Source organism: Nitrosospira sp. NRS527 (assembly GCF_018406445.1).
Taxonomy (GTDB): domain Bacteria; phylum Pseudomonadota; class Gammaproteobacteria; order Burkholderiales; family Nitrosomonadaceae; genus Nitrosospira; species Nitrosospira briensis.
Window position 1 is genome coordinate 2,479,045 of the sequence record NZ_AP024515.1, and the last position, 461,373, is coordinate 2,940,417.

Sequence of the window (461,373 nt, forward strand, 5' to 3'; positions counted from 1 at the left end):
CGGCGGAAAGGGTAATTAAAGGACCGGCGTATGCGGATAAGGTACCAATGAATAATGCCGGCAATATTATGACGAGCAGCTTTACCATTATTCATCCGGCCAAACACGGCTTACGTGTACCGCATATTGCGCGCCAAACTTGCAGGCCAGCGGCATACCATCCCCGGCCGCATCACGCGCATGGGTTTACAATACTCAGGCGGGAAAAACACCTGTGGAAAGATAGCGATCACCGCGGTCGCAAACGATCGAAACAATTGTCGCGTTCTCGGCTTTTGCAGAAATCCTGAGTGCCGCCGCCAGCGCGCCTCCTGATGAAATCCCAGCGAAAATCCCTTCCTCGCTCGCCAGCCGCCGCGTCATTTCCTCAGCTTCAGCCTGAGAAACCAGCACAATGCGATCTACGCGCTTGGCATCATAGATTTTCGGCAGATACGCTTCCGGCCATTTGCGAATGCCTGGAATCTGGGAACCTTCTTCCGGCTGTACGCCGATGATCTGAATCTCCGGGTTCTTTTCCTTGAAATATCGAGAGCAACCCATGATTGTGCCGGTAGTACCCATGCTGCTCACCAGATGGGTAATTTTACCTTCGGTGTCTCGCCAGATCTCGGGCGCGGTACCTTCATAATGCGCCCGTGGGTTATCAGGGCTGGCAAACTGATCAAGTATGACGCCGCGCCCCTCATCACACATGCGCTCGGCCACATCGCGCGCTTCTTCCATGCTGCCCTCCTTAGAAGTCAGCACGATTTCCGCGCCGAACGCCTTCATGGATTGCCGCCGTTCTATGCTGAGGTGCTCCGGCATCACCAGCACCATGCGATAACCCATTATCGCCGCCGCCATCGCCAAGGCGATGCCGGTGTTGCCGCTGGTCGCTTCTATCAGCGTATCGCCTGGTTTGATATCGCCGCGCTCTTGCGCATGCGTAATCATCGACAGCGCCGGACGGTCTTTCACCGAACCGGCGGGATTGTTACCCTCCAGCTTGACGAGAACAACATTGCCGGTATTCCCCGGCAGGCGTTTGAGTTTTACCAGCGGCGTGTTGCCGACAAAATCTTCTATGGTTTTGTACATGGCGATGCAATTTGCAAAAAGATTATGCCGGATTATCGCACACGTCCCGGCTTGCGCGACGTCTACCAATAGGATAGTAGGATGGGTGGAGGCTGCAAGCCGCAACCCATCGACCACCGATACGATGGGTTGCGGCTTGCAGCCTCCACCCATCCTACCGAGCACGGTTTAGTCAATAAGCGTATTGTTGATTACTTGGGGACAGGTTTATTTTCTTTCTTAACCGTAGTAGCCCCACCCACAGCTATGTCCTTGCGCAACCGCTTCAGCGTAGCAGGGCCGATACCGTTGACCTTTTCGAGGTCATCAGCCGACTTGAAAGATCCATTCTTCTTGCGATGATCGATGATAGCCTTGGCTTTGGCCGGACCAATTCCCTGAAGCGTTTCAAGCTCGGCCTGGGTTGCGGTATTGATGTTAACGGCCGCGTAGGCAGCGCCGGTAAATGTAAACAGCGCGATAATAACAAATAACAGTTTTTTCATATCCTCTTCTCTAAATACCAAAGCCAGTGAAGCCCTCTCTGCGGATATGCAAGTTATTGCACGTGCCATACACTAAATATTTTGCACGTCATTGTAAAGGTATACCACGGCAATATCCGCAATTTATGCAAGTATCGTTTAGTTGGCAAGCTCGTATCTACCAGCCTTTCATGTAAGAGGCAGAGCCCCTTAAAACGTGTGGCTCACTGATTCTTCGCTAGGGCCTGTTAACTCTAATAATCATATCGCATGTATTCAGGTATACTTGCGGGCATGGAAATCACTCAAGCCCAGTACGAGCGAATCGTACACTGCCTGCCGCTTCAGCGAGGCAATGTCAGTCTCAGTAATCTGAACGTATTGAACGCCATTCTGTATGTGGCCGAGCATGGCTGCAAGTGGCGCGGTCTGCCCAAACGCTTCGGTAATTGGCATACCATCTACACGCGCATGAACCGCTGGAGCAAAAGCGGTGTACTGGATCAGGTGTTTGAGCAGTTGCAGCGTGAACAGATCGTTCGCGTCAAGATCGAGGCCGTTTCCCTGGACAGCACCATTGTGAAGGTTCATCCGGACGGCACCGGGGCATTAAAAAAAACGGTCCCCAATCCATCGGCAGATCCAGAGGCGGGTGGACCACCAAGATTCATATGGTTGCCGCGGATGCTCGAACGGCTATAACGTTTGCACTGTCCCCCGGACAGGCTCACGATGCGGTGGAGGGGCGTAAGCTGCTCGGCAGCCTGGACAAGCCCCGTTGGCCAGTTCATCTGGTAATGGATCGCGCCTACGAGGGAAATGAAACACGGCAACTGGCGTTGGATCTTGGTTTCATTCCGGTAGTTCCGCCCAAGGCCAACCGGGTTGAGCCTTGGGAATACGACAAGGTTATGTACCGGCGGCGTAACGAGATTGAGCGATTGTTCAGGAGACTGAAAGGATTCCGCCGTATCTTCTCGCGCTTCGAGAAACTGGATGTAATGTTCACTGGTTTCATCCACTTTGCTTTGATCGTCGAAGCACTTAGATTGTGTTAACAGGCCCTAGGCAGAATAGCGGTGTGCACAGCCATTATGACATAGCGTTTTATCAGATTGGGAGATTGATCATTGTGGATTCTATTGATCATTTTCGAGCAGCGCCGTCATTCTTGAAAGTGTTTGAGCCCATTCTCTTTTGATGAGCATCATTAATTCGCTTTCGAGTTCTTGACGAGGCTCAGCCCGGAACCAATCCAAATTATGCTCGGTCACGCGACCGCGATAACCTGTTCCCCGTCCCCATTCGTTTTCGCACTTGTGCCAAAATGACCCATCTACCTTCAGTTCATCGCGGAAGAATGTTTGTCCCATGAGTTGCACTTTGCGCAGCAGTTCTTCATAGGAAGTTAGCAAAACACGCTCGGCCTGGTTGATTAGATCTTGGGCTTCCGTGTATTCGGGGGTCCCCACCATTGTCTTACACAGCTCGGAGAAACCTTCTACTGTTTTGCTAAGTGAGAGTACTGCAATTCGACGCGCTCCATAGCCAAGATGATGAGAGTAATTCAGATGTGGCCATTCACCTTCTCGACGAATAGTCGCTCGAATTGTGCTCGCATACGCGTTCGCTAACTGCGCCACGAGACTGTCTTGTATGTGCGCATTAAGCTTACGAAGCTCGGTATTTTGATTTGCCCAGCTTCGAAGCATTATAGCCGAATGGCGAAGGACCTCCTGCACCTGCTCTTGCTCATGGTTTAACAACAATGCGCGCGCATTTTTTGTGACTTCGTGAAGACGAGCACGGAAAGCTTGCCGGACCTTATCAATGCGCTCAATCAAGAATTGACGAAACTGATGAGGGTCGTCTTGATGTGCGTTGAGGAAGACTACAGAACAGTTTTGCAGCCCCAAGGGCTGGAGCGCCATCGCGACCTGCTCAGCTTTTAGCTCGTAACCTTCATCTGTGGTCTCAACACGAATACCGGATTCATCCTTGACGGCTAGCGCCTCGCTCGGACGGGCCAACACAAGCAAAGTTGAATTGGTTTCCAGAGAGCGGACTCCAGTCTCTAGTGCACGCTCTAGCAGTAACCGAGCCTCAGCGGCAGGTGCGTTATTGAAACCTGAACACAGCACAGCTAAAGTATGCGGCTCGTCCAAATAAACTTCAAGATCCGCACGGGCGGCTGTGCGATCTATGCCCTTCGTATCAATAATACGGATAGACAGATCGGTTGTCCCAAGCAGCGCCGAGGGTACGACTATTTCGATACGCTTGGGTAGCGTAAAATCTGGGTGCCGCCCGTTATTCACCTCCTCAAATACGTCTTTCAGCCACATAAGTTGGGATCTACCGCAACTGCTGTCGTACCAGACGTCTCGACGGTCTCGCTTATGCAGTTCCATGCGAGCGAGAACTTCAACCACAAGCTCTCGTATGGTACCCTGTTGCCTAGCTAGCTCCTTTGCCTCGTCTATCCGAGTCGTCTTGCGGTCGCCCCCTTTTTCGCGTCGCACCTTGAGTCCGGCCATGTTCCGTACTGCGCGCTCAATTTCTTTCGAGATGCCTTGTGAATCGCCTTCTGCAACTTGGGACTCGTTCCCGCCACCGAGGTTTCCTTTGAGGAGATACTCGGCAAAATCTACCACATCCGCGCGAATTTCCTCATCACTGCGGGGCTCGACCATCAGACCATAACCCGGACCCGTGCGGAGATGGACTTCGCAGATAGTGATGCCGCCAGCTCCAGCCTCAAGGACAGGGATTGGCGGCGCCCCTTCCTGTCCCGCAACTTCTAAGCCGGTCAGTCGGCAGATAGCAGTAGATTTGCCGATCCCTATACTGCCAATGAATGCAACCTGATGGTCACGTTTCAGTAGAAGTGCGGCTATCTGGTGAATCTCAGTGACGTATGCAGAAAGGCGCCGTTCGAACGAATTCCTTACATCAGGCTGCTCGCGAAGAACCACTAAATCTTTTGCGACCTGTTCAGCGTCCCAAAGTAAGCCTTGGTCTGGGTGATCCAGTGATGGCCTCGGAATCACGGTCCATTCTCGCTGAATTACCTCTTGTAAGTTAGCTGCTTCAGGAGTACCTATGGCAGAAAGAATTGTTTGAAGCTCTTCCGGTGCCAGTTGGCGATCCCCGCTTTCCACCCGTGAGAGTACCGCCGGACTCCACGTTACTTTGCGAGCAAGCTCCGCTTGTTTAAGACCAGCGCGTTCCCGCACCTGCATAAGGTACCGTCCAAGCTCCACATCATTAACCACGTCGACCTCATCCATAAAAAGCCCCCTTTATTATGTTTCACTATAATATAGAAACGTTTTGTAAATATCAAGAAACGTTTCTATATTATAGTGAAACGTTTCTTGAGGTGAATAACATTGAACCAAAGAAACCTCATGAGGAGAAAATTTAGGACAATATCGGATGGGTGGGCCGACTAAAATTCTACTAAATAACTACTTCTTTCTGCTGTACATCCTCCACCTCATGCAAGAGTGGAGCATCGACATGTAAATGGCGGCGGCGCGTCGTTTAGGCTCCAGTGGTCTATCACAACCAAATTATTTTCAGCCCATTTATAATCCCCAGCTGATCCGCTACCCTTGTAGACTAACAAAATAATCGCATTAAGCTGTTGCCTGGGGCGACACTTGCGCGTTCTGGAGCAATGCCTATGTATCTTGAAAGCCTTACAGTCGAGGGATTCCGTCGTCTGAAAAAACTCGAATTACGTTTTTGCGAAGGGTTGAATGTGCTCATCGGCCCAAACAACGCTGGGAAGTCAGCTGTCGTGGACGCTTTGCGCGTACTCTTATCAACAGGAGATGAAGGTGCGTTGCGCGTCACCGATTATGACATACACGTTTCCGCTGGAGAAAAATCAACGCAGATTACGTTCAAGTACGTGTTTCGTGGTTTGGACGAGACTGAAGAGGCCGACTTTCTGGCCGCCTTGAAACCGGTTAACAAGATGAGTGCGGCTCTGGAGTACGAAGCACATCTTTCTGTGCGGTACTCCGTTGCAGATGCGGGTGGTCGGCTACGCGTCAAACGATGGTGTGGCGATCATGAGGAAAACGCCATCACCTCTGAGATGTTGGAAGAGCTAAGAGCGGTCTATCTTCCGCCACTTCGCGATCCAGCTCAAGGGTTAAGGCCTAGCCGCAGCAGCCAACTTTCCCGACTTGTTCAAAGACTTTCGGACGAAACGAGCCGAAAGGACGTCGTGGATGCGCTTACAAAGTTTGACGATGAGCTCAAAGCCAAAAAGCCAATTGCGGACACTCAGAGCGCTATAATAAAACGGCATACCGACATGCTCGGCGTAGTGCTAAGCCAGCAGCTCGCTGTTGGCCTCAGCCCTAGCGATTTTGCGAAAGTAGCTGCTCGGCTCGCCCTAGTCGTCGCCGACCTCGAAGTTGAACAAAATGGTCTTGGATTCAACAACCTCATTTACATGGCCGTCGTGCTCAGTGAACTATCGCTAAGCAAGGAAGCTTCCTACCGAGCACTAATCATCGAAGAGCCAGAAGCGCATCTTCATCCCCAACTCCAAGCAGTTCTGCTGCAATACCTGCGCGCAGTCGAAACACCGGGCCTTGGAGAAAAGGCTGTGCAAATATTCGTAACCAGCCATTCGCCGAACTTCGCAGCGTTGGCTGATATTGATTCCATAGGCTGCGTGTACCACGCAACGGCTGGCGTAGATGCGTTTTTCCCCCGCGATGTCGAGTTCGATAAGCGTAAGAAGGAGAAACTTCAGCGGTATTTGAATGTTACTCGTGCTGAAATCTTCTTCGCGCGACGGATAATCTTTGTCGAAGGGGCCGCTGAGCTATTCATTGTCGAGGCATTGGCTCAAAAATTAGACATAGATCTTAGGAAACACTCGGTCAGCGTCATCAGTGCAGATGGCTTGAACTTTGATGCTTTTCTTCCACTGTTTGGCGAAAAAGCACTCAAAATTCCGGTAGCGGTCATCACAGATAGTGACCCACCAGGCGTTTATCCCAAGGTCGGTGAGCATCCTGAGCCGTCTTCTGCTGCGAAAAGTATTGCAGCCTGTACTAGCGAGTACATCAAACCATTTTTCGCCAGTAAAACTCTTGAGTACGACTTGGCGCTGACCTCAAAGAATCGCACCACGATGCTGGCAGCGCTTAAAGAGCTTCATCCGGGTATAGCTAAGGACTTAGAAGAGCAAATCAATGTCGCCATGGAAGACGAAAAAGCTCGAGTCTTGTTCAAAGGTATGTTTGAACGAGGCGATGGCAAAGCCAACGTTAAAAAGGGGGCCTTTGGGCAGGCTCTGGCGCAAGCTGTAATCTACGATGGATTCGACCTAGACGTACCAGGTTATTTGAAAGATGCACTAACTTTTGTCACCGCCACCTGACATGGAATTCATCCTAACAAAGGAGCAGGAAGCCATCATTGGAGCCGATCTCACTCCGCAATGTGTTATCGCATGCCCGGGAAGTGGCAAGACCGCAACGGCAGTTCGACGTTTAGTTGAAATTCGGAGACGATTGGGTGATGGTCGGGGATATATCGCCCTCTTTTCATATTCCAATATCGCCGTAGAAACTTTCCGTCGTGAATACCGTGCTCTAACCCGTACGATGCCGGGGTTGTCGCCTCGAGTGCTCATTGAAACAGTGGACTCATTCTTAACAACCTATGTGCTAAGGCCGCACGCCGCGCGAACAATGGGAGCGTCTAGACAACCCTTCTTGGTGCAAGGCGCTGAGCCGTTTCTAAACGGGTTCAAGATATTTGATGGGATGTACCCACACGACATCACAGAGCTACGAGTCAAATTCAAAGATAATGGGAGCCTTGAATGCGCATTACACGCTCCTGGTAAACAATCGGTCCCCATTGAAGAATGGAAGGCAATACAAGCAATCGAAAAGCTTGGCAAGGCTGGTTCTTACACGCATGAGCTTGCTCGCTACTGGGCTATTCGAACATTGATCGAGAACGACCGCCTGTACAAAGCCGTCTGCCGTCGATACCCATACATTCTCGTTGATGAGGCGCAAGATATAGGCCCACTACACGGACATCTAATATCTATTTTAATCCAGGGCGGCACAAGTGTGTCTTTGATTGGAGACCCCAATCAGGGTATTTATGACTTTGCTGGGGCAGACGGTAGGTTCCTCCGCCAATATTCTATGACTTCTGGTATCCGCACCTTTCCCCTGTCGCAAAACCGGAGATCGGTAAGCTCCATTATCGAAGTCGCTGACCGACTCGCGGGCACCAAAACCACCCCATTTCGGGAGCCTGCTGACCGAAAGCATGGCGCATTCTATCTCCGCTACGATGAAACCGACCTTGATGCGCTAATGACCACGTTTGTGGCAATTCTAGAAGCGAACAAATACGCACCTCACGAAGCAGTCGTTGTCTGCCGCGGTAACTCATCCATAGATAAGCTTGCCGGAGGAGGAAGCGACGTTGGACGTGGTGCAACAGGGTACTTTGCACGGGCAGCGGTCCTCCGTGACTGTAGCGGAGATATCGCTACCGCATTTGAGCATGCGGTCAGTGCGATACTTAGGTTGCTTAATAGCCCCCCGGATGTGTTGAGAAGAGACTTGCTGAGCACAACGGCAGAAGGTGATACTAAAACGCTTCGGCGAATTCTGTGGGGATTTCTTCGATCACCTGCCGCTGGTATACCAGACTCCAAGCTGGCCGCAAGGTCGAAGTGGCATCCGACACTAAAAAAGCGGGTGCGTATCTTTCTTGCGTCGATTGAGGCTAAAACTAGCTACCTACGTTCTGCAAACTGGGCCAACAACGTTACGGTTACCGGCCTTTCAGATGCACCATTGTGGCAGGATGACCTAGGGCGAAAGGACTCATCCGCCATCCGAGTTGATACAGTGCATAAAGTAAAAGGCGAAGGTATCCCCGTTGTTTTGTACCTTGCTCAAACAAGTGACATAAACAAGCTTTTGCAAGGCGCCACAAGCGAAGAGGGACGAATTGGTTATGTTGCAGTGACTCGTGCAAGAGACCTCTTGTTGTTAGGCGTTCCGAAAACAGCCAAGAAACCAGTTCTTAATGGCATCGAAGCACGGGGCTTCAAACTGTGGACAGCATAGCGAACTTATATGAACTTGCAGTGAGTTCCGTTGTTGTATGAGCACTTGATACGCTGCTGTTTATGGTTCTAAGCGAACCCTGGAAAGTTGAACTTTTTTCAAATGTAATCAGACAGAGCTTTGCAAACTCGACAACCCTACTCACCATCTCGCCCAGCCGAAAATCGGCTTTCCGAGCAGGAAGACTCCGTGAAGTTTTTTTATTTTTAAAAAAAACATACCTTAAAACGGAATGTCATCATCCATATCATCAAACCCACTGCTGCTTTTAGCAGGCGCTTTGCTCCCCGATGGACTCGGCGCAAAGTTGCTCTCGTCCCGCCCTTCCCTGTCCGAATCAAAACCGGCGCTGCCGGGTTTGCTGCCGAGCATCTTCATATCACTGGCGATGATGTCGGTGGTATAGCGCTCCACACCCGCCTTGTCAGTCCATTTGCGCGTTTCCAACCGTCCCTCCACATATACCGGACGGCCTTTTTTCAGATATTCGCCGGCGATTTCAGCAAGCTTGCGATAAAAGGTGACGCGATGCCATTCGGTTTTTTCCTGTTTTTCGCCGTTTTTATCCTTCCAGGTTTCCGTGGTCGCCAAAGTGATATTGGTCACGGCGTCGCCATTGGGCATATAACGCGTCTCGGGGTCTTTGCCGAGATTGCCAATGAGTATTACCTTGTTGACTGATGCCATTACGCTTCTCCCCCCAATAATTGAACAACGCCTTCTTCGTCGAAACCTCTCATATCCACTTTCAGATAGGCCACGCCTTCGCTCGCCAGCACCAGCGCCTCATGTACGCCGGGCAGCGCCGCCAGCTGGCGGGATAGACCGCTGGCCCTGCCCGTATCCATCTCTTGCACATGGTACATTCTGGTGCGCACAGCGGCAGGGGCTTTCATCGTAACGGCAAAAACAAGCCATAATGTAAGCAGGGCTCCGCAGAATGCATAGAGTGCAGAGGCCCCATAATGCTGATACAAATAGCCGCCTACGGTTGCACCTACAAATGCACCGAGAAACTGGACGCTGCTATAGACGCCAATGGCGGTGCCTTTCGCACCCACCGGCGCAATCTTGGAAATGAGTGAGGGCAAAGTCGCTTCCAGAAGATTGAAGGCAGTGAAGAACACCAGCAGCGCCAAGGTAGTGCCCCATAGCGAATCGAATGCATAGGCCAGCATCACCTGGCTGGCAAGCAATACAGCCACCGAAATGACGAATATCTGCTTGAGCTTGGCCTTCTTTTCACCATAAATGATCGCCGGAACGATCAATACCATGGAAAGGAGCAGCACCGGCAAATATACCTGCCAGTGGTGGTCCGCTGCCAGTCCGGTCGTTCGTAACGACAACGGCACCACCAGCCACAGCGCCATCAATGTCGCGTGCAATGCAAACACACCGAAATCCAGGCGCAGCAGTTGCGGGTTGCGCAACACATTCCGGAAACGTCCGGCGGATGCTTCGGTATCGGAATGAAAGCGGCTGATTACCGGATCGGGAATGATTTTGAAAACAACCACCATCGCCAGTAGTGCCAGCACGCCGGTCATCGCAAAAATTCCCGGCACACCGATCACATTATTTAGTGCTGGCGCAATAATCAACGAGAGCGCAAAGGTCGCACCTATGGTCATGCCGATCGCGGCCATTGCCTTGGTCCGGTGCTCTTCACGGGTAAGGTCGGCGGCAAGCGCCATCACAGCCGCGGAAATCGCCCCCGCACCCTGGATGACGCGCCCAAGGATCACCACGTAAATATCGGTGGCGGATGCGGCAACAAAACTGCCGATTGCGAACAGAATCAATCCGATGTAAATGACGGGCTTGCGGCCGATGCGATCGGACAGCCAGCCAAACGGAATTTGCAGTATGGCCTGAGTCAACCCATATGCGCCAAGTGCAATACCTACCAGCGTATAGCTGGCGCCGCCGGGGAGATGCTCGGCATAGAACGCGAATACCGGCAGAATGATGAACATCCCCAACATGCGCAGCCCGTAAATTCCCGCCAGGCCGGCTGTAGCGCGCAGCTCTATCGGCGACATTTTATCGGGAGGTAATGAGGAGGACATGAATCAGATTGGGGAAATGCGGAAAGTTGCGTATATTAACAGGTTTGACCGGCACTCAGATAGCCTCGACTCAGGATGTTACGGATAGTCCAAGTAACGACATGTCGTCGCAGGTAGTCTATGAGCAGCCAAATGGAAGCAGTCGATGGAACTTATAAAAATTCGCGGTGCGCGTACGCACAATCTCAAAAACATCAGTCTTGATTTGCCGCGAAACAAACTGATCGTCATCACCGGCCTGTCCGGGTCCGGCAAGTCTTCACTCGCGTTCGACACCCTGTATGCGGAAGGCCAGCGGCGCTATGTGGAATCGCTCTCGGCATATGCGCGCCAGTTTCTGCAATTGATGGAAAAACCCGACGTCGATCTGATAGAGGGGCTCTCTCCCGCCATAGCCATAGAGCAAAAAGCGACTTCGCATAACCCGCGTTCCACCGTCGGCACCGTTACCGAAATTCATGATTACATGCGCCTGCTGTTTGCGCGCGTGGGCGATCCACAGTGTCCTGATCATGGCATCACGCTGACGGTGCAAAGCGTCTCGCAAATGGTCGATCACGTCATGCGGCTACCCGCGGAAACCAGGCTGATGATACTGGCGCCGTTGGTGGTGGGGCGCAAGGGCGAGCAAATGGATTTGATCGATGAGCTGCGCGCGCAGGGCTTTGTGCGGCTGCGAATCGATGGTGAAGTGCATGAGATCGATACGCTGCCGAAATTGCAAAAAAATAAAAAGCATACGGTGGAAGTCGTGGTGGACAGGCTCAAAGTTTCACCCGATTCCAAGCAGCGGCTGGCGGAATCGTTCGAAACCGCGCTGCGCCATGCCGACGGACGCGCTTTAGCGGTGGAAATGGATTCGGGCCATGAGCATCTTTTTTCGGCCAGGTTTAGTTGTCCGGTATGCAGCTACTCCCTGCCGGAACTCGAACCCCGCTTATTCTCCTTCAACAACCCGATGGGTGCGTGCCCCAAGTGTGACGGCCTGGGGAAAATAACCTTTTTCGATCCCAAACGGGTGGTGGCTTTTCCTCACCTGTCGCTGGCTTCCGGCGCGATCAAGAGCTGGGATCGGCGTAATCAATTTTATTACCAGTTGCTGGCGAGCCTTGCCAACCACTACGATTTTGATCTGGAAGTGCCGTTCGAACAGCTTGCCGAGAATCTGCAAGATATTATTCTGCACGGATCAGCCAAGGAAAAAATCTCTTTCTCGTATTTGAACGAGAGCGGTAAACGCAGCTATCGCAAACATACCTTTGAAGGCATCATTCCCAATCTGGAGCGGCGTTACAAGGAAACCGAATCGATCGCCGTACGTGAGGAACTGGCGAAATACCTCAATTCCCAAACCTGCCCTGAATGTGGCGGAACCCGGCTACGCCGCGAAGCGCGCCATGTTCACGTGGGAGGACGCGCTATTTATGAAGTCAACGCGCTGCCGCTGAAGGAGGCGAAGGATTTTTTCGATCAGGTAACACTGACGGGGCACAAATTTGCCATCGCGGAAAGAATCATCAAGGAGATTTCCAGCCGCATATTATTTCTCAACAATGTCGGGTTGGATTATCTGTCGCTGGACCGTTCCGCCGACACCTTGTCTGGTGGAGAATCCCAGCGTATCCGCCTCGCCAGCCAGATCGGATCAGGCTTGACCGGCGTGATGTATGTGCTGGATGAGCCTTCCATCGGCCTGCACCAGCGGGACAATGGACGCTTGCTGGAAACGCTCAAGAATCTGCGCGATCTCGGCAATAGCGTCATCGTGGTGGAACATGACCAGGATGCCATACTTACCGCCGATCATGTGGTGGACATGGGTCCGGGTGCAGGCGAGCATGGCGGATTGATCATCGCACAGGGAACACCCGAGGCTATTCAACAGGATCCCGGCTCGCTCACCGGTAAATATCTTTCGGGTGAACTGGCCATCGCGCTGCCGGAAAAACGCACCGAACCGAAAAGCGATCGCTGGCTCAGGATCGAAGGCGCATCCGGCAACAACCTCAAGAACGTCAATCTCAACCTGCCTGTCGGATTATTCGTCTGCATAACCGGCGTATCCGGTTCAGGCAAATCCACGCTCATCAACGAAACGCTTTACCATGCAACCGCTCGCCATCTATATGGCAGCACCGCAGAGCCCGCACCGTACCGGAATCTGGATGGACTGGCCTTTTTCGACAAGGTCATCAGCATGGACCAGAGCCCCATCGGGCGCACGCCGCGTTCAAACCCGGCCACCTATACCGGCCTGTTCACGCCAGTCCGGGAGTTGTACGCCGGTGTTCCCCAGGCGCGTGAACGCGGCTATGGACCCGGGCGATTCTCATTCAACGTCAAGGGCGGGCGCTGTGAAGCCTGCCAGGGCGACGGCATGATCAAGGTTGAAATGCATTTTCTCCCGGATATATATGTGTCATGCGATGTCTGCCATGGCAAGCGCTATAACCGCGAAACCCTGGAGATTCAGTACAAGGGAAAAAACATCAACGAAATTCTGCATATGACGGTGGAACAGGCACGCGAGTTTTTCAGCCCTGTGCCGGTCGTGGCGCGCAAGCTGCAAACCTTGCTGGATGTCGGCCTTGGCTATATCACCCTGGGCCAGTCCGCGACCACGCTTTCCGGGGGCGAAGCCCAGCGGGTAAAACTGTCGCTTGAACTTTCCAAACGCGACACCGGCCGCACGCTCTATATTCTTGACGAGCCCACGACAGGCCTGCATTTCCAGGACATCGATCTGTTGCTGAAAGTGTTGCATCGCTTGCGCGACCATGGCAATACCGTAGTTGTCATCGAACATAACCTGGATGTGATCAAGACTGCCGACTGGATTATCGATCTTGGCCCCGAAGGCGGCGGGGGCGGCGGAGAGATCATTGCCCAGGGAACGCCGGAGCAAATAGCAGCGGACGAAAAGAGCTTTACCGGACGCTACCTGAAAGCGGCGCTCAGTTCCTCAACTCATGATCAGCAGCGACAACGTGGATATGGGCGTTCATAAGCATGCCCGCAACCTTCTGCTCAATAGCTTTCATGCCGCAGTCAGCGCAGCCGATCCCCTGCTTGTAGTACCCCGGCATTTGCCGCCACAATTGCGTCATCAATTACCTCATCGATTACCTCGGGGTCGTACGCTGGTGGTCGGTGCAGGCAAAGCTGCGGCGGCAATGGCGCTGGCAGTGGAAAAACATTGGCAAAAAGATGCGGCGCTGGAGGGTATCGTTCTCACCCGCTACGGTCACGGCTTGCTGCTCGATCGGATCCAGGTTATCGAAGCCGGACATCCGGTACCCGATGAACAGGGTGAAGAAGCCACACACAATCTTTTGGCGGAAGTAAAAAAACTCGGTACGGATGATTTTCTGCTTTGCTTGTTGAGCGGCGGCGGGTCGAGCTTGCTATCGCTGCCGGTAGCGGGTATTTCGCTGAGCGATCTCCGAACCGTCACTACGGAATTGCTCCGCTGTGGCGCGACAATTCAAGAGATCAACACCGTCCGCAAGCATCTTTCCGCTGTCCTGGGAGGAAGGCTTGCAGCTTCAAGCCGTGCGCCAGTACTGGCATTGATAATTTCAGACGTAACTGGCGACGATCCAACCCATGTCGCGTCCGGTCCTTGCGCACCGGACCCCACAACATACGCGGATGCGCTCGCAATCATCGAGTATCACGGCATCCAGGCACCCGATGCCGTGATGGAAATATTGCTGGCGGGCGCCAACGGCAAGCTTGGCGAGACCCCCAAACCGGGCGATGCAGCATTCAGTCGCGTAGAAAACCGGGTGATCGCTACCGCGCACGAATCGTTGGTGGCCGCCGCCGAATATTTTCGTACTCAAGGCATTCCCGCTGTAATACTGGGTGATTCCGTTACCGGCGAGTCGAGCGATGTCGCCAGGGTCTTCGCCGCCTTGATCAGGGAAATCCGCCGATATGGGCACCCTTGGAGACCCCCGTTAGCGCTAATCTCGGGCGGCGAAACGACCGTTACATTGGGTAAAAAGCGAAACGGCACCTACGGTGACCATAGCACCCATCGCGGACGTGGCGGCCGGAATACTGAATTCCTGTTATCTCTTGCCGTTGAGCTCGATGGTGCAGAGAATATTCATGCGCTCGCATGCGATACTGATGGCATAGACGGAACGGAAAACAATGCCGGCGCGATCGCCGCGCCTGATTCCTTATACCGTGCAAGGCAGGCAGGGATGGACGCATCGGCATTGCTTGCCCGCAACGATTCTTATACGTTCTTTCAGCAGCTTGGTGATTTGGTCGTTACCGGCCCAACCCGTACGAATGTCAACGACTACCGCGTTATCCTGATCTTGTAAAACTGGCGCGCGGCAGGACCTGGAAAACGCTCTGCATTCGGCAAGGGGAGGATGCAAGTGTCACGAAACCGCAATATTGTTTACATATCATCGCAATATAAGGACAATCAAAATCGAAGAGAAATAATCACGAATAGAAGGAATATGCCGATGGCAGCGACAATACTGGTGGTTGAAGATGAACCAGCGATCCAGGATTTAATCTCATATAGTTTGCGGCAAGCCAGACATATCGTTTTTTCCGCCCGAAATGCGGAAGAAGCCATGGAAATCATCAATGATGCGCTACCGGATCTGGTGCTGCTCGACTGGATGCTGCCGGGAATGAGCGGAATCGAATTCGCCCGCGTGCTGCGGCGCACCGCGCGCACTAAAACAATTCCTATCATCATGCTTACGGCTCGCGCAGAAGAAGGCGATAAGGTGGCGGGGCTGGAGATCGGCGCCGACGATTACATTACCAAGCCTTTCTCTCCGCGTGAGATGCTCGCGAGAATCAAGGCGGTGCTGCGGCGGCGCTCGCCCGAAGCAGCCGACGATATGGTCGAGATCGGCGGACTGCACCTCGACTCGGCTGCTCATCGCGTAACCGCTGACGGCAATGAAGTAGTGCTGGGTCCTACCGAATTCCGGTTGCTGCATTTTCTGATGACTCATGCCGAGCGGGTATACAGCCGTTCTCAGCTGCTTGATCAAGTATGGGGAGATCATGTATTTGTCGAGGATCGCACTGTGGATGTGCATATCCGCCGATTACGCAAGGCATTGGAGACAGTCAGCAAGGATGGACTGGTGCAGACGGTGAGGGGATCGGGCTATCGGCTTTCCGCGGTGCTGACGGCGAGCATGGGATAATGATCCCGCTTTATTCTTCCAAATAGCTCACGTGTCCAGTTTCTGGGAGCGTTTCCGGGAGCATGGGGCCAACCTGGTCCTGATTACGGTTGTAACCGGGCTACTCCTGACGATGCTGGGTACTCTCGCAACATTAGCCCTCTATAATGTCGCGCTGCTGCTGCTGGTCATTTATCACTGGCGTCAATTGACGATACTCGACAAATGGCTTCAGGCTGAAGAATCCAGATTACCTGGCGGTTTCGGAAGATGGGGAGATGTGTTTGCACGCTTGACCCGCCTGAAGCGTGATCAAAGCCATAAACATCGGCAAATCAGCTCCGCGCTGGAACTTCTGCGACGCGCCACCTCGGCAATGCCGGAAGGCGTGGTAATCATGGATGAGATAGACCGCATCGAATGGTGCAACCCCGTAGCAGAGAAGCATCTGGGCATCAACGCAAGTGTTGATACGGGTCAGCATATTACCCATCTGATGCGTCAAACTCAATTCACCAAATACCTTGCCGCCCAGAATTACGCTGAACCACTGATAATCAAGCAATCCCGGCATCAGGGACTGACTCTTTCGCTACAGCTCGTGCCCTATGGGGATAAACAGAAACTGCTGCTCAGCCGTGATGTGACGCGCTTTGAAAGAATTCAGACCATGCGCCGGGATTTCGTCGCCAACGTGTCGCACGAACTACGCACGCCGCTGACGGTGGTTGGCGGATTTCTCGAAACACTGTCGGAAGAAGGTCATTCAGATCCTGAAACACGCAAATGGGCGCTGGCGCTGATGACCGATCAAACCAAGCGGATGCAAAGTCTGGTGGAAGACCTGTTGACGCTGTCGCGGCTGGAAGATACGGAAAACATGGCCCGGGAAGGAAACGTCGATGTTCCCGAAATGTTACGGAAGCTTTATGATGAAGCACAATCCTTGAGTGCCGGGCGCCACCGCATCAGCCTCAATCTCGATACCGACACGAAATTATTGGGTAACACGGACGAATTGCGTAGCGCTTTCGGTAACCTTATCAGCAACGCCATCCGCTATACCCCTGGCGGGGGGGATATCTCTTTGAACTGGGCAATGCACGATGGACAAGGTGTATTTTCCGTACAGGACAGCGGCATGGGCATTGAACCCCAACATATCCCGCGTCTTACGGAACGATTCTATCGGGTTGACCATGGGCGTTCGCGTGAAACGGGGGGTACCGGACTGGGCCTCGCCATTGTCAAGCATGTGCTGACTTGCCATCATGCGAAACTTGATATCGTCAGCGAACCCGGCAAAGGTAGCCTTTTCAGTGCCTGGTTCCCATCCGCGAGGCTGATTGAACAGGAGGCGACTAAATCGCCGGTAGCTCAAGCATATAGCCCTCCGGATGAAACGAACCCGTCATCTGAGTCCGGTAGTTGACTGCTTATTTTCCCGCTCATTCGTCAACTAAGCGCTAAAATCGAAAAGGATTTTTTATATCCTGTAAGCTTCACCCTTTAGGTGAGCTTGTTACGCGGCGGATTTAGGATTATGGATTTTCGTCAACATTCATTTTCAAGTTTGCTTTATATTTTATGCCCAAGCCGCTCCTCGACCTGACGGAAACGACGCTCAGCAGCGAGAATGTGTACGATGGCAAGCTTCTCCATGTGCGAGCGGATCAAGCCCGGTTGCCTGACGGCAAAATCGCAGTACGCGAATACATCAAGCATCCCGGCGCGGTAGTCATCATACCGTTGCTCGACAATGGCGAGTTGGTGCTGGAACGCCAGTATCGCTATCCTCTGCAGCGGGAGTTTTATGAGCTGCCTGCTGGAAAAATCGATGCCGGCGAAGACCCGCTTAAGTGCGCCCAACGGGAACTGCTGGAGGAAACAGGCTACACGGCGGAAAACTGGCGTTATATCGCCACCTTGCACCCCTGTATCGGTTATTCGGACGAGAGGTTGATCTATTACCTTGCGGAAGGTCTCACCTTCAAGGGCGCAAGCCTGGATGACGGCGAACATCTGGAGGTGCTCACGCTAGGATTGCCGACGGCACTGGAATGGGTAAAAACAGGGAAAATATCCGACAATAAAACAGTTTCCGGTCTGTTTTGGGCAGAGAAGCTATTGAGTGGCGCATGGTAAATGGTGAGCGGTTTCTAAATGGTGAGCGGTTTCGATTCACCAGGCACGATCGCTACGCCGTCATAGTTCCGTGATTCCTAAGGTTGCGCCCCATGAGCCTGCTGCTGTTTTTCGCTCTAATCGAGCAATCCCCTTTTACCATTTCTCTCCGAAAGGCCGAAGATCAAGTTCGAATGTCCAGGCCTGTGATTGCTGTTGCGTGAGAAAGTAAACGGCTTCCGCTATCTGAGAAGGTTCCATGAAGAATTCGTCAGGCTTGCCTTCCATGTGCTGCCGGGTTCGCTGCAAATTCAGGATACCGTCGAGGATCACGTAGCTGACATGAATCCTTTCAGGGCCGAGGTATCGCGCCAATGATTGTGCAAGGCCGCGCTGACCCGCTTTTGCAGACGCAAAAGGAGCGAAGTTGGCGCCGCCTTTAATTGATGCGGTCGCGCCGATAATGACTATATTCCCGCTTCCCGCAGCGCGCATATCGGAAAGCACCTCTTTTACTGTCTGGAACAGCCCGCGGCAATTGACTTCCCAAGCGTCCTGAAAACTTTCCAGTGTCGCGTCATCTATGTTCTGAAATGCGCCCGCGCCAGCGTTGTATATTAGAACATCCACCGGACCGAACTGCTGGCGGATCTGCGCAAAAACCTCGGATGCGGTCTCCGTATCCTTGACGTCGTATTGAAATGCACGGGAACCCTTTATCTTCCCGGCGATTTTATTCAGTTTCTCTTTATTGCGGGCGCAAAGCGCCACCTGATAACCATTCTCCGCAAACCGCGCCCCAATGGCGGCGCCGTTACCAGGACCAGCACCTACAATCACACAAACACCTTTATCCATTTATTTGACTCCGATGAAGATATCAGCCATGTTTATTATGCATAGTGCAGTGGTAGCGTAAATTCAAGCCGCAGGTTTGTATTTTGAAAAGAAAGCAAACCGGATTTTTGAAGGCGGTTCGGGCACGCCAGGAGCCGAAATTCGCCAACCTGGCACAGTATGCATAGGTTCATGGCCTTGGTGCTTGGTATAGACCCGCCATCTCCCGACCGACAAGCCCGCGCAGGGCACCAGTATCTAAAGTTTTATGGAGCTTTCCTCGATAGACGCCTGAATATCCATCGGTTCTCGACCTCAAGCAACCGGGGAGATCCTCAGGGTCAGACGCCATTATTTCACTCCCGAATACGAATACCGCAAGTAGCCACTCACCAGTCGTTTACGGTATAGTCCTTCCGATTTGAAAAACTAACAGTACAACTCCCACCCCGTGAAAAAAAGAAAACCGGCACCGTCTCGTCTAGAGTGATTGGCAGTGATAAAAACGAGTAACCCGCCACAAAATTTTTCTACACTCCCTCCCGATTGTGTGTTGAACGCGCTGGAAAGCGTGGGCTTCCGCAGCGATGGCCGCCTGTTGGCGCTCAACAGCTACGAGAACCGTGTCTACCAGATCGGCATGGAAGAGAGCGCGCCGCTGGTGGCAAAATTTTATCGCCCCGAACGCTGGACGGATGCCGCGATATTGGAAGAACACGCCTTCGTTCAGGAGTTGGCCGAGCGCGAAATCCCTGTCGTGCCCGCGCTGGTGCTGAATGGAAAAACCCTGCACAATTTTGAAGGATTCCGCTTCGCTGTTTTTCCAAAACATGGCGGCCGTGCGCCCGAACTGGAAAACCGCCACACGCTGGAATGGATGGGGCGATTCCTCGGACGCATCCACGCCATTGGCGCACTCAAGCCGTTTCGCGAACGTCCCTCACTGGATATAGCCAGCTTCGGCGAACAACCGCGGGACTATCTGCTGACGCATGAATTCATTCCGGCTGATCTCAATGCAGCCTATCGCAGTGCGGTGAATCAGGCGCTGGATGGCGTCAGCCACTGCTTTGCGCGCGCGGGTAAAGTGAGCGCCTTGCGCCTGCATGGTGACTGTCATGCGGGCAATGTGCTTTGGACGGACGACGGTCCGCACTTTGTGGATTTTGATGACAGCCGCATGGGGCCGGCGGTGCAGGACCTGTGGATGTTATTGTCGGGGGACCGCTCCGACATGGTACGGCAATTGAGCGACGTGTTGGCCGGATATGAGGATTTTTGCGATTTCGACCAACGCGAATTGCATCTGGTCGAGGCGCTGCGCACGCTGCGCCTGATCCATTATGCGGCGTGGCTCGCGCAGCGCTGGGATGATCCCGCCTTCAAGCAGGCGTTCCCGTGGTTCAACACCCAGCGCTATTGGCAGGATCGCATCCTTGAGTTGCGCGAACAGATCGCGCTGATGGATGAGCCGCCGCTGTGGCAGGCGTAACGTTGTTCCCATGTGTTCATGTTGTGGCTAAAAAAATAATTTGAGAAGTTCAGCCAAATCTTGCTGCTTTCTGTAGATATGGATATAGACGCGAAAACGATGCGCTGCCCGTGCGGCTGCGCAGAGGAAACGGCGAAACCGGTGGGAACCCGGCGGCGCTCCCCTTTATCGGGCCACAACAAAACATACGTCGGCTGCTGCGGCCGCTATCTGGATGATGGCGAAACGGCTCCCACTGCAGAAGCATTGATGCGCTCACGCTACACCGCCTATACCCTCGGTCGTGAAGATTATCTGCTGAGGACTTGGCATCGCAGTACACGTCCCGCTTCACTTGAACTTGCAAACAAACCGCACAGCGCGCGCTGCAAATGGCTGGGGCTGGAAGTGAGGCGTCATGAACAGCCAGAGCCGGATAACACGATGGTAGAATTTGTGGCGCGCTATAAGGTAGATGGTCGGGCGCATCGTTTGCATGAAATCAGCCGTTTTGTGCGCGAAGCCGGGCAGTGGTTCTATATTGATGGCGAAAGCATCTGAGATTCTGAAGCGGAGCAATCAGTCTGTTTAAGCGTACTCATACTCATGGGCTCCGTTTACTTTTTTGAATGCTGTATCCGCCATCCGAAGTGGATGGCAGAAAGAGCAGGGTGCGCCGTCTGTAAGCAAATCAGTATGGTGATGAGCACCTTGTGCCAAAATTATTCGTATAGGCTCGAAAGGCTCGAAGATTACTCCGCAAAGAACTCCCGCACCTTGTCCATCCAAGATTTGGCACGGGGGCTGTGGCGAGGGCCATCTTCCTGGTTGATCACTTCCAGTTCCTGCAACAGCTCTCTCTGACGCGCCGTGAGCTTGACCGGGGTTTCCACTACCACATGACATAATAGATCGCCTTGGTTATTGCTGCGCACACCTTTGATGCCCTTGCCGCGTAACCGGAATATTTTCCCACTCTGAGTTTCAGCGGGAATCCTGATTTTGGCGTGGCCGTCGAGCGTAGGAATTTCAATTTCCCCGCCGAGCGCGGCAGTGGTAAAGCTTATGGGCATTTCGCAGTGCAGATCATTGTGGTCGCGCTGAAAGACAGAATGAGGAGTGAGATGGATAACGACATACAAATCCCCCGGCGGGCCATTGTTGACCCCAGCTTCACCCTCCCCGGATAAACGGATACGGTCGCCTTCATCCACTCCGGCAGGAATCTTTACCGATAGGGTCTTATGGTGCTTGACGCGTCCTGAACCGCCGCACGTAACGCATGGGCTCGAGATAAATTTCCCGCTTCCATGGCATTTGGGGCAGGTTTGCTGAATCGAGAAAAACCCTTGCTGCATCCTGACTTGGCCGTGACCATTGCAGGTAGGGCACGTAACGGGTGAAGTACCGGGCTTGGCGCCATTCCCATGGCAGGTTTCACACGCATCCATCGTCGGGATGCGGATCTTTGTTTCGGTTCCGCGTGCCGCCTGTTCCAGCGAAATTTCCAGGTTATAGCGCAGGTCCGCACCGCGATAGACATTGGCCTGTCCTCCACGCCCCCCGAAGAGGTCGCCGAATATATCGCCGAATGCGTCGGAAAATCCCTGGGCACCCGCGCCCGCCATATTAGGATCCACGCCGGCATGGCCATGCTGATCGTATGCTGCGCGCTTCTTCGGGTCCGACAGTATTTCGTAGGCTTCCTTGGCCTCCTTGAAATGCTCTTCCGATTTGGGATTATCCGGATTGCGGTCCGGATGATGTTTCATCGCTAGTCTGCGATAGGCTTTTTTTATATCCTCTTCGCTGCTGTCGCGGTTAACGCCCAGAACTTCATAGTAATCGCGTTTGTTCATGTCAGTTTTAATGGAAAATCGGAAGTGCGGAGACGATAACCGATACTGCTTTGCCTATTCCCGTAATAGGCAAAACGCAGAATGCAGAAGAATGGCTCTCCGCATCTCTGCGCTTTGACGTTTTCTGTGCTTACTTATTTCTTGTTCTTGACTTCTTCAAACTCAGCATCTACTACCTCGCCTTCAACAGGTTTTTCGCCCCCGCCATGTGAAGCGTGCTCCGCACCCGGTTGAGCCTGCTGACCCTGCTCTTGCGAATACATCTTCTCCGCCAGTTTATGCGAGACCTCGGCCAGGGCCTGAGTCTTGGCCTCGATGACATCCTTGCTATCCGATTTCAGCGCATCCTCCGCATCCTTCAGCGCATCTTCTATTTTGGACTTTTCATCGGCATCCAGTTTTTCGCCATGCTCTTTCAATGTCTTTCTCACCGAATGGATCATGGCGTCACACTGGTTGCGGGCGGTAACCAGTTCCAGCGTTTTATGATCCTCTTCGGCATGCGCCTCCGCATCTTTGACCATGCGCTGTACTTCCTCATCCGAGAGGCCGGAACTTGCCTGAATCTTGATTTTATTTTCCTTCCCCGTCGCCTTATCCTTGGCGGATACGTGCAGTATGCCGTTTGAATCGATATCGAATGCCACCTCGATTTGCGGCATGCCGCGCGGTGAGGGCGGAATATCGCTCAGATTGAATTGACCGAGGCTCTTGTTGCCGGACGCCATCTCGCGCTCACCTTGCAGTACATGAATGGTCACGGCAGTCTGATTTTCCTCGGCCGTCGAAAATACCTGTTGCGCCTTGGTCGGAATGGTGGTGTTTTTCTGAATCAACTTGGTCATCACACCGCCCAGCGTTTCGATGCCCAACGATAACGGGGTAACATCCAGCAGCAGCACGTCCTTGACCGAACCCTGCAACACACCGCCTTGAATGGCAGCACCTACCGCAACCGCTTCGTCCGGATTAACGTCCTTGCGCGGTTCCTTGCCGAAAATTTCCCTGACCTTATCCTGAACCTTGGGCATACGGCTCTGCCCGCCCACCAGAATAACGTCGTCGATATCGGAAATCTTTACCCCGGCATCCTTGATAGCGATCCGGCAAGGCTCCATGGTCCGGTCGATCAACTCTTCCACCAGGCTTTCCAGCTTTGCCCGGGTAATTCTCACAGCGAGGTGCTTCGGTCCGGAAGCATCCGCCGTAATGTAGGGCAGGTTGACCTCGGTCTGTTGACTGGATGAAAGTTCAATCTTGGCTTTTTCCGCCGAATCCTTTAGACGTTGCAGTGCAAGCATATCTTTTTTCAGATCTATGCCGGTTTCCTTCCTGAATTCATCCACCAGGTATTCGATGATGCGCGAGTCGAAATCCTCGCCGCCCAGGAAGGTATCTCCGTTCGTGGCCAACACCTCAAACTGGTGCTCGCCCTCCACTTCCGCGATTTCGATAATGGAAATATCGAAAGTGCCACCGCCCAGATCGTACACGGCGATCTTGCGGTCACCTTCTTTTTTATCCATGCCGAAAGCCAGGGCTGCCGCAGTCGGTTCATTGATGATGCGCTTGACTTCCAGGCCGGCGATGCGTCCCGCGTCTTTTGTCGCTTGACGCTGGGAATCGTTGAAGTAGGCAGGAACGGTAATAACGGCTTCGGTAACCGGTTCACCCAGATAATCCTCCGCGGTCTTTTTCATCTTTATCAACACTTGTGCCGATATTTCCGGCGGGGCGATCTTCTTGCCGCGCACCTCTATCCAGGCATCACTGTTGTCGGCCTTGACAATGCTGTAAGGCACCATTTTGATATCCTTTTGCACCATCTCCTCGTTGAACCGGCGTCCAATCAGGCGTTTCACCGCGAACAACGTGTTCTTGGGATTAGTAACCGCCTGACGTTTGGCTGAAGCACCCACCAGAATTTCGCCATCTTCCGTATAGGCGACAATGGACGGTGTTGTACGAGCCCCCTCTGAATTTTCTATGACCTTGGGCTTGCCGTTTTCGATGACAGCCACACATGAGTTGGTGGTACCGAGGTCAATGCCGATAATTTTTGCCATGATTTGGATCCTTGTTAGTAGTTGGTATCGAATATTCGGCTATGCGATATATTCGTCTGTGCAGAAAATGGGGATCAAGAATGTAATTTCAAGTCTCTCTGGCCTTGGAAACAGACACTAATGCCGGTCGAATCACCCGGTCGTTCAAAACGTAACCTTTCTGCATCACCTGTACTACCGTATTGGGGGCGAGATCGGAATTTACCGTACACATAGCCTGATGCAGATGTGGATCAAATTTCGCACCTTCCGGATTGATCACCTTGATATTGAATTTTTCGAAAACGGTAGTCAGTTGCTTGAGCGTCAATTCCATTCCGCTTTTGAAATTCTCGACCGTCGCGTTTTCCACCGCCAACGCGGCTTCCAGGCTGTCCATCACTGCGAGCAGTTCAGTGGAAAAGTTCTCTACTGCATATTTATGGGCGCTGGCAATGTCTATTTGCGCACGCTTTCTTATATTTTCCGCATCTGCCTTGGCGCGCAACCATGCATCATGATGCTCCTCCGCATCGAGCTCGGCTTTTTTCAGTAACTGTTCCATACTCGGCATCGATTCTGTCGCCGGTTCCGGCGTCTTGTCTCCGTTGACCTTGGCTTCGGACGCACTTGTTTCATCCGTTGCTGCAGTCAGTTCCGTCGGGTCTGATTGGGGTCGATTCAATTCCGTCATGGCGCTTCTCCTAATTTCGTTCATCACTATATCGGGATAGTTTTTTCAATTTCAAGCTCTAATAATGTTGGCCATTAAAGGAAATGGCTGCGATTCTTCAAGCTCGACAGGCTGATGGGGAATATCACGGCAGACTGAGCAAGACCTCGGTTGGGCATGTTGCTGAGAGACCGGAAAACATCACGGACGCTGCGCCGCCTTGTATCTTCAGCTTGTACCCACTCGCCAAGCCGAAGATCGGAAATAAACCGGCACTCAAGAATCAGCTGTTTTCAATGCCGATTTTTCGGGCCAGCGCAGCGGCATCGCCAATATAATTCTGTGGCATCATTTTGCGTAAGCGTATTTTTTCGCTTTCCGGCAGGGTGAGATCATCGATAAATTTATGCAATGTCTCTTTATTGATACCCTCCTTGCCGCGAGTCAACTCTTTCAACTGCTCATAAGAATCCGATATGCCATGGCGGCGCATTACCGTCTGGATCGGCTCGGCCAAGACCTCCCAGGCATTTTCAAGATCTTCCATCAAACGTTCCGGATTGACTTCCAGCTTGCTCAATCCGTTGCTGCAGGAGCCATATGCCAGCAATGTATGCCCCAACGCTACCCCCATGTTGCGAAGCACAGTGGAGTCCGTTAGGTCACGCTGCCAACGGGATATCGGAAGCTTCTCGCTCAAATGGCGCAACAAGGCGTTGGCAATGCCGAGATTGCCTTCGGAGTTTTCGAAATCTATCGGATTGACCTTGTGCGGCATCGTTGAAGAACCAATTTCACCTTCTCTGGTTTTTTGCTTGAAGTAGGCAAGAGAAATATACCCCCACATGTCGCGATTAAAATCCAGCAGCACTGTATTGACATGGGCATAGGCGTCAAATAACTCCGCCATTGCATCGTGCGGTTCGATCTGCGTCGTGTAGGGGTTGAATTTCAGGCCAAGTTTTTCTACAAACTCCCGCGCGAATTTTTCCCAGCCGAAACCGGGGTATGAAGCGAGATGAGCGTTGAAGTTGCCTACCGCGCCATTGATTTTTCCCAGTATGGCCACGCCCGCCAGCCGTTCACGCGCCCGCAGCAGGCGATATGCGAAATTGGCAAGTTCCTTGCCAACTGTAGTGGGGGTGGCGGGTTGACCATGCGTTCGGGCGAGCATGGGCGTATCAGCCATTGCATGCGCCATTTGTATGAGCCTGCCGATGATTTTTCCCAATGCCGGCAGCATCACCCTGTCGCGACTGTGCATCAGCATCAATCCATGAGAGAGATTATTGATGTCTTCCGACGTACACGCAAAATGGATGAATTGCGCGATACGCGCGCCCTCGGCATTCTTGATCAGATGCTCTCTGAGCCAGTACTCAACCGCCTTGACGTCGTGGTTGGTTCTTGCTTCGATGAATTTGACCGCGTCCGCGTCGGCCTCGGAAAAATTCGTCGCGAGAGCATCAAGCTGTGCAATGGTGGCGGGAGAAAATGGCGGAGCTTCGGCGATGCCTGGTGCGTTACTCAAGGCCTTGAGCCATTCTATTTCCAACTGGACACGGTACCGGATCAGCGCAAACTCGCTGAAGTACGGCCTCAGGTCTGCGACCTTTGCGCTATAACGCCCATCCAGGGGAGAGAGTGCGGTAAGAAAAGATGAATTCATGTTCTGTTTCCGGGTTATTGTCACCGGTAGGGCATTCTAGCAGTCTGTCGGACTTAAAGGAAATCGGCTGCAAAAGCGGCTGGACGGTTCATATCTTGCCGCTTTTTCGGCCAAACAGAAATAACTACTGGTCTTCAAAATCCTCAAAACCCGCCCTCCCCCGTTCACTTTTCCGCTGCGATTCTTCAAGCCCGACAGGCAGCCAGCATAGGTACTCGCCCAGACTATGTCATGCACTGCGCTGCGGAAAGCCGATATAATGCCTTTTGATAATTCCCCTCAAGGCTGATCATGAAGCTTATCGGATCGCTCACGAGTCCTTACGTTCGCAAGACGCGCATCGTTCTGGCTGAAAAACACATCGGTTATACTTTTGAGCTGGAGGCTCCCTGGAACGCCGATAGTCACGTATCGGATCACAACCCGCTTGGAAAAGTGCCAGTGCTGATTATGGATGACGGCACCAGCCTGTTCGACTCGCGAGTGATTGTCGAGTATCTCGATAGTGTCAATCCGGTATCCCGTTTACTTCCTGAATCCAACCGGCGCAGAATCATGGTCAAACGCTGGGAGGCGCTAGCGGACGGCATTTGCGACGCCGCCGCCGCAATATTCCTCGAACGTAAACGGAATGACGCGCAACAAAGCGTGGAGTGGATTTCCCGCCAGCAGAAAAAAGTGATGCGGGGCCTGGAAACCGCTGCTCACGAACTGAGCGATAAAAAATGGTGCGACGGGAACGTCTATACGCTGGGCGATATTGCAGTGGGATGCGCGCTGGGTTACCTGGCTTTTCGATTTCCTCAAATCGACTGGCGCGATACCTTTCCCAATCTTGCCGATCTTTCCGACAGGCTGGAAAAGCGCGCCGCCTTCATGGAGACAGTCCCGGTAGCCTGATAAATGGCTCAGGGAATCCTTATTCACATTCCCTCGCTTGATCGTCTGTAATTATCCCTCCCCCAAGACATACCTTGCTTTCATAAACCACCACGGATTGTCCCGGTGTCACAGCCCACTGCGGCTGAGCAAATTCGATTTCGCATTTACTGTGATCGACATAGGCGATTGCACAAGGCGCATCCGCCTGGCGATAACGGGTCTTGGCCGCATAAACCCAGTTGCAATGAGGCGCATCGCCGCTTATCCATGTCAGTTCGGCTGCGGTAAGCGAGGGCTTGAATAAATCAGGATGATCGTGCCCCTGCACCACGATCAGGACATTTCGCGCTATATCCTTGTTCGCGACGAACCAGGGTTCGCCACCGCCCTCTCTTGTTCCGCCAATACCCAGCCCCTGCCGCTGACCGATGGTGTAGTACATCAAGCCGGTATGCTCGCCCAAGACGTTGCCAGCCGGCGTTTTTATCTCACCCGGCTCATGCGGCAAGTAGCGATGTAGAAACTCCCTGAAAGGCCGTTCACCGATAAAACAAATCCCGGTGCTGTCTTTCTTGGAAAAATTGGGTAATTTGTAATCTCTGGCGATCTTGCGTACGTCGCGCTTGTAAAGATGACCGATCGGAAACAGGGTCCGGGATAACTGCGCCTGATTCAAACGATAGAGAAAATAGCTCTGGTCCTTGGTTCCGTCTTCACCTTTCAACAACTGGAACATTCCGTTTTTTTCTTGCACCTGGGCATAATGACCGGTAGCAATAAAGTCGGCGCCGAGCCCGGCAGCATGTTCAAGAAATGCCTTGAACTTGATCTCGGCGTTACATAACACATCCGGATTGGGCGTTCTCCCGGCCTGGTATTCCGCCAGGAAGTGGCTGAATACCCGCTCCTTGTACTCGGCCGAAAAATTTACCGCTTCCAGCGGGATCCCGATAATATCCGCAACCGATGCGGCATCGATCAAATCCTGCCGGGACGAGCAGTATTGATCGGTGTCGTCATCTTCCCAATTCTTCATGAAGAGGCCGACTACGTCGTAACCCTGTTGTTTCAACAGCAAAGCGGCGACAGATGAATCAACCCCACCAGACATGCCAACGACTACGCGCGTTCTGCTCATGGTTTAAACCTAAACCCGGCAGTCGGACGCGTATGCGTGTGAAAGGATTTCCAGTGGATAGTGCTTTCCGGCCACATGGTCTTCGATGCATTTCATTACTAACGGACTGCGATGGCAATAGGCCGTCTCGCGGATTTCCTCGATGCCGAACCACCCCGCGCGCACTATACCCGTGTCTAATACCCGATCCGGATCAAAATCGATGACGGAACCATTAAAAGCAAAACGAATGAAGGTAATGTTGTCCGTCTCGGAGTGCCAGTGATAGATACCCAGGACCGATTGCGGGACAAACGTGTAGCCCGTTTCCTCCAGGGTTTCCCGAATTGCGCCCTGAATGATCGATTCACCCGGCTCCAGGTGGCCCGCCGGTTGGTTGAACAGTAAACCGCTACCCGTTTGTTCCTCGACAAGCAGGTACTTTCCTTCTCTTTCGATGACTGCTGCAACGGTGACGTTGGGTTTCCAGATCATAATCTTTAACTTCGTTTATTGGAAAAATCGGATACAAGGATATATTGCAGCCGGCATTCTAGCGCCCTGATCAGGGGAAAGAAACAGCAAGTGGGATGGGCACTGCTCTCCGACGAGCCTGGCTATTTTTACATAGGCTCGGAAATATCGCTGTTAACGATTTTTCCGAGAAATCGATTTCCGTGAAATCGAGCGGATACCGATGTCGCCAGCATATCCAGCCGAGATGGAGCGGGCGACTCAACGCTGCAATCCGCATGCTTTCTCACGTTTGCCTGGTAGCATCGACTCCCGGTTCGTTCCAGACGAAAAGAAGCATGTTAGCGCTTCTCTTCCAAACCCGGGTAAAATGTAGGGGTTTGACTAGCCAGTTTTCCGTTTACTCGTTTACTGTTTACGACAAACTCCACCACTAACCGCTACAACCATCGAACACTCATATTGGAGAAACCATGTACCAGCACATCAAGACGCCAGCCGAAGGCACGAAAATCCGCGTAAACGCTGATTTTTCCCTGAGTGTGCCGGATAACCCCGTTATTCCCTATATAGAAGGCGATGGTATCGGCGTGGATATTACACCGGTAATGAAGGATGTGGTGGATGCCGCGGTAAGTCGCAGTTATGGCGGCAAGCGCAAGATTACGTGGATGGAAATTTATGCCGGCGAAAAAGCCACTCGTATTTATGGTGAAAATGTCTGGCTTCCAGATGAAACACTGCAAGCCGCGGCGGAATATGCGGTTTCCATCAAGGGGCCGCTGACCACCCCGGTAGGCGGGGGTATTCGCTCGATTAACGTCGCTTTGCGGCAGGAACTTGATTTATATCTATGCCTGCGTCCTGTGCGCTATTTTCAGGGTGTACCCAGTCCGTTAAAGAATCCTGAAAAAACCGATATGATAATTTTCCGCGAAAATTCGGAAGACATTTATGCCGGGATTGAATGGGAAGCTGAGTCAGAAAATGCGAAAAAGATGATTAATTTTTTAACGACGGAAATGGGTGTAACCAAAATACGTTTCCCGCAAACATCGGGAATCGGTATCAAGCCCGTTTCCAGAGAGGGCACCGAGCGACTGGTACGCAAGGCAATACAGTATGCAATCGACAATAAGCGGCCCTCTGTAACCCTCGTGCACAAGGGTAATATCATGAAATACACCGAGGGCGCCTTCAAGAACTGGGGCTATGAACTGGCCGCAAGAGAATTCAAGGCCAGCCTGCTCGATGGTGGCCCGTGGATGAAGCTACCGGAGGACAAAGGAGGCGTCATAATCAAGGATGTGATCGCGGATGCTTTTTTGCAACAGATCTTGCTGCGTCCCGAGGAATACGATGTCATCGCCACGCTGAACCTGAACGGCGACTATATTTCCGACGCATTGGCGGCACAAGTCGGCGGTATCGGCATCGCTCCAGGGGCAAACCTCAGCGACTCGATTGCAATTTTCGAGGCAACGCATGGCACTGCGCCAAAATATGCGGGCAAGGATCAGGTTAATCCGGGGTCGATCATACTATCCGCGGAGATGATGCTGAGGCATATGGGCTGGATCGAGGCCGCAGACCTGATTATCGAGGCGATCGAGAAAACGATCCAGGATAAAATTGTGACTTATGACTTTGCGCGTCAGATGACCAATGCGCATAAGGTTTCGTGTTCGGGGTTCGGACAGGCGTTGATTGAGCACATGCCGGCATAGCTCATGATTAAAAAAGCCCCTTGGCGATTTCCGGCAAGGGGCTTTATATAATTTTGTATTAAATTACATTTTGTATTGGATTACAGCATGATCGCGGTTAACCACGTCAGCATGGAATCGTCAAGCGTTAAGCAGATTGAATATTTGAAGCTTGCTTGCCCTTCGGACCTTGAGTAACCTCAAAACTTACTTTTTGACCTTCTTTAAGAGTTTTGAATCCGGACATATTGATGGCGGAGAAGTGAGCGAATAGATCTTCGCTACCATCATCCGGTGTAATGAAACCGAAACCTTTTGAGTCGTTGAACCATTTTACTGTACCAGTTGCCATTTTTGCTTCCTATATAAAAAAACCGGGCCGGAAACCCGAACACTGTTTGAGTTTCAAGACCGCAAAACGGCTGTAACCGGTACTGCAGAGAACTTGAAGCCAAACGCCAAGAGCAGTTTTACGCAACTCTAGTATTCAAGTCAAGTGCTCAATTCACTTATTTTATATAAGTGCAACAGAATAATTTTCTGAAGGTACTTGAATATTTCAGTGTAATCGTCAAATATTATATCAAGAGGCAGAAACTTGCCCATTTCGCTCTAACTGATGAATAGCGAGACTGGAGACATGAAAGCAGGGAATCATGGAGATGTTGTACTGGAGGCTAAAAAGAGTAAACTCAAACCACCGCCAATGTTCAAGGTGATTTTGCTGAATGATGATTTCACGCCTATGGATTTCGTGGTGGCCGTGTTGCAGACTTTTTTTTCAAAGAGTCGAGAACAGGCAACCCAAATCATGCTCAAAGTACATATGGATGGAGCGGGAATATGTGGAGTTTATCCCAACGATGTAGCTACCACCAAGGTTGAGCAGGTGGTCGCATTTGCGAGGCAGCATCAACATCCGCTAAGGTGCGTGATGGAGGAGACGTAAAATGATTGCCCAAGAGTTGGAAGTAAGTTTACACATGGCGTTTGTCGAGTCGCGGCAGAAGCGGCATGAGTTCATAACGGTCGAGCACTTGTTATTGGCTCTGCTCGACAATCCGACCGCCGCAGAAGTGCTGCGCGCCTGCTCGGTGGATATGGACGATTTGCGTCGATTGCTGACTGAGCACGTTACTGAGAACACACCTACCGTTGGCGGCAGCGGCGAAGTGGATACACAGCCTACGCTAGGTTTTCAGCGCGTGATCCAGCGCGCGATTCTGCATGTCCAGTCTTCCGGGAAAAAAGAAGTCACCGGCGCCAACGTACTGGTAGCGATATTTGGAGAGAAGGATTCCCACGCAGTTTATTTTCTTCATCAGAAAGGCATCACCCGGCTCGATGTGGTGAACTATATTTCTCATGGCATCAGCAAGGTATCCCAGGGAAGTCCTGCGAAATCCGAAAGCGAAGGCGATACCGAGCAGGAAATGAGCGCGGGCGGCGCACTGGAAAGTTACGCGGTCAATCTCAACTCCCTCGCGCTAGCCGGCAAGATCGATCCGTTGATCGGACGTGAACGGGAACTGGAACGCCTGATACAGACGCTATGCCGCCGCCGCAAGAATAATCCCTTGCTGGTGGGTGAAGCGGGCGTGGGCAAGACCGCCATCGCGGAAGGACTGGCAAGGCGGATTATCGAAAATGACGTTCCCGAAATTCTTGCGCATCACCAGGTTTATGCGCTGGATATGGGCGCACTGCTGGCCGGGACTAAATACCGGGGGGACTTCGAACAGCGACTGAAGGCGGTGCTAAAACAGTTGCTCGACAGTTCCAATGCTATTCTTTTCATTGATGAGATTCACACGCTGATCGGGGCCGGGGCGGCTTCGGGTGGCACGCTGGATGCGTCCAATCTTCTTAAACCAATACTTAATACCGGCCAGCTGAAATGTATCGGCGCCACGACTTATAGCGAATACCGGGGAATCTTTGAAAAAGATCATGCCCTATCGCGTCGTTTTCAGAAAATCGATGTACTTGAACCCAGCGTGGAAGAAACGGTTTCCATATTACGCGGCCTGAAGGCCCGTTATGAGGCGCACCATGGCGTCAAATATACGGCCATAGCGCTCATCACGGCAGCGGAGTTATCGGCGCGTTTCATTAACGACCGGCATTTGCCAGACAAGGCGATAGATGTCATCGACGAAGCCGGCGCAGCGCAGCGTATTCTGCCGAAGTCGAAGCAGCGCAAGGTGATCAGCAAACATGAGATCGAAAGCATCATTGCCAAGATAGCGCGCATTCCGGCACAGAATGTCTCCAGCGATGACCGGAGTACGCTAAAAGTGCTGGATCGAGACCTGAAAGCAGTGGTATTCGGACAGGACAAGGCCATCAATGCACTGACAGCGGCGATAAAGATGGCAAGAAGCGGCTTGGGCAATCCACAAAAGCCAGTCGGCTCATTTCTTTTTTCCGGCCCTACCGGTGTTGGCAAAACCGAAGTGGCGCGGCAGCTGGCTTATGCACTGGGCATTCATTTGCACCGCTTCGACATGTCGGAATACATGGAGCGGCATGCCGTTTCACGCCTGATCGGCGCTCCGCCGGGATATGTCGGTTTCGACCAGGGCGGTCTGCTCACCGAGGCCATCATCAAGCAGCCTTATTCGGTACTGCTACTGGATGAAATTGAGAAAGCGCATCCGGATATTTTCAATATCCTGCTGCAGGTGATGGATCACGGCACGTTGACCGACAATAATGGCCGCAAGGCGGATTTCCGCAACGTGGTAATTATCATGACCACGAATGCAGGCGCTGAAGTGCTCAGCAAATCGTCCATGGGCTTCACCACCGGTGCGCAGGCAGGAGATGAGATGGCCGATATCAAGCGCATGTTTACGCCTGAGTTCCGCAACCGGCTGGATGCGATCATTTCCTTTGCATCCCTGGATAGGGACGTGATTCTGCGTGTGGTGGATAAATTCCTGATGCAACTTGAAGCGCAGTTGCACGAGAAGAAAGTGGAGGCGATATTTACCGATGCGCTGAGAGAATACCTCGCCAAAAACGGCGCTGATCCTCTCATGGGCGCCCGCCCCATGGCCCGGCTCATTCAGGACACTATTCGCAGCGCCCTGGCGGATGAGCTACTATTCGGACGGCTTGCCAACGGTGGCAAAGTGACGGTGGACATCGGTGCCGATAACAAGGTGAAACTTCAGTTTGAGGAAGAAGCTGCCGCTGCTGTATAAGCGTTGATCTCATCGACGCAGCAAAACAAAAAAGGCGCGATCAGCGCCTTTTTTGCGCCGATAATGCTAGGGTAGTCCGAAGTTTGGCCAAACAACAGTTACTTGCCTTCGATTTCATACTTGAAAGACAGATTCACTCTTGCACGATACGCAGCGACCTTGCCATCCTCGATTACCATATCCAGCTTTACTATTTCCGCAACCCTCAGGTCGCGCAATGTTTTTGACGCCGTCTCGACGGCATTTCTGGCTGCATCCTCCCATGAGGTCTGGCTAGTCCCGATTATCTCTGTAATTCGATAGATACTATCTCCTGACATGATTTTTCTCCTTCCAAGGTAAGCAATAAAAATAGTTGCCGAGCGAACTCAGCGCAACAATCTCAACGTGAATTTCAGTTTATGGCTAACCTCGGTGGATTGCAAATCTATGCTCGGTTACCGAGAGATGATATCAACCGCAGCCTGTATAAACCTGATCGGCTGCGTTTGATCAGTCCTGCGGAGGCGTTTGCGCGTTACACGGTATCATATCTGCGATTCAGTAGCGCTGCTCTCAAGCACAGCCGGTGCACCAGCGCCGCTTGTCAGCCGGCAACTACGCGCTGGGTAATATATCCCAGTGCTTCATCCACCTGGTCGATGAGAATAAGGCATAACTCTCCGGCTTTCAGGTTGGCAAAGGCAGTATCGATCGCCACAAACTCACCGCGAATCTCCTTGACGTCGCGGGCACGCTTCGCATTCTTCAGACCCTGCCGCAACAGGCTCAGCACTTCCCCATCGGCTCGGCCTCTTTGACACTTGTCCTGATAAAGCACCACCTCGTCAAAAGCATCACCGAGAATCTTGGTCTGTTGACGGATGTCCTCGTCGCGGCGATCACCCGCGCCGCTGATCACGACTGAGCGTCGCTTGGCCGGCATCTTGTCGATAGCGAGCACAAGCGCCCGGATTGCATCCGCATTGTGGCCGTAGTCTGCAATAAGCGTGGCGCCCCGGTGGCTGAAGAGATTGAAACGGCCTGGTGCGGTTTGCGTGTCGCTGACAAAACCAGCTAACCCGGCACGTATGACTTCCCAGTCGAGACCAAGCGCCCAGCCCGCTCCAGTGGCAGCCATTGCGTTTTCGATCTGGAATACGATGGCCCCGTTCTGCGTGAGAGGAATTCCCGCCAGCGTCAGGCGGTGTTCAACACCCGCTTCCGAAGCGACGATCGAATCACCATCGAGATAAATGACGCGCTTGCCTCGCACCCGATGTTTCACTATCACGGGATTGCGGGGATCACGGGCGAAAAATGTGACCGAACCCGGGCAGTGGGCTGCCATGCTTGCCACAAGGGGGTCAGCCGCATTGAGCACGGCGACGCCGGTACCCGGTGTAACATTTTGAACGACGATGCGTTTGACGGCAGTCAAATCCTCTACCGTGTTGACGTGTGAAAGGCCAAGATGATCGCCTCCACCGATATTGGTCACCACAGCTACTTGGCAACGATCGAAACCCAGTCCCTCGCGCAGCAGGCCGCCCCGCGCCGTCTCGAAAACCGCCGCATCGACATCGGGGTGAAGAAGAACTTTCTTTGCACTCTTCGGGCCGCTGCAGTCGCCCGTATCGATGCGCTGGCCTTCAACATAGACACCGTCAGTACTGGTCATGCCGACACGCATGCCCTGACATTCGAGGATATTGGCAATCAGGCGGACGGTGGTGGTCTTGCCGTTGGTTCCCGTTACCGCCACAACGGGGATGCGCGCGTCATCCCCGTCTTTAAACATATTGGCGATAATCGCCTCTCCTATCGCACGCCCTGTGCCAAATGAGGGTTGCAAATGCATGCGAAGGCCTGGCACAGCATTGATCTCTATTACGGCACCGTGCTCTTCAAGCGGATTCGACACGCTGTCGCAGACGATATCCACGCCACAGATATCGAGGCCTACCATTCGGGCAGCGGCTTCCACGCGCGCGGCAAGCTCGGGATGAACGTCATCGGTGACATCGGTGGCTGTTCCCCCGGTAGACAGGTTGGCGTTATTGCGCAGCACAACGCGTTCCCCTCTAGAGGGCACGGATTCCGGAGCCAAACCCTTGGTAGCCAGTTGGGCAACCGTAATTTCGTCAAAATAAATTTTAGTCAGTGCGTTCGCATGACCTTCACCACGTCGCGGATCACTATTTATCTGCTCAACCAATTGGCTAATGCTGTGCATGCCGTCGCCGACAACCTGCGGCGGGTCGCGCCGAGCAGCCGCGATCAACTTATTGCCGACCACCAGCATGCGGTAATCATTACCGGGAACACAACGCTCAACCAGGACTTCGTCGCTGATCTCAGCCGCTACCGCGTAGGCAGCATCCACCTGTTCCCGGCTGGTCAGGTTCACGCCTACTCCCCTGCCCTGATTGCCATCCCGCGGCTTGACAACGACCGGGCCGCCTATTTCACAGGCGGCTATCCAGGCATCTTCCGCACTCGCTACCGGTCTGCCTGCCGCAATCGGGATACCGGCATTGCTCAGCAACGTTCTGGTCAGTTCCTTATCCTGCGCAATGGATTCCGCCACGAGGCTGGTTCGCCCCGTCTCCGCAGCCTGAATACGACGCTGGCGACTGCCCCAGCCAAACTGGACCATACTGCCATCGGTCAGCCGGCGAAAAGGAATATCGCGTGCCACAGCCGCACGGACGATCGCGCCGGTACTCGGCCCAAAACGTATCTCTTCATACCGTTCATGAAGACGACCGACGGCATCGGCGATGTCGAAGAAAGTATCCTCAATGGCGGCACGGCATAAGGTTAACGCGAATTCGATGGCAAGCCTGCCTACCGATTCTTCGCTGTACTCGACAATGACTTGATAAACGCCGGCTTCCAGCGTGCGAGTAGTTTTACTGAAGATCACCGGGCAACCGGCCTGTGTCTGCAGGCCAAGCGCAGCGCGCCCGAGCGCATGCGCCATGATCCCAGCTTCGGGCTGGAATGCCGGCTGGAGCAAATCGATTTGCGGAAATCGGTCGCGTAGCCGTGTCATGAAGCCTCTGGTTTCTACGAGAGATCCGGTTTCACCGCAAGAAACTATTGCTTCTATGGCTGTGTGGCGACTCCACAAATTAGGCCCACGCAATGCGCGGATAGACGATACTTTCATTGAAAGTTCTCCTGGTGCTTCTTGCTCATCCGGAGGTGCTGCTGATATGCATTTGATTTCCATGTCTTATTGGATGCTCGCGAAATTTTCAATCCCAACACGTATGAGAGCCGGTTCGATACCGAGCGCCCATGCAGCGCCCACCGCCGCCAGGACATTCTCGACTTCCGGAACGGCATGGCCGCCTTGGGTAAGCGGAACATCCGCTACCTCTCCCAGTACCAACTCGCTGGAACCGGTAACGAGCAGAATTTTACCATCTCGAACTATCACGGCCCGCTTGGCCTGTGCGCCTTTTATCTCCGCCGTATCGGCTAAACAATGTTTCCTGATAACAGGCAACTCAGGATCAAGGCTGAAGTAAATGACCTCGCCGTTGCACAGTGCAGCCATTTCAACCAGCATTGCCTCCCTGGCGTTGAGTACCGCCGCACCCGTGGGCAATACCACATCCACTTGAGTGCGCAGTACATCGAAAACCTGCTTGGCGGTTTCGATATAGTGCCGTCCATAGTGCCGCTTCAGCTCGACATTGGTAATGATACCTACATGACATCCGTCGTAGGCCAGGCCCTCACCCAGAATGCTATCGCTGCCATTTTCAAAAACCGCGGCTTCTATCGAACGATTCGTCAGGATGTTGTTAGCCGTCTTCCATTTGGCATGATCGCCCTTATGGACTTGCCTGCGGTCGAGGTAAAACCCATCGCTGCATGCCAGTCCGGTATGTTTGCCGGACAACGCGAGTAGATGAGCGATAAGGTGCGCCACTGTGGTTTTACCATAGCTGCCAGTAATGCCGACGACCGGAACCCGACCGTCTCCCTGGTTTGGGAAGAGATGCTCGACGATAGCTTCGCCAACGGGACGCGGCGTACCGATGACAGGTTTGATGTGCATCAGCAAACCGGGCCCGGCATTGACCTCGACAATCGCCCCTCCCTGTTCGGTAAGTGGACGGGAAATATCCCTGGCAACGAGATCGACGCCGGCAATATCCAGCCCGACGATGCGGGCCGCAAGTGAAGCAGCCGCGGCAATGCTGGGATGTACTTCGTCAGTCACATCAAAAGCGTGATTGCCGTTACGCTGAATCAGAACTTCAAGACCGGCTTGCGGTATTGAATTGATGGTGAAGCCCTGGCGGGTGATTTCCATCATCGTTACGCCATCGATGCTGACCGGATTCAAGGGATGGTCTTCGCTTGTCCCGCGGCGCGGATCTGAATTGATCTGGTAGCGTATCAGCTCGTCAATGGTTGATCTACCATCGCCGATCACTGAGACCGAATCGCCTCGGCTGGCCGCCACGAGGCGTCCGCCAACCACCAGCAAGCGGTGTTCCGTACCCGGAATATAACGTTCGACCAATACGCCGTCACCTTCTTCCAAAGCAGCGCGATAAGCGGACTCGACTTCTTCCTGCCTGCTCAGCTCAATAAAAACGCCACGCCCATGATTGCCGTCGCTGGGCTTGACCACGACCGGCAAACCTATGTCCTGGGCGGCTGCCCATGCGTCTTCCGCACTATGAACACTGCGCCCGTCAGGGACTGAAACACCGCAGGACTGAAGCAACACCTTGGTCAGGTCCTTGTCCCGCGAGATGCTTTCGGCAATGGCCGGCGTGAGATCGGTCTCGGCTGTCCAAATACGCTGGCTTCGAGCGCCATAACCGAGCTGCACGAGATTTCCCTTGGCGAGAAGGCGAATGGCGGGAATGTTGCGGATGGCAGCGGCCTCGACGATACAGGCGGTAGATGGCCCCAGCCAGAGTGAATCCACCATGTCGCGAAGGCGCTCGATGGAATCCTTGACGTTATAGGGTTGGCCGTTGGGCTGCAAGTGTCCCATTGCCGCCAGCACCAACTCACGCGCCTCCGACAGAGCGCTACGCGCGATATTCTCATGCCAGGCGCTGACGGCAACCTTATAAACGCCACGCAAGGAAGTTTCTCTGGCTCTGCCAAAGCCGCCGTGCATGCCCGCGAGGTTTTGCAGCTCAAGCGTAACATGCTCGAGAATGTGACCTGTCCAGGTACCGTCCTTGAGTCGGCGCAGAAATCCACCGCGCTCTCCATAGCTGCAACGGTGCTCGATCAGCGAAGGAAGCCAGGACGAAAGGCGCTCGTAAAAACCGGGGATGGTATTTGACGGAAAATCCTCCAGATCTCCGATATCAACAATGGCCTCGAGCACCGGGCGAAGCGTCCAGATGTTAGGCCCATTCAGGTGGCGAACCTCAAGAAATTTAATGTCCCTGTTTGCACAATCGGTATTTGTATCCGCGTACGCCAGCATAAATAGGATTCTCGAAAGAGTAAGTTAAATCCGGACTAACGCGGCTGACGGAAATCGGTTTACAGCTAAGCAGTCCAGCGCTGCTGCATGCTTCAACCAGAATCCGGCAGTTGGACGGGATGGAGTGAGCTCACCAGAAAGATCAAGCTCACAGGGCATGAAAAATCCTTTTCGGTTATAGCACTTGGTTGACAAATGGGCTGATCGACGAGCTGAAAAATGAGCGGTCAACTACCGGATTCAGGTTCAAAGTCTGCTGCAAAAAGGTTTCAGACCCTCGGTCGTTCATCCGGATGCTCTCACTCAGCTCGAGGCAGCCTGCACGGTAGCAGGCTGTCCTGTTTGATGAATCAGGTTTTTTATTGATAGCTGATGCCGCTATCTCGTGGTGTATCGGCTTGACGATTTTGGGGAACTCGATTGTGTTATGTGCGTCTTGCGATGGCACTTCCAAAGTGGAAAAGTCTCGTGAATTTACCTTATCGTTCATGGCGCCCGGTTATTACCCAATTATTGTTCGTTATGGATTGGCAACCCGACAAAGAATAAAGCATTCATCATACCAGCTTTAATTAATCTTATTAAACAATATGTTGCTGCCATCAAAGAAACTATTATTGTCGCTATTCAGCGACAATAATATTCAAATTGATACTAACCGGTTGATGAGATATGACTATCGTATGTCTCCTGTCAGCGACGATTCCATACGAAGCCTAATGAGACCAAAACGGGACAACATGAAAAGAACAAAGACGTAAAGTCGACACACAAGATCAGCTCTTGATGAGAAGTTGAGACATGCTGAGGTGGATTATCGCAAACTGTGGAAGCATTTTTGTGGCACATCTCTTTCGTAGTCCGGGACTACAGGAAGCGATCCAGAATCCTTCGGCTGTGATGATCCAGAGTGAAACGGTCGCGGATGAGGAAGTGAATGCCCTGACTGTCCGTGACCAGCAGAGAGGGCGGCTTGAGCCTGCGAATGTATTCCTCACCCTTGAGGATGAAAGCGGTTTCGCCCCGATCCGTTTCCACGTACCAGGTGCTGGGTGTAGCAAAACTTGAAACCTCATGGATACGCCTGATTTCCGGCATGAACTCCCGACCTGCAAGATCCGCTTCCACGAGTTTACGCATTTCGTCCGGTAGATCGCTTAATTTCTCGATCCAGGCGAGTTCGCGACCGTGCGAATCGATCAGGGCGATATCTCGCTCAGGCGCGGTAATCGGAAACGCCCGTACTGGAACTACGCCTTCCTGCACCTTCCCATCGTTCGCGACAAATACCAGTCGCCCGAACGTGTTACGGCTTAGCAGATAATCAGGTTTGCCGTTCATTCTCGACCATCCTCGGCTTTGCGGTCGACATCCGGTCTACGCAAGTCATCCTCGGTATCGATGTTACGTGCCTGGGCCTCGTAGAGGCTGTAGTAATGGCCTTTTCGTGACATCAGTTCTTCGTGGCTGCCGACCTCGATGATGCTGCCGCGGTCGAGTACAATGAGCCGGTTAGCATCGCGTAGCGTAGAAAGGCGGTGGGCAATCGCAATCGTCGTGCGGCCCCGCACCAGATTTTCGAGCGCTTTCTGGATTTCTTTCTCGGTGGTTGTATCGACAGAAGAAGTGGCCTCATCGAGAATAAGAATACGAGGATCGATGAGCAGGGCGCGAGCAATCGAGATGCGCTGCCGCTCGCCCCCTGAGAGAGACTGGCCTCGCTCGCCGACCAGTGAATCGTAGCCGTGCGGCAAGCGCAGGATGAACTCATGGGCATGTGCTGCGCGGGCTGCGGCAACGACCTCCTCCAGGTCTGCGTCCGGTTTGCCGTAAGCAATATTCTCGGCGATGGTTCCGAAAAACAAAAAGGGCTCTTGAAGCACGAGCCCGATGTGCCGACGGTATTCGGCGACCGGCAAGGAGCGAATGTCTACACCGTCAAGCAAAATTGCGCCTTCGGTGACATCATAAAATCGGCAGATCAGGTTGACAAGCGTGCTCTTGCCCGAACCGCTGTGCCCCACGAGACCGATCATCTCGCCCGGCACAATGGTGAGGTTGATATTGTGTGTCACGGTGCGGGTACCATAACGGAATCCGACGTTGCATAACTCGATCCGGCCTTCAACGATGGGTAAATGCACGGGATGCGCAGGATCCGGCACACTGGAAACGTGATCGAGGATTTCGAAGATACGCTTGGTGCCGGCCGCTGCTTTCTGCGTAAACGAGACAATGCGGCTCATCGAGTCCAGCCGCATGTAGAAACGGCTGATGTAGGCAAGAAAAGCGGTAAGCACGCCCACCGTGATTTCGTCCTTGGATATCTGCCAGATACCGAACACCCACACTACGAGCAAACCGACTTCGGTCAATAGTGTCACGGTCGGCGTGAACAATGACCAGACCTTGTTGACCCTGTCGTTGACTTCCAGATTATGATCGTTTGCCGAGCGGAAGCGTGCCGCTTCGCGTTTCTCCTGCGCAAACGCCTTCACGACGCGTACGCCGGGGATGGTATCGGCAAGCACACTGGTAACCTCCGCCCAGGCGCGGTCGACTTTTTCAAATCCCGTGCGCAGCCTGTCGCGCACCAAATGGATCAGCCAGGCGATAATCGGCAGAGGCATCAGCGTTACCAGTGCCAGCCAGGGGTTGATTGAAACCAGGACGGCTACTGTCATGCCTATCATCAACACGTCAGTAAAAAAATCGAGCAGGTGTAGCGACATGAAAACGTTGAGGCGATCGGTCTCTGAGCCGATGCGCGCCATGAGGTCGCCCGTGCGCTTTCCGCCGAAATAGGCATGTGAAAGTTTGAGGAGATGCTCGTACGTGGCAGTGCGCAAGTCGGCGCCGATACGTTCTGAAACGAGTGCCAGCATATACGTTCGCGACCAGCCCAACACCCATGCCAGAACTGCGGCACCCAGCAGGCCGGTCAGATAAAATATGACCAGATCAATATCGATCGGCTTGCCGTTCTGATAGGGAATCAGAATATTATCCATTAGCGGCATGGTCAGGTAGGGCGGTACCATCGTTGCAGCCGTGCTGCCCAACGTCAGCAAGAATCCGGCAAGTAATCGTCCTTTATAGGGTTTGGCAAAGCGCCACAAGCGGAACAGCGTCCAGGTCGACGGCGGCGTTTCGGTCTCCCGGCTGCAGACCTCGCACTCTTCCTGCCCCGGCAATAGGGGGGTATCCAGCGCCCTCTGGCATTTTGCGCAGAAAGCCTGAGCAGGCGCCGACGGAACCTCGCCGGTAAGTTGATGGTTGAGTTGCAGGTTGAAGCTCTCGATCAGGCGCCCCGCTGCAGTATCCGCGCCGAGCGTGTAGCGCCAGTGAGCAAGCAGTGAATTCTCGTCAAGAAGCTCAAGGCTGCCAATACCGGCGTGATCGTGACGCGCCAGCGTCAATCCCGGGCGATAAAGCCATTCCTGCCAAGTTGTATCCCTGCCTGATGTCGCTAACAGGCGTTTATTGGTAACAACCACCAGCCCGGATGCAAAATACAGTTGGGTATCAAGATCCGTTTCAAGCCAAGCCAGGACATTTTCTTCCTGGTAAAGCCGTGATTCAACGCTTGTAATCCAGGCGGACGGCAGGGTGAGCGGCGGCCTGCCGGACAGGTGGTCGGCAGGCAAAACCGGCAAAGACTTGGAGTGTGGCGTCGTCAATCTGGTGAATGGATCAAAAATTTTCTTTACTCAAAAGCGGGTTGCCGCTACGCGACATTGCTCATCGTTTCCATGGGCCGATACGCAGCCCCTTGCATGTTGCTGTCGCCGATACCGTTCAATACAGTTTCTCAGCATCGGCCTTCATTCCATCGATGACGATTTCCGGCTCCCTGCAGGCGATTCTTGATGGACTGGAGACGCCTGGTTGGGATCGGCTTCGTTGGGATCAAGCGGATTATGCCCTATCGAAGTCGTTATGTTACTTACATTCAAGCCCTGGTTCTGTTTCTTGATTCTCCCGTGCTCCAAGGATGGCACCTGCAGTCACCGCCGCCAATCCCGACAGCGTCAGCAGGGACAGCGGTTCCCCCAGAATGGGCACAGCAGCCAGCGCGGATACGACAGGCACAAAAGCCATCAGCAAAGCCACTGTTTGGGAACCAAGGCGGCTCACCGCGAAGGTAAAAAGCAGCATTGCCAGGAATACCACTACTACGCCCTGATATATTGCTTGAACGGCAATTTCGTTGACAGGTGCCTGGCCAAGCGTACTGGGCAGGAACAACCACCAGATTGGCAGATAGACTACCGCGCTACCCAGCGTAGTCGCTACCGTCGCGGCAAGCGGCCGTATCGGGTAGCGGCTGAGCAGCAGCGTGAAGACGGCCCAGGATGATGAACCGCATAGTAAGAGCAGGTCGCCAAGAATTTGCGTATGGGTGAGTTTCGGTCCGCGAGAAAACGAGTCTATAGCAATCAATACGATTCCGGCAAAGACAATGACCAGCGCAATGTGGCGTTTTCTCAATGGCCTCTGCCCAAGCCATAACCACGCAATGATCGCCGTCAAAAAAGGCAATGCGCCAGGCAATAGCACAGAAGCATGAGCAGCCGGCGTTATGCGGAATGCGGCATACACGACGATAGCATAACCTATGCCGCCGAACAGCGAGAACAGCACGATCACCTTGAATGGCGGCAGCAGAATCCGTGGCAAAAAAAAGACCGCGATGGAGGCGCCGACACCGAAACGCAGCGCCGCGATGTCCCAGCTTGTCAGCATGCCGGTGCCGCCCAGACGCGTAACAAGGATAAAACCGGTCCAGATGCACATGCTTAAGAAAGCCGCGATCCAACCGCTACGAGAATGTGTTGCTGGATTCACGATGTTAACCACTGTCGGCAAGATGTTCCAAATACGAAAACTATAGCCGGAACGCGGCAATAAAGGCTATCACTCTAGCGGAACGGCGGGGCGTTTTTGTCAAATACTATAGGGAAGAGAAGGCAGTGCCGGGGGAAGCTCCCTGAAAACTTCGGATATAAGCCCATACGCCATGCATTTTGCGTTGCTATGGGCAAATGCTTATCGTGGATGAGGGTTGACCTGAACCCGGTTCATCGCCCATGCCTAATAGCTTGTGCTAACTCAACCCATCATAAATTGTGGTTATCCAGGGTAATGGATAAACAATATTGGAAATAAACCGCATGACTCGTTGGGCCAAATAACTCAGCAATACCCATACTCACCGACAGGTGTACCTCGGTCCAATTGCTTGCTTAACCATTGAGCCTACAATCCAGTCTGGTCGGATATCTGATCTTCAAGGACCTCCTTAAGAAACAGAAATTTACCCATTGGTTAATCACGATATTTATTCAGTAACTCGAGAAGATGATCAGCTTCTCGCCTCTCAATCAGGAAGAACAACAACAAGGAGAAAGGTATGAAGAAAGTAGTTGCTATAATTGTTGCATTCAGTATTGCAGTTTCGGGATGCTCTGCATTTGTGCCAAAAACCCAGACTGTTAGTGCCGTCTGCTCGGAGCCTGATGCAAACCTTCAGGTCAATGGTCAAATGTACCAGGGAAAAGCTCAGATTGAGGCAAAAAGAAACAAGTCAGTTTCCATTATGTGTACGAAAGCGGGGTATTTCCCTGCACAGAAAACGATTGATCACTCTTTAAGCGGAACAGGGATTGCGGACATCATTGGTACTGTATTTTTCCTGTTCCCTGGCCTTGGCCTGTTCACCGCTGGAGCGTGGAATCTTGACGAAACAGATGTGAGCCTACCCATGATGAAGAACGAAAAATAACCACCGCTAGCTAATTTTTCCTTTTCGAGGGGTTGGACATTAATAGCCAAATTGCGGCGCGAGTTGTTCCCTCGTCAGGATGAAGTCGATCCGCAACACAGCGATCTGACCGGTCCACTTGAGATCGTCCAGTTGCAGCAACAGGTTCACGAACAATCGCCGCTCACCATCAAGTGGAACTGACATAAAAAATGCCGCGCTGATCTTCTGGTCCGGATCGCCTGTGGCAAGTAAATACTATCGTCATTATGTAAATGCGATTGCTGGATTGCTGACAAGGGACTGGGTAAACAATATCCCGAAGGAAATGGAGTCATGACTGAACCGGCAATTACCTGCTCGCGATTTCTAATCTGTCTGAATTGAGGGCCATTGCACGAGCTAGCGACTGGAAAGTATTTGTTCTGCATCCTTTAAGAAAGTACTCGCAGCTCGCGTGTCAAGTCTGCTTATCATTCGGTGAACACTAATAACACCCTGTTCAACACCGCACCTTGCGTAAACAATGCCAAGATTAGTCAATATTGTGACATTGGTTGGGGCAGCGGCGACACCGCTTTTAAAGGCCTTGGCCGCTTCCTGCGGATTGTTTGCGTTAGTATAAGCGATGCCGAGATTGTTCCAAATCTCTGCCACTTCTGGATCAATACGAGCGGCTTCTCTGAACGCATCTATTGCTTTGGCCGAATCGCCCAGCTTAGTATATGCGTTACCAAGTCGATACCATAACGGACCAGCCGAGAGCTTCCTGCCAAAGAAGTCAGCTGGATGAGGAGGGGCTACCTCCAGTCCTTTGCGATATGCGGAAATTGCTTCTTCCACCATGCCTAGTTGGGTAAGCGAATCTCCAATGCCTTGCCATGCAAAAAGATTATGTGGTTCCGCAGCAGCCCATTCCTTGCTGTGGGTAAGCACTTCTTGCCAGTTACCAGTCTTCTCAAGCTCTGCGGCTCTCTCAAGTCTTTCGAGTATATAGTCCATTGCAATTCCTCAAAGAATTACACAAACGATCTCATATACACTGCACACCACGCTGCAAGAGCGCTAACGACTGATGCTCCGGCAGCAATAATCGCCATAACCCACATTTTCTGTGCTTGAAGATGGCGCTCGGCCTCGATAACGCGACGCTGCAGTTCAGCATCAGATACTCTAGCTCTAAAAACCTCATATGCACCAGACGATTCGTTCGGATCATCTTTTGTGATGACCACACCAAGAGTTTCTGCCCGCTTTCTTAGCGCCTCGCCAGTTGGAAGTGCATTTTTCATTTTACTGAATCTCGATATATTGATCACTTAACATTAGCCAACACCTATGTCCAGATATGTAATGCTGACAGGTGAGTAGCAGCCATTAGCACGTTTTTTCTGTTTGGAATGTCTCAAAATGACACATTCCAAACAGTTAGATCTCCCGGATAACGTTGCCGTGTCAGGGGCCGACGTATGCCTCTAACTCGGCGTATAGGGTATCTTTGAAAGGCACTTGCCGAATGGATATCTCTTGTCCGTTCGTTATATGCAGTATTAAATTTTTGCAAAAAGCATATAGAATATGGGCGGCAACATACACTCCACGCTCCTGACTGTCAGTTTTTTGGCGGAAACACCAATAGCTCGTTTTGGCACAAAGATGCCTATCCAAGATTCACATCACGAAGTAATGGATTGCAAATAAGCAATTCAATTCTAAGTAACCTTGAAGTAAGGGCGCTTGGCACCCATATGTCAAGCGCTATAACGAAAAGGTTTTTTTTATCCCGTGAACCTCACTTTTTTGGTGAGCGTGCTCCATCCTCCAACTGCCGGATTTAGGTTAAAACGTAATTGCTGCGGTAATGAAAATATGAATTTCTAGAGATGCTGTCAGGCTGGAACCGATCCAGGCTGAACTCTATGTCTTGCTTTCCTGATATTTTCAAGGGCAGCTTCAATGATGTGGCGCGGCGTGCCGATATTCATGCGCATGAAGCCGCTTCCGGCCTCGCCGAAAAGCGTACCGGGACTCATGCCCACGCCAGCTTCGTGCACGAAGAAATGCCTGAGCTGTGCATCGTCTATATCTAATTCAGTCATTAGCGCACGGCAATCAAGCCAGAGCAGATACGTTCCCTCCGGTCTGATGAGGCGAATTTCCGGAAGATGCTCTGCCAGATACGCCGCGACGAAATCGCGGGTTTCCTGAAGATAAACAAGCAACGCGTCCAGCCATGCCCCGCCCTCACGATACGCGGCCTCGAAAGCAGTGATACTGAAAGGATTGGATGCACTGACGTGCATCGTATCGAATATTTTCGTGAGTTCCTTGCGGCGCTCCGGGTCGGGCACAACAAGCGCGGAGAGATTCATCCCGGGGATGTTGAATGTCTTGCTGGGGGCGGTAGCGGTCACAATACTGTTCCCGTTTCCGGATGCCGCTTCCGCCAGCATCGACAGCGTATGGTGCTGATTTCCGGGATAGACCAAATCGGCGTGAATCTCATCCGAGAATATCACCAGATCGTGTTTCTCGGCAATTTGCAGAATCCGCTGCAGCTCCTGCTTGCTCCATACCCTGCCGACCGGATTATGTGGGGAGCATATCAACAACAGGCGAGCTTTCTCCGCGCATTGCTCCAGGTGGTCATAGTCGATGTCGTAGCGGCCGTTCCTGAGGCGCAACGGATTATGTATCAGTTGCCGGCCGGTGCCGGTAACCGCCGAAAAAAAAGGAAAATAAACCGGCGGTTGCACGATAACCGACTCGCCCACTGAGGCGAAAGCCATTACAGCTGCATGTAGCGAGGGGACCACGCCGGGACACATCATGATCCAGTCGCGGCGTACTTCCCAACCATGACGTTGCTTCAACCAGCCCATCAAGGATTCATACAAGCTTTCCGGGTAGACGGTATAGCCGTATATGGGGTGAGCGGCACGCCGCGAAAGGGCCTGGGTCACTGCCGCCGGTGCTGCGAAATCCATATCCGCTACCCATAGGGGAACGACGTCCGCTGCACCAAACATACTCTGGCGTGCTTCATATTTCAAACTGGCGGTACCGCCCCTTTTGATTTCAATATCGAAATCAAAAGGGGCGGTAATATTGCTGCCGCTCAATCAATTCTCTCCCAGATCGTCGCTTGCGAGACCGTATGCTGGAATTTCCGCCGGGTTTCCCGAATTACAAATGGTACGTCCTGTGGATCTTGAATCAATTTGAAATGGCTGCCCAGGATCTTTTTCAGGCCGTCAAGCGTGGTGAAGCTTTCACCATCCCGCTTGAATCCACCAATCCATGCATCCCGCTTGGTATGTTCCTCCAGCCAGGTATACGGCGAAGCGATCAGCAAAAGACCACCTGGGTTGAGCCGTGTATGAATGGTTGTGAGCAGTTTGGCCGGATCGTAAAGACGATCGATGAGGTTGGCTGCAAGGATGAGATCGTAACCGGTAAAAATAGGCTTGAGGTTACAGGCGTCTCCCTGGTAGAACATCACTTTATGCTTCACGTCATCCAGGCCAAGGCCGGTCAGCGTACGCTCTCTATAGAGAACGAGATCGCCCTCATCCGCTAGCGTATAGCGCAACATACCCTGCGCGGCAAGCTGGACGCCTTGCCCGATGAAGCGGGCAGAGAAATCGATACCGGTTACCTCATCGAAATGTCGCGCCAGCTCAAAAGTCGAACGTCCGGAAGCGCAACCGAGGTCGAGTGCTTTGCGGGACGGTTTATTACCCATGGCGGCGATAGCCAGCTTGGCAAGTGCCTTCGAAAAATTAGGCACCCCAAAGTAGGTGTCGCCATAATGAAATTCAGCGTACTCGGAAAGGAGCTTGTCGGTTTCATAGTGAGAGTCATGCCGCACGGCAGGCGCATCGCTGACCACGTAGCGAAATCCGGCATGCTGAAAAAAATGACGCCGAAACGCATAGCGAGCGCTCTTTCGCGATTCATCCCCACATGAAATCCAGGAGCCGCCCTTCATGAGATTGTGCCGCCCATCGAATGTGGGCGTGGTGAAATCATCGTAATGCGGATGAATATCAAAACCTTCAAATGGATAGATGGGGGTTTCAGTCCATTGCCAGACGTTACCGACAATATCGTAGAAATCTCCCTGAGGAAATTCATTGACCGGGTGAGCAGATGCAAAATGATCGAGATGAATATTGGCCGGCGCAGGTTCAGCGGGGGGAAGCTCGGATACCCCGGCCATATCGTAAAGGCGATACCATTCGTCTTCCGTCGGGAGCCGGTACGGTTGACCGCTTGCTGCCGCTTTCCAGTTGCAAAACGCCTTTGCTTCATGATAATTCACTTCGGCCGGCCAATCCCATGGCATGGGTATTTCTTCGGTCATCAGGCGCAATCGCCACTCGGCGCCTTGCCTGATCCAGAAAAGGGGGTATTCCGCGCGAGTATGACATCGCCAGGCACGGCCTTCTTCTTCCCAGAAACTTTCGGTGCCGTAGCCGTTTGCCTGGACGAAGGCAAGGAACTCCTGGTTGCTTACCAGGTATTTTCCGGCTTTAAAAGCCGCAACTTCCGCTACATGGCTGCCATACTCATTATCCCATCCATAGGTGGGATCGGCTTTGTCTTTACCAAGACGCACGGTGCCCGAAGTCACATTGATGAGCCGGTTTTGGGGCGCCGGGCCGGACTTTCGGCAAGGTTCCCATGCTGGATGAGGCTTGACATGTTCAATTGCATGCTGCCGGATGAGCACGGATGACGTCTCAAGATGGATGAGCTCGTGCTCGATACACATCATGATGGTCCACCAGGGGTTATCCCAGCCTATCGGCAAGCTAAGCGGCGTGTCCCTGATAAGCTGGTCCACGACATTGCGCACCGTATTGCGGTAAGCTCGCACTTCTTCGACTGACGGCCAGTCGTAATGGGTTGTGTCCAGGTCATCCCAGCCCATTTCATCGACGCCTACCGCGAACATGGATTCCATCCTGGGGTTGATCCGTTCCGTGATAAGCCCCGCAAGCAGCAGCTTGTTTGTAAAAAAAGTAGACGTATGGCCCAGGTAAAAGACTAGCGGATGACGCAACGGAATCGGTTTTTTGAAATAGGCTTCATCGCCCTGCAATGTCTCAAAAAGCTGCTCGTAGCGATCCAGCGTGGCGTGAAAATATTCGCGTATCTCCTCACGTTTTGCAGCGACATTATCGCCAGAAAGAACGGGCGTTCTCGGGAAAAGCAATTTTGGCATCATGCGTAACTTTGGAATTTCAGAAGCGGACTGGACGGGCATTATGCCTTTTTTTGCGCTCAGATTCATATTCAACCTCGGGTATGAATTGCCTCGATAAAGTAAAGAATAAACCAGGGAGTGTACACCCGGATACATTGCCGCAACATTGCTTTAAACCTGAATCCCCCACTCAGCCGCTCATTTTTTACTCATTTTCCACCTAGCGGCATGATCCAAAGAGACTTTTTTACACCACTTTTTCCATTCCTCGACCTCGTCTTTTTGGTCGGTTCGCTACAGCACGGATAGATTGGATCGTCTGAGGGAAAATCAGCGTATCCCGGATTGGAGGATCAAGGTTAAGTCAGCTAAATCAACTAGACGCAACCAGCAAGTCGAGCCGATGCACCATTTCAGATCAAACGGTCGAACAGATATTATCTTCGAATTCGATTCTGATGACAGGAATGAGTTCCTTAACCTGCCTTCCCCTTCTCCCCACATTCCGTCTTTTAGAGCTGGATTCTGCGTGTATAGCCGCAAAGTGGAGGTAAAGGATGTGCATGAGGCAAGAGAGTAGCGCAAATAAGAAAAAAAATGAACGCCTTCGACGATTCAGTCAGGGTTACCCTGGCAGCCTGTCCGGCTTCGTGATGTCAAAGGCTCAGGATCAGGATCAGGTTCAACGATAGGTGAACTCTTGCCGCGCTGTACCGGAAAATCGATATTGTTGATGCAGGGGGATACAGCCATAATTCATCGCAGGGTGACGCCTATTTTCGAGAAGGCGTCTAGATATACCCAGATGGCTATGCTGGCTTGGGTACTCGCATTTTTACCGGCCCTGTCATCGGCAGGGAATGAGCGAGTGGACATCGCCCGTTTCTCACGCGGTGACCTGGCCAGCTGGAAACCGAAGATGTTTTCCGGTTCGACCCATTATGCCTTCATGAACGAGAACGGACGAACCGCGCTGCGTGCGCAGAGCAATGCCACCGCTTCCGGGCTCTATCGCGAGGTGAGCATCGAACTCGGCAAGACGCCTATCCTTAACTGGACATGGAAGACCGGCAACATACTGGCGGGGGTGGATGAGCGCACTCGGGCAGGCGACGATTACCCCGCACGCGTCTATGTCGTCTTTTCCGGCGGCATGATGCTCTGGCGCACGCGCGCCATCAATTATGTATGGTCAAGCAGGCGGCCGGTCGGTAGTGGCTGGCCTAATGCGTTTACGGGTAATGCATACATGATCGCAGTAGAATCGGGCTCTGAGCGGGCCGGCCGATGGGTTGAGGAGCGCCGCGACGTTCTTTCCGATTACCGGCAGGCTTTTGGTGAAGAGCCTGGCCCCGTCGATGCTGTGGCAATCATGACCGACACGGACAATACAGGCACAACTGCAACCGCCTGGTATGGAGACATCTGGTTTAGCTCGAAATAAAAATCGGTGCTTATCGATATCGTGAAATTGCGCCCTCTTTTCTTGTCTGTTCCTATTGTTATTGTGAATGCTACCGCTCGCCAACGTCATCGTCACCGTCATTGGGATATGTTGCGTTTCATCGCCAACCTACGCCGAACTTGATCGAGGGTACTCCATGGAAGAAATAGAGCTTCGTCACGAGCGCATGGCGGGCAATGGCATAGATCTTCATGTTGTCGCCGCCGGAAAGGGGCCGGTGGTCATTTTGCTCCATGGCTTCCCCGAAAATTGGCGCTCCTGGTTGCATCAGATCCCGGTCCTGGCCGCCGCGGGCTTTTCAGTACTGGTGCCGGATATGCGGGGATACAATCTTTCAGGACGTCCGGCGGAGCAAGATGCTTATAAATTAGATCGCCTTGTTGCAGACATCGCTGCTCTGGTGCATGCAACCGGCTACCCCCGAGCCCATATCGTCGGGCACGACTGGGGCGGTATCATCGCGTGGTCGTTCGCAGACCGGTATCCCGAACTGGTGGACAAGCTTGTGATCCTTAATGCGCCCCACCCCAAAATCTATCTCGAAAAAGTGCGGCATCTGCCACAAATGCTCAGGAGCTGGTATGTGCTCTTTTTTTTACTGCCACGCCTACCCGAGCTTATGCTTTCAGCCAATAACTATCAGGCAATACGCGATATGTTCCAACTGCGCCCGGCACGAAGAGGAGCTTTCGGCAAACGGGATATCGAGCATTATATCGAAGCACTTTCACAGCCGGGGGCGCTTACCGCCGCACTTGATTACTACCGGGCAAACGTGCCTGGAGGCTTGCGCAAGTTTGCGCAAGATGGGCGTATCAACGCGAAAACTCTTGTGATCTGGGGAGAACTCGACCCCGCGTTAGGACCCGAGTTACTTGACGGGCTTAGCAATGTCGCATCTCACGTCCGGGTTTATCGAATCCCGGATGCGAGCCATTGGGTACAAAATGAGGCGCCTGCGGAAGTTAATCAAGCACTCGTGGACTTTTTAAAGGGTGAAGACATGAACACACCGCTCCGTTAAGAGAGCCCTCGCTATCTAGCAGTCTGTCGGACTTGAAGGAAATCGGCTGCAAAAACGTCTGGCTGGTTCATATTTCGCCGCTTTTTCGGCTAATAGAATAACTATTGGCCTTCAAAATCCGCAAAATCTGCCTTCACCCAGCCACTTTTTCGCTGCGATTCTTCAAGTCCGGCAGGCTGCTAGGGAATTTTTCGTGAAGTCAATATTACTCTTCCAGTTTTCAACTATGCTGTAAACGATATTCGGAGAAATTTTGGGGCGCCAAGTGGATGTCACCGCGCATTCCAGAAAGTGCTTTCATAATCGAAGGGAACAAGGCCATGAAATTATATCTATTATCCTTCTGTATGTTGTTGAGCGCATGCGTCGGGCTGCCGTCCGCGGTCAGGAATGTGCCCGTTGCAGATATTACCTATCCCCAGGCGAGCCGGGACCTGAACCAATACAAGGATACATCTGTCCGCTGGGGTGGGGTCATAATCGATGTAGACAATGAGGAAAATTTCACGCTTGTACAAGTATTGTCCTATCCCCTTAATTATTATGGCCGACCCCAGCTAAGCAAGTCGGCGGAAGGGCGCTTTGTCATTAAAAGCAGCGAGTTTCTTGACCCGGCCGTTTATGCAAAAGATCGGGAAATCACGGTGGCGGGAAAACTTGAAGGCAATATCCAGCGTATGATAGGAAAAAAGACCGTGCTGCTGCCATTGCTGGCTTCTCAAGCTCTTTATCTATGGCCGGTTTATCAAAATGATCCTTATGGCTATGGTTATAGAGGCATGGGTGGTTATGGTTTTAATCCCTATTTCGGATATGGGTATTATGGCAGCCCATTTTATTGGGGCGGATACTATAGACCATACTGGTAAGATATGGGTCTGATATTCGGGCCCTGAAGCCATCCGGGCGCCACCATTATCGATTTTCCACGCCGCTACATGGGTGGCATTCGGCCCGGATGCTCGACTTTTGCGTTTCGTTCACCGATAGCTCTCGAAATACTCCCGCTTGATGCACAAACTTCTCCTTATTTCGATAAGCTTGCTGGCCGTTGTCCTTTTGGCACTGGCGGCCGCGTTATCGCTCGCCATTGAAGACCACCCTCGTATCGAGCGCCAGGTCATTCTCACGCCAGAGCATATAGGCCGCGCCAAGCGGATCATCGACGCACATCGTTACTGGGTGAGGCCAGGCATGCTCGCAGCCGCCAACATAACGTCCTCCGATGTTGATCTTGCCGCAAATTACCTGGCGCATCGTTTTGGAAAAGGCAGCGCGCAGGTAATCCTTGCCGATGGTAACGCGGTCATCCGCCTGAGCCTTCCTATGGCGACAATTCCAATTAATGGCTATATAAATCTTGCGGCATCTGTGATGGAGGTAGATGGAAAACCACAGCTCCAGTCGGTGCAGGTAGGAAAACTCATGCTGCCCGATGTGCTTACGCAGGTACTCGCGCTTCAGTTCATGGACTGGCTGCGGCAAAGCAACGAATATAAAGCAGGGCTCGATTCGCTGAAACGGATCAAATTGTCGCGCAACGAATTGGGTATCGTTTATCGTTGGGCAGGTGGTTTTTCCAAAGGTATGCGGGCTTCGATCATTGATAAACAGGAGCGCGAGCGCTTGCTCCGTTATCAATCGATCCTGGCCGCGAATAGCATACGCAATGAAGCCGTAATGCCACTATCCGAAATCCTGCCTTCGCTCATCCGCGTTGCGGCGGCCCGCTCGGTGAACGAGGGAGATGCATTGGCGGAAAATCGCGCGGCAATCCTGGTCGTGGCATTTCACGTACTAGGCGTCTCTTTGAAACGGATTCTCCCGGAAGCTGCGAACTGGCCCCGGGCTGCGCCTCAGAGCATTACGCTCGACGGACGTGATGACTTTGCAAAACACTTCATGGCCTCTGCCGCTATTGCGGCCTATGCCGACACCATGCTATCCGATGCGATCGGGCTGTATAAGGAGATCGAGGATTCCCTGTACGGCAGCGGCTTCTCATTCAATGATATTGCCGCTGACCGCGCAGGTACGAAATTTGGGGAAAAGGCGGTAATAAGCGAAGCCTCCGCACTGCAACTTCAACACCGGGTTGTTTCAGGGCTCAAGGACGCAGATCTGATGCCTTTGTGGTCAGATTTGCCTGAATTCATGTCTGCGATGGAGTTCAAGCAACGCTTCGGTGGAATCGATACGCCGGCCTACCAGGGAATGATGCAGAAGATCGAGCAACGCGTCGCGGCTTTGCGCGTGCTGCAATAAGAATTTCAGGAAGAAAGGTTGACGCAAGGAATTGATGCTTGGGGACGGCGTCCCCCGTACCGGAGGCGATAGCCAAGTATTAGCAGGGGCGGAGAAACGCTTCGGCAAGAGTCAATGCACCGGCAGAGCAGTAAAACCATGGATCCGCTTGCAGTGCTCGAATTTGTTGTATGCCGCCCCATACTCGCTGTGGCTGGCTACGCAGTAGCGCGCTTACAGCCTGTTGAGGAATGTTGATATGATAGGCCAGGTCCACGCATCAATATCCCGCTGGCCCACTGGTTCAGGCAATTTTGCCGGTAGTTTATCGTCATCGCCGTGGATGAGCAGCACGGGTACCCTCCCCTCATAGGCACAGCGCAACTCCCATTGCTGACCATCAGCCCTGATAACGTTTTTCGTGATGAGGCCAATTACGCCATCGCAATCGGTCACCACCTTGCGGCACTCTTCCTTCCAGGATGGCTCCCATGATTGCTTGATGGGCATTTCCACAAAAGAATAGGTTGTTTGCTCCTTTTTCAATTGCTCAAGGAGTCGGTCGTGCGCCTTGATATCCCTGAGCGCAAAGCTGATAAAAACTTTATTCGTTGAAGCCATTCATTACCTCCCTGGAGTATTTATTGTTACCGGACCTCTATGCAAGCTCAAATTGCATTTCATCATCATCGACTGACCACTTACACCTGCCACCTGCAACCGTTGGCAATATCTCAGGCACCCGATCCGCGACGGGCCGTTACCTGGATTTCAATACGCATGCGCGGATCGGACAAGCCGGCTGAGATCATCATCGCCGCGGGCCTGATCTGCCCGAGATGTTTGCGGAAGATCGGCCAGCACTTGGGGAAGTCTGCTGCATGAGGCAATACATAGGTTACCCGGACAATATCTCTCATACTTGCTTCCGCTTCGCCCAGGGCTGCCTGGATATTCTTGAAACACTGTTCAGCCTGCTCCAGCAGATCATCGGAAATGGTCATCCTGCCATAGTCGAATCCGGTTGTGCCGGAGACAAAAATCCAGTCGCCGTCAACCACGGCTCTCGAATAACCAATTTCCTGCTCGAACGTAGAACCTGAACTTATTAATTGGCGTGGCATAAAACTCTCCCAGTTATCGTAGCCGCAAATGCTCAGCTACTGCATTGCGGCTCGAAAGAAAGCACATCGAAAGCGACCCGGTAGCGTCCGATACCCACTTAGCCCAACTCTGCAGGCATTAATTGGAAAAACATTGACTCTTGTCTGACACAACAGTGCAGGCATATAGCAACTGTTGAACGCCTCCGGCGCGGTTAAAAATATACTCCGCCCTCAGTGCCTTGAACTCGGAATCTTTAAAAGAAATCGATTGAGACACGTGGCGCTCCTGGTTCCAGAACCTCACTCTGCAAAAGTCAGGCTCGGATCGGCATAACTTGCTAAGTGCTGCGCCATAAACAGCCTTGTCCATATCGCGGTTGCTATCGATCAGGACCATGTGAATAAAATTTCCCGAGTTTCCGAGCTCGAGTGACCGGACAAGGCGCCAGCCATCGCCATGGGGTAGCTGTGTTTGCTGGGCCTGTGGCTGTGCCTGCGGCTTTGGCTGCGATAACGAGGCGGCAGAAACTGGCCATGACAAGACCAATGCGACAAATGCAATACTTGTTAATTTTTTGTTCATGAGTACTCCTGAGCTAAATTTTTTCCAGCCGTAGAACAAAAAAAATGCCACCCGGCAATAAAACAGCATCACGACTCGCACCACTTGAACGTGTCGGCAAGCCACTGCTAAATAGCCGAGAGCATATATCCAACTTTTATGAAGTGTACCTAAAAGCGGCGCCCTATTTCCATAAACTTTTCCATGTCTTGCCGCCTGATGCGTTCAAGACCCCACCCGATATCTCTCGATAAATTGAGCAGACCCGAGTTATATGATCCTGAATCCGCCGGTTGACCGCTCATTTGTCAGCTAAGCATCATAGCCGAAAAGGATTTTTTGTACCCTTTGAGCCTCACTTTCCCGGTGAGTTCGCTACGGAACGGGTCGAACGGTTTTTGCCGCGCAGCGCTGCGCGGCAACTTCCCGAGATGGAATGGCGCCCCGAACGTCGCACGAGAGTCCCTGCGAGGCGGAGATCGTGCAGCTCAGGAAACACCGCGATCGCGTTCTACGCGCATGGGGTGCCCGCATCCCGCTTCGAGGCCGCACCTTCCTGCGGAAGGCACTGCTGTCCTGCACCGTTACATCCCGTGTCGTTGCGCTGTTCTTTGCTCAAAAAACCGCTCATCCATTCCGTCCAACCGCCGGATTCAAGATTATCGAATTTATTCTATCAACAAAGAAAGTCGTCAACAAGGAAATCCCGTTTTGCGATTAACAATGCTGCGCTGCATGTCGCCAGCTTCGGACGCTGGATCACGATCGATGCTTTCCGCCGCGGGTCCTATACCTCGCGTTGAATCAGCGCCGGGAATGCGAGCAGACTCGAGACTGCTTATTGATGGGGGAGCAGTGCCTGCGCCATAGGGCGAAATTGCAAATGGTAAAACATGTCGAGATAACGTACAGTTTCTTCATGCTCCAGATTGCTGACGAATTTCCAGAAACCGTAGATACGCGATAAAGTCATCATTCGTTCTGCGTACAAACACCATGTATAACGTGATTCAACCCGTTTTAAAGCCATTTGGGAAATATGGTCCCAAAAATCAGGATCGGCGGCTGAGCGAGCGAAAAAATCAGCCATGGCTTCGGCTGCGGCAGAACCGTCGTTCGGGTCGAAATGATAACCCGATATTCCATGCTGAATGATCTCCCGCGGACCGCCATGACACGTAGCGAATACGGGAAGGCCGGAAGCCATAGCCTCGATGATGGTCAGCCCAAACGCCTCAAATCGGGCCGGCTGGACAAAAATGCCGCGCTTATCAGCCACATGCCGATACAATTCACCCGCCAGATTCTTTTCCAGGCGAGTGCCGAGCCAGCGCATGCGCCCTTCCAGCTTATATTCATTCATGATGGCGTGCATGTGGTCAATTTCGGCCCGTTCCTCACCATCGGTCGAGTCGGCAGGGTCGATATACCCACCGATTACGAGTAGATTGGCTGCATCCGATAGACGCGCACATTGTGCAAACCACGCCGCCAATCCAGTCAAATTCTTGACCAGATCGAGGCGGGCCATTGTAAAAATCAGGGGCTTGGCAGGATCGTTGAAATGGCCGCGCCAGGGTACGCCCGGATCGTCTCCATATAAAAGACGCTCGATGTCGGGCAATAGCGTTTTCAGGCGGCGCTCCCCGTCGAGATAGGAGAAATACACCTCGGCATCGGCACCGGGGGAGACGATATTGAACTTGGGATCGAAAAGATCGATGCCGTTCAGTACTCGATACAAGCCGGGCATCGTGTAGTTCTGATAGGTTTCATATTGGCCCACAGTATGAGAGGTACCTGCAATCTCCTGATAGGTACTGGTAATAATAAAATCGGCGCTATTCATTGCAATGAGATCAGCGGTGTACTGGCAATTGAAATGATATTGGGCTTCATTCTCGCGCCAGTGCAAGGCGGAATGCAAATATTTGCTCTGCTCCAGCGCGTGGGCGATATTGCATTGTGTTACACCGATTCGTTTGGAAATCAGTGAGGCTACCAGGTTTCCATCCGAATAATTGCCGATTACCAGGTCCGGACGACCACTCAGTTGCGCCAGCGCTTCGCGTTCAATATCATGCGCGAAATTCTCCAGATAAGGCCATATCTCGAAACGCGATATCCAGGAACGGACAACTTCGCCGTTGGGTTTACGAAATGGCACGCGCACAATCCATGAGTTCTGGGTGCCGTGGATTTTTTCCAACGGCTGGTTGCACAGGGTATCTCCCGCCTCGGGGATCAGGCGTGTGCCTATCAGAATTTTCGGTTGGGCCGTTATCCCCTGGAGCATCAGGCGCTCGCTCATGTCCCGTTCCAGAGCCCTTACCTGATCCAGGATGTAAACCACCTGACCGCCCGTATCCGGCAATCCCAACACATTATCCTGCCCGAAATAGCCATGGGGCGACAGGACCAGCAACTTTGATATCATGGGAATTCGCGCCAGGAAATTCTCGAGTATTTGCGCTGAAGGCGCTTCGAGAATATCCACCAGGAGGCTCATGGTGTCGCTCACCCGCTTGGCGCAATCGCCCCAACCCGGTGCAAAACCCAGTCCGCTCAGTAACTCCGCAATCGTCATCCATGGCGTATCGTCGGGATATCTGTCGAGCAACCCAAGCGCGCGGCGCAACCCGGCGCGCAACGCCGCAACGTCGGCAAAGTTGCCGTTGAGCATCAATTGATGCCCGTCCATGGAATGCACCGCCAAAAAATTCAACAGCTTGACCGAGCCCATGCCTGGGTGGGTAAACAGCGTACCCGCCAGTTGCTTGTTGAGAAAAATCACCCCTTGACCGATCGAGCGAATTTCCTTGAGCCGCGGGAAACCACGATTAAATGGCGCGAAATCCAGTTCCAATACCGGTTCATGAGCGCTATCCGGGCGCACCAGCATTTCCTTGAAAGCCAGATAATCGGACACGCTGACAGGCTCAGGTATCAACTGCTGCTGATGAATGCTCATAAAGTGCCAACTCCCGGCACCTTCGCGTAACGCCATATAAATCAGCGGGGGCCGGCACACCGCCTCTTGCAGGAGATCGACAACTTCTTGCAGCGGCGTCTCGACGAGGGAGTGGGGAAGCTCTGCGCTTAATGCATCAAAAGCTGCCCGAAGGTCCGAGCGCAGCAAAAGTGGACGTTCCAGTTCGAACCATCTACGTAACAATGCATACAAATCGCTACGGTGATCCGCAGCCCAGGCATCAAATTTAGGTATCATTCGCAGTCTCCATGAGGGAAGTGCCAAACTCGTAATGTGCCATGCCTTCAGCGATGCCGTCCGCGTAGCCTGCACGGGCAAAATAAATTTGCTCATTTCCCCTTAGACTCGCCAATTCGGGGCTATGGTTTGCAACGATCACGCCAAGTGTGTCACCGATCAGCATTTCTCTATCGTTGCCTGAATCACCTGCGACTAAAAAGGAACGCAACGGCAGCCCCCATTTATAGGCAAGATAACGTATTGCCCCCCCTTTGGAACCGCGCAGCGGCAAAATGTCGAGATAGGCCTGGCGCGAATAAACCAAATGTGCGGACAATTTTTGCTCACGTAATAGAGCCCTGATTTTTGCCATTGGCGGCATTTTTTCGGGATCTACATTGTAGCTAAGCTTGAATTCGCGCTGATTCTCCTTCGCTTGCAATGTGAGACCCGGCACTCCGTCAAGCGCGCTTTCAATCGCATCGCGGCGCCACAGGTACTTGATGAAATTTTGCCATCCTATATCCGGGCGGAGTTCAGGACCATAATTGATCTCGCTGCCGACCGCGGTAATCAGCACATCAGGTAAGGGAACGCCCCATTCCTTCAATATCTTGAGTGTACTTTCCAACGTGCGCCCTGTGGCGACTCCAAAGCCTAAATTGGGCGGGGTCGCCCGCAAGATAGTCAGAAAACGGCGCAAGGCGGCACGATCACCCAGCAGGGTATTGTCGATATCGCTAATGAGCATATGCGATATCAGCGGTAACGGATGGCGTTGCGGCCTCTGGTATATCGCCATGGTGCGCCGGATTTGCTTACGCTCCTGATGCAACAGACGGAACAGAACGCGCAGGTATTTCCTGACGTGCGCATCCCAGGTGTAGTAATTCCTGACCCCTGCAATACCATTGCGCGACCAGCGCCGCCAACGGGTCGAATCCGCCAGTCCGTATTCAATCGCCTCCGCTATGGCATTGATATCCATGGGATTCACCAGCACGCCATTTTTGCAGTGCGCCACGATATCGCGCGGTCCTCCGTCTTCTGTAGCAACGATGGGAAGCCCGCTGGCAGCCGCTTCGATCAAGGTAAGACCGAACGGTTCGGTGAGCGCCGGATTGACGAATATGCCCCGGCGCCGGGCTGCAAGCCGGTAGAATCCCGCGATATCGGCCGGCTTGTGCTGTTTTGGCAGCGCCACTTTACCCCATAAATCGTAAAGATCGATATCGAGCAATAGATTGGTCATTACCTCGATCTGCGCGACGTCAAGTTTACGGATGTCATCGCGATTACCCGCTATGATGGCCAGATTGGTGTGCTCATGCAATTTAGGTGAACTGCCGAATGCGGCGATCAAGGCACCGAGATTCTTTCGCATTTCGGGGCGGCAAATCGTGAGTACCAAAGGCTTGCGCGGATGCGTCAGAAAACGGTCGATGAGCCTCGCAGCCTCCGGTTCCGGCGCTATCCGGCGACTTGGCGGAGAAAAGCGCGAGATATCGGTCCCGGGAGGAACAATCACGGCACGCTCACGGTGATAGTTGGTATACAGTCCGTATTGCTCGTCACTCTCCTGGGGTGTGCTTGTTATGATCAGGCTTGCATGCTGAAGTATGGCCTCCTCGGTCGATATTCGGCGATGGAAGCTGAATTGACGCTCCAGTGCCTGTGGTTTACGCCCTTGTGCGAGCAGGCGCTGCTGTTTGCTTCGCCCGAGCGAGTGCCCGGTATGGATCTGCGGGATACCGAGAAGCTGAGAAAGCTGCATCCCGACATAGCCTGCATCGGCATAATGGCTATGGATGACATCAGGCAAACGTTTCTGCTCGCGCAGAAAAAGCAGCGCACGATCAACCAGTTGATCGAGATAGGGCCAAAGACTCTCTTTACGCAAATACCGGCGCGGCCCGCAAGGAAGACGAATAATGCGTGCATTGTCGCCGAGCATCTCTTCCGGACGAGCATAGTCAGCGGATACGGAGGAATCTTCTATCCTCCGGGTCAGCAGATCGACCTTGACGACTTCGTGCTGGCGCGCCAATGCACGGGCCAGCTCTACCACGTATAACACCTGCCCGCCAGTATCCGCGTCGCGCCCCAGTTCCAGGTCGTTCCCCCGGATCAACCCGTGCAGGCTTAGCATCAGGATATATAAATCTTTCATTCAGATGGGTTCATATGCCAGTCGCTGATGAATGATTCGTAGAAATCGTTGTGCTCCGGAAGTCCGCCACGTATCCGGCAAATTGCACCGGCAAAATGATGTGCCCGTTGCAAGGTGAGGGGTACGGCCCAGCCGTGCAGCAGGCCAAGCATAAAAACGGCCGAGAACGCATCGCCTGCACCTACCGTATCACGGATATCTGTGATGGGATCGGATATCGCCGTTATCGGTTCCGCGGAATCTTCCAGCCACCAGGCCCCCGCTTCACCGCGAGTGACAAGCATGCCGCGCAACTGGTAACGCTTGATCAGCACCTTGGCCTGAGCCTCGGCGGATATTTCCTCGATATTCAGTAGCCGAGCTATTCTCTCAAGCTCGTCGTCATTAGCCTTGACGATATCTGCGTGCTGCAATGACCATTGTATGCGATCCACATAAACCCAGGGATCGCGCAAATTGACATCAAAAAAACGCTGACCGCCGGCAGCACGCAATAAATGACGCAGGGCTCGATGCGAGCCGGCACGCTGCGCCAATGTTCCAAAATAGACAAGTTCCGAATTCGCGGCGAGGGCAGCCATGCGCGATAGCCGGGGATGAATATGATCGTAGGCTTGATCGGGAATAATATCGAACCGGTGACCTTCAGAAGTGAAATTGATATCTACCATGCCGGTAGGGTAGATGGTATCGAGCTGAACACCGTGTGTGGCGAGTCCCGAGCTTTCCAGGGTCTGCAACACGCGAGCGCCCGCGGCGTCCTGCCCTATACGCGTAACCAGGACAGGCGCACAGCCAAACGCACGCAAGTGCCGGGCAACATTGAAGGGCGCACCACCCAATACCTCCCTGTCGGGAAACCGGTCTACCAGAATTTCACCAAACAGGAGTACGACATGACGACTGCCGGTCATTGTTTTTACCTTGCGAAGGATTGATTCCCCAATTCAACCTTGATTCAAACATAAATCGGGCCGTAACCAACGCATCTGCGAGACTTTCCTGAAGGTGGTCTTCTTCAATGCCGAAGATCAGGGAGAGTTGCTTATCATGGGTTGGTTAAGGCTCTTCTTGTACAGCAGCCGGATCTCATGCTCGAGGCCAGCACCTGTCTTATGGTGTCTTATCGGTGTCCATGCGCGCATTGCACAGACACCCGATAGGGTCTCAGCTCATTTTCTGCGGATGAGCAAACCTTTTATCTGCGTGGAGAACCGGAGGGAATTAGAGTGATACTGACGAGCGTCAGAAAATTTTTCTGTACGCTATCATACATACAAGAGTAATCGTTTCTCCTCCAATCGCCGAGGTGTTTCGGCCTTAGAGTCTCTCGGCCTTAAAACTTGTAGCCACGGTGAAGCGCAACCACGCTCGCAGATAGATTGAAGTACTCTACTCGCTCGAATCCGGCGTTTTGCATCAATTGTTTCAATTCCTCCTGCGAGGGATGCACGCGAATGGATTCGACCAGATAGCGATAGCTATCCGGGTCTCCGGCAATGAACCCGCCCATCGCTGGAAGTACCTTGAATGAGTAAAGATCATAAAAGCTTTGCAATGGTTTCCATACCTTGGAGAATTCAAGCACGATAACCCGTCCGCCAGGTCGGAGCACGCGCAGCATTTCTTTCAATGCCATATCCTTGTGGGTCATGTTTCTGAGGCCGAAGGCAACACTGACACAGTCAAAATAGTTGCTTGGAAATGGCAGCTTTTCTGCATCGCACTGCGCTACCGAGACAGCCGCACCTTCATCGAGTAACCGGTCGCGGCCTATCGTGAGCATAGCGTTGTTGATGTCGGTGAGCCAGACCTCGCCATTGCTGCCCACCTGCTCCAAAAACAAGGCGCTCAGGTCGGCGGTGCCGCCGGCAATATCAAGCACCCGGTCTCCTTTTCTGACTCCGCTGGTCTCTATCGCAAATCGCTTCCACATCCGGTGCATACCCGCCGACATGAGATCATTCATCAGGTTGTAGCGCTCGGCAACCGAATCGAATACCCCGGCTACCTTGCGGGCTTTCTCTGCTTCAGCTACGGTATTGAAGCCGAAATGAGTTGTTTTTGTCATGGATGGTCAGTATTTGAATGAAGGGCACATACTACAGCAAGACGGGTTGCTGTAGAACCTGTGCAAAAGCCGTGGATTGGGGCGAATAGTTGGGGCTGGGCTGGCAGCCGAGCCGATTACCGAGCCGCGAAACCGGGAAGTTGTTCAGCGGATTTCCTTGCCGGTTGCGGTTCAACGCTTGCTGGGGGTCATCGGTTCCCGGCTCGCGCCTGCCTCTTGCATGCGATGAAGGTACCGCCGCCACATTTCATCGTGACGCAAGCCATAGTCATAAAGTAAATCCCACGAATAAAGGCCGGTATTATGCCCATCCGAGAAATTAAGCTGGATTGCATAATTGCCCACGGGTTTGATATCGTTGATATTCACCTCTCTCTTACCGGTTTGCAGCACTTCTTGCCCGGGGCTGTGGCCGCGTACTTCCGCGGAAGGCGAATAGACCCGCAAAAACTCACAGGGAAACTGGAAAATCTTGCCATCACTGAAAGAAATCTCCAGTATTCTGGACTTCCGATGAAGTTTTATTTCGTTGGGACTGGGAGTGTCTTTACTTAGCCCTGCCATTGTGCCGCTCCTCCAGTTTGCAACTGGCGAATGATAAACCAGCGTGGACAAAACTAAAACGTCGATACGGGGATGCCGACCATTATAACCAACTCGTCAAATGGCGCCCATCCTCGTGAGCTGATACTTATCGGTGGCGGCCACACACACGTCTTATTGCTGCGAAAACTCAGCGAAAATCCTTTACGCGGCGTGCGTATGACTATGGTGAGCGATTTTGAGTGCGCTGCTTACTCGGGGATGTTGCCGGGGCATATCAGCGGCTTCTACCAGCAAGCAGAACTGCTTATCGATTTACGACATCTATGCAGGCTCGCCAATGTTCAGTTCATTCATGCAAAGGCGGGTGGAATGAACCTGAAGCAAAAGCAGGTGCTGCTCGACGGCAGTGCTGAGCCCCTGGCTGCCAACCTGGTTTCCATTAATGTCGGCGGGGTATCTTGTACGGAAGGTGTAGAGGGCGCGAAATCATGGGCGATTCCAGCGAAGCCCGTGCCATGCCTGCTGAAAGGCTGGGCAAGCACCATGGCCGCGGCCCAGAATAGCACAGGCCGGCTGCAAATCATTCTCGTGGGCGGCGGTGCAGGCGGGGTGGAACTGGCGCTAGCCATGCGTTCCCGGCTGCCGCATGCTGAATTCACCATCATTCACAGCGAGCCATGCTTGCTGCCGGGGCACAGTTCACGCGCACGACACATTGTTCATAACCTGTTACTGGAACGAAACGTGGCTGCGATAACCGAGGCCAAGGTGGTCGAGGTGATGCCGGATAGTGTGCGTCTCGATGACGGACAATTGTTGGCTGCGGACTTCGTTTTCTGGGTTACGCAGGCTGTACCCCCGGCGTGGCTGGGGGAGAGCGGCCTGGATATCACGCGTGAAGGCTTCATCAGAGTCAAGCCAACCCTTCAGGCAATAAATTATCCCTGGATTTTTGCTGCGGGGGATGCAGCCTCCATCGAAAACCGGAAATTACCCAGATCCGGTGTATTTGCGGTGCGTATGGCGAAACCGCTGGAGCACAACCTTCGAGCCTATCTGGCGGGTCGTCTACTCAAGGAGTATAAACCTCAACGACACAGCCTCAGCCTTATCGGCACTGCGGATGGACGCGCCATTGCTTCTTACAGCGACTTGGCAGCGCGTTCCGCTTTTTTCTGGTGGTTAAAAAACCGGATCGACCGGCGTTTCATGCGGCAGTTCCAGTAACGGCTACCCTCTAGCTGTCCTGCAAGGCAGGTTAAGGAAATGCGGGTATTATGGGTTCCGTCCCTTCTACAGTCACGTCAGGCAAGTGCGTTTTTATCCGTGCCTCAATCTCGGCAACGCGTTTCTTTGGCACATCGGCCAGAACGAGAAACTGACCGGCCTCAATTGCCTCCTCAAATTGCTTGACCCTGGAATTGGCTGTGCTCACGCCTATCATACTGCCCGCCCACGCACCTACTCCCGCCCCTGCAAGAGTGCTGCCCAACAGAATGCCGCCCGCAATGACCGTTGAGGCAGGGGGAAGCGCGATGGCGACCAGTCCAGCGAGCGCACCGACCGTTCCGCCCACTGCGAGCCCCCGCTCCACTGCGGGCACAAAATCGCTCTTCTGAAGCAGGCTGGCTTCGGGTAGCTCTTCCAGAGGAGTACCGCGCTTCGCCAGCACGTGAATGTGTCGTTCCTCGATTCGCGAAAGGAGTAGCTCATCGACGATACGTTTGGTCGTGGCGATATCGGGAACAAGAAAGTAGATTCGTCGCATCATGATCTCCTAAAAATTGTTCACAGGTAAATCATTCAGGGCGGAAATGGCAGAAACCCAAACCAGCCCAACTTACCGGGCCACCGGCCCGATTTCATCATAGGATGGCTCAGATGAAAAAGCAAACCATCGCAGGAATTTTCAAGCGAGACGCAACCACCGCTACAAAGCGGTAACCGAATTTGAAAACTGACGGATTCCTGAGCATACTAGCAGCCTGTCGGACTTGAAGAATCGCAGCGAAAAAGTGACTGGGTGAGGGTAGATTTTGGGGACTTTGAAGGCCAATAGTTATTCTATTGGTCGAAAAAGCAGCGAAATATGAACCGGCCAGACGCTTTTGCAGCCGATTTCGTTTAAGTCTGACAGGCTGCCAGCCTTGCTGATCAAAGTACGAAGACGGAGCGAACTACATGGAAACAATCAAAACACGTGCGGCGGTTGCATGGGGACCGGGCCAACCGTTAACTATCGAAGAGCTGGACCTGCTGCCGCCCCGAAAAGGCGAAGTACTCGTTCGCATCGTAGCCACCGGCGTTTGCCATACGGATGCATTCACCCTGTCGGGGAAAGATCCCGAGGGAAAGTTTCCGGCGGTTCTCGGTCATGAGGGTGGCGGCATCGTCGAGGCGCTCGGCGAAGGTGTCACGAGTGTTGAGGTGGGAGATCATGTAATCCCGCTCTACACCCCTGAATGCGGCGAGTGCAAGTTTTGCAAATCGGGTAAAACCAATCTGTGCCAGGCCATCCGGGCCACCCAGGGACAAGGGCTTATGCCCGACGGTACGACACGTTTTTTTAAAGACGGGAAACCCATTTATCATTACATGGGCACCTCGACCTTTTCGGAATATACGGTAATACCTGAAATTTCATTGGCCAGAATCAGTAAGGAGGCGCCGCTGGAAAAAGTATGCCTTCTCGGTTGCGGTGTGACGACGGGTCTGGGCGCTGTTGCCAAGACCGCGAAGGTGAAGGCAGGCGATACCGTGGCAGTTTTCGGCTTGGGCGGCATTGGTCTGGCCGTGATTATCGGTGCGGCTATGGCCCGGGCCGGGCGCATTATTGCAATCGACATCAATCCCGGCAAATTCGAAATAGCACGTCAACTGGGCGCCTCCGATGTCGTGAATCCCAAGGACTACGACAAGCCGATTCAAGACGTGATTATCGATATGACTGGCGGAGGCGTGGATTTTTCGTTCGAATGTGTCGGTAATGTCAAGCTGATGCGTTCTGCCCTTGAATGCTGTCATAAAGGCTGGGGAGAATCCGTGATAATAGGCGTCGCCGGCGCAGGCGAAGAAATTTGCACACGCCCTTTTCAACTGGTAACGGGGCGTGTATGGCGCGGCTCGGCATTTGGCGGAGTAAAAGGCCGCACCGAACTTCCCGGCTATGTTCAGCGCTATCTGGATGGAGAATTCGAGCTCGATACTTTTATCACTCACACCATGGGCCTGAAAGATATCAATAAAGCATTCGACCTCATGCACGAGGGTAAATCCATTCGCACGGTTATTCATTTCGATAAATAAGGCCAGGCGTTTTTACCCGGGGCTGAAGGTTGCTTTTGAGGATAGGGATATGCCGGAACTACAGCTTCTCTCGTCGCACCGCTCATTCGATGGGTCGCAAGCGCGTTACAGACACGCTTCGAAGTCTTTGAATTGCGACATGAACTTTTCTATTTATCTTCCTCCCGGGATATCCTCTCCGCTAGGCAACCACGGGCAAGTGCCGACTGTTTACTGGCTATCGGGATTGACCTGCACCGATGAGAATTTTGTCACCAAAGCTGGAGCCCAACGGGTCGCGGCGGAACTCGGGATTGCGCTTGTCATGCCGGATACCAGCCCCCGGGGTGAGGGCGTAGCGGATGTTGCGGATGCGTACGACCTGGGGCTGGGCGCCGGTTTTTACGTAAACGCGACCGAGGAGCCCTGGCGTCGCCATTACCGCATGTACGACTATATCGTGGATGAACTACCGGCCCTGGTCGAGCAGCATTTTCCGATTAACGAGCGGCGCTCGATCTGCGGACACTCCATGGGGGGCCACGGCGCGCTCATGATTGCATTGCGAAATCCTGTACGCTACCGGTCGGCATCGGCTTTTTCACCTGTGGTCAACCCGACCACCAGCCCTTGGGGGAAAAAAGCATTCAGCCATTACTTGGGCGACGATATGAAAAACTGGTGGGCTTATGACGCCACGCTACTGATTGAGGCCGCACTCGCATCGGAGCATCTGCCGATATTGATCGATCAGGGCGATGCGGATGAATTCCTGGTTGAGCAACTGAAAACCGAGCGCTTCATTGCCGCCTGTGAAGCAGCACACTATCCCGCACAGATCAACATGCGAGCGGGGTACGATCACAGCTACTTCTTTATCAGTACATTTATCGAAAACCATCTGCACTTTCACGCTCAAGCATTGCGTGGTTGATGGAGTAATCAATGGATTAACAGGACGGCAATTCGCCAGCGCCAGCAGCCTGTCGGACTTGAAGAATCGCAGCAAAAAAGTGACTGGGCGAGGCGGATTTTGAGGATTTTGAAGGCCAATAGTTATTCTATTGGCCGAAAAAGCAGCGAAATATGAACCAGCCAGACGCTTTACAGCCGATTTCCTTTAAGTCCGACAGGCTGCTCGGCGGCTTTCTTGGTATATTTTCGATATATTCATTCATTATTACCCTCCTTCCTATCTAGTCAAGCCACGGACGACATCCTCCCTTCCTGTATAATTCTTGATCTTTGCACCTTCAAAGGCTCCTATGGAAGCGGAACAGCTTAACGACATTGCCCATCAGCTCGTGGATCTCGACAGCCGGGCAGCAGCATTGCGGAGGTATCTTTGACTTCGATAACAAACAAACACGGCTGAACGAGCTCACCCGGCTGACGGAAGACCCTGCGATCTGGGACGATAACAAGCGCGCCCAGGAGTTGGGGCGTGAAAAAAAAATGCTGGAAGGCGTCGTCATTAATCTGGAAACAGTCGGACGACAGTTGCACGATGCCCAAGATCTGTTCCAGATGGCAAAGGAAGAGAATGACGACGCTACGCTGCACAGTATCGAGCATGACATCAGCCGATTGGAAAAGACCGTGGCGGAAATGGAGTTCCGCCGCATGTTTTCCAACCCCATGGATCACAATAATTGCTTCGTGGATATTCAGGCCGGCTCCGGCGGTACCGAAGCGCAGGACTGGGCGGCAATGCTGGAACGCATGTATCTGCGCTATTGCGAACACCGCAATTATAGTGTGGAGGTGATGGAGGAGTCGCCGGGCGAGGTCGCGGGTATCAAGAGCGCAAGTCTCAAGATTTCAGGCGATTATGCCTATGGCTATCTTCGTACCGAGACGGGCGTTCACCGGTTGGTGCGAAAATCCCCGTTTGATTCGGGTAATCGACGCCATACATCCTTTGCCAGCGTGTTTGTTTATCCTGAGGTGGATGAGACCATCGAAGTAGAAATCAACCCCGCTGATTTACGGGTCGACACTTTCCGCGCATCCGGCGCGGGTGGCCAGCACATCAACAAAACGGACTCGGCCATCCGGATAACCCATAATCCCACGGGTATCGTAGTGCAGTGCCAGAGCGGCCGCTCGCAGCACCGTAACCGCGCGGACGCGATGGCTATGCTGAAATCACGCCTGTACGAGGCGGAACTGCGCAAACGGCATGACGAGAAACAAGCAATCGAAGACAGCAAGACCGATATCGGCTGGGGACACCAGATCCGCTCTTATGTGCTGGATCAGTCTCGCATCAAGGACTTGCGGACCAATATCGAAAGTGGCAACACACAGGCCGTACTGGACGGCGGGCTGGATGATTTCATCGAAGCCAGTTTGAAACAAGGCATATAGGAGAGCTGACAGTGGCGAATGACGCTTTAGAGGAAAGTCCGGGCGAACCCCTCGATTCGCTTAACGCGGAGGCGAGGCTCGTCGAGGAGCGCCGCGCCAAGCTGGATCTGTTGCGCAAATCAGGTAACGCCTTCCCGAACAATTTTCGTCGCGACGATTTTTCGTCGGATATTCACCGGCAATATGGCGACCATTCCAATGAAATGCTGGAAGCGGCGCCAAAGGTTGTAAACGTCGCGGGACGAATGGTATTGAAGCGCGTGATGGGCAAGGCAAGCTTCGCCACCATCCAGGACATGAATGGGCGCATCCAGCTTTATATCGCCAACGACGTCGCCGGCATCGAGGCGCATGACGCATTCAAGCACTATGACCTCGGCGATATATTGGGCGCTCAGGGGATGCTTTTCAGAACGAGAACCGGCGAGCTTTCCATTCGCGTCACGAATTTGCGGTTGCTCACGAAGTCATTGCGCCCTCTGCCGGAAAAATTTCATGGCCTGGCCGACCAGGAGCAAAGATACCGCCAGCGCTACCTCGACCTCATCACTAACGAAAACAGCCGTAGCGTTTTTGTTACGCGCTCCCGGATCATCCAGTCCATTCGCGAGTTTTTGGTCAGGCATGGCTATCTGGAAGTGGAGACGCCAATGATGCACCCGATTCCGGGCGGCGCCGCGGCACGGCCTTTTATCACCCATCACAATGCGCTGGATATGCAACTGTATCTCCGCATCGCGCCGGAGCTTTATTTGAAACGCCTGGTCATCGGCGGCATGGAACGCGTATTCGAAATCAATCGAAGCTTCAGAAATGAAGGAATTTCCACCCGACATAATCCTGAATTCACCATGCTGGAATTCTACGAGGCTTATCAGGACTATACATACCTGATGGATTTCACTGAAACCATGCTGCGGGAAGTCGCGATAAAGGTGCTGGAAACAACCAAGCTCATTTACCAGGGACGTGAAATTGATCTCGCACAACCGTTCGAGCGGCTTACCATTACCCAGGCAATCCAAAAATTTCATCCGGAATATACCGATGCGCAACTCGGCGACCGATCCTTTCTGGTCAAAAAACTCGAGGCGCTCGGAATCGGTTATAAAACCACGGACGGCATCGGCGGGCTACAGCTTGCATTATTTGACGAAACCACCGAGCATTTGCTGCTTGAGCCAACCTTCGTCGTCGACTATCCAGCCGAGGTTTCGCCGCTGGCGCGGCGCAACGATGCAAATCCCGCGATAACCGACCGGTTCGAGCTCTACATTGCCGGCCGCGAAATCGCCAACGGGTTTTCCGAATTGAACGATCCCGAGGATCAGGCTGCGCGCTTTCTCGAACAAGCCGATGCAAGAGAAGCGGGAGATGCCGAGGCCATGTATTATGACGCCGACTTTATTCGCGCGCTCGAATACGGCCTGCCACCCACCGCAGGCGAGGGTATCGGTATAGACCGCCTGGTAATGCTCTTCACCGATAGCCCGAGTATTCGCGACGTGATTCTGTTTCCGCAATTACGACAGCAAGATTGACCTGGATGAAAGGCGGGGTCTTGAAAGCGACTTGACCCACCTCCTGTCGAGTATCAGGAATCTCTAATTCTTCGCAAGCACGTAGCCGGCAACTCCTGAGCTTGTCCCTAGATTCTTCAGGCATGGCAAGGTGCTACCCCTACCCTTCATCTCCACTTCATCTCCAGTAAACCTGGGCCGCTAGCCCAGCGATTCCGTATAAGCGCGCCCAGCGTTTAAGCCTCGGCAATATACCCTCCATAGGTATTGACATATACCCCCACGTAGTATACGATTTTACCGTAGGTTGTTTGATTTAGCTGCTGGATTTCCTGGAGCGACGGCAATATCGCATGCATCGATCGAGGGCCGGCAAACTAGCAAAAGCCATGTATTGGATAGGACAAACGCGGTGAAATTGCATTGTAGACATCTGCTGTAAAATTCAGAGTGCGACGATGACGAATAAAATCTCTCATCTGAAAGTCAAAGGCATGCATTGCACGGGTTGCGAAGAAACCATCGAGCATGCGGTGCATCATCTTCCCGGCGTGCAGAAGGTAAAAGCGGATTACGTAAAGCAGACTGTCGATGTCGAGTTCGACGGAAAACGGATCAAGGAAACCGACATTCGCGATGCAATCAAAGAAAAAGGTTATGAGTTTGAAAGCGCCTTTCCCGACGCCTCAGGGCAGCATCTGCGAAATGGGCTGATTTTCCTGTTCTTCCTGCTGATAGTCGGTGGCGTTACCTTCTGGGGCAAAAGCATGATACCGGGCCTGGTGGGAGAGATGAGCCCCAATCTCGGGCATGCCATGTTATTTTCCATCGGGTTTTTTACGGGCTTCCATTGCATTGGCATGTGCGGCGGCTTTGTGGTCGGCTACGCGACCGCAGGTGTTCCTCAATCGGCGGCTTCCACCGCAATGCGCCACCTGATGTACGCAACCGGCAAGACAGCCTCTTACGCGGCCATTGGCGGCACGTTAGGCTTGCTGGGCTCGATCGTGACCTTTACCCCTTACATGCGGGGCATCATCAATATCGCGGCCAGCCTCTTTGTCATCATCTATGGCCTGAAAATGCTGGATGTGTTTCCGGCGCTGCGCGGTTTCACCTTGCGTTTGCCTCATTTTGTGACCAAAGGCGTCGCGAATGAACTACGAGGCCAGCGCAACCCTCTTGTCATCGGGCTGTTGAATGGATTCATGCTGGGTTGCGGTCCTCTGCAGGCCATGTACATCATGGCAGCAGGTACTGGCAGCCCCCAGGAAGGCGCTACCATGCTGTTCTTCTTCGGCCTGGGCACGCTGTTGCCGCTCCTGAGCTTCGGCCTGATTGCCAGCAGTGTGTCCCGCAGCATCATGCGCCAACTGGTGCTTGCTTCCGCGATTCTGGTTATCGCCATGGGTTTGATGATGGCGGACCGGGGACTCAAGCTGACGGGGTCCGGCTACGACTTTAACTCGCTCTCGTCCCGCTGGCAGCAGTTAAAACCGGCAGACAATCACCTCGAGCCGAGCGATGCGCTCAAGCAGCGCTGAGCGAATACATTTGCCGAGTTTATCAATGAACCTAAATCCGGTAGTTGACCGCTCATTTAATAGATCAATGCTATGATTAACAACAATATTTCATATTATTTGACGCTCACCTTCCTGGTGAGAGCGCTACGAGGTGAATTGCACGGTTTTTGGGGCACATGGCTGCGTTGCAACTCCTTGGAATGGAACGGCGCCCCGAAGCGTCGCCCGAGGAGTCCCGCGCAGCGGGGATCGGGCAGCGCAGGGGATGCCGCGATCGCGCTCCACACGCAAGGGGGCGCCCGCATCCCGCTTCGGGGTCGCACCTTCCTGCGGAAGGCACTGCTCCGCCCTGCGCGGTCGCATTCCGCGTCGTTGCGCCTTGCCCTGCACCCCAAAAACCGTACACTTCACCCCCGTCCAACTACCGGATTTAGGTTAAATCTTGCGATGCGAGGTATCCATGCACTCTCTTGCGCTTAAGCAAATAGAATTGCCGATCGAAGGCATGACCTGCACCGCCTGTGCGGCCCGTATTGAAAAAAACCTTAATAAGCTCCCGGGCGTACGTGCTGCGGTCAATTTTGCCAACGAGAAAGCGCGGGTTGAGTTTGACGCCGCCACGACCCAGCCTGAAGATCTGGTCCGCTCGATCGAGAAAGCCGGGTTTCACGTGGTTCCACAATCGGTGCAACTGCAAATCACGGGAATGACTTGCGCCGCGTGCAGCGGCCGTATCGAAAAAGCGCTGAATAAACTGCCGGGCGTCACCGCTACCGTCAATCTCGCTACAGAGATTGCCCACGCCAGCTTCAGCCCCGGCGCGACAGTGGTGGATGACCTGATCGCCGCGGTTGCCCGCGCAGGCTATGGCGCCAGCGAAATCAGCGATACCAGTCGCGCCGAGGAAAAAGCACGCAGGCTTGCCGCTTACAACGCGGAACTTCGTATGTTCTGGGTTGCAGCTGCGCTCAGCCTGCCACTATTGCTGCAGATGGCGCCGATGCTCTGGGGAAGCGGTGCCGAACTGCCGCGCTGGCTGCAATGGCTGCTGGCAACGCCGGTACAGTTCTGGGTGGGCAAGCGCTTCTATACTGCGGCATGGAATGCGTTACGCGGCGGTGGAGCCAACATGGATGTGCTGATCGCGCTGGGCACCAGCGCAGCGTACTTTTTCAGCGTAGTGGTTGTCGTGCTTAGTCTGGATCAGCACGTCTATTTCGAGGCAAGCGCGGTCATCATCACGTTGGTTCTATTGGGCAAACTGATGGAAGCCCGCGCCAAGGGCAAGACTTCGGCGGCTATTGAGGAACTTATCAGGCTGCAGCCCAAGATTGCCCGGGTGGAGCGCAACGGCGAGATCGTGGAAGTGGATGCCAGCAGCCTCAAACAGGGAGAGGTGTTTATCGTTCGCCCCGGCGAGAATATGCCGGTGGATGGCATCGTCATTGAAGGCGCCTCCAGCGTGAACGAGGCGATGTTGACCGGCGAAAGCCTGCCCGTTACAAAACAGGCGGGCGCGAAAGTATACGCGGCTACCATGAATCAGCAGGGGTTGCTTAAATGCCGCGCAACCGGTGTCGGCGCTCATACCCAACTTGCGGCCATTATCCGTCTCGTTGAAGAAGCGCAAGGTTCCAAGGCGCCTATCCAGCGATTGGCCGATACGATTTCAGGCGTGTTTGTGCCGGTGGTAGTCACGCTCAGCGCGCTAACGCTGGTACTCACCTGGTGGCTGGCCGCGGATTTTGTGCCGGCTCTCATTAACGCTGTAGCGGTGCTGGTTATTGCCTGCCCCTGCGCATTGGGGTTGGCTACGCCAACCGCAATCATGGTGGGTGCGGGGCGCGGGGCGCAAGCCGGCGTGCTGGTAAAAAATGCCGCTGCGCTGGAACACGCTGAAAAAATTCAGGTTCTGATCGTGGACAAGACCGGCACGCTCACCGAAGGCGCACCCGCAGTGACGGACATCGTTCCGGCAGGAGCGGTTGCAGAACACGATCTGATGCAGATTGCCGCGACGCTGGAGCAGGGCTCGGAGCATCCTCTGGCAAAAGCAGTGATGGAGCATGCCAGAAGCATGGGTATCCAGCCACAGGCAGTGAGCAATTTCAGGGCCGTCACCGGCAGCGGTATCACTGGCTGCATCGATGGCATCGAATATCTTCTCGGCTCGCCCCGATTTCTACGCGAACATGGTGCGCTGTCCGACGAAAATTCAATTGCCATTCTTCAGGCCGAGGGTAAAACCGTCGTAGGCCTGGTCATGATAACCACTGCAAATAATGCAGTGCCTGAAGTTCTCGGCTACCTCGCCATCGCTGACCGGCTGAGGCGTACTTCGGCACAAGCGGTAGCGCGGCTGCAGTCGATGGGTATCGAAGTCGTGATGCTCACCGGCGACAATTCTGCCACCGCAGCCGCCATTGCCGGACAGGCAGGCATTGCCGCTTACCGTGCTGAGGTGCTGCCTCAGGATAAAGCTTCTGAAGTGGGCAAAATGAAGGCGAGCGGTAGATTTACCGGCATGGTGGGCGATGGCATCAATGATGCACCGGCGCTGGCCGCGGCCGACGTGAGCTTCGCTATCGGAGCGGGCTCCGACGTGGCGATCGAAGCTGCCGACATCACACTCATGCGCAATGATCTGATGAGTGTGGCCGACGCTATCTCGCTGTCGCGCGCAACGCTGGGGAAAATCCGCCAGAATCTGTTCTTTGCCTTCATCTATAACGTGCTGGGGATACCGCTGGCGGCGATAGGATTGCTTAATCCCGTGGTTGCGGGTGCGGCGATGGCGATGAGCTCGGTATCGGTGGTAGGCAATTCGCTGCTGCTGAAACGGTGGCGAGCCGGCACTTGAGCAGTTGTTCGATTCACTTAACGTAAGGAGTACGAAAATGCAAACGGAAGTCATAAAAATCAAGGGAATGACCTGCATGGGCTGCGTCAATAGCGTGAAAAACGTGCTGGAAAAAATTCCTGGTGTGGGCAGTGCGGATGTTTCTCTCGAACAGAAGCAGGTGACTATCCAATACGATGCCGCCAGCACTCAATCCAGCCAGCTCAAGGACGCTATCGAAGGTGCCGGTTTTGAAGTCGTCAACTAGCAAGAAGCCGTGCCATGCCCCGCAGACGGTGGTGCAACCGGGCAAGGAAGCGCTGATAAAGCGGCTCAACCGCATCGAGGGACAGGTACGGGGTGTCAACAAAATGATATCGGAAGATCGTTATTGCGTTGACATCCTGAACCAGGTCTCTGCGCTGCAATCCGCACTTGATGCCGTGTCCATGCTGTTATTGGAGAACCATACCCACGGATGCATGCAAGGGGCCATTAAATCAGGCCGGGGCGATGAGGCGATTGATGAGCTGATGGCGGTAGTGCGGAAATTTGCGCGGTAGTGGCAACAGGGTTGCGAAATTTCAGTTGACCCTACCGTGCATCCGGTTAAACGAACTAAACAAATGGGTAGAGAACGCAATGATACGAGTTGTCCTGATCGCTTTTCTGTTTTTTGCCGACCACACCATCGCCACCGGGATTCCCCCGATTGATGTACCCGACACGATGGCGGAGCGGGTAAAGGCCTGCACTGCCTGTCATGGCAAAGAGGACAAACAGGGGAGAGACGCATACTATCCGCGCATTGCCGGCAAGCCGGAGGGCTACCTGTTCAATCAGCTGCGCAATTTCCGTGACGAACGGCGCCACTATCGGCCCATGGCGTTGCTGCTTGAAGGTTTGCCCGATCAATACCTGCGCGATATGGCAGCCTATTTCGCTTCGTTGAAACAGGCTTTTCCCCCACCCGAGCCGCTAAAGTCGTCGCCTGCCGAAGTTGAGCTTGCCCGCAGACTTATTACTCAGGGCGACCCCGGCCGTAAAATTCCCGCATGCATTGAATGTCACGGCAAAGATCTGATGGGAACGGAGCCCTTCATTCCCGGCCTGCTGGGTCTGCCGCGGGTCTATATCATCGCCCAGTTCGGTAACTGGCAGAATGGCGGAGCAATGCGCGGAGAAACTCCCGACTGCATGTCCGAAATTGCAAAACAGCTCACGACCAGCGAGGCGAGCGCCATTGCAGCATGGCTGGCCGCGCAACCGGTTTCCGAAGCCCTCTCAGCGCGTGCGGCGAGCCCGGCGGCGGCTCTCCACAGTAAACTGGCTATGCGCTGCAGCAGCATCGTCCTCCCATCCGGAGGGTTGCAATGAAACGTATTCTCTCGGCTGCTGTGCTTGCCGGGCTGACAGGCCTCGGCATTTTCATGGTACCGGTAAGCTCCTCCTCTGTTCCTGCAGGCGTAGAATCGCCATCCGCACAGCCGGATGGCATTACTGGACGGCAAGCACAACAGCAACTGCGCGCGCGCGGGGCCTATCTCGCGCAGGCCGGCAATTGCATGGGCTGCCACACGACACAGGGTGGGCGACCTTACGCGGGGGGACATGTCCTCGACACATCCATCGGGACATTCATCACGCCTAATATTACGCCCGATCCGGAAACCGGTATTGGACTCTGGAATGAGGAGGACTTCTGGCGGGCACTGCACGATGGCAAGGCACGTAACGGCAGCCCTTTATATCCCGCCTTTCCCTATACGGAATATACGAAGATCACGCGCGAGGATTCCGATGCAATCTTCGCCTATCTCCAATCGCTCCCCCCTGCTCAGCAGCGCAATCGACCGAACCAGATCCATTTTCCTTTCAACTTCCGTCCACTCATTTATATCTGGCGCGCCTTTTACTTCGAGCAAGGCGTTTATCGAGCTGATGACGCAAAGAGCGATGAATGGAACCGGGGAGCCTATCTGGTGCAAGGACTCGGCCACTGCAACGCTTGCCATACCGCCCGGAACCCGTTCGGCGCAAGCCAGGGCGAACTATTCGGGGGGGGGCAACTCATGGGTTCGAACTGGTACGCTCCCTCTCTGACATCCCTTCAGGAGGCCAGCACTTCCGACTGGCCGGTCGAGGACATTGTCCAATTACTCCGGACAGGCTTGTCGAGCCGTGCAATCACAACAGGACCGATGGCGGATGTCGTCAGTCAAAGTCTTCAATATCTGACGAAGGAGGATGCCTATGCCATGGCTACCTACCTGAAGTCGCTGCCTGAAACCGATCCACGCTCCAGAGGGATAGCTCCTGCGCTGACGGAAGAAGTCGACAGGCTGCTCCGCCAAGGCGGCGAGATCTACGAGACGCACTGTCAGGATTGCCATGGAAATCTGGGGCAAGGCGCACCCGGCGCTTATCCGGCGCTGGCGGGCAACCGCGGCATCACACTGGCCTCCCCGATCAATGCAATCCGCAGCATTCTCAACGGCGGCTATGCACCAGTCATCGCAAGCAATCCGCGACCTTATGGCATGCCACCGTTTGCACAGATCCTGCGCGATGAGGAGATTGCGCTAGTCTTGTCTTATATCCGCAATGCATGGGGTAATCGGGGCACTCTGGTTACGGCGGCCCAGGTTGATCGGAGTAGGAAGGGTGCGCAATGAATATCGCATTGAAAGATTGTGCCAACAGACTTTATTATACGTAATACGTTGGCATACGCGTTGGTACTACGGAGCATCAGTGATGGGCATTAACGACTTATTTCAATTATCGAGGAGAATCAAGATGAATAAGTTCATATCTACCATTCTGTTTGGATCTGCCTTTGCTTTTACTTTCGCTATTGCCTTACCTGCCGGAGCCCATACCGAGGAATATTTCGATTCCAAGGAGTCGGCTCATGGCGGGCAAACGCGCATGGCCGGACCGTATCATCTGGAGCTTGTCGCCAGGGATAAGGAAATCGTACTCTATGTAATGGATCATGCCGACCGTAATCTCAGCACCGAGGGCGGTACAGGCAAGGCAACCGTTCAAACCGGCAAGGCCAAAAACAAGATCTCGATCAAGCTGGAACCGGCAGGTAATAATTTGCTTAAAGGAACGGGAGACTTCGTCGTTTCACCAGAATCGGTGGTGACCGTATTTGTTGAGCTACCGGAACAAGAGGTAACCGCCGCCCGCTTCACCCCGCTCAAGTTCAAAAATAAAACTATCACGAAAGCCCACAATGGCAAACCTGTCGCAGATGGGCAAGGCGCCAGCGCCAGCGCATTTTGAACCTACCCTTACAACTGCAGAGTGCTGCTCATGGATGGCGGCATCTCTGCAAATAACCAGGGTTCGTCGGCTATCGAAGCCATGAGTGTTTTGGATCGGAAGATAATGATTATGCATTATTCGGCCGGTTTGCACCGTGGAACTCACTGTGGAAGCTTGCAGCGCCCGAAAAAATCTACCCGCAATAGCCATTGGCCAGAAACCAGTTCATCGCATCTTCAAGCGCTTCCGTCGCTGGTCGGTACTGGTAACCCAATTCACGTATGGCCTTGTCGCTGGAGTAAAACATCTTTTGTTTGGCCATCCGCACGCTGTCCACTGTCACGCGCGGCTCAACATTCGTGACCATTGCCATTTTTTCCATTAACCAGGCAGCGGGGAGAATCAACTTGACGGGAAGGCTGACCCGCTTTTTCCGCTTACCGCTGATCTTGTCTATTGCTTGCAATATCTGCAGCAATGTCATGTTTTCGCCCCCAAGGATATAACGCTCTCCTGGTTTTCCATGTGCATAGGCCAGCAGGTGGCCCCGGGCAATGTCATCGGAATGAGCGACGTTCAAACCGGTATTCACATAGGCCGGCATACGGCCGCGCAAGGTGTCAACGACTATACGCCCCGTCGGCGTGGGTCTTATGTCGCGCGGCCCCATCGGCGTAGACGGATTCACTATCAGCAAATGCAGCTTATGCTCATCGGTCATCCGCTGGACGACCTGTTCCGCCATGAACTTGGATCGCTTGTAGTGCCCATTCATGGCCAGGAGACTCGAGGGTGTGTCTTCGTTTGCAGGGACGCCGTCCTGAGTCGTTCCCAGCGTCGCCACGCTGCTGGTATATACCATGCGTCTCATTCCCGCTTCGGCGGCAGCCAGGATCAGCGCCTGAGTCCCCTTTACGTTGATGTCATACATGGTTTCAGGATTCGGCACCCAGAGCCGGTAATCGGCGGCAACATGAAATAAATTATCGCAACCCGCGACCGCACGTTTCAGTGATGGAGCAGAGCGCAGATCTCCTTCCGAGATCTCAACAGGTAGTTGATAAAGATTTCTGCGGTCACTCCCCGGCCTGACCAGGCACCGCACCTCGTGACCTGCGTTAAGCAAACAACGCGCGACCGCCGAACCGACGAATCCATTCGCACCTGTAACCAATGACTTCAGCATGGCTGACCCCCGGTCAGCTCGGTGGACTCAAAATTTATAAGCGACGTTCGAAACTGCATTGTTGCGGTACTCCATAGCTTTTACACCCCAGGCCGATTTTCAGACCGGACGATTGAGGGTGTAATTCAATAATAGATAACGCAACGAAATGAAAAGATCAAAGCACATTCACCTATCTGCATCAACACATCCAATACAAAAACAGTCCTTTGCCTTGCGCTCACACACGCCGTGTCGTGAGGTATTTCTCCACGTCTTCCTTGCTGAAACCCAGGGCAGCGGCCACACGGTCGGCATGGCTTACCGTGGACACACCTGGAATTAAACGATAGGTGGGCCCTTCAGGAAGAAACTCGCCCTGAAGGTAACGGCCCATTCCCCTTTCCTGCAGGCGCTCGCATAACTCGTGGTTATGCGTAACAAGCAGTGTGCTTGCTCCAAGCTTGTAAAAGCCTGCGAGGACATACTCGGAAAGCTCCATTTTCTCTTCGAACGTCGTCCCCTCCGACAGCTCATCAAGCACGACGAGGCTGCCAGGCGTAGCGCTGAAGAAAATCTCGCGCGTTCGCTTCAGTTCATGGCCAAAGCGTCCTATACCCTCGTCCAGATGTCCCGGATCCGGCACCTGATAAAAAATACGTTCCGCCAGAACCAGTTGCGCCGCGGTGGCGGGAATGTAACAACCGATCTGCCCCAGTAGCTGAATCTGAACCACTGTTTTACAGTAAGCGGTCTTGCCACCGCTATTTGGCCCCGTGATCGCCAGTAGCCGCCCGGTATCGTCCAGTAAAATGTCGTTTGGCACATAGTCGGGATTCGCTTTGGCAAGCAACGGGTTCCTGGCTTGAGCAACACTCAGGAAATGGCGCTCGCGATCCAATATCTCCGGCAGCACCATCTTGCCGCCAAATGTGAGTGAATAACGGCGAAATGACAAAAGCTCATCGATCATTCCCAGCGTATCCAGCAGACGCGCCAACTCGGGGCTGTTCTTGAATAGCTTGCGCAGCGGATATATGACTGAATCGCGGTCGGACGCGGCAATGGCAATCAGGAGGACCGGCAGCACCGGTACCGCCAGCATGAGTATTCCATAACCCAGGTAAGAAATGCCGAAGCCGGCCAGCAAGCCCTGAAAGAAATAAAGCGCTGCGCCTATCGCACCCAACGCCCCGAACATCGGAAGGGGTTTAATCATCGATGGTCTAAAGCGCGGGATTGGCAGATAACGTGGTTTTTCGTCCCTGGTCTTGAGCTTCCCGTCCACGGAATAGACCGGTCCGCGCATCAGGGAATAAGTACGCGTGTTGCCAAAATCGCGAATCGCGTCGAATAAGCCCTGCAGATATGCGCTCTTCGGCTGTGGCAGGGTTTGCATTGCCTCGACCATATCGATGACAAAAGCGGTACCATCGACGAATTGATGATAACCGTAACCGCTGAATTCCATTTCATCTTTACCGGCTCTGGAATTAGCGATGGCGAGCCCGCCGGTAAACGTACCGTAGAGCAATTGATGAAGACATTGCTCTCCCCCCGCCATGGTTTCCACGAAATGCTGCAAAGCTTTGTAAAGGTCGGGATCCGATTCCAGCTCGCGCAATGCCTCATGTTTTTCCCGCGTCACTTCGGCGTCGGTCCCTGGCTGAGCCAGGGACCGATAGAGCACCGACTGCCCGACATGAGTGACAGCATGGTTAAGCGAATCAAATAATTGGTCCGTTTCGATTGCGCTAAAAGTCTTTGCGTCCAGCACGCCTTTGACGGCTTCCGTCGGGCGGCTGTCTCGAATGCCAGACGGCCTGTCGCCAGTCGAAAGAATAGACGGCTGACCCCGGTATGTATCAGATACGGCTAGCTCATTCATGGTTGGCCTCGGTAGCCATCAAGCTACGTATATTCGATTTGAAGATACAACGGCACGGCAACAGGCGTCGTGGAAGATCGCCCGTTTTCGCTTGAATTAGGCCGATATGCCCAGGTAAATAAGTGGTCGACGATATGTTACGGAGAATTCGGGCTGGAGTTTTCCTGCGTTCGTTGCTGCGAGCTTACTCGATAAGGCATGGTACTGCGATGGCCTCAACCGCAAATGCAGTTCCTGGCGGAAAGCAGATTCAGGCACTCGAACAACACAATGTAATGGCGATTAATGCGTCAAAACGACTCGCAACTTCTCCTTTTGAGAAAATCTAACACTCAACCACTTGCGCGTCAACGCAGGGAGGGAGGCTATAGTCAAAAAACCTCATTTAAAAAGAGGTTGAAGAGGTTATTGTACCAATGCCTGGTTTACCTCCCTCAAGTCATCCTCGTCCAGCTCTCCTGCCTCGGCCTCCAATCTCAATCTTGACATGAGAAAGTTATTTCGCGCCTGGGCGAGATCCCGGCGGGCCGAATAATATAGCTGCTGAGCATTTAATACGTCCACCTCCGTTCTAACGCCGACCTCCTGCCCGAGCTTGGTTGAATCCAGCTGGCTCTTGCTTGATAGCAGCGCCTGTTTCAGCGCTTTTACCTGGGCGATACCGTTGGTCACATTCAGATACTGCTGACTCACCTGCAGCACACTGTTGCGCCGGGTATTGTTCAGTTCCTGGAACACCCTTTCCTGGATAGCCAGGGCTTCGCGCACCTGCGATTGCACCGCGAAACCCTGAAATATGGGAAAACTGACCTGAATCCCTATTTCTTTTGAGGTCAGGTTAATTGGCCGACCGGTAATTGTACCGCCGACGCCTTTCTGGTCGCTGTATATGGCGACCAGGTCCAGCGTGGGATAATGCCCTGCCTTGGCTCGTTCCACGTCCTGTTTTGCGATTTCGTATACCGATTGCTGTACTTTCAGGGCGAGATTATTCTGTTCAGCCACGGTAATCCAATCCTGCATGTTTGCGTACTTCAGGTTGAGCAACTCGTAGGCAGTGTCTTTCGGGCGTACGAGTTCATCGGGCATATGCCCGATGATCTGTTGCAGAGTGCGTTGCGCCACTTCCAGCTGATTTTTGGCGGCGATTTCCTGAGATGTGGTCAGATCGAAACGGGCCTGGGCTTCGTAAGTGTCGACGATAGTCGTCGTGCCCACCTCAAAGTTGCGCTTGGCCTGCTCCAATTGCTCCGAGATTGCCTTTTTTTGAGCCTCCGCGACCTCCAGATTCACTTGCGCGGTGAGGATATCCAAATACGCCTGGGCTACCCGGAGTATCAGATCCTGTGCTGCAATGATGAACTGTGAGTCCGCCTGAGCAACCTGAAGCTTGGATTGTTCATAGATTACGAAATTTTCCTTGCGATAAATGGGCTGGGTTGCCGTGATCGTCACACTCTGGTTATCGATGATCACTTCAGACGGCCTGACCGCTCCGACAGCCGCAGCCGTACTGGTACTTCCGATATCTATGAATTGCCTCCGCTTCACAAACGCAAGCGAGAGGGTGGGAAGGAGTCCGGCCCGACCCTGCGGCAGCCTTTCCTGCGCCGCCATGTGAGCTGCACGCGCGGCGCTATATAGCGCGTCCTCTTCCAGCGCTTGACGATAGATTTCCATCAGATCGGCTGCGTGGAGTGGAGTATGTAAAGCTGCTCCTGCAATCAATAACGCACAAATATATTGCGGAATTTTCACTTTGATTCCAGATTGTTCTAACTCTTGGACGAAAAAAGAGCTATCGACCGATTGGACGCGGTTGAGCTAGATCAGCCGGGCGAACTTGTAATTCATGGGATTGGGCCGTAAGATCAAAATGTAAATCTCTCGGGCTGCATCGCGTTCTTGAGCGGGGAAATACAGGTTTCAAACAGGCCGACTGTATTATATACGCCTGCATTTTCCTTTTGGACCACGCAAGTGACGAGCACGGCTTGCATGACAGGTGCGTCGCCTACCACCGCGAACAGACGTCCACCGGTTTTGAGGCTTTTTTGGAAAGCCTCCGGTAGAACCGGCGTCGACCCCGTCAACACGATTACATCGTAAGGCCCATGCTGAGGCCAGCCACGGGCAGCATCTCCATTCTCCAGGATTACATCGGTGATTCCGTGCGCCCGGAGATTTTTTTCCGCCATGGCTTTCAGTTCCGGCACGATTTCCACGCTGCAAACAGACCCGCCTTTGGCTGCCAGCAATGCAGTCAGATACCCGCTGCCGCTGCCCACCTCCAAAATCCTGTCGGTTTTTTTTACCTGCAATTCCTGCAAGATCCGCGCTTCCATTTTTGGAGCAAGCATGACTTCACCGTACCCAAGCGGAATTTCCATGTCCACAAATGCAAGAGAACGGTAAGTCGCAGGGACAAATTCTTCGCGCCGCAGCTCGAATAACAATTTGAGAACTTCCTGATCCAGCACTTCCCATGTACGAATTTGCTGTTCTATCATGTTAAAACGGTTTTGCTCAAGATCCATGTCCAGCCTTATATAAAATATCATCCCAGACTTGCAATTATTTCACATTTCCATTAGCTTCACAGCAGCAGCTAGGGGTCCTTTCCGGAAACGCCGGAAACTGGTGAGACAGTCCCTTACTACCTGACACGGATAATGCCGCCGTAGGGAAGCTGGGATGTAACTAATCCCGCTTCTTTACCGCGCTAAAGGAGCGTATTATGAATGCAACCGTTTTAAATGCAGCACAAATCCCTTTGCCCTTTTCGAGCAAAACAGCCCATGTGGATGAAGGGGCGGTCAAGCCTCTGCCTGAATCCCGAAAAATTTATGTACATGGCTCCCGACCTGATATTCAGGTACCCATGCGGGAAATCAGCCAATCCGATACGCCTGCCAGCATGGGTGCGGAACAAAACCCGGCAATTTACGTTTACGACACTTCTGGCCCGTACACGGATCCGGCGATAAAGATCGACATCCGTTCCGGCCTGGCTCCCTTACGTGAAAAATGGATAGATGAGCGGGGCGACACGGAAATTCTCTCCGGCCCTGCTTCCGCTTATGGCAGGGAGCGCCTGTCCGACCCAAAGCTCGCTGAAATGCGCTTTGATTTGAAGCGCCAGCCCCGCAGTGCCAAGGCCGGGGCGAATGTCACGCAAATGCATTATGCGCGTCAAGGCATCATTACGCCGGAAATGGAGTATGTAGCCATACGTGAGAATCAACGTTGCGAGCACCTGAGCAATCAACATCGGGAATTACTTACACGCCAGCATCCCGGGCAGGATTTCGGCGCCTTTCTACCCCAGCATATCACACCGGAATTCGTACGCGATGAAGTGGCCAGAGGTCGCGCCATCATTCCTGCCAACATCAACCATTCCGAATCCGAACCGATGATCATCGGCCGCAATTTTCTGGTGAAAATCAATGCGAACATCGGTAACTCGGCATTGGGTTCGAGCATCCAGGAAGAAGTCGAGAAAATGACCTGGGCTATCCGCTGGGGCGGAGATACGGTAATGGATCTTTCCACCGGAAAAAATATTCACGAAACTCGTGAGTGGATAATCCGCAACAGCCCCGTTCCCATCGGCACCGTGCCAATTTACCAGGCCCTGGAAAAAGTCGATGGCAAAGCGGAGGACCTCACCTGGGAAATTTTCCGCGATACGCTGATCGAACAGGCTGAGCAGGGCGTGGACTATTTCACCATCCATGCCGGCGTGCTGCTCGCCTATGTTCCAATGACGGCAAAACGGCTGACCGGCATCGTTTCGCGCGGCGGTTCCATCATGGCTAAGTGGTGTCTCGCGCATCACAGGGAAAGTTTTCTGTATACCCGCTTCGAAGAAATCTGCGAAATCATGAAAGCATATGATGTGAGCTTTTCCCTGGGAGACGGCCTGCGCCCCGGTTCGATTCACGATGCCAACGATGAAGCCCAGTTCGCGGAACTGAAAACCCTCGGCGAATTAACGCAGGTCGCATGGAAGCATGACGTGCAGGTAATGATCGAAGGTCCGGGCCATGTTCCCATGCACCTGATCAAGGAAAACATGGATATGCAGTTGAAATACTGCGCCGAGGCTCCGTTCTATACGTTGGGGCCGCTCACTACCGACATCGCGCCTGGCTACGATCATATTACATCCGCCATCGGTGCCGCCATGATCGGCTGGTATGGTACGGCAATGCTGTGTTATGTTACGCCGAAGGAGCACCTTGGCCTGCCGGATAAGGATGACGTAAAAGATGGCATAATCACTTATAAAATTGCCGCTCACGCGGCAGACCTGGCAAAGGGCCATCCCGGTGCGCAGATTCGCGATAATGCGCTTTCGAAAGCCCGCTTCGAGTTTCGCTGGAATGATCAGTTCAATCTTGGCCTCGATCCCGACAAGGCAAGACAGTTCCATGATGAAACCCTGCCGCAGGAAGGTGCCAAACTCGCCCACTTTTGCTCGATGTGCGGCCCCCACTTCTGCTCGATGAAGATAACCCAGGATGTGCGCGACTATGCCGCACAGAAAGGTGTTGGCGAAAATGAAGCCTTGAAAAAAGGCATGGAAGAAAAAGCGGTCGAATTTGTGGCAAAAGGGACGGAGATTTATAACAAGCTGTAATGGTGATGGCGCATTGGGCTCATCCTGCCATAGAGCCGACCGTTAAATAGGAAACACTCGTCTCTCCCGGGAAAACGGGAATCGAAAAGTCTTCTCTAAATTATTCGCTGATCGGCTCTATGGCAACTTCAAGAAGTATTTTCAAGCCTGAAGCAGGCTTCGATGCGATAATGCCGAAAAAAATAATCAGCCGGATAATCGCAACCTATATGTCGCCATTGGAAAAACCCGTTGCCTGGTAACACCTTGACTTACCTGCTTCCGCTCGTGCTTATCCGGCGCTTAATTCGTTTGGCCGGATAATCGCATATGGACTGGTTTCTGTTCCTCAAGGCCCTGATCCTCGGCATTATCGAAGGCCTGACCGAATTTCTCCCGATTTCCTCTACCGGCCATCTCATCCTGGCGGCTGATCTGCTCGACTTCAATGACGACAAAGGAAAGGTATTCACGATTGTCATTCAGCTGGGCGCCATTCTGGCGGTATGCTGGGAATACCGCGTCAAGATTCGTAGCGTAGTTGCGGATGTGGGCTCGCGTCAGGATGCAAACCGCTTCGTACTCAATCTTTTCATCGCGTTTCTGCCCGCTGCGATTCTGGGTTTATTGTTCATTAAAACCATCAAGCAATATCTGTTTCATCCAGTACCCGTGGCAATGGCATTTATAATCGGCGGAATTCTAATTCTGTGGGCCGAGCGCAGGAAACACGTGGTGGAAGTTGAACGGGTGGAAGATATGGACTGGAAACACGCGCTGAAAGTCGGATTAATGCAATGCCTGGCCTTGATACCGGGTACCTCGCGCTCAGGTGCAACGATTATTGGCGGACTCTTTTTCGGCTTATCGCGCAAGGCCGCCACCGAGTTCTCTTTTTTCCTGGCAATACCCGTGATGTTCGCGGCCACCTTCTACGATATTTTCAAAAATCGCGATATTCTCCATTTCGATGATATCGGCGTATTTTTTATCGGCTTCGTGGCCTCCTTCATCAGCGCATTATTGGCTGTACGGGGATTATTGCGCTTTATCAGTCACCATGATTTCACCGTATTTGCTTGGTATCGCATCGGATTCGGGATCATTGTGCTGATCACGGCTTATTCGGGAATGGTCAAATGGTCAGCGGCTTGAACTGAAGCCCGTCGACTTCCCGAATCTGAACGCGGAGAATTCTGATCCAGCGCTCCTGGTTTCCCGTCCGTCGGCTCAGCCTTGTATCCAAGGCAACCCTGCTGCTTTCCACCCCCCTTTGCTACCACGATGGCCGGTTGCGTCTTTCTCGCCTTCAAAACCTTCGAGAATATTGTAGCAATTTGCATAGCCCGATTCGGTAGCGGTAGCCGCAGCCTGATGTGAACGGCCTCCGCTGCGGCAGATGAACATCACCAGCGATTCCTTGTCCACCTGGCTGGAAAGATAATCGAGGAAGCTGGAGTTGGGCCGCATCCCGGGATAGGATTGCCACTCGATTTCGACCGCACCCGGTATTCTCCCTACCCAATCCCATTCGGCTCTGGAACGCACGTCCACCAATTTTGCTCCGGGCACTTCCTGCAGCAGATCAAGCGCTTCACTGGGCAACAGCGCCCCTTCGTACGGCAAATCCATTTCCCTGGCACGCTGTTGCGCCCTCTCCAGTATTGCAGTGATGGTTTCCATATGGTTTTCCAGAATAACGGATTAAAGTGCAATGGTAATCCATTTTCAAGCGGGTGTTTACCTAAAAACTTTATGTACCGGATAGGCTTCATAGCCAGCGCCACGGCAGCGCCCGCGATCCCCGGCATCTTTTCCAAAGATGTCGGGTCCCAGGCATGTTCGGCTCGACATCTTGAAAAAATGGAAACGTTCCTGCTGATATAATGTTACCTTTATACTTATCCCCTTCAATTCAAGGCAGTCTTCATGGAGAGAAATATGGCGGTACCCGATGTTCTGAAAATGATCCAGGACAATGAAGTCAGGTTCGTTGATTTAAGATTTACGGATACCCGCGGTAAAGAACACCATGTAACGCTTCCCGCCCATGCCATCGATGCGGACAAGCTGGAGGATGGTCACGCGTTCGATGGTTCCTCCATTGCCGGCTGGAAAGGTATTCATGCCTCCGACATGCTGCTGGTACCTGACCCCGAAACGGCGAAAATGGACCCGTTCATGGACGAGGCAACGATGTTCATGACCTGTGATGTGGTGGAGCCTTCCGACGGCAAGGGCTATGACCGCGACCCCCGCTCGCTCGCGAAACGCGGTGAAGCTTACCTTAAATCGACCGGCATCGGCGACATCGCCTATTTCGGACCGGAACCTGAATTCTTCATCTTTGACTCCGTTATCTGGCATGCCGATATGTCCGGCTGCTCGGTAAAGATCGAATCCGAGGAAGCAGCCTGGAGCTCGGCAGTAAAATACGAGGGGGGCAATACCGGGCACCGCCCCGGTATAAAAGGGGGATATTTCCCCGTTCCTCCGGTTGATTCCTTGCACGATATTCGTTCCGCCATGTGTCTTGCACTGGAAGAACTGGGTATCGAAGTCGAAGTACATCATCATGAAGTCGCGACTGCCGGACAGTGTGAAATAGGTACCAAGTACAGCAGCCTGGTGAAGCGCGCCGACTGGACCCAGGTATTCAAATATGTCGTGCACAATATCGCGCACTCTTACGGAAAAACGGCGACTTTCATGCCGAAACCCATCGTCGGCGACAATGGTTCGGGCATGCATGTGCACCAGTCGATCTGGAAAGCCGGACAAAATCTATTTTCCGGAAATGGTTACGCGGGCCTCTCGGAAATGGCGTTGTATTATATAGGCGGCATTATCAGGCATGCCAAAGCCCTGAACGCCATTACCAATCCGGGTACCAATTCCTACAAGCGCCTGGTTCCCGGCTTCGAAGCACCGATCAACCTTGCTTATTCAGTAAGCAACCGTTCCGCCGCAGTGCGTATTCCCTACGCCAACAGTCCCAAGGGAAGGCGCGTCGAAGTGCGTTTTCCCGATCCGACCGCTAACCCTTATCTTGCTTTCACTGCATTGATGATGGCTGGGCTGGACGGTATCCAGAACAAGCTTCATCCAGGTGACCCCATGGACAAGAATCTTTATGACCTTCCGCCCGAGGAAGCCGCCAGGATTCCCAACCCTTGCGCCTCGCTGGATGAGGCACTGGATAGCCTGGATAAGGATCGCAACTTTCTTACCCGGGGCGGCGTGTTTTCGAATGATATGATAGATGGCTACATCGAACTCAAGATGGAAGAAGTGACGCGGTTTCGCATGACCACCCATCCGGTCGAGTTTGATATGTATTACAGCTTATGAGGATGAAGCCCGTTCGCCTTTGATTTCACAACCGCTGAACCAGCTTGGATGGTACCTGACAGGACATAATAATCGATGAACATCCTTATTGTTACGTTACTCGCCGCGCCCATGCTCATGCTTGCCGGATGCGGCGAGAAAGCGCCGGAGACCGCCGCCAAAACGGAAACGCAGACCCGGTTGCCGGATGAATTCACATCGGAAGCACAAATTCCGAGCATCCTGGAAAATGAGCTGACCCCGGAAGAAAAATCGGCGATATTAAAGGAAATCATGCCGGGGGGCTCGGAGAATGAAGCGACGCCGGAAGAAAAATTCCTGCAATTAAGGAAAGATGCCGAGGCTGGCGATGCCAAAGCCCAAAACGGACTGGGCGTTATGTACTACACCGGGGAAGCCATATCCAAGGATTCATCCGGTAAAATCCTGAGCAATGACCCTGTTACGGCTGCTGCCTGGTTTCATCGATCCGCTGCGCAGGGATATGCGGATGCCCAGTTCAACCTCGGGTTGATGTACGCAAATGGTGAAGGTGTCGCCAAAGACCCGGTCAAAGCGGTAGAGCTATTTCAAAAGTCGGCTGAGCAGGGCAATGTCGATGCTGAAAATAACCTCGGGGTGATGTATTTCGCCGGCGAAGGAATAGCCAGGGATACCGATAAAGCCAAGGAATGGTTCACGAAAGCCGCCGCCCAGGGAAATGCTGATGCAAAGGCCAATCTTGATGCAATGAAATAAAACGAATTGAACCTAAATCCGGTAGTTGGACGGGGTGAAGTGTACGGTTTTTGGGGTGCAGGGCAAGGCGCAACGACGCGGAATGCGCCCGCGTAGGGCGGAGCAGTGCCTTCCGCAGGAAGGTGCGACCCCGAAGCGGGATGCGGGCGCCTTGCGTGTGGAACGCGATCGCGGCATCCCCTGCGCTGCCCGATCCCCGCTTCGCGGGGTCCCTCGGGCGACGCTTTGGGGCGCCGTTCCATTCCAAGAAGTTGCAACGCAGTCATGTGCCCCAAAAACTGTGCAATTCACCCCGTAGCGCCCTCACCCGGAGGGTGAGCGTCAAATAATATGAAATATTGTTATTAATCATGACACTGATCTATTAAATGAGCGGTCAACTACCGGATTTAGGTTGAACCCCGCCTCCATCGAGATTATTGGCGCACTGTTGTTTGGCGTCGCGCTGATCCACACTTTCTCGACCAAATATTTCGAGCAATTGGCGCATAGTCACCCCACCCACGCAGGCATCTGGCATTTTCTCGGCGAGGTCGAGGTTGTTTTCGGCTTTTGGGCCATGGTTCTCGTCATCATGATGTTTGTCACGGACGGCAAGCACGCCGCCATCGCTTACCTCGATCGACAAAGCTTTACCGAGCCCATGTTCGTGTTTGCCATCATGGTCATCGCGGGCACTCGCCCGATCCTGCAGTTCGCCATGCTCAACGTAAAAACGCTCGCGCGGCTCATTCCCTGGCCGGAGGGCAGCGCGTTCTACTTCATCACATTATCGTTTGTTCCTCTGCTGGGCTCATTTATCACGGAACCGGGGGCCATGACGTTAGCCGGACTGATTCTGCTTGAGCGTTATTATTCCAGGGGGATTTCCACCCGGCTCAAGTATGTCACGCTCGGTGTGCTGTTTGTCAACATTTCCATCGGTGGAACAATGACATCCTTTGCCGCACCACCGGTTCTCATGGTGGCGGGTAAATGGGGATGGGACACTGCCTTCATGTTTACTACATTTGGCTGGAAGGCCGCGATCGGCGTGCTGGTGAATGCCTTGGCCGTCACTTTCCTGTTTCGACATGAATTATCGGGATTGAAAAATGAAGCGCGCGCCACATGTGCCAAGGTCCCATTACCCGTGGTATTTGTGCATATCGTATTTCTGGCAGGCGTGGTAGTGTTTGCGCATCACCCTGTCGTCTTCATGGGGTTGCTGCTCTTCTTTCTGGGCTTTGCGAGTGCCTATGAGCGCTATCAGGACCGGCTGATTCTGCGCGAAGGATTGTTGGTTGCTTTTTTTCTTGCCGGGCTGGTTGTCCTTGGGGGACAACAGAAGTGGTGGCTGCAGCCCTTGCTGTCCGACATGGACAACACTGTACTTTTTTTTGGCGCCACCCTCCTTACCGCAATCACCGACAATGCAGCGCTCACTTATCTGGGTTCTCTCCTGGAAGGCACGAGCGCAGAGTTCCGATATTCGCTCGTTGCCGGCGCCGTTACCGGCGGAGGGCTTACAGTCATTGCCAATGCACCGAACCCGGCAGGCTTTTCCATATTAAAAGGTTCATTCAGAGATGGAGCAATACATCCTTTAGGCTTGCTGGCAGCCGCGCTTCCGCCCACGATCGTTGCCATTCTTGCGTTTCGCCTGCTTTAAACTGGGTAATCGATACTACCGTCGGGCCCGCTGCCTATAAATTAGTGCCCATACGGTAGTGCAGATTCGTCTTTCTTCAGCGCATTCAGGCTGTCATTCTCCGCGCGCAATATTTCGACTTGTTTACGCAGGCGACTTATCAGAATTCGCTCACGCAACATCGTGGGGACCGTAATCAATGCACCGATGAGCGTTCCAAGGCCGAAGCAGGCAGCAATCACAGAGGAAAGCGACGCATCGATGCGCCACAGCAAGAATACGACGCTTACCGCCACGGCGTTCTGAATCGCGAACATGACAATCAGAAAAACAATGATGAGCGCGACAATCAGTTGTAATTGCATGACAGCTCCTTCCTGGGCGAATGCTCGCTTCCTGGTGCTACGCAATGCCCTACCTGGAGAAAAATCAAGCGGCGACCCCGAATATCGAAATCTCCTGAATACTCGATATCGGCGCGATACTCCAGCATCAGCGGCACATTGAAGTGCGGCCCCATGCAGAGTTAAAGATGGTAGGACAGAAACTTTTTCCGGGTTTGTATCAAAAAACTTCTTTCAGACCGAGACTCGGGTATATGGCCACGCGTTAGCCTTCCTTAACTGGTCCACTTAAATATATTACCCCCGAACTTTGCGAGTGAACCCGATCTCCATCCATTTCTTGATGCGGTTGGCGTCACCGATACGTGAGTTCTTTCCCCAGGAATCAAGCAATACTATGATAATTGCTTTTCCCGTTATGTTAGCCCGCATGACAAGACAGCGTCCGGCTTCACTAAGAAAGCCTGTTTTCGATAAATCAATATCCCAACTTCCGCTACTCACCAAGCGGTTGGAATTGACGAACTGCATGCTACGGTCTTCATCTGCGAACGCCACCGCATGCGCAGCGGTAGTGGAAAATTCACGAATGACATCGTAGTCATGCGCAGCGCTCACCATTTTTGCCAGATCACGCGCAGTGGAGACGTTGGCACTATTCAGCCCGGTGGAATCAACAAAATAACTGTTGCCCATGCCAAGCTCGAATGCCTTCATATTCATTGCGGCAACGAATGCATTGATGCCTCCGGGATAAGTCCGCCCCAGCGCCGCCGCAGCACGGTTCTCGGAAGACATCAATGCCAGCCGCAGCATTTCCTGGCGAGTCAGGCTTCCCCCCACTCGCAAGCGAGAGCGGGTATTTTTGAGAACATCGATATCAGCGGCTTCAATGACGATTTCCTCATCCAGAGGCAATTTCGCATCAAGCACAACTATTGCCGTCATGAGTTTCGTGATGGAAGCGATCGGCATCACGTTATCTGCATTTTTGTTAAAAAGGATATGCCCATGCTGAGCGTCCATAACCAGCACCGAATGCGATCTAAGATTCAGCCCCCCCTTCTGTGCAAAAGCCCCGCCAGTAAAGGCGAACATGAGGCAAATCACCAAGATAACTTTTTTCATTTGTCATTATCTGCCAGAAAATTCATCCGCCCCCCGCGGATTGGGAATTTGCGCGCAGTTAAGTTAACAAATATCGCGTAATAGGGAAAGGACTTTATAGCAATTGGGAGCGGTTAAACCTGAGACGAGAGCGCTATTGGCGATGAGCCGCAAGCTCATCCTTCATTCAGTGATCCGTTGCTCATCGGTATCCGATAACCTTTGATAAGCGCCTGCGAAGCACACTCGAGCGGAAGGGGCCGTGAAAAATAGAAGCCTTGCATTTCGTCGCAACCGTGCTTTATCAGGAAATCAAGTTGCGACCTCGTTTCAACGCCTTCAGCTACCACCTTCAGCCCCAGGCTGTGGGCCAGCTTGATCATAGCCACCGCGATGGTTGCATCGTCCGGATCGGTGGTGACGTCCCGGATGAACGCGCGGTCAATCTTGATTACGTCCAGCGGAAACCGCTTGAGGTAGGCAAGACTTGAGTAACCCGTACCGAAATCATCCATCGATATCTGCACACCGAACGCTTTCAGGTTTTGCAGCGCACTGGCGGTTGTTTCGGCTTCTTTCATCAATATCGATTCAGTCAGCTCGAATTCCAGCAAATGGGGATCAATTCCGGTGACCTGCAGAGTCTTTCCAACACATGAATCGAGGTCTTGCTGCTGAAACTGTCGTGCCGACAGATTGACTGATATCGGATACAAGGAAAGCCCTTGATTCTGCCATGCTTTTATCTGTTCACAGACTGTTCGCACCACCCATTCGCCAACTGAAACAATCAGTCCCGTATCCTCGAGTACCGAGATGAACTGAAGCGGCGGCACGAGTCCATGCGTTGGATGCTGCCAGCGCAGCAGCGCCTCAAAGCCGGTGATTTCGCCACTGACCAAACTTGCCTTCGGCTGATAGTGCAGCACGAACTCGCGCCGCGCGAGCGCACCGCGAAGCTGAGTTTCAATTTTGAGGCGGGCTACTGCGCGCTCATTCATCTGCGGCAAATAGAACCGATAAATGGCTGGACCCTGCTCTTTAGCCTGGAACATCGCGGTGTCAGCGTTCCTGAGCAAGCCATCCGCATCCATACCATCTCCGGGATAAATGCTGATTCCAAGGCTCGCTGAAATATAAATTTCCTGCCCTTCCAACTCAAAGAGCAGCGAGAGCGCAGTAATTACTTTTTCCGCAACCAGGGTTGCGTCTTCGGCCTGAGCCAGATCGGTCAGGATGAATGCAAATTCGTCTCCACCCAATCGCGCAACCGTATCGCATGAGCGCACGCATCGTTGCAACCGTTGCGCAACCTGAACCAGTAATTTATCGCCAGTGCTGTGGCCCATCGTATCGTTAACGATCTTGAAACGATCCAGATCAGCGAATACCACACCTACCCGACATCGATTGCGCTGCGCATGCTCCATTGCCCGTCTGAGGCGATCGAGGAAAAGGCTCCGGTTGGGCAACTCCGTCAGCGGGTCGAACTGGGCCAGATAGGTGAGGCGCTCCTCCGTAGCCTTGCGATCGATAGCGGTTGCAATGATATTGGCTAGGCTCTGCAAGAAGTTGATACTACTCGACGTGAAGCGGAACGCTTCACGTGAATAGGCTCCCAATACACCGTACGGGCCGCCAGCGCCCGAGATAAGCACATCGGCACTACTACGGATGCCGTGATTTTGCAAAATATTCGAAGGCTTGAACCGAATCTCGGCGTGGAAATCTCCTACGATCACCGGTTGGTAACTCGCGAGAACAAACCGGTTCTGGCTGTTTTCGTAGGTGAATGATATTTTGCGGCCTATCCAGCCGGCTTGCCAACCTGAACCTGCCTTGAGTACAAAAGAACGTAAATCCGGCGCAAGCTGGAGGACTTTACAAAAATCGATGTTCAGGCCCTGGGATACAATCACCGCAGCCTGATCCCATAGCTCGTCAAGATCGGCGCTGGCGAGCGCCTGTTGCCCGAACGCTGCAATAAGGCCCTGCTGCATGGCATGCTCCTGAATTGCAAGTTCGGTCTGCTTGCGCTTCGTGATGTCGATGGCAGTGCCTACTATTCGCAACTCGTTACAGTTTGTGCTCCATTTTACCGCTTTGGCGATATGCAAATGACGTATGGTTTCGTGTCCGCGCAGAATCCGGAAATCAAGCTGTGCCCGTCCATTTTCCGCACTGATTTTTTTTAATTGCGCTTCCTGCTCGGGCAAATCGTCGGGATATGTGTAGGATCTCCATATTTCATACGTGATTGCGGTCCCGCGTGGAACGCCATAAATCTCGTACATGCGATCATCCCAGATGATGTCGCCGGTCACCGTGTTCCACTCCCAAATACCTATTGCGGCTGCTTCGGTGGCAAGAGAAAGCCGGGTCCTTTCCTCCAGCAAAACCCGCTCTCTGCGATTTGACTCGGCCCGGAGCCAGACATTTTCAATGACCGTGGGCAACCGTTGAAGATAACCCGCACTTTTTACCACATAATCAGCGGCGCCCAGCTTGAGAGACTGCCGCGCAATTTCCTCGTCGCCAGAACCTGTAACCAGAATGATCGGCAGGTCAAACCCACGCACCTGGCACAGCTCCTTCAAAATATCGGTGGCGGAGGCGCCGGGCAAATAATAATCAAGTAGAAGAACGTCAATGGCGGCATCCGGACCAGATGCCGCAAAACGCTGAAAAACCTGCCCAGCTGTCTGAACTGACTCAATGTGCAGGTGTGGAGCGATGGAAGCCAGTTCTCGCTTGGCCAGATCGAATTCATCAGCATCAGGCTCGACGTAAAGAACTCTCAGCGAGGCGGCTCTCCTGTAGGTTTCCGTGCGAAACTTGTCGAATGCAGCACGCAGCACGAGAGCCAACGTTTCAAGGAAGCCGTCACGCTTTATGACGTAATCATCCGCGCCGGCCCGGAGCAATTCAACCAGTACTTCTTCGTTGCTCGCACCGGTAAGCACGACGACGGGGAGCGGCAAACGCTGACTGCGAACCCGCGCCAGCAACGTTCTGCCGCTGCCATCGGGAAGATTGAGATCGGTCAGGATCAGATCGTAGCGATGTGAAGCATCCTCCCCTACCCTCGCGATCGCCGAGGTTTCGAGGCTGGTTCCATAAATCTCATGGAACCGTTCGATCCGTCCAAATGCCTCGGCCAATGTCCCGACGATATCCAGTTGAATATCCGGCGCACGTTTCTCCAGCTCCAGCCGCACCAGACCTGCGTCCAGAGCGTTATCCTCCAGATAGAGGATTCTCATTATGCAGGCTTCGAAAAACTATGCATATTGAGAACTGTCCAATAGAGTTCGATCTGCCGCGCCACGTCGATGAATTTTTCAAAATCCACCGGCTTCACGATGTAGGAATTTGCACCAAGCAAATAGGCTTTACGAATATCATCATCCTCAGCCGAGGACGTAAGAACCACGACTGGGACAGTTCCGATATCGGGGTGCGCCCGAATGACCCTCAGGACTTCCAATCCGCTGATTTTTGGAAGCTTCAGGTCGAGCAGTATCACGGAAGGCACCGGATCTCCTGCTCTCCAGCCTGCCACGAAATCAATTGCTTCCTGACCGTCACGCATTACTTCGAGAGGATTGGCCAGATTGTGCCGGATAAACGCGCGCCGGGTCAGATCCACATCCATTGGATTATCTTCAATGAGCAGGATTGGCAACGTAGTATTCATCGATAGTTGTTGCTAACCCGGTTCGGAAACTGCCGGAGTAACTGCTGTAGCTGTACCGTATAGAGGTAATTTCAGATAAAAGACCGCCCCACCGCCCAGTTCGCTTTCCGCCCAAACGCGTCCTCCCATCCGCTCCATGGCTTTGTGCACCATCGCAAGCCCAATACCCGTTCCGGGGTAGTCTTCGGCTCGATGGAGGCGCTGGAATATCTCAAAAATCTTGTGGTAAAAACGCATGTCGAATCCGATTCCATTATCCCGAACCGAGAGGATGCAGTAGCCATCCGCAGGCTGCGCAAGAATTTCGATAGCCGGTTCAGGGACAAATCTGGAAAACTTGAGCGCGTTATCGATCAGGTTACGCAATGCAATTGCGAGACCATCCAGATCGGCACTAATGCGCAAATCGTCGACTTTGACTGTTAGGCGCACATTTTCAATGCTGTCCTTGAACTGGTCCAATAGCTGAGACAAGAAGCTGGAAAGCGTGACGGCCGTTGTAGAAAGTTTCCGCCGCTCAAGCTTTGAATAAGAGAGCAAATCTTCAATTAAACTGCTCATGTGCGTGGTTGCCAAACCAACATTCTTCAGAAAACCGCGGCCTTCCTCATCAAGACACTCATAGTAACTTTCGAGCAGAAGACGGCTATAGCCCGCTATCCCGCGCAGGGGCGCCCTGAGATCATGCGATACCGAATAACAAAAATTTTCCAGCTCTTTGCTTTTGGCCACGAGCTGAGCAGTGCGCTCATTGACTTTATGCTCGAGGTTTACCTTGGCGTCCCGCAGCGCTTCTTCCGCATATTTACGTTTGGTAATATCCTTGATCGTCATAAACGCCAGGTCTTTGTCATCGCCATACTGCAAAATTGCGCCGGAATAACTGAAGATACGCGTCCATTCTCTATCCAGACGCCTGACGCGCAACTCCAGATCATGTAGCTGCTCACCCCAGAGAATGCGTGCCAGCGGCCAGTGTTCGATAGGCAAGACGGCGCCCTCAACAGTGGATAACTCGTAGAATCGGGCAAAGCTGCGTAGATTGATCAAGACCTCTTCCGCATTACCGATGTCATGCATACTCAGCGCTGCCGGGTTCCAATGCAGTAATTTGCGATTTGAATCCGAGATCACGAGGCCTTCACTCATGTTCTGCATCACCACCTGAAGCTGTTTTTCAGTTTCGCGTCGCGCTTTCTCCTCCAGTCTCTGATCGTTTATGTCGGTATTGGTGCCGAGCCATTGCACCACCCGGCCTTGCGCATCCTTTAACGGCTCCGCCCGTACCAGGAATATCCTGTATCGCCCATCCGCGCCACGCAGGGGGACTTCTATCGCAAACGCCTGTCCGGCGGCGACTGCTTCATTCCACTTTTCTATTACGCTAGGCAGTAGCGCTGGATCATGCACCCTGCACCAGCCCCAACCTTTCATTTCTTCCGGCGTTGTGCCTGTGTAGTCATACCAGCGCTGGTTGTGCCAAAACCTCGATCCATCGGTTTCCGATATCCATGCGAGCTGCGGGATTGTATTGGCAATGATTCGAAAACGCGCCTCATTTTCCTGCAACGCTACCTGGGCACGGCGGCGGTTCGTAATATCCAGCATAATTGCAAGAAATTCTCCGCGGTCTGATTGCGGAACCCACTGCAGATGGACTTCGGCTGGGTAAAGGGTGCCGTCGGCACGCAAGTGCATTGTTTCGAAAGTCAGAGCCTCTTTCTCGCCATTGACGAGTGGACTGATCATCGTTCGGAACGACGCTTCGTCCAGTTCCGGCTGAATGTCAAATAGCGTCATCATGGGCAGCCTATCCATGTCATAGCCCAGATTGCGCTGTGCGCCCTTATTCGAATAGTGAAAATGCAAGGTCTGAGCATCAAAAAGACAAATCCCGCTCAAACTTTGATCGAGAATGTCGGAAAGTCTGGCGTGTGCATTCTGTATTTGCATAGCTTCGGCTGTGTCACATGGGGTCCCCGAAGCGCCCGCAACACCTCTTGTCCGGCTTTTGTATGGAGGTATCATTAAGGAAATCTGGAGCTAACCGCAAACCTGGCTGGCTCAGATAATAATCCGGAGAAATAACAGTACTATGAAACCCTAAAACAAGCTGTGTGAATAGCTGTAAGATTTTACAGCTATTCAGGTGAGAATCAGTTCGAGGGTCTAACCAGAATCCCTCGCACAGGAGGAAGAAAATGCCACCCATGATCCCGCATCGATAAATTCCTGCCGATAATGAGCGAAAATGATTTTCTAACTACAATAAGCGAGAATAAGTGCTTTTCCCGGACGAGTAAGGTATAAGCCGTAACCCATAACCACTATCCCCTCATACCTCTTGACCGTTGCGCTTCGCTCAAGCGATCTTGCCGAAAACGGTACGGTCTTCATCTTATAATCCATCCTATTTAACAAGCGGACATATCACCCGTTCGGAGATAAACATGCAAGAACTACATGCAACCTGGACCGCGCTAACACTCGGCGGATTTACTATTTTGCCGTTGTCTCTGCTGGCCATCATCGCCCTGGCTATTATGCTGGAGAAGGGATTTGTCTATTGGCGTTATGCCCGCCTCTCACGCGATCTGCTGACCCTCGTCGAAACCTATGGCTTTGAATGGCACGATCTCGAAAAAATACTTTCGGGTCTGGATGAACGCCACTATTACAAGCGATTTTTTGAGGTCGTAATCAGCAATCGCCACCGTCCATCCTGGTGGACCGAATCTCGAGCCGCGGATGAAGCCCAACTGATAGAGAAATCCCTCGCCCGCAGGCTATGGTTTCTGGAAACCACCGTTACCGCCGCGCCCTTGCTCGGACTCGTAGGGACGGTTATCGGCATGATGCGCGCATTCCAGATAATCGGCGGCGAGGGCATCGTCAATCCAACCGCGGTGACGGGCGGCGTGGCTGAAGCGCTTATTGCGACTGTGGTCGGCCTGATAATCGCGCTGATTTCTCTCTTTGGATTCAATTACTTCTCTGGTTTACAATCACAAACGATGGATGAGATGGAGCGCCTGGGCACGCGTCTGATCGACCATATTCGATTAGACCAGGAGGGCGACCATGAAGCTGCGTAAACCGAGGGTTTATCGCAAAGGCCGAATCGAGATCATCCCCATGATCGACGTGATGTTCTTCCTGCTTGCCACATTCATGCTAGCGTCATTGTCGATGCAAAATCTGGATTCCCTTCAGGTAAACTTACCCCAGGGGAAAGCCGAAAAACTCCGCACCAAGGCACCTGTAACGCTGACACTGACAAGCGACAGCAAAATCTTCATTAACCAGACGTCCGTTACCCTGGAAACACTGGCCGATACGCTGAGGCCGTTACTCGAGGATTCCGAACAGAAACTGGTGGTATCCGCAGATAACGATGCGCCGCAGGGTATCGTCGTGCAGGCGATGCTGCGAGCCCGGTCCGCTGGCGCGCAGCACTTTTTGATTGCGGTTAAGCACCAGTAATACATGCTGACACTGAAGTCCAGGCCGAAGGAAGTCCAATTCTGGTGGCCCGTGCCGCTAGCGGTCATCATTTGGGTGATCATCATCTGGGCATTCGGATTTCTTTTCGCGTCTTCAGAGGGCGAGACCGAAACGCCACCGCCGATCGAAGCAAGCTTTGTGGAGCTGCCTGAAGAAAAGCCAGCGCAAAAGGCGTTGCCGGTTCCCCAGAAGAGCGCCAAAATTCCGACCCCGGTAAAGCCTCAACCACAGCCTAAGCCCCCGCCACAGCCCCGCCTGGGCGCTGAAAAAGCAGAACCGGTGAAGCGTCTCGCTGAAAAAGGAACCGCAAAAAGCGAGGCCAGGGCGGATAGCTCATCAGCCGCAAAAACAGCGCCAGATTCAGCGCAGCCGAAAGATATGCTGGCCTATATGAATGAAGCGCGGGAACGCCGCCGTGCGGGAGGAATCTTCGAGGATGAACCCAAGGAACCGGAAGCTGTCGATCGCGAACCTTCCGCGGAAGAGCTCAGGATGGCGAACGTCATGCGCAACCTTAAAGAACCCGGCGCAAGCGGAATATTTCAAATTATAAGAATGGGGCCGCACAACGCGCAATTTCTGTTCCGCGCTTGGAAACAGAACAGCAACATCCCGCGGCGGGAGTTGATCGAAGTGAATGCCGGACCGGGTGTAGATATTCAGCGTGCTGTCGTCCGAAAGATGATCGAGCTGATCCGTGAATATCACAAAGGCGACTTCAACTGGGAATCGTACCGCCTCGACCGGGTCGTTGTCCTCTCGTCGCGCTTGGAAGACAGCAAGGGACTGGAGGATTTCCTGATACGCGAATTTTTTGGCGACAGTGAGGCACCGGTTCGACGGCGATAGCAAGTGGAATCAAGAATAGGTATCTAATTGAATGATTGTGCAAGCGGTAGGGGGCGTCAACAAAAGTCCGCGGAACCGTTTGACGATTATCGGCTGCACGTTCACTTCATTGATGGGCTGGACCTTGATCAAACCTTCCGAGTTGACGTTTCAACCCGATTACGGCCCGCCTTTTTTGCTCTATAAAGCGCCTCATCGGCGACCGAAATGAGCATGCCTGCATCTTCGCATTGTCCATAGCCCGTAGCGACGCCCAAGCTCACAGTCATGGGGATTTTTCCGAACCGGCTATTAACAGGCTCTGCGCTGATAGAACGACAGATTCTTTCGGCGAGGGCTTCAGCCTGGCTCCCGTCACAACCCGATGTTGTGATGAGAAACTCTTCACCTCCATAGCGCCCGATGCGGTCATAACCATGCAATGCGAGTCCCATGCGCCGGGCTGCCTCTTGCAATACCTCGTCGCCTGCCGGATGCCCATAAGTATCGTTGACTCGCTTGAAGTGATCGAGGTCCGCTACGATAACGCTTGTGCAGGCACCTTGGCGCGGTCCCCGTTCCAGCTCCTTTTGCAGATAAGCCATGATTGCGCCTCGATTCCATACGCCGGTCAGATGGTCATGCGTTGCCTGGATATGCAGCCTGTTGTGTAAGCCCAATATCCGTTCGGCGACCCGCAGCCGGGCTGCCAGCTGTTCTTCATCGAATGGTTTGGTAATGAAATCATCGGCGCCTGCGTCCATGCCTTCAAGATAGCTGCCTTTGCTGTCCAGCGACGTAAGAAGAATAACGTAGGTATATTGCAGGCCGGGTTCTCCACGAATCATCCTGCACAACTGCAAACCATCAATATGCGGCATCATCCAATCAGATATGAGTAGAGAATACTCGCCCTGTTGCCAGGCTTTCCAAGCCTCGTGCCCATCCTCTACAGCCACTACGGTATGCCCTAATTTTCTGAGGGTAGCGCTGAACAAAAGGCGTGAGGTGGTATCGTCTTCCGCAATGAGTATCTTCATGATGGATCCGTACCCGACAACGGCAGGCAATTTATGCCAGACTTCGCAATCTCGCTCTTGACACGTTCAAATTCGCCTTCGATTTGTTCTATCAAAACCGCAGCTCCGCTCATGCTGTCCGCTTTACCCAAGAGTTCCAGTTGTTGAGCGATATCTGCCATGTGATGTGCACCGATATTCGCACTGGCACCTTTGAGAGCGTGGGCGATCTTGCGCAGAAGTTCAGGATCATCTCCATCGAGAGCATTTTGAAGCTTGTTGAGGCGTTCAGCCCCATCGCTCAGGAACGACGCGAATATCTGCCCGATCAGCGATGGCTCCGTCGCTTCTGCCAATGCGCGCAAACGGGCAATGACTGCCGGGTTCAATGCGGAGGGGATGTCCGAGAGAGATGAGGAGACCGGAAATGGAGGGTAGCCAGGTGAATTAGCGTTGCCCGCCTTTTCATCACTCCTTGTTATGTGCTCTTGGGCTTCACAACTATGTTGCAGTTCTTTACTGGGTACCCAACGTGTCAATGCCGCGGCAAAATCCTCCTGCATTACCGGTTTACTAATGTAATCGTCCATGCCTGCGAGCAGGCACCGCTCTTTATCGCCATGCATTGCCTGCGCCGTTACCGCAACGATGGGGAGCCTCGATTTAAGGTCGGGCCGGCGACGAATCGCAGCAGTGGCTTCAAAACCATCCATCTCGGGCATTTCACAATCCATAAATACGATATGATAAAAAAATGCATCTACCATCTGCATTGCTTCCCGACCACTGGCAGTGACATCTACATTACAGCCCAGATTCCGCAGCATCATTGCTCCGACAATCTGGTTAGTAGCGTTGTCCTCTGCAAGCAGCACGCGCGTACCAGTAAATGGACGCTCCAGATTGTGGGCCGACTGTGTCTCACGGGTTTCAGGGAGAGAAGACTGGCTACTGATGAGGTTTACAGACCGCTGGTGACAGTGTGCGTCCCAGATGCTCACCAGGGTCGACAATAGTTCTGATTGCCGCGCCGGCTTGACCAGATAGGCCGCAAAACCGACCCTCTTGAGCCGCTCCCTGATGTCGCCTTCTTGTCCCAGTGAACTGAGCATCACCAATTGTATGTTGTGGAGCAATGGATCCGCTTTAATGATTTGACCCAGCATTTCTCCGTCCATCTCCGGCATTTGATAATCAAGGATCGCGATCTGATACGGATCGCCTGCAACATGAGCTTCGCGCAACGCTCGGAGTGCTTCCACACCTGATACGCAACTCCCGATGCGCATCTTCCAGACGCGGAGTTGCTCTTGCAGCACCAAACGGTTAGCTGAGTTATCGTCCACGATCAACACACGAACACGTGCAAGCTCAACATGCGGTCTCGTATCGACCGGCTGCTCTCTCTGTAAAGGCAGGCGCAGAGTAAACCAGAAGGTCGATCCAATGCCAACCCGGCTCTTCGCAGCGATGGTGCCGCCCATCAACTTAACCAATTGCTTGCTGATAGCCAAACCCAGACCGGTACCTCCGTAACGTCGTGTAGTGGTGTTATCGGCCTGCGTGAATTTGTCGAACAGGCTCTCCAGTTTATCTGCCGCGATTCCGAGTCCGCTATCCTCCACGCTTATACGGAGCGAGACCTCGTCTTCGTCGAGTGCGTCGGCCTCTACATTGATGAGTACGTGACCCTTGTCAGTAAACTTGATGGCATTGTTGGCCAAATTAGTCAGTATTTGACGGATACGCCCCAGATCGCCAAATACATAGCGCGGCACATCCGGCGGGTAACGCACTATTACATTTACATCTTTCTTCCTTGTCGGCTGCATGGCAATCATACCCGCCACCTCTTCAATAGCCTGAAGCAGGTCAAATGGGGCAGGCAAAATAACAAGTTTTCCTGCCTCGATCTTTGAAAAATCAAGAACGTCATTGATGATGGTCAGGAGTGTCTCGCCGCTGGCACGTGCCAACCCTGCCAACTCGCGCTGTGACGCCGTTAGTGATGTATTCAAAAGCAGGCCGACGGTGCCGAGCACGCCATTCATGGGCGTGCGGATTTCATGACTCATATTTGCGAGAAACTCGCTCTTGGCACGGTTCGCCGCCTCCGCTGCTTTTCGGGCTTTCTGCAACTCTATCTCAATATTTTTCCTCGCTGTAATATCTTGGCCCGAAAAGTAGAATTCCCGAACATCCTGTATTGCCGCCACGTTCCATAAAACCCAGCGGGAGGAACCATCCTTGCAGCACATCTGGCTTTCAAAGGAAACGGGAATGCCGGTCATGAGCTTATCCAGCTCTGCCGTAGTATCCGCACGTGAACTGGGGAAGACGAAGTCTATGAACGGCCGGGACAGCAGTTCCTCCGGTGAATAGCCAAAAATTTTGGCCCAGGCTATGTTCAATCGTTTGAGGTAACCATCGAAGTCGCAGATGGCAAGAAAGTTGAGAGATTGATTAAAGTAACGGTCTCGTTCAGTTTGAGCGGCAGTAAAGGCACGGGAAAGATTGCCGATCTCGTCATTTGAGTCAACCCGGAACTGAACGGCTTGGTCCACGTCTTTGATATTCCGCGTCTCATCTTCGAGCTGCACGAGATTTTGTACTTTTCGCCGCACAACCCGATACGAAACAGCGAGCCAAACCATGAAAAAGGCGAGTGTGAGAAAGACGGCATAAATATAGAGGGTAGAACGGCGCTCGGCCGCAACTACGGCACGGAGCGTGCGCTCGTCGAACAGCTCATAAAATTCGTTCACCAACCGCATGATCCCGGCCTTTGCAACATGATAGCTTTCATCATACAAGAGGCGGCGGGCCAACTCGGGATCAGGTGTGCCCTTCACATTAAACTGGCCGGCCGGATCCTGAAACAGCCCTTTCATCGCACCAAATGCCTCGCGCTCCGGCTCCATCAACAGGCGTGAACTGTTTTGGGCTTTCTCGAGCTTTGCAAGCTCCGCCGCCGTGAATCCGAGCGCTTCCATTCTCGATCTCAGTGAGAGCTTGCGCCCAGGACCCGGTCGGAAGCCCGAATCACCAATCATGAGGTCCCAGTAACCGCGCTCATAGTGCGGCGGGCGCTCGTGGCCGCCGTCGCGGATCGCAATTATATCCAGGTACATTCGCTCAAACTTCGGGTTGCCGGTGGCCACGTAGGCACGAGCCATGCTCGTCAGGTCGTCGGAAGACCGGCGCAACTCATCCGCGGCAAGGAAGGAAGCGTAGCGAACATTCAGGGCATCATCCAGTTTCCGGTGCTCCAGGAAGCGAAGCGCCATAAATAAGGTAAGAAGGGAGATAAGCACCCCTGTCACGAAGTAAAATATGTAACTCATTTTCCGAATTGTCATTGATCTCCTTCCGTTTTGCTCTGGCTCCATCGGGCTGCTGCGGCGCGTGGACTTGTAATCTAAAGTGGTTATTAACGGATGTCTAATTCAAATCCTGTGCAGATTTGCGCGGACGGGAGCAAATACGGCTGATTTCTCGGATGGCATCCTAACCGTGACGTGAGAACAGCCTGCAACGGTTATATGCTTAGGCGCTATACCCAACCTGAATATGGCGACTGATGGCATCGCTGGCCGCCAACTATTTATCGCAATGCGGGCAAAAACCGGCTTATCGAAGTCGTGGCGGAGGAGATTTAGCCTGATATCACTGGGTACGTGACCGAACTCAAAGGCGAGTTGGCCAGTCTCGCGGGGGCGAAAATACTCGCGTTGCGGGTTGCCGGAAAATCTCAGGCTGAACGGTCAACGGAATAATCTTGAGCTGGACATTATAAACTCCAAGGGCGAGGTTTGCACTTGAACTGATCATACGGCGCAACGCGCTTCGCTTATTGGGCCAGTCCCAGGCGGAGCCCGGTTATATCGTCTATTCTCCGTCTTTCGCCACATCATTACCTTTCAGGTACTTGTCCAGAAACTCCCGTATACGGCGGTTGGCCTCGATCTGATTCTTCTTCTTGGTGAAGCTGTGGCCTTCATCCGGAAAAACGATATATTCCACCGGAACATTATTTTTTTTGACGGCTTCCACGATCTCATCGCTCTCTGCTTTGACCACGCGAGGATCGTTGGCACCCTGGATAACCATTAAGGGCTTTCTTATCTCCCTGGCGTGAAAAAGCGGTGAGGTGGCGACGAGGATATCGATGTCATTCACAGGATCACCGATTTCATCATAAATCGCTTTACGGACCGATTCCCAGTAGAGCGGTATGCTTGCCAGCGTTCGCAACCAGTTGCTCACTCCAAAAATATCAATGCCCACTTTAAAAGCCTCGGGGCGAAACGCCAAAGCGGAAAGCGTCATATAACCGCCATAGCTGGCGCCCATGATGCCGATGCGCTCATGGTCAATGTAGCCGAGGCTGGCCAGGAAAGTCTTGGCCTCTATGCAATCCCAGAGGGGCTCACGCCCATGCTTGCGATTAGCTGCGGTAAAAAAGGTTTTGCCATATCCCGAGCTGCCGCGGTTGTTGATACCCAGCACGGCATAGCCGTGGTTCACGAGGTATTGGATCTGCGCGTTATATCCCCGCATCGTTTGCCCACCCGGACCGCCATGGACATAAATAATGGCGGGCACTTTGTTTGTCGCGGAGGCTTCGTGCGGCTTGTAATAAATAGACGGTATGACCATTCCGTCGAAAGACCTGAAACGGACCACCTGCGCATCCACCAAGTCCAAAGGGTCAATTTCCTTGCTTAAGCTCTGGGTAAGCTGCTGAAACTGCTTCGTATTATTGAAATCGTGAACGAACAGGTTATCGGGAGAGCGATCCCCATTCACGTAGAACGCCATGCGGGCGCCACTCTGCGAAAAGACGACGCCCCGAATTTCTCCCTCAGGCAGTGACGGGAGAGCCAAGGGTTTCTCTTCCTCCGCGGCGCCCTCACCCGTCACAATCTTCACAATCCGAACCACCACACTGCCGTCCTGATTGATTGCGGTAACCCGAAACCGTCCATTCCTGGAGAAATAGGTATTGATCACATTCCAATCAGCGCTTTCATGATCTTTGACCACTCTGGTGGTCAAGTCATAGGTACACAGACGCTTGAATTCGCTTCCCTCATTGGTGAGAAAAAATAGTTTTTGCGAAGCCGGGTCGAAAGTCTCGGCTTGCAAGCTGATGGCGCCCTCATGAGGGGTCAGGTGTTTTATCTGCTGCCGGGTGGCATCGAACAGGTAAATATCGCTATCGGATGTAGTATGGGCCCTGTTCAGTGCAATCCATCGCTCATCGCGGCTGATGGGGCCAAGGTCGAATCCTTCCTCGTTCCTGTATATTAAAACGCGGGCATAAGTCCGGGCGTCATACCGGTACAGATCGAAGAACCTGGGATCACGCTCATTGCTGGAAACAAAAAACGCGCTTCCATCCGGCCTCCACCCCATGAATTGCGCCTTGAGCCCATCTCCCGGCGTCAGATCTTTTTCCGAGCCGTCTGGAGCCAGCAGAAAAAGATGATAATTCTCGTCGCCGCCTTTGTCCCTGGTAAATAATACCCGATCATCGTGGGGGAAAAAGCTGACGGAAAATGTACTGTCTGATGCGGACCGGGTCAGAGGCTCTGGCGTGCCTCCCTCTACCGGCAGCGTATAAGCGTTGAAAATACCCGATGCATTGCTGCTGAAAAGAATACGCTTCTCGTCAGCGCTGAACGAGGCGCCCGCTATAGAAATAGTCGCCATGAATTGCTCAATGGTATAGCGTTTCATGTAAGGATAGGCCTCATTGATGGGTATGCCGGCGTTCTTGAGAACATGGCAGCGTAAAATTTTGTCGGAAAAATGAAGCAGGCCCGATTTGCGTCAATGCAAGAACTTTACAGGATATGCATCAGCGTTTTTGCGCTTTCGCGCCGATAGCAGCGCGGAAGAGGCCGTGTCGAAAATAAATATAAATAATTTTCGGATAGAGTATCTTATAGTAATGATGAAGGCCGACCGATATGGCGGCGCCCGGCGATAACCGTTTACTTGATCCCGATCACCATCGAGTCTGCCCCGGCCAGCGGCTCTACACGCATGGTGGAAAAGCCGGCTTCCTGCATCCATCCTTTGCAATCGGCGCCCGTGTAATCGAAGCCTCCCGGTGTCTCCAGCAGCATGTTCAGGCTCATCATTAATCCAAATGCGTTCTTTGAACGGTCATCGTCGATGATCGACTCATAAACGATGAGCGCGCCGCCTGCGGGAATCGCATCGTACGCCTTGCGGATGAGCATTTTTTTTGTGGGCAGGTCCCAGTCATGCAGGATATGCCCCATCAGCACGACGTCTGCCTTGGGCAGGTCATCCTTAAAAAAATCACCGGATATGAACACGACCCGGTCCGCGACACCCGTCGCCACGACATACTGCTGAAAGACCGGTTCAACTTCCGTCCGGTCGAATCCCAGGCCGCGTAAGTGAGGGTTCGCAAGCGCAATCTGCACAGCGAGGTCTCCCTGGGCGGTACCGATATCGACGAAGGTCTGGTACCTTTGCCAGGGGAAAGCGCTCGCGATGACCGTATTAGACGCATGGCTGACGCCGGTCATGGCCGTAAGAAATTCCCTCAAGCCCGCAGCGTCGCCATAAAGGGTCTCGAAGAGATCCGCTTCATTATTCTTGCATTCGTTTTGCGGTTTGCCAGTGCGGAGCGCTTCGGTCAGGTTATTCCAGATCGGATAGAGGCGGCGATTTGCCATCTCGAGGATGCCGCCGATGTACGAGAGTTTCTTCCGGTCGAGATACAGATCGGTCTCCGGCGTATTGCTATAACGATCGCCCTCCCGCTTCAGGAAGCCGAGTGCCACCAGCGTATCAAGGAAATCACGCGACGCGCGAGGATGCAGGCCCAGCCGTTTTTGAAGTGGATCAAGGCTCATCGGACCTTGCGCCAGTTCCGTAAAAACCCCTATCTCGACAGCACAGAGTAAAGTTTTGGATGGCCAGAAGGCCATGCCGGTCTGCAAAATATTTTCGGGAGTAAGCTGCTTTTCCATTGATTCTCCAGACGGGGAAACGACGATTACCGGGAAGCTAAAGCCTTTCAGATTGGCTGCGCTTCAACTGCACCTGCGAGTCTTGTTACGTTACCTCGGCCATCGGACTTTTTTATGTTCGCACCAACACATCCGGCTAACCATGAGTACCAACGCTGAAACCCGATAGTTCAATTGCGATAGCTCAATTGCCAAGGTGCGATAAGTTAAACCCAGATAATCCATTAGGACGCGAGATGATGGCGAGGCAGGTTGCGAGACAGTTTTGCCGGTTGGGTGAAGTCCATAGCCTGGTCTATGGACGCCGCGCAGGTAGCGAAAATGGCCGCAAACTAACCGCCAGCACTCGGGTAGGCTCGTAGAGCCGCCTAATGAATTATCTGGGTTAAATGTCAGGTAGCATCCTTACATTTTATTTCCCATAAAAGCTCCCTGGTTCCAGATTCCGCTTCTGGTTGCAAAATAACAGGCGTTTGCTCATTGATGAGTATGTATTGTGATTTACAAATTTTGTTAGCACGGTTCGTCAATGTTCTGATTGCCCAATCCCGGCTTATTTGGCAAGGTTTATAATTAGTCTTGATGAAATAGTGCATCCCATCATTTAATTTCTTTGAAGTCTGCTCATACTCGGGTGAGCTAGCACAACCCGCAAACAAAGAAACCACCCCCAAAACAACTGCGACACGTTTCATATTTCTCCTTTCAGAATTTAACCTAAATCCGGTAGTTGGACGGGGTGAAGTGTACGGTTTTTGGGGTGCAGGGCAAGGCGCAACGACGCGGAATGCGACCGCGCAGGGCTGAGCAGTGCCTTCCGCAGGAAGGTGCGACCCCGAAGCGGGATGCGAGCGCCCCCGTGCGTGTGGAACGCGATCGCGGCATCCCCTGCGCTGCCCGATCCCCGCTGCGCGGGGCCCCTCGGGCGACGCTTCGGGGCGCCGTTCCATTCCAAGAAGTTGCAACGCAGCCATGTGCCGCAAAAACCGTACACTTCACCCCGTAGCGCCCTCACCCGGAAGGCGAGCGTCAAATAATATGAAATATTGTTATTAATCATGACACTGATCTATTAAATGAGCGGTTAACTACCGGATTTAGGTTTGATAACCCGGCTCATAGTCCTGCTGGCGCTCCCGGTCATATTCCCGCTCATGGCGTTCGGCTTCCCTGGACCGACACTCATTTTGCTGGCGGTCGCTCAGTCGACTCATTGAACCGATAATAGATTTCCCACCGATCATACTATTCGAGAAGCTCGCGCCATGTTGCGTGTGGACGAGGCTTGTAATCGTTAAGATCGTGCGACCGGTCGGGATAGTCAACCTTGAGTCTTTCTGCCGCCAGGTCGATTGCTTCATCCAGCCATTGTGCCATAACAGTGATTGGACCGGCCGGGGCCTCGGATGGGTCGATCGGATGAAATGTGATCTTGTATTCGCGCATCATTATCTCCTTATTTAGCGTCGCTAATTCATGATAGCGATAGAAATTCAAATATCAATCTCTAATACCGATCGCCGCAAGGGTTTTCGCTTCAACCTGAATCCGGCAGTTGGGCGAAGTGGAATGAGCAGGTTCAAGCCTCGGTGGGCCGCAGGCATCATGAACCTGAAGCGTGAGAAGTTGGAAAAATTGTCCCAATGCCAAGCATCAATACTGCAGTGATATTTTCTTTGAGTTACCGCTATCTCTTACTCCAATATTGTGAATTGTTGAGCTTTTCGTGAGGGCCAGGTGCAGGTGCATTTTTACTGAGAATAGGGCTAAAAAAAATAGCTGTAGGAACATACAGCTTGTCAGGATCAAATGAAAGATTAGAATCGCCAGCCAGCCTTGATGTTCCGCTGCTTGCTTCTGGACACCCGGATACCGAGAGCCTGATCTAACCCCCTTTACACGCAATTGATAGTAAAAGAATGCATAAGCTCGAGGTACTTTTAATTGGCGGATACTGGCCCGAACTGATGATGACGGCGCTTGGTTTATTGACACGGGCTGGGTTTACCGTGGATGTGATTTCGACAAATGCTTTTTTTAAAAAAAATAGATCGATACGAGATTATTTCCTTGCGGAAAAAGATGATCTCGTGAAAATTGCCTCGGAAAAGATAAAAAAAGAATACACATTAGTCGTTATCGCAGATGATCCCACATTAGGAAAAATATTAAATTCCAACCTGTCCGATAAAGAAAAATTAGCGTTGCTTCCAGTTTCGTCGGATAAGCACTTTGCTCATATTTTTTCTAAAATTGGCTTGTCCCAGGCTTTTAAAAGAAGTGGGCTGCTTACGCCTGATTTCCGGATCGCCAATGATGAACATGAGCTGAAAAATGCTGTAAGAGAATTAGGTCATCCTGTCGTTATCAAGCTCGATTCATCTTCGGGCGGCGCGGGAGTATTTGAAAGTTCACGCGCTGACGAGTTCGGGAATTTGATAACCAGCATAAAGACCTATCCCGTCCTGGTGCAAAAGAAGATAAAAGGCGTCGAAGTAAGCATGGAGGCTTTTTATCAAAATGCCAAGCTTATTCATTTTGCCTGCTCGATACCGGAAAAATATAAATACAAATTCGGACCCACCTCAGTCAGGCGGTATGTACAACTTTCTCAATTGGACGAAAAGGTTTTTGAGGATCTCAGGTTACTGGGGAGGGCATTGGGCGCCGATGGTTTCGTAAACATCAGTTCCATCTGGTCCGATCTGGATCAAAAGCTATATTTTTTCGAGGCCGATATGAGACCGAATTTGTGGATCAATCACTCGCGCTACTTCGGCGATGATCCAGCCAAAGCGATTAATAGCTATTTTTCCACATGGGAAATCCTTAAGTCCCCTTATCCTTTTAACCCCGATTACCCGGAACAGATCCTGCTATCGCATCCTTTAAGAATAAGCTGGGGCGATTTGATCTTGAACCATCATCAGGTCTGGCGGCACCTTCCAGAGAACTTCTTATATTTAATGTTGCGCTACCGCTTCTGGGCATGGGTGACAGACGCTATGGCCAAACAATATAAGCGTTTATTGCCCAAACCATACCGGGCACTCGTTAAAAAACATCTTTCGTCAATTAAATATTCATTTTCAAGCGGGCCAGGGTAGAAATAATCCCGCCCGACTGTTTTCCATGTTTGGGATCAATCCCGACCGGATGTGCCTGACTGGATTTTTGTCTCCGCTACGGCATCCGGAATTTTATTCTGCGGCAAACGCGTGACTTTGGCGCCAGAGCGGTTTGAAGCCACCTCTGACAGTATCTCAAGAACCTCCCGTGCATATCGTTCCTGCGTAAACCTGTTCTCTGCCCATTGTTGTGCAGCGCGCCCGATGCCGAGGCTCGCCTTCGGGTTATCGTGCAGGAACTGTATTCGTTCAGCCAGTTCTTTTACATTTTCCCATTCATAGAGAAGGCCCGTCTTGCCGTGCTGGATGATCTCCGCTGTTGCCCCCCTTGCGCTGCCTATGACGGGCTTTCCCGCAAGCATCGCTTCCACAGCCACCCGACCGAAGGCCTCCCACCGGGAACACACAAGCACGACATCGGCGTTGCGTATGAGGGACATCGGATCTTCGGCATAGCCGTAAAATTTTATCCGTTGCGTGACACCGAGGGCCATTGCCTGCTGCACCAGTTCCGCGCGGTAGCGTTTCCCATCGTCCCCCACCAGCAACAAATGAACATTGATGTTCTTGCGGACCAACTCCGCAAGCGCAGAGATTGCCTGGTGCTGGCCTTTCCACCGATGCAGGGAGCCGATGATAACGCACTGGAAGAATATTCGATCCATGACTATGCCGGTTGAGTTCCCGGTATCGAAACATGGGGTAACCGACTGGTAAATTACGCGGATCTTGTCCACATTACGGAGATGTTTGTAATCATCCCCAACAGATTGGGAAGTGACAATAATTGCATCGGACAAACGATCCATGAGATACGAGACAGCAAGTTCGCCCAGATCGAATTCCTGGCTGGGATTATGACGCAAGGACTCGTGAGAGTGCCAAACGTGCGGCAGGCGTAGAAGTCGCGCGGCGAACGCGCCGACCCCGGTTACCACCGTATTGGTGTAGACAACGTCCGCATTCCAATTTTTGATTACCTGGGCCACCCGGATACTCATGAATGCTGTTTTCAGGAGGCGCATCACACGATATGGAAGCGCCCTTGGGCGAGACATCCAGACAGGATAACCGACGATTCGCCATTCAATGTTCAGGCGGTCAAGCTCGTCCAGAAGCGGTCCCTTCTTGGGAACCAGTACCAGGACCTCGATACCTGAATGAAGAAGTCCCTGCAGCAGTTCGAGCAAAGCCAATTCCGCGCCGTACCGCCCGGCGGAATGAGAAATGAAACATACGCGCATTGATGAGTTCCCTTGAGCCCAGACGAAGTGCCGAAGTGTCGGCAGCCCAGCCATCGATAAATTGAGAATACGTGGCCGACAACCTTTTTTAGGCGGCAGTTATTTATTAGGCACGAGAATTGCAGATAAAAACAGCTGTAAGAAATTACAGGTGGGAGCGGCGGAAAGGTTTAACTCTAAATATGACGTGTCGCCGGAAGCAAGAGGCAGCAAGACGCTGATCCACATTCCGGTGAAGCGTAGATCGGGCTGCCTTGTAACAACTTAACCCATACAGAAGTGTACCTAAAGCTTGGATAGCAAGAAGAAACCCTTTCTTCTCTGCTGATTACCCCTGTTTCACCTATTCCATACTTCTTTCAATCTCTTTAAGTTCTGATTCCAGATCAGCCAGGGCAGCACATGCGGCTGGACCCTCAAACCTTCCACCGGCGACAGCATTTTCCAGTTTCCCTCCGTTAAGGAGGCGGTGACAAGCCCCTACGCCCTCGTGGCGAGGGAGTCGAAAATCAATAATTAATAAGAGCGCACTGCGCAATTGTACCGCCAGGCATCAACTGACCTGTATTCCGGGGCGACCCGGCATCCAAGTCAGCTTGATCCATTCAACCGGGAGGTTTCCGAAATTCGTCGATAACTTGTGACTCTCGCTCATAAGGATTAGGTGTTGGCGTACACGTTGACACTCAAATCTTTCATGCAACGTGAGGCAGCAGGAACGCGACGGATCCATGAGATATCCCGATTCATTAATCAAGAGGGGAGATAAATCTTGAAAATCAAAGTTCTATCCTGTATTGGCAGCATTCTATCCACCTTGGCCTTGCTCGTGCCCCCGGCTTTAACCGCCGCCGAACCCGTGCTCATGGACCAAGGCACGAAATGGACAGCCTCAGATCGAAAGGATTTCTATAGTCGTGACCAAGGGTCACGCATCATGCCGTTGCGCTGGATCTCCGCACTGAAGCAGCCAAACGGCCAGCCATTCATGGCTGAAAGCCTTGGCCGATACGGCTACCTGCCCAATAAAACCAGTAAGCCCGCAGGACTACCTATTGGATTTACCGTTGCCAGTGGAAGCGAAGAACAGGAAATTGGCATGAATTGTTCCGCCTGCCATACCCGCCAAATTGAGGTTGACGGCACCGCATATCTGATCGACGGTGGGCCGGGAATCATCGATTTCCAGAGTTTCCTGGCTGACCTCGATGTCGCCGTGAACGCCATCCTGACAAATAAACAGGCGTTCACGGATTTCGCGCACGCTGTACTGGGTCCGTCGGCGACCTCAAAGGACAAGGAGACGTTGCGAGCGGCAGTGAAGGCCTGGTATTTGCCCTATCACACGTTGATTGGACGTTCACTTCCTGACCAGCCCTGGGGGCCGGCGCGACTCGACGCCGTATCGATGATCTTCAACCGGCTCGCCGGCCTCGATATTGGTTCTTCGCCTACTCGCATGATCCCGGAGAACATTCAGCCAGCCATCGCGCCGGTACGCTATCCGTTCCTCTGGAATGCCGCAATTCAGGACAAGACCCAGTGGCCTGGTTTCTCCAGCAATGGCAACGATATTCTTGGCCTTGCCAGAAATCTTGGAGAAGTTTATGGCGTATTTGGGATTTTTCGTCCAAAGAAAGATGCGTGGCATCTGCTCGGAATCGACTACCTCCACAAAAACTCGGCTGAATTTCAGGGGTTGGGCGCATTGGAAGATTTGGTAAAAAAAATAGGCCCTCCCAAATGGATATGGAAGGTAGATCAGGCACTTGCCGATAAAGGCAAGGAGATCTTTGTACGCAATACTGCACAGGGTGGCTGCGCCGATTGCCATAGCATCAAACCGGGGCAAACCCGATTTCCCAACCAAAAAACCTGGGCCACGCCCGTGATGGATGTCGGTACGGATTCCAGGGAGTACGAGGTTCTCGGTCGGACCGTCAAGACGGGTGTGCTTGACGGCGCAAAAATTCCGCTTCTCGCCAAGCCGCTAAAGCCCGTCGATACTGCCTTCAATGTTCTGAGCACGGCCGTCCTCGGCTCCATCCTTCAGCACTACGTTCCCGTTCTTATGAAAACCGAAGACGAAGCTCGGATGAAGGGTGCACAGTCTCCTTTTCCACCGGAAACAGAATCTCTTCGCGATGCGTTCATGGCGCCCGTAACGGTTGCCGCCGCACCGTCCTATGCGTATGAATCGCGCGTCCTCGAGGGCATCTGGGCTGCTGCTCCCTATCTTCATAATGGATCAGTTCCCACGCTGGCGGAGTTGCTGAAACCGGCGGCTGAACGGGTGAGTTCCTTCAAGATCGGTCCGGCTTACGATACAGTTAATGTAGGCCTTGCCATTGAACAGACCAAGTTCGACTATACGCTGGCGACTACGGATTGCAGTGATCGGAATTCCGGCAACAGCCGCTGTGGCCATGAATTTGGTACTACACTTTCGGCTGACGAGAAAAAGGCATTGCTGGAGTACCTCAAAACGCTTTAATCGAGCCATATCAAATGCTGCTTCTTCGATATCGAAGAAGCAGTTCCCAGGCATCAAACCGAAGCTGTTCAGCTCAAGGGAGAAAGGCAGGAATTACTCGGTCCTGCCATCCCCTTGAATCGGCCTTGGTATGCACAATTTTCAGCGAATATTATAAACCCTATTCGCCACATCGCTTCCAAGGTCAACGGTAGATAGATTGGCGCAAAAGGCAGTTCCTGTCATGCTGACAAGACGGCTGTCTGCGTGGTTCAAAACCAAGCTCGTGGTCGATCCCACGGCGCGGGCCGACTCAGGTTGTAAAGCACTCATCCCGGAAAAAATTGGGGGGTTTTATGGTGGGTGGAAAAAAAAGAGGGTGTCTTTCATATTGATACCGTAAGATACTGAACAAAGTTTATCCAGTAAGCCAATATTAAGTTACCACGTTTGTTACCACGCTTTGCGTCTGCATACCCATCCTCATCATTCTCCACGAGGGTCTACTTTCGTTTATTTCCACGGCATTCGCCGCAAAGTTGAAAACCCGTTTGCGAGTCAGGGCATATAGCGAAATATTCACGCAGATTGGGCGATAATGTTGCGGTCGGCTAGGAACAGGATTCTTGGTCGCCGCGTAGGCCCGCCTTCAATCTTCCAGTCCCTCGGGTTCCAGCGGTTGTTAAATAGCTACCATGCAATCTGAAAAGCAATAAAGGTCTTTCCAGTACCGTGGCCAGCGTCAGCAATATCCGCTTATCGGCCCTATTCATTCCGGTCGTTCCTCTACCACTCCAAAACGACCCCATCCTCCGATATTGAGGTGCTCTTCCCATACCGATATTTCGACTCGGGAGCGCATGAGCCGTCTGCGCAGATCACGGATCTCTTTCGCTAGGATTATGTATTGCTGTGGCCACGGGTTCCCCTCCGCTGGAAGTACGACAACTTTCCCGCCACACCGGATTGTCAATATCGCGTCCCTAAAGGAAAATTGAACGAGGGTTTCATCACCCAGTGGCTGAAGAATATCCCTCAGAGTCTTCAGTGCCAAACGAAGCCAATCGCGCTGCGTGCCGCCTATGCGCTTGCGTTGAATGCAGAACTTGATGCGAGTGTGTCCAGTGAATTTCTGCCGTTTAGAGTTCAATCCAATCCTGTGGCGTCAACGGGGAGCCTATCCCACTACAACAACGCACGCGAGCAGACATTGACAGAAGAAGAGTTGCATACCTACTGGCGGCGGCTTGATAAACTCAAGTCAGAACCGATACGCGCGGCTTTAAAGCTCGCGCTGCTCCTTGGCGGACAGCGGGGGACGCAGTTATTGAGACTGCAAAGAGCCGATGTGGACCTCCAGGGCGGGAAAATGCGACTATATGACGGCAAAGGTCGGCGTAAAAGACCACGTGTTCATGAACTGCCATTGACAGAGGAAGCTGTGGTCATCCTCCAGCCGATGGTCCAACGGGCTGAAGTGCTAGGCTGTAACTGGATTTTCACTTCTAATGGAACAGTACCAATCGTGCCCGATACGCTTGCGGCAACCGTGAGCAAAATAGCTGAGGAAATGGTAGCAGGCCATGAGACCCGATTCTCGTTTATACCCTCGGACATTCGCCGTACAGTTGAAACACTATTGGCCAGTAAGGGTATTTCGCGGGATATTCGCGCCCAGATTCAGTCTCATGGGCTATCTGGAGTGCAAGTCCGCCACTATGACAAGCATGATTACCGTGATGAAAAACGCCGCGTATTAGAATTCTTAGCGGCTTTACTTCACGGCAGGCATGAGGCGAACGTAGTCCCGCTACACAGTCAAGTCGCTTGACCACTAGCGGGGGTCACTACTGAATACATCGTTTAAGTCTTTGCTTGTCATCGGAATCAGACCCTTACCGATTGTTGTTACCCGATAGTTACCCCTTCGCAAGACGAGCATCTTCTACAATATTACTCTGCTCTTAGACAATTTTATGCCGATCACCAAAGTTCAGGCGGCTTTCAACAGCAGCAAATAGGTCTTGGCTAATCAGCTCTGGTTGCTCCTGCTTGGAAATTAAGCAGGGTACGTGAATTACCTAGTCAAAATCCAACCGCTACAAATGGCTTTATCTGGTTAGTTTTAGACCGGCGTCAACACTACTTGCACTAAAGCGAGTCGAGACGGCAATTAGGCATCGCATGACAGAAAAATGCAATCATTTGACAAGGATTACCGTCGCGAGTGGCCAAATACAATGCCGGATGCCACTCGCGACCTCTCGTTCATTCGGAACGCGCAGCTCCGACGCCAATTCCCGCTCGATCTGATCAAGCCGAGTGTAAGCCACGTCCGCAGGCCAATCACGGACGCGTTGAGCGCGAAGCAAGCCGCGTATAACTTCCGCCCGAATCTCCGGACGTAGCTCACTCGTCGCACCTTTTCTGTCCACCGAAAAGACATGGATCGATAGGCCGGATTCTGAGGCGGCCCCGCCTTCAAACCTTACCGATTGCCGAAGCAACGCAATAAGGAATTCTACGTCTGGAACTATTTGGTCCAGCTCTTTCGAGTTTCTTACCACCACAAAGCCCGCGTCGCGGTCAAATATGAATACGATCCGGAGCGCAGCAACAATCTCTTCAAGGTTGAGTCCGAGCGCGTAAGCCCTATCTCCATTTTTTGTCTCGACCGGCAAGCCGCCAGTGTCACCGCAGACGAATGACTTTCCATTGAGCGTTATAGCAGGTAAAGTCTCGTGCACGGACTCGATCTCGTCATTCCTAAACTCGAATACCGATAGGCTGACGTCGTCACTCGGATCAGCACCGCCGAATTTGACGAGGAAATTTCCAAGATCTGCCCAAGTCGCTTGGCCTTGGTCAAGAGCTCGAATGCGATCAGCCTCGTGGCGATAAGCATTGTCGAAGTCGTTCCACGACCGGAATCCCTCGGTGACCAACCGTCCGATTTCATTGGACTCGAAAGTTCCAAGCAGGCCAAGGCGCGCCCCACCGATGATATCCTCCAACTCCTTTGGAGGAACCAGAGACATTACTCGGCTAAACAAGAGTTCGAATTGATCAGGCGCTAGTTGGCTTGCAATCACGGCCAGCTTCTCACGAGCGATACGATACATATCAACTTCACGGCTGCCAGCGGCAACCACGGTATCAACAACGATCGTCTTGCGACTTCCGAAACGGTGAACGCGCCCAACACGTTGCTCAAGCTCCATGGGGTTCCACGGCACATCGAGGTGAACCAGGCGTCGGGCACGCTGCATATTCAGGCCCTCGCCACCGGCGCGCGACGAGACTAAAAATCTGGGGCCTTGATTAGATTGGAAGGCTCGCACCTGCTCAAGACGATCTTCATCGGACTGATTCCCGATAATTAGTGCTGGTTTTTCACCATACCGGCGTTCAAGGAACGCGGCGACAACCGCCACGGTCTCCACCGGCTGTGCGAAGAGCACAATCTTTTCGCCGTCAGCAGCGTCAACAATCCGGCAGAGTGCTTCCCATTTGGCGTGTCCTGCCTCGGAGCCGAGCAGTCCAACACCTCCATTCAGCAGCGCGCCAAGCAGCATTGGATCAGGTGACCAGACTTCCTCCTCAAACTCCTCCGAGTCGGACAGCGTATCGTCAACGTCCCCCTGGCGTCCAATCTGCTTCTCTAGTCGTGCGTAGAGAGCATCCAATGATTCATTGATTGCGCCTCCACGATAAGGGCGGAGAACTCCGATAGCGGACGCAAGTTCCTTCCGCGCCAACGTCCATCCCAGTCGTCGCATCGACAATCGAACGAGAAACCCGAGTCCAGCTTGTACGCTCGAGGCAGCCCACTGAAGTGCTTGTCCCTTCGCCCAGCCTGCGGCTCGGCTCCTGAAACCGGTTTCTGACGGAGTGTCGTATAAGGCCGATATGCCGGCATACCAACGTTCGTACGTTGCGCCAAGCTGCACTACAGTGGGCAGACGAATCTCCCGCGCGGGAAATAGTGGCTGGTTGCGCCAATCCCGAACCCGATCCTTCGTCCTGAAAATTACGCGTCCTTTTGCACCGGCCAGCGATTTGCTGTCGTCTGCCAATAAGCGCATGAGGTTCTTGAACCGCGACTCGCTCCCCTGATGTGGAGTACCGCTCATCAGGATCAACCGACCCTCCGGCCTCTGCGCCTTGACCAGTTGGCTGACTAGCTTGAACGCCTGATTGGGCTTGCCACCAGACGGCCCCCAATCAGAGAGGTGGTGACATTCGTCGACAATCAGGACATCCCAAGGGCCACTTTTTGCCACCATTCCCAGGTTATCTCCAAAGACCGCCTTGTTGATGCTGGCGACGACCAGACGATCTGAATCTAGACGAGCGTCGCCGGCACTGCCCGCTACCCACTGGCGGGCATCAAGGTCCAACTTATCTCGCAGCTCGTTGGTCACGTTGCTCACCAATCTTGCAGGAGCAAGGTAGAGCACTCGGATTGACGGTTCTTGATCCAGCAAGCGGCGGATGAGCAGTCCCGCTTCAATGGTCTTTCCCAATCCCACCTCGTCGCCGATCATGACGCGCCTGAGATTGGGTTGGGTGAGGATGTGCTGCACCAAGCTGACCTGATGCATGAGCGTCGCCGCCTTGTGTGCATCAAGGCGCCTCTGCGGGTCCTCCGCAGCGAGAAATCCAGCGTACAGACGAGCAAGCGAACGCGCCGTCATCGATAGCAAGCTATCGCCATCTGCTTTCGTGCTTGGGGGGTGAACAGTTGCTCGTACCGGATTGACCCGCCGCTTGTCAACGTTGGTTTCGACGAGCCCTGCCCCGAGGGCATGGCCATTCAAGCGTCGTGGCGGGCCCACAAGGTCATACGACTCAAAGCCAAAGTCGCTAACTGTTCTCAGGACGGATCGGACAATGCCGTTGTAATTGACCAGCATAGAAGTTGTGGTTTCTTTCATGCGAACTCGGCTACTCGCTTTGGAAGCTCGACTGGGCACTTGCCGAGTACCTCGTCGAGCTCGGCGAGGATTCGATTACGCTTTTGAGCATCCGAACGCTTGATGCGCTTTTCATGTCGTTCGACGATCAGGTCCGCAGTCTCCTCGATCGGGCTTCCCCACTGCTCGAAGGCCGTGTGAATCTCAGCCCTTACTTGGGCAAAGTTCGACTGAAGAATCGTTATCGCAGGAACTTGCGCCGAAATGGTTGCCTGATTCGCGAGTTTCCGGAACAACTCCATAATCCGATTCTTGACGCCCGGACCGATGTCCTCACCATTATCGACGAATTTTTCGCAAGCCCCTCTGATTGGCTTGCGCATAGCGTCGTTGAGCTTGGCCTTGACGATTTCCCTCAACTCATCGACCGCTTCCTTACCCACCTGCTTCATCTGCGCAGCCTGAGAAGCGATGCGCGTCTTCTGGTTTTCGAGAAGCGCGGCGTTGACCTGCGCACCGCCGTTCTCGTTTGCCCAAAAACAGATTTCTTCAACCATCGTTGCAATGTCGGTCGAAAAGTCTGACGTTCTTGTCCGAATATCACGAAGGAGCTTTTGGCCCCAAACGGCTGCCATCGGCTCCTGAAAATAATTCGAAATATCGTCGGGTAGATTGATTGCGCGGCTGCCATAGAAGCATCCTCCTCTTCGCACCGCGGCACGGAGCGTGGCCCAATGGGCGCCTTGCAAACTCCGCAGATAGTTGTTTACTTCCGTTTCGGCCACTCCTCTTGCCTCAATGACCAATCCCGCGATTTTAGCTTGGACGGTTTCATCAAGGAATTCGCGAAAGGCACCGACGCGGCGGTCGTACTCCTTCCTCTTGGGGTCAAGGATTTCCTCGAGCGCGCTCGCCAGCTTTTCCGCTTCGTCGGCCGCACGGCTCCGCTCACGCCACTGCCCCTCAACGATATACAGTTCGTTGAGCAGGGTATTCGAGAACCGTTCGTAAACATCGTGAATACGGGTCCGGCGGTTTTCCTTTTCCCGGGTTGCGAGCGTGACCAAACTTTCCTGCAGTTGCGGCAGTCCGGTTTGGTCCTCCGTCTGCAAGAACGCTCTATCTTCCTCATCATCCAGTAAAAGTTTGCGGAGCTCCGGAGCTGATACGGGGTGAATTTCTAAAGATGTCAAAATTGCCGCCCGCGCTTGCTCGCGCGCAGTTTGAACGGACTCGTTGTCTGAATCTCCGATTTGGCTGAGCTGGTCTGCAATCTGACTGCGCATGCGGGGCTTGAATTCCTCCGTCAAGCGAGCAAAAATTTCCCGTTTCTTCGGCTTGGTCCCATCGTCTCTGGGAGACATGTTTCGCCACTCTTCGGCCGCGACATCATCGACCTTGGTCACCGCTATGAGCATAGAGCAGGGATCACTCTGAGGGTCATCCGCGGCGCCCACCAGCCGATCCCAATATCCGCTTGAGCGAAGCAAATCAACAGTGGATTCAGTTGGCCCAGCACGGTCAACGACAATGACGACAGCCCGTGCTTTTTCGCGAACATAGTGTTTAGTCACATCGCGGTATGAATCTTGGGCGATGCCGACTCCGGGCAAATCAACCAATATCACCCCGGACTCGAGAACTTTGGAAGGCCACCCCACTTCGATACGCTCGATCAACGGAGAAAGAAAGCCGGCCGCATGGTCCTTCATATCGTCGAGGAAGGCGCGCTGGTCATCTTCTTGTTTCCGTGCGTACGTTCGACTTTCCTTCGTGAGCTTTAACACCTGTTTGATACGCTCTATTCGCTTCATGTCTTCAGCGTCGATGAAAGACAGCCAGCGCGGCTCTATGTCACAGGCGAGACGAAGTGCGTCAACCAGATAGTGCAGGGGCTTATCGCTGAATTGATTCCCCGTGACAATCTGCTTCGCTTGCTTGATATTAGCCTCAAGCGGATCGTGATTCGGTACGCCAGACTCGATTGGCGCGGTATGTTGGGCCGCTGCAACCGCTTCCCTCCGGGCCTCATCGTCAAGACCTTCTTGAAGATCGCTTCCAAGATCAAATTGTGCCGCGTCATCACCCTGGGCTACTTGCCCCTTTTTCGTTGCCTTCTGTTGGTGCGTCAAACGTGACTCGAGTGCAAAGGCAACTTGCCACAAATACTTTCTTGCGTGGTAAGTGACCTTGAACGAAGGGAGGGAACTGTAGTGAACTTCGGTCGCCTGCGCCGTTAGCGGCCCAATTCCGCCGGCTGGGAGGACTTGGTTTGCACCGGCAGCCAAGGCATTGAGCAAAGTACTCTTGCCAATGCCCGAGTTTCCGAGAAAGCAGACCGTAACCTCGTCGCTTTCTGAAAGCAATCGCCTTAGACGGGCCTGGTCGTTCTCAAGCGCGGCGATGCGATCCTTCGCGTTTCGCTCAAAAAATGGCCGGACAATATGCTCAAACCAGTCCAACAATTCTTGTTCTTTTTCTATTGCTTTCACACTACCTCCCTGTATCCAATCAGATTTTTTGCGCCAATTACGGTAAAGCTATAAGTTACTTTCTTGTCCCACTGCGACCATTCGCCTCCCATTGATACCCCTAGCTGATGCGGGCTAACTGACGGTACTAGAAACGTTCGCGGCCTCCCGCCACATCGGCATCTGCGATGCGATTTTATCTAACTCAGCAGTATTTTACAGTGTACTGAGGTACACCAGAGAATCAGTATGGGTATTAAGGTTTGAGAATGAATGAGACTTAACCGGGCAAGGGATGCTAGCGGCCGGGCTTGCGGTACGAACTAGGGCAGGCGATATGGGGGAAGGAGGCGTCGTAAGAAATGGAGCTAACTAGGATAGCACCAGACATGTCTTAGTTCGAGATGGCGCCGGGACGTCTGTTATGTGTGCGTGTTCAAAACTGGAAAAAGTTAATCTTGGGAATAGAAGTGAGTTTAAGGGACTTCTTTAACCAAGATAAAACAATCATCAACAACCTCGGAATCGATGCGACCGACGCAAGGATTTTCAGTATTCGAGTCAGAATATCTGTGCGCTTCTATATTGTTCTCAATAGGTTGATTTTTCGACATTCTTCTGTTTAACGTTCAGGCATCAGTTCTCTTAGATTCTCGCGAAATGTGTAATTTTCGTTGCTCAATTACACAGGAATTACACAGACATTTTCAATCCAGTCACGAGTCCCGTCCCGCTCGTATCATATGATGGGTAACCCTTGAGTGCTGTGAGTGGCTAGAATCTGGGAGGGGGCATCTAAAAAAGGCCTGGAACATATTCTGTAGGTCGACAGTTCGATCCTGTCATGACCCACCACAAATCAAGTTGTTAGATAAATCTCTAGCTGCTTTTTTTATTTCATTGCTACCATATTGCTACCAATTGCGAGGCTAGGACGGTCCACTGGCACATGCTAGATGCCGCCGTATTGTGGCAATCCCCCCTCCTGCCGAGGGCATGTTAAAGCGCATTGCAATGGGGCAGTGGATTGCGGAAAGACCTATCGGCTGTCGCCGATAGAGGGGCAGTAGCTATGACGCTCACCGCAACTTTAATGTGGTAGGTGGAAACCGTTGAAAGCAGACCGAATGGCCACAAGGGGCGTTGCCAAGCTTGAATATGGCGGCTGATGGATGATGACCACGTGCCGACTAGCCTGCGGAGCTTGATAGCAGTGGTGCCGGCTGGTTGGCAACGATAGGGGAATCCCAGAGAGTTGGGGCAGCACGGTGTCATCGAACCACCAAAGGATTCTCGGCAGTTTCGAAAGCATCGGGAATCACTTGCTCCTCAAACCGACAGCGACGTCCCGGAATGAAGCCAATGCGGCTTCCAGGTGCTCAATGATCTCCTGCTGCAATATATCGGGCGGTGGCAAATCGTCGAGGTTGTCTAGGCTGTCGTCTTTGAGCCAGAAGATGTCTAGACTGGCTTTGTCGCGGGCGATCAGGTCTTCGTAGCTGAAAAACTTGAAACGTTCGGTGGCGACGCGCTTATGGCGGTTTTCCGGGTTGTAGCAGGTCATGAAATCCTGCAAATCGTTCAACTTGAGCGTGCGCGTCTTCAGTGTGAAATGCTTGTTGGTGCGCAGGTCATAGAACCAAATTCCCTTGGTGTGGACGCGGCCGTCTTTTGGGGTGTTGTCGAAGAACACCACGTTCGCCTTCACGCCCTGCGCATAGAAGATGCCCGTGGGGAGACGCAGAACCGTGTGCACGTCGCAATTCTCTAGCAGCTTCTTGCGAATTTTCTCGCCAGCGCCGCCCTCAAACAGCACGTTGTCCGGCAGCACCACGGCTGCTTTGCCGTCCATCTTCAGCATACTGACGATGTGCTGCAGGAAGTTGAGCTGCTTGTTCGACGTAGTTTCCCAGAAATCCTGCCGCTCGTAGTTCAACGCCCCTTTGTCTTCCTCGCCCTCTTCATTGGTGAAGGTCATGCTGCTCTTCTTGCCGAAGGGCGGGTTAGCCAACACGTAGTCCACCTTCAGTTTGGGCTCGGTGATCAATGCATCCGAACGCTCCACCAAAGGCTCACCATCCAACTCGCCCACGTTGTGCAGAAACAGGTTCATCAGGCACATGCGGCGCGTGTTGGGCACGATCTCGTTGCCGTGAAAGGTCTTGTCGCGCAGGAATTCTTTTTGCGATTTGTTGAGCTTGGCACCGGGCCGCGTCAACCAGTTGTAAGCGCCCAGGAAAAAACCGCCCGTGCCGCAGGCCGGGTCGGCAATCGTCTTCATCGGCTCGGGCCGCACGCAGGCCACCATCGCCTCGATCAGCGCGCGTGGCGTGAAGTACTGGCCCGCACCGCTTTTGGTGTCTTCCGCGTTCTTTTGCAGCAGGCCTTCGTACAGATCGCCCTTGGTGTCGGCATCCAGACTGATCCAGCTCTCCGCGTCGATCAGCTGCACCAGGCGAGAAAGCTTGGCCGGGTCTTGTATCTTGTTCTGCGCCTTGAAGAAGATCGCGCCTAGCATGCCCGGCTCATTGCCCAGCTTGTGGAGGGTGGCGAGGTAATGCGCCTCCAGCGGTTCGCCCACCTTGGGCGTCAGGCTGGCCCAGTCATAACCCTTAGGGATATGGGTGTCGCGGTTATACGGCTCCTGCGCGTATTCATGCGCCAGCTTCAGGAACAGCAAGTAAGTCAGTTGTTCCAGGTAGTCGCCATAGCCCACGCCGTCATCGCGCAGTGTGTGGCAGAAATTCCAGACTTTCTGAACCAGTGTGCTTGTGTTCATTTCAGACCTCTAATAGTTCTTGTATCCAGGGGTGTGCGTCGCTGCGTTGCCCTCGCAGGAGAAAGTGCATGTCGCCGCTGTATGGGGAATCCCGGTCAATCGCGCGGCGCAGTCTTGCAGCGGCCGTCTTGAAGTCAAACGCACGGGTCGGATCGTTGGTGACTAGCTCAAAAAGGCGCTTGCCCTCATCAACATCCGACATCAGCTGTACAGCAGCAGCGTGGCGCTTTTTGCAAGTCGGTTCATAGTGGAGATGAAGGATCTCGATTGAGGCCTCCGCACGCTTCTTTGTGACGGGATCGGTACCGGCGGCGCAAGGCTGGCCGTTCTCTTGATGACAGCCCAACAAGCGCCAGTCCGACATTTCACAGGGGTCGAGGAGCAACGGTTGTTCCAACGCAATTGAGCCGGCTGTGTAAACGCGCCGAGCCTCATCGAGCAATGGAAACCGATCCGCCTTGCCGCCAGCAGTGCCACTTACAACGTCTTTGCGCCTGCTGTTGCAGTAGGTGCATGCGTAGCGAAAATTGCTGTCATCAAAGGCAAGCCAACGGTAGCCGTTGTGTGGATTCGCCGCATCATTCACGCGATTCTTGGGGCGAAAGTGGTCAACAGCGTTATCAGATCGATCAACAGGCGATTCGCAGTACCAGCACTTGTCGTGCAGTAACGCAGCCAGTCCGTCCTTGAGATCACGCCAAACCTGGTCGTGGTCGGTGGGGTCCTCACCACTGGCAACGGCTTGTGTGGCTGTTTGAGCGCGTTGAGTCCAACCAGTTGGCTTTACCAACTTTGAACGATCGACATACCTCACGACGCCGCCCCTTCTGGTGGGGTTGGCTCTTCTGCAAGCAACTCAGCAATCAGGCGTTTGGCTAAAGCCTCACGATCCGTCCGAGGCATTTGCACCACTTGCTTTGCGAGCTCAGTGGGTTGGGCTGTTTCAAATTGCTGCACGAGCAGGTCATTGCGCAAGCGCAGGTAGCGCGAGTACTCATCATCGGGGTGGAAGAATCGGAACCCAAGCCGATCCAGTTGCCCGTTGATGCCATCCAACTCACGCTGCTCATCCGGAGTAAGCCGCTCCTTGGCTGCGAATGCTCTCTGCGCCTCCAACAGCTCCTGAGTTGGCTGATCCAGCGATGAAGCGATGCCAAACATGTCGCTAGTGACAATCGCCGCATAACCCATGCCGCGCGGCGCCATTTCCGGATAGCAGGCCACGATATGACGCTGCTTCTCCTGTTTGGTCATTCGGAGAATCTGCACCTGTTCGCGATCCAATTCGGCGACGGCCAGCGGGTTGTGAGTGGTGAGCAGGATGTGGCTGGTATCTTCATGCTTTGTGCCACTGGCGACGAATTGCTTCAGGTAGGAGATGTAATCCACGCTCCAACGCGGATTCAGATGTGTGTCTGGCTCATCCAGCAAGAATAGGCTTTCGTCTTCGGCGGTAAAGCGCAGCAAGCCCAACACCGTCAGCAACTGCTGCTCACCTTCGCTGAGCTCGCGGAACGTCACGCTGCCATCGTTTTTCTTGAGGCGCACACGGATGCGCACCTCCTCGATCAACTCGGAGACGTAGGTGCTCTCCAAGTCGCGGAAGAACTGCGCCGGCGCCTGATTGCCGACCAAGCGCCGCAGCGCGGCGATGTCCTTCACGTAAAGGTATTTGAACTGTAGCGTTTCCTTGTTCCAGATCGAGGTCGATACGCGGCGGCTGATCTCAACTGGCGCCAGGGCGATGTCATAAAGGCGAGACAAGAAGTCGCGCACCACGCCGCGTGCATTCCAGAAGCGTGAGTCGCCATCGGCTGCCTTCGACTTCCACGGTGGTTGCCGCAGTATGAACAGCACCGATTCAATGCCTTCGTCCGGATCGAGACCGAGGTGGTCATCGAGAAATGCTCGCACCACGTCAGATTGCTGAATCAGGAAGACCAGCAACACGAATTGGCTGTGCACCGGCATGGCATAGAACAAGCGCTTCAGGCCGGGGTCTTCGCCGTTACGCAGCTTGCTGTCGTAGCTTTCCAGGTAAGGACGAAATACCTCGTGCATGCGCGGGCTCTCGCCCGAGTAGTAGCTGAACACATAGCGTGGCAAATACTCGACATCCGCATTCAAGAAGGCTGTGAGTTTGATGCGCTTGCCACGCAGGGCCGATATCTGTTCTTCACCCTCCATGAAAGGGATCAAAGTGCCTTCACCACGAGCCTGCGCATCCGTAGCAACGTGAGTGGTGAACGGCTCCTTCTCACGGTCAGGATCAGCATCGATGTGAATGTGACGGAGGCTCTCGCCTGCACCCATTCGGTAGGCAAGCTTGAATGCGAACCGAGGAACTTCCTTCCGTTTCTCCGGCGACATGCTCTTGTAGGTGATCAGGTCACGGAAGATGATGGCCAGTGCCTCCAGCACGTTGGACTTGCCGGTGCCGTTCCAGCCGATCACCACCGTCACCCAATGATCCTGATCGAAGTCAATGCGGACGTTCTTCAGGTTCTTGAACTGGTGCGTCGGGCTATCTTTGGCGCTGCCGATAGTGAGTTTGTCGAGGCGCATGGTCAGGTTGGCAGCAGTTTCAGGCGGTCGTGCAGCTTGCGGCCCTGCGCATCGGTGACTGCTTCTACGGCCAGCCGTCCCGCCTTGTCCAAAGCACGCAACTCTGCATAGAGCCCTTCAATCTGGTCAGTCAGCGCGCCATCGGCCACACCGCAGCGACGGAAAGCCTCTTGCGCTGATACCCAGTCACCCTCCTCGGCGAGCACATGAATTAGTTTGCTCACCATGGCGGCGATCTCCTTTTGTTGTTTGGTTTTGCGTATCTTGGGCTGTTTCTCACGCTCCACCCTTTCGGCGCGAATGCTTTCCAGCAGCGCGCTGGCGGATTCGTCGTTCGGGTCTTGCGGCACCAGTTGGCCGGCGAAGGCGGCGCGCAGGATGTTTTGACGTTGGGCGGTGGATTGTTTGAGGGAGAGCCCAATGGCAGATTCTTGATCACTAATATTTCTGATTTCTGCGGCAATATGCTCGACAATCATTCGTTGCTCAGCCATAGCCGGCAGCGGTATACACAATGCTACAAAACTTTCTTTAGTGAAGTGATTAATGGTGCTGCCAGTAAATGTTTTAGCCAATCGCCCTGTTTGTGCGACAAACTCCAAGAAAGCAACCAATAATTCTGGCTCATACAAGTTGAACATCCGTACGCGATGCAAGGCTTTTTGATACTTAAATCTTTCATGTTCTTTTCTGCAAATTGCTGCACGGCCAGGCTCGCCCCCTTCACAAACCAATACATCGCCGGCGATCAGCCCATACCTTTCCAGTTCATCTATATTGAAAAACATTTCGTAAACATCGTCAATCTCAATACTTCCCCATCGAACATTGACGTTTCTAAGATATGCCAGTTTTTCTCCTGAAGTGTGCTTGGTCTTATCAAGCATTTTCCCTAAAAAAACCTCAGCGACCTGATCAACACTCGCCCACACCCATCCTTCCGGCAGTTCCGGCAAGTCGGTGGTGTCCGGCTGCATCGGCTCGGGGTATTTCTTTTGCCAGTCTTTGGGCGGGGTTTTGCCTTGTTCTTTGAATTTGACGAGCTGCTTGGTTTCCCAGCGAACGCGGCGTTCGGTGAGGATGCGCTCCAGCAATTGCGCTCCGGTTTCGGTGGGTATGTGCTGTGTACGCCACTCAGCAGTGAGCACGCCTTCGACAGCGGCTTTTAGCAACGATTGGCGGTAATGGACGAGCTTCTTCTGCGCGGCCTTGAGTTCGGCTACCCCTGCATCGAGATCGGAGAGCAGTTCTTCGAGTTTGGCGACGATGCGGGTTTGTTCGCCCGATGGCGGTAATGGAAACGCAATTTCCGCCAATACTATGGGATCAATATGCGGGATACCTACGCCCTTGGTATGAGTATTCAGGTATCCGTAGTTCGAGTGAACGAAATAGTAGATGTATGAGGGATCTGCCAAGTCCGATGTCAGACGAGCAAGTGTTGATCCAATAAATCCCCCGATGCCACGCCCGGCTAAACCGGCTCTTGCACCGTCCCAAACTAATAACGTATCCGATGGCTCGCAGTGCGGCACGTCCTGCTCTGGTGCGTATTCTTTAACCAACTTGGTTTCAAAAGCCGATATATTGATGTAAGGAACCAATCGGTCATCACCCTTTGGACCCAGACCAATTGGCTTCTTCCCCTTTTGGATTTGGAGGGCTTCACCGAGTGCAATTTGAACCCATCCATCTGGCAATTCACTCACGCCACTAACTCCTCATTCATTTCATTCATCAGCGTGTCGAGTTCCTTACCAAAAAGCCCCCACGATTTCTGCAGGCCACCCTTGTCAGCCAGTTCGGCGTAATCAAAGTCATCGCGGCTAATGCTGCAGCTGCTGGCGATGTGGTCCTTCATCAGCCGCAGCCACTCGGTCTGTTCGGGCGTGAATGCGGTGCCGCGTAGGGCGTTGTGGCGGAAGATCCAGGCTTGGAAGCGTTTGCCGACTTCGTCGGCGAAGGGCTTGAGCTCGCCCTCCAGCCCCAGCGCAAAGCGCACCAGAGAAACCAAATCGGTGAGCTGGCGTTTGCTGCTCAAGCCCTTCACCTGACTGGCCTGCACGCGGGCATAGGCACTCCATAGGCGCTCCGTGGTGAGCAATAGCGGCGGCTTACTCAAGCGTTCGTGCAGGTCTTCGATCATGTCGAAGGTGAGCGCGCGGCGCTGGTAGGGCTGCTGGTAGAAAAAATCCAGCGCGGCAACTTCGTCCTTGTGCTGTTTCAAGTAGTCGGCGAAGGTTTGAATGACCGCTCTGGCTTGCGCCTCGGCCTGTTCGCTGAAGCCTGCGAAGGTCACCTGATCCAGGTTGATGTGGTCGATGAGTTGCTCGCGCTCGCGGCGGGCGCTTTCGATCTCGTCGCGCAGCGCGGGCTGGTCAAACGGTGCGCAGGCGGCGGCCACGCGCTCAGTGCGGGCGGCTTCAATTTCTTGGGGCAGCAGGGTGTCTTCCCAGCGGGTAATGCCCTTGGCCTTGGCGATGGCCAGCGCAGCTTGCACGATGGCATCGGGGTTCAGCGATGCAATCAGGCCCTTGCTCAGTTCGTTCATCGGAATGCCACCGCTGGCCTTTTCAATGCGCGCCTGCGCCTTGTCGTCAAGTTGCTTGGCCAAGCGCACCAGGCGGTTGGCGAGCGAGAGCACCGTGTCGTCATCGCGGCTGCCCATCGCCACGCCTTGCAGCAAGTCCTTCAGGGCCACGCTGGGCTTCTTCTCCAGAGGCCGGCTTTCGGTCTTGAGCGACCTTTCCACGCCCACGGCGTCGATCAGTACGAAGCGAGTCTTAGCGCCGTCGGCGCTGTTGCTGACGCGCTTGAGGCTGTCGCCATCCAGGCTGCGCACGCCCCGGCCCTTCATTTGCTCGTAGTAGCCCTTGCTGCGCACGTCACGCATGAACAGCAGCACTTCCAAGGGCTTCACGTCGGTGCCCGTGGCGATCATGTCCACGGTGACGGCGATGCGCGGATTGTAGTCGTTGCGAAAGCTGGACAGGATACTGTCAGCATCTTCTTCGGCGCGGTAAGTCACCTTCTTGCAGAAGGCATTCCCCTGCCCATAGACCTCGCGCAGGATATTGATGATGTCGTCGGCGTGACTGTCAGTCTTGGCGAAGATGAGGGTCTTGGGTGTTTCTTTGCGGGCCGGAAAAACCTGCGTTTCCACCGCCGTTTTCATGGCCTTGATCACTTGGCGGATCTGGCTCACGTTGATCACCGAACGGTCCAGCTCCTTGCCGGTGTACGCGGTGTCGTCCTCGGTTTCACTCCAGCGCTTTTTGCGCGTGTGTCGGTCGCGGTGGTCAACCCACTCCTTGGCCTTGAGCTCGGCGCCTTTCTGAGTGATCTCGGTTTCGATTTCGTACACGTCGTAGCCGACGTTGACGCCATCAGCCACGGACTGCTCGTAGGTGTATTCGGCGACGATGTTCTCGTTGAAAAAGCCGAAGGTGCGCTTGTCGGGCGTGGCGGTGAGGCCGATCAGGCTGGTATCGAAGTAGTCGAGCACCTGTTTCCACAGGTTGTAGATGCTACGGTGGCACTCGTCGATGATGATGAAGTCGAAGGTTTCCACCGGCACGGCCGGGTTGTAGCGAACGAATTTTTCCTGCTTGACGGTTTGCTGCACTTCGTTGAGCGAGACATCCTCAGCCGACTCGTCGATAGGCTCGCCGCTGAGGATGGAATACATGCGCTGGATGGTACTGATGCATACCTGCGAGTGCGGGTCGATATTGGGCGAGGCCAACCGCTGCACGTTGTACAGCTCGGTGAACTTGCGGCCATCGTCGGGCGGCGTGTAGGCCATGAACTCTTGATGGGCCTGTTTGCCGAGATTGCGGGTATCCACCAGGAACAAAATACGCTTGGCACCGCCGAACTTGAGCAGGCGATACACGGAGGTGATGGCCGTGAAGGTCTTGCCCGCGCCGGTGGCCATGTGCACCAAGGCGCGGGGTTTGTTCAGCGCCAGTGACTTTTCCAGCCCGGTGACCGCGCTGATCTGGCAGTGGCGCAGGTTCTTTTCAGGCAGCGCTGGCATTTGCTCGGCCAGGCGGCGGCGCAGGGTGTCAGGCTGCGCCAGCCAGGAGACCAGTCTTTCCGGCTTGAAGAAGTGGAAGATTTCGCGCGAACGTGGCCCCGGATCAGCGTTGTCGGTGAAGCGGATGATCTGGCCGGTAGCCTCGAACAAGAAGCGAAGGGGCGTGTTGTCCTTGCGCCATTTGAGATTGGCGGTGGCGTAGCGCTCGGTCTGGCTTTCGACAGCAGTGATGTTTTCGCCAGCGCTGTCCTTCTTTGCCTCAATCACACCTACCGCATTTCGATTGGCGAACAACACGTAGTCGGCCGGCCCACTGTCGGTCGGGTATTCGCGCACAGCTACACCCACACCTGCCGCCAAATTGAGCTGCTTCATGTCCTGAATGACCCAGCCTGCCTGCTCCAGCTTCTGGTCAATCTGTTGACGTGCTTTTGTTTCCGGCGTCATGCGTATTCCTCCCGCGTCGAATACATGTCTATCGTCCAAGCATGTTCCACAGCGCGCACACCCCAATCTCTTCCGTAATTTTCCGTCGAGGTGAGGTCTTGGTATGACGCGAGATCAAATTTCGTCAACTTGGATTATATTCTTTATTGCTGAGGCAACAATTAGACTTAGGTACACCTATCGTGGAGTATGTTATTCGTTGCAGCTATAGCCCCTTAACCATGCTGCCCTGTTTGCGCCTTACCTCTTAATAACGGTCGTTTTTCGTAGATAACAGCGTGCCAGAAAGCCTTTCGGTTTCCCTACTTTTTTATCTCCCAAAACTGTCTCTTGAAAGTATCTCTCCTATAAGCTGTAGTTGAGATGAGTTTCGCGATAATAATGTTTTGTAGAGGGAGTGAAACGAAAATTCGTTATGCGTGGGTCAAGAGCAAGATTTAGCCCTACAACTCGATGCCTTGACTAAAGAAGGGTGTGAGAAGTTATGGTCGCCAATCGCTGGCGGGGAGGTATTAGGCGTCGAACCAAAAGCAGCCGCCTTTGTCCACGACGTACCCCCATCGTAAAAACACGTTCACGTGATCGAGGCCTCTTGCAATGAAGAATATTTATAGCGAGGAAGGATCCAGACCTATCAAGGCCTGGACCGATGTTGAAGGCGACGCACTTGCCCAAGCCAGAAATCTTGCGCGACTGCCTTTCGTAGATCGACACGGTATCGCCCTCATGCCCGATTGTCATCTTGGCAAAGGTACGACGGTAGGCACCGTTATCGCAACGGATAAAGCCATCATTCCAGCCGCGGTAGGTGTCGATATCGGCTGCGGCATGAATGCCGTCCGCCTTTCCCTCAAAGCTTCGGACCTGCCCGATTCGTTGCTTTCTGTCCGTCGCCAGATTGAACGTGATGTTCCCCTGGGTGCTGGCGGAAGCCGCAAAAAGCCGGTTGCACTGGGTAAGCTTTCCTTGGAGCTTAATGAAGGTCGTGGCTACAAGCGATGGTTCGGGCGTTTCGCGCAAAGTCGAAAGACCGATGAGATCAGCTTGCTGAATAAGGCCGAATCACAACTCGGAACCTTGGGCTCAGGCAATCACTTCATCGAATTGTGCACAGATGAGAATCAGGACGTGTGGGTGATGCTCCACTCGGGTTCGCGGGGCATTGGCAACATGATTGGAAGCTATTTCATCGAAAAAGCCCGGCGCCGGATGGAACGCCTTTCCATTCACCTGCCGGATAGCGATCTTGCATGGCTGGCAGAAGGCGAGGATGACTTCGACGATTATGTGGAAGCTGTTAACTGGGCACAGGACTATGCGCTTGAGAACCGGCGGATAATGATGGAGACCACAATAGCGGCGTTACGCCGCCACATTCCCATTAATTTTACCCTTACCCGGGAAGCCATTAACTGTCACCACAATTACGTGGAAAAGGAAACGCACTTTGGGCGAAATGTATGGGTGACCCGAAAGGGAGCAATACGTGCGCGGGTGGACGATCTGGGTATTATTCCCGGCTCAATGGGCCAGCGGAGCTATATAGTGCGGGGAAAGGGCGAACCTGAATCCTACTGCTCCTGCTCACACGGTGCGGGCCGCAAAATGTCCCGAAGTCAGGCGCGAAGTATATTTACCGTGGCCGACCTGGTTCAGCAGACCAAAGGGGTCGAGTGTCGCAAGGATAAAATGGTGTTGGACGAGATACCCTCATCGTATAAGGACATCGATGAGGTGATGGCAAACCAGGCAGACCTGGTGGAAGTAGTTCATACTTTAAAAGCAGTGATGTGCGTCAAAGGAAGTTGAGAGGCATCGCGGGCCACGATTCTAAAGCTCCATTATTGCGCCGAAATATTTGCGTCCGTTTTTGTCTTCCTCACTCTTGCCCTCCAATCCTTCTCGTTAAAAACCATTAACCCCCTCCAGAAGTTTCGTATTCCCTCATCAGCGGGTGTATCCGCCGACCGTCGCTGTTGGTCGCCGGATACATTTTGCCATCCACTTCTATTTATCCGAAACATTACGGGCGAATGCCGAGGATCATATTGCCGCTTGAAGTCGGTGCGCCCTTTTTTACAAGAGCTTACTGGAGGAACTCGGATGTTAAATTGGCGGAGAGGGTGGGATTCGAACCCACGTGCCAGGTTACCCTGACCATCTGATTTCGAGTCAGCGCCGTTATGGCCACTTCGGTACCTCTCCGTTGTGGTATACCATTTTATCAGCTTATCTCACGTTTATCTCACGCTCGTTCAGAACAACATGGCAGAATGTTCATGAATTCTGCTTGTCTCTCTCCCATGCACGTTCTCCCCCGTTTGCTTTTTGTTGTTTTCGGTTGCAGCCTCATTCTTGCTGCCTGTGATTCATTTGAAAAATCGGTATCGCCATTCGACAAAACCGATGAGCTGGTGGTCATCACCGTAAACAGTCCTGATACCTATTATGAGAATGCCGAAGGTGGGCATGCCGGATTGGAGTTCGATCTCGCTTCCGAGTTCGCGCGCGAGCTGGGTATGAAAGTCAGGTTTAAAATCGTACCGAAACCGGATGACGGCTTGTTGAGCCTGGAGAAACATCAAGGACATTTTGCGGCTGGCTTGACCATTACCCCCAAGCACGCGTTGCGCGCCCGCTTCGGGCCGATCTATCAGCTCGTCCAGCCTCAGGTTGCCTACAATACGGACTACCCGAAGCCCAAGAATATGAACGACCTCGTGGGGAGAACTGTCGAAATTGCCGGGGGCGCCACCTATACCGAACCACTGAATAAGGCAAAGCAGCACGTTCCGGAACTGAAATGGGCTGAGGTGGATATTACGCCCGAAGATCTGCTGGCAAAACTGGCAGAGGGAAAAGTCGATTACGTGATAGCAGACTCCACCCAAATCAATTTGGCAAAGAATTTCTTCCCTAATTTGGGCGTAGCGTTTGATTTAGGTGAACCAGCCGGCAAGGCATGGGCCTTTTCACCCTATGCTGAACGCGAATTATTGGAAAGGACTCGGAAGTTCTTTAACCGCATCGAACAGGACGGCACTCTGGTGCGCTTGCTCGACCGGTATTATGGTCATACTCAGCGGCTTCTCCAAACGGATGTGATTGGCATTCTGAAGAAAAGACGCACGATACTGCCCGATTTGCGCGGCTACTTTCATGAGGCCGAGGAGGTGACGGAAATTGACTGGCGGTTGATTGCAGCGTTGGCCTACCAGGAATCCCACTGGGATCGACTTGCGGTTTCGCCCGCCAACGTGCGCGGCATCATGATGTTGACGGAAATTACCGCCGACCGGATGAAGGTGACCGATCGACTGGATGCCCGACAGAGCATACTTGCGGGCGCGCGCTACCTGATGCTGTTAAAAGATGGGCTGCCCACACGCATCAAGGAACCGGATCGTACCTGGATCGCGCTGGCAGCATACAACCAGGGTTCCGGACACGTCGAGGATGCGCGCATTCTCGCTCAACGTCTTGGCCTTAACCCGGATTCGTGGGTAGATCTGAAGCAAACATTACCGCTACTAAGCCAGAGCAAATATTTTCACAATCTGAAGCATGGCTATGGGCGAGGCGGCGAAGCGGTCATACTGGCGGAATCGGTACGTACGTACTACAACATATTGCAGAAATATGAACGGCCTTATTCGTGGGGTTTTCCGATCAAGCGGTGAGGTTGGCTCGCTACCGCTACTGCAGCAGTCCCCCGGTAAGTACGTACTTTCGCATCTTGCACCTGATGGAGAAAATGATGCGGTGCTATCCACCTCATCCATTTTGCGTGAATAATAATTGTTGAGTCATTACAGCAGTCAGGCTATATTGAGCTTATCAATTTCTGACGAACTTTTAATCCATTGTTAACTTAGGAGGATGCCATGACTTTACGCTTAGGCGATACTGCACCTGATTTCGAGCAAGATTCCACGATCGGAAAGATCAGGTTTCATGAATGGATAGGCGATTCCTGGGCGGTACTGTTTTCGCATCCCGCCGATTACACGCCTGTGTGCACAACCGAACTGGGGTTGACTGCAAAGCTCAAGTCGGATTTCGACAAACGCAACGTCAAGGCAATCGGATTATCGGTCGATTCATCGGAGAAACATGCTGGGTGGATCAAGGATATCGAGGAAACGCAAAACTGCAGCGTTGATTTTCCGATCATCGCGGACCTGGACAAAAAGGTTGCGACGCTGTACGACATGATTCACCCGAATCAGTCGGATACCGTGACGGTTCGGTCGCTGTTCATCATCGATCCGAAAAAGAAGGTTCGGCTCATCATCAGTTATCCGTTGAGCACGGGCCGCAATTTTGACGAGGTTCTGCGAGTTATCGACGCGCTGCAGCTGACCGACAAGTATACGGTGGCAACGCCAGGCAACTGGAAAAATGGCGATGACGTGATTATTCCCCTGACGATAAAGGACGAAGAGGTCATCAAGCAGAAATTCCCGAAAGGTTACAAGGCACCCCGGCCATATCTGCGCATCACGCCGCAGCCGGATAAATAGGCTGTTGGCATTGCTTCTGAAACATTGATTCGCTAAAAGCACCCTGATTTTTTGGGTGCTTTTTGATGTTTTAGAGTCTCGTTGCAGCGGAGGTCACACATAGCATACGGCGCAATGCGCTTCGCTTATTGTCGCCCTACCTTATTCGCATGAGGCCGACAACGTAATCAAGCCAAGTTGTATGGATTGAGGTTATGGATTTGGACCTTCCATTTTATTACCTCAAGCCCGCAAGGTATAAGAAGTAGGGCGACAATAAGCGAAGCGCATTGCGCCGTATGAAGTGAAGCGGTATGTCAATCTTCATATTCAAGCTTATTTTCATCGCCTCCTGCCCAATCTGCCGGATAAATACCCTTTTCAACCAGCCGATGAAAGGTGGAATACGGCCATTCGTTCACCCGTTTAACCAAACCGTGCTTGAGTGGATTGATGTGAACATAATCCATGTGCGCATGAAAGTCTTTCTCATCGCGAATCAAATGCTCCCAGTAACGACGTTGCCATATGCCGCGTTCACCACGCGCTATTCGAACCTTGGAGCGCCGCTCGGTAATTGGTAATGCCTTGGAAAATGTAAGTTTGATCAACCGCCACCGCCTCGCAAAATCGGCATCACCAGGTGGAAGTTCGATGACGCAATGGAGATGCTCTGGCAACACCACCCAGCCATGGATAAGGAAAGGATGACGTTGCCGTACCAGCCCCACCACCTTGCGCAGCAAATCTATATGCCGGGTTAGCAGGTCGTTACCCTGTCGTTGCAGCAGGTTAATGGTAAAGAAATAGGTACCACCCGGACGCCAGGCACGTCGATAGTCAGGCATGCAATAATGATGAGAAAATTTTCATACGGCGCTATGCGCGTCGCTAATTAGCACCCTACTTCTTTTTATTTGCTGCAACCTCGCCAGCATGCAGATCGCTCTCTGGCTCGAACCAGGCAAGTTTCTGGTGCAGTTTCACGACTTCACCCACGATGATGAGTGTCGGCGGGATGAGATTGGCGGAAGTGGTGAGATCGGGAAGTGTCTCCAGCGAACCAGTCAGTACGCGCTGTTTGTGAGTGGTTCCCTGTTGCACGATTGCGGCTGGGGTTGTAGCCGGCAGACCATGCGCGATCAGTTGGCGGCACAATACGGGCAATCCAAGCAGCCCCATGTAGACGACAATAGTCTGATGTGGCCGCGCCAGCATCGGCCAATCCAGATCCACGCTGCCGTCCTTGAGATGGCCGGTCACGAAAACGCATGACTGAGCATAGTCGCGATGCGTGAGCGGGATACCGGCATAAGATGCCGCCCCGGTTGCCGCCGTGATGCCCGGTACGACTTGAAAGGGAACGCCCTGGCTGGACAGGGTTTCGATTTCTTCGCCGCCACGGCCAAAGATGAACGGATCGCCGCCTTTCAGCCGCAGCACGCGCTTGCCTTCTTTCGCCAACCGTACCAGTAACTCATTAATGGATTCCTGCGGCATGACGTGCTTGCTGCGTTCCTTGCCCGCATAAATACGCAGCGCATCGCGGCGCACCATATCGAGTACTTCGGGCGAAACCAGGCGATCATACACCACCACGTCCGCTTGCTGCATCAGGCGCATCGCTCGAAAAGTCAGCAATTCCGGATCTCCCGGCCCGGCGCCTACGAGATAAACTTCTCCCTGCATCTCTTCCCCGGCCTCTCTCTTTCCTGCACCGTCAGCCTCGTTTTCCAGCAGACGCTCCAGGTAAGCCCTGGCTGCCTGATCCCGGCCGGCAAAAATCATCTCCGCAAACGGTCCCTGCAGTGCACCTTCCCAGAATCTGCGCCTTTTCTCGGGGCGCGCGAAACTTGCTTTCACCCGATCGCGGAACTCCGCTGCGTAAGCCGCAAGACGTCCATATGCCGCGGGTATCATGGTTTCGAGACGGGCTCGCAGCAATCGTGCCAGCACCGGGGATGCACCCCCGCTCGAAACCGCGACTATAATAGGCGCCCGGTCTATGATCGATGGCATGATGAAAGAGCATAAAGCGGGGGAATCGACTACGTTGACAGGGATATGCAGCCGTCCGGCGGCCTCCGATACGTTCCGGTTGACTATGGGATCGTCGGTAGCGGCAATGACCAGGACGGCATCACGCAGATGATCTGCCTGGAACGTCTCGGCGCGATAGATAATCCTGCCCTGCTCAAGTTGCCCGCGCAGCGCCCCATTGAGTTGTATCCGCAGATCCGCGCCGAGCTGTGGAGAAACCAGCGTGATATGTGCACCCGCACGCAACAGCAACGCGATCTTGCGTGCGGCCACTTCGCCGCCGCCGATTACCACGCAGTTACGGTTTCTGATGTTGAAAAAAATCGGTAGAAAATCCATTTGTTCCATTTGAGTTCGACAATTGTATCCTCGTACTTTACCTGAAAATGCGTATTAAATGAGCTAACCGATAAGTTCGAGCTATAGCTGCCGGGACGAGCCCCCCGAAGAAGCGCTTTATCGTTTTTGGGCGTTTTGGGCATGGAACCATTTCAAGCATATGGAATCAGTGCACCCATAGTTCAGGAAGACCTCACTTTCGCGGGAAAGATGTTACCGCTGCTTAGTTACTGATTTTGCTGCCATGAGTCTGCGCGCACGCCTCCGGCTGAAATACAAGCTCCGCATTCTTTTTGATTCTTTTCCGAGGTTCATTTTTCATACCCTTCCTTATTTGCTATGATGCGTCTCTTGCTTCGCGCGAACCGGCTTCATGCTCAACATTGATTTACATTGTCATTCCACGGCTTCCGACGGCTTGCTGACGCCCACACAACTGGTGGAGCACGCAGCCACGCAAGGGGTGGCGGTGCTGGCGTTGACCGATCACGACGATGTGGCTGGACTGGATGAAGCCCGTCGGGCTGCGGTCGAGAAAAACATCATCTTTATCAATGGGGTGGAAATCTCCGTTAACTGGCGCGGCCAGACCCTGCACATTGTCGGGCTTGGCATAGACCCGGAACACCCGCAACTCGCGCAGGGCCTGACTTCGATACGCGAGGGCCGGACGGTGCGAGCCGGCAAAATCGCGGCGCAGCTCGACAAATTCGGCATTCACGGCAGTCTTGAAGGCGCTTGCGAACATGCCGGCAATGGGCACCTGATAGGTCGGCTGCACTTCGCACGCTTTCTGGTCCAGCAGGGTTACGCCAAGGACGTCAGATCGGTCTTCAAAAAATATCTTGTCAAGGGCAAACCCGGGTATGCACCGCATCAGTGGGCACCCTTGAGCGACGCCATCGATTGGATACGCAACAGCGGTGGCAGAGCTGTGATTGCCCATCCTGGCCGTTACAAACTGGGCAAGGGTGCATTGGACGAGCTGCTGCTTGAATTTCGTACCCTTGGTGGAGAAGCGATTGAGGTTATCACCGCCAGCCATACGCCGGAACAGTCCATGCTGTTTGCGCGCCATAGCCAGCGGCTGGGTTTATTAGCTTCGCGCGGCTCGGATTTTCACGGACCGGGCGAGAGCTATTTCGATCTGGGCCGGATGCCGCCACTGCCCGATTACTGCAAGCCGGTATGGCATGACTGGAAAGTAGCGGCGTGATGGGCGAGTTGTATGTTCGCCACGCTCGAAGCAGATGCATATTGGAAGATGCAATGACATCTCAGCGACTTTTGTTTGCATCCTGGCGGTCGACAATTAGTAATTGGACCTGCCTGAAGCATACGATTTTTTTTGGATGCCCTAAAATTATAATTAAAAACTGTTTCTCACGTGGCCCAATTCTTTTCCATTCACCCGGCTAACCCTCAGGTACGCCTGATACGGCAGGCAGCAGCTATCGTACGCGCAGGGGGTGTCATCGCCTACCCTACCGATTCGTGTTATGCACTGGGGGGCCAACTGGGCGACAAGAACGTCATGACACGCATTCGCGCCATTCGGCAAGTGGGTGAAGACCATCACTTTACCCTGATGTGCCGCGATCTGGCCGAAATTTCCCGTTACGCAAAATTCGATAATCGCGAACACAGGTTGCTCAAGGCCAGCACGCCCGGCAGTTATACTTTTATCTTCCAGGCAACGCGAGAGGTGCCGCGCCGCTTGCTGCATCCGAAACGCAACACCATCGGTGTGCGGATTCCCGATCATCCCGTGGTTCAGGCGTTGCTGGCGGAGTTGGATGAGCCGTTGTTGAGTTCCACCTTGATATTGCCCGGGGATGAGCTTCCCCTGAATGATGCGGAGGAAATCCGCGCGCGGCTGGAGCACCATGTCGAGCTGGTGCTGGACGGCGGCGCATGCGGCCTGGAGATGAGTACCGTGGTTGATTTGACCGGGGATACGCCAGAAATTACCCGGCAAGGCAAGGGCAGCCTTGAACCTTTCGGAAAGATACATGGATAGCATCATCCAGAGTATTGCCATTTATGCACTGCCGGTAATTTTTGCCATTACGCTGCATGAAGCCGCGCATGGGTATGTGGCCAAGCATTTTGGCGATCTCACCGCCTATTCACAGGGACGCGTCAGCCTTAATCCGCTGCGGCATATCGATCCCATCGGTACAATTCTGCTTCCCCTGGTAACGCTGTGGCTGGGCGGCATCCTGTTTGGCTGGGCCAAGCCGGTACCGGTCAACTTCGCGGCATTGCGCCGCCCCAAGCAGGATATGCTCTGGGTAGCATTGGCTGGGCCGGGTGCAAATCTTTTCATGGCGCTGGTGTGGGGGTTCATGATCAAGGTTGGCCTCGATCTGCCTGAGAGCGATCTCTCGACGCCCCTGATTTTGATGGGCGAAGCAGGTATCAAAATCAATGTGGTATTAATGGTGCTGAATCTGCTGCCTCTACCGCCGCTGGACGGGGGCCGCGTGGCGGTGAGCCTGCTGCCGCCCCATTTGGCGCAACATTTTGCAAAGATTGAGCCTTACGGTTTTATGATACTCGTGCTGCTTTTGATAACTGGCGTATTAGGTGCGGTGATCGGACCTTTTATCGCCATTACAATACAGTTGGTGGCTTGGGTATTTGGATTCGAAGTGTAGTGAACGGTTGACCAGGAATTCTGGCCAAAGATAATCGAGGGCAAGTAAAGTATGTTCGCTGATCGGGTTTTGTCGGGGATGCGTCCCACCGGTGCCCTGCATTTGGGGCATTACCACGGCGTGCTGAAGAATTGGGTAGAGTTGCAGCACCAGTTTGAATGCCTGTTTTTTGTTGCCGACTGGCATGCTCTCACGACTCACTACGATACACCGGAAGTGATCGAGAAACATGTCTGGGATATGGTGATAGATTGGCTTGCCGCGGGCGTGGACCCGGCACAGGCAACATTGTTCATCCAGTCGCGGGTGCCGGCGCACGCCGAACTGCATTTGCTGCTCTCGATGATTACACCGCTGGGTTGGCTGGAACGCGTGCCCTCTTATAAGGACCAGCAGGAAAAATTGTCTGAGAGGGAACTGAGCACTTACGGCTTTCTGGGTTATCCCCTGCTGCAAAGCGCGGATATTCTCATTTATCGCGCCACGCGCGTGCCGGTGGGCGAGGATCAGGCGCCGCATATCGAGTTTACCCGCGAAATTGCCCGTCGCTTTAACCACATATATGGCAAGGAAGCGGGATTCCGCGAGAAAGCGGAGGCGGCAATAAAAAAACTGGGTTCAAAAAAATCCAGGGTCTATCGTGAGTTACGAAATCGCTACCAGGAGCACGGCGATCAACAGGCGCTAGCCGCGGCGAAATCATTGCTGGACGAGCAGCAGAATGTGAGCCTGGGTGACCAGGAGCGATTATTCGGATATCTCGAAGGTGGCGGAAAAATGATTCTTTCCGAACCGGAAGTGATGCTCACTCTCGCTTCAAAAATGCCGGGGCTGGATGGACAGAAGATGTCCAAATCGTACAATAACACCATCAGCTTGCGGGAGGATCCCGCCAGTGTGATAAAGAAAATTCGCACCATGCCGACGGATCCGGCACGTGTCCGGCGCAGTGATCCTGGCGACCCCGCCAAATGCCCGCTGTGGCAATTCCACCTGGTCTATTCGAGCGAGGAAACCAAAAGATGGGCGCAGGAGGGTTGCGTAAGCGCCGGTATCGGCTGCCTGGACTGCAAGCAGCCTGTCATTGATGCGATATTGGCCGAACAGAAGCCCATGCATGAACGCGCCCGGATGTATGAGGAAGATCCCAGCCTGGTGCGGAACATCATCGCCGATGGGTGTGAGAAAGCCGATAGACTGGCTCAAGAGACCATGCGGGATGTCAGGGAAGCGATGGGGCTGGATTACTCTTGAGAGCGTCTCAGCGACTTTTCATGGGTCGATGTAGTGTCTGTAGCGAGATGGAATAGCAAGCACATGCAGAGCGCGTGCGGATATTCAAGGTGAACGATTCTTCTTACCCTCCCATCACTAATTCGGTTGCGAAGATCCACGGTGAACCGCTGGCCGAACTGCCTTCGGATTTGTATATCCCGCCGGATGCGCTGGAAGTATTTCTCGATACATTTCAGGGACCGCTCGATCTGCTGCTTTATCTTATCCGCAAACATAACCTGGATGTGCTGGATATTCCCATGGCGGAGCTTACGCGGCAATATATGGGCTACATCGAAATGATGCGGGCTAACAAGCTGGAACTGGCGGCAGAATATCTCCTGATGGCCGCGGTTCTGATTGAAATCAAATCTCGTATGCTGCTGCCGCTGCCTGTTTTGCTGGCTGAGGAGGAAAGTGACCCGCGCGCTGAACTGGTGCGGCGTCTTCTGGAATACGAACAAATGAAACTCGCGGCGCAGAGACTCAATGAGTTGCCGCAAGCCGGACGTGATTTTACGGTAGCTGGAATCCAGATTGATCAAGCGGTGATTGAGTACTTGCCGGAAGTCAGCGTGGATAATCTCCGTGACGCCTGGCTTATGCTGATGGCGCGCTCCAATGTGAATCGGCGGCACCATATCACTCGGGAAGAGCTTTCGGTTCGGGCCCATATGAGCCGGATTCTGCTTCAATTACAGGGACAGAACTTTGTCGAGTTCAACGAATTGTTCAATTCTGCTGCCGGGGTGCCGGAATTGGTGGTAACTTTTCTAGCGCTGCTGGAACTTGTCAGGGAAAATCAGGTGGAGGTAAGTCAGCCTCGCACTTTCGGGATTATTTATGTCAGGCCAATCAGTGCCCTCATCGTCAGTTAGTATCGCAGAGGCGTCCAATCCTCGGGGAATTAAACAAATTCTGGAGGCGGCGTTACTTACCAGCCAGGACCCGTTACCGTTAGTGGAACTGAAGAAGCTATTCAATGGGGAACTGAGTGCGGAAGTTCTGCGTCGGTTGCTCGAAGAGTTGCGCCAGGACTGGGAGGGGAAGGGAGTGGAACTGGTGAGTATTGCCGGTGGCTGGCGCTTCCGTGCCCGGCCGGAGATGCAGGAATTTCTTGACCGGCTTAATCCCCAGAAACCGCCACGATACTCTCGTGCGGTGCTGGAAACGCTTTCCATCATTGCGTATCGCCAGCCGGTAACACGTGGCGACATCGAGGAAATACGAGGTGTTGCTGTCTCGGGGCCTGTGCTCAAGGCGCTGGAGTCGCGTGGCTGGATAACAACTGTCGGGCATCGCGACGTCCCCGGCCGACCGGCCTTGTACGCAACGACCGCGGGTTTTCTCAACGATTTGAATCTGTGTTCCATTGAGGAGTTGCCACCCTTGGAAGAATTGGGATCGCTGATCGAACCTGAAGGCGCCATGGAAATGACGTCGGATCAAGTTCTGGCTGCCCCTCCGAACTCTACCGGGTCAGGGACGTCCCTTTTGCAAGCTTCGCCGGTATCACAAGCCCCACCAGTCCCTCAGACGGCCCCGGCGCCTAAGCCGGGTGAGCAAAAATAACTTTTGCAACGGGCGCTTGTGAGCGCCAACCCACCAAACAGTGGAACCAGCCGGTACTGATCAATGCACATGATCCCCCGGCGGAGGCAATATCTCCTTTTCCCGATTAAGCTGAGCGACCTGTTGCATCAGCATATCGGTATTTGACCAGCCCGGGCCATCCGCATCCGGAATCCAGCGCGCGCGCAGATAACCGAAGCGGTCCACCAGGAACTCCATGTGCGGCGGCAAGGTGCCCTCCCCCAGCAGATCGGCCTTGTTCAGCGTCCGCCGAAACAGCTTATAGCTCTGCACAATCTCGTGCGCGCCGTCGACCACCAGCGGTAAGGGTACATTGGCCTGGATCTGCTCCAGCTCGTGCGAATCCGGATCGTCCTCCGGCACCGCCAGCAACACCGTATTGGCCGCGGCCAGCCTGGCATCGAGATCACGCAGCTGCGCCAGCCGCTCACGCGACTGCGGCCACGAGAACAGCACCAGCAGCACATTCTTCTTGCCGCGGAAATCCTTCAGGGTGCCGCTTGCGCCATCCTGCGCGGTATAGGAGAAATTGGGCGGACCCATGCCAGGCTGCGGCTGTTCCGGCTTGACCTGCGGGCTCATCAGGCGTGCCTGGTAACCGCGCGACATGGCATGCAGGAAATTGACCACGTCCCAGCGGTCCTCCTCCGAGAGCCTGTCGGCAAATTCGGGCATGCCGGTGCCGGGAATGCCGAAGGAGAGCCAGTGGAAGAAGTCGCCGGCGGTATGCTTGGCGGTGTGCGGCTCGGTGAGCATGTCCACCGGCGGCTTGGCGAAGCTCTTGGCCATCACGCCGTTGCCCTTGCCCTGGGCGCCGTGGCAGGGCACGCAGTTCTCGGCAAAGTGGGCCGAGCCGTTGGCGATGGAAATGGTATCGAACGGCACCGGCGTCTTGCGGTAGGTTTCCGGGTAGGCGTCCACCGCCAGGGGCGGCAGGCCCACGCCCAGGGCCACGGCGGCCAGCAGGAGCGGAATGCCCAGGCGGCGCTTCATGTCCCATTTTTTGGTGCGCCCGAACGCGATCGCCGCGCCGGCGGCGGCCAGCAGCGCCAGGCCGCTCCAGACGCGCAGCATCACGCTCGGGTCGCCCCAGGTGGCGGCCAGGGAGAAGCGGAAGGAGTAGGGCCAGTTCTGGATGATGGCGTGCTTGGCCGGGACGGTATTGGCGACGATGGTGGCCAGCAACACGATGCCCAGCGCGATGACGAATTCGAAGCTGACCCACTTGCGCAGCCGGTGCCCACCGGCCGCGGCCAGGCCATCGGCGTGCTGGGCCAGCAGCGGCAACCAGCTGCGCGCGCGCGCAGCGATGACGAGCACCACCAGCAGCAGGGCGATCTTGCCGTTGAGCAGCCAGCCGTATTCGGTGGCGACCAGGGCGCTGTAGCTGCTGTCGACCATGCGGTAGGTGATGAAGATGCCGGTGGCGATCACCGTCAGCATGACCGGCAGGGCCATGGTGGAGAAGCGCTTCAAGGCGAGCGCGTCGGCTGTGGCCGACGCTTCGCGCGCGTGGAACACGGCATGGATGCGCTGGATGGCGGGCGTCCGGATGCCGGAGCGCGTGTCGCCGGGACGCGCGTCGTTTGCCTGCGGCACGTCGCAGCTGAAACAGACCACCAGGAAGGCCGGCAAGGCGCCGAACCAGACGCTGGCCATGATGATGTGCAAGGCGTAGGGCAGTACGGACAGGAAGGACAGGTCTTCGGCGGCGGCGTGGCTGGCGAGCGCGCCCACGGTCAAGGTGGCGGAAGCGACGGTGGCGCACAGGATGTATTGCCATCTTGCCGGGGGGGAGACGCGGATATAGAGGGCGATGGCGCAGACGAGCGCGGCGCAGGCGGCGCGCCCTGCCCAGACGTGTCCCATGTGGGTATTCTGCACGAGCGCGAGCCAGGCCTGCGGATGCCAGGCGTTGGCGTCGATGCCGGTGGCCTGGGCCGTGGTGGTGGCGAGGATGCCCATCAACCCGGCCAGGAGGATGAGCGCGAGCCAAGGCAGCGCCCGCTCCAGGCGGCCCACCCAGGGGGAGTGGATGGAGCCGGCAATGGCCAGGAAGACGCAGCTTCCGACCAGGATCATGTTGGACGCAAGCTGTGACCAGCGCAGCAGCGTCGCGATGACCTCGATCATTTGGCGGGTGTTTTGCTCTTTACGGTGAAGTCGTAGGACGAGTCAACCACGTGGCCGTCCACCGACAGCACCCGGAACTTTACCGTGTATTTGCCGGGCGCCAGTTGCGACAGGGGCAATACGATGGCTTTGCGGTCGTCCTCGGCGATGTGCGGCCGGATGTCGGTGACCGGTGCCTTGGCGGCGTCCAGCACGGTCAGCGAGGCATAGTCCTTTTCGATTTCTTCGTTGAACCAGAGCCGTACTTGCGTGGGGGTCTGGGTGAGCTGCGCCCGGCGCGGCGGTTCGGCCTTGACCAGCATGGCGTGCGCCAGGACGGGGGTGCTGTGCAGCCCTGCCCCCAGTGCCATGAGCAGGATACTGCCCATCATGACCTGTTTGAGGGAGGGAATCATGATCGATTGCATTCTTGGCTCCTCTTCGTGTGCCACGCCACGAGGGTGGGTGGGCAGATTGATCTTTTCTGTCTTTTTTGGCTTTTTATCCGGACCATATTATTGTTATCTGAACCTGTTACTTAGACTGTATGGCTCCGGTTTGGTTCGGGCGCTGCCCCGGCGGCAATCGCCGCCGGCTTATTCCATTATGCTGCCGGGTTGGCTACTTTGGTTGGCTACTGCTCAGGCGGCACCGGCAGTGGTGGATTTGCGCCCGCGCAGGAAGAAGACGCCGGCACCGACCACAATGACGGCGATGGCGCCGATGAGATAGGGCGAGGTGCCTTTGGGTTCGCCCACGGAGAAGGGGAAGCGCGAGATGTACTCCTCCTTGCCGGCGACGGTGACCAGGCCTACGAATTTGCCGGGCTGGGTGAAGTCGTATTCGAAGTTGATGGAGCCGTTGGGGTAGACCTTGGCCGGGATATGCAGCAGGGTGATGGCGTCCAGGTTTCCCTCCGCGCCGGCGGCCGCGCCGGTGTCGCGGATGATGCGCACTTCGGTGGGCAGGGGTCGCAACGCTTCTTCAATGTAGTCGAGGGCGACGACGGTGCGGCCGACGGCCGGGATGTCTTCGCAGAATTCTTTCTCCTGGGTGCTTTCCGGCTGGTAGCCGGTAAAGTGCATGGTATAGGGGCCGATGGTGAGTTTGCAGATGTCGTCGGCCAGGGAGAGTCCGCCGTGGGCGTGCACTTGGGTGGACAACGGCAGGGCCAGGCCCAGCATCAGGCCCAGGAGGGCGGGTTTGAGAGAGGGTAAGGACATTATCAAGGTCACCTATAAGAAATGATGAATCGTCGATCCTACGGCCCGATACTCAGGTTGCCGCCGGGGCTGTCCGGGTTGTCCGGGTTGTCTTTGTTTCGTCGTTTTCGTGGTCTACGGGCGGCGCGAGGCACGCCAGCGCTGCATGCGCTTGGATTTCATGAGCTTGTATCCCAGCAGGATCAAAAGCAGCAGGGCGATCAGCGGCCCGACCGCGGTGCGGAATATGTTCGCGTAGTTGATCATCTGTACCCGCAAGGGGTACTGGTAGCGCAGGGGCGGCAGGCCTTCGGCGGTGATGATGACGGTGTACAAGCCCTGGTCCAGGCTGGTCTCGCCCTTGATCACGCCGTCGGGGTGGTAGCTTGGCCGCAGGTAGCTTACGGTCTCGTCGTCGGTTTCGCTGGTACCTCTGACGACGCGCATGCCGATGGGCATTTCGCGCAGGGCCGGGTCGATCAGGTCGACCACCAGGTAGGTGTCTCCGCTCTTGGGGATTTCGGTGCAGTATTGGGCGCTGGGCTCAAATTGCGGCTGGTAGGCGCTTAAGTGCACCATGTTCTCGCCAATGCGGCGCACGCAGCTGTCTTCTTCCAGCGAGACTTTTCCGTGCGCGCCTGCCGCGCCGGCATAGAGCGCCGCGGTCAGGATGAGCATTGCCTGTGTTACTTGCCTAATCACAAACGGGTTCTCTCCGCGTTGTTCGTTGTTACGAAGTTACAAGATTCACTGTTTCAGCTAATCGCCACTTGGGCGGGCCTGCCGTTCGTCCGCGGGCGGGAGGCCTGCGGGCTGTCGTCATGCCGATGCTGCTTTGCTAATTCTACTATTTTTATGCTGCATAAAAAACACCGATCCACCTTTCCGTCTGGCGACGGCGGCGGACCGGTGTCAATGCCTTGCGGGACGGGGCTAGGCCTTGCGTCCCATGCGGCTTAGAGCTTGGTGAAGACCGGTATGACGGCGCCCGCTATGCTGTTGATGTTGCGATCGCCACTATCGCTCCATGTCATGAGCAATCCGCCAAAACGGCTTTCCGGGTCGCCCAGCAAGGCCATGAGCCGCTGTACTTCCCACAGTGCGTCTTTCGCTTCCATCTTCACTTCACGGGTCTCGCCCGGCTGTATCGGGGTCTCGTTGTCAAACGATAAGCCGGTGGCCACGAGTTCCTTCGGATAGTTGCGGTCCATGTGCTTCAAGCCCACTTTGTTGATGAACCGGATGCCGGCCGTGGTGAATTCGCCAATGCGGTAGGCTGAATCGCCGCTGTTGGTGACGCTCATGGTAACCCGCAGTGCCCGCCCCGGTACGTCGTAGTTGGCGTGGGTCACTTTGATGGAGATGGGGTTGGGTTTCACCGGCAACGGGGCAACCTTGGATTCACCCGCCTGGATGGGCACGGTGTAGGGATGCTTGTTTTCGGTGTAACGGTAGCCGCCCCATACGAGCCCAATGGTGGCAAGCAGTACGATCCAGGCCACTTTGGTGTCCATCGGGTCCAGCAGCAGTTCGTCGCCGTAGGCCAGCAGTACGCGGCTGCGCGGCAGGAACATGGGCCGGGCAACGTAGTAGCCGATCCAGAAGATGCCCAATCCCATCCACAGGGCGTGCCAGAAGAGGCCGTTGCCCAGGTTGAAGGTTTCGGTATCGATGGTCTCGCCTGTCAGCAGTTTGACGGGGTTGGTGAAGTCATCCCAGCTGCCGGTGATGTTCATCCAGGCGGCGGGGCCGGCAATCGGGCCTGCATCCTTGATGTTCAGCATGGCGTGCATGTGATGGCGACCCGGGATGCGGGCTTTGAGCCTGACTTCGAAGGCGTAGTCGCGTCCGATTTCGAGCGGGCCGGCAATCATGGTCGGTTCGCCGTTCAGCTTGGTGGAGAGGCGTACGAACACGGGGCTGGGGCTGCCGACGTTGAAGAAGGCGCGGCCCGGTTTGCCAACAGCGCGCGGCCAGTCTTCGGCCAGGTGAAATTTGCCGGTCATGCTGGCCAGGTCGTTCACTTTGGTGGTCTCAGGTCCCCATTTCATGTCGTACCACTGGATGGTACGCATGCGCAGGAAGGGTTCCTGGGAGCGTTCGCCGTGGGCCTGGGCCGGGGTGACGTCGAGCATGAAGGTCATGCCCAGGGCTGCCATGCCGCACAGGCCGGTCAGGCTGCGCTTGATGAGGTTGTTGAATTCCATTATTTGATCCCCTCGGGAAAGCCTTCTTCGCCAAATGCAGTGACGTCGTTTTTCATGGTGACGCGGCCACGGGCCCCTTTGACGTAGAAGAATGCGGTGCAGTAAAGTTTGCCGAAGTACCACCAGAGGCAGAACATGAGCATGGAGACGAAGGCGGCAAAGAATGAGGCGATGACGGTGGTGTGGCCGCCAAAGGTTCTGAGTGAGCCTTGTTCGATGTTGCGTACGTACTCGGGGGTGCCGGTGCGAACGTACAGGAAGCCGGTGTAGTCAGCAACGGACAACAGTACGCCTTCCGCTACCAGCGGCAGGTGGGTCGGGCCAAAGATGGGCCAGTTACCCGGGTAGAACAGGAGTCCGAATGCGCCTCCGCCGACTAAGGCTGTGATCATCCAGTTGCGGGTGAGCAGCATGACGGTGTCCATGACCAGTGCGCCCGGTATCATGGTGGAGGGGAAGACGAAGCTGATGGGGTAGTGCGACCACCAGTAGAAGCCCCAGTAGCGGGTCAGCCATTCGCCGGTCAGCAGGCAGACGACGCAGAGGGTGGCGCCAAAGGGCAGCCGGTAGTTGACCCACAGGTAGTACATGATGGCGGCGCAATAGGTGATGCCCACGATGGGGGTCACTACCGGCCACCATTGGCGGTCTTTCCAGTCCAGCCAGAAGTCCCAGTCGCCTGCCAGCAGCATGAAGTGCATGTGGTAGGTTCCAACCAGAAGGATACATAGAATCGGGAAATATACCGCGTCTATCATCCTGGACATCTTTACTGCTTCCGGCGGCATCTTGGCCGCCTTCAGTATTTCATCGGTTCTGCTCATCGCACCCTCCCCTCAAATGTCTACGATCTTAATACGTGAATGATGTGTTGCTGTTGCGTGTTGCTTGGTGCTGCTTGTCCTCTTTCCGCCCCAGCTTGTTTTTTTTGGGCTGGGTCTTTGTTCGCCGCAGCGGCGGTAGCGGCGGGCCGCTCTGCCGTCGGGTTGCGGCGGCAGAGCGGCCCAAGGTTCCTCAGGGTTCCTCGAGTCCGGGTGGTGCCAAATCAAAAAGACCGGCTGAACTTGGGTTCAGCCGGTCTTTCAGGTTACGGTACGATCCGGTTGTTGAGGATGACTTTGCTTTGGCCATTCCAGACGACGTCGGTCAGGTTGGAGTAGCGGGTGATGATCTGTGCTGCGATCCCGCCTGCAAACAGTCCCGACCAGCCCAGGATGACGAAGCCCCAGTGCAGCGGTGCGCTGAAGAGTTCTTCCATGAACCAGAAGGCATGACCCCATTCGTTCAGGCCTACGTTCGGCAGGATCATGAGCGGTCCGGCAATGGCCATGACGAGCGGGAACGAGGTGCCACGGGAGTACAGCGGCAGGCGGGTCATGGCGTACAGGTAGCTTGCCACGCCGCAGACGATGTACATGGGGAAGGAGCCGTAGAACACGACGACGTGGCTGGGGGTGAAGCTGGTGTCGCGGATGATGACCTGGTGCCAGGAGGCGTCCTGCTCGGTGAAGAAACTGCCGCCCCAGTATACGCCAAACAGGTAGACGCCCAGCCACATCATCCAGTAGAAGTAACGCTTGACTTCCAGTTTGGGGTCAAGGTTGTCCAGGTTGGTGTCGCGGGTCTTCCAGATCCAGCCCCAGGTGATGAGGGCAAAGATCGGCATGACGATCATGTGGACGCGCCACAGTCCCATCCATACTTTTTCAAACTCGGGTTCCATGGAGTCCATGCCGTGCGAGTAGGCGAAGGTCCGTTGATACCAGACCCAGAATATCGCTACCAGCAGCATGGTGATGAGCCCGAATTTGTACCACCTCGAGTCATACCACTCCGACATGTCGTAGTCGCGGCCGCTTGCCTTGGCGTGACCCGACGTTCCTAGTGTTGTTGCCATGTTGTTTCCTCCTGTTGCCTTGTTTCGTTGATCAAGTGCTGCGCGCTCTACCGGCTTGTCCTGCCCCTCTGTTCCTGAACTTGCCTCTGTTCCTGAACTACTCTACGCCGGTAGAAACTTCGATAATTTGTTGCTGTCCTGCTTTCCTTCAATCTGGTGTTGCTCGTTTTGTCTGGTTTACTGCTCAATACTTCGGGTGTTGCTTGATTTCCGGTGTTGCTTATGCTGCGGATGTTGCTCGATACGGTCCAACTTGTTTCATGTGTTTCTCTATGCCTGCGTTTCTGAATACGGTGTTACCAATACGTTACATACCCATAACCCCATAAAGACTATCCCCGAAGATGCACTAAGTCAAGCAGTTTGTCGGGGCTACAATAGAGCAAATCTTATAGCAATTTCCATGCCAAATTTGTTGGGGTTTACATACATTCTTCGCTCATACTGATCTTTATTTGAAACTTAAAAAAAGTAAAATTTGAATTCAGTCTGTTACCGCAAAACTGCATGAGTAGCATCGGCTCAACTTCTGCTACGGCTGTGCATTGTTATTTCTGCAAGCATATCCCGTGCCAGCCTTTATATATATTTGATATCAATAACTTGTGACTTATTCTCGAATTTTACGCAAATAACTGTAAAAAAATCCGACATTTCAAGTAAATGACTAGGTGTGGATGAGCTTTGAATAATCGCTTTTCATGCCGCGGATCATATCCGCCTTGAATTGTTCCAAGTACGGTATGCTTTGTTTGGATGTGCGCGCAACGATTACAATTTTTTTGGCCTCCTTTTGACCTGTGTAGACCGCCAAAACAGGCTGCCAAAAACCCCATGGACGAGAAACGAGCAGAACAGCATTGAATGCACGTAAAGGTTTTATTTATCAAGCAGGCTGGACGGGTCTCTGCTCAATGTTCAAGCTGCCGTTGCGTCGAATCAGCAAGAACCTGGCATGCTGTATTTCCACGATTCTTGCAACGCCAATAAACTCAAACTAGTTTTCAATACACTCTTTCCCGCATGCCCATCGTACGCGTCGCGCTTGATGTTCCCCTGAATATTCTGTTCGATTATCTTGCACCGGATACCGAGATAACGGCGCAAGATATCGGCAGGCGCGTGCGCGTTCCCTTCGGAAGAAATACGAAGACCGGGTTGATCATGGAAGTGACTACTCACTCTTCTGTGGACCCCCTCAAGCTCAAGCATATTACCCATATATTCCGGGATATTCCCTCTCTGTCCCCGGCATTGCTTGATCTATTTCATTTCTGTAGCGAGTACTATCATCATCCTCTGGGGGAGGTGGTCATGAATGGACTGCCGACCCGGTTGCGCAGCAATAAACCTTTTACGCAAAATTTTCCATCTGCATTTCACTATTGCCTCACCGCAGCGGGGCGCGCCGCCGACACCTCGGCGATTCCGGCCCGCAGTATCGTCAAACGAAGACTTTTAGCAAAACTGAGAGAATCGGGTGCAATGACCGGCAGTGAGGCAAAGCAATTCTCGCAACGGGCTCCCAAGGCGCTGAAGGAACTGGTAGCGCTCCGGTGGGTTGAAGAAATACCCATTATTCCTTTCGAAACTTCGGCTTCCGGTGTCAAAACGGCGCCGGTGCCCATCCTTACCCCCGCGCAGCAAAATGCCATCGATGTGATTACTCCAGAAATAAATGCGTTCAATACGTGGCTGCTGCATGGGGTTACCGGCAGCGGGAAAACCGAGGTATACCTGCGTCTGATTTCGCTCCTGTTGCGGCAAGCGAGGCAAACACTGGTGCTCGTTCCTGAAATCAATCTAACACCACAACTGGAGGCCGTCTTCCGTGCGCGCTTTCCAGCGGTGAAGCTGGTAAGTCTCCATAGTGGGCTCAGCCCTTCCGAACGTGCCGCCGGCTGGCTGCAAGCGCAGCAGGGGGATGCGGAAATAATATTGGGCACTCGCCTGGCGGTATTCACGCCATTGCCAAAGCTTGGGCTGCTGATAGTGGATGAGGAACAGGACGCCTCATTCAAACAACAGGATGGCTTGCGCTATTCTGCGCGAGATATCGCCATCTTTCGTGCTAAATATGCCGGTGTGCCGGTAATACTTGGCTCCGCCACCCCGTCGCTCGAAAGTTATTACAACGCCATGTCTGGCCGCTATCTCCGGTTAGGGCTGCCGTCGCGTGCGGTGAAGAACGCTGTCCTGCCAATGGTCCGCTGTATCGACACCCGAGCTGTAAAAACCAAAGAAAGCTTTTCCGAGCCTGTGATCGCCGCTCTTGAGAAGTGCCTTTCGTTAAACCAGCAAAGCCTGGTTTTCATCAACCGGCGTGGTTATGCGCCGGTGCTGCTATGCAAGTCATGCGGATGGACGGCGGTCTGTCACCGCTGCGCCAGCCGCCTGGTCGTGCACCTGCGCGAGAAAAAATTGCGTTGCCATCATTGCGGCCATCAGGAACGATTTCCCGGCTTCTGCCAGGAATGCGGGGATCAGGACATTGCCCCCTTCGGGCATGGCACCCAGCGGGTGGAGGCTGCGTTGATCCAACGTTTTCCCGACGCTCGAATCATGCGCATAGATCGCGACAGCACAAGCCGAAAAGATGCATGGGGGCGAATGCTGAAAGACATTCAGGAGCACCGCGTCGACATTCTGGTCGGGACGCAAATTCTCGCGAAGGGGCACGATTTTCCTAATTTGTCGCTAGTGGTCACCCTGAATTCCGACGCCTCGCTGTTCAGTACGGATTTCCGGGCCTCGGAGCGCCTGTTCGCGCAATTGATGCAAGTCGCGGGCCGAGCCGGACGTGCCGATATCCCAGGAGAAGTACTGATTCAAACCGAGTTTCCGGACCATCCGCTGTATCACGCACTACGGCAGCATAATTACGACCTGCTCGCACAAACGCTGCTGGAAGAAAGAAAGACGGCGGGGTTCCCACCATTCGTCTATCAGGTTTTATTGCGTGCCGAAGCGCCCAGAATCGATGCCGCGCTGGATTTTCTTGCCAGCGCGGCATCGATAGCGAAGGCACCAAAGCAGGTTGAAGTATTCGATCCGGTTCCGGCGCAAATGTCGCGCCTGAAGGGAATGGAACGCGGCTATTTACTAGTACAATGCAGGTCGCGTAAAAAATTGCAGGAATTCCTTGCCGGATGGCGGATAAAACTCGACGCACTTCCCAGCTACAAAGTGCGATGGACCTTGGACATAGATCCGCTTGAGTTCTGAACCTGAATGATCCTTTTTATCACCACCCCAAGAAACATTCCTGCAGAACATTCTTTGCTGGCCTTGTTACGGATACCAGAGATCATAGATTCCCACGTGCTTCGACGTAGCGGATGGCTATAGAAGGTCCCGGGCAGGTCTTTTGATTTATACTCGTCATTTTTCAACCCCTATAACGAGGAACGGCCTGGCAAGGCTATGCATTTCCTTGCACTTCCTTCCTGATGAGTGAAACAAATGGCAGCCTCAAAAAAGACCAATGCACCGGTTGAAAAAAACATGAACACATGGTCGGGCCGATTCAGCGAGCCGGTTTCCGAGTTGGTGCAGCGCTACACCGCCTCGGTGAGTTTCGACCGGCGCCTGGCGGAATACGACATTCAGGGATCTCTTGCTCACGCCCGAATGCTCGCAGCGGCAAACATTATTGACGCGGATGACCTGGCGGCTATCCAGCTTGGCTTGGGCCAGATCCGGGAGGAAATCCGCTGTGGCGAATTTGTCTGGCTGCTGGAACTGGAGGATGTACACCTCAATATCGAGAAACGCCTGACTGCCCTCATTGGCGATGCCGGGAAGCGGCTGCATACGGCACGATCACGCAATGATCAGGTGGCTACCGATATACGTCTCTATTTGCGCGCTTCAATCGACGACATTATCAGCCTCATCCATGCAATGCAGCACGCCTTACTGGATCTCGCGGAAAAGCATACCGATACGGTGATGCCGGGTTTCACGCATTTGCAGGTGGCGCAGCCGGTCGTCTTCGGCCACCATCTCATGGCATATTTTGAAATGCTGAGGCGCGATGTCGAACGATTATCCGACTGCAGAAAGCGCGTGAACAGATTGCCGTTGGGCGCGGCGGCGCTGGCAGGGACCAGTTATCCGATCAACCGTGACAGGGTGGCGCAAGAACTGGGGTTCGACGGCGTTTGCGAAAATTCGCTGGATGCGGTTTCCGACCGGGATTTTGCCATCGAGTTCTGTGCCGCTGCAGCACTGATCATGACACATCTGTCCCGATTATCCGAGGAACTGATTTTATGGATGAACCCATCGTTCGGCTTCATCGATCTCGCCGACCGGTTCTGCACCGGTTCATCCATTATGCCGCAAAAGAAAAACCCCGATGTACCGGAGCTGGTACGCGGCAAGACGGGGCGTGTCAACGGCCACCTGGTTGCACTGCTTACCCTGATGAAGGCGCAACCGCTCGCTTACAACAAGGATAATCAGGAAGACAAGGAACCCTTGTTCGATACGGTAGATACGCTCACTGACACGCTGCGTATCTATGCTGACATGCTGACCGGGGTTCATGTCAACCAGGATGCAATGTATAAGGCCGCGATGCGTGGTTATGCCACTGCGACTGACCTGGCGGATTACCTGGTGAAAAAAGGGCTGCCTTTTCGTGAAGCGCATGAAACCGTCGCGCAGGCAGTGCGCTTTGCCGATAACAACGGACGGGACCTGGGCGCGCTTACCTTGCCGGAATTGCAACAATTCTCGCCGCTCATCGAGGACGATATCTTCGCTGTACTGACTCTGGAAGGCTCCGTCAACAGCCGCAACCATATCGGCGGAACGGCGCCGGCACAGGTAAGCGCAGCCATCGCCCGCGCAAGGAAATGTCTATCCTGATAAAGCGGCCCTTCAAGCGGCCACCTGCTACATATGCCTGCCTGGTCTGAAATCTCGGCACAGATCAGTCGCTCCACCGGTATTCCTTTCGCCGTCGAAACCATTTCTTCCGTTGGCGGCGGCTGTATCAATCAAACGCATCGGATCGAAGGCAACGGTCAGCGATTTTTCGTCAAACTGAATAATGCCGAAAGCCTGGCGATGTTTGATGCGGAAGCGGCAGGCCTCCAGGAAATCCACAATACCCGCGCGTTGCGCGTTCCCATGCCGATATGCTGGGGGAACAATACATCCGAGGCATGGCTGGTGCTGGAATATCTGGAGATGGGCAGGGCTTCTCGCGGCAGCGCGGCAGCCCTGGGCGCGGGGCTTGCCGCCATGCATCATTTCGCTTCCGGGAAATTCGGGTGGACGCGCGATAACACGATTGGCGCCACCCCGCAAATCAATCAATCCTGTGCCAACTGGATTGATTTCTGGCGTAGACACCGTCTGGGTTATCAATTGCGGCTCGCCGGCGTTAATGGCTACACCGGAAGGCTACAAACGCAGGGTGAGCAACTGTTGGAGAAGCTTCATTTCTTTTTTCCAGGACCGCAACCGGTTGCGTCACTATTGCATGGCGACTTATGGAGCGGCAACCATGGCTTTGATGACGCAGCCCAGCCAGTGCTATTCGACCCGGCTGTGTATTATGGCGATCGCGAGACGGATATCGCCATGACCGAACTTTTCGGCGGTTTCTCCGAGGCGTTTTATGCCGCTTATCGGGAAGCCTATCCACTTGACGCCGGCTATGAAACGCGTAAAACGCTTTATAACCTCTATCACATACTGAACCATCTCAATCTGTTTGGCGGCGGCTATCTCCATCAGGCACAGCAAGCGATCAGCAGACTGCTTGCCGAAGTCAACTAAACGTTATTTCACCTGTCGAGATGAGTCTGGAATAACAATCCGGCATGCTCTCGCATTCGATGGAACTGAATATACTTCCAGCTTTCCTCGGCTACGCTCAGTTCCGCACCATATGAAGCCAGGAAAGTCGGGGCATCGACGACGTCATAGGCTATCCGGTGCGCATTGGTATCGATGAACCGCTTGAGCTCGCGGGAGTCGTCCGCAGTGACCCAGCGGGCCAACTGGTACTTGGCAGGCGCGAGCCGGGCATCGACGCCATATTCATGCTTGAGCCGGTGTGCTACCACCTCGAATTGCAAAGTACCTACCGCACCCAGCAGCAGCGTCCCGCCCCAATGAGGACGAAACACCTGAATCGCACCCTCCTCGCCCAACTGTGCCAGTCCCAATTTGAGCTGTTTGCTGCGCATCGGATCGGCGAGCTCGACCGTCTGGAAGATTTCTGGCGCGAAAAACGGCAAGCCCGTGAATTGCAATCGCTCGCCTTCGGTCAATGTATCCCCTAGCTGCAGTGTTCCATGGTTGGGGATCCCGATGATATCGCCGGGATAGGCGATATCGAGCAAGTCGCGCCGCTGGGAAAGAAACGACACCACGCCGTTGGTGCGGATATCCTTACCGTTACGCACAATCCTCAAGTTCATGCCGCGATCGAACCGGCCCGAGCAAATCCTCACAAAGGCGATGCGATCCCGGTGAGCTGGATTCATATTGGCCTGAATCTTGAAAACCACCCCTGAAAATCTCGGTTCACCCGGCTGCACCTGCCGCTGCAAGGCCATACGCGATCCGGGCGACGGGGCAAGATTAACCAGCGCATCAAGTACTTCTCGCACGCCGAAGTTATTGATGGCTGAGCCAAAAAATACGGGGGTCTGCTGGCCGGCGAGAAAAGCCTCATGGCTGAATTCGGGTGAAGCGCCGCGTATCAGTTCGATTTCCTGCTGCATGGTAGCGGCACCATCCGCAAAGCGTTCTTCGAGTACCGGGTTATCCAGCCCTTTGATGATCTCGTCTTCATCATCCAGCCTGTCGGACCCAGGCTGAAAAACGCGCATGCTATCGCGCTGCAGGTCGAATACGCCTTTGAAGCTGCGGCCCATGCCCATCGGCCAGGTAAAAGGCACGGCGGCCATGCCCAGCGTTTGTTCGATTTCATTGATAAGATCGAGCGGTTCACGCACTTCTCGATCCATTTTATTCACGAAAGTGAGGATGGGTGTGTTACGGGCACGGCACACCTCCAGCAGACGCAGTGTCTGGGCTTCGACACCATTGGCGGCGTCGATCACCATCAGCGCGGCGTCAACGGCGGTCAAAACGCGATACGTGTCCTCGGAGAAATCCTGGTGGCCGGGTGTATCCAGGAGATTGATGACGCAATCGCGGTATTCCATCTGCATCACCGAACTGGCCACCGAAATACCTCGTTGCTTCTCGATCTCCATCCAGTCGGAAGTGGCGTGTCGGCTCGCTTTTCGCGCCTTGACGCTGCCTGCGATGTGAATGGCGCCCGCAAATAGCAGCAACTTCTCGGTAAGCGTCGTCTTACCGGCATCCGGATGAGAAATTATGGCAAACGTGCGACGCCGCGCCACTTGCTGACCGACCATCATGAGTTTTTCCTTATGCTTGTGATTCGAGGTGCGCTGCTGAGTCTTGTTCCTGGGGATAAAGATAACAGTGCGCGGTATGCGTTGGGCTGAATGAACTTGTCGCTGGGTAAATTTCGCGGCAAATTGGCATGACGTGGGGGCAACGAGGATGAAAGTGACAACCGGCCGGCGGATTAGCGGGTGAAGGAAGGTCTCCGTGAAGTCGGATAATATGACGTTTCGATTCAAGCTCGATCACAGGAATCGCCGACATCAGCGCCTGAGTATATGGATGCCTGGGACTGATCAAGACTTCGTCCACGCTCCCGCGTTCTACAATTCTTCCAAGGTACATGACCGCCACTTCATCCGCGAGATATTCAACTACGGAAATATTATGAGTAATGAATAGATAGGCCAATCCCAGATTGTCCTGCAATTCGTTCAACAGGTTCAGAATCTGGGCTTGAACCGATACGTCCAATGCGCTGGTAGGTTCATCGCATACGATCAGCTTGGGGTTAACGGCCAGAGCACGTGCGATGGCGATACGCTGACGCTGGCCGCCGGAAAACTCATGTGGATAACGCCATTTTGCTTCTGGCGGCAACCCCACACTTTCCAGCAGGGCATCGACTTTATTTCTCTTCGCGACATCGGGTTGATGCTTCGCACCGTTTGCTTTGTTGTCGTCTTCGACATTCAGGGCATTCATGCCCTCTTCGATGATGTCGACAATGCGCATCCTCGGATTGAGCGATGAATACGGGTCCTGAAATATAAGCTGGAATTCGGAACGTAATTTCCGCAACCGTTTGCGTTCCAACCCGACCAATTCGAGCCCGTTATAACGCACGCTGCCGCTGGATAGCGGGATCAACTGCAGGATACCCTTGCCGACTGTCGTCTTCCCGCAGCCCGATTCTCCCACCAACGCCACCGTCTTGCCCAGGCCAATTTCCAGCGACACGCCATCTACCGCTTTGACATACCCCACCACCTGTTTCATCAAGCCCTTACGGATGGGAAAGTAAACTTTCAGGTCATTGGCGGACAACAAGCATGAATGGGAAACACGAGATTCGGGATTTGATGTGATCTGAATATTGGACTCATCCGCGCGCCCGGAGTTCAGCGCCAAGACCTCCGGTTCCGCATCCCTTAGCCCTTGCTCATTAACTTGTGATCCCAGGTTCTGATTGAAAAGATGGCACCTGACGTGGTGTTCGCCAGCTAACGCCGTCCACCCCGGCGCTACGTCATGACATAATCCCCAAGCCTGATCACAGCGGTCGGCAAAACGGCAGCCTACGAATTCACCTGACAATGGCGGCACATTTCCGCTGATCGCCGCCAACCGCAAGCCCTGCCGGCGTCTGTCCCGCCCCGGCAGCGAAGCGAGTAATTTTCGCGAGTAGGGATGCGCGGGTTCGCGGAAAAAATCTTCGCGCGTCGCCGTCTCTACCATTTCCCCGGCATACATTATTCCCACCCGGTGCGCCATTTCCGCCGCCACACCAAGATCGTGAGTAATCAGCAGGATAGCCATCCCCTCACGTTGCTGCAAATCACGCATGAGATTGAGTACCTGGGCCTGAATGGTAACATCCAGGGCAGTAGTCGGCTCATCGGCGATGAGGAGTTCCGGTTCTCCCGCCAGCGCCATTGCTATCATCATTCGCTGCTTCATCCCGCCCGAAAACTGGAAAGGGTATTCGTTCATGCGCTGCGATGCGTCGGGGATTCCTACCTCATTCAAAAGTTCGTATATGCGTTTTTGCGCGGCCGTGCCGCGTAAATTGAAGTGCCGCCGCAGGACCTCGCCAATCTGCTGTGCGACGGTCATTACCGGATTCAGGCTCAGCATCGGCTCCTGGAAGATCATGCTGATGCGCTTTCCGCGAATACTGCGCATCGCGGTCTCCGGCAGCAGAAGAAGATCCTCTCCATCGAGCTTGACAGAACCCGCTACGATTTCACCTATCTCCGGCAGTAACCGCATGACGGACAAAGCAGTCATGGATTTGCCGCAGCCGGATTCGCCCAATAGGGCGAAAGTCTCGCCTCTCATGACTTGCAGCGTAAGCCCGTCCACAGCCCGCACCAGCGTTGCCTCCGTATGCAGAATGGTTTCAAGGTTGCTGATTTGCAGCACGGCGCTCATGAGGAAAGGGGGCCTTCGATTCCGGCGGAAACCGGTTTGGCTTTCGGTGCTTTCCCAATTTTTTTGCGCCGCAATGTGCCAATTTTTGCCGACAAGGTTCTCACGCGTGGGTCAAACGCATTCTGTACCGCATCGGCAAATAGATTAGCGCTCAACACCAGCGCAAACATGAAGCTGAAAGCCGCGAGCAAGGCCCACCATACCACTGGCTCACGCGCCATTTCCAGCCGCGCGGCATTGATCATGGTCCCAAAACTGATCGTCGACGGATCAACCCCAACACCGACGTAAGACAATACGGCCTCCGCGAGAACCAGGCCGCTGAAATCCATGACAGTCGTAATGAGCACGATATGCATTACGTTAGGAAGAATGTGCCGGCTGATAATGCGCCAATGGGAAACACCAAACGCGTGAGCCGCCTGTATATACTCCATTTCGCGCAACTTCAATGTCTCGCCGCGCAGTAGACGGCACAGGCCGGTCCAACTCGTAACCCCGAGTATGATGCAGAGAAACAGCAGGCGCAGGTCCGCCCGCGCGGCAATTGTATCGAACAGCTCAGGGCGGGTCTCGATATAAACCTGCATCATCAATACCGCCGCCGCGATGAGCAAAACACCCGGAATCGAACTCAGCGTCGTATAGAGGTATTGAATCACATCATCTATCCACCCCCGGAAGTAGCCCGCCGTAATACCCAGAAGCAGCGCAAAAGGGAGCATCATCAACGTTGTCAGGGTTCCGATCACGAGTCCAGTGCGGATGCTTTTGAGCGACTGGTAAAAAACGTCCTGTCCTACCTTGTCGGTACCTAATATGTGGTAATTTCCGCACAATGCCAGCGCGGCACCGCTGAGCAATAGTATCAGCAAGAGCACGATAGCCACTGCATTCCACGGGATTGCGGTAGCGCCACGCGAGATGGCGGAAAGCGTCGACATGAAGGTCTCGCCACTGCGGCGCGCCACCCAGGCAGCCAGCAACGCCAGCAGCAGGCACCAGACGAGTAATCCCAAGCCTCCGCCCGCTACGGCTTTCGACGCGACATCGGTGACAAGCTGCGCTTCCGGATCCTGCAAATGCGCCCCGCCGAATTTCAGCCGGGGAAATTCCCGTGTTTGCCTGCCATCCGGGAGCTCCACTGTTTCTCGAGCGTAAAGGTGCGCGGCAAAGGGCGCTGAATAGGTCTTTTCCACGTGTACGCGCAGGGGGGTCGCGATCAGATCGAGCAGACTCAACACTTCAACGCTGTAAGCCTGCTCACCGGCGCCGCCGTTGGCGTTTCCCACAGCGGGACGTAAATGCACCGTATCGAGTAGCCCGATAATGATAAAGAACATCAATACCGTGAGCGCTGCCATGCCGCTCGCACTGTGACTCACGCGCCGCCATGGGACAAGAAGATGCGGGTTTCGCCGTACATGCCAGACGAATATGAGTACTACTGCCACAAGCAGATAGACCAGCGCATCTGTCCAGAGAACTACAGGTTTGAAAGCCATGTCTGGTTTTACCGGAGCAGCATTATTCCAGCCTTACCCTTGGGTCAACCAGGGTATAGGAAATGTCCGTCAATATAAGACCGACGATATAAAGCAATGATCCCAGAAAGACCATCGCCCGTACTACCGCGAAATCCTGTGAATTGATTGCGTCGATCGTATAGCTGCCCAAGCCGGGGATACCGAAAAACGATTCGGTAATGAGGCTGCCTAAAAATAACAGGGGGATCACCACCACCGCCCCCGTGAGTATCGGAATCATGGCGTTTCGGAGTACGTGCCCGAACAGCACGATACTTTCCGGCAGACCCTTGGCACGGGCGGTACGGACATAATCCTTGCCCATTTCTTCCAGAAAAATGGTGCGGTACCAGCGCGTGTTCGCTCCGGCGCCGCTAATCACGCCGATAATGACCGGAAGAATCAGAAACTTGGCGGCATCCAACCCCTGCCCATATCCGGAAATCGGCACCAGGTGCCATAATTTGCTGATCAGGAATTGTCCGCCAATTATATAGAATAAGCTGGAGATCGACATGAGCGCGACGCATAGTACCACGCCCCAGAAATCCACATAGGTAGCCCGAAAAAAAACCATTGTCAGCGCGAAGACGATGTAAACGCCCAGCCCCAGCAGGAATACCGGCAAAGCGATGGCCAGGCTGGGCACCATCCGTGTTCTGATTTCATGGGCAATATCACGCCCGTCGTCGGCAGGGCCGAAACGGAAAGCGAACATGGCAGCCGACTTCTCGAAAAAGATAGTATGCGTAAATTTTGCAAATCCATCCTCTGCATGGTTAAACATCAGTGGCTTGTCATAGCCGCGCTCCTGCTTCCACTTGTTGATGGCCTCGGGCGTCACACGCTTGATACCCAGTTGCATCCGTGCCATATCATCGGGCGTATTCACTACGAAGAATAACGTGAAGGTAATCAGGTTGACGCCGATGAGAATGGGGACAGCGTAAAGCACCCGCCTTACAATGTAATTAAGCATTTAAGCGCGTGACCTCGATATCTTCATTTGGCCCGGCACGCCTTATACCGGCGTTCCGCTCCTTGCGGCGATAAACGATCGCAGCGGGAAGCAGACTGATAGCCAGTATGATCACCCCCCCACCGATAGGCCACAGTACCGGCTCATTCCATTCGCGCCGCTTCTGGTTCCTCACCTCGGCATCGATACGAAAGTATTTGACATTATTGTTCGATAATCTGTTCGGTTTGACATTGCCATACCAGGAGTGATAAAGCCCGTAGTCCTTGGGATGATAACCCCACAGCCAGGGCGCGTCATGACGAAGAATATCTACCATCCTGTCGATGATGTGCTGGCGCCTGGGGCCATTCTCCATATTCTTCATCTGATCGAAAAGTCGGTTATATTCGGGGTTGGAGTAATTAGCGGCGTTTTCACCTTCGTTACCGACCTTCTGCTGAGGACCATGCAGCAGGAATAAAAAATTCTCCGGATCGGGGTAATCAGCATTCCAGCCCCACTCGAAAATTTGAGCATTGCCCTTGCGAATCTTGTCCTGAAAACGATTGTAGTCGGTACTTCGAACCACGAGCTGGATATTGAGCTTCTGAAACTGTTTGCGCATCCAGTCGAGACTGGATTTGTCCTCCGCCCCGCGGGCGGTGACATCGAAATAAAGTACCAGCGGCTCGCCTGTCTTTCTGTTCATGCCGTCTGGATAGCCGGCCTCAGCCAGTAATTTTCTGGCCGCTTCAATCGGTTTTCGCTGCGCCCGTCCGTTCACCCAGTCATACACGACTGGATTCATTCCTTCTTTTCCATCGCGGTGTCCTGCGATACCAGGCGCGATAGGGCCCTGCGCCGGAATGCCGCGGCCATTGGCAAATATGGAAACATACTCTTCATAATCGACCGCGATGGAAATGGCCTGGCGCAGCTTTCTGGCAGACTCGCGCCCATGCTTATCCGTTCCGCCCACTATGGGGTCCAGCATATTGAAGCCCAGGTAGTTCGTGGATGCCGCCACCGCCGTCTCCAGACGAATGCCCTGCGCTTTCATCGCCTCGGTCACCGTTGCTTCGCCCTGCCCGCCCGTCAGTTGGATCGCCTGATCGAAACTATCGGAGCCGATTGCGGAAGCGTCGTAATAGCCCTGCAGGAATTTGTTCCAGCGGGGAATACTTTCCCTTTCCCGGCTGTATATCACCTTATCGATAAAAGGCAGCTGCTCTCCCGCGTCCCTCAACAATCCCGCGTCCACATCACCGGGCATGCCTTCGGACGGATAAGCCTCGCCATGAAAATTGGGGTTCTTCTCCAGTATCATCACACGGTTGGGATCGTTCTCGGTGAGCATATAAGGCCCCGTGCCCACCGGATACCAGTCAAGAGTGATATTTTTTTCCGATAATCCGCTTTGGCTGTAAAAACGCTCCGCTTCCCAGGGAATGGGAGAAAAAAAAGGCATTGCCAGCCAGTACATGAATTGCGGGTATTTACCCTTGATCTTGATGCGATAGGTGTAAGGCCCCAGTACCTCCGCGCCCTCGAGAGGATAGCTGCTCAGATCCAGATAAGTATCCTTGCCCCCTTCCTTGAACTGCGCCTCGGCGACAGCCTGTAGCGTCGCGGAATATTCCTTGAGTCCAACAATGTAATCGGACATCAAGCCAAAAATGGGCGAATGCAGCCTGGGGTGTGCCAGCCGTTTAATCTGAAAAACATAATCCTCGGCAGTCAACTCGCGGGAACCGGTATCCCGAAAATCGCCCAGTTTATGAATACCAGCTAAAGCCTCCCCAGTGAGATCATGATAGTTATAATCTCCCCGCTCGTTTCTGGCGAAAGCAGGATGAGGCTGATAACGAATACCAGGCTGGATGGAAATTTCATAAATCGTATAAGCTATTTTTTCTGCGTCGGCATCGGCATGCAAATGTACGCCGTTCTTGTCGAGATATTGCGCCACCGGCATTCCTGCCGCCGCTGATGGAATCAGCTGGTAGGGGCGTTTCAAATAATGATATTGCAGGGGTGGTTCATAGATCTGCGCTGTGATGAGAATTTCGTTGGAACTATAGGATTGCACCGGATCGAGATGCTTTGGACGCTCTGCAAAGGCTGCATAGAGAATGTTTTTTTCCGAGTCGGAAGCTGGATAGGGATTGTTCCATGGATTGCCGCTACAGGCGCAGACAAAAACGGCCAGCGGGGCCAGCAGGTATTTAAGGAGCCGGATAATCCCTCCGGGGAAAACGGTTTCGACAAGATCGGACGAGGGATAATTCATAAGTACCGCCGAATAAGGCACGGTTCGCTGCTAACATAATAGTGATGCCATCTCGTGTAACGCGATGAACCCTTTATTTTACCGTAGATTACAAGGGATTGCGTGCATGGGCAGGGGCTGCGAATAATCCGTTGCGGCAAGTTTTCGCTAAAACACTCTCACCAAGCGAAACACGCTACTGGCTTTTGGACTTACTTTTCTTTGGGATATTTCATCCTGAAAAGCGATCCTCATGTTCGCCGCTTGCAAACCCTAAACGTATTTGGATTTCCGTAAGCACAGCTTTCATTGATACGATTTGATTGTATAGTGCAGAAATGGGAAAAGTTGATTGACACCCGGGCGGCATTTGATCATCTTACAAGTAAGAAAGACTTGAAGCTATAATCCCAAGTCCGGCAGTTGACCGCTCATTTGTCGACCAGCACCGTAACCGGAAAGGATTTTCGTGCCCCGTGAACTTCATCTTCTGGTGAGTTCGCTACGGGGCGTGTTTTTTCAGCTCAAGGTGCCTACCGCAATAGCTTCTCGTGTCGCTCGATCCTTTATATGCTCGCTGCCAGGACCAACTACCGATTCAGGACCATTCACTCAACATTCGTAGGTATATTACATGACACTTCTTGCTGATAAGCGCATTCTCATCGCCGGACTACTGAGTAATCGTTCCATTGCCTACGGCATTGCAAAAGCGATGCATCGCGAAGGCGCGCAACTGGCTTTTACTTATCAGGGAGAAGCGGTGCGCGAGCGGGTTCAAAAAGTAATCGCGGAGTTTGGCAGCGATTTACTTTTCCCGTGCGATGTTTCAAATGATAACGAAATTGCACAATGTTTCGACGACTTGGGAAAACGTTGGGATGGCCTTGACGGTATCGTCCATTCCATAGCCTTTGCTCCGCGCGAGGCGCTAAGCGGAGATTATGTCGAAAGCGTAAATCGCGAGGCTTTCCGCATAGCCCACGATGTGAGCTCCTACAGTTTCACTGCCTTGGCGAAAGCCGGAATACCGCTGATGCAAGGCCGAAACGGCTCGCTTCTCACACTTACCTATCTGGGTGCAGAAAGGGTTATGCCGAACTACAATGTTATGGGATTAGCCAAAGCGAGCCTTGAGGCGAATGTGCGATTCATGGCTTCCAGCCTCGGTCCCAAGGGGATACGGGTCAACGCGATTTCAGCAGGCCCGATCAAAACGCTGGCAGCGGCTGGGATCGGCAACTTCGGAAAACTGTTGAGCTATACCGAAAAAGTATCACCGCTACGGCGTAATGTTTCCATTCTGGAGGTCGGAAATGTCGCGGCTTTTCTGTGCAGCGATCTGGCAAGCGGTGTTACCGGCGAGATTACCCATGTCGATGCGGGGTTTAACACAGTCGCGTTTGATATCATGTAGCCGCTGACAGCGGCTTGTTTTCTGCTACTTCTCCAGGTTCTCGTTACTCACCGATACCTCATACCGTTTCCTGACCCCGGCCAGATAAGCCGAGAGCTCCTCCTGGGCGATCAACTGCTGCAATTGTCTGGCAAAAGCTTGTTGTTGTGCTGCCTCCGGCGGGGCTGGTTTGGTGACATGCTCGACACGAATCAGGGTAAAACCGCCTTGGGGATTCGCAATCCCGGTATAGGATGGGAGTTTTGTCGCGTCGGCCTTGAAAACCGCCCGCAGAGTTTCGTTGTCAAGACCATGGGGCTCCTTGCGGGAAATCTGCTGGGTAGCTCCCCACTTAACGGCCTCGTCTTTGCCCTCCTGCAGTTGTGCGAGCTTCTGCTTTCCCTCATTGATAGCCGCCTTGTCAGCCTCCTGCCGCGCGATAAGCCCGGAAATTTTATCCTTCAACTCCGTTATGGAGAGCGTAGTCGCTGGCCGGTAATTCAATAGCCTCGCTGAAACCAGCGTGTTCGGCGAAACTTCGACTGCCTCGGTGTTGCGTTTATCCTTGATGACATCGTCCGAAAAAGCCTCTTGCAGCAGCCTTTCGTTGGTGAAATAGGGTGGCTGACCGCCGTTCCTTCCAGTCCAGTCGCTCTGCTGTATGGATAAGCCGAATTTCTCGGCGGCGGGCTGCAGGCTATCGCTCTGCTCATATACCATATTGCTGAATTCATCCGCCATTTCGCCGAAAACCTTCTCAGCTTTCTGTTTCTTCACGTCCTGCTCAACCTGACCTTTTACCTTGTCAAAACTGACCGGTTCCGCGTTCTTGATGGCGGAAAGCTGGATGATATGAAAACCATGATCCGTCTCGACCACCTTGCTGATCTCATCCATCTTCATCTGGAAAACCGCGTCTTCAAAAGACTTGACCATCATGTTGCGCGCAAAGAAACCGAGGTCACCGCCTTTGGCCGCAGAACCCGGATCCTGGGAATATTCCCTGGCAAGATCCGCAAAGCGTTCCGGTGATTTTTTAATTTCGATAAGCAGCTGCTCAGCTTTGGCGCGTGCCGCCGCTCTCTCCGATTCCGGCGCCGTGGCAGGCGCGCTCAAAAGAATGTGGCTCGCCCGACGCTCCTCGGGTTGCCCGAATTCACTCCGGTGCTCGTCGAAGTACTTCTCCGCTTCATCAGTACTGACATGCGATTGTTTAATGAGCTCATCCAGCGATAACACCAGATACTCGAGCCGTATCTGTTCCGGCAATTGAAATTCGGCCTGGTGACTGTCATAGTATGACTTGATGGCTGCATCATCAGGTTTGATATGGCCCAGAAACTGTTCCGGCCGTATTTGAACCAGGCTAACCTCGCGCTTTTCTTCGCTCAACCGAAGGACCCGCTCCGCTACCGTATCGGAAATGAAGCCGCTTTCGCTGTAAGGCGCGATCAACTGCTGGCGCATCAGTTCCTGGCGCACCCGTGCTTCGAATGCTTGCGGACTGAGCCCCTGTCCACGCAGCAGTTCTTCATAGCGCGGCTTGGAAAATTTTCCGTCTTCTTGAAATGAAGAGATATTTTGTATTGTTTCCACAAGCTGGGCATCCGGCACAGCCAATCCCAAGCGAGATGCTTCATGCTTCAGTAAGCGCTGCTGAATCAACCCTTCCAATATTGCGGATCGCACTTCGGGCTTATCCAGCAGGGCATCGTCAAAGCCCGCTCCCATCGAAGCCCGCATGGTGTCCTTCTGATTGCGCACGGCCTGATCGAATTCCTGGCGAAGGATCTTTTCGCCAGCCGCGAGCGCAACTTGATCTTCGCCCTCTTTGCTTTGATATGATTCGAGGCCCCAGAACAGGAACGGCAGCGTGGCGAGCGCCAGGATGACCTGGACGATTCGTCTTTTTTTATGGACAAAATCAAACATTGATGGACAGAAAATGAATAAAAAAGGCGAACTTGCGTTCGCCCTGGTTTAAGCCAAAATCTGGCGGAGTGGACGGGACTCGAACCCGCGACCCCCGGCGTGACAGGCCGGTATTCTAACCAACTGAACTACCACTCCAACGATCAAAAAGCTGCTGGTGGGTGCTGACGGGGTCGAACCGCCGACATTCGCCTTGTAAGGGCGACGCTCTACCAACTGAGCTAAGCACCCCGATTAAAGAACGCTAGTTTACTGCATCCTTGAGCGCCTTGCCAGCGCTGAATTTCGGTACCTTGGTAGCTTCAATCTTGATAGCTGCGCCAGTGCGGGGATTCCGGCCGGTGCGGGCTGCGCGCTTCCCCACTTTGAAAGTTCCAAATCCAACCAGGGTGACACTTTGGCCTTTTTTCAAAGCCGCTTTAATAGCAGACAATGCACCGTCCAGCGCATTTCCCGCCGAGGCTTTGGAAATGTCGGAAGATTTGGCGATGGCATCGATAAGTTCGGATTTATTCACGTGATTCCCCTTTCGTTATTGTTAAAGAGTTACAAAAACCCTGCAATCGGTTTTATATCAAGCCGCTTGTGCTTGGTCAAGCAATTGTAAAAATATTTCAGAGAACGTTTCATACTACATTTTACGCAGGAATCTTATCCAAAATGAAAGGCCGAAAATAAAAATGGTCTATACAGCTTGCTTTCTGCCCCATCGACTGACATGGGGCAGAAATCTTTAGTGCTTGATAACAACGCTCGCTACGCCCCCTTCGGCCGCAACCGGACCCGGAGCGGATACGGGCGAGGCGGAGGGAAGCGGTTCCGGTTTGCGCTCCAAGGCCAGATCCAGGACCTGATCTATCCATTTCACCGGATGAATATCCAGTCTATTTTTAATATTTTCCGGAATCTCCGCCAGGTCCTTGACGTTATCCTCCGGGATCAGCACTGTTTTTATGCCACCGCGATGCGCCGCCAACAGTTTCTCCTTGAGGCCGCCGATTGGCAGGACCTCACCACGCAACGTAATCTCCCCTGTCATTGCCACAGCCGCCCGAGCCGGAATACCGGTCAGAGCCGATACCATCGCAATGCATATGCCGATACCTGCGCTCGGGCCATCCTTGGGTGTCGCACCTTCGGGCAAGTGAATATGAATATCGTTCTTCTGATAAAAATCGTCTGCTATACCCAATGTTCGTGAGCGACTGCGCGCTACCGAAAGGGCAGCCTGAACCGACTCCTGCATCACCTCACCCAATTTTCCGGTTGTGATGGTTTTCCCCTTGCCAGGCAACACCACAGCTTCAATGGTTAATAGTTCGCCCCCCACTTCGGTCCATGCCAGACCCGTAACCTGTCCTACCTGGTTTTTTTCTTCCGCAACGCCATACGTGTAGCGTCTTACGCCCAGATATTTGTCGAGATTCCGTCCTGTGACCGTAATCTTCTTTTGATCACTTTTCAGCAGTAATGCCTTCACGACTTTACGGCAAATTTTCGAGATTTCCCGTTCCATTGCCCGCACGCCGGCCTCACGCGTGTAATAGCGCGTGATATCACGCAGCGCAGACTCGGATACCGCCAGTTCGTTTTCCTTCAATCCATGGTTTTTTATCTGTTTAGGCAGTAAATAGCGCGTGGCAATGTTCAGTTTCTCATCCTCCGTATAACCCGACAACCTTATTACTTCCATGCGATCAAGCAGCGCCGGCGGTATATTCAGCGTGTTCGCGGTGGCGACAAACATGACATCGGACAAGTCGTACTCAACCTCGATATAATGATCCACAAAAGAATTATTTTGTTCTGGATCAAGAACTTCCAAAAGTGCAGATGAGGGGTCGCCACGAAAATCCATACCCATCTTGTCCACTTCATCCAGTAGAAACAAGGGATTCTTGACGCTCACCTTAGTCATGTTTTGCAGTATCTTGCCAGGCATCGAACCGATATAAGTGCGGCGATGGCCGCGTATCTCGGCCTCGTCACGAACACCGCCCAGCGACATGCGTACGAATTTGCGGTTGGTGGCACGCGCAATGGATTGCCCCAGCGAGGTTTTGCCTACTCCGGGAGGGCCTACCAGACAAAGAATGGGCGCTTTCAATTTATCCACACGCTGCTGCACAGCCAGATACTCGACGATTCGCTCCTTGACCTTCTCCAGCCCGTAATGATCCTGCTCAAGCACGACCTCGGCAGCACCGAGATTCTTGCTGATTTTGCTCCTTTTTTTCCACGGCAGCGCGACCAGCGCATCGATATAATTGCGTACTACCGTGGCTTCCGCCGACATCGGAGACATCAACCGGAGTTTTTTCAGTTCTGCCTCTGCCTTGGCTCGAGCTTCCCTGGACATCTGGGCTGCTTGTATTTTCTTGTCGATTTCTTCCAGATCGGCGCCATCTTCACCCTCGCCCAACTCCTTCTGGATAGCTTTCACCTGCTCGTTGAGATAGTAATCCCGCTGGCTTTTCTCCATCTGACGCTTGACGCGTCCACGAATGCGTTTTTCCACCTGAAGTATATCGAGTTCGGTTTCCAGTAATCCCAGCAAATGTTCCAGGCGCTTCGGCACATCGAAAATTTCCAGTACTTCCTGCTTTTGCTCAAGTTTCAAGGGCAAATGAGCAGCAATTGTGTCAGCAAGACGCCCTGCTTCATCTATGCCGCTAAGCGAAGTCAGTATTTCGGGAGGAATCTTTTTATTGAGCTTTACATACTGGTCGAATTGAGCCAGCATCGCGCGCCGCATTGCTTCAACCTCATGGTTATCAATAGCATCCGGAGGCAGCAATGCTGCCTGACCGGAAAAATACGTGCCGTCGTCGGTCACGTTGATAATGCGTGCGCGGCGGCCGCCTTCAACCAGCACCTTGACGGTACCGTCCGGCAATTTGAGCATCTGCAGCAGGTTTGCAACGGTGGAGACGCCATAGAGATCTTCCGGCGCCGGCTCGTCCTTGGCTGCAAATTTCTGAGCCACGAGCAAGATGCTCTTGCCGGATTCCATGGCGATTTCCAGCGCTTTTATGGATTTAGGTCTTCCAACGAAAAGAGGAATGACCATATGCGGAAAAACGACGACATCGCGCAACGGTAACAGCGGTAATGAAATTTGAGTAGGATCGTTCACTGGAGAAGACATGTCGGCTCACCTATAAGAGACAAACAAGAGTTATGGGGACGCCGCGGAGAATTTCAACGGACAATGCAAATACGGGACGTGTATCAACAGCTCTTGGCTACCTTCGGCTTATCTGAATAGATCAGGATGGGCTTGATATCGCCATTGACCGAACCATGATCGATTACTACCTTGGCAACATTTTCCAGCGATGGAAGATCGAACATCGTGTCCAGCAGAGCACTCTCCAGAATGGAACGCAAACCACGCGCCCCGGTCTTTCGGGCCAGCGCCTTCTTGGCTATTGCTTTGAGGGCCTGCTCGCGGAATTCGAGATCGACGCCCCCCTCCATGTGAAACATTTTCTGGTACTGCTTGATGAGCGCGTTCTTCGGTTCGGTCAATATTTGAATCAACGCTGACTCATCCAGTTCTTCCAGCGTTGCAACCACGGGCAGACGTCCGACGAATTCCGGTATCAGGCCATATTTGACCAGATCTTCAGGCTCCACGCCTCGCAATACTTCGCCGAAATCCTTCCGCCCGTCACGGCCTCTCACATTGGCGCCAAAACCTATCCCTCCCTTTTCGGATCGGGCGCGTATTACCTTGTCGAGCCCATCAAAAGCACCGCCGCAAATGAAAAGAATGTTGGTGGTATCCACCTGCACAAACTCTTGATTGGGGTGTTTTCTACCTCCCTGGGGCGGCACCGATGCAATGGTCCCTTCGATCAGTTTCAGCAGGGCCTGCTGTACGCCTTCCCCCGAAACATCCCGCGTAATCGACGGGTTGTCCGATTTGCGCGAAATCTTGTCAATTTCATCAATGTAAACTATCCCTTGCTGGGCCTTTTCTGCATCGTAATTGCATTTCTGGAGCAGCTTCTGGATGATGTTTTCCACATCCTCGCCGACGTAGCCTGCTTCGGTCAGCGTTGTCGCGTCAGCCATCACAAAAGGCACATCAAGCAATCGCGCCAACGTCTGCGCGAGCAATGTCTTGCCCGAACCCGTCGGGCCGATAAGCAGAATATTGCTCTTCGCCAACTCGATTTCATCGGCATCCGTCGTCTTTGCCAGGTTTCTCAGCCGTTTGTAGTGGTTATAAACCGCTACCGACAGGATCTTCTTCGCCTGCTCCTGGCCAATTACATAGTGATCGAGGATCTGGCAAATTTCATGTGGCACCGGCAAATCCGACTTGGTAAGCTTGGCAGCTTCAGCGCCTTGTATTTCCTCACGAATGATGTCATTGCAAAGCTCGATACATTCATCGCAGATGAATACCGATGGGCCGGCAATGAGCTTCTTCACTTCGTGTTGACTTTTGCCGCAGAAGGAACAATAAAGCAGTTTTTCACCGCCAGTTTTCTCTGACATAGTTTTATCCCGCATTATCCGAGCCGTTGCGCTCGTAGACCAGCAATCACTTCCACCCTATCTTTTTCAACTCGTGCTTTCGCTCCTGGAAGTTAGCACAGCATCGATCAGGCCGTATTTCGCCGCCTGCTCGGCGCTGAGAAAGTTATCCCGGTCCGTGTCTCTCTCGATAGTCTCTATACTTTGGCCGCTGTGCTTCGCCAACAGCTCATTCAACCGGTTTTTTAGAAACAGAATCTCTTTCGCATGTATCTCAATGTCCGAAGCCTGCCCCTGGAAGCCCCCTAACGGCTGATGGATCATAACGCGCGAGTTGGCGAGGCAGAAGCGTTTACCCTTGGCACCGGCCGTCAGCAACAGCGATCCCATGCTTGCCGCCTGTCCTATGCAAAGCGTGCTGACATCGGGTTTAATATATTGCATGGTATCGTAAATCGCCATCCCGGCAGAAACCAGGCCCCCAGGAGAATTAATATAAAAATGAATATCCTTGTCCGCGTTTTCAGACTCCAGAAACAGGAGTTGTGCCACGATCAGGTTTGCGGAGCCCTCGGTAACCGGGCCCACCAGGAATATGACCCGCTCTTTCAGCAATCGAGAATAGATATCGTATGCGCGTTCGCCTCTTCCACTGGTCTCGATCACCATGGGAATCAGGCCCAACCCGCTCGGCTCGAGACTACGCTGCTTCCAGTCAAGTTGCTGCATTATGATCTTCCCATTAGCTCATCTAAAGTCACTGATTTATCCGCCACTGCGACCTTCTCCAATACCCACATCACGACATTGTCTTCCAGCGCTGCGGACTCGACCTCATTAAGACGATCCGGTACGGAATAATGCCATTTGATCACCTCCGCCGGATTTTCGTAACTCTGCGCGAGATCCTCTACCACCGCACGCACCTGCTCGGGCTTTGGATGCAAGCCGTGGCTTTTTACCAGCTCCCCCAAAATCAATCCCAGGTTTACGCGCCGTTGCGCTCTTTCCAGAAGCAAATCCTCAGGCAACGGCAAGTTCTTGGCGCTCAGGCCGCGCGACGCCAGTTCCTCGCGCGCTTCCTGCATCAAGCGTTCCTGCTCCATCTCCACCAGGGCCTTGGGAGCCTGGATGGTGGTTGCATCAAGAAGCGCCTGCATGACCTGTTCCTTAAGTCTGGTCTTTATACGCCGAGACGCCTCACGCCTGAGGTTGGCCTCGATTTCGACACGCATTTTTTCAATATCGCCATCGGCGACACCCAGCGACCTGGCGAATTCCATATCGGCATCGGGCAGTCTTGAAGACTCCACCCCGTTTAAAGTCACCTCAAATACGGCAGTCTTTCCGGCGACCTCTTTACCATGATAGTCTGCCGGAAAGGTAACTTCAAATGTTTTGACCTGTCCGGCACTCATGCCGATCAGCGGTTCCTCGAAGTCTTTGAGAAGCGTCCCTTCGCCCAGCACCAAGGTAAAATTCTCGGCTTTACCTCCTGCAAACTCCACGCCATCGATGCGACCATGATAATCGATATTGATGCGATCGCCCGACTGGGCCTCCCGCTCCGCAGGTTCGTATTGAACGCGTTGTTTGCGCAAAACCTCTACTGTATTATCAATATCGGACTCGGCGATATTGACCACGGGCCGTTCGACGCGAATTGCACCCAAGTCGCCCACAACTATGTCTGGATAGACCTCAAATGTCGCGCTGAATTCAAATTGGGTCGCATTTTCTGCCGGCTGCCTGGGTTCAAAGCGAGGATAGCCAGCGATTCTGAGGTTTTTTTCGCGCACAGCCTCGCTGAAATTCTTCTTCAGCACATCGCTGATCACCTCCTGCCGCACCTGCGGGCCATACTGCTGCATGACGATTTTCAGCGGCACTTTTCCCGGCCGAAAACCGGGCAATTTCGCCGTGCGCGCCAAATGCTTCAAGCGGCTTTCAATTTCCGTCTCGATTTTCTCCTGGGGAACCGAAACGTTAAGGCGGCGCTCCAGCGCACCAAGGTCTTCGACATTCGTTTGCATTGCATTTCCTGACTGGTTGATAACATTGTGCAGCGTTAGCGACCAGGGGGAACGCGACAGCCGTCAAGATGCGCTATCGCTCAGACCGCTTACAACTCCCTGGTGCGAAAGGGGGGACTCGAACCCCCACACCTTTCGGCGCCAGAACCTAAATCTGGTGCGTCTACCAATTCCGCCACTTTCGCAGGCCGCTTTTTTTCATTGGTACCGAACAATTATACATTTTTCTTTCAGCTACAGCAGCCTGTACTACGCACCGCCCCGGCAAAATACCGTTTCGCCGCTGAGTGCTTTACTATCAGGGCCCATCAGATACAAATAGTATGGCATTAAATCCTGCGGCTGGGGCATGTCATGCTTGATCTCGGCAGGATGGGTCCGGGTTCGTTGCGGTGTATGCACGGGCCCGGGGATTAAAACGTTGATGCGCAGGTTTGGCAGTATTTCCCATTCCTGGGCCTGAATTTTTACCAACGCCTCTATTGCCGCCTTGGCCACTGCAAAGCCGCCCCAATAGGCAGCAGGCGCGTGACCATGTGTATCCGACGTCATAATGACGCTTCCATCCGGTGACGCTTTCAGCAATGGCAGGCAGGCTCGCGTCAATGCGAATGGGGCAATGAGATTGACACGCAACAGCGCCAGCCATTGGTCCAGTGTCTGCACCGCGAGCGGGGTCAAGCTGAACAGGAGCGCCGCATTGTGCAAAATGCCGTCCAACCGGCCTAATTGCAGTTTAATGGCTTGGGCAATTGCGGCGAAATCCTTGTCTTCGGCCTTTTCGAGGTCAAGTGGAAAAATTGACGGCTGGGCCCCTCCCATCGCCTCGATTTCATCGTACACGCTTTCCAGTTTCTTGACATTACGTCCGTGCAATATAACGGTTGCGCCATGCGCGGCGTATGCCAGCGCTGCAGACCGGCCCATTCCCTGCCCCGCCCCGGTGACAAGGATCACGCGGTTCTTGAGCAGATCCTTGGACGGCGTGTAATTTTCGAATTGGTTCATAGAGGGGTTTATCGGTTAAAAAATCCTGCTGGCCAAATCCCAAACCAAGCTACAAGGCGGCACCGATTCTAAGTTGTGCTTACTGCGTCAGTATGACGTTGTAATTTCCGCTATTTGGCGGTGCGCATGGGCCGTTCCAGCTTTGCCAATACTAGCCAGAATCGGCGGGGCGACGTGCCTACCCTCTCATCCAGGTCGTCCATGCGATCCATAACTTACGCATCGGCGTAAGTCTCACACGCTGACGAAGGACGTGGCAGCCGTCCTCCTTGATCTCCTTCAGCAACGCTTCATATATCCCGGCCATGATGATTCCCGGCCGCTGGTTTTTGCGATCCTCCGCAGGCAACGCTGCGAAAGCCCGGGCGTAATAACTTTCTGCACGCTCGATCTGAAACTCCATCAATTGCCGGAAGCCATCGGTTTCGCGGGAATTGAGTATGTCCTCGCTGGTTACCCCGAAACGGGCGAGTTCATCCTGGGGCAGGTAAATGCGGTCGCGGCACGCATCCTCCCCTACATCCCGTATGATATTCGTAAGCTGGAACGCGAGTCCCAGGTCTTCCGCATATTTCAGGGTTTTCGGATTTTGATAGCCGAATATCTCCGCAGAACAAAGCCCTACCACGCTGGCTACGTGATAACAGTAGTGCCTCAGGGTTTCGAAATCCGCATAGCGGTTATAGTCAAGGTCCATTTCCATGCCGTCTATGATTTCCTTCAGCCGCTGAGCAGTGAGATTGAAAGTCGGTGACACTTCTGCCAGCGCTTTCGCCACCGGGTGACTCGGCTTGTTTCCTTGTCCATCATAAAAGATCGCGTCGACTTCGTGCCGCCACCAGGCGAGTTTCGTGCGCGCCACCGATGCGTCGGTGCATTCGTCCACCACGTCGTCTACTTCACGGCAAAACGCATATAGCGCAGTAATGGCACGGCGTTTTTCCAAGGGCAAATAGAGAAAACTGTAATAGAAGCTGGAACCGCTTTGAACAGCTTTCTCCTGGCAATACTGGTCTGGGGTCATGATAAATAATTATGGAAGGAATATTGGCCACCACTGCATTGCCGTAACATCGGAATACCCATCATTTCGACTGGCTGCTATACCTATGCGTCTTGCGCAAAACATATCCATCCAATTGGAAGCCTGCAGGAGATGAAGCCTGTCAATGTAATGTGCAATGATAGCGTCGAAATCGTGGAGCGTCCGGTTCCTGCAAAAATAACGAATCCAGAAGGAACTCCTGAACAAATCTTCTCCGGGTAGCACTTATTGCAACTGCGCCGGCAAATCTGGCAATTATTCAAAGGTTCCTGCACATTACGTATACATCTTCAAAACGTCAGGTATGGGCTGCTGTAAAAATAACCGCTCATTTTCTCCAGAACGCTTTATACAATAAAAAACCCCACCGGGGCGGGGTTTTTTATTTTTCTGCGTTTTACTACGGCAGCGGCAAACCCTACATATCCATGCCGCCCATGCCACCCATGCCACCCATGCCACCGCCCATACCGCCTCCGCCACCGGATTCGTCCTTAGGCAGTTCTGCCACCAGAGCGTCGGTGGTCAGCATCAGGCTCGCCACCGAAGCAGCGTGCTGCAGAGCGTAGCGTGTGACCTTGGTAGGGTCCAGCACGCCCATTTCCACCATGTCGCCATACTCGCTGGTAGCGGCGTTGTAGCCAAAATTGCCTTTGCCTTCCAGCACCTTGTTGATCACCACCGAGGGCTCATCGCCGCAGTTGGCCACAATCTGGCGCAGCGGTTCTTCCAGCGCACGCAGAACGATCTTGATACCCGCGTCCTGATCGGCATTGTCGCCTTTGATGCTGGCCACTGCAGCACGGGCACGCAACAAGGCAACGCCACCGCCGGGAACGATACCTTCTTCCACCGCCGCCCGAGTTGCGTGAAGCGCATCTTCAACACGCGCTTTCTTCTCTTTCATTTCAACTTCCGTAGCTGCGCCGACTTTGATCAGCGCTACGCCGCCTGCCAGTTTTGCCACGCGCTCCTGCAATTTCTCCTTGTCGTAATCGCTGGTTGCTTCTTCAATCTGGTTGCGGACCTGCTTGACGCGGGATTCGATGTTCTTGGTATCGCCCGCACCATCGATGACGGTGGTTTCTTCCTTGCCGATTTCAATGCGCTTGGCTTGACCGAGTTCCTGCAGCGTCGCTTTTTCCAGAGACAGACCGACTTCCTCGGCAATGACGGTGCCGCCTGTGAGGATGGCGAGATCCTCTAGCATGGCTTTGCGGCGATCGCCAAACCCTGGCGCTTTGACTGCACAGGTTTTGAGGATACCGCGGATATTGTTCACTACCAGTGTCGCGAGCGCTTCACCGTCCACATCTTCAGCAATTATCAGAAGGGGCTTGCCGGCCTTGGCTACCAGTTCCAGCACCGGCAGCAATTCGCGGATGTTGGATATTTTTTTATCGTGCAGCAGGATAAAAGGGTTATCCAGCAGTGCGATCTGTCTGTCGGGATTATTGACAAAATAGGGTGAAAGATAGCCGCGATCGAACTGCATACCCTCGACCACTTCCAGCTCATTTTGCAGCCCGGACCCGTCTTCGACCGTGATTACGCCTTCCTTACCTACTTTCTCCATCGCGTCGGCAATGATCTTGCCGATCTCGGGATCCGAGTTGGCGGAAATACTGCCTACCTGCGCGATTTCCTTTCCGGTGGTACAGGGTTTGGAAAATTTCTTGAGTTCTTCAACCGTCGCGGTAACGGCTTTGTCGATACCCCGCTTGAGATCCATCGGGTTCATCCCGGCGGCAACATACTTCATGCCTTCTTTTACGATGGATTGCGCCAGTACGGTAGCAGTCGTGGTGCCGTCACCGGCCACGTCCGACGTCTTGCTGGCGACTTCCTTCACCATTTGCGCGCCCATATTCTCGAACTTGTCTTTCAGTTCGATTTCCTTGGCTACTGAAACACCGTCCTTGGTGATGGTGGGCGAACCGTAGGAACGCTCCAGTACTACGTTGCGGCCTTTGGGCCCCAGAGTAACCTTGACTGCGTCGGCCAGTATGTTGACCCCGTTAACCATTTTTTGGCGGGCTGAATCGCCGAATTTTACGTCTTTTGCTGCCATAATCTTTTTCTCCTAATTCCAGAAAATGTTGTGTAAGGTAAAAATTAACCTTCGATAACGCCCATGATGTCTTCTTCGCGCATCACAAGAAGTTCGTCTCCGGATACTTTTACCGTTTGTCCGGAATATTTGCCAAACAGCACTTTATCGCCGACTTTCACTTCCAACGCACGGATGGTGCCATCATCGCCGACCTTGCCTTTGCCGACCGCGACAATTTCGCCTTGATCGGGCTTCTCCGCAGCACTGTCCGGAATGACAATACCGGATGCGGTCTTGCGTTCTTCTTCCAGCCGCTTGACAATAACGCGGTCGTGTAATGGACGAATCTGCATGTTTTCTTTCTCCTGTTTTAAAAAATCAAAACGACGAAATCTGGGAAAAGCCGTATTGACGGCCTGATCCTTGGATTTATCACAAATCTGTTAGCACTCACTGCTAACGAGTGCTAATAATATGGTCTATGAGGGTGAATTTCAAGTAGATGAACAATAAATACTTGCAGGAACGCAGTTTAAAGACAGTGTGGCACCCGTGCACCCAGATGAAACAGCATGAATCGATGCCGCTCATCCCAATCGTCCGAGGTCAAGGCGTGTGGCTTTACGACAGTGAGGGCAAGCGCTACCTCGACGCTATCGGTTCCTGGTGGGTCAATCTGTTCGGTCATGCCAACCCTCGCATCAATGCCGCCATCCGTGACCAGCTTGATAAACTGGAACATGTCATGCTTGCAGGTTTCACGCATGAATCGGTAGTGGAACTATCGGAGCGCCTGCGCAAACTGGTATCGGGGAAGCTCGGCCATTGTTTCTACAGCAGCGATGGCGCATCCGCAGTGGAAATCGCGCTGAAGATGAGCTTCCATTACTGGCACAACATGGGTCATCCCGAAAAAAATCGCTTCGTAAGCTTGCAGAACGATTATCACGGCGAGACGCTGGGGGCGCTGTCAGTCACCGATGTGGCGCTGTTCAAGGATATCTACGCTCCGCTATTGCGCCCAAGTGCGCACGTCCCAACCCCGGACTGGCGTTATGCGGCTGAAGGGGAATCCCATGGCGATTATGCACTACGCGCAGCCGCCGCACTTGAAGCCTATCTCGAACAACACCATGCCGAAACCGCAGCACTTATTGTCGAACCGCTCGTACAGGGGGCAGCGGGAATGGGTATGTATCATCCCGATTACCTGAAGCTGGCGCGAACACTATGCGATAAGTACAAAGTACACATGATTGCCGATGAAATCGCGGTTGGCTTTGGCAGGACCGGAACCCTGTTTGCCTGCGAGCAGGCCCATATCGTTCCCGATCTATTGTGTCTCGGAAAGGGCTTGAGCGCAGGTTACCTGCCCCTGTCGGTGGTGATGGTCACGGATGTGGTTTATAACGCTTTTTATCACGATAAGCCTGCGTTCGGTTTTCTGCATTCCCATACTCATGCGGGTAATGCGCTTGCCTGCCGCGCCGCGCTGGCTACGCTGGATATTTTCGAACAGGATAAGGTCATTGAAGCCAATCGCGTCAAGGCCAGCTATCTCAACCATGCGGCACAACCGATTGCGTTCCATCCAAAGGTAAAAAACTTTCGTAACTGCGGCATGATCTGGGCATTCGACGTTGAGACGCCCGACCCGGATTTTTCCGGAAAATTTTTTCAGGCGGCCCTCAAGCAGGACTTATCGTTGCGTCCGCTTGGAAATACTGTCTACTTTATGCCGCCGTATACGATTGATGAACAGGAAATGGATTTGCTGGTAGCAGGAACCTTGCGGGCACTCGATTCATGGTAAAAATCAGCGCAAACAATAAACACTGTGCAATCGCGCGCTCATGCGTAGATAAATGAAAATTCTGCATCAGCATGTACTTGCTGCTCTGTGTTTCATATCAGCCGCCGTGCCGTTGTCCGCGTCGTCTCAAAATCTGCCGGCATCTGTCGATAGAGCGCTTAAGCAAGCACGGATTCCCGAGTCTGCAATTGGTGTTTACGTTCACGAAATCGGCGCGAGCAAGCCGCTGCTATCCGTTAATGGCAACGCGGGGATGAATCCGGCATCGGTGATGAAGCTTGTCACTACTTTTGCCGGGTTGGAACTGCTGGGCCCGGCTTATACCTGGAACACGGAGTCGTACGCCAGCGGAATAGTGGAGGATGGCACGCTGCGCGGCGATCTGGTGATCAAGGGTTACGGGGATCCCAAGCTGAATCTCGAAAATTTCTGGCTGCTCACGCGACGCCTGCGCCAGACGGGATTACGCGAAATTACCGGTGACCTGGTACTGGATAGCAGTCATTTCGATCTGCCCAACGGCGACCCTGCGGCCTTCGATGGCAAACCCTACCGCGCTTACAACGTCCTCCCCGAAGCGCTGCTGGTAAACTACCGGACGCTGGCACTGCGCCTGATTCCTCAGCCTGGAAGCAAAACCGTTCGGATTGTTGTCGATCCACTGCCGGCCTCGCTGGACCTTCAAAATAACCTAAAGCTTACCAATGGCCCATGCAGCGAATGGCGCGACGCGCTCGGTACCGATATTCGTACCGCCGTCAAGGACAACGGTCGCGTATCGGTCCTGCTCAACGGGAATTATTCCAGTGATTGCGGCGAAAAAACCCTGTTTCTCAGCGTACACGATAACGCACACTATATCTTCAGCCTTTTTCGGCACTTATGGGAGGAACAGGGCGGAGTATTTCGTGGCAAGGTAAGAACGGGCGCGGCGCCGGAAGGAATACCGCCACTTGAAATTCATCAATCCCCTCCGCTTACGGACATTGTTCGCGACATCAATAAATTCAGCAACAATACCGCCGCACGGCAACTGTATCTTGCACTCGGGTTGACTACCGGTCTTCCGACTGATATGGCTGGAGGCGTGTCTACAGAGGCCGCTGCCGGCGAAAGTATCAGCGCAACCAACGGTACGGGTGACAGTAAATATAAGCCGCGCGCGACACTGGCGAAGTCGAACGCGGCGATTCAACGATGGCTCGGGTCCAAACGGTTGAGTTTCCCCGAACTGATCATGGAAAATGGTTCGGGATTATCCCGCAACGAACGCATCAGTGCTCGTCACCTGGGAGAGCTTCTACTCGCGGCATTCCAAAGCCCGGCAATGCCCGAGTTCATCTCCTCCCTGCCGATCGCGGCGGTGGACGGCACCATGAAGAAACGGCTGAACGGCAGCGCCACGGCAGGCCAGGCCCATATCAAGACCGGCCTGCTCGAAGGGGTGAAAACCATGGCCGGCTATGTGCTTGAAAAATCGGGCAGGCGCGTGGTCGTGGTTTTTCTAGTCAATCATCCCAGGTCGGGAAATGCTCAGCCCGCCATGGATGCGCTGCTGGAATGGGCTTATGAAAGGCAGTGACGGCGACTGATTAATCTGCTGCGAGAATACGAGGAAGTCAGTTTGATTCACGGCTACCTGCATCGCCACCCTGACTGCGATGGCTCTGCCGCAAGCACATGAACAAGCCCGACCGTCGGCAACGCATCCGGTGTCATCCGCTGTGGCGCGGCAGATGACATCACATTCTATTCAATCTTGCTATCCAGACCCGCTTCTGCGATCTCCGCCGCACGCAGTAGTGCCTTGGCTTTGTTCTGCGTCTCTATCCATTCACTTCGCGGAATGGAATCGGCAACGATACCGGCACCCGCCTGCACATACAACGTACCATCCTTGACGACACCGGTGCGAATGGCAATAGCCAGATCCATATCACCATTGAATCCCAGATAACCGACGGCGCCGGCGTAAATTCCACGTTTCGAAACTTCCAGCTCATCAATAATTTCCATTGCCCGCACCTTGGGAGCACCACTTACAGTTCCCGCCGGGAAGGTGGCACGCAGTACATCCATTGCGTTCAGGCCGGGCTTGAGCTTGCCCTCTACATTGGAAACGATATGCATAACGTGAGAATAGCGCTCGATCTGCATGTTCTCGGTGACTTTTACCGTGCCGGTCTGCGCAACGCGCCCGACATCGTTACGCCCCAGATCCATCAGCATCACGTGCTCCGCACGTTCTTTCGGGTCGGCCAGTAGATCGGCTGCCAGCGCCGCATCTTCCTGTACGGTTTTTCCGCGTGGGCGGGTACCGGCGATGGGACGCGCCGTCACGGTTTCACCTTCGAGCCGCACCAGAATCTCGGGCGAGGCGCCTACCACGTGAAAACCGCCGAGATGATAATAAAACATATATGGCGATGGATTGAGGCTGCGAAGCGCGCGGTAAAGTGCCAGCGGTGAAGCGCCATAAGGCTTGCTGGTGCGCTGCGATAGCACTACCTGCATAACGTCGCCATCGAAAATATAACGCTTGGCGCGCTCCACTGCCGCAATAAAATCCGTTTCGTTGAATTCCGAGACAGCCTCACCGGATGGATATGATGCTTCCGTCGGAATCTCCACAGGCTTGCGCAGATTCGCTAACAGTTCTTTCAGGCGTTTCCTGGCGGCAAGGTATGTGCCGGCCACGCCTGGGTCAGCGTAAACGATAAGGTAGAGCTTGCCGGAAAGGTTATCCACGACCGCCAGTTCTTCGGATAGCAGCAGTAATATATCCGGCGTATCGAGCCTATCGGGGCGGACACCGGGGTGAACGTCACCGGCCAGCTTGCGCTCGATATATCGCACCGTATCATATGCGAAGTAGCCCGCGAGCCCCCCGCAGAAGCGCGGTAAAGCGGCGTATGGCGCCGCCTTGAAATCCGACAGATAGGATTCGACGAACGACAGCGGATCATCCACCTCGATTTCTCGCAGTCCTGCACTATGGATAAGGCTGATGTGGTTGCCGCGTGCCTCGATGCGGGTGGAAGCGGGCAAGCCGATAAATGAATATCGCCCGAAACGTTCACCACCCTGCACCGATTCCAGCAAATATGAATACGGGCGATTGGCAAGCTTCAGATAAACAGACAGGGGTGTGTCGAAATCGGCAACGGTTTCCAGCACTATTGGAATGCGGTTGTAGCCTTGTATTGCAAGATCGTTGAATTCAGCTTCCGTCATGATCTACTCCGAAAAAAACAGAAAAAGAAAGAATGCACAGCGGGATCAAGCACGCCAGCGGGCAAAGGCCTGGCGCCAAGGCCACCAGGCGGTGCCTGCGCATCTCCCAATTTCAGTTTTTTTGTCTATCATGACAATTTCCGGATCAGCCTCGTTGCCTCGTAAAGCGACGAAACCACTGCGTCGCAATCGAGTTCATGCACATCCCGCCCTTCGTTGTAACCGTATGGCACGCAAAAGATGTGGCAATCCGCCGCGCGCGCTGCTTGCGCATCGTTCAAGGAGTCCCCAATCAGCAGCATTTCACGCGGCTGAATTCCAAAGTGCTTGCAGGCATGCAGCAGAGGCATGGGGTCGGGTTTTTTTTTGGGCAGGCTATCGCCTGAAACGACAATATCGAAAAAACCGAACAATCCGGTCGCACGAAGCAGCGGCAAGGTGAAGACTTCAGCTTTATTAGTTACGCAAGCCAGACCAAAACCGCTTTCGCGCAAGGCATTCAACCCTTCCAATACACCCGGATAGGCCTGCGTATCATTGCACAGCGCTCTCGCGTATTCGCGCTCATATATCGGCATCGCTCTGCCAAGCAATTCTGCGTCAGGTTCGCCGTCAATACTTCCGGTAAGAGAACGTTTCACTAATTTCTCTACGCCTTTGCCGATGTAGGACTGGATGGTTTCCAGCGGAAGCTCCGCTTTGCCCAGTTCCCTCAGCATCATGTTGGCAGCGGTGGCCAAGTCCCGCGCTGTATCGAGAAGGGTGCCGTCCAGGTCGATCATCACGGCCTTGATTGGCAGGGGAAATTCTATTTCAACTTCAGAGGCATCCGCAATCGGAGAAAAACTTTTGTTCACGCGTGTTATTCCTATTAGTCGATATGATCATGTTGCACGAAAACGCTGGGAACTCATGAATTCTGAGTGCTCCCCCTGATTGGAGCAGGATCACACAGCTTTGGCATAACCCGCTGCCTCATTGTCAACCATGCTGGGCCAGAATGCAGCCTCGGCACGCGCCTGAGGCGTGGATCATTTTCAGCATTCAGCGGGTTTTCTGCCTTTAAAAGCTGTTGTCAAGCCTTTGCCAGCTCTGCGCGTAAAGCGGCCACTATCGAATCATAGCGATGCGGATCGCTGTCCCTGCCTGCGCCGTAAATAGCGGAACCGGCAACGAAAGTATCAGCACCCGCGCGAGCAATTTCGGCGATGTTGTCCACCTTTACCCCACCATCGATTTCAAGCAGGATTTTCTTCCCTGACTCATCAATGCGCTTGCGCACCGCCTTGAGTTTTTCCAATGCTTCGGGAATGAATTGCTGTCCGCCGAAACCGGGATTGACCGACATTATCAGTACCAGATCCAGTTTTTCGAGTACATGGTCAAGATAATTCAATGGTGTGGCAGGGTTGAATACCAGGCCCGCCTTGCAACCCTGTTCCTTGATAAGTCCGATAGTACGATCAATATGGCGGGAGGCTTCTGGATGAAACGAAATGATATTGGCGCCTGCCTTGGCGAAGTCAGGAATAATACGATCCACCGGCTCAACCATCAGATGCACATCGATAACCGCGTCCGTCAGCGGACGGATCGCGCTGCATACCAGTGGACCAATGGTAAGATTGGGCACGTAGTGATTATCCATCACATCGAAGTGAATAAAATCCGCGCCGGAATCGATAACAGCGGTGATCTCCTCGCCCAACTTGGCAAAGTTTGCGGAAAGAATGCTTGGGGCGATGCGATAATTAGCCATGAAGGGCTTCCTTGTAAACAAAAAACTGGATTTTAACCGTAAATGGCCGCTTGACGCTAACAGCTTCAGCCGTTAAACCCCCACTCTCCTCGAATTTGGTCAGCCCGGACAATTTTATAATGCGTCACCCTTGCCGTCAGGTGAAAAATAGTGTGCAATGCGGTTATGGCTGAAAGCACAAAATACGAAATTATGGTAAAGGTCCACACGACCTATCTTCCGGAGCAATCGGACGAGGCACTCGATCGGTATGTGTTCGCCTATACGATCGTCCTATCCAATACCGGCACAGTCCCGGCACAGCTGATAAGCCGGCATTGGATTATCGCGGATGGGAGCGGCGGTGTGCAGGAGGTGCGGGGTCTCGGCGTAGTAGGTGAGCAACCGCTGCTGAAGCCCGGGGACAGCTTTGAGTATACGAGCGGTACTGCCATTTCGACACCAGTTGGATCGATGAAAGGGAGTTATCAGATGGTGGCTGAAGACGGCCTTCGTTTTGACGCACCGATTCCGGAATTCATCTTGAGCGTGCCGAGGATATTGCATTAGATATCGTGACACAGCCTAGCGAGCCTTGGCGCATGCGACGAGAACGAGGCATTATTCTGTAACCCCTCATGCTCTACTGAAACCTGGAGCGAAATCGATAATCCTAAATCCGGTAGTTGACCGCTCATTTAATATATTAGTGTCATGATTAATAACAATATTTCATATTAATTGACGCTCACCTTCCGGGTGAGGGCGCTACGGAGAGAATTGCACAGTTTTTGCGGCACATGGCTGCGTTGCAACTTCTTGGAATGGAACGGCGCCGCGAAGCGGGGATCGGGCAGCGCAGGGGATGCCGCGATCGCATTCCACACGCAAGGGGCGCCCGCATCCCGCTTCGGGGTCGCACCTTCCTGCGGAAGGCACTGCTCCGCCCTGCGCGGTCGCATTCCGCGTCGTTGCGCCTTGCCCTGCACCCCAAAAAAACCGCACACTTCACCCCGTCCAACTACCGGATTTAGGATAATTATCCATATTTCTTTCGGCCGTATCTGCGGCGGCGATGCGCTTGCTTTGCTTCCGCCTCGCTGAGAGGTGCCGGGCTTTTCCCGGCGTAGGGATTATGTCCGGTCTTGAATTCCACCCGTAACGGCGTACCCTCGAGCTTGAAAGTCTCGCGAAACATATTTTCAAGATAACGCTGATAGGTTTGGGGCACATGATCGAGGGACCTGCCATGGATCACGATCAAAGGCGGATTCGAACCACCCTGATGCGCGTAACGCAGTTTTGGACGAGACATGCCTGCGCGCGGCGGTGGCTGTCTCTCTACCGCCGCCATCAGGACACGGGTGAGTTTGGGGGTGGATAGCTGCGCCATCGCGGCGGCATAGGCGGCGTCAATTGATGGGAGCAATCCTTTTAAACCGGTGCCACGTAATGCCGAGATGTAGTGGAACTTCGCGAAACTCACCAGGAAAGGCAGTTTTCGGGCGATTTCGCTCTTGATGGTGTCGCGTTGATACTCGCTCAGGCCATCCCACTTGTTAATTGCCAGCACCAGCGCGCGGCCCGCTTCCAGAATAAACCCAGCGATGTGTGCATCCTGGTCCGAAATTTCGCTGCTCGCGTCGAGGACCAGTACGACCACATTGGCATCTTCTACCGCTTGTAGGGTTTTCACTACCGAAAACTTCTCCACCGCCTCGAGCACTTTGCCGCGACGGCGCAAACCGGCTGTGTCGATCAGCGTATACGCGCGACCGTTACGGTCGAAATCGATATAGATGCTGTTACGCGTCGTACCCGGCTGATCGAAGGCGATGACCCGCTCCTCCCCCAGCATGGTATTCACCAGCGTTGACTTCCCGACGTTGGGGCGCCCGACAATGGCGATTTTCGGATGCTTGTCTTTTGTTTCGTCCGCTTGCGGCGGGGGAAAATGCAGCAGGGCCAGTTCAACCAGATCATTGACATTGTCGCCATGGATGGCGGAAATGGCGCATGGATCGCCCACACCCAGTTCGTGAAACTCGGCGGTAACGACAGAAGACGCCATGCCTTCGGTTTTATTTACCACCAGTATGACTTTGCGCCCCGTTTTGCGCAGTTGCTCCGCAATGATTCTATCTTGCGGCGCCAGGCCCAGCCTGCCGTCGACGATGAACAGGACCATGTCAGCCTCATCGATCGCCTGTCGCGTCTGCTTGGCCATTTCATGCAGGATACCCTCCGTCGCCATTGGCTCGAAACCACCCGTATCAACAACGAGATAAGGCTTATCCCCCAGCCTGCCGTGGCCGTAGTGGCGATCTCGTGTCAATCCTGGAATATCCGCCACAATCGCGTCGCGACTACGAGTCAAGCGGTTGAAGAGCGTTGATTTCCCGACATTGGGACGGCCGACCAGCACAAGAGTAGGTTTCATGATAGTGATTTTCCGAAAAAAGCCGATTCCTTCTCCCTTTTACATTTCTTCTGTAAAAAGGGGTTTTTCCGGATTTCTACTCCTGCTCGTTGATAGTAATTCACTGACTACGGCGTACAGAATGGAAGCATTGCGCAGAGAAATTGGCTTTGCGGTGATCGCAGTATCGAAGATGACTGGCCGGGCAACAGTGGTGGCGCCGCCATCGATTCCGTGCCGAATGCATAAATTCCGCCCTTCAGGGTTTGTACCGCAAAACCATCAGGTAGCGGCACCGGACGGGTAACGATGGCGCCCTCGTCAGTGAGGGATCGCGCAACGATGGCGCCGTTGTCGTTTCTGATGAGATTCACATATCCTAACGAATCTCCCACCACGATGCGAGCCTCGCGAACGAGCGGCTGAGACAATCGGATTCCATCCAGCAGACTCTGCGTCCAGATGCGGGTGCCGTCCGTTTTATCGTAAGCCACCAGCGCACCTCTATTCTCGCTTACGTAAAGGTAATGGTTATCCATGGCGAGGCCGGCATTGCTTGATACATCCTGCGCCCAAATCTGATTACCGGTCGTAATTTCGAAGCAAGCAACACGTCCCTGATAGGCGACAGCGCATACCTGCTTCTCATCCGTTACCGGCAAACTGGTGACATCGGCGATCCGCTCCAACTCGGACGCGCCTTTTGGTCGTGCTACAGCGGCTTCCCAGTTTACACTGCCGGTGGATGAATTTATCGCCACAAGCTTACCTCCTGGGAAACCGGCATAGACGGTGTCATGCGAGATCAGAACGCCCGCAAAACTTCGCACGGTCAACGATGGGGTGGCGCCCTGGTAAATCCACTTGCGCTTGCCGCTGCTCGCCTCCAGGCTGAAGATTCTGCCGTCTCCCGTACGAATCACTACCATACCGTTTGCCGCATGCGGTGGGCTTAGCACCTCGGTGGATACCTGTGCCTTCCATAACCGATTACCGCTTTTCTCATCGAACGCCAGAACTTCGCCCTTGAAGGTTCCAACCAGCAACAGGCCTTCACCCGTGCCAACGCCGCCAGACAATTTGTGTTTCGTATCGATAACGCCCGACGCTTTGCCCGTCGTCGCGTTAAAACGCACGAGAAGACCATTCGTGCTGGCTACATATAACGTACCGTTTTCGAATGCTGGCAGAAATACCGCCGCCTGGCCTTCTTCGACGCCAGCCTTCCATAACGTGCGAGCGGGCGGAATGACCTCCAATTGAGCAATCTGCTCCGGACTCATCTGAGGCGCCTTGCCGACGAACAATTCGGTGAAGCCGGAAATATCGATATCCGCCAGGCTGCTTGCCAGGTCACGGCCCATATCTATCATGCCAGCGCATCCGGTAAGCACGAATGACGACGTCAGCAGCAGAAAGCACCGCCGAATGGCATCAGCTATCCTGGCGCGCCTCTGAATGAGTCTTCCGCGGAGCGCCACCATGGGTATCAATTTGCTTGGGGACATTTTTGAGATTTACAATAAGAAATGATTGCGCGTCGACGGGTGGCCCGGCCATCATTTCCTTGAGGGGTCAGAATGTGCCATCGACGCCTCATCTTCGATGATTTGTTCTGATTTTATTGAAAGCTCAAATTACCTGCAGATTTCACAAAGCGTCCAGTTTCATTTGAACGATATTGTGATACGTACCTTGCCTGCCCATCTTGTCGATCGCTATTTGATAAGCGGCACGCGCTTCGGCAACTTTGCCTGCGTTGGCGAGCAGATCGCCTTTAAGATCGGCATAGAGTCCATCAAAAGATTCGCCGTGCCCGGCCTCCAGCAGACGCAGGCCGTCATCGTATTTTTTTTCATCCAGCAGGATGCTTGCCAACCGTAGCCGCACCAGGTCTTTCAATTCCTCTTCCTTCGAATTATCCAGCACCCACTGCAAACGGCTTTTTGCATTTTGCAAATCGCCGGCGTCCAGGCTGGCCTGCGCAGAGATCAGTGCTGCGCGCGATGCATAACCGCTGCTGGCAAACCCCGCCATTACCAAACCAGCCGCATCGCTGATTTTTTTGGCATCCCCGCTCCCCTGAACCTGCAGCAGCGAATCGTACAATTCCACCGCCTGGTCAGTCTGTTGCCCCTGGTAGTAATTCCACGCCTGCACACCCGCTATGCTCGCGACAAAAACGGCCATGACCACGATTACCTGCGTGCCATATACGCGCCACCACGTCTTCAGGTCCTCTATGTTCTCTTGTTCTTCCGGATCATATGTTGCCATTTAGCTTCCCGAATTAATAATTTGCTTTCTTGATTCCTACTTTCCCATCAGCTCGCTTCGAGCAGGTCCGCCGCTTCCGCGAGCCCGACCCTTACCTGCTCAGCCGCTTCACGCAACGGCTTGATGCTTATTTCGCCGGCTTGCGCTTCGTCGTCACCAATGATGATGGCAAAACGCGCCCCGCTGGCATCCGCTTTTCTCATCTGGACTTTGAAGCTGCCATCTCCACAATGCAAAATTGCCTTGAGCCCTCTGTCCCGTAAGTACCTGACGGTTTTCCAGGCAAATCCATCCGCAATTTCGCCACGATGTATCACGTAAGCATCCGGTACGGAATGCGGTATGTCGCCCGCACTTTCCATCGATATCAACGCCAGCACGCGCTCCACCCCCAGTGCAAAACCGCACGCCGGTGCCGCCGAAGCAGCCCTTCCGCCGATCTGTTCCACCAATCCGTCATAACGTCCGCCGGCACATACTGCGCCTTGTGCACCAAGCTTGCCGGTTATCCACTCGAACACGGTACGGTTGTAATAATCCAGGCCCCTCACCAGCCTCGGATTGATCTCGAAATCGACACCTTGATCGCGCAGCAGTCGCTGCAACCCCTCGAAATGCGCCAGCGAATCCTCATCCAGGTCATCCAGTAATCGCGGCGCGCCGTCGATAACCTCTCTCATTTCAGCATTCTTGCTGTCGAGTATCCGTAACGGATTGCTGTGCAACCGCCTGCGAGCATCGTCATCGAGCTTGCCCAGATGCCGCTCCAGGTATCCGATCAATCGAGACCTGTGCACGGTGCGGGACGCGGCGCTTCCAAGCGTGCCGATTTCCAGGCGCAGATTGGAAATACCCAATCTTTTCCATAATTCCGCACACATTATTATGAGTTCGGCATCAATATCCGGACCGGCGTAACCCAGCGCTTCGGCGCCTACCTGATGGAATTGGCGGTAACGGCCTTTTTGAGGACGCTCATGGCGAAACATCGCGCCCGAATAATACAGTCGTTGCGAACCCGCATAGAGCAGGTTATGTTCCAGCACTGCACGCACACAGGAAGCGGTTCCCTCGGGACGCAGCGTCAGGCTGTCGCCGTTCAGCTGATCGGAAAAAGAATACATCTCTTTCTCGACGATGTCCGTTACCGCACCAATCGACCTCACGAACAAGTCGGTCTGCTCGACAATTGGCATGCGGATGTTCCGGTAACCAAAAGCCGCCATACAGTCATGCACGACTTGCTCGAAAAACTCCCACAGGTATATCTGATCGGGCAGGATGTCATTCATCCCGCGGATGGCTTGCAGCGTTCTACTGGACATCGACCGTTTTCTTCGGATATTTCATCTGCACGTATTCATCGACGATCTGGCGAAACTCTCCCGCGATATTATCGCCTTTCAAGGTCACCGACTTCTGCCCATCCACGTAAACCGGCGCAACCGGCCTTTCTCCCGATCCGGGCAGGCTGATGCCGATGTTGGCATGCTTGCTTTCGCCGGGGCCGTTGACCACACATCCCATCACAGCCAGCGTCATGTTTTCCACGCCATCGTATTCTTCGCGCCATACCAGCATCTGGCTGCGCACGTAGCCCTGGATACTTTCAGCCAGTTCCTGGAAATAGGTGCTGGTGGTGCGGCCGCAACCGGGGCATGCCGCGACCAGAGGCACAAATGCACGCAGCCCCGTGGTCTGCAGGATTTCCTGGGCAACGATGACTTCACGTGAGCGGTCACCGCCGGGCTCAGGTGTAAGCGATATGCGTATGGTGTCGCCTATGCCTTGCAAAAGCAGCACGGATAGCGCGGCGGTGGAAGCAACGATTCCTTTGGAACCCATGCCCGCTTCCGTCAATCCCAGATGCAGGGCATAGTCGCATCGCGCTGCGAGGTCACGGTAAACGGTGATCAAATCACGCACGCCACTCATCTTGCAGGACAATATAATCCTGTCGCGCCCCAACCCAATCTCTTCCGCCCTGGCCGCGCTTTCCAGCGCAGAGGTGATCAACGCCTCATGCATCACGAGCGACGCGTCCTTCGGATCAGAGGAACGCGCGTTCTCATCCATCATGCGCACCAGCAGCTCCGGGTCAAGGCTACCCCAGTTGACGCCGATACGCACCGGCTTGTCATATTTACAGGCTGTTTCTATCAGAATGGAGAATTGCTCGTCGCGCTTCTTTCCATGCCCGACATTACCGGGATTGATACGGTACTTTGCCAGCGCCTTCGCACAACCGGGGTAGTCGGTTACCAGCTTGTGGCCGTTGAAATGGAAGTCGCCTATCAGCGGCACGTGACAATCCATGTCATCAAGGCGCGCCCGGATAGCCGGCACCGCTTTCGCGGCGGCTGGGGTATTGACGGTAATACGCACCAACTCGGATCCCGCGCGCGCGAGTTGCGCCACCTGTACCGCGGTGGCGACTTCATTTTCGGTATCGGTGTTGGTCATGGATTGCACCACCACCGGTGCACCACCACCAATCCTGATCTTATCCACGTAAACACCCACACTGTTTCGACGTGGAGGAAAAGTATTTTGAGACATAGTCATGATAAGTATGAGAATCTTATAAATGTTGAAATTCTATTCGAGTGACAACCGCGCCGTTCCACCATAGGCGTTGGTATAAGGCGCCAGATCAACCGGCTTGTTATTGTAGACCAGCTTGACCTCAGCCGCGTTCCCGATCGTCAGGAAGAATGGCGGCGTACCTTGCAGAACATGCTCGGTGCCCCGGGGGCTGATCCGTGAAAGGAGCAATCTGCCTCTGCCATCTTTGACTTCGGTCCATGATTCTCCCGCAAATATCAAGCGAATACCGTTCGCTCCGTCATTCGCGACTGGAGAGGCAACGGCCGTATTCGTCGATTGACTCGCCGACCCTGCGGAAACCGCGTTCGCCGGTTCAGGCGCGGCGGCCGCCGGAGCGGCTTGCCGCGCCGGTGGCGGAGACAAAACGAGCGCAGGGGCGGGAGCAGGAAGCTGCGCAGCACTTTCTTTCTCGCCTGCTGCGGCTTCCTCGGCAGGCGAGACAACGCCACCCTCGCCGCTTGGCGTTACGCCAGGGGATTGAAGTTGCGACGGCTCGGTTGCTTCCTCAACCCCAGTTCCGGTTTCACTGCTCACATTGGGCTGCTTGCCGATATTAGCAATATTAGCCTCGTTACCACGATAAATTTCATATATCAGCAGCAGCAACGCCAGAATGATCACACCCGCGATAATCAGGTTGCGACTTCCAGATTTCTGCTTCGAAGGAAACGGAACACCTTCGATCTGATAGGTAATGGTTTGAGGGGCAGACGGCGGAAGCGACTGATCCAATTGTTGCAATAACGGTGCGGCATCCATCTGCAACAGCTTGGCGTAATTGCGTACGAATCCGCGCGCAAATGTTCCACCCGCCAGCTTGTCGTAGTCATCCTCCTCAAGCGCCGTAACCTGTCGCACCGCCAAACGCAATTGCCGCGCCACATCCTCGATGCTCAAGCCACGCGCCACTCGTTCCGCTCGCAATAATTCGCCCACGCCCGTTTCAGTCCGGGCTGGCTTTTCGTCCGCCCCAGGGGTGATGTCTCCGTTATCAGGCGCGTCCATTACTCGAATCCGTCATTGTGCCAACCTTGCCCCTTATTCGGAAATCAGCTCTATAACTGTATACGAATGATGCCTGTAGAAATCCGTCGAGTCTGCGTCATCTTGCCACTTCCATCGATCCGCGGCTCCCCCGTCGGGTTTTATCATGGACTTTTCCCGCCAACTGACCGCACGCAGCGGCAATATCGTCGCCGCGCGTCTTGCGTACCGTGGTTACCAACCCGGCCTGCATCAACACATCCCGAAACGAGGATACCGCTCCCGGCAATGAGCGCTTGTAACCGGAATTCGGAAACGGATTGAACGGAATCAGGTTGAACTTGCAAGGCGTATGCCGTACCAACTGAACCAATTCACGTGCATGAGCCACACTATCGTTAATCCCATCCAGCATGACGTATTCAAAAGTAACGAAATCTCTGGGTGCGGATTGAAGGTAGCGCTCGCATGCCGCCAGCAATTCCTTGATAGGGTACTTTTTATTGATTGGCACCAACTGGTCGCGCAGCGCATCGTTGGGCGCATGCAAGGATACCGCCAGCGCCACCGGGCAACGCTCCCGCAACCGGTCCATGGCGGGTATCAAGCCTGACGTACTTACCGTTACGCGCCGCCGCGAAAGCCCATAGGCGTTATCGTCCAGCATCAGGTCGAGCGCAGTCACGACATTTTCAAAATTGGCCAGGGGCTCGCCCATCCCCATCATTACTACATTCGTCACAGCCCGATCCCGGACCGACTCGCCGCCGAACGCTCCCGCCAGCGCTTTATTTGCCCACCACAACTGGCCGATGATTTCCGATACCGTCAAATTCCGGTTGAATCCCTGCCTGCCGGTAGAGCAAAAGGTACACGCCAGCGCGCAACCAACCTGACTGGAAATGCACAGCGTCCCACGGTTGGCTTCAGGTATGTAAACTGTCTCGATTCCATTATCCGCACCCACTGACAACAGCCATTTGCGGGTGCCGTCGGCAGCGGCATGATCGCTGATAACGTGCGGGGACTCGATCACGGCGGTTGCAGCAAGCTTATCGCGCAATTCTTTCGCCAGGTCGCTCATGCCACCAAAATCCGCCTGGCCACATCGGTGTATCCAGCGCAGCAACTGCCTGGCGCGAAACGGCTTCTCGCCAATTTCCGTAAAAAAACCGGCGAGCCCTTTCGCATCGAAATCGAGAAGATTAACGCTCATAGCCGAGCTATAATTTTCCTACCGGGAATAAATGTTGAGTTGCGGAAAAAAATAGGAAATTTCGTTTGCCGCAGTTTCCGGCGCGTCGGAACCATGCACGGCATTGGCATCGATACTATCGGCGAAATCCGCACGGATAGTACCACTCTCGGCTTTTTTCGGATCCGTCGCGCCCATCAGTTCCCGGTTCTTGCCGATCGCACCTTCGCCCTCGAGCACCTGCACCATCACCGGCCCCGAAATCATGAACTTCACCAGATCGCTGAAAAATGGGCGGCTGCGATGCACTGCGTAAAAGCCTTCCGCATCGGCCTGCGACAGGTGCAGCATGCGCGCCGCGATTATTTTCAATCCCTTGCTTTCAAAGCGGGAATAGATTTCGCCAATCACGTTTTTAGCAACTGCATCAGGTTTGATGATAGACAAAGTTCTCTCGACAGCCATTAAATACTCCACTAAATTAAGAAATTAAAGCGTATTTTAACAAAAAACCCGCCCTTACGCCGGTAAATCGGAAGACCACCGACTGACTTGGCGATGCCCTGGAATAAATAACGGATCAGTTGAAAAACGATTTTTGCATCTACGCTGATGCCAGATGGCTTCGAGATCGATTGCTGATGCCAGAATGAAGGCACATTGCCTTATCCAGCGCGCGACCATTCCCTCCCAGCGGATAAGAGCCGATTATCGGACCATGTGAAGGGGAGAATCTCCTGATTGAAAATTCAAATTAATTATACCGGTTTGGTCATAGGCGGCAATGCGGAAATCTCCCGGGCCAAAATAGCGAATAAGACTTATGACACAACGCAAGCCGCTTTCGCATGCCCGCTGGATCTGCGGGCTACCAAAGTTTAAATCATTCCATCTTGAGGCGAACGTCGACATGTTGACGGTTCCCGTTATATACCCCTGATCGCTGATACCTCTACGGGTCGAGGAGGTATTTCAGGAGCAACCACGGTACTTCGACTGTGCCTCAAACTTGAGGTTTTCCGGTAACCAACACAACCCGGCTGATTTCGCGCCCGCAAAACTGGCCAATCCGGTTTCTTGAGCTTCGTCAGCGTACCGATCTTCGGGGAAACCACCTCTGCCACGACTTCAACGATGAGGTCTTTGCCGACAATCGACACGTAACTGCAAGCGACGGGTTTCCATCAGTCGGTCATGCTCAGATCAAGCTCGCGGGCCCACGCATGTTATCGCCGCCGCGAACGTGCTCTCACGGCCTGAAATCGTATTTACCGCAGCCGAAGCGCGCTCATATCGCATTCATAGTCCATCCAGTTAACCCTTCAGTTGTCCGGCCGATCGCAATGCTCGGCGTGGTAATGCATTGATGCCATTGCATCCCGGTTGATCTCAATGCGTTCTCGGCAAATTCAATTTCACCAAAAAAAAATAAAATATTCATTTAATCTTCACATAAACCTCACATATAATTCACATCTACTTCACATATTAATCACATAAATTTCACAAACGTGATGAAATCTGAAGTAAATATCTCCAACACACAAAAAGAAAGTGAATAGAAATGTCACCAAAATTGGGATCAGATAGGAGTAATGGAAGTGCAATAACTCGTATGAAAAAACGTTTTGGTCTTTTTCTGTTTCTTGCAACCGCCTGTATGTCATCCGCTGTATTTGCGCAAACAGACAACGAACTAAGGAAGAGGCTGGAAACCCTGGAGGCCAGGATTATGGAGCTGGAAGGACGCCTGGAGGCTAAGGGCGGCCATGGTACCGAAATCGGAAGTCAGGGCTTAGATAGGGAAAATTCCCGTGATGACGCAATCTTGAAGCAGGGCTCCCCCGCCGCGCTTACGCGAGTAAATCACAAGCCTGAGAAAAAACCAGAAACCTTGAAGATCCCGGTTGCAGACCTGGAAGGAATCCCTGAGGATAAGGGCTGGCATGATACCGAACGCGAAGGTCACCACTTTGGCAAGAAAAAATTTCACGGTGGCGTGACCTTGAAACAGGATGCATTTTTTGGTTTCCAGACCATACTCGATGCGGGTTATGCAGTTACGGACAATATCGACTTTACCTTTTATAGCTGGCTCTGGACCAGCCCCAATTTCGGCCGCAGCCGGGTGATTTCCGGTCCGCAGGGTACCCAGGTGGATGCCGGTGGCAATGGACTCTGGACTGAAGTCGGCATGGGTTTGAATTTTCGCTTTCTCAATGACGCATTAACCATCAATCCCCAGATCGGCATGCTGAATGGCGCCCTGCTCTCCAGTCGGGTCGTCGGCAGGGGTATCCGGGCTGCGGAAGGTGTGGTGCCCAGCATGACGCTTACCTACGATGACGATTTTGTAACCGGGCAGATGTATCTTGCCTACTATCTGGCCATTCGCGATGAGCGGGCGAGGGACTTTATCCATAACTGGATCAACGTCGGCATCAAGCCCGCGATGTTCAATTTTAAAAACGTACCGGTCAGTTCCATTGGCGTTCATTGGGAACACCTGCGATTTCATAAAGACCGAATCGAAGGAAATACCGGGACGGTTTACAACTGGATAGGCCCCTATATCGAGTTTGCACTGCCCATGAGCATTGCCCTGCGCTTCGCGGCGGGCGCCGATCTCAAAGGCGAAGTGTCCAAGGAATTTTATCAGGCCAGTATCAAGCTCCATTTTTAAAGTTGTAGGCCGAACGGGCGAGTGGGCGAATGGACTGCTCAGTGAAGACCATCGGGTAGATTTCGCGCGGGTACAAGATCTGGCAGATCCATACCGCGGATGAGCATGGTTATTACATTTGCCCCGCTGTCTATACACCCCGCATTGACTATGGAAGGTCTCGATAGCGATGCGGTGCGCATCGACATGCGCAGCTGTGACGAGCAACTGCCAAGCCATTGGCGGAAGGAAGGACGGGAAACATGACCAAATTCAGGCAGGCACAAACGGCTCAGGTGCAGGCAGCCGACCTGGTGCGCCAGGTCGGCCCCGGCGTCCACGCCGGGATCACCGGTCTTGGGGCCGAATGGCGACTCCCGCAACTGGAGATGCGGGAGAGTACAGATCATATGACAAGCACGGAGCTACAAGCCGTGATAGCAGAACTGCGGCCGCCGGATGTATGCGATCTGGTGGAGCGCGACCACGAGATACTGGCGGCCCGTCAGGCCTGTGATTCGTTGGCGGAGCAGTTGCGGCAGGCCAGGATGGATGAAGCGAAGGCAAGCCATCAGATGGACAATTGGCGATATGCTCATCCGTTTCGGGCCTTAATTCATGATCTCGGACTGATGCCATCCAGATCTCTTGCCGGACTCGAAGAGATCAGGGCCGGAGCCGAGACAGAAGTACTAAAGCTGGCCTCGCGTATTCATGACGCCGCGGAGCATGCCGCGAACAGGGGAAACGAGATTGAGGCTCGTATACGGCTGGAACAGGCGCCGGTGCGTGAGTATATGGCCGAACTGGAGCATCTCAAACGGCAGAAGGCTGAGAGGGAAACGGCCGCGCGGTGGCAAACACAAGAGTTGGACGCTACCCTGGTAGCGTTCACAACGCATGCGCTCAAGCGCGAGATGAGAGCTTATGGCTACGGCGATGCCGGTACTCACTGGCAAGCCTTGCCCGAATCGTTGCGCATCACCATTGACAACTTCAACCGGTTGCCCAGAGAGGCGCGGCCGGCAGTATTGGAGGAAGATGCAAAAAAACTCACGCAAGAGCTATGCCTGGGCGAGAAACAGAGCCAAGATCAGGGAAATATGCCGCTGACCATGGCAAGCCAGGGTGCACGACGTAGCAGCTGGCGTGATCTGTAACAGCGGGCAAGTCCATCTTGAATCTTTCGCGGGCTCGAAATTATGGTGTTCAGGAATGTGATTCGGATCAACGCCATGCCTGTCCTGGGCAAGTATCTATTTGGGCGAGGCCGTCGGTCGCGATTCTTACCGGCAAACCGCGCGCTCATCTTCATGGGCCGTGCTATCGCCATCACTTCGAAATTCGGATTATGAGCGGCATAGACCCATCCTGACACCTATAGTCAGGATGTTACCTGGCAATCCTGTTGTGCCGGTTACATCAACACGGATCGATTTGCCTCACTTTGAGCTTCATTCATAAATTTCTCGAATCTATCTGCCGGCAGCGGTTCGGAGAACAGATTGCCCTGCCCGTAATCGCACCCGGCGAGAGCCAGAAGGTCGCGCTGTTCCGACGTCTCTATGCCTTCAGCGATCACTTTTATCCCCAGCTTATGTGCCATCACAATGATGGCCTCGCATAGGGCCAGATCATCGGAATCCGGAGCCAGGCTTTGTACAAAGGATTGGTCTATCTTCAGGTGATCGATGTCGAATTTCTTGAGATAACTCAAGGAGGAATAACCGGTTCCAAAATCATCCATGGAAACCTCGATGCCTGCCTCCCTGAAGCTACGCAGCTTCGAGGTAACGTCTGGGCTGACGTCCATCAGCAAACCTTCAGTAATCTCGATGGCGATACTTTGCCCGGGCAACTCCAGTTCCTGTAAAAAATCAAGCCATGGCTTGTGGAGATCGACATTCTTGCGAAACTGCACGGGAGAAGTATTGATGCTGATCTGAAATGGAGCAGAGTGCGATGCACGCCAAACCTTGGCTTGCTGCGCTGCCATCCGAAATACCCAGTCGCCGATATCGATGATCATTCCGGTTTCTTCCGCGATGGAAATAAAATCGACGGGGCTTACGAGGCCGAGCTTTGGGTGGTGCCAGCGCAACAATGCTTCAGCCTTATGGACTCGCCCGGTTTCGAATTCCACGATGGGCTGATAGTGCAGTTGAAGCTGGTTGCCAGCCAGCGCGCTACGCAAGTCGCCGGCCAGGCGCATACGGATCTGTGCAGCTTCCTGCAGTGTATGGGTGAAGTAGCTAAAGCAGTTCCGGCCCTTGTTCTTGGCCGCATACATGGCTTGATCGGCGTTCCTTACCAGGGATTCCGCGCCGGCGCCGTCATGCGGGTAAAACGTCACGCCGATACTGGCTGACACATAGGCTATCTCATCCCCTAGTTTGAACGGTTCGGACATCCTGTGCAGGATGTCCCGGATGACACGATTGATACTGATGAGGCTTTTTAGCGACCCCAGGATCACGGTGAATTCATCCCCCCCAAGTCGCGCTACCTGATCGACGCCGCGAACGCAACTGCTCAGACGCCACGCCGCTTCCTTGAGCAAAAGATCGCCAACGTTATGTCCGTAGACGTCATTGACCGCTTTGAAATTGTCCAGATCCAGAAGAATCAAAGCTATCGATGATCCAAAGCGATCCGCTTTCTTGATTTCCTGCTTCAGCTGATTATGGAACATATGGCGGTTGGGCAGACTCGTCAGGGGATCGAAGTTGGCTTGCTGCCAGATCAGTTCTTCCGATTTCTTCTTCGCAGTGATGTCCGAGAATAAGGTTACCCATCGGTGTACCGAACCGTCGTCATTGTAGATGGCATTCATCGTGCGCCACTCGATGTAGACATCCTTGTTCTTGCGCCGGCCTTCCATTTCTCCCTCCCAATAGCCGTTGGCCACGAGGGAGGTTTTCATTGCCAAAAGGGAAAACTCTCCTTGAAGACCGGCATTCAGAATGTCGGAACTCTGCCCCACGATTTCGTCTGACGTATAGCCTGTCACCCTGGTAAAGGCCGGGTTTACGGTGACGATGATATTTTTGGCATCGGTCACTATCATTGCCTCGCTGCTATTCTCAAATATCGCGATAGCCTGACGCATGGATTCCTCGGTTTCCTCTCGCTTGCCGATATCCTGCTCGATTGCCAAAGCCATGGAGTTGAACGCACTGCCGAGCTCGGCCAGTTCGTTATGCGTTTCAATATGGCAGCGGGCAGCGTAATCGCCTTGTGCAATATTCATTACCTCGCTACGGAGTTGGGCCAATGGAAGCAGAACTGCGCGGCGAGCATAGAAAATCGTAGCAGCGATGGCAAGCATCGCGATAACGATGAGCGTCATTACTACCAGAATGTGGCGATGCAGGCGAGCAAGGCCATCCTTTACTTCCGCTTGTGTTCGTGTATCGAGCAAATTGGTAAATTGCCGGATAGGCGCGATGACGGCGGCTTTTTCGGCGAAGTAGCGTTCCCCGAACAAAAGGTCGATGGAAAGATGCCGTTCAGGTGACCAGTGGATTGTGAGCTTATCCTTGCTACGTGCCTGTATCTCATCCACCGCGGCGATTGCCTGTTTCTCCAGTATGGATAATTTATCGGACTTTATTTTGGCTTCCCACAGCAGGGCAGTCTCCTGCTTGTCGAGACCTTCGTTACGCATCATCTCGAACAAGGAAACAGGCTTGCCCAGCTCAGCACCGGAACTTTTTCCCACATCCGCAAGATGCCAGTAGGTGTTGGGATAATTTTGCAGGCGCGGCTTGATACCTTCCCGGATATCGAGAATATCGAAAAAATAATGCTTATAAATCGGATTTCCTGTGGTTACGTATGTGCGGGCCATGCGCGTGAGGTCTTCAGAGCTTTGAAACAACTCACCGGCAAGCAGCAAAGAGCGATAGCGGTGATCCTCACTGGAGGCGACCTCATCGCGGATACCCAACGCCTGAAAAACCATTATTCCAATTGCACAAAGAAGCAGCATCAGGATGACAGTGAACAGCTTGGTAAAAAAACCAATTCTCATGAAATCATCCCCCACCTCGTCAAATTAGGTATTTGCAACTTTTGCCATCTTGTTTTCTTGCATCGCAGGTGTTGTATGTAACGAAGCATGAGCATACCCCGCCGCTCATATCTAAGCTGCATGGACAATAACGGCTGCAATGCAGGACTACTAAAGCCGATGGGTAAATTTACCCCAAAGACGAGAATGATCACCTGCCGTCACGAAATTTCGCGTCCGAGTGTTCAGGCAGTAACTCTTGTCCCCCAGCCGCCATCCATCCACATTGGTGGTTGCGCCTCAATAGCCCAGGTCCCGCAATACCGGCCGTACCACGCCTGCGGAAGGCGCAATGACGAGCATGCGCCATGACTCGTCGGTATTTCTTACAATATGTGAAGTCAGCGCGGATTTATTTATTATCCATTTGATCCAACAGGTATTTTTTTTCTGGAATGATTTTTGCTTAACAAGGAGTACTTACTCATTTCGGTATTTCATTCGATTACCTGACATAGGCAGATTCAGCGCAAATGGTTATTCCTTCCCCATTCTCTTTTCCTTCCTCGCTCTCCGATGAGCATCTGGAACGGTACTTCCGGGTTATACGGGAAGGAATAGCTGTGCAGAGCCATTCCGACCTGTTGAGGTGGCTGCAGGGGGAAATACAGCATTATCTTCCCCATGAAATCATGCTCGCGGTCTGGAATGATGCTGGCACGAACTCTCTTCGACATGACCTTGTTTCTGTATTGCCCGGCGTCAGAACCGAGCATTTACATTCGGAAAATCTTTTGGCCTTGCAACGGGGACTGTATAGCTGCTGGGTCGAATTGGGCAAGGCGCCCTATCGATTAAGCCTCGGCGCGTGTGGTTTTCGATTTGGAGACCGTGGGCCGCTATGCGCTTTTCGCGAAGCATTGCACGACATGCGGTCTTTGCTCGTACACGGCATCAGCGACGAGCGCGGAGGCCAGGATTGCCTCTATGTAATATTCAGCTCGACCGGCAACCTCAACGATTCCCCGCTGGGCGCAATGGAAAACCTGCTGCCTTATCTTGACACTGCATTGCGCCGGGTCCAGCCCCTGGCTCGCCGGAATAGCCCTGCGCCATCCCCGGCAGATGCGCCGCAAAACAGCGAAAGTTACGGGCTGAGCACGCGTGAAGTCGAAATACTGGATTGGGTCAGGGCGGGCAAAACGAATGCCGAGATTGCCTCCATCCTGACGATCAGCATTTATACAGTTAAAAATCATTTGCGGCGCATCTTCAAGAAGCTGGATGTTTACAACCGGGTGCAGGCCATTTCCAAGACTGGCCCGGCACAAATAGCTGAAGCCGGTTCGGAGCTTTCCCTTCAGTCCGTTTCGACTTCAAAACACTAAAGCCCATGCGACACCAAGTATTGAACCTGAATCCGGCAGTCCGCTTGCAGCTTATGGACAAGGGTCATTCATCATCCCGCCCAACCAACAACCTATTTGGCTATTTGGCCTCTGCTTCGCCATCGGTCTGCATCAAACCTTTCTCCAGCGGTCCAATGGGTCTTGTTCTATGGCTCTTAAGCATGGTCAATAGCGCTAGAGAGCTATCGCAATCAACCCGTCGGGCTATTTCATCTTCCTGCTTTTATGCCAATAATAACAACTGAAGCAATGGGTTTAGCTCGAGAGCCCCCATAGAGTAAACCGGTGGTCTTCTCGCTGGACCGGACGACGCTGCGCAGCGCCGGATCGCTCATGGTGCGGAGCGGCTCATGGGACGTCTCTGCTGACAGCACTTGACGTGAAAGGATTACGAAAAACCAAAAACCCTGGGTAGCACCTGATCGGAATTATTTCTGCACATGCTTGAAATATTACGCAAACCCTGCAACTGAAAAATTTAGGAGATAAAATAAAATGAACAAAAAAAATAAATTCTTTTCCACGATACTCGCAACACTGGTTGGCACGGCTATCTGGATACCGTCTGCACAAGCAGCGTTCATACTTGATACTAAAATAGGAGAGGCTCTCCTTAAAAACTCCGGAGATGCGACTGAGCTTGCCGCCATGAAAGCTGCGGCCGGCAACGACAATCTGATACTAGATCTCAAGGTTAACTCGTTCACCGCTTACGAGAATGGTGCAGGTTCAGGTGAATGGTACCTGGATATCAACCCGGACACGCCAGGTTATTTTCTTTTGAAATTTGGTACTGGTAGCGACAAAGATATAGCGAATACTTATTTCTTTCAAAATATCGGGGAAATGACAAAACTGGTATGGTCCAATGAACAGGTGGGACTCCTTTCCGGAGGGAGTGCCGGTGGCAATATTGGTAGGCTAAGTCATTACACAACGTTTGACCCCACGTTTCACCAAACTGGCGAGATCCCGGAACCGGCAACCCTTGCCTTGGTTGGGCTCGGCCTTTTCGCTATCGGAGCCATACGCAGGCGTAAATCATAAAGCTCGTGGAATGCACGGAACAGACCCGCTTCGGCGGGTTTTTTGTTATCGCAGATCCCGCCGAACCTTGTAGAACTTACCAAAGCGCAAAGCAATTCGGGCCGCTTCAGCTATTGCCTATCGATCCATGCGCGAGCTTCCACGCCAGCAGCTTCACCCGCCTGGTCCTGATCAGACAGAGGTTCGACAAAGCTTTCATAAACAACGATTCCTTTGTCATCAAGAATCCTGTAACGGCCATTCCAGAGACCGGTGGTATCGTCGTGATCGGCACCGGCAACAATACTGTATCCTTTATAATTGGCGTTCATATCCTCTCCATAAGTAGTAAGTGTATGAAGAAATAATAGTCAGGTTTCACTGAAATATCCATGCTCAAAATGAATACTTGCCTCTGTGGCCAGTCGCATCATTGCGGCAGCCGTTTTCTGCCTCGACTCTATTACAGTCTCAATTGAAGGACTTTCGCATTTGGAAGGTAACGGGAGTGAATGCGGGAACGGGATGTGAATCGCTAATCCGCGTTGGCAACACAGATATCCCGGCCGCAGTGCAACAGACAGTACAGCCGGGAATCGCGTGTAGGGGCTAGGTCTATTAGTCGAGCTTTACCATCGGCGCGCGTGTTGGCCATGCACCGCGTCCGATCACCTTCGAACCATTGAATATTACATAGCTCTGGCGACCATAGTGCGGTAGCGGCCGCGTTAGCGCAGCGAGAGATGCGATGTCCCTCGCGGATATCACTGCGAGTGTCACGCCATCGGGACGGCTCACCGTCCAGGCTTGCGCCGAACCCTTGCCGCGCACGACGTCAGGCCGTGCAGGCAATCGATGTCTTGCAAGCCAGGCATCCACCTGCTCTTCGAGGCCGATCACCAGCGTCGGCACCGCTGGTGGCGTCTCCGTACCCGAAGCCAGCGTTGGGGTGCGGTGTTGAAGTTTTTCCGCCAGCGTTCCGGCAGTGCTGTGCACGTCCCCGCTTTCAGGAAGCAGAATGGTAGCGGCTGTCCGGTCTACCATCACCTGCCGCAGGATCGGCGGGGCCTCATCGGGCATCAAACGCCGGAACAACCGTAAATCCGGATCGAGTGTCACCTGCAGCGGTTGGGCGCTAACGTCAAGCGTGAATACCTGACGCGTTTTCTCAAGATCAAGCGTGTGAAATTCCTCGCCCCCGGCGGTACGGACCGCGACAGGCACACTTAACCGGTATGCGGGTTCCGCTTGCTCAAGCGTCACCTTGACACGATGATGTCCGGCAGCCGCCGAGCCCCCCGGCTTTGCGCGTCCCGCTTCCGCAATGCGGATAACCGGCGCCCCTCCACGGGTGAGCCACTGGTCGAAGAAAATACTCAGATCCTTCCCCGATGCCACCTCGAACGCGCGCTGCAAATCCATCCATGATGCGATGTGGAAGCGTTGGTCCTGCCAGAATGCCTGGAGAGCACGATCGAAAGTTTCGCGCCCGAGCATATCGCGCAGCATGAGGAAGACCATTGCCGATTTGTTGTAGCCAACTATCTGGGTCGCCCCATGCGTACGCGAGGTAAATGTGCTGAGCGGCGCGTCCTGCCCGGACGATAGCGCGGCGAAATCGCGTAGCCATCCGCGCCGCATGTCCAGCGCGGCTTCGGGATTTTCACGCTCTTTATACGCGTAATCTGCCATAAAGGTGGTCAGCCCCTCTGACCAGTTGCCGTGTGCGTAGTCGGGGTATACGCCGTTTCCCCACCAGTTATGCAGCACCTCGTGGCCGAGCGAAGTGTAACGAATGAATGGAAGCCGCAGCACCTCCGTCCCAAGATAGGTGAGCGTCGGCATGCCGAAGCCTGTCGGCGTAGGGCTGGAGACGACACTGAATTCGGTAAATGGATACTCGCCGATCCAGGATTCGTAGAGATCGATATAGCCCTTTACTGAATCGAGATATCCAAGTGCAAGGTCTGCGAGCTGCGGGTGGAAATAGGTCCGCAACTGGATGGGCTTGCCGCCGGTGCCGCGCATCGTACGCGTTTCGACGCTATAGGGGCCGGCCATGAGGTCGATACCACCGGTCGGTGCCAGAAACTCAAAATGTGCACGGTATCCGTCGGCCGATTCGGACTCTTCCACCAGACGGCCTGGAACAATCGCCCGTTGCCCGGGAGGAAGCTCGATGCTGACGCGATAACTGGCAAGTTTCCCTGCAATGTACGGATACCAGCCGCTTGAATCAGGCAGGAAGGTTCCGGCCTCGCCACTGGCCGGCTCGTCCCGCCCCAGCGTCTGAGCATGATCGAGCGAAGTATCGAGCGGCGTCAATTCGCCGCGCCAGCGAACCTCGATACGGCGCGGCAGGCCCTTTTCGTTGAAAACCCGCCAGGCCCGGACTTTTCCCATACTCGCGGCCGGCCCCAGCGATGTGCCATTGACCTGCGCACTCAGCACGCCGAAACGACGGCCCAGCACGAGAGTCAGTTCTTCCGACGAGTTCGCCATGATGACGCTGCGACCCTCGATACTGTGCGCCACCGGGTCTATTCGAACTTCAATTTCATAGGTGATCTCAACGGCATCGGCCGCCTCGGGGGATGTGGCGGATGCGGCGGATGCGCTGTTTGAAATAAGCGCCGACAGAATCCAAAACAGAAAAGAGACGATGGAGACGATGCTTCCATGGATATTCAAACTATGCCGCCCTGTCATCAACCTTATCATTCGCCTCCCTTCAGTATCGCTGGAAACTTGGCGATACTCTCGATTGTATCCCCGCCGCGCTTCAATTTGAGCGGCAACCACGTCCCCGGGGCCTGGCGTTTGACTATTTCGACAATATCATCCATTTGCTTGACCGGCACTCCGGCGGCTTCCCTGATCACGTCGCTCTCGCGAATACCTGCCGCCTCGGCAATACTTCCCTTCTCTACCTGCAGTATGCGCGCGCCACCATCCTGTGCCATTTCAAAGCGGATGCCAAGGCGCTGCCGTGGACGTTCATGCGATGCCACCGATGGCAATGCAACACCAAATACCGCATCGGCCAGCCCCACGGCAATCTGTCCGCAAGCGGTACCGCTATTCCAGGGGAGCAACGTGCCAACATCGGTCACCCCCAGGTCTTTCAGTTGGTGAGGAACGCCATAACCGTATTTGATATGCCCCGAACCCATGATCCCGATGACAAGAGGACGCTCTGTGCGACCCGCCGCTGAATTCAATGCTTGAGCCATGGCCCGGTCCCAGAGTTGCTGGCTCTCGACGAAGCGCCGGAAATTCGGATTATCACGACCGGCCTCGCCGTTCTTCTTGCCGCCACGCTCGTGCTCGCTGTAAATCGGCAATAGATAGTCGAGATAAGCCGTGCTCGGCGCGGCGGGAGCCATCACGCCTTCGCGTTCATTCTCCGGCACGCCGGCGAAACCTTGCGCCGAAACCGATTTTCTCAAACGCGTATCGATATTGAGTGCCAGCATCGGTATTCGGTTCATGCGTGCAAAACGGAATAATGGCAGGTAGAGATTCGCGTCCGTGCTCCAGACGGCATTCCAGTCCGAGGCAGCAAGAAACTGCGATTCGGTAAGCTCGCCCGCTACCCATTGGTCCAGCGCCTTTTGTACGCGCCTCGGAAACATTTCAAATCCGATCACCATGTCCGGCCGCAACGCATGCAACGCGGCCAACGTCTGTAATTGCCAACGATGATGCTCGGGGTTGTCGTGCATTTCACCCAGCAGCACGACCGAACGCCTGGCAGCGCGATTGATGACTTCGGTGCCGGATATCTTCCCGTCACCGGGCACGATCCAGCTCCCGGCCGGCACACAGTCCAGATTATCCTTGCCAGCGGTTTTCGTTTGCGCCGACACGATATCAAGGGAGAGACCGGAGGCGATCAATGCGAGACCAACGTATGCGGAAAAGGGAGCAAAGATAGCACTCCGAAAGATCTTCAAGCGGGATATTCCTTCATCGAACCTTCCTTTTCATATCCAAACTATCCGGCTCAGCAAGCACCGACACCGCGGGCGTCGACATGCTCGCCATGCTCATGTCTCACCCCATCCATTTACGTGCATTCCTGAACATCCGCATCCATGGTGCGTCCTCTTTCCAACCGGGATGCCATGAATGCTGGACAGCACGAAAGCCACGTTCCGGGTGAGGCATCAGTATGCTGAAACGCCCGTCTGCTGTCGTCACGCCGGTAATACCTTGAGAAGAACCACTGGGATTAAGCGGATAAATCTCGGTGGGTATTCCGTGATTATCCACGAAACGCAGCGTAACCAGCGGTGAGATTAACGAGATTTCATTCTTATCGGTGAATTCAGCACAACCTTCACCGTGCGCAACGACAACAGGCATCCGGCTCCCCGCCATGCCGTCGAAAAACAGCGAAGGACTTCGCTGGACCTCCACCATGACCAGACGTGCTTCGAATTGCTCGGATTTATTTCTCACGAACCTTGGCCAATGCTCAGCCCCCGGAATGATTTCGCGCAGATTGCTCATCATTTGGCAGCCATTACATACGCCCAGCGCAAAGGTGTCATCCTGCGAGAAAAAAGTTTCAAACTCATCGCGGGCACGCGCGTTGAACAGGATGGAGCTGGACCATCCTTCTCCTGCCCCGAGCACGTCGCCATACGAAAAGCCGCCGCAGGCGGCGAAGCCCTTGTAATCACCCAGGGAAACGCGCCCCGCGATGATATCGCTCATGTGTACGTCCGTCGCATCAAACCCGGCACGATCAAAAGCTGCGGCCATTTCGACGTGGCCGTTAACGCCCTGCTCGCGCAAAATCGCAATCCGGGGTCTGGCGCCGTGAACGTAAGGCGCGGCGATGTCGTTATCTACATCGAAGCTCAACCGCGCATGCAAACCCGGGTCACGGACATCAAGTATGCGATCGTACTCCTGCTGAGCGCACTCTGGGTTATCGCGTAGCTTCTGCATTCGATAAGTCGTCTCCGACCAGGCGCGATGCAACTCGATGCGCTTTTCCAAGAATACCGGCTTGTTGTTGCGCAGAAACCGGATTTCATCCCCGTCATTGACGCTACCGATAATAAAGCTCAGGTCGCGCAAACCTTCCGCCGATAAAATATCCAGCACATGCTGGCGCTGTGCCGTCTCTATCTGGATCACCGCGCCCAATTCCTCGTTGAACAGCGCCGACATGATGCGCTCCAGGAATCTTCCACCCAGCGCTTCCGGTTTCAATTCGCTGCCATCGATGTCGTTCGCCGCCGCATCGAAACACAACTGATCCAGATTGATGGCTATGCCAACACGCCCTGCGAAAGCCATCTCGCACAATGTGACAAGCAGCCCGCCATCCGAGCGGTCGTGATAGGCAATTATCCTGTTTTCACGATTCAGGCGTTGTATGGCGGCGAAGAACCCCTTGAGTCGCTCCGCACCCTCCACTCCAGCCATGTCCGGCGCATCATTGCCCACCTGTTTATAAACCTGGGCCAGGGCCGAACCCCCCAGGCGGTTTCTGCCCGCACCGAGATCGACCAGGATAAGGTCGGTCACGCCGCAATCCGTGCGCAATTGCGGCGTGAGCGTTTTACGCGTATCCGCTACTCTCGAAAATGCGGAAACGATCAACGACAGGGGCGCAATCACCTCTTTCTTGACTTTCGCGTCCCCGAGACCGGCTTCCGCTTCCCACACCGTCTTCATCGACATCGAATCTTTGCCCACCGGAATGCTGATTCCCAACCGGGGACACATCTCCATCCCTACCGCCCGAACCGCGTCAAACAGGGCAGCATCTTCGCCAGGATGCCCCGCAGCGGCCATCCAGTTGGCGGAAAGCTTGATCTCACCGATATGTTCAATCGGCGCTGCCGCCATATTGGTGATGGCTTCGCCTACCGCCATGCGGGCTGAAGCGGCTGGATCAATCAGCGCCACCGGCGTACGCTCGCCCACCGCGAATGCTTCGCCCAGATAGGCGCGATAACCCATCGACGTCACCGCCACATCCGCTACGGGGACCTGCCACGGCCCCACCATCTGGTCACGCGCAGTCATTCCCCCCACGCTGCGGTCGCCGATGCTGATGAGGAAAGTCTTGTCCGCTACCGCCGGCAGCCGAAGCACGCGGAATGCCGATTCTCGGAGATCCAGGCCCGCCACATCAAATGGCGCCAGCGTTTTTTTGATATGCGTCGCTTCCCGGGTCATTTTTGGCGGTTTACCCAGCAGTACGGAGAGATCCATATCCACCGGCCGATTACTGAATGCCGGATCAACCACGATAAGCTGCTCAAGTGCCGTTGCGGTACCCACTACTGCGAATGGGCAGCGTTCCCGCGCGCAAATCGCCCGGAACGACTCCAGCGATTCGGGCCTGATCGCAAGCACATAACGTTCTTGCGCCTCGTTACTCCAAATCTGCATCGGCGACATGCCTGGCTCTTCCGAGGGAATATCACGTATATTGAAATAGCCGCCCCGTCCGGAATCGTGCAGCAGCTCGGGCAACGCATTCGATAAACCGCCCGCGCCAACGTCGTGAATCGAAAGAATCGGATTAGGCTCGCCCCGTCTTTCCAGTTGCCAGCAATTGTCGATCACTTCTTGCGCGCGCCGCTCCATTTCCGCATTGCCGCGCTGCACTGAATCGAAATCGAGACTCTCGGTATTCGTTCCCGTATCCATGCTGGAGGCCGCGCTACCGCCGAGGCCGATCAACATTCCGGGTCCGCCTAATTGAATGAGCAGCGCGCCGGCTGGAAATTTTTCCTTGAAAGAATGCTGCTCGGCAATATGCCCGATGCCTCCGGCCAACATGATGGGCTTGTGGTAACCGCGCATCTCGCCGGCAATGGATTCCTCAAATGTGCGGAAGTATCCCGCCAGATTGGGCCGCCCGAACTCGTTATTGAACGCCGCACCACCGATGGGGCCTTCAAGCATGATTTGCAGAGCTGATGCGATCCGCGCTGGCCTGCCGTAAGAATGATCCGTCCCCGTTTGCGCATACGCTTCCCAAGGTTGAATAAACCCCGGGATATTCAAATTGGAAACCGAAAAACCGCTGAGCCCGGCTCTTGGTTTGGCGCCTCGACCGGTGGCCCCTTCGTCGCGGATCTCCCCACCCACACCGGTGGCAGCGCCCGAAAAAGGCGAAATAGCAGTGGGATGGTTATGCGTTTCCACTTTCATCAGGATGTGTGTCTGCTCATCGGCATAACCATACGCATTACCCTTGCCGGGGTAGAAGCGCGCGATTTTCGCTCCCTGTATGACGGACGAATTATCGGCGTAGGCCACCACCGTGCCTTGCGGATGCTGCTGGTGGGTATGGCGAATCATTGAGAATAACGATCTCGTTTCAGGCTTGCCATCTATCACCCAGTCAGCGTTGAAAATCTTGTGGCGGCAGTGCTCCGAATTGGCCTGGGCAAACATCATCAATTCCACATCGGTGGGATTGCGTCCAATGCGCATGAAATAGGCTGCGAAATAATCGATTTCATCGGGTGAAAGCGCGAGCCCCATTTCGTCGTTGGCCTTGTCCAGCGCTTCTCGCCCGCCTGCCAGCACATCCACTGACTGGAGCGGCGCGGGGGCAAAATGCCTGAATAAACGCTCTGCCGCATCGAGCGAGTCCACCACCGCCTCTGTCATACGGTCGTGTATCAGCGCGACCAGTGCGCCTTTGGCATGAGCTGAAAGCTCGCCCGCTGCCTGATCTACGGTGTGGAAATGAAAGACGACGCCCCGCTCCAGCCTTTCCACCGCCTCCAACCCGCAATGGCGAGCAATATCGGTCGCCTTGGTCGACCATGGCGATATGGTGCCGGGGCGTGGCACCACTAGCAGAAAATTGCCTTGAAACAATTGGGTCTGTGATGCCCCAACCTCTGTCGTGGATATCTTTTCTGGGGAACACTTGAGCAGCCTGCGAAGAACCGCAGTTTCATTCTCCCGCAGATCGCGCGTCACTGCGCAAAAGTACCAATATTCTGCATAAATATGGGAAACTTGCGGAGCGGTAATTTTAAGGGCGGCCGCCAGTTTTTCCAGGCGGAACGGGGAAAGTGCGCTACCACCGCGAAGTCGAAGCATTCGATAACCTGAACCGATAAATTGAGAGTGTCATTTTACACGAGAAGACAGGCCGCCCGTAGCTGGGGAGGCTTTAACCCAGATAATTCATTCGGTGGCTCTGCGAGCCTACCCGAGTGCTGGCGGTCAGTTTGCGGCTATTTTCGCCGCTTGCTCGTCGTCCATAGACCAAGGGGTGCTCACTCTTTTAAGGACTGGCTTGCTGCCATAAGGTGTCCTCAAGGCAAATATTGCGCAGCTTTGCAATTCATTACGCAAGTTGATACTCAAGAATCAAATTTCCTGAAACGTCATGTAATGACGGGACCAGATTTATAGATACCTGGACGATCGATACCATGAGCCCACCAAAACATGATAATTCCAGTGCTATTTATCTCGCCGCCGAGATCCGGGAGATCGAGCAACTTGCGGCCGCCTTACCCGGGTGGCCCCAACTCATGGAGAAAGCCGGCTTGGCCGCCGCTGAAATTGCGCGAGAAAGACTTCTGACCGCCGGCAAAACGAGAGCGCTGGTGCTCGCCGGCCCAGGCAACAATGGTGGCGATGCCTTCGTGGTGGCCCGCCATTTGCACGGATGGTGGTACAAGGTCACACTGGTGTTTACCGGTGAGCGCAAGAATCTTTCGGACGATGCGAAACAGGCATTGAACGCCTGGCTCGCCGCGAGCGGCGAGATACTCTCCGAAATCCCTGAAAATGAAACGTGGGATGTCGTAATAGACGGCTTGTTCGGCATTGGTCTTGATCATGGGGATAGGCGAAACCTGGCGGCCAGATATCTCGATCTTGTCGAGGCGGTCAACAGCATGAATCTGCCGGTGCTCTCACTCGACATTCCCAGCGGCCTGGGCAGCGATACCGGCACGGTGCATGGCGCCGCCATCAGGGCCGCCATCACCGTTACGTTCATCAGCCTCAAAGCCGGTCTTCTGACCGGGCATGGCCCCGAGTATTGCGGGGAAATATTCGTACGCGATCTTGGTCTGGACGTTTCGTCGCTGAAAGAGCCCAGCTCATGGATGATGAATCAGGCCTATGTACAACAATTATTGCCGCCACCCCGTCCCTCGAATAGCCATAAAGGCATGTTCGGCAGCATCGGCATCATCGGCGGCTCAGCGGGAATGATCGGAGCGGTACTTCTGGCGGGAATCTCGGCGCTGAAGCTGGGCGCGGGCCGCGTCTATCTCGGATTGATTGCCGGCAACGCGCTCGGTGTAGATCCTGCACAGCCTGAATTGATGTTGCGTCCTCCCCATGATTTATTCAAACTCGATAACCTGAACTGCATGGTTGTCGGCCCCGGGCTGGGCAGGGAACCAGACGCCAGCTTCTGGCTGAGCTGCGCGCTGGAATCAGACTTGCCGCTCGTGCTGGATGCCGATGCGTTAAACATCATCGCAACCGACTCCAGAATTGCCGGCCTGCTCAAGGCACGCAAAGCACGCAAGGCCTCCTCCATTCTTACGCCTCACCCTGCTGAAGCCGCACGCCTGCTGAATACCGATATCTCAACAATTCAAAACGACCGTATGACCGCGGTGGCAAATCTTGCAACCCGTTTCAATTGCTGCGCCGTGCTGAAAGGTGCCGGCAGCATTTGCGCCGAACCCGGCGGCAAACGATACATCAACGTTACCGGAAATCCGGGTTTAAGCAGCGCGGGTACGGGGGACGTATTGTCCGGCATTGCCGGTGCTTTTCTGGCACAGGGACTCAGCCCGGAAAATTCTCTATTACTCTCGGTCTATCTGCATGGCGCTGCAGCGGACGCATTGCAGAAACAACATGGCGGCCCGGTGGGGATGATCGCGTCGGAAATCCCGAATGCCGCCCGGACCTTGGTTAATCGATGGATTTATGACGCCGGAGTGCTGCCATAGCACTTCTATCAGACGAATTTCTGGATAAATCGCTTACGTTCGGTAGCCCACGGAGGAACGTCAGAATACCGAGTATATGGTATGAATATATCCCTTTAAACTGCAACATAAAGCAGCCTGATCACCCGCATTAGTCAGCGGGTGCTGCGCCTGAACGACAGCGAAACCGGGGTATTTCCAAAACTGGCAGTAATCGACCGTAACGCGTAACCAGGAGGCCATCATGGCAAATCAATTTGTACTGAAGGGACATCATATCGAGGTCAAGTATACGGTCGGCATCACTCCCGGCTTGACTGCGCTCACCTATAAAGAAGGATCGGTTTCCCGGAATTTCAAGACAAGCGAAATTACCACCGATCAAACAGCGCTTGGTTCACTTGTCTCGGTTCCGCTGGCAAGGTCGGTTGACACAGGGGGCACGATTTTCGCTTTTTTTCTGCCGAATATCGAAGTTGCGCGAGGACAGACAGCCGACTTCACGACCGTCGCCATCCATGAAGAATTCAGCGGACCCGACTCGGTGCCGCATCGACCCACAACCTGGCAAACCTTCGTGATGCATGGTACGGCACAAAGTGTAATAGTACCGCTCTAGCGCGGCTGGCAGCGGCCAGCACGCTCTGACTCCCCGACGTAATCAGACGTGCTTCAGCCCTGGAGGCAACTGTATGGACATCCGCCACAATCATCGGGACCTGAGCCCAGCGCAGAAAACAGCGTTTGTCAACGCTGTGCTGGCGTTGAAGAATAGCGTCGATAGCATCCTGCACCCGGGTATGCAGAAGCGGTATGACGACTTCGTGGAAGTACACAAGAATGCGATGACCGGACCGGCAATGTTCGAGCCGATGCCCCACGGAAGCTCACTCTTTTATCCCTGGCATCGTATTCTGCTTCGGCAGTTTGAACTCGCTCTTCAGGCTGCCGGCAACGATTCTTCGATCATGCTGCCCTATTGGGATTGGAATTATTCCAGCACGAGCAATCCGTTTACGCCTGACTTCTTGGGAGGGGATGGCGACGAAGCTCAGGGAGGGCGTGTCACGATCGGCCCATTCGCCTTTACTACCGGCAAATTCCAGGTGCGCGTATGGGATGATCCCTCTGGAGATCCGGGACTCCGACGCGAGTTCGGGGAGGATTCAACCGCCTGGTTGCCAACCTCCAGCGACATCTCGGCGTGCGTGGCCAAGACGCCGTATTGGCCTGGTCCTTCCGGCTTCGAAAGTGTTTCGGAGGGCGTGCTGCATAACCCTGTCCATCGGTGGGTCGGGGGAAACATGGCCGACGCGAGTTCTCCAAACGATCCTGTCTTCTTTCTGCACCACGCATTCCTGGATATGCTGTGGGAGCGATGGAAGCAACAACATCCGACGATACCGCCATACACTCCTGCCAGCGGTGCCCCAGGCCGAGACTTGAATTCCACTCTTGTGTTCAACGCATCGAACGAACCATCGCCGTGGACGCAATCGTGGACGGTTCGACAGGCTCTTGACCCGCATATGCTAGGGTACAGCTACGCGTGACAGTACGCGGCATGCATCGCCGCGTACGCCAAATCAACATCCATTCATTGCTGCCAGGAACTTCCGCGCCATTTGTTGCGCACAAACACTTTCAGTGCACCCGATATCGCTTCCGCATCGACGGTTTGATGGATGGGCTTGAGGGGGAGCATTCATGGTCTTGCGAACTTCCCGCATTACCGATTAATGCTCAACGCGCCGTGCAGGGTCAAGGGTAAACGATCAGATACCGGTTTTTTGTCTAATGGATGATAGCGTCATTTCCAGACCAGGAAACATACGCCATAAATTCACTCACCCAACCTGATCCGGTCCTCACGTAAGCGTGGATGGCGGAAAATGATTATATGTCAAATAATCAATAAATTCATTCGATTACTACGCATCAGATTGCTTTTCTGGGTAGAAATGCATAGGTCTTAAATTTACTGAAGCTGGATAATATCTGACATTCACAATGACATTTACGTATTACTTCACTAATAACCCACCTCTTATAAATTTGACTGTCATATGGTCAGCTATTAGAATGAGCGACTTTTTTTGGCAACCCTTATGGTCAGTTGGATGTTTAACATACTGTTTCAGTCCCCACGCTCGTGAAAAGTTTCGTGAGGACGCAATTATTCGCTCGCTGGAAAATTTTTTGGGCTTCGAGCATATTCGGAAACGTGAACCGAGCGACAGGTCGGGACCGAAAGAAAACGACGCTCATCTCGATGATCAGAGACGAGAAAGGCATCCTCGAAACTTTTTGTGCACATGCTTTATCCTTGTTCGATCGAATTATCCTTATTGATCACCTCTCTTCTGATGGCACGAGAGAATACATAAAACTCCTGTCGGAAAAACACCCGAATATCGAATATTATTTCTTCGACGAACCCGGTTATTATCAGTCCGAATTAATGACCTGGGCTGCAAAAAATCTTGTGAATAACAAAGCACAGGGATGGGTATTCTTTCTCGATGCAGACGAGTTTTTGCCGTTTAAATCCAAGGAGGAGTTCGATCGCAAGCTTTCGCAACTCGGCTCATCCCCGGTAATTTTCATGCCATGGCTTAATCTGGTACCGCTGGATATGGAAAGCGGCAGCGTGATCAACCAATTTTTTCTGAAGCCGCCAAAACCTTCGCGCCATCGCAAGATCGCGTTCCAACCCAGCCTTATTCCATCAAGCGATTATTTTGTCGTACAGGGCAATCATGCGTTCTTCATAGGCACCAACTCTTCGAAAGTGAAATTTCCCGCAAAAGAAAGTTTTCCCATTTATCACCTACCGATAAGAACAAAATGCCAGCTCCAGAAAAAAATTCTGAACGGAGTGAAGTCATACGGGCATATGGGTCGCGATCGTAATGGCAAAATAGGTTCCCATTGGGATGAAATTCATCAAATCATGGAAAACACCAGTCTTACGGATGAAATGATGGCTGGAATTGCGGCCCAATATAGCGACACGTTGCATCCGCCTTATGAAAGAAGTCTTGATGAGCTACGGAAAGAGGGTTATAGCGAATTGCGGATGGAGATATGTTTCTCAAGACCCATGATTTCCTTCGATAGCATCGCCAAGGGCCGAAAAGACGGGGTTATCGGCGAAAACGATGGTTCTTCCAGTCAAGCGGCAAATCACCGGAAGATAGATTTCAATCGATCCACGCGTTCCGTGCAAATTACTAAAGAACAGGAGCCGAGTTAAACAGCATTACGAAGAGTTGATTACCCTTCATAAGCGTTTCCTTAAGTGGCCAGCATTTCTCAGCATATTCTGAGTCAAGACTTATCGATCTGCACATTCCGATTACGTTTTTTTGTAAAATTTCCTGATATGGGATTTAAGTTCATTTAAATGAGCTAACGAAGAAAGCGCATCGAAAGTTTATTTTTTAAAAGGGAGACCTTAAGAGCGGCAAGCCATATGCCGGCTATTTTTCTTTCCGAGCCGGTCTCAATGATTTCCTCCAGGGTGGGGAGCTGGGAGGCTCTCCTCGTTCGAATTCGAAGAATCTGCCAAACAGTGGGCAGACCAGACAATGATTCAGGCAAAGGCGCACCCACCGCGAGAAAATTCATTTTGGTGCGCAAGCATTTTTCGCAGATACCGCAGTTCTTGCCGGTCAATGGCCCTTGCCAGCAAACGCGAAGATTGCGCAAACCTGTCGGCCAGTCAGTAATACCTTCCGCCTTTTCAGTCCGAGAGAATTCCGCCCCGTCATAGACCACCCTGAAATCGCTGCTTGACAGCATGGCATAGGTAATCGGATTGCCTCCCCATGGAAGAGCGAGGTTTCTGTAATCATCATCCGAGCCTAACAGCGCCGTATCGGCCATTCCTTGCCACTGCCGCAAACATGTGGAAACGCCTGCCCCAAACTCTAAATTCCAGTTCACGGAGGTTTGAGCTCTCCAATTGGTTTTTATGACAGCAATGGGAACACCCAAAGACCTTAACGACTCGGCAGCAGTTTTGTAGGTCGTCTCAAATGCCTGATGCGCGTCGATTGGTATATCGAAACCATGGATCAGGACACCCGCAATCAATTTTTTGTTTCTGCGCCCGACTTCTCCGGAGACATGCCGCCATGCCGTAAACGAGGCATCGAGCCCTCCTGAAAACGCAGCAACTGCCTGACCGCCGATAACAGATGGGGACGACTTGCGGGGGGTGCGTACTTCCTCCGCTGCGCTGATGCTTATACGCTGATACAGGTCAGGACGCCAATTGACCCAGGAAACGACCAGGTCTTCCAGGTTTTCCAGTAGCGATGCGCTTACCGGACCATCAACATGCAGGTTCTTCCCGTGATGCATGGCAAAAAACACCAGCCCGGTAGCTGCAATATCATGCACAGTCAACCTTGGGGGAAGTATGGAATCATCTCCTGAAATATCCCACCAGATCTCCTTATCGTCAAATTTCACTGTTCGCTTGACGCTACCACGCGAGCGTGTCTCGGAAAGGTAGGCTTTAAGACTATGTTTTTTCACGAATGGATTTTTTTAATTTAATGGAATTCCCTTATGGAACGGAAGAAAATTGCCGGCATCGCCAGCTCTTCCGGAATGTTGAATTATACAGCGTGACGCAAAGAAGCCCGGCAGAGCGACACAGGAGCAGAGATTTGGAGCTGTGAGGTGCGGCGCACAGAGGAACCATTGACATGCAGTCTATAATGGCAGACGGTGCAATGTAAAAATGCCGAGGATATGCAACGCCCGAAGCGCATTTGATGAAAACGCTTCGATTCCATCAGCCAAAAAGGAGAATCTCAATGTCAGTACTCGTAACCCATCTCGCGCCCGACTTTACCAAGCCCGCTGTCCTGCCGGATGGCACCTTCAATGATACTTTCAACTTCCATACGGAAATTTCCGGTAAATACGCCGTGCTGTTTTTCTATCCGCTCGATTTCACTTTTGTCTGCCCTTCGGAGATTATTGCTCACTCGCATCGGGCGGAAGAATTCCGCAAACGCAACGTAGAAGTGATCGGCGTGTCCGTGGATTCCCAATTCACTCATTATGCCTGGCGCAATACCACGGTGGACAAGGGTGGCATCGGTCCTGTGGGCATCACCTTGGTAGCCGATGTGGGTGGCGATGTCATGCACGCGTATGGCATCAGCCATCCGGATCACGTTGCGCTGCGAGCCTCTTTCCTGATCGATAAAAATGGTGTCGTGCGTCACCAGGTCGTCAACGATCTGCCGCTTGGGCGCGACGTGGATGAAATGCTGCGCATGGTAGATGCATTGCAGTTCCATGAAAGTCACGGCGAAGTTTGCCCCGCCGGATGGAAAACAGGAGATCCCGGCATGAAGCCGAGCCCGGAGGGGGTAGCAGAATATTTAGGTGCTCACGGCTCGGCGCTGTGAAGCATCGTGATGCATTGCACAACACTATACGGCAAGGAGATGCTGCGAAAATGAATAGCCCCGCTGTGCTGCCGGTTATGAGATAGACGTAGCACCACCCTGCCGATTCTTGCAATCCCAAAGGAGAAACTCATGGACTTCGATAAAGACAAGGCGATCGCATTGCTGAACAAGATCATGGAACTGGAACTCGCCGGGGTGGTACGTTACACGCACTATTCATTGATGGTTTATGGCTACAACCGCATTCCTGTCGTCGCCTGGCTCAAGGAGCAGGCCGAAGAAGGGTTGCTGCACGCGCATAAGGCCGGCGAACTTGTCACGCTGCTGGGCGGATACCCGTCACTTTCGATCGGGCCTCTACTGGAGACACATCACCACGACATCGGCGATATCCTCAGGGAATCTCTGGCTAATGAAAAGGAGGCATGCGCCGCCTATTACCAGCTGCTGGAGCTGACCCAAGGCAAATCAGTGCTATTAGAGGATTATGCACGGGGCCTCATCGTCGAGGAAGAGATGCACGCGGATCAGGTCAACAAGATGCTGCGCAGAACCGGCAGAACCGGCGTTTACGAGGCGCCCCAGAGCGGATCGCAGCAGCCATGATCGGCAATCGGGGCCTCCTTCTCCAAAGAAAGAGAGGGGGCATGGCAGGGTAATTTTCACGCTGGACGTATCAGCCAGCGTGAATGCAATCTGGCTTCGCTCAAACCGAATCGGCAAAAAAAGAAACGGAATTACTCGCTATTCCCCGTACTGCTATGCACCATGCCGCTTAACTGAATCATCAAGTCAATCTCACTTTCCTCCTCACTCGGAATGTCGCCGGATAGATGGGATTCCAGCAACTCACGAAGTGCGGTCAGAGGACTTGCACCAGGTGTATCGCCGGATTCGGCCGACTGCAAGGCCGCTTCGGCTGAACCCAGACCCGTCCCTTTAGTACGGGTAATCGTTCGGTACCTTTTATATATACCCATGTGCCTGATCCGGGTGTATCCAGGATGCCAAAATTTTAACTGCCGAAAAGCCCGATGATGGTTGAGAAATTCGTGAAGGGTTCACAAGGAATTTTTTCCCGCCATTCCTGGCACTGACTGACATGAAGTCGTATCATTTGTACCTCAGCCAAAACGTTTTTTCCGGATTTTGACTTTTGATGTGGCGGGATAACCGCGTCGGCCTAACCTGGGAGAACCTCCCAGGTCATCCTGGACATTAACCGATAATCCGCGAAGGTCGGCGTGGCTTTCGCCTGCGGCGCCGAGGCTGTCAAACATTGCAATGATTGGGTCGGCGCTAAAGTTTCTGCGCCCTGATATAGCGCGTCTTTGCCGAGCAGGGCCGGCGCCAGTCCGGGCGTTCTCTGTTTCTGTCGATAACAGCTTCACTAACGCGGGTAATAAGGGATGCATGGTGCCTCCTGTGATAAACAGCGCTGCTCAAGATGATTTGCGAACTGGTCAGAATTTTCAGGTTACCCGAAATAGATGACGTTACGATGAAGCTTTATCCAAGTTTGAAAAAATAACGGAACCTTGCGACTTACTTCAGTACCCTGGCCTGCTGTCGATAGCTGAGCGGTTGAATAATCGATATAAAAACCGGGGCAGAAAATTGTTCCGGCTCGGCCCGCCTGCTGGTCGATATTTTTATCCCCGTCCCGAATATTCGAATGTTATCGGCTCCAGCATTGGCCGCTCGCATTCATCCCGCATCAATGCAGCGGTTTCTCCCAACGCGATTTCCTGGAGGCGGCAGCGCATATTCAATACCCCATTGCCGGACTCGAAAACACCACAGGTATGCAAAGGTTCGCGGCTCGCCTTATATCGATCAGACGCCACGTTGGGCGCTACGTCAGACCCCACGTTATTCATCACCGCCACCGGCAGATGCGGGTAGCGCCGTCTCGCTTCCCGTATCCATTGCAGCAGAGTCACCTGTTGGGTGCAATCCTGCACCGCCCCATCGACAAGGACCATATCGTATGCGCCCAGATCCGGCTCGGGGAAGCTTTCCAGCGATTTCCGCTCGAGCCTGTGTTTTGACTTCTCAAGCAATAGTTGCAGAATTCGACGGGTATCCTGCTTTTCCCCCATCAGCAGAATATTCATGCTGCCTCCCTTTGTGCATGCTCTGGAAGTGTGCCGAACAAGGAAAACTCCGTGATCGCATCGATCTCGATATAACAAGCCACCGTCAAAACCCGACCGATCTTGATAGGCGGCCCTATTCTTGAGACATTAACGCCAAGCTTGCGTATCAACCTCTCGACCGCGACGGTAGTCACGGTTACGTAACGCTTGATGCCGTTGTGCCGGGCAAAACGGAATAGCGTCTGCATCATCTTTACCGGGATCTCGCTGAAGCCGAAGCCCGCGCTTTCGTACTTCGGTACCGTCACGGCAAATCGGCTTAATTCCCACACATCGGCTTGCTGCGGTGCCGGCTGTCCGTGCAATAGCTGAGGGAAAGTATCCTTCAACATGTTGGGCCCCATGGTCGGAAGCAAACGCCAGCAACCCAGCACCTCATCTTCATCTCCTTTCGCCAGGACATACACCGGATTGGCATGATCGAACTCATCATGTTCCATGCCGTTATCGTCGGTGACTTCCCAGCCCAGCCGCTCATGAAAAACCTCATGCCTCAGCCGATACATTCCCGCCACTGCCCGTTGGTCCATTGACCCGTTTCCGTGTTGCGCAAGCATTATCTGTCCCATTGTTTTCACCCGTCGTTTGGTTGATGACGGTGCTATGAAACAACGGAACCCAAACCTAGAATAGCTGTAGAATCTTACAGGCGAAAGGAAGAAATACCTGCTGTAACCGTTAGTTGTAGCGGGTTTGCGGCGTTAGCACAGACCTTTATTCGAGGAGCTTTTTTGGGAGAATTAGTGGTAAAAACGAGCTTGGATAAGGTGTCTTTCGGCAATTGTATTGCTGTGATGTTTCAGGTTTTCACCTGGGTTCGATGCCGTCATGAAAATTTTGCAATGAACCTGCACGGACGCGATGACGGTCGATATCGGCTTTGGAACGTATTTGAAAAAGGCGAGGAAAACGAAGACGCGAATGAGCGTTTTTTTGTCAGGAAATCGGCAAAATAGAGGTGTGAGCGGCGAGGTGGAAGGCGCAATAATTGCAGCGCATTGCGCCTCGCAACGAGAGCTCCGTCAAGTTTCCCGTCGGGAGATCGTTACGTAACGACGCAGCAATTTTTGGTGAAGGAATCTGTGCTGAACGCATGCCAGCCGGGATGATGGTGGCAATAGTTACGTATCGCGTGGACTCTCATGTTGGTTGACCCGGAATTGACGGGCGTCTTCATACGGCGCAATGCGCTGCGCTTATTGACGCCCTACCGTCGGGTTACAGTCCAGTCGGGCTATTCCCGGGTCTTGTGCAGGTTTAACTACTCCGTATGGTTTAACTTCAATTCATGAAAGCGTTCAATTAAAGTTGAAACGGATGCTACCGAAGGCGCTGAGGGGATTGCCAGGCAAGGCGCCCGCAAACGTGGGATTGGTATAATAGGTCTTATTGGTCAGGTTTTTTACGTTGACCGCGAGTTCCACCTGTTTGATACGATAAGAAATGGCCGCATCATAAACGACGTAAGACGGCACCTTCAGCAGGTTTAAAGTGTCAGCGTAACTGTTGCCTTTATAGGTCACGCCAAAGCCCAATGTTACGCCCCGCGCAATCCCGCTTTGAATCTGGTAGCTGTTCCACAAACTGGCCATATTGGTAGCAACGCCTACTGGGCGGCCGCCGAAAACACTTCTCGATACGCCAAGAACAGCATTGGTTGCCACATTGCGTGCCTGTGTTTCCGGATCCATCCACACCCCGTTACCTATGATGCTCAAGCCGTCAATCGGACGCAGGCTCATGGTCACTTCCACACCCCGCGATCGATCTTTTCCATCCGGCGTGGCGTTAGCACCGCTACCTGGCAGGGTGATGAAATAATTGTTGCGGCTGCTTTGAAACAGCGCCACGTTCACGTCTGCCCTGCCATCCAGCAGCATGGTTTTCGCCCCCACTTCTATCTGATCCGAGGTTTCCGGCGCATTCGATACTGCCTGGGCCTCGGTCGTCAGGTTGACGAAAGCCCCCGTGCTATAGCCCGCGTAAAAAGCTAAATTCTTGGTGGGTTGATAGACTCCACCGGTTGAGTAGGTAGTTATCGATTTGGTCTGTACTATTTCACGATATCCGTAATTACCGGAGACGCGCTGAAACCCCTTGTCGCTCCACTGGACCAAATCATTTCGAATGCCGAGCCGAAGCTTGAATTGCTCACTCAAATCAATCTGATCCTGCGCATAAAAGGAGGTTTGATCACTACTGATTCGGCGATCAAACATGGCCGTGGGTCCTGAAACCCCAGGCGAGTTTAGTGAAGTTTGCAGATCGACCGGGTTGAAAAGATTGAGGTTGCCAAGTTTAAAATCAGAACGGGCTGTAGCAATGTCGGTATTCTTGTATTCGAACCCGCCTAAGAACGTATGCTTAACCGGACCGGTAGTTGTTTTCCAGATAAATTCGTTTTGAAATGTGGCGAACGCCGAATTATCAAGTTGATGGCGCGCATCGCGTCCAGTAATCTGGCCGAATGCACCTGCACTACACGTCGAATTCACCACGCTTCCGCAAGCCTGATTACCGCCCCCATTTCGAATCATATCCAGTGTCCGCGTATCGTATGTGAATGCTGTACGCATGGTCAGGTTATCGGATACTGTCCAGTTATGGACGGCGCTGATGCGATTGAGTATATTGCTGGTCCGGTTGAACGGGCTGTAGTAGCGGTTGTTGCGAGAGACGGATAACTGGGAATTACCATCGAAAACCGTGCCGTAATTATCCGGCTTGATATGTATGTCGCGATGATCGTAGTCTATCAGAAGCGTTTTATCGTCCGCCAGGCGCCAGATGAAACTGGGGGATACCTCGTAGATATTCCGCTCGAGTCCGCGGAAACCGTCGGCATGCTCTATATCCGAAATGACGCGTCCGGCAACACGGTCCCCCACGGGACCGGTCAGGTCCACGAATCCGTTATAGGTGCCGAAGCTGCCGATCATGGTACCCGCGGTCAGGCCAAAGGTCCTTTGCGGCTGCTTGGTAATCATATTGATGCTGCCGCCGGGGCCGGCGACGCCAAACAGCGCAGAACCCGGGCCTTTTAATACCTCGATACGCTCGACATCGTACATGGTGCGGTAATAACCGTTTTGCGGGGCGGTTCCGTCAGGCATGTTGTCGCGAAAAAAGCTCAGCGCCAAGCCGCGCGACGTAAAGTTATTGGCAAATCCATAACCGCCGCCCATCAGGGGCTGCACGCTGCTGACGTTGCGCATGGCGTCATTCATGTCGATCACGCCCTGCTCGCGCAACAGCGCGGCTGGCACGACGGCAATGCTTGCGGGAATATCGCGCGACGGCGTGTCCGTCTTGCTTCCGGTCGTCGCCACATCCTCAATCGTGCCGGGGCGGACCCGGCCGGTCGTAATCTTGATTTCCGGCAACTCCGCCTTTTTTTCGGTTTTTTCAGGGTTGACGCTTTTTTCCAGATTGCCTGCGCTTTCCTGGGCTACCGCATGCGATGGTATAAGTACCCACGCCAGCAACAAGGCCACATGGACGCGCCGGAATTCGAACTGGGACAGTTTTTTCATTGATCGCTCTGTTATATTTTAATTATTGGCTGGCTACAAGCGACGATGGCGTTGGCTGGCTATGGGATTTGTTTGCCCTGCGGGAGCAAGGGAACTATAGATTTATATGGGCAGTGTTTCCCCTCGACCCTTGTTGATTGGCGATGGAAAAAAAGATAATTTCATGACAGCGATAGCGTGGTGAGCATAAGAACGACAGCAGAGGTAAGTACCGTGCCGATCAACCCCGCCGCCATCAACCGTGGACCATGCAGACGGCTCCACAGCAAGGTGCCGGTTATCGCGAGAACCAGCAAACCGCAAGCCAGCGTATCGGTGAGCAATATCCACACATTGGACATGCCGGTTCCCTTGTGAAAATTGGCCAGTGTTGCCCAGGCGTTGGCTTCTTTCTGCTCGACGCGTGTTTCCATGTCGCCTTGCCAGTATTCCGCATTAAGGCTGAGGTTGGGCGTGGTAAGGGTGACGCGCCAATTTTCGGGTTGGTTTATCTGGCCGCCGCCCCAGGGAACCGGACCGCCGGGTTTTTTCACGATACGCGATTTGGCGTGGGGCATTTTAAATTTCACGCGCAGCCAGGCTTCCAGCGCTTCCGCCGATTGCAAGCTACCCACCGGCGGTGTGAGCGTCTGGTGAGTTTCGTGCTGCGCAGCAAGCGGGATTTTCATCTCGCTACGATGATTCAACAGAATACCGGAAGTGCCGAATATCAGGCCGAGTACCGCTCCCCATAACCCCATCCAGGCGTGCGTTCGGCGCAGCCAGACAAGAAAACGGCCCCGCTTCATACCCTGCGATAAAAACAGGTAACCGCGCGGCTCGGTAACCGGGCGTGGCATTGCGCTTGCCCCGGCCGCGCTTTGCCTGGTTGCAGGCGTAGTTACAGTGACCGGTGCGTCGGGTTGCAGCGTACTCATCTGTAAATGCTGAACGTAACCTTGTGGCTCTCGACGGCATATGCCTTGCCTTCGAAATTGCCCGGATTGATCAACTCATGCTTCGCCTCGACCACATAAAGGCCGGGTTCCAGCACGGTAAGCGGAACCTCTCCTTTCTCGTTCGTATGCAAATGCTTTTCCCAGCCATTGGGCGCAATAATGATAACCTCCGCCTTCGGGACGGGCTTCCCCTGGAAGCTCAAACGCAGCAGGTTGTCGCTGCTATGTATATCGAGCGGCAAACTGCCGCCGTTGCCCAGCCGTGCATAGAGAAACCTTCTTTGCACCGGGGCAGGGTTTTCACCCTGCGGCTCGCGTATGGGTTGTTTGAGCGCTTGTACCAGCACCGTCGCTCCCCCGCCGGGTATCGCAAAATAATTATTCTGGCGACTTGCTTCGACAGACTTTTCCTTACCGTTCGCATCGATCACAGCCACTGTCGGTTGAACAATGTTGTCGAGCTTGCCGGGTGAGACTTCGCGCCGATCTTCGGCGTATTCGCCGAAATAAAGTTTCGAGACTGCGGTCTCGCCCTTATCGCTTTCGAGCCACAATGCGTGTGCCGCGGCGTTGAAGCTGAGCAGACCACCGACGATGGCGATAGCTACAGCAGGGATAATGCGTGTGATCTTCATTAGATTTTTCCTTTTTTTATATATACCGAGGGAGCTGACTATTTCGAGCGGTTTTCCTTTGTTTCAGGCAGGACGCGCCAGCGCGTGGACATCCCCGCCATCATATGGTCGTCTACATGGCAATGCAGCAGCCAGTTGCCAACCGAACGCGGCGTCATGTCGACCGAGGTCATGCTGGCGGGCAGCACCTCGACCACATCGGTGCGGCGTCCATGGTCGAGCACCGTCTGCCCATGCCAGTGCACGGTATGATTGTCCGTTTCATTGCCGAGTGCGACGACATGCCAGCGGACGCGCTTTCCCAGACTTGTTTCATAGCCATGCAGATTACCAAAAATACGGCCGTTGATCGTATGCTTCATGCCACTTTCTTCCCCGTTCTCTTCATTGAAGATCATGAACAGGGTCGTAAATTCCTGATCCACGTCGCGCGGCGCGGGATCAGCGGCGGAACGCGCCATGCCCTGCCGCGTGACGATAATAGTGCCGATGAGGCCGAGGTTTGCTTCTTCATCTTCCATGACATGAGAGTGGTAAAGCCAGACGACTGATGAAGGGTCTGCCGGGCCGGGCCCTGCGTCTGCGTCCACCACCCAGGTATAGGTAAATGATTTACCGGGAGGAACGGCAGCCCCCATACCGGGGCCATCCGCGCCTTCGCTGGATTTGTCGTAAAGCAATCCGTGCGGATGCATGGAAAGCGGCCGGTCGGTTTTATTCAGGAAATGAACTTTGAGGGTATCTCCCACCACGGCTCGAATCTCGGGCCCCAGAATTCCCATCCATGTGGGCTGTGGCAGCGGTTTGCTATAATTTTTGTCTGCATAACCGATATAACGGTATTTAGGGTATGTCAGCGTCGTACCCCACACCCCGAGCCCGGCATCCGGCTTGAGCAGATTTTGCCCGGATGGCGCGTAGTTCCAGGAAGTTTGCTCCGCCGCTACCCAGTACTCTCTCACTGCCGCCTGTGCTGCCTGGGCCGGAATCCACATACAGAAGGCAATAATAAAAGTCGCCAGTGCCGTAATCCTGCCTTTATAACCAATGCTCATGTGCTTCTCCGGGACCATGAAGCAGCCATAAATAGTGAACCGGCGGGCCTCCTCCGCTTGGCGTCCGCCCACGCGCCTCTGCCGTGACTACGCACGCAAATCATGTTTAACTCTGTCATGGGTAACTTTATTAGACGATGGAAGTGGATTGAACAGGGCTGTCACACCCGGCGGGTGCCGTAGCTAACGCAGCCAGCGTTGCCACACCCTTGCGAAAAGTAGGCAGGCCCGAACGGTCGAGCAATACGCAGGGCTTGCCCGAATATTTACAGTAGCGCTTCACAGTAAAATAGGTGTAGTGGTTTACGCAATCGACCGGGCAAACCACCAGATCGGCATGGTCGAGCAACGCAGGAAGATGATCCCCACCGTGAAGCGGGCCTCTACGATAGATGAGCAACCTGCCGCCTGAAGCCTCTACCATGCGGTGATACTCCGGGTAGAGTGCAGCGCGGCCACCCACGCACAGGACGCGACGCCCGGCAAGATCGAAACCAGCATGCGCACCGGCTTGTTTCTCATCAAGACTATCGCAACCCCCTGTCGATTCTGCGGTAGATGCACTGCCAGGATGCCGTGACGCCCCGGGGGCCGCAGGCGTCCCAGGCGCGGCGGAGACCTTGACCAGCGGAACCCAATCTGTTTCTGGTGGGACAGCAATTTCCGCATCGGCGAGCTTGCGCTCAAGCAGATCGATGCGTGACAACAATGCTTGATGACTGTCAGCCGGCTTCGATGCAGTTGTTGAATCCTCTGCCGGCAAAAACGAGGGCTTATTCGAAACCCGTCCGTGGCGCACGGTCCTGGCGAGTCCGGTATGCTGTAAAAAGAAGGCGCTGCGATTGATCCCGAGAAACGAAAACGACTTGACGACCTGATCGAATTTCTTTTCCAGCAATATCAGCAAATGGCGGGCAAAGGAATCATCGGAGTTGTGAGCGCTGTGCGGATTGGCACGGCCGGCCCAGCTAACGGCTTCTTGCCGCAGGCCGGATAACAAGTGGGCGCTCAAGTCTTCAACGGCATGGAGGCAAGCAAGTAGAATCACGTCGGGGCTGGGTGCTTCTGCAATCATGGGGGCGGTAACGCTCAAGGTCGCTGAACCGGTTGTCCTGGTTGCCCTGGTTGTCTTTAGCTGCTTCACAGCCCGCGCTCCGTGACAGGTTATAAAAAAATGCTGGCTTGCCCTGTACGGACTGGCTGGCGAAAGCCGCTGGGTAGGAGAACCCAGCGGCACGGATAATTTACATCTGGCTCTGCAGCCAGTTCTGTATGCCTACCTTCTGCATTACATCCAACTGCGTTTCCAGCCAGTCGATATGCTCTTCGGTGTCTTCGAGAATTTCTTTAAAAAGCTCTCGCGAAACATAATCCTTCGCCATTTCGGAAGCCGAGATGGCAGCCAGCAGAGTCTCGCGAGACGTCATTTCGAGCCTGAGGTCGCAAGCGACGCATTCTTCAGCCTTTTCACCGATCAGGAGCTTGCCGAGCTCTTGCAGATTGGGCAATCCTTCCAGAAACAGGATGCGCTCGATCAATGCATCGGCATGCTTCATTTCCTCTATTGATTCTTCGTATTCTTTTTTGCCCAGGCTTTCAAAACCCCAGTTTTTATACATGCGGGCATGAAGGAAGTACTGATTGATGGCCGTCAATTCGTGTTGCAGTTGGCGGTTGAGCCACTGGATAATGTCTGCGCTGCTTTTCATGTTGATGCCTCCTCAGGCGAGATCTCGTATAAGCGAGTGGGTTTGTGTAGATGATGTTGCGACAAGGTTTTTTGCATCAGTGCTTTTTCCAGCACCTCCTTGGCATGGCAGGCACATATTCCGCATTGCCCGCTCACACCCAGGCAGGTCTTCAAATCCCGCATCCGGTCGGCGCCTCGGGAGACAGCTTCCCGGATTGCGGTATCAGTTACACCTTTGCATACACAAATATACATGATGAGCGCCTAAAGTCTACTAATTCAACTATTTGGTTAAAATAAGCTTGCCGTTACGGGTACGCCGCAACCGGTATTGTTCGCCCTGATGCTGGATAAATATCTCGTCTCCCTGCGAAAACAGGGTATCGCTAAAGATGCGCCTGTTACGGTCCAGCATGACGAAGTTCTGTTTATCGACGTTGGTTTCCGGAACTGTAAGTAACTTTTCCATTTGGGCCGTTTCCGCAATTATTAATGAGAATGATTCGTATTATAGGCAACTTTAAACGAAATGCAAGAGTGCGGATAAAAATATTTTAGGGATTTATTCTGGACGGAATTTTTGGGCTCGATATCGCGCCGGCAGTCGAATAACTGGAGCCGTCTTTCCGTCTTTCTCTCGAAAGCGCAATAAGATGCTTCTTCCAGATGGAAGGCTAACGGTAGCTTTGCCATTTCCACGCAAGCGTGAATCCGCAATGCAGCATCAAAGACCGAAATCAGGATGCCTTCTCTAAACCAGAGGCAACCGACTCTCTACAAAGATCGAAAAAATGTCGCGCGAGCTTATGGGCGTGCTTGGTACTTCGAAGTTTAAAAGCGGGAATGAGATGCCTGCCGGTTGGCGCTTAAGCCTGAGAGTCAGCCTAAATGTGTAAAATATTTTGTGTTATGCTTTACGCCTACACGGCACGCCGCAAATAAATTCGTCCTATGCTGCATATGTTATTAAGCGCCGCTTTCGAAGCGGCTAAAATGATGCCGCATGAGAAAGACAGTTGCCGCTGACGGCGATTCAGCCGTGCTGTCATATGGAAACTGAAACGGAAACTAAAGCGCCCCCGTTTCGCGATTCTGCAAAACGTCCTGATGCAGCGCCTGAAGACGTGCACCGCAACTTCTCAACTAATCAATACCCGCCACCTATATCATTCACGTTGTGGCCACAGCCGTACACGCAATACCTTTACCATCCCACCGCATGCAAAACTTCTCCATCCTTCCACGCGAAATGGCCGCAAGCCTTTGGCGTAACCGCGACCTGATCATCGCATTGGTCAAACGCGAGGTCATTGGACGTTATCGAGGCTCGGTCATGGGCATTGCATGGTCGTTCTTCAACCCCTTGCTCATGCTGGCGATTTATACATTTGTGTTTTCCGTCGTATTCAAGGCACGGTGGGGTGTAGGCGGAGAAGAAAGCAAAACGGATTTCGCGATTATTCTTTTTGTCGGCATGATCGTGCATGGACTTTTCGCTGAATGCATCAACCGTGCGCCTGCACTGATATTATCCAACGTCAACTATGTGAAGAAAGTGATTTTTCCGCTGGAAATACTGCCGTGGGTCGCATTTGGCTCGGCGCTATTCCACACGATCATCAGCGTTGGCGTGTTGCTGATCGCTCAGCTAATCTTCAGCCATCAGATGCCATGGACAGCGGTTCTCTTCCCCTTTGTCCTGCTGCCGCTGATTCTCATTGCAATGGGTTTTGCCTGGTTTCTGGCGGCGTTTGGCGTATTTGTGCGCGACATCGGGCAAGTCACCGGAATGTTCACAACTGTGTTGCTGTTTCTTTCGCCAGTGTTCTATCCTTTAAGCATCTTGCCGGTCGAATATCAGGGCTGGCTACAGCTCAATCCGCTCGCATTCATCATTGAGGAAGGGCGCAAGGTGCTGGTCTTCGGGCAGTTGCCGGATATCGGACACTGGGCCATTCTGATGGGAGCAGGATCAATAATCGCCTGGGGCGGGTTTGCCTGGTTCCAGAAAACCCGCAAGGGATTTGCGGATGTTCTCTAAAACTGAAAAGATCGTGAAACGTTCCGCCCCCATTATTCCGTCTAAATCAGAAATGGAAGAGCCAAAGCAACAGGAGAAACGGGGTAGTCCTGATATTGAAAACACGGTAACAAATTCCAATAATATCGCCATCCCCAGCGATATCACTATTCGTGTTCAGAATCTTTCCAAGTGCTACCAGATATATGACGTGCCGCGCGATCGTCTTAAACAATTCGTTGCCCCGCGTCTGCAACGTCTGACGGGGCGACAGCCCAGGCAATATTTTCGGGAGTTCTGGGCGCTCAAGAATGTTTCATTTGAAGTCAAGAGAGGCGAGACGATCGGCTTGATCGGGCGCAATGGTTCAGGCAAATCGACTCTGCTGCAAATCATTTGCGGCACGCTGGCGCCAACGGATGGCGTTGTAGAAACCAAAGGGCGCATTGCTGCTTTGCTCGAACTGGGCTCCGGCTTCAATCCAGACTTTACCGGGCTCGAAAATATCTATATGAATGGCGCTGTGCTTGGATTAAATAGCGAGGAAATCGACGCTCGCCTCGATGCCATCGTGTCATTTGCCGATATCGGACAGTTTATCGATCAGCCGGTCAAAACGTATTCGAGCGGCATGTCGGTACGTCTGGCTTTTGCCGTACAGGCGCAGATAGACCCCGATATTCTTATTGTTGACGAAGCGCTGTCTGTAGGAGACGCAAAGTTCCAGGCCAAATGCTTCGCGCGCCTGAAACAGCTCAAAGAAAATGGCACAAGCATTCTACTTGTAACCCACTCAAGCGAGCAAATCGTGGCCCATTGCTCCTCCGCAATCTTGCTAAATAATGGCATGCAGTTTGAAGCAGGGGAACCGAAACGAGTGGTAAATCGTTACATGGATTTGCTGTTTGGTAAGGAAAAAAGCGATATTGGCGCTGAACCCATTGAGTCAGCAGATGAGCTCGCTCCCGTTACAAAAGCTGAAGCTTTGTATCAGCTAAGCCAGGCTTGTGACGCCTTTGCAACGCGTGGGGGATATAATGTCCACGAATACCGCTGGGGTGATGGCACAGTTTCTATTCTGGATTTTTACCTGGCTGCGGACGAAGAACCCTATCCTTCGGCAATCACCGTCGGGCAGGCTATCACACTTGCGATATCCGTGAAATTTCACCGAGATCTGCTACGTCCCATATTAGGCATCAACATAAAAACGAAGGATGGCGTAACAGTATCCGGCATCAATTCAGAGATGGGCGATGGCGATTTTACCGATTTTCAGGTACTTTGGAAAAAAGGGGCTGTAATGCACGCCACATCCCACTTCAAATGTGGGCTTGCTCCAGGGGATTATTTTATTTCGATAGGCATTGCTACGCGAGAAGGTGAGGAGATCATCCCGCATGATCGACGCTATGATTCGATACATTTTGTTGTCAGGCCGCATAATCATTTCCATGGGCTTGCTGACCTTGAGCTTAACCTGTCGCTTCGTAAAATAACAGCATGAAGTGCGGTTTTGGAAACGCAGACATGAATTACGTTCTTCCCGGATTTTCGACGCAAGAATGTGGCACTTAAGCTCACGCACCCCAAACTCTAATCGCGCTTTCTTCCCATTGCTCGGCATACGGAACCAATAGCTATGGGAAAAATCCCGCCCCCGACGGGACTGTATAAAACATTGTTCTCGCACCTTATATAAGAAGTTCGGAAACGTTTTACGTGCTCTTCAACGTCGTAAAAGCACTCATGTTTGAAGCCGAAAACATTTTTAATTTCCTATCCAGCGATCACTGATGAAAAGCGAAATTTTAACGTCGGTCTATATAGCTGATACAAAGAGAGGTATTTGGTCAAGACCCGAATATATGGGCATTGCTTATAGCGATGGGGACGAGGTTGAAGACCGTATCGCTGAAATTATCGATCAAACAACTGATATTACGGTTCTTTCTGCGGAGCTACGGCAGCATTGCATTGACTGGCCTTCCCTGTATCACCTATCCGGTACTCGCGCCAATATCTTGCGTCCATTTGACGCTGCGCTCAGGGGAGACATTCTAGAAATCGGTTCTGGCTGTGGCGCAATTACACGTTATCTTGGCGAGTCTGGCGCAAATGTTCTAGCCCTTGAGGGCAGCCCACGCCGTGCGGCTATCACGCGCTCCCGGACACGTGACCTTGAAAACGTAACGGTGCTGGCCGAAAAACTTGACCAGTTTCAAAGTAACTGTCGATTTGACGTAATTACCCTCATCGGAGTCCTCGAGTACGCGAACCTCTTTATGGCGAGCGAAAATGCAGCATTTGCCATGCTCCAGCACGTTCGGACTCTGCTCAAACCCCAGGGCCAGTTAATTATCGCCATTGAAAACCAGTTAGGGTTGAAATACTTCGCCGGTGCGCCAGAAGATCACCTTGGCCAACCCATGTATGGCATTGAGGGTCGCTACGCCGCGAATCAACCGCAAACTTTTGGTCGAGCAGTACTTGCTGGCTTACTGGAAAAAGCAGGCTTCGCCGTAGCCAAATTCCTGGCTCCGTTTCCGGATTACAAGCTGCCCATCTCGATTTTGACTACAGAAGGTCTTTCCAGCCAACGCTTTGATGGCGCTGCGTTAGCATGGCAGAGCGTAAGGCGCGACCCCCAGCTCCCGTCGAGCACAAATTTTTCGCTGGAGCTGACCTGGCCCGAAATATTCAAGAATGGATTGGCTTTGGATATGGCTAATTCTTTCTTGATTGTGGCGTCAGTATTGCAGCAACAAATTGTTAAATCTGGCATCCTGGGATATCACTATAGTACTGATAGAGCCCCACCGTATTGTAAAGAAACGGTATTTGAGCAAACTGATCGAAATATGATAACGGTGAACTATCATAACCTGGTCAATCGCGAGCAAGATAATAGGACAAACCAAATCATCAGCTTTACAGGGGTGGAAAAAGCACCTTATGCAGAAGGCGAACCCCTATGGTTCGAGTTTGTAAAAATAGTCACCTGTGATGGATGGTCCTTTGAAGAAGTTGGCCTCTTCATTCAACGCTATGTAAATTTGCTCGCAGTCATTGCCAATCAGAAGGGATATTCAATTGGCAAATTGCAGTTAGCAGATAAGTTGCCCGGTGATTTTTTTGACATGACGCCTCAGAATATTATCGTCAACCATACCGGGCAACCACACGCAATAGATCCTGAATGGGCCCTTGCAGATGATGTCGAAGTTGGCTTGCTCCTTTTTCGTTCATTGCTCTGGGGAACCGGATCTGCTTGCTTTGGCAAGCATTCCACGGGTGACCTACTCTCGCGGCGAACATTTATCAAATTGGCGCTGGCTGCAGCAGGCTACTCGCTGACTGGTGACGATTTCATGCGCTTTACCGAGCTCGAGTCTATTATTCAGCAACAAGTGACGGGGCGTTCATCGCGGGAATTCTTAAACAGGTGGTTAGAGCAGCCGTTGCTGACCTCCGTAACCAGACGCGATGAACAACTCGCCAGCCTTAGCCACATCATAGCCAAGCGCGACGAGCAAATTGCCAAGCTGCAGCATGAGATTGTCGAGATACATGAGTCCACTTCATGGCGGCTGACCAGCCCAATTCGTGAGATCAAATCAGCGCTAATGCCTTTAAGCAAAAATTTAACACTTTTAAGATCAGCGAGATTCACCCGCTCCCTCTGGTTCAATAAGCTGTTGCGTCAAACATATAAGGATCTGCCATTGCCCTGGCATATTAAACAACGGCTCAAGGAAATTTATCTGCGCCGGCCTGGCGCCTGGAAAGTAAATCACAAAGACGTCTTCCAGCTTGACAAGAGTCGGGATGCGCTCCCTCTGGTGGCGGCGAGCGCAAAACAATTTGATCCGACCGACCCCTGGGTATTAGTGATCGATTTACGAATACCCACACCCGATCAGGATTCCGGTTCTGTACGCATGTATGCAATTCTCCGTTTGCTGGTTGAGATGGGGTTTCGTATTACTTTTGTCTCCGATTCCGAGGAACACTTGCCCCACTATAGGGAGGCTCTGGAAAAACAAGGCATCGGCATTCTTTACGGATCTGGCGCAGCTCATAAGCACTTGGCGGCTGTGGGGGGCAAGTATCACTTCGTATTGTTATCACGGCCGGAGACAGCTTTTCGGTACTTGCCTCATGTCCGAGCATACGCGTTATATTCCCAAGTTATATATGACACTGTTGACCTTCACTGGGTACGATTCGAGCGGGAGATGCTGATTTCAGGAGATCGTGCCTTGGTTGATGCCATCGCAAGCTTTCGGCACATCGAACTCTTCAATTGTACTTGTGCGGATCTAGTGCTTGCGATTACTGATGATGAAAAAGATCACTTACTCGCTGAACAACCCGACGCCAAAGTTACCGTGCTGCCCAACATCCATGAGATTTTTTTTCCCAAAACGCCTTTCGCGCAACGCAGGGGCATACTCTTCATTGGCGGCTTCTGGCATAAACCCAATGAAGACGCCGTGATATTTTTCGTCAGGAATATTTTTCCGCGGATCAGGGAAAGAATTCCCGACGTAGTCTTTTATATCATCGGAAGCAATATGCCCTCATCGGTGGAATCACTACGCTCGGCCAATGTTGCGCCTCTCGGGTTTGTGCCGGATGCCGCTCCCTACTTTGAATCTTGCCGCATATTTGTAGCGCCATTGCGTTTTGGCGCAGGGATGAAAGGCAAAGTTGGCCACAGCATATCGTATGGACTGCCCATCGTTGCCACGCGGATTGGAGCAGAGGGCATGGGTCTTCGGCATGAAAAGCATCTTTTAATTGCGGATGATCCTGACGATTTTGCCGACCTGGTGGTTCGACTTTATAATGACGAAACGCTGTGGTACCGACTCTCTACCGCAGCACTTACGCACTTGGATACAAATTATTCACTTGCAGCGGCACGGAAGCGGATGATCGAAATCTTTCCCAAAACGAGAAATGCATCGAACCGGGATGAGTGTCGTGATGACAGCACCATTATCCCGGGCTGCTCAACAAGCTCCACAGCGACCCAAGCACCATATGTGTAGCGGCTCACAGAGAGGGTCGGCACACCGAGTGTTGGTAGTCGGGATATATCTTGCGGATAAAGAGAATCTTGCGTCCCAGATTACTCGGGAACTTGCTTTAAGCAAGAATTGGGACCTAGAGCAACGATGGTCCTCGCTAGGCAAGAATCAGCCAGATTCAGATTTGGCACCATTCACAGTGCAAATTACCAATACGTTTGCGCCGAAATTTTTACTGTTGAATCAGCTGCTTGGGAAAATTGATTTATACGACTTTGAGTACATTATCGTGAGCGATGATGACATCCAGTTACCGGATGGTTTTGTTGATCGCTACCTCGCCATGGTCTCCCGCCATGACCTCGCCGTGGCCCAACCCGCACGGACGCATGATAGCTATATAGATCATTGGTTCGTTGAACAGCTGGATGGGATCGATGCTCGAAGGACGCGTTTCGTTGAAATCGGGCCCCTGTTTTCGCTACATCGGAGCACATTTGATCATTTTTTGCCATTTGACGAAACCAGCCCGATGGGTTGGGGTAATGATTTTGTATGGCCGGTCCTGGCAGAAGAACACGGCCTTAGAATGGGTATAGTCGATGCTGTACCAGTGGCTCATGACTTTCGTAAACCTGTAGCGTATTACGACCACGAGGCTAGCGCGAAACACATGAGCAAGTACCTTGCCGAACGACCGCATCTGTCAAAAAAAGACGCCTTTTTTATATTGGAGTCTTATGTCGGATAAGCCGCCGGCCGCCGGCCCTGCTTTGATCGATCAATGCTGAGCGTAGTGATTTGCACCTACAACCGGGCTGCGTTACTGGATAAGGTGCTGGATAGCCTCTGCAAGCAGACGCTGCCTGCGCATGATTTCGAAGTCGTAATAATAAATGATGGATCTGTCGACAGTACTGAAGTGGTAGCGGCTTTTTATGCTGCAAAGCTCCCTCTTCGCTATGTTTATCAACGCAACGCCGGGTTAGCCAGCGCAAAAAATCACGGTCTATTTGCCTGTAGGGGTGATGTGGTGCTTTTTCTGGACGATGATGATATTGCAACGGAAACCTTGCTGGAAGAACATGTTAAGACACACACTGAATTTCCTGCTGAGCACTTTGCGGTACTTGGATATACCGCGCTTAGCCCGGAAATCAACGAAGACCCACTCATGCATTTCGTTACGGAGATCGGCTGTTTCTTATTCTCTTATCCATCGCTAAAGCATGGTGATGCTTTGGATTACACTTATTTCTGGGGCGGACGTTCTTCTTGCAAACGCTCCCTGTTACTAGAGTTCGGCGTATTCAACCCGGTTTTCCGATTCGGCGCTGAGGATATTGAATTGGGTTACCGGCTTTCCAGACTGGGATTGCAGGTTATTTACAACAAGAACGCCGTATCCTACACAATAAGGAAAATTGATTTCGATGCTTTCTGTCATCGCCTTGAGCGCCAGGGGGCTTCAAGTTATGTCTGTAGTCAACTCCATCCTGCACCTGAAATTCAACAGTGGGCTGGAACGGTTGACTCGGAGCAAAGCTGGGCGATGATCGGTGGCCACTTTGAAGCCATCATTAGATCAGCCCGCCATCTTGACTCAATAGCCAATCTGAAGCTCGCAACCGGCTTGGATTTGGATGAAGAAACACGCAGTCTGCTCTACCGCGCGTACTGGGCAGCATTCAAGGCTTGCAAGGTAAAGGGAATCATGGAAAAGAGAAAGTGTTGATGAGCCGACAGAACATCAATCACCTATCGTCGGATAAAAAAAGCTGCTCCAGTCTGGGCTGTTTGTTATTAGTCCAGACATACATCTAACGATTTTAATGGTTATCAAGGGAACATTCTGGCGCGGACTAATCATATGTCCTGCCAAATTATGACAGTTAACCATGATAGAGTTTTGGACCTGGTACCGATCGATAACAGCCGTGGCAGCCCGACCATTTTATCGATTTCTCCTATGAACGCGCTGAAATTCTGCCACCTGCCTGGCTGGGTATGTAACTGCCTGTAAAGCCAACTCGGCATTAATAGACAGGTATATTTCAGTGTAAGGCGTTGTCATCACGACATTATTGATGCCCCCGGTTGCCCGACCGGATATATATGATGCACCTCGGCAGGGGCGTAAGAACAGATGGAACCCATAAAACAACAACTTAATGATGAATTCCAGCGATATCGCCATCCGCATCCAAAACCTTTCTAAGTGCTATCAGATTTACGGTTCGCCTCACGACCGTCTTAAGCAATTTGTTGCACCACGCATGCAATGTTTATTAGGAAAACCCATCAAACAGTATTTTCGGGAATTCTGGGCGCTCAAGGATATTTCGTTTGAAATCAATAAAGGTGAAACGGTAGGTATCGTTGGATGCAACGGTTCAGGCAAGTCAACGCTTTTACAAATCATCTGCGGCACCCTGGCACCTACTGGCGGAACTGTAGAAACCAGAGGCCGCATTGCTGCGTTACTGGAACTCGGCTCCGGCTTTAATCCGGAATTCACCGGACGCGAAAACGTATACATGAATGCAGCCGTGCTCGGCTTGAGCAAGAAGCAAGTCGATGACCGGTTTGATGACATTGCCGCTTTTGCTGACATTGGGCAGTTTATCGAACAGCCGGTCAAGACTTATTCAAGCGGAATGTATATACGGCTGGCATTTGCAGTTGCCGTCAACCTCGACCCGGAAATTCTGATTGTTGACGAAGCGTTGGCGGTAGGCGATGAGCTTTTTCAGCGTAAATGCTATTCCAAAATTGAAGCCATAAAAAATAAAGGTGCCACTGTCTTATTCGTGTCTCACTCGGGAGCCACGATTGTTGAACTATGTAATCGTGCCGTGCTGATAGATGGCGGGGAGAAACTCGCTATAGGAACGCCAAAACAAATTGTTGGGCTGTATCATAAGATGCTATTTGCGCCGCACGATAAGCGATCGGTCATTCGTGACCACATACGCGGCACGCCGACAATTGATTTGCTATCGATCACATCAAAAAGTGACATGCACTCGGATGTTTCAGACGTTGCAAAACGAGCAAATGCCGATCTTCAAGAAAACTATGATCCGTACCTGAAGCCTAAAAGTACAGTAGAGTATGAATCGCGCGGCGCTTATATTGAGTCGCCTCAAATTCTGACACTTACCGGTAAACGTGTTAATAATTTGGTTTGCGGTCGAATTTATCGATACGTCTATACGGTGCGTTTTGAATGCAACGCCAATAATGTTCGTTTTGGAATGCTGATTAAAACAATCTCGGGAGTGGAATTGGGCGGTGCGATATCTGCCGGAAATTTATCCAATAGCATTCAAATTGTATTGGATGGTTCACGTATCCAGGTGGAGTTCCAATTCAAGTGCATATTAAACAACGGCATATACTTTCTAAATGCGGGGGTTAGCGCGTTGCATAATGGCTCTGAGGTTCATCTGCACAGGTTGCTCGATATCGAGATGTTCAGAGTTCTGCCAAATGATGAAACAATGGCGATAGGGAATGTAGATTTTGAATGCTCACCCAATATAATATTTATCTAAAAAAAATTTAGCATCAATTATCGAGTCTAGGGCACGGAAAATAATTGTGGTTTTTGTATTTGAATTCTTCTCAGGACAAAAAATTGAATGATTGTGCTATCGAAGATAACTTACTTGTTTCTTGTCCGGGCTTGGGTGGAATGGTGTATCTGGAGGGAAGCAGTGACGCAATAATTATAAATACGAAGCCGTCGACTGGAATTTGTTTTGGAAAATCAGAGCTTGTTTGGGTAAACCAAGACAACGGAGGCCGTTATTTGACAGAGGCAAAAAATGGCTTGGCTCGGCAAATTGAAATATCCCCACGCCCACTGGATATTCACGATGTCTTGTTAAAAGATGACAAGATTTATCTGGCGTCAACGTACGACAACGAAGTTGTATGCCTTAATAGCAACTATCAGCGTATAAACGCATGGAATTTACCGGGAGAAAACGACTCCGCACACTTAAACAGCATTGCAATTTATCAGGGCCAGCTGATCGCATCCTTATTTGGACGTTTTAAAAAACATAGAGAGTATAAGAACGGCACATTAGGGCTTGGGGCGATTATTGATGTCCATACCGGTGAAACATTGATTGGCGGCTTATCGCAACCCCACTCATTGACTGTAAAAGGTGATCTTCTATATTTTTGTAGCTCGGAAGAAAAGAAACTCCATGTATACGATGGAAAAAATATAATTAATACTATTCTACTGCCTGGATACTCAAGAGGAGTTGCCGTCGGCAAGAATTACATTTATGTCGGTATAAGTTTATCAAGAAATGTTGAGCCCGTAGAACATGAACTTGCGAGCGGCGCGGTATCGGTTATCGATAAAATCTCTTTACAATGTATCGGTTTAAAGTCTCTACCTTTTAGAGAAATCTACGACATTAGAATAGTTCCCCGTTTTGCCGATCTGTTGAGCCTTGTTGCGGCCAATGCCAGCGAAATTGAAAAATTCAACCAAACCATTGCAGAGCGTGATAAACAGATTATTCAACTCAACCAGGTCATTTTCGATGGCAATAAGGAAACCACTAAGTGCATTCAAGAGGTCGCCGAGCGCAACAAGCAAATTGTTGAGCTGAATGAGAAAGTAACAGCACTTCTGTCGTCCACCAGTTGGAAAGTAACAAAACCAATACGCGCTGCAAAGAACATCATCAATTCCCTTAGGTTAAATGATGCACCGATAGCCGCTGAACGAAATGCTGATCAGTCTAAGTCAGGACCTTCCACAATACCACAAAGGCTTGTCCACACACCGCCCGTGCACGACAACAATTTATTGAATCAAGAAGTATCGAGAACTAAAGAATCGTTTATTAAAAAATCCGAAATTCAAATTCCAATTGCGGAAAGGAACCCACCCATGCTTATTTGGAAGGATGACTTACACCTGCAAATCAATGAAGTGAACTTCCATCTTGCTTGGGACACCGCTGAATTGCATGGTGGAAGCTCAACAGCAGACGATTTTCTTCTTGGAAAACCTCGGCATATGGTAGAAAAATCAGTTGAAATTGGGCGCCAGCAAAAGATCAGCAAGATTTTCGAAATGGGAATATTCAAAGGCGGTAGCGTGGCTTTGTATGACCAAATTTTCCAGCCGATCAAGATCGCAGCGATCGACTACATGCCCGTGCCCGTGCCTGCGCTGAGTAACTATATAGCCCGCCATAGCAAGCTCGACGTTATCAAGCCATACTATGGCGTAAGTCAGGCAGATCGCCCAACCATGGAAAGAATATTGTCGTTCGAGTTTCCCGAGAGGGACATTGATCTTATTATTGATGATGCTTCGCATTTATATGAAGAAACCCGCGACGCTTTCAATATCAGCTTCCCATACTTAACCCCAGACGGTCTTTATATCATTGAGGATTGGGCTTGGGCACACTGGGCCAATGATCCCTGGCAAAGTAAAAATTCTTATTTTTATGGTAAAACCGCCCTGAGCAATCTGCTTATTGAGCTATTCATGTTATCCGCTAGCAGACCGGATTTCATTACCGAAATAGTTGTAAATCATAATTCTGTCACTGTAAAAAAAGGTTATGGGGAATTGCCAACAGATAATTTTAATATTGCCGATCATTATTTATTAAGAGGGAGGCACTTTGGTGCCTGGCTGTGAGGCTATTCTATTTAATGAGAAAAATAGAAAATAGCCATGAAGGAGTTCGACTCGGCGATTATTCAAAAAAAACGGTTACTACCAGGTATTCATGGACTCAGGGGGATAGCTGCACTAGGAATAGTACTTTTCCACTTGCAGCACTTAACCGGAATTAAGCCGCCGGCTTCTTTCCAATTTATTGGGAGAGATTTTGGATACGGTGTCCATCTTTTCTTTATTCTGAGTGCATTTTCATTAATGCACTCTACTGAATACAAGACTACCGACAAAGATTGGATAATAAATTATTTCATTAAGCGATTTTTCAGGATAGTCCCACTATTCTATTTTATAGCCGCCTTCGAAATTGGTCGCCAAGCTTTTTCGGGCGGAATCGTTACAGATTTGACAAGCATTTTTCTTAATTTGACTTTCACTTTTGGATTCGTTTCTTTCTCTGGGTTCGTCTGGGGAGGGTGGTCTATTGGCGTTGAAATGATTTTTTATGCGATATTTCCGGTACTTCTTTTAACTCTTCGAAATCATAAATCTGCTCTGATATTTTTGTTCTTCGCTATCGTTGTTAGTGGCTTAATTCGCTCGGCACTCCACACCCAGCATGTAAACGCCACTTCCCCGACGCAGTGGGACTGGAGTTATTTTGCGTTCGGCCCAAATTTATGTTTCTTTGCCATGGGGATATATGCTTACCGAGTCAGCCATTTGCTAGAAAAAGAGGCCGGTTTTACGAGATTCATTATTTCGCTGATAGCAGTAGCCTCCATCAGTGCGCTGATATTTTTTGGTATGGGGAAGTATCTTTATAACGACGCAAGATGGGATATCGTGGCTTGGGGGCTAAGTTTAACTGCATTATGTATATGGCAGAGCCTGAGGCCGAGTTTTGCAATTGCTAATAAACCATTTGAATACTGTGGCGAGCAAAGTTTTAGCATCTACCTTATTCACCCCATCACTATTACATTCTTGAAAGACTATCTAATACGAAGTTACGAGGCTCTTTTACCGCATCTTGGAGCGTACGCATTTTTTGTTTGTGCGGCTTTGATAATTGCTGCAACTCTTATAGTTGCTAGATTTACTTACAAATTCATTGAAGTACCAGGGATTCGTCTTGGCCAGCAATTAATAGCACGGAGGGCACAGTATGAATGTGGGAAAACAACACGTTTACGAATATACGGTTGATCTTGCTGGACAAACTGCACCTGTGCATGTGATGCATCTGGTCGGGGTTTCTAAACGAGTACTGGAAATTGGCTGCGGACCCGGTTCAGTCACTAAAATTCTTGCGCAACAGGGAAAATGTCGGGTAACGGGTATAGAACTGGACTCCGATGCAATAAAAAGGGCAGCTCCCTATTGTGAGAAGATCATGCAAGCCGATTTGAACTCGGAAGAATGGCCGCATGTGCTTGATAGTTTAGAACCATTTGATGTTGTGGTGGCAGCCGATGTACTTGAACATTTATATGACCCCTGGACCACCCTGAAACGCATGGCTTCTTACATCGGTTCGAACGGCTATCTCGTAATTTCGCTGCCTCACGTGGGCCATGCAGCCGTGGTGTCATGCCTGATAAATAGCGATTTCGAATACCGGGATTGGGGTTTGCTCGACCGTACGCATATTCGTTTCTTTGGCTTCAAGAACATTGAGGCATTATTCGCTCAGGCCGCACTTAAAATCGTTGATGTAAGATATGTCATTAAACCGCCGGAAGAAACTGAATTTGCTGCAAGCTGGTCTATGTTGCCGCCAACGGTACAGGATGCAATAAAGACCAGTGCTTATGCCGATGTGTACCAGGTAGTGGTCAAAGCTGTGCCCCTCAGCTATCCCGGTAACGTTGTGTCGCTAGTCCCACCTGAACAACAATTCGCGCAAACCGTTATAACAAGCCCAGCATCATGGAGAAAACGAATAGCGCAACACTTGAGCCCCTGGCAAAAACAGCACATCCGAAGCAGCCTCAAGTTATTCGGAATAAACCTATGACGATACGTCATCAGTCATCGGGAGACGATAACGAAATTTCGAAATTTCGCGATCAGCCCGATCAACCTGCTCCCAGATTAATAGCCTTTTATCTTACCCAGTTTCATCCAACACCCGAGAATGACCGCTGGTGGGGCAAAGGATTCACCGAATGGACTAACGTCACAAAAGCCGAACCTCTTTTCGCAGGCCACCACCAACCACATCTTCCAACTGACTTTGGTTTCTATGACTTGCGTGTGCGTGAAACGAGGCATGATCAGATCAAGGTGGCAAAACAGTATGGTATAGACGGGTTTTGCTATCACTACTACTGGTTTTCGGGAAAACGAATATTGAATTTGCCGCTGGACGACATGCTTTCCGACCCGGGAAGCGATATGCCGTTTTGTCTATGCTGGGCTAACGAAAACTGGACGCGGCGTTGGGATGGGGCTGAGCAGGAGATTTTGATAGCCCAGGAATATCTGCCGGATGATGATCTTAATTTCATCAAATCTCTGATACCGTTCTTTCAGGACAAGCGCTATATTCGTGTAGATGGGAAGCCGTATTTTTGCGTATATAGACCCCAAGGCCTTCCGGATGTTAGTAAAAGTATTGTGGTCTGGCGAGATTACTGCCGCTCGATTGGTCTGGGCGAAATACATATAGGCGCCGCGCTGACACACGGGAATGAGGAATACGCCGGGTTTGGATTTGACAGCGGCGTAGAGTTTCCTCCGCACAATCCCCGGACGGCCAATATAAATAACCAGGTAAAATTTTTTAACGCTTTTCGTGGCAATCTCATGCAATATGAAACAATTGCCCGGTCATATCTCAACAGAATTTACAGCGCCCCGCGTGTTTTTAAAACTGTATTTCCATCATGGGATAATACGGCGCGCATTAAAGAGCGTGCGTTCGTTGTTCTGAATGGCACCCCTGAAAATTATGAATGCTGGCTCGCATCCACTATTGATCTGGTAAAACAATCGAATAGAAATGACGAAAACGAACTCGTGTTCATCAATGCGTGGAATGAATGGGCTGAGGGGTGTCATCTTGAGCCTGACCGCTTATATGGTCACGCGTTTCTCCAGGCCACTCAGAATGCAAAGATAGGTTTACGAAGGTTTGCCATGTTCCCGGACACCGGTTTATCTGAGATCCGTAACATAGGCGGAAGGAGATTCTGGCAGGACATCTCATGTGTTGTTATCCATCATGCCGAGTTAAAGATTGAGAGCTTAAGACTCGTCGTGAATCAAATACCATGGTTGCGTCTCATATTGCTTCCTATAGTCAGGGCGGTACGGATCTTTCTGGCGCCAAGGTAAATTTCCCGGATATGCATGAAGGGTCAAGAAAGTGCCGCAGGAGCAGGGGACGATTACTTGGTCTCGCTCAACAGTGAGACGGCGCGTTATCTTGGGCGAGGGCGGATAATTTTAAGGTCTGTTAAAGAGAAAAGTCTGCGCTTTTATCCACCCTGTTATCAATTCGGCGCTCTCTTACCCTCGAAAAATAGAAAATGACCTACAAAATTCTTTGCGCTGTAGGTACACGCCCCGAGGTTATAAAAATGGCCCCGGTCGTTCTTGCGCTAAAAAAATATCCCAATATCGAATGCCGAATCCTGGCAACCGCTCAGCATCGAAATCTCCTGGATCAGGTCTTGCACATTTTTGATATCAAGCCCGACATCGACCTTGATATCATGCGTACCAATCAGGTGCTGACAACTCTTACTGCACGCCTGTTGCTCAATCTCGACGATGTGCTTCTAGCCGAAAAACCTGACGCTGTGCTTGCTCAAGGCGACACAACCACGGTGATGACCGTCGCTCTTGCCTGTTTTTATCACAAGATCCCGTTTGGGCACGTTGAAGCTGGCTTGCGTACCGGTGATATGGCGAATCCATTTCCTGAAGAGATGAACCGCGTGGTGACGGGAAGATTGGCGAAGTGGCATTTTGCACCTACGGAAAGTGCCAGGCAGAATCTGCTAAAAGAAAGTATCGCAGACAAAGACATATTCGTAACCGGCAACACGGTGATCGATGCGCTGTTGAGCGTGGCTGAACGTGATGCTTCCCTTCCCTTCGTACTCAATCCCGCTCGCCGCCTGATTCTGGTGACGGCACACCGCCGGGAAAATTTTGGCGAACCTTTCAGGGAAATTTGCCGCGCTATTCTGGCACTGGTGGAGCGCAATGAGGACGTGCAGGTGTTGTACCCGGTGCATCCAAACCCAAATGTATATAATATGGCTTCTGAAGTTTTAGGTGATCATCCAAGGATTACGCTTTGCGAACCACTGGACTATCTGTCGTTCGTTGCAGCCATGAAACATGCCTATCTGATTCTGAGCGATTCAGGAGGGATACAGGAAGAAGCGCCTGCTTTGGGTAAGCCCGTGTTGGTCCTACGCCGCGAGACCGAACGACCCGAAGCTGTCCAGGAGGGCGTGGTGCGGTTGGTGGGCCCGGATTTCGAAGAAATCACGGCTGTAACGCAACATTTGCTGGATGACGAGATGGCTTATAAAAAAATGGCTCGCGGCGTCTCGCCTTATGGGGATGGCAAGGCAGCCGGCCGTATCGCAGCGGTATTGCGTGACTATTTCGCGACATGCGGCTGATTTATCTTTCCCCCGTTCCGTGGAGTAGTTTTTCCCAGCGACCGCACGAACTCGTCCGATATTTTCATTCGCTCGCTGGAAGCGAGGTTTTGTGGATCGATCCCTACCCGGGCCGATTCCCGGCCTTGTCCGATGTGCTGGTTCGACGGCCCAAATGTGGCGATACGGCGCGGGGTATTCCCGCCTGGCTGACAGTCGTAAAACCAAAAGCATTACCGATAGAGCCGCTGCCGTTTTCAGAAGTGGTTAATTGTCTGTTCTGGGGAGATGTTGAATTGGCGGTTGACCGGTTCGCGGACAGCTCGACCGTACTCGGTATCGGCAAGCCCACGGCGCTGGCGTTGCGATTGCTCTCAAAGAGAGCCTTCATCTCGTCTTTCTATGATGCGATGGATGATTATCCGGCTTTCTATAAAGGCTGGTCACGTCATGCAATGGCAAAGCGGGAGCGGAAGATGGCAGGCCGGGTATCCAGGGTGCTGACATCATCATCCGCATTGCGGGATCGACTGGCGTACCTGGCGCGGGATGTCCGCCTCGTTCTGAACGCTTGTGCAGCGGAAAGAATGCCTGAAGTGCCGGCAGTGCGACCGCTGAATGAGGAGCAGCCATTGGTAATTGGCTACCTTGGCACCATTGGGCACTGGTTCGACTGGGAGCTTGTCGTCGCCCTGGCGAACTCGCATCCCGAGACTATATTGCGGCTCATCGGCCCCATGTATGTGCGATCCCCAATACCGCTGCCGGATAATGTGCGTCCGGAACCGGCGCTTCCCCATCCAGAGGCGCTGCGGGCAATGCGTCAGTTCGATGTTGGCTTGATTCCGTTCAAAAAAGACACGCTCACCGCTTCTGTCGATCCGATCAAATTCTACGAATACCGGGCCTTGGGGCTACCCGTGTTGAGCTCCGCTTTTGGAGAAATGACCTCCAGAGGTGAGGATCAAGGCGTATACCTTATCGACCGCGACTCAAATATGACTGATATCGTCAACCAGGCGTTGGCCCATCGCACGAGCCCGGATAATACCGCACGGTTCAGAAAGGAAAATTCATGGGAGAGCCGGTTTAATCAAGCAGGTGTTTTTGTCTTGTGACACGGCTGAGCCGTTCTGGCTTCTCCTCAAGCTCGTTAGACCGAGTGGCAGTCATCGACGCTGAGCGCTTAAACCTGGCAGAAGGTTATCGGGTATTCTGGCGCTACGTTCGTCAGTTTCAAAAGTCAAGTAAATACTACTTCTAAGTGCAGCTATAAATGGGCGGCGTACCGATTAGTCTTAAAAAGCGAGGGGCCTACGGTGTCGTCTTGCATTAGTTCAGAGGTGTTGTGGTGATAAGTGGAGCTAAAATAGCGATAGTGGCAGTTGCGGCATTAACTGCTTTGGGTATCCCGACATCAACTGCCTTGGGTAACCCTGCTATTCGATCTCGCTCAAACGAGGCGACTGCACGTGTCGTCTTCATTTCCGATACTCATGCCGTAGATGATGCCAAGGACAGGGACCTTCAGTGGAACATTAATTCTTTTGGGCGCATAAAGCAGGTCTTTGGGCATGAGGACGTTCGGCCAACGCATCTGCTTTGGCTGGGCGACGTGATTGATTTCTTGCCTTCCGAATGGGATATAGCGAAATCATGGGTAAATTGGATTATTCGCAATCATGCGTCCGTGAAACAGTACGCATTGATGGGTAATCATGATTATATATATTACAACTACCCGGAGATCCAAGGGAAATTTTTTGCCTTCATGCCTGAAGTCGAGAGTTTTCTTAGAACCTCCGCGAAGGAGGGGGATACCAGACTGTTTGTTAAAGACGCTAAGCAATTCGTAGAGGGGCAACAAATTCTTCTTATAGAGACGCCCGATCGAGACACTTCAAATAGGTCGCACATAGGGGTTGTAAAGGATGTGGATGCCAGACGAAACTTCATCCAGCTAGTAGAACCACTAGCAGCCTCATTTGCTAAATCTTCCACCGCCGTACGTCAGGGCTTCACGGAGGCACGCGGCATAGCCAGTTTCTTATCGACGTTTGCGGGCACCGAAACACGAAGCACAAATAACATTTTCTTCGTTGGCAATACATGCTTTCTGCTTTTGTCGATGAATAATTTCTTCAGTTTCGATCCACGAACTCTAAAGACGCGCGGGATCTCCGAAGATGACTTCCATTGGTTCGAAGAGCAGCTGGCTAAGCATCACCGGACTTATAACATCATCGTTGCAACCCATGAGATGCCCAATAGTGGAAAGTCTTTGGGCAACTTGCATGATCCCAACGACACTATAGATTTTGACGAAAGTACGAGGAAACGACTAACTGAGCTCATCTTCAAGTACCAAATTTCAGCCTGGATTTCGGGGCACACTCACCCGAATGCGCGCACGGATGTTGTACATTCAACGCAAGCTACTACTCATTTCCTGCTTGTACCATCACTGGGAATGAATCCAGAAGGTCAGGTGTTGACGATAGAGCTGCATGAAGGGGCAAAATCATTGGACTTTAAGTACTGGTCTACAGATAAGCAGGCGTTTTTTCGGCAAGTGACCGTCCCCCTTAGGCATCAGATAACTTTAACTCAACCGGCGTTTTCCCCTGCTGAATTGTAACGTTGGGATCGATCTGGCTTGTTTCGCGTCGTGGTAGACCCGGGGTCGGCGCTGGAAATGGCGGAAATTATTCGAAACGCTGCTTACCGAGCAATCAGATCCGGGAACGACAAGTGTTGCAGATCTCGCAGACCTGCTATCGGTATCGCGCGAGGCTGCCAGATGACAATACCGGATTTCGGATTGGTTGTTGCGGCTGACCTACGTAAACCGCACCTGGAGATTCTGGCTGTTTTCCCAATGTCAACTCGAAGCTACCATGGCAGACGAACACGTCGCGCAGACCCTGGGGGTCGAGGTCGAAAGCCCGATTTCCCTCATCTAACGCATCTCTCGCGGCGAGGGGCAACGGCCGGTTGATTACGAAAAGCTTTATTACCGCGGCAAACTGATCAGGTTTGGTACTCGGTTGTCCCGGCGTCCGCGCACGCGGACGTAACCAGGAAAGTCGCTCCAATGGAAACATCAACTATTCTTTGGCTATTCGTGGCCGCCTTCGGCGCGAGCGCGCTTGGCGGCGTGCTCGGCATGGCAAGCGGCATCTTCATCGTGCCGATTCTCACGCTGCTGTTTGGTGTAGACATTCACGTGGCGATCGGTGCAAGCATCGTATCGGTCATCGCCTGTTCATGCGGTAGCGCAGCGCCGTTCTTGAAAGGTCGGCTAACCAATATCCGGCTCGCTATCGTTCTGGAGACGGCCACCACGCTCGGAGCGCTCACAGGCGTGTTCCTGATCGGCATCGTCTCGACCTCCTTCCTGTATGGCTTGTTCGCCTTCATTTTGGCTGTCTCTGCAAAGCAGATGCTTGCGCGACGCCGTGAAGTGATCGATGCAAGCGCGCCCAATGCCGGAAGCTGGGCCACGGTACTGCGCCTGCATTCGAGCTTTCCTGACCATGTGCCAGGTCGGTACGTGTCTTATCAGGTCGGCCGCGTGCCGCTCGGCCTATCCCTGATGTACGGCGCGGGCCTGATCTCGGCGCTGCTCGGCATCGGCTCTGGCGTGCTCAAGATCCCGGCGATGGACACCGCCTTGCGACTGCCTATCAAGGTTTCGTCCGCCACATCCAATTTCATGATCGGCGTGACGGCTGCCGCGAGCGCCGGAGCCTACTTCGTGCGAGGAGACATTGACATCGGCATTGCTGGCCCCGTCGCACTGGGATCGGTGGTCGGAGCACTCGTCGGAGCGCGCCTCCTGATGGAGCTTCCCGCTGACAAGCTGCGCATCTTCTTTGTCATTGTCCTTGTGCTGCTCGCTGTCCAAATGCTCCTGAGCGCCTTGGGCGTGCATATTCCTGGAGGTCCGGCATGAAGCCCATGACCGACAATTACGAGCGTCACGAACAAATCATCGCGGCGCTGCTCTGGTACGGCACGTGGCTCGCCTCGGCCGTCATTGCTGCCGGGATGGCCTTGGGCGCTCTACCGCAGCTCGAGGATTCGCTCAGCTTCGGCCTCAGCGGCTACGACATCGTGAGAGCCGGTGTGGCACTGTTCATTCTTTTGCCGGTTGCGCGTGTGGCGCTGATGTTGGCTATCTTCCTGCTCGAGCGTGACTACGCCTACACGATGATTTCGGCGCTTGTCCTGGCGATCATTGGCACCGGAATTCTGATCGGTCTTTGAAGGCATCCAGGTAAGGAAAATCGCGATCAAGTAAGGTCTGCTTCGCCCGCAGCTCCGAAGGGTGAGGACAGGGTCCTTAGCGCAGCACTAGCACCCCACGCTTTGGGACAGGGATGCGGGCAAGTTTTACCCTGATCATCTTATTTGTTTTGCTTGACAGGGCTTGTTTAACTGCTTCATAATCAGGTCAGATAATCTGACCAATTTAAGGAAACCGAAGGAAATAAGAATGCGTTCAAGTCTATGGCGGCTTCAGGAAGCCAAAACCCAATTCAGCCAAGTGGTGGATGCGGCTTTGCGTGGCGAACCCCAGCACATTACTCGCAACGGCAAACAGGCGGTAGTGGTTCTGTCCGAGCAGGCATTTGAGTCTCTGCAGCGGAGTGCGCGGGCTGCGGCCCCCGGATTTATCGCTCACTTGCTGGCCATGCCAAGGGATAAAGATGTGAGGGATGAGATGGACGTTGAGCGTGCTTCTCTAGCGCTGCGTGATGTAGATTTTTCATGATTCTGCTGGATACGGTTGTTCTTTCGGAGCTGCGAAAGCGCCAGCTTTCGCCAGAGGTGGTGCGCTGGATCGCCGGCTTTCAGGATAGCGATTTGTTTCTCAGCGTAGTCAGTATCGGCGAAATCGAACGCGGCATTGAGAAGAAGCGAAAAAACGACCCTAATTTTGCCGCGTCACTCACGCGATGGATTGAAGATTTATTGCGTCTTTACGGTGATCGGGTACTACCTGTCACACCTGCTATAGCTCGCTGCTGGGGTATGCTCTCTGCCCGAATAGGAAACGATAGCGCCGATTTACTGATTGCAGCCACAGCGTTAACCCATGGATTGCAGGTCGCTACAAGGAATACCCGGCACTTTACGCCTACTGGCGTTGGCGTGATCAATCCATTCGACGCCTGAGCAAACAGCTTTGCCTTATTTGTTGGCAGCGTGAGTCTCCGTACACCTCCGGTAAGTATCGACAATGTAGACACATCCCGGTTTTGTCGCTATCGTATTAACATTGACTCAACATAGGAGACCATCATGCGCGTAATCGTTAAAAAGTGGGGCAATAGCGCATCGGTTCGCATCCCTGCTGCGATCATGGAAGCTGCCCGCTTAAACTTGGAAGATCCGGTGGATATTCGTGAAGAAGATGGTCGCATCGTCATCGAACCGATTCACAAAAACAAATACGACCTTGCTCAGATGCTTGCCGATATAACACCGGAAAATCTGCATGCCGAAGTTGATTTCGGTACACCGGTCGGCAAAGAGCTTTTGTAATGATTCATCGCTATGTACCTGAGGCTGGCGATATTGTTTGGTTGCACTTCACTCCCCAAGCCGGGCATGAGCAAGCTGGGCACCGTCCGGCACTAGTAGTTAGCCCTTCGTCCTACAACGGCAAAACCGGCCTTATGTTGTGCTGCCCGATAACCACTCACGTTAAAGGCTACCCTTTCGAGGTTTTTATTTCAGACGACCGTCCCTGTGCTGTGCTGGCCGATCAAATCAAAAGTCTTGATTGGGTTGCGCGCAAGGCAAACCACAAAGGTAAAGTCTCACCCGGCGAATTAGCTCAGGTCCTGGCAAAAATTGCTGTCCTCATCAACAAACAATAATTCTCACCAGAACAGGATTGGAATGGCCGGGCTTTAACCCAATGTTTCATATATTAGCGCACGCTCCTCCCATTAGGGCGCTCCAGGCCACAACGCATGAGTCGCCAACGTGCAGGAAATTGATGGGTGCCATAAGGCACCGCTTCCTCGCAAACAAAGTTGGCAAGACAGATGGAAAATAGATGGTTGCTGAGGTAAATACGTTTACGGATCAACTTCAGGTCTCGGTCATCATCGTAAATTACAACGCGGGGCAAATTCTCGCAGAGTGCATTCAATCGGCATTGCCTCAGGCAAGCGAAGTGCTGGTGGTGGATAATGCCTCTTCAGATTTCAGCCTTGAACTGTGCACGCAACGTTTTCCTGAAGAACCCAAACTCAGGATCATTCGCAACGCTGCGAACCTCGGTTTTGCCGCAGCCTGTAACATAGGAGTCGCACAGGCTACCGCACCTTATTTGCTATTCCTGAACCCTGATTGTGTTCTGAGTGGGGGTTCGCTGCATCGCATGGTTCAGGTATTGGAAATAAGCCCTTCGGCAGAAATGATCGGCGGACTGTTAATCAACCAGGATGGCACCGAGCAGGCTGGAGGCCGCCGCGCGATGCCTACGCCCTGGCGTTCGTTTGTTCGTGCCTTTGGCTTGTATCGCTTTGAACGTTATTGGCCGCGCCTGTTTTTTGATTTTCATCTGCACAAGCAAGCATTGCCGGACTGCCCGCTTGAGGTAGAGGCCATTTCCGGCGCCCTCATGCTGGTGCGCCAGAAGGCAATTGAAAATGTCGGCCCTTGGGATGAAGGTTATTTTCTCCACTGCGAGGATCTGGATTGGTGCATGCGCTTCCGGAAAAAAGGCTGGAAGATTCTTTTCGTACCGGATGCTCCGGTTGTGCACTATAAGGGAACCTGTAGCCGCTCTCGCCCCATATTTGTGGAGTGGCACAAACACAAGGGGATGATGCGGTTCTATCGCAAATTTTTCCGGCATGAGTATCCCGGCGTCGTGATGTGGCTGGTGGCGATGGGCATATGGCTGCGCTTTGGGGCAATCACGGCAATTTATAGCGCTCGACGCGCTGGACGGCTACTGGGTCTGGGACGAGAATAGCGTTACGCCGGATTCCCCGTAAAGCACCTCAAAAATTTAATGGTCTTAGCTCGGTGTTTAATAAAACGATGCCTGACCTTGCTTCTTCAAATAAAATTATTGTCACGGGCGGAACCAGCATAATCGGTCATTTCCTGCTATCCAGGCTCGTGGCTGCCGGCTATGAGATTCACGCTATCAGCCGCGATGGCCGGAAAAACGTGGGAGCAACCAGTAAGCAGGTAATTTGGCATGAGGCAGATATAAGCCGCGCAGAGCAATTTCCGCTGATTGATGCGCGGGCGCTCATTCACCTCGCCCCCCTCTGGTTATTGCCACCATTGCTGCCGGTTTTAGCCTTGCAGCGAATTAAACGGGTGATTGGCTTTGGTTCAACCAGTCTGTTCAGCAAGGTGGACTCTGCTGATGCGGGGGAGCGCCAACTTGCATGTCGCCTGGCTGATGCGGAAGAGGTTATCAGGCGTGTTTGCGGTGCTTCAGAAACAGACTGGACGGTATTTCGTCCAACGCTGGTCTATGATTGCATTCGGGATAAAAATATAACGCGTATTGCAGGTTTTATTCGGCGTTACGGCTTTTTTCCCCTGCTGGGAAAGGCGGCGGGGCTACGCCAGCCAGTTCACGCTGATGATCTTGCGGAGGCATGCCTCACGGCGCTTGAGCAACCCGCCACGTTTAACAAGGCATATAACGTGAGTGGTGGCGAGACGTTAAGTTATCGCCAAATGGTCGAGAAGATATTCGACTCGCTGGGAAAACCTGCCCGTTTTTTAACGGTACCGCCATGGATGTTCCGTGGTGCGATAAATGTCATGGCGCTGGTTTCCGATAAGCAGGGCACAACGCTGGAAATGGCAACACGGATGAATGCTAACCTGTGTTTTAACCACACAGAAGCAACGCTGGATTTTGGTTTCTCGCCCAGGCCGTTTAGGCCTCGTTGGCATGATGTGCGAAAATAAGCAGTGCATGCTATCCATATAGATAGTGATCGACATCCTTTCAAATGTCGATGATGCCGGGCATGGCCAGTAGAAAACGAAGCGCGCGCACCACTGCTCAGGAACAATGATGGAAAATCCCAGAAAAATAACCATCCCCATAAGCGCGATCGAGAACGAGATCGAGATAAAGGCGATTCGGGCGCAGGGTTCGGGTGGGCAAAATGTCAATAAGGTCTCCACCGCGATCCACTTGCGCTTCGACATTGCCGCCTCATCGCTGCCCGACATTTACAAAGAGCGTTTATTGAAACTGAACGATCAGCGTATCACCCGGGAGGGTGTAGTCGTTATCAAAGCGCAGCAGTATCGCAGTCAGGAGAAAAACCGCGAAGATGCGCTGAGACGTTTATACGAACTCATCGGGCGCGCAGCCGAATCGCCTCCGAATCGTAAACCCACCCAACCGACGCGCAGTTCGCAGAAAAAGCGGCTCGACAGCAAAACTCAGCGAGGCCAGCTCAAGATCATGAGGAAAAAATTCTTGAGTGAGCAGCTGTCATAATGCGGTGAAGGGCTACGATTGCTTCCAAGTGCAAGCCATGCGCGGGTTCAATCGCCGACTTTATCAGGTAGTGTTGGGGGGTTATTTCTAATGAATAGGCGCCAGATGAGATTCATTTTTGTCGGGCTCAGGCAATTCGACGGGTGAATTCGCAGGATTTGCAATAAGGCTTTCAGTTTGCCGCACGCTCTTTTCTATCGTCGGGGCGCTTTTCGCGCCCTGAAAGACGACAGAAAAGGTGGTTCCGACATTCTGCTCACTGGAAACCGTGATGCGTAGTTTATTGTTCTCCGCCACGGTTCTTACTATTGATAAACCTATTCCGCTTGATGTTCTATTATGCAACGCTGCCCTGGGAGTATAAAAATACTCGTCAAAGATATGCGGGAGGTCTTTATCGCCTATGCCGATACCGTGGTCGATAATAGTTACCGCTGCGGATAAGCTCTGCTTATCGAAAGAAGACCCAATCTCCACCGAGCGTCCGTCATATGAATAGGCGATTGCGTTTGCAATGATATTCTCGAAGAGAATATCAAGCTGACTGGGGACGCATTCCACGACAAAATCTTCGATCGACGCGTTGATATCGATGTGATGCGAATTGGCAATAGGTTGTAATTTATCGATGCACTTCGAAATGACACCCCCGATATTGACCCACGTCAAATTAGCGGGATCACGGGCTGCGGCCTTTAATCGTTCAAGTTTGAGTACATCCAGAATAAGGCCTGCCATGCCGGCGGCTCGATCATCGACCTTCAAAATGACATCCATTATTTCCGGCGAGACTTCTCCGCAATAATTTCCCTTGATCAGGCTGATCTTGCTGCGAATGGCATCAAGCGGCGCTTTAAGCTGATGTGTCATGAGCACGGCATACCGGTCCTTCTCTGTTTGTGCCCGGCTGATCTGCTCGTAAGCATCCACTATGTGCCGCTCGTGGACACGCACGACGATCGACAGCCGTGAAACAACATACCAGACAATGACAAAGAGCACGTCAAGCGTAAACATCCATAGAAATGTATGGATTTTAAGCGAGCTGATGCCAGATGCATTCGAGTCTATCAATACGGATTGAGGCGCCAGAAAAAGAAGCGGATTTTCAAACAATAGAACGACCGAATACATGATGCAAACCAGAACCGTAACGATCAGACTCTCAACCGTCGAAAAAAAGATGCACGATAAGGCGATGTGCAGCACATAAAAGAATGGTGCCGGGGTCGCAATGCTGCCAACGTAATGCACGACGACCGACAGGCATAGAAGGTCGACGATGATTTGCGCCCAGATATTTATAGACGGGGAGTTATATTTTGTCCGCTTGCGAAAATCCAGCGCATAGATGCAGCTGATATTTGCAATACATAACAGCGCTGTTATGACAACAGGCCATCCCTGCTGGTGAGTGATGCCGATTTCGGTCAGCGTATCTGAAGCAACGAGCGCAAATATTTGAAAAATGAGGAGAACAGCGATGACTCCCCATCGAAAAATGATAAACCACCGTGCGTTACCAATCAGTACTTCGTCGCTCAGCTTCGAGCCTGTTAACCCGGCATGCGGGAAAGCAAGCGAAGTTTTGGATGCATTTTTGGATGCAACCCAGGAAAATTCGGCAATCGCCATGTTAAATTCCGCAGGAAGAATCTGCTGGAAATTCGAAATTACGCAGCGGCATCCAGTCGATGACGAACAATCGATAAAAAGCTGATCGCGTCAACAGGTTTTTCCACGATTAAAATCCATTCGTCGGATATGCCTGTGAAATAAGGACGGATTTCCTCGCCGAGAGAGGTCATGAATATCATGTGCAGCTCGGGAAAATGTTTTCGGAGTTCCACATAGGCTTCCAGCCCCGAGTCCATCGATTCAACCATTACATCGAGGATCGCCAGATCAGGTGGACTCGCGGGATTCTTTAGTAGCGAAGCGATGAAATCACTCATCGTCTGGTAGCTATCGACTGCATATCCATTTGCATCGAGAATACGCCTCACAGTATCGCGAATATCCGGATCGTCGTCGACATGCGCGATTCGTTGTGTAGCACCGTTTTCTTTTGCCAATACCGAACCCGGCAGTTGGCCGGGCAGCTTATCGGTTTCCAGACGTTGAGTGGGTGCATGCATTTGGGTTTCCTCCGGTTTCTGTTTAAACTGCAGACAAGTTTACGGGTGCGTTCCCGTAAACAGCATAATATAGTCTACGTGAAGGGTGTGTCACGCACGTGTAAAAATTTTGTGAAGACTGCAATTTGTGCAGTCGGAAAGGTGGGGATGTAAAGATTATGCTGCGTTGCAACATTTGATTCAGAAACACAGTGATCGACACCACGGAGCGGATTCAGATCAAAACCCGCTTCAGCCATTCGCCAATATCGACTATCTCCTCTTCGCAAACGGAGTGCGCCATCCGATACTCATGCCATTCCACTGCATAGCCTAGTTCGACCAGTTGCCGTCTTGACGCGGCTGCTACTATCATCGGTATGACATCATCGCTTTCACCGTGCGCCATGAAAACGGATGCTGGCAGATTAGCCCGGCACGCTTCCGCAACCAATGTTTGCGGCAGAGGGAGATTGCATGACAAAGCCATAACGCCGGCAAGTTTTTCCGGATAGCGCAAACCGGTATGGAGCGCTAGCGCTCCACCTTGAGAAAAACCGGCCAGAACAATATTCTCCGACTTTATTCCCCGCTGGTTTTCGCGCGCGAGCAGCGACTCGACTGCCCGTTGCGACCCGTACAAGCTTTCCATATTTTCGTGAAGGCCTGCATTCGTATCGATCAGGTCGTAGTCGTACCATGCGCGCATCACCATGCCGCGGTTAATGCTCACCGGGCGCTTCGGGGCATGTGGAAACACGAAACGAATGTGTATTGCTGAAGGCAGCGCGAGCGCATCCACGATCGGGACGAAATCATTGCCATCCGCACCGAGACCATGCATCCATATGATAGTATGAGTTGGGCTGGCCCCGGTTTCCAGTTCAATCGCGGGAAGCGGATCGGTAGGATTAGCGGTCATCAGGCGAGAAAAAATTTGACAAAATTTGATTAATTGATTAGTTGACTTAACGCGAGGGTAGTATTAGATTCGCATTTTCGATTTTCAAGACAAAACTTCAAGACGAAACCCCTATAGCAGGAGAAAATATGAAACGCAGGGATTTTATCAAATTGGCGGGAGTAAGCGCCGCATTATTTCCCGTCGCCCCATCCGTGTTTGCTCAACAGGCTATCCCGTCACGGCGGCATACTTATCGCCTGACCTATAAGTTCGAGCTTCCCGCCGACGGAAAAAAAGCGCGTTTATGGGTACCCTTACCCGATACCGACGATACACCCCATCAGTTTTCTCAAGGCAGCGTCTGGAGCGGCAATCCGACTGTTGCCAAGTTCGAGACCGTTCCCGGAACATCTTCACCCATGTTTTACGCTGAGTGGCGGGGTACCGGTCCACGCACCGTCTCGGTAAGCAGCATTGTGAAGACGGTTGATCGCTCTGTCGACCTGAAGCATTATTCCGAGCGAGGCACGGGCGCGATCCCTGCGGATGTGAAACGTTTTCTGCTACCGACAAAGCACATACCCCTAGACGGTATTGTACGCAAGACTGCACTGTCAATCATCAAAGACGCCAATGCCCAGACGCCTCTGCAAAAAGCGCATGCCGTCTATAACTGGGTGGTGGACAATTCCTATCGCGATCCGGCAACCCGTGGCTGTGGCCGGGGCGATATCAAGCTCATGCTGGAAAGCGGCAATATGGGCGGAAAATGCGCCGACCTTAATGCTTTATTTGTGGGACTTGCGCGCGCAGCAGGCGTTCCTGCGCGGGACCATTACGGAATTCGCATAGATGAATCAGCGACCCACAAAGCCCTGGGACAATCCGATGATATCACCACTGCTCAGCATGTCCGGGCGGAATTTTATCTTGCCGGCTTGGGCTGGGTACCCGTGGACCCCGCTGATGTGCGCGAACTGGCGCTGGAAGAGGCATTGCTGATCACCAACCCGCGAGTGATTGAACTGCGCGAAAAATTATTCGGTGCATGGGAAATGAACTGGGTGGCATTTAATCATGCCAAAGATATCACCCTGGCAAAAGACAGCGTTTTTAAAGAACTGCCGTTTTTCATGTATCCCCAGGCCGAGATTGGCGGCCACGAGCGGGACAGCCTTGACCCGGCCGAGTTTGCTTACAAAATTGTCTCATCGGAACTCGTGGGGACGGGCGTCAAATTTTAGTGAGTGGAAAATGCTGAACAGGCCCCGGTTTTGCAAGCAGTTCGACTGATACTTCGCGACACATCCCTAGCCCGGATGTTTCATAAATTCGCGTGATGATTGCGCAGGATTTTGTTTTGTAGGGAGATTTCGTGAAGAGTGGCGTAGTTATTCATACGCCCGACTGAACGAAATTTTCATACGAAACAAAAGACCAGCAAGGGAGCGCGTCAATTTATGAAATATCCGGGCTAGCTATTCAAATTTCAAATTTATTTCCAACCCGCGTGCTTTCCATGGCATGCGGAAGAGATGGCTACTCAGTTATGCGTTCCGTGGTTCGTCATTCGTTATCGGTCCACTCCGAGCCTTCGGGAATAATTTTTTGCAGTTCATGAAATAGCATACGAAAACTTTTGGGTGGCTTGTTCGCAAGTCTTTCCTTTTCCGCGTTGCGCGTCAGCAAACGCAATTGCTGCAGGTCTGCGGAAGGATATTTTTGCCCAAGTTCTCCCAGCGCCAGTTCATCCGCCAGCAACCGCTCGCGCCAGCGTTCCAGCAGATGCAGCCATGCCGTATGTTGCGCGCTCAGGCCGTTCCAGGCATCAAGTTTTTCCTGTATTGGCGCCGCGTCTACGTCACGCATCAGCTTGCCGATAAATTGCATTTGCCGGCGAAGCGCTCCATGCTTGCGTATCCGCTTGGCTTCGAGTATGGCGTCAGCCAGCGTTTCCGGCAGGTCAAGTTCGGCCAGCCGTTTGGGATCGAGCTGTATCAGTTGTTCGCCCATGTCCTGGAGCGCATGCATTTCCTGTTTGCGCCGGGTCTTGCTGACCGGAAGTGGTCCGGAATCGTTTGTTGGGGTTTTTTGCACTGTGCTTCCCAATTCAAGAAACTGCTATCATAGCGTCATTTCCATGTAATCTCAGGCCAGTCTGTTTACTACTTGTCTGGAAGACGAGCTTGCGGGTGTTATTTTGCCAGCTAATCAATATAAGGTATCTCCCCTTAAAATCGCCATGAACGATAATATCCGCCCTTCCCCGCGTTTTTCCTATCCTTTCCCCGTGCTTCAAAAAATTGCGCAGGACGTTCTGGATTATGCCAAAAAAAACGGCGCCAGCGCCTGTGAGACCGACATATCGGATGGTTTCGGCCAGAGTGTGACCGTCCGGCGCGGAGAGGTCGAAACCATAGAGTACAATCGTGACAAGGGACTTTCGGTAACGGTTTACATCGGCCAGAAGCGCGGCCATGCAAGCACCTCGGATTTCGCGCCCCAGGCAATAAACGACACGGTCGCGGCAGCCCTGTCGATTGCTGGACACACGGCCGCCGACGATTGCGCAGGGCTGGCCGATAGCGACTTGCTGGCGCGAGAATTTCCTGACCTTGACTTGTATTTTCCGTGGGATTTGCCGGTGGAGCAGGCAATACAGCTCGCTCAAACCTGTGAGGCGGCCGCGTTCGCGGTTGATAAACGCATCACCAATTCTGAAGGGGCGAGCGTTTCGTTGAGCGAGTCCCAGTTTGTGTATGCCAACAGCCTGGGATTCATGGGTGGCTATCCCGGTTCTCGTCACAGTATCAGTTGCGCGGTGATTGCAAGCCAGGATGATACGATGCAGCGTGATTATTGGTATAGCGTCGCGCGCGATGCCGCTGATCTGGAGCATGCAGATAGTGTTGGCAGAAAAACGGGAATGCGCAGCGTTGCGCGCCTGGGCGCCAGGAAAATTGCAACCTGCGAAGTACCTGTTCTATTTGAAGCGCCGATTGCAGCCAGCCTGATGGGCCATTTTGTCGGCGCCGTGAGCGGCAGCAGTCTTTACCGCAAGTCGTCATTTTTACTGGATAGTATCGGCAAACAGGTATTTGCCCCCGATATTCAGATCCGGGAAGTGCCTCACTTGAAAAAAGGGTTGGCTAGTGGGTCGTTCGATAGCGAGGGTGTCGCCACGCGTGAACGCAAAGTAGTAGAGAATGGCGTGGTGCAGGGGTATTTTCTCGGCAGTTATTCCGCTCGCAAGCTTGGGTTGAGCACGACCGGAAATGCCGGTGGTAACCACAACCTTATTCTGGATAATGGCGCCGGGCTCGAGTTCTCCGCCTTGCTCAAGAAGATGAATAAAGGCGTACTGGTAACTGAATTACTCGGTCAAGGCGTAAACCCCGTCACAGGAGATTATTCACGCGGCGCAGCGGGCTTCTGGGTGGAGGATGGAGAAATCTGCCATGCCGTGGAGGAAATCACTATCGCAGGCAACCTGAAAGATATGTTGCTCGGCATCTCCGCAGTCGGTAACGACGTGATTGCGCGTGGTTCCAAGCAATGCGGCTCCCTGCTGATTGACCGCATGATGGTCGCGGGCGGCTAAACCTAAATTCGGCAGTTGGACGGGGTGGAGTGAGCGGTTTTTGGGGTGCAGAGCAAGGCGCAACGACGCGGAATGATCATTCCATTCCAAGGAGTTGCAACGCCGCACTGTGCCGCAAGAACTGTTCAATCCGTAGCGAGCCGATCAAAAAGCTGAAGCTCACAGGGTAGGAAAAATCCTTTTCAGCTATAGTACTTAGTTAGCAAATGAGCGGTCAACTGCCGGCTTTAGGTTAAAGCACTCCGAAAGCACTCAGTTTTTCAGCATCCGCTTTTCTGTTTACGCCCTGGGCGAATGCGCGTTGATTCGCCTTCTCCCCGGTCTGCTCGGCATTGCCGGACCGGCAATGGCTTCGCCTCACGCTCGAACTCACGATGAATCTACATTTGCTTGTTCCTGCCCTCTTTTGGCCCGATGCCGGGCTTCCGGACATTTACCGTGATCTATCGCTGCCCGCACTGGAGAATCTGATAGCAAAATGTTCGAGCGATGACGATGAGTCGGAAGGACTGGAGGCTTGGCTCTGCGGGGCGTTTGGCGTCGCAAAACAGCAGGACTGGCCAGTTGCACCTCTTGCTCTGCTGGTCGACGGAGCGGAGGATATAAAAGCAGGAAACGATTACTGGATTCGCGCCGACCCGGTGCACTTGCATATCGAGCGTGATCAGATCGTGCTGGCTGATAGCCGTGTTTTCGGGATTTCATCGCAAGAGGCCGAGGCGCTTACCGGCGTGCTCAACCAGCACTTTGCGGCAAGTAGCCAGGAACTGGTGTTCTTGCCGCTACGGCCCGATCGCTGGTATATGCGCGTAACAAAAACACCCGCGGCAAAAACACATTTGCTCAGCGAGGCTGCAAACAGAGGCATCAATGAATTGCTGCCGTTCGGCGTGAACCAAACGTTCTGGCGCGGCCTTTTCAATGAAATTCAAATGCTGCTGCATTCGCATCCGCTTAACCAGTCGCGAGAGGCGCATGGCGAACCAGTCATTAACAGTACCTGGTTCTGGGGCGGCGGGGTCATGCCGGAATCGCCGAGTTCTCCGTATACTTCTATATGGAGCAATAATGTCCTTGCCCGCTCCCTGGCGCTGGCGTCTGGTACAGATCATATACCGCTTCCGCCAAGCGCGGCGATGTGGCAACAATCCGCTGCGTCCGGCCATCATCTCGTCGTGCTTGACGCCCTCTATGGAAAAGCTCAGTACGCGGATGCATATGGCTGGCGCGAAAGTTTGAAAGAGCTCGAACAAAGCTGGTTTGCACCTTTATGGGCAATGTCCAGGCAGGGTCTGTTCGATCGTATAACCCTTACCGCACTCGGTGAATACAAAAGCAAAAATTTTACTGCAAGACGCGTCGACTTGAGGAAATTCTGGCGCAGGCCAAAACCGATCTCGATCTATGCCGGCTAGCAGTCTGTCGGACTTGAAGAATCTCAGTGAAAAAGTGACTGGGTGAAGGGCATTTTGAGGATTTTGAAGGCCGATAGTTATTTTATTGATCGAAAAAGCAGCAAAATATGAACCAGCCAAGCGCTTTTGCAGCCGATTTCCTTCAGGTCCGACAGACTGCGAGGTATCAGCAGAAAAGCCATGTTTTTTCCGTCTTTTTCAGCACGTTAAAAATGTTCAATATGATTCATAATAACTTTAACCGGCAAATGGGATGGGCAAGAAAGCGAATCTCTATTGCGCGGCAAATCAATAAACTCCAGATGATCTTGTTTAGCAAATAACGCTTCGTATAAGTAACTTGTTGGTAAAATGTTCACGACTCGTAAACTGGTGGTAAGAATTTTGCAATAAAAGGGGGATATCATGAGGAGAAAATCATGACTAATTTACAACTATTCGAGTCGTTGCTGAACTGCAATACCGTGGAAGAACTGCACAGGGATGCCACAGCCATTGTTGGCCAGATGGGATTCGAGCATTTTCTATACGGCGTGCAGGTAAATACGTCGCTTACCCGTCCCTATCGGTTCATTCTCAGTTGTTATCCGGAAGCATGGCGAAAACGTTATGACGAGGAAGGTTACGCCAGTATTGATCCTACGGTTTCCCACTGCGCCAAAACGTCAATTCCAGTCATCTGGAGGAACGAGATTTTCAAGGGACGCAAGGAGGCAAGGATAAGAAGCGAGGCGAAGGATTGCGGCCTGGCAAGCGGGGCCAGCTTCTCGGTTCACGGCGGGCGAGGCGAAGCTGCAATGCTGAGCCTTGCGACCTCCCGCGACTCTCGTGAAGCTCAGGATGATATTATCGCGACAATGGACAAAGCCCAGCTATTGACCTGTTATCTACACGAGGCAGTGCAGCGTGTCGTTCTGAGCAAAGGTCCGCTTCCTTTGAAACGGATCAGTCTGACAGAAAGGGAAAAAGAATGTTTACTATGGGCAGCCGAAGGAAAAACCGGCTGGGAAATAGGCAACATCGTCAACATATCGGAACGTACGGTTACTTTTCATCTTCAGAACGCGGCCCAAAAAATGGGTGTGGTCAACCGCCAGCAAGCCATTTCCCGCGCCCTTTCCATGGGACTCATCGAGCCCTGCACTATTATATAAGTGAAGTGCCCTGCTGGACAGGCTCCGCGCTGTCCTCAGGGATGGGAAGTACCGTTGTAATTTCGCTAAATACAAGCTATAGCCGAACTTTCAAAGCTCGGAACTCATTTCCGATATGCCTAATGCCTTGCAATAGGAGGGAACCCAGCTGCGCTCGATCATGTGCGCAGGCAACTCATTGAAATCAAAAGAAACACCGTCCTTGATCATCTGGTCAACATCCAGTAATTGTCCGATTTCGGGTATATCTTTGAAAAACATCGTGTAGAAAGGTTTAACCAGTGCTTTGGAAATTCCCATCCCTATAGGGCCGATAAAATTCCTTCGTTGACCCACATGCGCTACTTCATCAATTGTGATCTCGTCCAGCAGTTCTTTTAAACGGCAGCAGACTTCGGGTTCTTCAGTCAATATCTCATCAAACAAGCGGTATAGGTGACAATAAAACGTTACTCCCATCAGTTCGGTAATAAAAGCGGGCGAGTCCTTCAAGAATCCCGGAACTTTCGGAAATTGCTCGTAGATTTTTTCCTTGATCGGCCCTAAAGGTACCCACTCCACCTTATCCAGACCACACGTGCGTAACATTTCGTTAAAAAGGCGTACATGGCAAAATTCTTCGGCTAAATGCACGCGACTGATTTTGTCAGTTACTTTAGATGAATGTGCCATATCAGGAATGACATCCCAGGCGCCTTTTATTCCTACCCACTCGTGTCTCGCGAATTTATAAATGCACGTCAACATCAGGGTCATGCGATCCATTGACCCAGGATCATCCTGCATCTCGACATAATTGCGGTAAAAGACTTCGGGATTGGCGAGCGGGTGGCGCAACCTAACGGGATGCTCCTGAAAGTGCTTGAGCCTTGCACGCTTTTTTTCCAGATCCTTCGCACCTTCAAAAAGTTGACCGCCATGCTGCTGAGTAAATTCCCAGTAATTTTCAAAATTTTCTTCCCTTTCAAGCTTGGTCGCCGGTGTGAAAATGGACAGATATTTAGCCGGTGTCATACGCTTTGCACTCCAGTTGGTTATGCACGGATTTCTGATGCGGATAATTGGAAAACCAAATGATGGGTAAGCGTTATAGCCGCGCCATGGCTCCGTACTCTTCGAACCATGTGTTCTATTTCCCTGTAATTCAACGTTGCAAACAGGGATATTAGCGCAAACTTTTAGGACGCTGCTTTCGCAGAAGTTACTCGGCTAGCGCCAGGAACTCGGCTCGTTGAGCGGCGTTTGTCTTCAGATCGCCAAGCATTGCCGAAGTGACGGTCTCTTCGCCAGCGACGGCGATTCCCCGCGATTCCATGCACATGTGGCGGCAGCGAATAATTACACCGACAGCCTTGGGCTGAAGATGCTCAACCAGGGACTGCGCAATTTGCTGGGTCAGGCGTTCCTGAACCTGCAAGCGTGCAGCAAAACAATTGACCAGTCGTGTCAACTTCGACAACCCAACGATGTGTCCGCTCGGAAGATACCCAACGGTTGCGTGACCGAAGAAGGGGGCAAGATGGTGCTCACAATGCGAGTAAACGGGTATTTGCCTGACAACGATCAGCTCGTCATAACTTTCGCCGCCGTCGGCAAATGTCTTGAGAATCGCTGCCGGATCCTGCTTATAGCCGCGCGTCCAATGAGCCCAGGCCCGCGTTATGCGGCCTGGCGTTTCAACCAGCCCTTGGCGTGATGGGTCTTCACCGATCGAACGCAATAGCCGCCGCCAATCGGCTACGCCAAATTCTTCCGAGTCATCTGAAGTATTCATAATAGCCACGGCTCTGTTGGAAAGGGAAACAGCGCGCGACAAGCGCCAACATCGACCGTATTCCTGCTAAACATCGGCACCAGCTCCCGTTAACGAGACACATGTAAGTGCGGCCGAAAGAGCGCCACGAGTAAATACTGAATGTAGCGGGCGACACATGCGATAGTCCCCCAAGATCCCGGTGAGGGCCGGCGCGAGTACTCCGAGTAGCCCGCACTCAGCCCAATACGCCTAATTCCATAATAGCACAACATAATTGGAAAACTTTGAAATAAATCCGGGGCGGGGCGCGTGGCGATCAAGCGGGGAGATCCGATGATTTATTCGGAAAAATCACCAAATCATGGTGCCTTGATTTGCGTTATGACTATTTGTTGCAGGCCGCACGTGCAAATTTGATAAAATGAACGCATGAAAATTGCCACATGGAACGTAAACTCTCTCAAGGTCCGCCTGCCGCAGGTTCTTGACTGGCTGGCAGTGTATCAACCCGATGTGCTGTGCCTGCAGGAGACGAAGCTGCAGGACGAGAATTTCCCGATGGAAGCCATTGCGGCGGCTGGTTATCATACGATCTATAGTGGCCAGAAAACCTATAATGGCGTCGCTTTGCTCAGCAAACAGCGGGGAAGCGAAATCATCACCGCCATACCCGGTTTTGACGATCCTCAAAAGCGCGTTCTGGGTGCCGTTTACGACGATGTGCGGGTAATCTGCATTTACGTCCCCAACGGTGAGAACGTCGAGTCCGAAAAATACCAATATAAGCTGAGGTGGCTGGCCGCCCTCACGGATTGGATTCGAGACATGTTAAGCCAGCATCCGAAACTGGTGTTGCTGGGCGATTTCAATATCGCACCGGAAGCGCACGACGTACACGACCCAAAGTTATGGGAAGGCCAGGTTCTGTTCAGCCTGCCAGAGCGTGAGGCATTTCGTGAAGTACTCAATCTGGGCCTCATGGATAGCTTCCGCCTATTCGAACAACCGGAAAAATCCTACACCTGGTGGGACTATCGCATGATGGCCTTCCGCCGCAACATGGGTTTGCGGATAGACCACATTCTATTAAGCAAAGACCTTGCCGAAGTATGTACCGCGTGTGTTATCGACAGAGCAACGCGCAAACTCGAACGGCCTTCCGATCATGCACCGGTAATGGTGGAACTAGCAGCATGTCGGACTTGAAGAATCGCAGCGAAAAAGTGACTGGGTGAGGACAGATTTTAAGGATTTTGAAGGCCAATAGTTATTCTATTGGCCGAAAAAGCGGCAAAATATGAACCAGCCAGACGCTTTTGCAGCCGATTTCCTTTAAGTCCGACAGGCTGCCAGGCAATCTCGTCCGATCAGACGTCTTCTGCCCCGGCGGATAGCAACATCTCGGCGGCATGCTTGCGGGTGGTGTCGGTTATTTTTGCACCGCCCAGCATTCGCGCAATTTCCTCGATTCGCTCCTGCCTTTCAAGCACAGCGATGCGGCTCGATATGTTTCCCGGATTAGCGGGATCGGCTGATTTAGAGACCTGCCATTGATGGTCTCCCGCCGACGCAACCTGGGCTAGATGGGTTATGCACAACACCTGACGCTCAGCGCCGAGTTTTTTCAGCATTCCCCCTACCATTTCTGCGACTCGGCCACCAATACCTGCGTCTACCTCATCGAATATGAGCGTGGGCGTCATGCCGAGCTTGCTTGTGATGACATGTATCGCCAGGCCGATCCGCGACAATTCCCCGCCGGACGCGACTTTTGCCAATGGCCGCAATGGCAACCCCTGATGGGCGGAAACTTGAAACTCGATTTGCTCCATGCCGTTCGCACTACCTTGCTCGAGCGGGGTCAGCGTTACCGAAAATTCTCCTCCTGCCATCGCCAGGGTTTGCATTGCGACAGTAACCTGCCGGGCAAGCGTGGCCGCTGCGCCTGTTCGCCCGACACTCAATTCTTTTGCCAGCTTGAGATATTCATCTCTGGCTGTCGCCTCTTGCCTCGCCAGCGACTCGCCATCTTCCTTGTGACCCAGTTCTTCCAGCCGCTCGGTGACCATCCTCAACAGCTCCTGCAGTTGATCGGGAACAGCCCGATATTTTCTGGCCGTCGCGTGAACTGCCGCCAGGCGGGCCTCTATATCCTGCAGACGCTGGGGATCCAGATCAAGACGCTGTTGATAACGCCCAAGTTCATACACGCCTTCCTGTAACTGGATTTGCGCCGGCTCGAGCAAATCAAGCACCACTTTGAGGCTGCTATCGCATTCAAGTACCTGACTCAGACGCAAAATGACCGAATTTAGCTGCGAAAGCGCGGCGGTTTGGCCTTCCGACAGGGTTTCGAGCCCCATCTGCGTCGCTTCAAGCAAAGCGACCGCATGGGATAGCCGGCTGTGCTCGGCTTGCAACGCCTGCCACTCATCAAACGAAAAATTCAGCGCGGAGATCTCGCTTGCTTGCCACTCCAGTTGCTCGCGCTCCTGAGCGAAAGCGGCCACGTTTTGCTCCCGGGACACGCGTAACCGATGAAGTCCCTGCCAATGCCGGTACGCTTCTGCGACAGACTGCGCCAATTGCCGGTTGCCTGAATAGGCGTCGAGCAGTTCGCGTTGCGCTTCCTTGCGCAACAACGACTGATGTGCATGCTGCCCCTGAATATCCACGAGGTTTTCACCAACCGCGTGCAATTGCTGCAACGTAGCAGCGCGACCATTGATAAAACTGCGGGAGCGTCCGCCGGCATCCACCAACCGGCGCAACAGGCATACTCCGCGATCGTCATCATGATTTTCGAATCCGTTTTCGCACAACCATTCCGCGAGCTTCGGCAGTGCGCCGATATCGAACTCCGCGCTGATTTCAGCACGCTCGCAGCCATTGCGGACGACGCTCGTTTCGCTGCGTTCGCCCAGTACAAGCGAGAGCGCATCGATCAGAATGGATTTTCCGGCGCCTGTTTCGCCGGTAAGCACAGTGAAACCGGGAGCAAACTCCAGTTCCATGCAGTCAACAATGACAAAATTCCTTATGCTCAGAAACTTTAGCATGCTGAAAGGCTCATACCTGGTTTCTGGGTATGCCGCTCCAGCCAAGCTTCTCGCGGAGCATGCGGTAGTAGCTGTGATCCGAAGCGTGCAGCAATGTTACGGTATGGGGAGAGCGCCGCACGATAACCTTGTCATGTTGCCTTAAATCGTAATGGGAATGGCTATCGGAATGCACACGTGCGATTGCGGTACGATGCATCAGGATTTCCACGACAGCGTCCGGTCCGACAACGATCGGGCGGTTGCTCAGCGTATGCGGGCTGACCGGAACCAGTGCAATCAAATCAAGGCTGGGGTGAAGGATGGGGCCGCCCGATGACAGTGCATAAGCGGTAGAACCGGTCGGGCTCGCGACAATCAAACCATCCGAACGCAGGGAGTATACGTATTCGCCATTGATACGCACCTCGAACTCGATCATGTTACCGCCAACGCCGCGATTTACCGCTACATCATTTAATGCCAAGGCACTATATGCCGTGACATTATCGCGGACGACCTCAACGAACAGCAGCATGCGCCGCTCTTTGAAATATCGGCCATCCAGCATCGAGCCCAGCGTTTCGAGCATGGAGTCGATCGAAAGATCAGTAAGAAATCCGAGCCGGCCCTGATTGATGCCAACCAACGGAACGTTGAAAGGCGCAAGCTTTCGTGCGATATTGAGCATCGTGCCATCGCCGCCCAGGACTATTGCCAAATCAGCACGTATACCGATCTCCTCCAGAGTCACGGCAGGGTATTTTGCCTCTGCCACGACAGCAGAAGTAGCTTGATCCAGCAGAACTTCCAGATTGCGCTTCTCCATATACCTTCCCAGACTCAGCAGCGGAGCCACGATATCGGGATTTTTATGCTTGCCGATCAAAGCTATTGTTTTAAACGAAGAACTCATCGCTGGATTAGACTGAAGAATAGGTGGAACCGCTGATGAAGCCGACCTTTGGTATGAAACATTTCTTGAGATTAAACCATATCGGCCCCAAGGTGACAAAGTATTCCAGCCCCGTGATTGATATATTCAGCGCGGCGATCACGGCGGGTATTGGCTGAAAGATGCTTTGCGGGAAGGGGGTGCCGGTCGCCGCGAAGCCGGCCCGTACGAAATTTTTTGCAATTGAAGACAAAAAAGAGATGTCTATCAATCAGGGAACTACCAAGTAATGTTAGACATGTTGGCGTCCTTAGGGATTAGCCATTGCCTTTTCTGTCGCTCGGGAGCGGTAAGACTCAATTCAGCCGGTAGAATGAATCCTGGTGTAAAATAATGGAATGTTAAATCAGCGCGCCAAAATCCTGCTAAAGACTCTGGTCGAACGGTATATCACCGAAGGTCAGCCGGTGGGTTCTCGCTCGCTCTCCAAGTTCTCCGGTCTTGATCTGAGCCCCGCCACTATTCGAAATGTGATGGCGGATCTTGAAGAAATGGGTTTTGTCGCCAGTCCCCATACTTCCGCCGGCCGCATACCGACTCATCAGGGCTATCGTTTTTTTGTGGACACGCTGCTGGTGGTAAAGCCTCTGGAAGTCATCGAGATCCACCAGCTTCAAGACCAGCTTCATCCGGACAATCCTTCACGATTGATTAATGCCGCTTCACAATTGCTGGCGGAATTGACACGCTTTGCCGGCGTGGTGGTGGCGCCCAAGCGGAGTACCGCCATATTTCGCTATATCGAATTCATGACCTTGTCGGAAAAGCGTATTCTGCTCATCATCGTGACGCCGGAAGGGGATGTTCAGAACCGCGTGCTTTTTACGGACCGGACATACAGCCAGGCCGAATTGACGGAAGCGGCCAATTTCATTAACCAGAATTATGCGGGTTGCGCCATCGATGAAATCCGCACTCGCCTCCAGAGCGAACTGAAGCAATTGCGTCATGATACGACCCAGCTCATGACTGCCGCTATTGAAGCGGGAGGGGCTGCAATCAAGGAGAACAGCGAAAACGTGGTCGTGGCGGGCGAACACAAGCTGCTTGATGTGCATGACTTGTCGAGTAATACAACCAGCCTGAAGAAACTGTTTGATCTCTTCGAGCGGAAAACCGCGTTGTTGCAGTTGCTGGAATTCAGCCGCAAGGCGGAAGGTGTGCAGATCTTTATCGGCGGGGAGTCCGGTGGCGTGACTTTGGATGAGTTCAGCATGGTTACCGCACCGTATGAAGTGGACGGAAAAATCGTCGGTACCGTCGCCGTGATCGGACCCACGCGGATGGCTTATGAACGCGTCATTCCGATTGTGGATGTGACTGCCAGGCTGCTTTCCAGCGCGCTATCGCAACATTAGCCACTTTATTACCCATTAGTGAAACGCCGCGCTCATTCCAGAACGTGTGTGAGTCATCCAGCGGTCCCTGCACGGTCAATTTGCTTCTGATGCACTATTCCTGTTCCCGCGAAAGGATGGACCACCAATAGGTTGCGTCACGGTGGCTATAGTAGAGCCGAAGAAGATGTTAACAAAGCAGTTTTGTTTCTGATGAGAATTGGAATATCTTGATAGCGCCCGAACCTGCCCACCAGCACGGCACGCCGAGCCAGACCGGCATTTTACTAGTCAATCTCGGTACGCCTGACGCTCCCACCGCACAAGCCCTGCGGCCTTATCTCAAGCAGTTCCTGAGCAATCCACGCGTAGTGGAATTTCCGCGGTGGGCATGGTGGCCGATCCTGAACGGCTTCATACTGAACACGCGTCCGAAAAAATCGGCAGAGAAATATGCGCTGATCTGGATGCCGGAAGGTTCGCCACTGAAAGTCCACACCACTCTACAGACCGGCCTGCTACGCGATGTGCTGGCCAAACGCGCCGAGCCGGCACCAATAGTGGAATATGCGATGAGTATTGGCAATCCTTCCATCGCCGAGGTGCTGCGGGGAATGAGGCAAAATGGCTGCGAGCGCATTCTGGTGCTGCCGCTCTATCCCCAGTATGCCGCAAGCAGCACAGCCTCCGCGTTCGATGAGGTATTTGCGCAACTGGGGAAGATGCGCAACACCCCTGCGCTACGCACTGTGAAACATTATCATGATCATCCCGGCTATATTGCCGCGCTGGCACAGAATATACGCGATTACTGGACTGAAAACGGCCGCCCCGACAAGCTGGTAATGAGCTTTCACGGGGTACCGCGCTCAACGCTGGATAAAGGTGACCCCTACCATTGCGAGTGCCGGAAAACCGGGCGATTGCTGGCGGAGGCGCTGGAATTGCATGCAGACGCATATGAGATTTGTTTTCAATCCCGCTTTGGCCGGGCTGAATGGCTAAGACCCTACACCGCGACTACACTGGAGCAACTCGGTAAGCAGAATACCGGGCGCGTGGATGTCGTCTGTCCCGGTTTTGTTTCCGATTGCCTCGAGACACTGGAAGAAATCGCCATAGAGGGGAAAGCCATTTTCATCCAGGCTGGTGGCCATGAATATCACTACATTCCCTGCCTGAATGAACGCGATGACTGGATATGCGCATTGGCCGACATCGCTCTCGCAAATCTACAGGGTTGGCTGGGGCTGGAGAATGCAAAAGAAGAAAACGCGGAAGAGAAGCGGGCTCAGTCACGGCAGCGGGCGCTCGAACTGGGGGCGGGTGATTAAAGAGGCTTTCATGCGCCACGATGCGCTTCGCTGTCGGCCGCTGCGTCTGCCTAAGCTTGAATTAAGCTTAAACCTGAATCCGGCTGTTAGCAACTTGTTTTTCAGCCCACTTGCCTGCCAGGCGCCAGAACCCAAAAAACCCGAAAGGATTCTTGGTGCCCATAAACCTCGCCTTTTTGGTGAGTTCGCTACAACTCCGGTTTCCGGTTAAATCGCGTTACTCCAATCGCTTGACTGGCGCTTCCGCCCCGCGATTTCCAAGCCAACTGCGCACAAATTGAACAATACCTGGAAGAACGGAAATAATGATGATGCCGAATATGAAAAAGGTCAGGTTGTTTTTCACTATTGGCACGTTACCGAAGTAAAATCCGCCGAATACGAAAAAACCGATCCAGAAGACGCTGCCGAATGCACTATAGGCCATGAAGCGTGGGTAAATCATGCGTCCGATACCGGCCACGAAAGGTGCGAAAGTGCGAATGATCGGCAGAAAACGCGCGAAAATGATCGTTTTGCCACCATGCTTCATATAGAACTGATTGGTTTTTTCCAGATGAGCGCGATTCAATAAACGCGAGTCTGCTCGGGAAAATATCCTGGGACCGAAATAACGCCCTATCCAGTAATTGGTATTGTCGCCACAAAATGCAGCGAGGATGAGAAGCGCGGCCAGCCATTGAACGTCCATTGCACCGGTTCCGGCAATCGCACCCGCCACGAACAGCAGCGAATCACCCGGCAGAAAGGGCGTCACGACCAATCCTGTCTCGCAGAAAATGATCAGGAACAGAATAAGATAAATCCAGTTGCCATAATTCTGAACCAGCCAGATGAGATGCTTGTCCAGGTGCAGGATGATATCGATGAAGGTAGCGAGAATTTCCAAGAGAAGCCTTAGTAGGGCCAGGATAAAGCTAACTGGCGGACAATGGGATCAGGCTGGTTTAACTTGTAATTGAATTAGGGTAGCGCCTGTACCTCTTCCTTCTTTTCAGGTCTCACAATATCCTTGCGCGACACTCCCAGCAACATGAGGATAGGGCTTGCCACCAATACCGAGGAATAGATGCCGAACAGAATGCCGATGGTAAGCGCCAGTGCGAAATTATGCAGTGGTTCGCCGCCAAATAGGAACATTGAGATCACGACCATCTGGGTACTGCCATGCGTGATAATGGTGCGCGACATCGTGCGGGTGATCGCGTTATCGATGACTGTGTTCACCGTAGCCTTGCGCATTTTACGGAAGTTTTCCCGTATGCGGTCGAATATCACCACCGACTCATTGACTGAATAGCCGAGAATGGCCAGGATAGCGGCCAATACGGTGAGTGAGAATTCCCATTGGAAGAATGCGAAAAATCCGAGAATGATCACCACGTCGTGCAGGTTCGCAATGATACCGGCGACCCCGAACTTCCATTCAAAGCGCACCGCCAGATAAGCGACGATGCCGAGCGAAACCAGTAACAACGCCAGTGCACCGTTTTCCACCAGTTCCTTACCCACTTGCGGGCCCACAAACTCTACACGCCGCAGCTCCGCTGCTTCGTCATCCTGGCGCAACCCCGCTATCACCGTTTCGGACAGCTTGGCGCTGGACATCTCCGGCTTGGCCGGCAGGCGTATCAATACGTCCCGCGATGTGCCGAAGTTCTGCACGCTGGCGTCGGGCATTCCCATTTTGACGAGCGTATCCCGTATCCTGGTAGTCTCGGCAGGATGGGTATAGGCCACCTCCATCACGGTGCCGCCGGTAAAATCCACGCCTAGATTCAGCCCCTTGGTGACGAGAAAAAATACCGCCACGACAAAAGTAAGTAACGAAATGGTGGTGGTATATTTCCCCCAGCTCATGAAGGGAATATCGCGCTTGATTCTGAAAAATTCCATGCTGACCCTTATCTCCCCGAAGGAATGTATGTTCCCGCTCTGCTCATATTAGCGCTTATCGGTAGTCGGCTTCCAGATCTGACCGATAGAGACCCGCTCCAGCTTGCGGCGGCCGCCATATACCAGATTGACTATTCCGCGCGATACCATCACCGCGCTGAACATCGATGTGGCGATGCCTAGACACAGCACCACGGCAAAGCCCTTGACAGGGCCCGAGCCAAATGCGAACAGCGCGATTCCCGCGATCAAGGTCGTAATATTGGAATCGAGAATAGTGCCGAACGCCCGCTCGTAGCCCGCGTTGATTGCGGCTTGCGGCGATAACCCCTCCCTCAACTCGTCACGGACACGTTCGTTGATCAGCACGTTCGCATCGATTGCCATGCCAAGGGTGAGCGCGATTGCCGCCATGCCCGGCAGCGTCAGCGTAGCCTGCAGAATCGAAAGGAGGCCCACCAGCAGAAGCAGGTTCACGCCCAGCGCCGTTACCGAAATAAAGCCAAACACCAGATAATAAACTGTCATGAAGAAGGCAATCGCGAGAAAGCCGTACAGCGTCGAATTAAACCCACGCGAAATATTATCCGCCCCAAGGCTGGGGCCTACCGTCCGTTCCTCGATGATGTCCATCGGTGCGGCCAAAGCACCGGCACGCAGCAGCAACGCCACATCCCTGGCCTCTTCGGTGGTCATGCGCCCGCTGATCTGCACTCGTCCACCACCGATTTCTTCGCGTATCACAGGCGCGGTAATGACCTCAGCCTGATTCTTCTCGATCAGTAAAATGGCCATGCGCTTGCCGACATTATCGTGGGTCAATTGTTTGAATATACGCGCCCCATTGCTGTCGAGATCGATGTGCACGGCGGGTTGACTGTTGTTGTCGAAGCCGGGTTGGGCGTCAGTGATGCGATCACCCGTCAGCACCACCTGTTTTTTCACCAGTACCGGCCCGCCGCCGCGCTCGTTATAAAGCTCGGAACCGAAGGGAACCTGCCCGCGCAACGCTGCCTCCAGGTCGCGACCCTCATCCACCATGCGGACCTCCAGCGTGGCGGTACGTCCCAGAATATCCTTGGCTTTGGCGGTATCCTGCACGCCCGGCAGTTGCACAACGACGCGGTCCACACCGGCTTGTTGAATGATGGGTTCGGCCACCCCAAGCTCGTTGACGCGATTGCGCAAGGTCGTGATGTTTTGCTGTACAGCGGAACTCTGGATACGCACCTGCGCTTCTTGCTTGATATTGGCTATCAAATAAAACTCGGCGCCCACATTCTCTTCGCGCAAATCCAGATCTGCGTAGGTTTTGTTGATTTCCGCTTTTCCCTGAGCACGCGATTCTGTGTTACGGAACTTGACAGTGATTTGGGAACCCTGCTTGTCAAGTCCGGCATAGGAAATCTTTTTCTCCCGCAGGCTGCCGCGTATGTCCGCGCTATAGCGGTCAAGTGCCTTGGAAAGTGCGCCTCTCATATCCACCTGCAGCAGGAAATGCACGCCGCCGCGCAAATCAAGCCCCAGATACATCGGCAATGCGCCGATGCTCGTCAACCAGTGAGGGGAATTGGAGAGCAGATTCAGCGCGACCATGTAACCGCTACCCAGCAAAGACTGGAGCGTATCCCTGGCCTTGATCTGCGTGTCGGTATCAGCAAAGCGCACTTTGACACCGCCGGCCTCAAGAAACATTCCATCCACGGGAAGGTTCGCTTTCTTCAGCGCATCTTCAATCCGTTGCAGTAGCACGGTATCCGCCTTGGGCGCGGTGCGTAGCGGCGAAATTTGCACCGCTGGCGATTCGCCGTAAAAATTCGGCAGAGTGTAGACCAGCCCCAGCAGTATCGAAACCGCGATAATCAGGTATTTCCAGGAAGGGTAGCGGTTCATTTTTTTGAGTGAAAGGCGAGAAACAGGAAATAAGGGAGCTAGGAAGTGGTACTGAAAACCTACGCCACAGCCTTCGCGCCAAGACCTTTACAAGGATGGGCTATTCTTTCTCGATACTATTCAAGGTTCCCTTGGGTAGCAGGGTCTGAACGGCTGTTTTTTGTATGATGACTTGCACATTTTCGGCAATTTGCAGTATGACGTAGTTTCCGGCAACCTTGACCACGCGTCCCAATACACCGGATGCAGTTGCCAGTTCATCACCTTTCTGCAGTGCCTCTATCATCAATTTCTGTTCTTTGGCACGCTTCGCCTGCGGGCGAATCAGCAGAAGGTAAAAAACAACGAATATACCGATCAGCGGCAGCAGGCTCATAAAATCCACTCCCGCTGCTTGCGCAGGCGCAGCGGCCTGAGCATAGGCTTCACTAATCCACATGGCTTCTCCGATAATGGGATAAAAAAGGATGCGATTTTAGCACGATGCGGCGTGGGCTTGAAATCCTTGCGCGTATTCCTCGAACTGCCCGGTTTCGATAGCGGCGCGGATTTCGCTCATCAATTTCTGGTAATAATACAGGTTGTGCAGCGTGTTGAGCCGTGCGCCCAGAATTTCACCGGTTCGCTGCAAGTGATGCAGATAAGCAAGGGTGAAATTTCGACATGTATAGCAGTTGCATTGTTCGTCCGGCGGCGCTGTATCCAGGCGGTACCGGCTATTGCGCAGCTTGACTACTCCGTTGCGCGTGAACAGCCACCCGTTCCGGGCATTACGTGTTGGAAGCACGCAGTCAAACATGTCTATGCCCTGGGAAACGGCATTGACAATATCCGCCGGGGTACCCACACCCATGAGATAACGCGGCTTTTCGTCGGGCAACTGGGGCGTGATGTGCTTGAGGATGCGCTGCATATCCTCCTTGGGCTCGCCTACCGATAGTCCGCCGACTGCATAACCGTCGAAGCCGATATCCACCAGTCTGGATAACGAATCATCGCGGAGATTTTCATGCATTCCCCCCTGGATAATGCCAAACAATGCGTTGGAATTCCGCTCATCATCATGCCCGCGCCTCGACCGTTCCGCCCAGCGCACACTCAATTCCATGGATTCACGCGCAGTTGGCTCGTCCGCGGGGTAAGGCGTGCATTCGTCGAATATCATCACGATGTCGGAATTGAGTATGCGTTGTATACGCATCGATTCCTCCGGCGTGAGAAAACACACGTCGCCATTTACCGGCGACCTGAACTTGACGCCCTCTTCGGTGATTTTTCTCAGGGCTCCCAGGCTGAACACCTGGAAACCGCCCGAATCCGTCAATATAGGTCCATCCCAACCCATGAAATGGTGCAATCCGCCATGTGCGCCGATCACTTCGAGGCCGGGGCGCAGCCACAAGTGGAACGTGTTGCCAAGCACGATATGTGCATCAATTTCCCGTAAATCCGCAGGTGACATCGTTTTGACCGCGCCGTAAGTGCCTACCGGCATGAAAGCGGGCGTCTCGACCGTGCCATGGGCCAGCGATAACGTACCCCGACGGGCGCGGCCGTCGGTACGATGCAGTTGAAATTTCATGCTACCGGTTGCTTGCTGGATGGGAGTAGTTTCAAAGTGCCCTGGAGACGGTTGAGACAGTTCAAAGTGTCTTGGAATGATGTATTCAGAACGCGTGGATGCAGAGGCTTTCGGAACTGCATTTCAAATTATAGGGCAGGCAGACAATCAGCGGTTAATTAGCGGGCTAAGCAGGGAACGGCGTTCTATGATTGTCGTTCGATCAACATGGCGTCACCGTAACTGAAAAACCGATACCGCTCATTCACAGCATGCTGGTAAGCACGACGAATGTTCTCCGTTCCTCCAAATGCGGACACGAGCATCAGCAAGGTTGAGCGAGGCAAATGAAAATTGGTCAGCAGACGCTCTACCACGCGGAAACGATACCCTGGCGTAATAAAGATATCGGTCTCGCCATGACCCGATTTCAATTCGTCCATACTTTCCAATGCCTCCGCCTTTGCCTCTGCCGTGCGTGCTGCCGCCCCTTCCAAAGCTCGCAGCGATGTGGTGCCGACTGCAAGCACCCTGCCCCCTCCGGCTTTCGCGCGCCGAATTACGTCAATCGTTTCCTGTGGCACATGAAAAATTTCTCCATGCATTTTGTGATCGGCAATATTGTCCACCCGAACCGGCTGGAACGTACCGGAACCCACATGCAGCGTCACATAAGCAATCTGCACCCCCATTTCTCGTAATGCAGCAAGCATGCTTTCATCAAAGTGCAGGCCCGCAGTCGGCGCCGCGACAGCGCCTGCCTGCTTCGCGTAAACGGTCTGGTAGCGCGCCTCGTCCATTTTTCCCGGCAGCCGGGAAATATAAGGCGGCAGCGGCAGGTTACCGTAACGCTCCAATAAATCGATAACCGTGTTTTCGTGATTGAAGCGCAACGTATAAAAATCATGCTCGCGGGCCAACACCGTCACGTTAATGGCGCCAGCAAGGAAAAGCTTCGAGCCCGGTTTCGGCATATGACTCGCGCGCACGATCGCCAACACGCAATGGGCATCCAGCACCCGTTCCACCATCACCTCCACCCTGCCGCCCGTGTCCCTCACGCCGTGCAGACGCGCCTTGATCACGCGGGTGTCATTAAACACCATGACGTCGCCAGGGCGCACATAGCGGGGCAAATCGGCAAACATTGCATCACCCAGGGCACCAACAGAACCTTTCAGATGCAGCATGCGACTGCTGGCGCGCTGCTCAACCGGGAACTGCGCGATGAGCTCGGGGGGCAAATCGAAATCGAAATCCTGAATTTTCATCGCGCATATTATACCGATACACCCGGCATTGCTTATGAGTTGCCGCGATTTGGATTTTCAGTAATAATGCCCCGGCAGGCTGTGCCGGGATGGCGGAATTGGTAGACGCACGGGACTCAAAATCCCGCGACCGCGAGGTCATGGGGGTTCGATTCCCCCTCCCGGCACCAGCAATCACTCGCTTTACCTCCAAAATACAAAGAGTTACAGCTTAAAGAGCTTGCTATTAGTGGTACTTTTGTGGTGCTATCCATGAAACTATCGCTCGGAAGCTTATTCAAGGTGTCTCTTCGTTACGTCTATAAGCGCGGCACTACCTTCTACTACCAGAGAAAGATACCCCTCGACCTAGTGGACCGCTACGGGGGGAAGATACTTATCAAGGTCAACCTCAAGACTAACAATTTAAAGCAAGTAGCTACACAGGTCGCCAAACTCAATAGGCAGTATGAATCAACGTGGGCTTCCCTTCGCCACAATCCCGATAGAAGTCCCTAAAGTATTCGTGAATCCGCCATTAAGCTATTGGCTCAGTTTGGGCTACAACCTCAGTCCTCCCCAAACGACGAATTCGGGCTTGATGCATTCATAGATACCCTCCAAGCGAAAGAGCGAGCCTATACGGGAGGGACTGTCGAGGGCGAAGGGGAGCACATCAGTCACGAAGAGTTCCTAAGCTCTGTTGAACTAGAAGCTCTAAGGCTGATTAACGAGAAGCCTCAGTTCCGCCTCAGCGATGCCCTAGAGGTTTACCTAAGCGGTCACCCAAAGAAGAACGATGTGAAGTTTGTAACCCATGTCCAAAGGGTGTGGGATAAACTGATTGGGCTGGTGGGTGACAAGGGGGTCACGGAGGTAACGCGGGCTGATGCTAATGAATACGTCTCCACAGTACTCACAGGAGGGTCCAAGACCGGAACAGTCTGAACCGCCCCGGGTTTTGAGGAGGCTCCAACATCTGAGAGAAATGGTATGGACGCCTCCTCCCGTGAGGAATGGTAGGGAAGGATGGGACTCTCAGGGGGCCATTGGCATCGGCGTGATTACAGTGGAAGATCGCATAAATCTTCACATTGCAAACCGGAGGAGCCGAGATGAAGCTAACGCCAGTTGGAATCGATATTGCAAAGATGGTCGTCCAAGTGCACTACGTGGACGAGGAAACGGGTGAGATCGTGAACAAGCCCGTCAAACGTGCGGTGTTTCTAGAACATTTCGCTAACCGGTCGTCGTGCCTCATCGGAATGGAGGCGTGCGGGGGTGCGCACCACTGGGCGCGGAAACTGTTGAAGATGGGTCATCAGGTCAAGTTGATGCCGGGAGAATTCGTGAAGGCGTTTAACATCCGCAACAAGAACGACGCGGCGGATGCTCGGGCGATCTGGCTGGCGGTGCAGCAACCAAGCAAGGCGGTCGCGGTTAAAACCGAAATGCAGCAGGCAATGCTGGCGCTGCACCGGATGCGCGAACAACTGGTGAAGTTCCGGACGATGCAGATCAACGGCTTACGCGGGCTGCTGACCGAGTACGGCGAGGTGACGGCTAAAGGACGGGCGTCGCTTGACAAGGCGATACCGGAAATCCTTGCCCGGGTCGTGGAGCGTTTGCCAGCGGTGCTGATCGACACGTTGCGTGAGCAGTGGAACGGACTGACGAATCTGGACGAGCAGATCGCAGCGATCGAGCGCCGGATGCGCGAATGGAAGAAGGACGATGGCGTGAAAGCGATCAGTGAGATCCCCGGCGTGGGGCTGCTGACCGCAACCGCGGCGGTCGCGATGATGGGCGACGCGAAGGCGTTCAGATCAGGGCGGGAGTTTGCCGCGTGGGCAGGACTGGTGCCGAAGCAGACCGGTTCGGGCGGCAAGGTGAATCTTCACGGCATCAGTAAGCGCGGCGACACGTATCTGCGCACGCTACTGATCCACGGCGCACGTAGTGTGTTGATAAACACGAAGGACCCAGGTCCGTGGGTCGAACAGATGAAGCAGCGGCGGCATCCGAATGTGGTGACTGTCGCCCTGGCAAACAGGATAGCGCGGACGATCTGGGCGGTGCTTGCCCATGACCGACCGTACCAGAAAGGATATGCAAGCGTGAAACCGGTGTTAGCGGTAACCGCCAGATGAGAGATTGACTCTGTAAAGATGGAACGTCTATCTAGGTTGCGTTGGGAATCGATAGCGATGGCAACACAGGTCGGACCGGGATCCGCCAAACCTGAATGGCTCCAAGAACTTCGAGTTCGTGAGAGAAATGAGGTGCGGGTCAGCGGAATCCATAGTGGCCCGCAGCGGAAGGATCGGCTGCAACAAGGCCGGATATAAAGCTGCGAACCGTTCCTGTCACGTCAGACCAACTCGAAGTCCCTTGCAAAACGGGAGGCGCCCATATAAATGGAGCCATGAAGAAATCAAACAAGTTTTCCCCTGAAGTACGTGAGCGTTCGGTACGCATGGTGTTCGAACACCGTGGCGAGTATCCATCCTTGTGGGCAACCATTGAATCCATTGCGCCCAAGATCGGTTGTGTTCCCCAGACTTTGCATGATTGGGTCCGTAAACACGAGATTGACACTGGCATGCGCGATGGCGTTACCGGCGCCGAGCGCGACCGGATAAAAGCGCTGGAGCGCGAAGTTCGAGAACTGCGCAAAGCCAACGAGATTCTGCGACTGGCGAGCGCTTTTTTCGCCCAGGCGGAGCTCGACCGCCGATTCAAGTCCTGAGGCAGTTTATCGACCAGCATCGGGATGCCTACGGGGTCGAGCCGATCTGCAAGGTGTTGCAGGTTGCCCCATCAGGCTATCGACGCTATGCCGCACAGCAGAGGAATCCTGCATTGCGTTGTGCTCGCGCCAGGCGTGATGACATGCTGCATCCAGAAATCAAACGGGTTTGGCAAGCCAATATGCAGGTCTACGGCGCTGACAAAGTCTGGCGACAACTGAACCGTGAAGGTCGCCATGTGGCTCGCTGCACGGTAGAGCGACTCATGAAACGCCAAGGCCTGCAAGGCGTGCGGCGTGGCAAGATTGTGCGAACCACGATTGCCGACGCGGCAATACCTTGCCCATTGGACCGGGTCAACCGGCAGTTCAAAGCGGATCGTCCTAATCAGCTTTGGGTCTCAGACTTCACGTATGTTTCGACTTGGCAGGGCTGGCTGTATGTAGCCTTCGTGATTGACGTATTTTCCAGGCGCATCGTGGGCTGGCGCGTGAGCAGTTCCATGCACACGGATTTCGTGCTCGATGCCCTGGAGCAGGCACTCTACGCTCGCCAGCCCGAGCAAGCCGATGCTCTGGTGCATCATAGCGACAGAGGATCGCAATACATCTCCATTCGCTATACGCAACGTCTTGCCCAAGCTGGGATTGAGCCCTCCGTAGGCAGTCGGGGAGACAGCTACGACAACGCCTTGGCTGAGTCAGTCAACGGGCTGTACAAGGCCGAGCTGATCCATCGCCGAGCACCCTGGAAAACCAAGGCCACTGTGGAACTGGCGACCCCGGAATGGGTATCCTGGTTTAACCACCACCGGTTACTCGAACCTATCGGTTACATTCCGCCCGCTGAAGCTGGGATAAACTATTATCAGCAACTGGCCGAAAGGACCACGGTAGAAGTCTAACTTAAACCAAACAGCCTCCATGAAACCCAGGGCGGTTCAGTCAGCGGGTCGGGCTCTAGCATGATGGAATAATTTCCTCGTTAACATTCCGCACCAACTGCTAAAGGTACTGCATGGGTGCAGCGCATACCCTGCGCAGAATTGTTGAGTTAAAGTAATGCCAGGATAAGTTTGTCTGCCTCAGCCACTCCTGTACCTTGGCAATATCCGCCCCGTTATCCAGCGCATCAACTGTCGATCAAACTGCGGGTTTCCAGGCGCAGCTGAGAGAACTTGAAGGCGTCAAGTGTCAAAAAATCTTCCGTGAACAGACATCATCGGTTGCGTTCGTCCACAGCTTGATGCGGCATTGGAGTTCATGCGGGAAGGTGATGTTCTTGTGATCACCAAACTCGACCGGCTTGCCAGATCGGTTCCCGATCTCATGAGAATCATCCAGGCGCTGGAAAGAAAGGGCGCTGGCTTACGGGTTCTTAACCTGGGGATGGATACGAGCACCCCCACCGGAAAACTGATGTTGACTGTATTAGGAGGCATCGCTCAATTCGAGCGGGAAATGATGCTGGAGCGTCAGAGGGAAGATGTCCTCAAGGCCAGGGCGGCAGGGAAATACAAGGGACGAAAATCGGTAGCGGAAGCAATCAGGCAGGAGGTGATTCGTCTTGCTGGCTCGCGCCGCACGCTCCCATTATTTTATTGATAACGTATTTTATCAATAATAACTGACCGAGGGGTTTGTCCTAATTCATCACACATAAAATATGTTATGGTTATAAATAGATGCTTACAATTTAAAATTAGGCCAAGTGTTCAAACAGTCGCGCGACCGCCTCAGCACCTGGATCAGCGTGACCGATCAAATGCTTGGCATTGACATAGGAAGCGCGGCCCGCATTCGCCTTGCTCATGTGGGCAGTGCGATCGGCACCCGCACGCGCGGCTTTCGCCGCCTCGGGCAGGCTCTCTTCCAGGGCATCAAGGGCTGGCGCAAGGGCATCGACCATGGTGCGGTCACCCGGACGTGCCCCACCGATCTCCTGCATTCTCCGCAACCCGGCCTGCAACGCTTCGCGCATTGGCAAGCCGCTTGAGGCGGCATCGCCCGCTGCGGCGAAGAAGATCGCGAGGAGCACACCGCACGAGCCTCCCATGGTTTGGGAAAGCTCCAAGCCAATGGCTCGATAGAGCTGGGTATGGTCGGCAAGCGGCAATCGGTCCACGGCGCTGATCAGGGCGCGTGCCGCGCCGGCCAGCGTGCTTCCAGTGTCGCCATCGCCTGACTTCGCGTCGAGCGCGTTGAGGTCGTTCTCGGCGGCGATCAGAACCTCGCAGCAACTGGTCAGGAACTCCCTGGTCGGCTTGTGCATCGAGGGCATCGGAACGACAGCCGTCAGGCCGTCCGGAAGCGCCTGAATCGTGACCTGGCCTAGCCGGGAGACCCGTGGCCATGCCGCCAGCGGCGTGTGCTGCTTGAGCAGGGCGATCTCGGCATCGTCGGCAGGATAGGCCGAAATCGAGAAGCCATGCATGTCGAGCGATGTCATCATGGCCGCTGGCCCGATGACGTGGGTTATCCGCTCGCCAATCGCTGACCGCCGGATTTCGTTGAGGATGATCGACATCTCGATGACCGACGTGCCGCCGAGATTGTTGACCATAGCGACATGCGGCTTTTCTTCCATTGCAGCTGACAGGCGCTCGACCATGGCAGCGACAGCTTCGCTCGCGTCCTTGAACTCGACCTGCTCGACCCCGGCTTCACCGTGGATGCCAAGCCCAAGCTCGGCCATGCCGGGCGGGATGCGATCCTCCTTTGGCGAACCTGGGATGGTGCAGGTGTTTAGCGACATGCCGATGCTTTTTGTCTTTGACACGACCTTGCGCGCGGCCGCGGCGACGTGCGCCAAGTCGGCACCATTCTCGGCCAACGCGCCGGCTATCTTGTGCACGAAAAGCGTGCCGGCGACGCCGCGGGCTTGGGGCAAGTCGGGCAACGCCACATCATCGTCGACGATGACTATCTCGACATTCAAGCCAAACTGGCGAGCGCGTTCGGCCGCCAGCCCGAAATTCAATCGGTCACCGGTATAATTCTTGACGATGAGCAGGCAGCCGGACGATCCCGTCACGGCAAGGATGCCTGCCAGTACCGCGTCGACTGTCGGCGAGGCGAAGATGTCGCCGCACACCGCAGCCGTCAGCATCCCTTCCCCGACGAAACCCACATGTGCCGGTTCGTGGCCCGATCCGCCTCCCGAAATCAACGCGACCTTGGACTTGTCCCAGTCATTGCGTACGACCACCCGTATATGCGGATAGCCGTCGAGCCGCGCCAGCTTACCGCCAGACGCCGCGACCAGACCATCGATGGCTTCGGTGACGATGCTTTCTTTGGTGTTGATGAACTGGGCCATATTTTCGGCTCTGTTGCAAAAAATGATTTTTGATAAAAAGTGAATTTAAAAGTTATTAAAAATCAGTAGTGTCCGGTTAAAAGTCGAACAAATTTAGTTGGTTATTGAGGTCAGTCTGTTCGGAAATGTTGTCGATGCCTGCGAAGGCTTGCTGTAGCTGGGTTTTCTCGAATACTGAGACCGACAGAATCTGTAGCAAAGTGTAGAGCGAGGCATCAATTTGCAGCTCCTTTTTGACGATGGCAATCAGCACATAGGTGGCGATGGCGCACCAGATCTGCGTCTTCACTGCGTTCTCGCTGTTGCCGATAAAGTGCTTGATGCGCAGATGCTGTTTGATCCACTTGAAGAACAGTTCCACCTGCCAGCGACTCTTGTACAGTGCGGCGATGGTCGAAGCCGGCAATGCCGTGTTGTTGCTCAGGAACATCAGCGTCTTGCCGGACTCCGGATCTTTGAACCGGATGCGCCGCAACTGTTCGGGATAGGCTTTGGCAGAATAGTGGCCGTTGAGCGTGATGCGTTGATCGCAAATCATGCCTGTGCCCCGGTCGGTGGACATCGAATACACCCGGCGCGCATTCATGCCCCGCTTGGCGCGGGTCACGAAGAAAGCGCCAGCCTGATGCAAAACGTACAGCCTGGAGAAGTCCAGATAGCCCCGGTCCATCAAGTAGAACGCACCGGCTTCCACGGGCAGCATGTCCAGCACACTGACCTCGTGGGTCTTGCCGTCGCTGATATGGATGAAGGCAGGAATGCTGCCGCGCAAATCCAGCAGCGTATGCAGCTTGACCGCTGCTTTGGTGGAACGAAACGGCGCCCAGGGAAACAGCGACAGGCACAGGTCGATAGTAGTGGCGTCCAGCGCATAGACAGTGTTGGCAAGCTCGACACCGAAGCTGTCGTTGCAATAGAGCTTGCGCGCGCGGCGAATGAGCACTGCCGCCAGATCGGCCCAGATGCGCCAATCGCGCCCTTCGTTGGCGTCGGCCAGCGTGGAACGCCTGACCAGCGTGCGAAAGCCCATGCCGTACAGCTTGGACTGATTGACCAAAAGACAGGCTTCGATGTCGCGCAGACTCTCGCGATAAGTCAGTTGCGCAAACGCCATCACGCGGAACTGTTCGGTGCAACTCAGGCGCCGCACCCCCGAATCGCCGCCGTGACGCGCCACAATGCGGGTAAAGCTCGTCCATGGCACAAACTCCATGATCTGCGCGAACATCGTCTTGCCCGAATTCATAAGCTACCTCCCGAGGAATCAATCTCGGAAAGCTACTCGAATATGAACCAGTTGATTTCAAATCGGCACCAAAGTAATTTGCTTGAAAAGCCGCGCCAGAGCTCGATCTCTGCGCACTCATTACTGATTTAACCGGACACTACTGTTAAAAAATATTTAGTTAAAAATTAAAATATAGCTGTTTCTTATTTTTTGCAACAGAGCCCCTGTAGATACCGAATTGCCTTTCAATTAGCCAGATTTCTCCTATGAGGCCTTGGCCCAATTTCCAAATGTCCAGCTGCCCTTTCTTAAACATCCGCATGAGCTCGAAACCTTTGATGGTGGCGTAGGCTGTTTTCATCGATTTAAAGCCGCGCACCGGGTTTATCAAGCGTTTGAGCTTGCCATGATCAGCTTCGATAATATTGTTCAAGTATTTGACCTGCCGGTGCACGGTATCCGGCGGACACTTTCCTTCCGTTTTTAATTCGGTAATGGCGGACCTGTAAGCGGGCGCCTTGTCGGTATTGATAGCACCGAGGTGCGCCCAGGGTTTCGTGGATTTCAGGGCTTTGCCCAGAAAACGTTTGGCAGCTTGAGTATTGCGAGTAGCGGAGAGATAGAAATCAATCGTATAGCCTTTTTTATCAAGTGCCCGGTAGAGATACGTCCACTCCCCTTTTACTTTTACGTAGGTTTCATCCACCCGCCAACTGTAATACCACCTCAGGCGCTTTTCCATTTCGGGCGCGTAATGCTGAACCCAACGGTAGAGCGTCGTATGATCTACATCAAGACCACGTTCCAGCATCATTTCCGCCAAATCACGATAGCTGATCCCGTATTTGCAATACCACCTGACACAACCCAGAATCAGCTCACCACGGAAATGACGCCACTTAAAATCTGACATTTGAGGATGTCCTGAAAAATACAATGGTGCACCTCGCTTCTTATTTTTTGCAACAGAGCCGTAGCCGGGAGGCTACACAAATGGGGGTGGGAGGCAGTTGATAAAATATGTTATCAAGGGTACAAGGATATCGAAAAAATTTTCTCATCCTACTTGCTCTATCCCTAAACTTCTCTATAAAGAAAAATGACTGCAAACCAAGGCTCGTGAACAGAATGAAACGATCGCAAACGGCTCCTCGTTCTAAAGGGACTGCACGGGCGAGTGGTTGGACCAGTCGTTCAATCGAAATACTTCGCGTTCTAAATATACTAAAACGGAGAAATTCATGCGTTCGCAAATGTTTATTACCTTTCACCGAGAATCGAATCAAATTGGTCCGCCATTAATTTTGAATGGGGCAGATGCTCATCCTGATGTAACTGACGCAATTTCATGGGATGCTCTTATAAATACTGTGGCCGCGGTATATCACGGATTTACCGGACAATGGGCGGGTCTTAAGGACGATATAACAAAGCTGTACGAAAACGCGTTAAAGGAAAAGAATCAAATGGTCAACAAGAATAATCAACTTGAACTTTTGGAGGGTGGCGGGATTGTGGGCCGAAATGAGCAAGTCGATGAGGCTAGGATTTTGTTTCAGGCATGGTCGGAGGACGATCTCACGAGCTCGTTTGCACGGGTAGATCCTTCTGATCAGATACAGGATTTAGGAGAGAAACGTTACCGGAAGAACGATGAGAACTGGTATGAACACGGTTTCAGTTTCCCCCTAAAAAACCTCCGGGCAGGCGAGTATATAGTATCCGGTGCCTCTGGAGATGATGGATGGTTTTTCGATGTAGGCGTCAGTAGCCAATTAAATGTTGTGGTCAAGCCAAGAGTCCCTGATACGATTAATAGGGCAGTCCTTGGAATCTTTGGTCGTGCAGCTTAACTTTAGCTAATGTCTTCGTCATTGTCACCGAAAGAGTTGAGTAGCACGGTGACGTGATGAAGACGGCTGCAATCTTATCGCCACTTGGGATGAAGCTGCAACTCTATGAACCTTTTCAAATGTCTTCGCAATAACAACGCCACGAAGGCCAGCACACTCTCTGCTAACTGATCTCAAATGGACATTCGCAAGTCTTGTACAATCCTCGGTATTGTCTCTCCATGAGAAACAAGCGTTCCACGCATACCACTTTAGAATCACCATGATGGTGCTGTTGGGATTAGCAACATGGGCAAAAGCGTTGAGCATCGTGAACATCCGGATGGAACTACTTCTGAACTGTCTACTTGACTGAGAAGCTTACGGGTAAAGCTCACTGAACGTATCCGATTCTCTAACTGGTCATGACTCAGTCCGTTCATTAAACAATGTCAGGATAGAGTCTGTAATCTCTAAGTCTAAGGACTGGTGTCAATTAAGTATTTTATGAAGTAGCGTCCAGAATTGCCTTCTGGCTCATGTTGACGTATGGGTATAAGTACGGGTAAAAAATTACCCGGAGAAGTTTTTACCCGTTATGGCTTTAGGACTCCTATCCGCAATTGAAGTCCACAACCCAAGCCAGGGGACAAGTCACGCAAGCTGCGTGATGAAAATGCCCTGAACCTGCTGGTGCGCCCCAAGGGGTCCAAATACTTCCAATTTCGCTACACACTTCACGGCAAGGAAAAAGTGCTGCAACCAGGCGTTTATCGCAAGATGGGCCTAGCCGATGCCAAGTTGACAGCGATGTTGTCCGCCAACTGGTGATCACTGGCATTGACCTTGTCTGCCTATCGCAGTTTTTTATCCTCGTCATAGAAGCCGACTAGAAGCGCGCCCAATTCTATCCTGGAGCTTTGCGGATCGGTATATCGCCAAGCATGAGGCTATTCCGTGTCATCAGCGGTCCCTGTCCGACTCAATCGGTGGCTACTCCGGCAACATGCAACCTCCTTGAGGAATGGTTGCAGCGCGCATTTCAATATCCCTACCTGTAAAATTCTACAGCTATTAAAACTCATCAATATGTAGTCTCATAGGACGGTCATCAACCATAAAAAGTGAGGCCAGCAATGGCAATTGTTTTCAAATATGCTATAGCAGTCAGATGGATCAAAGAGCAGCGCCAACTACGACAGAAGAATCACTGTTTGCCAGAGCAGATCTGGCGTTAATAGCAAAATAATTCGCAAGGTTGCCTAGCTTGTCTCCCCGAGTACTCCGGTAGTAATGGCGAGCTCGATGCCGAAACATTTAGTCAGTCTCAGTCGCAACCTATGGCTCAGGTCAAGACTAATTTGGCGCGCCCCCAACCCTATCTCATTAATCCAGGTCGAGGACCGATATGAGCGTCTGGCGCCGGAAATCTTTGTAACCTGTTCTATTTCCTATACAGAGTGATTCACAAGCAGTGATGGATAACCAGTACCTGGTTTTTATTCTCGATAATCAGGGGTATGCCCTGCATCTGTCCACGGTGGACAGCGTCACGCGCATGGTTAATATAATCCCGTTACCGGGTGCACCGAGTGTCGTGCTTGGCGTCGTTAACATGCGGGGCCGAGTTATCCCTGTTGTCAATGTCCGTCAGCTTTTTAAGCTGCCAAAGCGTGAGGCCTTGCTGACTGATCAGCTGATTTTTGCGCATACCGAACGGCGTCCTGTGGCGCTGATGGCGGACGCAGTAACGGGAGTCATTGAAGGTCTTGAGCATCGCCTGATCTCAACAGATATTATCCTTCCGGGAATCAAATATCTAAATGGCGTTATCAAACTCGAGGATGGACTGGTTTTTATCCACAATCTTGGCGAGTTCCTTTCCTTGGATGAAGAAAAGGCTTTGAATTTGGCGCTTGGTACCACCTGAGACAGATATGCAAATCACCTTTCCCCATCTGCTGCTCTCACAGCTAAGCGAATTGCTTGAGATGAAGATGGGTTTGTATTACCCGGAAAAGCGCTGGGATGATCTTGAGCGCCGAATTGCATTCGCAGCACAGGAGCTTGGCATGAAGGACACTGAATCAGGAATCCTCCAACTCCTTTCCAGTTCCCTGACGCGCCGACAGATCGAAATACTTGCTCGTCATTTGACCGTCGGCGAGACTTATTTCTTCCGGGAACAGAGAGGCCTGGATGTACTTGAGGGACGTATTTTTCCCGAATTGATGCGTATGTGCAAACGCGGTAACCGAAAATTACGTATCTGGAGCGCGGGTTGCTGCACAGGCGAGGAACCCTACACCATTGCTATGCTTCTCGATCGCTTGTTCCAGCATGACGGGGAATGGAATGCGACCATCCTGGCTACTGATATCAACCCCGCATTCCTGGACAAAGCGGCGGAGGGTCTATACAGCGAATGGTCTTTTCGGGCTACACCGGACTGGATTAAGGAGCGTTACTTCAAACGAAAAAAAAATGGACTATTCGAGATATTGCCGCATATCCGAAAAAGGGTGACGTTTTCCTACCTGAATCTGGCGGAGGACGTGTATCCCTCAGTCGCCAGTAACAGGAGTGCGATGGATATCATCTTCTGCCGGAACGTACTGATGTATTTCAGTCCGGAAGGAGTTAGGAGAATTGGACAGAACTTTCACCGGTCTCTCGTGAGTAATGGATGGCTGGCTGTAAGCCCGGTGGAGATGTCCGACGATTTCTTCCCCCAATTTAAATCCACGGCGTTTCCCGGGGCATCTCTCTATCAAAAAGTTGAAAGCCCTGAGTCGCGGAGAAATATGGTTGAGTGCCGATTTTCTGGCGCGTTACCAAATATCTCACGCAGGGTCCAGAAACCTTTAACGCACACGTTTGGTGTCCAGGGTCGGTTCACAACCTCCACCCTCAAACGCTCGGCGGCGGCAGAATTGCCTGTGGTAACTGACCTGGTTGAACAACCGCTTACTGCTCACCCCGTTACAGACCAGCCAGAGAGGGAGGAGTTTGAGGTGCTTTGCCAATCAGCCCGTTTCTATGCCAATCGAGGCGATCTTACCAAGGCCGCCAGACGGTGCGAGGAAGCAATTGCGGCAAATAAACTTGAGCCGGCAGCCTATTATCTCCTCGCCACAATTCAGCAGGAACTCGGACAAGTGGAGGACGCGATGCAGTCACTGATGAGGACGCTATATCTTGATCCGGACCTTGTGCTCGCCCACTTTGCATTGGGTAACCTGTGTTTGTCGCACGGCAAAAGCCGGGAGGCAGAACGTCATTTGGACAACGCGTTATTGCTGCTGGCTTCGTACCCATCCCACGCAATTCTGCCGGAATCAGAGGGGTTAATCGCTGGCCGACTCACCCAAATCATTACATCTATGCGGACAAGTAAATTCGCCGGATTGCCAGGAAATAAAGAGCAAAGCATTGACAACTAACGCGCCAGTGTTCCCAAAAAAAAAGAAACCGGTTCGTACGAGTTTTCTTGAGGTCGAGCGGCGGTTGAGTGCAGCAAGGGCAGCGGTCGAACGCATGTGGACACCTTCCATCGAAGAGACGCAGCGGATCCTGCAAGCGAGGGCACTGGCACTGGCACAGGAAGCATTGCAGCAAGGCGCCGCAAGCGAAGGCACTCAGGTAGTGGAATTTACGCTGAGCAATGAAAGTTATGCAATCGAATCGCACTTCATCACCCAGATTGCTTGCGTGGAAAACATAATGCCGCTGCCCTGCACGCCGGCATTTGTTTTAGGTATGGTCAATCTGAGAGGGCAGATATTCCCGGTTATTGACCTAAAGGTGTTTTTCGAACTGCCAGAAAAGGAATTAACCAACGTCAACAAAATTATCGTACTGAAATCAGGAAAAATAATCTTCGGCATCCTGGCGGACGAAATTCTCGATATGCGCCGTATCCCGGTAACCGACATCCTGCCCTCTCTGCCCACACTCACGGGTATCCGTAAGAATTATCTCAAGGGAATGACTTCAAAGCCGTTGATGATTCTTGATGCGGCAAAGCTCCTCCTTGATGAGAACATCTTCGTAGATGAACAAGTAACCGAGTGAGCCAAGCAGGAGACGAAAAAGCTTGGAATTTCAAACAGAAGCACGGCAGGCGACACCTTGAGATGATAAAAAATTGAAGCTGTGAAAGGGAACAATATGACCATCAGTAAAAAAATTATGGGCGGCTACGCGCTTATACTGGCCCTGCTTGCACTCTCGACGGTTGTTGCGTTCTATGCACTCAATCAGATACAGGTGGCCTACGAACATTTCCTAAGCGTGGACGAGCGACTGATGGAGAGCGCGAACGAGCTTCGGATCGCGGGGTTTGCGCAGCAGACGTACGTCCGGGGAATTTTGCTCTATCCAGAGCTCCGGAAGGCTAACCAGTTGCTCCTGCAAGACAATGATCGCCAGTTCAAGCAAATCTTCGACAAAATGCGGCGTGTGATGGGTGGAGAAAAGCAGACCGATCTGCTCGACGACATGGAATCTCTGCATGAACAATTGGAACGCGCTCAACAGGGAGTCATTCAGCTCACGCTCGAGCAAAAATCCGAGGAAGCATTAGCTTTCGTGATCAACACGTTTCGCCCGCTCAGCCTTGCGCTCATCGATAAAGCCAAGCGTTTCTATGAGCAACAAACTGTACTTTTGGAAAGGAGAAAAATTGAGCTTGCGGATAAAGTCAGTTTTTTTACCATTACATTAGCAGTTGTTTCTTTATTTGCTGTTTTAGTCGGGGTAACAATCGGCGTCCATCTCAGTCGTACTATTACCCGGCAGCTCCGCGAAAGCATCGCCCAGTTGTCATCGTCTTCAGCAGAGATTCTTTCTACCACCTCCCAGGTTGCCTCGGGTGCCGCTGAGACCGCAGCCGCCGTGAGCGAGACAACCGCCACTGTGGAAGAAGTCAAACAAACGGCGCAACTGGCAAGTCAGAAAGCCAAATTTGTTTCGGACAGTGCGCAGAAAGCCTCCAACGTCTCGCAGGCTGGCCGTAAATCGGTGGAGGAAGCCATTAGTGGAATGCATCGCATTCAGGAACAGATGGAATCCATAGCCGAGAGCATTGTGCATCTTTCTGAGCAGAGCCACGCCATTGGCGAAATCATCGCAACAGTCAACGACTTGGCTGAGCAATCCAATCTGCTGGCGGTGAATGCGGCAATTGAGGCAGCCCGGGCTGGAGAACAAGGTAAGAGTTTTGGCGTAGTGGCCCAGGAGATAAGAAGCCTGGCCGAGCAATCCAGGCAAGCAACCGGGCAGGTGCGCACGATATTAGGCGATATTCAGAAGGCCACTAATGTTGCGGTACTCGCTACTGAGCAGGGCAATAAAGCTGTAGAGGCGGGCGTCAAGCAATCCACCGAGACTGATGAAGCAATCCGCCTGCTCTCGGCCAGCATTAGCGAGGCCGCGCAGGCAGCCACCCAGATCGCGGCATCAAGTAAGCAGCAAATGGTTGGCATGGATCAGGTGGCGACGGCCATGATCAATATCAAGCAGGCAAGCGAGCAGAATGTTGCGGGCACCCGGCAGGCAGAATTGGCAGCGCAGGGTTTGTATGAAATGGGGGCTAAACTGAGTACCCTGATAGGCGGCAGGATTGTTAGATAGAGCGAATGGAAAAAATCCATGACCAGCAAAAATGATGCGCTCCTGGAGAGGCTTCTTGCAATGTTTCGGGTTGAGGCAGATGCGCATCTCCAGGCTATGTCGTCCGGGCTGCTTGCGCTGGAAGAGAAACCTTTGGATACACGTGGGGCCGATATCATTGAGGCCATATTGCGGGGCGCTCACAGTTTGAAAGGTGCCGCCCGGGCTGTGAACTTTACACAGATAGAAGCAGTGTGCCGATCTCTGGAAAACGTCTTCTCGGCGCTGAAAGATAAAAGTCTTGCCATATCGTCACCGCTGATTGATCTGCTGCTTCAAACAATCGATGCGCTAAGCGGACTGGTTGCTGGAGATGGCAGTATGTCCGGGACGCAAAAGTCTCTGTTGCCCAAAATGATGCGACAGCTTGACGATATACTGAAGAGGCCATTGCATGAGCTTGCTAGCCATACCGAGGCGCCGCAAGCTGCACCGCTTTTACCTTTAGCTGCTTCCGATGAGTCAACCGAATCAGGTTCCAATATGGCTGCACAGAGAGCGGCGTCCGCTGCGAGCCATGCATCCGCGACAATCAGGGTACCTATTGCAAAACTCGAAGCGATTCTGCGTCAGGTTGAGGAATTACTGCTGCCGCGACTGGGGGTGGGACAACGTGCCAAGGAACTAAGCGAGGTCAGTGCGGCACTTGCCACATGGAAAAAGCAGCGGCTGCAAATCCAATCGGCAATGCGTATCGTTGATCGCGAGTTGACATTCAGTCTTAAGGATAACCGGACCTTTCGAGGAAAGCATGAGCTTCCCAAGCTGCTCAAATACCTGGATACCGAGCCGCTCCATATGAAGGCGCTTGAGAGCCAGCTGGCGAGGCTGCAACGGGCAGCCGAGCAGGATCACCGCACCCTGGCCGGCATGACGGATTATCTGCTTCAGGATGTCAAAGAGATGCAGTTACTGCCTTTCTCGACATTTCTGGACATCCTGCCCCGATTCTCCCGGGATCTGGCCCGCGAGCAGGGCAAGAGCTTGGAGCTTGTCATTCGCGGAGGCGAGATGGAAATTGATCGGCATATCCTGGAAGAGATGAGAGACCCTCTTATCCACCTGGTACGTAATTGCATTGATCATGGCATCGAGCAATCGGCGGCACGGTTAGCTAAAGGCAAGCCTTCGTACGGAAAAATCACTTTTTCATGCTCACGGAGCGATAGCGGTACGGCGGAGATACTTGTGACCGATGATGGTGCGGGGATCAATGTAGCGATGGTAAAAGCGGCAGCTCGCAAGCTTGGCGTAGTATCCCCAGAGGAGATGGAACAGCTGGGAGAGGTCGAATTAATGGCGCTGGCTTTTCAGTCCGGGGTAACCACCAGCCCCATCGTAACCGATATCTCCGGACGCGGGCTCGGACTTGCGATTGTACGTGAAAAGGTTGAAGGCTTGGGTGGCAGCATCGTGGTCACGTCAAATGCTGATACCGGAACCGTTTTCCGCATCTTACTGCCGCTAACGCTGGCAAACACCCGCGGGGTCCTTGTTCATGCCGGGGGACAGCTTTTTGTTATTCCTTCAAATAGCGTTGAACGGGTGCTCCTCATCGCGAATAGCGAAATTCAGACTATGGAGAACCGTGAAACGATTCTGGTTGACGAACAACCGCTTTCTCTAGTCTGGCTGAGTGACATACTGGAATTGCGTCCTCGCGTTGCAGAGGTTGACGCGCGCACCACACCAGCTGTAGTCCTCGGCTCAGGTCTCGGCCGCATTGTATTTCTGGTGGAAGAGATTCTTGGTGAGCAGGAGATTCTAATCAAAGGACTCGTCCGGCCATTGACGCGCGTACGGAACGTCACAGGTGTATGTGTAGTGGGGACTGGCCTTTTGGCGCCCGTACTCGATGTACCTGATCTGCTGAAGTCGGCGGTCTCGCCGTCGGCCGCAGTACGCGTTCCTACTCGCCGTTTATCGGCTGAAAAGCATGAGACGTCAAGTGAACAATCTATTTTAGTGGTGGAGGATTCCATTACTGCGCGGACGCTGCTCAAACATATACTGGAGTCGGCGGGCTATCGTGTGACCACAGCCGTCGACGGGGTTGATGGATATACCGCTCTTAAAACAGGCGCGTTCGACCTGGTAGTCTCCGACGTTGAAATGCCACGTATGGACGGCTTTGCTCTGACAACCAAAATACGTGCTGACAAGCAATTACCGGGGCTGCCCGTGGTACTGGTAACAGCACTGGATTCACAGAATCATCGCGAGCGCGGCATTGAGGCTGGTGCGAATGCGTATATCGTGAAGAGCAATTTCGATCAGAGCAATTTACTGGAGGTCATCCGGCGCCTTATCAGCCTCGGGGGCATAAGTTCCTCGCCATGATCAGAGTTTTAGTAGTGGAAGATTCGCCTGTAGTAAGAGAGTTCCTGGTTTACATTCTCAACTCGGATCCTGACGTCACGGTTATCGCCACCGCTTGTGATGGAGAGGAAGCGCTCGATGTTCTGCGCAGTCATCGACCTGACGTAATTACCATGGACATCCATATGCCGAAGTTGAACGGGCTGGAGGCAACGCGAGTGATCATGGAGACACAACCGACTCCCATTGTAATCGTGAGCGGCAGCACAGATCCCACAGAGGTTGTGACAACGTTTGATGCGATCGACGCAGGCGCACTCGCGGTTCTACGCCGTCCTGCCGGCATCGGCAATCCAGATCATGAGGCAACGGCTCGGGATTTGATACAGGTCGTAAAACTGATGTCTGAAGTAAAGGTAGTGCGGCGCTGGTCGCGTATGCGGAAGTCCTTCCAGACCCCGTGCCAGACAAGCATCTCTTCGTTGCCCCGAGCGGCACAAACAAAAATTGTCGTCATGGGTGCTTCTACTGGTGGCCCGCCCGCGCTCGAAACTATTCTGCGGGCACTCCCAAAGGATTTCCCTGCGCCTATTTTAATAGTCCAGCATATGGCGGGAGGATTCATAGAAGGATTTGTTGAATGGCTGAAGAATTCGGCCAGCCTCCCTGTTCATGTTGCCAAGCAGGGCGAATTACCGCTGCCGGGACATGTCTATGTTGCGCCTGACGAATACCAGATGAAAGTAGGAAGCGACGGGAGGATTGTGTTGACCAAGGATGAGCCCGAGCATGGGTTGACGCCTTCAATTTCTTATCTTTTCCGGTCGGTTGCCGACGTGTACGGCCATGGTGCCATTGCCGGCCTATTGACGGGCATGGGCCGGGACGGAGCGGAAGAGCTATACATGCTAAAGGCGAAAGGCTCGATCACATTCGCGCAGGACAAGGACAGTTCTGTCGTCCACGGTATGGCGGGCGAGGCCATCAAGCTAGATGCAGCGACGCTGATTTTACCTCTGCAAAAGATTGCGGCAGTGTTGACGGACCTGGTAAACGATAGAGGAGAAATGAAGTTTGGCTCATGATGTTTCAGCCCACGACGCCCGGAAAGCCAAGATTCTTATCGCGGAGGACAGCCCTACCCAGGCAGAAAAATTGAGATATCTGCTTGAGGAAAATAACTTTAAAGTTACTACCGCAGGCAATGGCAAGCAGGCTCTTGCGGCAGCCCGGCGGTGCAAACCGGCATTGATTGTCAGCGATGTGATGATGCCTGAGATGGATGGGTTTGCGCTATGCGCCGAAATCAAACGGGACGCACAGCTCAAAGATATTCCCATGATTATGCTTACTTCCCTGTCCGACATCAGGGACATCATGAAAGGATTGGAATCCGGCGCTGACAATTTTATCCGTAAGCCATACGACGACCAGTATCTTCTTGATCGCATCGACTACCTGCTGATGAGCCACGAACTGCGCAAGAGCCAGAAGATGCAAATGGGAATGGAGATTTATCTCGGCGGGCAAAAACATTTCATCACAACCGAACGGCAGCAGATCGTGGATCTATTGATTTCGATCTACGAGGATGCGGTCCACCTCAATTATGAGCTAAATGCACGGCAACTTGAGTTGACACACTCGAATCGTTTGCTCCACGGACTGTATCAGATAGCGGAGGGTCTGAATCAGGCAGTAACCGAGCGCGAGGTCTGCGAAAAAGCACTCGAGTACGTGGTGGAACTGCCCGGAGTCCAGGCAGGGTGGCTTTATCTGTGGGATCGCAGCGGGGTCAGGTTGGCTGGTGCGCGGAACGTACCGGTATCATTAGCTGCGGAGAGCATAGAGGCACTATGCGAATGCCGTCGCCTTTTGCTCTCTGGAGAGTTCAGCCACGCTCCAAAAATTTTACAGTGTGAGCATCTTATCCAACATGGAGACCATGCCTCTCTCCCTTGCTATCATGCGAGCATACCGTTGTGGAGCGGCAATCAGAGCCAGGGCGTCATGAATGTGCTGGGCCTGGAACAAGAGCAGTTCAAGGACAATGAGTTGGACACGTTTTATGGGGTCGGGTACCAGGTAAGCGTCGCACTGGAACGCGCCCGATTGCATGAACACATGGAAAAATTGGTCGAGGAGCGAACCGCGGCATTAACGGCAGAGATCTCCCGACGCAAGGAATATGAAGCCAGGGTAGTCAGGCTCAACCGCATCTATAGCGTATTAAGCGGCATCAACACGACTATTGTGCGCGTCCGTGAAATACAGGAACTCTTCGACGAAGCGTGCCGTATTGCAACAACCCATGGTGAGTTTGTCTTTACGTGGATCGGGATGTTCGAGGCCAATACGGGAAAAATTACGCCGATGGCTAAGGCGAGGCGAGGTGATGGCTATCTGTCCCGGCTCGATCTGGCCGCTGTGGTGGATGCGCCAGGGGGCTCCTGTTTGATAGGGGACGTGATCACACATCTCAAACCCGCCATTTGCAACGATCTCAATGCCTACCGGCGAAAGCAAAGCTCACACGTCCAACCGCCGAACGACGATTATCTTTCCATGGCGGTGTTACCCCTAACCCTTGATGGACAACTTGCCGGCATCCTGGCGCTCTATGCACGGGAGACAGGATTCTTCGACGACGAGGAAATGACTCTGCTGATCGAAATGGCGGGTGACATTTCGTTTGCAATGGATCACCTGAAAAAAGAGGAGCGTATCAATTATCTCGCTTTTTTCGACGCTGTAACCGATCTGCCGAACCGAGCGTTATTTCTGGATCGGGTCGATCAACGAATCCAGACCGTCTCTTCCGATCACAAGATGCTTTCTGTAATTGTCCTCGATATTGAGCGGTTCAGCAGTATTAATGAATCACTCGGCCACGGGGCAGGTGACAGTCTCCTGCGTCAGCTTGCAAAAAGGTTGAAGCAACTGCTTTCAGAAACAGACATTCTTGCTCATCTTTCTGCGGATTATTTTGCTATTGCGAGAACACATGAAGAGGAAAGCACTGATATTGCCCATATTCTGGAAAAGCTCCTGTTTGAGGTTCAGAACCAGCCTTTCCTGACGGCTGGGCAGGAATTGCGCGTTTCCGTCAGAGCGGGAACATCATCCTATCCCGCCGATGGCCGAGATACCGATACACTCTTGAGAAATGCCGAAACGGCACTGAAAAAAGCAAAGCTTTCTTCCGATAAGCACTTGTTTTACGCTCCCGAATTTCATGCCAGGGTTAAAGAAAAACTGAAACTCGAAACCAGGCTGCGCCAAGCGCTGGAGCAGGAACAGCTGGTGCTGCACTACCAGCCAAAAATTGATCTTGAAAATGGAAAAATCAGCGGATTGGAGGCATTGATGCGCTGGGAGGATCCGGAAAATGGCTTGATACCTCCACTGAGCTTCATTCCTTTGCTCGAAGAAACCCGGATGATCCTGGAAGCGGGCCGTTGGGCGCTGGGCAAAGCGATATCGGACGCACAGAAATGGAAATCCTTAGGGTTGAATCCCCCAGTAATTGCAGTGAATGTCTCGGCAATTCAGTTACAGCAAAAGGATTTTGTTAGTATGGTGGCGGATGTGCTGCGCAACGCAGGGGAAGTTTCGGTCGGATTGCAACTCGAGATCACTGAAAGTGTAATCATGAACGACATAGAGGCTAATATCGAGAAGCTTAGCCTTATTCGAGATATGAATATTCAGATCGCTATTGACGATTTCGGTACCGGCTATTCTTCGCTCAGCTATATTGCCAAGTTGCCAGTTAATGTCCTGAAAATTGATCGCGCTTTCATTATCAATATGAATACCAATCCAGACGATCTTAGCATCGTTTCTGCAATCATATCTCTAGCACATTCACTGAATCTCCGTGTTATTGCCGAGGGAGTGGAAACGATTAAGCAAGCCGATCTTTTGCGAAGACTTAAGTGCGAGGAGATGCAGGGATATCTATTCAGCCCGGGCGTCACAACGGACAAGATCGAAGAATTCCTGCGTGAGAAGAAATCTCTCCCCGCTTGGAGTACTCAGCGGAGTTAGGGCTAATTATCCGTTACTTATTGCTTTCTTCGAGTTTTTGAGCCACATTATTGTGGCTCATTCACGGTTCTATTTCTCAGCTCGAGCTAGGGCCTGTTAACACAATCTAAGTACTTCGACGATCAAGGCGAAGTGGATGAAGCCAGTGAACATTCCATCAAGTTTCTCGAAGCGCGAGAAGATACGGCGGAATCCTTTCAGTCTCCTGAACAGTCGCTCGATCTCGTTACGCCGCCGGTACATAACCTTATCTATTCCCAAGGCTCAAGCCGGTTGATCTTGGGTGGGCTACCGGAATGAAACCCAGGTCCAACGCTAGTTGCCGTGTTTCCTTTCCCTCGTAGGCGCGATCCATTACCAGATGAACTGGCCAGCGGGGCTTGTCCAGGCTGCCGAGCAGCTTGCGCCCCTCCAGCGTATCGTGAGCCTGTCCGGGGGACAGCGCAAACGTTATAGCCGTTCGAGCATCCGCGGCAACCATATGAATCTTGGTGGTCCACCCGCCTCTGGATTTGCCAATGGATTGGGGGCCGTTTTTTTTAATGCCCCAGTGCCGTCCGGATGAACCTTCACAATGGTGCTGTCCAAGGAAACGGCCTCGATCTTGATGCGAACAATCTGTGCGCGCTGCAACTGCTCAAACACCCGATCCAGCACACCACTCTTGCTCCAGCGATTCATGCGAGTGTAGATAGTGTGCCAATTACCGAAGCGTTTGGGCAGACCGCGCCACCTGCAGCCATGCTCGGCCACATACAAAATGGCGTTCAATACGCTTAGATTGCTGAGACTGACATTGCCCCGCTGAAGCGGCAGACAGTGTACGATTCGCTCGTACTGGGCTTGAGTGATTTCCATGCTCGTAAGTATAGCTGAATACATGCAATATGGTTATTAGAGTTAACAGGCCCTAGGTAAATAGTTGCGTGTGTACGTACAAGGCTCGATTTGACTATAGTACAGAAAGCATTTTTTGCTAAATAAGGATTATGGTGGTTGAAATTAGGCCGGGGTTGAGCCAGCAAGGGTTTACGAACCCACCTGTCACGGATAGGCGTAGCGGCCGCTCGGAAGCCGTGTGGGCGTCAGTGCGCCGGCGTAAGAACAGGCTCGTCGCTGTTCTTCAACAGGAAGACCAGAAACTTGGCGGGCTTGGTGAGGCTGGCGTTGCGCCCTACGGTGTGCACATCGTCCGGGCCTTCGTAGAAGGTCTGGCCGGGTGTCAGCGTCACCGGCTTTCCGCCCTGCACGCTCATCACAATCGAACCCTCCAGCACGTAGATGAAACCATGCGCACGGTGGCGATGCACGGGGTCGGCAGCACCTGGCGGATAGTCGACGGTGAGTATCAGGGTTTCCTTGCCCGGATAATCGGGCAGCGCCTTGGTCATCAACGGCGTCACGCGCGCCGATGCTGGCGCCTGCTGTGCGCCGGCAGTGCCGGCCGCCAACAGCAACAGTATGGCGAGAGTTCTGAAAATAGTCATGGCTTGTTCCTCGTTGCTGGTCTGAGCAGCCCGTGTTTCCTGAATGAGTTCGGCGCGACGACGTACCCTCACGCAGTCGCGCTGATGCATGATCAGTACAAACCGGATTTGTCCAAACCCAATGCCTTGTCATACGAGCCGGGTACCGTCTGGAAGCCCACGCTGACGCGATTCCAGGCGTTGATTGACATCACCAAGAAGGTCAGGTCGGACAATTCCTTCTCGGACAGCTGCGTGCGAACACGCTCGTAGACGTCATCTGGCACGCCCTGGGCGGGGAGCTGGGTCAGGATTTCAGTCCATGCCAACGCGGCGCGCTCGCGCGGAACAAACAGTGTGGACTCGCGCCAGATGGCGACATGGTGCAGGCGGAGCGGTCGCTCACCATGGATCGTGGCTTCCTTGACGTGCATATCCACGCAGAACGCGCAGCCGTTGATCTGCGATGCCCTGATATTCACCAGATCATGAATAGACTCCTCGATCGTGGAGTGCCTTAGGGCCATGCTGAACTCGACGAATTTCTTGAACAGCTCGGGTGATTGCTTCTGGTAGTCAATGCGCTGAGTCATGATGAATCCTTGATGGTTGACAAAGCCCTATGAAGGTGATTTGGGTATCAATCAGTCACACGGGCCGGGACTGACGCGCCGCGGACGCAGGCAAGATGTGAATCGCTGCTGGCGTTGGGCTATAGGCTTGCGGCGCCGCCGATACGTTCCTAATCTATCTATAGCACAAAACTCTAGATTTTCCTTCTGGTGGCATCCAAAGCTGGGTATCAAGGCTTTAGCCATCTTGAGGCCCTTAGGCGAGCAGTTGGACAATTATGGACCGTTAACACAATCCAAGTGCTTCGACGATCAAGGCGAGGTGGATGAAGCCAGTGAACATCATCAAGTTTCTCGAAGTGCGAGAAAATACGGCGGAATCCTTTCAGCCTCCTGAACAGTCGCTCGATCTCGTTACGCCGCCGGTACATAACCTGTCGTATTCCCAAGGCTCAACCCGGTTGGCCCTGGGCGGGACTACCGGAATGAAACCAAAACAAATAATATGCAGAAAATGACTAAAGAATTGCAAAGATTGGCACCTCTATCGAGAGCGCCAATAAAGATGACGTCATTTTAAGCGATAACACGCTTAAAGATTTACGGCCCAACCCGGTGGGGGGTTTTGTCACAACAATGCAATCTCACTGTGAGATTATTTCCCTAGGCGGTTATCCCTATTCTGTAGAAGCCGACTGACATTTATTACCCCCTTGATAGATGTCTTAAGCCCGGTGATCCCCCACCGGGCTTTTTCGTGCACTCCACATTCGTGCGGGTTTCATTCCTTAGATGCTCTAACCTCTCGCTCATCTTCCTTGCGGCCCATTGAATATTTTGACAAGTATCGCCTGGCCCCGCCGTACTCACCGCGGCAATGATGAATAGCACCTGCTGCGCTAACCCGAACCTACGCTAAAATATACTTTTGATATGAGAGGTCGAGCGGACTCTCGAACTTTAAGGTTGGGTTTCACCGATGAAAATGACCTCAATATCAATAACATAAATATTTTTTCAAAGTGAAACTCACATCGCCTATTCTGAAAATCTCCTCAACCATGATAAGATTTGATAGCCATGCCATTACGAGGGGGATGTCTATGCTGCTCAATCTGGATTCGGAGACAATCACAATCAAATGTCCTCACTGTTCAATTAAGTATGAGGAGACAATTTCACGGCTGAAGTACGAACCAAAACTTGCCTGCCCTCATTGCGACAATTACGTCGGGGTAAACCTTCTGGAATTGCATATCGCGCTTGAATCGGTGCAAAAATCCTGTGACGCTTTGCTCAAGAGAATAATGAGAGAGCCCAACCGCAAGCGCTTGCCGTAGGCATAAATGTTCAGTACAAGCGAGCGTTCACCTATTCCGTCGCTGAAAGTTTGTTTTTGCCATATCTGCTTGATGTGCAGTGCTATCGTTCACTTGCCTGATCTCCCCGTCAGTTGTAGGTCGGGCTCCGCCCGACGATCGTAGAATGATGTCGGTCGGAGCCCGACCTACCGATAATTGTGTACGCCGCAGGCGGTAGAGAATTGTTGAACGCCAACAGGTGATAGACTCAATAGTGGGTACCGTCAGTGGTCAACAATACCATCTATGCAAATTGCAAGGGAAGCCGGGGGCTGGTTCTGGCAAAATGGGGGCTGACACTCAATTTCGCCTGAGCTACGAACCCAACAACTTTCAAATATTGCCGCTTCTAATAATTAAACTTTAGCTGGGCAAAGAAAGTTCGCTGAGGAAAAGGGTGAAAGATCCAGTACTTGTCGTTGTTGACGTTGTTGATGCCGCCAATAGCAGTCAACTGCTTGGTAATTTTGTACTTCGCGATTAAGTCGGCGACAACATAGCTCGTTATGCCTGTGTAGGCGAAACCATTCGTATCGCTGTTGTTCAGCTGGCCAAACTGGCCGCTGCTGTAGCGAACACTCACCGAAGCCGTCAGTTTCTCGTTTGCACGATAGGTGACTATCGCGTTGGCCCGCCATGTGGGAAGTCTTGGTTGACGTTTGCCGGTTGAGGGAACCGCGGCATTGGGGTTGGCTGCTGTTGGCCCTAATGCCGCAGCTGCCGCATCTGCATCGTGATTACTATTTATTCGGGAATCCACCCAGGTAAAATTACCGAGGATATCCAGGCCCTTTATACCCGCATCCGCTTTCTCCCCCGAAACTTCGATGCCATAAGTATCGATTTCGCCTACATTTGAAATAAAGGTTGCTTGAGAAGTGACGCCCGTGGCCGGGTTCGTTATCAGTCCCGTCTGGGAAAAAATGGCGTTTTTTATCCGCTCCTGGAACAAGCTGAGACGCAATCTGCCCTTGTCGGGAAAATATTCGGCGGAAAGTTCGGAAGAAAGGGCATCTTCAGGCTTGAGATTGGGGTTTCCATTGACCGATATTGCGTTGGCGCCGGCCCCCACCGTCGTGGTTTGAAATAACTCAGAGGCGGTTGCATAACGGTAAGCCTGACCGATAGCCGCGCCAATTTTCACCCGATCCATGGGGCTCCAGGTTAGCTTGCCCTTGGGCGAAAAATTGACGGCACTCTTATTAGCTTGATCGACCGTTCTGAGTTCAGTGTGAGCGGGGATGCCTCCGCTAGCGGGGATGTTTACAGTTGTCGCATTAAAACCGTCATATGCATGCCAGTTTTCCAGACGACCACCCACTGTAAAATTCCAGTCCTCATGAAAATCCCAGGCGTCCTGTATCCAGTAACCTTCGGTCTGCGTCTTTCCGGTCGAGTTTGAAAAGATACTTTGACCGTTGCCACTTTGCCAGTTGCTGGTATTGAACACTGGATTCTTGAGCGTATACAGGTCGTGGTGAAAGCCAAAGCTGATCTCATGGTAACCCAGCAGATCGACACTTGGCCGCCAGATGCCCTTGGCATCGACAGTATGCCAGCCAGATCCGGTCAAACTGGTGATTCTACCCGGCGCATTGCCGGCGAAGGCAAGGGTGGGGTCGACCGTTGGTGCGCGAACGGTATCCTTGCCTAGGTCAATCACGCTACCCACCAACTCCCAATCGAATTTTCCACCGGTATTGGACCGGAGATTCATGCCGTGCGACCAGGTTGTCTGATCGGTCTGATTGGCCGCAAAGGTGGGGCTATTCAGAGTGGACAAATTATATCGATTGCCGCCGATATTGACGAAGCCACTTTGCACCGGATTCCCCGCTGCATCCCTCAGGTAGCTTTGCGTACTCGAGCTGGCGTTGTTCTGCCACATGCCCAAGGTATAGGCGATCTTTATGGTCGGGGTAATATCGTAGGCCCATTTCCACTTGAAGTTATCCTGTACCGTGTGATTGATGTTTCCCGCACCCAGCGTCTGGTTGGGGGCATTTGTAGCGTTTGCACCCGCGAATGCCCCTGTCACCACCGTATCCCCGCTGTTGGCCGCAGTGGTCGAGTTAAGCGCTGTCGCAAACGTTATTGGCTGGCTATGGGCATCAAGATGGCTGTAGTCGAACCGGAATGACAAATCGTTATAGCGATGGCCGATATTTCCGGAGTACCGCTGGGTGTCGTAAGTTTCTTTTGTGCCATAGAGATTGAAAGTCTGCCAAGAAGATTGCGCATCGGCGCCCACTTCAAATTTATCCGGCATTCGCGTGGTGATGTTAATCACCCCACCTATTGAATTGCCGGCATAGGCTGCCGAAAACGGGCCGTACATAATATCGATGCGTTCGATTTCAGCGGGCGATACGGTATTCCAGCGAGGCGAACCCGTGTTTGAGTTGTTATTGCCGAGCAAGGAAGACAGCAAGATACCATCCGCATAAATCAGATTACGTGCGCTGGCGGATGTGCCCGAGGTGCGCATCCCCACGGGTGCGTTGGTGTCACCGATATAGCGACTGCGTACTTGAATGGATGGCATGTATTTAATGGCATCCTCTGTAGCCATGAGATTGACCGTACTGTCCAGTTTTTCCCTGGCCATGCTCTCTGTGGTCTGGGGTAGCCTGTATCTTTCCTTTTCGGTTTGCTTTGAGATCGGCTTCACTTTTCCTCCGATTGTCATTTCCGGCAACTTAACCGCGGGCTCGTCAGTCGGCGCCTGTTTTTCGGCGACTCCGGCAGGCGTTTGTGCTATCTCCGTTCCAGCGGAACGTGCTGGCATAGGGGTCATAGGGGTGACAGCAAGGGGCTTTTTAATTGGCGCCAATTCAGCCTCGACCTCATCTTTTGCCTGCGACCCGTGCTCATCGGTTGCCCAGACAGAAGATACGCAGAGCAAACTTGCCAAGGCAAACGGCATCGATTTCAGCTTTATATTTGGTTTCATATTTCCTCACCTGCTTTTCTTATTACTGAAAAACCGCTGTTTATCTATGCTGTGCCAAAAGTGTTTTTAAAAGATTCCCGCCAGTGCATTGATTCGGCTTGATGTAGTTCAAAAAACCGGGGGTTTCCACTCCGGTTTTTCGCAACTGGATTGTGATCAGTGAGCGCAGGCCGAGGAATGGCAAAATAAATACGCAGACTGATCAAGAATCCAGAGTCCCCACCTCAGCAATCGGAACGCGAGAATAATCTATTTCAGTCAGCGCAGGAATGCGGCAAATTGTCGCACCATATAAAACAGTGTTTTATTGATCAGGAAGTTACAGCTGCATAGTTCTTTCATGGTTGCCGCCGAATGAGCTGTCACGATTTGCTGATGACTGCGATCGAGAGAATTATCTTTCCCCCATTCCGTTGGATCTGCGGCGCCCGTTTTGGGGGCGCCGGGGAGATAGGAAGATCCAGGGATAGTTTGGATATTTGCACCTGGGTATCTATTCATACTATTCGCCATACTGGGGCGTCGACGCCCCAGGAAAACCGGTAAGGCTGAAATCAGGGAATTTGCAAATAGACTTGACTGTAAAACAAATACTGCTATGAATATATTGAAGGTTTGCAGCGCAACTCGTTTTTATTTTCAGATGATGAAGATGCTTACAGAGGCCTATTAATGATGTCGCGACAACCGGCCGAGCGCTGATTTTGAAATTAATGGATTAATCGTTCGGACCAACTTGTATCCAAATCTAAAACAACAGGAGTCACTATCATGAAACAACTACGCGTGATGGGTATCTTTTCCGCATTGATGGGAATATTGGCTGCGTTTGGCCCTATTGAGGCTATTACCGTATCCCAGGCGGAACCGATCAAACCTTCTAAGATAATCAAGACGGAATATCAATATGCCGCGAAGGTCGCTTGTTCGCTGCTGCTACCGCACCAGGACGGCTCATTGGCGCGCGGCACCTATCGAACGGCGGTCAACATACACAATCCCACCAATAAAGAAGTTACCGTCGCCGCCAAGGTGGCGCTTGCGACACAGTTCGGCTCCGAGCCAGGACCATTCGGCGTAACGCCGTTCAAGGAAGCCGTTCTCCAGCCAGACGGGGCAGTCGGCGTGAACTGCTTTGATATCGCGGGTTACTTTTGCCCCATCGACGGTGTTTGCGTGGATTTTGCATTCCTGGAAGGATTTCTGGTGATAAAAAGCCCAGTGCCCCTGGACGTGGTTGGGGTTTATACCGCCCGGCATACAGATGGAGAAGTGGAATCCATCGATGTAGAAGCGGTGGAACCTCGGCAGATTCGTGAAACGGTCAAGATTGGTGCGACGGAGCCAACCAAGCCGGGTGGCGGGAAACGCGTCGATTATCCGCCCAAGGGGAGCTCCGCGTACGGTGAGAAAGAACCGAAGCAAATGTGTGGAGGAATTGCAGGATTTCCATGCCCTGACGGCAAGAAGTGCGTGGATGACCCTTCCGACAATTGCGATCCCGCCCGTGGTGGTGCCGACTGCAGCGGTATTTGCGTGAAATAGCCGCGCTCGATTTAAAAAGAGTTTGTTTTAAAGCGGCGCGACGCTCGAACTGGGTCTTGTTGATGGAGGCTGTCACGTGGCAACGGCGTTCCGGACATCTGAGATGATCCAATGCGATACGTCTATGACGTCATTATCATCGGCGCGGGGCCCGCAGGTTGTGCGGCCGCGCGCACTTTAGCCAACGCTGGCTTTTCTGTTGGCCTGTTTGACAAGGCGATCTTCCCGCGTGACAAAACGTGTGGAGACGCCTTGATTCCTGATGCGCATCAGGCGCTGAAAAAACTCGACCTGATGGAGCGCGTTACCAAGATCTCCTGCCCTGCCAAAGGGATGCGTCTGATTGGTTTCGATGGCAGCAACGTTTTGATCCGAGCGAATAGCGCTTGTGTACCGCGCCTGAAATTGGATGCGTTATTGCTGGACAGCGCCATGGAAGCCGGCAGCGAGTTTTTACCTGGCCACGAGTTCGTCGGCATTCCTGATGAGGATGAGAGCAATTATCGGATTGAGTTCCATACGAGTGCTAATTTTATCTCTGCGCAGGCGCATTGGATATTGCTGGCAACCGGTGCTGATGCCGTGCCAATCGAGCGGGCTGGTTTATTGCTTCGAGCTGAATGCCGAAGTTTTGCGGCTCGCCAGTATGTGCGTAACGAGCGTGTGGCAAAAGATTTTAACGAATTGGCATTTGTCTTTGATCACTCGGCGAAAGGCGGCTATGGCTGGATTTTTCCGGGGCCTGACGCCATATTCAACATCGGCATCGGATTCTTTGGTTCTGCGCATAAGTACTGCAACCCTCGTCGCAGCTTCGAGCGATTTATTGCCAAATTACCACTTGCCCAAGACTTGATGCGAGATGGCAAGATCATCAGCCCTCTCAAAGGCGCACCACTTCGCACCGGCTTGTCCGGTACGCGCTTTGCCCGCGGCGGCTTGCTGGGCATAGGCGAATGCATCGGCTCAACTTTTCCGCTTACTGGCGAGGGAATTGGCAAAGCAATGGAAACGGGCATTCTTGCGGCGGAGTCGATTATGACCCAATACGATCTAGGTCGCGCCGCTGTAGCCCAAGCCTATACCCGAAGTATAAACGCCCTCCAGCCAAAGTTTGAAGTCTACCGTAAAGCAGAATTTTTATTTAACTGGCCGTTCCTGACCAGCCAACTGGTGAGGCATGCCGCCAGAAGCGAATATACCCGCCGTAAAGTGGAAGGGATGTTTAATGAAACAGATGATCCCAGATTTTTGTTAACACTTTCGGGATGGATGAGGATCTTATTTGCTAATCGTTGATGAGCCATGTCTCAAATACCACTCTATTACTAGGCTACTAGAGCCAAACCGCCCGTAACTGTTTAACTGGATCATGTTGACAAACAGTAGCAGGGCAACCCTTGGGACAAGTTGTTCCTTCAACTCCTTTCTTAAAATTCTGTAAGTAGCGCTGCCCCTTCGTGCCGCAAAGGTAAAGCTCAACCTGTCATCCATGGTTGGGATGGCAGCCATGATAGAGAGTCATCCCGCACTCGGATCGAGTCATCATCGTTCAACTGCCCTTGTTATTGTCATAGAACTGTCACCAAAGGTTAATAAGGAAGTCATCTCTTTTCCCTATTCTTGTCGCGGTTTTTAGCGATAAACATAACCATAACCAAAACATCACAACTGGGGGCATTAGCTTTGAAATTTTCGAAACTTATATTGGCAGCGGCAGCTGTGTTGGGAGCAAGCACATCATCAGGGGCTTTTGCGATTGACCTTTATATTGATACCAAAACCAAGCAGATATATGGAGAGCCCGGATCTGACCGGCAACCTATAGGTAATTTTGAGAGAGTCGAACGTGCTCCATCGAACAATGCAACGCCGGCACCGGAAGCAGAGAGAACCCAACAGCCAATAACCGGTGACAGAAGTGCGAGATTAAAAGAAAAAGCAGAGCGGGCACAACTCGTCAGCAAGGTTGAATCCATCGAGGAACGTATCAAGGAAAGCGAAAAGCAACTCAAACTGGATAAAAACGGCTTGCAATTCGAAACAGCAGACAAGAACTTCAAGTTCAAGATCGGGGGCCGGATCCACACGGATTACACGCATAGCGGTAATGATAATTTTTTTAGAGGCGGCGCTCCTGTTCAAGCCAATGATGGCACAGAGCTGCGCCGGGGACGCCTGGAGTTTGCGGGTACTTTCTTTAAAGATTGGGATTTCAAGAGCCAGATCGACTTCGCTGATAATAGTGTCGGCGTTAAAGACATGTTTATCTCATATAGAGGGGGCTTCGCGAAGGTCAACGTCGGCCAGCAGAAGCAGCCTTTCAGTCGTGAGTTACAAGAAAGCTCCAACGATCTCATATTTATGGAAAGATCATTAATGAATGTGCTTAACGCACCGCTCGTCGATCGCGCTATCGGTCTAAATGTGTCAAAAAGTGATAAAAACTGGACTGGGCAGGTTGGACTTTATGGCGAGTCAATCGACCCGAATACCACAAGCCTGGATGAAAGCTGGGGAACCAATTCGCGTGTCACTTTTGCACCCATTAACGAAAAGACAAAGGTTGTCCATTTAGGTGTGGCAGGAAACTATCGCAAACCGAGCGGGAGCGGCCAGGTATTTGGTGGCTCTAATGGCGTGAGATTCAGGCATGAAACGTCACATATGACTGACCTGTTTCCGATCGATTCCGGCAGGATAGGAGATATCGAGGACATCAAGATGCTTGGCCTGGAGGCCAGCGGCGTATATGGCCCGTTCAGCGCGGGAGGCGAGTATACCCATAGCTGGATTGGCCGTAAAAATGGTCTGGATTCGTTAAGCTTTCATGGTTGGTACGGAGAAGCCGCATGGACGCTCACCGGGGAATCGCGCAACTACAAAGAAGGAAAGTTTCACAGAGTGGAGCCAGCCCGGGACTTCAGCTTTTCCAAGGGGGGATGGGGTGCATGGGAGTTGGCAGCACGTGTCGCCGGAGTAGATATGAACGATGGCGCCTTCAGGGGAGGGGAGATGAAAAACTTTACCGGCGCCCTGAACTGGTACGTGAACAACAACGTTCGATTCATGTTTAACTATGACAAAATCCTTGAAATCAAGGATTCGCCGCTAGTGACGGCGAGCGGTGGTAAGCCGTATAACCTGAACACTTTCATGTTCCGTAGTCAAATAGCCTTCTAATGCCGATTCACCTGAGGATATGCGTGAAATCACGGATCAGCGACGGTAAATCTGTAATGAAGGATAGCTCGATTGACGCTGAAGTATGTTTTCTGATCACGGAAGAAATGTTATGAAGAAACGAAGATACATTGATCTGTACGGTTATACATTGGATGAGTTCGATCGCTGGCTGGAAAGAGGTATTAACAAGGAGCTGCGCTCTACCGGAAAATCCAGGTCGGAGCTAGACGTGCACGCTATCTTTGCAGCTTATGAAGGTGAAACTCGCAAACTTTCTCGCCGCAGACTCCGCGAAATGCGCATTACTGCCTGATCTCTGACTTCTCAAACCACATTTGAATAAATTCGCTTGCCTGGTTTTGAGCTGTTTGATCCATTGTGTTTAAAAGGGGCAGGTCAAGGCGGCATCGCTTGACCTGCCCCTTTGCGATCCTCCGGTCCGAATTGACGAGGCCGCTAATTGGGCTAAATTAACAGCGTGGCCCGAAACGGGCGAAGCTGTTAATAGTCGTTCCTCAGAGCAAAAGCATTACATAATCCAGAACGAAACAACAGTCGACGAACTCTGCTCTGCAAAGCCAGATCCTGATCCCGGGTGCTCACCTGGGCCTATCCAATTTTTATTTTCAACTTCTTTCCAAAACTCAAATTGGCTTCAGCTTTTCGAAGAGTTAATTTCAAGCGATAGTTTCAGGAGATGTTTTCAGCCAGAAATGGATCTAGCCGATCCATTTTTCACGCTCTCCGAAAACGGTCACTTTATGAAGATATGCAACAAGGGGAAAAGACAGCAAGTACGTCTGTACAACGGTCATATATTACTTGACCTTTGTTCTCTGCTTCTTGTTGTCCTCTTGCATATCTCCCCTCTTGTGAGTAGTCCCCCCAAGCCGTGGATAGTCCCTTAAAGATGCTGTAACAAACCCACGATAAGATGCGCAAACCGAATCTTATTACAAGAGTGAACCATGTTTGAATACGCAGTATATGTACGGACTGAAGAGGGTTATATCAAGCGGATGGATAATGTTATTTCCCATCTGCCTTACGATCCGCAAGGACCCTATGGTTCTTTATCCCCCTATGTGCACGAAGAAGAGCTTGTCGGCTTTCCTGAATCAGTAGTGCTCTGGAAAAATAGTACAGGGCCCAGCGTCGGAATAGCCCCCACTAACACTGATGGCAACTCCCCCACCTTATTGGTTGCTTAGAGCAAAGCTGCTGAGCAACTGGAGAAAATGAAAAATGACTCTCAATACTTCGCATTTTGCCGTTGGTACATTTATAGCGCTGGTGAGCCTGGGCGCTGCCTACGCCACCCTGAATAATTTTCCCGGTCGTCCTGCATCCGGCGCCGTGGGGCGGTTACATGAAGATTTGAATGTTGCATTTGCCTCTCACTGGAAAACCCGGACGGGTCTGGATATCGAGGTCGAGCAGGCGCGGAGCAAGTCGGGGAAGCCGGTGCATATTACGGTCGATGGACTTGAGGTTCCGGCCCTTGCGCTGTCCTACGATGTAGACAAGCTGGATGATAAGGAACGACTTGTTGCACCCGGCCCCCGCAAGCTTTTAGCGCAGGATTTTCGAACCGGCTCTTATCCTTCAGCCTATACTTCAACCATCGTGTTTCTCGTACGGAAAGGCAACCCAAAGAAACTGCAGGACTGGAGCGATCTGGTGCGCCCTGATATAAAAGTGGTTAACCCGAACCCAAAGCGCTCTGAAAGCGGCCGATGGAATTATCTGGCGGCCTGGGGATATGCAATGAGGCAATCAGGCGGCAGTGAACAAACCGCCCGTGAGTTTGTCAGCCAATTGCTTGCCAACGCCAAGGCGGTGGATTACAAGGATGAAAAGCCGGAAAGCTCAACTACTGCCTTTGTCCTGCTCAACATAGGCGATGTACTCCTCACCTGGGAAAATGAAGCGCACCGGATCGTTCAGAATAACGGAAACGATAAGTTTGAAATCGTTACCCCGTCTATATCAATAGTGGCTGAACCCGTTATCAGCGTAGTGGACGCGGTTGGGAACGGGAAAGGCGCACACGGTTTGGCTTCATACATCGAATATCTATATACACCTCAGGCACAGCATATCGCCGCCAAGCACTATTACCGTCCCCGCGATCCGTCCGTGGCCGCCAGGTACGAGGACCGGTTTCCCCGCCTTGAGCTGTTTACCGTTGACGAGGTGTCCGGCGGTTGGCAGAAAGCCCAGAAAATACATTTTGCCAGGGGCGGTGTTTTTGACCAGATCACCGGTGATGTTTCGGATTCTGTCGCCGTGAAGGACGCTATCGATACCGCTTTACGGATAAGCACGATGGATAATTTACTCGCCCTCCAAAATTAAAGGTTTCAAGCGACCCAAGCGCAGTTACGGGCGCAGATCCCTCCTGACTTAGACAAAGAGGAACCGAAACCAGTAATTTCCCATATGCGAAACGTCTGCCGCAATACTGATCAGCGCAGGAAACCCAAGCCGCGACAAAGCTTTGGTAGTTATCAACAGACCTGTCCACGCTAATTGAGGACTTAATCAGCGGGAATTCGGCGATCCTCAACCACATAAGCATCAGGTCGAGCGCCAGCGGATAGCGAAGGTGCCACCTCATTGTAAGGAGCGGTCCACATCAGGTCAGGCTTCGGTGTACCTCCAGCCGAATACATCTATTCAGAGATCATGTTATCGCATGCACTAAAGGGGTTTTGCACGCATAGCTGCTGAGTATCAGCATCAGCTGGAAAGAACCGTTAAAAAAGGAAAAGGCGTTTGATGCACAAAGGTAGCACCGAATAATCTCGAGTGACAAAATCGGCATTAAGTTATAGATAGATTGCAGATGGAGGATCAAATCAGTGAAAGCGGGCGTAGGGCGCAGGACATTTACCCGTTTGCTCATGCCTGCGGGGGTAGCTGAAACTGCTTTCCCATTACTGGCAGCCCGCGCGTTGCGAGCCTTTGGCGATGGCTATGTTGCCGTGCTTTTGCCCGCTTATCTGCTGGCATTGGGATTTGATCAACTGGACGTAGGCTTTTTAAATACAGCAACGTTAGCCGGATCAGCTTTGGCGATGCTGGGGCTCGGTGCGATTGGCTACAGATGGACAACTCGTAGGCTGCTGCTGTTCGCTGCCTTGTTAATGGCAATTACCGGCTTTAGCTTCGCGAGCGTTTCATCGTTTTGGCCACTATTTGTTGTCGCATTCATTGGAACCCTTAATCCGGGTTCGGCCGATGTAAGCGTATTTTTGCCGCTGGAGCATGCCCGTTTGGCGCAGGCAGCTAACGGAAACGCAAGAACCACGCTGTTCGCTCGTTATTCGCTAATTGGCTCACTGAGCGCCGCTGTTGGCGCCTTAGCCGCCGGCATCCCATCCTGGCTCGTGCCATGGTCGGGTCTTTCCTTAATTGATGGCCTGCGCGCAATGTTCGTGCTGTACGGTCTACTCGGCGGATCAGTCTGGCTGCTCTATCGAACTCTGCCGGCGATCGAGATCCAGACTGCCCCGCTACAACAGCCGCTGGGGCCATCACGCAGCATTGTGTTCAAGCTTGCCATGTTATTCAGCATTGATGCGTTTGCTGGGGGATTGTTGGGAAACTCCCTGCTGACGCTTTGGCTCTTTGCGCGGTTTGGACTGTCGCTCGGACAGGCTGGAACATTCTTCTTCTGTGCAGGGCTGTTGTCGGCCGGGTCCCAGCTTGCTGCACCGTTCGTCGCGCGCAGGATCGGGCTGCTCAACACGATGGTCTTTACTCACATCCCTGCTAACGTGTGCCTCATTTTTGCTGCAATTGCCCCAAATCTCGAGGTCGCACTCGTTCTGCTGCTCGTACGGAGTGCATTATCGCAGATGGATGTACCGACACGTACTGCCTATGTAATGGCTGTTGTCACCCCGGCAGAGCGCACTGCCGCTGCAAGCTTCACCGCGGTATCCCGCAGCCTTGCTTCGATCGCGAGCCCAACCTTGACCGGCGCTTTGCTGGCCAGCGGGCTGCTGAGTGCACCTTTGATTGCTTGTGGAGCTTTGAAGATCGCCTATGATCTGGCCTTGCTGATATCCTTTAGGCGCCTGGATGTTCCGCTGGATTGAGAATAGAAAAATTGGTCTTGGATCGCGTAAGGGCAAGTCTGTCCTGCAATTCAGGGATAGAAACAAAACCATCAAGTTACCAAAACCCATCATCACGTTTCATTGCCCATACATCTTCCGGTCGTGCCGGCTTGAACTCTCCTGTGATTGCCTCCATCACTCCCCCTCTCGTTTATAGCCAATCCGCAGCGTCATAAAACAGACACAAAGCCGAAATGATATCGACATGACTGGGCAGTATTCTCCCAATCGTCTTCCTTAAAGAAGACAAGAATAATCAGATGAAAATATCAGGTTTGCGTTAAACCCGGATAATCCATCAGGACGCGAGATGATGGCGAGGCAGGTTGCGAGACAGTTTTGCCGGTTGAGAGAAGTCCATAGCCTGGTCTATGGACGACGAGCAAGCGGCAAAAATGGCCGCAAACTAACCGTCAGCACTCGCGTAGGCTCGCGGAGCCGCCTAATGAATTATCTGGGTTTAATGCCCTCTATTTTCGTAATTGTCCAAAAGCACCAAGGCAAAAATACTGATACCAATAAATTAATGCAGGGCGCTGACCTAGTTACTGACGAGGCTTGAGTTAATAGCCAGAGCAGGGATGTCACTGGAAAGCGGCTCCTGATCCATCTTGCGGAGAACGAAATGCTGAAATTCCTGGGTATTGAGATAGTAGTAGTGGTATTGGGTGCGCTGCTTGGAGGTGTCAGCGTTGTGAATGCTGAGCCAATTGTAAAAATCGATGGTTCGAGCACTGTTTATCCCATTACCGAAGCAGTGGCGGAAGATTTTCAAATAGCCAAGAACGGTGCCGTTAAAGTCACAGTTGGTATTTCAGGCACTGGCGGCGGCTTCAAGAAATTTTGCCGTGGTGAAATAGATATCGCCAACGCTTCGCGCCCCATCTCTAAAAAAGAAATGGACAATTGTAAAGCTGCCGGGGTGCAATACGTTGAAATGCCAGTGGCGTATGATGCATTGACGGTTGTGGTGAATCCAAGAAATGATTGGGTTAAGGATATTACCGTTGCAGAATTAAAAAAGATCTGGGAGCCCGGCGCCCAGGGGAAAATAACCAGGTGGAATCAAGTAAACCCGGCATGGCCTGATGATCCGATGAACCTTTACGGTCCAGGAGCGGACTCTGGCACTTTTGACTACTTTACGGAAGCAATCGTCGGAAAAGCCAAATCGAGCCGGGGTGATTTCACTGCTTCCGAAGACGACAACGTACTGGTGCAGGGAGTGGCGAGCAATAAAAACGGGCTGGGATTTTTTGGCTTCGCTTACTACTTCGAAAATCAGAAAAAGGTTAAAGCGCTCGCTGTTGATGGAGGCAAAGGCGGCATTATCCCATCCATTAAAACGGTGGAGGATGGAAGCTACCAGCCATTATCACGCCCGATTTTTATTTACGTGAATATCAAGGCGGCAGAAAAACCCGGAGTGAAGGAATTTGTTGAGTTCTATATGAAAAAAGGATCGACTCTGGTAAGCGAAGTTAAATATTTTCCGCTGCCAGCTCAAGCTTACACCACTAATCTGGAGCACCTGAACAAGAAGAAGCTTGGCACGGTATTTAACGGCCAATCGGAAGTGGGGCTCAAGATCGATGAATTGCTCAAGCGTGAGGCCAGCCTATAATAAGACGAAAAAGATGAGGTGGCAGATTGCCAATAACCACTGCCATTTAAACCTTTAAATCTCTGGGGGAGAATAGTGCAGACTTGGAATTGTTGGTAGTTGGTTAAGTACGAGCGGTCAAGCAGGTGGGCTAGGCCGTTCTCCCTCAACTCCTGACAAAAAAAATTGGCCGGGGGTTACCCGGCCGTTGTATTCCTGGTGGCGTTAGGGCGCGAGCAGACCTGGCCTAATGCTCTTTCTTGATCTTTATGTGATTTATGACCTTCGTAACACCATCGACAGAATGCGCGATCGAATGCGCTTTATCGATTTCAGCTTGACTTCTGGCTGTGCCGCTCATCACCACTACGCCATTCTTATCTGTATCTATCATGATATGCATCGCGCTGACACCCTTTTCGGCAGCCAACCTGGCCTTGATCTTGCTGGTGATTACCGAATCCTTGACAAATTCGCCCACACTTGAATCCGAGTCGTGACTTGCGGAAAAGCTCGCAACAGGCGCCAGCAACGCGCCGATCATAAACATACCCATCAAAAGTTTAATTGTTTTCATCGTGTTATCCTTCGAAATTAAATAGGAATACAGAATGTCATTTCCCTCGCGCTCGGTCTGTACGGTGCCGTACACTGGTCATCCGCGGTAGCGCTCTATCTGGCGCTATTCAACTTCAATTGGATACGAAACAAGTATATGCCGTGAAATAAATTAACGAATCAGGATAAAAAGCTCTTCATACAGCGAAAGAAGATGAGGCATCATTGCCGAAGGCCAAGCAGAGAAACTGATCGAGATATGAAACTTGGATAGCGACTTGAATATTTGGTTACGCACTGGCGTAACGTGCGTAATGGCAGGCGCCCCCATTAATGGAGCAAACACCAGCTTCCCTGCATGCATATGCGGACTTCTGACAAAAGTCAGAAATTTGGCACAAGTTGAAATTGATTACAGAGAAATATGTTTAATATACCCAATGAGTTACTATGCATCTAAACTCAAATCTCCAGACAATGGCATCCTGAGATAAAGAATTGATGGCTGAGTCCTTTCCTGCTTTGCCGACCGCAGATTGGCCATATCTGCAGATCCTGGTTCGTCTAGCGCTGAGCCTGTCTCTGGGGTTGCTGATTGGGCTGGAACGCGAACGACGCGGCAAGGAAGCGGGATTACGCACGTTCGGTTTCATCTGTCTTCTCGGTGCGCTCGGCGGTGCGCTCGGTACTGCGTTTTCGCTGCTCATCCTCGCACTTGTCGGCATGCTGACGGTGTTGCTGAATGTGCAGGCATTACGGGTTGCTCAGGGAACAGAGCTGACGACGTCGGCGGCGATGCTGGTAACCTGCATGGCAGGCATTCTGTGCGGGCAGGGGCATACAATTTTGCCGGCGGCAGTGATGGTGATCGCAACTGCGTTACTCGCCTGGAAAGAAGGGCTTGCGGGCTTTTCCATGGGGTTGACGGAAAGCGAGTTGCGCTCGGCGCTTCTGCTGGCTATTCTGGCGATCGTAATCTACCCGGCGTTGCCAGTGGGTACCGTCGGCCCATGGAATCTGATTGAACCTCGAGCGGCCTGGGTGACAGTGATCCTGATCGCTGGCATTGGCTTCGTGAATTACATTCTGTGGAAGCTCTATGGTGCCCGTGGCGTGGTGTTTTTGGGCTTTTTGGGCGGTCTGGTTAACAGCAATTTCACAGTGATCGAGTTATCTTCGCGCGTGCAGCCGTCGTCGAGTGCGTTCGTCGAGTCGGCGTACAGGGGCATTTTGCTTGCCACCACCGCGATGGTCATGCGCAACGCGTGCTTGCTGCTAATCCTTGCGCCACTGGCCCTTGTGGGTTCACTCGCTGCATTCGTGCTGATGCTACTCACAAGCACGGCTCTGGTGTTATGGAGCTATCGCAGACGTGATCGACCATCGGGGGAGGAGGTGCCGCAAATGAAACTTGAGCTGCCATTCTCGCTGCCGCTGGCGCTGAAATACGGTGCCGTATTTCTGCTGCTTCATATCGTCGGGGCAGTGACCCAGCGCCAATTCGGCGACATGGGGTTCTACTTCGTCAGCATCATCGGCGGCCTGATGTCCAGCGCGAGCGCGGTAGCCGCTGCGGCTACGCTGGCCTCGCAAGGCAGCATATCGCCGACCGTTGCGGGCACCGGCGCCGTTCTTGCATCCTTCACGAGCATCGCGTTCAGTCTATCGTTCGTCCTACGCAAACACAACCGCGCTTTAATTGGTCGGCTGGCCTCCGCAATGGTATGTGTGGCTGTCGCGGGGATTATCGGCATGCTGGTCTGGGATATCGTTCATCCCTTCATGTTGCATTGGATTCCGCAACTCGGGGGGAAGGCAGGATAGGCAGGGAGCCGTAATTCTCGGTGGTGGTTGCGCCGGCAGTTTGAGACGCAACTGGTCAAGTAGCAGGCGTTGTTCCGGTTCCTGAAACGGCATGCAGCAATATGCGGTATACAGAACAGCACGCAATGCCTTTATTTCAGAGAGGCTTGCTGCACAGTCTTCGTTTGGGCATAGCACTGGGCGAATCGGATTCTATGCTAAGATTACCTTGAATAGTCCACATCGCATGGATGTTATTTATGAAGAATGTTTTTTTGGTAGCGAATCCCAGATTCGAACTGGGGACCAACGGATTATGATTCCGCTGCTCTAACCACTGAGCTAATTCGCCACGTATAAGCCGAAGAGGTCGAATTTTGCCTTCAGCAGGGGACTCTGTCAAGATTAACAAGAATTTCCCGTTGCTATCTACATGATCTTGCAGGAAGAAAAAAGATGGCTTTAGCTGAACTTCATAATACACTCCGGCATGACATTCAGCGTCCGGTGATATCCCAACCTCATCCCGCCCCAGCCAAAGCGCCTGTATAATGCCTTCATGAAATTCGACGTCATTATTGTCGGCGGCGGCCTGGTTGGAGCAAGCCTGGCGCTTGCTCTCAAAGACAGCGGTCTTAAAATAGCATTGGTGGAGTCGCGCCCACCCCTTCCACTACCCGTCGATGACAGTTGGGACAGCAGGATCTATGCCATCAGCCCGGGCAGCACTGCCTTCCTGCAGAACCTGGAGATCTGGCAAACACTCGACAAATCCAGGATGAGCCCGGTATACAACATGGCCGTGTTTGGCGATGATAGCGCCGCACGTATCGATTTCAGCGCCTATGATATCGGATTCCCGGAGCTCGCTTTCATCCTGGAGAACCGGCAGCTTCAGGCTGCGGTATGGGAGGCGCTCAAGCGCCGAAAAAAACATCTCAAGATTTTCTGCCCCGCGCAGTGTACCTCGATAACATGGGCGGACTCCCATGCCGATCTGCACCTCGCCGATGGCAATGTGTTGCAAGGGTCGCTGATCGTCGGCGCGGATGGCCTGAATTCCTGGGTGCGCGAGCAGGCGGAAATCACGGTGGCGCGGCATTCCTACCAGCAGACAGGCGTAGTGGCCAATTTCAGCGCCGAGCGGCATCACAATAATGTCGCTCACCAGTGGTTCCGGCGAGACGGGGTATTGGCACTGCTGCCATTGCCCGACAACCTGGTATCCATGGTGTGGTCGGCCAAGGAAGAGCTGGCGCACAAGTTACTGGGTCTACCTGAGGCGAAACTGTGCCAACACGTCGCTGAGGCTTCGTGCCACACCCTGGGCGAGCTGCAACTCGTCACACGGCCTGCTGCTTTTCCGCTGAATTTCGTACACGTGAACAAACTGGTGCAGCCGCGTCTTGCGCTTATTGGTGATGCCGCGCACGGTATTCACCCACTTGCCGGGCAAGGTGTCAATCTTGGCTTGCGCGATGCGCATGAGCTGGCCTCTACCCTCATGTCGCGAGGCTTGCAACCGGATTGCGGGGATTACCGTTTGCTGCGCCGTTATGAGCGGGCACGCAAGGAAGATATTCTGGCCATGGAACTGGTTACCGATGGGCTGCAGAAGTTATTCAGCAATCCTAACCCGACACTGGTTCGCTTGCGTAATTTAGGGCTGGGAATCACCAACCGCCTACCGCTCATAAAAGACCGGCTGATGCAGCATGCATTGAGCTGACGCCGAGCCATGGATTGATCGGCTCATATACCGTTAAGCTAACAACCAGGCACTAAAAACCACATAAATGGAGCAATCGGGTCATGCGCATAAATCTTGTTTTCTCTTCGCTGCTGTTGTGCTTCCTTTTCGGTACGGCCTTTGCTGATGAGGCGTCTTTGAAAAAAGCGATCCAGGCAAATTTCCCGGGGGAGAAAATCGAAAGCCTGAAGAAAACTCCCTACCTCGGGCTATACGAAGTCGTGGTGGGGGGAGAATTGTTTTATACCGATGAAAAAGCGTCCTATCTTTTTTTCGGCCATGTCGTTGATCCGCAAACGAAGCAGAGCTTGACCAGCGATCGCTTGCAGCAGATCAAGGATGCACGGCGAATAAGTGTTGACTCTCTCCCATTGGAGTATGCAATTAAAGCAGTCAAGGGGAATGGAAAGCGCAAGCTCGTGGTTTTTTCCGACCCGAATTGCCCCTACTGCAAGCGTCTGGAAAAAGAACTGGCCAACGTTAACGATGTGACTGTCTATACGTTGCTTTACCCGGTGCTTAACGGCTCGGCCCCTACCGCTACTTCAATATGGTGTTCACCCGACCGGCTCAAGGCTTGGGAAGATTTCATGCTTAAAGGCATTGCGCCAACCGGAAAAGACTGCGAGACGCCGATTGACAAGCTTCTTCAGGCAGGCCAGAAAAACGGCATAAGCGGTACCCCGACGCTGATTTTTGCGGATGGCTCGATCGCGCCAGGTTTGATGGCTGCTGAAGCCATAGAAAAGAAACTGGGTGCATCATCCGCAAAATGACAGGCATGAGATTGTAGCGCTGGCCCGAACAAGCTCAATTCCTTCTGATCTGAGCTTCCGGCACATAGCCGGTGGGCATTAAAACCCACATCTTGCCTGCCTGTTTCATCTTGCCAGCCTGTTCCGCTGCCTCGATTCCAAAACCCCAGAAGAAATCGGCGCGGACATTGCCCTTGATGGCCCCGCCTGTGTCCTGCGCCACCATGAGCCGATAAAGCTGCTTATCCGTATTAGGCCAGGTCGTGGCGAGAAAAACCGGTGCACCCTGAGGCACGGCGCGAGGGTCGACAGCAAGGCTTCTGCCCGCCGTCAGCGGTACACCGAGCGAGCCTAGCGGTCCCGGCACGGCGGTTGGCACCTCGCGGAAGAAAACAAAGCTCGAGTTCTGCCGTAACAATTCGCCCAGCTTATGGGGATTTCTCTGGCCCCAAGCCCTGATTCCTTGCATCGAAGCTTTTTCTAAGGGCAATTCGCCGCGCTCCACCAGCAATTTCCCGATGGATTTATAGGGATGCCCGTTTTGTTCGGAATAGCCTACGCGCACGACTTCACCATTCTCGAGTTGCACCCGGCCCGAACCCTGTATCTGCAGGAAAAACAGGTCGATCTCATCATCCACCCACAGCAGTTCCCTTCCCTGTAGCGGCGCAGGATTACTCGCAATGTCAGACCGGCTATAATACGGTATGATTTTGCGGCCTTGCAGCCGCCCTCTCAGCCGCATATTTTTGAGTTCCGGATAGACTTCACTCAAGTCGACCACCAGAAGCTCATCCGGCGTGCTGTATAGCGGATAGCGGTAACGCTTCGATTGCTTGCGGCTACCTTTTAACAGCGGTTCATAGTAACCAGTGATGAGGCCATTGTCGCTACCGTCGGAATTCAGCACCTGATGTGGCACAAAACGGCTTTCGAAGAACTTTCGCAGTATTGCGCTATTCTGTCCACGCATGGCGGCAGCCTGAATGCAGGTTTCGCCCCACAGTGGCTGATTTTTCAGAACAGCGCAGCTTCGGAGGAAGGCATCCCATGCGGGCAAAATATCGTCCTCCGCCCAGCCCGTCAGGGCGTTCCAGTCGGTTGGCTTAAGCATGGGTACCAACGAGGTTGGCGCAGCCGGCGTTTCGATAGCGACCGGTGGAGTCGGCGTCGTGGAGACGATGGTACATGCGTTGAGCAAGAGTAACGCGGCAACGGCAAGCAAGGCCGATTGGTCTTTCATCAGATTATGGGTTAGAGTTGCGTATGATAAATATACATCATGCTTGATCCTATGTGGATATTACTGCTGGAAGCGGGTGTCGCTCTATCGTTATTTATTCTTGTCGTCTGGTGGACAGCCAAGCCGCGCAAGAAAGATGACGAGGACGACCAAAATGACGGAAAAAACGAATAAGACGCTGCAAGCGGTGACAGGCGGTTGCCTGGATAGGCGCATCCGCGCTATCCGGCAGAGATTGGTGACGGAAAATCAGAAAATTCCGTAACAGTCTCCGCAATCATTCCTAACCCGGATGTTTCATAAATTCGCGTGATGATTGCGCAGGATTTTGTTTTGTAGGGAGATTTCGTGAAGAGTGGCGTAGTTATTCATACGCCCGACTGAACGAAATTTTCATACGAAACAAAAAACCAGCAAGGGCGCGCGTCAATTTATGAAACATCTGGGTTAAATATAAATATAATGCGGGTCCGCCAGTTATTTGGCAGAATACTCACCTTATGAGTATGGTTTTGTTATGCTGGGGAGCAAAATGAGATACCAAAGTTTTCAGGAGTTCTGCGCTTACATAGCCGAGCGGAACCCGGGCCAACCCGAATATCTGCAAGCGGTTGCAGAAGTCATCGAGAGTCTCTGGCCCTTTATCACGGAAAACCCTCGCTATGGCGAGCACGGTATTCTCGATCGTCTGATAGAAGCGGAGCGGGTAATTATTTTCCGGGTAGCCTGGGTAGACGATAAAGGCGAGGTGAATGTCAATCGTGGCTACCGGATCCAGCACAGTTCCTCCATTGGGCCTTACAAGGGCGGCACTCGTTTTCATCCCTCGGTGAATCTTTCCATCCTTAAATTCCTCGCGTTCGAGCAAACTCTCAAAAATGCGCTCACTACGCTGCCCATGGGTGGCGGCAAAGGGGGCGCGGACTTCAATCCCAAGGGCCGGAGCCCGGGAGAGATAATGCGTTTCTGTCAGGCTTATATGAGCGAATTGTTCCGCCATATCGGTTCTGATATCGATGTGCCGGCTGGCGATATCGGCGTCGGCGGGCGAGAGGTTGGCTTCATGGCGGGCATGATGAAAAAGCTCTCCAACCGTGCGGACTGCGTTTTTACCGGCAAGGGGCTGAGTTTTGGCGGATCACTGATTCGTCCGGAAGCCACCGGTTACGGCACGGTGTATTTCGCCGAGGAAATGCTCAAGCAATCCGGCCGTGCGCTGGAAGGGATGCGAGTTTCCGTCTCGGGCTCGGGGAATGTTGCGCAATATGCCGTTGAAAAAGCGATGGCGCTCGGCGCCAAGGTAATAACCATGTCCGACTCCAGCGGGACTGTGGTGGATGAAGAGGGCTTCACTCCTGAAAAGCTGGCTGAGTTGATGGAGTGCAAAAACTTGCGCTATGCTCGAATCAGCAGCTATGCGGAATGCACGAAAGCCAATTTTATTCCCGGCATGCGTCCCTGGCATATTCCGGTCGACGTCGCCTTGCCGTGCGCCACCCAGAACGAGCTAAGTGATGAGGATGCGGCAAACCTGATCAACAACGGCGTAATATGTGTCGCTGAAGGCGCCAATATGCCTTCCACGGCGGAGGCGGTGAAGCGCTTCGAACGCAGCGGTGTTCTTTTCGCACCGGGTAAGGCGAGTAATGCGGGAGGCGTGGCCACCTCCGGTCTTGAAATGAGCCAGAATGCCATGCGCCTCTCATGGCCCCGGGAAGAGGTGGATGCCAGGTTGCTCGAGATCATGCAGGCTATCCATCGATCCTGTCTGCAATACGGTCAACGCAAGGACGGCACCGTCAGTTATGTCAACGGCGCCAATGTGGCGGGCTTCGTAAAAGTAGCGGATGCGATGATTGGTCAGGGCGTGATCTGATCACTGCGGTGATGTCACCTGCTGTCAACATCTTCCGCCTCATCTGGCTTATCTGACCCACACAGTCTTTATGTTAACGAATTCGCGGATGCCATGATACGATAATTCCCTGCCAAACCCGGAAGCCTTGGTACCCCCAAAAGGCAGGCGCGGGTCGGATCTGACCATGCCATTAATGAAACTGCAGCCAGCCTGGATTTGCCTTACAAGCCGTTCGGCTTTTTCCGTGTCGCGGCTCCAGATGCTTGAACCCAGGCCGAAGCGGGTATCGTTGGCAATGCGAATAGCCTCTTCTTCATTTGCTGCCCGTATCACGGCGGCCACAGGACCGAATAGCTCTTCATGATATGCCCGGGTTTTTGCCGTTACCCGATCCAATATCGATGGCGGGTAGAACGCACCCTCTCCTCGCATGGGTTCACAGCCGATAATCGCTTCTGCGCCTTGTCCGATCGAATCAACGACCTGCCGATGTAAATCTTTCCGCAGATCAAACCGTGCCATCGGACCGATCTGGGTTGTTTCATTTATGGGATCACCTATTTTCAAATCTTTTGTTTTTTTTATAAAGAGAGATACAAACTCATCGGCAACGTCCGCTACCGGAATGATGCGCTTTGCAGCTATGCATGACTGTCCACAGTTCTGAAACCGCGATTTCACCGCGAAGGTGGCAGCAAGTTCGAGATCAGCATCTTTCAGCACGATGAATGCATCCGATCCGCCCAGTTCCAGGACGCATTTTTTCAAGTGCCGGCCGGCATGGGAAGCTACTTCACGCCCAGCGGACTCTGAACCCGTGAGTGTCACCGCATGGACGTGATGGCTGGCAATAACCCCGGCCACGTCGGCAGACTCGATCATGAGTGTCGCAAATAGATGCGGGGGAAATCCTGCATCGCGGAACAATTGCTCTAGCGCCAATGCGCATTGAGGGACGTTAGAAGCATGCTTCAGAATACAGGCGTTGCCGGCCATTAACGTGGGAGCGGCAAAACGAATCACCTGGAAAAATGGAAAATTCCATGGCATCACACCCAGTACGACGCCTGCCGGTTCGTAGGAAACATAACTCTTGCTCGCATTGGTCTGAACCATTTCCGCCTGCACGAAATGCTCGGCGTGCACTGCGTAATAATCACAGACAAGCGCGCATTTTTTTACCTCCGCATTACCCTCGCGCACCGGCTTTCCCATTTCAACGGCCATTAGCGCGGCATATTCGTCAATTCGTTCGTGCAGCAGCTTGACAGCATTGTGCATGCGTTCGGCTCGATCGGGGAGCGTCATTTGCGCCCAGGTTCGCTGCGCATTCCAGGTTTTTTCCAAAGCCGCCGCGAGGTGATTGCTATCCCAACTGGTATAGGTTTTTAGCGTTTCATTGGTGGTGGGGTTCAGGCTGATATATGGCATGATGTGCTATTCTTCAAGCGGAGCAGTACCCTATCCGAACGGGAGACAAATGCGTATTGCGTAAGCCGGTAATTTCATCCAGTTTTTCAGCTTGATTAATTATTTTATAGCAGGTTATGAAAATCTTTTTTGCAATGTTATTTTTCGCTATGTCTGCCGGAACCGTGGCCGCGAGCCAGGATGACGATTTCATGACCATGAGGCAAGCGTTTCAAAATGGCGACGCCAGCCGAGTGGCGGCCTATGCGCAACGCCTGAGAGGGCATGTACTGGAACCCTACGCAATCTACTATCAGCTATACCCGCAGCTTGGGAATATCGACGTGAGCATGCCGGCGGTCCAAGGTTTTCTCGATCGCTACAAGGATAGCCCGTTGAGCGACAGGCTACAGGGTGAATGGCTAAAAAGCCTCGGCAAGGCACAGCAATGGGAATTATTTGCGGAGGGATATCCGGATCTCATCAACAAGGATACTGAACTTACCTGCTATTCACTTCAACACCGCATCGCCGCAAACGATGCCAGTGCATTCACGGAGGCGCGCCCGTTATGGTTTAACGCACGGGACATGCCGGAAAGCTGCACGGCGTTGTTCGATGCGCTGGATGTTGCCGGGAAATTGACGGTGGAAGATGTATGGACGCGCCTGCGTCTCGCGCTCGAAGCAGGCAATGTAGGGGTAGCGAAACGCATCAATGAATATCTACCAGAGAATGAGGCACTCAATACGCGGCAGCTCGACTCTGCCGCAGGGAGCCCGTTGCGCTTTCTGGAAAAACATCGGCATGAGATCAACACTCGCGCTGAGCGTGAAATCGCTCTTTTTGCAATACTGCGTTTACTCCGTAACAACCCCGATCAGGCCTATGCCTATTGGCCGAGAATGCGCGCGCGATTCAGCAATGCGGATCATGCGTATTTCATGGTGCAACTGGCGGATCAGGCGGCGCGAAAGCTGAATCCGCGCGCCCTTGACTGGTTTGCGGAAGCCGCCGGCACTGACACGCCAGTTGCGTTATCGGATGCGCAACTCGGGTGGAAGACACGCGCCGCCCTGCGCGCCGGCGATTGGGGTCTGGTGCTGGATGCGATCGAAGCCATGTCTGCTTCGGAACAGGAGACAGGTGTATGGCGTTACTGGAAAGCGCGGGCGCTGAAAGCCGGAGGCAAGATAACGGAAGCGAATGTTATTTTCGCTCCCTTGAGCACCGAGCACAACTTTTATGGTCAGTTGGCGGAAGAGGAACTGGGCGTCGCGATCGGCGTCGCGACCGAGCCCTATAAACCCACGTCAAAGGAGATTGCCGCCATTGAGCGGCTTCCTGGAATAAAACGGGCGCTTGCCTTGTATCGCCTTAATCTGCGGACAGAGGCCACACGCGAATGGGTCTGGGCAATACGCGATTTCGACGACGGGCGCCTGCTTGCCACCGCTGAAGTTGCGCGGCGTAATGGAATCTATGACCGGGCCATCAATACGGCGGATAAAACGGTACGGCAGCATGATTTCACCCTGCGTTTTCTCGCTCCTCACCGCGATGCGCTGCGTAACCTCGTGAAGCAACAGGAACTCGATGAGGCTTGGGTATACGGCCTCATCCGCCAGGAAAGCCGATTCATCAGTGATGCCAGATCCAGTGCCGGTGCGACGGGCTTGATGCAATTGATGCCGGCTACCGCGAAATGGGTATCGAAAAAAATGGGCATCCGGAAATTTTCCCCCGCACGCGTGTCCGAGATAGACACCAATCTGACCCTGGGTACGTATTATCTCAAGCATGTCCTGACACTTTCCGATAACCAGCCACTGCTGGCTTCTGCCGCCTATAACGCCGGTCCCGGCCGGGCTCAGCAATGGCGCGGCGACAAGCCGATGGAAGGCGCAATTTACGCCGAAACCATCCCTTTCAATGAAACCCGCGACTATGTAAAAAAAGTCATGAGCAACGCAATGTATTATGCCAACACCTTCGGGCATCCAACGACGGCGCTGAAGCATCGGCTTGGGGTTGTGATGTCCCGAGAGGATAGCGAGCAATTTTCAGAAGCGAAAAGTAAACAATGAACATTAAAAATGTCTGCATTTTTGGCGGCAGCGGATTTGTCGGCCGACATCTCGCAAATCTCCTGACCACGCAAGAAATCTATATGCGTATTCCTACGCGCAGCTACAAGCGCGCCAGGGGCCTGCTGGTTTTGCCAACCGTACGCCTGGTAGAAGCGAATATTTACGATGATGCGGAACTTGACCGGCTACTGACAGGCATGGATGCGGTCATCAACCTGGTGGGTATTCTGCATGGGGACTTCAACACTGTGCACGTGGAGCTCCCGCGTAAAATCGCGGCCGCATGCGAGCGCAACGGAATAACGCGCTTACTGCACATGAGTGCACTGAATGCCGGCCCGAGCCAGCCCAGCGCGTATTTGCGCTCCAAGGCCGAAGGCGAAAAAATCATGATGACGTCCGGCTTGGTTACGACCAGCTTCAGGCCGTCCGTTATTTTCGGCCCCGGAGATTCATCGCTCAGCCTGTTTGCCAGGCTGGCGCGGCTACCGGTGTTGCCCCTGGGGTCGCCCAATGCAAAATTTCAGCCGGTATTTGTCAAGGATGTAGCGCATGCATTCGCCGCCAGTTTGACGGCGCCCCACACTTTTGGTCAGCGCTACGATCTGTGCGGCCCACAATGTTACAGCCTGCGGCAGTTGGTGGAATATGCCGCACACGTTACCGGGCATGACCCGGCCATCATCGGCCTCAACGATAGCCTTTCTTATCTGCAGGCGATGATAATGGAGTTTCTACCCGGAAAACTCGTGACCCGCGACAACTATTATTCAATGAAAGTGGACAGCGTCTGCAATTGTGACGACCTTGGCAACTTTACGGAAACCTGGGGCATTCGGCCCACTCCCCTGGAAGAAGTGGCGCCTATATATCTGGCGGGCGATGTGCCGCGGGAACGGTACGATGATTTTCGCGCGGGGCGATAGTCCACCCTTCGAGAGTCGTTCTTAATGAAGACTTATCTGGTCGGTGGTTCCGTTCGCGATGAGATCCTGGGCCTGCCGGTGACCGACCATGACCATGTAGTTGTAGGATCGTCGCCGGACGAGATGATCCGGCTCGGCTACCGTCCGGTAGGAAAAGATTTTCCTGTTTTCCTTCATCCCCGGAGCCAGGAGCAATATGCGCTGGCACGTACCGAGCGTAAGGTGTCACGCGGGTACAAGGGCTTCGAAGTTTATGCCTCGCCTGAAGTTACCTTGCAGGAGGACCTGGCGCGGCGCGATCTCACCATCAATTCTCTGGCCAAGGATCAGGACGGCAATATCATCGACCCGTTTGGCGGCTTGTCCGACCTGGAAGCCGGGCTACTGCGTCACATAAGCCCGGCATTCACTGAAGATCCGGTTCGCGTACTGCGAACCGCCCGTTTTGCCGCCCGCTTCGGTTTTCGAATCGCATCCGAGACCCTCGCACTGATGAGCGAGATGGTGCACAACGGTGAAGTGGATGCGCTGGTACCGGAACGGGTCTGGCAGGAATTTGCACGCGGCTTGATGGAACAACGGCCTTCGCGCATGTTCTATGCGCTTCGCGAGTGTAGCGCGCTCGCCCGCATCATGCCTGAAGTGGACGCCTTGTTCGGGGTACCCCAACCGGCGCAGCACCACCCTGAAATTGATACCGGCGTGCATGTGATGATGGTTATCGATCATGCAGCTTCCAGGAGTTATTCCCTGCCGGTACGGTTCGCCTCGCTGACGCATGATCTTGGCAAAGGCACGACTCCACCGGAGGAATGGCCGCGCCATATCGGTCACGAAGCACGGAGCGTCAAGCTGGTGAAAGACTTATGCGAGCGCATCAGAGTACCTAACGAAGCGCGCGACCTCGCTTTACTGGTCGCACGCTACCATGGCGACGTACATCGCGCCGCAGAACTGCGGCCTGTCACCATCGCCAATATGTTGCAAGGCGTGGATGCATACCGCAAACCGAAACGCTTCGAAGAATTTTTGCAGGCATGCGCCTGCGATTTTCACGGCCGGCCCGGCTATGCGGAAAAGCCTTACCCCCAGGCCGAGCGGTTACATGACGCGTTCGAAGCGGCCAGGAACGTGGATGCAGGCGCAATTGCCGCTGAGTTGACCAAAACCATTTCCGACCCCACTCGCCTGCCGGGCGCGATCAATACCAGGGTGAGCGAGATGCGGATCGCGGAAATCAGAAACCGGTTGGCCTGACGCTGTAAAAGATAAATTGCGGCGACCTGATTAAATCAACCAGTACCACTACACCGCTTTTTTTGGGATGGATGGGGCATGGCGCTATTGATCGGCAATTGTGGGATGGGTTACGGCTCACGCCTTCACCCATCCCACAATTGCTGAGTAGCGATAGATAGGTGAAGCAAAACGCAACCCATCATTCGGGCTGACATCTCACTCTTTACCTTGAGAATCGCTTGGCGCACTTAACAAGATGCGGCGGTATCGGCCGCAAATCGACGTGTATGTTGCCCGGTTTTGATGGGTTGCGCTTCGCTCCACCCATCCTGCAAATCTGTGGAATGAGATACGCAATCTCGCCATCTCTCGCAATGCAGGGCATGGTCCTTCAACTGCGGCAATGGCCCCGGACGCCGCGCTTTTCGAAATAGTGCTGATGGTATTCCTCGGCGGGATAAAACTCGGAGGCCGGCAAAATTTCCGTGACGATAGGGTCGCGCCAGCGCCCGCTTTGCTGTAATTTTTCCCTGGACGCTTTCGCCGCAATCTCCTGCTCAGGCGTATAGAAGAATATAGCCGAGCGGTACTGCGTACCTACGTCCGGCCCCTGCCGATTGCGTGTGGTGGGATTGTGGCAATTCCAGAACACATCGAGCAACCCATCATAATCAACCTGAGATGGATCATATTCCACCTGCACTACCTCAGCATGCCCGGTTTCACCCGAGCATACATCGCGATAGACAGGATTCTTGATATGACCGCCGGCGTACCCGCTTATCACCTCATTCACGCCCTTGACTGCCCGAAAAACAGATTCGACGCCCCAGAAACAACCTGCTCCAAAAATTGCTTTTTCTGTTGTCATTCCGGCACCTCCTCAACGTAACCACGCATAACCACGTAACCGATTTATATGCCCATGCTGATATCGAACGGATCGCCATCGTAACCGGCGGATAGCTTTCGTTCTCAAATCATAAATCCAGAATACCACGCTGGCTGCAAGGCCATCAAACACGATGGAGTAAAATTTAATGCCAGTGCCGGACTACTCTGGAGCCCATCATGGATAACATGCAAAAATCACCAAAAAGTCCGACATGGCTACCTCGGCTTCCGTGGCGCGTTGGCGAATAGGCGGTCATAAAGAAAATTTGGGAGGAATCTTAAAATCCGGGCGACGATGGCCATTTGCCAGGGAATCACGGCGAACAGCATCTTGTTCTCGATAATGCGCACGATTTTTTCAGCAACCTCTTCTGCTGTAAGAAGGAAAGGCATGCGGAAGGGATTATTCGCCGTCATCGGTGTCGCTACGTAGCCGGGACAAATGGTTATGACCGATACGCCATTGCCGTGCATCTCGACCCGCAGGCTTTCGAGATAGCTGATGGCAGCAGCCTTGGAGGCTGAGTAAGCGCCGCTTCCTGGAAGGCCCCGATAGCCCGCAACGCTGGCAATGCCGACCAGGCTGCCTTGTCCGGCTGTCCTCATTACGGAAATAAACGGCTGGAAGAGGTTCACTATGCCAATGACATTGGTGGCGAGGATGCTCTCAAAAACTTCACGATCTTCGGCATATTCGGTAAGCGTGCCGCGGCTGATGCCCGCATTGGCGATGACGATATCGGGGCAGCCATGGCGGCGCATGAAATCGTGCGCTGCGGCCTGCATTGCGCCGGCATCGCGGACATCGGCCACATAGATCGACGCACCCGGTAATTCTGCCGCAAGGGTTTCCAGTAAATCTGCGCGCCGTGCGATCAGGCCCAGCGTTGCCCCCAGACCGGCATAGTGCCGTGCCAATGCGCTACCCAGGCCACTAGATGCCCCACTTATGACGACTTTCAATGGCATCAAACAGCATCTCGATATCGCACTATTTCTTTACTCGCTCCTTACGCACCTTCTCAATCAACTCATCCATCGTTCTGATGGTATCCTCGGGCGTGCCACCCATTTTTCCGCTGGTGAGGTATCTACCGTCCACCACTATCGCCGGCACGCCTGTGAGGCTGTAATCCTTGGACATATGTGTTGACCGCGACGCCTGGTTTTGTACGGAGAAAGAGTTGTAGGCATCGATAAATTTCTTCCGGTCTATCCCCTGCTTCGCCATCCAGTCGAACAATACCTCGTCCTTGGTCAAGTCGATCTTGTCGCGATGAATGGCCTCGTAGACCTTGTCATGCAACCGATCTGTCTCGCCAAGCGCTTCCAGCGCATAGAAGGTTTTTGCGCCGGGAATCCAGTTTGCGCGAAAGATGGCGGGAACGTAACGAAAATTCACATCTTTAGGCTTCCGCTTCAGCCAGGCTTTGATTCGCGGATGAAGTTCGTAGCAATGCGGGCAACCGTACCAGAAGAATTCTATGACTTCAATCTTGCCATCACTGTCGGTCGGTCGAGGTTGGGGCAGAATAGTGTAATCCGTCCCTTCAACAATTTCGGCGCGAGCGGCCGAAATACCGGTGACACTGATGCCGACCAGAAAGAGGACCGCCGCAAGCAACCGCAATGAACTCATTTTGTTCTCCTGGAAATAGACTGTATATTTATTCGCGCCGAAAGCGAGACTAGAAATCCCTGTCTTACTGCATCCCTTCATGTGTTTTGATGAGACTGCTTTGCACGCCGCTTTGTTGCAGAGATGCGCGCACCCGGTCGCCATCTGCAGCACTGGAAAAAGGGCCTACGCGTACCCTGTGCCAAGTACCTTTTTCCGGCAAATTGGCAGCTTGAACTGACGCTTCCACCCCGAGCATGGCAAGTTTCGCTTTCAAATTATCCGCGTCATCGGCATTCTGGAAAGACCCTGCCTGGAGAAAATACTTATCCTGCGAAGAAGTCCGCTGCGCAGCCTGCTTGATCTGGTGCTCCGGCACGGGCTCCTCGGCATCGGGCAGGATTTTATAGAATTCGAAGCGTGGTTTGGCATCGGCAACGCTGGCTGGCTTGGCTTCCGTGCCGGAGGATTGTGCCGCCCTTTCAGTTTGGGTTATGGCACTTTTTGCCGCGGCGCTATCCACCACTTTGTCCTGGGATATAAATGGGCTGGGCGCCTGATTGATATACATCCAAGTGCCAATGGCACTGAGAAGGCCCAGCGCATAGCCGATAAACACCCCCAGGAGAAGCGTATTCCTGCTTTTGGCGGAAATTGAAGAGTTGGTGTGGGTTTTATAATCTCGGCTCATGGGAAGCATATACAATAGGGTGGCTACATTTTAGCCGGCGCGCTTACGCCCAGCAGTTTCAGACCATTGCTCAATATTTGCCGTATCGCGGCAACCAGCCCTAACCGAGCCAGCCGCAGCGGAATTTCCGGAACGAGAAAACGGGTAGCATTATAGTAACTGTGAAACTCACCCGCCAGTTCCCTGAGATAGAAGGCGATCAGATGAGGAGAAAGTTCCTTCGCCGCTGCCTCCACCATTTCAGGATAATCGATCAGCTTCTGCAAAAGAGATAATTCAGCGGGGTCTATAAGTGGAGACATATCCGCTGTGCGAAGCAACACCGGGTCTTCACCCCATTGTTCCAGCACGCTGCAAACCCTTGCATGGGCATATTGCACATAATAAACGGGATTATCGTTACTTTGCGATTTAGCCAGGTCCAGGTCAAAATCCAGATGCTGGTCGCTTTTACGCAATACGTAAAAAAAGCGTGCTGCGTCGTTCCCCACTTCCTGGCGTAATTCACGCAACGTGACGAATTCCCCCGAACGGGTGGACATGGGCGCTTTTTTTCCGTCGCGGTAGAGCACCGCGAACTGCACCAGCGCAATTTCAAGTTTTCCGGGATCGATAGCCAGCGCTTTCATCGCGCCTTTTACCCGTGGAATATATCCGTGATGGTCGGCCCCCCAGACATCGATGATGCGTTCGAAGCCGCGTTCGAACTTGTTGAGATGATAAGCGATATCTGAAGCGAAATAAGTAAACTGCCCGTTTTCCCGCTGAACCACCCGGTCTTTTTCATCGCCGAAATCGGTTGATCGGAACCACTGGGCGCCATCCTGCTGATATAGATAGCGTCCCTGTTCGAGCAATTGGACCGCATGTGCCACGTCACCGTTATCGAACAATGATTGCTCGGAAAACCATGTATCAAAAGCGACACCGAATTCCATCAAGTCATTGCGGCAGTCGCCCAATTGCTCGGTCAGGACGAAATTGTGAATGTATGCGTAATCCTGCCCCAGCAGTTTTTTGGCTTTGGCGATCAGTCCGTCGAGGTCTGCTTCGGTACCGGTTTCCGCTTCCTCCGAGATACCTTCGAACAGCAGGTCAGGCCGATGCACATACCGCCCTGCATGCGCCTTGTAGATCAGGCGTGCCATATCGCGCACGTACTGGCCTTGGTAAGCATTGCCGGGGAAGCGTGAAGTGACCCCGTTCAGCTCCAGATAACGCAGCCAGGTGGAAAGCGCAAGAATATCCATCTGACGTCCGGCATCATTGACATAATACTCACGCGCGACGGAATAACCCGCAGCCGCCAGCACATTGGCAAGGCTTGCGCCGAATGCCGCACCTCGCCCATGCCCGACGTGCAAGGGTCCGGTCGGATTGGCCGAAACGAATTCCACTTGTACCTTTTTACCTGCGCCCAGATTAATATGGCCGAACTGCTCGCCACTTTCCAGCACGTAACGGGGAAACTGCTGCTTGGCGGAAGTCGTGAGAAATAAATTAATAAAGCCGGCACCCGCGACCTCTATCTTTTCGAGATAGGGTGAGGCGGAAAGCACGTCGACGAGCAGCGCGGCGATCTCACGCGGACTTTGGCGCAGCGGCTTGGCCAATTGCATCGCGAGGTTACAGGAGTAATCACCATGGTTCGCTTGGCGGGGGCGTGCAAACTCTATATTCGCCTCCAGTGCTGAGGGTCCCATTTCGCTCAAGGGCGTCCGCAGGAGCTCGGCAAAATGGGATTTAAAGTTGGGCTGGACTGGAGGAATCATAACAATAGCGAGAGGTTGGCAGCGGTTATTATAACGACGTTGGGATGAGTTACGCTGCCAGTTTGATTGGCGCAGCGATAGACGGAAGGGGAAAACCACCTCTAATTCGCTATGGCGGCGCGCTCCAGGCGATTGCGCATATTAAGAATAGCGTAAAATTGGCTATTTACCGGGCAAGCGCCGGATCAATTCGGCATAAATCGGCGTATCAGCATATCAGGCGATGAGCCAGGCCGCCCCTTTCACCATTGCAATCTGAGGTAGCCTTCTTTTTCAGCGAAATTGAAGCGTATTATATTAGCGCCGCGGTTTATCCGTGGCCGCTGAGCGAGAGCCTTGTATGGACCCACCGCTGAGCTGGATCGCTCCATGCGAAGCCGCCGTTGGCGCGGCGAAAAAATGTGCAGCTCGAACTGGCCCGCACGAATTTCTTTCAGTTCCGGAGCGAATGGCTGGGCCAGCGGTTCACCCACGAACACGCCCTCGCCCGGCCATGCCACGCTCTTCCAATAGGATTCGATGGCGCTTTCGCCAAGCGCGTAGTGAAACATGGCAACGGCGGGAAAAGGGAACTTCTGCATATGGTTGCATGGTTCGACCACGGTCCCGTAACTGGCGGTGGCGCCCGCTTCCAGCCAGCGCAGGCTGCTCATCTGCATTGAATCGGTAAGCTGACCGCCGGCCGAAGTCAAATGATCAGCCAACGCGCCCGGCAGAAAATCTAGTGTATGGAGTTGCGGTACGTTGGCCAGGCCGGTGAAATAAAACAGAACATCGTGCCGGCCTGAAATTGCTTCGGTTTCCAGGATTTCGATGGGAAAAACACCGGCCAGTTCTTTTGCGGCCAGCTCGAAATAGCTGGCTCGCACACTGCGTGCCTTGTCGGGCGTTATTACCAGGTAAGCGTGTCCTTTGGGAAAACTGCGATCAGAGGCGACTCCCCGATCGATCAGTGCCTTGACCTGCTCGAAATCGGTGCCGGCCAGCATCATAGCCGGTCGTATATTATGGTCGCTGACAGGATGAAGACTGGACGAGTTGAAGTATGGGCTGGGTCTGGTAGGGCTACACTTGGATGAGCAATAGTGCTCGTCGAAGCCAAAGGCCAGCGCCGAGGTCAGCGACATGCAAGCTACCCGGTAGGGAAGCGTCCACGCGACCGCGTAGGCTTGAATGTGAGGGGGCGTAGCCTGATCGATTTCCGCCTTCAGTTGCTGAAACTCATCCCTTGAGAGGGCGTTCCGGCCGGACGGAAAGTTCAGATGTATCATGTTGGCTGCCGGGATATGGCGCGCCTTCTGGTAGTAATCAGCCACTTCAAGGGATTGAGGATCGCTGTCGTTAATGATGACAGCAAGCTCATCCGGCGCCAACCCCGTGCGCGGTAGCTCGATTCTCGCTTGAGCATGGACAGGCATTGGCCCGGACATCAGAGCGATCAGCAGGACGGTGAGACAGGTCAGAAACTTCCAGTCTGCAAATCGCGGGCGGGCCAGGCGTTCCATCGAAGATGCACGTAGAGGCGCCAATTCCCAGGCAAATAACCCCGGCCCTGAAGCCGGGGCCAGAAAATTCCGGTTTTGAGAAACATCCTTATTCCTCAAGCATATAAAATAAGCAGGCTTCATCCTCGTGCATAATAAACGCTCTGCGAAAATGCGTCCATTGTCCCATGCTGCCTCTACATGATCTTCTCCACCAGCGGTTGCCCGGCATTCCCATTACCAAACTGCTGGTCGCCGTCAATCTGCTGGTCTTCGCCGCCATGCTCGTGGGCGGGGCGGGGTTGTGGCATTCGTCCAATAGCGTGCAATTGGCCTGGGGCGCAAATTTTGGTCCGGCTACGCAAGACGGCGAATGGTGGCGCCTGGGTACTGCGCTATTCCTCCACTTTGGCGCCGTCCACCTGACGTTGAATCTCTGGGCGCTTTGGGACGCCGGGCAACTCGTTGAACGGATGTACGGGCACACCCGCTTTGCCTGCATCTATTTCGCCAGCGGCCTGACGGGTAACCTGCTGTCACTCGTTGCCCATAGAGGATTAGCCATCTCCGGCGGTGCTTCAGGCGCCATTTTTGGCCTGTTTGGCGCCCTGCTCATATTTCTCTGGCGCGAGCGCCACAATCTGCATCCGAAGGAATTTCGCTGGTTTTTCTGGGGTGCCGCGGGTTTTGCGCTTGCCAGCCTTGTCCTCGGCCTTTTGATTCCCGGCATCGACAATGCGGCGCATATCGGCGGTTTTTTTTCCGGAATACTCGGCGGAATAATACTTGCACAGCCTGCCGGTAGAACAGAACGTCGATTCCGCCACATCCGCCCGTTTGCCGGAGCCGCTTTTGCACTTGCAATTGTCATCCTCGTCAGCCAGGTGCCCGTGCGCACTTATCGCTGGAGCGAAGAGGTGCTGGCGCGCAAGGAGATCGGGGAATTTTTGCGGGACGACGCAGCGATCACGCAGTCCTGGCAGAGCATACTTGATAAGGCCAGGCAAGACGGCATCTCATTCGACGAACTGGCAGGACGTATCGACACGTCTGTTGCCGACCGCTATGAAGAAAGCTTTGAGCTGCTCTCCGAGCTTCCGCCCAACCCTGCCCTGCCCTCCGCCGCTACCGTGGAAATACTGCGCCATTATGCCGAGCGCCGCAGGGATGCGTCACGTGCCTTGGCGGAGGGATTGCGCGCCAACAAGCCCGAGCAGATCCGCGACGCCCTGGAAATGGAAAAACAATCGCGGCAGCTCGCTCAACCTGAAAAAGATGAACTTTCCAGGCCAAAGCGCGCTGGGCAAGATAAAGACAAAAATACGAACTGAAATGAGTGGGATAACCACTATCGAATCGATGCACACGTCGTAGCCGGATCAATGTTTCATATGCCTCCATACGGTTTTAGCAGGATGGGCGGAACGTACGCAACCCATCATTGGGTTATTCTCATATCAAGTGAAGGTGATAACGTGATGGTCCTGGTCTATGATAGTGAAACATGTAAACAGCAAGCGATAAGCGTTACCGCACCCGGGTACGAGGCAGTGCCGCGCGCTGCCGGCAACCCGGACTTCAGCCCGCCAGTATGCTTTAATCCCATGAAAAGTTTTTGACATACCTCAAAAAATATTGCACTGTGTGCACTAGTTCTAGTAAAATGTATCCTATCTTGATACTAGATGTAGTGGTTTACGGATTTATCGATATCCACAGCCCCCCGCTTCAGCCATGGGGAAGAAGCCGCTTTCCCAGTATAGATGAGGAGAATCCGACATGCAGCTTGCAACAGATCACATGAACCGTCCGGCAGTAGCAGGGCACGAACTTTCTTCAACCCTTCCCACTCAGGACACCCGGTATTCCCAATACAAAATCATTCGTCGCAATGGTTCTGTGGCCGCGTTCGAGCCGGCCAAGATTTCCATTGCCATGACAAAAGCATTCATCGCCGTCAATGGCGGCCAAGGTGCGGCTTCCGCCAGGGTACGGGAACTGGTGGCACGGCTGACCGATGACGTGGTCAATGCATTGATACGCCGCCAGCCTTCAGGCGGGACTTTTCATATCGAGGACATTCAGGACCAGGTGGAGCTCGCGTTGATGCGCTCTGGAGAGCATGATGTGGCGCGCGCTTATGTGCTCTACCGCGAGGATCGCGCACGCAAGCGGGCGAGACAGAAAGAAATGGGCGTGGTGGAAGCACCGGCCAGCGTTCTGAATGTAATCGAGAACGGTATCAGGATCCCTCTGGATACGGCACGCCTGCTGACGCTGATCGAATCTTCCTGCTCAGGCCTGGGCGAAGTGGTGAACCCGGCGCTGATACTGAAAGCCACATTGAAGGACTTGTACGATGGCGTCCCTCTGGAAGAAGTAAGAAAATCGCTGGTTCTGTCGGCACGCGCGCTAATTGAAAAAGAGCCGGCCTACAGCTATGTCACTGCGCGGTTGTTGTTGCATTCCCTCCGTTTCGAAGTGCTGGGCGAAGAAGTCCTGCAGCAGGAAATGTCCGATCGCTATGCAGCGTATTTTCCTGAATTTATCAAACGCGGCATCGATGCGGAATTGCTGGATGAGCGTCTGGCGCAGTTTGATCTGCCGCGTTTGGCCAAGGCGCTGGATGCCAGCCGCGACCTCAAATTTGGCTATCTCGGTTTGCAAACCTTGTATGATCGTTATTTCCTGCATATACAGGACAGTCGCATCGAGCTGCCGCAGGCATTTTTCATGCGTGTGGCAATGGGGCTTGCGCTGAACGAAATTGACCGGGAGGGACGCGCGTTGGAGTTCTACCACGTACTCTCGAACTTCGACTTCATGAGCTCCACTCCAACCCTGTTTAATTCGGGAACCCGCCGTTCGCAATTGTCTTCGTGCTATCTCACCACGGTGCCGGATAATCTCGACGGTATTTATGAGGCAATCAAGGAGAACGCCCTGCTCGCCAAGTATGCCGGGGGACTGGGCAATGATTGGACGCCGGTACGGGCGATGGGCTCGCACATCAAGGGTACGAACGGCAAGTCGCAAGGCGTGGTGCCTTTCCTCAAGGTGGTGTCCGACACTGCGGTAGCGGTAAATCAGGGCGGCAAGCGCAAAGGCGCAGTTTGCGCCTACCTGGAATCGTGGCACCTGGATGTCGAGGAGTTTCTGGATTTGCGCAAGAATACCGGCGATGACCGCCGCCGCACTCATGACATGAATACCGCCAACTGGGTTCCCGACCTGTTCATGAAGCGCGTCATGGAGGGCGGGGAGTGGACACTTTTTTCACCCTCGGACGCGCCCGACCTGCATGAAAAATTCGGCAAGCCGTTCGAGCAGGCTTATCTTGCCTACGAGGAGAAGGTCGCGCGCGGCGAACTCAGCCTGCACAAGAAGATTCCCGCGCAGCAGTTATGGCGCAAAATGCTCAGCATGTTATTTGAAACCGGACACCCATGGATCACTTTCAAGGATGCCTGCAATATTCGCTCGCCGCAAAGCCACATTGGTGTCGTGCATAGCTCAAATCTCTGTACCGAGATAACCCTCAATACCAATGATCACGAAATCGCCGTGTGCAATCTGGGGTCGGTCAATCTGGCGGCACATATTGCCGACGGCGAACTCGATGCCGTCAAGCTCAAGCGCACTATCAGCACCGCCATGCGCATGCTGGACAATGTGATCGATATCAATTTCTACGCCGTCGCCAAGGCGCGGAATGCGAACCTCAAGCATCGTCCGGTGGGACTGGGCATCATGGGCTTTCAGGATTGCCTGCATATGCTGCGCATCCCCTATGCATCGAATGAGGCAGTGGAATTTGCCGATCACACAATGGAAGCGGTTGCTTACCACACCTATTGGGCCTCCACCGAATTGGCCGAAGAGCGCGGACGTTATGCTTCCTATCGCGGCAGCCTGTGGGATCGTGGGATTCTGCCTCAGGATACGCTCGATCTTTTACGCGAAGAGCGCGGCGGTTACATCGAGGTAGACAGGTCGGCCACGCTTGAATGGGATGCGCTGCGCGAACGTATAAAAGAACATGGGATGCGCAACTCCAACTGCCTGGCAATTGCCCCAACCGCGACCATTTCCAATATTATCGGCGTATCCGCCAGCATCGAACCGGCCTTCAAGAACCTTTACGTCAAGTCCAATTTATCGGGCGAATTCACCATGGCGAATGAATTCCTGGTGAACGACCTTAAAAAACTGGGCCTCTGGGACGAGGTCATGATTTCGGACCTGAAGTATTTTGATGGCGCCCTGGGCCAGATAGACCGGGTGCCGGCCGATATTCGCAGACTATATACCACCGCCTTCGAGTTCGATCCGCAGTGGTTGATCGAGGCAGCGGCGCGGCGGCAGAAGTGGATCGACCAGGCACAATCGCTCAATATCTATATGGCGGGAGTATCCGGGAAAAAACTGGATGAGACTTATAAACTGGCCTGGCTGCGCGGCTTGAAAACCACCTATTATTTGCGCTCGCTCGGCGCGACTTCAGCGGAAAAATCCACGGGCAGGGCAGGCTCCCTGAACGCGGTGCCCATAGAAGGAAACATGCCGATGGGTGCGACGGCAACTGACGTGAGTTATTGCGGCATCGATGATCCCGAGTGCGAGTCATGCCAATAATAATTCGCAAGGAATCGGAAAATAAAGGAGAAGGATATGCTGACATTTGAGGACTATACAGTGCAATCGGGAATGCCAAGAATAAATGGCGCGTCGAGCGACGCAAAAGTGCTGACTGCATCCAGGCTGAGCCCACAGGACGCCGGTTCGAATGGATCTGAAGCGCAGAATGGCGAAAATAATGATAGCCCCGTTGCCGATAATATAAATCGGCGCCTGTCGGTTGAAGACAAGCGCATCATCAATTGCAAGGCGGACGTCAATCAACTGGTGCCGTTCAAGTACAAGTGGGCATGGGAGAAGTATCTTTCCGCCTGCGCTAACCATTGGATGCCGCAGGAAATCAACATGAGCGCAGATATCGCCTTATGGAAAGACCCCAATGGGCTGACCGAGGATGAACGCCGCCTGATCAAGCGGAACCTGGGCTTTTTTGTTACCGCTGATTCGCTGGCCGCCAACAATATCGTACTCGGCACCTATCGCCACATCACCAACCCGGAATGCCGGCAGTATCTGTTGCGCCAGGCGTTTGAAGAAGCGATCCATACGCATGCTTATCAATACATTGTCGAATCGCTGGGTCTGGACGAGGGGGAAATTTTCAACGCCTATCATGAGGTGGCGTCAATTCGGGAAAAAGACGAGTTCCTGATTCCATTCATCGACACACTCACTGATCCGGCGTTCGAGACCGGCACACCTGAAGCCGATCAGAAGTTGTTGAGGAGCCTGATCGTATTCGCCTGCATCATGGAAGGACTGTTCTTTTACGTGGGTTTCGTACAAATTCTGGCGCTCGGCAGGCAGAACAAAATGACCGGGGCAGCGGAACAGTATCAATATATTCTGCGCGACGAATCCATGCACTGCAATTTCGGCATAGATGTCGTTAACCAGGTCAAAATGGAAAATCCGCATTTATGGACCAAGGCGTTCCGTGATGAAATCAGCGCGCTGATGCAAAAAGCGGTGGAACTGGAGTACCGTTATGCGGAGGATACGTTGCCGCGTGGTGTCCTCGGATTGAATGCGCCGATGTTCAAGGAATACCTGCGCTATATCGCCAATCGCCGCTGTCAGCAGATCGGTCTGGATATCCTCTATCCGGGCGCCAGCAATCCTTTTCCCTGGATGTCGGAAATGATCGACCTGAAAAAGGAAAAAAACTTTTTTGAAACCCGCGTTACGGAGTACCAGACCGGGGGAGCACTAAGCTGGGATTGAATAGAGAAACCGAATCAATATGCTTGATCTTTATACTGGCCGGTAACATTGTGGAATCTGCATATGGCGATAAATGTAGTAGTGTGACATGCTGTAAGCCCTGAGTAATCTTACCTGGAGGTTGAAATGGCGACTACCAAGAAATCCGCGACAAAGAAACCGGCCGTGGCGAAATCCGCAACCGTAAAAAAGCCCGCAACCAGCAAAAAAACATCAATCAAGAAAGCAGCAGCGGAGGAGTCAGCCGAGAAAGCCGAGAGCAAGACCGCTGCTTCAATCAAGAAACCTGTAGCAAAAGCGACCGCTTCCACAACGGCCTCGGCTGAGCAAGAAAAAATGACAGCCCAAAAGTCGGTTAAAAAAGCGTCCAAGAAGGCAGTCGAGGAACCCGCGGAGAAAAAGACCGAGAAAAAAGCCAAGAAAAAAACCGAAAAAAAGGCCGAAAAGAAATCTTCCGCCTCAACCAGCAAGTCGGCAGCAAAGAAAGATACGGCGGAAAAGACAATCTCTCCAGGCAAAAAAGCCAGCGCGAAGAAATCCGAAGGGAAGGCGGCTTCGGCTAAAACCGGAATTGAGAAAAAGACGAAGAAAGCAACCGGCAAAAAAAAAAGGCTAAAATCAGCTAAAATCAGCAGCTCGGTTCCGAGCTGGCCATTTCCCCTTTCAGGATCAGACTCCTGAGTCTGGGGTTGGCATTGCGGATTAGCCTGCTACGGAGAAGTGATAAGCCGGTCCGGCAGTCATAGATATAAACGCTGCCTTCCCTTTTTAATAGTTCACACATTGAAACACCGAAAATCGGTTGCTCTTTCTGTCGATCGAAAGTAGCTCCCGACTTCCTATTCCCATACGTGCCACCGTGCAACCGACCCGTCAATAATCATTATCTTTTCTCTGCACTGATTATTTACGCTAGTAAAATTTTGCGGACGAGGTTAACATTAAAGCCGGTTCAACCTGTAAATCCTAGTGGAGGTAGTCATGGATTATAAAATTCCACCAGCGTCACGCGATTACGACACCAAGCGTATTGTCGAACGTCCCGATGGTTTTTATTGGCATGATGAGCAGGAGAGCGGCAGGATTTTTGGTCCCTTTCCAACGCTGCTCGAAGCTACGCAGGATATGGAATACAATGCGGAATCCGATTATGAGCCTGGGGAAACCCTGGAGCAGGCGGAAGAAGAGATTGGGATATCCGACTGGATCGATCCTGAAACCGGCCAGCCTGGTGAAGCCTCATTCCGTCTTGAAAATTGACCTGCGCGGTTTTGATTTTGCAGATTGATCGCTGGCCCGGCATGAGTTGGCCGAAAATCCGGAAACAAACCCATCGATTCGGCCAGCCTGGGCGCTCGTGATGGTAAACCTTGGGAAGAGGCCTAAAAACCAATCTCGACCGCTTGTCGTGCGATTTCCCGGCACTGCGCTTTATCCTCTGGTACCGAATCGGCCGCCAAATTCGGCTTCAGTTCTGGCCAGGTGTTCAGAACTGCCTCACCTGTTTATCTAGCCGAAGGTCTACATGAGTTACCGCGAAGAACGTGACAGCATGGGCGTGATGCAAGTGCCTGCCAGCGCGCTGTGGGGTGCGCAGACGCAGCGTTCGCTGCAGAACTTCAAAATCTCCTTCGAACGCATCCCTTTCGCACTGCTTCACGCACTCGCGCTGGTAAAACGTGCAGCAGCCTGCGTCAATCACGATTTGGGTCTGCTGGATGCCGATGTCGCCGCTGCCATTATGCAAGCTGCCGATGAGGTGGTTTCAGGTCGCCATGATGCGGAATTTCCCCTTGTGGTATGGCAGACAGGCTCCGGTACCCAGACCAACATGAACATGAATGAGGTACTGGCGAACCGCGCTTCCGAGTTGCTTGGGGGCGGGCGCGGGGCCGAATGCAAGATCCATCCCAACGACGACGTGAACAAGGGGCAATCGTCCAACGACGTGTTTCCTTCAGCGATGCATGTGGCGGCGGTACGCTCGATCGATCAACGATTGATACCCGCCATTGTTGCGCTGAGGCAGACTTTGGCTGCCAAGGCGGAGGAATTTTTCGGTATCGTCAAAATCGGCCGTACTCATCTGCAGGATGCGACGCCCCTGACATTGGGGCAGGAGTTCTCGGGTTATGTTTCGCAGTTGGATCACGGACTGGCGCATGTAAACGCATCGCTTCCCCATTTGCATGAACTGGCCTTGGGTGGGACCGCGGTGGGAACAGGTCTGAACACCCACCCTGAATTTGCCGGCCGCATAGCAGCGGAATTGGCAAGACTGACAAATCTGCCGTTTGTCACCGCGACCAATAAGTTTGAGGCGCTTGCCGCTAATGATGCGCTGGTTCATGCCCATGGCGCGCTGAAGACGCTGGCCGCATCATTGATGAAGATCGCTAATGATATCCGTTGGCTCGCTTCCGGCCCCCGCTGTGGTATCGGGGAATTAAAAATCCCCGAAAATGAGCCGGGCAGTTCCATTATGCCGGGAAAGGTCAATCCTACTCAATCGGAAGCGATGCTCATGATTTGTTGCCAGGTGATGGGTAACGACGTAGCGATTAATTTTGGTGGGTCCATGGGGAATTTTGAGCTGAACGTCATGAAGCCGCTTATCATCCATAACTTTCTGCAAAGTATTCGCCTGCTTGCGGATGGCATGACGAGTTTCAACGACCATTGCGCGACGGGGATGACAGCCAATATCGAACGTATCGATGAGTTGGTGCATAATTCGCTGATGCTTGTGACAGCGCTCACGCCTTATATCGGCTATGATGTCGCAGCGGAAATCGCCAAGAAAGCGCATCGAGAAGACACGCCGCTGAGAGAAGCGGCGATTGCCTCGGGTTACGTTACAGCCGAGCAATTTGATGGCTGGGTAAGGCCGGAGAATATGATAGGGACAGGCAGGCGGAATTAAAATTACTCATCCCGAATTTTCCAGAGCGGCCACGGGTCAGGGCATCGTCGGCGTGGATCTAGCATCCATACCATAAACCTAAATCCGGTAGTTGACCGCTCATTTAATAGATCAGTGTCATGATTAATAACAATATTTCATATTATTTGACGCTCACCTTCCGGGTGAGGGCGCTACGGGGTGAATTGCACAATTTTTGCGGCACATGGCTGCGTTGCAACTCCTTGGAATGGAACGACCATTCCGCGTCGTTGCGCCTTGCCCTGCACCCCAAAAACCGTACACTTCACCCCGTCCAACTACCGGATTTAGGTTGAATTGTCCGGGATGCCGGAAGCCATGTGCTGCTGCAGGCTGTCGAATATCAGAAAAATTTTTGCTCGCGGCGATCTTGCATGAGGCGTCATAAACAGGAGCGGGCTGCGGGTGAATGAGTTCAATACAGCCACCGTCGGCGCCGCCTAAGGTCGGCCTTGTGCTGACTGGCGGCGGCGCGCGCGCCGCCTACCAGGTGGGCGTATTGCGAGCCATCGCCGAAATGTTGCCGAAGAGGACGCGCAATCCCTTTCCTGTGATTTGCGGTACTTCCGCCGGAGCATTCAATGCCGCAAGTCTTGCAGTTTCAGCCCGGAATTTTCACGACGGGGTGCGCGATCTATCCACGGTGTGGGAAAATGCGCATGTCAGCCAGGCTTATCGTTCCGATCCCGTCGGCGTATATGGAAACGCGGCGCGCTGGTTGGCTTCGCTACTGATTGGCCGCTTTAGAAAGCGCAGCGTAGTTTCCCTGCTGGACAATTCGCCGCTGGCTCAACTACTGGAACACAGCTTGCCACTTCATGGCATTCAGAGAAGCATCGAAGCAGGCGCTTTGCATGCGCTGGGCATCACCGCCTGGGGCTATACTTCGGGCCAGTCGGTTACGTTCTATGAAGGCGTTGACGGCATAGCACCCTGGAAACGGGAACGCCGCATCGGCATATCGGCGCGTATCGGGGTTGAGCATCTAATGGCGTCCTCCGCTATCCCTATTCTTTTTCCGGCAATGAGGCTCAATCGCGAATATTTCGGCGATGGGTCCATGCGACAGCTCGCGCCCATCAGCCCCGCGCTGCATCTGGGCGCGGAACGGGTGCTCGTAATAGGCGTACGCGCCACAGTCGAAGCTCAACCTGAGCGCGCCAGAGTCGACAGCTACCCTACGTTGGCGCAGGTAGGAGGCCATATTATGGGCAGCCTTTTTCTCGACAGTCTTTACGTCGACCTGGAGCGCCTGCAACGCATCAACAATATTATTGGGATGATCCCGGATGAGAATTTGAAAAATAACGGCTTGCCGCTACGCCAGATCAAATCGATGGTAATTTCTCCCAGCGTGGAAATCAATAAAATCGCCGAACAACACGCACACGCCCTACCGCGTACCGTACGGCTTTTTTTTCGCAACATCGGCGCAATGCGACGAGACGGCTCGGCGCTGCTGAGCTATGTTCTGTTTGAAGAACCCTTCTGCCGTGCATTGATTGAACTGGGATACCAGGACACCACGCCGCGCAAATCGGAAATTCTTCAATTCATTCACGCAGAGGGCGAGTGAGCGAGACGCTGGTATAATTGCGAGAACGGCCCATTCAAGGAGGACTATATATCTTCTTGCCTAAGTTTTATGTAGCCACCTAATTTTCAGAGATTTACTTATGGACTTCGCCAGTCCGCAATTCTGGGTCGCGGTATTCCAAATCATTGCCATCGATATCGTCCTGGGCGGTGATAACGCAGTCGTCATCGCGCTTGCATGCCGAAGGTTGCCGGAGAAGCAGCGGAATCTCGGGATTTTCTGGGGAGTACTCGGCGCCATCGGGCTGCGGGTGTTGCTGGTTTTCTTCGCCCTTAATTTGCTGGCGGTTCCATTCCTGAAGATTTTAGCCGCGCTGTTGCTATTATGGATCGGCACCAAGCTGCTTCAGCCCGAGCCACATGGTAATGGGCATAAAGTTGATGCCAGCACAACGCTATTGGGGGCGATCAGGACTATCATTATCGCCGACGCGGTGATGAGCCTCGATAACGTCATTGCGATTGCAGGCGCAGCCAAGGACAGTATCGAGCTGGTCGTTTTCGGGCTGCTGGTGAGCGTGCCCATCATTGTTCTGGGTAGCAAGCTGGTGATGAAGCTGATGGACCGCTTTCCTGTCACCATCGCCATTGGTGCCGGCTTGCTGGGCTGGATCGCGGGAGATATGGGCGTTACCGACGCGGTCAGCAAGGAATGGGTCAATACGAACGCGGCTTATCTGCACTGGCTTGCCCCTGCCTGTGGCGCACTGCTGGTTGTGGTAACCGGCAAGTGGCTTGCTGCGCGGGCGCAGGCAAAAAGTGCGGCCGGTGTGGATCTGGTGGATGATGTGAACAAACCGTAATAGCTGCCGTTTTGGTGGAGAGAACATATGCTGAAATTCTTGTTGCCGGTGGACGGCTCGGACGCTTCCGATAGAGCGATTGCGGAATTCATCACCCTTATCGATTGGTACAAGGAAAAACCGGAAGTCCATTTGCTGAACGTGCAATTCCCCCAGCGCGGGAATGTACCTCTTTTTATAGACAAAGAGAGTATTGAACTGTATCAACAGGAAGAAGGAATGAAAGAGCTTCGGGCAGCACGTGAATTGCTGGATCAGGCGGGCATCGGCTACCAGCTTCATATCACGGTAGGAACTCCGCCGGACATGATCCTGCGTTATGCAAAGGAATTAAACTGCAATCAAATAATCATCGGGCCGCGAGGGCTGGGAGCGGTCAAGGGGATCTTGCTGGGTTCGGTAGCCAGCAAGGTTATTCAGCTATCAACAATACCAGTGCTACTTATTAAATGACAACTGGAGTGAAAAGTACTGGATATGGCATGAGTTCTAACCAAAGGAGCTTTATCAGGATGGCGCTGGACAAGAAGGGCTTGACCTTGATTGAATTGATGATGGTGTTCGCGATTATCGGTATTTTAGTAACCGTTGCGATTCCGCCTGCATATCTGCTTTATCAGGATTCCCAGGCTCGGACTCAAGTTGACGAAGCGGTTGATCTTCTGGATAGCGTAAAAACGCCTGTCTCCGCGTTTCATTCAGAAAACGGCGGATGGCCCACAAAAGCGGAGTTTGATACCCTTGTGAAAACACAGGCTGGAAAGTATGTCGCAAGCCTGACACCTGCGACCCTGGCTTCCGGCTTTCAGGTAACGGCAACATTCAAGAATAATGGAGTAAGTCCGGAGCTCTTGAAGGACGGTACTGGCAGAACGCTGGTTTTGGCGACAACCGATGGCGTAAAGTGGATTTGCAACGACAACACTCACCCCGCTGCCGGCGTACCTGGTCTTACCGCAGGGAACGTACTACCTCAACATCGTCCCCCATCTTGCAAATAGCGCCGCGGTAAATGTTAATCTTGCGCATGACCGATACTCGATAACCAGGTATTGGTGTATTTGTGCTGTAAAATTATTTTGTATTCTTATGCAAATGCTAACCTGTACGATATTGGATGAGGCATCCCCGCTCGGCAACAGAGCCACCCGTAAAGGGCGGATGTCGATTATTCGAAATAGCTGAATTCATGGCGGGCAATTGACCAGGACGTCCCAAAGCTTATAATCTTCAGATAATACCCTCCAAACAGGATTGAAATCCTGTTGCGGCTCAGTTTATTGAATTTATCATCAGCGCCCGGCGCAGAGTGATAGGCAGGGGTAATATCAAGGCGGCCTTGAATTGGAAGAAATAGGAAACAAATGGGCAAGCCGTTATGCCCGCTCGAATATTTTTGTAGCAGGACAAGACAACCGGAAAGAATATATGAATGAAGGTAACGACACTATCGCACCGTATGACCAGATAGCGGCATACTTCAATCAAGTGCCCATGTGGCCCCTGGTTCTGCTTGCCGCCGCGACCGTTGTTGCGGGGATTTATGAATTATATTACCGCAAACGCCGGAATGAGGCCGCCGAGGAATTTCGTTCAGCTATTCTGCATACGCTTTCCGGTCTGTATCCCGAGCCTGTCAACTGGCCTAGAAGCATAGATACCTATCTTTGCGCCAGATTGCCGGTAATGCAGGAAATTATCGATGATTTCAAGCCCAATATTCGCCAGGAGGACATACCGGCCTATAACAGGGATTGGGATAACTACTACCAGTTTTGCCGGACTGAGGTAACGGACGAGAAATGTACCGCGGCGGAGAGGGACGGTCAGGTACCAGACCCAAAAAAAACTTTTCACACGCTTGTTTCCAAACTCTTGCGTTATGGGAAGTGAGTTCTCGACAAGACTTTGTACGTGCCAGCCAGAGAAGCTCCAAACACGACGTGCGTCACCACTGTGATCCAGTCGCGCGCCTCTGAAAACCAGGGAAAAATGGCCGTTACGCCATACATGTTTACTGTATATATCAGCAACCCGTAGATGAAACCCGCGAGCAGGGACAACACCGTTCCGATACGAGAAAGCAAGCGGGCCAGTATCAGGCTGTACACAATGGAAATCACAAAGTGAATAACGGTCGCGATTATCATCACTTTCCAGTCGAACGTGGCCGGTGGCGGTAGAACGCCTTGCCCCAGGAGGATAGCCGCGGTAAAGCGTGCATCCCTATAAAAGATGTGCGGCAACGCGTCCGTGAACACCAGCCACAGGAAAATCTGGGCTCCCGTGGCAACCACGCCGGCGACAATGCCGGAACTGACCGCTGCTTTCCAGTTCAATGACATATTTCGTAAAAAAACTCCGGCTTTTTACCCCTCATATCACTCAAAACTCCCATTACTCATATCATGTAAGAAACCGGAATCTCCGGGCTTGCACTCCCTAATTGAACGACGACAATTGTCGGGGAAGTGGCTGGTACTGCTGATAGGGCGGGTTCGCCGAATCGGAGCAGCTTTGATTTCTTCAAAACGTACTACTGAAAACGGATTCGTTCTACAATGATAGCAAAACCGTTTTGCAGGCACAGGCGCGAAATGCCGGCGGGCAATAAATTATATTGTTACCCGAATGCTCGTGAAAAATGAGCCTGGCTGCAACTAAACGGGAAAGCCGGCAGTCCATGGATCAGGTGCTGGCAAATTCAGACTCTAGAGATATCTCATAGCGGGATGCAATCAGCCTATCCATGCAAAGCGTCAACTTGACCCATCATTTTTTGATCGCCATGCCCGCCCTGGCAGACCCCTTCTTTTCCAAGACGCTTACGTATATCTGCGAACATAGTGATCAGGGTGCCTTGGGTCTGGTGGTTAACCGGCCAATCGACCTTACTCTCAAGGACCTGCTGGATCAATTGGATATTTCTTCCGATGACCAGGCAATAAGAGCGTTGCCAATCATGTTTGGCGGACCGATACAGCTGGATCGCGGCTTCGTACTGCATCAGCCTGTCGGTGACTGGCAATCCACCATGGTGGTACATGATAAGGTCGGGCTGACTACTTCGCTCGATATTTTGCGAGCGATAGCAAGCGGAGAAAGCCCAAAAGAATTACTCGTTGCATTGGGTTATTCCGGATGGGCTCCAGGCCAGATAGAGCATGAATTATCGCAGAATACATGGCTCACCGTGCCCGCGTCACCCAATATCATTTTCGAATTGCCGGCTGAGGATCGTTTGACGGCAGCAATGCGTCTGCTTGGTGTCGATCTGTCAAGCCTGTCGGATGAAGTGGGACATTCTTAATAACCGCATTCTATTCATCGGCAACCCTCCACGGTGGCATGCGGGCTTGTCCAGTGACTCCCAGTCATGAATATTGAAACCCACCTTGCCGGGACGGTTTTGGCTTTCGATTTTGGCGAAAGGCGCATCGGCGTAGCAGTGGGGAATCTGGAGCTGGCTTTAGCGCATCCGCTTGCCACAGTGAGCAACAAGAATGCAGCGGAATGCTTCGAAAGCATCACTCAGCTGATTGATGAGTGGCAACCAGCGCTGCTGGCAGTGGGTTTGCCTACTCATGCAGATGGTACGGAACATGAATTGACCCGGCGGAGCCGGCGCTTTGCGCGGCGTCTTGAAGGTCGTTTCGGCATCAAGACAGTACTGGTGGATGAGCGTTATACTTCAATTGAAGCCGGCGCAGCGCTGCAGGAAGCCGGCGTTAATAAAAAGAAGCAAAAACCGCTATTGGATCAGGTAGCGGCTCAACTGATATTGCAAACCTATTTTGATGGACGAAATGCAACTACCTGATGCAGAAAAATTGTTGGCCGAACTGACCGGAAGGATACGGCCTGATGTCGAAACGAGCACCGCGCTCGTCGGAATCCACACCGGGGGGGTATGGCTGTCGCAACGGCTGCACCGGGATTTGAAGCTTTCGCTTCCCTTGGGTGCGCTGGATGTTTCGTTCTATCGGGACGACTTTGGTCAGATTGGCTTGCATCCTCAGGTCAAACCCTCGGACATTCCATTCGAGGTGGAAGGCAGCCACATAATTTTAATAGATGACGTGCTTTATACCGGGCGCACCATACGTGCCGCCATCAATGAATTATTCGATTATGGCAGACCGGCAAGCGTCCGCCTCGCTGCATTGGTAGACCGGGGCGGCAGAGAACTCCCCATCGCCGCCCAATATATTGGAGCAACGCTCGACTTGCCCTCGGATAAAATGCTCGCGCTCGAAAAAGCCGACAATGGAACATTGAGCCTGAGCCTGTATGACAAACGCCGGGATAATGAATAATCCGTGAATAATCCGCAGCTGAACAAGAACGGCGAATTGCAACACCTGCTTACCACCGAGGGATTGTCCGCCGCTATTCTGTTGAATATCCTCGATACCGCCGAGTCTTTTGTCGGGGTTACGGAACGCGATGTCAAGAAGGTACCCTTGCTGCGCGGTAAATCCATATTCAATTTATTCTTCGAACCCAGTACACGCACTCGCACAACCTTTGAAATCGCGGCAAAACGCTTGTCTGCCGACGTGGTCAATCTCAACATTGCCGTTTCCTCGCAATCCAAAGGTGAAACGCTGCTGGATACGGTAAACAATCTCTCCGCGATGCATGCCGACATGTTCGTGGTGCGGCACTCGCAAAGTGGCGCCGCGCACTTGATCGCCCGCCATGTCCGGCCCGAGATTCATGTCATCAATGCCGGGGATGGTCGTCATGCGCATCCTACACAGGGGTTGCTCGATGTATTCACCATTCGCCATTACAAACCTGACTTTCGTAATCTTCGAGTAGCGATAGTCGGCGATATTTTGCACTCGCGCGTGGCGCGCTCCCAGATTCATGCGCTTACGACACTCGGTGTGCCGGAAGTGCGGGTCATCGCACCAAAAACCCTGCTCCCTTCCAAGGTCGAACGTCTCGGCGTACATGTCTATCACGAGATGGCGCATGGGCTAAAAGATGTGGATGTGCTGATGATGCTGCGTCTGCAAAGCGAGCGCATGTTAAGCGCGCGTCTCCCCAGTACCGAGGAATACTTCAAGTATTATGGACTCACGCAGGAGAGACTGGCGCTGGCCAAGCGCGACGCTATTGTTTTACACCCCGGCCCGATGAATCGGGGCGTTGAAATTGATTCCGCGGTTGCCGACGGCAAGCAATCGGTAATTCTGCCGCAAGTGACATTCGGCATTGCAGTGCGGATGGCGGTAATGTCGATTTTGGCAGGCAATTGAAAGAGATGAAAAAGATTATCAGGAGCGGCCGTTTCATAGACCCGAAGAGCGGGACCGACGCTATCATGGATGTATTCATTGCAGCAGGCAAAATCGTCGGCCTGGGCGAAAGCCCGCCTGGTTTTCATGCCAATCGGGAAATAGATGCAACGAATATGATAGTGTGCCCGGGCCTGGTGGATTTATCGGCGCGGTTGCGCGAACCGGGTTTCGAATATAAAGCCACCCTCGAATCCGAAATGGCTGCGGCGGTAGCCGGCGGTATCACCAGCCTGGCATGCCCTCCCGATACGGATCCCGTACTGGATGAACCGGGGTTGGTGGAAATGCTGAAGCACCGTGCCAGGAGTCTCAATCAGGCACATGTTTATCCAGTCGGCGCCCTTACTCAGGGTTTGAAAGGTGAACGGTTGACTGAAATGGCTGAATTACGTGATGCCGGGTGCGTCGCTTTTGGCCAGTCGAATATGCCACTTCCGAACATACGTGTGATGATGCAGGCAATGCAATATGCTTCCACCTTCGGCTTCGTGGTTTGGCTCCGCCCCCAGGATATGAATCTTGCCGATGGTGGCGTGGCGCATGACGGTGAAGTGGCGACGCGATTGGGCTTGCCTCCGGTTCCGGTTTGCGCGGAAACCGTAGCGTTGGCGAATATTATCTTGATAACGAGGGAAACGGGCGCTAGGGTTCATCTATGCCGTATCTCCAGCGCGGAAGGCGTCACCATGATTCGTGCGGCCCGGCAGCAAGGCTTGCCCATTACCTGCGATGTATCAGCCAACCATATCCATCTTTCCGAAATGGATATCGGCTTCTTCAATTCCAATTGCCATCTCATTCCACCGCTACGGGCGTTGGGAGATCGTGACGCGCTGCGGACCGGCCTTCTTGATGGCACGATAGATGCGATATGTTCGGATCACGCGCCGGTGGATGAAGATCATAAATTGTTACCTTTCGCCGAGGCCGAGGCTGGCGCCACAGGCATGGAACTGCTGTTGTCGCTGGCCTTGAAATGGGGGGCTGAAAAAAGAGTTCCGCTGGCCCGGATATTGGCGAAAATCACCGCTGAACCCGCTCGCATACTGGGTGTGGAAGCCGGTTGCCTGTCTCTTGGCGCTACCGCCGACTTGTGCATTTTCGATCCCGAACAATACTGGAAAGTGGAAGCCGCCGCACTGAAAAGCCAGGGCAAGAATACGCCGTTTCTCGGTATGGAACTGGCAGGCAGAGTAAAATATACCCTGATCAACGGTAACATCGTACACGAAGGTTGAGGTTCTGAAGTTGCGCCACAACCATGCGCTGTCATTTTCGTACCCCTGCAACTGAACTGATTACTCTCGACAATATGATGAATCCTCTGCTTGATTTTTCCGGACTGCCGCGCTTTGCGGATATTCGAATCGAACACATCACCCCGGCACTGAAACAATTACTGGCCGACGGTCGCAACACTATCGACCGGATACGTGATGATGACGCCACACCGACCTGGCAGAATTTCGTGCAGCCGATAACAGACGCCAATGAACGCCTGTCTCGAGCGTGGGGGCAGGTGTCGCACTTGAATGCGGTGGCGAATACCCCGGCGTTGCGTGAGACATACAATGCCAACCTGCCATTGGTCACGCAATACTACGCCGAGTTGGCACAAGACCCCGCCCTCTTCGAAAAATTCAAACAACTCCGCAATAGCCAGGAGTTCGAAGGCCTGAATCAAGCTCGAAAGAAGATAATCGAAAATGACTTGCGGGATTTCCGCCTGGGTGGGGCAGAACTACCGCCCGAGAAGAAAAAGCGATTTCTCCAAATTCAGGAAGAGCTGTCGGCGCTGGGTTCCAGATTCAACGATAACCTGCTGGATTCCACTAATAATTTTGTATTGCATATACAGAACGCGGATGAGCTTTCCGGCATTCCCGACGATGCAGTGCAGGCAGCGCGGGAAATCGCTGAAAAGGATAATGCCCCAGGTTGGAAATTTACGCTGCACGCCCCATCATACATGCCCATCATGCAGTATGCCGACAACCGGGCACTGCGCGAGACAATGTATCGCGCATACTCCACTCGTGCCAGCGAGATCAGGTCACCGGCTTCGCAGACTGGAAACGCTGCCGATCTGGATAACACGCCGCTTATCGCAAAAATACTTGAACTGCGCAAGGAAGAGGCGCAGCTGCTGGGATTTGATTGCTACGCCGAAGTCTCGCTTGCGACCAAAATGGCCTCGACCCCAAAACAGGTGCTGGATTTTTTGGGTGAGCTCGCCGCCAAGGCAAGACCCTACGCGGAGTGCGATCTCAAAGAATTACGTCAATTTGCAGCCGAAAAAATGGGATTGGAAAATATCGAATCATGGGATCTGGCTTATGTAAGCGAAAAGCTGCGCCTCGACCGTTATGCATTCTCGGAGCAGGAAGTGAAGCAGTACTTTCCCGAAACCAGCGTGCTGCCGGGCATGTTCAGGGTGGTAGAGAATCTTTATGGCATTACCATTGCCCGGGCGGAGGCTGCCGACATTCAGCTCTGGCACACCGATGTAAAGCTTTTCAATATCACGGGCATTCAGGGAAATCTGATCGGCCGGTTTTATCTTGACCTCTACGCGCGTCCAGGCAAGCGAGGCGGAGGATGGATGGATGACGCTATCAGCCGCCGCCGTATCGGCGGCGGTGAAGTACAGGGGGAAGGAAGCATTCAGGTCCCGGTTGCATACCTTAACTGTAACTTCTCCGCACCTGTTCATCTTGACGGCCAAGCGCGTCCCGCCTTGTTCACCCATGACGAGGTGATCACGCTATTTCATGAATTTGGTCATGGTCTGCACCATTTGCTTACCCAGGTGGAAGACCTGGGCGTGTCGGGTATCCATGGCGTAGAATGGGATGCAGTGGAACTACCTAGCCAGTTCATGGAAAATTTCTGCTGGGAATGGGAAGTCCTGCGTGACATGACCAGACGCGTTGACTCGTTGCCCTATAGCGACAGCTTGCGGGAAACGCACTATGCTCCGCCTCCCGCCCCGGATGGCTTCGCCAACACTGTGTCGGTGGAGCGCGAGGGCAGCAATCAATCTATTCCGCGCGATTTATTCGAAAAGATGCTGGCGGCGAAGAATTTCCAGAGCGGCTTGCAAATGCTCCGCCAGATAGAATTTGCACTATTCGATATGCGCCTTCATGCCGATTTCAGCCCCGGTGGAGAAAAAACGGCGCAGCAATTACTGGATGAGATCCGTAAGCAGGTTGCGGTAATTATTCCTCCTGAATTCAATCGGTTTCCCAACAGCTTCTCACATATTTTTGGCGGAGGCTACGCTGCCGGCTACTACAGCTATAAGTGGGCGGAAGTGTTGTCTGCCGACGCCTATAGTCTTTTTGAAGAAAGCCCTGCCGGGGTTGTAGTCAATCCCGAAGCCGGCGCCCGCTTCCGGAATGAAATTCTCGCAGTGGGCGGAAGCCGCGCTGCGCTGGAATCATTTATCGCATTCCGGGGTCGTGAGCCAAAAATAGATGCCCTGTTGCGCCACCACGGAATGGCGCCTGCGTGAAAAATATGCCGGAAAAGCTCAGCCGCGCGTAAGCATTCAGGAAGCTTTCAGCTTCCGGGAAATGGGGTGCGGCAGGACAAGTTTGAAGAAGTTGGCAGAGGGTAGCCGAGCATTTCCGGATATCGTTATCTGCTGAATGGCTCCTGTCGTTTCGAGCGCCCCGCCAGTTTTTCGATTCATTTCGATCAGCCGATTATTCTTGCAACAACGTCTCTCCAACGCTAGTATAGAACTCGGGCAGGTTACTCATACTCTTCTGTCCGTTGATAAGCCTTTAATAAGGACTTGTAATCCCGGATGGAGAGCATGCATAAATATCGATTTTGCAGCCCTTCAGCTAGCGGCCCGTCGAACTTGAAGAATCTCAGCGAAAAAGTGACTGGGTGAGGGCGATTTTGAGGATTCTGAGGGTCAATAGTTATTCTATTGGCCGAAAAAGCGGCGAAATATGAACCGACCAGCCGCTTTTTCAGCGGATTTCCTTTAAACCCGACAAGCTACTATATCAACCGGACCGGCGGACAGCCCGTAAAAACAGCTTATGCGAATTCTTGGCGTCGCTCGACAATAGGAGAAAAAAGATGAAACATGTTACATGGGGGGCCGTTACAGCTATGGCGCTGGCTACGGTGTTTGTAGGTTGTGCGCAGGTGCCGCCATCGCCTCAGGTTCAAAAATACTCGGATAGCGAGTTGCCCGTACCTGCGGACTATAAGAGCTGGCCGAAGTTTTTATCTGATGTGCAGCGAGCCGACGTCAAGCAAGTCCGCGAAATCTATATCAACCCCACCGGACATAGCACCAAAATGGGCGATGAATTTCCTAACGGGACCATTTCCGTGATGGAGATTTACAAGGTCAGGGAAGCCTCTGACGGTACCCCTCTAAAGGGCGCCGATGGTAAATTTGTCAAGGGTGAGTTGTCGAAAATCGGCGTAATGGGCAAGGGCGCGGGCTGGGGTGAAAGCGTGACGCCTCCGGAACTCAGAAACGGAGATTGGGTATATTCCATGTACATGGCTGATGCGACAACGAAAGCGCCGGACAATACGGCAACCTGCCGCGCATGCCATCTGCCGCTGACAGATAAGGACTACATTTTCCGCTACGACGAATATTTTCAGAAACGCGTAAAATAACAAGCGCTGTTCCGGAACAACCCCCTGCTTGCAAATTACAGCCGGGGGTCTGGATGTGTCATGGCCGCTATGCTACTCGCCTCAGGCGCCACGTGCCTGAGGTTGATTTGAGGCTATATCCGGATTGAATGCCCATTAGCTGAGCTTGCCGTGGCATTGTTTATACTTTTTCCCTGATCCGCAAGGGCATGGATCATTGCGTCCAATCTTCTCCCCTTGGCGCACGAACGGTTGATGCTTCTCTGGATGATCCTCAGCGTCGCGGTTTGATTCGCCACCTTCGAAAGATTCCTCTTCGCCCAGCGCTTCTTCGAAAGCCGCATGGTGATACTGCACGTTTATGGGCGAGCGTTGTGTTTCCGCCACGGCTTCCACCTGCTGCTCGCTTCTTATCTGCACGGTCATCAGCGTTTTGGTAACTTCCGCCTTGATGCCCTCCAGCATGGAAGTGAACAGCTCGAAAGCCTCTCGCTTATACTCCTGTTTGGGGTTTTTCTGGGCATATCCTCGAAGATGGATACCCTGACGCAGATGATCCAGCGCCGAGAGATGCTCCCGCCAGTGGATATCGAGACTTTGCAGCATGACGGCACGCTCGTACTGATGCATGACATTCGCGCCAACCTGATCGACCTTTCCTGAATAATATTCTTGCGCTGCTGCGCTGATTCGCTGATGCATGTTTTCGTCATGCAGGTCGGGTTCCTTCTCCAGCCACTCCTGTAATGGCAATGCCAATTGATACTCGGCGGCCAATGCCTTCTCCAGCCCCGGAATGTCCCATTCCTCCTCTACACTTTGCGCTGGAATATAAAGAGCGACAAGACCGCGCAACACGTCGTCGCGCATTGCGGTAATCGTTTCCGAAATGTCTTGCGACTCCAGAAGCTCACTCCGTTGCTCATAGATTACCTTGCGCTGATCGTTGGCGACATCGTCGTATTCCAGCAGCTGCTTCCGTATGTCGAAATTACGGGCTTCCACCTTGCGCTGGGCGTTTTCAATCGCGCGAGTGACCCAGGGATGCTCAATGGCCTCGCCCTCCGGCATGTTGAGCCGCTGCATGATGCTTGCTACGCGATCGGATGCAAAGATACGCAGCAGTGGATCTTCCAGCGAAAGATAAAAACGGCTGGAACCCGCATCGCCCTGGCGGCCCGAACGACCGCGCAACTGATTGTCCACCCGGCGGGATTCATGTCGCTCGGTGCCAATAATATGTAATCCACCTTTTTTCAGCACCTCATCGTGAAGAAGTTGCCATTGCTGCTGCAACTCCCCGATTCGCTGGAGTTTTTCCGGTTCGCTCATGTTCTCGTCGGCACGAACACGCTCGAGTTCAGGCTCCGGATTGCCGCCCAGTACAATATCGGTTCCGCGACCCGCCATATTCGTGGCGATCGTGATCATTTCGGGACGTCCGGCCTGGATGACGATCTCCGCTTCTCTCGCATGCTGCTTCGCATTCAATACCTGGTGCGGCAACTTCTCGCGAGTCAATAACCCGGACAGTTCCTCATTATTCTCAATAGAGGTCGTTCCGACGAGAACAGGCTGCCCCCTCTGATGACAATCCCTGATATCCTCGATGATGGCGCGGTTCTTTTCTCCCATGGTGCGGAATACCTGATCCATCCGGTCATTGCGGATCATCGGTCGATGGGTTGGAATGATGACGGTTTCGAGCCCGTAAATTTGCTGGAACTCGAAAGCCTCGGTGTCGGCTGTGCCCGTCATGCCGGCCAGTCTCTGATACATGCGGAAATAGTTCTGGAAAGTAATCGAGGCGAGTGTCTGGTTCTCCTTCTGGATCGGAACACCTTCCTTTGCTTCCACCGCCTGATGCAATCCCTCCGACCAGCGCCTGCCAGACATGAGCCGCCCGGTAAACTCATCGACGATGACCACCTCGCCATTCTGTATCACGTAGTGCTGGTCAAGATGGAATAACGCGTGTGCACGCAGGCCAGCGTACAGATGATGGACGAGATTGATATTGGCCGGATCGTAGAGGCTGGTTCCCGGAGGCAGCAATCCAGCCCCGGCAAGCAAGTTTTCTGCATGCTCGAAACCTTCCTCGCTCAACAGCACCTGCTGGGCTTTTTCGTCTACGCTGAAGTCACCGGCACTTTTCTCGGTTTCCTGGCGAACCAGTTTCGGAATCAGCGCATTCATGCGCACATATACTTCGGTGTTACCTTCAGCCTGGCCGGAGATAATCAACGGCGTGCGCGCCTCATCAATCAAGATTGAATCGACTTCGTCAACGATGGCATAATTAAGCACACGCTGCACCCGCTCGGTGGGGTGGTTCACCATGTTATCGCGCAAGTAGTCGAAACCGAATTCGTTATTGGTGCCGTAGGTTATGTCGGCTGCGTAGGCGGCCTGCTTTTCACCGTGATCCATCTGTGAAAGGATTACACCCACGCTGATACCGAGGAATTGATAAAGATGCCCCATCCACTCCGCATCCCGTTTGGCGAGATAGTCATTCACGGTAACAAGGTGAACGCCCTTGCCAGCCAGTGCATTGAGATAAGCGGGCAAGGTCGCCATCAGCGTTTTACCTTCGCCTGTTCGCATCTCGGCAATCTTGCCGCTGTGCAGGACCATGCCCCCGATCAATTGAACGTCGAAATGGCGCATCCCGAGTACCCGTTTGCCGGTTTCGCGTACCACGGCGAATACCTCGGGCAGTAAAGCGTCAAGGGTTGTCCCGTCGGCAATGCGCTGCCTGAATTCCTCGGTCTTTGCACGCAGTTCGGCGTCGGTAAGCGCCGCGACCTTGGCTTCCAGCGCGTTGATCGTCGCCACGGTCTGGAAATACTGCTTGATCAGCCTGTCGTTACGGCTCCCGAAAACTTTCTTGAGCAGATTGTTCAGCATGAAATCCCAAAAATTCTGTTAAGCGATGCACAAAAAATAAGGGGTGAGGTTTTTGGCCTCACCCCCACCCGCAGAGTATTGACCCGGCTCAACCGGGCATCTTCAAGAATCGTGACGGGTTTTGCGGCGAGCCCCTGTGCCGGACCTCAAAATGCAGATGAGGGCCGGTAGAACGGCCAGTGCTGCCCACTTCCGCGATCTTCTGTCCGCGCACCACGACTTGGCCCAGCCTGACCAAGCGCTTGGAAGCATGAGCATAACGGCTGACGAAATCATTGCCGTGGTCAACATCGATCATATTACCATATTCAGGGTGAAAATCGGAATACACTACCACGCCGCCCGCCGCAGCCACGATAGGCGTACCTGTTGCAGCCGAGAAATCAACTCCTTCATGAAAAATACGTTTTCCCGTAAAAGGATCTATACGCACTCCGAAACCCGAGGAGTACCATTTTGTGTTCACGGGCATCACGGATGGGAGCATTTTCTTCTTGAGCCTGTCCTGCATCAACAATGAATCCAGTGCGCCAAGCTTGTCGCTACGGTCATCCAATGCGAGCGACAGCTCCTGGATCTTGTTGTTGAACTCCGCAAATGACATATCCTCGGATGGCAGCGTCGATACGGTTCCGCCCTGACCGGGATTCTGATTAAACCGAAATTCCTGAGGCTTGATACCTGATAATTCCGCCAGACGAGCGCCTACGGAGTCCAGCCGCAGCAGCTGTGCCTGCATCTGACCCATTCTGACAGCCATGGCATTGAGACTATCGCGCAGGTACGACTGGTTTTTTTTATGTTCCTCCTGCTGTACACTCGAAACCAGCGATCTCAGGGAAGGACTGTCGATCTTGTCGGCATACCGAAGAGAAAGATAATTCAACCCCATCGCAAACAATACAGAAGCTAAAACTCCTCCCCCTGCCAGAAGTACAAGATGCACGCCGGTCAAGGTCAAGGTTTTCGGTTTTTTCAAATTATTGGAAATTAGAATAATATGCATCTCATTCCCTAAATTATTCTTCAGCTATGACCGTCCGCAAGATAAATTTCTACCTTGGAACCCTAAGGCTGACGCCCAAGCATCAGCGATTATTCAGCTACATGGACGAGTTAACCGCGATGCAGCAGGCATTCTCGAAAATCGTTCCGCACCAACTGGCTCAACACTGCGCGCTAGGCGGATTCTTTGAAGGAAACCTGACGATATGTGCAGGTAACGGTGCAATTGCGGCAAAACTCAGACAGACGTTGCCGTCGTTATTATTAAAGTTTCAAGCGATGGGCTATGAGGTTACTGCAATTCGACTTGCTGTGCAAGCAGATTACCTCAATATTCGTAGGGGTGATTTATCCGGTAGAAAAATGCGGATAGGCCGGGCCGGCATGGAAAAGCTGAGTGAATTGGCCTCGGGATTGTCGCCATCACCTCTAAAAACTGCAGTCGAATCATTGCTGGAAAAACAGCGAATGGAAGGTGAGCAGAACGGCTACGACCCGGATATCATCTAAAATCGTCTACTCGCGGCAATGGTTGGCGACGTCGGTGGATTTCTGGATAGATTCGTATAACGCATGCGCATCAGGCGATATCGCGCCTTGCCCGATAAATTCACGATCTGCGGATAAGTAGTGACAAACTCGCCACGGAACGCGGAGGACCGCTCGGCCTTCCGCCCTATCGGGCCACAAACTCCGCTGGCGATCACAGCTCTCGAGAACCGGCCTCAGCCTCCATGAGGCGCATTCCGGTGAACGAGTAGTTCATTTATTCATACGCAATGCTTAATCCGCTTGCTTCCTCAGGAACGCGGGAATATCCAGGACGTCGACTCCCGATTGTTTCATGGCCTCAATGGTCGCATCGCGCCGTCTATTCGTACGTAACGCGGCCGGGGCATCCAGATCCTTCCAGTTCACACCGTCCGACGACAGGGTATTGTCTGTCCCGGTGCGCGTGTGGATCACGCTTAGCGGCTTGGGTTGCATGCGGTTGACGACGCCGCCCAGCCCTGTGGCAACCATGGTCACCCGGAGATTTTCCTCCATATTTTCGTCGATGACCGTACCAACTATCACGGTGGCATCTTCCGCGGTAAAGTCCTTGATTGTATTCATCACCTCGTGAACCTCGCGCATCTTCATTGCTGAGCTGGCGGTAATGTTTACCAATACTCCTCGCGCACCGGAAAGATCCACATCTTCCAGCAGCGGGCTGGCGACAGCCTGCTCCGCCGCCGCGCGCGCCCGATCCGCTCCTGAGGCAAATGCCGAACCCATCATTGCCATGCCCATTTCCGACATCACTGTTTTTACGTCGGCAAAATCGACATTGACAAGGCCCGGGCAATTGATAACTTCCGCGATGCCGGCAACGGCGCCATACAGTACGTTGTTGGCGGCCTTGAATGCATCGAGCATGCTCACGTCTTCGCCCAGGACCAGCATCAGCTTATCGTTGGGGATTACGATCAGCGAATCGACATATTGCGTCAACGCTTCCATTCCCGCCTGGGCCGCTTTAAGTCGCCTGCCCTCGAACGAAAAGGGCTTGGTAACCACTGCCACGGTAAGAATTCCCATTTCCTTGGCCACTTGCGCCACTACCGGTGCCGCGCCGGTCCCGGTACCGCCGCCCATTCCGGCGGTAATGAACAGCATGTCCGCGCCTTCAATCAGTTCGGCGATCCGGTCGCGGTCTTCCAACGCTGCGTTACGCCCGATTTCAGGATCTGCGCCGGCACCCAGTCCCTTTGTGATCGCTGATCCCATTTGCAGCAGGGTACGCGCCTGATTCCGCTTCAATGCCTGGGCATCGGTGTTGGCACAAATGAATTCGACGCCTTGCACGCCGTTCTGGATCATGTGATCCACCGCGTTACCCCCGCAACCGCCCACGCCTATGACCTTGATGACGGCTTCCTGTGTTTCTGTATCCATGATTTCAAACATAATGCTCTCCTTTAGGAATTGTATTAACTGAACAGTATTGTTATTTAAGTCTTAAGTCTTTCCGCTTTTGAACGCTGCTGCCAGCCGCCCCTTTCGCTGTCGAAAAGGGATCTCCCTCATTTTTGGGTCCTTCGGACAGGAGACCTCAAAAATTGACTTGAAACCAACTTTTCATCCTTTCCAGAATTCGCTTGAACGAGTTGCCCTGCAGCCGGGTGTGCTGGTGTCGTTGGAGCTGTTCCATGCCGGCCAGTATCAAGCCAATGCCGGTAGAGCATCGCGGCGTAAGCACTACTTCTTCCAGGCTGCCGTGATAGTGCGGAAGGCCGAGCCGTACAGGCATATGGAATATCTCTTCGCCGAGCTCCACCATACCTTGAAGGGAGCTGCTGCCGCCGGTAATGACGATCCCGGATGACAGCAGTTCCTCGAAGCCACTGCGGCGCAGCTCAGCCTGCACCAGCGAATAGAGCTCTTCCACGCGGGGTTCGATGACTTCCGCCAGTGTTTGCCTGGAAAGCTGGCGTGTTCCACGGTCGCCTACGCCCGCCACTTCCACCATTTCGTGCGGGTCAGCCATACCGCGCAAGGCGCAACCGTAGCGGCACTTGATGTCTTCGGCATCCTTGGTGGGGGTGCGAAGCGCCATTGCGATGTCATTCGTAATCTGGTCGCCGGCAATTGGAATCACCGCGGTATGGCGAATGGCGCCATGTGTGAATACCGCAAGGTCGGTTGTACCCCCGCCGATATCCACCAGGCAGACGCCCAGATCCTTTTCGTCTTCCGATAGCACCGCCATGGCCGAGGCCAGCGGCTGCAGCACGAGGTCACGCACCTCGAGCCCGCAGCGCCGTACGCACTTCATGATATTCTGTGCCGCGGATACGGCGCCGGTCACGATATGCACTCTCACTTCCAGCCGTATACCACTCATGCCGATGGGCTCGCGCACGTCCTCCTGCCCATCTATGATGAACTCCTGATTGAGTACATGGAGAACTTGCTGGTCATTGAGGATATTCACTGCCTTGGCGGTTTCCATCACACGCTCCACATCCAGTCGCGACACTTCCTTATCCTTGATGGCCACCATCCCATGCGAATTGAAACTCTTGATATGGCTACCGGCAATGCCGGTATAAACTTCCCGGATCCTGCAGTCGGCCATCAACTCAGCTTCTTCCAATGCCCGCTGAATCGCGTTGACCGTGGTCTCGATGTTCACTACGACCCCTTTCTTCAGACCGCGTGAAGGATGGCTGCCCATGCCGATAACTTCATACCCGCCCTCGGGTTTCACCTCCGCGACAATAGCCACGATCTTCGAAGTGCCGATATCGAGCCCCACAATCAGATTTTTCGTTTCGTTGCTTCTATTCATCTATCTTACAAGCCCTGAATCTGCCGGCATTTCTATCACATCCATTTTGTTTCACCATCGCGCCATGTGCTTAACGGACAGCAAAGCCGCTCGGATAACGCAGGTCGACATAAGTCAATTGCTGATTTAACTGCACAAGGCTGCGGTCTTGCACCTGCACGTAACGCTCCAGCCGCATGCCCATCTGCTCGCGTCCGAGCTCGAGCAACGTTCCATTCTCCAGGCTGATCCGCCAGGCACGACGGTCGGAAAGGCTCATCCGTGCGATGTTCTGCTGCAGGGGTTGCAGCATTTTTTTAAACGCTGCGTACTGTCTGGCCATTTCGCTTGCGCTTTCCTCCGGGCCTTCAAATTCAGGTAATGGTTCATCGGACGCGGCATTGAATATTTCCCCCTGTAAATTGACCAGTGCGCCGCCATTCCAGCGCGCCATGGCCATATGTTCCTCCAGCGTTACTTCCAGGCCCTGCGGCCAGATGCGCCGCACACTGGCCGTCCGCACCCACGGCAACTTGACGAAGGCTTTACGGGTCGCTTCCAGATCAACTGTAAAAAAATTTCCCGCAACAGCGCTACGAACCACCCCATCGACCTGTTCTCGCGTCACGTGCTTGAGGCGGCCGCCACTGCCGCCAAGGCTCACCTCCTTCAACGGAAACAAAGGCGAATTGATCGTCAACTGGCTGATCAGGTAGACCACTATCAGCGCAGCCAGCGCAAACAGCCAGTTCGCCAACGCAGCGAGCGCCTGATGGTTATCCCACATGGGCCAGTTCCAGTATCCGCAGCACCAGATCGTCAAATGAAATGCCGGCGGCTTTCGCTGCCATGGGGACAAGGCTGTGTGTGGTCATTCCGGGCGATGTATTGGTTTCAAGAAAATATAGCTGGTGCGACGCATCCAGAATCGCGTCCACCCTCCCCCATCCCTCGCAACCCAGGATTTTGTGCGCTTGCAATGCTTGTGCCTGAATCGCGTCCTCCTGAGTAGCGGATAAGCCGCTTGGGCAAAAATACCGGGTGGTATTGGAGACATATTTGGCTTCATAATCGTATAAGCCACTTTCCGCCTGGATGCGAACCAGGGGTAACGTCGTCTCTCCGAGGATGGCGATGGTAAGCTCCATGCCTTCGATAAATTGCTCCGCCAGCACGGTGGTGTCATGCTGCGCCGCCAGCTCCAATGCTGCCGGCAGGTCCGCTGCCTTGACCACCTTGCTCAGGCCGAGGGTCGACCCTTCCCGCGATGGCTTGACGATCAGCGGCAGCCCGAGCTCTCTGGAAACCAGATCAAAATCTGTTTGTTCATTAAGCACAACATAGTGGGGCGTACTGATTCCGGCCGCCTGCCAGAGCAATTTCGTGCGCCATTTATCCATCGCCAACGCGCTCGCCAGCACACCGCTACCGGTATAAGGCAATCCCATCAGCTCCAACGCGCCTTGCACGGTACCGTCTTCACCATAGCGCCCATGCAGGGCAATATGGGCCCGACTGAACCCCTGTTGCAGAAGCGCCTCCATCGGCTGTTCAGAGGGATCGAATGGATGTGCGTCAACACCTTGACGCCTTAGCGCATCCAGCACGGCTTTGCCGCTCTGGAGTGAAATCTCGCGTTCAGCGGAACGCCCGCCCAAGAGAACGGCAACTTTCCCAAAATCATGGTTACTCACCATCTTGATCTTCCTCGACAGAATAATGAGTTGCGGAATCGAGAATCCCGCCGTGTTCGCTCACAGCCCCGATGATTCGTACTTCTTGCACCAGCTCGATGCCAGTCTGCTCTTTTACCGTTTTACGTACCCTGTCTATCACCGCTTCGATATCCGACGCTACGGCAGCGCCGGTGTTTACGATAAAGTTTGCATGTGTCGACGAAACCATCGCACCCCCGATATGAAAACCTTTCAGCCCGCATGACTCGATCAGTCGCGCGGCCCAGTCGCCCGGCGGATTGCGGAATACCGAACCGGCATTGGGCAGGTTCAAAGGCTGGCTATTGATACGTCTTGTCAGCAATTCCTTGATCTTTTGCCGCGACACTGCCTCTTTCTCTTTCGGCAATTGGAACCAGCCGCCTGCGAACCATTCCTCATCCGGGAAATTCGCCGATTTGCACTCACCCTTCTCACCCTGCCCGCCATCGCTCGTATCGGGCTTCAAGGCAACATGCCGATAACCGATCTCGTAGTCTCCAGGCAGGCGTGCTTGCAATTGCCCGGCACGGCCCAGCGTGTGAACCTTGTATACGATTTCCCAGGTTTCGGCGCCGTAGCACCCTGCATTCATTGCCAGCGCCCCGCCAACGGTACCGGGTATACCCGATAAAAACTCTGCCCCGGCCAAGCCGTGCTTGGCTGCAAACCGCGCCACTTTTGCGCAGGCTACGCCCGCGCCGGCGTAAATCAGTGCGTCACCCCTATCGCCCTGCTCCAGCCGCAGGTCGTTAAGCCGGGCATGCAGCACCACAACGGTTCCCCGCAAACCTCCATCACGCACCAGAAGATTGCTGCCGAGTCCTATCACATGCACTGCCTCATCCTGGGGCAAGCCGCGCAGGAAGTGCGCGAGATCAGCCAGATCTGCCGGCAGGTACACACGCTCCGCCACGCCGCCGGTACGCCATGAAGTATATTTTTTCATTGGCTGATTCACGCGCATCTCGCCGCGAAGTGCACTTGAGCCGTGGTTAAAATTAATTTCCGACATATCCATTCGTGAAACCTGCGCATATTCATGTGCGACGAAAAGCGGCCTGATTTTTATCCTTCCCCTTCCACCGCCAGGTCGGTCTCCTCCCCAGCCGTCCATTGATCCTTTGCAAGGTCAGGCGCCACCCTGCCCACCGATCCCGCGCCCATCACGAGTATTACGTCATTGTCCTGCACCACGCTATGTATGGCGGAAGGCAGCTCGTCCACGGTCTCGATAAAAATCGGCTCCACCTTGCCTAGAACTCTCAGCGCGCGCGCGAGCGACTTGCTATCCGCCGCTATGAGGGCGACTTCGCCCGCGGGATAAACTTCCGTCAACAGCAGCACATCGACGGTTGATAACACTTTGACGAAATCCTCGAACAGATCGCGCGTGCGCGTATAGCGGTGCGGCTGAAACGCCAGCACCAACCGGCGACCGGGAAACGCGCCGCGTGCCGCCGCGATGGTGGCCGCCATCTCGACCGGATGATGACCATAGTCGTCGACGAGCGTAAAGCTTCCCGCCCCCGCGTTTCCGTTGCCGGCCAGTTTGATCTCGCCATAACGTTGAAAACGCCGGTCTACGCCCCTGAAGTCGGCTAACGCCCCGATGATGGCGGCGTCGGGCAAACCCACTTCATTGCATACCGCGATCGCTGCGAGTGCATTCTGCACGTTATGCAATCCCGGGAGATTAAGCATGCATTTGAGCTTGCGCGTCTTGCCGTTCGTTCCTACCAGCGCGGTAAAATGCATCCGCCCTTCACTATGGCGAATATCGGCGGCACGAACTTGCGCGTCATCCGATAAGCCGTAAGTTGTAATCGGCTTGGTAATGGCAGCCATGATTTCCCGCACGCTTGCATCGTCCACGCACAATACCGCCATACCGTAAAAAGGCAGGTGTTCGATAAATTCCACGAACGCCTGCTTGAGCTTGCTGAAATCGTGACCGTACGTCTCCATGTGGTCGACATCTATATTTGTCACCACCGCCAGCACAGGCTGCAAATAAAGAAATGAGGCATCGGATTCGTCGGCCTCGACCACGATGAATTCACCACGACCCAGCTTCGCGTGGGACCCTGCCGCTTCCAGCCTGCCGCCAATAACGAATGTCGGATCCATGCCCGCTTCGGCGAAAATGCTGGCAATCAGGCTGGTGGTAGTGGTCTTGCCATGGGTGCCCGCAATCGCAATCCCCTGGCGTAACCTCAGCAGTTCCGCCAGCATGATGGCACGAGGAACCACCGGTACCTTACTTTCTCGCGCGGCGAGAACTTCCGGGTTGTCCGCCGTTATTGCCGTCGAAGTCACCACCGCATCAGCGGACGCTACATGGCTTCTCGCATGACCGACGTGAACGACGGCACCCAGTTTTCTCAGGCGTCGAGTGGTTGCGCTGGCGGACAAATCCGAGCCGCTGACCTGATATCCCAAATTAAGCAACACCTCAGCGATTCCGCTCATACCCGAGCCGCCGATGCCGACAAAATGGACATGCTTGACCTTATGCCTCATGATGGAAGAACGGTAGTTTTATTCATATCCGATACTTTCATTTTTGTGCTTTTATCATCCCCATGCATGCTTCCGCCACTAATCTGGTTGCATCCGGATTCGCCAGTTCACGGGCTTTCATAGCCATTTCCATAAGTTTTCCACGGCTGAACCCCATCAATAATTCGGCCAGGCCTTGCGGCGTCAATTCATGTTGCGGCAGCAATACCGCCGCATTCCTGTCACTCAGAAATTTCGCATTGCATGTCTGATGATCGTCCACGGCATAAGGAAATGGCACCAGAATGCTTGCAACACCCGCCGCGCTCAATTCAGCGATAGTAAGTGCCCCGGCACGGCAGATCACCAGGTCGCAATCGGCGTAGTGGGCCGCCATGTCGTCAATGAATGTGACCAACTCGCCTTCCACTTCCGCCTCAACATAGTTTTTTCTCAGCGCGTCCAGATGCCTTGCACCTGCCTGGTGCGTTACCAGCGGGCGCAGTTTTTCAGGAATCCGCTTCAACGCCTGCGGCACGACACTATTCAGCGCTTGCGCACCCAGGCTGCCTCCAATTACCAATAACTTCATCGGCCCGTCGCGCATGGCGTATCTTTTTTCCGGCGCTTCCAGCCGGCCAATTTCTTTACGAACAGGATTACCGAAAAATGCCACTTTTTTACTTTTTTTGATCGCATCCGGAAAACCCAGCAGCACTCTGTCAGCAAGTTTCGCCAATATTCTGTTGGCAAGGCCGGGAATGGAATTCTGTTCGTGTATCAGCAGCGGCTTGTCCAGCAGTGAGGCCATCATGCCACCGGGAAAGGCCGGATAGCCGCCCATACCCAGCACCACGTCCGGGCGCACCCGGAGTATCACTTTGGCGCTTTGCCAAAATGCGATCAACAGGCGCAGCGGTAACATCAGCCAGGTTCGGGCGTTCTTCCCGCGAAGACCCGAAAAACGGATAGTCTCCAGGCGGTACCCTTGCCGCGGTGCCAGCGTGGTTTCCATTCCACCTTCGGTCCCCAGCCACACCACACGCCATCCCGCGGTCTTCATATGCTCCGCGACCGCCAACCCCGGAAACACATGCCCCCCCGTTCCGCCAGCCATAATGAGAATGGTATGGATCAAGTCAGTTCCCGTTATCGGAAACCGCCCATAAGCCCACATCGGCCTCATGCAGCAATTCTTCAGGTTTACGATCCAGGTTTTCACCCGCTTTCATACTGTATAACCCTTCGTCAACTGCCGATTTTCCCAGTCCACCCGCAGCAGGACCGCCAGCGTAATGCAACTGACGACAATACTGCTGCCGCCAAAGCTCATCAGCGGCAGCGTTAATCCCTTGGTCGGCAGCACACCCATGTTTACCCCCATGTTGATGAATGCCTGCACGCCCAGCCATACGCCAATACCTTGCGCCACCAGGGCCGGGAAGTGCCGCTCTCTCATCGCTGCCTGGCGGCCGATAATGAAGGCGCGTATTATCAGCCACGCAAACAGCACCACTACCGTCATGACCCCGATAAAACCAAGTTCCTCCGCAATCACCGCAAGCAAAAAATCGGTATGCGCTTCAGGCAGATAAAAAAGCTTCTCGACGCTGCCACCCAGGCCGACACCCAGCCATTCGCCCCGCCCGAACGCAATCAGGGCATGGCTCAACTGATATCCTTTTCCGTAGGGATCGTCCCATGGGTCCATGAATCCGAAGAAACGCTGCATGCGATAAGGCTCGATCCAGACTAGCGCCAACAGGGCAACTATCAGAAAACCAATCAGCCCGGTGAACAGCTTCAGGTTTATTCCTCCCAGGAACAATATCGCCATCATGATGGAGGTAATCACGACGAATGCGCCGAAATCAGGCTCGAGCAGCAACAGCACACCTACAACGAGCGTCACGATCAGCATGGGCAGAAAGCCTTTACGAAAACTCCCGAGGTAAACTGCCTTGCGAACGGTATAGTTGGCGACATAAAACACCATGAACAGCTTCATGAATTCCGACGGTTGAAAATTCACGACCGCCAGCGATATCCACCGCCGGCTGCCATTGACTTCGCGGCCTATGCCGGGAATCAGCACCAGCAGCAGCAACACTGCTCCGAGCAGAAACAGGTGGAAGGAATATTTCTGCCACATCTGCATCGGCACCTGAAATGCGATCAAACCCGCCAGTAGACCCACCACCAGATAAACACCATGCCGAACAAGGAAATAGGCGGGGTAGCCATCGGTGCCCCGCCCTGCCTCGGCGATCGAGATCGAGGCGGAATAAACCATTACCAGCCCCAGGCTCAGCAGCAATATGCCCGACCAGATCAAGGACTGATCAAAGTGGGGTAGCGCTTCCTGGCTCCCGATATGGCTCCGATAGATCATCAGTGGATGACGTGATTATTCATGACTGGAGTCCTGGCCTGCACCCGTCTCACCGCCGCAATGAATACCTCGGCGCGATGCGCGTAATTCTTGAACATATCGAAGCTGGCACATGCGGGCGACATCAATACCGCATCGCCTTCCTGTGCCAGCCAAAAACTTTTTTGTACCGCCTCTTCCATTGTCGATGCATGATGCAGCGGCACGCCGCAATGATTTATGGCGCTCGCAATTTTGACTGCATCCCGTCCGATCAGCACCACAGCCCGCGCGTGTTCCGCTATCGGCCTTGCCAAAGGCGCAAAATCCTGTCCTTTGCCAACGCCGCCGGCTATCAAAACGACGCTTTGCGTCATGCCGTCCAGCGCTGCTGCCGTCGCCCCGACATTGGTACCCTTCGAGTCATCGTAAAAAGTGATACCACCATGGGTTCCAACGTTTTCCATTCGATGCGGCAAGCTTCGAAATTCACGCAAGGCCTGCAGTAATGGCTCAAACGGCAATGCAACGGCACGGCACAGCGCTAGCGCAGCCAGCGCATTCGCCGCATTGTGCAGGCCATAAACGCCAAGATCACTGGTCTTCATCAAGCGCGTGGCTCCTTGCACCAACCACGAATTGCCGTCTTCATGCAGCAGGCCGAAATCGCTGTCGCTAACGGGTAAATCCAGGCCGAAAGTTATCTTCTTACGGCCCCTCAGCGCCATTTCACGCACCATGGAATCGTCCCGATTCAATATTTGTATCCCTGCATGGTCGTCTTGGCCAACGGCAGTACCCAGAAATATTCTCGCCTTCGCCGCAGCGTAGTCCCGCATTCCATCGTAGCGATCAAGATGGTCTTCACTTAAATTCAGCACGGTAGCCGCATCCGGACCGAGGTTTTGCATGGTTTCCAACTGAAAACTGGAAACCTCCAATATCCAGGCTTGCGGCAGTCGTCCTGAATCTACCCGCCGCATCAGTGCATCAAGCACCGCAGGACCGATGTTTCCCGCCACTTCGACATCCCACCCGACTTTTTTTACCATTGCCCCTACCATGGCCGTTACCGTTGTCTTGCCATTGGAACCGGTAATGGCCACTATTGTTGGCCTTGAAGCACTGAGCGACTTGATTGCCAAGGCAAAAAGCTCCATATCTCCCACCACTGGCACGCCGTCCTTCATTGCCTGCCGCACAAGCTTCTCTGCCTGAGATACGCCGGGGCTGATAGCAATCAGGTCGATACCGGCAAACGCCTCGGCGGCAAAGACCCCGGTGAACATAAGGGCATGAGGCAGAGCCTGTTTTAAATCTTCCATACAAGGGGGAACTGTACGGCTGTCAGCCACGCGGACGTTTGCTCCCATGCGCGACAGCCACTTGGCCATGGAGAGCCCGGTCTCGCCCATCCCAAGCACCAGTACCGCTTTATTTCGCAAATTCATAAGCTTATGGGTCATCTCAATTTCAGCGTGGACAAACCGAACAACACCAGCATCATGGTGATAATCCAGAACCGAACCACTACCTGATTTTCTTTCCAGCCCTTCAATTCGTAGTGATGATGCAACGGCGCCATACGAAAAATACGTTTCCCGACCAACTTGAACGACGCCACCTGCAGCATCACTGACAAGGTTTCCACCACGAATACGCCGCCCATGATGACCAGCACGATCTCCTGGCGCACTATCACGGTCACGATCCCGAGTGCGGCGCCAAGCGCAAGCGCGCCGACATCCCCCATGAATACTTCCGCCGGGTAGGCATTGAACCAGAGAAAGGCGAGCCCGGCGCCCGCCAGCGCACCACAGAAGACAGCCAGCTCGCCCGCATGGGGGATATGAGGAATACCCAGATATTTCGCAAATACGGCGTGCCCCGCCACATAGGCAAAAATCGCCAGGGCGCTGCTGATCATGACGGTAGGCATGATGGCGAGGCCGTCAAGGCCGTCGGTCAGGTTCACTGCATTGCTAGTACCCACTATGACTAAATAGGCAAGCGCGACAAACCCGGTGACGCCAAGCGGTATCGCCACTTGCTTGAAGAATGGGACGATCATGGTCGTCTGGGCAGGCAGTTCGGCCGTTAACGCAAGATACAGCGCCACCAGAATCGCTATTGCCGATTGCCAGAAGAGCTTGGCTCTAGCGGAGAGGCCTTTTGGATTGCGATATACCACCTTGCGATAATCATCTATCCAGCCAATGATGCCGAAGCCCAGCGTGGTGATGAGCACCACCCATACATAGCGATTGCTCAGATCCGCCCACAGTAACGTTGAAAAGGCAATCGATACGAGTATCAGAGCGCCGCCCATCGTGGGTGTGCCCGCTTTGACAAGATGGGTCTGGGGCCCATCGCTGCGTACCGACTGCCCGATTTTGTAAGCGGTCAGCTTACGTATCATGGCAGGGCCTACGATGAACGAAATCGCAAGCGAGGTGAGCGCGGCAAGAACCGTGCGCAATGTGATGTACTGAAACACGTTGAACGCACGGATGTCCTTCGCAAGCCATTGAGCGAGTTCTAGCAGCATCGCACCCGCCACAACAGGATATTGTTCGGGACTCGTGGAAAGACCAATTGGACCAGCTTGCTCATGATTTCAACATAACCACGAGTCATGGCTCATACATCATGAGTCATAACTCGATACTCTTGACCACGCGCTCCATTTGCATGAAGCGCGACCCCTTTATCAGCAGCGTGACGTCAGGCTTCAGCAGACTCTCTACCTCGGCCAGTAATTCCTCGATTTTCGTAAAATGCCGACCGCCGGGGCCAAATTTTTTTGTGGCATTGACGCTCAACTCGCCCAAGGCCAATAATCCATCAATCCCGGCCATTCTTGCCTCTGTACCAATACTTTCATGGAAATCCCTCGCGCTGCCGCCGAGCTCACCCATGTCACCCAATACCAGAATCTTTGTCCCGGCAGCTTTTGCCAGCACCGCCAAAGCGGCCCGTACCGAATCGGGGTTGGCATTATAACTATCGTCTATCAATGTTGCTCCGTGCCGGCCGTACTTTTTCTGCATACGTCCCTTCACGCCGTGAAATGCATTTAATCCTGACGCTATTGCTTCCGTGCCGATACCCATGGCTACCGCAACCGCTGCCGCCGCAAGCGCGTTTCGCACGTTATGCTCGCCTGGAACCTGTAATTGCACCTCTTTAACCCCGCCAGGCAGGACTAGCGTCATGCTGCTGCCGAAAAAATCGGATTGATAGCGCGCGCTGACTTTTGACTTGCCCGAAAGGCCGAAATCAACGACTCTTCTATTGCCTGCCAGCTTGCGCCAAAGCGGAGCGTTCGAATCATCGGCGTTGATGACAGCTATTCCGTCCTGATCGAGCCCCTCAAAAATCTCGCCCTTTGCCCGTGCCACGGCTTCCACCGAACCCAGCCCCTCGACATGCGCCATCCCCGCATTGGTGATCAGCGCGATGGTAGGCTTTACCAGATTGGTCAAATATGAAATCTCGCCGGAATGATTCATTCCCATCTCGATCACCGCATAGCCATGCCGCTCGCGCATCCGCAGGAGCATCAGGGGCACACCGATATCATTGTTGAGATTGCCCTCCGTCGCCAGTACCGTATCCGGGTCGCTCATCTGCCCACCCGGCCCGGCCACCCGCCGTAAAATCGATGCGATCATTTCCTTTACCGTGGTCTTGCCATTGCTGCCGGTCACCGCGACCATCGGTATCCTGAAATGCCCGCGCCAGTATGCTGCGAGTCGCCCCAATGCCAAGCGGGTATTCTCCACCCGTATCAGAGGAATTCCAGACTCCTGCGCTTTGGCCTCGAACTCCCGATCGATCATTGCCGCCACGGCACCTTTATCCTTCACCGCGGCAATAAAATCATGACCATTAAAATTTGGCCCTACCAGCGCGACGAACAAATCGCCGCGCCCTGCTGTACGGCTATCGGTGCTGATTCCGGTAAAGCAGGCGTCTCCGCCAGACTGCTTACCGTTCAGGGCGCTGGCTGCGTCACGCACGGTCATCATGCCTGTACCTGCGCCCTTTCCATCAGCACCCTTCTAGCGACCTCGACATCGCTGAATGGAAGCTTTTGCCCATCTATTTCCTGGTAGGCTTCGTGTCCCTTCCCCGCGATTAATATAACGTCGCCCTTCCGCGCATCATGAATCGCTCCGGAAATAGCCTTCGCCCTATCCTTTTCAATGTGATGATTGACGCCCGCACCCGCCACGATCTCGCTGATGATGACATTGGGGTCTTCCTGCCGTGGATTGTCATTTGTGACGACGACTTCATCAGCCAACCGTGTCGCCACTGCGCCCAACAGAGGCCGCTTGCCGCGGTCGCGCTCGCCCCCACAGCCAAACACGCAGATCAATTTTGGGTTTCGGGCTTCTGATCCAGTACTGGATGCGGGACCAGAATGAAGAATTTCACGCAACGTGGTCAATACTTTTTCCATGGCGTCGGGCGTATGGGCGTAATCTACAACGACAAGAGGCAGATCGCCGCCCCCGATTTGCTGCATTCTGCCTGCGACAGGGCGAATTTCCCGCAAGGCTCGCACTGCATCGACCAGCCTGATGCCGCTGGCCAGCAGGGTGGCGAGTACTCCCAATAAATTTGACGCATTGAAGCGTCCTGCCACTTCAGTTTTAAGCTCCAGATGTTCGGCTTCAAATTCAATATCAAACTCCAGGCCTTGAGGAGTTGACTTGAGATTGTATCCTCGCAATATCCTGAATTTCGTCGTGTCGCGAATCCGGGTCGCTGCTTCCGTGAACCCATATCCTATTATTTGCGTGTCCGTTTCCAGAAGGTGATTTGACAAGCCTACGCCAAACGCGTCATCAAGATTAAGGACGGCATGCCTGAGCCCGGGCCAGCGGAATAACCGCGCCTTGGCGGCAGCATACGCTTCCATGCTGCCGTGGTAATCGAGATGGTCGCGTGACAGATTCGTAAACAAGGCCACCGAGAATGTCGAGCCGTTGATGCGTTCTTGCACAATCCCGTGCGACGATACCTCCATTGCCATGCAACAAGCGCCACGCCGTAATAGATCCGCCATTTTCTGCTGCAAGAACACCGCATCCGGCGTGGTGTTGGCGGTGAACTCCAGCTCTTCAGGAAAACCGATGCCCAGCGTGCCGATAACCGCGGTTTTCTTGCCCAGCGCACCTAGGGCCTGGGCGATCCAATGGCTGCAGGAAGTCTTGCCATTCGTTCCTGTAATACCGATGAGCCATAATTTTTGCGATGGATGGCCATATACGTGAGCGGCAATAATGCCTGTCTTGGCTTGCAGCCCGGAGATCGGCAAATTCGGCACTTTCCATACTGGATCCCATACAAAACCTTCAGGTTCCCACAATACCGCGTTGGCTCCCGCTGCGATGGCCTGGCGAATGAAGTTTCGGCCGTCGCTCCTTTCTCCGGCATAGGCCAGAAATGTGTCTCCCTGTTTTACCACGCGGCTATCTGTGGCAAGACTGCTGATTTTGACGTTCAAACCCTCGAAAATACGAAAATCAAAATGCACCGGCGATCTTTCTGAAAACCTGTTGCCTCCAGCGTCAGGGCTTGAGCTCATACATCACCATTCAATCCTGGTGCTGCAGTGAGAGACATTACCTTATCTGCGGGTGCATCATGCGGTACATTCAACATGCGCAGCGTGCCATCCATGAGCCGGCTGAACACAGGTGCCGCTACCACGCCGCCGAAATATTTCCCAGCGGACGGCTCATCCAGCATTACTGCGATAACGAACCGGGGATTGGAAGCCGGGGCATAACCCACGAATGTCGACAGGTAACGGTTTTTTGCATAACCATTACCTTCCAGTTTATGCGCGGTACCCGTTTTCCCCGCCACCCGATAACCGCTGACCTGCGCTTGCGGCGCGGTGCCCCCCGGCTGCGCCACCATTTCCAGCATGCGGCTCACAGCCAAAGCAGTGTCGCGCGATATGACGCGTTTGCCCGGCGAGGGTGATTCAAGCTTCAATAACGAAATCGGTTTCAATTCCCCTTCCGCTGAGAACAATGTATAAGCGCGCGCCAGCTGCAGTAGGCTCACCGCGATGCCGTGCCCGTATGACATCGTTGCCTGCTCGATGGGGCGCCATGTACGGTAGGGACGTAGCTTACCGCCGGCTTCTCCGGGGAATCCCGAGCCCGTTGACGTACCAAACCCCGCATCGTTCAACATTCCCCACAACGTTTGTGGCGGCAGCGACAGGGCAATCTTCGCGGAACCGACATTACTGGACTTCTGGATCACCTGCGTGACCGTCAATGCGTCTTCCTTATGCGAGTCGCGTATTGTCGCCTTGCCTATGGAGAATGTACCTGGCGCTGTTTCAAAAATAGTGTCGGGCTTGATTCCGCCCGACTCCAGCGCTGCCGCGATGGTGAATGGCTTCAGCGTCGAGCCTGGCTCGAAGACGTCGGTAAAGGCCCTATTACGGGCACGCCAACCGTTCAAGCTTGTCCGGTTGTTGGGGTTATACGCCGGCAGGTTGACCAGCGCCAGCACCTCGCCCGTCTGCGCATCCAATACTACGACTCCCCCTGCCTTGGCTTTATGCGTTTCCATCGCCTGTTTCAATTCACGATAAGCGAAATATTGGATTTTGCTGTCTATCGACAAGGCAATATCCTGTCCTGACCTGGGCGCCCGGATACTCTTCACATCCTCGACGATACGTCCTTTGCGATCCTTGATCACACGGCGGCTTCCAGGTTTGCCTGCAAGCTCTTCCTGCCATGCCAGTTCCAGTCCCTCCTGCCCCTTGTCATCCACGTCAGTGAACCCGAGCACATGAGCGGTCAGCTCGCCCGCTGGGTAATATCGCCGGAACTCACGTTTTAGAAATATGCCAGGCATGTCAAGTTCGACTATCCTGGCGGCGACCTCGGGTGACAAGTGCCGTTTCAAGTATACGAAATCGCGCTGCGGCCCATCGATGCGACGACGAATTTCCTTGATATCCACATCGATCAGGTTGGCCAGTTTTCCCAGCTGCTCGGATGTGGCGTGCATATCCTGGGGACTCGACCATACGGATTCTACCGGCGTACTGATCGCGAGCGGTTTGCCATGCCGATCCGTAATCATGCCGCGGTGTGCGCTCATTTCGAGTACGCGGCTATAGCGTGACTCGCCTTTCTGTTGCAGGAATCCGTTGTTCATTCCCTGCAGATAAGCGGCGCGCCCCGCCAAGGCCGCCAACCCCAGCAGCAGCAATGCCAGCAACAGGCGCGAACGCCCCGCAGGCAACACGAGATATATTGCATGATCAAACTTCATGGTTCCGGTGCCTCCACGGGATCGGCTTGACCGAAGGGAATCCCAAACGGAACAATCCGGATGCGAGATGCATCGGGCATACGCATGTGCAATTGCCCGGTAGCGATTTTTTCAACACGCGTATGCATTGCCCAGGTACTCTGCTCAAGCTGAAGCTGGTCCCATTCCACCGCCAGCTGTCGTGCCAATTCCTGCTCTTTTTCGAGCTCTACAAAAAGCTTGCGCGCTTTGTGCTGTGAAGTCACAACACTCAACGCGCAGGCGATGAGAATTAAGGTCAACAGAATATTCAGTCTGGCCACATCAGTCTCTCATTAACCGGGAACGCCGCTGTGGCTGTTCCTCTATGTCGTATTTATTCGCTCCGCCACGCGCATTATTGCGCTCCTGGCCCTGGGATTGCCGGCGACTTCCTTCGTATCCGGACGTATCGCCTTGCCTATCAAACGCAATTTTTGGCGACTCAAAAGTTGCACTTCCTTTTCACGTAGCGGCAATTCCTTCGGCAGCCTGTCCGAATCCGCCAATTCACGCATAAAACGTTTCACTGTCCGGTCTTCCAGCGAGTGAAAACTGATCACGACGAGCCGGCCGCCGGCGTTCAGCATCTCCACGCATTTCGGCAAGGCAAGCGACAGCTTCTCAAGCTCCTGATTGAGGTAAATCCGTATAGCCTGAAAAGTGCGCGTCGCCGGATTCTGCTTATCTTCCCGCCCGCGCGAGCGCACGGTCGATGCCACGATCGAGGCAAGCTGATGTGTAGTGACGATGGGCTGCCGACCTCTAGCCGCAACAATCGCTCTTGCAACCTGTTTAGCAAACCGCTCTTCGCCATAGTTCCTGATCACCTCTTCCAAATGGGTTTCGGGAGCGGAAGCGAGCCACTCCGCGGCCGTCGGCCCCTGGCTTGTGTCCATGCGCATATCGAGCGGACCATCCAGGCGAAAACTAAAGCCACGCCGGGCTTCTTCAAGCTGCGGCGAAGACATCCCCAAATCCAGCAATATCCCATCCACCCGATCCACATCCAATTGCCGCAAGATCTCCTGCATCGTCGAAAAGCTGCCATGAATCATATGGAACCGCTCGTCTTCGAGAGACTGCCCAGCTTTAAATGCGGAAGGATCCTGATCGAACGCTATCAGCCTTCCATTTTCTCCTAACTGCTCCAGTATCAGCCGGCTATGCCCACCACGACCGAAGGTTCCATCCACGTATATTCCGTCCGGCTTGATGGCCAGCGCATCCACCGCCTCATGCAGCAAAACTGCGGTATGCATATACTTTTCAACCACAGCATTAGAGTGAAAAACCATCGAGCTCCGGCGGAATGCCGTCTTTGAAAACGAGCGCGCTCTCGATCTGGAGCCTCCATTTTTCGTCATCCCACAACTCGAATTTGGCGCCTTGCCCCACCAAAACCACGTCTTTACTTAAACCAGCAAACTGACGCAAGGGAGGCGGCACCAAAATGCGGCCTGCGCCATCCATCTCCACATCACTGGCGTTGCCAACGAGAAGACGCTGCAGACTACGCGTTTGTGGATTGAAGCTGGAAAGACTGTTGAGTTTTTGCTCTATCGGTTCCCACACGGGCTGGGGATAAACCAGCAAACAACTGGAAGGATCAGCGGTGATAACCAAACGACCGGCGCAAAGAGATATCAGACCTTCGCGATATTTCGCAGGCACCGCAAGTCTACCTTTGTTATCCAGGCTGATAGGTGTCCCACCGCGAAACATTTTGCCCCTTTATTTTCCGGAAGGAATACGGAAATTTCCTCCACTTTTACCCACTTTTGCCCACTGTAAATAAAACGATAGGCAAAGTCAAGGAAAAGAATAGGGTTTTTTGCAAGGGTGCCAAATGCCCGGATCAGACGGCGCACAGGGAGCCTTCCAGGAAATTAAACACATAAAATCAGATAATTATAGGATTAATCCGATATATGTAATATGCAGCAATTGACATTGCAAGCGTCAACGGCTTAGATAACTGCTTCGAGGAATTGTCCTGCCGGAGAAGCTGCAAGATACGCAGCCATATGAGTACGTGGAATCGAACTCAATTGAATTGCTTACCGATTCATTAGCCAACTTGATCACGAAGCATTCAACTGGACGACATAAAAGTGAATAATTCGATACTGCGACCGGGCTCAAGCAGCCTGTCGGGCTCGAAGAATCGCAGCGAAAAAGTGGTTGGGCGAGGGCAGATCTTGAGGATTTTTAAGGCCAATAGTTATTCTATTGGCCGAAAAAGCGGCGAAATATGGACCGTCCAGACGCTTTGGAGATGCTTTTGCAGCCGATTTCCTTTAAGTCCGACAGGCTGCTAGCGTACGCTCTATTTCCGCCAGGCGGATATCACCCCTCGAACATGCTGTATCAACCCGAGAACACGGTTAAGCTGCGTCAGGCCGCTGATTTTCACGGTAAATTGCATCGCTGCGAGATCCCGGCTTTGGGTTCGGGTGGCGGTAACATCGATTCTCTCGCGCAGCAGGATATTGGAGATATCACGCAGCAATCCTTGCCTGTCCTGCGCCTCGACCTCGATATCGACCTCATAGCGCTCGCCTTTCGCTTTCGTTGTATCGTCCGATACATCCCAGTCTGCCGCAATGACTCGCTTGGCACTTTCTTCACTTAGACGGGACAAACTGGTGCACTGCTGACGGTGTATCGTAATGCCGCGTCCGCGGGTGACAAATCCAATGATGGGATCAGGCGGAGCAGGCTTGCAACATTTTGCCAACACAGTGAGCAGCTTGTCGACACCCGCAACAAGAATACCGCCGCTGGATGGTGCAACGGTCTTGCTACCCTCGGTCAACTCCAGGTCCGGAGCGACTGTTCCGGTCACGCCGCTTAGATACACGCCCAATTGACGGCTACTGATATCGCCCCGGGCAACAGCGGCCAGAAACCCGTCAAGTTTGGGAAACTTGAACTCACCGGCGAGCTTATCCAGCGATAGCGCTGTCATACCGTAGCGCTGCAATTCCTTTTCCACGAGCACCCGGCCCTGTGCCAACGAAGCCTCGCGCTCCAGATAGCCAAACCACTGCCTGACCTTCGATCGCGCCCGATGGCTTTTCAGATAACCCAGGACAGGATTGAGCCAATCACGGCTCGGCCCATCCTGCTTACCCGAAATGATTTCCACTTTCTGCGCATTTTGCAGTGGATAATCAAGCGGCACCATGACACCATCGATTTTTGCGCCACGGCAGCGGTGACCGAGATCGGTGTGCACGTGGTAGGCGAAATCCACCGGCGTAGCACCCTTGGGCAAGGCAATGACCCTGCCCTGCGGCGTCAGTACATAGACCGAGTCCTCAAACAGCGCGACTTTAAAATGCGCGGCCAGTTCTCCCGCGTCCTCGACATCATTTTTCCATTCCAGTATCTGCCGCAACCAGGCAATTTTTTCTTCATACCTGGCGTCACGCTTCGCCCCTTCCTTGTAGCGCCAATGCGCGGCCACACCCATCTCGGAATGACGATGCATTTCGTGTGTACGGATCTGCACCTCAACCACCTTATCTTCCGGACCAATCACGGCGGTATGCAGAGACCGGTAATCGTTGCCTTTTGGTCTGGCAATATAGTCGTCGAATTCCTTCGGAATCGGTATCCAAAGATTATGCACCACGCCCAGCGCGGCATAGCAATCCTTCACATTGTCCACAAGAATCCTTACTGCACGAGCATCATGGATTTCCTTGAAGTCCACACCCTTGCGTTTCATTTTTTTGTGGATGCTGTAGATGTGCTTCGGGCGGCCCGTAACCTCAGCGTTGATTCCTGCCTGCTGCAATTCGTTCTGCAGGTTATCCACCATCAGGGCGATATATTGTTCCCGAACGCGACGCGTATCCTCGAGCAATGTGGCGATTTTTTTATAGCGTTCCGGCTCTACGATCCGAAATGAAAAGTCTTCCAACTCCCATTTCACTTGCCACAACCCCAGGCGATTCGCCAGCGGTGCAAATATATCCATCGTCTCGTGCGCAATCTCCGCGCCTGTCGGAACGTTATTCGCAGCGATATATCGCATCGTCTGCACACGATCCGCAAGGGCAATGATAACGACACGAATGTCCTCCACCATCGCCAGCAGCATCTTGCGCAATGCCTCGACTTGCGCATTGCGGTCTCCCGCGGTCGAGGCGCCTCCGGGCCCCAACGTTCGGATGCGGCCCATCCGTGCCACCCCTTCCACAAGGTGAGCTATGGTGGGATTGAACGCCGCATGCAATTTTTCCTCGTATCCATCCAGATAATCCGGTACCGCATAAAGTATTCCAGCGGCCAACGTATCGCTATCGACCCGTAATGATGCCAGGACCCATGCTGCGCCCTGTATGTGCTGAGTAACCAACTCGCCGGTAGACAGGTATTTGTCTTTATAAAGTGAATGGCAAAAATCCAGCGCACGCCCAAGCATGTCGATTTCACCGGGGGAAAACATGGCCGCGGTGGCTTCTGGCCAGCAAAATCCATCCCAACCTCCGCTGCCGGAAGAAAGCGTTGTGGAAGAAGCCGGAGAAATCCCTGAATCTCTATCTGTTAGCTCATCGCGCATTTTTTCAGTTTTTGCAGTTGTCCGGGGAACGGGTTTAAAGGAATATCGTCCCCGAAGGGGGAATCCAGAGATATTATCCTGCTTGATAGCAACGCAACGTAATAATGCCTTAAGTCAATATTGCGGGATATCCTGCCAATAGCGGCGCCGCAGCATGCGCGAGGTTTCCACAGCGAAATCATTATCCGCAAAGCGCAACAGTATCGCGCCATCGGCATCGCTACGCAGCAGTCTGCTTCCAAGAGACCGGTAGCGTTCCATCACTTCATCTCTGGGGTGCCCGAAGCGGTTGCGATAACCTACGGTGAATATTACCAGCCTGGGATTCACCTGGCGTATAAACCCCTCCGTTGAAGAGGTTTTACTGCCGTGATGGGGTGCGATGAGCACCGTCGAGGAGAGCGCGTCGCCGTCCCGGGCAAGTAACTGATACTCGATTTTTTTCTCGATGTCAGCGGGCAGCAATACGCTGCCATGGGCGGTGGTGATCTTTAGCACACAGCTCAATGCGTTGGTTTTGGGCTTGGGCTCACTGTAATTATGCTCCAGCGGATGGAGCATATCGAAGCGAACCCCATCCCACTGCCACGATTGCCCGGCACGACATCGGTATCCCGAGGAAGCGGCTCGCTGTATCGGGTGGTCGTCTCTCAAAGACGAGACCAGCCATTCCACCGGCACCGCTTCCAGCACCGATAATGCGCCGCCGCTGTGGTCCGTGTCGGCATGTGTCACGATCATGCCGTCAAGCTGCTTTATACCTTCGCCCCTCAGGAAAGGGACGATAGTGCGGCTTCCGCTATCCGCCTCTGCGCTGAACCCCGGACCCGTATCATAGAGTAGCGCGTGATTTTCCGTGCGTGCCACTACCGCGAGCCCCTGGCCAACATCCAGCACCGTCAGCCATAATTCTCCCGATGCAGGTTTAGGGGGAAGGACCAGAAATAGCGGCAGCAGCGCTATCATCCCCAACCAGCGGGCGGGAAAACCTGTGGTAAGCCCCAGCCTTCCCGGCAGCAGCATCCAGAAAATTCCGGCCACGCCGGCTGCTACTGCCCACGTGGGCGGCGCATGCTGGCTCCAGACCGCCTGGGGCACATCGCTCATCCACCGCATTGCCTCCATGCAGCCGCTCAGCACCCAGTGCGCGGGCAACAGCATGAAATCGAGCGGCGGGAAAGTAGCCAGCAGTGTCAAGGGAACCACCACCAAGCTCACCAGGGGGATCGCTATGGCGTTGGCAATAGGCGAAACCAGCGATATCTGTTGGAACATGGCCAGAAGGAGGGGTATCAGGCCGAGCGTTATTGCCCATTGCACCCGGGCCCAGCCGGATAACCAGTGGATTCTGCCGATACGCCCGGCCGATATCAGCATGATGACTGCTATTGCACCAAACGATAACCAGAAGCCCGCTGAAAGTACCGCCAACGGATCAAGAAGTATTACCGCCAGCAATGCCCAGGCCAGTACCGCCGTGGCGGAGGTGAAACGGCCCAGCCACAAAGCGATGGCGACTACCCCGAGCATATACACGGTACGCTGCGCCGGTACGGCGAAGCCTGCAAGCAGAGCGTAACCCAGCGCTGCCGCCAACCCCGCGACGACTGCCGCCTTGCGTGCCGGCAACCACAGCGTCAAATGGTCGCTCCTGCGCCACAGCCAATACACCAGCGCAAAAATGAGTCCGGATACCATGGTAACGTGCAGCCCGGATATGCTCATGAGATGATTCACCCCGGTGCGGGTAAATACTTGCCACTGTTCGCGTGGAATGGCGCGCTGATCGCCGACCGCCAGCGCCACCAGGACACCGGTATAGGCATGGTCGGGCAATACCTGGATGAAACGCTGGCGGATATCCTGGCGCAGGCGCTCAACCCGGTAAGCCGGGCGATCGACCATTTCTTCCAGGCGCATATTCTCGTCATCTTTGCGCACGTAGCCTGTGGCGCGAAGATTCCGCTCCAGAGCCCACTGCTCAAAGTCGAAGCCGTGGGGGTTGACACTGCCATGCATACGCCTGAGCCGGGCCGTGATACGCCAGCGCTCGCCGGCATTGACCTGCGGCGGCGCGGTCTCGGAGATCGTCACCTGCTTTCCCCGCTCCCCATACCAGGCGAGCGAAATGCGCGCAGGAACGATGGCTTCTTCGGTCAGCACGCGCTCCACTTCGAAAGCAAAACGGACACTGTTCTCATTGACTTGCGGCAGTTCCGCAACTACCCCGATCAACTGGATATCGCGCCCTTCCCATTCGTGCGGAAGCACATCGGCCAGGCGCGACTGGGCGAAAACAGCCGCCCAGAAAAATCCCGCGCTCAAGAAAATAGCGGCAAGCAGAACCTTGCCAGCAGCTATAAAAAATGGCTCGTGGGAACGACAGAGCAGAAATGCCGACGCTGCCCCGGGCAATAGTGCCCATGCCCATGAAATTTCCGGCAGCGAGGCCTGCTGCTGCAACCACACCACTCCGAGCGCAAACGCAAGGATGCGGACTTGCATTAAAGGTTTGTGCCGCTATTAAAACCCATACTGACGTGTGAAGTTAGCGGATGGAGAGATGCTCTGCGGTAAATAACAGGAGCTTCAAGCTAAAATTAAAATCGACTAGCTGGAGGTTGGGGCTTTGAAGGCATATCAATAGCTGACGTAGGTAAAACTGCTAATGAATATTTACGGATGTATAGAATCGCTGCTAGCCCAACACATAGCAGGGCAAAGATTCCGGGTTCCAGGAGCACCAAAGAGCCACACTCTTCAGGTGTGGATGATATAAATGCTAACCCAAGTACCTCAATGAACAGGACGACTCCAATCTCTGCTATTCGTCCTCTATAGATTTACGCGAACGAGCTTACACTTCGCGCGAGACTTCGAACAAAATACCATTTATATCGAAGGCTAGCGTATCGAAACTAGCGTCTCTGGTAGCTTCGGGATCCCTCGGCCCCACGCCAATCTGCTCCATAGTGAAACGTTTCTCCGTCATGCAACGCCCCTACCATTAAAGATAAGTTTCGCCGAAAGCGAGCATCGTCTCCTGGCTAATTTTTGCGGAGCTGGGTATCTCTCTTACCACGGATATAAACGTCATCCGTTCATTTTTCGATGGCGAATTAACTGAGGCGGGAACACATCGCTTGTCTCTAAATGACGACAAAAAAAAGCATTATAAATCAGGCAGAGATAAATAATTGATAAATTTTCCCCAATATCGGAGACAGTACTTCCTTTCGCTTACAAAGTATCTTATTGATAATTAATAATTAATACCTATGGCACAAGAATTGCTTATGCTTCGACTAGATTCTTCATCACATCCATACTAGATTCTTCATCACATCCATATAAGGTCATGCATACTATACAAACATCTTATCCCTTAAGCCCTAAACAAACATCTTATCCCTTAAGCCCTAAAACGCATATCTTCATGCCTCAGGACGAAGAAACAATTATTTCTTTTAGCTCATCATCTCCCCAGTTAAGAGAAATGTGCATTCAGGAGTCAAGTTCCGATGTTAATTCTGATCATGTGACCGATCAGCAGGTATTTAATATCCGGATGGTAAATTCGGAAGGTAGGCGGGAAGCGGCTTCTCTGTTGATCCGTAAACGGTATGGTTGGAGAGGCTATTCTATTGATCCTTTCTCGGATAATGAGCCAAATCGGATCATATTAGTCGCTGACACTGAAGGAAAAACCGTTGCTACCATGACGCTTTGTCTTGACGCAGATATCGGTTTGCCGGCGGATGAAAACTTTCGTGACAAGCTTGACGAACTTCGTTTGCGGGGACGTAGATTATCTGAGCCATCCAGACTGGCAATTGAAGATAACATTCCCAAACGAGTTTTTGCCTCGCTGATCCACATTTCTTATATCTACGCGCATAATATTTTTGGTTTTACTGACTGGGTGATAGAAGTCAACCCCCGACATGCCATGTTTTACAAAAAAATGCTTGGGTTTGAAAACTTCGGAGAAAAAAGAGTTTGTACACGAGTCAATGCGCCTGCTGTATTACTCAGGCTGAAGCTCGAATATATGTCTGGGCAAATCCGTAAATTTGGCGGGTTAATGGAACAGCACGGGCAGGAAAAATCATTTTATCCATATTTTTTCTCGCCACGGGATGAGTTAGGTATCACTGGCAGGCTCGAAACGGGAAGAACCTGATACGACCGGATCGGCACGGGGTATATTCCACAATACCCATGTTGCACCCGAGTTGTCCAGACTGGATGACAACAGTTTTCCATAAGGAATCAAATCAAACAGGACATTCTGTCGAGATTCTTTACAGATGTTGATGTGCATTATTGATCTGGTTTTAGGTTTTTTTTCCTCTCCAGCTAAGCTGCTGAGATCTTCGGTCCCATCTGTTTTTTTCCACCTCCTCGCCAATTTAACGCTGCCAAACAAGCATTTGTCTACCAAAAATAGGCAACAGGCAGCGACGTCGAGTCTTTTGCAAAATGGCTTACGATCCTTTAGCGGATGTTGTCCACCGGTTTCAAGCCGCTGCACTCACTAAGCAGCAATTGTGGGCATAAGATTTCAATTGAATGTCGAATATTTTTACACTTCCTTGGAATTAATTTTACATTGCTTTTTAACTATTTGATGTTAAAAGATATAATGTTATTGGTATGGAAATTGCGTGAAGGAGAGTAAAAGAAAAGCAGCAATGAGCTGATGTTCAAGAAATCAAGAGGGTTGACATTTGAAAAAATTAGTTCTCTTACCATGGAGTGTCAATCATGATCATGAACCTTTTTAAAAAAAATATCATAACCGTAGCCGTTGCCACGACCTTGAGTTTGGGAATCGCGTCGAATTCCCATGCAGGTGCACTGTCGTTTTCTCAGTTGTCGGTCAACGGCCTTACGATAAGCAATTCCGGGGGAACCCAGTATGGTGTTTCTGACTTTGCATCAATCAATATTGGAAACCTTGGTTCTGACACCGCATCGTTAAATGGCGCGGCTTCCACCAGTAATAGTCTAGGCCCAATTCCGGGCAATGTTGCGCTTCCGCAGGCGTGCCAAGGCGCGGGTTGCCCGGCTAATAATACTTTTACCCCGCAAGTCACTGTAATCGCACCGAACCCGGTTGTTCCAATACCAGGGATACAATTTGCGCGGGGCGATATGGATTTGAACGGCGCTATCATTACAGGTACGCCAGTCGGAAGTTCGGCGAGCTCCAGTCAAGTCTCGGAAATCGAACTCAATCAAACTGCGGATGGCAATGGAAGTACAACCGCTGGTACCGGCACTCAATTCGAGTTTCAGTTGGCCAGTGCCGATTCGTTGACGTTTAATGCTAGCGCATTGGGGCTAACACAGGTTGCGCTAGCGGCAGATGCCATTAACGGACTTTCTACTGCGGGGTTCTCTTTTTCTATAAGCATTAGAGATATTGGTACTATAGCGGCGCCGACCAATGTGCTGATTTATACTTTTCAACCAGCCGAGCTCAACGCTGACTCCAGTCTCTCTATAGCGTCCCCGGGCTCTGTCCAATATATGTTGCCTTCCACCACTTTCTCTGCGCTAGGAGGCAACGTCTCGCCGGTGCTGAATAGTACCGACAGGTATATTCTGACAATCGATTCTCATACTCAGGCCGGCTCCAGGGTCGTGGAGGGGGTTGTACCCGAGCCAGCATCCTTAGCGCTACTGGGGGCTGGCTTGTTTGGAATGGGAATGGTACGCCGGCGTCGCAAAGCATAAACCATCGGTGAAACACGTTTTTCGGGGGGATTCTTTCCCCCGATTTTCTTCAGTCAATACACCAGTTCTTTTGCGCGTTTCATCATTACGCCAATAAAGTCGATTTTAGCCCGCCAAGCTTGAACAAACTGATCAGATCTTTCAGGTCGCGTTGCTGGGGAATAGGCAGGGCACGCCGCAACTCAGCCAATTTCTGCGTCAACGCCATCTCTACTTGCCGACGTTTGGGACTCTTTATCGTTACCATGAGGGGTATTAAGAACGTCGAATAAAGGCGGGCGCGGCCCGCCAGATACTTTGCGCTCAGGCGCTGGAAATCAGCCAAATGAAAGGCTGCCCTTAAAGAATTGAGATAGTCGATTGTGAAGAGTTCGGGTTGTCGCTCCCGGTGCTGGTACGCAAAATGTTGCATGGACTTTTCCGAATTCAAATGTCCGAAATCGGACAGGTAAATACCGCCATCCGGTTTTAGGATGCGGGCAACTTCTGAAAACGTGGATTCCAGAGCATGGACCGTTGGTAAATGATGCAGGGATAGCGTGGAAAATACCGTGCCTATGCTCCCGTCACTAAACTGACTCAAATCGGTAATATCACCAATTTTTAGATCAACATTCTTCAGGCCAAGCTCTTTAATATGGTCCTTAGCCTCCTTAAGCATTCCCTCTGACAGATCGATACCGATAAATTGAGAATTCGGATTCATCTGCGCCACCATGCCCAACTGGGTAGCCGGCCCACACGCTAGATCTACGACTGTCTCACCGGGGCAAATGACTTCACAGAGATGCGCGCAATGAAAAAGATAGGTTGGGGCAACAATCGCAGCTTCGCGTCCAGCGCGTACGAAGGCACTTACCTTCTCAGGGTCATCCATTACCAGCTCCGGTTCGGGAATACGCGAACTCGATTCCCCGGTGGTGAGTTCACGTATTAGCGTGCCAACGATTCCGGCAGTGGACATAAAGTCTCCATGATCAAAAATAATAAAAATTAATAAATATCTTGCGTAGCAAAGTCACCTGCTATCGCCGCCAGCGCCACTTTGGCTTTGAATACCGCGAGTGCGTCCTCTGGCTCTTTTTGCCATTTTCTGCTCCGTATCAAAGCCCCGCAGCCACTTATAGACTTGTTCAAATTCCCGGCGCAACTTCTGTCATTTCTATCAATGCATGGGCTTTCATCAATGCGCTATCGCGGTTTTTGCGCACTTCCATTTCCATCAATCCAAACTCGTTTGCATCTGCTTACCCTTCCTTGTCTCGTCTCCAATTCTGATTCATTTCCGTCTAATCAGTTCAGTTGTGCAGAGATCCTTACTCTATTTCGTACCAATCAATATGCCATGTTTAAGCGGCAACTCATCATATTTTTGAATTTTTAAGAAACCCGCTGCTTTAAGCCAAGCTTCATAATTAGCCCACGAATAAAGCATGCCCTCACCAGTGGCAATCGCCTGGAAATAGGGTGAGCCAAGGGCAGTGCTTATTGGGCCGCTATCATCATCATTTCCCATCATGTTAAAAATTATAATACTTCCCTCTTCTGGCAAGGCTTCGTAAGCCTTTTTTAATAATCGCAAATTAGTTTCAGGTGACCAGATAGTAAGTATGTGAGAATATAAAATCGCATCAATATTGTCTGGGAAAGGATCACTAAGAAAATTACCCGTATAAGTTTTTATGCGTTCCGACAGACCTTCTTTTTCCACTTGTTGCATTGCAATTTTGCATACTGACTCAGAATCGAAGATGCTGACATTCATATCAGGATAGTTGTTACAAAGAAAAATTGCATTTGTCCCGTCGCCACCACCGGCATCAACCAAGTGATGTATATTTTTCAGCGCCTCTAAATCGCATAAACAGAAATTGGCTTGGTGTGACAAAGCGCTCATCGCCTTCTGAAAAACTTCTTCTTTAAAGGGATCATTGACAAGACGTTCATAAAGAGTCTTGCCCTTTCCAGGGAAACGCCTTAGACCGATATTGTCGTTTTTCCTAAGCGAGTCTACAAAATCTATAAGTCCTTCGTAAACAATATACCGCTGCCAACCCAAAACAGGTGCAAATGAATCTGGTTTATTGGTGACAAGCATTTGTTCAGTCAATTGCGCATTGGTATATTGGTTATTTTTTTTCTTAATGACTTTCAAAGCTGTTAAGCCCGTCAGTAATATTCGAGTAGGCTGCGGCTCCAAATTAAGATGATTGGCAATGTCATCAAATGAACTTTGTAATTCTTTGGATAAAAAGTCGTAAAGTCCAAGTTCAACACCTGCCCACAGTAGCTGAAAAGCGGTATGTCCTGCAGAAATCAGAAAAAATGAATCGAGATCTAGTTCATCTGAAGATTTATGAGACATGAGTAGATTTCCTTTTAATGATGTGATTGGGCGAGAGGTGCTTCCGCTGGACAACATCCATTAATGAACATATGCGGTCCATGCTTAAGTGGCCAGTTGATGGGATTCCATTAGCAGGATTTTTCAGCGCATAGCAATCGAGGGACTTGAGTTCATCTATTTTACTAATATATGACCAGTGCCACAAATGCCATAGCCAAGCTTCCTCGCAAAGGAGGATTGAACTTGTTAAATATTGGGGATGTTGGGATGGGAATGGTACGCCGGCGTCGCAAGGCATAAACCATCGGTGGAGCATGTTTACCGGGGGGATTCTTTCCCCCCGATTTTCTTCAGTCGTGCACCAGTTCTTTTGCGCGTTTCATCATTACGCCAATAAAGTCGATTTTAGCCCGCCAAGCTTGAACAAACTGATCAGATCTTTCAGGTCGCGTTGCTGGGGAATAGGCAGGGCACGCCGCAACTCAGCCAATTTCTGCGTCAACGCCATCTCTACTTGCCGACGTTTGGGACTCTTTATCGTTACCATGAGGGGTATTAAGAACGTCGAATAAAGGCGGGCGCGGCCCGCCAGATACTTTGCGCTCAGGCGCTGGAAATCAGCCAAATGAAAGGCTGCCCTTAAAGAATTGAGATAGTCGATTGTGAAGAGTTCGGGTTGTCGCTCCCGGTGCTGGTACGCAAAATGTTGCATGGACTTTTCCGAATTCAAATGTCCGAAATCGGACAGGTAAATACCGCCATCCGGTTTTAGGATGCGGGCAACTTCTGAAAACGTGGATTCCAGAGCATGGACCGTTGGTAAATGATGCAGGGATAGCGTGGAAAATACCGTGCCTATGCTCCCGTCACTAAACTGACTCAAATCGGTAATATCACCAATTTTTAGATCAACATTCTTCAGGCCAAGCTCTTTAATATGGTCCTTAGCCTCCTTAAGCATTCCCTCTGACAGATCGATACCGATAAATTGAGAACTCGGATTCATCTGCGCCACCATGCCCAACTGGGTAGCCGGCCCACACGCTAGATCTACGACTGTCTCACCGGGGCAAATGACTTCACAGAGATGCGCGCAATGAAAAAGATAGGTTGGGGCAACAATCGCAGCTTCGCGTCCAGCGCGTACGAAGGCACTTACCTTCTCAGGGTCATCCATTACCAGCTCCGGTTCGGGAATACGCGAACTCGATTCCCCGGTGGTGAGTTCACGTATTAGCGTGCCAACGATTCCGGCAGTGGACATAAAGTCTCCATGATCAAAAATAATAAAAATTAATAAATATCTTGCGTAACTTTAGTGCTGAAAGAATTATTTTCCTATTCCAACCATCTTGGCGCAGCAAGGCCCTGGTTAGGTCATATTATTGTGGGAAGCATTGTGGAGTGCTCGGTCCGGCTGGTAACGCCCTGGCGCAATAATTTCCTGAGGATCGAGAGCCATTTTTATGGCTCTAGTAGTACTCCAAAAGTTGTCGAAACCTTGGTCAAGGTCCGCCATGGATTGGATACCCACGCGATAAGGAATATAGCCGGCTTCCATGACAGATTGGAACAATGCACGATAGCATGCTTGCGCCCGCTCGGTTTCCGCAATTTCTTCCTTGTCGTAAGCTATGGTAATCACAGTCCCTAGAACACGTTCATTAAACATGCTAAAGGTAATGAAGAGGTCAAACCTGTGTTGTTCGAATATAGGCTCAATGATGGCGTGCAGTCGCAGCACGTCTTCCCCCCGCATAGGGATAACCGGAGAAAGCCATAAAAATCCGCAATTGTCCGCAGCCGGATCGGCATTCCTAGGAAAATTTGAGGGTAGACCAGCGCGCCTACGCCAGTAAGCACCCGCGAGAAATCTCCCATTAGGAATGCCTCTGTTCATGTCAAAAAGAGCGTTGCCAACTTGAATCTTGGTTTTTAGACGCGACGCTAGCGCTGAATTACCCAACATGCGTGCAATCATCGCGCCAAATGCGAGTCTTCGCTGGGTGAGAAAAACAGGTGTAGCTCCTGTGCCCTTGAGTGCATTTCTGAGGATTTTACGCGTAGTGGAAACCTGCCGTGGTGTGCCATAGAGCGCGCCAGATACGGTCCAAGCTCCCACTCCTGCTTCGATGCGGAGCGCTTTTCGCAAATCCGCAGGCAAAGGAATATTGCCCCTCGCAGATTCCAGGGGATAGGATCGACCCCCGGAGATCAATCTAAGGTCATTACCGATATGAACATTACTTCGCAGCGTGCCATCCATACGCAATGGACGTAGCGCATCAACGACTGGTTTAATATTTTCATGATTCTCGATAAAACAAAGAAAGTGATTGATGCATTTTGATGCGGGCATTAACCACATTCCTAACCTGGTTATTATACCAAGGTTCGATTGCGTGAACAACCCATCCAGATAAGGACCTACACCGTAGGGAAACAAGTAAGTGGTCTTGGCTTGCGGGTAATGCCCGAAACCCGTTTGAAGAACTTGTCCATTTGCGAGCACAATTTGCAAGCCAGCCACAGTTTGGAAGCGATTGCCATAAGGAGAATGCCCGAAGCCACGTTCCAGGATATTACCAACGAGGCTGGTGTCGGGACCGGCCCCGGTGCAGTCCATCCACAAAGGGATCTTGCGGTCCAGTAAATACATCGAAAGTTGCTGCTGAGTAACACCAGGCTCGATCACAGCAAAAGCCAGGGTCTGGTCGACCTCAATAATTCGATTCATTCGGCTGAGGTCGACAATGACCTGTCCGTCCGTAACGGCGCAGGCATCTCCATAGCCCCAATTCTTTCCCCGACTGATGGGATAAAGAGGGATACAAAAAGCGCTCGCAATTTTTACGATCGTGACAACATCTTCGGTAGAGGGAGGACGTAGAACGGCCAAAGGCTGAGTGCCGCATGATGAAGTACTCCGTGCATAAACAGCCAGCGTTTCCGCATCGTTAAGCACGTGCTCCGCACCCAGCAGTTCAACCCATTGCTGCATTGCCGTTTCAAGGCGATGCATATTGGACGCATTGGTATAAGTTGTCATGACTATGATTACTTTTAATAGCGTTTTCTGCCTTGTGCGACTGCGATAAGTACTATTTCAGGTTCACGATCGGATAGTGGTTTTCCTTGGGTCCTAGTGGAAAATATTTATTTATTTATTAAGCATACATTATAAATTACTAGGTTTTCAAGAAATAGCGTTTTATTCATACCTTCAAGACCTCCGTTCCTCATACCAGGTGAGGGAGATGCGCGCGGGAACGATGCTTCTTCGCTCAGCACGCGCTCCACTTCGAAAGCAAAACGGACGCTGTTCTCATTGACTTGCGGCAGTTCCGAACTATCCCGAGCAACTGGATATCGCGCCCTTCTCATTCATGCGGAAGCGTATCGGCCAAGCGCGACCGGGTGAAAGCAGCCGCCCAGAAAAATCCTATACTCAGTAAGACACCAGCCAATAATACTTTGCCCGTTACGGTAAAAATGTTGGCCCGGCAGCGCGAGAGCAAGAGCGAGCACACCGCGCCAGGCAGGAGCACCCATGCTTATCGATTCGGCAGTTCTGCCTGCTGTTGCAGCAGCCATACTCCAAGAACAAATGCCAGAATATATGCTCGCATCAGTAATTTCCGCGATTAGAATCGTATGACAAGAAGGGATGCTGAACTACTGACAAGATAATGCCGGCCTGGATCGGATCGCGGCTTCAGGTATACGATAAGCGTCGGTTTGTTGAGTGTGTAGGTGTCACGAAGAGCCGCGGCAGCGGCGGCTGTTTTCTTTAAGCTGGATGGGTTTCTGGTCAGGATTGTCTCTTGCCGACAAGTTGTTATTATGTTTGCATGGTCCGCGAGTATTTCCGTACACTCATCCCATGGTTCGAAAATTCTTCAAAAAATATCTACCTTCTCACGAGATCATTCGGCAGAATCGATTTGTCGGACTATTCGGAGAACGGTTGCACCATCACAATCTGTGGCATCTGCACCGGCGTTCAGTTGCGGGTGGCGTCGCCGTTGGATTGTTCGCCGGCCTGATTCCCGGCAGCAATCCGATACAATTCTTTTTTGCCGCTTTGTTTGCCATCATCTTTGAGGTGAATCTGCCGGTAGCGGTGGTTACCACGCTCTATTCCAACCCCCTCACTATCCTGCCCATCTATATGGCCGCGTACGCCATTGGCGCGTTCGTCACGGGGAATGGTACCGGCAATATGCCCCAAACAGAGCTGCACCTGATGGATAAGGACATTCGCGAGTGGATACCGGCATTGATGGACTGGGTGGTCTCGCTCGGAAAGCCTCTACTGCTGGGTATGTTCCTGCTGGCGCTGTTACTCTCTCTCGCGGGCTATCTCCTCGTGCGTGGAGGATGGCGGCTATACACTATTCATGAATGGCGCAAGCGGGCAAAACGACGTGCGGGTATAAAGCACAGCGACCACGTGGAATGAATACTAATGGATTCATCAGCGTATTCAGGCAGGGCAACGGATAGCGACATATCGAAGCAGATACGTTGCCGTGTTACTCGGCCAATATACCATCCTCCAGGTGCAGTATCCTGCCAGCCTTCCTGGCCAATTCCGGGTCGTGGGTGACGATGACAAGGCTTGCGCCCACGTCGTGATTAAGGTCCATCATCAGGTCGAAAACCCCTGCCGCGGTGCGCCGGTCGAGATTACCGGTAGGCTCATCCGCAAGAACACAGGCAGGCCGGGTGACCAGCGCACGCGCCACCGCCGCACGCTGGCGCTCACCACCCGAGAGTTCTCCCGGCGTATGGGAAATGCGATGCCCCAAGCCCACCTGCGCCAGAACTTTCGCCGCATTCTCATATGCTTCAGTATTCTTCATGCGTCGAATGAGCAATGGCATGGCGACATTCTCCAGTGCGCTGAATTCAGGCAGCAAATGATGAAACTGATAAATGAAACCGAGCGATCTATTACGTAAACGGCATCTTTCTTCTTCATTGATGGCGGCAATTTCCTGCCCCATGATGCGTATGTCGCCTCCCGTGGGTGCGTCCAACCCCCCTAACAGATGCAGCAGTGTACTTTTTCCGGAACCCGACGTGCCGACGATCGCAACCGTTTCTCCTGCTTTCACATTCAGGTCTATTCCCAAAAGTACCGGCACTTCAAGTTTGCCTTGATAATAACTTTTGCGCAGATTGCGGCAGGCAATAATCGTTTTATTCATACCGCAGCGCTTCTGCGGGGTTGACCCTGGAAGCTCGATAGCTCGGATAAAGCGTCGCCAGCAATGTCAACACAAACGATACCGCAGCCACGGTTATCACGTCGGCGAAGTGCAGGTCCGATGGAATCTCGCTGATGTAATACACCTCCCGCGAAAGGAATTGCACGCTGAACAGGCGCTCGATAGTCGCTATCACCGCCTCTACGTTGTATGCCAGCAGCACGCCGCCGATCACGCCCAATGTGGTACCGAGGATACCGATCAACGTACCCTGAACGATGAAAACCTTCATTATGCTTCGCGGGCTGGCACCCAGCGTGCGCAGTATCGCGATATCGGACTGTTTGTCGGTTACGGCCATGACCAGGGTGGAAACGATATTAAATGCCGCAACCGCGATGATGAGGGCGAGAATGAGCGACAGCATGCGCTTCTCAATCTGGATTGCGCGGAAATAATTGGCATGCTGTCGGCTCCAATCGGTGATATAAACATCCGCGGAAATCAGTGGCGCAAGCTCTCGCGCTACTTGCGGCGCCTGGAACAGATCATCCAGCTTCAACCGTACACCCGATACCTGATCTTCCTCCATGCGATACAACTTTTGTGCGTCCGCCAGATGGATCAGTACCAGACCCGAGTCATACTCGAAATGTCCTGCTTCGAAGATGCCGACAATTGTGAATTGCTTGAGGCGCGGCAATATGCCTGCCGGAGTGACCTGTCCCTGCGGCGAAATCAGGACAATCTTGTCACCCGTGAATACGCCCAGGGCGCGCGACAGTTCCCGGCCGATGACAATGCCAAATCTTCCCGGCACGAGATCTTCGAGCTTGCCGTCTATCATCATTCGCCCCAGATCGGCTACGCGGTCCTCCATGTCCGGCAAGACACCTCTAACCACCACGCCACTGACAACCTGGTCGAACGAAACCATGCCTTGCGCGCTGACATAAGGTGCGGCAGCCTCTACCTCGGGATGCTTGAGTGCCTCATCGGCGACCTTGCGCCAGTCGGTCAATGAGCCGTTGACGCTGCTCACCTGAATGTGGGACGCCACACCGAGAATGCGCGTCCGGACCTCTTTCTGAAAGCCGTTCATAACCGACATGACCGTAATAAGAGCTGTCATGCCAAGCGTGATACCCATCAGGGAAATCAGGGAAATGAAAGAGATGAAGTGATTACGGCGTTTGGCGCGGGTGTAGCGCAAACCGATAAAGAGTTCGTACGAAGGCACGGATCAACATACCGAATATGGGGTAACCTGATAGTTTGCCACATTCCGCCATGTCTTAATAGATAAACGCATATTGCGGTGATGGTATCGGCAATTTTTTTAACCTGAAATAGCGCTCCAGGGCTTTAGCCAGATTTCGGCTCAGATACAGCCATTTTTGCGATGCAATGGCGAGCAGCCTGTCGGACTTAAAGGAAATCGGCTGCAAAAACTCCGATTCTTCAAGTCCGACAGGCTACTAGAATTCACCTCTCAGGCCCACTACGAGCGACCTCCCCGGCAACGGCGCAAAATCCTTCAGGAAAGAGGTATGCACGCGCATCTCTTCATTAAGCAAATTCTTGCCCTGAACGAAGATTTTGATACCGTTCGATTTTGTTTCCTTGATACGGTAAGTCACCTCGACATTCACCAGGGTGTATCCTGGAGTGCTGGTTTCAAGCGCGGCACGGCGGCTTTGACGCATCACGCGAGTCGCGCTTACGTTCATTGTCAAGGGTCCGGTCCTGTGGTTGAATTCCAGTCCAAACCGTGGTGGAGTGATACGGGGAACGTTGCCTCCATTATTCAGTTTTCCGCGCACATAGTCGGCAAACAGCCGCAAGTCGATGGTGTCGGGTTTCAATGTGAAGATGGCTTCTGCTTCCGCGCCATAAAATCTCGCTCCGGTCTGCGCGAAATTCTGTACCAGAAAATCGCCATTGGGATCCAGCGTTCCGGTATCGTCGACGCGATCCGCCATGCCATCCCCATTGATGTCGGCACTGCGTACGAAAATGTAATTTTCAATCCAGTTATGAAACACATTGACCTTCCATTTCACCATGCCGGCGGTCTTACGTAGAGCAAGATCGATATTGTTGGTGGTCTCGCTGGATAAAGTGCTGTCACCGGTCTGGAATGTGGCGGTGCCACGGTGAGCCCCATGCATGTACAGTTCTTCGGTAGATGGTGCACGCTGCCCCCGCGTGCCAGTCAGGCCCAGCCCATAGCCATCCATGAATTTCCACAAGGTGCCCGCGGAGACGTTATAGAGGTTGAATGCGCGTGACGGATTGATATTGTTCTGCGGATCCTGCGTCGCACGCTCGATCCGGCCGCCGAGCTCCAGCCGCCAACGATCCCAGTTCCGCTCTTCGACCAGGAACAGGCCGGCGGAATTGGATTTTGTAACAGGCACTATGGCTTCCTCGCCCAAGGCGGAAAAATTACGATCCTGAAATTGGAAACCGAATGCTCCCTGCCACTTTGCTATCGGTGCATGCAGAAGCTCGGCGCGGCTTTCCAACCCCTGGTTTTTAAATCGGGTGGCGATTTCGCCGGTACTCTCTAGTTCATTATGCTTGTAATCGTTGTAGCCTACGCGCACCTTCAGCCGATCAAAGCCGCGGAGCGGCTCATTCAGCTCACCTGACATATCATAACGGGTCTGTTTGAGATCGATCTTTGAGCCTTCAGGGCTGGGTATGCCGTATTTGCTCTCCAGGTGCGAGACCGATATACCCAAAAATCCTTTCTCGCCAATGTAAGAACCACCCGCATAACCACTGGCCGAATTGACTGCGCTGTTTTCAACGATTCCCTTTTTACTGTGGAGGTTGCTTTCATTCGCTCGTCCGGGAATGTGATAATCATCGGTTTTGCGCCTGAACCCTCCTACGCTCCAGGATACCTTTCCAACGCTGCCAGATGCGTTTAAAGCGCCGCTACGTTCCGCTGTTGCAGTATTGCCTCGTATCTCGACATCCCCCTTGGGAGATTTAAACAGTTGACTGGGGATTCGGCCGCTGACGACATTGACCACGCCGCCGGATGCGCCGCTGCCGTAGAGCAATGTCGCCGGACCTCGCAGTATCTCGATTTGGGAGGCGTTGAAAGATTCAACCGTTACCGCATGATCCGGGCTGATGGTAGAGAGATCGAGTGTACCGATGCCGTTCTCCAGTACTCGGATACGAGGGCCGTCAAGGCCGCGAATGATCGGACGGCCTGCGCCCGGACCGAAGGAAGAGGATGCCACACCCAACTCGCGCGAAAGTGTATCGCCCAAGCTCGCTTCCCGCTTGCGGCGCAAATCGTCACCCTGCAATACTGAAACAGGCTGAGCCATATCAAGCTCGCTCCGATTATCAAATGGCGTCGCAGTCACAACGACCGGTTGCAATACCTTGTCCCGGTTGCTCTCCTTGTTCTGGCTGCTCTGCTGAGCCTGAGCATGGGGCATACTGAATATGGCAAGCACCGTCATAGTGACAATTAATCTCGATAATTCCTGCGCACTTTGTAGAAATGCGTCCAAACCACAACTTGAACAGTTCATGCTGACTTTCTGAAAAGGGGAACCTGGGGTTTCAATACCCCAGTTACGCCGCGCCCTAGTCGATAGCCATCAGCCTCGATGAGCACGAAAGGGGCACGACGTGAATGGATCGGCAACGTCAAAATGACGAGTGCCGTTCAAGATCAACTATTAACGAAAAACGAAGGGAAATTACGCTTGCGGGGGCCCGCGGGTGAAATAAGGGGAAGAGAAACGGAGGAGGATAGGCGGCGATATCAGATACGGCGGAGACTGGCGCCTCATCTGATCAAAAAAGAAAACGGGCAGAACGGCAACAGCAATACTGAATCCTGTCAGCGCCAGGCAGTCAAGACAGATCTTGTCTCCGTCGAGGTCGCTGTCGGGATGGAGCCCGCTCTCTTCCTGACCACCATCGGCATAAACGTTGCCGATGAGATCGGCGTCGCCAACGTGAGTGAGGGCATGCGCCGCCTGAAGGACCGGCACGAGCGACAACGCCACCACTAAAATCAAAAATAATATCTTACGCAAAATCATCTGACAGCATTTATGCCAATACTCACCGCGCCGGACATTCAGCGTGACGCTCCATGCATAGCAGGACATCCGGTTATGCGCACTCTGCACATAATCCTTTGACCCTTAATTCAATTTCCCGAGATTGATAACCGGCCGGCAGCGGAGAATCATACTCGGCCCTTATATCATCAAGACAAACCACCCTCGTGCAGCGCATGCATTCAAAATGCGCATGCTGATGATGCGCTACTTGACTATTTGCTCGAAAATGCCATATTCGGTCGTCGCCCACCACCTTATGCACGAAACATTTTTCGTCCAGCCATTCAAGTACGCGATAGAGCGTCACCCGGTTCAGCCTGGGCTTGCCAAGTAAACGCTTTTCAATTTCTTGATGCGTAACCGCTCGCTGTTCCGCAAGCAAAATGGCGAAAACCTGAACCCTGCCGGGCGTCACGCGCTCTCCGCGACGGCGGATCATCTCTTCTGCTTGCTTTTGCAGGCTAAACATAAATGCTAATATTGCAACATAGTTGCATTTAATATAACCGAATAATTGTGCAGGCGCAACCGCGGTTGGGATGATATTTTCAAAAAGGAATGCGTCGTTCGGTAAATCGACGCTTGCGGTTCATCGATCTCGCTGATATCCATGTAAATGATCAAATCAAGCCATATTCTTTTTTTCCACTTTCTCCTCGCATTCGCCAGCGTTATCACCGGGTCGACATCTGCTTCCGCAGGGGCAAGCTATACAGCCAACCCGGATAATTATCTCGCCAGACTGAAGATACTGGAACCAGGCGCTTACCTGCGGTTACTGCCGGGAGAGTATAAGAACGGTCTGCCGATACAGTATCTCCACGGCATTGCGCAAGCACCGATTACGATTTCCGGGCCGGAAAGAGGCCCGCGCGCGGTTTTTGTTGCGCGTCCTGGACATAATACGATCAGCATCATCAATTCGAGCTACGTCGCTATTCGTAATCTGGATCTCGATGGCCGCCATCTACCGGTCGACGGCGTGAAATGTGAAGGGCATGCGAACTGGGCGCACCACATTACCCTCGATGGGTTACGCGTGCTTGGCCACGGCAATAATCAGCAAACGGTAGGCATTTCCACCAAATGCCCGGCCTGGGGCTGGATAATTCGCAACAATGTGATCGAGGGCGCCGGGACCGGTCTCTATCTTGGAAATTCGGATGGGCACGCGCCGTTCATTGCCGGGTTGATCGAGCACAATCTGGTAGTCAATACGCTCGGTTATAACTTGCAGATCAAACATCAGCAATCTCGCCCACTATTGCCGGAGATGCCGGATGGACGCAACGCAACGATTATTCGCCACAATGTTTTCAGCAAGGCGAATGGAGGATCCTCCCAGAAGATGGCGAGGCCTAATGTGCTGGTCGGGCATTGGCCGCTTACGGGGTCGGGTGCAGATGATCGTTATCTCGTCTATGGCAATTTTTTCTATCAGAATCCGCATGAATCGCTGTTCCAGGGGGAAGGCAATATCGCGTTGTACAATAATTTGTTCGTAAATCATTTTGGCGATGCGATACGAATTCAACCGCATAACGATACGGCACGCATAATAAGTGTGTTCTACAATACAGTGATAGCCAGCGGATCCGGCATAACACTTTCACGGCGCGAACACGATCCGGCCTATCCACAACTCGTCACTGCCAATATGGTGTTCGACAGGTCCCGAATGCGTGATACTTTTCTGAAAGGGAACCTGGTCGGCGAGCTCAACGAGGCTTCGGATTTTCTTTCTCGGCCGTTTGCGCCTTTAGGCGAAATGAACCTGGCACCGGCAGGCGGCAACGTGCGGGAGCATACGGAAGGCAATGTGCATTTCGATATATATCCGGATTCCGATCTGGATTTCGATGGCGATTTACATGGTAGAGGCGGGATAGGCGCCTATGCACTCGACAAAGTCAGGCCCCGCTGGGCTCCAATGCTGGAAATCAAGCCAGCACCCCTCGCGCGATAATGGAGTGTCATCCGTTGCGCTCAGTTTAATTTCATCCGGCTATGGCTAGGAAAAATGCGCGTTCTGTCCGTTATCGTCGTACTCATTGCCTACGGATCGCTATATCCCGGCGATCTTTCCGAACCTGACCCGGGTGCTGTAAAGCAATTCCTTACCGATTGGCATTTATTTACTTCCCGGGGGGATATGCTGGGTAATGTTGCACTGTTTTTTCCAATGGGAATGGCGGGAATATTATTTGCCCGAAAAAGATTCGATAGCAGGATCGGTGTCGCCACGTTACTCTTTCTGGCGCTGATATATTCTTTCAGCCTGCAGTTAGCTCAGGTTTGGCTACCGTCCCGCTCCGCGGCGCTGGCGGATGTGGCATGGAATATGGTGGGTATGGCAGCAGGTATGGCAACAGCACACCTAATGGCAATGCGTTTATCTGCGAGGGGACAGCCACTGAATGTGGCCTCGCTCGTACCTCTGGTGATATTGGTATTATGGCTGCTCACCGAATTGTTGCCGCTGGTGCCATCGCTGGACATACAAAAATTCAAGGATGCACTGAAGCCACTTTTCCTCGTATTCAGCTTTTCTTTCCCGGCGATCACGATGCATGCAGCCGGTGTAGTTGTCGCGGGTAGCGCTTTCACGGCATTGGGGCAGCGGGCGGCTTGGTGGCTGGGGGTCGCGATCCTGCTGGTCTGGGTCGGCAAGGTCGTTATCATGAATTTGACACTGGATGCATCGCTTCTCCTGGGGACGGCGGCAGGTTATGGCGGATATTTGATTGCATTGCGCGCCGAGCTCAAAAAACCGTTCGAAGTAGCGTTCTGGCTGTTGCTGGCCGCCTGGAGCATCACTGCGCTAACCCCTTTTTCTCCCGCTCCGGGTGGAACCTTCAATGGCATTCCTTTCGCAACCATGCTTCAGGGATCGTTGGAAGTGGCGGTCCGCGGCCTGGTCCAATCGTTGTTTATTTATACTGCCCTGATATGGCTTGCACACAGAACGGGGCTGGGTATCGGCAAAGCAGTGCTGGGGCTGGCTATCTGGTCTTCTTTTATAGAACTGATGCAGATGGGGTTGCTGGGCCGCACAGCGGATATAACGGAACTTATTTTATTATTGCTGGTTGGCTGGGTCTTGTCGACGGCGCAGGCCCGCCAGCCGGCAACAAAGCTGCAAGCTGGCACGCCAGCGGCCCAATCGCAGCCTGTTGTCGCAATCAATGCAGGGGTGAGCGGGAAACGGACCCTCGGTCTACTAGCAATCGGAGTTGGGATATGTGCGGCTATGGGTTGGCTGATTACGCAATCCCCCTTGACGCCGTATAACGTTCGCGAACTGATATACGAGGGTCACCCCATCCGGTCGCTGATATTGCTTGCAGTGCTGTTGTATTGGGCGATAGGTTTTCCCATACTGATTGCACAATGGCTGGCTCGGGGTGAGCTGTACCTGCTCAGCTTCCTGCCTCTGGTATTACTGCATGGGTTGATCGCATGGTTGCTGCTGTGGTCCTCAGTGCCAAGCGAAAGTATCCATGACATTGTTGGATCTCCTGTTTTAGGATGGCCCTGGGAATGGGAATTACTGGGCCGCTTTCTGGCATTATTCAGTTTATGGAGCGTAGCGGCCACGGCGGGGTGCCTTATCGCCGCGTGGCATATCTTTCCGGATGCAAAGTCAGCGCTATTGGGATGGTCGATTGGCGCCTTCCTACTGATTCCACTTTCATACTACATTGTGGTTTCGGAAGCATCGACAGACAATCTGGTCGAGCTGATAGCGAACAATGGCAGCGTGGGTGCATTTTTACTGATTGGCCTGGCCATGGCCGAGATTGCGTTTGGTGGAACGAAGGCGGTGCTGGCATCGAGCCCCGGGTTGGCGCACCGGACAAGAGCGACCGCATGGGTGCTTGCTTGCGGTATTTTAGCCTATTTTGCACTCTCTTTTGGTACGGAACAAGTAATCGTCAAGTATGGTCAGGTGTTTTCCGCAATGCAGTTTTTGCTGAGCAGCGATCGTTCGAATCTGGCCGGACCGGGTGAACTGATAGCTCGATACACTGTGCTTTATGGCCTTCTTATCGCAGCAATCATGGTGGTGCAATATCCGCTGTGGCGCTGGATCATATCAGCACTGCCCCGGTCAAGCAGGCACATGGGTGAGCCGATGCCCCGTCCGCAGCCGAACAATAGGCGCTGAAGCTTTAGCTATGAACACTGCCGTCCAGTGATAGTTTGTGATGGTTATTATCCGATGGTGAACCTTGGTCCTATGCGAACCAGGCCTCGAATGCAATCATGTAATCAGCGCGAACCCCGCCGGTTAAACCGATAGCCAATTCAAGCCTAGCCATAGGCATTACAGATAACCGACAGGCAATTTCTGGTTTTTGCGCCTTACTTATGATATAAAAAAGCAGAGGTTAGGCTTGCCGGACACGAAGGAAAAGTGCAATGACAGAGACTGTACGCCCAACGATCATTAAAGCTTGAGGCCACGCCGATGAAACATGAAATCTTGTTATTCGATCGGGTAGCCCGTGCTTGGCGCCGCCGCTCAATTGCAGAGTTCAGCAGATTGCTCATTTACAACCTGGGATTGATAGTCACAGGCAAGTACTGGAAGGCAAGCCATGCTTTCGACCGGTCGTTCGATCTGCGATGCAACGTAGAAACCGCAGGCACTGAAGAGCCGGAGTTTTTGACCGCGGAAGACGCGCTCAAAACACATGCCAAGGCATATGAACCGGTAACGGAACAATCGATACAAGCGCTGCTCGGGATGCTGCCCCCCCTCGACCTTGGTGACTTTATTTTTATCGATCTCGGCTCGGGAAAGGGACGCGCGCTATTCGTGGCAGCAGAGTATCCATTCCGCCAGATTATAGGCGTGGAATATACCCGGGAGCTCCACGAGATGGCAATGCGCAATGTCGGTACTTATCGGAATCCTGTGCGAAAGTGCTTTGATATCAATCCGGTCTGTGCAGATGCCACGACCTTCAGCTTGCCCGAGTATCCGACAATATGCTTTATGAATAATCCGTTTGATGCATTGATGATTGCTAGAACTGCCCAACACATCGACCAGTCAGTTCGGTCGGCCCCACGCCCCTTTTTCATCGTCTACATTCATTCATATTACACCGACCCCATCGACGCCATGCCTGGATGGTCGCGGATATGCGCGGGCTCGTTGGGCCCCTCGCCCTATGTAATCTGGCAGTGGGATTCCGGCAACAGCGAATGCATGGATCCGGTGGCATCAGCCGGATAACCATTGCATATGCAGCGGCAGCGCCCCTATGAACATTACTGAATTAAGTTATAGCTATTTCAGGCTGAGGCGAACTCAACCGACGAATGAAAACGCCACCGGGTACTGGGCAAAGTGAAAATCTTCAGAACCTTCATTAATTCAATCTCTTCTGATAAGACTTAATTTTTACCCCTGAAATGCTTTACAGTGCTCGTACGAACCAAATGCTTGATGCGCTCCTTCAATCCGTTTTTATCAAGCCAGCGTCCAATCGTTTCGGATAGGCAATTCGCTGCAACCAAGCTGTGTGCATAAGCTGTACCGGGCCACCCGCGCGGAATCAGATAGTAATGCCTTTCCTCTCGAAATTTGTTTGACATTCTTTGCTTGTACAAATTGTCACCTGCCAGGAAATCGAAGCGGCAAATGCCGTCCGCCAGCAAATCAGCCATGACTTCTGTATGCAGGTAAATACCCGGTTGCAGCTTGGATATGTCCGGATCGTACCCCACCTGATGTCCGAAATAGGTATGGCCGTCATGGTAACCAAGCCCGAAGGCAACCGGGATGTCGCCGATCCAGAGAATGTATGCCCGAAGCCAGCCGCAAGTTGCCGCCGCACGGAGTTGCCTGATATGCTCAGGGGTATTTTCAAGCCCGAGACCGAGCAAGTGGTACTGGTAAGTCTTGCGAGATATTCGCGCCAGGACATCAGCCAACTCGTCAACCTGCTCGGGTTCTGTGTAACGAATCATCGTGACCGGATTTTTCGCTTTCACGCTGAAATTCTTGCGCGTGCGGCGAACATCCTCACGGGTCTTGCTTCCAAGCGTCCGCAAATAATCTTCGAATTGCGCCCCCGCTGAAAGTTCGATAAGACGTCGCGTATAGGCTGGCCCATAAGGAACTACATGGAATAAATCGCGAACCGGACTGTCCGGCGACAGCAATAGGTCGGCAAGAGGAGAGCCTGCCTGCACGCCCTCAAAAAATACGACACCGCGCCTGCCTATCGCTTCCTGAAGCGGCTCGAACAATCCGGCCAGCAACGCCTGATTTTCACACAGTGGCGCTGCCTGTAGCGCATACCTCAGCACGGGAATATGAAATACAGTGCTTTCACCCAGGCAGTATGACAATGCGCCCGGATGAACAAAAAAAGGCGCATAACCGCTAGGATATTGTTTATCACCGACCAGGAAATACTGTACATATTTGTCCGAACTGTCGATACGGCTGCTCAGCCAGCGCGGATCCAGCTCAAGCGGTACCGGCCCCAAGGCGGAGAGATCCATTGCCTCGTCTGAACTGCCAGCAGAATACCAGGGGATCATAATGTAAGGATTATCTTGGCATTAAACGTTTTCGATTATCTGCTGTGCTTAAGATAACATCTTCGTCACTTTAGCCGAAAAGGCTCTTTCAAAAAAATCATAAACCATGATCCAGGAGCGATGCACATAATGGCATGTGTGTATATTCGACCTAGGATACCGCACGTTAATTGATAACTCATCCCGGGAAACAGCATCGGGGCTTTTCCATCAACTTCAATCGAACTCTACACTCTCATTCGTATCCTTATATATATATAGCAGAAGAAATAGTATCGAAACAAAACTTTGAGCCGGATCCGAATTGCCTCAATAAAAAAGTAACCGAAGGAGTACATCAAGGGGATACGTTGCCTCAAATTGTTGGTAACCGAACCAAGTGGGGGTTATCGACATGGGCAAGCATGAGAAACGTGTCTATCTTGAGGCGATACGCAAGCGCTATCACCGGGTTGAACGGGGTGACAAGGGCAAGATCCTGGACGAGTTCTGTTCAGTGTGCGGTTATCAGCGCAAGTACGCCATCCGGCTGTTGGGGTGCAAGCCTGTCAAATCAACACGGCGTCCTGGACGGCCTTCGCAATATAACCAGCCTGCGCTGCTGACGGTATTGCGCAAGCTATGGCTTGTCACCGATCAGATGTGCAGCAAGCGGCTGGTGGCTGCCGCACTATGAGGTACATTTTGGCGTGCTGGATGAGTCGACCCGAGCAAAGCTTGCAGGGATTTCGCCAGCCAGCATTGATCGCTTGCTGAAGCCGATTCGAGTACAGCATCCCAAGGGCTTGTCAGTCCGGCACCAAGCCGGGCACACTCTTGAAGCATCAAATCCCGATTTGCACGACGCATTGGGACATTACTCTGCCCGGCTTCATGGAGGCAGATACCGTGGCGCACTGTGGCAATTCTCTGGCGGGTGATTTCGTCTGGAGTCTGACCTTATCCGATATCCTCACCGGATGGACAGAGTGCCGCGCCACCTGGAGCAAGGGTTCCAGCGGTGTGTTGGATCAAATCAAGGAAATTGAGCAGGCGCTGCCTTTCCAGCTACGCGGATTTGATTGTGATAACGGGGAGCGAGTTTCTCAATCATTACTTGCTGCGCTACTTCACCTTGCATCCAGCCAAACCTACCTTCACCCGTTCGCGCCCCTACCAGAAGAACGACAATGCGCATGTCGAGCAGAAGAATTGGACGCATGTCCGGCAGCTGTTCGGTTACGAGCGTTTCGATAATCCTGAACTGACGAAGCTGATGAATGCGTTATATGCAAACGAATGGAGTCAGCTACAGAATCACTTCTGCCCCACGCTGAAACTCAAAAAGAAGGAGCGCATCGGAGCGCGCTATTGCAAGCAGTATCATACACCAGAGACACCTTATCAGCGTGTCATGAGCTGCGAAACTGTGACGGACGATATTAAGGTAGTCGTCCCTGAAAAACTCGTTTTTCAGTCAGTCAATTGTAAGTTTGATATTTTGCTTGCCAGCAATTGATTGAGACTGACCCGAAAACTGGCACACAAAAGCGCCAACCGGCGCAGGATCTTGCGCAGGTTGTGGCCTGCACCGCACAACAGCGCGTTCATGGCATCACCTTGGGCGCCTTTGAGGAAGTTTCTCCCCGGGCGACCATCGTTCTTCATGTGCCCGATCACAGGCTCCACGGCATTGCGGCGCTTGAGCTTCTTTCTGATCGCCACTGTGACGCCACGTTTGGCGCCGGCAATCCACACCTTGACCGGTTCCGCCAGCCCATGACCCCGGTAGCCGCGATCCACATAGACTTCTTTCGGTGCGATCCCCGTCAGTCTCTTGACCTGCTGCAGTGATGCCTCGAGCGTGTGTCCATCATAGGGATTGCCGGGTAAGGCTTGCATGCCGACTACGAAGCTCTCTTTGCTGGTGCTGACCACGCCGACCTTGACGCCGAATTCATAAGGCTTGTGTGCTTTGCCCTTGGCGATACACTCGACTTCCGGGGCATGCACGCTGTACACCTTGCCTTTGTCGTGGCGCTGTTGCGCATGAATCCTCTTGGCAATCTCCAATAACCGCTTGAGTTCGGCGTGTTCCTGTCCGGCTTCTGTCTGCTGCAACACCACCTTGCGTTCGATGTCGCGGATTACCCGCCCCAGGCAAGTCCTGAGTCGCTTCTGTTCTCGTTTCGCGCGCCGCATCTGCCGGGCATGGGCATAGCGCCCATTCATCATGAGCGCGCGTTTTGATACTCGCTCGTAGCTTTGACGCAGATCAATTCCCCTCTGTTTCGCCAGCCGTACCAATGCACCTCTGGCCTTGTGATACAGCCTGGCATCGGTCGGGAAGGCAATCGCCTTGTCCTGAACCGTGGTGTCGACGTTGACGATTGCAACGGATGCCCTGGATACTGTCTTGGTGTTGATCCCCGCCACTACTGTGAGGCCCAGCATGAATTCGCAACCTTCCTTTCCTATGCGCTCACGAAACCGTGTCATCTGGCTGGGGTTGATCGGCATCTCGTGCCGGAAGTACTCTTCCCCGCAAAGGTGTTGCCAGTAGGGATTCTCTACCCAGCGTGCCACCACGGTTTCATCCGATTCGTTGAAGGTGTGTTTGAGGTAGTGCAGCCCGACCATCAACCGGATCGGGATGCCAGGACGGCCTTCCTCTGAATACAGGGCACCAAAGTGATCTTCCACTACCGTCCAGTCTATCTTCCCGCTCAGCCGGTACAGCGCATGGCGCTGATCCAGCATCTGTTCCAGCCGCATCCGGAAAAGATCATCACAACCACTGCGCTCTTGCTTCTTTGGTTTCATCTCAATTCACCAGAAATGAGGGGGGTAACAATCCTGATTCTGGCAAATTCCACGCTTTTTGAATACCCCAAACGTCAATATTTGTGCGGGTTCGGAGGGTATTTCAGGGGCGACTAAATTAAAACTGCGAACACGGCATGAAACATTGAACGCATTTGATCTGAAACAGCAGATTGATGCTAAATTACGAGCTATCTTTTCTATGGTCAAAGTTACCTCAGTATTGAGGCAACGTTCCTGACCTTCGGTATCCTTTTGTTATGAGGCAACGCGCGGATCCACTAATGAATTTGCCCCAGGATAAAAAATATCAGATCCCGAAACGCATCATTTTTTTTACTTTCGACTTGAGCCCCAGTTGATCCAGCTTGTTGCCAGTCAATTTGCTGAAATTATCGACGATTCTCTGACTATGCAACAACAACCTATTGCGCAGGTTGCTACGCAGGAAAAAAACGTTGGCGCACTGAATATGATGGGTGGCAAATAGCTTTTTATGTTCTGATTGTCCTTCGGTAAAATCAAAAAAGCGAAAACAACGCTCCGCGAATAAATGCTCCAGGGCGAACCACTGCAGGATCGTGCCTACCGAAAAATTCATGTAGCTGGGGTTGTATCCAAGAAAGGCGTAAATCAGGACGTCATTGACAACCGGGCAGTAGAGGTACGAGACAGGTATATCCTGATGAAAAAGAATGAAGCCACGAACATGCCCCTGTTGAGCAAGCCGATCCATTTCACGACGAAATTCCTCAGAATCGGGCAGCCCCGCATCAAGGAGTTTTTCCTGATAGGTTACTTGGGAAACGGCACGCGCCAGCTGAAAGAATTCCGGCATTTCCCCGGCAGACTTGTAGATCCTCCACGAAATGCTGCCGCCGCAATGCTCCGTATATTTCCGGACTTTACGGTTGAGAGTTGAGCGCGTCTTGGAGGAAAATTTACCTTTGTACTCTTCGAACGGCTGGCGCATATCGATGTAGTACCGCTGGTGCCGGGAAGATATATAGCAGAGGTAACCGTCCCGTTCTCTCAGTACCGGTTGCTCACCGATGACGCGCAGCGATCGTATCAGGAAACCCTGGCTATTCGCCTGCAGAGGGTCGGCTGGCGGCATCGGTTCCGCCACTGGTAGAGTTTCATCATCAATCCCCACTTCGCGAACTTGCAACCATAATTCAGGCGCGAGCAGTGTCTTATCGCCAAGTTGAAGCTTTATGGGAACTTTATGATAGTGCCATTTTCGATTCAACGATACCTCCGCCGTATCCCCTGTTCCAGCATTCTTAGCCCGGTTTTCCAGATTGGCGAGGTAAGCGGAACCGGTTGTGAGAACGTCGAAGCGGGTGTCAAACCATGAAACCCGCGGACATGAAAGCAATCCCGATGGCGATCAAGAAATGAGCAGAGCTTGCGAAAGCGGGCTACTACGATATCATCCGGTCGGTTCATACTGCTATTGAGCAACTCGAAATTATGGGAGAGGATAACAAAAGCTTTACGCCCGGCTTCCAGCGCTTGCCAGAGCAAGCCCTCCATCTCGCGGTACGAACATGCCGTCACCTGTGCATGCCGCAGTGAATGCGTGCCCCCATCAAAAACTGTCATGGGATACTCGAAAACCCCTTCACATTCAATTGGTTCGACAAGTGTAACATTCGGATTAACTCCACTGTCCAACCCAAACATGCTGGCGTTGTAGCTGCTATCGAAAGCAATGCGATTTGCGGCAAGGGCACGAAGCGTATCCCTGTTGAAACCGAAGCCCCCAGCGCGAAATGCGCTTATATGCTGCCCACCGGCCAATTCAATCAACTTCGCGCCCGCATGAATCAAAATTGTCTGTTCTTGTAAAGAAAAATATCGAAGGAATTGCTTTTTACCAGTTATGTTGTCGAGCAGGGGCTCGTTGGACTCGTCAACCCACTCGGTATGCAGGTGAAGCTGTATTTCATGGCCTCGTTCCCGAACAAGACCGACAATTTCGGCTAATGGGTCCAGCCCGAAGCGGGTCGAGAAAAGAGGCTCGACAAAAAATACGCCGGTCAGACCATGCGCTTGTAATTGATGCAGTTGATGCGGTAAGCCGTAATTACCCCTTGACGTAGGTCCGTAAATATACCGCTGGAAGGCGGCCGGGAATTTGGCATCAATGTCGTCCCAACCATCACACCAAACTTCTACGTCAACGGTGAGAAATACGTCCATCATCTTGTCGCACCCTCCAGGATTTATGCTCAGTCAGCAGGAGAAACGCGACCGATAGCGTTACGGCCCGACGAAATGATCAGATCGCGTTACGTCGGGGATAAATGAGAAGCCCGGCGATGCTATTTCCCAGGTAATCACATGATTCTGGGATTGTAGAATTGCCGGATTTCTGCCACAGAACGTCATGCCACCCTGAGGTCATTCTTACGCACGCTGGGTTGCTCCGTGTCGAGCACATTACGCAAAAACGATTCGAACATCAGCAATGACCAGAGCGAAGCACTATAATCGCGCCGTCCCGATTGATGCTGTTCAAGCATTTCCTTTAGAAACGCCTTATTGAAGAATCCCGTGTCGGCCAAAGTCGGACCCATTAATGCATCGTTTAGCCTTTGGCGAAGCGGGCCGCGAAACCAGCTTGCCAGCGGTACCGAAAATCCCATTTTGTCCCTGTAAAGGATGTCATCGGAAAGGTAGGGTTCCAGCGCTTTCTTGAACACGTATTTGCCTTCCTGGCCACGCAGCTTAAGCGAGACTGGAAGACCAGATATCCACTCGACCAGCTTATGATCCAGCAGCGGGACACGTACTTCCAGTGCATGTGCCATGCTCGCCCGGTCCACTTTGGTAAGGATGTCGCCAACGAGGTAAGTCTTCATGTCCAGGTATTGCACAAGGGAAAGGGGATCCTGTACAGGGCATTTTCCCGCATGCGCACGTAGCACCTCCACTGCGTCGTATCCCTGGAGACTGCGTTTGAAAGAATCACTGAACAGGCGTTGGCGCATTCGATCCTTCATGATGGAAACACCGTGGAAATATCCTTCGACGGAGTCGCGAGCGAGCGCTTCAAAGGTGGATTTTGCACGCAAGACCCTGGGCGCCCAATCAGCCTTGGGATATACATTTCCCAGCACGCCGAACAAGGGCTTGCGAAATCCCAGCGGCAACATGGACCTCATCCGTTCCTCATAAAGGTGCCAACGGTAGCGGCGGTAGCCGGCAAGATTTTCATCGCCGCCGTCTCCCGATAATGCAACCGTGACGCGCTTCCTGGCCAGCTCGCATACCCGATAGGTAGGCATGGCCGAACTGTCTGCGAATGGTTCGTCATATAGAGAAGCCAGCTTGTCTATAAGGTCGAAATCGTCTGCGTCTACCTGCTCCATATTATGCTGAGTGTGATAGCGATCCGCCACCTTTTGCGCATATTGGGATTCATTGAATGCGGGGTCGCCAAAGGAGATGGAGCACGTATTAACCGGTTCTTCCATAAGATTGGCCATCATTGCCACCACCGCGCTGGAGTCGACTCCACCCGACAGGAACGCGCCCAGCGGCACTTCGGTCATAAGGTGGATCTTTACCGATTCACGCAACCGGACAATCAGCTCTTCCTGCGCCTCTTGCACACTGGTGCATTCGTTCGGTGTGAACGGTATCTCCCAGTACTGGCGCGGGCGCAGTGTACTCTGGCCGCGATGAAGCTTCAGTGTATGAGCTGGCGGCAGCTTGAAACCCTGCGTGAATATGGTTTTTGGTTCAGGAACATAGCCATAAGCGAAATAATCTTCGATGGCGTGGGGATCCATGTCCCGGCGAAAATTCGGGTGCGCAAGCAGAGCCTTCAGCTCGGAAGCGAAAATGAATGTACCGTCGTTCAGCAGGCTATAATAAAGCGGCTTGATACCCAGTCGGTCGCGAGCAAGAAACAGCACCTCGCGGTTACGATCCCACAAACCGAAGGCAAACATGCCGCGAAACCGGTCTACGCAAAGCTCACCCCACTCTTCCCAGGCATGGACGATAACTTCCGTATCGCAATGGGTGCGAAAATCATGTCCCAGGGCGACAAGTTCCTTGGCGAGTTCCTGAAAATTATAGATTTCACCGTTGAAAACGACGACAACGGTGCCGTCTTCGTTAAAAAGTGGTTGCTGTCCGCTGGAAACATCCATTATTGAAAGGCGGCGGTGACCAAGACCTATCCCTGCCTCTGTATATAGTTGCCCTTCATCCGGTCCGCGGTGAACCTGCATCTGATTCATGCGCCCGAGCAATTGCCGGTCGATTTCTCTCTGGCCACGGGTATCAAACAGTCCGACGATTCCACACATGCTTTTTCCTTAATCCGATCGCAGGCGTAAAGCCTTGTCATAGACCCGCAGATAGCCCTGGGTCATGGCATCCATACTGAAGCTTGTCTCAATTTGTTGCCGGGCTGCTTTGCCGTGATTGGTGATCAGATTCGGGTTTCGATAGTATTTTAATATCGCTTCCATCATCGCGGCCGGCGCATCCGGCGAAATGAGCATCCCGGTAACGCCCTCGCTCACAAGCTCCACATTGCCACCAACGCGAGTTGCCACTGTCGGCAAGCCAGTGGACATGGCTTCCAATATCGTATTCGAAATGCCTTCGCCCAACGAAGGCAGCACAAACAGATCCATAGCCCGCATCAACTCAGGAATGTCGGCTCGTTCACCTGGGAGCCAGGCGAGGGTTTCCGCTCCGGCTTCGCGCAACATCCCGATGCATTCCGACCGCGAATTTCCGTCACCCACAATCAGAAGCCGAAGTCTTTCCCGAGCGATGGGCATTTCTTCCAACAGCATCAGGAAAGCCCGAACCAGACAGGGAAAATTTTTTACGTCCGTCATCCTGCCGACACTACCAATGACAAACGTATTCTCCGTAAAAAACCCTTCCCGCAGCTCCGGGAAATTCCCGACTCCAGAGTCTTTGCGATTGCGCGGACGAAAACGCAAACTGTCGACTCCATTGTAGACTTGGCTGATGCGATCCGGTGCGGCCCCCACGGTGTTGGCGAGCCAACTCTCCAGATCCCTGCTGACAGCGATGAAATGATTCACAAAAGGTCGAATTGCTTTTCTCAAGAGGTTGTATTTACGGTTCTTCCCGTACAAATCAAACATATCCCGACCGTGTTCTCCGTGCACCCGTGCCCGCGTGCCGGCGAATGCCGCAATCACCTGACCCTCCAACGTGCCGAGATTGCGGGTATGTACAATATCCGGCTTCAACCGCTTGAAGGTTTTGAAGAGGTTGATATAAATACTGAAGTCGTTTCCCTCACGCTTATGCAATGCCACGATTTCCACATTCTCCGTCTTGATCCGTTGGCTAAAGTCGGAGTAGCCCTTCAAACAAACGATGGCATGTCGATAACGCTGGGACGGAATATGATTGATCAGGTTCACAAGCCCGTTCTCCAGACCCCCGACACCTAGGTGGTAAATTACATGAACAATGAGCGGAGGCTGCTCAACGCTACCACCGGATTTTATCCGATCGCCGCGGCTAGCGATTGTCTGCATTCTGGAGCGCGTCAGTTATAGCAGGCAACATATCGTCGAGAAAACCCTGAAGTACTGGAACCGCTTCCTCTCGTGTATCTTCATAACGGGTAGCGATAATAATCTCAGCCCCATCATCGCCCCTTTGCAGAAGCTTGTTCCTGGCTAAAATGAATTTGGCCAGGTAAGGGTTGGCCGTACTCTCTCCGCTCAGCCAATACCATCGCCATATCAGCAGCCGTGTTGAGGAAGATCGCAACTCGCCCTGGTTGACGACCTCTTGCCGGGAGCCCAAGGCTATGCTGCGTGTTTCCTGTCTGATGTTGTGCCAACCTGGCTCAGCTTCCGATACCAGTATATTCTGAGAGTTGATCAACTCCGAACCCTGTTTCTGATTACGGTAATAACTGATGTAAAGATCCACCGACGTTCCGTCTTTCTGGTAATTCTGCAACAATTGGGCCGTAGCGCCGACGTATTCAGGCTTCCAGTCAGAGGTTTGGCTTGAACTGATCTGCCACTTTCCCGCAATATCCGGAATGTCAATTACTGGCCCCGTGCCAGGGGAGGAAGCGTGTTCCAGGTGGCCGGCATACATTGGCCAGATGAAGGTCACCGCAAGGACCGCACCGGCGGCGGAAACTGTACTCTTCAGCGAAATTGTCTTGTCGGTACGGAGTGCCGTTTCTGTTTCTTCTGTTTCTATGGCGGGCCCGGCGCTGTCGTTAGCATATGTATTGTCATCCTCCCGCCAGAAAGAACCGATCCAGAATAATAACAACATTACAAAGCCGAAGAAAACCCAACCGTAGATTAGATGGTCGACCCCTACAGCCAGTTGCATATCGCTCAGATGACCGGTCATTACAATCATATAGGCGCGGATGCCGTTCGCAACGATGGGGACGATCAATGAGAGGGCAATGAATATCAGGCGGCGCTTCAGGCTATAATACGTGAGATACGCGTAAAGGGTACCCAATGTAAACGATGCAATCAGGTACCGTATGCCGCTGCAGGCCTCCACCACGGACCAATTTCCGCTCGGTATGGAAAAAAAGCTGCCCTCCCGGTAAACCGGTATGCCGGTCAATTGAAGTGCCTTTACGGTAAAGTCGGCGGTAAAGTCTATGAGCGGCGGGATCAGCGCTTCCCCAAATGGAACCGCAAGCACGAGATAAGTCAACGGAAAGGCAAGCGCCCAGACCATCCGACGACCCAGAATTGCCCAAACCGCAGCTGGAATCATTGCGATCAACAACAACTGCTTGAATACCTGAACACTGGCAAGCGTTGCCAGCAACCAACTGAAACCCAGGCCTGCAAGCACCAGCAGAGCAAACGGACTTGGCTGGGAGAATGCCTTACTGAGGTGCTTGCGCTGCCCCCAGATCAGATAGGCGCTGAAGGGGAAGATCAGAAAGCCATGTGCGAATGTCTCGGATCGCATCCAGATTGAAATCATGGATCCGGTAGTCTCATGATAGCCCGCAAGAATTCCGGCAATGGCCGCGAGCGTCAGCAGCGCCGCTGCCTTCAGCTTTTGCTGATCTGGCGCTACAGTGTAATCATGCGTAATGTGTTGCGGCGTTTGGGCATTCATACCATACATACGAAGGCGTTTCCTGCAGCTCGAATATCGTTTTGCAAGATATGCGAATGGTCCTCGTTAAATTGTCTGCGGCTGGGACAAAAGTGCATCGATTCGTCCCAGATTTTTTTTCCAATTATAATCTTCCAGAACACGCGTTCTGGCGGCACGCCCAATGGCACGGTTTGGCCCATTCTGCAGGAGTTCGATAATTCGATTGATGAAGTCGCTTTCGTCGTTGGCAACTACCATATCCCGATCAGGGTTTGCATTGATTCCCTCTATCGCTTGCGGAGAAGCAATAACCGTTTTTCCCATCGCCATGGCTTCCAGAACTTTATTCTGTATCCCGCGTGCGATACGTAGTGGCGCCACAGCGATGGATGCATGGGCAAGGTAAGGCCTGATATCCGGCACTGACCCGGTAACGATGATGCCGGGAAGATCGGCTAAAGCCATTACCGCTGCTGACGGACGGGCACCAACTATATAAAACTCTACCTTGGGCAATTGCAGACGAATAGCGGGAAAAATATTGCTTGCAAACCACTGCACAGCATCAACATTTGCCCAGTAATCCATGGCGCCAGTGAAGACCAGGGTATCTATCCCGGTCAAGTAAGGATTAGGGTAAATATTTTGCGGGGAAAAATAGTCCGCATCGACTCCGTTATTAAAGTAGGTAACTTTTTCCGCCACCTCGGGCGCCAGACGCTTGAATAGATCGGCCTCGGTTTCGGAAACGAAAGTCGCACTATCGAAGAGCCTGGCGACCTGTTTTTCATAATCCAGCAGCAATTTCGACTCACGCCGATATATCCAGCTCATCGGCCAGGCAATGGTCGCCGCATATTGCATCCATTTGTCCGAATCGATATCTACAAAATCCATTACCCGGCGGACATTCATTGCATGGCTGACATATTGAGCCATGGCTGCCGAGAAAACCAGAATGGTTCCGACAGGCCTTGTTTCCAGCAAATTGCTGACCCATGCCTGCAGACGCTTATCGTGATAATAGGGCAAGGTGAGCGGCTGCCCCGAAAGCAGGCCTGACAGGCTACGAATTCGCGCTGACCTCGGGTAGAGATCAAGGAAACACGTTTCACCGCACATATCTCTGACTCTCTCAAGATGCTTATGATCCATCTCATCATCAATAAAAGTGCCGAGATGGATGCGATAGCGCTGGCTCAGATGCTTGAGCAAATGAAAGGACCGAATTTTGTCCCCCTTGTCGGGCGGGTAGGGAAAGCGATGGACGAGATAAAGCAGTTCCTGCACTGATCTAGCCCAGACTCTTCACTATGTGAGGACCGACGAAATTGGCAACCGAAAGAGGGAGTTTTTGCCAAGCCTTGATGAAAAGCTGATATTTGGGATTAAGCGGATTATGGTCGGGCATCGCCCCGGACCGGTGTAGCTGGTATTGGTAGTAAAGCGGTTGCGGCTCAAATCCCCAATTCCTCTTGAAATCGAAAGACCCGGTGTTATGTTTACTGCGCCCGAAATCAAAGATTTTATAACCTCTTTCACAGGCACGCCGCATAAGCTCCCAGTACATGAAATCGTTGCCCGCCAAATCCCGCGCTTCGCCGGTTCCCCCTCCATAATAAGGCGAGACCTCGTCACGAAAATAAAAACTCATCACGCCGCTGACGGCGCGTCCTTCCTTGACGACGATCATAAGTTCGCAGTCATCTGCGAAAACCTCTTTGAGTATGCGAAAATATTTTTTCGAGAAAACTGGGGTACCAAGGCGATGCAGGCTTGCCGAATAGGCGGAGAAAAAACGCTCAATACCCTCATCTACGACACTTTCCAGCCCAAACTTGATACCTTTGCGCACCATTGCACGCTGCTTGCGTGGAATTTCCCGCATGTTCTGCTCCGTTTCTGGCAAAATTTCTTTTCGAAACGTCGCATAGAGATCCTTGGTTGGCCAGTCCGAATGCAGCATTTTCAAGTTCCGGTATTCGAGATAGTCCACTTGCAGCTGTGAAGCGAGCGTCTGGGCAGCTTGGTCAAGCACTTCCCGGCCGGGCTCGGAAATTGCAGCGATACCGCCGTAGACGCAAAATGGCAGGGAGCTCAGGGAATGACCAAAAAGGCGGCTCTTGACCTCTGCCAGTGGCAACACACCTTGAATTTCACCATCCAACTCGGAGTAAAGAAACCAGGTTCTATGCCCGAAGGCACGCTCGATAACGGTTTGCCAACCCGCGCGATGGAAAAAAGTAGCTTCGGGACAAGCCGATACAAATTCATCCCATTTTTTTGCTTCTTCCGGTCGCAGCACGTGTACGGATGGCGCATCAGCCTGAAGAGAGGCGTTTTCTTGATCCTCCCGGAACGCGTCTATGATGCAGCTCATGCGGCTTAACTCAGGAAAATCCGATCCATGCGATCCCACTCGAAGTCACGGGTGAGGGCTTTGACACGGTCTTCCATTCGATGGAGATTATAGTAGTGGCGGAAGCGGGTTTTCATACTGAGGCCCTTCTGGCGCGGCTGCTGATGATCTATCTCCCAAGGATGGAAATAAAAGATTGCGGATTGATGCTCGAGGTGATTCAGCCTCTGCAGGAACCATCTCGAAACCGGATAAGGCCAAAGCCGGAAATAGCCGCCTCCCCCTGCAGGGATGTTCCGTTTGAATAGACGCATCGTGGTGATAGGCAATTCCAGTAATCGGTTATTGCCGCGCGGATAATAGGCGAAACGGGGGGCATCCGGCATGCCGTAGTGGTCGTGTTTGATGGGATAAATACTGGAACTGTAGCGATAGCCTGCTTCTTCAAGCAAATCCAGCGCCCATTGATTATGGCTGCCTATGGAAAAGCTCGGCGCTCTGTAGCCAAGCACTGCCTGCCCACCGATATCCTCGAGAATGGCTTTACTTTGAATAATGTCGTTTCGAAACTCATGGGGTTTCTGATCCGAAACACGGTAGTGACCCCAGCCATGGCTGGCAAGTTCGTGCCCGCTGGCGACAATCCGTTTTACCATGGCGGGGTAGCGATCGGCGATCCATCCAAGGGTAAAAAAAGTTGCTTTTGTGCGATCCTCGTCCAGTAAAGCAAGAATACGATCGATATTCATCTCTACACGGCAAGATAAAGATGCCCATGAGTCCCGTGAAATATGATTGGCGAAGGCGGAAACCTGGAAGTAATCCTCCACGTCGACAGTCATCGCATTACGTATACGTGTTGCCGTCATTTTTGGAAATCCTTCATCGCCTATCTCCCGATAACGTCGGCAGTTGGCCAGTTTTGGATGTTATTCTCAAATTGTCCACGAATACCTGCAGTTCCTGGATCCGCCATGGGCGGAGGAGCAGTACTCGCATATGGGTAGCATTATGTGTCTTTTGGCGGGCTCTTGTTTGAGCGAGCCAGCGAGAGTACCTGTTTGAGCAGGTGCGCCAACGATACGACAGAATCCTCCAGCTTGACAATTCTGGCGCTCATGCTTTGCAGGTGGGAAAGAGATTCTCCTCGAACCAAGCCTAGGTCGCTTATATCCGGCACATCAGCTGCCGCTATCGGGATCTCAAATTCTTGCTGAATATCCCGAATCACCTCATCGACTTCCGTACTGCCGAAGTTGTGCAATTTCTCTAAACAACCCATCAATAAAAGGCGATCACACAGCGCATTGATTCTTCGCGGAATGCCAGCCGCATGGTTGTGTATGGTTTCAAAGGTATCGTCTTCAAACGATGGGTCACCACACCAGCCCGCGGTCTTTAATCTATGTTCGATATACAATCGTGTTTCCGATAAATCCATGGGTCCGAGGTGGTAGGTTGCAATCACTCTTTGCCGCAATTGCTCCATATCGCTACCAAGTAAAGTTTTTCTGAACTCCGGTTGGCCGAGCAGGAATGTCTGAAGCAGAGGCCTGTCATCCGTTTGAAAATTGGAAAGCATCCTCAACTCTTCAACGGTCCGCCGGGAGAGGTTCTGCGCCTCGTCCACAACCAGAAGCGTGCGTTTTCCTTGCTGATCGCATTGGCGAAAGAACTGCTCGAGGCGAATGAGTAAAGAAGCCTTATCCGAACTTTCGTAGGGTAGTCCAAACGCCGCGGCGACCATTCTCAATGTATCGGCAGATTCCAGATCGGTATTGACGATTTGAGCGGCAAGAATTTTCTCGGACTCCAGCTTGCGGAAAAGATTGCGTACCAAGGTGGTCTTTCCCGCACCGACTTCTCCAGTGATCACGATAAAACCTTCTCTCTGGGAAAGCCCATATTCGAGGTAAGCCATGGCGCGTTTATGGCCCTTGCTTCCAAAGAAAAAACTGGGATCAGGTTTCAGTTGAAAGGGCTTGACTCTGAAGCCGTAGAAGGGCACGTACATTTGTCTATTTCCGCTAGAAACTCATACTCAGGGTTGCGATCGCGGCATTCTCATGATAATTTGCCCCAGCCTGGCTGGAAGTTCGCCGATTATGTCGCACTTGAAGCGTGCCTACGAGATCAGGCAAGATCTCCGGAATACGCCTCATCAGCCCGGTGCTGAATAACATCATATCGTCTTGCCTGTCGGCTCCGAGATAGCTGAATCTTGTAAATCCAAAATTTAGATTGGCGCTGGTTAACTGCGAAATTCGGTAGCTCCACAACCCGTTGCCACCGCTCTGTCTAGTATGGTTGAGCAACGACAAGTCTGCGGCATTTCCCAGCCCGACATCCACCGATTCTGGCGAAAACGCCCGGCGCGTCATATTGAATAATCTGAATACAAGCGTATTTCTTGTACCATTCATAGCAACAGAAGCCTGGAAGCGCTTCTGCAGAAAAAGCCGGTTCGATAAAAAATTGCTGGGATTAGCAAAAACACCTGAAGTTCCAAGTCCAAGAATGGCGCCGGTGTTTTGCTGAATGACATCGGGGCTGAGGCCTGGATTTTGCGCAGTAAGAAGCTGGCTCAGAGAGCCCCCCATAGTGAGCATTGAGCCAAACTGAGCCTGTTGATTGAATGTCGTAAGGCCTTCATCATAACTCGCTTCCCATGCAGTCAAGCGAGTGCGATGGGTAGCAAGGGCTGAATAGGTGTCGCCGAAAAATCTTTGGCCGCCACTGATCGCTATACTGGTTCTTTCGGTCGGTGTCCACAAAAAGCCTACTGACCAGGTAGGACTCGATGGGCTTCCGCGGATCGAAAGAAAACTATTCTTTTCGTAGCCTCCCGTAGTTATCAAGCCAAATTGCGGCGTAACGCGGTAACGAAGTGTGGCGATGTAGCGTTCGAACTCGGCGTTCCGGTTTGAACGGTCAAAATGAACCGTTTGATTGCTATAATTAAAACCCCAACCAAGCGTCCTGAACGCGCTACCGCTGTTCAAACCAAATAAATAGCCGGTTCCCTGGCTATTTGAAAGGGCATTGGCGTTTGAGGTAACCTGGCTCAAGCTATACCGCACCTCGGCGGTTGCAAAGTCCTTGAAGCGGTGGCGGAGATAAGGACTGATACTATATGTTCTTACGTCAGCTCTGTTACCTGTGACGTTGACGTTGTCCATTGATTGCGGTCCCGTTAGCGAGAGATTTTGCTGCGCCATCGTGGCTCGTCCATCCACAAAAAACAGGTCTTCAATCAGCTCGGCATTTCCAATTGCGTTCAATTGATGCCTGGTTCGGGTCAGGTTGCTGTTCTGAGCGTAGAGAAGATTATTCATCATATAATCCAATCTCAGGTTAAAGCGGGGCCCTAACCCATTCATAGACATACCCGGATTGATCTGGGTAATGAAGTCGCCTGATCCTGACGCGCTCGATGCTGTTCCTAATCTAACATTATCAGAATAAACTTCGACCAAACTCAACCGGGGAACTACCCGCCATTCGGCAGCGTCAGAGGAAGGCGACAAAAATAACAACACCGTCGCAGCAGAACAAGCAGCCGGGAATAAAACTCTATGATAGCGCTTATTCTCACGCACTCTCATGATAGTAGTAACCGTAATATTCGCCACCAGAGAAAGATCTGGCCTTGTTATAGATCAAATTCACGACATCGCAGGATTCGATCTGTCGAAGGGTTTCCTTAACAGCCTGTTGTGATGTCGTTTCGGCCTCTACTACCAGGACGATTTGTCCCATCTGGCTCGCCAGAACGCGGGCCTCGCTAGTCAATAGCAGCGGCGGCGAATCAAAAATAACAACGCGATCGGCGTAGCGTTCCGCGAGCTCCTTTAGCAATTCGCCCATGCTCTGGCTTGCCAGTAGCTCCGTGGAGTGAGAATGGCGCGTTCCGGCGGTGAGGAGAGTCAGCTTCTCAACATTGGTTTTAATCAGAACGTCGGCCAAATCAAGTTTTTCATCAAGCAGAATATCGAGCAAACCTCTCTCTTTTCCAACACCAAGGATTCTGGGAACCGTAGGACGCGCCACATCGGCGTCGACCAGCAATACCGTGCGGTCCATTTCCATAGCTATGCTCATAGCCAGATTGACAGTACAAAAACTTTTCCCTTCTCCAGCGAGGGCGCTGGTCACCATGATCAGATTTCCGTTCTTGACCCTGGTCGGCCCCTTGCCAAAAGCGTTAGTGAGCAATGGCCGCTTGATCACACGGAATTGCTCGGCTATCTGTGTTCTTCCCTCATCTGGCGTGACGATGCCATGCTGGCGCATTTTTGCGAGATTTAGCGTAATTCGTTTCGATGCCGAACCAGGGTTTGGCAGACGATTCTGACTGGGTTCCCTGGAAGCATCATTTTTGGGAACATCATTTTCAATCAAGTGTTCTTTAACGGGATTTATGGAAGCGGCTGATGGCGTATGCTGGACATTGGGTTCCGCTTCTTTTTCGAGTTTAGCTGCCGCTTTTTCAATAATGCTCACACTTTCTCCAATATTCTGATTTGGACTTGCCAGGTGTCGCTCTGTATTTAATTGCGAACTGCCTGTTCTAAACTAAGAACAGGAGGGGTAGATTGGAGATTCAACGGCTAATGCGCCAATCACGGTGAATTCTGCAATTCCGATACCCTGCAGTTGTATTCGAAAAATAAGCGTTTTCCCGAGAGCCCACTGCCACAAAATATACCGTGCTATAAAGGCTTATCTCTTGAAAGATCGCTATAAGGCGAAGCACTGAAAGGCAAACCTTCCTGCACCGGCAAAATGTTCATACTGATCAGTAACAAGCAAGAGAATCTCTAATTCCCGGGCCTCGGGTTAAGCAATTTTTACCATTAATGTTCCGTATAGACCCAGCAAAGACAGCAGGGAAAAACCAAACGCATAAAGCCGCTTTTTGCGCTTACTTTTTTCCTGATCGGTCCAGATCATGGGAATAGAACCCAATATCGGCTTACCGGAGATTTCACGCAGGCTGGCTTGACTATGGAACGTCGGCCGTACCTGACTGATAACAAACGCTATGCCGATCCCCGCCAATAAGGCGCCTAGGAAAACAATAGAAAAAAACTTGCCGCGGTCTGGGCCTACTGGTCTATCCGAAACCGTTGGTGGATCAATAATCCTGAACGACACCAAATCGGTAGCGGAACCCAGATCTCCCGATATCTTTGCAGATTCACGGCGTTCGAGAAGTTTTTCATAATTGGATTTATTTACCTGATAGTCGCGGTTAAGTTGCGTAAGCTCCGCTTCCACTTGAGGCACGGCATTGCTGAGGGATTTCATCCGGTCATACCGGGAAGTATATTCCTCCACACGGGCTCTCATTGAAGCGACGTCAGCCTCGGCTTCCGCTAAGGCCACGTTGAGCTGCTGCAACATGGGACTATAATTCTTGCCAGGGTCAGCGCTAGGTTTGGTCAGCTTTGCTTCTTCCTTTTTACGTTCCTCAAGCTGCGCAATAAGACGCTTCGTCGATATGATGTCGGGGTGCAGTTCGGTAAAGTTGAGCCTGAGCGAATCCAGATTCTTGTCCAGCGCATCAATTCGAGAATCAAGCTCCACATTGACTATGGACGAGATCGAATCATCCTGATCCACCAGAAGAACGGGCTCATCACCGGTAATTTGTCTTTTGATTGCGTCGCGTGCCTGCTCGGCCTCCCGCAACTCCAGCCTTGTTTTATTAAGATCCTCCACAGCCTGAGATAGCTGGGAGTAGTAATCACCGCCCTGCTGAGGCATCAGTCCGATGTTCTTCTGCTTGAACGCCTTAAGATTATTTTCTCCCACGATCAATTTCTCCTCATAACTGCGGATCTGCTCATCAATAAAGCGAATCGCAGACGAGGAGTCCTGTGTCTTGTCTCCAAGACCACCCTCGACAAAAATGGTGAGTAGAGATTGAACGATGTCTTTGGCGAGTTTTGGATTTTGATTGTTATAGTGAATGGTAAAAAGGTTATCGCGTCCGGCTGCCCCGAGCTGGATCTTACTCATGAGGTCTTTGACGAGACTTTCCTGTTCCTTTACGTTTTTTGCCTTTATGTCCAGATCCACCATTCGAATGACTCTTTCCACATTTGGCCGGCTGATCAAAGTACGACTCATGATGGAAACCTGTTGCTGGATATCGGGAGACACGGTCATGCCTGCCATCAATGGTTTCAATACATTTTGAGTATCGACGTATATCCTTGCAGTAGACTGATAATCATCAGGCAGCTTATAAACAATAGTCCATCCGGCCGTAGCAACAACCCAGGCGGCGATTACCGCAACCCAGCGATATTTCCAGACCCCTTTCAGGTAAACGAGTAGTTGGGCTGTAAGTTCCTCCATATGTCAAACGGCCCGTAAAAGTGCTATTGCCGACGTTATTGCAGAAAAATTATTTCTGTCGTCTTTGGGTTGATAGTCCGGAAATTGGCCTATTTTTTCTTCGTCGTTATATTTTTGCGTCTTCATCCTGAAGGTGAAACCAGTCTGCTTTCTCATAATAAATGCCGGTTTGGCAAAAAGACGCATATTGCCAACCAAATGTCTGCAATGAAGCCAATAGCAGAGTTATCGCCATACCTCAATAAGCCCTTTGCCGCGCTAACCCAGGCAACCCAACTTCATCAGAAGAAACTTTCCGGTATGACAAGAACGTCCCCCTGTTGCATGGGCACGTTGGCCGAGATATCACCATCCCTGATCAAATCATCCAATCGGACGCTAAATTGGTGTTGTTTTCCATCTATGTTACGGACGATCCTGGCCTTGTTGCCTGCGGCAAAATCCGTTATGCCCCCGACCTCGATCAGAACATCCATCAGTGTCATTTCTTCACGATATGGAAGTGCTTGAGGCTTCGCCGCCTCCCCTATGACTCGAATTTGTTCAGTGTAAGGGCCGACAAATTCCGTCACGACAACGGTCACAACCGGCTGCTGAATATACTTCGATAAAGCTTCTTCGATATCTCGCGCCAACTGCGTTGACGTCTTCCCGCTGGCCGGTAAGTCTTCCACCAGAGGCGTCGTGATTTTCCCGTCCGGCCGAACCGGTACCGCCATGGAAACCTCCGGATTGCGCCAAACGATGATGTCCACATTGTCTCCTGGACCGATAAGGTAATCATGCGCGAGATGCTTGTCGTCCGGAGAAAGCGATGGATATGATTTGCAGCCGATGAGGAGGACAGGAAAAACAATAGCAAAACAAGCAAAGCATTTCCTGATATTGATATACGAAGCGCTCACTGAACTTCCTTTTCTTGTTTATTGATTATTAAAGTCTGCTGGGCCGCTGGAAGAAGATTTTTAGTAAAAATATGAGGCGATAAATCAACTTCTATTTTGAAGGCGGCATTGACTCACGCACAAGGGCTAACCGACTATTTGTAGCACGTAATCCCATATATTCAAGGTCAGCATAATAGCATTTTACGTGATCGCAAGCGCCCGACATGCCGCTATCTTTCGGAATTCACAAAGTTTGTCCAATTCAACAAGCTGCAGAAGGAGTTCATTTAATTCGCCAGTTGAACGATATTTGAATCTTATCAATTTCAGTGGCAGGATCAAATTGGACTTTGGTACACCCTATACAGACAAGGTTATTAATAGCGGGTGTAGCTTACCTCGGATTCGACCCATTGCGATCCTTGGAACTGAGGGCTAAACACCCTCTTCATGTCGATATAATGGCTACGCGTGTTCAGATGTAGTTCATGCGTGCCGAGATCACACACAGCGTGCCGAGTTCCGCCACGGGTACGCCGTGCACCCTGCTTTGCCATATAATCCATCTCGCCGTGATAACCTTTGCTCAGCCATTCCAGCAAACCTGATCCGACCTGCGTCATCTCCACGCCTGCATCGGCAATATCCTGAAAACCGGATTCATTACCCCAGGCTTTGATCGGCTCGGCGAGCTGGTAAAATCAACCGCTGGATCCTGGAAAATCTGCAGCGGATCTTTGGAGATTTTTTCTTGCATAGTGCGCATCATACCTTTCCTGACAGTCATGCATCACACTAGCCGTCATCACGCCGATTGCGATCTTCCCGATGAGGCCGCAACGCTGGCGCTCGGCGCAGAAATCGCAACCATATTGCATCCCGGCCTGATTATTTTCCTGAATGGCGATCTCGGTGCCGGCAAGACGACGCTGGCGCGGGGAATCCTCCGAGGTCTGGGTTATCAGGCAAAAGTAAAAAGCCCCACATACAATTTGGTTGAACTTTATAAAATTTCCAGGTTATACTTCTATCACTTTGATTTTTATCGATTCAAAGATCCCTTCGAATGGGAAGAAGCAGGTTTCCGGGAATATTTCAACGCAAACTCAATCTGCCTGGTGGAATGGCCTGAAAAGGCAGCTGGCCTATTGCCCAAGGCCGATTTGAGTTTTCTATTCCATATTGCTGAAACTGGCCGCAATGTGGAAATTCAGGCAGACACGGAGGCCGGCAGACTGTGTTTGAAACATTGGCAATCCCTGAAAAACCATTGAACGCGACAATGTCCGATTGTTGCAATGTTCGTACCCACTCCATATTCGTCACCTGGTTCGTGGCGGCTGTACTCCTGTTTCTGCCGCTCTGCAATTCCGCCTTCGCGGATATCAAGGTCAGTTCGGTCCGTGTCTGGCCAGCGCCGGAGTATACCCGCCTCACGCTGGAATCAGCCCTGCCTATACAGTATTCGCTCAGCATCGTAAAAAATCCGGATCGCGTTGCGATCGATCTGGAACAAGTCGTGCTAACGCCCGAACTCGAAAAGCTCGCGGATAGAATTGACGCCGCCGACCCCTATATCCAGGCAGTGCGGATTGGCCGCTTCAAACCGGGCATATTGCGCCTGGTTCTGGACCTCAAAACCCAAGCAGTGCCGCAAGCTTTCGCGCTCAAACCCGTGGGCGACTACGGGCACCGGTTGGTGCTGGATCTTTATCCCGTTGTTCCACCCGATCCGCTGATGGCGCTTCTTAACGAAAATACCACGGAGACATTGCAAACTGATGCCAATCCCGACACTAATATAAATTCAAAAGCGGAAACCAGGTCCGCGCGCACTTCGGTGTCCAAAAAGCATAAGCCGGAGATGATACGTCTCATAACCGTCGCCATCGACCCTGGACATGGTGGGGAGGATCCTGGGGCAATAAGCCAACGTGGCACACATGAGAAAAATATCACGCTGGCGATCGCCAAAAAACTCAAAGCCAAGATAGATAAAGAACCCAATATGCGGGCCGCGCTGACGCGGGAAGGGGATTACTTTATTTCGCTGCCGATGCGTTTGGTAAAGGCTCGCCAGGTGAACGCCGATTTGTTCGTATCCGTTCATGCCGACGCCTTCATCAAGCCACATGCACGCGGCTCCTCCGTATTCGCACTGTCCGAACGTGGCGCAACCTCGGCTGCTGCACGCTGGCTGGCAAAAAAAGAAAACGACGCGGACTTGATCGGCGGAGTCAATCTGGATATCAAGGACCCCTATCTCAAGCAAACTTTGCTTGATTTGTCACAAACGGCAACCATCAACGACAGCCTTAAGCTCGGCAGGGAAGTGCTTTCAGAAATCGGCGATATCAACCACCTGCATAAAACCAGCGTGGAACAGGCCGGCTTCGCCGTCCTCAAATCGCCTGACATCCCTTCAATCCTGGTTGAAACAGCCTTCATCAGTAACCCGGATGAGGAAAAGAAACTGAAGGATGGCGCATATCAGGACAAACTGGCCGACGCCATACTCGCCGGCATCAAGCGATATTTCGCAAACAATCCTCCGCTTTCGCGTTCAAGGATGGTGTTGCTTGAGTAAGACCTTTCCACTGCCCGAAATTATGCGTCATTCTCATTGCTGACAGATTTCCACGAAACCGCTGTCACAATTAAGGAGGATAGCGCCTCGTCCTTCTCATCCTGCCCCTGAATTGCCGTCATGGCCGCGTAGGGCTGAGCCAGAGGCTTCTAGCCGTGACCCTGCTTCTACTTCATAATCGCGGCGTTGAATTATCCGAGATGTTGCCGTGACCAACGAAGACCTTTCCAGGCTGAAGATAGACCGGGGCAGCACTGCAACGGCGCGTACGCGCAAGAGACGCTTCCCCCTCGCAGCCTGGCTCGCAATCGCTGCAATGCTTGTGGTGCTCGGGTTTCTCTATTTCCGAAGCGGTATGGCGGTAGAGGTGGAGTCGACCACGATCACCACTGCGTATCCGTCACAATCATTCACATTGCTCAACGCCACCGGTTACGTGGTTGCGCAGCGGAAGGCAGCAGTAGCATCCAAGGCTACCGGACGGGTGGAATGGTTGGGCGTAACAGAAGGCAGCGAGGTTACGGAAGGCGAAATTATTGCGCGACTGGAGAATGCCGATGTCACCGCAGCGATGGACCAGGCAGCGGCCAGCGTCAACGTAGCGAAGGCGAACCTGCAGCAGGCACAAGCAGAATTGGTCGATGCTGAGGCAGTATTCAACCGGAATGGGGAACTGCTCGGCAAAGGTTTCATTTCGCCGTTTGCATACGACGCTGTCACTGCCCGTTATCACAAGGCTCGGGCTGCCCTTCGGGGTTTCGGCGCCGAGGTCGCCGTAGCCGAGGCAAATCACCGCGCAGCCCGGATAGCGGTGGAGCAAACGCTGATCCGTGCGCCGTTCGATGGGGTGGTACTGACGAAAAGCGCGAACATCGGGGACGTCGTCACTCCCTTCTCTTCCGCGCTTGACGCCAAAGGCGCAGTGGTAACAATGGCAGACATGGATACGCTCGAAGTAGAAGCCGATGTATCCGAGTCCAATTTGCCAAAAGTAAAGCTGGGGCAACCTTGCGAAATTCAGCTGGATGCACTTCCCGATCTGCGTTTGCGCGGCGTGGTACAGCGCATCGTGCCAACGGTGGACCGTGCTAAAGCGACTGTGTTGGTAAAAATACGATTTGTCGACCTTGATCCCAAGGTACTCCCGGAAATGAGCGCCAAGATCGCCTTCTTGGAAAAAGAAATGACCGCTGGCCAGCGCACTGCGCGCGTTGCTGTATTGTCCGATGCGATCACGCAAAGAAATGGCAGGAGCGTCATATTCCTTTTAAAGGAAGGAAAGGCGGTTGAGACGTCCATTGACACCGGCGAAAAAATTGGCGATATGGTTGAAGTCCTGAAAGGCGCCAAGGCTGGCGACAAGGTAATACTGAGACCGGAAGACGGGCTCGACAACGGCGATAAGGTCAAAACGGCGGCTAAATAAAAGGCAGCAAGGTTTGCATGGAAAACGCTTCCAAATCGATTGTCGAGATCCGGCAGCTCACCAAATCCTATCGCCGTGGCGGACAAACGGTGCCTGTTCTCACCAACATCTCTTTCGACATCATGCCGGGTGATTTCATCGCGTTGATGGGCCCTTCCGGCTCCGGCAAAAGTACATTGCTCAACCTTATCGCGGGTATCGACAAGCCCGACAGCGGTTCGCTGAAAGTTAACGGAATCGATATCGCCGTGCTTTCCGAAGCGGAGCTTGCGGACTGGCGAGCTGCCAATGTCGGGTTCATTTTCCAGTTCTATAACCTGATGCCCGTATTGACCGCGTTTGAGAACGTTGAACTGCCGTTGCTACTGACAACACTTTCGCGCAGCCAGAGACAGGAGCGCGTCGAACTTGCGTTGTCGATGGTAGGTCTGACTGACCGTATGGCGCACTACCCTTCGGAACTGTCCGGCGGTCAGCAGCAACGCGTGGCAATTGCCCGCGCCTTTATCACCGATCCGCTCATCCTGGTGGCGGACGAACCCACGGGGGATCTCGACCGGGTATCGGCGGATGATATTCTCCGCATGCTTGCGCGCCTGAACAGCGAGATGGGCAAAACGATCATCATGGTGACGCATGACCCGCATGCGGCCAAATCGGCGCATTCCATTCGTCATCTCGAAAAAGGCGAACTGGATGTAACCCCCCAATAGTAAGCGGCGATATGGCGCGTTCTCCTTTGTTTTTTACAATGTTTCTTCCACGACGCGCTATGGCGCGATTGCCGCAAAAATGCATTTCCTGAAGCTTATTTCAAGAAATACGCTGCGCCATAAGCTGCGCACCGGGCTGACCGTGCTGGGCCTGGTGGTGGCAATACTCGCTTTCGGGCTGCTACGGACAGTGGTTGATGCCTGGTATGCAGGGGCGGAGAACGCTTCCTCGACTCGCCTGGTGACGCGGAGTTCGATCTCGCTGGTGTTTCCGCTACCGATCAACTACCAGGAGCGGATTCGCAAAATTCCGGGCGTGTCGGCGATCAGTCATGCGAACTGGTTTGGCGGCGTCTATATTACCGAGAAAAACTTTTTCCCGCAGTTCGCGGTAGATGGAAAAACCTATTTCGATCTTTATCCCGAATACCTCATCTCGCCGGCGGAAATGAAAGCATTCCGCACCGACCGCAAGGGCTGCGTAATCGGCCGCAAGCTGGCAGATACGTATGGCTTCAAGGTCGGCGATACAATCCCCCTTCGGGGCACGATTTACCCAGGCGCGTGGAGTTTTACGGTGCGCGCTATTTATGACGGCGCCGAAGCGGGAACGGACACCTCGCAGTTTTTCTTCCACTGGGATTACCTAAACGAAACATTCAGAAAAGGTGTGGCTCGCAAGTCCGATTATGTGGGTGTATACGTAATCCAGATATCGGATGCCGACAGGGCTGCGGAAATATCGACCGAGATCGACACATTGTTCAGAAACTCTCTCGCAGAAACCCTTACCGAAACAGAGAAGGCGTTTCAACTGGGCTTTGTCGCCATGACCGAAGCCATCGTGGTGGCGATACGTATCGTTTCGTTCGTGGTGATCTTCATCATCCTTGCGGTAATGGCGAACACCATGGCGATGACCGCCCGGGAACGCATCCGCGAGTATGCCACGCTCAAGGCATTGGGTTTTGGCCCGCGTTTCCTTACCGGATTGATTTATGGCGAGTCCATGGCTATTGCGCTCGCAGGTGCGGTGATCGGGATTCTGCTTACTTTTCCGGTCGCCCATGCATTCAGCAAACAGGTGGGTACACTGTTTCCGGTATTCGGCGTCTCGCTGGAAACGGTCTTCATGCAGATCGCCGCCGCAATCGCAGTCGGCTTTATTGCAGCAGTGATACCTGCGTTGCGCGCGTCGCAAGTGTCTATTGTGGAAGGACTTCGTCACATCGGGTAGCTTATTCAAATTGATTATGTCGGTCCCTCTTTCATACACATGGCGCAATCTCGCCGCACGCAAATTGACTACGCTGCTCACCGCCTGCGGAATGGCCCTCGTGGTTTTCGTATTCGCTACCGTGTTGATGCTGGAGGAGGGTCTCAGAAAAACCATGGTGGAAACAGGGTCTCCCGATAATGTAATCGTTACGCGTCGTTCTGCCGGGACGGAGGTGCAGAGTCTCGTTGAGCGCGACCAGGCCGCCATTGTGGAAAATCAGCCGGAAGTTGCCTATGGCATAGACGGCGCGCGCCTCGCATCGAAGGAAACCATCGTATTGATCGCACTTCCCAAACGCGACTCCAATAAAACCTCAAACGTATTGATACGCGGCGTCGGACAAAAGGGAATCGAACTACGCCCCCAGGTGGAAATCACGGAGGGGCGCATGTTTCATCCCGGCTCGACGGAAATTATTGCAGGCAAGAATATTGCCGAGCGTTATAAAGGCGCAGGCGTGGGTGAAACGTTGCGCTTCGCGCAACGTGAATGGACGGTGGTCGGCATTATGGATGCAGGTAAAAGCGGTTTCGATTCGGAGATCTGGGGAGACGTGGACCAGTTGATGCAGGCATTTCGCAGACCAGTCTATTCTTCAGTGATACTGAAGCTGAACGACGCGGCAACGTTTCCTCAACTCAAGTCCCGCATTGAAGAGGATCCCCGCCTTACTTTGGAAGCCAAGCGGGAAAGCATTTTCTATGCCGAGCAATCGCAAGTGCTGGCAAATTTCATTCGCTACCTGGGGATGATGTTGTCGATCATTTTTTCCGCAGGCGCGATCATCGGTGCAATGATCACCATGTACGCCTCGGTTGCCAATCGCGCCACGGAAATCGGCACCTTGCGCGCATTGGGGTTTCGCCGCGGAAATATTCTTACTGCATTTCTTGTGGAAGCATTGATGCTCGGCGCGGCGGGCGGGATCATCGGTTTGACAATGGCGTCTTTCATGCAGTTCTTTACCATTTCCACCATGAACTGGCAGTCCTTCTCGGAACTGGCGTTCAGCTTTATCCTGAATCTCGAAATTATCCTTAAATCATTTGCGTTCGCCCTGATCATGGGCGTGGTCGGTGGTTTTCTCCCGGCCGTACGGGCCGCGCGCCTGAATATCGTGGACTCGCTGCGGGCAGTGTAATCTCGGGTATGAAGGGCGTTTACACCGTTTCATTTCTACTCCATTTCTTATAATCCGTATCCCGCGATAAAAACAAACTCCCAATCCGTTTCCGCAAGGACGAAACACATCTTCTGGCGGGGCTTTCCAAATTTGAAAACTTATTTTTGAAGCGCTTCTATGGTACCCATGTGGAAGCCTAGTCTTCCTTTGCGCCGCTCTTCAAAGTAGCGCCTCAGGGGTTCGCTAATGACACGGAAAGCCAGCATATCCCACGGAATTTCCGTTTCGTGGAAAAGTTTGACATCCAGGCTTTCAATTCCCGGTTTGAAGTCGAGATCCAGCATCCGTGCACGGAACAACACGTGCACCTGGTTGATATGAGGCAAATTGTAGATGGAATAAAGATCTCCCATTTCCACCCGGGCGTTGGCTTCTTCCAAAGTTTCGCGTTCGGCGCCCTGAATCAGGGTCTCGGCATTTTCCATGAAGCCCCCCGGCAATGTCCATAACCCCTGGCGCGGCTCGATGGCGCGGCGACACAGCAATATCCTGTCCTCCCATTCGGGTATGCTGCCCACCACGATCTTGGGGTTCTGGTAATGAATGATATTGCATGCGGAACAAACGTGACGCGGCAGCGTATCGCCTTCTGGAATTCGCAATTCCACTAAAGTGCCGCAATTACTGCAATATTTCATCGAGATTGCTTTAGCCCGGATGTTTCATAAATTCGCGTGATGATTGCGCAGGATTTTGTTTTGTAGGGAGATTTTGTGAAGGAGTGGCGTAGTTATTCATACGCCCGACTGAACGAAATTTTCATACGAAACAAAAGACCAGCAAGGGCGCGCGTTAATTTATGAAACATCCGGGCTAGATATGTATTATTTAATGCGACTGCTTACGCTACGTTGCGAGATATATTTTGCGGCCAAACAGGTAACTGCGCAATTCCCGTATTAGTCTTCGACATGTTTGAAAGTCCAATAGGAGTTGAGGAAGTAATTTATCAAGGTGGCGGGAATAATTCCGATGAATTGGTGAACCTGGGGCTGCACGTCCGGAAAGAATAAAGAAAGTGTGACGAAGGTGCCGTAGCTCAAGATTAGCGAGAGGAGGGAGACCGTATTGAATTTGAGGCCTTTTATCCTGGTTTTGTCCTTGGTATTGCGATCGCGAAATGTCCAGTAGTTGTTGAAAACGAAGTTGGATATTATTGATATTTCTATGGAAATAGGTGAAGCAACGAATTTGTTCAAGCCTAGAAAAAGTAGTAGGGTAAAAAATCCCAGATTAACGGCGACGCCCGTGGCACCGACAGCCAGGAATTTGATGAAGGTTTTTGAACTCTCGAAACGTATCCACCACGCATTGGCGACAAATTCGACGATATCTCGCAATCCCAGTTTTGAGTCGCCATAGCAGCGATCAATAAAATCGACCGGGACTTCAACAATTCTGGCCTTCTCGACTGTGACCGCGTGAAGAAGGGCAACCTGGAATGCATAGCCTTGCACCCCCAGTTTGGCAAAATCGATGCGGCGCAAAATGGATGTGCGGATTGCCCGAAAACCGGCAGTGCAATCACGCACCGAATAAATTCCCGCCAAATAGCGGGCGACAATGTTTCCAAACCGCGAGTTTAGACGACGGTATAGACCCCATTCCTTTGGAATGCTCCCACCTGGCACATACCGGCTACCGATGACAAAATCAGCCCCATGATCGATTTCAGCCATCAGTCGCGGCACATCCTCCGGCTTATGTGAAAAGTCCGCATCCATCTCAAACACGACTTCCGCGCGCAATTCGTCCATCGCATGCAACATTCCGCGGATATAGGCGACCCCCAAGCCTTTTTTCTCCCCCATAAGCAGATGCAAGTTGGAATGGTCAGCCTGTAATTCGCGAACAAAATCCGCAGTTCGGTCCGGTGAATTGTCATCCACCACGAGTATATGCATGTCGTGGGTCAGTTTCTCAAACTGATGCTGTAGCGCCTCGATCAGAGGGCCTATATTTTCCCGTTCGTTGTATGTTGGGACAATGATAACAGTCTTCAATGAGTCAACTCTCCTAGGCATTTTTGGCCGAGATGTATTATCTTAGAAAATTCCAGTTCTTGTCTTTACAGCAGGGAATGACTCTCGCTATCTCAGCCAGATGTCTTCCATAAACCGGCAGAAGGGCACCTTATAGGTATCCAATTCCATCATCTGATTCCTGGGAATGATTTAAGAATCAACGCGAATGAATAATATAGAGGGTGGCAGTAAATGCGCAGGTTGCCGAAACCGGATTTGCGCTCCAAAAGGAGTAAATCCACATTCTGAAAATGGATTTGGCGCGACTTTGCGGGACAGGACGCCCCATCGGAAAGCAAGTTGAACTGGACGCCGCTCCCTACGAACCCGTAAAGCACGCCGGGCGAAAGTACCGTCCAGGCGGCGAAACTCGGCAATTATCCCATCTATTCTTTCCTGAACGGTGAACTATCGTTCAATTCGTCCAGATAATGACCGATGTCCTGCACTTCCCGCTCCAGATAGCTTCCGATGATCCTGGCGAATTCGGGATGCGCCAGCCAGTGTGCCGACCAGGTGCGGACGGGAAGGAAGCCGCGCGCGAGCTTATGCTCTCCCTGTGCGCCCCCCTCGAACAACTTGATGTTATGTGCGATGCAGTATTCGATGGCCTGATAATAGCAAGTCTCGAAATGCAAACCGGATATAAATTCCTTCGTACCCCAATAGCGACCGTATAGCGTATGTGCGCTGTGTAAATTGAGGGCGGCGCCGACCGGTTCATTGTCGCGCAATGCCAGAATCAGGAGCACATTCTCCGGCATGCTTTTGCCAATCCGCATGAAGAATTCCAGATTGAGGTAGGGCATGGAGTGGTGCTCGTCGTAGGTCTTGTTATAACAGTCGATGAAGAAATGCCAGTGATCGTCACTGATGTCATTTCCAGATAGCCACTGAAAATGGACGCCTGCAGCTTGTACTTTACGTCTTTCCTGCCGGATTTTCTTGCGCTTGCCATGACTCATCCCCGCCAGGAACATCTCGAAATTTTCATAACCTTGTCCGGCCCGGTTCTGCCAGTGAAACTGGATCCCGTGCCGCAACGTCATGCCCGCCGCTTCCATTTCGCGCGCTTCATATTCCTGCGGAAAGAGACAATGGAATGACGATATTCCCTCCCCGCCTCTGTCTTCAATTATTTTCATTGCAGCCGAGATAAGCAGGGCGCGATGCGCTGGCGTCTCCGCAAGCAACCGCCGCCCCGTTACCGGACTGAAAGGTACCGCGCTCAACAGTTTGGGATAATAAGGGTAGCCATAGCGTTGATACGCATTTGCCCAGGCCCAGTCGAACACATATTCACCGTAGGAATGGCTTTTCAGGTAAAGCGGCAGCGCGCCACACAGGACGTTCCCCTCCCATAGCGTGACAAACTGCGGTAGCCAGCCCGTTTTTTTCGAGGCACATCCGGTTTCATGCATGGCGGACAAGAACTCGTGCCGCAGAAACGGATCGTCTCCGGTGAGCGCATTCCATGCCGGGACGGAAATGCCAGCAAGAGAATCGACTATTTTTATTTCAAATCCGGCACTCATGAGGGATTGTCGCGCTTGCCGGCCTTCGGCGCAAGGCGGCTCATTCTGGTATTATTCGGCCGATTGTCAACAGAAACTCAACCGGCCGCCACACCATGAAGCTCGCCATTGCACAAATCAATTGCACAGTCGGCGACCTGAGCGGCAATACCCGAAAAATACTTGATTACGCCAGTCAGGCGAAGAAGGCGGGTGCGCAACTGGTTATCACGCCCGAGATGGCGCTGTCGGGCTATCCGCCGGAGGATCTGTTATTGCGGGCGGGATTTCGTTTCGCTTGTGAGGATGCGCTTGCGGAGATAGCCAGGGAAATTAACGGAGTGACACTGCTGGTTGGGCATCCTCATCTCGAGGATAACAAGCTCTACAATGCGGCTTCCGTGATACGTGACGGCGAAATTGTTGCGACGTATCTCAAGCATCTGCTTCCCAATGATAGCGTATTCGATGAGCGGCGTTATTTCGAACCCGGCTCCGATCCCTGCATATTTGAACTGGATGGGGTAAAGTTTGGCATCAATATTTGCCAGGATGTCTGGCAAAAAGGCACAGCCACTCGCGCCAGGGAGGCGGGGGCGGACGTGCTCCTGGTGCTGAATGCTTCGCCCTACCACATGCGCAAGCAAGCCTTGCGCTATCAACTGGTACGGCAGCGCATCGGCGAAACAGGACTTTCCGCCGTTTATGCCAATATGGTAGGCGGACAGGATGAACTGATATTCGACGGCGCTTCTTTTGCCATGAATAGCAAGGGCGAGCTGACTCATCAATTCGATGAATTCGGGGAAACGCTCGGCCTGATCGAATTGCAAAACGCGGCTCCGATAAGCGGCTACATCGCGGCTTCAAATACCCTGGAAGCAAGCGTTTATCAGGCGCTATGCCTTGGCGTAAAGGACTATGTCGGAAAGAACGGCATACCCGGTGTATTGCTGGGCCTGTCCGGCGGCGTGGATTCGGCGCTCACGATGGCGATTGCAGTCGATGCCCTGGGTGCCGAGAAAGTGAAAGCGGTAATGATGCCTTCACAATTTACCGCGGATATAAGCTTATCGGATGCGCGCGCCATGGCCCAGACGCTGGGTGTAGGGTATAGCGAACTGCCCATCGAACCGGTATTCGGCAGATTCATGGATACGCTGGCCAATGAGTTTCCCACGCTGCCCCAGCGCAACCCCCAGGATACCACGGAGGAAAACGTGCAGGCGCGTGTACGCGGCACCTTGCTGATGGCGTTATCGAACAAGTATGGCTCGATCGTGCTCACCACCGGCAACAAGTCCGAAATGGCAGTAGGCTACTGCACTTTATACGGCGATATGGCCGGCGGCTTCGCTGTACTGAAAGACATCAGTAAAACCATGGTGTACCGCCTTTGCCGGTACCGCAACAATTCAGGTAATGTTATCCCGGAGCGTGTCCTCAACCGGGCACCCTCGGCTGAATTGCGTCATGACCAGACCGATCAGGACAGCCTTCCGCCTTACGATGTGCTCGACGCTATCCTCGAAGCTTATATGGAGCAGGATTTGTCGTTGCAGGTGATTCTAGGCATGAACTACGCCGAAGCCGACGTACGGCGGACGGTGCACCTGATTCGTCAGAATGAATACAAGCGCCGCCAGGCGCCGCCAGGCATCCGCGTTACCCAGCGAGCCTTTGGCAGGGACTGGCGCTATCCGATTACATCGAGGTATCAAGATGAATTTTAAAAATGGTGCGCGTGGACTCCGGTCATCCGGATTTTATGAAGGCTTTCCGAATTTATAACCGCTTCAATGAACAACCGAACAGCTTGAAGCATGACTGTGATACCAGTCTCCATGAATATCTGCTCAAAGGAACGTACCGTGAAAAAAATCGAGGCTATCATCAAACCCTTCAAGCTCGACGAAGTGTGCGAAGCGCTCAATGAAATTGGCATAACCGGGCTGACCGTTACCGAAGTCAAGGGCTTCGGCAGACAGAAGGGCCATACCGAGCTCTATCGCGGTGCCGAATACGTCATAGATTTTCTGCCAAAAGTAAAAATCGAAATAGTCGTGCTCGAGAAACTGGTGGATAGCGTTATCGAGACCATCGTCAACACCGCGCGTACCGGCAAGATCGGTGATGGCAAGATCTTTGTAACGAGTATCGAACAGGTAACGAGAATACGTACTGGAGAAACAGATGAGGCGGCGATTTAGGCTTGGTGGGTCTCGCAATACGGGTAGCAGTGCGCCCACATGGGCGATCGGCGGGGGCAATCACGAGGGATTTTTCTATTCCTGAAAAAGTGATTTTATGCTGATGGTATTTGCACACCCGGGTTTCTGGTTGGAAAAGTACGGTCCGACTTTATTCCTTTCATAGCTTTTTCATGCTGAGCTCCTCTTGATACCAGTCCTGTTTCGGCTATCAACCCCGTTCGGCGTGATGGAACTTCAGTCGCGAAGCGCTATCTTATCGACATGAAAATGCGCCATGTCATGGCTATTTTGCCGGTATTGTTTGCGCTGAATGGTTTTGCCAACGAATTGCCCGAGCTCGGCGATGTATCCCGGGCAACGATGTCGGCGCACCAGGAACGGGAGCTTGGCCTCAAGATCATGTCCGAGATCCGGGCCGACAGCAGCTATATGGAAGACGCCGAAATAACGGACTACCTTGCCAGCCTCGGCAATAGGCTGATTCTCGGTTCGAATGAGGCTCATCCCAACCAGGAGTTCGAATTTTTTGCCCTCCGCGACTCGACAATCAACGCATTCGCGCTGCCGGGCGGCTTCATGGGCTTCAACAGCGGGCTTATCCTGGCGGCGGAGAGCGAATCCGAACTGGCGGGTGTCATGGCGCATGAAATAGCGCATGTCACTCAGAAACACCTTGCTCGTATGATCGCCTCTCAAAAATATAGCATGCTGACGTCGCTGGCGGCGGCAGCCCTTGCCATCCTGGCAGCACGTACCAATTCGCAAGCAGGGCAGGCGATTCTGGTGGCCTCGCAGGCCCGCCAGATTCAATCGCAACTGGACTTTACCCGCGACCACGAAAAAGAGGCTGATCGCATCGGCTTCAACATATTGGTCAGTGCGGGATTTGATCCACACGGGATGTCGGCTTTCTTCGAGCACATGCAGAAAGCAACCCGATTCTATGAAAATGGCGCCCCAGCGTATCTGCGTACCCACCCGATTACTTATGCGCGCATCGCGGATATCGAAAACCGCATTCAGGATATGCCTTACCGGCAGGTTCCCGACAGTATGGATTTCCGGATGGTACAGGCGAAGCTGCGCGCTTCCATTGATAAGCCGGCAGATGCGATACAGCACTTCGACTCCATCCTGCGGGACAGGCGTTATACCAATGAGGCTGTGGAGCGCTATGGGCTGATCAATGCCCTGTTGCGCGGACGAGATTATCTGCGCGCGGATAAGGAACTGGAGCGTCTTTACGACACCTTACAGCCGGATGTGATGGATGAAGCGCTGGAAAATCATCATCTCGGTACATCCATTCAGATAGAACGTAAAGCGCCCCCTTCCAATGCCATGATCGAGACCCTGGCGGCTCAAGTCAAACTTGCTGTCGGCCAAACCAAGGATGCCCTCGACATCTACCAAGCCGCGCTGCAAATATTCCCGCACCACCGCGCATTAATCTATGACTATGCGGACGCCCTCCTGCGCCATAGGGGCGCCGATAAGGCGCTCAAGTTCGTCAGCCGGCAATTGCAGTTGACCCCGAATGACATACGCCTTTACAAGTTACAGGCACAGAGCTATGCGGCGCTTGGCAATGTGATGGCCGCGCATCGCGCGCAGGCGGAAGTTTATTCACGGCAGGGGAATTATCATGCTGCCGTTGAACAACTGCAGATCGCGTTGCAAAACAGCGACGACGACTTCTACCACAACTCCAGTGTAGAGGCCCGCCTCAAGGAGCTACGCGAACTGGCTGCCGACCAGGACAAAAAGAAATAGGTCCTCTCGCCTGTTCTCCATGCGGTCCGGTCGGTTCCGGTCTGCGTCACATTCTGTTCCAGCCGTATTCCTGAAGCACATCGGAACGACCCCATTTTTTACTGAAGCTCTTTGATTTGTTTCGGAGTTGAATTTACCAGACTCTTCCTCTATGGTTAAACTGAATATGTTCAGTACGCACCAAGCCAGAAGACGTTGGCATACAGAGTAAAAGTGCATCGGTAAACAGATAGGTTTTGCTTTCTTTTTTTCAAGCTTACTTGTTCCATCATTGCATCACTGCTGTGAATCGCACACTTGCTCAGCATTTTGAGCCAGATCCCACAACTTTCTTCGAATTAGAGGCAGCAAAAAATGCCCATCCTTGAAAAAGAAGAAAAAATGTCAGCTCTCGAAAGAGAGCTCATCGACGCGGCGTTTCGTGGCGACTGGGCGGGATCCCCAAAACTTCCTGTTCTTTCCGAGTTTTTTGTGCAGGAAGATTCCAGGCTTTTTGTGCAGGAAGAGGCCGATATCACCGTTCGTGGAATTTTTCTGCGAGAACTCCTGCTTGGTTTGCGAACCCCCGCTAAGGATGCAGAAGCAAATTCACGTCTGCACGGCGTCCGGCTACGCGGCGCCATTATCAAGGGCGAGATTGATTTGAGCGACTGCAAGGGAACGGGGGGGACGCCATTGCCGCCACTGCTGCTGGAGCACTGCATTATCCACGACGGATCCAGAATAAGGTACCCTGTTGTCCGCAATGGCGCCAGCGTAGAGGAGAAAATTCTCAGTGCAATAAATGCCAGCAACGTGCGGCTTAGCCGCTTATCGCTTCGCGGATGCAGAGTCTCCGGACGTGTTGACCTGACCGATGCCACGCTCGATGGTGATCTTGAGATTAGCGATCTTAAGCCGCTAAATAATGACTGCTATTGCCAAATTTCTCTTCGCCGCTGCCGCATTGATGGGTCGGTAATTGCTCAGAAGGCTCACCTCAGAATCCAACCTGGCCAGTGCACTGAGTTCGGCATTCCGGATTACGCGCTCAATCTCGTCAGCGCGAACGTTCACGGTTCCGTTTGGCTTCAGCCAGACTTTTACGCCCAAGGCGGCGTGAGTGTCAGAGGTGCTCATATCAATGGCAACATCTGGGCAGAAGCCGCTAAACTCGTCGCCCCTGACAAGATTGCGTTTCGAGCCGAGTCGCTGCAGTGCGATGGCACGGTAGCCTTGCATGGGAGGGAAGATAAGAATGAAGGGCATTATGAGGTGCACGGGAAACTCGATTTCCTTAGCGCTACAATTGGCTTTCTCGATCTCCGTGGTATCCATATCCGCAAGGTCGCTGCTAAGGACTACGCGCTCAATCTGGGCCTTGCGCGCGTACGGACCAATCTCTGGCTCGGCAATCTTCCGTCAGGGCCCAAAACTATTGTTGAAGGTTCGATTGACGCGCGCGGGGCGACCGTTGGCGGAGACTTAGATCTTACTGGGCTAACTCTGTATCCACGGCCTGATTGGGAGTACGCGGGTATTCTCGCATCCAACCTTCGAGTCGGCGGCAACCTAATTCTTGATGATCTTACGACCTCTATTGATCTGGAGAGCAGCCATGTCGAGAGCAACCTCAAAGTAAACAACACAGTCATGAAAGCGCTGAATAACGGGAGATACGGCCTGTACGCGCACAACATAACGATTGGTAACGACTGCAATCTAACCGACATAGCAGGCACTTTTGATCTGAAGCTTTCGCGCATCGGTGGTGAACTGAAGGTGGAAGCGCGGGACCTTACAGCACTTAACGCAAAAGATGCTGAGGTACGCGGCTCGGTGTCGATCAGCGGCATATTTATGCCACTGATGGAAGAACATTGTATACGTTTTGACGGCGGCAGCTATCGAAGCGGATTTCACATCGGTGATCCCAAATCCAGTCTCAGATTTATAAATCCTCCGAATTCTCTTGCGCCTGACATTGAGAATACGTCCAAACGGCATGATGAATGGATTCCTACTCTCAGCATTGTGGATGCGTGTATTGCAAATGATTTTTGGGTAACGAAGGTCCGGATAGCGGAAGTGCTGCAGTTGCAGTATAGCGTTATTGAAGCCCATAAGGCGCCACTTTCTTTTTATCCAAATTGGGTGCTTGTCGAAGTGCTACTTCAGCTTGAGGAGGGCCGCAAAGCTATTATCGCTTTCTTAAAGCATCGCTCGGATATGACAAAAAGACCAATTCTGCTTGGGGGACTGTCGAAACCAATTCATCAACTGAATCAACTTGGCATGCTGAATCTTGATTCCGCGCGGGCGGTACGGGATTATTTGAGATTTTTCTGCGCCTATGTTTGGGGAGAGGAAGGCGCCTTCTTTATTATCGAGACGGAGAAATCGCTCGGCGGTGCGAAATTATCGGCTCCAGTGGAATTTGCTGAGGTATCGGTGAAGAAAGACGAGGAAAAGGGCTGGATCTGTATAGCGATGATCCGCTATGCCAACAAACTGTATCGCACAAGGCTGCACGTAAATCCTGATGGCAATGTGGAGATGACCGAGGATGATTTATTAGCTGATATTGAAGAAGAAAACCCGACTATATTTGAATCGCCCTTACGCATCATTACTGACTCACGTCTCAAAGCTGATCCTGGCGGTGCACCATTCTGGCTGAGGATGATTTTACCTGCCGCACTGGTGGAGAAGATTACGGGAGAGGAAATTACTCAGGATGTTAGGCCCGTGTTGCAACAACTGATACAACCTAGGATTCAGGAAAATGAAGCTGTTACTACACCAGTCCGTGCGGAAATCTCTCTGCGTGGTCTCAAGGCCAGGGTGTTTCATCATAACCTGAAGAAAACACCCTGGGGGTCCTGGGGGCCCGGTATAAGGCTAAAGCTTGACGGGTTCGAATACGAGCGTGTTAAAACCGAGGAAAAAGTTGAGAATATAAAAAAAGATTTTGACAAAATATCTTCGTCCAAGCCCGTAGACGAAACGGCCGACGCTCACATCCGTTGGCTGACCCGACAGTATGATTGCTCCCGCGCGAAAGACAATGAGCAGGACGCCTGTGACCAATTAATAGCTTGCGCCGTCGAAGCGAATAGGGCGACGAATGAGAGTGTTTATGAACATGAAAGTGTCTATGAACCGCAACCCTACGAGCAACTAGCACGCGCATTACATAATGAGGGCAAGTATGAGGTTGCTAAGCGCATCACACTCGCAAAACTCTCGCTCGAACGTCGATTTGTCCATCACCAGTGGATTCGTCCGTTTCTATGCATAATGGAGAAATGTTTTGACTATGGCTTGTTTCCAGGGAAAAGCGTGACGTGGTTCCTTATGTTATGGTTGCTCGTCGGTACAGGTGCTTTCTATTTTGCAAATTACGAAGTTGATGAACCTGTGCTTGTGCGGCATTCCGGGGCAGGTACGTTAGAATTACCCGGGCAACGTTGCGGCGAAGAAATCGATTCCTTATGGTATGCGCTGGATGTGTTTGTTCCAGGACTGGACCTCAAGCAGGAGGATAGATGCTCGGTCACTACTCGCGATGAGGCGTGGCCTTGGCGTGCTTTCGGTGTGATATACGAAATATTGGGCGCAATAGTGACACCCATCATGTTGCTCAGCGTGACAGGCATGCTACGCCGATATATTGAGCGATGATTGGTTATGCTGGCGTAGTTTCATCTGTGTGATTCATAGACATCGTTTCAATTAAAATGAGGCGATGGACAATGAGATTCGGAAACGTCTTCGTTGGATTCAACTGTATGAAGAACTCGGCAACGCAGGAGTGGTATGCCTGAAATGCGGCATTTCCCGGCCTACGCTTCGCAAGTGGTGGAGGCGATATCAAGAGCGCGGATTGGCTGGTCTGCAAGAAAAAAACCGACGACCAAAAACCTCACCCAATCGAAAGATTTTTCCAGAACACGTCCAGCTCATTGCTGAGCTCGAAAGCGCAAACTGGGTCATAGAAGGATTCAGAACGAACTGGCGCGCTTGCATAACCTTTCGTTCTCTACAGCGACGATCCATAAGACGCTGGAACGGCTCAACAAACCTCTTCTGAGTCACAAACGTGCGTTCAGAAAGGTTGTAACCTGATACAGCCGGCCGATCCCTGGTGACCGCGTGCAGATGATGTCTGCAAGATCGCGCCCGGGTTATATCAGTACACCGCAATCGGCGACTGCACGCGCTACAAGGTTTTTCGCCTATATTCCCGCAGGACAGCAAGCAATACATTAGACTTTCTGGATGCAGTGATCGAGGAAATTCCGTTCGCGTTTCAACGCATTCAAACCGACCGCGGTCGAGAATTTTTCGTCAGCAAATTTCAGGAAAGGCTTCTGGAATGGCGCATAAAATTTCAGCCCATCAAGCCACGATCACCGCATTTGAATGGCAAGATTGAACGCTCGCAGCGTAAAGACCTCGATGAGTTTTATGCCACGGTCGATCTCAAAGATCCGATGCTCGTAGACCAGCTGTCTGAATGGCAGCACTACTACAACTGGGATCGGCCCCATAGCTCCCTGCAAGGAAAAACACCTATTGAACGCTTGACCGAACTCGGCGATAAAGTCCTGCTGTGGGAGCAGGTCAGTGCGAAGTTTGACCCATCAAAAGATCGTCTATAGGAACAAAACTATCGCACCGAACTGACACTTAGAAAATTGAAATGATGTTTGTGAATCGCACAATTAATGAAGCGCGCCGTCGGATTGCTATACCCAGATTATTTTTCCTGCGCGGACAAAGAAATGAGAGCGACAGCCGGTGTTTAACCATATCGAGGGTGATATGGTCGGATTGCCGTGCTGATTCACTTCGAGTTTCCATCGCGGCGAAGCCTCCCGAATAAGAGGCAGTTCGATTTTTTGCTTACACCCACACGGACACATCATTCCAACACACCAATGTTCATTTCTATCGATGACAAGAACGAGATTTCGTTTTGAAATGCGTACCGGAAGTTCTTCTCCATGCAACACTTCAACAATTCTTGCCGCAAAAATTTTGTCCTTTAGGACCGACCACCATTTCCGTATATTTTTCATGCTGCTTCTCTCGCCTACTTCGATAATATGGGCAACCCAAGCAGCGGTTCTGCTCCTCCTCTAGCCAAATTAGGTTGGCACTTGATCGGAAAGGATATCTCGGCCGAATATTCTTCAAGACACTCAGCTAACAGGAACCGGGTACGCGCATAGCTGTCATTCGGCTCGTGCCTAAACGGAAAAGCTCTAGCAATGAACTCCATCACGCAAGCGCTTGCTGCGCGCATATTGAGCGATATAACCGATGGAGCTTGTTCCGGTATGTCGTCTATATAGCCTGCACGAACTTGGAGCGCATGTGCATCGGGGGCCGCCTCGGCAAGGGCTTCTGCTTGCAGACTGGCAGGTGTATAAACTTCTCTATCGGCTAAGGTGCTGCCACCAGGTTGTATATAATCAATTCGGCCGGTGACTTCATCAATTGCCCGACCGCCAGTAATCGTCCGCGTTGGGATTGCGACACCCACATCGAATAACGGGAGCAAGAAAGAAACTGCAATTCGGTCGGCGATGCTCCTAGCTCGATGTGTATCCACGCACGAGAAAATTACATCGGCTTGCGAGGCAGCTAGGACCGCTTTTCGACTCAAGGCATCTGCATGGATTTCTGTAACAAAATCTTTGGCGCGGTATTGATTGGCCCGCGATGCAAATACGCTCACTTTAGAGGATGCATTTAAAGCATCAGCATGCACGGTATTGAGAATACGATTAAGGTTCTTATCCTCGACGTGATCATGATCAATCAAAATGACATTGCCAAATCCAAGTCGGCAGAGCTGTTCAGCGACGATTGATCCGGTGCCAGATACACCGATTACGCACGCACTCATTTTCGCTAATTCGAATTGCATTGCTGAGGTAAAGGCAAGCGGCCGGTCCAAAGTTCGCTTCGAATCGTCAAACCACCAGAAGTGTAGATCCTCACCGGCAACGGATACCAAATCACAAGTAACGACTTGACCATCATTTTTGTAAAAACGACTGATCATATGACCGTTCGGCATCATCACTGCTGAGCCGTGACAATCGCCGCCAGCTTCAAAGATGCTGGGTATGATGGATCGATCGCTTTTATCGTCAATTTCGGAAAAATTTGGATAACCTGTTGGATGCGAATGAACAAGTATTAAGCAGAGATTTTCCATCAATGCCTTATCGATAGCATCTTCTATATAGCTGCTCGGCCAGGTTAATGAATGCGCTGTTCTTAGCGAACATTCGGCATGTGGTACCGGCAACCATTCCTTTACCAAAAGCCGCAGTCGCGGCCCCGGTACTTTCGTGCACAGAAGTATTGCAGCGGCTTCCAGGCCATCGCCTGGAAGCAAGTGTGCTTTGAGTTGCAAATGATGGGCTGCGGTGAGACTGAGGGCTGTTAGGGGATTCATTTGCCTAGCTCCCTATGCAGGCAACTTTCCACCAGCGTGAGATGCGTCATCACACTGTCTGTGATGGGGTCCCAGGGGCATGCCGCATTCCGATGGCGCGACCACCCTTGGAATTCGGCGCCGCGTATGATGGCACGAACTTGAGTGTTTGGGATCGCCAGCCCATCGATACGAGTTATCCACGGAAAGAAGTAAAACATATCGATTTGTGCGGCCGGATAATCCTTGGGAATATCTAAAGCGAGTGCTGTCGCTTTGGGGGTATAGCCCGTTGTAGGTTGAAAGTCATGGATCAAAAGCCATTGACGCCCACCTTCAATGACTGTTTCCCAGCTTGCACCCATTTTGTCGAGATGCTTGATGTCGCTCTCTAATAAAGCGAATTGACGCGCTAACTCCTGCTTCTGTCCATCGCCATTGTCTACATTGCTCTGCATAAGCCGAATTTTCTCAATTCCTGGAGTTCGTAGGTCTACAACGGAATCAACTGTTAACGCTTGCTTAGGTTGTCCTTCTACCAGGAGGAATATCTGCCACTTTTTCGATGGATCGAATCCGGCACGTTTCATTGCATCTCGGACCACTACCGTCGGGGTGCCATATTCCAGCGTAACGCTTTGAACGCGTATTTTCCAAACTCGCGGCTTGGTAAAGAAGTGCTCAATTCCAGCTTCATTAAGATCGATAAGATCTTTATCATCGATAGTTAAGACGTCACCGTTCTCGCGTTTGATAATCAAATCGCGCTGATCACCGACTTCGCCAATCGTTCTAATGGCTCGACCCGAAATAAGACGATATGCCCATTCCAGCTTCGTGCCATCTAGGTCAAGAATGAAGAGCCGATCCGAATAGGAAATGAGAAATCGATTACTTGTGCTTAACGATGGCTGCTCATTGGACCGAATCGTTTCAATTTCTCCGGACGGAAGTAACTGAGCTAGGAGGGCATCCGCAGAAGCCCCTGCCGCAGCAAGAATGTTTTGGCCAGAAGGAGAGCGCCCAGCAACAGATAATTCATTGAAGGTTAAATTCTCATCATTAGCAATTAACAACATAGAAGAAGTCGCGGCTAAAATGGTCGTTTCATTGTTCAAACTCATGGGTTTCTCCACGGGGAACTATTCCCCTCACCCTCTCATGCTCTTTTTTTTCAAACATTTGCCGTCGAAACACAAAATTTGATTAAACTTCTTTAAGCAAGGCAAAAATACATAAATACGTAGCATGAGGGAGGAATAGTGCTTTCTGATGAATTTGAAGATGATCCTATCGAAGCGGATGACGTCATTGCTATACCTGCAGAGGTTCGAGCTGCTGTATGCAACGTTCAGGCGGATAAACAACTGAAGGTCAGGTTAAACCGTGCAGCATATTTGTTGCTTCAAAGCACTATCGAGCTAAAAAAAACATATCTGCCGGAAGATCTGGTTAGCGAAGCCATACTTGCGCTTTTAAGTGGCCGGCGAAAATGGCGTACAAATAAAGTAGATTTTTCGGGCTTGCTCATTGGGACTATGAAGAGCTTGGCTTGGAGTAGGGATAAGCCGTTAAAACTACTGCCCTTAGTAATGGAAGGAGAGTTAATGTCAGTTGAGCCAGATGACCGTCCGCTTGAGCGCATGGCAGTAAATTTAAATTCTCCGGAGGTCGTTTTTGAAGATCAAGAGCAAGAATTGAGCGAGTTTTGCGCGCTGACTATCTTGCGAGCGAAGTTTGGACCAAAAGAGGTTCCTAGTCTTATTTTGGACCATATGCTTTTGCGACAAGGATATGACAACGCCGAAATCCGAAAGGCGATCGGCGTCAGTGATCGTGAATATTGGAATGCTCGCAAAGTATTGACACGCGCCGCTGAAAATTTCAAAGCGAGTGCGAAGGACGAATGAAATGAAAAAACCAACCGATAGAGATATCTTGCTTGATGCCGGTCTCGACTTCATCATGAATTCTCCTGCCGATGAATTTGATGCCTACCTGAGAGAGTCGGGTGTAGATCCGATTGAGCTGGAACGTAAAACGACAACTGCCATCGATTTAGCGCTGAATCAAAGTAATTCGATGTCGAACGCTAACAGCACAGCCGGTGATCCATTCGCATCGTTAACGGTTGCGCAGTTAAGAGACATAGCATCCTCACTTCAGATTCCTAGAAATGTTCTAACTGCTTTTCGCGAACGCCGGGTTGTATTAGCAAGTGTTCCTAGGCGGTTCTTAGTACGACTAGCTAAATCAATGAATTTAATGGCAGAACAGTTGATTACAGTGCTTTCCTTGCCATCAAAGATATTTGCTCGGGAATACAAAGCGGATTCAAGATTGGAAAATGGTTCACAAGTAAGCTTTGAGCAGCTTTTAATTGACGCAGATGTTGATACGGCCACGCGAATTGAATTACTGAAAGAAGCAGACTGATGGATTCAGTCGAACTTGGGCGACAGATTGCTGCGGAGTTGCACCATAACGCCGTAAAGTGCGACGCTGACCCATCGCAGCCGCTCAAGTTTGTATTGGCTGAAATTCGCAAACGTGATTATGACGCAGAGGCGGTATTGCCCGGTGCGAATGTTTTGGATAAAGGGCGTGCCTGTTTAATTCCTAAAGACTTTCTCATTCTTTATGAGAAAAGCGGGTCAGAATTTGAGCGTGCATTTTTAATCGCACACGAGCTTGGACATATCGTATTAGGAGACGCCTACGATGGCGAATCAGCTCAAAATATCGACCCAACACGTCCCTCGGAATCGTCTCCCGTAGGAATCGAACGAGTGGTAGGTTACGGAAGTCGGCAGCGACGTGAAATCCAAATGGATCTGTTTGCGCGCGAATTTTTGCTTCCTCGTGAACTTATTCGAGCACTTCATGTGGAAGAAGAGATGTCGGCGTCTCAGATCGCTGGGCGCTTTGGCGCACCATTTGAAGTTGTCGCTCAGCAGCTTTTCGATGCGCTACTACTTCCGCGGCAAATTATGAAAGCGGATGAACCCAAAATCGAACACTCGTTAAATTGCCTGCAGCGCAAGGCGGCTTCACACCGAAATACAGCTTTTCTGCTAGAAGCAGGGCCAGGTACAGGGAAAACTCAAACTTTGGTCGCAAGAGTGGAGGGTCTACTGGACGAAGGCGTTGATCCTCGTAGGATATTGTTGCTGACGTTTTCTAACAAAGCTGCTGCGGAGATGGCAGAACGCATTTCACATAAACGTAAAGATGCTGCATCAGCCATGTGGATAGGCACATTTCACGCGTTCGGCTTGGATATCGTGCGGCGGTTTTATACCGAATTGGGACTGCCGGAAGATCCGAGAATGCTTGATCGAACTGAGGCAGTTGAACTTTTGGAAGATGAGTTTCCCAACTTACCGCTAATTCATTACAGAGACATATATGATCCAACACAAAACATATCAGACATACTTTCGGCCATTTCAAGAGCAAAAGATGAGGTGGTGAATGCTGAACAATATGCAGAGCTGAGCACGGCAATGCTTGCTGGTGCGGTATCTCAAGAAGATAAAATTGCGGCAGAAAAAACATGTGAAGTCGCACTTGTTTATGCAGCTTACGAAAAACTAAAATCAAAAGCTAATTGTATTGACTTTGGCGATTTGGTTTCTTTGCCTGTACAGCTCCTTGAAAAGAACATTGGTGCCAGAGAGCATTTGCAAAGGCAATTTGATCATGTTCTTGTTGATGAATATCAGGATGTTAATCGAAGCAGCATTCGTTTGTTGAAAGCGCTATGCGCTACTGGTAAAAATTTATGGGCAGTAGGCGACGCAAAGCAATCTATATATCGCTTTCGTGGCGCCTCTTCTTTCAATCTTTCGCGATTTGGCCGAGAAGATTTTCCAGGCGGCGAGCGGGGACGATTAAAACGTAATTATCGATCTGTCTCCGAAATTGTAGATGCGTATTCGTCCTTTTCAACCAAGATGAGTACGGGGGATTTAAATAGTGAACTAGAAGCAGAGCGCGGTGCCAGCGGGAAGGCCCCGATGTTGTACTCTGTTGACCAAGTCGACGCCCAGGTAGCAGCGTTGGCAGAAAACATCGAAGTCATGCGCAGTGCTGGCTTTGGATATTGTGAACAAGCAGTGCTTTGTACAGGAAACGAAAAATTATCGACCTTGGCACGCGATCTTGAACATCTTAATGTGCCAGTATTATTTCTGGGGAATCTTTTTGAACGTCCTGAAGTCAAGGACCTCCTGTCACTGCTGTCGCTATTGATTGATCGTCGTGCGATGGGATTGGTACGCCTGGCTGGCAGGCCCGAGTTTCAAATAAATATAAATGATGTTGCTGCGATTTTAGATCACTTAAGAGTCAGCGAAACTAATAACCTCGAGTGGTTCACAGATATAGACCAGATCGCGGACTTATCTGACGCCGGAAAATCAGGTGTGGCTACGGTTATAAACTTGTTTAAAGGTTTTAAAGAAGATTCGTCTCCTTGGGACGTCTTAGCGACAATTTTATTGGACAGAACAAGAATCGCAGCGACATTAGCTGTGTCTGACAAAGTGACCGATCGGTCGCGTTGCATAGCTATATGGCAATTACTCAATTTTGTTCGCGTTCAGCCTCCAGGCGCAGGGCTGCCAATTTCTCGATTGTTGGATCGTATTCGCCGATTAGTACGATTGAACGATGATCGTGACTTGCGTTCACTGCCTAGTGCAGCTAAGAGTATCGACGCAGTGAGATTGATGACGATGCACGGAGCGAAAGGGTTGGAATTCGCAGTCGTGCATGCCCCAAATATGAACGCTGGAACTCTGCCTCGTGCCGTTCCATCAATAGCTTGCGCCGCACCGGACGGCATGGTTGAAGGCTGTCAGGAATCATACGGCTCTCTTTTTGCGACAGGACATAACGCTGAACAAGAATGTCTGTTTTATGTGGCATTGTCGCGAGCTAAAGATCGCTTGTTTCTCTATGCCGTAAATCAAAAAGCCAACGGTCATGCTTTTGCGCATTCATCATTCTTAGAGCGATTGTCGCCACATTTACATAAAGAACATGTTCGACCGACACAACTTCTTCCTAAAAATCCAGATAAAGCTAATGTTCCATTTCTTGCGAAAGGAAATTTGAGTTTCACTTCTGCACAGATTGCACTTTACGAACGTTGTCCACGGCGTTTTTTTTACACACATATATTGCAAGTTGGGGGAAGGCGAAAATCCACAGCATTCATGATGATGCACGACGCAGTTCGCTCTGTTTTTCAAGCAATTATTCGGGATGCTAGTCGCTCAACGGAACATAATGAATTGAACCAGCAGGTTCTTCTTGCTTTTGAAGAGTGCGGGTTGGCAGAGCATGGCTATGTCGGGCAGTTTCGGAATCTTGCTTTGGCAATGCTTCAGTATTTTCTTTCTATCCGTGCGAAACACGAATTTGTAATTCCAACAGGACTTGTCTTTCGAGTAGGCTCGGAAGAAATAACCATACGTCCAGACGATGTATTAATACGTCCGAATGGGACGCACGTCTTGCGACGAATCCAGACTGGACATTCTCGATCTTCAGAAGCCGAAAATGTGGCTGCAGCGGCTTTCGTGTTGGCTGCGAAAGAAGCATTCCCCGGCGCAGAGATCGAGATAATTTATCTTTCAGATCAAACCGTGCAGCCGATTAGCCTCACCGCAAAAAAATTACAAACAAGACAGGATAAACTGGGGGGCTTTTTGGCGAATATTCGTTTGGGAAGATTTCCTGCAGACCGATCAGATCGCGTTTGTCCACGATGCCCCGCATTTTTTATCTGCGGCCCGCTTCCAGATGGCCAATTAGTTAGGATCTTCAATACTTGACTGCTCATTCGAACGTCATATTGCCATTGCTATTGGGACTCGTTGACGGCTCAATGTCACCGATATTTAACGCAATAGTCTTCAATTCAGATCCAGGCGCAGCAGTATTCAACTATATTTTTGAATCCTAACTATCTGTCTCAGATTTTAATAATATGTCTCGGACTATATTAGTGCGGAACATTTAGTGCACGTAAGATATCTAATTACTCCACCGTCACCGACTTCGCCAAATTCCGCGGCTTGTCAACATCCGTACCTTTCTGCAGTGCTACATGGTAGGCAAGCAGTTGCAGGGGAATGGTGTGAAGGATCGGGCTGAGCAAGCCAGCGTGTTCCGCGAGGCGGATGACGTGGACACCTTCGCTTTCCTGAATACGGGAATCGGCATCGGCGAAAACATAGAGTTCGCCGCCGCGCGCGCTGACTTCCTGCAGATTGGACTTGAGTTTTTCCAGCAGGGTGTCGTTGGGGGCGATGGCGACTACCGGCATATCCTTATCCACCAGCGCGAGGGGGCCGTGCTTTAGTTCACCGGCGGCGTAGGCTTCGGCGTGAATGTATGAAATTTCCTTGAGCTTGAGGGCACCTTCCATGGCGATGGGGTAATGCATGCCGCGCCCAAGGAACAATGCGTGGCTTTTCTCCGCGAATCTTTCGGCCCAGGCCTTGACCTGCGGTTCGACCTGTAACGCGTTCTGTAGCGCAACGGGCAGATGCCGCAACTCGGCGATCATCTCCCGCTCGCGTTCGCCGGATAATTTGCCGCGCATTTTTGCTAACGTCATGGTGAACAGCATCAGCGCCGCCAACTGGGTAGTGAATGCCTTGGTGGAGGCTACGCCGATTTCGGGGCCCGCACGAGTGAGAAAGCGCAGGTCGGTCTGGCGCACCAGGGCACTTTCAGCCACGTTGCAGATGCCGAGGCTGTAACGGTGCCCTAATGATTTCGCATAGATGAGACCAGCCAGGGTGTCGGCTGTTTCTCCCGATTGGGAAATTCCTACCACCAGAGTATTCGGACCGACCGCGGGATTACGGTAGCGATACTCGCTGGCGATCTCGACATTGCAGGGAATTCCCGCTACGGTTTCAAGCCAGTAACGGGCTACCAATCCAGCATGGTAGCTGGTGCCGCACGCAAGTATCAGTATGCTATCGGTGTTATTGAAAATATTCTCTGCTTCGCTGCCAAACAGTCTTGGGGAAATGGATTGGGCGTTGAGAACCATCTCCAGCGTATTGGCCACCACGCCGGGTTGTTCGAATATTTCCTTTTGCATGAAATGGGCATAAGGCCCCATCTCCACCGAATCATTGCTGAGTTCACTTTCTTGCACGGTACGCGTCACTTCCTTGCACACGCTGTCATGCAGGCAGTTGATAATGCGATAGCTGTCGCGGTGCAGTTCAGCCACATCGCCATCTTCTAGATAGATCATGCGCCGTGTGACCTGCAGCAGGGCGGACGCATCGGAGGCGGCGTAGTTGCCGGATTCGCCCAGCCCCAGCAATAACGGCGCGCCGTTGCGGCAGACGACAATGCGTTCCGGGCGCGATTCTTCCATGACTGCGATTGCGTAGGCACCCTGCAATTCGGCTATGGCACGGCATACTGCTTCAAATAGATCGGGTGTTTTTTCCAGATGAAACGAAATCAGGTGGGCGATCACTTCGGTGTCGGTGTCCGAAGTGAATATGAATCCCTCATCCTGCAGGCGCTGGCGCAGCAGTTCGTGATTTTCGATGATGCCGTTGTGGACGACTGCGACTTCTTTGGATTTTTTGCCTGAAAAATGCGGATGAGCGTTGCGCTCGGAGGGCGCGCCGTGGGTAGCCCAGCGGGTATGGGCAATACCAGTTTCGCCGCTAAAGTTCTGGCTATCCGCAAGTTTGCTCAGTTCCGCAACGCGGCCTGTGGTGCGCAGCCTGTGCAACCCTCCGTTGTTAAGCGCGATCCCGGCGGAATCGTAGCCCCGGTATTCCAAGCGGCGCAAGCCTTCAAGCAGGGTGGGAACAATATTACTTGTTGCAACTGCGCCGACTATTCCACACATTTGATAGCATCCTTCTATAGGTTTGGCGAACAAGCAGTATAAAGGTCATACTGGAGAGAGTGGGTGTCCGGTGATGTTCAAAGCAGTAGCTTACGCGCGCGTCATGTTGGCGTGGACTGGAGTTGGGGCCCGGAATGAAGGTAATTATCAGCTACTTGCCGGATAAACGGGGTGTGACGAAGAAATATATGCCTCTGTATGGTTTTCAGTAGGATTGGCGAAGCGTGGTGCAACTCATCATCTGGTTATTCTCACGCCCTACCAAGGCAACATCGCTGATATTCGTTTGCGGTTAATGGTTAATGTGTCGTGTTGCTTAGTTTTGATGGGTTGCGCTGCGCTCC

Annotated in this window: 365 protein-coding genes, 6 tRNA genes, 3 pseudogenes, 1 riboswitch and 1 other annotated feature (1 of these 376 only partly in view); of the genes and pseudogenes, 173 read left to right on the forward strand and 201 right to left on the reverse strand. The window is 52.8% G+C overall.

What is annotated here, in order from left to right; translation table 11 throughout:
- From KJS40_RS11200 to KJS40_RS11210, 3 genes are all read right to left on the reverse strand, one after another.
- A protein-coding gene (locus KJS40_RS11200; protein WP_213537806.1) for a hypothetical protein crosses the window boundary here: on the reverse strand, nucleotides 1-88 show its 5' end (the start). Its footprint begins 1,964 nt before the window's first position; the window shows 88 of its 2,052 coding nt (coding positions 1-88); its start codon is at nucleotides 86-88; its stop codon lies beyond the left edge, outside the window.
- Between the two features lie 107 nt (nucleotides 89-195).
- Nucleotides 196-1,083, reverse strand: a complete 888-nt coding sequence (gene cysM / locus KJS40_RS11205; RefSeq protein WP_213539825.1) for a cysteine synthase CysM — start codon at nucleotides 1,081-1,083, stop codon at nucleotides 196-198.
- A gap of 191 nt (nucleotides 1,084-1,274) precedes the next feature.
- Nucleotides 1,275-1,568: a helix-hairpin-helix domain-containing protein gene (locus tag KJS40_RS11210; RefSeq protein ID WP_213537807.1), complete on the reverse strand. Its 294-nt coding sequence runs from the start codon at nucleotides 1,566-1,568 to the stop codon at nucleotides 1,275-1,277.
- Between the two features lie 273 nt (nucleotides 1,569-1,841).
- On the opposite strand from KJS40_RS11210, the gene KJS40_RS11215 reads away from it, so the two are divergent.
- A protein-coding gene (locus tag KJS40_RS11215) for an IS5 family transposase (RefSeq protein WP_244859763.1) occupies nucleotides 1,842-2,605 on the forward strand; the annotation gives its coding sequence in 2 pieces (ribosomal slippage) (nucleotides 1,842-2,157 and nucleotides 2,157-2,605; 765 coding nt in all).
- 81 nt (nucleotides 2,606-2,686) lie between these two features.
- Here the strand turns inward: KJS40_RS11215 and KJS40_RS11220 are convergent.
- Nucleotides 2,687-4,837, reverse strand: coding sequence for a helix-turn-helix transcriptional regulator (locus tag KJS40_RS11220; protein ID WP_213537809.1), 2,151 nt, complete (start codon nucleotides 4,835-4,837; stop codon nucleotides 2,687-2,689).
- Between the two features lie 398 nt (nucleotides 4,838-5,235).
- Here KJS40_RS11220 and KJS40_RS11225 point away from each other — a divergent pair, with 398 nt between their 5' ends.
- Nucleotides 5,236-6,957 (forward strand): AAA family ATPase, encoded by a 1,722-nt coding sequence (locus tag KJS40_RS11225; RefSeq protein WP_213537811.1) that lies wholly within the window; start codon nucleotides 5,236-5,238, stop codon nucleotides 6,955-6,957.
- A 1-nt stretch (nucleotide 6,958) separates the two neighbouring features.
- A complete protein-coding gene (locus KJS40_RS11230) occupies nucleotides 6,959-8,680 on the forward strand; it encodes an ATP-dependent helicase (protein WP_213537813.1) in 1,722 nt (573 codons plus the stop codon).
- A 222-nt stretch (nucleotides 8,681-8,902) separates the two neighbouring features.
- Here KJS40_RS11230 and ssb read toward each other — a convergent pair whose 3' ends face one another.
- Nucleotides 8,903-9,367 (reverse strand): single-stranded DNA-binding protein, encoded by a 465-nt coding sequence (ssb, locus tag KJS40_RS11235; protein WP_090460322.1) that lies wholly within the window; start codon nucleotides 9,365-9,367, stop codon nucleotides 8,903-8,905.
- On the reverse strand, nucleotides 9,367-10,752 hold the full coding sequence (locus KJS40_RS11240) for an MFS transporter (RefSeq protein ID WP_244859568.1): 1,386 nt from the start codon (nucleotides 10,750-10,752) through the stop codon (nucleotides 9,367-9,369). Before KJS40_RS11240 ends, ssb begins: the two co-directional genes overlap by 1 nt.
- 145 nt (nucleotides 10,753-10,897) lie before the next feature.
- On the opposite strand from KJS40_RS11240, the gene uvrA reads away from it, so the two are divergent.
- From uvrA to KJS40_RS11265, 5 genes are all read left to right on the forward strand, one after another.
- Nucleotides 10,898-13,759 carry an excinuclease ABC subunit UvrA gene (uvrA, locus tag KJS40_RS11245; protein ID WP_213537815.1) on the forward strand — a complete coding sequence of 954 codons (2,862 nt, stop codon included), beginning with the start codon at nucleotides 10,898-10,900 and terminating at the stop codon, nucleotides 13,757-13,759.
- Nucleotides 13,722-15,092 (forward strand): glycerate kinase, encoded by a 1,371-nt coding sequence (locus KJS40_RS11250; protein ID WP_244859569.1) that lies wholly within the window; start codon nucleotides 13,722-13,724, stop codon nucleotides 15,090-15,092. Before uvrA ends, KJS40_RS11250 begins: the two co-directional genes overlap by 38 nt.
- A 150-nt stretch (nucleotides 15,093-15,242) precedes the next feature.
- Nucleotides 15,243-15,947, forward strand: coding sequence for a phosphate regulon transcriptional regulator PhoB (phoB, locus tag KJS40_RS11255; protein WP_025041205.1), 705 nt, complete (start codon nucleotides 15,243-15,245; stop codon nucleotides 15,945-15,947).
- A gap of 31 nt (nucleotides 15,948-15,978) precedes the next feature.
- Nucleotides 15,979-17,358, forward strand: a complete 1,380-nt coding sequence (phoR, locus tag KJS40_RS11260) for a phosphate regulon sensor histidine kinase PhoR (RefSeq protein WP_348529524.1) — start codon at nucleotides 15,979-15,981, stop codon at nucleotides 17,356-17,358.
- 155 nt (nucleotides 17,359-17,513) lie between these two features.
- Nucleotides 17,514-18,071, forward strand: coding sequence for an NUDIX hydrolase (locus KJS40_RS11265; RefSeq protein ID WP_213537817.1), 558 nt, complete (start codon nucleotides 17,514-17,516; stop codon nucleotides 18,069-18,071).
- A 135-nt stretch (nucleotides 18,072-18,206) separates the two neighbouring features.
- Here the strand turns inward: KJS40_RS11265 and KJS40_RS11270 are convergent, their stop codons facing one another.
- Entirely contained in the window at nucleotides 18,207-18,908 is a 702-nt protein-coding gene (locus KJS40_RS11270; protein WP_213537819.1) for an SDR family NAD(P)-dependent oxidoreductase, read from the reverse strand.
- Between the two features lie 532 nt (nucleotides 18,909-19,440).
- Between KJS40_RS11270 and KJS40_RS11275 the strand changes: the two genes are divergently transcribed.
- Together KJS40_RS11275 and KJS40_RS11280 are read left to right on the forward strand one after the other, a co-directional pair.
- Nucleotides 19,441-20,379 carry a serine/threonine protein kinase gene (locus KJS40_RS11275; RefSeq protein ID WP_244859571.1) on the forward strand — a complete coding sequence of 313 codons (939 nt, stop codon included), beginning with the start codon at nucleotides 19,441-19,443 and terminating at the stop codon, nucleotides 20,377-20,379.
- 60 nt (nucleotides 20,380-20,439) lie between these two features.
- Nucleotides 20,440-20,919 (forward strand): YchJ family metal-binding protein, encoded by a 480-nt coding sequence (locus KJS40_RS11280; RefSeq protein ID WP_244859572.1) that lies wholly within the window; start codon nucleotides 20,440-20,442, stop codon nucleotides 20,917-20,919.
- Between the two features lie 191 nt (nucleotides 20,920-21,110).
- Here the strand turns inward: KJS40_RS11280 and dnaJ are convergent, their stop codons facing one another.
- From dnaJ to purB, 4 genes are all read right to left on the reverse strand, one after another.
- Entirely contained in the window at nucleotides 21,111-22,217 is a 1,107-nt protein-coding gene (gene dnaJ / locus KJS40_RS11285; protein WP_213537821.1) for a molecular chaperone DnaJ, read from the reverse strand.
- A 134-nt stretch (nucleotides 22,218-22,351) separates the two neighbouring features.
- Nucleotides 22,352-24,283 carry a molecular chaperone DnaK gene (gene dnaK, locus KJS40_RS11290; protein WP_213537823.1) on the reverse strand — a complete coding sequence of 644 codons (1,932 nt, stop codon included), beginning with the start codon at nucleotides 24,281-24,283 and terminating at the stop codon, nucleotides 22,352-22,354.
- 88 nt (nucleotides 24,284-24,371) lie between these two features.
- Nucleotides 24,372-24,956 (reverse strand): nucleotide exchange factor GrpE, encoded by a 585-nt coding sequence (grpE, locus tag KJS40_RS11295; RefSeq protein ID WP_213537825.1) that lies wholly within the window; start codon nucleotides 24,954-24,956, stop codon nucleotides 24,372-24,374.
- Between the two features lie 262 nt (nucleotides 24,957-25,218).
- Nucleotides 25,219-26,604, reverse strand: coding sequence for an adenylosuccinate lyase (purB, locus tag KJS40_RS11300; RefSeq protein WP_213537827.1), 1,386 nt, complete (start codon nucleotides 26,602-26,604; stop codon nucleotides 25,219-25,221).
- A 291-nt stretch (nucleotides 26,605-26,895) separates the two neighbouring features.
- Between purB and KJS40_RS11305 the strand changes: the two genes are divergently transcribed.
- Nucleotides 26,896-27,504 carry a glutathione S-transferase gene (locus KJS40_RS11305; protein WP_213537829.1) on the forward strand — a complete coding sequence of 203 codons (609 nt, stop codon included), beginning with the start codon at nucleotides 26,896-26,898 and terminating at the stop codon, nucleotides 27,502-27,504.
- 19 nt (nucleotides 27,505-27,523) lie between these two features.
- Here the strand turns inward: KJS40_RS11305 and mnmA are convergent, their stop codons facing one another.
- Nucleotides 27,524-28,624 carry a tRNA 2-thiouridine(34) synthase MnmA gene (gene mnmA, locus KJS40_RS11310; RefSeq protein WP_213537831.1) on the reverse strand — a complete coding sequence of 367 codons (1,101 nt, stop codon included), beginning with the start codon at nucleotides 28,622-28,624 and terminating at the stop codon, nucleotides 27,524-27,526.
- A gap of 9 nt (nucleotides 28,625-28,633) precedes the next feature.
- Nucleotides 28,634-29,098 (reverse strand): NUDIX hydrolase, encoded by a 465-nt coding sequence (locus KJS40_RS11315; RefSeq protein ID WP_213537833.1) that lies wholly within the window; start codon nucleotides 29,096-29,098, stop codon nucleotides 28,634-28,636.
- Nucleotides 29,099-29,550: 452 nt separating this feature from the next.
- Between KJS40_RS11315 and icd the strand changes: the two genes are divergently transcribed.
- Nucleotides 29,551-30,804 carry an NADP-dependent isocitrate dehydrogenase gene (icd, locus tag KJS40_RS11320; RefSeq protein WP_213537834.1) on the forward strand — a complete coding sequence of 418 codons (1,254 nt, stop codon included), beginning with the start codon at nucleotides 29,551-29,553 and terminating at the stop codon, nucleotides 30,802-30,804.
- A 127-nt stretch (nucleotides 30,805-30,931) separates the two neighbouring features.
- Here the strand turns inward: icd and KJS40_RS11325 are convergent, their stop codons facing one another.
- A complete protein-coding gene (locus KJS40_RS11325) occupies nucleotides 30,932-31,135 on the reverse strand; it encodes a cold-shock protein (protein WP_004174375.1) in 204 nt (67 codons plus the stop codon).
- Between the two features lie 288 nt (nucleotides 31,136-31,423).
- Between KJS40_RS11325 and clpS the strand changes: the two genes are divergently transcribed.
- The gene (gene clpS, locus KJS40_RS11330; RefSeq protein WP_025041880.1) at nucleotides 31,424-31,732 is read left to right on the forward strand and encodes an ATP-dependent Clp protease adapter ClpS; all 309 of its coding nucleotides are present in this window, start codon (nucleotides 31,424-31,426) and stop codon (nucleotides 31,730-31,732) included.
- Between the two features lies 1 nt (nucleotide 31,733).
- Entirely contained in the window at nucleotides 31,734-33,992 is a 2,259-nt protein-coding gene (clpA, locus tag KJS40_RS11335) for an ATP-dependent Clp protease ATP-binding subunit ClpA (protein ID WP_213537836.1), read from the forward strand.
- 98 nt (nucleotides 33,993-34,090) lie between these two features.
- On the opposite strand, the gene KJS40_RS11340 is transcribed toward clpA, so the two are convergent.
- The 6 genes from KJS40_RS11340 to KJS40_RS11365 all read right to left on the reverse strand — a co-directional run bounded on the left by KJS40_RS11340 (nucleotide 34,091) and on the right by KJS40_RS11365 (nucleotide 44,295).
- A complete protein-coding gene (locus KJS40_RS11340; protein WP_213537838.1) occupies nucleotides 34,091-34,312 on the reverse strand; it encodes a dodecin family protein in 222 nt (73 codons plus the stop codon).
- 266 nt (nucleotides 34,313-34,578) lie between these two features.
- The gene (gene cphA / locus KJS40_RS11345) at nucleotides 34,579-37,146 is read right to left on the reverse strand and encodes a cyanophycin synthetase (protein ID WP_213537840.1); all 2,568 of its coding nucleotides are present in this window, start codon (nucleotides 37,144-37,146) and stop codon (nucleotides 34,579-34,581) included.
- A 66-nt stretch (nucleotides 37,147-37,212) separates the two neighbouring features.
- Nucleotides 37,213-39,447: a cyanophycin synthetase gene (gene cphA / locus KJS40_RS11350; protein ID WP_213537842.1), complete on the reverse strand. Its 2,235-nt coding sequence runs from the start codon at nucleotides 39,445-39,447 to the stop codon at nucleotides 37,213-37,215.
- 867 nt (nucleotides 39,448-40,314) lie between these two features.
- On the reverse strand, nucleotides 40,315-40,788 hold the full coding sequence (locus KJS40_RS11355; RefSeq protein WP_213537844.1) for a DUF1854 domain-containing protein: 474 nt from the start codon (nucleotides 40,786-40,788) through the stop codon (nucleotides 40,315-40,317).
- Nucleotides 40,785-43,055, reverse strand: a complete 2,271-nt coding sequence (locus KJS40_RS11360; protein WP_244859780.1) for an ABC transporter ATP-binding protein — start codon at nucleotides 43,053-43,055, stop codon at nucleotides 40,785-40,787. The genes KJS40_RS11355 and KJS40_RS11360 overlap by 4 nt, the downstream gene beginning before the upstream one ends.
- A 334-nt stretch (nucleotides 43,056-43,389) precedes the next feature.
- The gene (locus tag KJS40_RS11365) at nucleotides 43,390-44,295 is read right to left on the reverse strand and encodes a DMT family transporter (RefSeq protein ID WP_213537846.1); all 906 of its coding nucleotides are present in this window, start codon (nucleotides 44,293-44,295) and stop codon (nucleotides 43,390-43,392) included.
- Between the two features lie 565 nt (nucleotides 44,296-44,860).
- Here KJS40_RS11365 and KJS40_RS11370 point away from each other — a divergent pair.
- Nucleotides 44,861-45,232 (forward strand): hypothetical protein, encoded by a 372-nt coding sequence (locus KJS40_RS11370; RefSeq protein ID WP_213537849.1) that lies wholly within the window; start codon nucleotides 44,861-44,863, stop codon nucleotides 45,230-45,232.
- Nucleotides 45,233-45,271: 39 nt separating this feature from the next.
- On the opposite strand, the gene KJS40_RS11375 is transcribed toward KJS40_RS11370, so the two are convergent.
- The 5 genes from KJS40_RS11375 to ovoA all read right to left on the reverse strand — a co-directional run bounded on the left by KJS40_RS11375 (nucleotide 45,272) and on the right by ovoA (nucleotide 50,441).
- Nucleotides 45,272-45,418 (reverse strand): hypothetical protein, encoded by a 147-nt coding sequence (locus KJS40_RS11375; protein WP_213537851.1) that lies wholly within the window; start codon nucleotides 45,416-45,418, stop codon nucleotides 45,272-45,274.
- A gap of 195 nt (nucleotides 45,419-45,613) precedes the next feature.
- Entirely contained in the window at nucleotides 45,614-46,213 is a 600-nt protein-coding gene (locus KJS40_RS11380; protein ID WP_213537854.1) for a tetratricopeptide repeat protein, read from the reverse strand.
- Nucleotides 46,214-46,230: 17 nt separating this feature from the next.
- Nucleotides 46,231-46,503 (reverse strand): hypothetical protein, encoded by a 273-nt coding sequence (locus tag KJS40_RS11385; RefSeq protein ID WP_090458137.1) that lies wholly within the window; start codon nucleotides 46,501-46,503, stop codon nucleotides 46,231-46,233.
- Between the two features lie 597 nt (nucleotides 46,504-47,100).
- Nucleotides 47,101-48,333 carry a pyridoxal phosphate-dependent aminotransferase gene (locus KJS40_RS11390; RefSeq protein ID WP_244859574.1) on the reverse strand — a complete coding sequence of 411 codons (1,233 nt, stop codon included), beginning with the start codon at nucleotides 48,331-48,333 and terminating at the stop codon, nucleotides 47,101-47,103.
- Nucleotides 48,330-50,441 (reverse strand): 5-histidylcysteine sulfoxide synthase, encoded by a 2,112-nt coding sequence (gene ovoA, locus KJS40_RS11395; protein ID WP_244859781.1) that lies wholly within the window; start codon nucleotides 50,439-50,441, stop codon nucleotides 48,330-48,332. The genes KJS40_RS11390 and ovoA overlap by 4 nt, the downstream gene beginning before the upstream one ends.
- A gap of 682 nt (nucleotides 50,442-51,123) precedes the next feature.
- Between ovoA and KJS40_RS11400 the strand changes: the two genes are divergently transcribed.
- The 4 genes from KJS40_RS11400 to KJS40_RS11415 all read left to right on the forward strand — a co-directional run bounded on the left by KJS40_RS11400 (nucleotide 51,124) and on the right by KJS40_RS11415 (nucleotide 55,177).
- Nucleotides 51,124-51,867: a DUF3047 domain-containing protein gene (locus tag KJS40_RS11400; protein ID WP_244859575.1), complete on the forward strand. Its 744-nt coding sequence runs from the start codon at nucleotides 51,124-51,126 to the stop codon at nucleotides 51,865-51,867.
- A gap of 157 nt (nucleotides 51,868-52,024) precedes the next feature.
- Entirely contained in the window at nucleotides 52,025-52,912 is an 888-nt protein-coding gene (locus KJS40_RS11405; protein WP_213537857.1) for an alpha/beta hydrolase, read from the forward strand.
- A 320-nt stretch (nucleotides 52,913-53,232) separates the two neighbouring features.
- A complete protein-coding gene (locus tag KJS40_RS11410) occupies nucleotides 53,233-53,781 on the forward strand; it encodes a Slp family lipoprotein (protein ID WP_213537859.1) in 549 nt (182 codons plus the stop codon).
- 142 nt (nucleotides 53,782-53,923) lie between these two features.
- A complete protein-coding gene (locus tag KJS40_RS11415; protein ID WP_213537861.1) occupies nucleotides 53,924-55,177 on the forward strand; it encodes a hypothetical protein in 1,254 nt (417 codons plus the stop codon).
- A gap of 213 nt (nucleotides 55,178-55,390) precedes the next feature.
- On the opposite strand, the gene KJS40_RS11420 is transcribed toward KJS40_RS11415, so the two are convergent.
- From KJS40_RS11420 to KJS40_RS11430, 3 genes are all read right to left on the reverse strand, one after another.
- On the reverse strand, nucleotides 55,391-55,777 hold the full coding sequence (locus tag KJS40_RS11420) for a TIR domain-containing protein (RefSeq protein WP_213537862.1): 387 nt from the start codon (nucleotides 55,775-55,777) through the stop codon (nucleotides 55,391-55,393).
- A 113-nt stretch (nucleotides 55,778-55,890) separates the two neighbouring features.
- Nucleotides 55,891-56,280, reverse strand: coding sequence for a RidA family protein (locus KJS40_RS11425; protein WP_213537864.1), 390 nt, complete (start codon nucleotides 56,278-56,280; stop codon nucleotides 55,891-55,893).
- Nucleotides 56,281-56,398: 118 nt separating this feature from the next.
- Entirely contained in the window at nucleotides 56,399-56,914 is a 516-nt protein-coding gene (locus tag KJS40_RS11430) for a hypothetical protein (protein WP_244859782.1), read from the reverse strand.
- A 346-nt stretch (nucleotides 56,915-57,260) separates the two neighbouring features.
- Between KJS40_RS11430 and KJS40_RS11435 the strand changes: the two genes are divergently transcribed.
- The gene (locus KJS40_RS11435; protein ID WP_213537866.1) at nucleotides 57,261-57,545 is read left to right on the forward strand and encodes a hypothetical protein; all 285 of its coding nucleotides are present in this window, start codon (nucleotides 57,261-57,263) and stop codon (nucleotides 57,543-57,545) included.
- Between the two features lie 117 nt (nucleotides 57,546-57,662).
- On the opposite strand, the gene KJS40_RS11440 is transcribed toward KJS40_RS11435, so the two are convergent.
- From KJS40_RS11440 to KJS40_RS11460, 5 genes are all read right to left on the reverse strand, one after another.
- The gene (locus KJS40_RS11440) at nucleotides 57,663-60,053 is read right to left on the reverse strand and encodes a sucrose synthase (RefSeq protein WP_213537868.1); all 2,391 of its coding nucleotides are present in this window, start codon (nucleotides 60,051-60,053) and stop codon (nucleotides 57,663-57,665) included.
- Nucleotides 60,043-62,205, reverse strand: a complete 2,163-nt coding sequence (locus tag KJS40_RS11445) for an HAD-IIB family hydrolase (protein ID WP_213537870.1) — start codon at nucleotides 62,203-62,205, stop codon at nucleotides 60,043-60,045. Before KJS40_RS11445 ends, KJS40_RS11440 begins: the two co-directional genes overlap by 11 nt.
- Nucleotides 62,202-63,119, reverse strand: a complete 918-nt coding sequence (locus KJS40_RS11450; RefSeq protein WP_213537872.1) for a PfkB family carbohydrate kinase — start codon at nucleotides 63,117-63,119, stop codon at nucleotides 62,202-62,204. The genes KJS40_RS11445 and KJS40_RS11450 overlap by 4 nt, the downstream gene beginning before the upstream one ends.
- A gap of 422 nt (nucleotides 63,120-63,541) precedes the next feature.
- Nucleotides 63,542-64,276 (reverse strand): bifunctional demethylmenaquinone methyltransferase/2-methoxy-6-polyprenyl-1,4-benzoquinol methylase UbiE, encoded by a 735-nt coding sequence (gene ubiE, locus KJS40_RS11455; RefSeq protein ID WP_213537874.1) that lies wholly within the window; start codon nucleotides 64,274-64,276, stop codon nucleotides 63,542-63,544.
- 171 nt (nucleotides 64,277-64,447) lie between these two features.
- Nucleotides 64,448-64,840, reverse strand: coding sequence for a DUF971 domain-containing protein (locus KJS40_RS11460; protein WP_213537876.1), 393 nt, complete (start codon nucleotides 64,838-64,840; stop codon nucleotides 64,448-64,450).
- Nucleotides 64,841-64,912: 72 nt separating this feature from the next.
- On the opposite strand from KJS40_RS11460, the gene KJS40_RS11465 reads away from it, so the two are divergent.
- A complete protein-coding gene (locus KJS40_RS11465) occupies nucleotides 64,913-66,049 on the forward strand; it encodes an FAD-dependent oxidoreductase (protein WP_213537877.1) in 1,137 nt (378 codons plus the stop codon).
- Between the two features lie 31 nt (nucleotides 66,050-66,080).
- Here KJS40_RS11465 and KJS40_RS11470 read toward each other — a convergent pair whose 3' ends face one another.
- Nucleotides 66,081-66,590 (reverse strand): hypothetical protein, encoded by a 510-nt coding sequence (locus KJS40_RS11470; protein ID WP_025041902.1) that lies wholly within the window; start codon nucleotides 66,588-66,590, stop codon nucleotides 66,081-66,083.
- 413 nt (nucleotides 66,591-67,003) lie between these two features.
- Here KJS40_RS11470 and KJS40_RS11475 point away from each other — a divergent pair, with 413 nt between their 5' ends.
- The 11 genes from KJS40_RS11475 to KJS40_RS11525 all read left to right on the forward strand — a co-directional run bounded on the left by KJS40_RS11475 (nucleotide 67,004) and on the right by KJS40_RS11525 (nucleotide 79,656).
- Nucleotides 67,004-68,128, forward strand: a complete 1,125-nt coding sequence (locus KJS40_RS11475; protein ID WP_348529525.1) for an S-(hydroxymethyl)glutathione dehydrogenase/class III alcohol dehydrogenase — start codon at nucleotides 67,004-67,006, stop codon at nucleotides 68,126-68,128.
- A 49-nt stretch (nucleotides 68,129-68,177) separates the two neighbouring features.
- Nucleotides 68,178-69,041 carry an S-formylglutathione hydrolase gene (gene fghA, locus KJS40_RS11480; RefSeq protein WP_213537878.1) on the forward strand — a complete coding sequence of 288 codons (864 nt, stop codon included), beginning with the start codon at nucleotides 68,178-68,180 and terminating at the stop codon, nucleotides 69,039-69,041.
- Between the two features lie 331 nt (nucleotides 69,042-69,372).
- A protein-coding gene (gene prfB, locus KJS40_RS11485; protein ID WP_213537879.1) for a peptide chain release factor 2 occupies nucleotides 69,373-70,477 on the forward strand; the annotation gives its coding sequence in 2 pieces (ribosomal slippage) (nucleotides 69,373-69,453 and nucleotides 69,455-70,477; 1,104 coding nt in all).
- An 11-nt stretch (nucleotides 70,478-70,488) separates the two neighbouring features.
- A complete protein-coding gene (gene lysS, locus KJS40_RS11490) occupies nucleotides 70,489-72,018 on the forward strand; it encodes a lysine--tRNA ligase (RefSeq protein ID WP_213537880.1) in 1,530 nt (509 codons plus the stop codon).
- Nucleotides 72,019-72,455: 437 nt separating this feature from the next.
- Nucleotides 72,456-73,541 (forward strand): sulfite exporter TauE/SafE family protein, encoded by a 1,086-nt coding sequence (locus KJS40_RS11495; RefSeq protein ID WP_213537881.1) that lies wholly within the window; start codon nucleotides 72,456-72,458, stop codon nucleotides 73,539-73,541.
- A gap of 442 nt (nucleotides 73,542-73,983) precedes the next feature.
- Nucleotides 73,984-76,383, forward strand: a complete 2,400-nt coding sequence (locus tag KJS40_RS11500) for a heavy metal translocating P-type ATPase (RefSeq protein ID WP_213537882.1) — start codon at nucleotides 73,984-73,986, stop codon at nucleotides 76,381-76,383.
- Nucleotides 76,384-76,420: 37 nt separating this feature from the next.
- Nucleotides 76,421-76,630, forward strand: coding sequence for a heavy metal-associated domain-containing protein (locus tag KJS40_RS11505; RefSeq protein WP_213537884.1), 210 nt, complete (start codon nucleotides 76,421-76,423; stop codon nucleotides 76,628-76,630).
- Between the two features lie 52 nt (nucleotides 76,631-76,682).
- Nucleotides 76,683-76,925 carry a metal-sensitive transcriptional regulator gene (locus tag KJS40_RS11510; RefSeq protein WP_348529558.1) on the forward strand — a complete coding sequence of 81 codons (243 nt, stop codon included), beginning with the start codon at nucleotides 76,683-76,685 and terminating at the stop codon, nucleotides 76,923-76,925.
- Between the two features lie 79 nt (nucleotides 76,926-77,004).
- Nucleotides 77,005-77,739, forward strand: coding sequence for a cytochrome c4 (locus tag KJS40_RS11515; RefSeq protein ID WP_244859576.1), 735 nt, complete (start codon nucleotides 77,005-77,007; stop codon nucleotides 77,737-77,739).
- The gene (locus tag KJS40_RS11520; RefSeq protein ID WP_213537888.1) at nucleotides 77,736-79,037 is read left to right on the forward strand and encodes a cytochrome c; all 1,302 of its coding nucleotides are present in this window, start codon (nucleotides 77,736-77,738) and stop codon (nucleotides 79,035-79,037) included. The genes KJS40_RS11515 and KJS40_RS11520 overlap by 4 nt, the downstream gene beginning before the upstream one ends.
- Nucleotides 79,038-79,161: 124 nt before the next feature.
- Nucleotides 79,162-79,656: a hypothetical protein gene (locus KJS40_RS11525; protein ID WP_213537889.1), complete on the forward strand. Its 495-nt coding sequence runs from the start codon at nucleotides 79,162-79,164 to the stop codon at nucleotides 79,654-79,656.
- Nucleotides 79,657-79,831: 175 nt separating this feature from the next.
- Here KJS40_RS11525 and hpnA read toward each other — a convergent pair whose 3' ends face one another.
- The 4 genes from hpnA to KJS40_RS11545 form a co-directional block, all read right to left on the reverse strand.
- Entirely contained in the window at nucleotides 79,832-80,824 is a 993-nt protein-coding gene (hpnA, locus tag KJS40_RS11530; RefSeq protein ID WP_197272815.1) for a hopanoid-associated sugar epimerase, read from the reverse strand.
- Nucleotides 80,825-81,044: 220 nt separating this feature from the next.
- Nucleotides 81,045-82,691 (reverse strand): DNA mismatch repair protein MutS, encoded by a 1,647-nt coding sequence (locus tag KJS40_RS11535; protein ID WP_213537891.1) that lies wholly within the window; start codon nucleotides 82,689-82,691, stop codon nucleotides 81,045-81,047.
- 405 nt (nucleotides 82,692-83,096) lie between these two features.
- Nucleotides 83,097-84,371 (reverse strand): TolC family outer membrane protein, encoded by a 1,275-nt coding sequence (locus tag KJS40_RS11540; protein ID WP_348529526.1) that lies wholly within the window; start codon nucleotides 84,369-84,371, stop codon nucleotides 83,097-83,099.
- Nucleotides 84,372-84,562: 191 nt separating this feature from the next.
- On the reverse strand, nucleotides 84,563-85,228 hold the full coding sequence (locus KJS40_RS11545; RefSeq protein ID WP_213537895.1) for a protein-L-isoaspartate O-methyltransferase: 666 nt from the start codon (nucleotides 85,226-85,228) through the stop codon (nucleotides 84,563-84,565).
- Nucleotides 85,229-85,291: 63 nt separating this feature from the next.
- Nucleotides 85,292-85,395, forward strand: a riboswitch (TPP riboswitch).
- A 33-nt stretch (nucleotides 85,396-85,428) separates the two neighbouring features.
- On the opposite strand from KJS40_RS11545, the gene thiC reads away from it, so the two are divergent.
- Both thiC and KJS40_RS11555 read left to right on the forward strand, forming a co-directional pair.
- Nucleotides 85,429-87,336, forward strand: a complete 1,908-nt coding sequence (gene thiC / locus KJS40_RS11550) for a phosphomethylpyrimidine synthase ThiC (protein WP_244859577.1) — start codon at nucleotides 85,429-85,431, stop codon at nucleotides 87,334-87,336.
- 309 nt (nucleotides 87,337-87,645) lie between these two features.
- Nucleotides 87,646-88,470 carry an undecaprenyl-diphosphate phosphatase gene (locus KJS40_RS11555; protein ID WP_213537897.1) on the forward strand — a complete coding sequence of 275 codons (825 nt, stop codon included), beginning with the start codon at nucleotides 87,646-87,648 and terminating at the stop codon, nucleotides 88,468-88,470.
- 75 nt (nucleotides 88,471-88,545) lie between these two features.
- On the opposite strand, the gene KJS40_RS11560 is transcribed toward KJS40_RS11555, so the two are convergent.
- Complete coding sequence (locus KJS40_RS11560; RefSeq protein ID WP_213537899.1) at nucleotides 88,546-88,998, reverse strand: rhodanese-like domain-containing protein; 453 nt, start codon at nucleotides 88,996-88,998, stop codon at nucleotides 88,546-88,548.
- Nucleotides 88,999-89,256: 258 nt separating this feature from the next.
- On the opposite strand from KJS40_RS11560, the gene glnA reads away from it, so the two are divergent.
- The 3 genes from glnA to KJS40_RS11575 all read left to right on the forward strand — a co-directional run bounded on the left by glnA (nucleotide 89,257) and on the right by KJS40_RS11575 (nucleotide 93,055).
- Nucleotides 89,257-90,666 (forward strand): type I glutamate--ammonia ligase, encoded by a 1,410-nt coding sequence (glnA, locus tag KJS40_RS11565; protein ID WP_025041920.1) that lies wholly within the window; start codon nucleotides 89,257-89,259, stop codon nucleotides 90,664-90,666.
- A 75-nt stretch (nucleotides 90,667-90,741) separates the two neighbouring features.
- The gene (locus tag KJS40_RS11570; protein ID WP_213537901.1) at nucleotides 90,742-91,404 is read left to right on the forward strand and encodes a tetratricopeptide repeat protein; all 663 of its coding nucleotides are present in this window, start codon (nucleotides 90,742-90,744) and stop codon (nucleotides 91,402-91,404) included.
- A 394-nt stretch (nucleotides 91,405-91,798) separates the two neighbouring features.
- Entirely contained in the window at nucleotides 91,799-93,055 is a 1,257-nt protein-coding gene (locus KJS40_RS11575) for a putative Na+/H+ antiporter (RefSeq protein WP_213537903.1), read from the forward strand.
- A gap of 41 nt (nucleotides 93,056-93,096) precedes the next feature.
- On the opposite strand, the gene KJS40_RS11580 is transcribed toward KJS40_RS11575, so the two are convergent.
- From KJS40_RS11580 to KJS40_RS11600, 5 genes are all read right to left on the reverse strand, one after another.
- Entirely contained in the window at nucleotides 93,097-93,399 is a 303-nt protein-coding gene (locus tag KJS40_RS11580; protein WP_213537905.1) for a LapA family protein, read from the reverse strand.
- Between the two features lie 276 nt (nucleotides 93,400-93,675).
- Nucleotides 93,676-94,506 (reverse strand): D-alanyl-D-alanine endopeptidase, encoded by an 831-nt coding sequence (gene pbpG, locus KJS40_RS11585; RefSeq protein WP_213537907.1) that lies wholly within the window; start codon nucleotides 94,504-94,506, stop codon nucleotides 93,676-93,678.
- Nucleotides 94,507-94,661: 155 nt separating this feature from the next.
- Entirely contained in the window at nucleotides 94,662-97,748 is a 3,087-nt protein-coding gene (locus tag KJS40_RS11590) for an EAL domain-containing protein (RefSeq protein WP_213537909.1), read from the reverse strand.
- Nucleotides 97,748-98,182, reverse strand: a complete 435-nt coding sequence (locus tag KJS40_RS11595; protein WP_213537911.1) for a response regulator — start codon at nucleotides 98,180-98,182, stop codon at nucleotides 97,748-97,750. Before KJS40_RS11595 ends, KJS40_RS11590 begins: the two co-directional genes overlap by 1 nt.
- A gap of 12 nt (nucleotides 98,183-98,194) precedes the next feature.
- Nucleotides 98,195-100,135: a PAS domain S-box protein gene (locus tag KJS40_RS11600; protein WP_244859579.1), complete on the reverse strand. Its 1,941-nt coding sequence runs from the start codon at nucleotides 100,133-100,135 to the stop codon at nucleotides 98,195-98,197.
- Between the two features lie 497 nt (nucleotides 100,136-100,632).
- On the opposite strand from KJS40_RS11600, the gene KJS40_RS11605 reads away from it, so the two are divergent.
- From KJS40_RS11605 to KJS40_RS11615, 3 genes are read left to right on the forward strand one after another with little or no spacing between them, the layout of a single operon-like run.
- Entirely contained in the window at nucleotides 100,633-101,277 is a 645-nt protein-coding gene (locus KJS40_RS11605) for a MotA/TolQ/ExbB proton channel family protein (RefSeq protein WP_213537914.1), read from the forward strand.
- Entirely contained in the window at nucleotides 101,264-101,665 is a 402-nt protein-coding gene (locus tag KJS40_RS11610; RefSeq protein ID WP_025041929.1) for a biopolymer transporter ExbD, read from the forward strand. The genes KJS40_RS11605 and KJS40_RS11610 overlap by 14 nt, the downstream gene beginning before the upstream one ends.
- A 3-nt stretch (nucleotides 101,666-101,668) precedes the next feature.
- Complete coding sequence (locus KJS40_RS11615; RefSeq protein WP_213537916.1) at nucleotides 101,669-102,535, forward strand: hypothetical protein; 867 nt, start codon at nucleotides 101,669-101,671, stop codon at nucleotides 102,533-102,535.
- A gap of 128 nt (nucleotides 102,536-102,663) precedes the next feature.
- On the opposite strand, the gene KJS40_RS11620 is transcribed toward KJS40_RS11615, so the two are convergent.
- The 4 genes from KJS40_RS11620 to KJS40_RS11635 form a co-directional block, all read right to left on the reverse strand.
- On the reverse strand, nucleotides 102,664-103,554 hold the full coding sequence (locus tag KJS40_RS11620; protein WP_213537918.1) for a diguanylate cyclase: 891 nt from the start codon (nucleotides 103,552-103,554) through the stop codon (nucleotides 102,664-102,666).
- Complete coding sequence (locus KJS40_RS11625; protein WP_213537920.1) at nucleotides 103,551-106,892, reverse strand: response regulator; 3,342 nt, start codon at nucleotides 106,890-106,892, stop codon at nucleotides 103,551-103,553. Before KJS40_RS11625 ends, KJS40_RS11620 begins: the two co-directional genes overlap by 4 nt.
- Nucleotides 106,893-107,421: 529 nt before the next feature.
- The gene (locus tag KJS40_RS11630) at nucleotides 107,422-109,275 is read right to left on the reverse strand and encodes a S9 family peptidase (RefSeq protein ID WP_213537922.1); all 1,854 of its coding nucleotides are present in this window, start codon (nucleotides 109,273-109,275) and stop codon (nucleotides 107,422-107,424) included.
- Nucleotides 109,276-109,532: 257 nt separating this feature from the next.
- Complete coding sequence (locus tag KJS40_RS11635; RefSeq protein ID WP_213537924.1) at nucleotides 109,533-110,546, reverse strand: methyltransferase; 1,014 nt, start codon at nucleotides 110,544-110,546, stop codon at nucleotides 109,533-109,535.
- A 236-nt stretch (nucleotides 110,547-110,782) separates the two neighbouring features.
- On the opposite strand from KJS40_RS11635, the gene KJS40_RS15495 reads away from it, so the two are divergent.
- The gene (locus tag KJS40_RS15495) at nucleotides 110,783-110,908 is read left to right on the forward strand and encodes a hypothetical protein (RefSeq protein WP_280520235.1); all 126 of its coding nucleotides are present in this window, start codon (nucleotides 110,783-110,785) and stop codon (nucleotides 110,906-110,908) included.
- Between the two features lie 30 nt (nucleotides 110,909-110,938).
- Here the strand turns inward: KJS40_RS15495 and KJS40_RS11640 are convergent, their stop codons facing one another.
- Entirely contained in the window at nucleotides 110,939-111,241 is a 303-nt protein-coding gene (locus tag KJS40_RS11640) for a hypothetical protein (RefSeq protein WP_213537926.1), read from the reverse strand.
- A gap of 550 nt (nucleotides 111,242-111,791) precedes the next feature.
- Nucleotides 111,792-111,992, reverse strand: a complete 201-nt coding sequence (locus tag KJS40_RS11645; protein ID WP_025041936.1) for a hypothetical protein — start codon at nucleotides 111,990-111,992, stop codon at nucleotides 111,792-111,794.
- A gap of 473 nt (nucleotides 111,993-112,465) precedes the next feature.
- Between KJS40_RS11645 and KJS40_RS11650 the strand changes: the two genes are divergently transcribed.
- A complete protein-coding gene (locus KJS40_RS11650; RefSeq protein WP_213537928.1) occupies nucleotides 112,466-113,653 on the forward strand; it encodes an ATP-grasp domain-containing protein in 1,188 nt (395 codons plus the stop codon).
- A gap of 35 nt (nucleotides 113,654-113,688) precedes the next feature.
- Here the strand turns inward: KJS40_RS11650 and KJS40_RS11655 are convergent, their stop codons facing one another.
- A complete protein-coding gene (locus KJS40_RS11655) occupies nucleotides 113,689-114,918 on the reverse strand; it encodes a glycosyltransferase family 4 protein (protein WP_213537930.1) in 1,230 nt (409 codons plus the stop codon).
- Between the two features lie 772 nt (nucleotides 114,919-115,690).
- On the opposite strand from KJS40_RS11655, the gene KJS40_RS11660 reads away from it, so the two are divergent.
- Nucleotides 115,691-117,412: a di-heme-cytochrome C peroxidase gene (locus KJS40_RS11660; protein WP_213537932.1), complete on the forward strand. Its 1,722-nt coding sequence runs from the start codon at nucleotides 115,691-115,693 to the stop codon at nucleotides 117,410-117,412.
- Nucleotides 117,413-118,385: 973 nt separating this feature from the next.
- Complete coding sequence (locus KJS40_RS11665; protein ID WP_213537934.1) at nucleotides 118,386-119,222, forward strand: tyrosine-type recombinase/integrase; 837 nt, start codon at nucleotides 118,386-118,388, stop codon at nucleotides 119,220-119,222.
- A gap of 370 nt (nucleotides 119,223-119,592) precedes the next feature.
- Here the strand turns inward: KJS40_RS11665 and KJS40_RS11670 are convergent, their stop codons facing one another.
- From KJS40_RS11670 to KJS40_RS11700, 7 genes are all read right to left on the reverse strand, one after another.
- Entirely contained in the window at nucleotides 119,593-122,328 is a 2,736-nt protein-coding gene (locus tag KJS40_RS11670) for a DEAD/DEAH box helicase (protein ID WP_213537936.1), read from the reverse strand.
- Entirely contained in the window at nucleotides 122,325-124,799 is a 2,475-nt protein-coding gene (locus KJS40_RS11675; RefSeq protein ID WP_213537938.1) for a dynamin family protein, read from the reverse strand. The genes KJS40_RS11670 and KJS40_RS11675 overlap by 4 nt, the downstream gene beginning before the upstream one ends.
- 1,297 nt (nucleotides 124,800-126,096) lie before the next feature.
- Nucleotides 126,097-127,557: a class I SAM-dependent DNA methyltransferase gene (locus KJS40_RS11680; protein ID WP_213537940.1), complete on the reverse strand. Its 1,461-nt coding sequence runs from the start codon at nucleotides 127,555-127,557 to the stop codon at nucleotides 126,097-126,099.
- A 1-nt stretch (nucleotide 127,558) separates the two neighbouring features.
- The gene (locus KJS40_RS11685) at nucleotides 127,559-128,347 is read right to left on the reverse strand and encodes a hypothetical protein (protein WP_213537942.1); all 789 of its coding nucleotides are present in this window, start codon (nucleotides 128,345-128,347) and stop codon (nucleotides 127,559-127,561) included.
- Between the two features lie 20 nt (nucleotides 128,348-128,367).
- Complete coding sequence (locus KJS40_RS11690; protein WP_213537944.1) at nucleotides 128,368-130,122, reverse strand: AAA family ATPase; 1,755 nt, start codon at nucleotides 130,120-130,122, stop codon at nucleotides 128,368-128,370.
- A 2-nt stretch (nucleotides 130,123-130,124) separates the two neighbouring features.
- A complete protein-coding gene (locus tag KJS40_RS11695) occupies nucleotides 130,125-131,831 on the reverse strand; it encodes a restriction endonuclease subunit S (protein ID WP_213537945.1) in 1,707 nt (568 codons plus the stop codon).
- Nucleotides 131,828-134,608 carry a type I restriction-modification enzyme R subunit C-terminal domain-containing protein gene (locus tag KJS40_RS11700; protein WP_213537947.1) on the reverse strand — a complete coding sequence of 927 codons (2,781 nt, stop codon included), beginning with the start codon at nucleotides 134,606-134,608 and terminating at the stop codon, nucleotides 131,828-131,830. Before KJS40_RS11700 ends, KJS40_RS11695 begins: the two co-directional genes overlap by 4 nt.
- A gap of 597 nt (nucleotides 134,609-135,205) precedes the next feature.
- Here KJS40_RS11700 and KJS40_RS11705 point away from each other — a divergent pair.
- Nucleotides 135,206-136,417: an RtcB family protein gene (locus KJS40_RS11705; RefSeq protein WP_213537949.1), complete on the forward strand. Its 1,212-nt coding sequence runs from the start codon at nucleotides 135,206-135,208 to the stop codon at nucleotides 136,415-136,417.
- A gap of 303 nt (nucleotides 136,418-136,720) precedes the next feature.
- On the opposite strand, the gene KJS40_RS11710 is transcribed toward KJS40_RS11705, so the two are convergent.
- Nucleotides 136,721-136,813, reverse strand: a tRNA-Ser gene (locus tag KJS40_RS11710).
- 74 nt (nucleotides 136,814-136,887) lie between these two features.
- Here KJS40_RS11710 and mltF point away from each other — a divergent pair.
- Nucleotides 136,888-138,288: a membrane-bound lytic murein transglycosylase MltF gene (mltF, locus tag KJS40_RS11715; protein WP_244859581.1), complete on the forward strand. Its 1,401-nt coding sequence runs from the start codon at nucleotides 136,888-136,890 to the stop codon at nucleotides 138,286-138,288.
- A gap of 204 nt (nucleotides 138,289-138,492) precedes the next feature.
- Nucleotides 138,493-139,131: a peroxiredoxin gene (locus KJS40_RS11720; protein WP_090957665.1), complete on the forward strand. Its 639-nt coding sequence runs from the start codon at nucleotides 138,493-138,495 to the stop codon at nucleotides 139,129-139,131.
- A 296-nt stretch (nucleotides 139,132-139,427) separates the two neighbouring features.
- Here KJS40_RS11720 and KJS40_RS11725 read toward each other — a convergent pair whose 3' ends face one another.
- The gene (locus KJS40_RS11725) at nucleotides 139,428-139,958 is read right to left on the reverse strand and encodes a transposase (protein WP_213537953.1); all 531 of its coding nucleotides are present in this window, start codon (nucleotides 139,956-139,958) and stop codon (nucleotides 139,428-139,430) included.
- A gap of 55 nt (nucleotides 139,959-140,013) precedes the next feature.
- The gene (gene cysG, locus KJS40_RS11730) at nucleotides 140,014-141,489 is read right to left on the reverse strand and encodes a siroheme synthase CysG (protein WP_213537955.1); all 1,476 of its coding nucleotides are present in this window, start codon (nucleotides 141,487-141,489) and stop codon (nucleotides 140,014-140,016) included.
- 373 nt (nucleotides 141,490-141,862) lie between these two features.
- Between cysG and KJS40_RS11735 the strand changes: the two genes are divergently transcribed.
- The 6 genes from KJS40_RS11735 (at nucleotide 141,863) to scpB (ending at nucleotide 146,996) form a co-directional block, all read left to right on the forward strand.
- The gene (locus KJS40_RS11735) at nucleotides 141,863-142,705 is read left to right on the forward strand and encodes a 3',5'-nucleoside bisphosphate phosphatase (RefSeq protein ID WP_090458025.1); all 843 of its coding nucleotides are present in this window, start codon (nucleotides 141,863-141,865) and stop codon (nucleotides 142,703-142,705) included.
- A gap of 171 nt (nucleotides 142,706-142,876) precedes the next feature.
- Nucleotides 142,877-143,509, forward strand: a complete 633-nt coding sequence (locus KJS40_RS11740) for an L-threonylcarbamoyladenylate synthase (RefSeq protein ID WP_213537957.1) — start codon at nucleotides 142,877-142,879, stop codon at nucleotides 143,507-143,509.
- Nucleotides 143,502-144,149, forward strand: coding sequence for a site-2 protease family protein (locus KJS40_RS11745; RefSeq protein WP_213537959.1), 648 nt, complete (start codon nucleotides 143,502-143,504; stop codon nucleotides 144,147-144,149). Before KJS40_RS11740 ends, KJS40_RS11745 begins: the two co-directional genes overlap by 8 nt.
- A 51-nt stretch (nucleotides 144,150-144,200) precedes the next feature.
- Entirely contained in the window at nucleotides 144,201-145,403 is a 1,203-nt protein-coding gene (locus KJS40_RS11750) for a tryptophan--tRNA ligase (protein ID WP_213537961.1), read from the forward strand.
- An 89-nt stretch (nucleotides 145,404-145,492) separates the two neighbouring features.
- On the forward strand, nucleotides 145,493-146,302 hold the full coding sequence (locus tag KJS40_RS11755; RefSeq protein WP_213537962.1) for a ScpA family protein: 810 nt from the start codon (nucleotides 145,493-145,495) through the stop codon (nucleotides 146,300-146,302).
- A complete protein-coding gene (gene scpB, locus KJS40_RS11760) occupies nucleotides 146,268-146,996 on the forward strand; it encodes an SMC-Scp complex subunit ScpB (RefSeq protein ID WP_213537963.1) in 729 nt (242 codons plus the stop codon). The genes KJS40_RS11755 and scpB overlap by 35 nt, the downstream gene beginning before the upstream one ends.
- Before the next feature lie 60 nt (nucleotides 146,997-147,056).
- Here scpB and KJS40_RS11765 read toward each other — a convergent pair whose 3' ends face one another.
- The 7 genes from KJS40_RS11765 to KJS40_RS11795 form a co-directional block, all read right to left on the reverse strand.
- Complete coding sequence (locus tag KJS40_RS11765) at nucleotides 147,057-149,150, reverse strand: CopD family protein (RefSeq protein ID WP_213537964.1); 2,094 nt, start codon at nucleotides 149,148-149,150, stop codon at nucleotides 147,057-147,059.
- Nucleotides 149,147-149,557: a copper resistance CopC family protein gene (locus tag KJS40_RS11770; RefSeq protein ID WP_244859582.1), complete on the reverse strand. Its 411-nt coding sequence runs from the start codon at nucleotides 149,555-149,557 to the stop codon at nucleotides 149,147-149,149. The genes KJS40_RS11765 and KJS40_RS11770 overlap by 4 nt, the downstream gene beginning before the upstream one ends.
- Nucleotides 149,558-149,770: 213 nt before the next feature.
- Nucleotides 149,771-150,352: a hypothetical protein gene (locus tag KJS40_RS11775; protein WP_244859584.1), complete on the reverse strand. Its 582-nt coding sequence runs from the start codon at nucleotides 150,350-150,352 to the stop codon at nucleotides 149,771-149,773.
- A gap of 114 nt (nucleotides 150,353-150,466) precedes the next feature.
- Entirely contained in the window at nucleotides 150,467-151,009 is a 543-nt protein-coding gene (locus KJS40_RS11780) for a hypothetical protein (protein ID WP_244859586.1), read from the reverse strand.
- A gap of 278 nt (nucleotides 151,010-151,287) precedes the next feature.
- Nucleotides 151,288-152,538, reverse strand: a complete 1,251-nt coding sequence (locus tag KJS40_RS11785) for a methane monooxygenase/ammonia monooxygenase subunit B (protein WP_213537966.1) — start codon at nucleotides 152,536-152,538, stop codon at nucleotides 151,288-151,290.
- A complete protein-coding gene (locus KJS40_RS11790; protein WP_025042266.1) occupies nucleotides 152,538-153,362 on the reverse strand; it encodes a methane monooxygenase/ammonia monooxygenase subunit A in 825 nt (274 codons plus the stop codon). Before KJS40_RS11790 ends, KJS40_RS11785 begins: the two co-directional genes overlap by 1 nt.
- A 263-nt stretch (nucleotides 153,363-153,625) precedes the next feature.
- The gene (locus KJS40_RS11795; protein ID WP_053111335.1) at nucleotides 153,626-154,435 is read right to left on the reverse strand and encodes a methane monooxygenase/ammonia monooxygenase subunit C; all 810 of its coding nucleotides are present in this window, start codon (nucleotides 154,433-154,435) and stop codon (nucleotides 153,626-153,628) included.
- A 1,023-nt stretch (nucleotides 154,436-155,458) separates the two neighbouring features.
- Here KJS40_RS11795 and KJS40_RS11800 point away from each other — a divergent pair.
- The 3 genes from KJS40_RS11800 (at nucleotide 155,459) to KJS40_RS11810 (ending at nucleotide 160,228) form a co-directional block, all read left to right on the forward strand.
- Nucleotides 155,459-157,660 (forward strand): primosomal protein N', encoded by a 2,202-nt coding sequence (locus KJS40_RS11800; RefSeq protein WP_213537968.1) that lies wholly within the window; start codon nucleotides 155,459-155,461, stop codon nucleotides 157,658-157,660.
- A 237-nt stretch (nucleotides 157,661-157,897) separates the two neighbouring features.
- Nucleotides 157,898-159,310 carry an argininosuccinate lyase gene (gene argH, locus KJS40_RS11805; protein WP_213537970.1) on the forward strand — a complete coding sequence of 471 codons (1,413 nt, stop codon included), beginning with the start codon at nucleotides 157,898-157,900 and terminating at the stop codon, nucleotides 159,308-159,310.
- 33 nt (nucleotides 159,311-159,343) lie between these two features.
- Complete coding sequence (locus KJS40_RS11810) at nucleotides 159,344-160,228, forward strand: fructosamine kinase family protein (protein WP_213537972.1); 885 nt, start codon at nucleotides 159,344-159,346, stop codon at nucleotides 160,226-160,228.
- An 8-nt stretch (nucleotides 160,229-160,236) separates the two neighbouring features.
- Here the strand turns inward: KJS40_RS11810 and KJS40_RS11815 are convergent, their stop codons facing one another.
- The 5 genes from KJS40_RS11815 to KJS40_RS11835 are packed head-to-tail and all read right to left on the reverse strand — an operon-like array spanning nucleotide 160,237 to nucleotide 168,767.
- The gene (locus KJS40_RS11815; RefSeq protein ID WP_213537974.1) at nucleotides 160,237-161,847 is read right to left on the reverse strand and encodes a peptide chain release factor 3; all 1,611 of its coding nucleotides are present in this window, start codon (nucleotides 161,845-161,847) and stop codon (nucleotides 160,237-160,239) included.
- Between the two features lie 10 nt (nucleotides 161,848-161,857).
- Nucleotides 161,858-163,990: a dipeptide ABC transporter ATP-binding protein gene (locus tag KJS40_RS11820; RefSeq protein WP_213537976.1), complete on the reverse strand. Its 2,133-nt coding sequence runs from the start codon at nucleotides 163,988-163,990 to the stop codon at nucleotides 161,858-161,860.
- Nucleotides 163,987-165,495 carry an ABC transporter permease gene (locus tag KJS40_RS11825; RefSeq protein WP_213537978.1) on the reverse strand — a complete coding sequence of 503 codons (1,509 nt, stop codon included), beginning with the start codon at nucleotides 165,493-165,495 and terminating at the stop codon, nucleotides 163,987-163,989. Before KJS40_RS11825 ends, KJS40_RS11820 begins: the two co-directional genes overlap by 4 nt.
- Nucleotides 165,496-165,517: 22 nt before the next feature.
- Entirely contained in the window at nucleotides 165,518-166,495 is a 978-nt protein-coding gene (locus tag KJS40_RS11830) for an ABC transporter permease (RefSeq protein ID WP_213537980.1), read from the reverse strand.
- Nucleotides 166,488-168,767: an ABC transporter substrate-binding protein gene (locus tag KJS40_RS11835; protein ID WP_213537982.1), complete on the reverse strand. Its 2,280-nt coding sequence runs from the start codon at nucleotides 168,765-168,767 to the stop codon at nucleotides 166,488-166,490. Before KJS40_RS11835 ends, KJS40_RS11830 begins: the two co-directional genes overlap by 8 nt.
- A 613-nt stretch (nucleotides 168,768-169,380) precedes the next feature.
- Between KJS40_RS11835 and KJS40_RS11840 the strand changes: the two genes are divergently transcribed.
- Entirely contained in the window at nucleotides 169,381-170,163 is a 783-nt protein-coding gene (locus KJS40_RS11840; protein ID WP_213537984.1) for an SDR family oxidoreductase, read from the forward strand.
- Nucleotides 170,164-170,187: 24 nt separating this feature from the next.
- On the opposite strand, the gene KJS40_RS11845 is transcribed toward KJS40_RS11840, so the two are convergent.
- The 13 genes from KJS40_RS11845 to groES form a co-directional block, all read right to left on the reverse strand.
- Nucleotides 170,188-172,074 (reverse strand): SurA N-terminal domain-containing protein, encoded by a 1,887-nt coding sequence (locus KJS40_RS11845; protein ID WP_213537986.1) that lies wholly within the window; start codon nucleotides 172,072-172,074, stop codon nucleotides 170,188-170,190.
- Nucleotides 172,075-172,135: 61 nt separating this feature from the next.
- A tRNA-Asp gene (locus tag KJS40_RS11850) sits at nucleotides 172,136-172,212 on the reverse strand.
- A gap of 17 nt (nucleotides 172,213-172,229) precedes the next feature.
- Nucleotides 172,230-172,305, reverse strand: a tRNA-Val gene (locus KJS40_RS11855).
- Nucleotides 172,306-172,318: 13 nt separating this feature from the next.
- A complete protein-coding gene (locus KJS40_RS11860; RefSeq protein WP_025041659.1) occupies nucleotides 172,319-172,591 on the reverse strand; it encodes an HU family DNA-binding protein in 273 nt (90 codons plus the stop codon).
- 216 nt (nucleotides 172,592-172,807) lie between these two features.
- Entirely contained in the window at nucleotides 172,808-175,222 is a 2,415-nt protein-coding gene (gene lon / locus KJS40_RS11865) for an endopeptidase La (RefSeq protein ID WP_213537988.1), read from the reverse strand.
- A gap of 83 nt (nucleotides 175,223-175,305) precedes the next feature.
- The gene (clpX, locus tag KJS40_RS11870) at nucleotides 175,306-176,583 is read right to left on the reverse strand and encodes an ATP-dependent Clp protease ATP-binding subunit ClpX (protein ID WP_213537990.1); all 1,278 of its coding nucleotides are present in this window, start codon (nucleotides 176,581-176,583) and stop codon (nucleotides 175,306-175,308) included.
- Nucleotides 176,584-176,649: 66 nt separating this feature from the next.
- Nucleotides 176,650-177,291 carry an ATP-dependent Clp endopeptidase proteolytic subunit ClpP gene (clpP, locus tag KJS40_RS11875; protein ID WP_025041662.1) on the reverse strand — a complete coding sequence of 214 codons (642 nt, stop codon included), beginning with the start codon at nucleotides 177,289-177,291 and terminating at the stop codon, nucleotides 176,650-176,652.
- Entirely contained in the window at nucleotides 177,291-178,595 is a 1,305-nt protein-coding gene (gene tig, locus KJS40_RS11880) for a trigger factor (protein ID WP_213537992.1), read from the reverse strand. Before tig ends, clpP begins: the two co-directional genes overlap by 1 nt.
- A 100-nt stretch (nucleotides 178,596-178,695) precedes the next feature.
- Nucleotides 178,696-178,780: transfer RNA gene (locus tag KJS40_RS11885), tRNA-Leu, on the reverse strand.
- A gap of 64 nt (nucleotides 178,781-178,844) precedes the next feature.
- Complete coding sequence (locus KJS40_RS11890) at nucleotides 178,845-179,603, reverse strand: YciK family oxidoreductase (protein ID WP_213538005.1); 759 nt, start codon at nucleotides 179,601-179,603, stop codon at nucleotides 178,845-178,847.
- A 178-nt stretch (nucleotides 179,604-179,781) separates the two neighbouring features.
- Nucleotides 179,782-180,627 (reverse strand): presqualene diphosphate synthase HpnD, encoded by an 846-nt coding sequence (hpnD, locus tag KJS40_RS11895; protein ID WP_213538006.1) that lies wholly within the window; start codon nucleotides 180,625-180,627, stop codon nucleotides 179,782-179,784.
- 439 nt (nucleotides 180,628-181,066) lie between these two features.
- Nucleotides 181,067-182,719 (reverse strand): chaperonin GroEL, encoded by a 1,653-nt coding sequence (gene groL / locus KJS40_RS11900; RefSeq protein WP_025041666.1) that lies wholly within the window; start codon nucleotides 182,717-182,719, stop codon nucleotides 181,067-181,069.
- Between the two features lie 44 nt (nucleotides 182,720-182,763).
- A complete protein-coding gene (groES, locus tag KJS40_RS11905; protein ID WP_025041667.1) occupies nucleotides 182,764-183,054 on the reverse strand; it encodes a co-chaperone GroES in 291 nt (96 codons plus the stop codon).
- A 149-nt stretch (nucleotides 183,055-183,203) separates the two neighbouring features.
- Here groES and bioA point away from each other — a divergent pair, with 149 nt between their 5' ends.
- Nucleotides 183,204-184,514, forward strand: a complete 1,311-nt coding sequence (gene bioA, locus KJS40_RS11910; protein ID WP_213538007.1) for an adenosylmethionine--8-amino-7-oxononanoate transaminase — start codon at nucleotides 183,204-183,206, stop codon at nucleotides 184,512-184,514.
- Between the two features lie 52 nt (nucleotides 184,515-184,566).
- Nucleotides 184,567-186,096, forward strand: a complete 1,530-nt coding sequence (locus KJS40_RS11915; RefSeq protein WP_213538009.1) for a D-alanyl-D-alanine carboxypeptidase/D-alanyl-D-alanine-endopeptidase — start codon at nucleotides 184,567-184,569, stop codon at nucleotides 186,094-186,096.
- 167 nt (nucleotides 186,097-186,263) lie between these two features.
- Here KJS40_RS11915 and trpE read toward each other — a convergent pair whose 3' ends face one another.
- From trpE to rpe, 3 genes are all read right to left on the reverse strand, one after another.
- Nucleotides 186,264-187,748 (reverse strand): anthranilate synthase component I, encoded by a 1,485-nt coding sequence (gene trpE, locus KJS40_RS11920; protein WP_213538010.1) that lies wholly within the window; start codon nucleotides 187,746-187,748, stop codon nucleotides 186,264-186,266.
- Nucleotides 187,749-187,876: 128 nt separating this feature from the next.
- The gene (locus KJS40_RS11925) at nucleotides 187,877-188,530 is read right to left on the reverse strand and encodes a phosphoglycolate phosphatase (protein WP_213539840.1); all 654 of its coding nucleotides are present in this window, start codon (nucleotides 188,528-188,530) and stop codon (nucleotides 187,877-187,879) included.
- A 293-nt stretch (nucleotides 188,531-188,823) separates the two neighbouring features.
- Nucleotides 188,824-189,507, reverse strand: coding sequence for a ribulose-phosphate 3-epimerase (gene rpe / locus KJS40_RS11930; RefSeq protein WP_025041673.1), 684 nt, complete (start codon nucleotides 189,505-189,507; stop codon nucleotides 188,824-188,826).
- A gap of 165 nt (nucleotides 189,508-189,672) precedes the next feature.
- On the opposite strand from rpe, the gene apaG reads away from it, so the two are divergent.
- Nucleotides 189,673-190,056, forward strand: a complete 384-nt coding sequence (apaG, locus tag KJS40_RS11935; protein ID WP_213538011.1) for a Co2+/Mg2+ efflux protein ApaG — start codon at nucleotides 189,673-189,675, stop codon at nucleotides 190,054-190,056.
- 167 nt (nucleotides 190,057-190,223) lie between these two features.
- Here apaG and KJS40_RS11940 read toward each other — a convergent pair whose 3' ends face one another.
- The 9 genes from KJS40_RS11940 to ndk all read right to left on the reverse strand — a co-directional run bounded on the left by KJS40_RS11940 (nucleotide 190,224) and on the right by ndk (nucleotide 199,433).
- On the reverse strand, nucleotides 190,224-190,448 hold the full coding sequence (locus KJS40_RS11940; protein WP_213538012.1) for a hypothetical protein: 225 nt from the start codon (nucleotides 190,446-190,448) through the stop codon (nucleotides 190,224-190,226).
- Between the two features lie 77 nt (nucleotides 190,449-190,525).
- Entirely contained in the window at nucleotides 190,526-191,926 is a 1,401-nt protein-coding gene (der, locus tag KJS40_RS11945; protein WP_107729751.1) for a ribosome biogenesis GTPase Der, read from the reverse strand.
- A gap of 107 nt (nucleotides 191,927-192,033) precedes the next feature.
- Nucleotides 192,034-193,413, reverse strand: coding sequence for an outer membrane protein assembly factor BamB (gene bamB / locus KJS40_RS11950; RefSeq protein ID WP_213538016.1), 1,380 nt, complete (start codon nucleotides 193,411-193,413; stop codon nucleotides 192,034-192,036).
- A gap of 142 nt (nucleotides 193,414-193,555) precedes the next feature.
- Nucleotides 193,556-194,182, reverse strand: a complete 627-nt coding sequence (locus KJS40_RS11955) for a tetratricopeptide repeat protein (protein WP_213538018.1) — start codon at nucleotides 194,180-194,182, stop codon at nucleotides 193,556-193,558.
- Between the two features lie 47 nt (nucleotides 194,183-194,229).
- Entirely contained in the window at nucleotides 194,230-195,507 is a 1,278-nt protein-coding gene (hisS, locus tag KJS40_RS11960; RefSeq protein WP_213538020.1) for a histidine--tRNA ligase, read from the reverse strand.
- Entirely contained in the window at nucleotides 195,497-196,741 is a 1,245-nt protein-coding gene (gene ispG / locus KJS40_RS11965) for a flavodoxin-dependent (E)-4-hydroxy-3-methylbut-2-enyl-diphosphate synthase (RefSeq protein ID WP_107729494.1), read from the reverse strand. The genes hisS and ispG overlap by 11 nt, the downstream gene beginning before the upstream one ends.
- 39 nt (nucleotides 196,742-196,780) lie before the next feature.
- Nucleotides 196,781-197,794: a RodZ domain-containing protein gene (locus KJS40_RS11970; RefSeq protein WP_213538022.1), complete on the reverse strand. Its 1,014-nt coding sequence runs from the start codon at nucleotides 197,792-197,794 to the stop codon at nucleotides 196,781-196,783.
- Nucleotides 197,795-197,891: 97 nt separating this feature from the next.
- Nucleotides 197,892-198,989, reverse strand: coding sequence for a 23S rRNA (adenine(2503)-C(2))-methyltransferase RlmN (gene rlmN / locus KJS40_RS11975; protein WP_213538024.1), 1,098 nt, complete (start codon nucleotides 198,987-198,989; stop codon nucleotides 197,892-197,894).
- A gap of 18 nt (nucleotides 198,990-199,007) precedes the next feature.
- Entirely contained in the window at nucleotides 199,008-199,433 is a 426-nt protein-coding gene (gene ndk / locus KJS40_RS11980; protein ID WP_025041681.1) for a nucleoside-diphosphate kinase, read from the reverse strand.
- A 1,150-nt stretch (nucleotides 199,434-200,583) separates the two neighbouring features.
- On the opposite strand from ndk, the gene KJS40_RS11985 reads away from it, so the two are divergent.
- The 3 genes from KJS40_RS11985 to KJS40_RS11995 all read left to right on the forward strand — a co-directional run bounded on the left by KJS40_RS11985 (nucleotide 200,584) and on the right by KJS40_RS11995 (nucleotide 202,790).
- Nucleotides 200,584-201,651, forward strand: coding sequence for a DUF6733 family protein (locus KJS40_RS11985; RefSeq protein ID WP_244859587.1), 1,068 nt, complete (start codon nucleotides 200,584-200,586; stop codon nucleotides 201,649-201,651).
- 105 nt (nucleotides 201,652-201,756) lie between these two features.
- Nucleotides 201,757-201,897, forward strand: coding sequence for a hypothetical protein (locus KJS40_RS11990; protein WP_213538028.1), 141 nt, complete (start codon nucleotides 201,757-201,759; stop codon nucleotides 201,895-201,897).
- A complete protein-coding gene (locus KJS40_RS11995) occupies nucleotides 201,894-202,790 on the forward strand; it encodes a hypothetical protein (protein WP_213538030.1) in 897 nt (298 codons plus the stop codon). The genes KJS40_RS11990 and KJS40_RS11995 overlap by 4 nt, the downstream gene beginning before the upstream one ends.
- A gap of 257 nt (nucleotides 202,791-203,047) precedes the next feature.
- Here the strand turns inward: KJS40_RS11995 and KJS40_RS12000 are convergent, their stop codons facing one another.
- A complete protein-coding gene (locus tag KJS40_RS12000) occupies nucleotides 203,048-205,663 on the reverse strand; it encodes an EAL domain-containing protein (RefSeq protein WP_213538032.1) in 2,616 nt (871 codons plus the stop codon).
- Nucleotides 205,664-206,265: 602 nt separating this feature from the next.
- Here KJS40_RS12000 and epsA point away from each other — a divergent pair.
- Nucleotides 206,266-207,030 (forward strand): XrtB/PEP-CTERM-associated transcriptional regulator EpsA, encoded by a 765-nt coding sequence (epsA, locus tag KJS40_RS12005; protein ID WP_244859588.1) that lies wholly within the window; start codon nucleotides 206,266-206,268, stop codon nucleotides 207,028-207,030.
- Between the two features lie 516 nt (nucleotides 207,031-207,546).
- A complete protein-coding gene (locus tag KJS40_RS12010) occupies nucleotides 207,547-208,098 on the forward strand; it encodes a PEP-CTERM sorting domain-containing protein (protein ID WP_213538038.1) in 552 nt (183 codons plus the stop codon).
- Between the two features lie 110 nt (nucleotides 208,099-208,208).
- On the opposite strand, the gene KJS40_RS12015 is transcribed toward KJS40_RS12010, so the two are convergent.
- The 4 genes from KJS40_RS12015 to purL all read right to left on the reverse strand — a co-directional run bounded on the left by KJS40_RS12015 (nucleotide 208,209) and on the right by purL (nucleotide 216,168).
- Nucleotides 208,209-208,409, reverse strand: a complete 201-nt coding sequence (locus tag KJS40_RS12015; protein ID WP_025041687.1) for a hypothetical protein — start codon at nucleotides 208,407-208,409, stop codon at nucleotides 208,209-208,211.
- A 286-nt stretch (nucleotides 208,410-208,695) separates the two neighbouring features.
- On the reverse strand, nucleotides 208,696-210,798 hold the full coding sequence (locus tag KJS40_RS12020; protein ID WP_244859589.1) for a M1 family aminopeptidase: 2,103 nt from the start codon (nucleotides 210,796-210,798) through the stop codon (nucleotides 208,696-208,698).
- Nucleotides 210,795-212,033: a ChaN family lipoprotein gene (locus KJS40_RS12025; RefSeq protein WP_244859590.1), complete on the reverse strand. Its 1,239-nt coding sequence runs from the start codon at nucleotides 212,031-212,033 to the stop codon at nucleotides 210,795-210,797. The genes KJS40_RS12020 and KJS40_RS12025 overlap by 4 nt, the downstream gene beginning before the upstream one ends.
- Nucleotides 212,034-212,133: 100 nt before the next feature.
- Entirely contained in the window at nucleotides 212,134-216,168 is a 4,035-nt protein-coding gene (purL, locus tag KJS40_RS12030) for a phosphoribosylformylglycinamidine synthase (protein WP_213538041.1), read from the reverse strand.
- Between the two features lie 338 nt (nucleotides 216,169-216,506).
- Here purL and KJS40_RS12035 point away from each other — a divergent pair, with 338 nt between their 5' ends.
- The 4 genes from KJS40_RS12035 to KJS40_RS12050 all read left to right on the forward strand — a co-directional run bounded on the left by KJS40_RS12035 (nucleotide 216,507) and on the right by KJS40_RS12050 (nucleotide 221,289).
- The gene (locus tag KJS40_RS12035; protein ID WP_213538043.1) at nucleotides 216,507-218,054 is read left to right on the forward strand and encodes an NAD(P)H-hydrate dehydratase; all 1,548 of its coding nucleotides are present in this window, start codon (nucleotides 216,507-216,509) and stop codon (nucleotides 218,052-218,054) included.
- A 223-nt stretch (nucleotides 218,055-218,277) separates the two neighbouring features.
- Nucleotides 218,278-218,652, forward strand: a complete 375-nt coding sequence (locus KJS40_RS12040; RefSeq protein WP_213538045.1) for a hypothetical protein — start codon at nucleotides 218,278-218,280, stop codon at nucleotides 218,650-218,652.
- Nucleotides 218,653-218,725: 73 nt separating this feature from the next.
- A complete protein-coding gene (locus KJS40_RS12045) occupies nucleotides 218,726-219,586 on the forward strand; it encodes a tyrosinase family protein (protein ID WP_213538047.1) in 861 nt (286 codons plus the stop codon).
- A gap of 719 nt (nucleotides 219,587-220,305) precedes the next feature.
- Entirely contained in the window at nucleotides 220,306-221,289 is a 984-nt protein-coding gene (locus tag KJS40_RS12050; protein ID WP_213538049.1) for a glycosyltransferase family 2 protein, read from the forward strand.
- Nucleotides 221,290-221,444: 155 nt separating this feature from the next.
- Here the strand turns inward: KJS40_RS12050 and KJS40_RS12055 are convergent, their stop codons facing one another.
- Nucleotides 221,445-222,578 carry a hypothetical protein gene (locus tag KJS40_RS12055; RefSeq protein WP_213538051.1) on the reverse strand — a complete coding sequence of 378 codons (1,134 nt, stop codon included), beginning with the start codon at nucleotides 222,576-222,578 and terminating at the stop codon, nucleotides 221,445-221,447.
- 284 nt (nucleotides 222,579-222,862) lie between these two features.
- On the opposite strand from KJS40_RS12055, the gene KJS40_RS12060 reads away from it, so the two are divergent.
- Nucleotides 222,863-223,465: a peroxiredoxin gene (locus KJS40_RS12060; protein WP_213538053.1), complete on the forward strand. Its 603-nt coding sequence runs from the start codon at nucleotides 222,863-222,865 to the stop codon at nucleotides 223,463-223,465.
- A 132-nt stretch (nucleotides 223,466-223,597) separates the two neighbouring features.
- Nucleotides 223,598-224,074: a ferritin-like domain-containing protein gene (locus KJS40_RS12065; protein ID WP_213538055.1), complete on the forward strand. Its 477-nt coding sequence runs from the start codon at nucleotides 223,598-223,600 to the stop codon at nucleotides 224,072-224,074.
- Between the two features lie 131 nt (nucleotides 224,075-224,205).
- Here KJS40_RS12065 and KJS40_RS12070 read toward each other — a convergent pair whose 3' ends face one another.
- The 12 genes from KJS40_RS12070 to KJS40_RS12125 form a co-directional block, all read right to left on the reverse strand.
- Nucleotides 224,206-224,448: a hypothetical protein gene (locus tag KJS40_RS12070; protein ID WP_213538057.1), complete on the reverse strand. Its 243-nt coding sequence runs from the start codon at nucleotides 224,446-224,448 to the stop codon at nucleotides 224,206-224,208.
- 144 nt (nucleotides 224,449-224,592) lie between these two features.
- Entirely contained in the window at nucleotides 224,593-224,883 is a 291-nt protein-coding gene (locus KJS40_RS12075; RefSeq protein WP_213538059.1) for a hypothetical protein, read from the reverse strand.
- Nucleotides 224,884-225,120: 237 nt separating this feature from the next.
- The gene (locus KJS40_RS12080; protein WP_025041700.1) at nucleotides 225,121-225,585 is read right to left on the reverse strand and encodes a hypothetical protein; all 465 of its coding nucleotides are present in this window, start codon (nucleotides 225,583-225,585) and stop codon (nucleotides 225,121-225,123) included.
- Nucleotides 225,582-226,157 carry an acyl-homoserine-lactone synthase gene (locus KJS40_RS12085; RefSeq protein ID WP_025041701.1) on the reverse strand — a complete coding sequence of 192 codons (576 nt, stop codon included), beginning with the start codon at nucleotides 226,155-226,157 and terminating at the stop codon, nucleotides 225,582-225,584. The genes KJS40_RS12080 and KJS40_RS12085 overlap by 4 nt, the downstream gene beginning before the upstream one ends.
- A gap of 768 nt (nucleotides 226,158-226,925) precedes the next feature.
- Nucleotides 226,926-229,160 (reverse strand): TonB-dependent receptor, encoded by a 2,235-nt coding sequence (locus KJS40_RS12090; protein ID WP_213538061.1) that lies wholly within the window; start codon nucleotides 229,158-229,160, stop codon nucleotides 226,926-226,928.
- 161 nt (nucleotides 229,161-229,321) lie between these two features.
- Nucleotides 229,322-230,077 carry a PepSY-associated TM helix domain-containing protein gene (locus tag KJS40_RS12095; protein ID WP_213538063.1) on the reverse strand — a complete coding sequence of 252 codons (756 nt, stop codon included), beginning with the start codon at nucleotides 230,075-230,077 and terminating at the stop codon, nucleotides 229,322-229,324.
- Nucleotides 230,074-230,733, reverse strand: coding sequence for a DUF4198 domain-containing protein (locus KJS40_RS12100; protein ID WP_213538065.1), 660 nt, complete (start codon nucleotides 230,731-230,733; stop codon nucleotides 230,074-230,076). The genes KJS40_RS12095 and KJS40_RS12100 overlap by 4 nt, the downstream gene beginning before the upstream one ends.
- Nucleotides 230,734-230,771: 38 nt before the next feature.
- Nucleotides 230,772-231,788 carry a multicopper oxidase domain-containing protein gene (locus KJS40_RS12105; protein ID WP_213538067.1) on the reverse strand — a complete coding sequence of 339 codons (1,017 nt, stop codon included), beginning with the start codon at nucleotides 231,786-231,788 and terminating at the stop codon, nucleotides 230,772-230,774.
- A gap of 130 nt (nucleotides 231,789-231,918) precedes the next feature.
- On the reverse strand, nucleotides 231,919-232,932 hold the full coding sequence (locus KJS40_RS12110; RefSeq protein WP_213538068.1) for a DUF2325 domain-containing protein: 1,014 nt from the start codon (nucleotides 232,930-232,932) through the stop codon (nucleotides 231,919-231,921).
- 100 nt (nucleotides 232,933-233,032) lie between these two features.
- A complete protein-coding gene (gene bfr / locus KJS40_RS12115) occupies nucleotides 233,033-233,497 on the reverse strand; it encodes a bacterioferritin (RefSeq protein WP_025041708.1) in 465 nt (154 codons plus the stop codon).
- Nucleotides 233,494-233,733, reverse strand: coding sequence for a bacterioferritin-associated ferredoxin (locus KJS40_RS12120; RefSeq protein ID WP_082204633.1), 240 nt, complete (start codon nucleotides 233,731-233,733; stop codon nucleotides 233,494-233,496). Before KJS40_RS12120 ends, bfr begins: the two co-directional genes overlap by 4 nt.
- A gap of 28 nt (nucleotides 233,734-233,761) precedes the next feature.
- Nucleotides 233,762-233,893 carry a hemin uptake protein HemP gene (locus tag KJS40_RS12125; protein ID WP_213539843.1) on the reverse strand — a complete coding sequence of 44 codons (132 nt, stop codon included), beginning with the start codon at nucleotides 233,891-233,893 and terminating at the stop codon, nucleotides 233,762-233,764.
- An 804-nt stretch (nucleotides 233,894-234,697) separates the two neighbouring features.
- Here KJS40_RS12125 and KJS40_RS12130 point away from each other — a divergent pair.
- The 13 genes from KJS40_RS12130 to KJS40_RS12190 all read left to right on the forward strand — a co-directional run bounded on the left by KJS40_RS12130 (nucleotide 234,698) and on the right by KJS40_RS12190 (nucleotide 253,465).
- On the forward strand, nucleotides 234,698-235,519 hold the full coding sequence (locus tag KJS40_RS12130; RefSeq protein ID WP_213538070.1) for an ABC transporter permease: 822 nt from the start codon (nucleotides 234,698-234,700) through the stop codon (nucleotides 235,517-235,519).
- 13 nt (nucleotides 235,520-235,532) lie between these two features.
- Entirely contained in the window at nucleotides 235,533-237,005 is a 1,473-nt protein-coding gene (locus KJS40_RS12135; protein WP_244859591.1) for an ABC transporter ATP-binding protein, read from the forward strand.
- Nucleotides 237,006-237,294: 289 nt separating this feature from the next.
- Complete coding sequence (locus KJS40_RS12140) at nucleotides 237,295-240,555, forward strand: glycosyltransferase (protein ID WP_213538075.1); 3,261 nt, start codon at nucleotides 237,295-237,297, stop codon at nucleotides 240,553-240,555.
- Nucleotides 240,556-240,733: 178 nt separating this feature from the next.
- Complete coding sequence (locus KJS40_RS12145) at nucleotides 240,734-241,285, forward strand: hypothetical protein (RefSeq protein WP_213538077.1); 552 nt, start codon at nucleotides 240,734-240,736, stop codon at nucleotides 241,283-241,285.
- A gap of 84 nt (nucleotides 241,286-241,369) precedes the next feature.
- On the forward strand, nucleotides 241,370-242,269 hold the full coding sequence (locus KJS40_RS12150; RefSeq protein WP_244859592.1) for a glycosyltransferase family A protein: 900 nt from the start codon (nucleotides 241,370-241,372) through the stop codon (nucleotides 242,267-242,269).
- A gap of 439 nt (nucleotides 242,270-242,708) precedes the next feature.
- The gene (locus tag KJS40_RS12155) at nucleotides 242,709-244,091 is read left to right on the forward strand and encodes an ABC transporter ATP-binding protein (protein ID WP_244859593.1); all 1,383 of its coding nucleotides are present in this window, start codon (nucleotides 242,709-242,711) and stop codon (nucleotides 244,089-244,091) included.
- 83 nt (nucleotides 244,092-244,174) lie between these two features.
- Complete coding sequence (locus KJS40_RS12160; protein WP_213538083.1) at nucleotides 244,175-246,220, forward strand: DUF4915 domain-containing protein; 2,046 nt, start codon at nucleotides 244,175-244,177, stop codon at nucleotides 246,218-246,220.
- A gap of 36 nt (nucleotides 246,221-246,256) precedes the next feature.
- Entirely contained in the window at nucleotides 246,257-247,411 is a 1,155-nt protein-coding gene (locus KJS40_RS12165; RefSeq protein WP_213538085.1) for an acyltransferase, read from the forward strand.
- Entirely contained in the window at nucleotides 247,371-248,222 is an 852-nt protein-coding gene (locus KJS40_RS12170) for a class I SAM-dependent methyltransferase (protein ID WP_213538087.1), read from the forward strand. Before KJS40_RS12165 ends, KJS40_RS12170 begins: the two co-directional genes overlap by 41 nt.
- The gene (locus tag KJS40_RS12175; protein WP_213538089.1) at nucleotides 248,219-249,544 is read left to right on the forward strand and encodes a glycoside hydrolase family 99-like domain-containing protein; all 1,326 of its coding nucleotides are present in this window, start codon (nucleotides 248,219-248,221) and stop codon (nucleotides 249,542-249,544) included. Before KJS40_RS12170 ends, KJS40_RS12175 begins: the two co-directional genes overlap by 4 nt.
- A 194-nt stretch (nucleotides 249,545-249,738) precedes the next feature.
- On the forward strand, nucleotides 249,739-250,848 hold the full coding sequence (wecB, locus tag KJS40_RS12180) for a UDP-N-acetylglucosamine 2-epimerase (non-hydrolyzing) (protein WP_213538091.1): 1,110 nt from the start codon (nucleotides 249,739-249,741) through the stop codon (nucleotides 250,846-250,848).
- Nucleotides 250,839-251,945, forward strand: coding sequence for a glycosyl transferase (locus tag KJS40_RS12185; RefSeq protein ID WP_213538093.1), 1,107 nt, complete (start codon nucleotides 250,839-250,841; stop codon nucleotides 251,943-251,945). Before wecB ends, KJS40_RS12185 begins: the two co-directional genes overlap by 10 nt.
- Before the next feature lie 260 nt (nucleotides 251,946-252,205).
- Nucleotides 252,206-253,465: a metallophosphoesterase family protein gene (locus tag KJS40_RS12190; RefSeq protein WP_213538095.1), complete on the forward strand. Its 1,260-nt coding sequence runs from the start codon at nucleotides 252,206-252,208 to the stop codon at nucleotides 253,463-253,465.
- A 136-nt stretch (nucleotides 253,466-253,601) separates the two neighbouring features.
- Here KJS40_RS12190 and KJS40_RS12195 read toward each other — a convergent pair whose 3' ends face one another.
- Nucleotides 253,602-253,931 (reverse strand): hypothetical protein, encoded by a 330-nt coding sequence (locus tag KJS40_RS12195; protein WP_213538097.1) that lies wholly within the window; start codon nucleotides 253,929-253,931, stop codon nucleotides 253,602-253,604.
- On the opposite strand from KJS40_RS12195, the gene KJS40_RS12200 reads away from it, so the two are divergent.
- The 9 genes from KJS40_RS12200 to arfB all read left to right on the forward strand — a co-directional run bounded on the left by KJS40_RS12200 (nucleotide 253,922) and on the right by arfB (nucleotide 259,330).
- The gene (locus tag KJS40_RS12200; RefSeq protein WP_213538099.1) at nucleotides 253,922-254,782 is read left to right on the forward strand and encodes a sulfite exporter TauE/SafE family protein; all 861 of its coding nucleotides are present in this window, start codon (nucleotides 253,922-253,924) and stop codon (nucleotides 254,780-254,782) included. The genes KJS40_RS12195 and KJS40_RS12200 overlap by 10 nt on opposite strands.
- Nucleotides 254,779-255,096, forward strand: coding sequence for a DUF1634 domain-containing protein (locus KJS40_RS12205; RefSeq protein ID WP_213538101.1), 318 nt, complete (start codon nucleotides 254,779-254,781; stop codon nucleotides 255,094-255,096). Before KJS40_RS12200 ends, KJS40_RS12205 begins: the two co-directional genes overlap by 4 nt.
- Nucleotides 255,097-255,325: 229 nt before the next feature.
- Entirely contained in the window at nucleotides 255,326-255,604 is a 279-nt protein-coding gene (locus tag KJS40_RS12210) for a type II toxin-antitoxin system Phd/YefM family antitoxin (RefSeq protein WP_213538102.1), read from the forward strand.
- Nucleotides 255,601-256,008: a type II toxin-antitoxin system VapC family toxin gene (locus KJS40_RS12215; protein ID WP_213538104.1), complete on the forward strand. Its 408-nt coding sequence runs from the start codon at nucleotides 255,601-255,603 to the stop codon at nucleotides 256,006-256,008. The genes KJS40_RS12210 and KJS40_RS12215 overlap by 4 nt, the downstream gene beginning before the upstream one ends.
- A 126-nt stretch (nucleotides 256,009-256,134) precedes the next feature.
- Complete coding sequence (locus KJS40_RS12220) at nucleotides 256,135-256,377, forward strand: AbrB/MazE/SpoVT family DNA-binding domain-containing protein (protein ID WP_213538106.1); 243 nt, start codon at nucleotides 256,135-256,137, stop codon at nucleotides 256,375-256,377.
- Entirely contained in the window at nucleotides 256,377-256,715 is a 339-nt protein-coding gene (gene mazF / locus KJS40_RS12225; RefSeq protein ID WP_213538108.1) for an endoribonuclease MazF, read from the forward strand. Before KJS40_RS12220 ends, mazF begins: the two co-directional genes overlap by 1 nt.
- Before the next feature lie 182 nt (nucleotides 256,716-256,897).
- Nucleotides 256,898-257,824: a glycosyltransferase family 2 protein gene (locus tag KJS40_RS12230; protein WP_213538110.1), complete on the forward strand. Its 927-nt coding sequence runs from the start codon at nucleotides 256,898-256,900 to the stop codon at nucleotides 257,822-257,824.
- Nucleotides 257,825-257,892: 68 nt separating this feature from the next.
- Entirely contained in the window at nucleotides 257,893-258,786 is an 894-nt protein-coding gene (locus KJS40_RS12235) for an NAD-dependent epimerase/dehydratase family protein (RefSeq protein ID WP_213538112.1), read from the forward strand.
- A 109-nt stretch (nucleotides 258,787-258,895) separates the two neighbouring features.
- A complete protein-coding gene (gene arfB / locus KJS40_RS12240; protein WP_213538114.1) occupies nucleotides 258,896-259,330 on the forward strand; it encodes an alternative ribosome rescue aminoacyl-tRNA hydrolase ArfB in 435 nt (144 codons plus the stop codon).
- Between the two features lie 87 nt (nucleotides 259,331-259,417).
- Here the strand turns inward: arfB and KJS40_RS12245 are convergent, their stop codons facing one another.
- The 3 genes from KJS40_RS12245 to KJS40_RS12255 form a co-directional block, all read right to left on the reverse strand.
- Entirely contained in the window at nucleotides 259,418-260,965 is a 1,548-nt protein-coding gene (locus tag KJS40_RS12245; RefSeq protein WP_213538116.1) for a HAMP domain-containing sensor histidine kinase, read from the reverse strand.
- Between the two features lie 38 nt (nucleotides 260,966-261,003).
- The gene (locus KJS40_RS12250) at nucleotides 261,004-261,468 is read right to left on the reverse strand and encodes a response regulator (RefSeq protein WP_213538118.1); all 465 of its coding nucleotides are present in this window, start codon (nucleotides 261,466-261,468) and stop codon (nucleotides 261,004-261,006) included.
- Nucleotides 261,469-261,682: 214 nt separating this feature from the next.
- Nucleotides 261,683-262,369, reverse strand: coding sequence for an alpha/beta hydrolase-fold protein (locus KJS40_RS12255; RefSeq protein ID WP_213538120.1), 687 nt, complete (start codon nucleotides 262,367-262,369; stop codon nucleotides 261,683-261,685).
- 128 nt (nucleotides 262,370-262,497) lie between these two features.
- On the opposite strand from KJS40_RS12255, the gene KJS40_RS12260 reads away from it, so the two are divergent.
- The gene (locus KJS40_RS12260; protein WP_213538122.1) at nucleotides 262,498-263,595 is read left to right on the forward strand and encodes a transglutaminase family protein; all 1,098 of its coding nucleotides are present in this window, start codon (nucleotides 262,498-262,500) and stop codon (nucleotides 263,593-263,595) included.
- Between the two features lie 322 nt (nucleotides 263,596-263,917).
- Here the strand turns inward: KJS40_RS12260 and yjgA are convergent, their stop codons facing one another.
- Entirely contained in the window at nucleotides 263,918-264,448 is a 531-nt protein-coding gene (yjgA, locus tag KJS40_RS12265) for a ribosome biogenesis factor YjgA (protein ID WP_025041728.1), read from the reverse strand.
- Nucleotides 264,449-264,593: 145 nt separating this feature from the next.
- On the opposite strand from yjgA, the gene pmbA reads away from it, so the two are divergent.
- The 3 genes from pmbA to KJS40_RS12280 all read left to right on the forward strand — a co-directional run bounded on the left by pmbA (nucleotide 264,594) and on the right by KJS40_RS12280 (nucleotide 268,521).
- Nucleotides 264,594-265,952, forward strand: a complete 1,359-nt coding sequence (gene pmbA, locus KJS40_RS12270; RefSeq protein ID WP_213538124.1) for a metalloprotease PmbA — start codon at nucleotides 264,594-264,596, stop codon at nucleotides 265,950-265,952.
- A 374-nt stretch (nucleotides 265,953-266,326) separates the two neighbouring features.
- Nucleotides 266,327-267,367 carry a phosphoglycerate mutase gene (locus KJS40_RS12275; protein WP_213538126.1) on the forward strand — a complete coding sequence of 347 codons (1,041 nt, stop codon included), beginning with the start codon at nucleotides 266,327-266,329 and terminating at the stop codon, nucleotides 267,365-267,367.
- 419 nt (nucleotides 267,368-267,786) lie between these two features.
- Nucleotides 267,787-268,521: a LuxR family transcriptional regulator gene (locus KJS40_RS12280; RefSeq protein WP_213538128.1), complete on the forward strand. Its 735-nt coding sequence runs from the start codon at nucleotides 267,787-267,789 to the stop codon at nucleotides 268,519-268,521.
- Nucleotides 268,522-268,611: 90 nt separating this feature from the next.
- Here KJS40_RS12280 and KJS40_RS12285 read toward each other — a convergent pair whose 3' ends face one another.
- Nucleotides 268,612-269,535 carry a hypothetical protein gene (locus KJS40_RS12285; protein WP_213538130.1) on the reverse strand — a complete coding sequence of 308 codons (924 nt, stop codon included), beginning with the start codon at nucleotides 269,533-269,535 and terminating at the stop codon, nucleotides 268,612-268,614.
- Between the two features lie 187 nt (nucleotides 269,536-269,722).
- Nucleotides 269,723-270,295, reverse strand: a complete 573-nt coding sequence (folE, locus tag KJS40_RS12290; protein WP_213538132.1) for a GTP cyclohydrolase I FolE — start codon at nucleotides 270,293-270,295, stop codon at nucleotides 269,723-269,725.
- 411 nt (nucleotides 270,296-270,706) lie between these two features.
- Here folE and xth point away from each other — a divergent pair, with 411 nt between their 5' ends.
- Complete coding sequence (gene xth, locus KJS40_RS12295) at nucleotides 270,707-271,483, forward strand: exodeoxyribonuclease III (protein ID WP_213538134.1); 777 nt, start codon at nucleotides 270,707-270,709, stop codon at nucleotides 271,481-271,483.
- Nucleotides 271,484-271,644: 161 nt separating this feature from the next.
- On the opposite strand, the gene recN is transcribed toward xth, so the two are convergent.
- Both recN and KJS40_RS12305 read right to left on the reverse strand, forming a co-directional pair.
- Nucleotides 271,645-273,336 carry a DNA repair protein RecN gene (gene recN, locus KJS40_RS12300; RefSeq protein ID WP_213538136.1) on the reverse strand — a complete coding sequence of 564 codons (1,692 nt, stop codon included), beginning with the start codon at nucleotides 273,334-273,336 and terminating at the stop codon, nucleotides 271,645-271,647.
- A gap of 10 nt (nucleotides 273,337-273,346) precedes the next feature.
- Complete coding sequence (locus KJS40_RS12305; protein ID WP_213538138.1) at nucleotides 273,347-274,231, reverse strand: NAD kinase; 885 nt, start codon at nucleotides 274,229-274,231, stop codon at nucleotides 273,347-273,349.
- A gap of 23 nt (nucleotides 274,232-274,254) precedes the next feature.
- Here KJS40_RS12305 and KJS40_RS15500 point away from each other — a divergent pair, with 23 nt between their 5' ends.
- The 3 genes from KJS40_RS15500 to hemH all read left to right on the forward strand — a co-directional run bounded on the left by KJS40_RS15500 (nucleotide 274,255) and on the right by hemH (nucleotide 276,941).
- Nucleotides 274,255-274,389 (forward strand): hypothetical protein, encoded by a 135-nt coding sequence (locus tag KJS40_RS15500; RefSeq protein WP_280520236.1) that lies wholly within the window; start codon nucleotides 274,255-274,257, stop codon nucleotides 274,387-274,389.
- A 219-nt stretch (nucleotides 274,390-274,608) separates the two neighbouring features.
- On the forward strand, nucleotides 274,609-275,628 hold the full coding sequence (hrcA, locus tag KJS40_RS12310; RefSeq protein WP_213538140.1) for a heat-inducible transcriptional repressor HrcA: 1,020 nt from the start codon (nucleotides 274,609-274,611) through the stop codon (nucleotides 275,626-275,628).
- A 206-nt stretch (nucleotides 275,629-275,834) separates the two neighbouring features.
- The gene (hemH, locus tag KJS40_RS12315) at nucleotides 275,835-276,941 is read left to right on the forward strand and encodes a ferrochelatase (protein ID WP_213539844.1); all 1,107 of its coding nucleotides are present in this window, start codon (nucleotides 275,835-275,837) and stop codon (nucleotides 276,939-276,941) included.
- Between the two features lie 217 nt (nucleotides 276,942-277,158).
- Here the strand turns inward: hemH and KJS40_RS12320 are convergent, their stop codons facing one another.
- The 6 genes from KJS40_RS12320 to queA all read right to left on the reverse strand — a co-directional run bounded on the left by KJS40_RS12320 (nucleotide 277,159) and on the right by queA (nucleotide 283,562).
- Nucleotides 277,159-277,830 (reverse strand): DedA family protein, encoded by a 672-nt coding sequence (locus KJS40_RS12320; RefSeq protein ID WP_213538141.1) that lies wholly within the window; start codon nucleotides 277,828-277,830, stop codon nucleotides 277,159-277,161.
- A gap of 74 nt (nucleotides 277,831-277,904) precedes the next feature.
- A complete protein-coding gene (gene secF, locus KJS40_RS12325) occupies nucleotides 277,905-278,837 on the reverse strand; it encodes a protein translocase subunit SecF (protein ID WP_213538143.1) in 933 nt (310 codons plus the stop codon).
- Between the two features lie 48 nt (nucleotides 278,838-278,885).
- Entirely contained in the window at nucleotides 278,886-280,730 is a 1,845-nt protein-coding gene (gene secD, locus KJS40_RS12330) for a protein translocase subunit SecD (protein ID WP_213538151.1), read from the reverse strand.
- Nucleotides 280,731-280,830: 100 nt separating this feature from the next.
- Nucleotides 280,831-281,169: a preprotein translocase subunit YajC gene (gene yajC, locus KJS40_RS12335; RefSeq protein WP_213538153.1), complete on the reverse strand. Its 339-nt coding sequence runs from the start codon at nucleotides 281,167-281,169 to the stop codon at nucleotides 280,831-280,833.
- Between the two features lie 36 nt (nucleotides 281,170-281,205).
- Nucleotides 281,206-282,312 carry a tRNA guanosine(34) transglycosylase Tgt gene (gene tgt / locus KJS40_RS12340; protein WP_213538155.1) on the reverse strand — a complete coding sequence of 369 codons (1,107 nt, stop codon included), beginning with the start codon at nucleotides 282,310-282,312 and terminating at the stop codon, nucleotides 281,206-281,208.
- 185 nt (nucleotides 282,313-282,497) lie between these two features.
- Nucleotides 282,498-283,562: a tRNA preQ1(34) S-adenosylmethionine ribosyltransferase-isomerase QueA gene (queA, locus tag KJS40_RS12345; protein WP_213538157.1), complete on the reverse strand. Its 1,065-nt coding sequence runs from the start codon at nucleotides 283,560-283,562 to the stop codon at nucleotides 282,498-282,500.
- An 83-nt stretch (nucleotides 283,563-283,645) separates the two neighbouring features.
- Here queA and KJS40_RS12350 point away from each other — a divergent pair.
- The 5 genes from KJS40_RS12350 to KJS40_RS12370 all read left to right on the forward strand — a co-directional run bounded on the left by KJS40_RS12350 (nucleotide 283,646) and on the right by KJS40_RS12370 (nucleotide 287,895).
- Nucleotides 283,646-283,732 (forward strand) — tRNA-Leu (locus tag KJS40_RS12350).
- Between the two features lie 355 nt (nucleotides 283,733-284,087).
- Nucleotides 284,088-284,489 carry a hypothetical protein gene (locus KJS40_RS12355; protein WP_213538159.1) on the forward strand — a complete coding sequence of 134 codons (402 nt, stop codon included), beginning with the start codon at nucleotides 284,088-284,090 and terminating at the stop codon, nucleotides 284,487-284,489.
- Nucleotides 284,490-284,656: 167 nt separating this feature from the next.
- Nucleotides 284,657-285,691: an IS110 family transposase gene (locus KJS40_RS12360; protein ID WP_213538161.1), complete on the forward strand. Its 1,035-nt coding sequence runs from the start codon at nucleotides 284,657-284,659 to the stop codon at nucleotides 285,689-285,691.
- Between the two features lie 275 nt (nucleotides 285,692-285,966).
- Nucleotides 285,967-287,195 (forward strand): IS3 family transposase gene (locus KJS40_RS12365; RefSeq protein WP_213538163.1). Its coding sequence is split into 2 segments (ribosomal slippage): nucleotides 285,967-286,246 and nucleotides 286,246-287,195, totalling 1,230 coding nucleotides; the frame shifts between segments, so codons are not numbered across the junction.
- Nucleotides 286,245-286,361 (forward strand) — a sequence feature (AL1L pseudoknot). (Overlaps the previous gene by 117 nt.)
- 358 nt (nucleotides 287,196-287,553) lie before the next feature.
- A complete protein-coding gene (locus KJS40_RS12370; protein WP_213538164.1) occupies nucleotides 287,554-287,895 on the forward strand; it encodes a recombinase family protein in 342 nt (113 codons plus the stop codon).
- Nucleotides 287,896-287,992: 97 nt separating this feature from the next.
- Here KJS40_RS12370 and KJS40_RS12375 read toward each other — a convergent pair whose 3' ends face one another.
- From KJS40_RS12375 to KJS40_RS12385, 3 genes are all read right to left on the reverse strand, one after another.
- A complete protein-coding gene (locus KJS40_RS12375; RefSeq protein WP_213538166.1) occupies nucleotides 287,993-289,609 on the reverse strand; it encodes a dihydroxyacetone kinase subunit DhaK in 1,617 nt (538 codons plus the stop codon).
- A 76-nt stretch (nucleotides 289,610-289,685) separates the two neighbouring features.
- Nucleotides 289,686-290,855, reverse strand: coding sequence for an IS4 family transposase (locus KJS40_RS12380; protein ID WP_213538168.1), 1,170 nt, complete (start codon nucleotides 290,853-290,855; stop codon nucleotides 289,686-289,688).
- Between the two features lie 160 nt (nucleotides 290,856-291,015).
- Nucleotides 291,016-291,750 carry an IS6 family transposase gene (locus tag KJS40_RS12385; RefSeq protein ID WP_213539845.1) on the reverse strand — a complete coding sequence of 245 codons (735 nt, stop codon included), beginning with the start codon at nucleotides 291,748-291,750 and terminating at the stop codon, nucleotides 291,016-291,018.
- Nucleotides 291,751-292,078: 328 nt separating this feature from the next.
- Here KJS40_RS12385 and KJS40_RS12390 point away from each other — a divergent pair, with 328 nt between their 5' ends.
- The 9 genes from KJS40_RS12390 to KJS40_RS12430 all read left to right on the forward strand — a co-directional run bounded on the left by KJS40_RS12390 (nucleotide 292,079) and on the right by KJS40_RS12430 (nucleotide 304,711).
- Nucleotides 292,079-292,690: a hypothetical protein gene (locus KJS40_RS12390; protein ID WP_213538170.1), complete on the forward strand. Its 612-nt coding sequence runs from the start codon at nucleotides 292,079-292,081 to the stop codon at nucleotides 292,688-292,690.
- 672 nt (nucleotides 292,691-293,362) lie between these two features.
- Nucleotides 293,363-293,500, forward strand: a complete 138-nt coding sequence (locus KJS40_RS12395) for an Arm DNA-binding domain-containing protein (RefSeq protein ID WP_213538172.1) — start codon at nucleotides 293,363-293,365, stop codon at nucleotides 293,498-293,500.
- Between the two features lie 646 nt (nucleotides 293,501-294,146).
- The gene (locus KJS40_RS12400) at nucleotides 294,147-294,599 is read left to right on the forward strand and encodes a chemotaxis protein CheW (protein WP_213539846.1); all 453 of its coding nucleotides are present in this window, start codon (nucleotides 294,147-294,149) and stop codon (nucleotides 294,597-294,599) included.
- Between the two features lie 7 nt (nucleotides 294,600-294,606).
- Nucleotides 294,607-296,112 (forward strand): protein-glutamate O-methyltransferase CheR, encoded by a 1,506-nt coding sequence (locus KJS40_RS12405; protein WP_213538174.1) that lies wholly within the window; start codon nucleotides 294,607-294,609, stop codon nucleotides 296,110-296,112.
- On the forward strand, nucleotides 296,102-296,743 hold the full coding sequence (locus tag KJS40_RS12410) for a chemotaxis protein CheW (protein WP_244859594.1): 642 nt from the start codon (nucleotides 296,102-296,104) through the stop codon (nucleotides 296,741-296,743). Before KJS40_RS12405 ends, KJS40_RS12410 begins: the two co-directional genes overlap by 11 nt.
- A 96-nt stretch (nucleotides 296,744-296,839) precedes the next feature.
- Nucleotides 296,840-298,303, forward strand: a complete 1,464-nt coding sequence (locus tag KJS40_RS12415; protein WP_213538176.1) for a methyl-accepting chemotaxis protein — start codon at nucleotides 296,840-296,842, stop codon at nucleotides 298,301-298,303.
- An 18-nt stretch (nucleotides 298,304-298,321) separates the two neighbouring features.
- Nucleotides 298,322-300,682 carry a response regulator gene (locus KJS40_RS12420; RefSeq protein WP_213538178.1) on the forward strand — a complete coding sequence of 787 codons (2,361 nt, stop codon included), beginning with the start codon at nucleotides 298,322-298,324 and terminating at the stop codon, nucleotides 300,680-300,682.
- Nucleotides 300,679-301,746, forward strand: coding sequence for a chemotaxis-specific protein-glutamate methyltransferase CheB (gene cheB, locus KJS40_RS12425; RefSeq protein WP_213538186.1), 1,068 nt, complete (start codon nucleotides 300,679-300,681; stop codon nucleotides 301,744-301,746). The genes KJS40_RS12420 and cheB overlap by 4 nt, the downstream gene beginning before the upstream one ends.
- Nucleotides 301,736-304,711, forward strand: coding sequence for an EAL domain-containing protein (locus KJS40_RS12430; RefSeq protein WP_213538189.1), 2,976 nt, complete (start codon nucleotides 301,736-301,738; stop codon nucleotides 304,709-304,711). The genes cheB and KJS40_RS12430 overlap by 11 nt, the downstream gene beginning before the upstream one ends.
- Nucleotides 304,712-304,807: 96 nt before the next feature.
- Here KJS40_RS12430 and KJS40_RS12435 read toward each other — a convergent pair.
- The 5 genes and pseudogenes from KJS40_RS12435 to KJS40_RS12455 all read right to left on the reverse strand — a co-directional run bounded on the left by KJS40_RS12435 (nucleotide 304,808) and on the right by KJS40_RS12455 (nucleotide 311,063).
- A pseudogene (locus tag KJS40_RS12435) lies at nucleotides 304,808-305,569 on the reverse strand (IS5 family transposase).
- Between the two features lie 227 nt (nucleotides 305,570-305,796).
- Nucleotides 305,797-306,288, reverse strand: coding sequence for a cupin domain-containing protein (locus tag KJS40_RS12440; protein ID WP_213538190.1), 492 nt, complete (start codon nucleotides 306,286-306,288; stop codon nucleotides 305,797-305,799).
- Between the two features lie 2 nt (nucleotides 306,289-306,290).
- Nucleotides 306,291-306,770 carry a carboxymuconolactone decarboxylase family protein gene (locus KJS40_RS12445; RefSeq protein WP_213538192.1) on the reverse strand — a complete coding sequence of 160 codons (480 nt, stop codon included), beginning with the start codon at nucleotides 306,768-306,770 and terminating at the stop codon, nucleotides 306,291-306,293.
- A 265-nt stretch (nucleotides 306,771-307,035) separates the two neighbouring features.
- A pseudogene (locus KJS40_RS12450) lies at nucleotides 307,036-307,236 on the reverse strand (transposase); the annotation flags it as partial.
- Nucleotides 307,237-308,459: 1,223 nt separating this feature from the next.
- A complete protein-coding gene (locus KJS40_RS12455; RefSeq protein ID WP_213538194.1) occupies nucleotides 308,460-311,063 on the reverse strand; it encodes a TonB-dependent receptor in 2,604 nt (867 codons plus the stop codon).
- A 771-nt stretch (nucleotides 311,064-311,834) separates the two neighbouring features.
- On the opposite strand from KJS40_RS12455, the gene KJS40_RS12460 reads away from it, so the two are divergent.
- From KJS40_RS12460 to KJS40_RS12495, 8 genes are all read left to right on the forward strand, one after another.
- Nucleotides 311,835-312,608 (forward strand): Kazal-type serine protease inhibitor domain protein, encoded by a 774-nt coding sequence (locus KJS40_RS12460; RefSeq protein WP_213538196.1) that lies wholly within the window; start codon nucleotides 311,835-311,837, stop codon nucleotides 312,606-312,608.
- Between the two features lie 111 nt (nucleotides 312,609-312,719).
- Nucleotides 312,720-313,907 (forward strand): geranylgeranyl reductase family protein, encoded by a 1,188-nt coding sequence (locus KJS40_RS12465; RefSeq protein WP_213538198.1) that lies wholly within the window; start codon nucleotides 312,720-312,722, stop codon nucleotides 313,905-313,907.
- 387 nt (nucleotides 313,908-314,294) lie between these two features.
- Nucleotides 314,295-315,791, forward strand: a complete 1,497-nt coding sequence (locus KJS40_RS12470; protein WP_213538200.1) for a porin — start codon at nucleotides 314,295-314,297, stop codon at nucleotides 315,789-315,791.
- Between the two features lie 112 nt (nucleotides 315,792-315,903).
- The gene (locus KJS40_RS12475; RefSeq protein ID WP_213538202.1) at nucleotides 315,904-316,107 is read left to right on the forward strand and encodes a hypothetical protein; all 204 of its coding nucleotides are present in this window, start codon (nucleotides 315,904-315,906) and stop codon (nucleotides 316,105-316,107) included.
- A gap of 655 nt (nucleotides 316,108-316,762) precedes the next feature.
- The gene (locus KJS40_RS12480; protein WP_213538204.1) at nucleotides 316,763-317,005 is read left to right on the forward strand and encodes a hypothetical protein; all 243 of its coding nucleotides are present in this window, start codon (nucleotides 316,763-316,765) and stop codon (nucleotides 317,003-317,005) included.
- A 34-nt stretch (nucleotides 317,006-317,039) separates the two neighbouring features.
- Nucleotides 317,040-318,152 (forward strand): sulfate ABC transporter substrate-binding protein, encoded by a 1,113-nt coding sequence (locus tag KJS40_RS12485; RefSeq protein ID WP_213538207.1) that lies wholly within the window; start codon nucleotides 317,040-317,042, stop codon nucleotides 318,150-318,152.
- A gap of 506 nt (nucleotides 318,153-318,658) precedes the next feature.
- Nucleotides 318,659-319,900 (forward strand): MFS transporter, encoded by a 1,242-nt coding sequence (locus KJS40_RS12490; protein ID WP_213538209.1) that lies wholly within the window; start codon nucleotides 318,659-318,661, stop codon nucleotides 319,898-319,900.
- Nucleotides 319,901-320,546: 646 nt separating this feature from the next.
- Complete coding sequence (locus KJS40_RS12495; RefSeq protein ID WP_213538211.1) at nucleotides 320,547-321,545, forward strand: PstS family phosphate ABC transporter substrate-binding protein; 999 nt, start codon at nucleotides 320,547-320,549, stop codon at nucleotides 321,543-321,545.
- A gap of 226 nt (nucleotides 321,546-321,771) precedes the next feature.
- Here the strand turns inward: KJS40_RS12495 and KJS40_RS12500 are convergent, their stop codons facing one another.
- A complete protein-coding gene (locus KJS40_RS12500; protein WP_213538213.1) occupies nucleotides 321,772-322,101 on the reverse strand; it encodes a BON domain-containing protein in 330 nt (109 codons plus the stop codon).
- Between the two features lie 482 nt (nucleotides 322,102-322,583).
- Here KJS40_RS12500 and KJS40_RS12505 point away from each other — a divergent pair, with 482 nt between their 5' ends.
- Nucleotides 322,584-323,906, forward strand: a complete 1,323-nt coding sequence (locus tag KJS40_RS12505; protein ID WP_213538215.1) for a DUF4010 domain-containing protein — start codon at nucleotides 322,584-322,586, stop codon at nucleotides 323,904-323,906.
- Nucleotides 323,907-324,161: 255 nt separating this feature from the next.
- On the opposite strand, the gene KJS40_RS12510 is transcribed toward KJS40_RS12505, so the two are convergent.
- A tRNA-Met gene (locus KJS40_RS12510) sits at nucleotides 324,162-324,237 on the reverse strand.
- A 207-nt stretch (nucleotides 324,238-324,444) separates the two neighbouring features.
- On the opposite strand from KJS40_RS12510, the gene KJS40_RS12515 reads away from it, so the two are divergent.
- Complete coding sequence (locus KJS40_RS12515) at nucleotides 324,445-325,614, forward strand: UbiH/UbiF family hydroxylase (protein ID WP_213538217.1); 1,170 nt, start codon at nucleotides 324,445-324,447, stop codon at nucleotides 325,612-325,614.
- Between the two features lie 83 nt (nucleotides 325,615-325,697).
- Entirely contained in the window at nucleotides 325,698-326,411 is a 714-nt protein-coding gene (locus tag KJS40_RS12520; RefSeq protein ID WP_213538219.1) for a DsbC family protein, read from the forward strand.
- 34 nt (nucleotides 326,412-326,445) lie between these two features.
- Here KJS40_RS12520 and KJS40_RS12525 read toward each other — a convergent pair whose 3' ends face one another.
- The gene (locus tag KJS40_RS12525) at nucleotides 326,446-327,633 is read right to left on the reverse strand and encodes an MltA domain-containing protein (RefSeq protein WP_213538221.1); all 1,188 of its coding nucleotides are present in this window, start codon (nucleotides 327,631-327,633) and stop codon (nucleotides 326,446-326,448) included.
- 39 nt (nucleotides 327,634-327,672) lie between these two features.
- Between KJS40_RS12525 and KJS40_RS15505 the strand changes: the two genes are divergently transcribed.
- Complete coding sequence (locus KJS40_RS15505; protein WP_256330133.1) at nucleotides 327,673-327,807, forward strand: hypothetical protein; 135 nt, start codon at nucleotides 327,673-327,675, stop codon at nucleotides 327,805-327,807.
- A gap of 358 nt (nucleotides 327,808-328,165) precedes the next feature.
- Nucleotides 328,166-329,509: an NADP-specific glutamate dehydrogenase gene (gene gdhA, locus KJS40_RS12530; protein ID WP_025040778.1), complete on the forward strand. Its 1,344-nt coding sequence runs from the start codon at nucleotides 328,166-328,168 to the stop codon at nucleotides 329,507-329,509.
- Between the two features lie 48 nt (nucleotides 329,510-329,557).
- On the opposite strand, the gene KJS40_RS12535 is transcribed toward gdhA, so the two are convergent.
- Nucleotides 329,558-330,922, reverse strand: a complete 1,365-nt coding sequence (locus KJS40_RS12535) for an NAD-dependent succinate-semialdehyde dehydrogenase (RefSeq protein ID WP_213538223.1) — start codon at nucleotides 330,920-330,922, stop codon at nucleotides 329,558-329,560.
- Between the two features lie 116 nt (nucleotides 330,923-331,038).
- Here KJS40_RS12535 and KJS40_RS12540 point away from each other — a divergent pair, with 116 nt between their 5' ends.
- Genes KJS40_RS12540 through KJS40_RS12550 form a run of 3 tightly spaced genes read left to right on the forward strand, consistent with a single transcriptional unit; the run spans nucleotide 331,039 to nucleotide 335,174 of the window.
- Nucleotides 331,039-332,988: a lytic transglycosylase domain-containing protein gene (locus KJS40_RS12540; protein ID WP_213538224.1), complete on the forward strand. Its 1,950-nt coding sequence runs from the start codon at nucleotides 331,039-331,041 to the stop codon at nucleotides 332,986-332,988.
- The gene (locus tag KJS40_RS12545) at nucleotides 332,985-333,917 is read left to right on the forward strand and encodes a complex I NDUFA9 subunit family protein (protein WP_213538227.1); all 933 of its coding nucleotides are present in this window, start codon (nucleotides 332,985-332,987) and stop codon (nucleotides 333,915-333,917) included. Before KJS40_RS12540 ends, KJS40_RS12545 begins: the two co-directional genes overlap by 4 nt.
- A gap of 24 nt (nucleotides 333,918-333,941) precedes the next feature.
- Nucleotides 333,942-335,174, forward strand: a complete 1,233-nt coding sequence (locus KJS40_RS12550; protein WP_213538229.1) for a multifunctional CCA addition/repair protein — start codon at nucleotides 333,942-333,944, stop codon at nucleotides 335,172-335,174.
- A 373-nt stretch (nucleotides 335,175-335,547) separates the two neighbouring features.
- Here the strand turns inward: KJS40_RS12550 and msrA are convergent, their stop codons facing one another.
- From msrA to KJS40_RS12580, 6 genes are all read right to left on the reverse strand, one after another.
- A complete protein-coding gene (msrA, locus tag KJS40_RS12555) occupies nucleotides 335,548-336,027 on the reverse strand; it encodes a peptide-methionine (S)-S-oxide reductase MsrA (protein ID WP_213538231.1) in 480 nt (159 codons plus the stop codon).
- Nucleotides 336,028-336,266: 239 nt separating this feature from the next.
- Complete coding sequence (locus KJS40_RS12560; RefSeq protein WP_213538233.1) at nucleotides 336,267-337,019, reverse strand: SDR family oxidoreductase; 753 nt, start codon at nucleotides 337,017-337,019, stop codon at nucleotides 336,267-336,269.
- Between the two features lie 22 nt (nucleotides 337,020-337,041).
- A complete protein-coding gene (locus KJS40_RS12565; protein ID WP_213538236.1) occupies nucleotides 337,042-337,689 on the reverse strand; it encodes a thiol:disulfide interchange protein DsbA/DsbL in 648 nt (215 codons plus the stop codon).
- 64 nt (nucleotides 337,690-337,753) lie between these two features.
- Nucleotides 337,754-338,359 carry an SPOR domain-containing protein gene (locus tag KJS40_RS12570; protein WP_213538238.1) on the reverse strand — a complete coding sequence of 202 codons (606 nt, stop codon included), beginning with the start codon at nucleotides 338,357-338,359 and terminating at the stop codon, nucleotides 337,754-337,756.
- A gap of 23 nt (nucleotides 338,360-338,382) precedes the next feature.
- Nucleotides 338,383-340,131 carry an arginine--tRNA ligase gene (gene argS, locus KJS40_RS12575; protein ID WP_213538240.1) on the reverse strand — a complete coding sequence of 583 codons (1,749 nt, stop codon included), beginning with the start codon at nucleotides 340,129-340,131 and terminating at the stop codon, nucleotides 338,383-338,385.
- A gap of 242 nt (nucleotides 340,132-340,373) precedes the next feature.
- Entirely contained in the window at nucleotides 340,374-341,636 is a 1,263-nt protein-coding gene (locus KJS40_RS12580; RefSeq protein ID WP_213538242.1) for a TIGR03790 family protein, read from the reverse strand.
- A 167-nt stretch (nucleotides 341,637-341,803) separates the two neighbouring features.
- Here KJS40_RS12580 and KJS40_RS12585 point away from each other — a divergent pair, with 167 nt between their 5' ends.
- The 11 genes from KJS40_RS12585 (at nucleotide 341,804) to KJS40_RS12635 (ending at nucleotide 354,713) form a co-directional block, all read left to right on the forward strand.
- A complete protein-coding gene (locus tag KJS40_RS12585) occupies nucleotides 341,804-342,946 on the forward strand; it encodes a rhomboid family intramembrane serine protease (protein ID WP_213538243.1) in 1,143 nt (380 codons plus the stop codon).
- 448 nt (nucleotides 342,947-343,394) lie between these two features.
- Complete coding sequence (locus tag KJS40_RS12590) at nucleotides 343,395-346,250, forward strand: ribonucleoside-diphosphate reductase subunit alpha (RefSeq protein ID WP_213538245.1); 2,856 nt, start codon at nucleotides 343,395-343,397, stop codon at nucleotides 346,248-346,250.
- A 36-nt stretch (nucleotides 346,251-346,286) separates the two neighbouring features.
- Nucleotides 346,287-347,477 carry a ribonucleotide-diphosphate reductase subunit beta gene (locus KJS40_RS12595; protein ID WP_213538246.1) on the forward strand — a complete coding sequence of 397 codons (1,191 nt, stop codon included), beginning with the start codon at nucleotides 346,287-346,289 and terminating at the stop codon, nucleotides 347,475-347,477.
- 165 nt (nucleotides 347,478-347,642) lie between these two features.
- Nucleotides 347,643-348,158, forward strand: coding sequence for a hypothetical protein (locus KJS40_RS12600; protein WP_213538247.1), 516 nt, complete (start codon nucleotides 347,643-347,645; stop codon nucleotides 348,156-348,158).
- Nucleotides 348,159-348,458: 300 nt separating this feature from the next.
- Entirely contained in the window at nucleotides 348,459-348,737 is a 279-nt protein-coding gene (locus KJS40_RS12605; RefSeq protein WP_025040793.1) for a hypothetical protein, read from the forward strand.
- 265 nt (nucleotides 348,738-349,002) lie between these two features.
- The gene (gene fumC, locus KJS40_RS12610) at nucleotides 349,003-350,400 is read left to right on the forward strand and encodes a class II fumarate hydratase (protein WP_213538248.1); all 1,398 of its coding nucleotides are present in this window, start codon (nucleotides 349,003-349,005) and stop codon (nucleotides 350,398-350,400) included.
- Nucleotides 350,401-350,830: 430 nt separating this feature from the next.
- A complete protein-coding gene (locus tag KJS40_RS12615) occupies nucleotides 350,831-351,997 on the forward strand; it encodes a patatin-like phospholipase family protein (protein WP_213538249.1) in 1,167 nt (388 codons plus the stop codon).
- A 100-nt stretch (nucleotides 351,998-352,097) separates the two neighbouring features.
- Nucleotides 352,098-352,820 carry a TerC family protein gene (locus KJS40_RS12620; protein ID WP_213538250.1) on the forward strand — a complete coding sequence of 241 codons (723 nt, stop codon included), beginning with the start codon at nucleotides 352,098-352,100 and terminating at the stop codon, nucleotides 352,818-352,820.
- A gap of 27 nt (nucleotides 352,821-352,847) precedes the next feature.
- Nucleotides 352,848-353,273 (forward strand): universal stress protein, encoded by a 426-nt coding sequence (locus KJS40_RS12625; RefSeq protein ID WP_213538251.1) that lies wholly within the window; start codon nucleotides 352,848-352,850, stop codon nucleotides 353,271-353,273.
- A 29-nt stretch (nucleotides 353,274-353,302) separates the two neighbouring features.
- Nucleotides 353,303-353,821 (forward strand): pilin, encoded by a 519-nt coding sequence (locus tag KJS40_RS12630; protein ID WP_244859595.1) that lies wholly within the window; start codon nucleotides 353,303-353,305, stop codon nucleotides 353,819-353,821.
- 343 nt (nucleotides 353,822-354,164) lie between these two features.
- The gene (locus KJS40_RS12635; RefSeq protein WP_244859596.1) at nucleotides 354,165-354,713 is read left to right on the forward strand and encodes a hypothetical protein; all 549 of its coding nucleotides are present in this window, start codon (nucleotides 354,165-354,167) and stop codon (nucleotides 354,711-354,713) included.
- Here the strand turns inward: KJS40_RS12635 and KJS40_RS12640 are convergent.
- Nucleotides 354,701-355,165, reverse strand: a complete 465-nt coding sequence (locus KJS40_RS12640) for a sodium:proline symporter (protein WP_213538252.1) — start codon at nucleotides 355,163-355,165, stop codon at nucleotides 354,701-354,703. The genes KJS40_RS12635 and KJS40_RS12640 overlap by 13 nt on opposite strands.
- Nucleotides 355,166-355,569: 404 nt before the next feature.
- Here KJS40_RS12640 and KJS40_RS12645 point away from each other — a divergent pair, with 404 nt between their 5' ends.
- From KJS40_RS12645 to KJS40_RS12675, 7 genes are all read left to right on the forward strand, one after another.
- The gene (locus tag KJS40_RS12645) at nucleotides 355,570-356,130 is read left to right on the forward strand and encodes a YqgE/AlgH family protein (RefSeq protein ID WP_213538253.1); all 561 of its coding nucleotides are present in this window, start codon (nucleotides 355,570-355,572) and stop codon (nucleotides 356,128-356,130) included.
- A 66-nt stretch (nucleotides 356,131-356,196) separates the two neighbouring features.
- The gene (ruvX, locus tag KJS40_RS12650; RefSeq protein WP_213538254.1) at nucleotides 356,197-356,640 is read left to right on the forward strand and encodes a Holliday junction resolvase RuvX; all 444 of its coding nucleotides are present in this window, start codon (nucleotides 356,197-356,199) and stop codon (nucleotides 356,638-356,640) included.
- Nucleotides 356,627-357,136, forward strand: a complete 510-nt coding sequence (gene pyrR / locus KJS40_RS12655) for a bifunctional pyr operon transcriptional regulator/uracil phosphoribosyltransferase PyrR (protein ID WP_213538255.1) — start codon at nucleotides 356,627-356,629, stop codon at nucleotides 357,134-357,136. The genes ruvX and pyrR overlap by 14 nt, the downstream gene beginning before the upstream one ends.
- Nucleotides 357,137-357,139: 3 nt before the next feature.
- A complete protein-coding gene (locus KJS40_RS12660; protein ID WP_025040804.1) occupies nucleotides 357,140-358,087 on the forward strand; it encodes an aspartate carbamoyltransferase catalytic subunit in 948 nt (315 codons plus the stop codon).
- A 5-nt stretch (nucleotides 358,088-358,092) separates the two neighbouring features.
- Nucleotides 358,093-359,367 carry a dihydroorotase gene (locus KJS40_RS12665; protein ID WP_213538256.1) on the forward strand — a complete coding sequence of 425 codons (1,275 nt, stop codon included), beginning with the start codon at nucleotides 358,093-358,095 and terminating at the stop codon, nucleotides 359,365-359,367.
- A 74-nt stretch (nucleotides 359,368-359,441) separates the two neighbouring features.
- Nucleotides 359,442-361,646 carry a M3 family metallopeptidase gene (locus KJS40_RS12670; RefSeq protein WP_213538257.1) on the forward strand — a complete coding sequence of 735 codons (2,205 nt, stop codon included), beginning with the start codon at nucleotides 359,442-359,444 and terminating at the stop codon, nucleotides 361,644-361,646.
- A gap of 581 nt (nucleotides 361,647-362,227) precedes the next feature.
- Nucleotides 362,228-362,785, forward strand: coding sequence for a cytochrome P460 family protein (locus tag KJS40_RS12675; protein ID WP_213538258.1), 558 nt, complete (start codon nucleotides 362,228-362,230; stop codon nucleotides 362,783-362,785).
- A gap of 135 nt (nucleotides 362,786-362,920) precedes the next feature.
- On the opposite strand, the gene secA is transcribed toward KJS40_RS12675, so the two are convergent.
- Together secA and KJS40_RS12685 are read right to left on the reverse strand one after the other, a co-directional pair.
- Nucleotides 362,921-365,674, reverse strand: coding sequence for a preprotein translocase subunit SecA (secA, locus tag KJS40_RS12680; protein ID WP_213538259.1), 2,754 nt, complete (start codon nucleotides 365,672-365,674; stop codon nucleotides 362,921-362,923).
- Between the two features lie 88 nt (nucleotides 365,675-365,762).
- Nucleotides 365,763-366,680, reverse strand: coding sequence for a M23 family metallopeptidase (locus KJS40_RS12685; RefSeq protein WP_025040809.1), 918 nt, complete (start codon nucleotides 366,678-366,680; stop codon nucleotides 365,763-365,765).
- 26 nt (nucleotides 366,681-366,706) lie between these two features.
- Here KJS40_RS12685 and KJS40_RS12690 point away from each other — a divergent pair, with 26 nt between their 5' ends.
- Nucleotides 366,707-367,189: a DUF721 domain-containing protein gene (locus KJS40_RS12690; protein WP_025040810.1), complete on the forward strand. Its 483-nt coding sequence runs from the start codon at nucleotides 366,707-366,709 to the stop codon at nucleotides 367,187-367,189.
- 273 nt (nucleotides 367,190-367,462) lie between these two features.
- Here KJS40_RS12690 and ftsZ read toward each other — a convergent pair whose 3' ends face one another.
- The 19 genes from ftsZ to KJS40_RS15510 all read right to left on the reverse strand — a co-directional run bounded on the left by ftsZ (nucleotide 367,463) and on the right by KJS40_RS15510 (nucleotide 391,483).
- On the reverse strand, nucleotides 367,463-368,629 hold the full coding sequence (gene ftsZ / locus KJS40_RS12695) for a cell division protein FtsZ (protein WP_025040811.1): 1,167 nt from the start codon (nucleotides 368,627-368,629) through the stop codon (nucleotides 367,463-367,465).
- A 145-nt stretch (nucleotides 368,630-368,774) separates the two neighbouring features.
- Nucleotides 368,775-370,013, reverse strand: coding sequence for a cell division protein FtsA (gene ftsA, locus KJS40_RS12700; protein WP_090458734.1), 1,239 nt, complete (start codon nucleotides 370,011-370,013; stop codon nucleotides 368,775-368,777).
- A gap of 70 nt (nucleotides 370,014-370,083) precedes the next feature.
- The gene (locus KJS40_RS12705) at nucleotides 370,084-370,779 is read right to left on the reverse strand and encodes a cell division protein FtsQ/DivIB (RefSeq protein ID WP_213538260.1); all 696 of its coding nucleotides are present in this window, start codon (nucleotides 370,777-370,779) and stop codon (nucleotides 370,084-370,086) included.
- The gene (locus KJS40_RS12710; protein WP_213538261.1) at nucleotides 370,769-371,689 is read right to left on the reverse strand and encodes a D-alanine--D-alanine ligase; all 921 of its coding nucleotides are present in this window, start codon (nucleotides 371,687-371,689) and stop codon (nucleotides 370,769-370,771) included. Before KJS40_RS12710 ends, KJS40_RS12705 begins: the two co-directional genes overlap by 11 nt.
- Nucleotides 371,679-372,728 (reverse strand): UDP-N-acetylmuramate dehydrogenase, encoded by a 1,050-nt coding sequence (murB, locus tag KJS40_RS12715; RefSeq protein ID WP_213538262.1) that lies wholly within the window; start codon nucleotides 372,726-372,728, stop codon nucleotides 371,679-371,681. Before murB ends, KJS40_RS12710 begins: the two co-directional genes overlap by 11 nt.
- Nucleotides 372,729-372,775: 47 nt before the next feature.
- Nucleotides 372,776-374,230, reverse strand: a complete 1,455-nt coding sequence (murC, locus tag KJS40_RS12720) for a UDP-N-acetylmuramate--L-alanine ligase (protein WP_213538263.1) — start codon at nucleotides 374,228-374,230, stop codon at nucleotides 372,776-372,778.
- Between the two features lie 37 nt (nucleotides 374,231-374,267).
- Nucleotides 374,268-375,347: an undecaprenyldiphospho-muramoylpentapeptide beta-N-acetylglucosaminyltransferase gene (gene murG / locus KJS40_RS12725; RefSeq protein ID WP_244859597.1), complete on the reverse strand. Its 1,080-nt coding sequence runs from the start codon at nucleotides 375,345-375,347 to the stop codon at nucleotides 374,268-374,270.
- 90 nt (nucleotides 375,348-375,437) lie between these two features.
- On the reverse strand, nucleotides 375,438-376,601 hold the full coding sequence (gene ftsW, locus KJS40_RS12730; RefSeq protein WP_213538264.1) for a putative lipid II flippase FtsW: 1,164 nt from the start codon (nucleotides 376,599-376,601) through the stop codon (nucleotides 375,438-375,440).
- Nucleotides 376,601-378,031 carry a UDP-N-acetylmuramoyl-L-alanine--D-glutamate ligase gene (gene murD / locus KJS40_RS12735; RefSeq protein ID WP_213539851.1) on the reverse strand — a complete coding sequence of 477 codons (1,431 nt, stop codon included), beginning with the start codon at nucleotides 378,029-378,031 and terminating at the stop codon, nucleotides 376,601-376,603. The genes ftsW and murD overlap by 1 nt, the downstream gene beginning before the upstream one ends.
- 11 nt (nucleotides 378,032-378,042) lie before the next feature.
- Nucleotides 378,043-379,128, reverse strand: a complete 1,086-nt coding sequence (gene mraY / locus KJS40_RS12740) for a phospho-N-acetylmuramoyl-pentapeptide-transferase (RefSeq protein ID WP_213538265.1) — start codon at nucleotides 379,126-379,128, stop codon at nucleotides 378,043-378,045.
- Between the two features lie 106 nt (nucleotides 379,129-379,234).
- On the reverse strand, nucleotides 379,235-380,611 hold the full coding sequence (murF, locus tag KJS40_RS12745; RefSeq protein ID WP_213538266.1) for a UDP-N-acetylmuramoyl-tripeptide--D-alanyl-D-alanine ligase: 1,377 nt from the start codon (nucleotides 380,609-380,611) through the stop codon (nucleotides 379,235-379,237).
- Nucleotides 380,608-382,128 carry a UDP-N-acetylmuramoyl-L-alanyl-D-glutamate--2,6-diaminopimelate ligase gene (locus KJS40_RS12750; protein ID WP_348529528.1) on the reverse strand — a complete coding sequence of 507 codons (1,521 nt, stop codon included), beginning with the start codon at nucleotides 382,126-382,128 and terminating at the stop codon, nucleotides 380,608-380,610. The genes murF and KJS40_RS12750 overlap by 4 nt, the downstream gene beginning before the upstream one ends.
- 47 nt (nucleotides 382,129-382,175) lie before the next feature.
- Nucleotides 382,176-383,900, reverse strand: a complete 1,725-nt coding sequence (locus KJS40_RS12755; RefSeq protein WP_213538268.1) for a penicillin-binding protein 2 — start codon at nucleotides 383,898-383,900, stop codon at nucleotides 382,176-382,178.
- On the reverse strand, nucleotides 383,897-384,202 hold the full coding sequence (ftsL, locus tag KJS40_RS12760; protein ID WP_213538269.1) for a cell division protein FtsL: 306 nt from the start codon (nucleotides 384,200-384,202) through the stop codon (nucleotides 383,897-383,899). Before ftsL ends, KJS40_RS12755 begins: the two co-directional genes overlap by 4 nt.
- Nucleotides 384,203-384,244: 42 nt before the next feature.
- Complete coding sequence (rsmH, locus tag KJS40_RS12765) at nucleotides 384,245-385,180, reverse strand: 16S rRNA (cytosine(1402)-N(4))-methyltransferase RsmH (protein ID WP_213538270.1); 936 nt, start codon at nucleotides 385,178-385,180, stop codon at nucleotides 384,245-384,247.
- A 19-nt stretch (nucleotides 385,181-385,199) separates the two neighbouring features.
- Nucleotides 385,200-385,643, reverse strand: coding sequence for a division/cell wall cluster transcriptional repressor MraZ (gene mraZ / locus KJS40_RS12770; RefSeq protein ID WP_025040826.1), 444 nt, complete (start codon nucleotides 385,641-385,643; stop codon nucleotides 385,200-385,202).
- A 604-nt stretch (nucleotides 385,644-386,247) separates the two neighbouring features.
- A complete protein-coding gene (locus KJS40_RS12775; RefSeq protein ID WP_213538271.1) occupies nucleotides 386,248-388,491 on the reverse strand; it encodes a bifunctional (p)ppGpp synthetase/guanosine-3',5'-bis(diphosphate) 3'-pyrophosphohydrolase in 2,244 nt (747 codons plus the stop codon).
- Nucleotides 388,492-388,605: 114 nt separating this feature from the next.
- On the reverse strand, nucleotides 388,606-390,996 hold the full coding sequence (locus KJS40_RS12780) for a DNA internalization-related competence protein ComEC/Rec2 (RefSeq protein WP_213538272.1): 2,391 nt from the start codon (nucleotides 390,994-390,996) through the stop codon (nucleotides 388,606-388,608).
- 352 nt (nucleotides 390,997-391,348) lie between these two features.
- A complete protein-coding gene (locus tag KJS40_RS15510) occupies nucleotides 391,349-391,483 on the reverse strand; it encodes a hypothetical protein (protein ID WP_269430507.1) in 135 nt (44 codons plus the stop codon).
- Between the two features lie 444 nt (nucleotides 391,484-391,927).
- On the opposite strand from KJS40_RS15510, the gene KJS40_RS12785 reads away from it, so the two are divergent.
- Nucleotides 391,928-392,674, forward strand: a complete 747-nt coding sequence (locus tag KJS40_RS12785; RefSeq protein WP_213538273.1) for a long-chain N-acyl amino acid synthase — start codon at nucleotides 391,928-391,930, stop codon at nucleotides 392,672-392,674.
- A 584-nt stretch (nucleotides 392,675-393,258) separates the two neighbouring features.
- The gene (locus KJS40_RS15405; RefSeq protein ID WP_244859598.1) at nucleotides 393,259-394,233 is read left to right on the forward strand and encodes an EDSAP-1 family PEP-CTERM protein; all 975 of its coding nucleotides are present in this window, start codon (nucleotides 393,259-393,261) and stop codon (nucleotides 394,231-394,233) included.
- Between the two features lie 85 nt (nucleotides 394,234-394,318).
- Here KJS40_RS15405 and KJS40_RS12795 read toward each other — a convergent pair whose 3' ends face one another.
- From KJS40_RS12795 to KJS40_RS12810, 4 genes are all read right to left on the reverse strand, one after another.
- The gene (locus tag KJS40_RS12795) at nucleotides 394,319-395,110 is read right to left on the reverse strand and encodes a class I SAM-dependent methyltransferase (protein ID WP_213538274.1); all 792 of its coding nucleotides are present in this window, start codon (nucleotides 395,108-395,110) and stop codon (nucleotides 394,319-394,321) included.
- A gap of 444 nt (nucleotides 395,111-395,554) precedes the next feature.
- The gene (locus KJS40_RS12800; protein ID WP_213538275.1) at nucleotides 395,555-396,598 is read right to left on the reverse strand and encodes a methyltransferase; all 1,044 of its coding nucleotides are present in this window, start codon (nucleotides 396,596-396,598) and stop codon (nucleotides 395,555-395,557) included.
- Between the two features lie 367 nt (nucleotides 396,599-396,965).
- Nucleotides 396,966-397,757 (reverse strand): class I SAM-dependent methyltransferase, encoded by a 792-nt coding sequence (locus tag KJS40_RS12805; RefSeq protein ID WP_213538276.1) that lies wholly within the window; start codon nucleotides 397,755-397,757, stop codon nucleotides 396,966-396,968.
- Nucleotides 397,758-397,952: 195 nt separating this feature from the next.
- Nucleotides 397,953-399,629, reverse strand: a complete 1,677-nt coding sequence (locus KJS40_RS12810; RefSeq protein ID WP_213538277.1) for an FAD-binding oxidoreductase — start codon at nucleotides 399,627-399,629, stop codon at nucleotides 397,953-397,955.
- Nucleotides 399,630-400,547: 918 nt separating this feature from the next.
- Between KJS40_RS12810 and KJS40_RS12815 the strand changes: the two genes are divergently transcribed.
- Nucleotides 400,548-401,042 (forward strand): DUF2062 domain-containing protein, encoded by a 495-nt coding sequence (locus KJS40_RS12815; RefSeq protein WP_244859599.1) that lies wholly within the window; start codon nucleotides 400,548-400,550, stop codon nucleotides 401,040-401,042.
- 73 nt (nucleotides 401,043-401,115) lie between these two features.
- Here the strand turns inward: KJS40_RS12815 and lolD are convergent, their stop codons facing one another.
- The 3 genes from lolD to KJS40_RS12830 all read right to left on the reverse strand — a co-directional run bounded on the left by lolD (nucleotide 401,116) and on the right by KJS40_RS12830 (nucleotide 405,353).
- The gene (gene lolD / locus KJS40_RS12820; protein WP_213538279.1) at nucleotides 401,116-401,793 is read right to left on the reverse strand and encodes a lipoprotein-releasing ABC transporter ATP-binding protein LolD; all 678 of its coding nucleotides are present in this window, start codon (nucleotides 401,791-401,793) and stop codon (nucleotides 401,116-401,118) included.
- The gene (locus KJS40_RS12825; protein WP_213538280.1) at nucleotides 401,786-403,033 is read right to left on the reverse strand and encodes a lipoprotein-releasing ABC transporter permease subunit; all 1,248 of its coding nucleotides are present in this window, start codon (nucleotides 403,031-403,033) and stop codon (nucleotides 401,786-401,788) included. Before KJS40_RS12825 ends, lolD begins: the two co-directional genes overlap by 8 nt.
- Before the next feature lie 238 nt (nucleotides 403,034-403,271).
- Nucleotides 403,272-405,353 (reverse strand): TonB-dependent receptor, encoded by a 2,082-nt coding sequence (locus KJS40_RS12830; RefSeq protein ID WP_244859600.1) that lies wholly within the window; start codon nucleotides 405,351-405,353, stop codon nucleotides 403,272-403,274.
- Nucleotides 405,354-405,431: 78 nt separating this feature from the next.
- Between KJS40_RS12830 and KJS40_RS12835 the strand changes: the two genes are divergently transcribed.
- Nucleotides 405,432-405,842: a hypothetical protein gene (locus KJS40_RS12835; protein WP_213538281.1), complete on the forward strand. Its 411-nt coding sequence runs from the start codon at nucleotides 405,432-405,434 to the stop codon at nucleotides 405,840-405,842.
- A 103-nt stretch (nucleotides 405,843-405,945) separates the two neighbouring features.
- Here KJS40_RS12835 and KJS40_RS12840 read toward each other — a convergent pair whose 3' ends face one another.
- The gene (locus tag KJS40_RS12840) at nucleotides 405,946-406,335 is read right to left on the reverse strand and encodes a transcriptional repressor (protein WP_244859601.1); all 390 of its coding nucleotides are present in this window, start codon (nucleotides 406,333-406,335) and stop codon (nucleotides 405,946-405,948) included.
- Between the two features lie 177 nt (nucleotides 406,336-406,512).
- Between KJS40_RS12840 and KJS40_RS12845 the strand changes: the two genes are divergently transcribed.
- The 3 genes from KJS40_RS12845 (at nucleotide 406,513) to KJS40_RS12855 (ending at nucleotide 411,141) form a co-directional block, all read left to right on the forward strand.
- Nucleotides 406,513-407,862: a hypothetical protein gene (locus KJS40_RS12845; RefSeq protein WP_244859602.1), complete on the forward strand. Its 1,350-nt coding sequence runs from the start codon at nucleotides 406,513-406,515 to the stop codon at nucleotides 407,860-407,862.
- A gap of 54 nt (nucleotides 407,863-407,916) precedes the next feature.
- Complete coding sequence (locus KJS40_RS12850; RefSeq protein WP_213538283.1) at nucleotides 407,917-410,064, forward strand: VanZ family protein; 2,148 nt, start codon at nucleotides 407,917-407,919, stop codon at nucleotides 410,062-410,064.
- Nucleotides 410,065-410,367: 303 nt separating this feature from the next.
- Complete coding sequence (locus KJS40_RS12855) at nucleotides 410,368-411,141, forward strand: class I SAM-dependent methyltransferase (RefSeq protein ID WP_213538284.1); 774 nt, start codon at nucleotides 410,368-410,370, stop codon at nucleotides 411,139-411,141.
- A 161-nt stretch (nucleotides 411,142-411,302) separates the two neighbouring features.
- On the opposite strand, the gene KJS40_RS12860 is transcribed toward KJS40_RS12855, so the two are convergent.
- On the reverse strand, nucleotides 411,303-412,457 hold the full coding sequence (locus KJS40_RS12860) for a GNAT family N-acetyltransferase (protein WP_213538285.1): 1,155 nt from the start codon (nucleotides 412,455-412,457) through the stop codon (nucleotides 411,303-411,305).
- Nucleotides 412,458-412,836: 379 nt separating this feature from the next.
- Between KJS40_RS12860 and KJS40_RS12865 the strand changes: the two genes are divergently transcribed.
- Nucleotides 412,837-413,133: a hypothetical protein gene (locus KJS40_RS12865; protein ID WP_213538286.1), complete on the forward strand. Its 297-nt coding sequence runs from the start codon at nucleotides 412,837-412,839 to the stop codon at nucleotides 413,131-413,133.
- Between the two features lie 420 nt (nucleotides 413,134-413,553).
- Nucleotides 413,554-413,955, forward strand: coding sequence for a hypothetical protein (locus KJS40_RS12870; RefSeq protein ID WP_213538287.1), 402 nt, complete (start codon nucleotides 413,554-413,556; stop codon nucleotides 413,953-413,955).
- Here the strand turns inward: KJS40_RS12870 and KJS40_RS12875 are convergent.
- The 14 genes from KJS40_RS12875 to KJS40_RS12940 form a co-directional block, all read right to left on the reverse strand.
- Nucleotides 413,910-415,259: an IS5 family transposase gene (locus KJS40_RS12875; RefSeq protein ID WP_213538288.1), complete on the reverse strand. Its 1,350-nt coding sequence runs from the start codon at nucleotides 415,257-415,259 to the stop codon at nucleotides 413,910-413,912. The genes KJS40_RS12870 and KJS40_RS12875 overlap by 46 nt on opposite strands.
- Before the next feature lie 310 nt (nucleotides 415,260-415,569).
- Complete coding sequence (locus tag KJS40_RS12880) at nucleotides 415,570-416,232, reverse strand: GNAT family N-acetyltransferase (protein ID WP_244859603.1); 663 nt, start codon at nucleotides 416,230-416,232, stop codon at nucleotides 415,570-415,572.
- 275 nt (nucleotides 416,233-416,507) lie between these two features.
- Entirely contained in the window at nucleotides 416,508-417,470 is a 963-nt protein-coding gene (locus tag KJS40_RS12885) for a polysaccharide deacetylase (protein WP_213538290.1), read from the reverse strand.
- 182 nt (nucleotides 417,471-417,652) lie between these two features.
- Nucleotides 417,653-419,587: an XrtA/PEP-CTERM system amidotransferase gene (locus tag KJS40_RS12890; RefSeq protein WP_213538291.1), complete on the reverse strand. Its 1,935-nt coding sequence runs from the start codon at nucleotides 419,585-419,587 to the stop codon at nucleotides 417,653-417,655.
- A 9-nt stretch (nucleotides 419,588-419,596) separates the two neighbouring features.
- Nucleotides 419,597-420,808 carry a TIGR03088 family PEP-CTERM/XrtA system glycosyltransferase gene (locus KJS40_RS12895; RefSeq protein WP_213538292.1) on the reverse strand — a complete coding sequence of 404 codons (1,212 nt, stop codon included), beginning with the start codon at nucleotides 420,806-420,808 and terminating at the stop codon, nucleotides 419,597-419,599.
- Nucleotides 420,792-422,399: an exosortase A gene (xrtA, locus tag KJS40_RS12900; protein ID WP_244859604.1), complete on the reverse strand. Its 1,608-nt coding sequence runs from the start codon at nucleotides 422,397-422,399 to the stop codon at nucleotides 420,792-420,794. The genes KJS40_RS12895 and xrtA overlap by 17 nt, the downstream gene beginning before the upstream one ends.
- 57 nt (nucleotides 422,400-422,456) lie before the next feature.
- On the reverse strand, nucleotides 422,457-423,662 hold the full coding sequence (locus tag KJS40_RS12905) for a TIGR03087 family PEP-CTERM/XrtA system glycosyltransferase (protein ID WP_213538293.1): 1,206 nt from the start codon (nucleotides 423,660-423,662) through the stop codon (nucleotides 422,457-422,459).
- 4 nt (nucleotides 423,663-423,666) lie between these two features.
- On the reverse strand, nucleotides 423,667-424,752 hold the full coding sequence (locus KJS40_RS12910; RefSeq protein ID WP_213538294.1) for a FemAB family XrtA/PEP-CTERM system-associated protein: 1,086 nt from the start codon (nucleotides 424,750-424,752) through the stop codon (nucleotides 423,667-423,669).
- 5 nt (nucleotides 424,753-424,757) lie between these two features.
- Nucleotides 424,758-425,600 (reverse strand): XrtA system polysaccharide deacetylase, encoded by an 843-nt coding sequence (locus KJS40_RS12915; RefSeq protein WP_213538295.1) that lies wholly within the window; start codon nucleotides 425,598-425,600, stop codon nucleotides 424,758-424,760.
- A gap of 140 nt (nucleotides 425,601-425,740) precedes the next feature.
- Nucleotides 425,741-426,745 carry an XrtA/PEP-CTERM system-associated ATPase gene (locus tag KJS40_RS12920; RefSeq protein ID WP_213538296.1) on the reverse strand — a complete coding sequence of 335 codons (1,005 nt, stop codon included), beginning with the start codon at nucleotides 426,743-426,745 and terminating at the stop codon, nucleotides 425,741-425,743.
- A gap of 13 nt (nucleotides 426,746-426,758) precedes the next feature.
- Nucleotides 426,759-428,336 carry a TIGR03016 family PEP-CTERM system-associated outer membrane protein gene (locus tag KJS40_RS12925; RefSeq protein ID WP_213538297.1) on the reverse strand — a complete coding sequence of 526 codons (1,578 nt, stop codon included), beginning with the start codon at nucleotides 428,334-428,336 and terminating at the stop codon, nucleotides 426,759-426,761.
- A complete protein-coding gene (locus KJS40_RS12930; RefSeq protein WP_213538298.1) occupies nucleotides 428,323-429,234 on the reverse strand; it encodes an XrtA-associated tyrosine autokinase in 912 nt (303 codons plus the stop codon). The genes KJS40_RS12925 and KJS40_RS12930 overlap by 14 nt, the downstream gene beginning before the upstream one ends.
- 336 nt (nucleotides 429,235-429,570) lie before the next feature.
- The gene (locus KJS40_RS12935; protein ID WP_213538299.1) at nucleotides 429,571-431,097 is read right to left on the reverse strand and encodes an XrtA system polysaccharide chain length determinant; all 1,527 of its coding nucleotides are present in this window, start codon (nucleotides 431,095-431,097) and stop codon (nucleotides 429,571-429,573) included.
- Nucleotides 431,098-431,378: 281 nt separating this feature from the next.
- Nucleotides 431,379-431,933, reverse strand: a complete 555-nt coding sequence (locus KJS40_RS12940; RefSeq protein ID WP_244859783.1) for an XrtA/PEP-CTERM system exopolysaccharide export protein — start codon at nucleotides 431,931-431,933, stop codon at nucleotides 431,379-431,381.
- An 836-nt stretch (nucleotides 431,934-432,769) separates the two neighbouring features.
- Between KJS40_RS12940 and tsaE the strand changes: the two genes are divergently transcribed.
- From tsaE to KJS40_RS12970, 6 genes are all read left to right on the forward strand, one after another.
- Nucleotides 432,770-433,258 carry a tRNA (adenosine(37)-N6)-threonylcarbamoyltransferase complex ATPase subunit type 1 TsaE gene (gene tsaE, locus KJS40_RS12945; RefSeq protein WP_213539857.1) on the forward strand — a complete coding sequence of 163 codons (489 nt, stop codon included), beginning with the start codon at nucleotides 432,770-432,772 and terminating at the stop codon, nucleotides 433,256-433,258.
- Nucleotides 433,259-433,266: 8 nt separating this feature from the next.
- On the forward strand, nucleotides 433,267-434,571 hold the full coding sequence (locus tag KJS40_RS12950) for an N-acetylmuramoyl-L-alanine amidase (protein WP_213538300.1): 1,305 nt from the start codon (nucleotides 433,267-433,269) through the stop codon (nucleotides 434,569-434,571).
- Between the two features lie 208 nt (nucleotides 434,572-434,779).
- Nucleotides 434,780-435,997 carry an efflux RND transporter periplasmic adaptor subunit gene (locus tag KJS40_RS12955; RefSeq protein ID WP_213538301.1) on the forward strand — a complete coding sequence of 406 codons (1,218 nt, stop codon included), beginning with the start codon at nucleotides 434,780-434,782 and terminating at the stop codon, nucleotides 435,995-435,997.
- Nucleotides 435,998-436,014: 17 nt separating this feature from the next.
- Nucleotides 436,015-436,710, forward strand: a complete 696-nt coding sequence (locus KJS40_RS12960; RefSeq protein ID WP_213538302.1) for an ABC transporter ATP-binding protein — start codon at nucleotides 436,015-436,017, stop codon at nucleotides 436,708-436,710.
- Between the two features lie 79 nt (nucleotides 436,711-436,789).
- A complete protein-coding gene (locus KJS40_RS12965; RefSeq protein ID WP_213538303.1) occupies nucleotides 436,790-437,947 on the forward strand; it encodes an FtsX-like permease family protein in 1,158 nt (385 codons plus the stop codon).
- Nucleotides 437,948-437,963: 16 nt separating this feature from the next.
- Nucleotides 437,964-439,130 carry an ABC transporter permease gene (locus KJS40_RS12970; protein ID WP_213538304.1) on the forward strand — a complete coding sequence of 389 codons (1,167 nt, stop codon included), beginning with the start codon at nucleotides 437,964-437,966 and terminating at the stop codon, nucleotides 439,128-439,130.
- A gap of 140 nt (nucleotides 439,131-439,270) precedes the next feature.
- Here the strand turns inward: KJS40_RS12970 and KJS40_RS12975 are convergent, their stop codons facing one another.
- From KJS40_RS12975 to KJS40_RS12985, 3 genes are all read right to left on the reverse strand, one after another.
- Nucleotides 439,271-439,810, reverse strand: coding sequence for an NUDIX hydrolase (locus KJS40_RS12975; RefSeq protein ID WP_213538305.1), 540 nt, complete (start codon nucleotides 439,808-439,810; stop codon nucleotides 439,271-439,273).
- 261 nt (nucleotides 439,811-440,071) lie between these two features.
- On the reverse strand, nucleotides 440,072-441,175 hold the full coding sequence (locus tag KJS40_RS12980; RefSeq protein WP_244859605.1) for a glycosyltransferase family 2 protein: 1,104 nt from the start codon (nucleotides 441,173-441,175) through the stop codon (nucleotides 440,072-440,074).
- A gap of 407 nt (nucleotides 441,176-441,582) precedes the next feature.
- Nucleotides 441,583-442,731 carry a GNAT family N-acetyltransferase gene (locus KJS40_RS12985; RefSeq protein WP_213538307.1) on the reverse strand — a complete coding sequence of 383 codons (1,149 nt, stop codon included), beginning with the start codon at nucleotides 442,729-442,731 and terminating at the stop codon, nucleotides 441,583-441,585.
- Between the two features lie 95 nt (nucleotides 442,732-442,826).
- Between KJS40_RS12985 and KJS40_RS12990 the strand changes: the two genes are divergently transcribed.
- From KJS40_RS12990 to KJS40_RS13010, 5 genes and pseudogenes are all read left to right on the forward strand, one after another.
- Nucleotides 442,827-444,443: an NAD+ synthase gene (locus KJS40_RS12990; protein ID WP_213538308.1), complete on the forward strand. Its 1,617-nt coding sequence runs from the start codon at nucleotides 442,827-442,829 to the stop codon at nucleotides 444,441-444,443.
- Nucleotides 444,444-444,581: 138 nt separating this feature from the next.
- A complete protein-coding gene (locus KJS40_RS12995) occupies nucleotides 444,582-444,920 on the forward strand; it encodes a P-II family nitrogen regulator (RefSeq protein WP_072767751.1) in 339 nt (112 codons plus the stop codon).
- 264 nt (nucleotides 444,921-445,184) lie between these two features.
- The gene (locus KJS40_RS13000; protein WP_213538309.1) at nucleotides 445,185-446,696 is read left to right on the forward strand and encodes a M48 family metalloprotease; all 1,512 of its coding nucleotides are present in this window, start codon (nucleotides 445,185-445,187) and stop codon (nucleotides 446,694-446,696) included.
- Nucleotides 446,697-447,050: 354 nt separating this feature from the next.
- On the forward strand, nucleotides 447,051-450,359 hold the full coding sequence (locus KJS40_RS13005) for a hypothetical protein (RefSeq protein ID WP_213538310.1): 3,309 nt from the start codon (nucleotides 447,051-447,053) through the stop codon (nucleotides 450,357-450,359).
- 64 nt (nucleotides 450,360-450,423) lie between these two features.
- Nucleotides 450,424-451,339: pseudogene (locus KJS40_RS13010) on the forward strand (IS481 family transposase).
- 87 nt (nucleotides 451,340-451,426) lie between these two features.
- Here KJS40_RS13010 and KJS40_RS15555 read toward each other — a convergent pair.
- From KJS40_RS15555 to KJS40_RS13020, 3 genes are read right to left on the reverse strand one after another with little or no spacing between them, the layout of a single operon-like run.
- A complete protein-coding gene (locus tag KJS40_RS15555; RefSeq protein ID WP_348529529.1) occupies nucleotides 451,427-451,759 on the reverse strand; it encodes a DUF6527 family protein in 333 nt (110 codons plus the stop codon).
- A gap of 14 nt (nucleotides 451,760-451,773) precedes the next feature.
- Nucleotides 451,774-453,150: a ThiF family adenylyltransferase gene (locus KJS40_RS13015; protein WP_213538311.1), complete on the reverse strand. Its 1,377-nt coding sequence runs from the start codon at nucleotides 453,148-453,150 to the stop codon at nucleotides 451,774-451,776.
- Entirely contained in the window at nucleotides 453,147-454,253 is a 1,107-nt protein-coding gene (locus KJS40_RS13020) for a multiubiquitin domain-containing protein (RefSeq protein WP_213538312.1), read from the reverse strand. Before KJS40_RS13020 ends, KJS40_RS13015 begins: the two co-directional genes overlap by 4 nt.
- 138 nt (nucleotides 454,254-454,391) lie before the next feature.
- Between KJS40_RS13020 and KJS40_RS13025 the strand changes: the two genes are divergently transcribed.
- From KJS40_RS13025 to KJS40_RS13035, 3 genes are read left to right on the forward strand one after another with little or no spacing between them, the layout of a single operon-like run.
- A complete protein-coding gene (locus KJS40_RS13025; protein WP_213538313.1) occupies nucleotides 454,392-455,039 on the forward strand; it encodes a hypothetical protein in 648 nt (215 codons plus the stop codon).
- Nucleotide 455,040: 1 nt separating this feature from the next.
- A complete protein-coding gene (locus KJS40_RS13030; RefSeq protein WP_213538314.1) occupies nucleotides 455,041-455,565 on the forward strand; it encodes a hypothetical protein in 525 nt (174 codons plus the stop codon).
- Nucleotides 455,565-458,972: a UvrD-helicase domain-containing protein gene (locus tag KJS40_RS13035; RefSeq protein ID WP_213538315.1), complete on the forward strand. Its 3,408-nt coding sequence runs from the start codon at nucleotides 455,565-455,567 to the stop codon at nucleotides 458,970-458,972. Before KJS40_RS13030 ends, KJS40_RS13035 begins: the two co-directional genes overlap by 1 nt.
- 206 nt (nucleotides 458,973-459,178) lie before the next feature.
- On the opposite strand, the gene glmS is transcribed toward KJS40_RS13035, so the two are convergent.
- Nucleotides 459,179-461,029 (reverse strand): glutamine--fructose-6-phosphate transaminase (isomerizing), encoded by a 1,851-nt coding sequence (gene glmS / locus KJS40_RS13040; RefSeq protein ID WP_213538316.1) that lies wholly within the window; start codon nucleotides 461,027-461,029, stop codon nucleotides 459,179-459,181.
- Nucleotides 461,030-461,373 lie beyond the last annotated feature (344 nt).

What these genes read in the sequence shown, in the direction of transcription:
- cysM (WP_213539825.1), bottom strand. Translation starts at nt 1,083, where the DNA reads ATGTACAAAACCATAGAAGATTTTGTCGGCAACACGCCGCTGGTAAAA.
- KJS40_RS11210 (WP_213537807.1), bottom strand. Translation starts at nt 1,568, where the DNA reads ATGAAAAAACTGTTATTTGTTATTATCGCGCTGTTTACATTTACCGGC.
- KJS40_RS11220 (WP_213537809.1), bottom strand. Translation starts at nt 4,837, where the DNA reads ATGGATGAGGTCGACGTGGTTAATGATGTGGAGCTTGGACGGTACCTT.
- KJS40_RS11225 (WP_213537811.1), top strand. Translation starts at nt 5,236, where the DNA reads ATGTATCTTGAAAGCCTTACAGTCGAGGGATTCCGTCGTCTGAAAAAA.
- KJS40_RS11230 (WP_213537813.1), top strand. Translation starts at nt 6,959, where the DNA reads ATGGAATTCATCCTAACAAAGGAGCAGGAAGCCATCATTGGAGCCGAT.
- ssb (WP_090460322.1), bottom strand. Translation starts at nt 9,367, where the DNA reads ATGGCATCAGTCAACAAGGTAATACTCATTGGCAATCTCGGCAAAGAC.
- KJS40_RS11240 (WP_244859568.1), bottom strand. Translation starts at nt 10,752, where the DNA reads ATGTCCTCCTCATTACCTCCCGATAAAATGTCGCCGATAGAGCTGCGC.
- uvrA (WP_213537815.1), top strand. Translation starts at nt 10,898, where the DNA reads ATGGAACTTATAAAAATTCGCGGTGCGCGTACGCACAATCTCAAAAAC.
- KJS40_RS11250 (WP_244859569.1), top strand. Translation starts at nt 13,722, where the DNA reads ATGATCAGCAGCGACAACGTGGATATGGGCGTTCATAAGCATGCCCGC.
- phoB (WP_025041205.1), top strand. Translation starts at nt 15,243, where the DNA reads ATGGCAGCGACAATACTGGTGGTTGAAGATGAACCAGCGATCCAGGAT.
- KJS40_RS11265 (WP_213537817.1), top strand. Translation starts at nt 17,514, where the DNA reads ATGCCCAAGCCGCTCCTCGACCTGACGGAAACGACGCTCAGCAGCGAG.
- KJS40_RS11270 (WP_213537819.1), bottom strand. Translation starts at nt 18,908, where the DNA reads ATGGATAAAGGTGTTTGTGTGATTGTAGGTGCTGGTCCTGGTAACGGC.
- dnaJ (WP_213537821.1), bottom strand. Translation starts at nt 22,217, where the DNA reads ATGAACAAACGCGATTACTATGAAGTTCTGGGCGTTAACCGCGACAGC.
- dnaK (WP_213537823.1), bottom strand. Translation starts at nt 24,283, where the DNA reads ATGGCAAAAATTATCGGCATTGACCTCGGTACCACCAACTCATGTGTG.
- grpE (WP_213537825.1), bottom strand. Translation starts at nt 24,956, where the DNA reads ATGACGGAATTGAATCGACCCCAATCAGACCCGACGGAACTGACTGCA.
- purB (WP_213537827.1), bottom strand. Translation starts at nt 26,604, where the DNA reads ATGAATTCATCTTTTCTTACCGCACTCTCTCCCCTGGATGGGCGTTAT.
- KJS40_RS11305 (WP_213537829.1), top strand. Translation starts at nt 26,896, where the DNA reads ATGAAGCTTATCGGATCGCTCACGAGTCCTTACGTTCGCAAGACGCGC.
- mnmA (WP_213537831.1), bottom strand. Translation starts at nt 28,624, where the DNA reads ATGAGCAGAACGCGCGTAGTCGTTGGCATGTCTGGTGGGGTTGATTCA.
- KJS40_RS11315 (WP_213537833.1), bottom strand. Translation starts at nt 29,098, where the DNA reads ATGATCTGGAAACCCAACGTCACCGTTGCAGCAGTCATCGAAAGAGAA.
- icd (WP_213537834.1), top strand. Translation starts at nt 29,551, where the DNA reads ATGTACCAGCACATCAAGACGCCAGCCGAAGGCACGAAAATCCGCGTA.
- KJS40_RS11325 (WP_004174375.1), bottom strand. Translation starts at nt 31,135, where the DNA reads ATGGCAACTGGTACAGTAAAATGGTTCAACGACTCAAAAGGTTTCGGT.
- clpS (WP_025041880.1), top strand. Translation starts at nt 31,424, where the DNA reads ATGAAAGCAGGGAATCATGGAGATGTTGTACTGGAGGCTAAAAAGAGT.
- clpA (WP_213537836.1), top strand. Translation starts at nt 31,734, where the DNA reads ATGATTGCCCAAGAGTTGGAAGTAAGTTTACACATGGCGTTTGTCGAG.
- KJS40_RS11340 (WP_213537838.1), bottom strand. Translation starts at nt 34,312, where the DNA reads ATGTCAGGAGATAGTATCTATCGAATTACAGAGATAATCGGGACTAGC.
- cphA (WP_213537840.1), bottom strand. Translation starts at nt 37,146, where the DNA reads ATGAAAGTATCGTCTATCCGCGCATTGCGTGGGCCTAATTTGTGGAGT.
- cphA (WP_213537842.1), bottom strand. Translation starts at nt 39,447, where the DNA reads ATGCTGGCGTACGCGGATACAAATACCGATTGTGCAAACAGGGACATT.
- KJS40_RS11355 (WP_213537844.1), bottom strand. Translation starts at nt 40,788, where the DNA reads ATGAACGGCAAACCTGATTATCTGCTAAGCCGTAACACGTTCGGGCGA.
- KJS40_RS11370 (WP_213537849.1), top strand. Translation starts at nt 44,861, where the DNA reads ATGAAGAAAGTAGTTGCTATAATTGTTGCATTCAGTATTGCAGTTTCG.
- KJS40_RS11375 (WP_213537851.1), bottom strand. Translation starts at nt 45,418, where the DNA reads ATGTCAGTTCCACTTGATGGTGAGCGGCGATTGTTCGTGAACCTGTTG.
- KJS40_RS11380 (WP_213537854.1), bottom strand. Translation starts at nt 46,213, where the DNA reads ATGGACTATATACTCGAAAGACTTGAGAGAGCCGCAGAGCTTGAGAAG.
- KJS40_RS11385 (WP_090458137.1), bottom strand. Translation starts at nt 46,503, where the DNA reads ATGAAAAATGCACTTCCAACTGGCGAGGCGCTAAGAAAGCGGGCAGAA.
- ovoA (WP_244859781.1), bottom strand. Translation starts at nt 50,441, where the DNA reads ATGCCAAAATTGCTTTTCCCGAGAACGCCCGTTCTTTCTGGCGATAAT.
- KJS40_RS11405 (WP_213537857.1), top strand. Translation starts at nt 52,025, where the DNA reads ATGGAAGAAATAGAGCTTCGTCACGAGCGCATGGCGGGCAATGGCATA.
- KJS40_RS11410 (WP_213537859.1), top strand. Translation starts at nt 53,233, where the DNA reads ATGAAATTATATCTATTATCCTTCTGTATGTTGTTGAGCGCATGCGTC.
- KJS40_RS11415 (WP_213537861.1), top strand. Translation starts at nt 53,924, where the DNA reads ATGCACAAACTTCTCCTTATTTCGATAAGCTTGCTGGCCGTTGTCCTT.
- KJS40_RS11420 (WP_213537862.1), bottom strand. Translation starts at nt 55,777, where the DNA reads ATGGCTTCAACGAATAAAGTTTTTATCAGCTTTGCGCTCAGGGATATC.
- KJS40_RS11425 (WP_213537864.1), bottom strand. Translation starts at nt 56,280, where the DNA reads ATGCCACGCCAATTAATAAGTTCAGGTTCTACGTTCGAGCAGGAAATT.
- KJS40_RS11430 (WP_244859782.1), bottom strand. Translation starts at nt 56,914, where the DNA reads ATGCTGTTTTATTGCCGGGTGGCATTTTTTTTGTTCTACGGCTGGAAA.
- KJS40_RS11435 (WP_213537866.1), top strand. Translation starts at nt 57,261, where the DNA reads ATGGCGCCCCGAACGTCGCACGAGAGTCCCTGCGAGGCGGAGATCGTG.
- KJS40_RS11440 (WP_213537868.1), bottom strand. Translation starts at nt 60,053, where the DNA reads ATGATACCTAAATTTGATGCCTGGGCTGCGGATCACCGTAGCGATTTG.
- KJS40_RS11445 (WP_213537870.1), bottom strand. Translation starts at nt 62,205, where the DNA reads ATGAAAGATTTATATATCCTGATGCTAAGCCTGCACGGGTTGATCCGG.
- KJS40_RS11450 (WP_213537872.1), bottom strand. Translation starts at nt 63,119, where the DNA reads ATGACCGGCAGTCGTCATGTCGTACTCCTGTTTGGTGAAATTCTGGTA.
- ubiE (WP_213537874.1), bottom strand. Translation starts at nt 64,276, where the DNA reads ATGACAAAAACAACTCATTTCGGCTTCAATACCGTAGCTGAAGCAGAG.
- KJS40_RS11460 (WP_213537876.1), bottom strand. Translation starts at nt 64,840, where the DNA reads ATGGCAGGGCTAAGTAAAGACACTCCCAGTCCCAACGAAATAAAACTT.
- KJS40_RS11465 (WP_213537877.1), top strand. Translation starts at nt 64,913, where the DNA reads ATGCCGACCATTATAACCAACTCGTCAAATGGCGCCCATCCTCGTGAG.
- KJS40_RS11470 (WP_025041902.1), bottom strand. Translation starts at nt 66,590, where the DNA reads ATGCGACGAATCTACTTTCTTGTTCCCGATATCGCCACGACCAAACGT.
- KJS40_RS11475 (WP_348529525.1), top strand. Translation starts at nt 67,004, where the DNA reads ATGGAAACAATCAAAACACGTGCGGCGGTTGCATGGGGACCGGGCCAA.
- fghA (WP_213537878.1), top strand. Translation starts at nt 68,178, where the DNA reads ATGCCGGAACTACAGCTTCTCTCGTCGCACCGCTCATTCGATGGGTCG.
- KJS40_RS11495 (WP_213537881.1), top strand. Translation starts at nt 72,456, where the DNA reads ATGACGAATAAAATCTCTCATCTGAAAGTCAAAGGCATGCATTGCACG.
- KJS40_RS11500 (WP_213537882.1), top strand. Translation starts at nt 73,984, where the DNA reads ATGCACTCTCTTGCGCTTAAGCAAATAGAATTGCCGATCGAAGGCATG.
- KJS40_RS11505 (WP_213537884.1), top strand. Translation starts at nt 76,421, where the DNA reads ATGCAAACGGAAGTCATAAAAATCAAGGGAATGACCTGCATGGGCTGC.
- KJS40_RS11515 (WP_244859576.1), top strand. Translation starts at nt 77,005, where the DNA reads ATGATACGAGTTGTCCTGATCGCTTTTCTGTTTTTTGCCGACCACACC.
- KJS40_RS11520 (WP_213537888.1), top strand. Translation starts at nt 77,736, where the DNA reads ATGAAACGTATTCTCTCGGCTGCTGTGCTTGCCGGGCTGACAGGCCTC.
- KJS40_RS11525 (WP_213537889.1), top strand. Translation starts at nt 79,162, where the DNA reads ATGAATAAGTTCATATCTACCATTCTGTTTGGATCTGCCTTTGCTTTT.
- hpnA (WP_197272815.1), bottom strand. Translation starts at nt 80,824, where the DNA reads ATGCTGAAGTCATTGGTTACAGGTGCGAATGGATTCGTCGGTTCGGCG.
- KJS40_RS11535 (WP_213537891.1), bottom strand. Translation starts at nt 82,691, where the DNA reads ATGAATGAGCTAGCCGTATCTGATACATACCGGGGTCAGCCGTCTATT.
- KJS40_RS11540 (WP_348529526.1), bottom strand. Translation starts at nt 84,371, where the DNA reads ATGGAAATCTATCGTCAAGCGCTGGAAGAGGACGCGCTATATAGCGCC.
- KJS40_RS11545 (WP_213537895.1), bottom strand. Translation starts at nt 85,228, where the DNA reads ATGGATCTTGAGCAAAACCGTTTTAACATGATAGAACAGCAAATTCGT.
- thiC (WP_244859577.1), top strand. Translation starts at nt 85,429, where the DNA reads ATGAATGCAACCGTTTTAAATGCAGCACAAATCCCTTTGCCCTTTTCG.
- KJS40_RS11555 (WP_213537897.1), top strand. Translation starts at nt 87,646, where the DNA reads ATGGACTGGTTTCTGTTCCTCAAGGCCCTGATCCTCGGCATTATCGAA.
- KJS40_RS11560 (WP_213537899.1), bottom strand. Translation starts at nt 88,998, where the DNA reads ATGGAAACCATCACTGCAATACTGGAGAGGGCGCAACAGCGTGCCAGG.
- glnA (WP_025041920.1), top strand. Translation starts at nt 89,257, where the DNA reads ATGGCGGTACCCGATGTTCTGAAAATGATCCAGGACAATGAAGTCAGG.
- KJS40_RS11570 (WP_213537901.1), top strand. Translation starts at nt 90,742, where the DNA reads ATGAACATCCTTATTGTTACGTTACTCGCCGCGCCCATGCTCATGCTT.
- KJS40_RS11580 (WP_213537905.1), bottom strand. Translation starts at nt 93,399, where the DNA reads ATGCAATTACAACTGATTGTCGCGCTCATCATTGTTTTTCTGATTGTC.
- pbpG (WP_213537907.1), bottom strand. Translation starts at nt 94,506, where the DNA reads ATGAAAAAAGTTATCTTGGTGATTTGCCTCATGTTCGCCTTTACTGGC.
- KJS40_RS11590 (WP_213537909.1), bottom strand. Translation starts at nt 97,748, where the DNA reads ATGAGAATCCTCTATCTGGAGGATAACGCTCTGGACGCAGGTCTGGTG.
- KJS40_RS11595 (WP_213537911.1), bottom strand. Translation starts at nt 98,182, where the DNA reads ATGAATACTACGTTGCCAATCCTGCTCATTGAAGATAATCCAATGGAT.
- KJS40_RS11600 (WP_244859579.1), bottom strand. Translation starts at nt 100,135, where the DNA reads ATGCAAATACAGAATGCACACGCCAGACTTTCCGACATTCTCGATCAA.
- KJS40_RS11605 (WP_213537914.1), top strand. Translation starts at nt 100,633, where the DNA reads ATGCAAGAACTACATGCAACCTGGACCGCGCTAACACTCGGCGGATTT.
- KJS40_RS11610 (WP_025041929.1), top strand. Translation starts at nt 101,264, where the DNA reads ATGAAGCTGCGTAAACCGAGGGTTTATCGCAAAGGCCGAATCGAGATC.
- KJS40_RS11615 (WP_213537916.1), top strand. Translation starts at nt 101,669, where the DNA reads ATGCTGACACTGAAGTCCAGGCCGAAGGAAGTCCAATTCTGGTGGCCC.
- KJS40_RS11620 (WP_213537918.1), bottom strand. Translation starts at nt 103,554, where the DNA reads ATGAAGATACTCATTGCGGAAGACGATACCACCTCACGCCTTTTGTTC.
- KJS40_RS11625 (WP_213537920.1), bottom strand. Translation starts at nt 106,892, where the DNA reads ATGACAATTCGGAAAATGAGTTACATATTTTACTTCGTGACAGGGGTG.
- KJS40_RS11630 (WP_213537922.1), bottom strand. Translation starts at nt 109,275, where the DNA reads ATGAAACGCTATACCATTGAGCAATTCATGGCGACTATTTCTATAGCG.
- KJS40_RS11635 (WP_213537924.1), bottom strand. Translation starts at nt 110,546, where the DNA reads ATGGAAAAGCAGCTTACTCCCGAAAATATTTTGCAGACCGGCATGGCC.
- KJS40_RS15495 (WP_280520235.1), top strand. Translation starts at nt 110,783, where the DNA reads ATGATGGCGAGGCAGGTTGCGAGACAGTTTTGCCGGTTGGGTGAAGTC.
- KJS40_RS11640 (WP_213537926.1), bottom strand. Translation starts at nt 111,241, where the DNA reads ATGAAACGTGTCGCAGTTGTTTTGGGGGTGGTTTCTTTGTTTGCGGGT.
- KJS40_RS11645 (WP_025041936.1), bottom strand. Translation starts at nt 111,992, where the DNA reads ATGCGCGAATACAAGATCACATTTCATCCGATCGACCCATCCGAGGCC.
- KJS40_RS11650 (WP_213537928.1), top strand. Translation starts at nt 112,466, where the DNA reads ATGCATAAGCTCGAGGTACTTTTAATTGGCGGATACTGGCCCGAACTG.
- KJS40_RS11655 (WP_213537930.1), bottom strand. Translation starts at nt 114,918, where the DNA reads ATGCGCGTATGTTTCATTTCTCATTCCGCCGGGCGGTACGGCGCGGAA.
- KJS40_RS11670 (WP_213537936.1), bottom strand. Translation starts at nt 122,328, where the DNA reads ATGAAAGAAACCACAACTTCTATGCTGGTCAATTACAACGGCATTGTC.
- KJS40_RS11680 (WP_213537940.1), bottom strand. Translation starts at nt 127,557, where the DNA reads ATGAACACAAGCACACTGGTTCAGAAAGTCTGGAATTTCTGCCACACA.
- KJS40_RS11690 (WP_213537944.1), bottom strand. Translation starts at nt 130,122, where the DNA reads ATGCGCCTCGACAAACTCACTATCGGCAGCGCCAAAGATAGCCCGACG.
- KJS40_RS11700 (WP_213537947.1), bottom strand. Translation starts at nt 134,608, where the DNA reads ATGACGCCGGAAACAAAAGCACGTCAACAGATTGACCAGAAGCTGGAG.
- KJS40_RS11705 (WP_213537949.1), top strand. Translation starts at nt 135,206, where the DNA reads ATGAAGAATATTTATAGCGAGGAAGGATCCAGACCTATCAAGGCCTGG.
- mltF (WP_244859581.1), top strand. Translation starts at nt 136,888, where the DNA reads ATGAATTCTGCTTGTCTCTCTCCCATGCACGTTCTCCCCCGTTTGCTT.
- KJS40_RS11720 (WP_090957665.1), top strand. Translation starts at nt 138,493, where the DNA reads ATGACTTTACGCTTAGGCGATACTGCACCTGATTTCGAGCAAGATTCC.
- KJS40_RS11725 (WP_213537953.1), bottom strand. Translation starts at nt 139,958, where the DNA reads ATGCCTGACTATCGACGTGCCTGGCGTCCGGGTGGTACCTATTTCTTT.
- cysG (WP_213537955.1), bottom strand. Translation starts at nt 141,489, where the DNA reads ATGGATTTTCTACCGATTTTTTTCAACATCAGAAACCGTAACTGCGTG.
- KJS40_RS11735 (WP_090458025.1), top strand. Translation starts at nt 141,863, where the DNA reads ATGCTCAACATTGATTTACATTGTCATTCCACGGCTTCCGACGGCTTG.
- KJS40_RS11745 (WP_213537959.1), top strand. Translation starts at nt 143,502, where the DNA reads ATGGATAGCATCATCCAGAGTATTGCCATTTATGCACTGCCGGTAATT.
- KJS40_RS11750 (WP_213537961.1), top strand. Translation starts at nt 144,201, where the DNA reads ATGTTCGCTGATCGGGTTTTGTCGGGGATGCGTCCCACCGGTGCCCTG.
- scpB (WP_213537963.1), top strand. Translation starts at nt 146,268, where the DNA reads ATGTCAGGCCAATCAGTGCCCTCATCGTCAGTTAGTATCGCAGAGGCG.
- KJS40_RS11765 (WP_213537964.1), bottom strand. Translation starts at nt 149,150, where the DNA reads ATGATCGAGGTCATCGCGACGCTGCTGCGCTGGTCACAGCTTGCGTCC.
- KJS40_RS11770 (WP_244859582.1), bottom strand. Translation starts at nt 149,557, where the DNA reads ATGCAATCGATCATGATTCCCTCCCTCAAACAGGTCATGATGGGCAGT.
- KJS40_RS11775 (WP_244859584.1), bottom strand. Translation starts at nt 150,352, where the DNA reads ATGTCCTTACCCTCTCTCAAACCCGCCCTCCTGGGCCTGATGCTGGGC.
- KJS40_RS11780 (WP_244859586.1), bottom strand. Translation starts at nt 151,009, where the DNA reads ATGCTCATCCTGACCGCGGCGCTCTATGCCGGCGCGGCAGGCGCGCAC.
- KJS40_RS11785 (WP_213537966.1), bottom strand. Translation starts at nt 152,538, where the DNA reads ATGGAATTCAACAACCTCATCAAGCGCAGCCTGACCGGCCTGTGCGGC.
- KJS40_RS11790 (WP_025042266.1), bottom strand. Translation starts at nt 153,362, where the DNA reads ATGAGCAGAACCGATGAAATACTGAAGGCGGCCAAGATGCCGCCGGAA.
- KJS40_RS11795 (WP_053111335.1), bottom strand. Translation starts at nt 154,435, where the DNA reads ATGGCAACAACACTAGGAACGTCGGGTCACGCCAAGGCAAGCGGCCGC.
- KJS40_RS11800 (WP_213537968.1), top strand. Translation starts at nt 155,459, where the DNA reads ATGCCCATCGTACGCGTCGCGCTTGATGTTCCCCTGAATATTCTGTTC.
- argH (WP_213537970.1), top strand. Translation starts at nt 157,898, where the DNA reads ATGGCAGCCTCAAAAAAGACCAATGCACCGGTTGAAAAAAACATGAAC.
- KJS40_RS11810 (WP_213537972.1), top strand. Translation starts at nt 159,344, where the DNA reads ATGCCTGCCTGGTCTGAAATCTCGGCACAGATCAGTCGCTCCACCGGT.
- KJS40_RS11815 (WP_213537974.1), bottom strand. Translation starts at nt 161,847, where the DNA reads ATGATGGTCGGTCAGCAAGTGGCGCGGCGTCGCACGTTTGCCATAATT.
- KJS40_RS11820 (WP_213537976.1), bottom strand. Translation starts at nt 163,990, where the DNA reads ATGAGCGCCGTGCTGCAAATCAGCAACCTTGAAACCATTCTGCATACG.
- KJS40_RS11825 (WP_213537978.1), bottom strand. Translation starts at nt 165,495, where the DNA reads ATGGCTTTCAAACCTGTAGTTCTCTGGACAGATGCGCTGGTCTATCTG.
- KJS40_RS11830 (WP_213537980.1), bottom strand. Translation starts at nt 166,495, where the DNA reads ATGCTTAATTACATTGTAAGGCGGGTGCTTTACGCTGTCCCCATTCTC.
- KJS40_RS11835 (WP_213537982.1), bottom strand. Translation starts at nt 168,767, where the DNA reads ATGAATTATCCCTCGTCCGATCTTGTCGAAACCGTTTTCCCCGGAGGG.
- KJS40_RS11840 (WP_213537984.1), top strand. Translation starts at nt 169,381, where the DNA reads ATGACACTTCTTGCTGATAAGCGCATTCTCATCGCCGGACTACTGAGT.
- KJS40_RS11845 (WP_213537986.1), bottom strand. Translation starts at nt 172,074, where the DNA reads ATGTTTGATTTTGTCCATAAAAAAAGACGAATCGTCCAGGTCATCCTG.
- lon (WP_213537988.1), bottom strand. Translation starts at nt 175,222, where the DNA reads ATGTCTTCTCCAGTGAACGATCCTACTCAAATTTCATTACCGCTGTTA.
- clpX (WP_213537990.1), bottom strand. Translation starts at nt 176,583, where the DNA reads ATGTCAGAGAAAACTGGCGGTGAAAAACTGCTTTATTGTTCCTTCTGC.
- clpP (WP_025041662.1), bottom strand. Translation starts at nt 177,291, where the DNA reads ATGCAGCAACTTGACTGGAAGCAGCGTAGTCTCGAGCCGAGCGGGTTG.
- tig (WP_213537992.1), bottom strand. Translation starts at nt 178,595, where the DNA reads ATGCAAACGAATGTCGAAGACCTTGGTGCGCTGGAGCGCCGCCTTAAC.
- KJS40_RS11890 (WP_213538005.1), bottom strand. Translation starts at nt 179,603, where the DNA reads ATGAACCAATTCGAAAATTACACGCCGTCCAAGGATCTGCTCAAGAAC.
- hpnD (WP_213538006.1), bottom strand. Translation starts at nt 180,627, where the DNA reads ATGACCCCAGACCAGTATTGCCAGGAGAAAGCTGTTCAAAGCGGTTCC.
- groL (WP_025041666.1), bottom strand. Translation starts at nt 182,719, where the DNA reads ATGGCAGCAAAAGACGTAAAATTCGGCGATTCAGCCCGCCAAAAAATG.
- groES (WP_025041667.1), bottom strand. Translation starts at nt 183,054, where the DNA reads ATGCAGATTCGTCCATTACACGACCGCGTTATTGTCAAGCGGCTGGAA.
- bioA (WP_213538007.1), top strand. Translation starts at nt 183,204, where the DNA reads ATGAACAATAAATACTTGCAGGAACGCAGTTTAAAGACAGTGTGGCAC.
- KJS40_RS11915 (WP_213538009.1), top strand. Translation starts at nt 184,567, where the DNA reads ATGAAAATTCTGCATCAGCATGTACTTGCTGCTCTGTGTTTCATATCA.
- trpE (WP_213538010.1), bottom strand. Translation starts at nt 187,748, where the DNA reads ATGACGGAAGCTGAATTCAACGATCTTGCAATACAAGGCTACAACCGC.
- KJS40_RS11925 (WP_213539840.1), bottom strand. Translation starts at nt 188,530, where the DNA reads ATGATCGACCTGGACGGCACCCTTCTCGATACAGCGCGGGACTTGGCC.
- rpe (WP_025041673.1), bottom strand. Translation starts at nt 189,507, where the DNA reads ATGGCTAATTATCGCATCGCCCCAAGCATTCTTTCCGCAAACTTTGCC.
- apaG (WP_213538011.1), top strand. Translation starts at nt 189,673, where the DNA reads ATGGCTGAAAGCACAAAATACGAAATTATGGTAAAGGTCCACACGACC.
- KJS40_RS11940 (WP_213538012.1), bottom strand. Translation starts at nt 190,448, where the DNA reads ATGCGACCGCGCAGGGCGGAGCAGTGCCTTCCGCAGGAAGGTGCGACC.
- der (WP_107729751.1), bottom strand. Translation starts at nt 191,926, where the DNA reads ATGAAACCTACTCTTGTGCTGGTCGGCCGTCCCAATGTCGGGAAATCA.
- bamB (WP_213538016.1), bottom strand. Translation starts at nt 193,413, where the DNA reads ATGTCCCCAAGCAAATTGATACCCATGGTGGCGCTCCGCGGAAGACTC.
- KJS40_RS11955 (WP_213538018.1), bottom strand. Translation starts at nt 194,182, where the DNA reads ATGGCAACATATGATCCGGAAGAACAAGAGAACATAGAGGACCTGAAG.
- hisS (WP_213538020.1), bottom strand. Translation starts at nt 195,507, where the DNA reads ATGTCCAGTAGAACGCTGCAAGCCATCCGCGGGATGAATGACATCCTG.
- ispG (WP_107729494.1), bottom strand. Translation starts at nt 196,741, where the DNA reads ATGTCTCAAAATACTTTTCCTCCACGTCGAAACAGTGTGGGTGTTTAC.
- KJS40_RS11970 (WP_213538022.1), bottom strand. Translation starts at nt 197,794, where the DNA reads ATGGACGCGCCTGATAACGGAGACATCACCCCTGGGGCGGACGAAAAG.
- rlmN (WP_213538024.1), bottom strand. Translation starts at nt 198,989, where the DNA reads ATGAGCGTTAATCTTCTCGATTTCGATGCGAAAGGGCTCGCCGGTTTT.
- ndk (WP_025041681.1), bottom strand. Translation starts at nt 199,433, where the DNA reads ATGGCTGTCGAGAGAACTTTGTCTATCATCAAACCTGATGCAGTTGCT.
- KJS40_RS11985 (WP_244859587.1), top strand. Translation starts at nt 200,584, where the DNA reads ATGAAAAAACGTTTTGGTCTTTTTCTGTTTCTTGCAACCGCCTGTATG.
- KJS40_RS11990 (WP_213538028.1), top strand. Translation starts at nt 201,757, where the DNA reads ATGGTTATTACATTTGCCCCGCTGTCTATACACCCCGCATTGACTATG.
- KJS40_RS11995 (WP_213538030.1), top strand. Translation starts at nt 201,894, where the DNA reads ATGACCAAATTCAGGCAGGCACAAACGGCTCAGGTGCAGGCAGCCGAC.
- KJS40_RS12000 (WP_213538032.1), bottom strand. Translation starts at nt 205,663, where the DNA reads ATGAGAATTGGTTTTTTTACCAAGCTGTTCACTGTCATCCTGATGCTG.
- KJS40_RS12010 (WP_213538038.1), top strand. Translation starts at nt 207,547, where the DNA reads ATGAACAAAAAAAATAAATTCTTTTCCACGATACTCGCAACACTGGTT.
- KJS40_RS12015 (WP_025041687.1), bottom strand. Translation starts at nt 208,409, where the DNA reads ATGAACGCCAATTATAAAGGATACAGTATTGTTGCCGGTGCCGATCAC.
- KJS40_RS12020 (WP_244859589.1), bottom strand. Translation starts at nt 210,798, where the DNA reads ATGATAAGGTTGATGACAGGGCGGCATAGTTTGAATATCCATGGAAGC.
- purL (WP_213538041.1), bottom strand. Translation starts at nt 216,168, where the DNA reads ATGCTTCGACTTCGCGGTGGTAGCGCACTTTCCCCGTTCCGCCTGGAA.
- KJS40_RS12035 (WP_213538043.1), top strand. Translation starts at nt 216,507, where the DNA reads ATGAGCCCACCAAAACATGATAATTCCAGTGCTATTTATCTCGCCGCC.
- KJS40_RS12040 (WP_213538045.1), top strand. Translation starts at nt 218,278, where the DNA reads ATGGCAAATCAATTTGTACTGAAGGGACATCATATCGAGGTCAAGTAT.
- KJS40_RS12045 (WP_213538047.1), top strand. Translation starts at nt 218,726, where the DNA reads ATGGACATCCGCCACAATCATCGGGACCTGAGCCCAGCGCAGAAAACA.
- KJS40_RS12050 (WP_213538049.1), top strand. Translation starts at nt 220,306, where the DNA reads ATGATCAGAGACGAGAAAGGCATCCTCGAAACTTTTTGTGCACATGCT.
- KJS40_RS12060 (WP_213538053.1), top strand. Translation starts at nt 222,863, where the DNA reads ATGTCAGTACTCGTAACCCATCTCGCGCCCGACTTTACCAAGCCCGCT.
- KJS40_RS12065 (WP_213538055.1), top strand. Translation starts at nt 223,598, where the DNA reads ATGGACTTCGATAAAGACAAGGCGATCGCATTGCTGAACAAGATCATG.
- KJS40_RS12070 (WP_213538057.1), bottom strand. Translation starts at nt 224,448, where the DNA reads ATGGGTATATATAAAAGGTACCGAACGATTACCCGTACTAAAGGGACG.
- KJS40_RS12075 (WP_213538059.1), bottom strand. Translation starts at nt 224,883, where the DNA reads ATGCATCCCTTATTACCCGCGTTAGTGAAGCTGTTATCGACAGAAACA.
- KJS40_RS12080 (WP_025041700.1), bottom strand. Translation starts at nt 225,585, where the DNA reads ATGAATATTCTGCTGATGGGGGAAAAGCAGGATACCCGTCGAATTCTG.
- KJS40_RS12085 (WP_025041701.1), bottom strand. Translation starts at nt 226,157, where the DNA reads ATGGACCAACGGGCAGTGGCGGGAATGTATCGGCTGAGGCATGAGGTT.
- KJS40_RS12090 (WP_213538061.1), bottom strand. Translation starts at nt 229,160, where the DNA reads ATGAAAAAACTGTCCCAGTTCGAATTCCGGCGCGTCCATGTGGCCTTG.
- KJS40_RS12095 (WP_213538063.1), bottom strand. Translation starts at nt 230,077, where the DNA reads ATGAGTACGCTGCAACCCGACGCACCGGTCACTGTAACTACGCCTGCA.
- KJS40_RS12100 (WP_213538065.1), bottom strand. Translation starts at nt 230,733, where the DNA reads ATGAAGATCACACGCATTATCCCTGCTGTAGCTATCGCCATCGTCGGT.
- KJS40_RS12105 (WP_213538067.1), bottom strand. Translation starts at nt 231,788, where the DNA reads ATGAGCATTGGTTATAAAGGCAGGATTACGGCACTGGCGACTTTTATT.
- bfr (WP_025041708.1), bottom strand. Translation starts at nt 233,497, where the DNA reads ATGAAAAGCAGCGCAGACATTATCCAGTGGCTCAACCGCCAACTGCAA.
- KJS40_RS12120 (WP_082204633.1), bottom strand. Translation starts at nt 233,733, where the DNA reads ATGTATATTTGTGTATGCAAAGGTGTAACTGATACCGCAATCCGGGAA.
- KJS40_RS12125 (WP_213539843.1), bottom strand. Translation starts at nt 233,893, where the DNA reads ATGCTGGACCGTAACAGGCGCATCTTTAGCGATACCCTGTTTTCGCAG.
- KJS40_RS12130 (WP_213538070.1), top strand. Translation starts at nt 234,698, where the DNA reads ATGCAAAACTTCTCCATCCTTCCACGCGAAATGGCCGCAAGCCTTTGG.
- KJS40_RS12140 (WP_213538075.1), top strand. Translation starts at nt 237,295, where the DNA reads ATGAAAAGCGAAATTTTAACGTCGGTCTATATAGCTGATACAAAGAGA.
- KJS40_RS12155 (WP_244859593.1), top strand. Translation starts at nt 242,709, where the DNA reads ATGAATTCCAGCGATATCGCCATCCGCATCCAAAACCTTTCTAAGTGC.
- KJS40_RS12165 (WP_213538085.1), top strand. Translation starts at nt 246,257, where the DNA reads ATGAAGGAGTTCGACTCGGCGATTATTCAAAAAAAACGGTTACTACCA.
- KJS40_RS12170 (WP_213538087.1), top strand. Translation starts at nt 247,371, where the DNA reads ATGAATGTGGGAAAACAACACGTTTACGAATATACGGTTGATCTTGCT.
- KJS40_RS12175 (WP_213538089.1), top strand. Translation starts at nt 248,219, where the DNA reads ATGACGATACGTCATCAGTCATCGGGAGACGATAACGAAATTTCGAAA.
- wecB (WP_213538091.1), top strand. Translation starts at nt 249,739, where the DNA reads ATGACCTACAAAATTCTTTGCGCTGTAGGTACACGCCCCGAGGTTATA.
- KJS40_RS12185 (WP_213538093.1), top strand. Translation starts at nt 250,839, where the DNA reads ATGCGGCTGATTTATCTTTCCCCCGTTCCGTGGAGTAGTTTTTCCCAG.
- KJS40_RS12200 (WP_213538099.1), top strand. Translation starts at nt 253,922, where the DNA reads ATGGAAACATCAACTATTCTTTGGCTATTCGTGGCCGCCTTCGGCGCG.
- KJS40_RS12195 (WP_213538097.1), bottom strand. Translation starts at nt 253,931, where the DNA reads ATGTTTCCATTGGAGCGACTTTCCTGGTTACGTCCGCGTGCGCGGACG.
- KJS40_RS12205 (WP_213538101.1), top strand. Translation starts at nt 254,779, where the DNA reads ATGAAGCCCATGACCGACAATTACGAGCGTCACGAACAAATCATCGCG.
- KJS40_RS12210 (WP_213538102.1), top strand. Translation starts at nt 255,326, where the DNA reads ATGCGTTCAAGTCTATGGCGGCTTCAGGAAGCCAAAACCCAATTCAGC.
- KJS40_RS12215 (WP_213538104.1), top strand. Translation starts at nt 255,601, where the DNA reads ATGATTCTGCTGGATACGGTTGTTCTTTCGGAGCTGCGAAAGCGCCAG.
- KJS40_RS12220 (WP_213538106.1), top strand. Translation starts at nt 256,135, where the DNA reads ATGCGCGTAATCGTTAAAAAGTGGGGCAATAGCGCATCGGTTCGCATC.
- mazF (WP_213538108.1), top strand. Translation starts at nt 256,377, where the DNA reads ATGATTCATCGCTATGTACCTGAGGCTGGCGATATTGTTTGGTTGCAC.
- KJS40_RS12230 (WP_213538110.1), top strand. Translation starts at nt 256,898, where the DNA reads ATGGTTGCTGAGGTAAATACGTTTACGGATCAACTTCAGGTCTCGGTC.
- KJS40_RS12235 (WP_213538112.1), top strand. Translation starts at nt 257,893, where the DNA reads ATGCCTGACCTTGCTTCTTCAAATAAAATTATTGTCACGGGCGGAACC.
- arfB (WP_213538114.1), top strand. Translation starts at nt 258,896, where the DNA reads ATGGAAAATCCCAGAAAAATAACCATCCCCATAAGCGCGATCGAGAAC.
- KJS40_RS12245 (WP_213538116.1), bottom strand. Translation starts at nt 260,965, where the DNA reads ATGGCGATTGCCGAATTTTCCTGGGTTGCATCCAAAAATGCATCCAAA.
- KJS40_RS12250 (WP_213538118.1), bottom strand. Translation starts at nt 261,468, where the DNA reads ATGCATGCACCCACTCAACGTCTGGAAACCGATAAGCTGCCCGGCCAA.
- KJS40_RS12255 (WP_213538120.1), bottom strand. Translation starts at nt 262,369, where the DNA reads ATGACCGCTAATCCTACCGATCCGCTTCCCGCGATTGAACTGGAAACC.
- KJS40_RS12260 (WP_213538122.1), top strand. Translation starts at nt 262,498, where the DNA reads ATGAAACGCAGGGATTTTATCAAATTGGCGGGAGTAAGCGCCGCATTA.
- pmbA (WP_213538124.1), top strand. Translation starts at nt 264,594, where the DNA reads ATGAACGATAATATCCGCCCTTCCCCGCGTTTTTCCTATCCTTTCCCC.
- KJS40_RS12275 (WP_213538126.1), top strand. Translation starts at nt 266,327, where the DNA reads ATGAATCTACATTTGCTTGTTCCTGCCCTCTTTTGGCCCGATGCCGGG.
- KJS40_RS12280 (WP_213538128.1), top strand. Translation starts at nt 267,787, where the DNA reads ATGACTAATTTACAACTATTCGAGTCGTTGCTGAACTGCAATACCGTG.
- KJS40_RS12285 (WP_213538130.1), bottom strand. Translation starts at nt 269,535, where the DNA reads ATGACACCGGCTAAATATCTGTCCATTTTCACACCGGCGACCAAGCTT.
- folE (WP_213538132.1), bottom strand. Translation starts at nt 270,295, where the DNA reads ATGAATACTTCAGATGACTCGGAAGAATTTGGCGTAGCCGATTGGCGG.
- xth (WP_213538134.1), top strand. Translation starts at nt 270,707, where the DNA reads ATGAAAATTGCCACATGGAACGTAAACTCTCTCAAGGTCCGCCTGCCG.
- recN (WP_213538136.1), bottom strand. Translation starts at nt 273,336, where the DNA reads ATGCTAAAGTTTCTGAGCATAAGGAATTTTGTCATTGTTGACTGCATG.
- KJS40_RS12305 (WP_213538138.1), bottom strand. Translation starts at nt 274,231, where the DNA reads ATGAGTTCTTCGTTTAAAACAATAGCTTTGATCGGCAAGCATAAAAAT.
- hrcA (WP_213538140.1), top strand. Translation starts at nt 274,609, where the DNA reads ATGTTAAATCAGCGCGCCAAAATCCTGCTAAAGACTCTGGTCGAACGG.
- secF (WP_213538143.1), bottom strand. Translation starts at nt 278,837, where the DNA reads ATGGAATTTTTCAGAATCAAGCGCGATATTCCCTTCATGAGCTGGGGG.
- secD (WP_213538151.1), bottom strand. Translation starts at nt 280,730, where the DNA reads ATGAACCGCTACCCTTCCTGGAAATACCTGATTATCGCGGTTTCGATA.
- yajC (WP_213538153.1), bottom strand. Translation starts at nt 281,169, where the DNA reads ATGTGGATTAGTGAAGCCTATGCTCAGGCCGCTGCGCCTGCGCAAGCA.
- tgt (WP_213538155.1), bottom strand. Translation starts at nt 282,312, where the DNA reads ATGAAATTTCAACTGCATCGTACCGACGGCCGCGCCCGTCGGGGTACG.
- queA (WP_213538157.1), bottom strand. Translation starts at nt 283,562, where the DNA reads ATGAAAATTCAGGATTTCGATTTCGATTTGCCCCCCGAGCTCATCGCG.
- KJS40_RS12360 (WP_213538161.1), top strand. Translation starts at nt 284,657, where the DNA reads ATGAAGCTAACGCCAGTTGGAATCGATATTGCAAAGATGGTCGTCCAA.
- KJS40_RS12370 (WP_213538164.1), top strand. Translation starts at nt 287,554, where the DNA reads ATGCGGGAAGGTGATGTTCTTGTGATCACCAAACTCGACCGGCTTGCC.
- KJS40_RS12375 (WP_213538166.1), bottom strand. Translation starts at nt 289,609, where the DNA reads ATGGCCCAGTTCATCAACACCAAAGAAAGCATCGTCACCGAAGCCATC.
- KJS40_RS12380 (WP_213538168.1), bottom strand. Translation starts at nt 290,855, where the DNA reads ATGAATTCGGGCAAGACGATGTTCGCGCAGATCATGGAGTTTGTGCCA.
- KJS40_RS12385 (WP_213539845.1), bottom strand. Translation starts at nt 291,750, where the DNA reads ATGTCAGATTTTAAGTGGCGTCATTTCCGTGGTGAGCTGATTCTGGGT.
- KJS40_RS12390 (WP_213538170.1), top strand. Translation starts at nt 292,079, where the DNA reads ATGCGTTCGCAAATGTTTATTACCTTTCACCGAGAATCGAATCAAATT.
- KJS40_RS12400 (WP_213539846.1), top strand. Translation starts at nt 294,147, where the DNA reads ATGGATAACCAGTACCTGGTTTTTATTCTCGATAATCAGGGGTATGCC.
- KJS40_RS12405 (WP_213538174.1), top strand. Translation starts at nt 294,607, where the DNA reads ATGCAAATCACCTTTCCCCATCTGCTGCTCTCACAGCTAAGCGAATTG.
- KJS40_RS12415 (WP_213538176.1), top strand. Translation starts at nt 296,840, where the DNA reads ATGACCATCAGTAAAAAAATTATGGGCGGCTACGCGCTTATACTGGCC.
- KJS40_RS12420 (WP_213538178.1), top strand. Translation starts at nt 298,322, where the DNA reads ATGACCAGCAAAAATGATGCGCTCCTGGAGAGGCTTCTTGCAATGTTT.
- cheB (WP_213538186.1), top strand. Translation starts at nt 300,679, where the DNA reads ATGATCAGAGTTTTAGTAGTGGAAGATTCGCCTGTAGTAAGAGAGTTC.
- KJS40_RS12440 (WP_213538190.1), bottom strand. Translation starts at nt 306,288, where the DNA reads ATGCATCAGCGCGACTGCGTGAGGGTACGTCGTCGCGCCGAACTCATT.
- KJS40_RS12445 (WP_213538192.1), bottom strand. Translation starts at nt 306,770, where the DNA reads ATGACTCAGCGCATTGACTACCAGAAGCAATCACCCGAGCTGTTCAAG.
- KJS40_RS12455 (WP_213538194.1), bottom strand. Translation starts at nt 311,063, where the DNA reads ATGAAACCAAATATAAAGCTGAAATCGATGCCGTTTGCCTTGGCAAGT.
- KJS40_RS12460 (WP_213538196.1), top strand. Translation starts at nt 311,835, where the DNA reads ATGAAACAACTACGCGTGATGGGTATCTTTTCCGCATTGATGGGAATA.
- KJS40_RS12465 (WP_213538198.1), top strand. Translation starts at nt 312,720, where the DNA reads ATGCGATACGTCTATGACGTCATTATCATCGGCGCGGGGCCCGCAGGT.
- KJS40_RS12475 (WP_213538202.1), top strand. Translation starts at nt 315,904, where the DNA reads ATGAAGAAACGAAGATACATTGATCTGTACGGTTATACATTGGATGAG.
- KJS40_RS12480 (WP_213538204.1), top strand. Translation starts at nt 316,763, where the DNA reads ATGTTTGAATACGCAGTATATGTACGGACTGAAGAGGGTTATATCAAG.
- KJS40_RS12485 (WP_213538207.1), top strand. Translation starts at nt 317,040, where the DNA reads ATGACTCTCAATACTTCGCATTTTGCCGTTGGTACATTTATAGCGCTG.
- KJS40_RS12495 (WP_213538211.1), top strand. Translation starts at nt 320,547, where the DNA reads ATGCTGAAATTCCTGGGTATTGAGATAGTAGTAGTGGTATTGGGTGCG.
- KJS40_RS12500 (WP_213538213.1), bottom strand. Translation starts at nt 322,101, where the DNA reads ATGAAAACAATTAAACTTTTGATGGGTATGTTTATGATCGGCGCGTTG.
- KJS40_RS12505 (WP_213538215.1), top strand. Translation starts at nt 322,584, where the DNA reads ATGGCTGAGTCCTTTCCTGCTTTGCCGACCGCAGATTGGCCATATCTG.
- KJS40_RS12515 (WP_213538217.1), top strand. Translation starts at nt 324,445, where the DNA reads ATGAAATTCGACGTCATTATTGTCGGCGGCGGCCTGGTTGGAGCAAGC.
- KJS40_RS12520 (WP_213538219.1), top strand. Translation starts at nt 325,698, where the DNA reads ATGCGCATAAATCTTGTTTTCTCTTCGCTGCTGTTGTGCTTCCTTTTC.
- KJS40_RS12525 (WP_213538221.1), bottom strand. Translation starts at nt 327,633, where the DNA reads ATGAAAGACCAATCGGCCTTGCTTGCCGTTGCCGCGTTACTCTTGCTC.
- KJS40_RS15505 (WP_256330133.1), top strand. Translation starts at nt 327,673, where the DNA reads ATGCTTGATCCTATGTGGATATTACTGCTGGAAGCGGGTGTCGCTCTA.
- gdhA (WP_025040778.1), top strand. Translation starts at nt 328,166, where the DNA reads ATGAGATACCAAAGTTTTCAGGAGTTCTGCGCTTACATAGCCGAGCGG.
- KJS40_RS12535 (WP_213538223.1), bottom strand. Translation starts at nt 330,922, where the DNA reads ATGCCATATATCAGCCTGAACCCCACCACCAATGAAACGCTAAAAACC.
- KJS40_RS12540 (WP_213538224.1), top strand. Translation starts at nt 331,039, where the DNA reads ATGAAAATCTTTTTTGCAATGTTATTTTTCGCTATGTCTGCCGGAACC.
- KJS40_RS12545 (WP_213538227.1), top strand. Translation starts at nt 332,985, where the DNA reads ATGAACATTAAAAATGTCTGCATTTTTGGCGGCAGCGGATTTGTCGGC.
- KJS40_RS12550 (WP_213538229.1), top strand. Translation starts at nt 333,942, where the DNA reads ATGAAGACTTATCTGGTCGGTGGTTCCGTTCGCGATGAGATCCTGGGC.
- msrA (WP_213538231.1), bottom strand. Translation starts at nt 336,027, where the DNA reads ATGACAACAGAAAAAGCAATTTTTGGAGCAGGTTGTTTCTGGGGCGTC.
- KJS40_RS12560 (WP_213538233.1), bottom strand. Translation starts at nt 337,019, where the DNA reads ATGCCATTGAAAGTCGTCATAAGTGGGGCATCTAGTGGCCTGGGTAGC.
- KJS40_RS12565 (WP_213538236.1), bottom strand. Translation starts at nt 337,689, where the DNA reads ATGAGTTCATTGCGGTTGCTTGCGGCGGTCCTCTTTCTGGTCGGCATC.
- KJS40_RS12570 (WP_213538238.1), bottom strand. Translation starts at nt 338,359, where the DNA reads ATGAGCCGAGATTATAAAACCCACACCAACTCTTCAATTTCCGCCAAA.
- argS (WP_213538240.1), bottom strand. Translation starts at nt 340,131, where the DNA reads ATGATTCCTCCAGTCCAGCCCAACTTTAAATCCCATTTTGCCGAGCTC.
- KJS40_RS12580 (WP_213538242.1), bottom strand. Translation starts at nt 341,636, where the DNA reads ATGGAACGCCTGGCCCGCCCGCGATTTGCAGACTGGAAGTTTCTGACC.
- KJS40_RS12585 (WP_213538243.1), top strand. Translation starts at nt 341,804, where the DNA reads ATGCTGCCTCTACATGATCTTCTCCACCAGCGGTTGCCCGGCATTCCC.
- KJS40_RS12590 (WP_213538245.1), top strand. Translation starts at nt 343,395, where the DNA reads ATGCAGCTTGCAACAGATCACATGAACCGTCCGGCAGTAGCAGGGCAC.
- KJS40_RS12595 (WP_213538246.1), top strand. Translation starts at nt 346,287, where the DNA reads ATGCTGACATTTGAGGACTATACAGTGCAATCGGGAATGCCAAGAATA.
- KJS40_RS12605 (WP_025040793.1), top strand. Translation starts at nt 348,459, where the DNA reads ATGGATTATAAAATTCCACCAGCGTCACGCGATTACGACACCAAGCGT.
- fumC (WP_213538248.1), top strand. Translation starts at nt 349,003, where the DNA reads ATGAGTTACCGCGAAGAACGTGACAGCATGGGCGTGATGCAAGTGCCT.
- KJS40_RS12615 (WP_213538249.1), top strand. Translation starts at nt 350,831, where the DNA reads ATGAGTTCAATACAGCCACCGTCGGCGCCGCCTAAGGTCGGCCTTGTG.
- KJS40_RS12620 (WP_213538250.1), top strand. Translation starts at nt 352,098, where the DNA reads ATGGACTTCGCCAGTCCGCAATTCTGGGTCGCGGTATTCCAAATCATT.
- KJS40_RS12625 (WP_213538251.1), top strand. Translation starts at nt 352,848, where the DNA reads ATGCTGAAATTCTTGTTGCCGGTGGACGGCTCGGACGCTTCCGATAGA.
- KJS40_RS12630 (WP_244859595.1), top strand. Translation starts at nt 353,303, where the DNA reads ATGAGTTCTAACCAAAGGAGCTTTATCAGGATGGCGCTGGACAAGAAG.
- KJS40_RS12640 (WP_213538252.1), bottom strand. Translation starts at nt 355,165, where the DNA reads ATGTCATTGAACTGGAAAGCAGCGGTCAGTTCCGGCATTGTCGCCGGC.
- KJS40_RS12645 (WP_213538253.1), top strand. Translation starts at nt 355,570, where the DNA reads ATGCAAAGCGTCAACTTGACCCATCATTTTTTGATCGCCATGCCCGCC.
- ruvX (WP_213538254.1), top strand. Translation starts at nt 356,197, where the DNA reads ATGAATATTGAAACCCACCTTGCCGGGACGGTTTTGGCTTTCGATTTT.
- pyrR (WP_213538255.1), top strand. Translation starts at nt 356,627, where the DNA reads ATGCAACTACCTGATGCAGAAAAATTGTTGGCCGAACTGACCGGAAGG.
- KJS40_RS12665 (WP_213538256.1), top strand. Translation starts at nt 358,093, where the DNA reads ATGAAAAAGATTATCAGGAGCGGCCGTTTCATAGACCCGAAGAGCGGG.
- KJS40_RS12670 (WP_213538257.1), top strand. Translation starts at nt 359,442, where the DNA reads ATGATGAATCCTCTGCTTGATTTTTCCGGACTGCCGCGCTTTGCGGAT.
- KJS40_RS12675 (WP_213538258.1), top strand. Translation starts at nt 362,228, where the DNA reads ATGAAACATGTTACATGGGGGGCCGTTACAGCTATGGCGCTGGCTACG.
- secA (WP_213538259.1), bottom strand. Translation starts at nt 365,674, where the DNA reads ATGCTGAACAATCTGCTCAAGAAAGTTTTCGGGAGCCGTAACGACAGG.
- KJS40_RS12685 (WP_025040809.1), bottom strand. Translation starts at nt 366,680, where the DNA reads ATGCATATTATTCTAATTTCCAATAATTTGAAAAAACCGAAAACCTTG.
- KJS40_RS12690 (WP_025040810.1), top strand. Translation starts at nt 366,707, where the DNA reads ATGACCGTCCGCAAGATAAATTTCTACCTTGGAACCCTAAGGCTGACG.
- ftsZ (WP_025040811.1), bottom strand. Translation starts at nt 368,629, where the DNA reads ATGTTTGAAATCATGGATACAGAAACACAGGAAGCCGTCATCAAGGTC.
- ftsA (WP_090458734.1), bottom strand. Translation starts at nt 370,013, where the DNA reads ATGAATAGAAGCAACGAAACGAAAAATCTGATTGTGGGGCTCGATATC.
- KJS40_RS12705 (WP_213538260.1), bottom strand. Translation starts at nt 370,779, where the DNA reads ATGTGGGATAACCATCAGGCGCTCGCTGCGTTGGCGAACTGGCTGTTT.
- KJS40_RS12710 (WP_213538261.1), bottom strand. Translation starts at nt 371,689, where the DNA reads ATGGTGAGTAACCATGATTTTGGGAAAGTTGCCGTTCTCTTGGGCGGG.
- murB (WP_213538262.1), bottom strand. Translation starts at nt 372,728, where the DNA reads ATGGATATGTCGGAAATTAATTTTAACCACGGCTCAAGTGCACTTCGC.
- murC (WP_213538263.1), bottom strand. Translation starts at nt 374,230, where the DNA reads ATGAGGCATAAGGTCAAGCATGTCCATTTTGTCGGCATCGGCGGCTCG.
- ftsW (WP_213538264.1), bottom strand. Translation starts at nt 376,601, where the DNA reads ATGATCTATCGGAGCCATATCGGGAGCCAGGAAGCGCTACCCCACTTT.
- murD (WP_213539851.1), bottom strand. Translation starts at nt 378,031, where the DNA reads ATGAATTTGCGAAATAAAGCGGTACTGGTGCTTGGGATGGGCGAGACC.
- mraY (WP_213538265.1), bottom strand. Translation starts at nt 379,128, where the DNA reads ATGCTGCTAGAACTCGCTCAATGGCTTGCGAAGGACATCCGTGCGTTC.
- murF (WP_213538266.1), bottom strand. Translation starts at nt 380,611, where the DNA reads ATGATGACCGTGCGTGACGCAGCCAGCGCCCTGAACGGTAAGCAGTCT.
- KJS40_RS12755 (WP_213538268.1), bottom strand. Translation starts at nt 383,900, where the DNA reads ATGAAGTTTGATCATGCAATATATCTCGTGTTGCCTGCGGGGCGTTCG.
- rsmH (WP_213538270.1), bottom strand. Translation starts at nt 385,180, where the DNA reads ATGCATACCGCAGTTTTGCTGCATGAGGCGGTGGATGCGCTGGCCATC.
- mraZ (WP_025040826.1), bottom strand. Translation starts at nt 385,643, where the DNA reads ATGTTTCGCGGTGGGACACCTATCAGCCTGGATAACAAAGGTAGACTT.
- KJS40_RS12775 (WP_213538271.1), bottom strand. Translation starts at nt 388,491, where the DNA reads ATGCGCGATGAGCTAACAGATAGAGATTCAGGGATTTCTCCGGCTTCT.
- KJS40_RS12780 (WP_213538272.1), bottom strand. Translation starts at nt 390,996, where the DNA reads ATGCAAGTCCGCATCCTTGCGTTTGCGCTCGGAGTGGTGTGGTTGCAG.
- KJS40_RS15510 (WP_269430507.1), bottom strand. Translation starts at nt 391,483, where the DNA reads ATGACGGAGAAACGTTTCACTATGGAGCAGATTGGCGTGGGGCCGAGG.
- KJS40_RS12785 (WP_213538273.1), top strand. Translation starts at nt 391,928, where the DNA reads ATGCCTCAGGACGAAGAAACAATTATTTCTTTTAGCTCATCATCTCCC.
- KJS40_RS15405 (WP_244859598.1), top strand. Translation starts at nt 393,259, where the DNA reads ATGATCATGAACCTTTTTAAAAAAAATATCATAACCGTAGCCGTTGCC.
- KJS40_RS12795 (WP_213538274.1), bottom strand. Translation starts at nt 395,110, where the DNA reads ATGGATGACCCTGAGAAGGTAAGTGCCTTCGTACGCGCTGGACGCGAA.
- KJS40_RS12800 (WP_213538275.1), bottom strand. Translation starts at nt 396,598, where the DNA reads ATGTCTCATAAATCTTCAGATGAACTAGATCTCGATTCATTTTTTCTG.
- KJS40_RS12805 (WP_213538276.1), bottom strand. Translation starts at nt 397,757, where the DNA reads ATGGATGACCCTGAGAAGGTAAGTGCCTTCGTACGCGCTGGACGCGAA.
- KJS40_RS12810 (WP_213538277.1), bottom strand. Translation starts at nt 399,629, where the DNA reads ATGACAACTTATACCAATGCGTCCAATATGCATCGCCTTGAAACGGCA.
- lolD (WP_213538279.1), bottom strand. Translation starts at nt 401,793, where the DNA reads ATGAATAAAACGATTATTGCCTGCCGCAATCTGCGCAAAAGTTATTAT.
- KJS40_RS12830 (WP_244859600.1), bottom strand. Translation starts at nt 405,353, where the DNA reads ATGAACTGTTCAAGTTGTGGTTTGGACGCATTTCTACAAAGTGCGCAG.
- KJS40_RS12835 (WP_213538281.1), top strand. Translation starts at nt 405,432, where the DNA reads ATGAGCACGAAAGGGGCACGACGTGAATGGATCGGCAACGTCAAAATG.
- KJS40_RS12840 (WP_244859601.1), bottom strand. Translation starts at nt 406,335, where the DNA reads ATGATCCGCCGTCGCGGAGAGCGCGTGACGCCCGGCAGGGTTCAGGTT.
- KJS40_RS12845 (WP_244859602.1), top strand. Translation starts at nt 406,513, where the DNA reads ATGATCAAATCAAGCCATATTCTTTTTTTCCACTTTCTCCTCGCATTC.
- KJS40_RS12850 (WP_213538283.1), top strand. Translation starts at nt 407,917, where the DNA reads ATGCGCGTTCTGTCCGTTATCGTCGTACTCATTGCCTACGGATCGCTA.
- KJS40_RS12855 (WP_213538284.1), top strand. Translation starts at nt 410,368, where the DNA reads ATGAAACATGAAATCTTGTTATTCGATCGGGTAGCCCGTGCTTGGCGC.
- KJS40_RS12860 (WP_213538285.1), bottom strand. Translation starts at nt 412,457, where the DNA reads ATGATCCCCTGGTATTCTGCTGGCAGTTCAGACGAGGCAATGGATCTC.
- KJS40_RS12875 (WP_213538288.1), bottom strand. Translation starts at nt 415,259, where the DNA reads ATGAAACCAAAGAAGCAAGAGCGCAGTGGTTGTGATGATCTTTTCCGG.
- KJS40_RS12880 (WP_244859603.1), bottom strand. Translation starts at nt 416,232, where the DNA reads ATGCGCCAGCCGTTCGAAGAGTACAAAGGTAAATTTTCCTCCAAGACG.
- KJS40_RS12885 (WP_213538290.1), bottom strand. Translation starts at nt 417,470, where the DNA reads ATGATGGACGTATTTCTCACCGTTGACGTAGAAGTTTGGTGTGATGGT.
- KJS40_RS12890 (WP_213538291.1), bottom strand. Translation starts at nt 419,587, where the DNA reads ATGTGTGGAATCGTCGGACTGTTTGATACCCGTGGCCAGAGAGAAATC.
- KJS40_RS12895 (WP_213538292.1), bottom strand. Translation starts at nt 420,808, where the DNA reads ATGCAGACAATCGCTAGCCGCGGCGATCGGATAAAATCCGGTGGTAGC.
- xrtA (WP_244859604.1), bottom strand. Translation starts at nt 422,399, where the DNA reads ATGTATGGTATGAATGCCCAAACGCCGCAACACATTACGCATGATTAC.
- KJS40_RS12910 (WP_213538294.1), bottom strand. Translation starts at nt 424,752, where the DNA reads ATGAGCTGCATCATAGACGCGTTCCGGGAGGATCAAGAAAACGCCTCT.
- KJS40_RS12915 (WP_213538295.1), bottom strand. Translation starts at nt 425,600, where the DNA reads ATGACGGCAACACGTATACGTAATGCGATGACTGTCGACGTGGAGGAT.
- KJS40_RS12920 (WP_213538296.1), bottom strand. Translation starts at nt 426,745, where the DNA reads ATGTACGTGCCCTTCTACGGCTTCAGAGTCAAGCCCTTTCAACTGAAA.
- KJS40_RS12925 (WP_213538297.1), bottom strand. Translation starts at nt 428,336, where the DNA reads ATGAGAGTGCGTGAGAATAAGCGCTATCATAGAGTTTTATTCCCGGCT.
- KJS40_RS12935 (WP_213538299.1), bottom strand. Translation starts at nt 431,097, where the DNA reads ATGGAGGAACTTACAGCCCAACTACTCGTTTACCTGAAAGGGGTCTGG.
- tsaE (WP_213539857.1), top strand. Translation starts at nt 432,770, where the DNA reads ATGCATCACACTAGCCGTCATCACGCCGATTGCGATCTTCCCGATGAG.
- KJS40_RS12950 (WP_213538300.1), top strand. Translation starts at nt 433,267, where the DNA reads ATGTCCGATTGTTGCAATGTTCGTACCCACTCCATATTCGTCACCTGG.
- KJS40_RS12960 (WP_213538302.1), top strand. Translation starts at nt 436,015, where the DNA reads ATGGAAAACGCTTCCAAATCGATTGTCGAGATCCGGCAGCTCACCAAA.
- KJS40_RS12965 (WP_213538303.1), top strand. Translation starts at nt 436,790, where the DNA reads ATGCATTTCCTGAAGCTTATTTCAAGAAATACGCTGCGCCATAAGCTG.
- KJS40_RS12970 (WP_213538304.1), top strand. Translation starts at nt 437,964, where the DNA reads ATGTCGGTCCCTCTTTCATACACATGGCGCAATCTCGCCGCACGCAAA.
- KJS40_RS12975 (WP_213538305.1), bottom strand. Translation starts at nt 439,810, where the DNA reads ATGAAATATTGCAGTAATTGCGGCACTTTAGTGGAATTGCGAATTCCA.
- KJS40_RS12985 (WP_213538307.1), bottom strand. Translation starts at nt 442,731, where the DNA reads ATGAGTGCCGGATTTGAAATAAAAATAGTCGATTCTCTTGCTGGCATT.
- KJS40_RS12990 (WP_213538308.1), top strand. Translation starts at nt 442,827, where the DNA reads ATGAAGCTCGCCATTGCACAAATCAATTGCACAGTCGGCGACCTGAGC.
- KJS40_RS13000 (WP_213538309.1), top strand. Translation starts at nt 445,185, where the DNA reads ATGAAAATGCGCCATGTCATGGCTATTTTGCCGGTATTGTTTGCGCTG.
- KJS40_RS13005 (WP_213538310.1), top strand. Translation starts at nt 447,051, where the DNA reads ATGCCCATCCTTGAAAAAGAAGAAAAAATGTCAGCTCTCGAAAGAGAG.
- KJS40_RS15555 (WP_348529529.1), bottom strand. Translation starts at nt 451,759, where the DNA reads ATGAAAAATATACGGAAATGGTGGTCGGTCCTAAAGGACAAAATTTTT.
- KJS40_RS13015 (WP_213538311.1), bottom strand. Translation starts at nt 453,150, where the DNA reads ATGAATCCCCTAACAGCCCTCAGTCTCACCGCAGCCCATCATTTGCAA.
- KJS40_RS13020 (WP_213538312.1), bottom strand. Translation starts at nt 454,253, where the DNA reads ATGAGTTTGAACAATGAAACGACCATTTTAGCCGCGACTTCTTCTATG.
- KJS40_RS13030 (WP_213538314.1), top strand. Translation starts at nt 455,041, where the DNA reads ATGAAAAAACCAACCGATAGAGATATCTTGCTTGATGCCGGTCTCGAC.
- KJS40_RS13035 (WP_213538315.1), top strand. Translation starts at nt 455,565, where the DNA reads ATGGATTCAGTCGAACTTGGGCGACAGATTGCTGCGGAGTTGCACCAT.
- glmS (WP_213538316.1), bottom strand. Translation starts at nt 461,029, where the DNA reads ATGTGTGGAATAGTCGGCGCAGTTGCAACAAGTAATATTGTTCCCACC.